The 461373-nt window shown below is 37.9% G+C and carries 429 protein-coding genes, 8 tRNA genes, 1 other RNA gene, 3 pseudogenes and 2 riboswitches (1 of these 443 cut by a window edge); of the genes and pseudogenes, 232 read left to right on the forward strand and 209 right to left on the reverse strand.

The window, feature by feature from the left end:
- The 15 genes from nhaA to AC3QLY_RS09905 form a co-directional block, all read right to left on the reverse strand.
- Positions 1 to 826, reverse strand: the 5' portion of a protein-coding gene (nhaA, locus tag AC3QLY_RS09835) for a Na+/H+ antiporter NhaA (RefSeq protein ID WP_288072982.1). 398 nt of this gene lie to the left of the window's left edge; the window shows 826 of its 1224 coding nt (coding positions 1–826); the start codon lies at positions 824 to 826; its stop codon lies off the left edge, out of view.
- Between the two features lie 135 nt (positions 827 to 961).
- Positions 962 to 2560, reverse strand: coding sequence for an ammonium transporter (locus AC3QLY_RS09840; protein ID WP_288072980.1), 1599 nt, complete (start codon positions 2558 to 2560; stop codon positions 962 to 964).
- Between the two features lie 43 nt (positions 2561 to 2603).
- Complete coding sequence (locus tag AC3QLY_RS09845; RefSeq protein ID WP_288072979.1) at positions 2604 to 3644, reverse strand: outer membrane beta-barrel protein; 1041 nt, start codon at positions 3642 to 3644, stop codon at positions 2604 to 2606.
- An 80-nt stretch (positions 3645 to 3724) separates the two neighbouring features.
- Positions 3725 to 5140, reverse strand: a complete 1416-nt coding sequence (locus tag AC3QLY_RS09850; protein ID WP_074420462.1) for an ammonium transporter — start codon at positions 5138 to 5140, stop codon at positions 3725 to 3727.
- 235 nt (positions 5141 to 5375) lie between these two features.
- On the reverse strand, positions 5376 to 6884 hold the full coding sequence (locus AC3QLY_RS09855) for a glutamate synthase subunit beta (protein ID WP_074421048.1): 1509 nt from the start codon (positions 6882 to 6884) through the stop codon (positions 5376 to 5378).
- 52 nt (positions 6885 to 6936) lie between these two features.
- Positions 6937 to 11478 (reverse strand): glutamate synthase large subunit, encoded by a 4542-nt coding sequence (gene gltB / locus AC3QLY_RS09860; RefSeq protein WP_492989706.1) that lies wholly within the window; start codon positions 11476 to 11478, stop codon positions 6937 to 6939.
- Between the two features lie 98 nt (positions 11479 to 11576).
- Positions 11577 to 12890 carry a threonine ammonia-lyase gene (gene ilvA / locus AC3QLY_RS09865; protein ID WP_492989707.1) on the reverse strand — a complete coding sequence of 438 codons (1314 nt, stop codon included), beginning with the start codon at positions 12888 to 12890 and terminating at the stop codon, positions 11577 to 11579.
- A 1-nt stretch (position 12891) separates the two neighbouring features.
- Positions 12892 to 13941, reverse strand: a complete 1050-nt coding sequence (gene ilvC / locus AC3QLY_RS09870; protein WP_068246779.1) for a ketol-acid reductoisomerase — start codon at positions 13939 to 13941, stop codon at positions 12892 to 12894.
- A 45-nt stretch (positions 13942 to 13986) separates the two neighbouring features.
- On the reverse strand, positions 13987 to 14574 hold the full coding sequence (gene ilvN / locus AC3QLY_RS09875) for an acetolactate synthase small subunit (protein ID WP_081301281.1): 588 nt from the start codon (positions 14572 to 14574) through the stop codon (positions 13987 to 13989).
- A 32-nt stretch (positions 14575 to 14606) separates the two neighbouring features.
- Positions 14607 to 16352, reverse strand: coding sequence for a biosynthetic-type acetolactate synthase large subunit (ilvB, locus tag AC3QLY_RS09880; protein ID WP_074419985.1), 1746 nt, complete (start codon positions 16350 to 16352; stop codon positions 14607 to 14609).
- Between the two features lie 13 nt (positions 16353 to 16365).
- Positions 16366 to 18066 carry a dihydroxy-acid dehydratase gene (gene ilvD, locus AC3QLY_RS09885; protein WP_074419984.1) on the reverse strand — a complete coding sequence of 567 codons (1701 nt, stop codon included), beginning with the start codon at positions 18064 to 18066 and terminating at the stop codon, positions 16366 to 16368.
- A 35-nt stretch (positions 18067 to 18101) separates the two neighbouring features.
- Positions 18102 to 19007: a branched-chain amino acid transaminase gene (locus AC3QLY_RS09890; protein ID WP_074419983.1), complete on the reverse strand. Its 906-nt coding sequence runs from the start codon at positions 19005 to 19007 to the stop codon at positions 18102 to 18104.
- A 259-nt stretch (positions 19008 to 19266) separates the two neighbouring features.
- A complete protein-coding gene (gene leuB, locus AC3QLY_RS09895; protein WP_074419986.1) occupies positions 19267 to 20385 on the reverse strand; it encodes a 3-isopropylmalate dehydrogenase in 1119 nt (372 codons plus the stop codon).
- 10 nt (positions 20386 to 20395) lie between these two features.
- Positions 20396 to 21937, reverse strand: a complete 1542-nt coding sequence (locus AC3QLY_RS09900) for an ATP-binding cassette domain-containing protein (RefSeq protein WP_074419982.1) — start codon at positions 21935 to 21937, stop codon at positions 20396 to 20398.
- 1 nt (position 21938) lies between these two features.
- Positions 21939 to 23099 carry a 2-isopropylmalate synthase gene (locus AC3QLY_RS09905; RefSeq protein WP_492989708.1) on the reverse strand — a complete coding sequence of 387 codons (1161 nt, stop codon included), beginning with the start codon at positions 23097 to 23099 and terminating at the stop codon, positions 21939 to 21941.
- Positions 23100 to 23283: 184 nt separating this feature from the next.
- On the opposite strand from AC3QLY_RS09905, the gene AC3QLY_RS09910 reads away from it, so the two are divergent.
- The 3 genes from AC3QLY_RS09910 to AC3QLY_RS09920 are packed head-to-tail and all read left to right on the forward strand — an operon-like array spanning position 23284 to position 27149.
- Complete coding sequence (locus tag AC3QLY_RS09910) at positions 23284 to 24888, forward strand: hypothetical protein (RefSeq protein ID WP_492989709.1); 1605 nt, start codon at positions 23284 to 23286, stop codon at positions 24886 to 24888.
- Positions 24878 to 26095, forward strand: coding sequence for a PAS domain-containing sensor histidine kinase (locus AC3QLY_RS09915; RefSeq protein ID WP_074419979.1), 1218 nt, complete (start codon positions 24878 to 24880; stop codon positions 26093 to 26095). Before AC3QLY_RS09910 ends, AC3QLY_RS09915 begins: the two co-directional genes overlap by 11 nt.
- Entirely contained in the window at positions 26088 to 27149 is a 1062-nt protein-coding gene (locus tag AC3QLY_RS09920; protein ID WP_074419978.1) for a response regulator, read from the forward strand. The genes AC3QLY_RS09915 and AC3QLY_RS09920 overlap by 8 nt, the downstream gene beginning before the upstream one ends.
- Before the next feature lie 5 nt (positions 27150 to 27154).
- Here the strand turns inward: AC3QLY_RS09920 and AC3QLY_RS09925 are convergent, their stop codons facing one another.
- Positions 27155 to 27565, reverse strand: coding sequence for a hypothetical protein (locus tag AC3QLY_RS09925; RefSeq protein ID WP_218331201.1), 411 nt, complete (start codon positions 27563 to 27565; stop codon positions 27155 to 27157).
- A gap of 401 nt (positions 27566 to 27966) precedes the next feature.
- On the opposite strand from AC3QLY_RS09925, the gene rpoC reads away from it, so the two are divergent.
- From rpoC to AC3QLY_RS09955, 6 genes are all read left to right on the forward strand, one after another.
- Entirely contained in the window at positions 27967 to 32253 is a 4287-nt protein-coding gene (gene rpoC / locus AC3QLY_RS09930; RefSeq protein WP_074419976.1) for a DNA-directed RNA polymerase subunit beta', read from the forward strand.
- 261 nt (positions 32254 to 32514) lie between these two features.
- A complete protein-coding gene (locus tag AC3QLY_RS09935; RefSeq protein WP_074418275.1) occupies positions 32515 to 33105 on the forward strand; it encodes an OmpH/Skp family outer membrane protein in 591 nt (196 codons plus the stop codon).
- Between the two features lie 55 nt (positions 33106 to 33160).
- Entirely contained in the window at positions 33161 to 34570 is a 1410-nt protein-coding gene (locus AC3QLY_RS09940; protein ID WP_074418274.1) for an APC family permease, read from the forward strand.
- Positions 34571 to 35557: a bifunctional heptose 7-phosphate kinase/heptose 1-phosphate adenyltransferase gene (locus AC3QLY_RS09945; protein ID WP_074418273.1), complete on the forward strand. Its 987-nt coding sequence runs from the start codon at positions 34571 to 34573 to the stop codon at positions 35555 to 35557.
- 110 nt (positions 35558 to 35667) lie between these two features.
- Positions 35668 to 36615: an isoaspartyl peptidase/L-asparaginase family protein gene (locus AC3QLY_RS09950; RefSeq protein ID WP_074418272.1), complete on the forward strand. Its 948-nt coding sequence runs from the start codon at positions 35668 to 35670 to the stop codon at positions 36613 to 36615.
- Between the two features lie 56 nt (positions 36616 to 36671).
- Complete coding sequence (locus AC3QLY_RS09955) at positions 36672 to 37355, forward strand: 2-C-methyl-D-erythritol 4-phosphate cytidylyltransferase (RefSeq protein ID WP_074419974.1); 684 nt, start codon at positions 36672 to 36674, stop codon at positions 37353 to 37355.
- Here the strand turns inward: AC3QLY_RS09955 and AC3QLY_RS09960 are convergent.
- Genes AC3QLY_RS09960 through AC3QLY_RS09970 form a run of 3 tightly spaced genes read right to left on the reverse strand, consistent with a single transcriptional unit; the run spans position 37344 to position 39929 of the window.
- The gene (locus tag AC3QLY_RS09960) at positions 37344 to 38264 is read right to left on the reverse strand and encodes a hypothetical protein (protein ID WP_074418270.1); all 921 of its coding nucleotides are present in this window, start codon (positions 38262 to 38264) and stop codon (positions 37344 to 37346) included. The two genes, AC3QLY_RS09955 and AC3QLY_RS09960, sit on opposite strands and share 12 nt — an antisense overlap.
- A gap of 17 nt (positions 38265 to 38281) precedes the next feature.
- Positions 38282 to 38941 carry a sugar transferase gene (locus tag AC3QLY_RS09965; protein ID WP_074419972.1) on the reverse strand — a complete coding sequence of 220 codons (660 nt, stop codon included), beginning with the start codon at positions 38939 to 38941 and terminating at the stop codon, positions 38282 to 38284.
- A 10-nt stretch (positions 38942 to 38951) separates the two neighbouring features.
- On the reverse strand, positions 38952 to 39929 hold the full coding sequence (locus tag AC3QLY_RS09970; protein ID WP_074419971.1) for a Gfo/Idh/MocA family protein: 978 nt from the start codon (positions 39927 to 39929) through the stop codon (positions 38952 to 38954).
- Positions 39930 to 41194: 1265 nt separating this feature from the next.
- Here AC3QLY_RS09970 and AC3QLY_RS09975 point away from each other — a divergent pair.
- The 16 genes from AC3QLY_RS09975 to AC3QLY_RS10050 all read left to right on the forward strand — a co-directional run bounded on the left by AC3QLY_RS09975 (position 41195) and on the right by AC3QLY_RS10050 (position 53118).
- On the forward strand, positions 41195 to 41887 hold the full coding sequence (locus tag AC3QLY_RS09975; RefSeq protein ID WP_074421299.1) for a hypothetical protein: 693 nt from the start codon (positions 41195 to 41197) through the stop codon (positions 41885 to 41887).
- An 825-nt stretch (positions 41888 to 42712) separates the two neighbouring features.
- Positions 42713 to 43285: a hypothetical protein gene (locus AC3QLY_RS09980; RefSeq protein ID WP_074421298.1), complete on the forward strand. Its 573-nt coding sequence runs from the start codon at positions 42713 to 42715 to the stop codon at positions 43283 to 43285.
- Positions 43285 to 44034, forward strand: a complete 750-nt coding sequence (locus AC3QLY_RS09985; protein WP_081301454.1) for a hypothetical protein — start codon at positions 43285 to 43287, stop codon at positions 44032 to 44034. Before AC3QLY_RS09980 ends, AC3QLY_RS09985 begins: the two co-directional genes overlap by 1 nt.
- Before the next feature lie 555 nt (positions 44035 to 44589).
- Positions 44590 to 45807, forward strand: coding sequence for a transposase (locus AC3QLY_RS09990; RefSeq protein WP_074421225.1), 1218 nt, complete (start codon positions 44590 to 44592; stop codon positions 45805 to 45807).
- 37 nt (positions 45808 to 45844) lie between these two features.
- Positions 45845 to 46336 carry a hypothetical protein gene (locus AC3QLY_RS09995; protein WP_143439665.1) on the forward strand — a complete coding sequence of 164 codons (492 nt, stop codon included), beginning with the start codon at positions 45845 to 45847 and terminating at the stop codon, positions 46334 to 46336.
- Complete coding sequence (locus AC3QLY_RS10000) at positions 46333 to 46761, forward strand: tetratricopeptide repeat protein (protein WP_074421227.1); 429 nt, start codon at positions 46333 to 46335, stop codon at positions 46759 to 46761. The genes AC3QLY_RS09995 and AC3QLY_RS10000 overlap by 4 nt, the downstream gene beginning before the upstream one ends.
- Complete coding sequence (locus AC3QLY_RS10005) at positions 46758 to 47216, forward strand: hypothetical protein (protein WP_074421228.1); 459 nt, start codon at positions 46758 to 46760, stop codon at positions 47214 to 47216. Before AC3QLY_RS10000 ends, AC3QLY_RS10005 begins: the two co-directional genes overlap by 4 nt.
- Positions 47217 to 47507: 291 nt before the next feature.
- Entirely contained in the window at positions 47508 to 47864 is a 357-nt protein-coding gene (locus tag AC3QLY_RS10010) for an RloB domain-containing protein (protein WP_353744812.1), read from the forward strand.
- A gap of 10 nt (positions 47865 to 47874) precedes the next feature.
- Positions 47875 to 48063 (forward strand): hypothetical protein, encoded by a 189-nt coding sequence (locus AC3QLY_RS10015; RefSeq protein ID WP_074421230.1) that lies wholly within the window; start codon positions 47875 to 47877, stop codon positions 48061 to 48063.
- Between the two features lie 627 nt (positions 48064 to 48690).
- Complete coding sequence (locus AC3QLY_RS10020; protein ID WP_074421231.1) at positions 48691 to 49338, forward strand: DUF4145 domain-containing protein; 648 nt, start codon at positions 48691 to 48693, stop codon at positions 49336 to 49338.
- 3 nt (positions 49339 to 49341) lie between these two features.
- On the forward strand, positions 49342 to 49539 hold the full coding sequence (locus AC3QLY_RS10025) for a hypothetical protein (RefSeq protein WP_143439667.1): 198 nt from the start codon (positions 49342 to 49344) through the stop codon (positions 49537 to 49539).
- 386 nt (positions 49540 to 49925) lie between these two features.
- Entirely contained in the window at positions 49926 to 50345 is a 420-nt protein-coding gene (locus AC3QLY_RS10030) for a hypothetical protein (protein ID WP_074421232.1), read from the forward strand.
- Positions 50345 to 50725, forward strand: a complete 381-nt coding sequence (locus AC3QLY_RS10035; RefSeq protein ID WP_074421233.1) for a hypothetical protein — start codon at positions 50345 to 50347, stop codon at positions 50723 to 50725. Before AC3QLY_RS10030 ends, AC3QLY_RS10035 begins: the two co-directional genes overlap by 1 nt.
- A 76-nt stretch (positions 50726 to 50801) precedes the next feature.
- Positions 50802 to 51206, forward strand: coding sequence for a hypothetical protein (locus AC3QLY_RS10040; RefSeq protein WP_143439669.1), 405 nt, complete (start codon positions 50802 to 50804; stop codon positions 51204 to 51206).
- A 200-nt stretch (positions 51207 to 51406) separates the two neighbouring features.
- Positions 51407 to 51847, forward strand: coding sequence for a VOC family protein (locus AC3QLY_RS10045; protein ID WP_074421235.1), 441 nt, complete (start codon positions 51407 to 51409; stop codon positions 51845 to 51847).
- A 498-nt stretch (positions 51848 to 52345) separates the two neighbouring features.
- Positions 52346 to 53118, forward strand: a protein-coding gene (locus tag AC3QLY_RS10050) for an IS5 family transposase (protein WP_143439552.1) whose coding sequence is annotated in 2 segments (ribosomal slippage) — positions 52346 to 52682 and positions 52682 to 53118 — 774 coding nt in all. Because the reading frame shifts where the segments join, the coding sequence is not laid out codon by codon here.
- A 230-nt stretch (positions 53119 to 53348) separates the two neighbouring features.
- Here the strand turns inward: AC3QLY_RS10050 and AC3QLY_RS10055 are convergent.
- Genes AC3QLY_RS10055 through AC3QLY_RS10065 form a run of 3 tightly spaced genes read right to left on the reverse strand, consistent with a single transcriptional unit; the run spans position 53349 to position 56095 of the window.
- Positions 53349 to 54629 (reverse strand): DUF6965 family protein, encoded by a 1281-nt coding sequence (locus AC3QLY_RS10055; RefSeq protein ID WP_492989710.1) that lies wholly within the window; start codon positions 54627 to 54629, stop codon positions 53349 to 53351.
- Positions 54630 to 54685: 56 nt separating this feature from the next.
- Entirely contained in the window at positions 54686 to 55846 is a 1161-nt protein-coding gene (locus AC3QLY_RS10060) for an AAA family ATPase (protein WP_492989711.1), read from the reverse strand.
- A gap of 12 nt (positions 55847 to 55858) precedes the next feature.
- Positions 55859 to 56095 carry a helix-turn-helix transcriptional regulator gene (locus AC3QLY_RS10065; RefSeq protein WP_074419930.1) on the reverse strand — a complete coding sequence of 79 codons (237 nt, stop codon included), beginning with the start codon at positions 56093 to 56095 and terminating at the stop codon, positions 55859 to 55861.
- Between the two features lie 1093 nt (positions 56096 to 57188).
- Between AC3QLY_RS10065 and AC3QLY_RS10070 the strand changes: the two genes are divergently transcribed.
- The gene (locus AC3QLY_RS10070; protein WP_492989712.1) at positions 57189 to 58070 is read left to right on the forward strand and encodes a DNA-methyltransferase; all 882 of its coding nucleotides are present in this window, start codon (positions 57189 to 57191) and stop codon (positions 58068 to 58070) included.
- A complete protein-coding gene (locus AC3QLY_RS10075) occupies positions 58071 to 58592 on the forward strand; it encodes a PD-(D/E)XK nuclease superfamily protein (RefSeq protein ID WP_492989713.1) in 522 nt (173 codons plus the stop codon).
- A 57-nt stretch (positions 58593 to 58649) separates the two neighbouring features.
- On the opposite strand, the gene AC3QLY_RS10080 is transcribed toward AC3QLY_RS10075, so the two are convergent.
- Together AC3QLY_RS10080 and AC3QLY_RS10085 are read right to left on the reverse strand one after the other, a co-directional pair.
- Complete coding sequence (locus AC3QLY_RS10080) at positions 58650 to 58994, reverse strand: transposase (protein WP_492989714.1); 345 nt, start codon at positions 58992 to 58994, stop codon at positions 58650 to 58652.
- Entirely contained in the window at positions 58995 to 59450 is a 456-nt protein-coding gene (locus tag AC3QLY_RS10085) for an IS110 family transposase (RefSeq protein WP_492989715.1), read from the reverse strand.
- A gap of 636 nt (positions 59451 to 60086) precedes the next feature.
- Between AC3QLY_RS10085 and AC3QLY_RS10090 the strand changes: the two genes are divergently transcribed.
- Complete coding sequence (locus tag AC3QLY_RS10090; RefSeq protein WP_492989716.1) at positions 60087 to 60935, forward strand: DUF4238 domain-containing protein; 849 nt, start codon at positions 60087 to 60089, stop codon at positions 60933 to 60935.
- Between the two features lie 613 nt (positions 60936 to 61548).
- Here AC3QLY_RS10090 and AC3QLY_RS10095 read toward each other — a convergent pair.
- The 4 genes from AC3QLY_RS10095 to AC3QLY_RS10110 form a co-directional block, all read right to left on the reverse strand.
- Positions 61549 to 62457 carry a hypothetical protein gene (locus AC3QLY_RS10095; protein ID WP_492989717.1) on the reverse strand — a complete coding sequence of 303 codons (909 nt, stop codon included), beginning with the start codon at positions 62455 to 62457 and terminating at the stop codon, positions 61549 to 61551.
- A gap of 33 nt (positions 62458 to 62490) precedes the next feature.
- On the reverse strand, positions 62491 to 63561 hold the full coding sequence (locus AC3QLY_RS10100; RefSeq protein ID WP_492989718.1) for a tyrosine-type recombinase/integrase: 1071 nt from the start codon (positions 63559 to 63561) through the stop codon (positions 62491 to 62493).
- A gap of 195 nt (positions 63562 to 63756) precedes the next feature.
- A tRNA-Leu gene (locus AC3QLY_RS10105) sits at positions 63757 to 63840 on the reverse strand.
- 64 nt (positions 63841 to 63904) lie between these two features.
- Positions 63905 to 65203: an acetyl-CoA hydrolase/transferase family protein gene (locus AC3QLY_RS10110; protein WP_228733196.1), complete on the reverse strand. Its 1299-nt coding sequence runs from the start codon at positions 65201 to 65203 to the stop codon at positions 63905 to 63907.
- Between the two features lie 267 nt (positions 65204 to 65470).
- Here AC3QLY_RS10110 and AC3QLY_RS10115 point away from each other — a divergent pair, with 267 nt between their 5' ends.
- Entirely contained in the window at positions 65471 to 66667 is a 1197-nt protein-coding gene (locus AC3QLY_RS10115) for an NAD(P)-dependent oxidoreductase (RefSeq protein WP_074419918.1), read from the forward strand.
- 7 nt (positions 66668 to 66674) lie between these two features.
- Here the strand turns inward: AC3QLY_RS10115 and AC3QLY_RS10120 are convergent, their stop codons facing one another.
- The 4 genes from AC3QLY_RS10120 to AC3QLY_RS10135 form a co-directional block, all read right to left on the reverse strand.
- Positions 66675 to 67337, reverse strand: a complete 663-nt coding sequence (locus AC3QLY_RS10120) for a tRNA1(Val) (adenine(37)-N6)-methyltransferase (RefSeq protein ID WP_218331199.1) — start codon at positions 67335 to 67337, stop codon at positions 66675 to 66677.
- Between the two features lie 299 nt (positions 67338 to 67636).
- On the reverse strand, positions 67637 to 68401 hold the full coding sequence (locus tag AC3QLY_RS10125; RefSeq protein ID WP_074418517.1) for a succinate dehydrogenase/fumarate reductase iron-sulfur subunit: 765 nt from the start codon (positions 68399 to 68401) through the stop codon (positions 67637 to 67639).
- Positions 68402 to 68441: 40 nt separating this feature from the next.
- A complete protein-coding gene (locus AC3QLY_RS10130; protein ID WP_074418518.1) occupies positions 68442 to 70415 on the reverse strand; it encodes a fumarate reductase/succinate dehydrogenase flavoprotein subunit in 1974 nt (657 codons plus the stop codon).
- Between the two features lie 97 nt (positions 70416 to 70512).
- A complete protein-coding gene (locus AC3QLY_RS10135; RefSeq protein ID WP_074419917.1) occupies positions 70513 to 71199 on the reverse strand; it encodes a succinate dehydrogenase cytochrome b subunit in 687 nt (228 codons plus the stop codon).
- 348 nt (positions 71200 to 71547) lie between these two features.
- On the opposite strand from AC3QLY_RS10135, the gene AC3QLY_RS10140 reads away from it, so the two are divergent.
- From AC3QLY_RS10140 to AC3QLY_RS10155, 4 genes are all read left to right on the forward strand, one after another.
- On the forward strand, positions 71548 to 72795 hold the full coding sequence (locus AC3QLY_RS10140) for an ABC transporter permease (RefSeq protein ID WP_074419916.1): 1248 nt from the start codon (positions 71548 to 71550) through the stop codon (positions 72793 to 72795).
- A gap of 27 nt (positions 72796 to 72822) precedes the next feature.
- Positions 72823 to 73818 carry a tRNA (adenosine(37)-N6)-threonylcarbamoyltransferase complex transferase subunit TsaD gene (gene tsaD, locus AC3QLY_RS10145; protein ID WP_081301277.1) on the forward strand — a complete coding sequence of 332 codons (996 nt, stop codon included), beginning with the start codon at positions 72823 to 72825 and terminating at the stop codon, positions 73816 to 73818.
- Between the two features lie 82 nt (positions 73819 to 73900).
- On the forward strand, positions 73901 to 74656 hold the full coding sequence (locus AC3QLY_RS10150; protein ID WP_074419914.1) for an XRE family transcriptional regulator: 756 nt from the start codon (positions 73901 to 73903) through the stop codon (positions 74654 to 74656).
- A 171-nt stretch (positions 74657 to 74827) separates the two neighbouring features.
- Positions 74828 to 77290, forward strand: coding sequence for a DUF5916 domain-containing protein (locus AC3QLY_RS10155; protein WP_143439384.1), 2463 nt, complete (start codon positions 74828 to 74830; stop codon positions 77288 to 77290).
- On the opposite strand, the gene AC3QLY_RS10160 is transcribed toward AC3QLY_RS10155, so the two are convergent.
- Positions 77276 to 78175 carry a histone deacetylase family protein gene (locus tag AC3QLY_RS10160; protein WP_074419913.1) on the reverse strand — a complete coding sequence of 300 codons (900 nt, stop codon included), beginning with the start codon at positions 78173 to 78175 and terminating at the stop codon, positions 77276 to 77278. The genes AC3QLY_RS10155 and AC3QLY_RS10160 overlap by 15 nt on opposite strands.
- A complete protein-coding gene (gene pdeM / locus AC3QLY_RS10165; protein ID WP_081301275.1) occupies positions 78172 to 78861 on the reverse strand; it encodes a ligase-associated DNA damage response endonuclease PdeM in 690 nt (229 codons plus the stop codon). Before pdeM ends, AC3QLY_RS10160 begins: the two co-directional genes overlap by 4 nt.
- Positions 78862 to 78929: 68 nt before the next feature.
- Here pdeM and AC3QLY_RS10170 point away from each other — a divergent pair, with 68 nt between their 5' ends.
- On the forward strand, positions 78930 to 79433 hold the full coding sequence (locus AC3QLY_RS10170) for a hypothetical protein (protein ID WP_143439383.1): 504 nt from the start codon (positions 78930 to 78932) through the stop codon (positions 79431 to 79433).
- A gap of 26 nt (positions 79434 to 79459) precedes the next feature.
- Here the strand turns inward: AC3QLY_RS10170 and AC3QLY_RS10175 are convergent, their stop codons facing one another.
- The 4 genes and pseudogenes from AC3QLY_RS10175 to AC3QLY_RS10190 form a co-directional block, all read right to left on the reverse strand.
- Positions 79460 to 80164, reverse strand: a complete 705-nt coding sequence (locus AC3QLY_RS10175; RefSeq protein ID WP_492989719.1) for a hypothetical protein — start codon at positions 80162 to 80164, stop codon at positions 79460 to 79462.
- Positions 80165 to 80235: 71 nt separating this feature from the next.
- Positions 80236 to 80721, reverse strand: a pseudogene (locus AC3QLY_RS10180) (hypothetical protein).
- Positions 80705 to 81094 carry a helicase-related protein gene (locus tag AC3QLY_RS10185; RefSeq protein ID WP_287100938.1) on the reverse strand — a complete coding sequence of 130 codons (390 nt, stop codon included), beginning with the start codon at positions 81092 to 81094 and terminating at the stop codon, positions 80705 to 80707. The pseudogene AC3QLY_RS10180 and the gene AC3QLY_RS10185 overlap by 17 nt, the downstream one beginning before the upstream one ends.
- Positions 81012 to 81653 (reverse strand): DEAD/DEAH box helicase, encoded by a 642-nt coding sequence (locus AC3QLY_RS10190; protein ID WP_492989720.1) that lies wholly within the window; start codon positions 81651 to 81653, stop codon positions 81012 to 81014. Before AC3QLY_RS10190 ends, AC3QLY_RS10185 begins: the two co-directional genes overlap by 83 nt.
- Before the next feature lie 100 nt (positions 81654 to 81753).
- Here AC3QLY_RS10190 and AC3QLY_RS10195 point away from each other — a divergent pair, with 100 nt between their 5' ends.
- From AC3QLY_RS10195 to AC3QLY_RS10215, 5 genes are all read left to right on the forward strand, one after another.
- Positions 81754 to 81951, forward strand: a complete 198-nt coding sequence (locus AC3QLY_RS10195) for a hypothetical protein (RefSeq protein ID WP_492989721.1) — start codon at positions 81754 to 81756, stop codon at positions 81949 to 81951.
- Between the two features lie 80 nt (positions 81952 to 82031).
- Positions 82032 to 82910, forward strand: coding sequence for an AraC family transcriptional regulator (locus AC3QLY_RS10200; RefSeq protein ID WP_492989722.1), 879 nt, complete (start codon positions 82032 to 82034; stop codon positions 82908 to 82910).
- Between the two features lie 139 nt (positions 82911 to 83049).
- Positions 83050 to 84534, forward strand: a complete 1485-nt coding sequence (locus AC3QLY_RS10205) for a c-type cytochrome (protein ID WP_492989723.1) — start codon at positions 83050 to 83052, stop codon at positions 84532 to 84534.
- A gap of 24 nt (positions 84535 to 84558) precedes the next feature.
- Complete coding sequence (locus AC3QLY_RS10210; RefSeq protein WP_492989724.1) at positions 84559 to 85905, forward strand: c-type cytochrome; 1347 nt, start codon at positions 84559 to 84561, stop codon at positions 85903 to 85905.
- A gap of 11 nt (positions 85906 to 85916) precedes the next feature.
- Positions 85917 to 86084, forward strand: coding sequence for a hypothetical protein (locus AC3QLY_RS10215; RefSeq protein ID WP_492989725.1), 168 nt, complete (start codon positions 85917 to 85919; stop codon positions 86082 to 86084).
- 45 nt (positions 86085 to 86129) lie between these two features.
- Here the strand turns inward: AC3QLY_RS10215 and AC3QLY_RS10220 are convergent.
- From AC3QLY_RS10220 to guaA, 6 genes are all read right to left on the reverse strand, one after another.
- Positions 86130 to 86902, reverse strand: a protein-coding gene (locus AC3QLY_RS10220) for an IS5 family transposase (protein ID WP_492991266.1) whose coding sequence is annotated in 2 segments (ribosomal slippage) — positions 86130 to 86566 and positions 86566 to 86902 — 774 coding nt in all. Because the reading frame shifts where the segments join, the coding sequence is not laid out codon by codon here.
- Positions 86903 to 86972: 70 nt separating this feature from the next.
- Positions 86973 to 88367 carry a c-type cytochrome gene (locus AC3QLY_RS10225; RefSeq protein ID WP_288072497.1) on the reverse strand — a complete coding sequence of 465 codons (1395 nt, stop codon included), beginning with the start codon at positions 88365 to 88367 and terminating at the stop codon, positions 86973 to 86975.
- 60 nt (positions 88368 to 88427) lie between these two features.
- Complete coding sequence (locus AC3QLY_RS10230) at positions 88428 to 88754, reverse strand: hypothetical protein (protein ID WP_074419910.1); 327 nt, start codon at positions 88752 to 88754, stop codon at positions 88428 to 88430.
- Between the two features lie 50 nt (positions 88755 to 88804).
- Positions 88805 to 89173, reverse strand: coding sequence for a hypothetical protein (locus AC3QLY_RS10235; RefSeq protein WP_074419909.1), 369 nt, complete (start codon positions 89171 to 89173; stop codon positions 88805 to 88807).
- A 279-nt stretch (positions 89174 to 89452) separates the two neighbouring features.
- A complete protein-coding gene (locus AC3QLY_RS10240; RefSeq protein WP_288072500.1) occupies positions 89453 to 90622 on the reverse strand; it encodes a hypothetical protein in 1170 nt (389 codons plus the stop codon).
- A gap of 45 nt (positions 90623 to 90667) precedes the next feature.
- Positions 90668 to 92203, reverse strand: a complete 1536-nt coding sequence (guaA, locus tag AC3QLY_RS10245; RefSeq protein WP_074419907.1) for a glutamine-hydrolyzing GMP synthase — start codon at positions 92201 to 92203, stop codon at positions 90668 to 90670.
- A gap of 228 nt (positions 92204 to 92431) precedes the next feature.
- Here guaA and AC3QLY_RS10250 point away from each other — a divergent pair, with 228 nt between their 5' ends.
- The 4 genes from AC3QLY_RS10250 (at position 92432) to AC3QLY_RS10265 (ending at position 96693) form a co-directional block, all read left to right on the forward strand.
- A complete protein-coding gene (locus tag AC3QLY_RS10250) occupies positions 92432 to 93160 on the forward strand; it encodes a head GIN domain-containing protein (RefSeq protein ID WP_074419906.1) in 729 nt (242 codons plus the stop codon).
- A 102-nt stretch (positions 93161 to 93262) separates the two neighbouring features.
- Positions 93263 to 94270: a S1 family peptidase gene (locus AC3QLY_RS10255; RefSeq protein ID WP_218331151.1), complete on the forward strand. Its 1008-nt coding sequence runs from the start codon at positions 93263 to 93265 to the stop codon at positions 94268 to 94270.
- Positions 94271 to 94629: 359 nt separating this feature from the next.
- Positions 94630 to 95313, forward strand: a complete 684-nt coding sequence (locus AC3QLY_RS10260) for a response regulator transcription factor (RefSeq protein ID WP_068246664.1) — start codon at positions 94630 to 94632, stop codon at positions 95311 to 95313.
- A 15-nt stretch (positions 95314 to 95328) separates the two neighbouring features.
- The gene (locus AC3QLY_RS10265; RefSeq protein ID WP_287100941.1) at positions 95329 to 96693 is read left to right on the forward strand and encodes a HAMP domain-containing sensor histidine kinase; all 1365 of its coding nucleotides are present in this window, start codon (positions 95329 to 95331) and stop codon (positions 96691 to 96693) included.
- 86 nt (positions 96694 to 96779) lie between these two features.
- Here AC3QLY_RS10265 and rpsT read toward each other — a convergent pair whose 3' ends face one another.
- Positions 96780 to 97073, reverse strand: coding sequence for a 30S ribosomal protein S20 (gene rpsT, locus AC3QLY_RS10270; protein WP_288071626.1), 294 nt, complete (start codon positions 97071 to 97073; stop codon positions 96780 to 96782).
- Between the two features lie 162 nt (positions 97074 to 97235).
- Here rpsT and AC3QLY_RS10275 point away from each other — a divergent pair, with 162 nt between their 5' ends.
- From AC3QLY_RS10275 to AC3QLY_RS10285, 3 genes are all read left to right on the forward strand, one after another.
- Positions 97236 to 99977 carry a 2-oxoglutarate dehydrogenase E1 component gene (locus AC3QLY_RS10275; protein ID WP_287100942.1) on the forward strand — a complete coding sequence of 914 codons (2742 nt, stop codon included), beginning with the start codon at positions 97236 to 97238 and terminating at the stop codon, positions 99975 to 99977.
- 90 nt (positions 99978 to 100067) lie between these two features.
- Positions 100068 to 101300, forward strand: coding sequence for a 2-oxoglutarate dehydrogenase complex dihydrolipoyllysine-residue succinyltransferase (odhB, locus tag AC3QLY_RS10280; protein ID WP_218331155.1), 1233 nt, complete (start codon positions 100068 to 100070; stop codon positions 101298 to 101300).
- 201 nt (positions 101301 to 101501) lie between these two features.
- Entirely contained in the window at positions 101502 to 102686 is a 1185-nt protein-coding gene (locus AC3QLY_RS10285; protein WP_218331156.1) for an RsmB/NOP family class I SAM-dependent RNA methyltransferase, read from the forward strand.
- A gap of 16 nt (positions 102687 to 102702) precedes the next feature.
- Here the strand turns inward: AC3QLY_RS10285 and mnmA are convergent, their stop codons facing one another.
- From mnmA to AC3QLY_RS10300, 3 genes are all read right to left on the reverse strand, one after another.
- A complete protein-coding gene (gene mnmA, locus AC3QLY_RS10290) occupies positions 102703 to 103806 on the reverse strand; it encodes a tRNA 2-thiouridine(34) synthase MnmA (protein WP_218331157.1) in 1104 nt (367 codons plus the stop codon).
- 211 nt (positions 103807 to 104017) lie between these two features.
- Positions 104018 to 104188, reverse strand: coding sequence for a hypothetical protein (locus AC3QLY_RS10295; RefSeq protein WP_218331158.1), 171 nt, complete (start codon positions 104186 to 104188; stop codon positions 104018 to 104020).
- Positions 104189 to 104238: 50 nt separating this feature from the next.
- Positions 104239 to 104457 carry a hypothetical protein gene (locus tag AC3QLY_RS10300; RefSeq protein WP_218331159.1) on the reverse strand — a complete coding sequence of 73 codons (219 nt, stop codon included), beginning with the start codon at positions 104455 to 104457 and terminating at the stop codon, positions 104239 to 104241.
- 178 nt (positions 104458 to 104635) lie between these two features.
- Here AC3QLY_RS10300 and AC3QLY_RS10305 point away from each other — a divergent pair, with 178 nt between their 5' ends.
- The 3 genes from AC3QLY_RS10305 to AC3QLY_RS10315 all read left to right on the forward strand — a co-directional run bounded on the left by AC3QLY_RS10305 (position 104636) and on the right by AC3QLY_RS10315 (position 107309).
- Positions 104636 to 105076, forward strand: a complete 441-nt coding sequence (locus AC3QLY_RS10305; protein WP_068246641.1) for a single-stranded DNA-binding protein — start codon at positions 104636 to 104638, stop codon at positions 105074 to 105076.
- 164 nt (positions 105077 to 105240) lie between these two features.
- The gene (locus AC3QLY_RS10310) at positions 105241 to 106311 is read left to right on the forward strand and encodes an Ldh family oxidoreductase (RefSeq protein WP_218331160.1); all 1071 of its coding nucleotides are present in this window, start codon (positions 105241 to 105243) and stop codon (positions 106309 to 106311) included.
- An 83-nt stretch (positions 106312 to 106394) separates the two neighbouring features.
- Positions 106395 to 107309 (forward strand): chitinase, encoded by a 915-nt coding sequence (locus AC3QLY_RS10315; protein WP_287100945.1) that lies wholly within the window; start codon positions 106395 to 106397, stop codon positions 107307 to 107309.
- Between the two features lies 1 nt (position 107310).
- On the opposite strand, the gene AC3QLY_RS10320 is transcribed toward AC3QLY_RS10315, so the two are convergent.
- On the reverse strand, positions 107311 to 107685 hold the full coding sequence (locus tag AC3QLY_RS10320) for a DoxX family protein (RefSeq protein WP_074421302.1): 375 nt from the start codon (positions 107683 to 107685) through the stop codon (positions 107311 to 107313).
- A 186-nt stretch (positions 107686 to 107871) separates the two neighbouring features.
- On the opposite strand from AC3QLY_RS10320, the gene AC3QLY_RS10325 reads away from it, so the two are divergent.
- Positions 107872 to 109194 (forward strand): aspartate kinase, encoded by a 1323-nt coding sequence (locus tag AC3QLY_RS10325; RefSeq protein ID WP_218331161.1) that lies wholly within the window; start codon positions 107872 to 107874, stop codon positions 109192 to 109194.
- Positions 109195 to 109270: 76 nt separating this feature from the next.
- On the opposite strand, the gene queA is transcribed toward AC3QLY_RS10325, so the two are convergent.
- Positions 109271 to 110320 carry a tRNA preQ1(34) S-adenosylmethionine ribosyltransferase-isomerase QueA gene (queA, locus tag AC3QLY_RS10330; protein ID WP_068246625.1) on the reverse strand — a complete coding sequence of 350 codons (1050 nt, stop codon included), beginning with the start codon at positions 110318 to 110320 and terminating at the stop codon, positions 109271 to 109273.
- A gap of 148 nt (positions 110321 to 110468) precedes the next feature.
- Positions 110469 to 112226 carry a dipeptide ABC transporter ATP-binding protein gene (locus AC3QLY_RS10335; protein WP_492989726.1) on the reverse strand — a complete coding sequence of 586 codons (1758 nt, stop codon included), beginning with the start codon at positions 112224 to 112226 and terminating at the stop codon, positions 110469 to 110471.
- 129 nt (positions 112227 to 112355) lie between these two features.
- Here AC3QLY_RS10335 and ccsA point away from each other — a divergent pair, with 129 nt between their 5' ends.
- The 4 genes from ccsA to AC3QLY_RS10355 all read left to right on the forward strand — a co-directional run bounded on the left by ccsA (position 112356) and on the right by AC3QLY_RS10355 (position 116368).
- A complete protein-coding gene (gene ccsA / locus AC3QLY_RS10340; RefSeq protein ID WP_081301279.1) occupies positions 112356 to 113033 on the forward strand; it encodes a cytochrome c biogenesis protein CcsA in 678 nt (225 codons plus the stop codon).
- The gene (locus AC3QLY_RS10345; RefSeq protein ID WP_074419936.1) at positions 113033 to 113248 is read left to right on the forward strand and encodes a CcmD family protein; all 216 of its coding nucleotides are present in this window, start codon (positions 113033 to 113035) and stop codon (positions 113246 to 113248) included. Before ccsA ends, AC3QLY_RS10345 begins: the two co-directional genes overlap by 1 nt.
- 102 nt (positions 113249 to 113350) lie before the next feature.
- Positions 113351 to 114769, forward strand: a complete 1419-nt coding sequence (locus AC3QLY_RS10350) for a Glu/Leu/Phe/Val family dehydrogenase (protein ID WP_074419937.1) — start codon at positions 113351 to 113353, stop codon at positions 114767 to 114769.
- A gap of 120 nt (positions 114770 to 114889) precedes the next feature.
- Complete coding sequence (locus tag AC3QLY_RS10355; protein ID WP_074419938.1) at positions 114890 to 116368, forward strand: hypothetical protein; 1479 nt, start codon at positions 114890 to 114892, stop codon at positions 116366 to 116368.
- Here AC3QLY_RS10355 and AC3QLY_RS10360 read toward each other — a convergent pair.
- Positions 116359 to 116790 (reverse strand): type I restriction enzyme HsdR N-terminal domain-containing protein, encoded by a 432-nt coding sequence (locus AC3QLY_RS10360; protein ID WP_074419939.1) that lies wholly within the window; start codon positions 116788 to 116790, stop codon positions 116359 to 116361. The genes AC3QLY_RS10355 and AC3QLY_RS10360 overlap by 10 nt on opposite strands.
- A 224-nt stretch (positions 116791 to 117014) precedes the next feature.
- On the opposite strand from AC3QLY_RS10360, the gene AC3QLY_RS10365 reads away from it, so the two are divergent.
- Positions 117015 to 117785: an AMP nucleosidase gene (locus AC3QLY_RS10365; RefSeq protein ID WP_074419940.1), complete on the forward strand. Its 771-nt coding sequence runs from the start codon at positions 117015 to 117017 to the stop codon at positions 117783 to 117785.
- On the opposite strand, the gene AC3QLY_RS10370 is transcribed toward AC3QLY_RS10365, so the two are convergent.
- Both AC3QLY_RS10370 and AC3QLY_RS10375 read right to left on the reverse strand, forming a co-directional pair.
- Positions 117782 to 118438: a heme exporter protein CcmB gene (locus AC3QLY_RS10370; protein ID WP_074419941.1), complete on the reverse strand. Its 657-nt coding sequence runs from the start codon at positions 118436 to 118438 to the stop codon at positions 117782 to 117784. The genes AC3QLY_RS10365 and AC3QLY_RS10370 overlap by 4 nt on opposite strands.
- A complete protein-coding gene (locus AC3QLY_RS10375) occupies positions 118438 to 119007 on the reverse strand; it encodes a thymidine kinase (protein WP_074419963.1) in 570 nt (189 codons plus the stop codon). Before AC3QLY_RS10375 ends, AC3QLY_RS10370 begins: the two co-directional genes overlap by 1 nt.
- 74 nt (positions 119008 to 119081) lie before the next feature.
- On the opposite strand from AC3QLY_RS10375, the gene AC3QLY_RS10380 reads away from it, so the two are divergent.
- Complete coding sequence (locus tag AC3QLY_RS10380) at positions 119082 to 119714, forward strand: DUF8457 domain-containing protein (protein ID WP_074419942.1); 633 nt, start codon at positions 119082 to 119084, stop codon at positions 119712 to 119714.
- On the opposite strand, the gene AC3QLY_RS10385 is transcribed toward AC3QLY_RS10380, so the two are convergent.
- Positions 119687 to 120946 carry a 3-deoxy-D-manno-octulosonic acid transferase gene (locus tag AC3QLY_RS10385; protein ID WP_074419943.1) on the reverse strand — a complete coding sequence of 420 codons (1260 nt, stop codon included), beginning with the start codon at positions 120944 to 120946 and terminating at the stop codon, positions 119687 to 119689. The two genes, AC3QLY_RS10380 and AC3QLY_RS10385, sit on opposite strands and share 28 nt — an antisense overlap.
- Before the next feature lie 118 nt (positions 120947 to 121064).
- On the opposite strand from AC3QLY_RS10385, the gene AC3QLY_RS10390 reads away from it, so the two are divergent.
- The 7 genes from AC3QLY_RS10390 to AC3QLY_RS10420 all read left to right on the forward strand — a co-directional run bounded on the left by AC3QLY_RS10390 (position 121065) and on the right by AC3QLY_RS10420 (position 127756).
- Complete coding sequence (locus AC3QLY_RS10390) at positions 121065 to 122195, forward strand: DegT/DnrJ/EryC1/StrS family aminotransferase (protein WP_074419944.1); 1131 nt, start codon at positions 121065 to 121067, stop codon at positions 122193 to 122195.
- Positions 122196 to 122198: 3 nt separating this feature from the next.
- Positions 122199 to 123500 carry a UDP-glucose dehydrogenase family protein gene (locus tag AC3QLY_RS10395; protein WP_074419945.1) on the forward strand — a complete coding sequence of 434 codons (1302 nt, stop codon included), beginning with the start codon at positions 122199 to 122201 and terminating at the stop codon, positions 123498 to 123500.
- A 10-nt stretch (positions 123501 to 123510) separates the two neighbouring features.
- Entirely contained in the window at positions 123511 to 124491 is a 981-nt protein-coding gene (locus tag AC3QLY_RS10400) for a UDP-glucuronic acid decarboxylase family protein (protein ID WP_074419946.1), read from the forward strand.
- Between the two features lie 21 nt (positions 124492 to 124512).
- On the forward strand, positions 124513 to 125787 hold the full coding sequence (locus tag AC3QLY_RS10405) for a nucleotide sugar dehydrogenase (protein WP_074419947.1): 1275 nt from the start codon (positions 124513 to 124515) through the stop codon (positions 125785 to 125787).
- Positions 125788 to 125796: 9 nt separating this feature from the next.
- A complete protein-coding gene (rfbD, locus tag AC3QLY_RS10410; RefSeq protein ID WP_074419948.1) occupies positions 125797 to 126690 on the forward strand; it encodes a dTDP-4-dehydrorhamnose reductase in 894 nt (297 codons plus the stop codon).
- A gap of 97 nt (positions 126691 to 126787) precedes the next feature.
- Positions 126788 to 127252 (forward strand): redoxin domain-containing protein, encoded by a 465-nt coding sequence (locus tag AC3QLY_RS10415; RefSeq protein ID WP_074419949.1) that lies wholly within the window; start codon positions 126788 to 126790, stop codon positions 127250 to 127252.
- A gap of 156 nt (positions 127253 to 127408) precedes the next feature.
- On the forward strand, positions 127409 to 127756 hold the full coding sequence (locus AC3QLY_RS10420) for a T9SS type A sorting domain-containing protein (RefSeq protein ID WP_074421153.1): 348 nt from the start codon (positions 127409 to 127411) through the stop codon (positions 127754 to 127756).
- 7 nt (positions 127757 to 127763) lie between these two features.
- On the opposite strand, the gene AC3QLY_RS10425 is transcribed toward AC3QLY_RS10420, so the two are convergent.
- A complete protein-coding gene (locus AC3QLY_RS10425) occupies positions 127764 to 128939 on the reverse strand; it encodes a class I SAM-dependent rRNA methyltransferase (RefSeq protein WP_074419951.1) in 1176 nt (391 codons plus the stop codon).
- 92 nt (positions 128940 to 129031) lie between these two features.
- Between AC3QLY_RS10425 and AC3QLY_RS10430 the strand changes: the two genes are divergently transcribed.
- Complete coding sequence (locus AC3QLY_RS10430; RefSeq protein ID WP_074419952.1) at positions 129032 to 129592, forward strand: nucleotide exchange factor GrpE; 561 nt, start codon at positions 129032 to 129034, stop codon at positions 129590 to 129592.
- A gap of 40 nt (positions 129593 to 129632) precedes the next feature.
- Entirely contained in the window at positions 129633 to 130793 is a 1161-nt protein-coding gene (gene dnaJ, locus AC3QLY_RS10435; protein ID WP_074419953.1) for a molecular chaperone DnaJ, read from the forward strand.
- Between the two features lie 121 nt (positions 130794 to 130914).
- On the opposite strand, the gene rfaE2 is transcribed toward dnaJ, so the two are convergent.
- The 4 genes from rfaE2 to panC are packed head-to-tail and all read right to left on the reverse strand — an operon-like array spanning position 130915 to position 133753.
- Positions 130915 to 131409 carry a D-glycero-beta-D-manno-heptose 1-phosphate adenylyltransferase gene (gene rfaE2, locus AC3QLY_RS10440; protein ID WP_081301280.1) on the reverse strand — a complete coding sequence of 165 codons (495 nt, stop codon included), beginning with the start codon at positions 131407 to 131409 and terminating at the stop codon, positions 130915 to 130917.
- A gap of 31 nt (positions 131410 to 131440) precedes the next feature.
- Complete coding sequence (locus AC3QLY_RS10445) at positions 131441 to 132463, reverse strand: lysylphosphatidylglycerol synthase transmembrane domain-containing protein (protein WP_068246550.1); 1023 nt, start codon at positions 132461 to 132463, stop codon at positions 131441 to 131443.
- Between the two features lie 40 nt (positions 132464 to 132503).
- Complete coding sequence (gene panD / locus AC3QLY_RS10450) at positions 132504 to 132848, reverse strand: aspartate 1-decarboxylase (protein WP_068246547.1); 345 nt, start codon at positions 132846 to 132848, stop codon at positions 132504 to 132506.
- Positions 132849 to 132898: 50 nt separating this feature from the next.
- Positions 132899 to 133753 carry a pantoate--beta-alanine ligase gene (gene panC / locus AC3QLY_RS10455; RefSeq protein WP_074419954.1) on the reverse strand — a complete coding sequence of 285 codons (855 nt, stop codon included), beginning with the start codon at positions 133751 to 133753 and terminating at the stop codon, positions 132899 to 132901.
- 105 nt (positions 133754 to 133858) lie between these two features.
- Here panC and AC3QLY_RS10460 point away from each other — a divergent pair, with 105 nt between their 5' ends.
- From AC3QLY_RS10460 to AC3QLY_RS10485, 6 genes are all read left to right on the forward strand, one after another.
- The gene (locus AC3QLY_RS10460) at positions 133859 to 134671 is read left to right on the forward strand and encodes a glycogen/starch synthase (protein WP_074419955.1); all 813 of its coding nucleotides are present in this window, start codon (positions 133859 to 133861) and stop codon (positions 134669 to 134671) included.
- 95 nt (positions 134672 to 134766) lie between these two features.
- A complete protein-coding gene (gene metK, locus AC3QLY_RS10465; protein WP_074419956.1) occupies positions 134767 to 136020 on the forward strand; it encodes a methionine adenosyltransferase in 1254 nt (417 codons plus the stop codon).
- 93 nt (positions 136021 to 136113) lie between these two features.
- Positions 136114 to 136701: an NUDIX domain-containing protein gene (locus AC3QLY_RS10470; RefSeq protein WP_074419965.1), complete on the forward strand. Its 588-nt coding sequence runs from the start codon at positions 136114 to 136116 to the stop codon at positions 136699 to 136701.
- Positions 136694 to 137440: a 23S rRNA (guanosine(2251)-2'-O)-methyltransferase RlmB gene (gene rlmB, locus AC3QLY_RS10475; protein ID WP_074419957.1), complete on the forward strand. Its 747-nt coding sequence runs from the start codon at positions 136694 to 136696 to the stop codon at positions 137438 to 137440. The genes AC3QLY_RS10470 and rlmB overlap by 8 nt, the downstream gene beginning before the upstream one ends.
- Before the next feature lie 39 nt (positions 137441 to 137479).
- Positions 137480 to 138346 (forward strand): hydroxymethylglutaryl-CoA lyase-like TIM-barrel protein, encoded by an 867-nt coding sequence (locus AC3QLY_RS10480; RefSeq protein ID WP_074419958.1) that lies wholly within the window; start codon positions 137480 to 137482, stop codon positions 138344 to 138346.
- Positions 138347 to 138388: 42 nt separating this feature from the next.
- Positions 138389 to 139393, forward strand: coding sequence for a GSCFA domain-containing protein (locus AC3QLY_RS10485; protein WP_074419959.1), 1005 nt, complete (start codon positions 138389 to 138391; stop codon positions 139391 to 139393).
- Positions 139394 to 139412: 19 nt separating this feature from the next.
- Here AC3QLY_RS10485 and AC3QLY_RS10490 read toward each other — a convergent pair whose 3' ends face one another.
- Positions 139413 to 140021: a MiaE family protein gene (locus tag AC3QLY_RS10490; RefSeq protein WP_074419966.1), complete on the reverse strand. Its 609-nt coding sequence runs from the start codon at positions 140019 to 140021 to the stop codon at positions 139413 to 139415.
- Positions 140022 to 140109: 88 nt separating this feature from the next.
- On the opposite strand from AC3QLY_RS10490, the gene AC3QLY_RS10495 reads away from it, so the two are divergent.
- The 4 genes from AC3QLY_RS10495 to trhO all read left to right on the forward strand — a co-directional run bounded on the left by AC3QLY_RS10495 (position 140110) and on the right by trhO (position 145446).
- Complete coding sequence (locus AC3QLY_RS10495; RefSeq protein ID WP_492989727.1) at positions 140110 to 141207, forward strand: aminotransferase class I/II-fold pyridoxal phosphate-dependent enzyme; 1098 nt, start codon at positions 140110 to 140112, stop codon at positions 141205 to 141207.
- A 167-nt stretch (positions 141208 to 141374) separates the two neighbouring features.
- The gene (locus tag AC3QLY_RS10500) at positions 141375 to 143837 is read left to right on the forward strand and encodes a penicillin acylase family protein (protein ID WP_492989728.1); all 2463 of its coding nucleotides are present in this window, start codon (positions 141375 to 141377) and stop codon (positions 143835 to 143837) included.
- Between the two features lie 66 nt (positions 143838 to 143903).
- On the forward strand, positions 143904 to 144257 hold the full coding sequence (locus AC3QLY_RS10505; RefSeq protein ID WP_492989729.1) for a hypothetical protein: 354 nt from the start codon (positions 143904 to 143906) through the stop codon (positions 144255 to 144257).
- A 142-nt stretch (positions 144258 to 144399) separates the two neighbouring features.
- Positions 144400 to 145446, forward strand: a complete 1047-nt coding sequence (gene trhO / locus AC3QLY_RS10510; protein ID WP_492989730.1) for an oxygen-dependent tRNA uridine(34) hydroxylase TrhO — start codon at positions 144400 to 144402, stop codon at positions 145444 to 145446.
- Here the strand turns inward: trhO and AC3QLY_RS10515 are convergent.
- Positions 145443 to 146378 carry a phosphoribosylaminoimidazolesuccinocarboxamide synthase gene (locus tag AC3QLY_RS10515; RefSeq protein ID WP_492989731.1) on the reverse strand — a complete coding sequence of 312 codons (936 nt, stop codon included), beginning with the start codon at positions 146376 to 146378 and terminating at the stop codon, positions 145443 to 145445. The two genes, trhO and AC3QLY_RS10515, sit on opposite strands and share 4 nt — an antisense overlap.
- Positions 146379 to 146543: 165 nt before the next feature.
- On the opposite strand from AC3QLY_RS10515, the gene AC3QLY_RS10520 reads away from it, so the two are divergent.
- The 12 genes from AC3QLY_RS10520 (at position 146544) to AC3QLY_RS10575 (ending at position 162225) form a co-directional block, all read left to right on the forward strand.
- Positions 146544 to 149414, forward strand: a complete 2871-nt coding sequence (locus AC3QLY_RS10520; protein ID WP_287100958.1) for a TonB-dependent receptor — start codon at positions 146544 to 146546, stop codon at positions 149412 to 149414.
- A 131-nt stretch (positions 149415 to 149545) separates the two neighbouring features.
- Positions 149546 to 150532 (forward strand): pyruvate dehydrogenase complex E1 component subunit beta, encoded by a 987-nt coding sequence (locus AC3QLY_RS10525; protein WP_068246497.1) that lies wholly within the window; start codon positions 149546 to 149548, stop codon positions 150530 to 150532.
- A gap of 155 nt (positions 150533 to 150687) precedes the next feature.
- The gene (locus AC3QLY_RS10530) at positions 150688 to 152751 is read left to right on the forward strand and encodes a TonB-dependent receptor (protein ID WP_218331176.1); all 2064 of its coding nucleotides are present in this window, start codon (positions 150688 to 150690) and stop codon (positions 152749 to 152751) included.
- A gap of 68 nt (positions 152752 to 152819) precedes the next feature.
- Positions 152820 to 153980, forward strand: a complete 1161-nt coding sequence (locus AC3QLY_RS10535; RefSeq protein ID WP_218331177.1) for a sigma-54-dependent transcriptional regulator — start codon at positions 152820 to 152822, stop codon at positions 153978 to 153980.
- Positions 153981 to 154102: 122 nt separating this feature from the next.
- Entirely contained in the window at positions 154103 to 155638 is a 1536-nt protein-coding gene (gene lepB / locus AC3QLY_RS10540) for a signal peptidase I (protein ID WP_218331178.1), read from the forward strand.
- 99 nt (positions 155639 to 155737) lie between these two features.
- A complete protein-coding gene (locus AC3QLY_RS10545) occupies positions 155738 to 156217 on the forward strand; it encodes a cytidine deaminase (RefSeq protein ID WP_218331179.1) in 480 nt (159 codons plus the stop codon).
- Between the two features lie 379 nt (positions 156218 to 156596).
- Positions 156597 to 157892, forward strand: coding sequence for an aminopeptidase P family protein (locus AC3QLY_RS10550; protein ID WP_288071650.1), 1296 nt, complete (start codon positions 156597 to 156599; stop codon positions 157890 to 157892).
- Positions 157893 to 157919: 27 nt separating this feature from the next.
- A complete protein-coding gene (locus AC3QLY_RS10555; protein WP_492989732.1) occupies positions 157920 to 158690 on the forward strand; it encodes a CDP-alcohol phosphatidyltransferase family protein in 771 nt (256 codons plus the stop codon).
- Positions 158687 to 158959, forward strand: coding sequence for a phosphoribosylformylglycinamidine synthase subunit PurS (purS, locus tag AC3QLY_RS10560; protein WP_074420570.1), 273 nt, complete (start codon positions 158687 to 158689; stop codon positions 158957 to 158959). The genes AC3QLY_RS10555 and purS overlap by 4 nt, the downstream gene beginning before the upstream one ends.
- A gap of 7 nt (positions 158960 to 158966) precedes the next feature.
- Entirely contained in the window at positions 158967 to 159674 is a 708-nt protein-coding gene (gene rsmI, locus AC3QLY_RS10565) for a 16S rRNA (cytidine(1402)-2'-O)-methyltransferase (protein ID WP_074420569.1), read from the forward strand.
- Between the two features lie 32 nt (positions 159675 to 159706).
- Positions 159707 to 160153, forward strand: a complete 447-nt coding sequence (locus AC3QLY_RS10570; protein WP_492989733.1) for a PepSY-like domain-containing protein — start codon at positions 159707 to 159709, stop codon at positions 160151 to 160153.
- 128 nt (positions 160154 to 160281) lie between these two features.
- The gene (locus AC3QLY_RS10575; protein ID WP_074420234.1) at positions 160282 to 162225 is read left to right on the forward strand and encodes a M1 family metallopeptidase; all 1944 of its coding nucleotides are present in this window, start codon (positions 160282 to 160284) and stop codon (positions 162223 to 162225) included.
- A 44-nt stretch (positions 162226 to 162269) separates the two neighbouring features.
- On the opposite strand, the gene rsmG is transcribed toward AC3QLY_RS10575, so the two are convergent.
- Both rsmG and AC3QLY_RS10585 read right to left on the reverse strand, forming a co-directional pair.
- Positions 162270 to 162902, reverse strand: a complete 633-nt coding sequence (rsmG, locus tag AC3QLY_RS10580; protein WP_074420233.1) for a 16S rRNA (guanine(527)-N(7))-methyltransferase RsmG — start codon at positions 162900 to 162902, stop codon at positions 162270 to 162272.
- Positions 162903 to 162927: 25 nt separating this feature from the next.
- Entirely contained in the window at positions 162928 to 164052 is a 1125-nt protein-coding gene (locus tag AC3QLY_RS10585) for a glycosyltransferase (protein ID WP_492989734.1), read from the reverse strand.
- A 141-nt stretch (positions 164053 to 164193) separates the two neighbouring features.
- On the opposite strand from AC3QLY_RS10585, the gene tgt reads away from it, so the two are divergent.
- The 5 genes from tgt to AC3QLY_RS10610 all read left to right on the forward strand — a co-directional run bounded on the left by tgt (position 164194) and on the right by AC3QLY_RS10610 (position 169168).
- The gene (tgt, locus tag AC3QLY_RS10590; RefSeq protein ID WP_074417675.1) at positions 164194 to 165333 is read left to right on the forward strand and encodes a tRNA guanosine(34) transglycosylase Tgt; all 1140 of its coding nucleotides are present in this window, start codon (positions 164194 to 164196) and stop codon (positions 165331 to 165333) included.
- 457 nt (positions 165334 to 165790) lie between these two features.
- Complete coding sequence (locus tag AC3QLY_RS10595) at positions 165791 to 166894, forward strand: LptF/LptG family permease (RefSeq protein WP_074417676.1); 1104 nt, start codon at positions 165791 to 165793, stop codon at positions 166892 to 166894.
- A gap of 228 nt (positions 166895 to 167122) precedes the next feature.
- Entirely contained in the window at positions 167123 to 168445 is a 1323-nt protein-coding gene (locus tag AC3QLY_RS10600; protein WP_074417677.1) for a citrate (Si)-synthase, eukaryotic, read from the forward strand.
- Between the two features lie 171 nt (positions 168446 to 168616).
- Positions 168617 to 169033, forward strand: coding sequence for an EamA family transporter (locus AC3QLY_RS10605; RefSeq protein WP_074417678.1), 417 nt, complete (start codon positions 168617 to 168619; stop codon positions 169031 to 169033).
- A gap of 61 nt (positions 169034 to 169094) precedes the next feature.
- Positions 169095 to 169168, forward strand: a tRNA-Ala gene (locus tag AC3QLY_RS10610).
- A gap of 243 nt (positions 169169 to 169411) precedes the next feature.
- On the opposite strand, the gene AC3QLY_RS10615 is transcribed toward AC3QLY_RS10610, so the two are convergent.
- On the reverse strand, positions 169412 to 169627 hold the full coding sequence (locus AC3QLY_RS10615; protein WP_074420230.1) for a hypothetical protein: 216 nt from the start codon (positions 169625 to 169627) through the stop codon (positions 169412 to 169414).
- Between the two features lie 269 nt (positions 169628 to 169896).
- Between AC3QLY_RS10615 and AC3QLY_RS10620 the strand changes: the two genes are divergently transcribed.
- The 6 genes from AC3QLY_RS10620 (at position 169897) to AC3QLY_RS10645 (ending at position 176496) form a co-directional block, all read left to right on the forward strand.
- Positions 169897 to 170046, forward strand: a complete 150-nt coding sequence (locus AC3QLY_RS10620) for a histidine kinase (protein ID WP_179853757.1) — start codon at positions 169897 to 169899, stop codon at positions 170044 to 170046.
- A 402-nt stretch (positions 170047 to 170448) separates the two neighbouring features.
- A complete protein-coding gene (locus AC3QLY_RS10625; RefSeq protein ID WP_492989735.1) occupies positions 170449 to 173079 on the forward strand; it encodes an MGH1-like glycoside hydrolase domain-containing protein in 2631 nt (876 codons plus the stop codon).
- Positions 173080 to 173479: 400 nt separating this feature from the next.
- A complete protein-coding gene (locus AC3QLY_RS10630) occupies positions 173480 to 173935 on the forward strand; it encodes a hypothetical protein (protein WP_141676736.1) in 456 nt (151 codons plus the stop codon).
- Positions 173890 to 174684, forward strand: a complete 795-nt coding sequence (locus tag AC3QLY_RS10635; protein ID WP_492989736.1) for a sensor histidine kinase — start codon at positions 173890 to 173892, stop codon at positions 174682 to 174684. The genes AC3QLY_RS10630 and AC3QLY_RS10635 overlap by 46 nt, the downstream gene beginning before the upstream one ends.
- The gene (locus AC3QLY_RS10640) at positions 174684 to 175358 is read left to right on the forward strand and encodes a response regulator transcription factor (protein ID WP_492989737.1); all 675 of its coding nucleotides are present in this window, start codon (positions 174684 to 174686) and stop codon (positions 175356 to 175358) included. The genes AC3QLY_RS10635 and AC3QLY_RS10640 overlap by 1 nt, the downstream gene beginning before the upstream one ends.
- Entirely contained in the window at positions 175345 to 176496 is a 1152-nt protein-coding gene (locus AC3QLY_RS10645) for a glycoside hydrolase family 130 protein (protein ID WP_218331181.1), read from the forward strand. Before AC3QLY_RS10640 ends, AC3QLY_RS10645 begins: the two co-directional genes overlap by 14 nt.
- Before the next feature lie 17 nt (positions 176497 to 176513).
- On the opposite strand, the gene AC3QLY_RS10650 is transcribed toward AC3QLY_RS10645, so the two are convergent.
- Both AC3QLY_RS10650 and AC3QLY_RS10655 read right to left on the reverse strand, forming a co-directional pair.
- A complete protein-coding gene (locus tag AC3QLY_RS10650; RefSeq protein ID WP_492989738.1) occupies positions 176514 to 177686 on the reverse strand; it encodes a trans-sulfuration enzyme family protein in 1173 nt (390 codons plus the stop codon).
- A gap of 181 nt (positions 177687 to 177867) precedes the next feature.
- On the reverse strand, positions 177868 to 178293 hold the full coding sequence (locus AC3QLY_RS10655) for an OsmC family protein (protein WP_218331183.1): 426 nt from the start codon (positions 178291 to 178293) through the stop codon (positions 177868 to 177870).
- A gap of 67 nt (positions 178294 to 178360) precedes the next feature.
- Between AC3QLY_RS10655 and metX the strand changes: the two genes are divergently transcribed.
- The 3 genes from metX (at position 178361) to AC3QLY_RS10670 (ending at position 180954) form a co-directional block, all read left to right on the forward strand.
- Positions 178361 to 179377, forward strand: a complete 1017-nt coding sequence (gene metX / locus AC3QLY_RS10660) for a homoserine O-acetyltransferase MetX (RefSeq protein ID WP_074420224.1) — start codon at positions 178361 to 178363, stop codon at positions 179375 to 179377.
- A gap of 84 nt (positions 179378 to 179461) precedes the next feature.
- A complete protein-coding gene (locus AC3QLY_RS10665; RefSeq protein ID WP_492989739.1) occupies positions 179462 to 180730 on the forward strand; it encodes an alkaline phosphatase family protein in 1269 nt (422 codons plus the stop codon).
- A 41-nt stretch (positions 180731 to 180771) separates the two neighbouring features.
- Positions 180772 to 180954: a DUF6728 family protein gene (locus tag AC3QLY_RS10670; RefSeq protein ID WP_074417689.1), complete on the forward strand. Its 183-nt coding sequence runs from the start codon at positions 180772 to 180774 to the stop codon at positions 180952 to 180954.
- Positions 180955 to 181030: 76 nt separating this feature from the next.
- On the opposite strand, the gene lpxB is transcribed toward AC3QLY_RS10670, so the two are convergent.
- Positions 181031 to 182272 (reverse strand): lipid-A-disaccharide synthase, encoded by a 1242-nt coding sequence (gene lpxB, locus AC3QLY_RS10675; RefSeq protein ID WP_492989740.1) that lies wholly within the window; start codon positions 182270 to 182272, stop codon positions 181031 to 181033.
- Between the two features lie 20 nt (positions 182273 to 182292).
- On the opposite strand from lpxB, the gene AC3QLY_RS10680 reads away from it, so the two are divergent.
- Positions 182293 to 182366, forward strand: a tRNA-Pro gene (locus tag AC3QLY_RS10680).
- A 730-nt stretch (positions 182367 to 183096) separates the two neighbouring features.
- Here AC3QLY_RS10680 and AC3QLY_RS10685 read toward each other — a convergent pair.
- The 3 genes and pseudogenes from AC3QLY_RS10685 to AC3QLY_RS10695 form a co-directional block, all read right to left on the reverse strand.
- Positions 183097 to 183882: pseudogene (locus tag AC3QLY_RS10685) on the reverse strand (recombinase family protein); the annotation flags it as partial.
- Positions 183883 to 183892: 10 nt separating this feature from the next.
- Positions 183893 to 184309 carry a recombinase family protein gene (locus AC3QLY_RS10690; RefSeq protein WP_289034498.1) on the reverse strand — a complete coding sequence of 139 codons (417 nt, stop codon included), beginning with the start codon at positions 184307 to 184309 and terminating at the stop codon, positions 183893 to 183895.
- 227 nt (positions 184310 to 184536) lie between these two features.
- On the reverse strand, positions 184537 to 186006 hold the full coding sequence (locus tag AC3QLY_RS10695; RefSeq protein ID WP_289034496.1) for a recombinase family protein: 1470 nt from the start codon (positions 186004 to 186006) through the stop codon (positions 184537 to 184539).
- Positions 186007 to 186347: 341 nt separating this feature from the next.
- Here AC3QLY_RS10695 and AC3QLY_RS10700 point away from each other — a divergent pair, with 341 nt between their 5' ends.
- From AC3QLY_RS10700 to AC3QLY_RS10760, 13 genes are all read left to right on the forward strand, one after another.
- Positions 186348 to 186893: a Chromate resistance protein ChrB gene (locus AC3QLY_RS10700; RefSeq protein WP_289034492.1), complete on the forward strand. Its 546-nt coding sequence runs from the start codon at positions 186348 to 186350 to the stop codon at positions 186891 to 186893.
- On the forward strand, positions 186877 to 188082 hold the full coding sequence (locus AC3QLY_RS10705) for an MFS transporter (RefSeq protein ID WP_298938978.1): 1206 nt from the start codon (positions 186877 to 186879) through the stop codon (positions 188080 to 188082). Before AC3QLY_RS10700 ends, AC3QLY_RS10705 begins: the two co-directional genes overlap by 17 nt.
- Positions 188083 to 188700: 618 nt before the next feature.
- Positions 188701 to 189081, forward strand: a complete 381-nt coding sequence (locus AC3QLY_RS10710) for a single-stranded DNA-binding protein (protein WP_298938979.1) — start codon at positions 188701 to 188703, stop codon at positions 189079 to 189081.
- A gap of 44 nt (positions 189082 to 189125) precedes the next feature.
- Complete coding sequence (locus tag AC3QLY_RS10715; protein ID WP_298938980.1) at positions 189126 to 190199, forward strand: DUF932 domain-containing protein; 1074 nt, start codon at positions 189126 to 189128, stop codon at positions 190197 to 190199.
- A 53-nt stretch (positions 190200 to 190252) separates the two neighbouring features.
- On the forward strand, positions 190253 to 190432 hold the full coding sequence (locus AC3QLY_RS10720) for a hypothetical protein (protein WP_298938981.1): 180 nt from the start codon (positions 190253 to 190255) through the stop codon (positions 190430 to 190432).
- On the forward strand, positions 190429 to 190623 hold the full coding sequence (locus AC3QLY_RS10725; protein WP_298938982.1) for a hypothetical protein: 195 nt from the start codon (positions 190429 to 190431) through the stop codon (positions 190621 to 190623). Before AC3QLY_RS10720 ends, AC3QLY_RS10725 begins: the two co-directional genes overlap by 4 nt.
- A 31-nt stretch (positions 190624 to 190654) precedes the next feature.
- Entirely contained in the window at positions 190655 to 191314 is a 660-nt protein-coding gene (locus AC3QLY_RS10730) for a DUF8835 domain-containing pootine (protein ID WP_298938983.1), read from the forward strand.
- A gap of 13 nt (positions 191315 to 191327) precedes the next feature.
- Positions 191328 to 191543, forward strand: a complete 216-nt coding sequence (locus tag AC3QLY_RS10735; RefSeq protein WP_298938984.1) for a hypothetical protein — start codon at positions 191328 to 191330, stop codon at positions 191541 to 191543.
- Positions 191540 to 192067: a PRTRC system protein E gene (locus AC3QLY_RS10740; protein ID WP_298938985.1), complete on the forward strand. Its 528-nt coding sequence runs from the start codon at positions 191540 to 191542 to the stop codon at positions 192065 to 192067. The genes AC3QLY_RS10735 and AC3QLY_RS10740 overlap by 4 nt, the downstream gene beginning before the upstream one ends.
- 32 nt (positions 192068 to 192099) lie before the next feature.
- Positions 192100 to 192318, forward strand: a complete 219-nt coding sequence (locus AC3QLY_RS10745) for a PRTRC system protein C (RefSeq protein ID WP_326991489.1) — start codon at positions 192100 to 192102, stop codon at positions 192316 to 192318.
- 19 nt (positions 192319 to 192337) lie between these two features.
- Positions 192338 to 193492, forward strand: a complete 1155-nt coding sequence (locus AC3QLY_RS10750) for a hypothetical protein (RefSeq protein WP_298938987.1) — start codon at positions 192338 to 192340, stop codon at positions 193490 to 193492.
- Positions 193493 to 193503: 11 nt separating this feature from the next.
- Complete coding sequence (locus AC3QLY_RS10755; RefSeq protein ID WP_298938988.1) at positions 193504 to 194217, forward strand: PRTRC system protein B; 714 nt, start codon at positions 193504 to 193506, stop codon at positions 194215 to 194217.
- Complete coding sequence (locus AC3QLY_RS10760; RefSeq protein WP_298938989.1) at positions 194214 to 195020, forward strand: PRTRC system ThiF family protein; 807 nt, start codon at positions 194214 to 194216, stop codon at positions 195018 to 195020. The genes AC3QLY_RS10755 and AC3QLY_RS10760 overlap by 4 nt, the downstream gene beginning before the upstream one ends.
- A 313-nt stretch (positions 195021 to 195333) precedes the next feature.
- Here AC3QLY_RS10760 and AC3QLY_RS10765 read toward each other — a convergent pair whose 3' ends face one another.
- From AC3QLY_RS10765 to AC3QLY_RS10880, 24 genes are all read right to left on the reverse strand, one after another.
- Positions 195334 to 195783, reverse strand: coding sequence for a response regulator (locus AC3QLY_RS10765; RefSeq protein WP_298938990.1), 450 nt, complete (start codon positions 195781 to 195783; stop codon positions 195334 to 195336).
- 21 nt (positions 195784 to 195804) lie between these two features.
- A complete protein-coding gene (locus tag AC3QLY_RS10770; protein ID WP_326991490.1) occupies positions 195805 to 196035 on the reverse strand; it encodes a hypothetical protein in 231 nt (76 codons plus the stop codon).
- Between the two features lie 399 nt (positions 196036 to 196434).
- A complete protein-coding gene (locus AC3QLY_RS10775) occupies positions 196435 to 196713 on the reverse strand; it encodes a molybdenum ABC transporter permease (protein WP_298938992.1) in 279 nt (92 codons plus the stop codon).
- 203 nt (positions 196714 to 196916) lie between these two features.
- The gene (locus AC3QLY_RS10780; protein ID WP_298938993.1) at positions 196917 to 197351 is read right to left on the reverse strand and encodes a DUF3872 domain-containing protein; all 435 of its coding nucleotides are present in this window, start codon (positions 197349 to 197351) and stop codon (positions 196917 to 196919) included.
- Positions 197352 to 197363: 12 nt separating this feature from the next.
- Positions 197364 to 197921, reverse strand: coding sequence for a conjugal transfer protein TraO (locus tag AC3QLY_RS10785; RefSeq protein ID WP_298938994.1), 558 nt, complete (start codon positions 197919 to 197921; stop codon positions 197364 to 197366).
- 17 nt (positions 197922 to 197938) lie between these two features.
- Positions 197939 to 198841 carry a conjugative transposon protein TraN gene (gene traN, locus AC3QLY_RS10790; RefSeq protein WP_298938995.1) on the reverse strand — a complete coding sequence of 301 codons (903 nt, stop codon included), beginning with the start codon at positions 198839 to 198841 and terminating at the stop codon, positions 197939 to 197941.
- A 29-nt stretch (positions 198842 to 198870) separates the two neighbouring features.
- On the reverse strand, positions 198871 to 200208 hold the full coding sequence (traM, locus tag AC3QLY_RS10795; RefSeq protein WP_326991491.1) for a conjugative transposon protein TraM: 1338 nt from the start codon (positions 200206 to 200208) through the stop codon (positions 198871 to 198873).
- Positions 200198 to 200482 (reverse strand): nitrogen regulatory IIA protein, encoded by a 285-nt coding sequence (locus tag AC3QLY_RS10800; RefSeq protein ID WP_326991492.1) that lies wholly within the window; start codon positions 200480 to 200482, stop codon positions 200198 to 200200. The genes traM and AC3QLY_RS10800 overlap by 11 nt, the downstream gene beginning before the upstream one ends.
- Before the next feature lie 22 nt (positions 200483 to 200504).
- The gene (locus AC3QLY_RS10805; protein ID WP_326991493.1) at positions 200505 to 200930 is read right to left on the reverse strand and encodes a hypothetical protein; all 426 of its coding nucleotides are present in this window, start codon (positions 200928 to 200930) and stop codon (positions 200505 to 200507) included.
- 10 nt (positions 200931 to 200940) lie between these two features.
- Entirely contained in the window at positions 200941 to 201564 is a 624-nt protein-coding gene (traK, locus tag AC3QLY_RS10810) for a conjugative transposon protein TraK (protein ID WP_326991494.1), read from the reverse strand.
- A gap of 15 nt (positions 201565 to 201579) precedes the next feature.
- Positions 201580 to 202575 (reverse strand): conjugative transposon protein TraJ, encoded by a 996-nt coding sequence (gene traJ, locus AC3QLY_RS10815; RefSeq protein WP_298939000.1) that lies wholly within the window; start codon positions 202573 to 202575, stop codon positions 201580 to 201582.
- 3 nt (positions 202576 to 202578) lie between these two features.
- The gene (locus AC3QLY_RS10820) at positions 202579 to 203211 is read right to left on the reverse strand and encodes a DUF4141 domain-containing protein (protein ID WP_326991495.1); all 633 of its coding nucleotides are present in this window, start codon (positions 203209 to 203211) and stop codon (positions 202579 to 202581) included.
- A gap of 61 nt (positions 203212 to 203272) precedes the next feature.
- Positions 203273 to 203488 (reverse strand): hypothetical protein, encoded by a 216-nt coding sequence (locus AC3QLY_RS10825; RefSeq protein ID WP_298939002.1) that lies wholly within the window; start codon positions 203486 to 203488, stop codon positions 203273 to 203275.
- Positions 203489 to 203510: 22 nt separating this feature from the next.
- Complete coding sequence (locus AC3QLY_RS10830) at positions 203511 to 206018, reverse strand: TraG family conjugative transposon ATPase (RefSeq protein ID WP_298939003.1); 2508 nt, start codon at positions 206016 to 206018, stop codon at positions 203511 to 203513.
- Complete coding sequence (locus AC3QLY_RS10835; RefSeq protein WP_298939004.1) at positions 206015 to 206347, reverse strand: DUF4133 domain-containing protein; 333 nt, start codon at positions 206345 to 206347, stop codon at positions 206015 to 206017. The genes AC3QLY_RS10830 and AC3QLY_RS10835 overlap by 4 nt, the downstream gene beginning before the upstream one ends.
- Positions 206348 to 206358: 11 nt before the next feature.
- Positions 206359 to 206664 carry a DUF4134 domain-containing protein gene (locus AC3QLY_RS10840; RefSeq protein ID WP_298939005.1) on the reverse strand — a complete coding sequence of 102 codons (306 nt, stop codon included), beginning with the start codon at positions 206662 to 206664 and terminating at the stop codon, positions 206359 to 206361.
- Between the two features lie 219 nt (positions 206665 to 206883).
- Positions 206884 to 208521 (reverse strand): hypothetical protein, encoded by a 1638-nt coding sequence (locus AC3QLY_RS10845; RefSeq protein WP_298939006.1) that lies wholly within the window; start codon positions 208519 to 208521, stop codon positions 206884 to 206886.
- Between the two features lie 26 nt (positions 208522 to 208547).
- Positions 208548 to 209666 (reverse strand): hypothetical protein, encoded by a 1119-nt coding sequence (locus AC3QLY_RS10850; protein ID WP_298939007.1) that lies wholly within the window; start codon positions 209664 to 209666, stop codon positions 208548 to 208550.
- Between the two features lie 28 nt (positions 209667 to 209694).
- Entirely contained in the window at positions 209695 to 211380 is a 1686-nt protein-coding gene (locus AC3QLY_RS10855) for a hypothetical protein (RefSeq protein WP_298939008.1), read from the reverse strand.
- 38 nt (positions 211381 to 211418) lie between these two features.
- Positions 211419 to 212051, reverse strand: a complete 633-nt coding sequence (locus AC3QLY_RS10860) for a conjugal transfer protein TraD (protein WP_326991496.1) — start codon at positions 212049 to 212051, stop codon at positions 211419 to 211421.
- A gap of 2 nt (positions 212052 to 212053) precedes the next feature.
- Positions 212054 to 212326, reverse strand: a complete 273-nt coding sequence (locus AC3QLY_RS10865) for a DUF3408 domain-containing protein (protein ID WP_298939010.1) — start codon at positions 212324 to 212326, stop codon at positions 212054 to 212056.
- A gap of 11 nt (positions 212327 to 212337) precedes the next feature.
- Positions 212338 to 212628, reverse strand: a complete 291-nt coding sequence (locus AC3QLY_RS10870; RefSeq protein WP_326991498.1) for a DUF3408 domain-containing protein — start codon at positions 212626 to 212628, stop codon at positions 212338 to 212340.
- A gap of 13 nt (positions 212629 to 212641) precedes the next feature.
- Positions 212642 to 213046, reverse strand: coding sequence for a DUF3408 domain-containing protein (locus AC3QLY_RS10875; RefSeq protein WP_298939012.1), 405 nt, complete (start codon positions 213044 to 213046; stop codon positions 212642 to 212644).
- Between the two features lie 12 nt (positions 213047 to 213058).
- On the reverse strand, positions 213059 to 213895 hold the full coding sequence (locus tag AC3QLY_RS10880) for a ParA family protein (protein WP_492989741.1): 837 nt from the start codon (positions 213893 to 213895) through the stop codon (positions 213059 to 213061).
- 664 nt (positions 213896 to 214559) lie between these two features.
- Here AC3QLY_RS10880 and mobA point away from each other — a divergent pair.
- Both mobA and mobB read left to right on the forward strand, forming a co-directional pair.
- On the forward strand, positions 214560 to 215003 hold the full coding sequence (gene mobA / locus AC3QLY_RS10885) for a conjugal transfer protein MobA (protein WP_298939015.1): 444 nt from the start codon (positions 214560 to 214562) through the stop codon (positions 215001 to 215003).
- A complete protein-coding gene (gene mobB / locus AC3QLY_RS10890) occupies positions 215000 to 216313 on the forward strand; it encodes a conjugal transfer protein MobB (protein ID WP_298939016.1) in 1314 nt (437 codons plus the stop codon). Before mobA ends, mobB begins: the two co-directional genes overlap by 4 nt.
- 64 nt (positions 216314 to 216377) lie before the next feature.
- On the opposite strand, the gene AC3QLY_RS10895 is transcribed toward mobB, so the two are convergent.
- A complete protein-coding gene (locus tag AC3QLY_RS10895) occupies positions 216378 to 216725 on the reverse strand; it encodes a winged helix-turn-helix transcriptional regulator (RefSeq protein ID WP_298939017.1) in 348 nt (115 codons plus the stop codon).
- 84 nt (positions 216726 to 216809) lie between these two features.
- Here AC3QLY_RS10895 and AC3QLY_RS10900 point away from each other — a divergent pair, with 84 nt between their 5' ends.
- The 5 genes from AC3QLY_RS10900 to mobC (AC3QLY_RS10920) all read left to right on the forward strand — a co-directional run bounded on the left by AC3QLY_RS10900 (position 216810) and on the right by mobC (AC3QLY_RS10920) (position 222317).
- Entirely contained in the window at positions 216810 to 217049 is a 240-nt protein-coding gene (locus tag AC3QLY_RS10900) for an alcohol dehydrogenase catalytic domain-containing protein (RefSeq protein ID WP_326991500.1), read from the forward strand.
- Complete coding sequence (locus AC3QLY_RS10905; RefSeq protein ID WP_326991501.1) at positions 217036 to 217746, forward strand: NADP-dependent oxidoreductase; 711 nt, start codon at positions 217036 to 217038, stop codon at positions 217744 to 217746. Before AC3QLY_RS10900 ends, AC3QLY_RS10905 begins: the two co-directional genes overlap by 14 nt.
- 4 nt (positions 217747 to 217750) lie before the next feature.
- Complete coding sequence (locus AC3QLY_RS10910) at positions 217751 to 218791, forward strand: MsnO8 family LLM class oxidoreductase (RefSeq protein WP_298939019.1); 1041 nt, start codon at positions 217751 to 217753, stop codon at positions 218789 to 218791.
- Between the two features lie 24 nt (positions 218792 to 218815).
- Complete coding sequence (locus AC3QLY_RS10915; RefSeq protein ID WP_298939020.1) at positions 218816 to 219619, forward strand: SDR family oxidoreductase; 804 nt, start codon at positions 218816 to 218818, stop codon at positions 219617 to 219619.
- Positions 219620 to 220319: 700 nt separating this feature from the next.
- Positions 220320 to 222317 (forward strand): conjugal transfer protein MobC, encoded by a 1998-nt coding sequence (mobC, locus tag AC3QLY_RS10920; RefSeq protein ID WP_434363121.1) that lies wholly within the window; start codon positions 220320 to 220322, stop codon positions 222315 to 222317.
- A 27-nt stretch (positions 222318 to 222344) separates the two neighbouring features.
- Here mobC (AC3QLY_RS10920) and AC3QLY_RS10925 read toward each other — a convergent pair whose 3' ends face one another.
- Entirely contained in the window at positions 222345 to 223205 is an 861-nt protein-coding gene (locus tag AC3QLY_RS10925; protein WP_298939022.1) for an AraC family transcriptional regulator, read from the reverse strand.
- 166 nt (positions 223206 to 223371) lie between these two features.
- On the opposite strand from AC3QLY_RS10925, the gene AC3QLY_RS10930 reads away from it, so the two are divergent.
- From AC3QLY_RS10930 to AC3QLY_RS11000, 15 genes are all read left to right on the forward strand, one after another.
- Positions 223372 to 223626 carry a (2Fe-2S) ferredoxin domain-containing protein gene (locus AC3QLY_RS10930; RefSeq protein WP_298939023.1) on the forward strand — a complete coding sequence of 85 codons (255 nt, stop codon included), beginning with the start codon at positions 223372 to 223374 and terminating at the stop codon, positions 223624 to 223626.
- 4 nt (positions 223627 to 223630) lie between these two features.
- Complete coding sequence (locus AC3QLY_RS10935) at positions 223631 to 225544, forward strand: heavy metal translocating P-type ATPase (protein ID WP_298939024.1); 1914 nt, start codon at positions 223631 to 223633, stop codon at positions 225542 to 225544.
- The gene (locus AC3QLY_RS10940) at positions 225544 to 226164 is read left to right on the forward strand and encodes a nitroreductase family protein (RefSeq protein ID WP_298939025.1); all 621 of its coding nucleotides are present in this window, start codon (positions 225544 to 225546) and stop codon (positions 226162 to 226164) included. Before AC3QLY_RS10935 ends, AC3QLY_RS10940 begins: the two co-directional genes overlap by 1 nt.
- Positions 226165 to 226258: 94 nt before the next feature.
- Complete coding sequence (locus AC3QLY_RS10945; protein ID WP_490337802.1) at positions 226259 to 226660, forward strand: DUF6769 family protein; 402 nt, start codon at positions 226259 to 226261, stop codon at positions 226658 to 226660.
- A gap of 86 nt (positions 226661 to 226746) precedes the next feature.
- Positions 226747 to 227016 carry a hypothetical protein gene (locus AC3QLY_RS10950; protein ID WP_326991502.1) on the forward strand — a complete coding sequence of 90 codons (270 nt, stop codon included), beginning with the start codon at positions 226747 to 226749 and terminating at the stop codon, positions 227014 to 227016.
- A gap of 116 nt (positions 227017 to 227132) precedes the next feature.
- The gene (locus AC3QLY_RS10955) at positions 227133 to 227816 is read left to right on the forward strand and encodes a HupE/UreJ family protein (protein ID WP_298939027.1); all 684 of its coding nucleotides are present in this window, start codon (positions 227133 to 227135) and stop codon (positions 227814 to 227816) included.
- A gap of 11 nt (positions 227817 to 227827) precedes the next feature.
- Positions 227828 to 228436, forward strand: a complete 609-nt coding sequence (locus tag AC3QLY_RS10960) for a hypothetical protein (protein ID WP_298939028.1) — start codon at positions 227828 to 227830, stop codon at positions 228434 to 228436.
- 20 nt (positions 228437 to 228456) lie between these two features.
- The gene (locus tag AC3QLY_RS10965; RefSeq protein ID WP_492989742.1) at positions 228457 to 232836 is read left to right on the forward strand and encodes a CusA/CzcA family heavy metal efflux RND transporter; all 4380 of its coding nucleotides are present in this window, start codon (positions 228457 to 228459) and stop codon (positions 232834 to 232836) included.
- A 17-nt stretch (positions 232837 to 232853) separates the two neighbouring features.
- Positions 232854 to 234050 (forward strand): efflux RND transporter periplasmic adaptor subunit, encoded by a 1197-nt coding sequence (locus AC3QLY_RS10970; RefSeq protein ID WP_298939030.1) that lies wholly within the window; start codon positions 232854 to 232856, stop codon positions 234048 to 234050.
- Between the two features lie 181 nt (positions 234051 to 234231).
- Complete coding sequence (locus AC3QLY_RS10975; RefSeq protein ID WP_326991504.1) at positions 234232 to 236070, forward strand: heavy metal translocating P-type ATPase; 1839 nt, start codon at positions 234232 to 234234, stop codon at positions 236068 to 236070.
- 37 nt (positions 236071 to 236107) lie between these two features.
- The gene (locus tag AC3QLY_RS10980; protein WP_298939031.1) at positions 236108 to 236533 is read left to right on the forward strand and encodes a hypothetical protein; all 426 of its coding nucleotides are present in this window, start codon (positions 236108 to 236110) and stop codon (positions 236531 to 236533) included.
- 200 nt (positions 236534 to 236733) lie between these two features.
- Complete coding sequence (locus tag AC3QLY_RS10985; RefSeq protein ID WP_298939032.1) at positions 236734 to 237042, forward strand: DUF6122 family protein; 309 nt, start codon at positions 236734 to 236736, stop codon at positions 237040 to 237042.
- 22 nt (positions 237043 to 237064) lie between these two features.
- Entirely contained in the window at positions 237065 to 238309 is a 1245-nt protein-coding gene (locus AC3QLY_RS10990; RefSeq protein ID WP_298939033.1) for an MFS transporter, read from the forward strand.
- Positions 238310 to 238393: 84 nt separating this feature from the next.
- Positions 238394 to 239227 (forward strand): RteC domain-containing protein, encoded by an 834-nt coding sequence (locus AC3QLY_RS10995; protein ID WP_298939034.1) that lies wholly within the window; start codon positions 238394 to 238396, stop codon positions 239225 to 239227.
- A 205-nt stretch (positions 239228 to 239432) separates the two neighbouring features.
- Positions 239433 to 239594, forward strand: a complete 162-nt coding sequence (locus AC3QLY_RS11000) for a hypothetical protein (protein WP_298939035.1) — start codon at positions 239433 to 239435, stop codon at positions 239592 to 239594.
- Positions 239595 to 239818: 224 nt separating this feature from the next.
- Here the strand turns inward: AC3QLY_RS11000 and AC3QLY_RS11005 are convergent, their stop codons facing one another.
- The 6 genes from AC3QLY_RS11005 to AC3QLY_RS11030 form a co-directional block, all read right to left on the reverse strand.
- Positions 239819 to 240100, reverse strand: coding sequence for a hypothetical protein (locus AC3QLY_RS11005; RefSeq protein ID WP_326991506.1), 282 nt, complete (start codon positions 240098 to 240100; stop codon positions 239819 to 239821).
- A gap of 165 nt (positions 240101 to 240265) precedes the next feature.
- Positions 240266 to 241534 (reverse strand): IS701 family transposase, encoded by a 1269-nt coding sequence (locus tag AC3QLY_RS11010; RefSeq protein ID WP_326991507.1) that lies wholly within the window; start codon positions 241532 to 241534, stop codon positions 240266 to 240268.
- A gap of 227 nt (positions 241535 to 241761) precedes the next feature.
- Positions 241762 to 242841 carry a PDDEXK nuclease domain-containing protein gene (locus AC3QLY_RS11015; RefSeq protein WP_298939037.1) on the reverse strand — a complete coding sequence of 360 codons (1080 nt, stop codon included), beginning with the start codon at positions 242839 to 242841 and terminating at the stop codon, positions 241762 to 241764.
- Between the two features lie 3 nt (positions 242842 to 242844).
- Complete coding sequence (locus tag AC3QLY_RS11020; protein WP_289034703.1) at positions 242845 to 243207, reverse strand: helix-turn-helix domain-containing protein; 363 nt, start codon at positions 243205 to 243207, stop codon at positions 242845 to 242847.
- Positions 243208 to 243221: 14 nt separating this feature from the next.
- Positions 243222 to 243629 carry a helix-turn-helix domain-containing protein gene (locus AC3QLY_RS11025; RefSeq protein ID WP_289034704.1) on the reverse strand — a complete coding sequence of 136 codons (408 nt, stop codon included), beginning with the start codon at positions 243627 to 243629 and terminating at the stop codon, positions 243222 to 243224.
- Between the two features lie 13 nt (positions 243630 to 243642).
- Positions 243643 to 244026: a helix-turn-helix domain-containing protein gene (locus AC3QLY_RS11030; RefSeq protein ID WP_289034705.1), complete on the reverse strand. Its 384-nt coding sequence runs from the start codon at positions 244024 to 244026 to the stop codon at positions 243643 to 243645.
- A 435-nt stretch (positions 244027 to 244461) separates the two neighbouring features.
- Here AC3QLY_RS11030 and AC3QLY_RS11035 point away from each other — a divergent pair, with 435 nt between their 5' ends.
- From AC3QLY_RS11035 to AC3QLY_RS11045, 3 genes are read left to right on the forward strand one after another with little or no spacing between them, the layout of a single operon-like run.
- Positions 244462 to 245751 (forward strand): TlpA family protein disulfide reductase, encoded by a 1290-nt coding sequence (locus AC3QLY_RS11035; protein WP_339071768.1) that lies wholly within the window; start codon positions 244462 to 244464, stop codon positions 245749 to 245751.
- 37 nt (positions 245752 to 245788) lie between these two features.
- On the forward strand, positions 245789 to 248986 hold the full coding sequence (locus AC3QLY_RS11040) for a SusC/RagA family TonB-linked outer membrane protein (RefSeq protein WP_289034708.1): 3198 nt from the start codon (positions 245789 to 245791) through the stop codon (positions 248984 to 248986).
- 12 nt (positions 248987 to 248998) lie between these two features.
- Entirely contained in the window at positions 248999 to 250369 is a 1371-nt protein-coding gene (locus AC3QLY_RS11045) for a RagB/SusD family nutrient uptake outer membrane protein (RefSeq protein WP_289034709.1), read from the forward strand.
- Positions 250370 to 250428: 59 nt separating this feature from the next.
- Here the strand turns inward: AC3QLY_RS11045 and AC3QLY_RS11050 are convergent, their stop codons facing one another.
- The 5 genes from AC3QLY_RS11050 to AC3QLY_RS11070 all read right to left on the reverse strand — a co-directional run bounded on the left by AC3QLY_RS11050 (position 250429) and on the right by AC3QLY_RS11070 (position 258456).
- A complete protein-coding gene (locus AC3QLY_RS11050) occupies positions 250429 to 250722 on the reverse strand; it encodes a hypothetical protein (RefSeq protein WP_289034711.1) in 294 nt (97 codons plus the stop codon).
- Positions 250723 to 250726: 4 nt separating this feature from the next.
- Entirely contained in the window at positions 250727 to 251245 is a 519-nt protein-coding gene (locus AC3QLY_RS11055; RefSeq protein WP_326991508.1) for a MauE/DoxX family redox-associated membrane protein, read from the reverse strand.
- Between the two features lie 143 nt (positions 251246 to 251388).
- On the reverse strand, positions 251389 to 252333 hold the full coding sequence (locus tag AC3QLY_RS11060; protein WP_298939040.1) for an AraC family transcriptional regulator: 945 nt from the start codon (positions 252331 to 252333) through the stop codon (positions 251389 to 251391).
- Positions 252334 to 252545: 212 nt separating this feature from the next.
- On the reverse strand, positions 252546 to 258032 hold the full coding sequence (locus AC3QLY_RS11065) for a helicase-like domain-containing protein (RefSeq protein WP_326991509.1): 5487 nt from the start codon (positions 258030 to 258032) through the stop codon (positions 252546 to 252548).
- A complete protein-coding gene (locus AC3QLY_RS11070; RefSeq protein WP_298939042.1) occupies positions 258019 to 258456 on the reverse strand; it encodes a DUF1896 domain-containing protein in 438 nt (145 codons plus the stop codon). The genes AC3QLY_RS11065 and AC3QLY_RS11070 overlap by 14 nt, the downstream gene beginning before the upstream one ends.
- A gap of 188 nt (positions 258457 to 258644) precedes the next feature.
- On the opposite strand from AC3QLY_RS11070, the gene AC3QLY_RS11075 reads away from it, so the two are divergent.
- The gene (locus AC3QLY_RS11075) at positions 258645 to 259412 is read left to right on the forward strand and encodes a methylamine utilization protein MauJ (RefSeq protein ID WP_298939043.1); all 768 of its coding nucleotides are present in this window, start codon (positions 258645 to 258647) and stop codon (positions 259410 to 259412) included.
- On the opposite strand, the gene AC3QLY_RS11080 is transcribed toward AC3QLY_RS11075, so the two are convergent.
- The 19 genes from AC3QLY_RS11080 to AC3QLY_RS11170 all read right to left on the reverse strand — a co-directional run bounded on the left by AC3QLY_RS11080 (position 259413) and on the right by AC3QLY_RS11170 (position 281887).
- Positions 259413 to 260300 carry an ORF6N domain-containing protein gene (locus AC3QLY_RS11080; protein ID WP_298939044.1) on the reverse strand — a complete coding sequence of 296 codons (888 nt, stop codon included), beginning with the start codon at positions 260298 to 260300 and terminating at the stop codon, positions 259413 to 259415.
- Positions 260300 to 262381, reverse strand: coding sequence for a type IA DNA topoisomerase (locus AC3QLY_RS11085; RefSeq protein WP_298939045.1), 2082 nt, complete (start codon positions 262379 to 262381; stop codon positions 260300 to 260302). The genes AC3QLY_RS11080 and AC3QLY_RS11085 overlap by 1 nt, the downstream gene beginning before the upstream one ends.
- 19 nt (positions 262382 to 262400) lie before the next feature.
- Complete coding sequence (locus AC3QLY_RS11090; protein ID WP_298939046.1) at positions 262401 to 263864, reverse strand: DUF3945 domain-containing protein; 1464 nt, start codon at positions 263862 to 263864, stop codon at positions 262401 to 262403.
- Between the two features lie 87 nt (positions 263865 to 263951).
- On the reverse strand, positions 263952 to 264260 hold the full coding sequence (locus AC3QLY_RS11095; protein WP_298939047.1) for a helix-turn-helix domain-containing protein: 309 nt from the start codon (positions 264258 to 264260) through the stop codon (positions 263952 to 263954).
- 355 nt (positions 264261 to 264615) lie between these two features.
- Positions 264616 to 265461 carry an RteC domain-containing protein gene (locus AC3QLY_RS11100; protein ID WP_298939048.1) on the reverse strand — a complete coding sequence of 282 codons (846 nt, stop codon included), beginning with the start codon at positions 265459 to 265461 and terminating at the stop codon, positions 264616 to 264618.
- Positions 265462 to 265923: 462 nt separating this feature from the next.
- Positions 265924 to 266121, reverse strand: coding sequence for a hypothetical protein (locus tag AC3QLY_RS11105; protein ID WP_298939049.1), 198 nt, complete (start codon positions 266119 to 266121; stop codon positions 265924 to 265926).
- A 452-nt stretch (positions 266122 to 266573) separates the two neighbouring features.
- Complete coding sequence (locus AC3QLY_RS11110; RefSeq protein WP_298939051.1) at positions 266574 to 267122, reverse strand: AAA family ATPase; 549 nt, start codon at positions 267120 to 267122, stop codon at positions 266574 to 266576.
- An 8-nt stretch (positions 267123 to 267130) separates the two neighbouring features.
- Positions 267131 to 267985 carry a restriction endonuclease gene (locus tag AC3QLY_RS11115; RefSeq protein WP_298939052.1) on the reverse strand — a complete coding sequence of 285 codons (855 nt, stop codon included), beginning with the start codon at positions 267983 to 267985 and terminating at the stop codon, positions 267131 to 267133.
- 95 nt (positions 267986 to 268080) lie between these two features.
- The gene (locus AC3QLY_RS11120; protein ID WP_298939053.1) at positions 268081 to 270117 is read right to left on the reverse strand and encodes a heavy metal translocating P-type ATPase; all 2037 of its coding nucleotides are present in this window, start codon (positions 270115 to 270117) and stop codon (positions 268081 to 268083) included.
- A gap of 5 nt (positions 270118 to 270122) precedes the next feature.
- Positions 270123 to 271100, reverse strand: coding sequence for a hypothetical protein (locus AC3QLY_RS11125; protein WP_298939054.1), 978 nt, complete (start codon positions 271098 to 271100; stop codon positions 270123 to 270125).
- A complete protein-coding gene (locus AC3QLY_RS11130) occupies positions 271097 to 271552 on the reverse strand; it encodes an MgtC/SapB family protein (protein WP_298939055.1) in 456 nt (151 codons plus the stop codon). The genes AC3QLY_RS11125 and AC3QLY_RS11130 overlap by 4 nt, the downstream gene beginning before the upstream one ends.
- A 33-nt stretch (positions 271553 to 271585) precedes the next feature.
- Positions 271586 to 272467, reverse strand: a complete 882-nt coding sequence (locus AC3QLY_RS11135) for a bestrophin family protein (RefSeq protein WP_298939056.1) — start codon at positions 272465 to 272467, stop codon at positions 271586 to 271588.
- Between the two features lie 41 nt (positions 272468 to 272508).
- Positions 272509 to 273231: a methyltransferase family protein gene (locus AC3QLY_RS11140; protein ID WP_298939057.1), complete on the reverse strand. Its 723-nt coding sequence runs from the start codon at positions 273229 to 273231 to the stop codon at positions 272509 to 272511.
- The gene (cmoA, locus tag AC3QLY_RS11145) at positions 273228 to 273974 is read right to left on the reverse strand and encodes a carboxy-S-adenosyl-L-methionine synthase CmoA (protein WP_298939058.1); all 747 of its coding nucleotides are present in this window, start codon (positions 273972 to 273974) and stop codon (positions 273228 to 273230) included. Before cmoA ends, AC3QLY_RS11140 begins: the two co-directional genes overlap by 4 nt.
- Before the next feature lies 1 nt (position 273975).
- A complete protein-coding gene (locus AC3QLY_RS11150) occupies positions 273976 to 274563 on the reverse strand; it encodes an HD domain-containing protein (protein WP_298939059.1) in 588 nt (195 codons plus the stop codon).
- Between the two features lie 18 nt (positions 274564 to 274581).
- Entirely contained in the window at positions 274582 to 275874 is a 1293-nt protein-coding gene (locus AC3QLY_RS11155) for an efflux RND transporter periplasmic adaptor subunit (protein WP_298939060.1), read from the reverse strand.
- A gap of 6 nt (positions 275875 to 275880) precedes the next feature.
- Positions 275881 to 280200 (reverse strand): CusA/CzcA family heavy metal efflux RND transporter, encoded by a 4320-nt coding sequence (locus AC3QLY_RS11160; RefSeq protein WP_298939061.1) that lies wholly within the window; start codon positions 280198 to 280200, stop codon positions 275881 to 275883.
- A 259-nt stretch (positions 280201 to 280459) separates the two neighbouring features.
- Positions 280460 to 280717 carry a DUF6660 family protein gene (locus tag AC3QLY_RS11165; protein ID WP_442872743.1) on the reverse strand — a complete coding sequence of 86 codons (258 nt, stop codon included), beginning with the start codon at positions 280715 to 280717 and terminating at the stop codon, positions 280460 to 280462.
- Between the two features lie 546 nt (positions 280718 to 281263).
- Positions 281264 to 281887, reverse strand: a complete 624-nt coding sequence (locus tag AC3QLY_RS11170; protein WP_218331186.1) for a response regulator transcription factor — start codon at positions 281885 to 281887, stop codon at positions 281264 to 281266.
- A gap of 252 nt (positions 281888 to 282139) precedes the next feature.
- Here AC3QLY_RS11170 and AC3QLY_RS11175 point away from each other — a divergent pair, with 252 nt between their 5' ends.
- The 9 genes from AC3QLY_RS11175 to AC3QLY_RS11215 all read left to right on the forward strand — a co-directional run bounded on the left by AC3QLY_RS11175 (position 282140) and on the right by AC3QLY_RS11215 (position 296007).
- Positions 282140 to 283531 (forward strand): hypothetical protein, encoded by a 1392-nt coding sequence (locus AC3QLY_RS11175; protein ID WP_218331187.1) that lies wholly within the window; start codon positions 282140 to 282142, stop codon positions 283529 to 283531.
- Positions 283532 to 283542: 11 nt separating this feature from the next.
- Positions 283543 to 287445 (forward strand): hypothetical protein, encoded by a 3903-nt coding sequence (locus AC3QLY_RS11180; protein ID WP_287100969.1) that lies wholly within the window; start codon positions 283543 to 283545, stop codon positions 287443 to 287445.
- 24 nt (positions 287446 to 287469) lie between these two features.
- Positions 287470 to 288051, forward strand: coding sequence for a hypothetical protein (locus AC3QLY_RS11185; RefSeq protein WP_287100971.1), 582 nt, complete (start codon positions 287470 to 287472; stop codon positions 288049 to 288051).
- A gap of 76 nt (positions 288052 to 288127) precedes the next feature.
- On the forward strand, positions 288128 to 292426 hold the full coding sequence (locus AC3QLY_RS11190) for a DUF6443 domain-containing protein (RefSeq protein ID WP_492989743.1): 4299 nt from the start codon (positions 288128 to 288130) through the stop codon (positions 292424 to 292426).
- 32 nt (positions 292427 to 292458) lie between these two features.
- A complete protein-coding gene (locus AC3QLY_RS11195; RefSeq protein WP_074417696.1) occupies positions 292459 to 292980 on the forward strand; it encodes a type II secretion system protein GspG in 522 nt (173 codons plus the stop codon).
- 339 nt (positions 292981 to 293319) lie between these two features.
- Positions 293320 to 293697, forward strand: coding sequence for a hypothetical protein (locus AC3QLY_RS11200; RefSeq protein ID WP_074417697.1), 378 nt, complete (start codon positions 293320 to 293322; stop codon positions 293695 to 293697).
- Positions 293698 to 293846: 149 nt separating this feature from the next.
- Positions 293847 to 294989: an RHS repeat protein gene (locus AC3QLY_RS11205; RefSeq protein ID WP_074417698.1), complete on the forward strand. Its 1143-nt coding sequence runs from the start codon at positions 293847 to 293849 to the stop codon at positions 294987 to 294989.
- A gap of 9 nt (positions 294990 to 294998) precedes the next feature.
- Positions 294999 to 295379 carry a hypothetical protein gene (locus AC3QLY_RS11210; protein ID WP_141676738.1) on the forward strand — a complete coding sequence of 127 codons (381 nt, stop codon included), beginning with the start codon at positions 294999 to 295001 and terminating at the stop codon, positions 295377 to 295379.
- 289 nt (positions 295380 to 295668) lie between these two features.
- Positions 295669 to 296007: a hypothetical protein gene (locus tag AC3QLY_RS11215; RefSeq protein ID WP_287100698.1), complete on the forward strand. Its 339-nt coding sequence runs from the start codon at positions 295669 to 295671 to the stop codon at positions 296005 to 296007.
- A gap of 98 nt (positions 296008 to 296105) precedes the next feature.
- On the opposite strand, the gene AC3QLY_RS11220 is transcribed toward AC3QLY_RS11215, so the two are convergent.
- On the reverse strand, positions 296106 to 297509 hold the full coding sequence (locus AC3QLY_RS11220) for a chloride channel protein (protein WP_218330724.1): 1404 nt from the start codon (positions 297507 to 297509) through the stop codon (positions 296106 to 296108).
- A 183-nt stretch (positions 297510 to 297692) separates the two neighbouring features.
- On the opposite strand from AC3QLY_RS11220, the gene AC3QLY_RS11225 reads away from it, so the two are divergent.
- The 4 genes from AC3QLY_RS11225 (at position 297693) to AC3QLY_RS11240 (ending at position 301901) form a co-directional block, all read left to right on the forward strand.
- Complete coding sequence (locus tag AC3QLY_RS11225; protein ID WP_176712979.1) at positions 297693 to 298391, forward strand: response regulator transcription factor; 699 nt, start codon at positions 297693 to 297695, stop codon at positions 298389 to 298391.
- 50 nt (positions 298392 to 298441) lie between these two features.
- A complete protein-coding gene (locus AC3QLY_RS11230) occupies positions 298442 to 299833 on the forward strand; it encodes a sensor histidine kinase (RefSeq protein WP_218330723.1) in 1392 nt (463 codons plus the stop codon).
- A 158-nt stretch (positions 299834 to 299991) separates the two neighbouring features.
- A complete protein-coding gene (locus tag AC3QLY_RS11235) occupies positions 299992 to 300882 on the forward strand; it encodes an OmpA/MotB family protein (RefSeq protein ID WP_218330722.1) in 891 nt (296 codons plus the stop codon).
- A 155-nt stretch (positions 300883 to 301037) separates the two neighbouring features.
- Positions 301038 to 301901 (forward strand): universal stress protein, encoded by an 864-nt coding sequence (locus AC3QLY_RS11240; RefSeq protein WP_074420021.1) that lies wholly within the window; start codon positions 301038 to 301040, stop codon positions 301899 to 301901.
- On the opposite strand, the gene AC3QLY_RS11245 is transcribed toward AC3QLY_RS11240, so the two are convergent.
- A complete protein-coding gene (locus tag AC3QLY_RS11245; protein ID WP_068242888.1) occupies positions 301902 to 302750 on the reverse strand; it encodes an AraC family transcriptional regulator in 849 nt (282 codons plus the stop codon).
- 169 nt (positions 302751 to 302919) lie between these two features.
- Between AC3QLY_RS11245 and AC3QLY_RS11250 the strand changes: the two genes are divergently transcribed.
- From AC3QLY_RS11250 to AC3QLY_RS11260, 3 genes are read left to right on the forward strand one after another with little or no spacing between them, the layout of a single operon-like run.
- Positions 302920 to 304422 (forward strand): xylulokinase, encoded by a 1503-nt coding sequence (locus tag AC3QLY_RS11250; RefSeq protein ID WP_492989744.1) that lies wholly within the window; start codon positions 302920 to 302922, stop codon positions 304420 to 304422.
- A gap of 11 nt (positions 304423 to 304433) precedes the next feature.
- Complete coding sequence (gene xylA, locus AC3QLY_RS11255) at positions 304434 to 305762, forward strand: xylose isomerase (RefSeq protein ID WP_074420019.1); 1329 nt, start codon at positions 304434 to 304436, stop codon at positions 305760 to 305762.
- Positions 305763 to 305790: 28 nt separating this feature from the next.
- Positions 305791 to 307464 (forward strand): sodium:solute symporter family transporter, encoded by a 1674-nt coding sequence (locus AC3QLY_RS11260; protein ID WP_218330721.1) that lies wholly within the window; start codon positions 305791 to 305793, stop codon positions 307462 to 307464.
- A gap of 78 nt (positions 307465 to 307542) precedes the next feature.
- Here AC3QLY_RS11260 and cmk read toward each other — a convergent pair whose 3' ends face one another.
- The 3 genes from cmk to AC3QLY_RS11275 form a co-directional block, all read right to left on the reverse strand.
- Positions 307543 to 308226, reverse strand: coding sequence for a (d)CMP kinase (cmk, locus tag AC3QLY_RS11265; protein ID WP_074418219.1), 684 nt, complete (start codon positions 308224 to 308226; stop codon positions 307543 to 307545).
- A gap of 39 nt (positions 308227 to 308265) precedes the next feature.
- Entirely contained in the window at positions 308266 to 309156 is an 891-nt protein-coding gene (gene dapA, locus AC3QLY_RS11270; protein WP_218330720.1) for a 4-hydroxy-tetrahydrodipicolinate synthase, read from the reverse strand.
- A 79-nt stretch (positions 309157 to 309235) separates the two neighbouring features.
- Entirely contained in the window at positions 309236 to 310231 is a 996-nt protein-coding gene (locus tag AC3QLY_RS11275) for an acetyl-CoA carboxylase carboxyltransferase subunit alpha (RefSeq protein ID WP_074418221.1), read from the reverse strand.
- A 130-nt stretch (positions 310232 to 310361) separates the two neighbouring features.
- Between AC3QLY_RS11275 and AC3QLY_RS11280 the strand changes: the two genes are divergently transcribed.
- Positions 310362 to 310435, forward strand: a tRNA-Asp gene (locus tag AC3QLY_RS11280).
- 143 nt (positions 310436 to 310578) lie between these two features.
- Here the strand turns inward: AC3QLY_RS11280 and AC3QLY_RS11285 are convergent.
- The 9 genes from AC3QLY_RS11285 to AC3QLY_RS11325 all read right to left on the reverse strand — a co-directional run bounded on the left by AC3QLY_RS11285 (position 310579) and on the right by AC3QLY_RS11325 (position 318497).
- Positions 310579 to 311565: a hypothetical protein gene (locus AC3QLY_RS11285; RefSeq protein WP_074420017.1), complete on the reverse strand. Its 987-nt coding sequence runs from the start codon at positions 311563 to 311565 to the stop codon at positions 310579 to 310581.
- Positions 311566 to 311638: 73 nt separating this feature from the next.
- Positions 311639 to 312196 (reverse strand): D-glycero-alpha-D-manno-heptose-1,7-bisphosphate 7-phosphatase, encoded by a 558-nt coding sequence (locus AC3QLY_RS11290; RefSeq protein ID WP_074420016.1) that lies wholly within the window; start codon positions 312194 to 312196, stop codon positions 311639 to 311641.
- 26 nt (positions 312197 to 312222) lie between these two features.
- Complete coding sequence (locus tag AC3QLY_RS11295; RefSeq protein WP_074420015.1) at positions 312223 to 312912, reverse strand: nucleotidyltransferase family protein; 690 nt, start codon at positions 312910 to 312912, stop codon at positions 312223 to 312225.
- 81 nt (positions 312913 to 312993) lie between these two features.
- Positions 312994 to 313569, reverse strand: coding sequence for a D-sedoheptulose 7-phosphate isomerase (gmhA, locus tag AC3QLY_RS11300; protein WP_081301286.1), 576 nt, complete (start codon positions 313567 to 313569; stop codon positions 312994 to 312996).
- 11 nt (positions 313570 to 313580) lie between these two features.
- Positions 313581 to 314606: a GHMP family kinase ATP-binding protein gene (locus AC3QLY_RS11305; RefSeq protein WP_288096400.1), complete on the reverse strand. Its 1026-nt coding sequence runs from the start codon at positions 314604 to 314606 to the stop codon at positions 313581 to 313583.
- A gap of 11 nt (positions 314607 to 314617) precedes the next feature.
- Complete coding sequence (locus AC3QLY_RS11310; protein ID WP_218330718.1) at positions 314618 to 315760, reverse strand: glycosyltransferase; 1143 nt, start codon at positions 315758 to 315760, stop codon at positions 314618 to 314620.
- Between the two features lie 4 nt (positions 315761 to 315764).
- Entirely contained in the window at positions 315765 to 316706 is a 942-nt protein-coding gene (locus AC3QLY_RS11315; protein ID WP_218330717.1) for a glycosyltransferase, read from the reverse strand.
- Positions 316707 to 316713: 7 nt separating this feature from the next.
- Positions 316714 to 317223: a DUF4199 family protein gene (locus AC3QLY_RS11320; protein ID WP_074420010.1), complete on the reverse strand. Its 510-nt coding sequence runs from the start codon at positions 317221 to 317223 to the stop codon at positions 316714 to 316716.
- A gap of 11 nt (positions 317224 to 317234) precedes the next feature.
- On the reverse strand, positions 317235 to 318497 hold the full coding sequence (locus AC3QLY_RS11325; RefSeq protein ID WP_492989745.1) for a dihydroorotase: 1263 nt from the start codon (positions 318495 to 318497) through the stop codon (positions 317235 to 317237).
- 89 nt (positions 318498 to 318586) lie between these two features.
- Between AC3QLY_RS11325 and AC3QLY_RS11330 the strand changes: the two genes are divergently transcribed.
- A tRNA-Pro gene (locus tag AC3QLY_RS11330) sits at positions 318587 to 318660 on the forward strand.
- 103 nt (positions 318661 to 318763) lie between these two features.
- On the opposite strand, the gene AC3QLY_RS11335 is transcribed toward AC3QLY_RS11330, so the two are convergent.
- The 3 genes and pseudogenes from AC3QLY_RS11335 to AC3QLY_RS11345 form a co-directional block, all read right to left on the reverse strand.
- Positions 318764 to 319039: a hypothetical protein gene (locus tag AC3QLY_RS11335; protein WP_074420009.1), complete on the reverse strand. Its 276-nt coding sequence runs from the start codon at positions 319037 to 319039 to the stop codon at positions 318764 to 318766.
- A 2-nt stretch (positions 319040 to 319041) separates the two neighbouring features.
- Positions 319042 to 319419 (reverse strand): annotated as a pseudogene (locus AC3QLY_RS11340) (transposase); the annotation flags it as partial.
- A gap of 249 nt (positions 319420 to 319668) precedes the next feature.
- The gene (locus tag AC3QLY_RS11345; protein WP_353849828.1) at positions 319669 to 319854 is read right to left on the reverse strand and encodes a DUF4372 domain-containing protein; all 186 of its coding nucleotides are present in this window, start codon (positions 319852 to 319854) and stop codon (positions 319669 to 319671) included.
- A gap of 311 nt (positions 319855 to 320165) precedes the next feature.
- On the opposite strand from AC3QLY_RS11345, the gene AC3QLY_RS11350 reads away from it, so the two are divergent.
- Positions 320166 to 322364: an outer membrane protein assembly factor BamB family protein gene (locus tag AC3QLY_RS11350; RefSeq protein WP_492989746.1), complete on the forward strand. Its 2199-nt coding sequence runs from the start codon at positions 320166 to 320168 to the stop codon at positions 322362 to 322364.
- Between the two features lie 124 nt (positions 322365 to 322488).
- On the opposite strand, the gene AC3QLY_RS11355 is transcribed toward AC3QLY_RS11350, so the two are convergent.
- The 14 genes from AC3QLY_RS11355 to AC3QLY_RS11420 form a co-directional block, all read right to left on the reverse strand.
- Entirely contained in the window at positions 322489 to 322956 is a 468-nt protein-coding gene (locus AC3QLY_RS11355) for an HIT family protein (RefSeq protein WP_288096406.1), read from the reverse strand.
- A gap of 149 nt (positions 322957 to 323105) precedes the next feature.
- Complete coding sequence (locus AC3QLY_RS11360) at positions 323106 to 323522, reverse strand: NUDIX hydrolase (protein WP_288071760.1); 417 nt, start codon at positions 323520 to 323522, stop codon at positions 323106 to 323108.
- Between the two features lie 83 nt (positions 323523 to 323605).
- Positions 323606 to 324919, reverse strand: coding sequence for a MutS-related protein (locus AC3QLY_RS11365; RefSeq protein WP_288071761.1), 1314 nt, complete (start codon positions 324917 to 324919; stop codon positions 323606 to 323608).
- Position 324920: 1 nt separating this feature from the next.
- The gene (locus AC3QLY_RS11370) at positions 324921 to 326618 is read right to left on the reverse strand and encodes a dynamin family protein (protein ID WP_492989747.1); all 1698 of its coding nucleotides are present in this window, start codon (positions 326616 to 326618) and stop codon (positions 324921 to 324923) included.
- A 5-nt stretch (positions 326619 to 326623) separates the two neighbouring features.
- Positions 326624 to 327394: a metallophosphoesterase family protein gene (locus AC3QLY_RS11375; RefSeq protein WP_218330708.1), complete on the reverse strand. Its 771-nt coding sequence runs from the start codon at positions 327392 to 327394 to the stop codon at positions 326624 to 326626.
- Between the two features lie 38 nt (positions 327395 to 327432).
- Positions 327433 to 328209, reverse strand: coding sequence for a metallophosphoesterase family protein (locus tag AC3QLY_RS11380; protein ID WP_218330707.1), 777 nt, complete (start codon positions 328207 to 328209; stop codon positions 327433 to 327435).
- A gap of 98 nt (positions 328210 to 328307) precedes the next feature.
- A complete protein-coding gene (locus tag AC3QLY_RS11385; protein ID WP_228733127.1) occupies positions 328308 to 328865 on the reverse strand; it encodes an inorganic diphosphatase in 558 nt (185 codons plus the stop codon).
- Position 328866: 1 nt separating this feature from the next.
- Positions 328867 to 330177 carry a phosphopyruvate hydratase gene (gene eno / locus AC3QLY_RS11390; RefSeq protein ID WP_218330706.1) on the reverse strand — a complete coding sequence of 437 codons (1311 nt, stop codon included), beginning with the start codon at positions 330175 to 330177 and terminating at the stop codon, positions 328867 to 328869.
- Positions 330178 to 330217: 40 nt separating this feature from the next.
- Positions 330218 to 330637 carry a hypothetical protein gene (locus AC3QLY_RS11395; protein WP_218330705.1) on the reverse strand — a complete coding sequence of 140 codons (420 nt, stop codon included), beginning with the start codon at positions 330635 to 330637 and terminating at the stop codon, positions 330218 to 330220.
- Entirely contained in the window at positions 330630 to 331826 is a 1197-nt protein-coding gene (locus AC3QLY_RS11400) for an MFS transporter (RefSeq protein ID WP_492989748.1), read from the reverse strand. Before AC3QLY_RS11400 ends, AC3QLY_RS11395 begins: the two co-directional genes overlap by 8 nt.
- Before the next feature lie 94 nt (positions 331827 to 331920).
- A riboswitch (Fluoride riboswitch) is annotated at positions 331921 to 331990 on the reverse strand.
- A gap of 25 nt (positions 331991 to 332015) precedes the next feature.
- The gene (locus AC3QLY_RS11405; protein ID WP_074419996.1) at positions 332016 to 332456 is read right to left on the reverse strand and encodes a universal stress protein; all 441 of its coding nucleotides are present in this window, start codon (positions 332454 to 332456) and stop codon (positions 332016 to 332018) included.
- A 27-nt stretch (positions 332457 to 332483) separates the two neighbouring features.
- The gene (crcB, locus tag AC3QLY_RS11410) at positions 332484 to 332852 is read right to left on the reverse strand and encodes a fluoride efflux transporter CrcB (RefSeq protein ID WP_218330703.1); all 369 of its coding nucleotides are present in this window, start codon (positions 332850 to 332852) and stop codon (positions 332484 to 332486) included.
- Positions 332853 to 332872: 20 nt separating this feature from the next.
- Positions 332873 to 333241 carry a DUF190 domain-containing protein gene (locus AC3QLY_RS11415; RefSeq protein ID WP_288071770.1) on the reverse strand — a complete coding sequence of 123 codons (369 nt, stop codon included), beginning with the start codon at positions 333239 to 333241 and terminating at the stop codon, positions 332873 to 332875.
- On the reverse strand, positions 333202 to 334587 hold the full coding sequence (locus AC3QLY_RS11420) for a voltage-gated chloride channel family protein (protein WP_492989749.1): 1386 nt from the start codon (positions 334585 to 334587) through the stop codon (positions 333202 to 333204). Before AC3QLY_RS11420 ends, AC3QLY_RS11415 begins: the two co-directional genes overlap by 40 nt.
- 40 nt (positions 334588 to 334627) lie before the next feature.
- A riboswitch (Fluoride riboswitch) is annotated at positions 334628 to 334694 on the reverse strand.
- A 149-nt stretch (positions 334695 to 334843) separates the two neighbouring features.
- Here AC3QLY_RS11420 and AC3QLY_RS11425 point away from each other — a divergent pair.
- Genes AC3QLY_RS11425 through AC3QLY_RS11435 form a run of 3 tightly spaced genes read left to right on the forward strand, consistent with a single transcriptional unit; the run spans position 334844 to position 336671 of the window.
- Positions 334844 to 335176, forward strand: coding sequence for an ArsR/SmtB family transcription factor (locus AC3QLY_RS11425; protein ID WP_218330701.1), 333 nt, complete (start codon positions 334844 to 334846; stop codon positions 335174 to 335176).
- Between the two features lie 19 nt (positions 335177 to 335195).
- Positions 335196 to 336038 carry an arsenite methyltransferase gene (locus tag AC3QLY_RS11430; protein ID WP_218330700.1) on the forward strand — a complete coding sequence of 281 codons (843 nt, stop codon included), beginning with the start codon at positions 335196 to 335198 and terminating at the stop codon, positions 336036 to 336038.
- Between the two features lie 21 nt (positions 336039 to 336059).
- On the forward strand, positions 336060 to 336671 hold the full coding sequence (locus AC3QLY_RS11435) for a low molecular weight phosphatase family protein (RefSeq protein ID WP_218330699.1): 612 nt from the start codon (positions 336060 to 336062) through the stop codon (positions 336669 to 336671).
- 85 nt (positions 336672 to 336756) lie between these two features.
- Here AC3QLY_RS11435 and AC3QLY_RS11440 read toward each other — a convergent pair whose 3' ends face one another.
- Together AC3QLY_RS11440 and AC3QLY_RS11445 are read right to left on the reverse strand one after the other, a co-directional pair.
- Positions 336757 to 337731, reverse strand: a complete 975-nt coding sequence (locus AC3QLY_RS11440; protein ID WP_074420457.1) for an ROK family protein — start codon at positions 337729 to 337731, stop codon at positions 336757 to 336759.
- A 32-nt stretch (positions 337732 to 337763) separates the two neighbouring features.
- Positions 337764 to 339377 (reverse strand): MFS transporter, encoded by a 1614-nt coding sequence (locus AC3QLY_RS11445; protein WP_218330698.1) that lies wholly within the window; start codon positions 339375 to 339377, stop codon positions 337764 to 337766.
- A 147-nt stretch (positions 339378 to 339524) separates the two neighbouring features.
- Here AC3QLY_RS11445 and AC3QLY_RS11450 point away from each other — a divergent pair, with 147 nt between their 5' ends.
- The 4 genes from AC3QLY_RS11450 to AC3QLY_RS11465 all read left to right on the forward strand — a co-directional run bounded on the left by AC3QLY_RS11450 (position 339525) and on the right by AC3QLY_RS11465 (position 345604).
- Positions 339525 to 340940, forward strand: a complete 1416-nt coding sequence (locus AC3QLY_RS11450) for a glycogen synthase (RefSeq protein ID WP_492989750.1) — start codon at positions 339525 to 339527, stop codon at positions 340938 to 340940.
- 55 nt (positions 340941 to 340995) lie between these two features.
- Positions 340996 to 342279, forward strand: coding sequence for a glucose-1-phosphate adenylyltransferase (locus tag AC3QLY_RS11455; RefSeq protein WP_074420454.1), 1284 nt, complete (start codon positions 340996 to 340998; stop codon positions 342277 to 342279).
- Between the two features lie 90 nt (positions 342280 to 342369).
- A complete protein-coding gene (locus AC3QLY_RS11460; protein ID WP_218330696.1) occupies positions 342370 to 343725 on the forward strand; it encodes an SLC45 family MFS transporter in 1356 nt (451 codons plus the stop codon).
- Positions 343726 to 343747: 22 nt separating this feature from the next.
- Entirely contained in the window at positions 343748 to 345604 is a 1857-nt protein-coding gene (locus tag AC3QLY_RS11465) for a glycoside hydrolase family 13 protein (protein WP_218330695.1), read from the forward strand.
- Positions 345605 to 345658: 54 nt separating this feature from the next.
- On the opposite strand, the gene AC3QLY_RS11470 is transcribed toward AC3QLY_RS11465, so the two are convergent.
- Both AC3QLY_RS11470 and AC3QLY_RS11475 read right to left on the reverse strand, forming a co-directional pair.
- The gene (locus AC3QLY_RS11470) at positions 345659 to 346399 is read right to left on the reverse strand and encodes a GLPGLI family protein (protein ID WP_287100783.1); all 741 of its coding nucleotides are present in this window, start codon (positions 346397 to 346399) and stop codon (positions 345659 to 345661) included.
- 60 nt (positions 346400 to 346459) lie between these two features.
- Complete coding sequence (locus tag AC3QLY_RS11475) at positions 346460 to 349222, reverse strand: outer membrane beta-barrel family protein (protein ID WP_287100784.1); 2763 nt, start codon at positions 349220 to 349222, stop codon at positions 346460 to 346462.
- Between the two features lie 112 nt (positions 349223 to 349334).
- On the opposite strand from AC3QLY_RS11475, the gene glgB reads away from it, so the two are divergent.
- The 3 genes from glgB (at position 349335) to AC3QLY_RS11490 (ending at position 352608) form a co-directional block, all read left to right on the forward strand.
- A complete protein-coding gene (gene glgB, locus AC3QLY_RS11480; protein ID WP_287100785.1) occupies positions 349335 to 351359 on the forward strand; it encodes a 1,4-alpha-glucan branching protein GlgB in 2025 nt (674 codons plus the stop codon).
- Between the two features lie 131 nt (positions 351360 to 351490).
- Positions 351491 to 352021, forward strand: a complete 531-nt coding sequence (locus AC3QLY_RS11485; RefSeq protein ID WP_074418414.1) for a phosphatase PAP2 family protein — start codon at positions 351491 to 351493, stop codon at positions 352019 to 352021.
- 2 nt (positions 352022 to 352023) lie between these two features.
- Positions 352024 to 352608: a phosphatase PAP2 family protein gene (locus AC3QLY_RS11490; protein WP_074418413.1), complete on the forward strand. Its 585-nt coding sequence runs from the start codon at positions 352024 to 352026 to the stop codon at positions 352606 to 352608.
- A gap of 107 nt (positions 352609 to 352715) precedes the next feature.
- On the opposite strand, the gene AC3QLY_RS11495 is transcribed toward AC3QLY_RS11490, so the two are convergent.
- Positions 352716 to 353882 (reverse strand): sensor histidine kinase, encoded by a 1167-nt coding sequence (locus AC3QLY_RS11495; protein WP_074418412.1) that lies wholly within the window; start codon positions 353880 to 353882, stop codon positions 352716 to 352718.
- A 151-nt stretch (positions 353883 to 354033) separates the two neighbouring features.
- Here AC3QLY_RS11495 and AC3QLY_RS11500 point away from each other — a divergent pair, with 151 nt between their 5' ends.
- From AC3QLY_RS11500 to AC3QLY_RS11520, 5 genes are all read left to right on the forward strand, one after another.
- A complete protein-coding gene (locus AC3QLY_RS11500) occupies positions 354034 to 355662 on the forward strand; it encodes an ABC-F family ATP-binding cassette domain-containing protein (protein ID WP_074419479.1) in 1629 nt (542 codons plus the stop codon).
- Between the two features lie 116 nt (positions 355663 to 355778).
- Positions 355779 to 356807 (forward strand): glycosyltransferase, encoded by a 1029-nt coding sequence (locus AC3QLY_RS11505; RefSeq protein ID WP_245634902.1) that lies wholly within the window; start codon positions 355779 to 355781, stop codon positions 356805 to 356807.
- Positions 356808 to 356848: 41 nt separating this feature from the next.
- Positions 356849 to 357052 carry a hypothetical protein gene (locus tag AC3QLY_RS11510; RefSeq protein WP_074418409.1) on the forward strand — a complete coding sequence of 68 codons (204 nt, stop codon included), beginning with the start codon at positions 356849 to 356851 and terminating at the stop codon, positions 357050 to 357052.
- 80 nt (positions 357053 to 357132) lie between these two features.
- Positions 357133 to 357205 (forward strand) — tRNA-Gly (locus AC3QLY_RS11515).
- 44 nt (positions 357206 to 357249) lie between these two features.
- Positions 357250 to 357335, forward strand: a tRNA-Leu gene (locus tag AC3QLY_RS11520).
- Between the two features lie 60 nt (positions 357336 to 357395).
- On the opposite strand, the gene AC3QLY_RS11525 is transcribed toward AC3QLY_RS11520, so the two are convergent.
- Complete coding sequence (locus AC3QLY_RS11525; RefSeq protein ID WP_141676805.1) at positions 357396 to 358226, reverse strand: hypothetical protein; 831 nt, start codon at positions 358224 to 358226, stop codon at positions 357396 to 357398.
- Between the two features lie 171 nt (positions 358227 to 358397).
- On the opposite strand from AC3QLY_RS11525, the gene mazG reads away from it, so the two are divergent.
- Together mazG and AC3QLY_RS11535 are read left to right on the forward strand one after the other, a co-directional pair.
- Entirely contained in the window at positions 358398 to 359177 is a 780-nt protein-coding gene (gene mazG / locus AC3QLY_RS11530; RefSeq protein ID WP_074418416.1) for a nucleoside triphosphate pyrophosphohydrolase, read from the forward strand.
- Positions 359174 to 362935 carry an ATP-binding protein gene (locus AC3QLY_RS11535; protein WP_492989751.1) on the forward strand — a complete coding sequence of 1254 codons (3762 nt, stop codon included), beginning with the start codon at positions 359174 to 359176 and terminating at the stop codon, positions 362933 to 362935. The genes mazG and AC3QLY_RS11535 overlap by 4 nt, the downstream gene beginning before the upstream one ends.
- Here AC3QLY_RS11535 and AC3QLY_RS11540 read toward each other — a convergent pair.
- The 4 genes from AC3QLY_RS11540 to rplU all read right to left on the reverse strand — a co-directional run bounded on the left by AC3QLY_RS11540 (position 362932) and on the right by rplU (position 365586).
- Entirely contained in the window at positions 362932 to 364614 is a 1683-nt protein-coding gene (locus tag AC3QLY_RS11540) for a DNA polymerase/3'-5' exonuclease PolX (protein WP_492989752.1), read from the reverse strand. The genes AC3QLY_RS11535 and AC3QLY_RS11540 overlap by 4 nt on opposite strands.
- A 90-nt stretch (positions 364615 to 364704) precedes the next feature.
- Positions 364705 to 364881: a hypothetical protein gene (locus AC3QLY_RS11545; RefSeq protein WP_218330691.1), complete on the reverse strand. Its 177-nt coding sequence runs from the start codon at positions 364879 to 364881 to the stop codon at positions 364705 to 364707.
- A 68-nt stretch (positions 364882 to 364949) separates the two neighbouring features.
- Positions 364950 to 365216, reverse strand: a complete 267-nt coding sequence (rpmA, locus tag AC3QLY_RS11550) for a 50S ribosomal protein L27 (protein ID WP_074419483.1) — start codon at positions 365214 to 365216, stop codon at positions 364950 to 364952.
- A 64-nt stretch (positions 365217 to 365280) separates the two neighbouring features.
- Positions 365281 to 365586: a 50S ribosomal protein L21 gene (gene rplU, locus AC3QLY_RS11555; protein ID WP_074419484.1), complete on the reverse strand. Its 306-nt coding sequence runs from the start codon at positions 365584 to 365586 to the stop codon at positions 365281 to 365283.
- Between the two features lie 174 nt (positions 365587 to 365760).
- On the opposite strand from rplU, the gene AC3QLY_RS11560 reads away from it, so the two are divergent.
- The 4 genes from AC3QLY_RS11560 (at position 365761) to ssrA (ending at position 370453) form a co-directional block, all read left to right on the forward strand.
- Positions 365761 to 367254, forward strand: a complete 1494-nt coding sequence (locus tag AC3QLY_RS11560) for a GH3 auxin-responsive promoter family protein (protein WP_218330690.1) — start codon at positions 365761 to 365763, stop codon at positions 367252 to 367254.
- 124 nt (positions 367255 to 367378) lie between these two features.
- Positions 367379 to 368539 (forward strand): 1-deoxy-D-xylulose-5-phosphate reductoisomerase, encoded by a 1161-nt coding sequence (locus tag AC3QLY_RS11565; RefSeq protein ID WP_074420866.1) that lies wholly within the window; start codon positions 367379 to 367381, stop codon positions 368537 to 368539.
- Positions 368540 to 368631: 92 nt separating this feature from the next.
- Positions 368632 to 369999, forward strand: coding sequence for an RIP metalloprotease RseP (rseP, locus tag AC3QLY_RS11570; protein ID WP_218330689.1), 1368 nt, complete (start codon positions 368632 to 368634; stop codon positions 369997 to 369999).
- Positions 370000 to 370080: 81 nt separating this feature from the next.
- Positions 370081 to 370453: a transfer-messenger RNA gene (gene ssrA / locus AC3QLY_RS11575) on the forward strand.
- A 284-nt stretch (positions 370454 to 370737) separates the two neighbouring features.
- Here the strand turns inward: ssrA and AC3QLY_RS11580 are convergent.
- Positions 370738 to 371106: a hypothetical protein gene (locus AC3QLY_RS11580; RefSeq protein ID WP_074420868.1), complete on the reverse strand. Its 369-nt coding sequence runs from the start codon at positions 371104 to 371106 to the stop codon at positions 370738 to 370740.
- A 40-nt stretch (positions 371107 to 371146) separates the two neighbouring features.
- The gene (locus AC3QLY_RS11585; RefSeq protein WP_287100786.1) at positions 371147 to 371803 is read right to left on the reverse strand and encodes an RNA polymerase sigma factor; all 657 of its coding nucleotides are present in this window, start codon (positions 371801 to 371803) and stop codon (positions 371147 to 371149) included.
- On the opposite strand from AC3QLY_RS11585, the gene AC3QLY_RS11590 reads away from it, so the two are divergent.
- Positions 371803 to 372552 (forward strand): C40 family peptidase, encoded by a 750-nt coding sequence (locus AC3QLY_RS11590; protein WP_074420869.1) that lies wholly within the window; start codon positions 371803 to 371805, stop codon positions 372550 to 372552. The genes AC3QLY_RS11585 and AC3QLY_RS11590 overlap by 1 nt on opposite strands.
- Before the next feature lie 45 nt (positions 372553 to 372597).
- On the opposite strand, the gene AC3QLY_RS11595 is transcribed toward AC3QLY_RS11590, so the two are convergent.
- The 8 genes from AC3QLY_RS11595 to AC3QLY_RS11630 all read right to left on the reverse strand — a co-directional run bounded on the left by AC3QLY_RS11595 (position 372598) and on the right by AC3QLY_RS11630 (position 378836).
- Complete coding sequence (locus AC3QLY_RS11595; protein WP_179855922.1) at positions 372598 to 372756, reverse strand: hypothetical protein; 159 nt, start codon at positions 372754 to 372756, stop codon at positions 372598 to 372600.
- Positions 372757 to 372824: 68 nt separating this feature from the next.
- Positions 372825 to 373211 (reverse strand): DUF1634 domain-containing protein, encoded by a 387-nt coding sequence (locus AC3QLY_RS11600; protein ID WP_074420870.1) that lies wholly within the window; start codon positions 373209 to 373211, stop codon positions 372825 to 372827.
- Between the two features lie 3 nt (positions 373212 to 373214).
- Positions 373215 to 374051, reverse strand: a complete 837-nt coding sequence (locus AC3QLY_RS11605) for a sulfite exporter TauE/SafE family protein (RefSeq protein ID WP_074420871.1) — start codon at positions 374049 to 374051, stop codon at positions 373215 to 373217.
- A gap of 51 nt (positions 374052 to 374102) precedes the next feature.
- On the reverse strand, positions 374103 to 374645 hold the full coding sequence (locus AC3QLY_RS11610) for an inorganic diphosphatase (RefSeq protein WP_492989753.1): 543 nt from the start codon (positions 374643 to 374645) through the stop codon (positions 374103 to 374105).
- Between the two features lie 18 nt (positions 374646 to 374663).
- Entirely contained in the window at positions 374664 to 375062 is a 399-nt protein-coding gene (locus AC3QLY_RS11615) for a hypothetical protein (protein ID WP_143439544.1), read from the reverse strand.
- Positions 375063 to 375292: 230 nt separating this feature from the next.
- Positions 375293 to 377983 carry a TonB-dependent receptor gene (locus AC3QLY_RS11620; protein ID WP_081301371.1) on the reverse strand — a complete coding sequence of 897 codons (2691 nt, stop codon included), beginning with the start codon at positions 377981 to 377983 and terminating at the stop codon, positions 375293 to 375295.
- Between the two features lie 124 nt (positions 377984 to 378107).
- Positions 378108 to 378716, reverse strand: a complete 609-nt coding sequence (locus tag AC3QLY_RS11625) for a DUF445 domain-containing protein (RefSeq protein ID WP_074420874.1) — start codon at positions 378714 to 378716, stop codon at positions 378108 to 378110.
- Between the two features lie 46 nt (positions 378717 to 378762).
- A tRNA-His gene (locus tag AC3QLY_RS11630) sits at positions 378763 to 378836 on the reverse strand.
- Positions 378837 to 379005: 169 nt separating this feature from the next.
- On the opposite strand from AC3QLY_RS11630, the gene AC3QLY_RS11635 reads away from it, so the two are divergent.
- The 6 genes from AC3QLY_RS11635 to AC3QLY_RS11660 all read left to right on the forward strand — a co-directional run bounded on the left by AC3QLY_RS11635 (position 379006) and on the right by AC3QLY_RS11660 (position 384735).
- Positions 379006 to 381147: a carboxy terminal-processing peptidase gene (locus tag AC3QLY_RS11635; protein WP_074420891.1), complete on the forward strand. Its 2142-nt coding sequence runs from the start codon at positions 379006 to 379008 to the stop codon at positions 381145 to 381147.
- Between the two features lie 118 nt (positions 381148 to 381265).
- The gene (locus AC3QLY_RS11640; RefSeq protein WP_074420875.1) at positions 381266 to 381787 is read left to right on the forward strand and encodes a UpxY family transcription antiterminator; all 522 of its coding nucleotides are present in this window, start codon (positions 381266 to 381268) and stop codon (positions 381785 to 381787) included.
- Between the two features lie 17 nt (positions 381788 to 381804).
- The gene (locus AC3QLY_RS11645) at positions 381805 to 382296 is read left to right on the forward strand and encodes a 3-deoxy-D-glycero-D-galacto-nonulopyranosonate 9-phosphatase (RefSeq protein ID WP_074420876.1); all 492 of its coding nucleotides are present in this window, start codon (positions 381805 to 381807) and stop codon (positions 382294 to 382296) included.
- Positions 382297 to 382305: 9 nt separating this feature from the next.
- Positions 382306 to 383328 carry a Gfo/Idh/MocA family protein gene (locus AC3QLY_RS11650; protein WP_074420877.1) on the forward strand — a complete coding sequence of 341 codons (1023 nt, stop codon included), beginning with the start codon at positions 382306 to 382308 and terminating at the stop codon, positions 383326 to 383328.
- Between the two features lie 161 nt (positions 383329 to 383489).
- Complete coding sequence (locus AC3QLY_RS11655; RefSeq protein ID WP_074420878.1) at positions 383490 to 383954, forward strand: acyltransferase; 465 nt, start codon at positions 383490 to 383492, stop codon at positions 383952 to 383954.
- A gap of 46 nt (positions 383955 to 384000) precedes the next feature.
- On the forward strand, positions 384001 to 384735 hold the full coding sequence (locus tag AC3QLY_RS11660) for a tyrosine-protein phosphatase (protein ID WP_074420879.1): 735 nt from the start codon (positions 384001 to 384003) through the stop codon (positions 384733 to 384735).
- Between the two features lie 3 nt (positions 384736 to 384738).
- Here AC3QLY_RS11660 and AC3QLY_RS11665 read toward each other — a convergent pair whose 3' ends face one another.
- Both AC3QLY_RS11665 and AC3QLY_RS11670 read right to left on the reverse strand, forming a co-directional pair.
- Positions 384739 to 385872: a glycosyltransferase gene (locus AC3QLY_RS11665; protein ID WP_074420880.1), complete on the reverse strand. Its 1134-nt coding sequence runs from the start codon at positions 385870 to 385872 to the stop codon at positions 384739 to 384741.
- A complete protein-coding gene (locus AC3QLY_RS11670; protein ID WP_228733124.1) occupies positions 385848 to 386951 on the reverse strand; it encodes a glycosyltransferase in 1104 nt (367 codons plus the stop codon). Before AC3QLY_RS11670 ends, AC3QLY_RS11665 begins: the two co-directional genes overlap by 25 nt.
- Before the next feature lie 202 nt (positions 386952 to 387153).
- Between AC3QLY_RS11670 and rpsO the strand changes: the two genes are divergently transcribed.
- From rpsO to AC3QLY_RS11705, 7 genes are all read left to right on the forward strand, one after another.
- Entirely contained in the window at positions 387154 to 387423 is a 270-nt protein-coding gene (rpsO, locus tag AC3QLY_RS11675; protein WP_068241899.1) for a 30S ribosomal protein S15, read from the forward strand.
- 159 nt (positions 387424 to 387582) lie between these two features.
- On the forward strand, positions 387583 to 389742 hold the full coding sequence (gene pnp / locus AC3QLY_RS11680; protein ID WP_074420881.1) for a polyribonucleotide nucleotidyltransferase: 2160 nt from the start codon (positions 387583 to 387585) through the stop codon (positions 389740 to 389742).
- Positions 389743 to 389824: 82 nt separating this feature from the next.
- Positions 389825 to 390640 carry a 50S ribosomal protein L11 methyltransferase gene (gene prmA, locus AC3QLY_RS11685; RefSeq protein WP_074420882.1) on the forward strand — a complete coding sequence of 272 codons (816 nt, stop codon included), beginning with the start codon at positions 389825 to 389827 and terminating at the stop codon, positions 390638 to 390640.
- Between the two features lie 163 nt (positions 390641 to 390803).
- The gene (gene plsY, locus AC3QLY_RS11690; RefSeq protein WP_074420883.1) at positions 390804 to 391451 is read left to right on the forward strand and encodes a glycerol-3-phosphate 1-O-acyltransferase PlsY; all 648 of its coding nucleotides are present in this window, start codon (positions 390804 to 390806) and stop codon (positions 391449 to 391451) included.
- 179 nt (positions 391452 to 391630) lie between these two features.
- Entirely contained in the window at positions 391631 to 392470 is an 840-nt protein-coding gene (locus AC3QLY_RS11695) for a M48 family metallopeptidase (protein WP_081301373.1), read from the forward strand.
- A gap of 132 nt (positions 392471 to 392602) precedes the next feature.
- A complete protein-coding gene (locus tag AC3QLY_RS11700; protein ID WP_074420884.1) occupies positions 392603 to 393292 on the forward strand; it encodes a YdeI/OmpD-associated family protein in 690 nt (229 codons plus the stop codon).
- A gap of 3 nt (positions 393293 to 393295) precedes the next feature.
- Positions 393296 to 393823: a class IV adenylate cyclase gene (locus tag AC3QLY_RS11705; protein ID WP_074420885.1), complete on the forward strand. Its 528-nt coding sequence runs from the start codon at positions 393296 to 393298 to the stop codon at positions 393821 to 393823.
- 1 nt (position 393824) lies between these two features.
- Here the strand turns inward: AC3QLY_RS11705 and dnaG are convergent, their stop codons facing one another.
- Positions 393825 to 395753 (reverse strand): DNA primase, encoded by a 1929-nt coding sequence (dnaG, locus tag AC3QLY_RS11710; protein ID WP_074420886.1) that lies wholly within the window; start codon positions 395751 to 395753, stop codon positions 393825 to 393827.
- A gap of 84 nt (positions 395754 to 395837) precedes the next feature.
- On the opposite strand from dnaG, the gene AC3QLY_RS11715 reads away from it, so the two are divergent.
- From AC3QLY_RS11715 to AC3QLY_RS11730, 4 genes are all read left to right on the forward strand, one after another.
- Entirely contained in the window at positions 395838 to 396584 is a 747-nt protein-coding gene (locus tag AC3QLY_RS11715; RefSeq protein ID WP_074420541.1) for a DeoR/GlpR family DNA-binding transcription regulator, read from the forward strand.
- Between the two features lie 279 nt (positions 396585 to 396863).
- Positions 396864 to 399944 carry a SusC/RagA family TonB-linked outer membrane protein gene (locus tag AC3QLY_RS11720; protein WP_074420887.1) on the forward strand — a complete coding sequence of 1027 codons (3081 nt, stop codon included), beginning with the start codon at positions 396864 to 396866 and terminating at the stop codon, positions 399942 to 399944.
- Positions 399945 to 399961: 17 nt separating this feature from the next.
- Positions 399962 to 401242, forward strand: coding sequence for a RagB/SusD family nutrient uptake outer membrane protein (locus AC3QLY_RS11725; RefSeq protein ID WP_074420097.1), 1281 nt, complete (start codon positions 399962 to 399964; stop codon positions 401240 to 401242).
- A 132-nt stretch (positions 401243 to 401374) separates the two neighbouring features.
- On the forward strand, positions 401375 to 402142 hold the full coding sequence (locus tag AC3QLY_RS11730; protein WP_074420098.1) for a DUF4197 domain-containing protein: 768 nt from the start codon (positions 401375 to 401377) through the stop codon (positions 402140 to 402142).
- An 18-nt stretch (positions 402143 to 402160) separates the two neighbouring features.
- On the opposite strand, the gene AC3QLY_RS11735 is transcribed toward AC3QLY_RS11730, so the two are convergent.
- The 5 genes from AC3QLY_RS11735 to AC3QLY_RS11755 form a co-directional block, all read right to left on the reverse strand.
- Positions 402161 to 402802 carry a J domain-containing protein gene (locus AC3QLY_RS11735; RefSeq protein ID WP_074420099.1) on the reverse strand — a complete coding sequence of 214 codons (642 nt, stop codon included), beginning with the start codon at positions 402800 to 402802 and terminating at the stop codon, positions 402161 to 402163.
- Positions 402803 to 402854: 52 nt separating this feature from the next.
- Positions 402855 to 405080, reverse strand: coding sequence for a patatin-like phospholipase family protein (locus AC3QLY_RS11740; protein WP_074420100.1), 2226 nt, complete (start codon positions 405078 to 405080; stop codon positions 402855 to 402857).
- 86 nt (positions 405081 to 405166) lie between these two features.
- Positions 405167 to 405730, reverse strand: coding sequence for a hypothetical protein (locus AC3QLY_RS11745; protein ID WP_074420101.1), 564 nt, complete (start codon positions 405728 to 405730; stop codon positions 405167 to 405169).
- On the reverse strand, positions 405723 to 406553 hold the full coding sequence (gene murQ / locus AC3QLY_RS11750; protein ID WP_074420102.1) for an N-acetylmuramic acid 6-phosphate etherase: 831 nt from the start codon (positions 406551 to 406553) through the stop codon (positions 405723 to 405725). Before murQ ends, AC3QLY_RS11745 begins: the two co-directional genes overlap by 8 nt.
- Before the next feature lie 9 nt (positions 406554 to 406562).
- Entirely contained in the window at positions 406563 to 407405 is an 843-nt protein-coding gene (locus AC3QLY_RS11755) for an N-acetylglucosamine kinase (RefSeq protein ID WP_081301292.1), read from the reverse strand.
- A 102-nt stretch (positions 407406 to 407507) separates the two neighbouring features.
- Here AC3QLY_RS11755 and AC3QLY_RS11760 point away from each other — a divergent pair, with 102 nt between their 5' ends.
- The 28 genes from AC3QLY_RS11760 (at position 407508) to AC3QLY_RS11895 (ending at position 435727) form a co-directional block, all read left to right on the forward strand.
- Positions 407508 to 409088, forward strand: coding sequence for a S41 family peptidase (locus AC3QLY_RS11760; protein WP_074420103.1), 1581 nt, complete (start codon positions 407508 to 407510; stop codon positions 409086 to 409088).
- Between the two features lie 355 nt (positions 409089 to 409443).
- Positions 409444 to 410355, forward strand: a complete 912-nt coding sequence (locus tag AC3QLY_RS11765; protein ID WP_288096512.1) for a dihydrodipicolinate synthase family protein — start codon at positions 409444 to 409446, stop codon at positions 410353 to 410355.
- Between the two features lie 54 nt (positions 410356 to 410409).
- Complete coding sequence (locus AC3QLY_RS11770; protein WP_218330686.1) at positions 410410 to 411885, forward strand: aldehyde dehydrogenase (NADP(+)); 1476 nt, start codon at positions 410410 to 410412, stop codon at positions 411883 to 411885.
- A 109-nt stretch (positions 411886 to 411994) separates the two neighbouring features.
- A complete protein-coding gene (locus AC3QLY_RS11775) occupies positions 411995 to 412996 on the forward strand; it encodes a 4-hydroxyproline epimerase (protein WP_218330685.1) in 1002 nt (333 codons plus the stop codon).
- Positions 412997 to 413014: 18 nt separating this feature from the next.
- Positions 413015 to 414265, forward strand: coding sequence for an NAD(P)/FAD-dependent oxidoreductase (locus tag AC3QLY_RS11780; RefSeq protein WP_074420105.1), 1251 nt, complete (start codon positions 413015 to 413017; stop codon positions 414263 to 414265).
- Between the two features lie 276 nt (positions 414266 to 414541).
- On the forward strand, positions 414542 to 415279 hold the full coding sequence (locus AC3QLY_RS11785; RefSeq protein ID WP_074420106.1) for a phosphoadenylyl-sulfate reductase: 738 nt from the start codon (positions 414542 to 414544) through the stop codon (positions 415277 to 415279).
- A 20-nt stretch (positions 415280 to 415299) separates the two neighbouring features.
- On the forward strand, positions 415300 to 416208 hold the full coding sequence (gene cysD, locus AC3QLY_RS11790) for a sulfate adenylyltransferase subunit CysD (RefSeq protein WP_074420107.1): 909 nt from the start codon (positions 415300 to 415302) through the stop codon (positions 416206 to 416208).
- Positions 416209 to 416228: 20 nt separating this feature from the next.
- Entirely contained in the window at positions 416229 to 417470 is a 1242-nt protein-coding gene (locus AC3QLY_RS11795; protein ID WP_074420108.1) for a sulfate adenylyltransferase subunit 1, read from the forward strand.
- 60 nt (positions 417471 to 417530) lie between these two features.
- Positions 417531 to 418379 carry a serine O-acetyltransferase gene (locus AC3QLY_RS11800; RefSeq protein ID WP_228733122.1) on the forward strand — a complete coding sequence of 283 codons (849 nt, stop codon included), beginning with the start codon at positions 417531 to 417533 and terminating at the stop codon, positions 418377 to 418379.
- A 16-nt stretch (positions 418380 to 418395) separates the two neighbouring features.
- Positions 418396 to 419307: a cysteine synthase A gene (gene cysK, locus AC3QLY_RS11805; RefSeq protein WP_074420110.1), complete on the forward strand. Its 912-nt coding sequence runs from the start codon at positions 418396 to 418398 to the stop codon at positions 419305 to 419307.
- Positions 419308 to 419376: 69 nt separating this feature from the next.
- A complete protein-coding gene (gene cobA, locus AC3QLY_RS11810) occupies positions 419377 to 420231 on the forward strand; it encodes a uroporphyrinogen-III C-methyltransferase (protein WP_492989754.1) in 855 nt (284 codons plus the stop codon).
- A complete protein-coding gene (locus tag AC3QLY_RS11815) occupies positions 420215 to 421909 on the forward strand; it encodes a diflavin oxidoreductase (RefSeq protein ID WP_492989755.1) in 1695 nt (564 codons plus the stop codon). Before cobA ends, AC3QLY_RS11815 begins: the two co-directional genes overlap by 17 nt.
- Before the next feature lie 24 nt (positions 421910 to 421933).
- A complete protein-coding gene (locus tag AC3QLY_RS11820) occupies positions 421934 to 423604 on the forward strand; it encodes an NADPH-dependent assimilatory sulfite reductase hemoprotein subunit (protein ID WP_074420113.1) in 1671 nt (556 codons plus the stop codon).
- 77 nt (positions 423605 to 423681) lie between these two features.
- On the forward strand, positions 423682 to 424326 hold the full coding sequence (locus AC3QLY_RS11825; protein WP_074420114.1) for a DUF2490 domain-containing protein: 645 nt from the start codon (positions 423682 to 423684) through the stop codon (positions 424324 to 424326).
- Complete coding sequence (locus AC3QLY_RS11830) at positions 424323 to 425885, forward strand: TSUP family transporter (protein WP_074420115.1); 1563 nt, start codon at positions 424323 to 424325, stop codon at positions 425883 to 425885. The genes AC3QLY_RS11825 and AC3QLY_RS11830 overlap by 4 nt, the downstream gene beginning before the upstream one ends.
- 109 nt (positions 425886 to 425994) lie before the next feature.
- Positions 425995 to 426426, forward strand: a complete 432-nt coding sequence (locus AC3QLY_RS11835) for an RrF2 family transcriptional regulator (RefSeq protein ID WP_074420116.1) — start codon at positions 425995 to 425997, stop codon at positions 426424 to 426426.
- A gap of 44 nt (positions 426427 to 426470) precedes the next feature.
- A complete protein-coding gene (locus AC3QLY_RS11840) occupies positions 426471 to 428651 on the forward strand; it encodes a cbb3-type cytochrome c oxidase subunit I (RefSeq protein ID WP_074420973.1) in 2181 nt (726 codons plus the stop codon).
- A gap of 20 nt (positions 428652 to 428671) precedes the next feature.
- Complete coding sequence (locus AC3QLY_RS11845; protein ID WP_074420513.1) at positions 428672 to 429700, forward strand: cbb3-type cytochrome c oxidase subunit II; 1029 nt, start codon at positions 428672 to 428674, stop codon at positions 429698 to 429700.
- A 19-nt stretch (positions 429701 to 429719) separates the two neighbouring features.
- Complete coding sequence (locus AC3QLY_RS11850; RefSeq protein WP_074419708.1) at positions 429720 to 429992, forward strand: hypothetical protein; 273 nt, start codon at positions 429720 to 429722, stop codon at positions 429990 to 429992.
- A 76-nt stretch (positions 429993 to 430068) separates the two neighbouring features.
- Entirely contained in the window at positions 430069 to 430476 is a 408-nt protein-coding gene (locus tag AC3QLY_RS11855; RefSeq protein WP_074417769.1) for a cytochrome C, read from the forward strand.
- A 57-nt stretch (positions 430477 to 430533) separates the two neighbouring features.
- Positions 430534 to 430929: a group III truncated hemoglobin gene (locus AC3QLY_RS11860; RefSeq protein WP_074419709.1), complete on the forward strand. Its 396-nt coding sequence runs from the start codon at positions 430534 to 430536 to the stop codon at positions 430927 to 430929.
- Positions 430930 to 430987: 58 nt separating this feature from the next.
- Positions 430988 to 431449 (forward strand): hypothetical protein, encoded by a 462-nt coding sequence (locus AC3QLY_RS11865; protein ID WP_074417771.1) that lies wholly within the window; start codon positions 430988 to 430990, stop codon positions 431447 to 431449.
- A 25-nt stretch (positions 431450 to 431474) separates the two neighbouring features.
- On the forward strand, positions 431475 to 432416 hold the full coding sequence (gene ric / locus AC3QLY_RS11870; RefSeq protein ID WP_074420514.1) for an iron-sulfur cluster repair di-iron protein: 942 nt from the start codon (positions 431475 to 431477) through the stop codon (positions 432414 to 432416).
- A 348-nt stretch (positions 432417 to 432764) separates the two neighbouring features.
- The gene (locus AC3QLY_RS11875) at positions 432765 to 432929 is read left to right on the forward strand and encodes a hypothetical protein (protein ID WP_179853779.1); all 165 of its coding nucleotides are present in this window, start codon (positions 432765 to 432767) and stop codon (positions 432927 to 432929) included.
- Positions 432930 to 432965: 36 nt separating this feature from the next.
- Positions 432966 to 433796: a DUF2249 domain-containing protein gene (locus AC3QLY_RS11880; protein ID WP_074417774.1), complete on the forward strand. Its 831-nt coding sequence runs from the start codon at positions 432966 to 432968 to the stop codon at positions 433794 to 433796.
- Between the two features lie 4 nt (positions 433797 to 433800).
- Positions 433801 to 435063 carry a hypothetical protein gene (locus AC3QLY_RS11885; protein ID WP_074420974.1) on the forward strand — a complete coding sequence of 421 codons (1263 nt, stop codon included), beginning with the start codon at positions 433801 to 433803 and terminating at the stop codon, positions 435061 to 435063.
- Complete coding sequence (locus tag AC3QLY_RS11890) at positions 435060 to 435389, forward strand: metal-sulfur cluster assembly factor (protein ID WP_074420975.1); 330 nt, start codon at positions 435060 to 435062, stop codon at positions 435387 to 435389. Before AC3QLY_RS11885 ends, AC3QLY_RS11890 begins: the two co-directional genes overlap by 4 nt.
- Positions 435390 to 435397: 8 nt before the next feature.
- Positions 435398 to 435727 carry a 2Fe-2S iron-sulfur cluster-binding protein gene (locus tag AC3QLY_RS11895; RefSeq protein WP_074420976.1) on the forward strand — a complete coding sequence of 110 codons (330 nt, stop codon included), beginning with the start codon at positions 435398 to 435400 and terminating at the stop codon, positions 435725 to 435727.
- 610 nt (positions 435728 to 436337) lie between these two features.
- Here the strand turns inward: AC3QLY_RS11895 and AC3QLY_RS11900 are convergent.
- From AC3QLY_RS11900 to AC3QLY_RS12005, 22 genes are all read right to left on the reverse strand, one after another.
- The gene (locus AC3QLY_RS11900; RefSeq protein ID WP_492989756.1) at positions 436338 to 437144 is read right to left on the reverse strand and encodes a PRTRC system ThiF family protein; all 807 of its coding nucleotides are present in this window, start codon (positions 437142 to 437144) and stop codon (positions 436338 to 436340) included.
- Complete coding sequence (locus AC3QLY_RS11905) at positions 437141 to 437857, reverse strand: hypothetical protein (RefSeq protein WP_492989757.1); 717 nt, start codon at positions 437855 to 437857, stop codon at positions 437141 to 437143. The genes AC3QLY_RS11900 and AC3QLY_RS11905 overlap by 4 nt, the downstream gene beginning before the upstream one ends.
- A 10-nt stretch (positions 437858 to 437867) precedes the next feature.
- Complete coding sequence (locus AC3QLY_RS11910) at positions 437868 to 439022, reverse strand: hypothetical protein (protein WP_492989758.1); 1155 nt, start codon at positions 439020 to 439022, stop codon at positions 437868 to 437870.
- Between the two features lie 17 nt (positions 439023 to 439039).
- Positions 439040 to 439258 carry a PRTRC system protein C gene (locus AC3QLY_RS11915; protein ID WP_492989759.1) on the reverse strand — a complete coding sequence of 73 codons (219 nt, stop codon included), beginning with the start codon at positions 439256 to 439258 and terminating at the stop codon, positions 439040 to 439042.
- A 30-nt stretch (positions 439259 to 439288) separates the two neighbouring features.
- Entirely contained in the window at positions 439289 to 439912 is a 624-nt protein-coding gene (locus AC3QLY_RS11920; protein WP_492989760.1) for a PRTRC system protein E, read from the reverse strand.
- A gap of 46 nt (positions 439913 to 439958) precedes the next feature.
- The gene (locus AC3QLY_RS11925) at positions 439959 to 440192 is read right to left on the reverse strand and encodes a hypothetical protein (protein WP_492989761.1); all 234 of its coding nucleotides are present in this window, start codon (positions 440190 to 440192) and stop codon (positions 439959 to 439961) included.
- A 10-nt stretch (positions 440193 to 440202) separates the two neighbouring features.
- Positions 440203 to 440580: a hypothetical protein gene (locus tag AC3QLY_RS11930; protein WP_492989762.1), complete on the reverse strand. Its 378-nt coding sequence runs from the start codon at positions 440578 to 440580 to the stop codon at positions 440203 to 440205.
- Between the two features lie 61 nt (positions 440581 to 440641).
- Positions 440642 to 441715: a DUF932 domain-containing protein gene (locus tag AC3QLY_RS11935; RefSeq protein ID WP_492989763.1), complete on the reverse strand. Its 1074-nt coding sequence runs from the start codon at positions 441713 to 441715 to the stop codon at positions 440642 to 440644.
- Positions 441716 to 441754: 39 nt separating this feature from the next.
- Positions 441755 to 442144 (reverse strand): single-stranded DNA-binding protein, encoded by a 390-nt coding sequence (locus AC3QLY_RS11940; RefSeq protein WP_492989764.1) that lies wholly within the window; start codon positions 442142 to 442144, stop codon positions 441755 to 441757.
- A gap of 499 nt (positions 442145 to 442643) precedes the next feature.
- Positions 442644 to 443252 carry a hypothetical protein gene (locus AC3QLY_RS11945; RefSeq protein ID WP_492989765.1) on the reverse strand — a complete coding sequence of 203 codons (609 nt, stop codon included), beginning with the start codon at positions 443250 to 443252 and terminating at the stop codon, positions 442644 to 442646.
- A 14-nt stretch (positions 443253 to 443266) separates the two neighbouring features.
- Positions 443267 to 444985 carry a hypothetical protein gene (locus tag AC3QLY_RS11950; RefSeq protein WP_492989766.1) on the reverse strand — a complete coding sequence of 573 codons (1719 nt, stop codon included), beginning with the start codon at positions 444983 to 444985 and terminating at the stop codon, positions 443267 to 443269.
- Positions 444985 to 445971, reverse strand: a complete 987-nt coding sequence (locus AC3QLY_RS11955) for a phage exclusion protein Lit family protein (protein WP_492989767.1) — start codon at positions 445969 to 445971, stop codon at positions 444985 to 444987. Before AC3QLY_RS11955 ends, AC3QLY_RS11950 begins: the two co-directional genes overlap by 1 nt.
- A 75-nt stretch (positions 445972 to 446046) precedes the next feature.
- Complete coding sequence (locus AC3QLY_RS11960; protein WP_492989768.1) at positions 446047 to 446451, reverse strand: ubiquitination-like system serine protease family protein; 405 nt, start codon at positions 446449 to 446451, stop codon at positions 446047 to 446049.
- The gene (locus AC3QLY_RS11965; protein WP_492989769.1) at positions 446441 to 447616 is read right to left on the reverse strand and encodes a ThiF family adenylyltransferase; all 1176 of its coding nucleotides are present in this window, start codon (positions 447614 to 447616) and stop codon (positions 446441 to 446443) included. Before AC3QLY_RS11965 ends, AC3QLY_RS11960 begins: the two co-directional genes overlap by 11 nt.
- Complete coding sequence (locus AC3QLY_RS11970; RefSeq protein WP_492989770.1) at positions 447591 to 448292, reverse strand: multiubiquitin domain-containing protein; 702 nt, start codon at positions 448290 to 448292, stop codon at positions 447591 to 447593. Before AC3QLY_RS11970 ends, AC3QLY_RS11965 begins: the two co-directional genes overlap by 26 nt.
- Before the next feature lie 314 nt (positions 448293 to 448606).
- The gene (locus AC3QLY_RS11975) at positions 448607 to 448852 is read right to left on the reverse strand and encodes a DUF2188 domain-containing protein (RefSeq protein ID WP_492989771.1); all 246 of its coding nucleotides are present in this window, start codon (positions 448850 to 448852) and stop codon (positions 448607 to 448609) included.
- A 27-nt stretch (positions 448853 to 448879) separates the two neighbouring features.
- The gene (locus AC3QLY_RS11980; RefSeq protein ID WP_492989772.1) at positions 448880 to 451363 is read right to left on the reverse strand and encodes a S8 family peptidase; all 2484 of its coding nucleotides are present in this window, start codon (positions 451361 to 451363) and stop codon (positions 448880 to 448882) included.
- Between the two features lie 3 nt (positions 451364 to 451366).
- Entirely contained in the window at positions 451367 to 452554 is a 1188-nt protein-coding gene (locus AC3QLY_RS11985; protein ID WP_492989773.1) for an AAA family ATPase, read from the reverse strand.
- 176 nt (positions 452555 to 452730) lie between these two features.
- Entirely contained in the window at positions 452731 to 454728 is a 1998-nt protein-coding gene (gene mobC / locus AC3QLY_RS11990; protein ID WP_492989774.1) for a conjugal transfer protein MobC, read from the reverse strand.
- Positions 454729 to 454739: 11 nt separating this feature from the next.
- On the reverse strand, positions 454740 to 456047 hold the full coding sequence (locus AC3QLY_RS11995) for a relaxase/mobilization nuclease domain-containing protein (RefSeq protein ID WP_492989775.1): 1308 nt from the start codon (positions 456045 to 456047) through the stop codon (positions 454740 to 454742).
- Positions 456035 to 456424, reverse strand: coding sequence for a plasmid mobilization protein (locus tag AC3QLY_RS12000; protein WP_492989776.1), 390 nt, complete (start codon positions 456422 to 456424; stop codon positions 456035 to 456037). Before AC3QLY_RS12000 ends, AC3QLY_RS11995 begins: the two co-directional genes overlap by 13 nt.
- 229 nt (positions 456425 to 456653) lie before the next feature.
- Positions 456654 to 457556, reverse strand: coding sequence for a DUF8464 domain-containing protein (locus tag AC3QLY_RS12005; RefSeq protein ID WP_492467595.1), 903 nt, complete (start codon positions 457554 to 457556; stop codon positions 456654 to 456656).
- Positions 457557 to 457712: 156 nt separating this feature from the next.
- Between AC3QLY_RS12005 and AC3QLY_RS12010 the strand changes: the two genes are divergently transcribed.
- Entirely contained in the window at positions 457713 to 458000 is a 288-nt protein-coding gene (locus AC3QLY_RS12010; RefSeq protein WP_492467594.1) for a hypothetical protein, read from the forward strand.
- A gap of 129 nt (positions 458001 to 458129) precedes the next feature.
- Here the strand turns inward: AC3QLY_RS12010 and AC3QLY_RS12015 are convergent, their stop codons facing one another.
- Positions 458130 to 458345 carry a hypothetical protein gene (locus AC3QLY_RS12015; protein ID WP_492467593.1) on the reverse strand — a complete coding sequence of 72 codons (216 nt, stop codon included), beginning with the start codon at positions 458343 to 458345 and terminating at the stop codon, positions 458130 to 458132.
- Between the two features lie 237 nt (positions 458346 to 458582).
- Here AC3QLY_RS12015 and AC3QLY_RS12020 point away from each other — a divergent pair, with 237 nt between their 5' ends.
- From AC3QLY_RS12020 to AC3QLY_RS12035, 4 genes are all read left to right on the forward strand, one after another.
- Positions 458583 to 459092 (forward strand): rhodanese-like domain-containing protein, encoded by a 510-nt coding sequence (locus AC3QLY_RS12020; protein ID WP_492467592.1) that lies wholly within the window; start codon positions 458583 to 458585, stop codon positions 459090 to 459092.
- Positions 459093 to 459094: 2 nt separating this feature from the next.
- On the forward strand, positions 459095 to 459604 hold the full coding sequence (locus AC3QLY_RS12025) for a TlpA family protein disulfide reductase (protein ID WP_492467591.1): 510 nt from the start codon (positions 459095 to 459097) through the stop codon (positions 459602 to 459604).
- 39 nt (positions 459605 to 459643) lie between these two features.
- Positions 459644 to 460306 carry an ArsR/SmtB family transcription factor gene (locus AC3QLY_RS12030; protein ID WP_492467590.1) on the forward strand — a complete coding sequence of 221 codons (663 nt, stop codon included), beginning with the start codon at positions 459644 to 459646 and terminating at the stop codon, positions 460304 to 460306.
- A 119-nt stretch (positions 460307 to 460425) separates the two neighbouring features.
- Positions 460426 to 461217: a nucleoside phosphorylase gene (locus AC3QLY_RS12035; RefSeq protein ID WP_492467589.1), complete on the forward strand. Its 792-nt coding sequence runs from the start codon at positions 460426 to 460428 to the stop codon at positions 461215 to 461217.
- The last annotated feature ends 156 nt before the right edge of the window (positions 461218 to 461373 follow it).

A 461373-nucleotide genomic window follows, 5' to 3' on the forward strand; every position in this document is an offset into this window, starting at 1 on the left:
GTAGTATAATTGCCGTGTTGGCTAATGCAAATAATGGGAGAATAAGGTAATTAACCGGGAAATGTATTGCTTTCTCAACTGAAGGTAAAAAATTAACCGGCAACGAAAATGCTACCAACACACCTGTAATGCCCGCCTCTATACCTGAGCGATACATGCAATACCATAAAGCAATCGGAATAATGATATATAAAAATATATTTTTTATTTTTAAAATATTTAGTATGATTAGTATTGAATATAAAATACCTGCTGCAGCTAAGAAAAATAAATTTATTTTACCGCCATAAAACAGTGTTACAATTACAATGGCACCTAAATCGTCTATAATAGCCAGTGCCATTAAAAATATTTTTAGACCAACAGGAAATCTTTTACCGATGATAGAAGCAACACCTAATGAAAAAGCAATGTCTGTTGCAGTGGGTATACCCCAACCGGATAAATGGCCGGATGCATGGTTAAATACGGCATACAATATTGCAGGCATAACCATACCACCTAAGGCAGCACCAAAAGGTAATATTGCTTTTTTAAAGGAAGATAATTCGCCATTTAATAATTCTCTTTTAATTTCCATACCAGCCAGTAAAAAGAAAAATGACATCATAGCTGTATTGATCCATTCTAATGGATTAGCGGGCAAAACCGCCGAAGAGGTTTTGAAAAAATCTTTATGCCAGAACAACTGATACGCATGTGTTTGGGTTGTATTAGAAAATAAAACAGATAGTAGCGTGCAAATAATTAATAAAATACCGGTAACCCTGCTATCATTTAATATTAGCCGCATGGGTTGAATGGCTTTTTTTATATGTTTATACATAACAAAAAGTTTTTTTGGTATAGTAAATGATGTATTTTATCCGTTTTTTTAAATATAAGGAGGGGTTTTGCAACCCCATCCCCATATGCATCCCTTCCCCTGTGTATAGCTATCAATAGTTAAATAAAATTTATCTTAATCAACATAACCTAAAACACCTGTTTCAGGTATATCCAAACCTGCAATTTCATCAGCCTCTTTGCTTCTTAATGGTATTATTTTATTTAATACTTTGAAAAATATATACATGGTAACAAATACAAATACAAAGCAGGTAATTGTTCCAATGCATTGTGCTATAAATTGTTTATAATCTCCATAAAACAAACCTTTAACAGTACCTGGTACTCCGTTCCAGCCATCACCATAAGAACCATCGGCAAATAAGCCCAACGATAAAACACCCCATGCACCATTGGCTCCATGCACCGCAAATGCACCAACTGGATCATCGATCTTTAATTTGGTATCTACAAAATTGTAAACCAGAATTACCAATATGCCTGAAATGGCTCCGATAATAACTGCCGAAATAGCTGTAACAAAAGCACAAGGTGCTGTTATAGCTACTAAACCTGCTAACATGCCATTGGCAATCATTCCGGGGTCAGCCTTGCTGCCTTTTATATACATGTAAAAAAGAGCTGCTATGGCACCTGCAGCGGAGGCCAGCATGGTATTTACCGCAACAATGCTAATACGTAAATCGCCACCGGCTAATGTTGAACCGGGGTTAAATCCAAACCAGCCAAATGCCAAAATAAATGTTCCAATAATAGCCATAGGAATATTATGACCGGGTATGGTTTTTACGCTGCCATCTTTACCATATTTACCATATCGGGGGCCAATTACAAGTGCACCGGCTAATGCAGCAACACCGCCAACCATATGCACTACAGAAGATCCTGCAAAATCTACATGTCCATGACCTAAACCAAAATTGGTGCCTAAAGCTGATAACCAGCCACCGCCCCAAACCCAATTACCAAATAAGGGGTATACAAACATTGAAATAAAGAATCCATACACTATAAATGATTTTAAAGTCCAACGTTCAGCCATAGCTCCTGTTGGAATAGTGGCAGTAGTATCCATAAAAACCATTTGAAATAAGAACAACGTAAATACCCCTACGTCATATACCTTGCTATTTAAGAAATAAGCAGCTGTACCGGCTATTCCAAAATCTTTTCCGAATAAATGAATTACTACCTCATGGCTGGTAACACCTGCTGCTCCGCCTAAAGTAGCCGGATTTAATGCGCCACCAAACATAATGGCAAAACCTACTATCCAGAATCCTAACATACCAATAGCATAGATTAAAAAATTCATCAGCATGGTATGTGCCACATTTTTTTTCTGTGTAAAACCGGTTTCAACCATGGCAAAACCAGCCTGCATAAACATTACCAAAAAGCCTGCAATTAATGTCCACATAATATTGATGGCAATTTTATTATGTCCGTCTGCATCACCAATACTATGAACCGTAGCTGCCAATTGATTGAGGTGTTCAGATAATTTTGCGGCACTACTATCTTGTGCTTTGCTTAATGTGTCTAAGGTTTTTACAGCTGCAGTATCAATATCTGCTAATGTACCTGTTTTGGCTCCGGTTGGATCTTGTGAATAGCCTGTTTTCGGAAAAATCATTGCAATGCTCAATAGCAGCATAAAAAGAGGAGCAATTAGTTTTTTTTCTAAAAAAATAGATGTTGTTTTTTTCATTGTTAGTTTTTTAGTGAGTAGTTAGGTTTGGTTGATTATGATATTAAAACTTATAAACAGCAGCCAATAAGCAGCTAACATCGCTTTTACTATATGAATTGAGGCTGCTTTTTGAGAAAATGGCAGATTGCGCATTATCTATTCTTAGTTCGGGAATGAGGGTGAGATTATTGATGTGAATGTTACCGGATAGCGTGGTTGCAATAATTCCGGCACCAACACCTGCTACATTTTTTTTGTCATCAAAATATTCCTCTCTTAAGGTAAAGCCAACAGTTTTTGTGGCATCATAATTTATATACAGCACATTGCTTGACCAACTGTTACTATTGCCGGCAACTTTCACTGTTTTAATGGTGCCATCGTAATCTAAACTGAACTTACTGCTCAAATTTGCATTCAATACCAAATCGAACTGATTAAAGTCAGTCCCTCCGTGAAAATTAAGGATTGCTTTAAATTTATCATCTTTTGTTCCGGTACTCAATTGGGCTATGGCAACTTTACGACCCGAAGTTGTTGTGGAGAAGTCGGTAGGATTGGCAATACCCACCATTATGGCTGTTTTACCACCCAATGCAATATCAGCTTTAATACCTGTGTGAAAGAAGGGACCATAGGAAAATCCATAACTCATGCTATAGTTTCTGTTGGCATAAGCATCTAATACTTCATAGCCGATAAAAGTACCAAATTTACCTGCTGTTAAGGTAACACCTTTAACAGGCGTATAGGTTAAAAATAACTGTTTAATAGCAGCCATGGTGCCTACATCATTGTAAGAGTAATTTTCGGCTCTTTTTCCAAAGCCTAAATCGGCAGTTGCACCTACTTTTCCAAAGGAGTGGTCAACCCTAACAGAGGCCATCCCTAATTCAAACGAATTTTTTGAATCGGTAAAACTGGTAAAACTGTTCGATTTAGCGTCGGAGGAGGGGTCAGTGAAATCAGTTCTGTAATAAGCATCAATTGCGTAAGTAAATGTGGTGTTACTTTCTATTTTTTTTGTGGAGTCCGTTTGGGCCTCAATAGAAGTAACTGCTGCAAAACTTATTGCAGTTAGTTGGCAGATTTTCTTTAACATTGTGGTTGGTTTTTTGTTAATAAAAGGGTACAGCAAATAGGCTTGGTCAGAAGTTTATTACCTGCTGTACCTTTTTAGTGTTATGATGCATGCATGATAATTTCCTTTTGAATGATGGAACCTTCTTCGTTTTCGCCAATCTCTTCTAATAAAATTGTTCCCTGAACGTACTTTTCGTCGTGTTGTGATTTGTCTAATCCTACTTCTTCTTCAGCTGAACTTACCCTTAATGGTAAAATGAAATTGATAAATTTGAATATGGCAAACGACATCGTGAAACTATATGCTACCACAATAAGCATTGCTTTTAATTGAATAAAGAATAAGCTGGTATTACCATATAACCAACCATTATTACCGGCGGCATTTACCGTTTTTGTAGCTAATAAACCGGTTAATAACATGCCCACCATACCCCCTAAACCATGGCAGGGGAAAACATCTAATGTATCATCGAGTGTAGACTTTGATTTATAATGAACCGCGATGTTAGAAATGACGGCTGCAATTGCTCCTACAAAAATACTTTGAGGTATACCAATGAAGCCGGATGCAGGAGTAATGGCAACAAGTCCAACCACTGCGCCAATACAAAAGCCGAGTACAGAGGGTTTTTTACCTTTTACAGCATCAAAAAACATCCATGAACAACCAGCGGCAGCGGCAGCAATACTGGTAGTAGCAAAGGCCGATACAGCCAAAGCATTAGCTGCCATTGCAGAGCCGGCATTAAAACCAAACCAACCAAACCAAAGCAAACCTGTGCCAATTAAAACATAAGGTATATTAGCCGGAGGAATTTCTCTTTGCTCTATATGAGCTTTTCTTCGTTTTAATACCAATGCACCGGCTAAGGCAGCGCAACCTGCTGAAATATGCACTACAGTTCCACCTGCAAAATCCAGAACACCCATTTTTGCCAGGAAGCCATCTGGGTGCCATGTCCAGTGAGCAATAGGAGCATAAACTAATAAACTAAACAATGCAATGAACAATATATATGCAGTAAATCGAATGCGTTCCGCTACAGCGCCTACCACCAAACCGGGTGTTATAATGGCAAACATTAATTGAAATAAGGCAAATAAAGTAAGCGGAATGGTGGGGGCACCTATCCAGGGAGCCCCTGAAGCTACACCTTTAAAAAAAAAGTGCGTAGCTGGGTTACCAATGAATCCTCCAATGGAATCACCAAATGCCAAGCTATACCCTACAACCACCCAAAGAATGCTAACAATACCTGCGGCTACTACACTTTTTATCATAGTAGAAAGTACATTTTTTCTATGCACCATACCGCCGTAAAAGAAGGCTAATCCGGGAGTCATTAAAAATACCAATGCCGTTGCCACCAATATCCAGGCAATATCTGCGGTATTGTATTGGCCTTTGGTATCCGTAAAATCTGGTAATGAAGGGATAAATAAAGCTGCGATTGCAACAATGCCAAGTAAAGTAAAAGGGGCAATTGCTCTAAAGGATACTTTTTTTACCATGATACAGATTTAAATTTAAATTTTATAAAAATATGAAATTTATTTTGCTAAAATAGCAAAAAAATTATAAAAACAAATAAAAATATCAAATGTAAATTATTGTAATTTGTATATATAATTTTGACAAAATAGTATTGGTTACTATAAATAACTGATTTTCAATTTTTTATGATGGTATAAATAAAAAAGTCACCCAAATGGGTGACTAATTAAAAAGTATTAAAATTTAATTAATTTAAATTACAGCCAATAAAGATTCATCTTTTGTTTCTAAAATTGAACTGCCCATCAAAAATTCATCTACCTTTCTGGCACATTCTCTGCCTTCACTAATGGCCCATACTACCAGCGATTGGCCTCTTCGCATATCGCCGGCTGTAAATATTTTGGCAATATTGGTTTGATAGTTTTTTTCAGTGGCTTTTACATTGCCCCTTTCATCTAATTCAACGCCAAGTTCTTCTATTAACCCACTGTGTTCAGGATGAACAAAACCCATGGCCAATAATGCCAATTCGCAAGGCATATCTCTTTCACTACCTTCTTTTTCAATAAACCTTGCCGGCTTTCCATCATTTGTAATAGTCCATTCCAAATCCACCACTTTAATGGCTTTCAGGTTGCCGTTTTCATCACCTAAAAAAGCTTTAGTTGCAATTGCCCATTTTCTGTCAGCTCCTTCTTCATGTGAAGTAGTGGTTTTTAATACCATTGGATATGTAGGCCAAGGCATATAAGGGGTTCTGCTTTCCGGTGGTTTGGGTAATAATTCAAATTGTGTAACTGATTTAGCTTTGTGCCGGTTAGAGGTACCTACACAATCACTTCCAGTATCACCACCGCCTATGATGACAACATTTTTGCTTGTGGCCATTAATTCATGCGATAGCATATTACTTTCTATACAGAAGTTTTCATCAACAGTTGGTTTTTTACCGGCCACTCTTTTATTGTTTTGTTTTAAAAATTGCATGGCAAAATATACGCCATTTAATTCCCTGCCGGGTATGTTCAAATCTCTTGGAAAAGTTGATCCCCCCGCCAATACAATAGCATTGAATTCTCGCAGTAAATCATTAATGCTAACATTTACGCCAACATTGGCATTGCATTTAAATACAACACCTTCTTGTTCCATTAATTGAATTCTTCTATCCACCACAGATTTCTCTAATTTAAAATCGGGTATTCCATAACGCAGCAATCCACCTGGCGCATCATCTCTTTCAAATATGGTTACTGCATGGCCTGCATAGTTTAATTGTGCAGCAGCAGCTAAACCTGCTGGTCCCGAGCCAATTACAGCCACTTTTTTACCGGTGTATACATTGGGTTTTTGGGGTTGAACAAAGCCTTTATCAAAGGCAATTTCAATGATATGTTTTTCAATTTCTTCAATGGTAACTGCAGGCTGATTAATACCTAAAACGCAGGCACTTTCACAAGGAGCGGGGCAAATGCGACCTGTAAATTCCGGAAAATTATTGGTAGAGATGAGGATGTCATAGGCCTCCTTCCAATTACCATCATACACTGCATCATTGAATTCGGGAATAACATTACCCAAGGGGCAGCCATTGTGGCAAAAAGGTACGCCACAATTCATGCAACGGGCTGACTGATGATTGAGTTGTTCCTCTGTAAAGGGAAGTACAAATTCTTTATAATCTTTTAACCGCTCTTCAACCGGTCTTTTTTTGGGAGTTTCTCTTTGAAATTCTATAAATCCTGTTGGTTTACCCATAATCATTTCTTTTAAAAATAATTGTTATTACTCTTGTACAATGTTCAAATGCTTACTTAGATTGCTTAACAGTTTTTGCGCTTTTTTCTTTCAGCACTTTTTTATAATCTTTCGGAAATACCTTGATGAAATTTTTCAACTGGTTATCAAAATCATCCATTACAAAACGGGCCACCGTGCTGCCGGTATAATTGTAATGCGCCTGTATTAATTGCTGTAAATCCTTACTGTCTGCTTCATCAAGCGGATCTAAATCAACCATTTCAGTATTACAATTCTGTTTAAAATTGTTGTTTACATCATATATGTATGCAATGCCACCACTCATACCCGCCGCAAAGTTTCTTCCGGTATTTCCTAAAATAACCACTTTACCGCCGGTCATATATTCGCAGCCATGATCGCCCACGCCTTCTGTAACAGCTACAACACCCGAATTACGTACGGCAAAACGTTCGCCGGCTTTCCCCATGATGTAGGCTTCGCCTGAAGTAGCACCATAGAAGGCAACATTGCCAATAATGATATTGTTTTCAGGAATATAAGAAGCGTTTTTGGATGGATATACAATGAGTTTGGCACCACTTAAACCTTTACCAAAATAATCATTGGCATCGCCTTCTAACTCAAGCGTAATGCCATTGGTATTGAAGGCTCCAAAACTTTGGCCTGCTGTGCCGGTAAAATTGAAATGAATGGTATCTGTTGGCAGTCCTTTTGTACGATAAATTTTTGTAATCTCATTGGAAAGTATTGCCCCAACTGTTCTATCGGTATTTTTAATGGGGAAATCGGCTTTTACTTTTTTGCCACTTTCAATGGCAGGTTTTGCTGCTTCCAATAATTTCCAGTCTAATACACCTTCTAATCCATGATCCTGCTCTTCCTGATGGTATAATCCTACATAAGGAGATGCTTCTTCTTTATACAAAATAGGCGAAAGGTCTAGTTTACTGTATTTCCAATGTTTTAGATTTTCACGTACGGTTAAGTTATCTACTTTTCCTACCATTTCATTGATGGTTCTAAAACCAAGTTCTGCCATAATTTCTCTGAGCTCCTGCACTACAAATTGAAAAAAATGTATTACATGTTCAGGATCGCCGGTAAAGCGTTTTCTTAATTCAGGATCTTGTGTGGCAACACCTACCGGGCAGGTGTTTAAATGGCATTTACGCATCATTATACAACCTTCTACAACCAATGCTGCAGTAGCGGCGCCCCATTCTTCAGCACCCATTAAAGTAGCAATAGCAATATCTCTTCCGGTTTTCATTTGTCCATCTGCCTGTAATACAACCCTACTGCGTAATTTATTTTTTACCAAGGTTTGGTGCGCTTCTGCTAAACCAAGTTCCCAAGGTAATCCGGCATGTTTAATTGAACTTAACGGAGAAGCGCCGGTTCCGCCATCATATCCTGAAATTAAAATAACATCAGCTTTTGCTTTTGCTACACCGGCGGCAATGGTTCCAACACCTGCTTTGGCAACTAATTTTACACTAATTCTGGCTTTTCTATTGGCATTTTTTAAATCGTAAATTAATTGCGCCAAATCTTCAATGGAATAAATATCATGATGGGGTGGGGGAGAAATTAACCCTACACCCGGTGTAGCGTGCCGAACCTTGCCTATCCATTCATCAACCTTATGTCCGGGTAGTTGACCACCTTCACCGGGTTTAGCACCTTGGGCCATTTTAATTTGCAATTCATCGGCTTCTGAAAGGTACAAACTGGTAACTCCAAAACGGGCAGAAGCCACTTGTTTAATGGCACTGCGCATACTATCGCCATTGGGCAATTTTTCATACCGCAATTCATCTTCACCACCTTCGCCCGTATTACTTTTTCCGCCCAGTCTGTTCATGGCAATGGCCAATGTGCTATGTGCTTCATGTGAAATAGAACCAAAACTCATGGCACCAGTAGCAAAGCGTTTATAGATATTTTCTGCGGGTTCTACTTCATCAATTGAAATTGGTTCACGGGTTCTTTTAAAATCTAACAAACTGCGGATGGTGCAAGCTTTTAAGCCTTGTTCGTTAATTAGTTTTGCATATTTTTTATAGGTATTGTAGTCATTCATTCTGGTAGCATATTGCAACAAATGAATGGTTTGTGGGTTGAATAAATGTTCTTCTCCCTTTCTTTTCCATTGGTATTGTCCACCAACGGCTAACCGTTGTACCGGAATATCTTTTTTACTGAAAGCGAGGTTGTGTTTGGCCAAAGCTTCACGGGCAATTTCATCAAGCCCCATACCTTGAATACGCGAAGTGGCTCCGGTAAAATATTTATCTACTACCGATTTGTTCAAGCCTACTATTTCAAATATTTGCGCTCCCTGATAAGATTGCAGGGTAGAAATACCCATTTTGGAGAAAACTTTTAACAACCCATCGCACACAGCTTTTATATAATTTTTTTTGAGTTGATCAACATCCAATTTGGTTTGCAAATAACCATCAATTTTCATATCCCGAATGGTAGAAAGCGCCAGATAAGGATTAATGGCTGTGGCACCAAATCCAATTAAGCAGGCAAAATGATGCACTTCCCATACATCACCGGCTTCAACAATAATACCTACCTGTCCGCGATAACCTTTTCTGATGAGATGATGGTGCACTGCAGCAGTGGCTAACAGAGATGGTATAGGAGCATGTTCACTATCAATGGCACGGTCTGAAAGAATCAATACCTCAAAGCCATCTTCCACTGCATCTACCGCATAGCGACAAAGCCGGTCAATACCCTTTTGCAATGAACCCGGTTTAGCATCGGCACGAAAATAGGTTTGTAGGGTTTTAGCCTGGAAAATACCTGTATCAATACTTCTTATTTTTTCTAATTCGTGATTGTTGAGTATGGGATGTTTTAAAGCTACACTATGGCAATCTAATGGATCTTCTACCAAAATATTTCCATTATTTCCTGCAAAAGTTGCCAGGCTCATCACCATTTTTTCGCGTATGGGATCGATGGGTGGATTGGTAACCTGTGCAAATAGTTGTTTAAAATAATGGCTTAGGTGTTGTGGTTGGTTGCTTAATACAGCCAAAGGCGTATCTGTTCCCATTGAGCCAATGGGTTCTTTTCCATCTAAAGCCATAGGCGCAATAATGGTTTCCAAATCTTCGGTTGAATAACCAAATGCTTTTTGGTATTTAAAAACCTGATCGTGATGCAAATGGCTAAACGTTACCCTTGGTTCCGGTAATTCTTCTAATCTTATTTTATATTTGTTTAACCACTCTGCATAAGGTTTTTTAGAACATATTTCGTTCTTTAATTCTTCATCACTAATAATTCTTCCCTGTTCCATATCTACCACAAACATTTTACCCGGTTGCAGGCGGCCTTTTTCAATAATCAAATTGGGTGCTACCGGCAATACCCCTGTTTCAGATGCCATGATAACACGGTCATCTTTGGTAACGCAATACCTGGACGGACGTAGTCCGTTTCTATCTAAAGTGGCCCCAATAATTTTACCATCTGTAAAAGAAATAGAGGCCGGACCATCCCATGGTTCCTGAAAAGCAGCATGAAATTCGTAGAATGCTTTTTTTACCGGATCCATTTGTTCGTTGCCATCCCATGCTTCCGGAATCAACATCATCATTACATGGGGTAGTGAACGACCGGAAAGGGTGAGTAATTCAATCATATTATCTAAACATGCTGAGTCTGACTGATTTTCTGTTACTATGGGCAACAGCATATCCATTTCTTCTTTGGTAAAATAAGGCGTAGTAAAGCCTTTTTCACTGGTTTTTAGCCAGTTTAAATTACCCTGGAGGGTATTAATTTCTCCATTGTGTGCAATGTATCGAAAGGGTTGTGCCAATTTCCAGGAAGGAAAAGTATTGGTAGCAAAACGAGAATGCACCAAACCAAATGCGCTGACTACTTTTTTGTTTACTAAATCGGGGAAATAATTCCGAACCTGCATACTGGTTAACTGGCCTTTATATACAATGGTTTTGTAAGATAAGGAAGCGATATAAAAACCAATGGTATCTTTTTTTACTGTATCTTGAATAGTATGCGAAGCATAATTTCTTAAAACAAATAATTTTCTTTCAAAAGCATCGGGATGATTGATATGATCGGGGCAGGCAATAAATACCTGTTCCATTTCAGGTTCAACTGAAAGTGCAGTAGATCCAATATTAGCGGGATTAACCGGTACTTTACGATAAGCCAATACTTCTAACCCCAATGTTTCGGCTGCACGATTAAAAATATCTCTGCATTCTTCTTTTAAGCGAATATCTTTTGGAAACAAGATCATGCCTACACCATATTTTCCAAAAGATGGAAGATGTACGCCAAGTTTTACACATTCTTCAAAGAAAAATTCATGGGGTAATTGTATCATAATACCGGCACCATCACCCGTATTGTTTTCACAACCACAGGCACCCCGGTGCTCCATATTTTCTAAAATGGTTAAGGCATCCAATACATTTTGGTGCGATTTGTTTCCCTTAATATTGGCAACGAAGCCAATGCCACATGCATCATGCTCAAAAGCGGGGTTGTATAAACCGGTAGTTTCAGCCATTTTTTTGTTAGAATTTACCATTGTTATTTAAATTGTTTTTATATAATGGCAACAATCGTTCAAATATATTCAATTTTTAGAAAAATTTGTATAAAAAATCTAAGTTTTTAAGCAAAAATTTAGATGAGATAGCTGTAAAGTGTATCCTGTTTATTAATTTCAGTAAAATCGATGTTATTGGTTTGCATTCTGGTTAAAAGGGAGCCATAATCATTACGGTCAGTTAATTCAATTCCTACCAATGCAGGGCCTGTTTCTTTATTGGTTTTTTGCATGTACTCGAAGCGGGTAATATCATCACTTGGCCCTAATACTTTGTTTAAAAATTCTCTAAGGGCACCAGGCCTTTGTGCAAATTGAATAAGAAAATAATGTTTAATGCCTTCATATTGTAATGAGCGTTCTTTAATTTCAGGCATTCTGTCAATATCATTATTACCGCCACTTACAATACAAACTACTTTTTTACCAGCAATTTGTTCTGCATACTGATCTAATGCGGCAATGCTTAATGCACCGGCAGGTTCTGCTACAATGGCATTTTGGTTGTAGAGGTTTAATATGGTAGTACACACTTTTCCTTCGGGTACCAAACAAATATTTGTAAGTGTTTCTTTGCAAATAGGGTAGGTAAGGTTGCCTACTTTTTTAACGGCTGCGCCATCAACAAAACGGTCAATTTGTTCCAGCATTACAGGCCGGCCAGCCTCAAAAGCTTTTAGCATAGAAGGCGCTCCTTCAGGCTCTACGCCAATTAATTGCGTATTGGGGGCATATTGTTTAAAATAACTACCCACTCCGGCTGCTAATCCGCCACCGCCTACAGGGATGAATAAATAATCAATATTTGATAAGGATTCCAAGATTTCAATACCAACAGTGGCCTGTCCTTCAATTACTTTCCGGTCATCAAATGGAGGAATAAATGTCATTTCATTTTTGAGGGTGAATTGTTGTGCTGTATGGGAACAATCGTCAAAAGTATCGCCTGTTAATTTTATTTCAATAGCATCTTCACCAAACATTTTTGTTTGATGAATTTTTTGTTTTGGTGTTATAATGGGCATAAACACAATGCCCTTGATGCCCAAGTATTTACAACTATACGCAAAGCCCTGTGCGTGGTTGCCTGCACTGGCGCAAACCACTCCTTTCTTTAATTGTTCAGATGATAGGCTGCTTAACAAATTATATGCACCGCGTAATTTATACGAGCGAACTATTTGTAAATCTTCCCGCTTCAAATATACCTGGCAGTTGTATTGGTTAGATAAAATTTGATTGTATTGCAAGGGCGTATGCGCTACCACCTGCTTTAGTTTTTGGTAAGCCTCACTATAATTGAATTGATATGTATTTTCTGCTACATGCATGTACTGATCATTAAAAGAAGATGATGGTGTGTATGTTACACCACCATCATCTTCATTCACTTTATTTTTGATTTTCGGGTCTTAAACTGCGCACTGTTTTTCCTGCTTGCCACATTTCACTTTCTCTTAATTCTTTCAATTCAACTTCTAATTTTTCGCGGTAATCGGGTTGGCTATTCAGGTCAATAGAACGCTGAGATTCTTTTCCGCTTGCAACACTTTCATATAATTCTTTAAATACAGGAGCTGTGGCATCTCTGAATTTCTTCCACCAGTCTAATGCACCTCTTTGAGCTGTAGTAGAGCAATTGGCATACATCCAATCCATACCATTTTCAGCAACCAACGGCATAAGGCTTTGTGTAAGCTCTTCTACTGTTTCATTAAAAGCTTCGCTGGGTGAATGACCTTTATCGCGTAGTACCTGGTATTGGGCAGCAAATATTCCCTGTATAGCACCCATTAATGTACCCCGTTCGCCGGTTAAATCGCTGAATACTTCTTTTCTGAAATCTGTTTCGAACAGATAGCCACTTCCTACGGCAATGCCTAATGCAATTACTCTGTCTTTCGCTTTACCGGTAGCATCCTGATAAATAGCATAGCTGCTGTTTAAGCCACGGCCTTGTAAAAACATTCTTCTTAATGAAGTACCGGAACCTTTTGGTGCAACTAAAAATACATCTACATCTTTTGGAGGTATGATGCCGGTTTGTTCATTGAATGTAATGCCAAAGCCATGCGAAAAATAAAGTGCTTTACCGGGTGTAAGGTGTTTTTTTACGGTTGGCCACAATGCTATTTGCGCAGCATCGCTTAACAGGTAACAAATAATGGTACCTCTTTGCAGTGCTTCTTCAATTTCAAATAAAGTTTCGCCGGGTACAAAGCCATCGGCAATGGCTTTATCCCATGTTTTAGAGCTTTTACGTTGCCCTACAATAACATTAATACCATTATCTCTTTGGTTTAAAGCCTGTCCGGGTCCTTGAACGCCATAACCAATTACAGCAACAGTTTCATTTTTTAATACTTCCTGTGCTTTTGATAATGGAAATTCTTCACGGGTTACTACGTTTTCTTCAACGCCGCCGAAATTCAATTTTGCCATTTTGCTAATTTTTGATTTTTAAAGTTGGTTGTTTACAATTATAAATTACATAGTAAATACTTCTGCCTGTTTACTGAGGTATTCATTTTCTATTACTTCCTCACCAGGTTCTGTTTGTTCAAATTCTTTTAATTTTTCATGAAAGCCATGGCTTGATTTGATGATGGCTACTCTTGCACTTCTTACAAATTCTATTAAACCGTAGGGTTCTAAAAATTTTACTAACCGATCGGTTTCTTCGCGATGACCGGAAGTTTCAAAAACGGTATAATCTTTTCTAATTACAACGGCTCTGGCGCCATATTCTCTTAATAACCTTTCTACTTTTACTTTTTCTGCAATGGCTTCCGTAGATACTTTGTACATGGCCAATTCCTGCCATACTATTTCATCTTCTGTATTGTAATAAGCTTTTAAAACTTCTACCTGTTTCTCTATTTGGCGGCATAATTTTCTTACAATTTCTTCTGTTTCATTAATGACAATGGTAAACCGATGTATACCTTCTGATTCGGAAGGAGAAGTATTCAGGCTTTCAATATTTATTTTTCTACGCGAAAAAATGATGGCAATTCTGTTTAAAAGCCCGATTTGATTTTCGGTATATACGGTAATGGTAAATTCCTGTTTCATGTTGTTAATGTTATAATTTGAATCAATTGCATTTATTGTAACCTGATTTCTGCAACGCTGCAACCTTGCGGTACCATTGGGAAAACATTATTTTCTTTTCCAACCATCACTTCTAATAAATAACTACCGTTATGGTTCAACATGGTTTGTAATGCATTTTTTAAATCTGTTCTTTTATCAATACTATTTGCCTCTATTCGATAAGCTTTGGCTAATTGTACAAAATCGGGACTGGTAATATCAACAAATGAGTAGCGTTTGTCATTGAATAATTGTTGCCATTGGCGAACCATTCCTAAAAACCGGTTATTCAGTATGAGTATTTTTACATCTACGTTAAATTGCATAATGGTACCCAGTTCCTGTAAGGTCATTTGAAAGCCCCCATCGCCAATAATTGCCACAACTGTTCGGTTGGGTGCGCCAAATTTTGCACCAATGGCAGCGGGCAATCCAAATCCCATAGTGCCGGCTCCTCCGGAAGTGATATTGCTTTTTGACTGATTGAATTTTGCATAACGGCATGCAACCATTTGGTGTTGGCCTACATCGGTAACAATAATGGCATTACCGTTGGTTAACTCATTCAATGTTTTAATTACTTCACCCATTGTCATAATTTCGGTACTTGGGTTCAGTTCTTCATGTATTACTATGTCGTATTCTTTTTGGGCAAAAGCACTAAACTTTTCAATCCACTCTTTATTTTGATTGGGTTGCAATAATTTAGTGAGCATGGGGAGCGTTTCTTTGCAATCGCCCCAAACCGGTACTGTTGTTTGCACGTTTTTGTCTATTTCTGCGGGGTCAATATCTAAGTGTATTATTTTGGCTTGTTTGGCATATTTGTCTAAACGGCCGGTTACCCTGTCATCGAATCGCATACCCACGGCAATGAGTATATCGCATTCATTGGTTAATACATTGGGGCCATAATTACCGTGCATGCCAAGCATTCCAACGTTTAACGGATGGTCTGTTGGCAGCGCGCTCAACCCTAAAAGCGTCCATGCAGCGGGCAGATTGGCTTTTTCTATAAATGCTTTGAATTCATTTTCAGCTCTACCTAAAATAACGCCCTGCCCAAATAGTACAAAAGGTTTTTTGGCTTCGTTAATGAGTTGTGCAGCTTGTTCAATGTATTCTTTTCTAACAAAGGGTTTAGGCCTATAGCTTCTAATATGTTCGCATTTTTTGTAGCCTTCATAATCAAATTTTTGCAACTGTGCATTTTTGGTTATGTCTATCAATACCGGGCCGGGTCTTCCTGTTCTGGCAATGTAAAATGCTTTTGCTAAAATATGCGGTATTTCAGTAGCATCGGTAATTTGGTAATTCCATTTTGTAATGGGTGTAGTAATGTTAATTACATCTACTTCCTGAAATGCATCGGTACCTAATAAGTGTGCAAAAACTTGGCCGGTTACACAAACCAACGGTGTACTATCTATCATTGCATCAGCCAATCCTGTTACCAGATTTGTAGCACCCGGTCCGCTGGTTGCAAACACTACACCTGTTTTACCAGAACTGCGTGCATAGCCTTGTGCAGCGTGAATGGCTCCTTGTTCGTGCCTTACGAGTATGTGTGTTAGTTCATTATTATAATCATACAATGCATCATAAATTGGCATAATTGCGCCACCGGGGTAACCAAATATGGTATCAACGCCTTCTGCCATAAAGGCTTCTAATACTGCTTGTGATCCGGAAATATTAGTGGTATTACCAGGAGTGGATGCTGCAATATTTTTAGGTGCTGTAAGTGTTGTTTCCATAAAATAATTTTAATTATGATTGATATGGTTTTTCGTCGGTAACGCAGCCTTCAGATGCGGAGGTTACCAACTGAGCGTATTTATATAAAACGCCATTGGTTGCTTTTAAAGCAGGACGTTTCCATTTTAATTTTCTGGCTTCAATAATGCTGTTATCTACCAACAGATTGATGGTGTTTTTTATTGCATCAATTTCAATAATATCATCATTTTCAACCAGTGATAATAGGCCTCCTGCAAATGCTTCGGGGGTAATATGGCCTACTACAAAGCCATGTGTACCGCCACTGAAACGCCCGTCAGTAATTAATGCCACACTTTTACCTAAGCCTGCACCAATGATGGCACTGGTTGGTTTTAGCATTTCGGGCATGCCGGGTGCACCTTTCGGGCCTATATAGCGTATAACGACAACATCACCCGGTTTAATTAAATTATTTTCAATGCCTTTTATAAAGTCATGTTCACCATCAAATACTCTTGCTGTACCTTTAAAATGTGTTCCTTCTTTACCACTTATTTTTGCAACGGCACCTTCAGTGGCCAAATTGCCAAATAAAATTTGTAAATGTCCGGTTGCTTTAATGGGTTGTTCAACAGGTTTAATAACCTGTTGTTGGTTAAAATCAAGATCAGGAGCTGTTGCAACATTTTCAGCAACAGTTTTTCCTGTAACGGTAAGGCATTGACCGTTCAGTAACCCTTTTTTCAATAAATATTTCATTACTGCAGGAAGACCGCCATACTGATGTAAATCTTCCATTAAATATTTACCGCTGGGCTTAAAGTCGGCAAGTACCGGAACTTTATTGCTAATTTTTTGAAAGTCATTAATGTTCAATGCTATGCCTACACTTTTGGCCATGGCAATTAAATGTAATACTGCATTGGTACTGCCTCCCATAATCATAACAACGGTGATGGCATTTTCGAAAGCCTCACGTGTCATAATATCTCTTGGTTTAATATCTTTTTCCAGTAATAATTTGATGGCTTTACCTGCTTCCTCACATTCTTTTTGTTTTTCTTTACTTAATGCAGGATTGGAAGAGGAAAAAGGAAGGCTCATACCCAATGCTTCAATGGCAGTTGCCATGGTATTAGCGGTATACATACCACCACAAGCACCTGCACCCGGGCAGGCATGTTGAATAATACCTTTAAAATCACCTTCATTTAATTTACCGGCAATTTTTTGTCCCAATGCTTCAAAAGCAGAAACAATATTTAAATCTTCTCCTTTGTAATGTCCGGGGGCAATGGTGCCACCATAAATCATAATACCGGGTCTGTTTAAACGGCCCATTGCCATGATAGAGCCTGGCATATTTTTATCGCATCCCGGAATGGTAATCAAACCATCATAATATTGGGCACCTGCATTGGTTTCAATACTGTCTGCAATTAAATCTCTGCTAACCAGCGAGTAACGCATACCCTCAGTTCCCATACTAATACCATCACTTACACCGATGGTATAAAATCGTAGCCCTAATAAACCATCTGTATGATCAACACTTTTTTTAACTGCTGTAGCCAGATCATTTAAATGCATGTTGCAGGGGTTTCCGTCCCATCCCATACTTGCTATGCCAATTTGTGCTTTATTAAAATCTTCTTCTTTAAAACCAATAGCATAATACATGGCCTGCGCTGCAGGTTGTGTTTCGTCTTTTGTAAGTGTTTTACTGTACTTATTTAATTCGTTCGGCATAAAATTAAAGTTGTAGAATGATGGTGGTGAATTAATTATTCGGTTCCTAACACTTCGTTTAAAAGTGTTCTTTTGTTTTCAGTAATTAAGTTTTTATAAGAAGTTTGAATGAGTTTGCTGATTGTTTCGGCCCAGGGTTTTACAAAGGGCTTATCATCTAATGATGCAATACCAATTACTTCGGCAGCAGTTCCGCAGAAGAAAGCTGCATCTGCATGGAACATATCTTCAATTTTAAATTGTATTTCTTTCACCGGAATGTTTAATTCGTTGCACAATTCCAATATGGTTGCACGGGTTATACCGGGTAAAATATTTCCCAATTTTGGTGTAAAGAGGGTGCCGTTCTTTTCAAAAAAAACATTTGCGCCAGGTGCTTCTGCAACATAACCATGCATATCTAATAACAAGGCTTCATCGTATCCTTTTTGCTTTGCCTCCTGACTGGCTAAGATAGAATTTACATAATGGCCGGTTGCTTTGGCATGAATGTGAAATGCTTTAGGATTAGGTCTTTCAAAAGAAGATGTTACCACACGTAACATTCTATCACCTAAAAATGGTTCCATTTTCCAAGCTTCAATAACAATATATGAAGTAGTATTTTGTACAAAGCTCATATTGGCAGGTGCATAAACTAACGGACGTATATATGCGTCTTGCAATTCATTTAGTGCTAACACTTTATATGTGGCTTCAATTAATTCTTCAACAGTATAATGATAAGGCAGATTTAGTGCTTTTGCAGATTGTTGTAACCGATGAAAATGGGCTTCAGGCTTAAATATTTTTGTTGTGCCTGCAATTGTTTTATAAGAGCGTATTCCCTCAAAAACACCATAACCATAATGCAATGTCTGGCCATATAAATCTGTAGTTGCATCGGCTGCTTTTACATAGCTGCCATTTAAATAAATAAAAGTATTTTCGTTGTAATACATGTGTTTGTTTTTGTTGTATGAAATAAAAAACCCGCCATTTTTAGAGGCGGGTCAAATTTGTTTATAGGTTAGAACAAATCAACTTACCCCCCTCTAAAGACAGGCAGAATAATGACAATAACTATCGCTGCTGTTAATACAAACAGACGAAAAGAAATTGTATTATAAAATTTGTTCTTCAACGTTTTTGTGTTTAGAACAAATATACCTGTTGTATGCTTAAGAACAAAGAACTTTTTTTGAGTTGAACAAGTTGGCATTAAATAATGGTAGACTTGCGCAACTCAATATTTTTATGATTGATGTCTTCAAAATTGTTATTGCTTGCAATAAAATCGCATATTAATTCTCCTATCGTTGATGTGAAATAAAAATTAATTGGATCTATATCTTTTGTAACAAATTTGTTATTGAGTGTCCAGCTTACACCGGCACGAACAATGGCGGCTTCATTCCCTAAACCAAAATAATCTAACATCATGGCAGCAGAAAGAATAGCTCCAAGCGGATTAGCAATGTCTTTACCTGCGGCTTGTGGGTAGGAACCATGAATGGGCTCAAATAAAGCAGTACTTAACCCGAAAGAAGCGGAGGGCAATAATCCTAAAGAACCACTTAACACACTTGCTTCATCACTTAAAATATCGCCAAACATATTTTCGGTAAGTATTACATCAAATTGTGCAGGATTCAAGATGATTTGCATGGCAGCATTATCTACAAATAAATAGTTCACCTCTACTTCCGGATAATTTTTAGCAACATCTTGCACTACTTTTCTCCAAAGCCTTGATGTTTCCAGCACATTTGCTTTGTCAACCAATGTTAATTTTTTTCTTCTTTGTTCTGCAGCTTTAAATGCACTGTGGGCAATGCGTTCTATTTCATTTGTTGTATAAATACATTCGTCAATAGCCTGAGTTTTTTCCTCGTTTAATTCTTTTTTTCCAAAATAAATACCACCTGTTAATTCGCGGTAAATTACAAAGTCAACGTTTTGTAATTGTTTTTCTTTTAAGGGTGACAGATAATGTAAAGACGGGTACGTTGTAACAGGGCGCACATTTGCAAACAACTGTAATGCTTTTCTTAATTTCAATAAACCCTGTTCAGGACGAACGGTTGCTGAGGGATTATTATCATACTTAGGATCACCAATTGCACCAAATAAAATTCCATCACTGTTTAAACAGGCTTCAATCGTTACATCGGGTAAAGGATCCCCTGTTTTATCGATGGCTATTGCACCCATTAAACATTCGGTAAAATGCCATTCATGGTTAAATTTTTCTGCAATAGCTTGTAATACACGAACGGCCTGTGCAGTTACTTCTGGGCCAATTCCGTCTCCATTTATAATAACTATATTCTTTTTCATACATTCCGTTTTAATTGTTTTCACAGATAATGGATTCAATCGTTTCTGGTTGCTTTGTTGAAGTTGATACTTTGCCAGCTATATGTTGATGAATGAATTGTTTGCCTTGCTGTAGCTGTAACACAAAATCAATTCCTTCAGGAATTTCATTTTCAACATGTGTAACATAGATTAAAGTGGTGTGATTGGTTGCTACAATTTGTTGTATGGTTGACAGGAAATATTGAATGTGTGCTTCATCCAATCCCTGACAGGGTTCATCTAAAATCAATAAAGGCGGACTTTTTACCAATGCTCTTGCCAATAATACCCAGCGTTGTAAACCCAATGATAATGCACCCAGTTTTTGTTGGCTGTATTCGTTCAGATGAAACTGTTGCATAATTGCGCTTATTGCAATTTGCTGATCATCCGTTAGCTTTTTATATACACCCATTGTATCAAAAAAGCCAGATGCTATGGTTTTTTCAACGGATATATCTGTGTCAAAATATTTATGTAATTCCGGAGAGATGTAGCCAATTCTTTTTTTTATATCCCAAATGCTTTCACCCTTGCCTCTTTGTTTTCCAAATATTTTAATTTGATTGGCATAGGCCTGTGGATTATCTCCTGTTATTAGGCTTAATAAAGTTGATTTGCCGGCACCATTATGTCCTTGAATCAGCCATTTTTCGCCACTATGAACCTGCCAGTTAATATTATCCAATATTTTTTTTGAACCATATTGAATGGTAGTATTTTTTATTTCAATCATTGAATGCGCCAAAGCTGTCTGTTTTTCAATTGGCTTTGTTACATTCATAAATCTGGGTAACGGTGTAGTATATGTATTTTTAATTTGGTATTCAGATTTTTTTAAAAACGCATAAATTCCGTTCAATTCAAGTGTTAATACATGCGTAATAACATCGGGCCAAAGTGTTCCGGAAGTAATAAAAATCAGTGTGGTTCCATTCCTGCCCAGGTGTTGCAATATTTGTAACAGGGTTTCTTTGGCTGCAACATCTAATCCGGTCATAATATTATCTGCAATCAATAACTGCGGTTGCTGCAGCAGTGCTTTAATAATTTGCAGTTTTTTTTGTTCACCATTCGATAATTGAATAAGTGGTGTTTGTAAGCGGTGCAGTAAATTAAATTGTTGGCAATAATTTAAATACAGTGCTTCTGTATCTGAAATACCAAATTGTTGCAAATGTTGCAGTAAATCGGCTTCAACAGTAATGCTGTCTGTTGCATCGCAACTATTGAAGCGTTGCTGGTAATAAAATTGTGATTGGTTGGTTAAATTTTTCCACCGATGCGTATCTTCAATCATTACAATTTGTGCCTGGTCAGGCGTATGATTGCTATTGTTAATGTCAATGTTTCCTTTGTAAAAAATTTTTCCTGCAATGGCTTTTCCCAATGTCGTTTTTCCTGCACTTGCAGCACCGGTAATCAACAAATGCTCACCACTATTTAAAGTAAAAGACACATCCTGCAAAATGGTTTTACCATATTGTTTTATTTGTAAATGTTTAACCTGTATTGCGGGTGCTACATTCATACTATGCTTCTATGTTTTGATGTTGTTTGGCCATTGCATGCAAATCATCATCGCCAACTTCTTTTTTCTGATCAGCTATTTGTAAAAATTTTTCATATAAAACATCAATATCATTACGGGTGCATTCATAACCTAAATTTTTTAACCGATAAGCCAAAGCACTTCGTCCGCTTCGGGCTGTTAACACAATTTTAGAAATATCTGCACCCACATCTTTTGGGTTGATGATTTCATAAGTAATAGCGCTCTTTAAAAATCCATCCTGATGAATACCGGACGAATGTGAAAATGCATTGGCACCTACTATTGCTTTATTGGGCTGTACCGGCATACGCATGGTATCGCTCACCAATCGGCTAATGGGATTTAATTGCTGGCTTTGTATGTTGGTATAAAAACCTAAATCTTTGTGTTGTTGTATAATCATCACTACTTCTTCTAATGAGGTATTTCCTGCTCTTTCGCCTAAACCATTAATAGTACATTCTATTTGTCGGGCACCATTTATTACACCTTCAATTGAATTGGCAGTAGCCAATCCCAAATCGTTATGGCAGTGGCAGGAGAGAATGGCCTTATCAATATTGGGAACATTATTTTTCAGGAAAGCAATTTTGGCACCGTACTGGCTGGGTAGGCAATAGCCGGTGGTATCAGGGATATTAATAACGGTGGCGCCTGCTTTAATTACTGCTTCCACTACACGGGCTAAATATTCATTATCTGTTCTGCCGGCATCTTCAGCATAAAATTCAACATCATCTACAAATTTTTTTGCCCATTTTACGCATTGTACCGCTCTTTCTAAAATATCTTCTCTGTTTGAGTTAAATTTCCCTATTATATGGTAATCAGATGTACCAATACCGGTGTGGATGCGGGGCATTTTTGCATGTTTTAATGCCTCTGCTGCTACTTCAATGTCTTTTTTAACTGCCCTGCTTAAACCACAAACGGTAGCTCGGGTAATGATTTTGGCAATTTCCTGAACTGAAAAAAAATCGCCGGGCGAAGAAATGGGAAATCCGGCTTCAATTACATCAACACCCAATTGTTCAATGGCCAGAGCCAGTTCAATTTTTTCGGTAGTATTCAGTTTACAACCGGGTACCTGCTCGCCATCTCTTAGGGTAGTATCAAATATATTTACTTTTTGGCTCATGTAAAATTTGTTATTCGGTTATTGCTTTTAATACGAAAAACCAGCCGTATTTTTACGTAACATCGAATGTATCCAATATAAAAAGGTGTTGGGCAACAAAATGAAGTGTATTTTACGCTGCTTAAATTGTGCTAATTTTGCCCAAACCCTTTACCGGTAAACATTTTCAATTCATATAATTACGATGCCTAACCGAAGTACCGACATGCTGTTCCAGCTTATTAAGTCGCTTGAAAAAGGCGAAAAACGTAATTTTAAATTATATGTAAAACGGAATGCATCGGGTGAAGATTTGAAAATAGTGCAGTTATTTGATGCTTTGGATAAGATGAAAGATTATGATGAAGGGCAGTTACTGCAAAAAAATCCCGGTATCAAAAAACAACAACTTTCCAATATTAAGGCACATTTATACCGCGAACTATTATCAAGCCTGCGGTTGATTCAACAGGCGGATAATATTGATATGTACGCTCATGAACAGTTAGATTTTGCCCGGATATTATACAACAAAGGGCTTTACCTGCAAAGTTTAAAACTGCTTGAAAAATTAAAAGAAACGGCAGCCACTCAACAGCAACATGCCTATCAGTTGCTGGCCATTCAATTCGAGAAGAAAATTGAATCAATGCACATTACCCGAAGTATGGAAAACCGGGCAGAGGCATTGAGTGCAGAATCTGATGCGGTTCATCAACAACTTTATTTAACCGGCAAACTATCTAACCTGGCATTGGAGTTGTATAGTTGGTATATTCAAAATGGCCATGCCAGAGATAAAAGAGATGTGCATGCGGTTAAAGTTTTTTTTGAATCCAATTTACCTGCCTGTAATGCAGCGCAACTTGGGTTTTATGAAAAATTATACCTCTATCAATCATATTGCTGGTATGGGTTTATTCTGCAAGATTTGCTGATGTACTATCGCTATACCCAAAAATGGGTATCATTATTCGAAGAAAATGAATACATGAAACGCATTGAAACCGGCCAGTATATTCGCGGTATGCATAATTTACTGGGCGCCCAGTTTAATTTAAATAATTTTGAAAAATTTAATGAGTATCTGGCCCGGTTTGAAGCTTTTGCGACATCACCTTTAGGAAATATTAATGATAATGTTCGCATACAGACTTTTGTGTATTTAAATACGGCTCGCATCAACAAACATTTTTTAGAAGGTACTTTTACAGAAGGGTTACTACTGGTACCGGAAATCATTCAGCATTTAGAAGAATATCGCCTGCATTTAGACCGCCACCGCACATTGGTGTTTTATTATAAAATTGCCTGTTTATATTTTGGCAGCGGCGATAATGAGCAGGCTATTGATTATTTAAATAAAATTATTAATTGGAAAGTTGATTTACGAACCGACTTGCAATGCTATGCCCGCCTGCTGCACCTGATTGCACACTACGAATTAGGCAATGATAGTTTGTTGGAATATCTGATAAAATCGGTATACCGGTTCATGGCAAAAATGAAAAATTTAAGTACGGTTGAAGAAGAGATATTTAAATTTATCCGAAAATCTTTTTCACTTTCGCCACAAAAATTATTACCGGCATTTAAAAGTTTAAAAGAAAAATTAGAACAATTAGAAGGCCATCCGTTAGAAAGTCGCTCATTTATGTATTTGGATATTATAGGGTGGCTCGAAAGCAAAATTGAAGGGGTTCCGGTGCAGGAGGTTAGGCGCAAAAAATTTTTGCAGGGCAGAAAAACTCCTGCCTCATTAAAACACAAAAATAATTCTGTTTACAAAACCAATAACGATGCCCAATAAGGAAGAATTTAGTGCGCTTTTTACTTATGCTACCGAAGGAATTATTGTAGTAAATGAGCAAGGTAAATTAACCATGGCCAATCCTGCTGCTGAGCGTTTGTTTGGTTATGAACCCGGCACTTTATTGCACACGCAGTTGGAGCAACTGATTCCCAAAAGGTATGAACACACGCATCACCATTACCGAACCAAGTATTCTCAAAATCCGCATGCCCGTAATATGGGTATTGGTATGGATTTATATGCATTACGAAAAGATGGTTCTGAGTTTCCGGTAGAAGTGAGTTTAAGCCCCTTTAAAACAGCAGAAGGCAATTTTGTAATTGCATTTATTATTGACAATACTTTACGCAAACAAACGGAGGCCACTTTGCGTAAACAAAAAGAGGAGTTAGAAAAATTAACTGCTGAATTAGAAAAAAGGGTACGCCACCGAACGTTAATTTTAGAAGAAGCGTTACATGAATTAGAGCATTCCAGAGCGGAACTGAGCCAGTTACTAGAAAAAGAAAAAGAAGTGAATGAATTAAAATCACGCTTTGTTTCTATGGCATCGCATGAATTCAGAACTCCATTGGCGACCATTTTATCCTCACTCAATTTAGTTGAAAAATATGGCACTTTAAACGACAGGGAAAATCAGCAAAGACATATCATGCGCATTAAAACGGCCATCAATCACATGACAGATATTTTAAATGATATGCTCTCCATCAGTAAAATTGAAGAAGGAAAAATTATCATTCAAAAAGACTGGATTAACTTGACCCAGTGTTCTCAACACATTATTCAGGAAATTCGGCCCATTCTGAAAACCGGACAACAAATACATTTTCAGCATCAAGGGCAGGAGCTGGGATATATTGATCAAAACATTTTTACTACCATCATCATGAATTTGCTTTCCAATGCCATTAAATTTTCACCTGCAAAAACGAATATTTATTTGTCATTATCCATTACCGATTCAGCCATGACAATTGTTGTAAAAGATGAAGGCATGGGCATACCCGAAGAAGATCAACCCAATTTATTTGGCCGTTTTTTCAGGGCTCAAAATGCCACCAATATTCAGGGTACGGGTTTAGGTTTGAATATCATTGCAAGATATGTAGAATTAATGCAAGGTAATATTACCTTTAAGAGCCAAATAGAACATGGAACCACATTTACCATTATTATACCAAATACTATAGAAAATGAGTAAAAAAATTTTATTGATTGAAGATAACCCCGATATGCGGGAAAATACAGCTGAAATTTTGCAATTGGCTAATTATACAGTTAAAACTGCAAAAAATGGAAAAGAAGGTGTTGCTTTGGCAGAGGAAGAACATTTTGATTTAATAATATGTGATATTATGATGCCGGTTTTAGATGGGTATGGCGTTTTACACCTGCTTTCTAAAAATAAAAAAACCAGTGCCATACCCTTCATTTTTTTAACAGCCAAGGCCGAGCGAACTGATTTTAGAAAAGGCATGGAAATGGGAGCCGATGATTATTTAACCAAACCCTTCGATGATATTGAATTGTTAAATGCCATTGAAAGTCGGTTAAGAAAATCTGATTTAATTAAACAGGAATATGCCAATAATGTAGAGGGGTTAAACAGTTTTATTCAAACAGCAAGGGGGTTTGATAGTTTAAAAAGGTTATCAGAAGAGAATGAATTACGCTCTTATAAAAGGAAAGAAGAAATTTATAAAGAAGGAAGTTTTCCAAAAGGGCTTTATTTATTAGTAAGTGGTAAAATAAAAACCTGTAAAACCAACGATGATGGAAAAGAATTAATTACCGGCCTGTATAAAGATGGTGATTATTTTGGGTATATAGCTTTGTTGGAGGATGCAAAGCACGCAGATAGTGCAGTTGTGCTGGAAGAAGCACAGGTTTGTATGGTACCTAAGGCAGATTTTTATGAACTGGTGTATAAAAATGCAGAGGTTTCCAGAAAATTCATTCAAATGCTTTCTAATCAGGTACAACAACGGGAAGCGCAGTTGTTGAAATTGGCTTACAATTCAGCCCGTAAAAAAGTAGCCGATGCATTATTAACATTACAGGAAAAATATCAACAAAAACCTGGCGAGAACTTTAGTATGCAAATTTCAAGAGAAGATTTGGCAAACATAGCCGGCATTGCTACGGAAAGCACCATCAGAACCCTCAGCGATTTAAAAGATGAAAAATTGATCGAAATTCAATCCAGTAAAATTACCATTTTAAATTATCCCAAATTATTGGCTTTGCGAAATTAAGCGGTTTATGAGGGTTTGTTTCGCTCATTCATTTGTCTGGTAATTAATTCACCCTGGGTGTTTTGTTCTTCCAAAGTCCAATCATCTGTAATAGAGGTTTCAATCCAAACTTTACCAGATTTTCGCAGAATAATGGGTTCAAGTCCATATTGCTGTACAAATTGGTGTTCCAGTTCGGCAACAGTCATTTCAGGATAAATGGTGATTGGGGCAGCATCCGGAGCAATTTTATACGCAAGCAGGGTTGTATGTTCATCAAAAGGTTGTTTCACTGATATATTTCTGGATGTTGCTCCTTCAGTTTGTGCTTTTGTAAGCATTAAACGTAAAAAGGGGAACATTGCATTAAACTCCGACTGCAGGGTTTGAATATTTTTGTTATCGTTAATGGTTAGGTTCATGCTAAATGGACTCAAAAACAAAAATATCCTGATGAATTGGCTTAAATACTGATTTTCATCATGTTTACGGCTTTATACTTCATAATCCCGATAAAAAGTGTAGAAAAAATTGTGGATACTAAATTTTCTAATAAAAAATGTGGCACCTATGCAAGCAGTAATTTAAAAAAGGAGATTTTTGCCACATTTAATTGTCAAAATCTTTCAAAACCAAATTTTTAAGGGTTTCTTTTTTCTATTTAAAAAGCAGTCCTTACCTTTGCCCCCTTAATGATTTTGAAGTATTCCAATTTTTTTTACATAAAAAATTAACGCCGTAGTGGGTAAATGCAGTCTGCATGGCTGTTTTGTCCGCTTTTTTTATTGTAGAATGGGGTATTTCGACGTCTGGAATTAAATAAATTGCAAATAGTACTATGGCCATCAAAAGAGACAATCGTCCGAAATCAACCTTTTCAACCATTACCATTAGTCTTGCTTCTCCGGATTCAATTCTGGAAAAAAGTTTTGGTGAAGTATTAAAGCCCGAAACCATTAACTATCGTACCTATAAACCTGAAAGAGATGGTTTATTTTGCGAAAGAATTTTTGGGCCGGTAAAAGATTATGAGTGCGCCTGCGGAAAATACAAGCGTATTCGATATAAAGGTATTGTATGCGACAGATGTGGAGTAGAAGTAACCGAGAAAAAAGTACGCCGCGAACGTATGGGCCACATTAAATTAGTGGTACCTGTAGTGCATATCTGGTATTTTAAAAGTTTACCCAATAAAATTGGTTATTTGTTGGGAATGAGTTCTAAAAAGTTAGAAAGTATTGTTTATTATGAAAGATATGTGGTAATTCAGGGAGGTATTAAAGAAAGTCTTTCTGCAGGCGATTTGTTATCTGAGGAAGAATATTTAGATATTATTGATGCATTGCCCAAAGAAAATCAAATGCTGCCTGATGAAGATCCCAATAAATTCATTGCTAAAATGGGCGCTGAGGCAGTAAGTGATTTATTGGCGCGCTTAGATTTAGATGAATTAAGTTTTTCGCTCCGCAATGCTGCCGCCAATGAAACATCGCAACAAAGAAAAGCCGATGCTTTAAAAAGATTGAGTGTTGTAGAAGCATTCAGAGATGCCAATTCAAGAATTAACAACCGCCCCGAGTGGATGGTGATGCAATATATACCTGTCATACCTCCCGAATTAAGGCCATTGGTGCCTTTGGATGGTGGTCGTTTTGCATCTTCCGATTTAAATGATTTATATCGTCGTGTTATTATCCGTAACAACCGGTTAAAAAGATTATTGGAAATTAAAGCACCTGAAGTAATTCTTCGTAATGAAAAAAGAATGCTGCAGGAAGCCATTGACTCACTTTTTGATAATAGCCGAAAATCTAATGCCGTTAAAGCAGAAGGAGGCCGTGCTTTAAAATCATTGAGTGATGTTTTAAAAGGTAAACAAGGTCGTTTTCGCCAAAACTTATTGGGTAAGCGTGTTGACTATTCCGGACGTTCTGTAATTGTGGTAGGTCCCGAATTAAAAATGCATGAATGTGGTTTGCCGAAAGATATGGCAGCCGAATTATTCAAACCATTTATTATTCGTAAGCTAATAGAAAGAGGCATTGTTAAAACGGTAAAATCCGCTAAAAAATTAGTAGATAAGAAAGAAGCTATTATTTGGGATATTCTTGAAAATATACTAAAAGGCCACCCGGTTTTGTTGAACAGGGCCCCTACATTACACCGTTTATCCATTCAGGCCTTCCAGCCTCGTTTGGTTGAAGGAAAAGCCATTCAGTTGCATCCATTGGTAACATCTGCTTTCAACGCCGACTTTGATGGTGACCAAATGGCTGTGCACGTTCCATTAAGTAGCGCTGCTATTCTGGAAGCACAATTATTAATGCTCTCATCTCACAATATTTTAAACCCTCAAAATGGTACTGCCATTACCCTTCCATCTCAGGACATGGTGCTTGGTTTGTACTACATCACAAAAGGTAAAAAGAGCACAGAAACTGAAATTGTAAAAGGTGAAGGAAAAACTTTTTACAACATGGATGAAGTAATTATTGCATACAACGAAAAACGTGTTGACTTACATGCCAATATTAAACTACGAACCCATGTTCGCAATGCAGATGGTAAATTAGAAAAGAAAATTATCGATACTACCGTTGGTCGTGTTTTATTCAATCAGTTTGTACCGGAAGAGGTAGGTTACATTAATGCGTTATTAACCAAAAAAAGCCTGCGGGAAATTATTGGTAATATCATTAAAATAACAAATATTCCAAAAACAGCTAAGTTTCTGGATGATATTAAAACACTTGGTTTCCGCATGGCCTTTAAAGGAGGTTTAAGCTTTAGTGTAAACGACCTGATTGTACCTGAAATAAGAGACCAGTTGTTGGAAAGTGCCAAAGCCGAAGTAGATGAGGTGCGTGAAAGTTATAATATGGGTTTAATTACCAATAACGAACGCTATAACCAGGTAATTGATATTTGGGGCCGTGTAGATATGCGGATTACTGAAACCCTTATTCGTGAAATGGCTACTGATAAGCAAGGATTTAATTCTGTTTTCATGATGCTTGATTCCGGTGCCCGTGGTTCAAAAACACAGGTAAAACAGTTGGTGGGTATTCGTGGATTGATGGCAAAACCCCGTAAAAGTGGCAGCTCAGGTAGTGAAGTTATTGAAAACCCCATTCTGTCTAACTTTAAAGGAGGTTTGAACGTATTAGACTACTTCATTTCTACCCATGGTGCCCGTAAAGGTTTAGCCGATACTGCTCTTAAAACTGCTGATGCCGGTTACTTGACCCGCAGATTAGTTGACGTGGCGCAGGATGTGGTAATAGCTGAAGATGATTGCGGAACTTTAAGAGGTATATCAATCAGTGCATTAAAAGATAATGAAGATATTATTGAACCATTATCAGATAGAATTGAAGGTAGAACCTCGTTACACGATGTGTTGCATCCTGTTACTGAAGAATTGATTATAAAAGCAGGCGAAGAAATTAGCCATGATGTGGCCAAACAAATTGAAGATTCCGGAATAGACAGCGTAGAAATTCGCTCCGTATTAACCTGCGAGGCTAAGAAAGGCGTATGTGTACGATGCTACGGTAAAAACCTGGCAACAGGTTACATTGCACAACGTGGCGATTCTGTAGGTATCATTGCTGCCCAGTCAATTGGTGAACCCGGTACACAGTTAACCCTTCGTACGTTCCACGTAGGTGGTGTTGCGGGTAGCTCATCCATTGAATCTTCTTTATTGGCAAAATTTGATGGTACCGTTCGTTTTGATGGTTTAAGAACAGTAAGCACTTTAAACAATGAAGGAAATAAAGTGAATATTGTAATTGGACGTACCGGCGAAATGCGTTTAATGGATGAAAAAAATGATCGTTTACTCATTACCAACAATATACCTTATGGTTCTACTTTAATGGTAAAAGATGGTCAGCAGGTGAAAAAAGGTGAAGTTATTTGTACTTGGGATCCATTTAACAACGTAATTGTTGCCGAACAAAATGGAGTAATTAAATTCGAAAATATTATTGATGGTTACACTTATCGGGATGAAGCCGACGAACAAACCGGCCACCGCGAAAAAGTGGTTATTGAATCGAAAGATAAAACCAAAATTCCTACCATTATTGTAGAAGGTAAAGATACGCGTCAATACAATTTACCTGTTGGTAGCCATATTTCAATAGAAGAAGGCGAAGAGGTAAAAGCAGGTCAGGTGCTGGTAAAAATACCACGTGTATTAGGGAAATTAAGAGATATTACCGGTGGTTTGCCAAGGGTAACCGAATTATTCGAAGCAAGAAATCCGGGAAACCCTGCAATTGTTTGTGAAATAGACGGAGTGGTAGCATTTGGTAACGTAAAACGCGGTAACCGTGAAATCATTGTAGAAGCAAAAGATGGTATTGTAAAGAAATATCTGGTACCATTAACCCGCCAGATTTTAGTACAGGATGGCGACTTTGTAAAAGCAGGCGCACCTCTTTCTGACGGACAAATTGCACCCTATGATATTTTAACCATCAAAGGACCATTTGCAGTTCAGGAATACATTGTAAATGAAATTCAGGAAGTATATCGTTTACAAGGTGTGGATATTAATGATAAACACATTGAAGTAATCGTTCGCCAAATGATGAAGAAAGTAGAAATTGTAGATGCAGGTGATACGAAGTTCTTAGAAGAAGACTTAGAAGACAGGTTTGAATTTATTGAAGAAAATGACCGCATCTTCGATAAGAAAGTAGTTACAGATCCGGGTGAAAGTACCAAATTAAGAGCTGGACAAATTGTTACACTGCGTGAATTGAGAGAAGAAAACTCTATCCTTCGCCGTGCAGATAAAAAGTTGGTGGAGGTACGCGATGCAAAACCAGCCACTGCTACACCGGTATTATTAGGTATTACCAAAGCCTCTCTGGGCGTGAAGAGTTGGATTTCAGCTGCTTCATTCCAGGAAACCACCAAAGTTTTAAGTCAGGCTGCCATTCAGGGTAAAACCGATTTAATGATTGGTTTGAAAGAAAACGTAATTACCGGTCATTTAATACCTGCCGGTACCGGACAGCGCGAATTTGAAAATTTAATAGTGGGTAGTAAAGAAGACTTTGATGTATTAGCTACCGCAAGAGAAGCTATGAATTTTGATGAGGATGAATAAACTTTATCTAATTCATTATCGGTTTCTGTAATTTATATATAATAAGCCTGTAATTTTTGAGATGATTCAATATTGCAGGCTTTTTTGTTCGTTAAATCCTAATTAATTTTTAAAAGTAACTGCTAATTTTCTTGAATATTTTAATTGCCTGTATATTCGTTGCAATTTCTGTAGAAATGCATTTATGGAATGCCCCTACAATTATTTTCCGGCATTATTATGCACATTTGATGAAAAAATTAACTTAATTAAAATTTTAATATGAAAAATGTTCTACTTATCATTAATGCTATTTTAGTACTTGCAGTTGCTTATTTATTGTATGCACATTTTACTGAAAAAAATCATCTTGTAACAACTGTTTCAAATTCAAATACAGCCGTACCCGCCAATGGTTTTAAAATAGCTTATTTTGAAATGGATTCATTGCAAAATCAATATGTTCTATTGAAAGAAGTAAGAAGTGCATTAATGGCCAAAGATCAGGAAATGGGCAAAGAATTATCGGGTTTAGAGAATTCATTACGCAATAAATACCAGGATTTACAAAAAAATGGGAACGCATTAAGCCAGGCCGAGATAGCAAGCAGGCAACAGGAAATTATGGATTTAGATAAAAATCTTAAAAACAAGCGGCAGGTAATGGAACAGGAAATGCAGGATGAAAGTTTCAAGAAATTACAGGATGTAAAAAAACGAATTGAAGATTACCTGAAAGAGTATAATCAAAGTAAAGGTTATGCATATATTTTTTCGAATGTACCTGATATGATGTATTATAAAGATACAGCTTATAATATAACTGCTGATATTGTAAAAGGATTGAATGAACAATATCGTCAGAAAAAATAATTTTTACCATCAAATCATTATCTTCAAGTCCCAAATGCAATAAGGGACTTTTTTTATGAGTACAACCTCCTTTAAACCCTCTTTAGGCTTATTAGATGCTACCATGATTGTAGCCGGTAGTATGATTGGTTCCGGTATTTTTATTGTGAGTGCAGATATTACCCGAAATGTAGGTTCTGCCGGATGGTTAATTGTTGTTTGGTTACTGACCGGGTTAATGACTTTAATTGCTGCAGTAAGTTATGGTGAGTTAAGTGGTATGTTCCCAAAGGCGGGCGGGCAATATGTTTATCTAAAAGAAGCCTACAACCCTTTAATAGGATTCCTGTACGGATGGAGTTTTTTTGCCATTATTCAAACAGGTACCATTGCAGCCGTTGGGGTGGCATTTGCCAAATTCACGGCTTATCTTATTCCGCAGGTAGGTGATGATATAGTGTTATTTAGCATCGGTTCATTACATATTTCTCCCGCACAAATTTTATCAATTGCCATCATTGTACTTTTAACTTATATCAATACCCGTGGCATTAAAAGCGGCAAATTCATTCAAACAACTTTTACCTTAACCAAATTATTGAGTTTGTTTGGTTTAATTGTTTTTGGATGGATGGCCTTACAACCTGAAGTTTGGCACAAGAACTGGACTGAAAATGCATGGCATTTGCAACGCCTCAACAAAGATGGTTCATACCAATCTTACGGAATGGCCGCTGCAATGGGTGCCATAGCCGCAGCCATGGTAGGCTCTATTTTTAGTAGTGATGCCTGGAACAATGTAACCTTTATTGCGGGGGAAATTAAAAACCCTAAACGGAACATAGGTTTAAGCCTGTTTCTTGGAACTTTGTTGGTAACCATCGTTTATGTGTCTACCAATATTGTTTACACCGGATTATTGCCCATGCAAAGCATTGCCTCAGCAGCAAACGATCGGGTTGCTGTAGCTGCCTCACATGTTATTTTCGGTAATATAGGAACTATCATTATTGCAGTGATGATTATGATTTCAACTTTTGGTTGTAATAACGGATTAATTTTGGCAGGTGCAAGAGTTTATTATACAATGGCCAATGATGGTTTGTTTTTTAAACAAACAGCACGGCTAAACAAAAAAGCCGTTCCCGAATTTGCATTATGGATACAATGTGCTATGGCTTCTATACTATGCTTAAGCGGAAAGTATGGCGATTTATTAGATATGGTTTCTTTTGTTGTTGTAATTTTTTATGTGTTAACCATTATCGGCATTTTCATTCTCAGAAAAAAAATGCCTGCGGCAGAAAGGCCTTACCGTGCATTTGGTTACCCGGTTTTACCTGTATTATATATCATAATGGGATTAACTTTTTGTACACTATTAATTATTTATAAATCAGAATATACCTGGCCGGGATTAATTTTTGCACTCTTAGGTATTCCTTTGTATTATCTTGCACTCGCAACAAAGTCAAAGCATCAATAAATGAATTTCGAAGCACTATTTCATCGTTTTACAGAAATTAAAGTAGCCGTAATTGGCGATATAATGTTAGATAGTTATTGGTGGGGTCATGTAGATCGTATTTCTCCTGAAGCACCGGTACCTGTTGTAGCATTAGATAAAAGAGAATTGCGTATTGGTGGTGCTGGTAATGTAGCTTTAAATACCATTTCTCTGGGTGCACCCACCACAATTTTATCTGTAATTGGCAATGATGATGATGGCAAACTGTTAACCGGTTTGCTCAGTCAAAATGGGATTGATACCGGTTTTATTATAACAGCACCTAATCGGGTTACCACCAATAAAACCAGAATTATGAGCCGTAACCAGCAAATGCTGCGGTTAGATTGCGAGGTAGCTACTGATATTGATGAAACAACTGAAAATGCTTTATTGCATAATGTAGAGCAATACTTTATGCAGCATCAACCCAATGTGCTCATTTTTGAAGATTACAACAAAGGAGTACTTACTCCAAAAATTATTCAAAAAACAATTGCACTTTGTAAGCAGTATAATGTGCTTACAGCAGTAGATCCTAAAAAGAAAAACTTCTTATCCTTCAAAGGGGTAGATATTTTTAAACCTAATTTAAAAGAGGTAAAAGAAGGGCTTAACCTATTGTTGGAAGAAGTGAACCAATCTGTTTTGGAGAAAATACATGCCGAATTAGCCAATATTTTAGCACACAAAATTTCACTGGTTACACTTTCCGAAAAAGGGGTTTTTTATCAATATGGGAATGAATCTAAAATTATTCCTACACATGTGCGCAACATTGCAGATGTTAGCGGTGCCGGCGATACCGTAATTGCTGTAGCCTCGCTGGTATATGCAGCAACCCGTCAAATTGCACTGGCAGCTGACATGGCAAATATTGCCGGTGGGTTGGTTTGTGAAGAAGTGGGTACCGCTGCTATTCAAAAAGAAAAATTATTGAAAGAATGCAACATCCTGCTTTCATAGCTTTGTTCAACAAACTGGCAAATACATTGCATGTTCTTCATCATTCTGTAAATATATTTCAAAATTTTACTTCGTTGATTTGTATAATTTCGGGTTGAAATTCTACAAGCATGTCAATTTACGCATTGGTAATACATGGGGGTGCCGGCACTATTCTAAAAGAAGATATGACCCCCGAATTAGAACAGGCTTATGAAGATGGACTGGCTGCAGCATTGGAGGCTGGTTATGCAGTACTTGAAAATGGCGGCAGTGCTATTAATGCGGTTAAAGCCGCCATCGTTTTATTAGAAGACAATGTTTTGTTTAATGCAGGAAGAGGTGCGGTTTTTACAAAGAAAGGCGTTCAGGAAATGGATGCAGCCATCATGGATGGCACTACTTTAAATGCCGGTGCTGTTGCGGGTGTACGTAATGTAAGAAATCCGATAGTACTTGCCACTGAAGTAATGCAGCATAGCAATCATGTTTTTTTAAGTGGAAAGGGCGCTAACGATTTTGCGATTAAACAAGGTGTTAAATTAGAACCCGATGAATATTTTTTCTCCCCCTTTCGGTATGAACAATGGAAGGCCATTCGAGATAGTGATAACTACTCTTTAGATCATACCAACCATCATTTAGAAGAATTGTTAAGAGATAAGAAATTTGGTACCGTTGGTGCAGTAGCTTGTGATGCCAATGGCAATATTGCTGCTGCTACCAGTACAGGTGGAATGACTAATAAAAAATATGGTCGCATTGGCGATAGTCCTGTTGTTGGTGCAGGAACTTACGCCAATAATGCAACCTGTGGTATTAGTTGCACTGGGCATGGAGAATTGTTTATTCGTGCAGTTGCTGCACATGATGTAAGTTGTTTAATGGAATACAAAGGCTTTTCGCTTCAGGAAGCCATGCATGAAGTGGTGCATAAAAAATTAGTAGCCATGAAAGGAGAGGGAGGGATGATTGGTGTGGATGCTCACGGCAATATAGCCATGGAATTTAACAGTGCAGGTATGTACAGGGCAGCTAAAAACAGTAAAGGATTTTATGAGTTAGCTATTTATGCTTAAAATAGCAATACTTTTTCTAATCACTGCTACATTTGTATTTTAATGATTAATATTTCATGGAAAAAATTGCAGTGATTGTAGCCGGTGGTTCAGGTGTTCGAATGGGATCGCATTTACCCAAACAGTTTTTATTGCTCAATAACCAGCCAATTCTGTTGTATACCCTGCAAACTTTTTTTGCCGCTTTTGAAGATATGCATGTGATTTTGGTTTTACCGGCTGCTTATTTTGAAGCAGGAGAAACAATGATCCGTTCCTTGCCTCAATACCAACGGATACAAATTGTTGCAGGTGGCGATACCAGGTTTCATTCTGTACAATCAGGCTTAGCAGCAATTTCATCGAAAACAGATGCGGTTATTTTTGTACATGATGGAGTGCGCTGCTTATTGAGTACAAAACTTATTCAGCAATGTTATCATCAGGCCATAGAAAAAGGAAGCGCCATTCCTGCCATTAAAGCTACTGATAGTATAAGGCAACTCAAAGGCCAAACTTCTATCCCCATTAATAGAGATGAAATATATTTAATGCAAACACCTCAAACTTTTAAAAGCAGTATTTTATTGCCGGCATTTCAAATGCCTTACCAAGCTTCGTTTACTGATGAGGCAATTGTTGTAGAGCACTCCGGCGTTTCCGTACATTTAATTGAAGGGGAATACCAAAACATAAAAATTACAAGGCCCATTGATTTATTAATTGCGCAGAAATTTTTAGAAGATCCATCATTGTTTTAAATACCTGAAAAGCAGGGGTAGTTGGTTAATGTGTAGTTGTAAATAGGGGTGATGGTCGGGATGAAAATTTTTATAGAAAGCCTGAATACCCTTTTGAGAAGAGCCTTCAAAATCAAATAACAATGCTTTTCCGGCAAACTCATGAATACATTGATCTAATAAATAATGATTGGCACTCAGTTTACGGCCAGCTTCGGTTGTAAAATTCATGATATTATAAATTCTGTTGCAGTCTTTCAGAAAAATGGCTCCCGCAACTAATACTCCATTAGCAGCATTCACACCTCGTACAAAAAAATATGACTGCATTTCGTTTTGCATTAAAAGTGTTGCAAAAGCAGTGATATCTTGCTGCTTCAAATGCATGGCAGGGTGATAAAGCTGGTAGAAATGATTTAATATCAATTGCGCATGGGTTTTGTCGTGGTACACCAACTGATTGCTGTAAGCTTTCATCAGATTCCTTTTCAAATCTCCTGAGTAATTGGCTGCAATTTGGCTGTAATCAGCCTTTAAGTTCAGCACAAAATTATCCCGAACCTGAATAGTGCAATTTTGAATGTTGGGCAGCGGGTGATAAAAAGGAATAAATAAATTGCCATATTTAAATTCTTTCAGAACCCATTTTAAAAGTTCATGAATAGGATAGGTGTTGTAATTTTTTTCAAATAAACCCAATTGTTGAATAAAGTTTGGTTGATAACAGTAAGCAATACCGCATTTTCTTTTGAAGGGCACCGGCATTACGGCTTCATAATTATTGAGTACAAAACCCACCCATTGCGGGCAAAGTGCATTTAAGTACCGGGTATAAGCATAAATAAGCGGGGTGTGCGATTGGGCTATGCATACATCCCATTTTTTAGTATTAATTGCATGAGCGGGTATTATTTGAAATTCATTGTTCATGCATAAAATTTCGTTGCTTATTTTCCTTTGCCCAAAATAATAATGAGAAATGTTTTTAGAATAATTCCTGCATCCAACAAAAAGGATCTTTTTTGTACATATATTAAATCATATTGGGCACGTTCTACCATTTCATGGATGTTAGATGCATATCCAAATTCAATCATACCCAAAGAAGTAAGACCGGGTTCTACCAAAAATAAAGCGGCATAATCCGGTATAATTTCTATCAGTTGGCTGGTATAAAATTGCCTTTCGGGTCTTGGTCCTACCAACGACATATCTCCCTTAAGGATATTCCATAACTGCGGAATTTCATCTAAGCGCCATTTGCGCATAATTTTTCCCCATGGGGTAATGCGTTTGTCATCATCTGAAGAAAGCTGTGGGCCGTTTTTTTCAGCATCTGCATACATACTTCTAAACTTATAAATGGTAAATGGAATGCCTTTGTAACCAATTCTTTCCTGCAAATAAAAAATGTTTCCGGGTGAAGAAAGTTTGGTTCTGATAATAATAAAAATAATGAGAGGGGCCAATACAACTAATGCGGACAAAGAAAGTATGATATCAGTAAATCTTTTAACAGCATTGTACAACAAACTTTTGGTTTGTCGTCTTTGTACATTTTCTTTAGTTCGTGCAAGCTTTTTTATTTCCAAAGTCTTATAAAACATTGGCGCACATTTAAGATATGGCAATATTATTACTATTAATTTTTGTAAGTATTTGGTGTGCAACTTCCAGCGCCAGTAAACCATCAATTTCACTCACTAAAGTAGGTGTATTGTTTTTAATTGCATCAACAAAACTTTGCAATTCAAGTTGAATGGCGTTGGCAGGCTCAATTTCCGGATTCGATACAGCGATTGTTTTGGTACCATTGGGGGTTTCTATATCAAATGAAAAGCTATTGTTGTCTTCCGGTTGTTTCAAGGTTATAATTTCGGTTTTCTTTTCCAGAAAGTCGATACCATAATAGGCATCTTTTTGAAACAAGCGTATTTTTCGCATTTTTTTCATGCTAATACGGCTGCTGGTTAAATTGGCAACACATCCATTGTTAAATTCAATGCGCACATTGGCAATATCGGGTGTATCAGTCATAACGGCCACACCACTGGCATAAATATTTTTCACACCACTTTTCACTAAGCTTAAAATAATATCTATATCATGTATCATTAAATCCAGAATAACACTCACCTCTGTTCCTCTGGGGTTAAATTGTGCCAGCCGATGCACTTCAATGAACATTGGGTTCAGCTTTAAATCTTTAATTGCCAGAAATGCGGGGTTAAATCGTTCAACATGGCCTACCTGTAATTTAATGTTGGCTTCTTTCACTGTATTTACCAAACTTTTTGCTTCCTGAATAGTATGGGTAAAAGGTTTTTCTACAAATACATGTTTTCCCTTTCTAATGGCCGACATACAAATTTCAAAATGTTTATCGGTGGGTACTACTACATCAATAATATCGCAGGCATCCATTAATTTATCTTCATCTAAAAAACGTTTTAAGCCATAATGATTGGCAACTTCTTTGGCTGCATCGTTATTGGGATCAAAAAAGCCAACCAATTTAACATCTTTTATTTCTTTCCAGTTATTTAAATGGTATTTACCTAAATGGCCAACGCCAAATACACCTACTTTCAACATGCTTTTCAGGTTTTAGCGGATAAAGATAATTGATATGAGTATTTTTTAGTGTTATTGTGCAAATAAAAATAAATGAATGATAAGATAGGTTGTGATTTAAGGTATTATATTTTATTATAATGTAAAACAATAAAATGAGAGTGGATATATTAATAGCAAAATGAGGGGCTTAGATTTGCATAAACGAGCGTTTTCTCCATCCCTTCTTCCTTTACCGAGTAAAAAGAGGCTGCGAAACACTTTTAAGACAACCTCTTTTTCCGGCATAGTGCCAGAACAGGAATCGAACTAATGTTAAAAGTCTTTACTGGTATTGATTTTCATCGATTTTATATTATTTGAGGTACAATAGAGGTACAAAATTATTGAGAAAGAAAAGTTTAAGAATTTTTGAAGGAATACTACCTTCCATTCTTTTGTTGTTGTGTTATTCTTTATTCTATAGAATTGTTTTACAAATTGTACCTGAATCATTCCGTCAAAATATTTTAGAGCATAAGGACGTTTCTATTGCATGTTAAGTTATACTAATTTTCACTTTCTACAAATTTGAAATGTAATAGACTTCTTTAAAGGTTGATGAAAATGGATTTTCGTTTTCCATTTCAGATGCACCCCCCTTCACGGCTAAACGTTTTCCCCCTTTAAGTTTGACGGGGTGGTTTTTTAGTTGTTACCCAACTATTTGATACACAAGTTTATTGCTGGCCATCAATACCGTTTTATTGGTTTCTAAACACCATTTTTTACCTACTTATGCTGCTACAAAAAAAACTGTATACTATTTTGCCATCCTCTTTCAAAATAAAACATTTATAATCAATTAGTTATAAAAAAATAATCAACTTTTATTATATTTTTTTTTGGTTGAATCACTTTTATTCATATTTATTATTATTTTAGGGTAAAAATGGGTGTATAGGTTTTGAGTGAATGGTTACATTATTAGTATTCATATAGTGAGAAGATGTAAAAAATAAAAAATCAAATAGTTGGCTTTACGAAAGCGTTTAAAAATATATATGTATTTCGCAAAAGTGATATAATACTTTGAAAATCAATACAACAATATTTTTCAACCTAATAAAGCGGAACGCCTAAATATTCGTAAATAAGTGAGTTGGCAGAAATAATTGGATACACCTCTAAGCCAAGAGTGCGTTAAATCATAGAGAGTGACAACAAAAAATGACAACTGCCGACGGCGGAAAATTCTGGAACAGCGCCTAATCTGAAGGTAAGAATAATTATTAAAAGTTTCATTTATGAAAAAAAATACTCTATTGTGTATCTTAATTTTTACGATTATATCATCATGTAGTAAGAAAGGTGTAAATATTAAAGATGATAATATTTACTCTAAAACATTTGTAAAAACAGTTAGTAAACCGATGACGGATCAAGAAAAAATTATTGCTTATAGTTCTGACAAAGACTATAAGTTTATTATTAGTAACAGTTTGGAGGTTATTAATAAACTGATAAATTCAAAAGTAGATTTAGCAAAAGTTAACTTTTCTGATTTGCCAACTGTTTTGAAAATTCTAAACATGAGTAAACAAGAATATTTAGAAAAGGCAATTAAAGTAAAAAATGCTGCAGCACGATTTATATTAAGGTATAACATTAATGATCAGGGAGATAATCATTTTTGCACCTCATGTGAAGTATCGGATTTGCAAAAGGCAAGTACTGTCGGTAAGATGTTAAGTAGTTTCCAGAAAAATAAAGTTACTTACACTGAATTCACAAATCGATTGACATATGATTTTTCTAAAAATGTATCTAATAGTATATCAACAAATAGTTTAGTTGCAACTATGGCAGTTTCATCGAATCCATGTAGTAATTGGGTGTATGCGTGTATAACTCTTTGTGCACTTACAGCAGAAACAGGACCAGTTTATTTTCTTTGTTGTGCTTATTGTATTCACGCTGAGTGTCCTGGACTCAAATAATATTAATTATATAATATGGGAAATAATCAATTTATATTAATCGGAATTTATGTTATTGCAGTATGGGTTATATTTCGGTGGATAAACAAAAAATATCTTTCCAAAACAAAATACGCAAGAGCATTTAGGTACTTTTTTTTACCATTTCTATTTATTGCTTTTTTCATAAACAAAGCAATAACAGAAATAAAAAATAATGAGTACATTTCAATTTATTTTATATTCTTCATGTGTATCTATTTTTTTTATAAATTTTATAAAGAAATAAGAAAACACTAAAAATAAATGAAATAAAAATTGTTAAGTCAGTATCTTCTTTTTAAAAGCGAGTATTGACTTTATTTATAACTTCTGCCAACAAAAGTATTTGCAAAAGCAGGGGCTGGACATTGAAACATCAGCTATGTGCAAGCATCAGCAGCTGTTCGTGCTCGACGTTCAATGTTCAGCTTTAGTTCATAACTTCAATAACATATTTTCAAATGTTCATTTGTACCGGGCTGGACAATCAATGAATTCCATGCCTTCGCAAATACTCGAACGTTGCATAAGCTTGCATAGCCTTCAAGATTTAACGAATACTATGAGTTTGTTCAAAGACCTGGCCGGATTGATCAAAACCGGCCAGGTGTGCTTTACGAAAGAATAAAAAAAGCAATATGTATTTCGCAAAAATGGGATGATTGATTGAGAATCAATAGAAATATCTATTCATTTTTTAACAAGAAAATCTTGGAAAAATTCGTATATTTTTGAGTTGCATGCCATTAATTGACAGCCCTCAAATTGACAAACATTCTATAACTTAAACAATAAAACTAAACCATGGAGACAAAAGCCCTAATAAACTTAAAGGAAGGCACGGTAGAACTTGTCGGTTCAGAAGAGTTTGTTTCTAAATACTTGGACATTTTTAAGGATAAACTTGATTCAAAAAAAGCAGCTGCAAAAAAGGAAGTGATTGATGATATGGAAGATGAAGAAACCGAAACGAAACAAGATGAGGAAAAAATAAAAGGGAAAAAGGAAAAGAAAGTCAGCAAGCCAACGAAAGCAAAAAACATTGCTATTGAAAAATTTGATATACACAAAGACAAAGACAATCCATCTTTAGAAGATTTTTTGAAAGAAAAAAATCCAGGTAAAACCACAGCAAATGTTATTGCCGTAATTGGCTACTACATCACAGTTCTTAAAGGTGCTGAATATTTTTCAGAAGGAAATATTGACTATGCTTATCGTACACTCTCTATTCCTAAACGACCAAACCACCTTCGACAAATTATTATCAATGCTAAAAATGATAAAGACTTTTTTGAGCCGGGCGAAGAAGGTAAATGGAGGTTAGCAAGAACAGGAGAAATATTCGTAGATGAAAAATTACCACCGAAAAGCTAATGGTACTAAAAATATCTGAATTACTAGACAAAGTTGAAGGGTTTGAAAACTTGACTCAAAAAGAACAAGTTAAACTAATGAGTTTTTTCTTTTGTGTCGAACATCAAGTGGACAGTTTTCTTCCTTCACAAATAAGAAGTTGCTTCGAAAATGAAAGTCTTAGAGTTCCTGCAAACGTAAATAATGAAGTAAAGAAACTTACTGATGAAAAGCCTCCGACCTTTGTTAAAAAAGGAAGTGGATATACTTTTGAAAGAAATGCAAGGAAGAGCCTAGAATCTGTTTATTTAGGAAGTACTCACAAACAAATCATTTCAACTACGTTAAGAGACCTTATTCCAAAATTAAAAAGCAAAGAGCAACAATCCTTTTTAGAAGAAGCTATTAGTTGTTTCGAAATAAAATCATTTCGGGCAGCCATAGTGACGACTTGGCTTTTAACTATGGACACAATTTATGAATTTGTATTAGCTAAAAAATTATCAGAATTTAATAATGCAATTCAGACACATGGAAAATACAAGAAAATTGTAGTTTCAATTAAGGACAACTTTTCCGACATTAAAGAGTCTGACTTTATTGAATTGCTTCGTGTCGCAAAAATTGTTTCAAACGATACAAGAAAAATATTAGACGAAAAACTTGACTTTAGAAACACATGTGCCCATCCAAATACTGTCGTAATAAAAGAAACAAAAGCTATTTCCTTTATTGAGGATATTATTGAAAATGTTGTAATGAAATTTTAACGGCATGCAACAAAAGTATTTGCAAAAGCAGGGTTGGACATTGTAACATCAGCTATGTGCAGGGATCAGCAGCGGTTCGGGCTCGACTTTCAATGTTCAGCTTTAGTTCTTAACTTCAACAACATATTTTAAATGGGCATTTGTACCGGGCTGGACAATCAATGAATTCCCTGCCTTCGCAAATACTCGAACGTTAGCTGTCATTGTAAGGACAACCAGCATCAAATAATAGTGATATAAAAAATTTAGTATAAATAAAATTTGTAAATTGTTCTTTATTTTCTAACACTTAAAATTTAAACGTATGTTAACAACACTTTTAAGCATTTGGGGTATCTTATCAGCAATTCTTTCAATTGTTGCTGGTATTTTTGCCTTAATTGACGCAACAAAGTAAACTAGAAAGGAGATGGGTTTTCAAAAAGCCCATCTCTTAATTTTCAATACTTCGGTAGTTTTTTAAGGTTGAGAAGGATTGGATATGGATAACAAATTTGGAGGGGAAAAGATGTTAACAGTAGAGTAATAGAAAGGAAAAAGGCGGTAAACTGTTTTGTGAAGAACAACATAACCGCCTTTAATAAAGCGAAGCGCTTTATCGATGCAAGTATAGAACAAGTAAAAGGAATAACCAAACCGCAGCAAAAATTTCTGCATTGGGTTTTTGAGAAATGGGTGATGCTTCCTGTTCGTCACAACTTTTTGAATCTGTTTCGGTATGGCGGCGGAGGGTATGCAGAAAAGAGTATTCGTCAGCAGTTTAACCGGAAGATTAATTTCAGTAGCTGGTTTGAGGGATCGATGAACGGGCTGAAGGGTAAAGAATGCATAGCGGCATTCGATCCATCCTATATTAGGAAGAGCGGTAAAAAGACCTATGGTAAAGACCGGTTTTGGAGTGGCAAGGATCAACGGGCAAAGCCTGGACTGGAAATAGGCTGCCTGGCACTGGTGGATGTAGGGGATTCAACGGCGTATAGTATAGAGGCGGTTCAAACGCCGGCGGGTATGAAGAGCCAATTGGTGGCTCATTATGTGGGTATAATAAAGAAGAATCTGAGGGCAGTATTGTGCTACACGAAGTACCTGGCGGTGGATGGGTACTTTATGAAGAAGACCTTTATTGACCCGGTACTGTTGTTGCGGTTGGAAGTAATTACGCGGATGCGCCCCGATGCCAATTTGCTGTACCTGTATAATGGCCCTCAAAATCCGGGCAGAGGCAGAAAGCGGAGCTATGCGGGAAAGGTAAATGTGAAGAAAATAGATAAGCGTAAATGGAAGCGCTGCTATAAGGATGAGGATATGGAGGGATTTGAGTTGAAAGTTTGGTGTGTGGCACTGAAGCGTATCGTAAAAGTGATACATCTGGAAAGCAAGGCCCGGAAAGGGTATGTAATTCTGTTAAGTACAGACACGGAATTGCAAGGTGAAAAAATTATCCGATATTATCAGTTACGGTTCCAGATCGAGTTTTTGATACGGGATGCCAAACAATATACCGGTCTGGAAGAATGCCAGGCCCGATCAGAAACGAAATTGTATAACCATTTTAATTTATCACTCATGACGGTTTCATTAATGAAGTACAGTTGCTGGGCGAACTTACCTGACAAAAACGAAACGCCCTTTTCTATGCGAAGCATCAAAATCTGGTTCTATAATAAGTACCTGACAGAAACTATTTTTTCAAACTTAGGTCTGGATCTGAAGTATAATAAAATAAGAAAGCTATACGGCCGGTGCCTGAATATAGGCGCTATGGCTGCTTAATTAACTACCGGACTATTGAATTTTAAAATTTAAAAAAATGAAAAAAGAAACTATTTTATTGTTATCATTTGTATTTCTTAATTCATGTATGAATCTGAAATATCAAATTTCTACAAACTCTAATGACAAGAAATTAATCAAAACTTCTTATGTGTTATTTGATTTTTCTACACAAGCAAATAGAGATGATTTCTTTATATCTAAATTATTATTGGCACTAAAGGAAAATAATATTAATATATTAGATACGCTCACTATAACACCACTTTCGTTTATTACTAAAGAAGAAATTGAGGCAAAAATCAATCATACGAATTCGGATGCCATAATAAAAGTAACGCCACTAAAATCTATTGTAAAAAATACAAAATATGGTTATGGTCTCAATAGCATTAGTTACTTAATTGAAGTGAAAAATTCAATTATCTCTCCTTCAACGAGGAAATGCATAATATCCATTAAACACCCTGACAACTTTGGAAATATACAGACAAAATTAACTGAAGCAATTAAAACTTTATTTCAATGAAACAGATAATTTTTTTTATACTACTCAATTTTGCAAATACCATAGCAATGAGTCAAACAGATAAGAAGGTATTTTTAAAAGAGCAAGGGAATCATTCTTTAAAAAACAGGAATTATGATGAAGCAATTAACTATTATCTGCAATCATTAGCTATTGATGCAAATTATACAGATGCTATTTATAATTTGGGAATTGCATATGCCAAAAAAGAAGATTGGGATAAATCTATTTATTATTTCACAAAATATATTGAAAGAGATAAAAATTATAAAGAGGCGTGGTATAATCGAGGGTTTGCTTATACTAATAAAGGAATGTTTAGAGAGGCTTTAAACGATTACAAACAGGCTTTAATTATTGACCCTCATTTTTATAAAGCAAAATATAATTATGAATACATCTCACGAAAAATCAATAAACAATGACCAAAAAAATAACACCAATAATCAATGCTTTGACAATCTTTACTATAATTGGCTGCGTCTTCGATTTGTATAGTAGCATTAAAGAGTATGTATCTGGCGATGAAAGTATTGAAGAAATAAAAACAGCTATTGAACAGACGGGCAAAAATTCATTTTTAAATAACATATACAATGAAAGAACATTAGAATTTGCAACTATTGCATTTCAAAATAAATTTCCAATTCTTTTAATAAATATAGTTGCTATTATTCTTTGTTTCTATGGTGCATTAAAAATGCGAAAAATGAAAAAAGATGGATTTTATTTTTGGTTAATTGGTGAAATTTTACCGACAATTGGTATTTCAATTATAACTGATTTTATGATTTTTCGCACTATTTATTTTATAGCACTCATTTTTCCATTAATATTTATAATTTTTTATTCCTTACAATTAAAATACTTAGACAAATAACTTGACAAGTTTATTACTCAATTATAATTGCTTTATTTAACCAAATACATATGGACCTTAAAGGCGAAAATTAACAACGAACGGCTAACAAAAGTATCCTATGTACCTAACGACTGAGGAAGTAAAGGGGTAATATGTGTTAATTTTTTTCTTTTGAAAGAGAAAGATGATAGTATGAAAGATCATCTTTCCCTCTCGCAAGATTGTTCTTTGTCCATATAAAATTTAATTCTTTTTAATCAACATGCCCAGCAAAACGAGCGAGACATTCGTGTTAGTATAAAGCCTGAAATCCCGAACAAAAAAAGTGTAGAAGAGCAATACAATTTGGTTTGTGATTTATCAAACAAAGAATTTACAAAAGTGTTTTGGATAATTGATCTTGATACTGTTATCAAGGAAGAAAATGAAGCACCCAAAGGAAAAAAATCACCACTTAAAATATTTGAAGAATATAGAACAGACCTTATTACGAATTATACAAACGTTGTTGTAATCGTAAATAATCCTTGTCTTGAATTTTGGTTTCTACTTCATTTTGAAAAAACATCAAAGTATTTCAACACTTGCTCAAGTGTGGAAACAGAATTAAAAAAACACTTAAAGAATTACGAAAAAGACACAAAAGTTCTTCACGAAACAAAATGACGACATTTATTTGAAATTAAAACCGAACCTAAAGACAGGTTTAGCAAACTCTATTGCTCTTGGAAATTTTGACAATGAAAATCCTAAGAAAGCAATGTGCGAAATGGAATTACTATTTCAGTCAGACGAATTGAAAAAGCACTTTGAAAAAAAAGCCGAACCGCCAACAATGAAGTCGCCTGTTGAACGAAACCGGTAAATTAGGGGGCTAATGATTATGGAGTTGTCGTTTTGCTACTTTGTTGCTGCAATTGAAAATTGGGGGTATTATTTTTTCAATTCTTACCACCTACACGGCTAAACGTTTTCCCCCTTTAAGTTTTACGGGGTGGTTTTTTAGTGGTAACCCAGCTATTTGATACACAAGTTTATTGCTGGCCATCAATACCGTTTTATTGGTTTCTAAACACCATTTTTAACCACTTATGCTGCTACAAAGAAACTGTGTACTATTTTGCCATACTCTTTCAAAATAAAACATTTATACTCAATTAATTATAAAAAAAAATTAACTTTTATTATGATTTTTTTTGGTTGAATTGATTTTATTCATAATTATTATTATTTTAGGGTAAAAATCGATGCATGGGTTTTGAGTGAATGGTTACTGTATTAGTATTCATATACTGAGAGGATGTAAAAAATAAAAAATCAAATAGTTGGCTTTACGAAAGCGTGTAAAAATGTATATGTATTTCGCAAAAGTGTCATACAGTATTGATAATCAGAACAACAATATTTTTTAACCTTAATCCATTCAAATAGTAAAGTTTCGTATATTTATAAGTTGGTGGCAAGCTTATCGGACACACCCTAATTATTCAAAATGAATTTATCAAAACTAATCTCTTGCAGACACTGCGGCAACATTGCTAAAATGGAAATAGTCGGCAATGTAAATGATGACCAAACTGATTATGACCCAGATGACGGACCAATTGGCGCATGGGGTATTCATTACAATGTTTTGAGGTGTCCTGCTTGTGAAAAAATCAATATTGTTTCGTACACATGGCATGACGATATGGAAAGCGACGATGAAATTAGTTATGACTTTTTGTATCCTCAAAATGCAAATTATCCTATTGGACTTCCTGAAAAAATTTTGACAGCGTATAAAGCAGCAGAAAAAGTAAAATCTATTGACGTAAATGCTTACGCCATTTTAATGAGACGGCTGCTTGAATTAGTTTGCTTAGACCGGCAAGCATCTTCTGGAACATTAGCAGCAATGCTAAAAGAACTTGCAGACAAAAACGAAATACCTCAAAAACTTGTCAAAGTCGCATCAGGGTTGAAAGACTTTGGGAATATCGGTGCACATGCAGGAAGCGGAGAGTTAACAGAAAAAGAAATTCCTATTGTAAATGCATTGTGCAGTGCTATTTTAGAATATGTTTATAGCGCACCTCATCTTGCAACGATTGCAGAGAACAAATTAAATTCAATTAAAACAAAAGCAAAAAGCAAATAAATTATGGCAACAAGGACAGTTTTTTCGGACGACAACAATAATGAAATGGATTGTTATTTAAATGACAACGGTAAAGTGTTTATTAGTATTGGGCAGACTGGTGATGACAATATTTATAGTGGCTTTATCACTCTTGAAAAAAGCGATGTTACGCAACTCATTAAAATTCTTTCAGAACTTGAAAAAGAAATGGCAGACTAAAAAGCCTGCCACCAACATGGGGTTTGCTGCAAGTGTGGCTGGACGTTGTTAGCTTCAGCGGCAGTTCGCTGTTCGGCTTCAGTCCGGGCTGGACGGAATGCTATTGGGCTTTTGGTTTTTAACTTGTACTTTTAGTTCATCAATCAGCAGCGGCTCCGGGCAGACGGAACACTAACTTTGTGTACATCAAGGCCACAGAAAATGGTACTACCTGTGAAATCTAATTGATTAACTTTAGCCATGGAAATGAAGTTTTAAAATGAGCGGATATTTTACTCTTAAATTTAAGCGAGTATCCTGTCAACTCATACATAAGACCTAATGCCACACCTGCAGCAAGCCCTGTTCGTTGGCAGTAATTTTACAAACGAGCAAAACGGACGACAATGAGAAAAATATTTTTGATTGCTTTAATTTTTATTTCAGCGACAACGACATTTGGACAAACGCTACATCTTTACGGTGGAGAAAATCACGATGAATATCTTGGTTGTCTAAACTGCAACAGTTACGACAATAATTCTATTTGGAATGAATATGGAACTTACGGAAATAGTTACAATTCAAAATCAATATGGAATGAGTATGGAACATATGGAAACGAATACAACTCATACTCACCTTGGAACAAGTATAGTTCAAACCCACCCGTAGTTGTGGACAAAGACGGCAATTTTTACGGCTATTTTACCATAAACGAGAGCAAAAGCAAAAGAGCAGAATTTAATTTGGCTTTGATAATATACAAGTATTATGACCTAATCAGGGACGATGTTTCAAAATGGTATGACAAAATTTTTGAGTAATGAACACATATCACTTTTTGACATACATATTCATCGGAATATCACTAACAGCGATTCTAACTTCGTGTTCTTCAAAATCTGAAAAACAAAATAACGACTACTATACAAGTAGCTACGACAACAGAAATTATGAAAGTAACTCATCTAATTATTCAGAAGAAGAAGAAAGTAACGAAGATAATGACGAATATTCTTCAAATTCAGGTTGCAAATTTGAAGACGGAACATATTCCGCAACAGTTAATTACTACAATCCAGAAACGGGTTACAGCCAAACATACACATTAGACGTTGAAGTAGAAGATTGTGAAGTTGTGCAAATTGACTTTCCTAATGGTGGTTGGCTTGACATCGACCATATAACACCTGCTAAGCTTTAAGAAGATGCTTCTTGTACAATTGATGGAGAAGATAGAAAAGTGTATCAAATTCAAAATGATAATTAAATAATATTTTATGAAAAAGTATTTATTAATGGCATTGTTACTTTGTAATCTAAACATTAGCTTCGGACAAGTAATGAAATTTCGTTCGTCAATTTTTAGTTTAAAGACAAAAGGAACTTATGGTTGGACTAAATGGAGTGAGCCTACCGAGGTTAATATATTAATTGTTTTTGATTTGGATAAAAACAGGATTACTATTTACAGCAAAGAGACTCAAGTTTATGACATTTATCAAACTTATGAAAAATATACAGATAGTGATGGTGACGACACTTTTGAATATGCTTGTGTTGATGCAAATGGATTAAGATGTCATGTTAGATGGCTAAAGCTAAATTCTCAAAACGGTAGGCTTCAAGTATATGTCGATTATAGTGACATGATGTTGATGTATAATGTTAAACTATTAGAATAACAGCCCATAACAACTAAGGCTTCGTTGGCTGCGTAGCGCCAACAATGAAGCCGCCTGTTAAACGAAACCGGTAAATTATCCGGGTGTTTATTGATTATGGAGTTGTCGTTTTGCTACTTTGTTGCTGTAATTTTACAAAGACACTTACCTACTAACACTATTTAAAAATTAGTATTAAATTTAATAAAATAAAAAATAAAATGGCACAAATCAATCCTTACATTCATTTTAACGGAAATGCAGAAGAAGCATTTACCTTTTATAAGTCAGTTTTTGGAGGTGAATTTGCGATGATACTGCGTTTCAAAGACTTTTCAAATCCCGAACATCCTATTGCAGAAAGTGAAGAAAATAAAATTATGCATATTGCTTTGCCCATTGGTAAACATAACGTGCTAATGGCCAGTGATACGCCCGAATTTATGGGCAGGCACAACGAAAATGAGACAAGAAGTAAGATTTCTATAAGTGCAGAAAGCAAGGAAGAAGCTGATAAATTATTTAATGGGCTTTCAGAAGGTGGGAAAATAGAAATGCCTATTGGCGACAGTCCTTGGGGTTCCTATTTTGGTATGTTTAGAGACAAGTACGGCATTGAGTGGATGGTTGATTTTGATCCAAAATACAAACGACAATTGTAATGAATTTAAAACAATAACAGCACGTAAACTTAAATAATTTTAAAAAAACGAAAAACAAGTTTTCACCAATTTTGCATGATCAGTTAAGGCCAAAATAAATCTATGATATTTTACAGGGGTGAGCTCCCCCAAAAACAGTAGGGTTTAAGGTAGACAAATGTTTAATTTTATATTCATATAATAAACCACTATTCCTGGTTTATGACAAGTGCCTAAACTAATAAAGCAAAATATTATACAAATTACTTCATATACAGAAAAGATAGATTCTTACCTTAATTTCGTATTTCTTGCCTTTCTTTCAATATCATTAAGCAAAATAAAAAGATTATAAGTTACCTCAAATACCTTTGTTTTAAATCCTCTTCGTTGTTCAATCCTTGTTGTAAAACAGCCTAATTTTTCAAGTTCGCTAAGACTTTTACTAGAGCATGTCTCAAAAGTATGTTTTTTGTAATAAATTGAATGAATTTGCCGTTTATAAGAGAAACGACATTTATGGATATCACAAACGAACAATGGGACTTGATCTGTGGGTTGATTGAAAAAAATATTCCGGCCAAAAAGATAGCCGGACGTCCTCGAGTAGATGATAGAGCAATTTTAAATGGGATATTATGGATATGTAGAACCGGGGCACCATGGAAAGACCTGCCAGATCGATATCCACCTTATCAGACCTGTCACCGGCGATTTCAGGAATGGGTAAAGTGTTTGCTATGGGAGCAGATATTAAGTCGCCTGGCGGTGGATTTAAAAACTAGGGGAAAGATTGATTTGGCAGAATGTTATATTGACGGCAGCTTTTCAGCGGCTAAAAAAGGGGCTTTGGAGTTGGGAAAACTAAGCGGGGCAAGGGTACGAAGCTCATGGCAATTGCAGACCGTAATGGTCTTCCTATCGCCATTTCCACACATGAAGCAAGTACCCATGAGATTAAACTCGTTGAAAAAACGATATCAAAACGATTTACGCGAACAAAGCCTAAACGCTTGATTGGGGATATGGCTTATGATAGTGATCCTCTTGATAAAATACTTAAAGGGAACCGCATCAAAATGATCGCTCCACATAAAACCAACCGGGTGAAAAAGGCCACACAGGATAGACGTGAATTACGACGATACAAAAACAGGTGGAAGATCGAAAGAGTCTTTGCCTGGATTCAGCAGTTTCGACGTTGTCAAACAAGATTTGATTACTATGATGCTAATTTTCTCGGATTTGTACAATTAGCTTGTACAATTATATTATTAAGAAACTACTTTTGAGATACGCTCTAATTGTTTTTGAATCGTACCATAAATACCAGCTATTAAGAATTGACTTTACTTTAGTATTGGTAATTATTTTATTTTCTTTGTTTATCCACCAACAAGCTAATGCTATATTTAAACACTTGTCAGTAATTGCAACATCATTTTTTTTAGCATAGTTAACTATTGCCTTATGTGATTTTAATATGTTATTTAGGGTTGATAATCTCATTTTTATTTATAATTTATTTGTTATTGTTTGATATTATTTGTTTCAATTCCTGTATTCGGTTGAGGTATGGTAAAAAGGTTTGTTTGCCGTTGTTCGCTTTCACAGTGGCAAGATGGCTTTCAATAAATGAGGAACAGTTGGTTATTGTGCTGCACCCGTTCAACTTTACAGAATGGGTTGGTAATTCAATGTTTGCAAAGTAGTTTTCAAGTTCGGTAATATCCTGTTCCCAGCTTACGGTCTTCGGTTGTTCAGGCTTACTGAAATAGTAAACGGGTTCGGGCTGTTCAAATGGTTTTACATCAACCAATGGTTGAACAGATGTAGGTGGTTCGGTAGCTTCGGATTCAGGTAGGGCAAAGGCTTTATAATTGAATCTTATTAAATAATCGGCAAGGTCAAGCCCTTGTTTCCTTTCCGCTTCAGTTGCTTTGCGTTCCAATAAATCGGAAACAGTAAATATTGTAATGTGTGAAAGTTCCTTTGCTCTGCTGCTCCATTTTTCAAACCCATTGAGGTCGGGAAATAGTGTAACAGTTCGCCCCTTTAGTATGCTGCATTTTTCAGCGTTAAGGTTCGTAAGACTGCCAACGGCAACCCAAATAAACCGGGGTAAATAAACGCTGGCAATTACAGCCGTTTTTTCACTCTCAACTATGGCAATGGGTTTTGTTTTATCAATTAGTAAGTGTTGGCCAAATAAACATTGCCTTAACTCAAATTCAGGCTGTTTGAGGGCTTTATGTACCCAGTTAATATGATTGAACGGTTTTTTTATTCTTTTGCCTGTGGTGGGGCTGTAAAGCATTATTTTGCCCGTTCTTACTTTGCCCTGTGTATCTATTTGCCAAAATACCGTTGCACCGTTCCAATGTTTTGAGGTGGCAATAAAATAATGGCTTACCAGTTGGCTGGCAACCCCAACCCCGAACAGGTTAATAAGGAACTTTACAAAGTTGTTCATTTGGTACGATGTGGGATTCAGGCTGTCTTTAAATACCTCAACGGGAATGAATGAAACGGGCTTTGGTTGAGGTGTAACAGGTCGAAGTTTGTATGCTTTGGGCTGGGGGGTATCAAACGAAATATTGTTATCCTGAAAATATTGTTTCGGGGTGTAGTGGTAACCGCAATTATTTTGACGGTTGCACCTGCCAACGGTGGAATGTATGTGTTCGCCTGTTTCCGTATCAATGTATCTGGAAAAGGTTTTATCGCTCTGATGGCAACTGGGGCAACGGTAACGGGTATTTATTCCATTGTATGGTTCTAATATATATTTGCGTTCACTCATTTTTTACTTATTTTGGTAACATTAGTAACATTTAGTAACATTGGTAACAGGTGTTACTAAGTGTTACTACTGTTACTAATCCTGTTTGTAATCCGGCTAACTTTTACTTTAAAGCTATTAAACTTGCTTTCGTCCTTACATAACCGTTTTGCAATGGTATATGCTGTTATGCCGGGTTCAGCTTGTAATAATTCTTTGATACTGTTTTCTAATTCAGATTTTTCACTTTCACTAATTTGGATCAGGTGTTCCCGTTCTGTTCCGAAATTGAGAAACTCAAATTGTAAAAAATTAGAGGGCTTAGCTATTTGACAAATACAAACATTTTCAGCATCGTAAATTTGTTCGGTGTTCCGCTGCTTAATCTGTTTGAGATATCGTAAATTTTTATCGATGTGGCTATCGCCTATGGCAAAGGAACTATCACAAAAGTTTATTAGCATCTTACTGCCTTGTAAATCATTTCGGGTTATGGGTTTTGATAAATCCCTTTTCGGTGTGTGTGCAAGTGCTAATATTGAAAGCCCGTATTTGTTCTTTAATGCTTTCAAATGTTTCATTAAGGGCAAAGCATCTTTAGCTTTTTCAGTTTCATTTTTGAGGTAAGTAATGTTATCAATGATTAAAACCTTTGCCCCTGTTTCGGTAATACTTCGTTCCAACGAATGGTTAAGGTAACCCTCAAAGGTTTGGTTTTCGGGTATTACTGCATCCGGGTTTATTTCAACCCGTATAAAATTGTTATCAAAGCTGTAATGCTGTTTAAACTTTATTGAATATCGGTTTTCAAATTGTTTGTCGCTTAACTCAAAATCAAAATACAAAATCGGTTGCTTTGGTGTTTCCAATTTAAAGCCCACTATCTGTTCGCACCTGCTTATGCTATTACCAATTTGCACGGCTAAAATTGACTTACCTAAATTGGTATCGGCAAACAAAATACATAGTTCCCCTTCAAACCAAAATTCACCAAAAAGCATTTTTGGAATAGGTCGGGTTTTCGCATGCTCAATCCAACGGTTGGCTGTTTTTACGATGAACAGCCCTTTACTTTCTTTGGCTTCATTGCCTTGCTTTAAAAGCCTTTCATCTTCGGTTTTAATATCCTCAACCCCGATACCATATTTATCAAATTCAAATTGAGGATTAAGTTCATTTAATTGCTTATCTTTGGGGCTGTTAAATATCTCATCAACCCCGTAATTCTGTTTGTTCATAATCGGGGTTTTTTATTTGTGAGTATTTACGTAAGTTGCTGCCTGTATTTGCTTCTCCTGATAACTTGTATTACTATTAGATAGCATCCAGGCTTCTAATTTTTCTCTGTCGAAAAAAATACGTTTCCCATTAGGTTTACTAAACGGCAAGATGCCGTTGGCAGTCATCTTATACACATACGATTTTGCATACCCTAAGTACTGGCATCCCTCTTCAAAGGTTAATACCCTTTTGTTTTGAAAATTCATATTAAATAAATTAAAAACTTAAAAAAATGAATAACCGGTCATCCTGTTAACGTAACGAAGATGGTAACAAAAGGAAGGGAAAATAATACTATTGGTAGAGTGTGTAGTTGATATGTAGTTGGTGTAGTTTGAAATACCTGTTATTATTCACTTTCAGGTAAATGAGCTGTTTTATTTTTATAACTACATGTTTATTTTCATGTAGTTTTTTGGCGCTCTAAGTTGGTGTATTGCTCTCTGCAAACAATCTGCCGTTTTTTATTTTTTACAGTTCTATTGTTATTTTGAAGTGCATCAACATTAATGGCATTACCATTATGGAAAAAACAGTTGCAGGTTTTTGTAAGATAGGTTTGGATGGCATTTTTAATGCAAGGCGATGAGCGTATTTTTTTCAAAAAATTGTCAGTCTTTAATAAAAGTGTTACTCTCTCTGCATCAAGTTGATATAGATACCCTTCAGGACAGCCAACCATAATTTATACATACCCTAAGGCAATACCCACAAACAAAAAGATAATTTTGAACTGCCTACAGCTACTCAGATTGTTTGGGCAGATGACAGGGAACAGCATACAACCAAAGTGAATGCCCGGTATTTGATTTTTAGGTAGCCAGTAATGGTTTATAGGCTTTAAAACCCATCACCAACTACCGAAAATGTTTAACACATAATCTGCCAAATTGCCATTTGCTATAAAGTATTTGGATGATGTTATAAGTTTCTATATATTTATTTTTTATAGATGTAGAACGCATAGATCCAGCAAGGCAAATAGCTAACGCATGGTTTAATTGTAAACAATAAGCTGTGGGTGAGGGCAGCGAAGCTATAGGTAAGAGTGACCAAAGAAGGGAAGAAGACATTCAATAAAGGTTGGCTTTACGAAAGCGTGTAAAAATGTATATGTATTGCGCAAAACAGCTCTAACTGATTGATAATGAGGGCGACAATATTTTTTAACCTATAACCAAGCCACTTGTAAACTTTCGTATATTTGTGAGTTGAACCAGCTTAGACGAGCTGCAAACCACTTTTGAACATTGACATTTTATCCCAAACTATTCAGCTAAATTTGACCAAATTTTATAAATGGAAGATAACGTATTGACAAGTGCAGTTTTTGAAGAAATGGTTGATTATATCTCAAAAAATGGGACACAGCGTTCTATAAAACCAACATTCAAAACCGACGACTTTGCACTTTACAATGATGACTGCTTAGAAGTTATGTCAAGGTTGCCCGACAACTACGTTGATATGATTTTTGCTGACCCACCTTATATGCTTTCAAATGATGGATTTAGCTGCCAAAATGGACGAATGGTTAGTGTAAACAAAGGCAAATGGGACAAATCAAAAGGCTTTGACGAAGACTTAAAATTTCACGAAACTTGGATTTCTGAATGCCGAAGAATTCTAAAACCACAAGGATCCATTTGGATTAGTGGAACATATCATTCAATTTATCAGTGTGGTTTTTTGTTACAAAAACTCGACTTTCATATGCTTAACGACATAGCTTGGTTTAAGCCCAATGCTGCACCAAATTTGAGTTGTAGGTTTTTTACAGCATCACACGAAACTTTGCTTTGGGCAAGGAAAGACAAAAAAGCAAAACATACTTTTAACTATGAAGCTATGAAAGATGGACGTTTTCCTGAAGATCCAATGAAAAAACCTGAAACACAAATGAGAAGTGTTTGGAGCATTCCTACAACGCCACAAACTGAAAAAGAATTTGGCAAACATCCGACACAAAAACCTCTTGCTTTGCTTAAAAGAATTGTTTTGGCTTCGACAAACCCCAACGACATAATTTTTGATCCATTCAATGGTGGTGGCACAACAGGAATTGCAGCAACATTAGTTGGACAAAGAAAGTATATTGGTTGTGAACTCAACAAAGAATATGTTGACTTGACAATTAAAAAGTATAACTCAATTAAATCTCAAAACTCTTTATTCGACTAAATGAAACATAAAGGAATTGGTGGAGCAAACACAAAAACAGGTTTAGTATTTGAAGGTAAAACCGACCTAACCACTTTTTTAAATTCACAAAACGGCTATCTTGTAACTGATGGAATTGTTTATTACAACAAAAAAGAAGTTGCAAGAATTTTCAAGAAAAATGGTTTCTACAAATTCCTTGAAGAGCAAGGCGTAAACTGGAAAGAAATTGTTTCTAAAAGACTTTTACCAGACGACAGCATTTTTGTAATCATTAAAAATACTTTGTTTGTAATTGAGTGCAAGTTTCAACAAGTTGCAGGTTCAGTTGACGAGAAACTTCAAACTTGTGATTTTAAAAAGAAACAATATCAAAAATTACTTTCAAGATTAAACATTGACGTTGAATATTTATACTTGTTAAGTGATTGGTTTAAAAAGCCTGAATACAAAGACGTTTTGGATTACATAATAAGTGTTCGTTGTAGTTACTACTTTGAGTTTATTCCACTTGACAAATTAGGACTACCAATGCCAAAGTAGAAGAAAGCCGAACGCCCAACATGAACTGTGCAAAAAACCAAACAATTGTCTATTTTTTTACGGTTTTGCTGAGCAGTAATTTGGTTGATACAAACTGTTGTTTTTTACTAGTGCAAACACCTGTTTCAAAAGTTTGTTCATTACAGCAATCAACGCCTGCTTTCCTGTTTTTCCATTCGCTTTTAAACGCTCAAATAATTGTTTACAAGCGGTATTGGTTTGTTTAGCATTCATGGCGCACATGTACAATACATCGCGTATGGCTTTACCTCCTTTTTTGTAAATGTGATGATTGCTTTTAATACTGCTGCCACTACTATATTCAGTAGGGCTTAAACCCGCAAAGCTGATGAGTTGTCGATGGTTTTGGGTATGCTTAAATCCTTGGGTAAAAATAATCAATTATGCAGTGGCGCGCTTACCTAACCCCTTGATGCTATGGATGCTTTTATACTGATTGGGCTGCCACTGTTTTAAAAGTAATTCTAATTTTTGTTCCAATATAACCATCTCTTTTTCTAAGTAAGCCTTCATCTTTTCAATAGAATGAATGGTTTCCTTACTGGGCACCCGTAATAACTTTAAACTGTGCAGTTGATTATTAAAACGTTTTATTTGTTCAGCGTATTCTCGTATTGTATTGTATATCTGCTTGCTTTCAAAGTAAGCACTGTCAGGCATTTCCCAAAATACAGGACGCTGCTCTATAGCATACTTACAAATCCAACAACTGTCTTTTTTATCATTCTTATTACGCTCTAGGTGCATTTGTATGTAGCGTTTAATGCTCATGGCATTGACCACACTCAAACGGCAACCCTGGCTGTGTAAGTAAAAGGCTAGGCGAATATAATACACCCAGTTGCCTCCATCACAAAGTGATAGTTAATACCAGTATGTTCCAGTATTTTCCTAAATCCGGCCATATTATTGCCTACCTGCAAGTGAAATAGGTCACCCTGATTGTTTTGATACGTAATATCCAAGGTAAGATGGGATACATCAATACCACAGCATAACATTTTTGTTTCCATAATCTGTGTTTTTTTGATAAAAAGATTAATTTTAAGTAACAAGGAAAAAATGGAAGAACAATCTTACGCTGTGCTATCTATCCTAATACAAGCTTTTAAACAAGCATGTTGAACTTTTCAGCATCGGGTAAGAAAAGGGCGGGGGCTATCATGTTAGTATGGCTCGGGGCCAATGCGGTTTTACGGCCTTATTCCGCCCTTTGTTCTTTCAAATATCTTTCCCTTATCATTTATAAATTTATTGAATTGTAAACATAGGAAATGGTTTTGTGCAAGTTGGGCAGACCGAATAAACCTCAACATTTGTGCTACTATTTAGCTTTAGTTCCAGCGTGACAGAACGCTATTTGGCAAATGAATAAATCATCAGCAATTTTGCGATCATCAACTTTTGTTACGGGCAGACAGTACGCAAATTCCCAACCTGCACAAAGCCATGAACATTAGCAGCCGTTCTAACATGAAATTCGTAAAGTATCAAGGACAACATAGACTTTCGCAAATTTATCTAAAGCAATTTGGATATAAGAGCAATGGTAGGTGGTATATTTCGGTATGGTACAAAGGCGACAATCATACAGACATTCTTTTAATCAGCGACTTTACAAATGAAACGAATGTGTTTGACATGCCTTTTTATGAAGAAGAATTAAAAAGATTTTTTGAGGATTTTAGTAATCAACATTTGGAAAATCACTATGAAAAAATCGTAAAAAGTATAGCAAACAATAATTTTATTCCCAAGTTAAAAAACTTATTGTTCGCTTTTGTTGCTAACATAATTTGTAGGTCTATACCTCACAGAGATTTTTTTAATACACTTTTGCTGGATACACAAACAAGACAAATTTTTCTTCAGGAGATAACAAAATTTGAAGAAGATGAGTACTCAAAATGGAAAGCAGCACTAAAAGAATTAGAACCAGAATATCAATTTAATGTTGTCGTCTTACAAATCATGATGTACTTGACAAAAGTTTTTGAAACATTTGATTGTGTTATTTTAAAAGCGCCTGAAGACAAAGGCTGGTTTACTTCCGATAATCCTGTTGTTATTGACAAGCAAGAAAATTTCAGTTATTTAATTCCTCCAGAGGCAGAAATATATTTTCCTTTATCAAAAGATTATTGCTTATTCATGTTTTCAGAACAATCAGAAATAAAAAATAATGCGTTGCGAAAACTAAGGAAGAACAAAATAAATTTGGTAGACGATATAACTCATAAATCAATTTGTGACAAAATCACTTGGAATGACAATCGCTATTTAGTTTTTTTTGCAGATGTACCAGTGACATCATTTGAATAAATTTAAGAACGGCTGCCAACAACAACTAAGGCTTCGTTGGGTGCGTAGCGCCAACAATGAAGCCGCCTGTTGAACGAAACCGGTAAATTATGCGGGTGTTTATTGATTATGGAGTTATCGTTTTGCTACTGTGTTGCTGTAATTGAAAATCGGGGGGGTATTATTTTTTTCAATTCTTTGTTTACTGCTGTGTGCCTTTGCTTTGCCTGATGTGTAATATTTTTCTATCGAAGTCTAAGTCCTGCAAAGCAATACTCCTTACTTCCATGCACCTTAAACCTGTATTAGCCCCCTAAAAGGCTGGAGATATGTATAGAAATAGATTGACTTATTAAAAAGTCACTAAATTTTAAAAATATGAGTATCATCAACAGAAAATGGAGTGAGGCACAAAAGTTGTAAATCATCCAGGAAGTAGAAATGTATGGCTTGCAAGAAACGCTACGCAGGTACAATTTATCTCAATCACTTTTTTATAAATAGCGAAGATGGTAACAAAAGAAAGAGAAAATACTATTGATGGTCTGTGTAGTTGCTTAGTTAGTGTGGCGTGAAATGCCTTATATCGTTGATTTTATATCACATGAACAGCTTTATTTTTATAACTACATGTTTATTTTCCTGTAGTTGGTTTGGGGCTTTTAAGATGTGCTATTGCTTGTAGCAAATATTTGTATCGTTCTTTGTTTTTTACAACTCTATTATTATTTCCAAGTTTTTTAGCATCAATGTCATTACCCTCATAAGAAAAACATTTGCAGGCGATTTTGTAAATGCCCATTTTCTTTTTGCAAACTGCTTCACTTCCCTTTTCTTTTAAGTTGTTGTGCAAAAGAAAAATAAATCTTGCAAGTTCATTCAGATCACCTTCCCATGATATTTTTTCTTTTACTCCCCCTTTTATATTGAACAAACTATTGAAAACACTTTTTGTGGTAGCTTTATCTATAAAATTATTGTTCCGCAGCACATTATAACAACTTTCTGTATCAACATTGGCAAGTAATTCAAAATAATTTTGTATTGGAATTGCATCTTCTTCCAGTTTATCTATTTCATTAAAATATGGTTCAAACACTCTATAAATGATAGTTCCAAAATAACCGATAGAATTTTTAAGTAATTCCACATATCTCTCTATGTAAATAGGTTTTATAGAATTATCGTCTGTTTTAATTTCATGTAGTACAACTTTTGGAAATGGTTCATCATAAGATTTATTAAATTCATCAGCCCAACTTCTTCTATCATAACAAAGTTCTTTATAAAAATTACTTCGCTGTTCCTTGTTTAATACTCTGACATATGTTTGTAATGTTTTAATAGTTTTTATTCTATTTTTATTCAAAAAATATGTATCCATTTCTTTTGCGTGGGTAGTTAATTTTGCGATTACATTATTTCGCTCTGATTCTATTAAAATCTCATCCTTTTTAAGTTTATTAAAAAAATTAACGAGCGTAAAGTGAAATTCAGGAATTGCACTTAGTATATTTTTAATAACATTAACTTCACCTTTCATTATTATAATTTTAAATAATAAATAATCACTTTGTTATAAATCAAAATTGATTTTGTCTGTTGCCACTTGTTTCATTGCTTCTGCTGCTTTTACATACCGTTGTGTATGCTTCAAACTGGTATGTCCTAAAAGTTTTGAGGCGGTTAAAACATCTACATCATTAAATATTAAGTTCGTACCAAAGCTATGCTTTCCATTATGCCAGGTTATTACTTTTTGAATTTTAGCACGTTTTACCCATGCTTTTAATGTTTTGTTCGCTCCATTAGCAGTTGGTAATACAAAAACATCTTTATCCGGGTTTTCAGCTTTACCTAAAAGTTTGATGGCGGTTTCATTTAAAGGGGTTGTAACAGATTCTCCTGTTTTACTTTGTGTTACTTCCATTTGTTTACTATCAATCTTTATGTTTTTCCATTTTAAAGTCTTTATATCGCACCAACGTAACCCGGTAACACAAGTAAATAAAAAAGCCCTTCTTACTTCGCTGCTTTCTGTAGGGGTTGCACTCAATATTTTTAATTCCTCCAGCGTTAAGGTATCTTTCTTTTTTGCCTTGCCTTTTACTTTACGTTCTACAAAATCCAGTACATTTTCTTTCATTAATTTTTTACGATAAGCCTGTTTAATCATTTTCTTAAAGCGGCTGTAGTATGACGCTGCACCTTCACCGGTGCTGTTAGCCTCTAAGTAATCTATAAAATCCTCAATAATTAATGCAGTAAGGTTGCCAAAGGTTAAACCGGGCTTTTTTATTTCAATTAAATAATCAGCAAAGCGATTGAGTGCTCCCTGCATATTTCGTTTATCTTTTTTTGTGTAGCCATCAATAAAAGTCTGCATCCACACTGTAATGATTGTTTTTTTACCTGCATCACTAACCATGTTGTAATTATTAGCTTCTAATTCGGCTGCCCTTGCCGCCTTGATAGCTTCGGCCTGTTGCATCAGTTTTTTGTTTTCTTCACGGTCACTTACATTAGAAACCTTTGAAAGTTTAAGATTTGTAAGTGTTTCAATTTTACGTTGACCATTGTTATAAATATCTAATCTTAATGAAATGCTGCCATCGGCATTTTTGCGCTTTCTTAGTATTACACTCATTTTTCCTTTGGTTTGATGTTAGTTTCTCTAAGGTGTGAATTTTAAATGAAATTGTGTACCTGAGGTACAATAGAGGTACAAAAAAAGAAAAATAAATGATAAATTAAAAGAAATGAAAAGAAAGGAAAAACGTTAAAATCCATACTGGTATTGATTTTTAGGGCATAAAAAAACCACCTTAAAAAGGTGGTTTAGTGCCCAGAACAGGAATCGAACCTGCACTACCTTGCGATAACCAGATTTTGAGTCTGGCGCGTCTACCAGTTCCGCCATCTGGGCTTGGGGCTGCAATATTAAGGCATCCTGTTTAATACACCAAAATGCTGCAGGGTATTTTCTGGTTTTAAATAAAAATTTTGAAGCGTTCGTAACAACTTTTAGTTAATGCCTCTCTATCGTCGGGGTGTGCAATATCCACTAGTAATTTTGCCCGCTGCCTTAAATTTTTGCCATATAAGTAAGCCACACCGTACTCTGTTACTACATAATGAATATGGCCCCTAGTAGTAACAACACCTGCACTTTCTCTTAAATGAGGGGTAATTCTGGAAATACCTTTTTTAGTACGGCTGGTTAGAGCAATAATGGGTTTACCTCCTTCACTTAAAGCGGCTCCACGCATAAAATCCATTTGCCCGCCAATACCACTGTATTGAAATGGCCCAATACTATCGGCGCAAACCTGTCCGGTAATATCTACTTCAATGGCGCTGTTAATGGCTATTACTTTATTGTTTCTTCTAATTACGTGTGGGTCGTTTACATAATCAATATCTAAAAAAGCAAAAGCAGGGTTATCATTTACATAATCATACAATCTTTTGGTACCAATGGCAAAACTGGTTACGTTTTTATTGGGATGAATTTTTTTGAATTTATTATTGATAATATCCTTTTCCATTAAATCAATTACCCCATCACTGCACATTTCTGTGTGCAGGCCTAAATTTTTATGATTGTGTAAAGCTTTTAAAACAGCATCAGGTATGGTACCAATACCTAATTGTAATGTACTGCCATCGTCTATCATTTCGGCAATATATTTTCCTATCTGCAATTCTTCTTTACCCGATTTGCTGCCATAATCTACTTCAGGTAATTGCTCTTCATGATATACCATTTTGGTAATATGGCTTACATGCAGCAATCCATCACCGTGGGTACGTGGCATATAGGGATTTACCTGTGCAATAATGTATTTGGCCGTATTTACAGCAGTGCGTGCTATATCAACCGATAAGCCTAAAGTACAGTAACCGTGTTCGTCGGGTAGCGATACCTGCACAATGGCAACATCAATTGGTAATACATTTTTTTTAAATAAGTCCGGAATGTCACTTAAAAATGCAGGAACAAAATCAGCACGTCCGCTATTCACGGCTTCGCGAACAGAGGCAGATACAAACAAACAGTTGATATGAAATGCTTTTTGATATTCGGGCTTGTCAATTTCAATACTACCCTGAACAGTAATAAATACCGTTTCTACATTTTCTAATCGTGGTGCTTCTTTTGCCAGCTCTCTCAATAAAAATAAGGGTGTACATGCACTGCCCTGAATAAAAACACGCTGGTTGCTCTGTATAACCGATAAAGCTTCTGTTGCACTTACATATTGAATAGGATACATGTTTTTCAGCAAAGTAACATTTGTTTTGCTGCCTGAAAAATGATTTTTGTTAGGTTAGCTGTACATTGAACATACTTAATTGAACAGGATGGTATGGTTTACTTATTGATAGAATTGCTATAATAATTGTGTTTTGCCCTATTAGATTTTTCCTCTAAAACCAATCATGTATTCTTTTTTATTTATAAGTATAGAAAATTTGTGGTTTGGAAATTGGAATAATATAGTATGCATTATTTGTAGTGAATAAAATACCTTTATGTTTCAAATAGTAGCCGTATGATCAAGATTGGCCTGATTAAAGAAGGGAAAATTCCTGCTGATAGTCGCGTGGCTTTAATACCTGCTCAATGTAAATGGATGATGCAACACTTTCCTGATATTGCTATTGTTGTTCAGTCTTCTTCCAATCGTTGTTTTTCCGATGATGAATACCGAAGAGCCGGAATAAAGGTTACAGAAGATGTTACAGATTGTGATATTTTGCTGGGCATTAAAGAAGTGCCTAAAGCGGATCTTATTCCCAATAAAGTGTATCTTTTTTTTTCACATACCCGAAAGAAGCAACCCTATAACCGTGCTTTGTTTCATGAAATGATAAACAAAAAAATTACATTAATTGATTATGAATGTTTAGAACATGAAGATGGGCAACGAATTATAGGATTTGGATTTTTTGCCGGTATTGTTGGTGCCCACAACGGCATGATGTGTTACGGAAAAAGAACCGGCCTTTTTCATTTAGGCCGGGTATATGAAGTAAAAGATTACCGCTCTCTCATTCATCATTATTTTGGATTGAAATTACCCAACATCAAAATTGCTGTTACCGGCAGTGGAAGAGTGGCGCATGGTATTATTGAAGTAATGAATTTATTGGGTGTTACCGAGGTTGAGCCCGATGAGTATTTAGAAAAAAAATTTACATATCCGGTTTATGTGCAATTAAAAGGGGCCGACTTATTTACCCATAAATATTTAAAAACATATCAGCGTGAACATTTTCATACCAATGCAAAAGATTACAGAAGCAGGTTTTTACCTTATGCACACTGTACTGATATTTTGATGAATGGTATATTTTGGACAGAAGAAATGCCAAGGTTGTTTGAATTAACAGATATTGATGAACATTTTGCCATACAAACCATTTCTGACATAACCGACGATGCACATGGCTCTGTACCCATTAATTTAGGTGATCAAACCATTGAAGATCCTGTTTATGGAGTTGACAGAGTGAGCTTTACCAAAACCAAACCTTACTTACCCGATAGCATTGACGTAATTGCTGTTGGAAATTTACCCAATGAGTTACCCCGCGATGCCAGCCGTTATTTTGGTGAACAACTCATGAAACATGTATTACCCGATTTACTCAGCTCAGGTAGTAATATGATTGAAAGGGCTACTATTTTAAAGAATGGGCAACTAACACAAGCCTTTTCCTATTTATCTGATTATGCAGCCGGGTAAATTTTATTTAAAGAAACTGATAATAATCTTTTAATAATGCCGTAAAAGGTTCACTGTATGCATTATTGAGTTCTTTGATTGTTAACATTTCTTCTAACAAAGTAGGAGTTGGTGCTTTCGAAAAAATACAGATGGTTCTAAAAATATGGTGTTTAGGACTGGGTTTTACATCTAATTTATATTCTAAATAAAAATTATTTTGATGTGCCATTGCAATAAATGATGTGGTGCGCTGATAGGGCAAAAGCAATGCAAACCTTCCTTGTTGATTTAAAAATTGATTGCAAATGGGAAGTAAATCCTGCAGCCGAAGTTGTTCACTATGCATGGCTATGTTTTTGTTAACCTGTGGGCTTTTCAGGCTTTTTTCATAAAAAGGTGGATTACAAACCAGCCATTCATAAGTGGTTGCCGGTTGTAACTGTATTACATTACCTTTTATAACTGTTAAGCGTTGGTACCATGGCGATGTTGAAAAATTTTCTTTTGCCTGCATGGCTGCACCTTCATCTATTTCATAGGCATGAATAATTGCCTCATTTTTTTGCGCAATCATTAAACTCAACAGTCCTGTTCCAGTTCCAATATCGGCAATAGTTTTAGCCGGATTATTCGATATATATTGTGCCATAAAAGCCCCAAACAGGCAGGCATCGGTACATGTCTTCATGGCACATTTATCTTGTGCAATTCGAAATTGTTTAAATGAAAAATAGGAATTAGACATAATTTGAATAGGAGATAGCTATCAATAAAAGATAGGATATATTGGTATCATTTCTTGGAAAGCTTTTTGCACAAATTGCCTGGTAGGGTTGCAGGTACAGATGGGTTGGGTGAAATAAAACATCATGAATAGCATTTTAATTCAATATACGATAAATTTTAAGATTTGGCCGCATTGCATAAAAAAATCTCATTGTAGGTGAAGCAATGAGATTTTTTTTTCGATGAAAATTGGTGTAAGATTTATTTTTCTGCAACTAAACCTGCTTTTAAATATTCATTGTTTAGGCGAGCAATATTAGTGAGCGAAATTTCTTTCGGGCAGGCAGCTTCGCAGGCACCTGTATTGGTGCAGGAACCAAAACCCTCTTTATCCATTTGTGTAATCATATTGATTACACGATGATGGCGTTCAGGATCTCCTTGCGGTAAAAGCGCCAAATGCGATACTTTGGCTGAAACAAACAGCATAGCACTGCTGTTTTTGCACGCAGCCACACAAGCACCGCAGCCAATACACATGGCGGCGGCAAAGGCATTATCAGCATTATCTTTATCTACTAATATTGCATTCCCGTCTACTGCATTCCCGGTATTCACTGAAATGTATCCACCGGCCTGTATAATTCTGTCGAATGCAGAACGGTCAACCATTAAGTCTTTAATTACAGGAAAAGCATTGGCTCTCCAAGGCTCTACTACAATTGTGTCTTCATTTTGAAAGGCACGCATGTGCAATTGGCAGGTAGTATTGGCCTGCCACGGACCATGTGGTTTACCATTAATATACATTGAACACATACCACAAATACCTTCGCGACAATCATGGTCAAATGCAATCGGGTCTTCACCTGCCCGAATCAGTTGTTCGTTCAGTACATCAAACATTTCCAAAAAACTCATTTCCGAAGAAATGTTTTCTACACGATACATTTTAAAACTACCCTTTGCATTTTTGTCTTTTTGTTTCCAAACTTTTAAGTTCAGATTCATGGTATAGTGTTCCATATAAAAAAATTAAAATCTTAAAAAAATAGGATTCAGTTATTTATTTGTAATTTCTTTGGGTGGGTTTAATTACATCGTACTGTAAAGGTTCTTTGTGTAATTCCCAGTTGTGTTCACCTTTGTATTCCCAGGCAGCTACATACATATAATTCGCATCATCTCTTAATGCTTCACCATCGGGTGTTTGGTATTCTTCCCTGAAATGTCCGCCACAACTTTCATTTCTGTTTAATGCATCTATGCACATTAATTCACCTAATTCAATAAAATCGGCAACGCGGCCCGCCTTATCTAATTCTGTATTCAGTTCATTAATGCCGCCGGGTATTTTAACGTCACTCCAAAATTCTTTTTTGAGCTGTTGTATTTCGGTAATGGCTTGTTGTAAACCATTGGCATTTCTGGCCATACCACATTTGTCCCACATAATTTTACCGAGGCGTTTATGAAAACTTTCTACAGTTTGTGTACCCTGAATACTCATCAGGCTTTCTAATCTTTCCTGTACCTTTTTTTCTGCGGTTTGAAAAGCTTCATGATTGGTTGAAATAGGTTTGTTGTAAATTTCGTCTGCCAGATAGTTTCCAATGGTGTAGGGTATTACAAAATAACCATCGGCAAGGCCCTGCATTAAGGCACTGGCACCTAAGCGGTTGGCACCGTGATCAGAGAAGTTAGCTTCACCCAATGCATATAATCCTTTTACAGTAGTCATTAATTCATAATCAACCCACAAGCCACCCATGGTATAGTGTACTGCAGGGTAGATGCGCATGGGAACTTCATAAGGATTTTCGCCGGTAATTTTTTCATACATATCGAAAAGATTACCATATTTTTCTTTTACTACCTGTTTGCCGAGTGATATAATTTGCTCTTTTGAAGGATTATCGATACCGTGAATACCTGCTTCTGTTGTACCATATCTTTCAAAAGCGGCACTAAAGTCAAGATAAACTGCTTGTTTAGAAGAGCCTACACCGTATCCTTCATCACATCTTTCTTTTGCAGCTCTGGAAGCCACATCACGAGGTACCAGATTACCAAATGCAGGATATCTTCTTTCTAAATAATAATCTCTTTCTTCTTCAGGTATCTGGCTGGCTTTACGCGTATCTCCTTTTTGTTTGGGAACCCATATACGGCCATCATTTCTTAATGATTCGCTCATTAAGGTTAATTTACTTTGATGATCGCCGGTTACGGGAATACAGGTAGGATGTATTTGTGTAAAACAGGGATTGCCAAATAATGCGCCATTTTTATGCGCTTTCCAGGCGGCAGTTACATTGCTACCCATTGCGTTGGTCGACAAATAAAACACGTTACCATAACCTCCACTACACAATAGTACCGCATGGCCGAAATGTCTTTCTAATTTTCCGGAAATCAAATCTCTTGCAATAATACCTCTTGCTTTCCCATCAATTACCACAATTTCCTGCATTTCATGGCGGGCATACATTTTTACATTGCCCAATGCCACCTGGCGTTCTAAAGCCTGATAGGCACCAATGAGTAATTGCTGACCGGTTTGCCCTGCAGCGTAAAAAGTTCTTTGTACTTGCACACCGCCAAATGAACGGTTGCTTAACACACCACCATATTCCCTGGCAAAGGGTACGCCTTGTGCCACACACTGATCAATAATATTGGCACTTACTTCGGCAAGGCGGTATACGTTGGCTTCTCGGCTGCGGTAATCGCCACCTTTTACAGTATCATAAAATAAACGAAAAACACTGTCACCATCATTTTGGTAATTCTTGGCCGCATTAATTCCACCCTGTGCAGCAATAGAATGTGCTCTACGCGGACTATCTTGAAAGCAGAAAGCTTTTACTTTATAACCCAATTCGCCCAAACTGGCAGCAGCACTGGCTCCGGCTAAACCGGTACCTACTACAATAATTTCTAACTTCCGTTTGTTGGCGGGGTTTACCAATTTGCAATGTCCTTTATAATCGGTCCATTTATGTTCTAAAGCGCCGGCAGGAATTTTTGATTCTAACATGGTACTACTTTTTTGTAGATTAAAATTGGTATTTTTTATAAAGGAAAACTTCTTTTGTTGAATGAAGCGGTTCCTTTTTGCTATTATATTTTTTCAATCAGCTAATTAAATGAAAATAAAAACTAATTGGCATCAATGCGAAAATGGCAGGAATCACAATGGCAAAACCATACCCAAATGAAGTGAGCATTTGCTGGTATCTTTTATTGTGTACACCTAAAGTTTTAAATGCACTTTGAAAGCCATGTGCTAAGTGGTAACCTAAGCTAATGCAGCAAATTACATAGAATATAACTACCCATAACTGCGAAAAAGTATCACGCATGAGTGCATATAAATTATGCACCTGCAACCCATTGGGCAGTGTTACTTCTTCTACACCGGTAAATCTGGAGGGTATCCAAAACTGTTTCCAGTGTACGATAAAAAACAATAAAAGTATGGTTCCTAAAATAGCCATACTGCGGCTGTACCACTTACTACCTCGGTTACCATATGCAATGGCATAACCTACTTTACGTTTACTACGGTTACCCGCTTCTAAAACATAACCCTGAATAATGTGGAGAAATATAAAAATGAACAAACCAATTTCTAAAATTCGGGGTACAATATTGCTACCCATAAAATTAGCTGCTCGGTTAAACATAATACCGCCATCATCTGCCCAAATACAGGCATTTAAACCGGCATGCACTACTAAAAACAAAATCAGGAAAACCCCTGTTAAACCCATTACTAATTTTTTTCCTACCGAAGAGGTAAACACTTGCTTCCAGGTCATATAGCAGAATTGAAGTTGAAAAAAAAATCTTTGCAAAAATACAATTCACAGCAATGCTATAACAAAATGATTTTTTTATTTTTTGCAAAATGCATTTATTCAAATAACAGTATTTGTTGGTATTTGTTGATGTATAGAAGCGAAGAATGCCATTTTTACTGCATTTTAATGATGTAAACACAACCTTTGTTTAACAATTTGAAATTTTATTTGCTTTGAAAAAAATATGCCCGGCTTTATTGTAGTAATTTAAATTCAGTTCATTGTTGAATTATTGCGCTCATCCTTATTAATATACGCTGAACCAATAATTTGAAAAAATGTGAAATAACACATTACATTTGGTTTATGATAAAATTGCTCACCATTATCTGGAACAGTTTTAAAATGGCTCTTCAGGAATTAAGGGTAAATAAGTTGCGTACTTTTTTGTCGTTATTCGGTATCACCATCGGTATTTTTTGCATTATTGGCGTATTGGCTACGGTAGATAGTTTAAAACGAAAGGTAAAAGGGGAGGTGCAAACCTTAGGTAATAATACTATTTATATTGATAAATGGGAATATGGCGGGGGCGGAGAGTATCCCTGGTGGAAGTTCGTAAAACGGCCAACTCCAACTTATGATGAAATGAAGTTTATTCAGGCTAAAAGCAAGTTGGCTGATGCAATGGCATTTTTTGCCTCGCAAAATGCAACTTTATCGTATGGTGACAATAGTTTAACCAATACAAACATTTACAGTGTTACAGAAGATTTTAATAAAATACAATCTATTAACGTTGCGGTTGGACGTTACATTAGCGATTACGATTTTACCTATGGCACCAATGCCACAGTAATTGGCAATAAAGTAGCTGAAGAATTGTTTGGCAATGCTGAAAAAGCAATTGGTAAAGAAATAGATTTTAACCACCACAAAGCCATCATTGTAGGTGTGCTGGAAAAGCAGGGCAATAGTTTATTGGGCGGATTTAATTATGATGATTGTATTTTATTACCTTATCGATATTTTGCTTCTATTTACAATATTAAACAAAGCAGCCCTTTTATTATGGTGCAGGCAAAAAACAATATTGCTACAGCCAGTTTATCTGATGAGTTGAAGGGCATTATGCGGCAACAACGGAAGTTAAGTCCGCAGCAGGAAGATAATTTTGCTTTGAATGATGTGAATTTGTTGGGTAATTCTTTAAACGGATTGTTTGGTTCGTTGAATTTGGGCGGATGGGCTATAGCCGGTTTAAGTTTATTGGTGGGCGCTTTTGGTGTAGCCAATATTATGTTTGTAACCGTTCGGGAACGTACCAGCCAAATTGGATTAAAAAAAGCCATTGGTGCCAAAAAACGCACTATTTTAACCGAGTTTTTGTTAGAAAGTGCATTTTTATGTGTGATTGGCGGATTACTCGGTTTGTTTTTGGTTTGGATACTTACCATGGCACTGAGTAAGGTGTTACCTTTTCCTATTTTTATAGCACCCAACATCATTGTATTGGCATTGAGTATTTGTATTGTATTGGGAATTTTATCGGGTATTATTCCGGCCTCTATTGCCGCAAAAATGGATCCTGTTGTGGCCATACGAAGCAAATAGCCTGTACTTTTGCCAAAATTTTTATCTGTGTCTGTTTCTATTTTAGCTATTGAATCTTCCTGCGATGAAACCTCAGCCGCAGTTTGTACTGATGGAATTATTCTGTCTAATTTTATTGCCAATCAATCCATACATGCACAATATGGTGGCGTGGTTCCTGAATTGGCCAGCCGTGCACACATGCAAAATATTGTACCTGTTGTAGAAGCTTCATTGAAAAAAGCGCAAATACAGTTAGCTGACATCGATGCCATTGCATTTACACAGGCGCCGGGTTTATTGGGTAGTTTGCTGGTAGGTGCCCAATTTGCCAAATCGCTGGCATTGGGTTTAAATAAACCGTTAATTGCAGTACACCATATGCAGGCGCATGTTCTGGCCAATTTAATTGGTGAAAGAAAACCGGGTTTTCCATTTTTATGTTTAACGGTAAGTGGGGGACATACACAAATTGTGTTGGCGCATAGCCCTTTGCATTTAGAAGTGTTAGGTGAAACCATTGATGATGCAGCGGGCGAAGCCTTTGATAAAACCGCCAAATTATTAGGCCTGCCCTATCCCGGCGGTCCTTTGGTAGATAAACATGCGCAAACCGGTAATGCAACCGCTTTTAAGTTTGCCGAACCACAGGTGCCCGGCCTCAATTTTTCTTTTAGCGGGTTAAAAACATCCGTTCTTTATTTTCTGCAGAAGCAGTCACCTGAATTTGTTGCCAATCATTTGAACGATTTATGTGCTTCTATTCAGGCTACCATTATTAAAATATTATTACAAAAATTGAAATTAGCAGCTCACCAAACCGGCATCAGGCAATTATGCATAGCCGGCGGTGTTAGTGCCAATAAAGGCCTGCGTACTGCATTTGAAATGATGGGAAAACAAAACGGGTGGGATACTTTTATACCGGCATTTGAATATTGTACCGATAATGCAGGTATGATTGCTATAACTGCCTATTACAAATTTCAGGCAGAACAGTTTTCCGATTTAAGTGTTTCTCCATCGGCCCGGGCAAACTGGTAAATGAAAATATTTTTAAAGAAAATAAAAAAATATTTTTTGTTAACTAAAAAAATTAGTATTTTGCGGCTAAAATCATTAGTTTATGAGTTTTGCCGGAAAAAATTTAAGATACCTCCGCAAATTAAGAGGCTATACTCAGGAAGAATTTGCACAGAAATTAGGTGTAAAACGTTCCTTAATTGGTGCATATGAAGAAGAAAGAGCCGAACCAAAATTAGAAGTGCTGGAAGATGTAGCACAATTGTTTAAACTAAGTTTGGATGAATTACTCTTAAAAGAATTATCCGCTGCAAAAGGAAGCAGTTATCTGGAGCAAAGAAGAAAATTAAAAATGGCATCCTCGGGTTCTGCTATCATCTCTTTTGTTCCGGTAAAAGCTGCAGCCGGTTATTTAGCCGGTTATGCAGATACCGATTTTTTAGACGAACTCAACACGTTTACCCTACCCATGCTGGCGCCCGGCCAATATCGTGCATTTGAAATAATTGGTGATAGTATGTTGCCTACACCCAGCGGCAGTGTAATTGTTGGGGAAAAAGTAGAGGATATTGAAGAAGTAAAATCCAGCAATACTTATGTGGTACTGTCTAAACAAGATGGTATTGTTTACAAAAGAATTTTAAAAAATAACCGTGCCAAAAATAAATTAACGCTGGTGAGCGATAATCCAATATATGAACCCTATGCAGTAGCTACGGATGATATTCTGGAAGTATGGAAAGCATTGTTTATTTTACAAAAAGCCAATACGGTGCAGCGCTGGGATGTAAATCAGTTGGCAGGTATGGTGAATAATTTACAGGCACAGGTTTCTACTTTAAAAAAGAAACTGAATTAGGCTTGGATATTGGATAATGATGGATGATTTTTATGAATGAAAGAAGCTGTTCTTTTTAGAACGGCTTTTTTATTTGTATTTGTTACATCACTCATTATTTGCCATTCATCCTAAAATTGTACTCTGCGCTTTTCATTTCTATTTAGTTTTGGAGTGAAGGAGTATGAACCCATGCAAGGAAAAATTACATTATTCTTATTTTTATTGTTCATCAATTTTACCATTCAGGCACAGGTAAAACAGGTAAAGGCATTTAGAACGCAACATTCCATAAAAATTGACGGTATTTTAAATGAACCGGAATGGACTGCAGCAGAGGCAGCCACCAATTTTATTATTACACAACCAGAATTTGGGTTGCCTGCATCTAAAAATACAGTTGTAAAAATTATATACGATAATTCGGCTATTTATATTGCTGCATATTTGTATGATGATCCAAAACTGATAAGAAGACAATTTACCTTACGGGATGGAGAACAAAGGCAGGATGTGGATGTATTTGCAGTTTCTTTTGATACCTATCATGATGGCCAAAATGCATTCATGTTTAGTGTAACGGCTGCTAATGTGCAAAGTGACGCGAAGCTTTCAGGAAACAATACTTTCAATAATGGGGTGGATTACAATTGGGATGCTGTTTGGGATAGCCATGTAAGTATTGTTGCTGATGGCTGGATTGTAGAAATGAAAATTCCATACATGAGTCTTCGTTTTGCAAAGAAAGAGGTACAGGAATGGGGTATTAATTTTTACCGGTCTATTCGCCGGCTGAATGAATCCAGTTATTGGAATAAAGTAAGTCCAACCGTTTCCGGATTAGTGAATCAATTTGGATTATTAACCGGATTAGAAAGTTTAGAACCCCCGTTGCGGTTGTCGTTTCTGCCTTACATTTCTGCAGGTTACAGCACTGTGCCCACTGCTACCGGTACTATTCAAAATGCCATTCATAATGGCGGAATGGATGTAAAATATGGTGTGAATGAAAGCTTTACTTTAGATATGACTTTGGTACCCGATTTTGGACAAACATTGAGTGATAATGTGATATTGAATCTCTCTCCTTATGAAGTTCAGTTTGCAGAAAACCGCCCCTTTTTTACTGAAGGAACCGAATTGTTTAATAAAGCAGGGATTTTTTATTCCCGCAGGGTTGGGAAAACGCCCAGATTGTATGATAGTATTAATCAGTTGGCAACAGATAGCGGATATACCATTCTTCAAAATCCATCTTTAACACAATTATACAATGCTACAAAATTTTCCGGCAGAACCAGGCATAATTTAGGCATTGGAATTTTCAATGGCATAACAGCACCCATGTATGCCGGCTTGAAAGATAAGAGTGGGCAGTTACACCGTATTGAAACGGAACCATTATCAAATTATAATATTATTGTTTTAGATCAGGCTTTGGCCAATAGAAGTAGTATTACTTTTACCAATGCCAATGTATTGAGGCGTGGCGGCGATAAAATGGCCAATGTAAGCGTGGTAGATTTTAGTTTATTTGATAAAGAGAACAAATATAATCTGCAGTCGAAGGCTGCTTTTAGCACGGTGGGCGGCCTCTTTGCGCACAATGGGTTTAAATTAAAAAATAGTTTTGGTAAAGTAAGTGGTTTGTGGCAATGGAATATTATGAATAATATTGAAAGCGATCAATACGATCCAAACGATTTAGGATTTTTGAAAGCACCCAACGAAGTAAGTTATTTTGGCTCTGTTTCCTATAATCAATACAAACCCGGTAAGCGTTACAACTTTAAAGTTTATCGGTTTAGCATTAATTATCAAAACCTCTATAAACCCTATGCCTTCAGCAGTTTGAATTACAATGCCAGTTTCTTAAAAGTATTTAAGAATTTTTATGATATTTCATTAGAAGTGTCGGGTAGCCCAATTTGGAGTAACGACTATTTTGAACTGAGAATGCCGGGTACCAAACTCAAAAGAGTACCTTATGCTTTTGCAGGCATTTTCGGTAGTTCAGATAGTAGAAGAAAATTCTTTTTTAACTATGGAGTTGGTTATGCCTCTGCATACGATTATAAAGATGCCATTCCTTACTCAGTAGTAAGCGGTGGAATTAGATACCGTTTCAACAATCAGTTTACGCTTAGTTTAAACAGTAAAAAAGAATTTGATGCAGGTGAATTTGGCTGGTCGCATTTTGATGCCGTTACCAATGCACCTGTAATTGGGCAACGCAGGGTAGAGCGTATGGATAATGTATTGAATGTAATTTATAATTTTCAGGCAAGAATGAATTTGATTGTTAGGGTTAGGCATTATTGGAGTAAAGTGCATTATGTAAAAATGTTTAATGTAAATAATGAAGGATATTTTCAGGATTTAGAACGGCCACTTGAACCCGGCTACGATGATAATTTTAATGCATTGAATGTAGATGCTTTTTATACCTGGGATTTTCGGTTAGGAAGTCGTTTAATTGTTGCCTGGAAAAATGCAATTGGACCTGATGTAACCATTGATGGAACACAATACAATAAATACATTAATAATTTAATACAATCATTTTCATCGCCACTCAGTAACCAAATTTCCGCAAAGTTTATTTATTTTATTGATTACAACCAGTTGAAAAAAAACAGATTAATACAAATGTAAGGCAGTTCTAAATGTATTGCAGTGCGCCTCAATAATGGTGCGAATGTGGGGTGAATATCCGCCACCCATTGCCACAACAACGGGAATGCCTTGTTGTTTCAGTGTGTAAAATACCATTTCATCTCTTTTTTTGCAACCTGGTATGCTGATGTTCAATTTTCCAAATTTATCAGTAGCCAGTACATCAACGCCTGAAAGATAAAATGCAAAATCGGGTTTTACTGTTGGCAACAAAAACTCCAATGCTTCATACAATTGTTTCAAATAAATTGTATCATCCACTCCATCTGCCAAAGGCAAATCAATATCTGAAATTTCTTTGTTGAATGGATAATTGTACGCTCCATGCATGCTAAATGTAAATACTTCGGGATGGTTATTAAAAATTGATGCCGTTCCATTCCCCTGATGCACGTCCACGTCTATTATTAAAATTTGGTTGGCTAATTTTTGTTGTAATAAATAATGGGCAGCAACGGCAAAATCGTTCAACAAACAAAAGCCTTCTCCATGATCTTTAAAAGCATGATGCGTACCGCCGGCCACATTGAGTGAAACCCCATTTTTTAGTGCAGCATGGCAACAGGAAACGGTGCCTTGTGTTATTATCCATTCTCTTTTAGTTAAAGCAGGCGATTGCGGAAACCCTATTTTTCTTTGCTCTGCAGCAGTTAGTGTTTGCGTTTTCAATTTTTGAAGATAGGCCGCATCATGGGTTAATAAAACAATTTCATCATCTATCTCATCCGGATAAAATAAATTTTCTTTGCTAATAGTACCTTCATGCATTAACTGTGCCGGTATTAATTCATATTTTTCCATTGGGAAGCGATGACCCACAGGTAATGCATGTGCATATAATGGATGAAAAGCAATTTGTATCATGCTATAGGAATAATTTGTTGATTGGCGATGGCAAATACCTTTTCTTTTTTGCCGGGCTTAACAACAGCAACACCAGTAAAATTACTGAATGCAGGAAGGATGGCATGTTGTTTACCAAAATAAAAACAGGGTAATTTAATATGTTGCTTTCCAGTAATTTTTACACGTACACCCGGATGAATATGTCCTGAAATGATATAAGCATTTTTGTATTTTTCCGGAATTATATCTGCCATATCATGCATTAATAAAAATGGTGCTTTGTATAACCATTCGTTATGTAATATAATACCTGCATCGGCATACCATTGTTCCGGCAGCACATCATGATTACCTTTAATTAAATGAAATGGAATGTTTCCAAAATCAGATTTCCACTTAAAAAAATGCGCCGCATCTTCATTATTTTTTTTGTGCAATAAATCGCCAACTACCATAATTGCTTTGGGTTGAAAAACAGCGATAGCATGAAACAGCCGATGCATATCTTCTTTAAACAAAGCTTCCGGAACCGGAATGCCATTTTCTTTAAAATGCCCGGTTTTGCCAATGTGTACATCAGAAAGAATGAGAATTGCTTCTTCCTTCCAAAGCATACATTTTTCTGATGATAACCATAGGTGCTGACCAAGTAATTGAAATAAATATGGCGCCTGCATAGGAACAAATGTATCAACAAATGGCATAATTTTATGTAACTAAATTTTGCTGTATAAAAGGGGTGTATTATATTTATTGCAACAAAAAAAATAATATGATGACCGACACTCAACTGCAACCAGACATGCCAATGGCGCCTAAATATGGCAGCTTGAAGGTATTAACTATTTTAACTTTTATTGGGAGTGGTATTGCTATTTTATCCGGCATATACCAATACATCAACGCCGAAAAAAGTTTAGCGGCGATGGAGAAATTAATGAATAGCCCCGATTTTGCCAAACTACCCGATTTTGCCAAAAGTTTTTACTCTCCTGAAGCAATGGAGTTAATGCGAAAAGCAGCTACCAACAAGTTGCCCATTTTGGTGGTTACCCTAATTGGTGCTATATTATGTATTTTAGGTGCAATAGATATGCGTAAGCTGAAAATGCAGGGCTACTATATGTGGCTAATTGGTGAACTTTTCCCGGTAATTGCTACCGTTATTTTATTAGGAATGGCTTCTATTAGCGGTTGGACTGCTTATTTTGGATATGCTTTTTTATTGTTATTCATTATTTTATACACTACCCAACGCAAATACCTGATTTATTAATAGTTGATTGGATGCAGCAACAGTTGTTATTGTAAAAGCTGTTGCTGTATTTTTTTTATTCGGTATTCTAATTTTTCTGAGGATAAATGGTTGAGGCTTAACCCATCGGCAATAATAGGAAAACTAAAGGGTGTATATTGTTTGGGTTGTGTTATAATAATATTGGATTGTTGAATTCTTTGCAATGCCGTTCTTAACCTTACTTCTTTCATTTGCTTTTCAAAAACCTCTTTGTAAGCTTGTTGTAATAATACATTTTGAGGATCATCTTCATTCAATACTTTAAATAACAGTGAAGCAGAAGCCTGCAAATACTTGGTTTTTTTATTTTGTCCCGGATATCCCTGAAAAATCAATCCGCCTATTACAGCAATATCTCTAAATGCTCTTGCTGCCATTTCACTGGCATTCACACTTTTTTGCAAGTCGTTTAAGAGTTCATCGGTAGTAAATAAAGCTTGAATAGTTTGAGCATTCAGCTCAATTGGTTCATCGCACATTAATTCAAATCCATAGTCATTCATGGCGATAGAAAATGAAATGGGTGTTTTTTGTGAAAGTCGGTATGCCATTATTGCGCTCATGGCTTCATGAGCCAACCTTCCTTCGAAAGGATATACCAAAATATGGAAACTTTTTTTCTCCTGAATTAATTCAACCAATATTTCCTGTATTTGTGGAATAACGGATAGCTGTTGCTGTAGTTGAAATAATGGTTGCAAAGCTTTCATTTCCTCCCTATTGCTAAGGCATCTGAGCATGTTTGTCGCAGTTGTTCCCCTAAATTGGCAGAGAGCGACATTCAGCCACCCATCCAACTGGGTATAATGGTGTTGGTAGCATTTAATTTTTTAACCCATACCGCCATATCTTTTATCATTACGAGTATTACATTTTTCCCGGCCAATACAAAACTATCGCCCACCTTTAGGCGATTGATGAACCATTCTTCAATTACACCTAAATAGCCTCCATGCATCTATTTTACTTTTAGCATGGCATCGCTTACAATAGTGCCAATATGCATTCTGTGCTGCAGGGCTGTTTTTCTGTGTTTAATGACATATTTTCCTTCTTCATCCTGTTCTAATTTTTTAAAAGCGTCGTATTCATGAAATGCATTACCGCCATTGGTTAAATATAGTGGTATATTGTTCCATTCGTCAATGGATAACTGTTGGTAACAATACGTTTGTTTTATTTCATTCAATAATTCATCTGCATAAAAACCTGCTCCAATAGCCGGGGTGCATAGGTCTTGTACCAAAACATCATAACACAATAGCAATGGATGTTAGGTTTTCCAAAATATTTTTTTGTATGCATTGTCTTAATGCTGCTAATTCAGCTAACTCTAACGAATGGGTAGGTAAAAAATAAATTTTTGCAGCTGCATCAGGTTGGTGCCCGCTTCTTTCTGCACATTGCATAAAACGGGCAATTCCTTTTGGTGAGCCAATTTGAATAACAGTATCTACCGGTTTAAAATCAACTCTCAAATCTAAACTTGCCGTGCATACAACAGCTTTTAATTTTTGTTGGTGTAAAGCTTCTTCAACCCAAACCCTTAATTCTTTTTCAATACTGCCATGATGTATGGCGATAGCTCCTGACAGATGTGGGGCAGTTTCTAAAATGGTTTGATACCATATTTCCATCATCCCTCTTTGTATTAATAAAAATAAGCGTAGAATTACTTTGCTCAATAATGGGAATAATTATGTGTACTAATTTCAATCCCAGATGACCCGCCCAGGGATAGCGTTCTACTTCATCTGGAATAATTGCATGAATATGAATTTTTTTGCTTTGTTGCGCTTGTATAATGCTGCCCGTTTTTTTGAGTGGTAGTAGTAAAACATTTTTGGCTTCTTCCAAATTACCAATAGTGGCACTGATCCCCCAAATACAAATATTTTTGTTTATTTTAATTTTTGATTGTGCCTTGTGTAAGGCAACTAACCTTGATAGGGCCAATTCAACCTGAACCCCTCTTTTATTGCTCAACAATTCATGCCATTCATCTACAGAAATAATTTGTAATGTTTTAAAATATTGTGTGTGTTGTGTATGCGAAAGTAATAAATGAAGGCTTTTGGGAATTATTAATAAAATTTCAGGTAACTGTTTTTTTTGCAACAATCTTTCTTGTGTAGTTGTATCTCCTGTTCTAATACCCACTTGCCATGGAATTTCTAAATCCGTTAATGTTTTTTCCATGACTCGTGATAAATCTTTCACCAATGCTTTTAATGAGGTAATTCAAAGCAACTGCAAACCATTATTGTTTTTGGAACGAAAATCATCAGGGTGTTGATCAATGAACCTTATCACCACACCTAAAAATACAGCAAAGGTTTTACCCATATCGGTGGGTGCATTCACCATTACTTATGGCCTGCCAGGCCGCTTCCTGAAAAGCAAAAGGCTTCTGATTATTGCTTTCAAAAAATTACCTGATAACTGTATGCCCTATGGTTTTTGTATTGTGCATCATTCTATTGGAAAAATAGGGTAGTATTTGTTAGTAAGTTGTTTTTGTTAATGTGTGAAAAGTCACCATTTTCTTTTCATTACAAATTTACTTTTGCGGATAAGATGTTAACAAAAGAAAAAATTCCGGTATTAGAAATCTGTAATATGGTAGATGCCACTTCTGTACCACAGGAGGTTTTGGTATTTGAATTGGACATGTTTTTGCAATCGCATCAAAATATGGTATTTCCCCACCGGCATTCATTTTATCAGGTATTGTTTATTGAATCTGGAGTCGGCTTTCATATCATTGATTTTAAGAAGTTTGAAGTAAGGAAAAATATTGTTTACTTTTTAACACCCGGTCAGGTTCATGAATGGCAATTTAGTCCGGGTACAAAAGGTTTGTTGATTAATTTCACTGAAGCGTTTTTTTCATTGTATTTATCCAATTTTCATTACTTAAAAAATTTTCCGTTTTTTTTGGCCAATGGCTCACATGCTGTATTGGATATTCAATCGGTGGAACATAAAATTAAACCTCTGTTACAAGATATTCGGGACGAGTATTTTCATCAGCCGGTTAAACATTTGAATATGCTTCGATTGTTGCTACTGCAATTATTTGAATGGATGAACCGGCAAATTGATGCAACAGAGGAAACTGAAATGATAAAACCCGGAATGCATATTATGCGCAAATTTTATTTGTTGATTGAAGAACATTATACCAACAAACATTTACCTAAAGAATATGCAGCTATGCTTTTTATAACACCCAACTATTTAAATGAACTATGTGTGTTGCATACCGGTCATTCGGCTGGTGAGCATATCAGAAACAGAATTTTATTAGAGGCAAAACGCCTGCTTGTTAATTCTTCCCTAAGTATTAGTGAAATTGCCTGGTCGCTTCATTTTGAAAATCATTCTTATTTTTCCCGTTTCTTCAAAAAATATTGTGCTGTTACACCTGAGGCTTTTCGTAAACAGGTTGCATAATGGGCGCTACCTAATTATTTCATTTGTCTATAAAAATACTATACTTATCAATTCCATAAATAAGTACAAACTTGCCATAATTGTGTAAACTGTTACCGTTATTGAGTAAAGTAGCTTTGCAATTACAAAATATTACATTATGGATTTCCCTATGTTTCATTTAGATTGGCTAAATGATCGTTTTTTGATAGCCATGATTGCCATTCTACATGTATTAATTAATCATGGAATTGCGGTAGGCTTTGTGCCCTATATTGTCTGGTTAGAACAGAAGGGTGTTTGTAAAAGCAACGCAACTGAAATTACGGATACAAAATGGGATGGCATGGCAGAGCGGATGATGAAGGTGGCATTTATCGTAACAACAACAGTAGGTGCCATGACGGGCGTTGGCATTTGGTTCTCTGCTGCTTTGGTGAGTCCAGCCTCTATTGGCAGTTTAATCAGGGTATTTTATTGGGCTTGGTTTACAGAATGGACCATTTTTGTAACTGAGGTGGTTTTAATCATGGTGTATTATTTAACCTGGAAAAATTCCAATCAATCACTCCAGTCAAAATTAAAACACATCAAATTTGGCTGGTACTTATCTGTATTCTCTTGGTTTACCATGGCCATTATTGTTGCGATTTTAGGTTTTATGATGGATCCTGGAAATTGGAATAAACATCATAGCTTCATCAATGGCTTTACCAATCCTATTTATTTGCCACAATTGTTTTTCAGAACACCCACAGCAATGGTGATTGCCGGCACATTTGGATATTTATTAGTATTTGCTTTTACCCAAAAAAATACGGAAACCAGAAAGCAGGCTATACAAACCAGTGCCAAATGGATATTGTTTTGGATTCCATTTTCTGTTTTGGGTGCCGTTTATTATTACAAGGCCATGCCTGCTGCCATGCGTGATAATATGAGTACAGCTGTTGGTACCATTGAGTTTCAACAGTATTATCATCTTCTTAAATACATTATACTTGGTGCTACTTCTTCCATTTTTATCATTGGATTATTCGGTGTGCTGAAGCCGGGAAAAGTACGTTGGGGTTTTGTGTTGTTTCCTACTATTATGGCATTTGGATTTTTAGGCATATTTGAACGTGTAAGAGAATTTATCAGAAAACCTTATGTAATAGGCGGATACATGTATTCTAACTTATTGCGTAAAGAAGATTATCCTTTGTATCAACGAGATGGGATACTGAAATATGCAACCTATAATTCTACCCCTGAAATTACGGCAACCAACAAAATTGAAGCTGGAAGAAATGTGTTTATGCTTTCGTGCAGCAGGTGTCATACTACACAAGGCATTAATTCTATTACCTATGTATTTGAAAGGATGTATGGCAGTTTTGATAAGCCATTAGATGAAAATGCAATGGCTGCTTATATTCCAAATATGCATAACGGCAGAACCTTTATGCCACCATTTCCCGGTAACCAGAAAGAAGCCGAGGCACTGGCTGCCTACATTAAATTCTTACAACAAAGTCATGAAACATTAGAGGGAGTACAAACGGCCGGCGTTGTTGTAAATCCTTTGAATAATATGGATGCTGCTATACAATTGCAGCAAACCGCCGATTCGGTTAAAGGGACAAAATTGGTAAAAAATTAATCGACAAAAATTAAGGCATTTACTATGAAATTGATACATTTTTTGCAGATAAACACACCTGTTCCCAGAGATATTCCTATTCCACTGCCATTACCCGAATGGTTATTGGTTGTTTTGCTAGTATTTTCTTTTTTATTGCATATTGTTTTTGTGAATTTAATGGTAGGCGGCTCAATAGTAACACTATGGGCTGAAATAAAAGGATTAAAAAATAAAGCCTACGATACACTGGCATATGAAGTGGCAAGAACCATTACGGTTAATAAGAGTTTAGCAGTAGTTTTAGGCGTGGCGCCCTTGTTAAGCATTAATGCGTTATATACTATTTATTTTTATTCTGCTAATGCACTTACCGGATTAATGTGGATTTTAATTATACCTCTGGTAGCTGTGGCATTTTTATTAACCTATTTACATAAATATACCTGGCATAGTATGGCGCATTTAAAACGGCTGCATATTGCTATAATTGGCGCTTCGGTGTTGTTGTTTTTATTTATTCCATTAATTTTTTTAGTGAATATCAACTTAATGTTATTCCCTGAAAAGTGGTCAAGTATTCATGGATTTGTAAGTGCTTTGTTTTTACCCAATGTTTTTCCGCGTTACTTGCATTTTATTTTTGCCTCTTTAGCTGTTACCGGCTTATTTTTATTTTGGTATGTTGGTAGAAAAAATTATCCTTTTGAAAACATCTTCCCTGCAAATATTTCCAGATATGATGTAAAAAAATTAGCCTATTCGCTTACCTTGGGTGCGAGTGTTATACAGTTTTTAATAGGCCCCATTGTATTAATATCATTGCCCTCTAAAGGATTTGGATGGGGATTACTGACCATTATCATTACCGGTGCTTCATTGGCTTTAATTACTATGTGGTGGATTTGGAAAGCATTAATTGGTCCAAAAGAAGCCATCAATCGTAGATTTGGCGGCATTGTTATTTTGATGAGTATTACGGTGTTATTTATGGGAAGTGGCCGCCATACTTATCGTGCCAATGCCTTAGAACCACACAGACAATTGATGGCTGAAAAAACTGCCGCCTTTGAAAAATTATCTGAAGAAGCCAGAATGAATCCTCAGCAAAGCGCTGCTGCAGAAGTGGTAGATAGCAGTTTAGGAGCAGTTGCAAAAGGAGCAGCACTATTTAAAACCAATTGTAGTATTTGTCATCAGAAAGATACTAAACTGGTGGGTCCACCGATTACCGAAATGGTTAGTATTTATAAAAACAATATATCCGGATTAGAGCAATGGATTAAAGCACCCGGCAAAAAAAGACCGGATTATCCGCAGATGCCAACGTTGAGTCAGCTTTCAGATGCAGACAGAGCAGAGTTAGCCAAATATATTTTATCTATTCAATAAAAATTAAATTTATGTATACTGTTGTATTTACGTTAGTTGCCTTGATACTGGTAATATTTATTGGTTTACAATTGGTTCGGTTGTATGCGTATATTATTGCATTAAATAAAGATGTTACATTATTACAGGTGCATACGAAAGAAGAAAGAGAATACCAATTTATTAAAGGTTTGTATTAAGTACAAAACAAGCAATGAAATGTACTTTTTTTAGTAGAGCGTATCTCAAAAGTAGTTTCTTAATAATATAACTGTACAAGCTAATTGTACAAATCCGAGAAAATTGGCATCATAGTAATCAAATCTTGTTTGACAACGTCGAAACTGCTGAATCCAGGCAAAGACTCTTTCGATCTTCCACCTGTTTTTGTATCGTCGTAATTCACGTCTATCCTGTGTGGCCTTTTTCACCCGGTTGGTTTTATGTGGAGCGATCATTTTGATGCGGTTCCCTTTAAGTATTTTATCAAGAGGATCACTATCATAAGCCATATCCCCAATCAAGCGTTTAGGCTTTGTTCGCGTAAATCGTTTTGATATCGTTTTTTCAACGAGTTTAATCTCATGGGTACTTGCTTCATGTGTGGAAATGGCGATAGGAAGACCATTACGGTCTGCAATTGCCATGAGCTTCGTACCCTTGCCCCGCTTAGTTTTCCCAACTCCAAAGCCCCTTTTTTAGCCGCTGAAAAGCTGCCGTCAATATAACATTCTGCCAAATCAATCTTTCCCCTAGTTTTTAAATCCACCGCCAGGCGACTTAATATCTGCTCCCATAGCAAACACTTTACCCATTCCTGAAATCGCCGGTGACAGGTCTGATAAGGTGGATATCGATCTGGCAGGTCTTTCCATGGTGCCCCGGTTCTACATATCCATAATATCCCATTTAAAATTGCTCTATCATCTACTCGAGGACGTCCGGCTATCTTTTTGGCCGGAATATTTTTTTCAATCAACCCACAGATCAAGTCCCATTGTTCGTTTGTGATATCCATAAATGTCGTTTCTCTTATAAACGGCAAATTCATTCAATTTATTACAAAAAACATACTTTTGAGATACGCTCTACAAAGTTTTTAAATATTCAATAATAGCTTTTCTGTCTGCATCAGATAAATTATCGCCGAAATTATGACCATAATTACCATAACCCGGCTGAGTAGTGTTGTACACTTTTCTGCCACCGGCGTTTTTATGTGCTGTATAATTCCATCCAATCGTGGAATAATTGTAAGAGGGTTTTCTAAAATCTCTGCTCCAGTATGTAGGCCGCTTCTTACTATTGAGTACACCTTCTAATGTAGGCACAGAACCATTATGGAAATAGGGGGCCGTTATCCATATCCCATCTAATGGCGGTGCAATGTATCCATTGTAAGGAACCAATTTTGCAGGATGGTTACCGGTGGCAAACCAACTGTCATTAAACCACTGAATAAACTGTGGATTTTGTTGATTTGTTTTAAAAAGCAGTGAATCTGTACCAATTATTTTTTCGGGTATTAGTAAGTTTGGGTAGCTGCTATTAGGTCCATAACTGCCGTGGCATTTACTGCATTTGGTTGTAAATAATAATTCGCCCTCCATGGCCAATTCCCGATTAATGGGTTTTGTATATTTAGGTGGTTCAATAGATTGTATATATGCCAACACATCTGCAAAATGTTTGTACACTTCAGCAGTTTCAGTAGTATCTTTTACGGTTAAAATATTACTCAGCATTAAAAATTTACCAAAATCGCCACGGCCAAAACCTGTATAAAACATGGCATTTTTCTTTTTCAATAACCACCAGGCTGGTGCATCGGTGGGTACCACTTCATCGGGAACAGTTAATAAATTACTATCGCTCCATTGTAGGGTAACCGGATTGCGATGTGCTACTAACAACATCGCTAATCTATCGGCTGCATTTACACCTCTTACTTCCGTTTGTAAGTTGGGATAAATAGCTTTAAAAGATTGTACAATGGCTTTACTTCCTTCAAATTGTTTAGGTGCAATTGCTTTTAAAAATTTGAATGTAGTATTGGTTAGAATGGTATTTTGTTTTTTAGTATTGCTAAAATCAATAAAACTATTTCCTAAACCCACGTACAGGTGTTTGTCGAAAACCTGAGCATGGCATTGCAGGCAGTTAGGCACAACAATATCAATTCCCTGTTCATTTTTAATAACATTAAAGCTAAAGGGAACATTTGCATTTTTCCCGGTACGTTTCAGGTAATTATCCTTGTCTTTTCCGGCAATAATTCTGTAAAATTTATACGGAAACCCGCTGCTAACATAATTGCCTGTAATTAGATATTCGTAACCTTCTTGTGCATTGCCCAGCTGCTGTTGCTGGGGTGGTATAGGCTCGGGCTGTGGGGTTGTATCATCATCACGTTTCGTTATTGTGGCAGATAAGGTAATAAACGCCAGAATACACAAAATTCCTATGGTTTGTTTCCGATACATGCCGAATAGATTTGCTGAACTAAATTAAGTAACAAGTCTATTAGCATTTTGTTAAGTCCGTTATACGGAAGTATTGCTTTCTTTTTTGTTCAACAAATAATCAATCCATTTGTCAACCAGGTTTTCAGCTTTTGTTCCGGCTTTAAGTAACCACTTTTCAACATTTTGTTGAATGGCCGGAATGCCCAGTAAAGTAATTAAGATATTTCCTTTTTTGAGTATGGGATATTTTTTGAAAATTGTATTTTTAATCAATACCGGATATTGTTCCTGCAGTATTTCCCATTTAAATGCAATGGTTGATTCCATTTCTTTTTTTTGTTGCTTTAATTGATGAATGGCTTCATTTAATTCAGATAAATTGCGGATGCTTGTTGGCTGTGGCATAATTTTTTTTTGAATGAATCAATAGAAATAACTGTATTGGGCTACATTATTTAATCGTCTAAATCGATGGTTTGTTGTTGTATAATAATTTTAATAAAAGGATTGATGCACAACTGTTTCCTGAAAAGCGTAATCAGTACAATTAAAATTGAAAAAATAATGGTGGTAATGGCAAAGCCCGCCGGAATATTTTGTAACAAGGCACCCATCCAAAAGCTAAATGCAAATCCAGCAAACAACAACAAACCAAAAAATAAAAATACAAAAATCAGCATCCAAAGCAAAAGGCCACCAATGGTTGCATTTTTTTTTATTAATTCTAATTTAAAGATTTTTATTTGTATGTTCACATAATCCTGCAACACTTTTTTGGCATCTTCAAAAAATTCGAATAAAGTAGTTGTATTGGTATCCATCATTTTTTTGTTTAAAGTTAACTCATTTTAGCTTAAAAGCTTATTAATATAACTGCTTTCTATATACTGCAAATAGCAGATTGCAGGTATTTGTATTAGCGTAATTAGTATACCGAAAAAATTAAAACAATTTGTAGTGCCATGAAAGTTGATATATGCACCAGGGTAGTTATATTGTATTTAAATGCCTTAATTGGCAGATGCAAGATTGGTATTGTCCAAAACTTACTTTTTTAAGATGGTGAAAGGTTTGCGCTTAGAAATGTAAGCCAATTTTTGCAATTAGTTAACAGACTTTATCACTCCTCCGATTTTTTTTAAAAAATAGAGCTTTTGATTTTCCTGATAGTTGATAATTCCTAGGTTTTTTTGATCTCTTACTGGCTGAATTTTAAACGTATTAAACAATGTAAAGTGGTTGTCGGACAAATGATTGATGGCATCTGCACCATATTGTTGCCAAACTTTAATGAAATGAAAAACGGTTTCATAGCCCTTCAGCATCATATCACTGGGATAGCTGTTTAGTTGTTGTTTGTATTTATCGGCAATACTATTATAAAGTGCAGTAGTTCGGTTACAGTAAAATGGGGTAGTATATACAATACTGGCATTGTTAAACATGGGTTGGTCTAAGCCCGGCATGGCATCCCAGGTGGGCATTCCTACAACCAGCGATGGATAATTTTTTGCATCGCTGGCTGCTTTAATTAATTGTAATGCAAAACCATCATTTAATGAACCACAAATTAAAATATTTTGTCGTGTACTATCCATATAAGGTGTAATCTGCTTAACCGAAAATGTGTCGGGTAATTGTACCGTTAAATATTTTAATGGAATACTATACGTAATATGACTCATTTGGGTAAATATGGACTGAATAATTTCAGCGGGCCTCCCTTTTCGTGTAAATAATATAATTTTATCAAATGCATGATTGCGTTGCAGGTATTTGTAAATTTCTCTGCAATGTGTTTGTATCGTAGAGTTTAATATGATAAAGAAGGAATTGTTGATAATACCTGCGTTGTTTGGATAAGTTGCTGATATTAGCGGAATTTGATGTAATAGAGCAAAATTGGCTAATTTTTTTAAATCATCTCTGTCATTACTTGAAGTAATGATAAAATTAACATCCTGTATATCATTACTGTTCAATATACTATCTATAGGTTGGCGTTGGCTTTTGGTATCATATACAGATACAACAGCCTGTACACCTTGTTTTTGCAGAGAATCTATGGCCGCTATTGCGCCGTTATAGAATTCTAAACCCGGTAGTATTTGTTTGGGCAAATTAGCATTACCTAACTGATAGGTATTGCCATTGAAGGCAGAATCGATATATAATGGTGAGAAGATGGCAACTTTTATAGGTATTACCTGTGCATAACATGTAGTAAATACCATCAGCAGACTCACTAAAGCCAATCGGAGTTTTAATTTCATGAAAGTAATTTAATGTTCAAAACCTTGGTATTGATGAAACAAAAATCATTCCCATTCAATGGTAGCAGGTGGTTTGCTACTAATATCGTATACCACCCGGTTAATTCCTTTTACCTGATTAATGATTGCATTGGAAACATTGGCTAAAAACTCATAAGGTAAATGTGCCCAATCTGCCGTCATTCCATCTACACTGGTTACCGCTCTCAATGCAACCGTAAATTCATAAGTGCGTTCATCACCCATCACACCCACACTTTTTACGGGTAATAATATAGCACCGGCCTGCCAAATACTATGATACAAATTGGCAGTTCGAAGTGAATCAATAAAAATAGCATCGGTTTCCTGTAATAATTTTACTTTTTCTTCTGTTACTTCTCCTAAAATACGGATGGCCAAACCGGGTCCGGGAAAAGGATGCCTGCTAATCAATTCAGTTGGTATACCTAATTCAATACCTACTTTTCTTACTTCATCTTTAAATAAAAAACGTAATGGCTCTACCAATTCCAATTTCATGTAATCCGGCAATCCACCTACGTTATGATGGGATTTAATGGTTTGCGATGGGCCATGCACACTTACACTTTCTATTACGTCAGGATAAATGGTACCCTGACCAAGCATACTGATATCGTTCATATGCTTTGCTTCGCGATCAAATATTTCAATAAATGTATTGCCGATAATTTTTCTTTTTTCTTCCGGATCCGTTTTTCCTGCCAGTTTGGTATAAAAATGTTCTTTGGCATCAATGCCTTTAACGTTAAGTTGCAATAAGCGATAAGTATCGAGCACCTGTTCATATTCATTTTTTCTTAATACACCATTGTCAACAAATAAGCAATATAAATTGGCTCCAATGGCTTTGCTGATTAAAGTGGCAGCAACAGTACTGTCTACACCACCACTTAAGGCCATAATTACTTTTTTATCACCAATTTTTTCTTTCAGCGCTGCAACTGTTTCATAAATAAAATTGGCCGGTGTCCAGTTTTGGCTGCAGCCACAAATATTCACCAAAAAATTCTTGATAATAGTTTTCCCTTCTGTAGAGTGGTATACTTCCGGATGAAATTGCAGCCCATACAAACCTTTATGTGAAGTACTGTGGTGTTTAAAAGCTGCAACCGGAATACTTTCTGTTGTTGCTAAAATTTCAAAATTACCGGGTAGTTGTTGAATGGAGTCGCTATGGCTCATCCACACCTGCGATTGTGGGGGTACATTTTCGAAAAGCGCATCGTTTTTTTGTAATAATAACGTAGCCCGTCCATATTCTCTTTTATTGCTTTTATTTACAATGCCGCCATACGTTTTTGCAGTTAATTGCGCACCATAACAAATTCCTAAAACAGGTAAGGCTTCATTATAGCTTGCAATAGGTACAATAGGTGCATTTGTATCGTTCACGCTAAAAGGTGAACCACTTAAAATAACACCTTTAATACCATCGGTTAATGAAAACGGTTGGTGATAGGGTATAATTTCGCAATAAACATTGGCTTCTCTTACCGCCCTTGCTATGAGTTGGGTGTACTGGCTCCCAAAATCGAGAATGATGATCTTTTCTGTCATTCGGCGAAGGTAACCTAAAATTGAGTTTTTCAAAATGGCATACACCTGTTTTATTACTGAATGTTACTCATCTGGTTTATTTTCCTTTCTTCCTGCTGTAGCTCCGTTTTTATTTTTTTTGTTGGTTTACCCTGTTATTTAACTTTACTTTAATGCTCCGGCAGTATTGCAAACAATTATTGCGATTGGTTAGGTTTAAAAATATTGTTCAACTTTTATTACTATTACATGTATCTAAAATCATTGGCGGTTATCATTGGTAGCCTTGTATTATTTTCTTCCTGCAATTTCTGGTTCGATCAGAAAATTACGGGAAACGGAATTGTGACTACCCAACAGCGTACCATTCCATCCGTAAAAACCATTAAATCGATGGGCGATTTTAATGTAACCGTTACACAGGATTTACCCGTTGGATTAACCATTCAGGCCGATGAAAATGTGTTGCCTTATATTATTACCCGTGTAAATGGAGATGGTACTTTAGAAATATGTGTTAAAAATCATTATCGTATTGATACCAGGAAAAGAGTTCAAATAAAAGTAAAGGTTGAAAATTTGGAAGGGGTGTATATAGCGGGTTCCGGCAATATTACCGGTATTGGAAAATTTAGCGGCGGCAATGAATTGCATGCCGAAATTGCAGGTAGCGGTAATATTAATTTATCGGTAAATACACCAAAAGTAATTTCAAAAATTGCTGGGACCGGAAATATTAGCTTAAATGGCGAAACCAAAGATGAAAATATATCCATTGCAGGAAATGGAGATGTGAAATGTGCGAACCTGAAAGCAGAAAATGTAAAAATTAAAATAGCCGGTAGCGGCAATGTACACGTATTTGCAGATAACCAGCTCGATATTTCCATTGCAGGCAGTGGTACTGTTTATTATGCAGGAAAAGCTGCCCTGTCACAATACATTGCTGGAAGTGGAAACATCAAAAAACTGGAATAATATTATTTTCAACCATACTTATTAAAATTAATATAAATACAATTCTATGGAAAATAAACGTGTTAGCGGCTATGTCCAAACCAACCTCTACAATTAACCTACATGAGATATTTGTTAATCGCTGCATTTTTACCCATCAGTACAATTGTCCAAGCTCAAAAATTTGGAGAAAAAGAAGCGATTATCAATAAATGGACAAAAGCAACAGTAAATGTGCTTTGCTACACAAAAACAGAAAGAGATAATTTATTGTTGCTTGACAGCTTCTTAACGATTGGACAAATCGATTCTAATAACCATTCTTATTATGTAAATCAAATTATACTTTCTGCCAGTTGTGGTACAGCGATTTGGTTTACCTATCAAAAACATAATTTCCTACTCTCAGCTAGGCATGTATTTGAAGATACAACTATTGGACAGGGCAGTTGCTTCAACGAAATACATATTGTCGAAAATGACACTCTTCATTCAATAGACTTAAATAGTTTTGAGTTAAGACCTCACAGAACTATTATAGGCGAAATCGGTAGTCCATCAGAGATAGTATTTGTAAATAATACTAAGCTGTTTACATTTTCTTCAAAAGAGAATGATATGGCTGTTGTTAATCTTGACTCGTCGTATTATTCTTATGGACTATTCAAATTTTTAAAAATAAGTGGTTACGAGCCAGTAGACATAAAAGATATTGACACGCTTTTTCATGTTAAAAATCAAGAACCAGTTATTGCGATAGGATACCCAAATGAATCAATTACCAAAGTAAAAAATCAAAAAGAGTTACCAACAAAATTTGCCTTATTTACAAGTCCAATTTTTACTATACCGATTGTAACAAATGGTACAGTATTCGATAACGGTGCTACAACAGATAGCTTTGAAGTTAACATCTTTACTTATCATGGGTTTTCTGGAGGTCCAATTATTAATAACAAAGGAAAATTAATTGGTATTACACATGGTTACACAATCCCTAAAAAAAATAATTTGAAAGGTAACTATTATGAATATCATGGAGAATTTAAGAAAACCACTTTATTAATGCCATTGCTTCACAACCTTTTAAGACAAATTCAGTCTCAGCAAATGCAATTAGAACATTTTTAAATTTAAAGAGAAAAAACACAGCCGCTAACAAAAGTATCCATTGTACCTAATACAACCCTGAGGATAGATAATATGGTAGTTGATTAATTTTCTTTTGAAAGAGAAAGATTGATAAAGATTATCAACCTTTCCCCTTCGCAAGTTTTTTTCCTATTTCAAATTTAATAATTTTTTTAAGTCAACATACTTCAGCATCCATTGAGTTATCAACCGCAATTTTCCAGCCAATTTTATTTCTGTTTTGAAAGTAAAAAAGGAAAATTTTCAGGATTATACTCTAAAAATTACACAATAAGCATGATTTGTGATGTGGTGGAAAAGTTTTTTCATTACTTTGCTGTGTTAATACATCAATTCTAATGGAAAAAAACTACAGAATACTTTTAGCAGAAGATGAACCCAAGTTGGGGCAGGTTATTCAGGAAGAGTTAACAAGACTCGATTATCGGGTTGATTTGGCCTATGATGGCCTGGTAGCCGAAAAGCTTTTTGCCGAACATAACTATGCCTTGATATTGTTAGATATCAATCTGCCCTACAAAAACGGTTTTGCCCTTTGCAAACAATTTAGGGAAACCAATAACAAAGTACCCATCATTATGTTAACAGCATTAGGCGAAATTCAGGATAAGATGGATGCATTTAACTTAGGCGCCGATGATTATATTGTAAAACCATTTCATTTTGATGAATTAAATGCCCGAATTAAGGTTGCTCTGAAACATGCTGAAACTACGGAAGAAGTATTTGAAAATATTGAAGTGGGCGATTTAACCATAGATTTTTCTACTAAAATGGTTACCCGTGCCGGAACTGAAATACCATTAACTGCCAAAGAATTTTCTTTATTGGCTTTGCTGGCACGCAACAGAGGAAAAGTTATTTCCAAGCAACAAATTCTGGAAAAAGTGTGGGATCTGAGTTTTGATACTGGAACCAATACAATAGAGGTGTATATTAGTTTTCTTCGCAACAAAATTGATAAACCCTTTAATGATAAACTAATTCATACCAAGCCGGGATTTGGTTATTACATCAAATAAAAATCCGGTTGCCTTATGAGTTTAAGACTTCGCTTTGCCCTGCTTTTTACCATTTTTGTAGCGATTGTTTTACTCATTTCATCCGTTACCATTTACATACTTTACTTTAATTATCGACAGGCCGACTTTTATGAGCTGGTGAAAAGTGAAGGGTTAGAATTCTACGATTTTGTAACCAAAATAGCTACTCCAAAAAATAAAATTTCCTCTAAAAATGTGCAAATGCTGCACGAAACTATTCTTTGGGATGAAACTTTGCTGCTTATTGATTCTACCGGAAAAGTTATCGATAAAATTCCTGATACACTTTCATATTCAATTAAACCGGCCTTTTTAAACCACATCAAAAAAATAGGCGAACATCGATACTTAGATAACCAACGGCAGTATGTTGCCATGTACATACCCCAAACGCACCATTATATCATTGCATCGGGGGTTGATGTGGTAGGTATGAATAAATTAGCCGATTTACGTATTATTTTAACAATGGTATTTTTAGGTGGACTGCTGATTACCGCTTTATTTTCATTCTTTTTCGTAAATGGCGCTTTAAAACCCCTGCGTTTGCTAAGTACACAAATGAAGTATACTACAGAACAAAATTTAAACAAACGCCTTCCTGAACGAAAAACACATGATGAACTTTGGCAAATTGCCCAAAATTTTAATGAAATGCTTAGCAGGCTGAACAAAGCCTTCGAAAACCAAAAAAGCTTTGTACACCATGCATCACATGAACTGCGTACACCCCTGGCCAGCATGCTGTCTCAAACTGAATCGGCTCTAAATAAAAAATTAACAGAGCAGGAATATGTGCTGGTATTGCAATCATTAAAAGAGGATGAGCTGAATCTTATTGAATTGACCAATGCTTTGCTCTTGTTATCACAATACGAGAAAATGAACGAAAGTACCCAATGGCCCAAAATAAGAATAGATGAACTGATTTATGAAACCATGGCCAATGTACAAAAAATGATTCCGGATGACACAGTGCTTTTTCAATTTTCTTCATTACCGGATGATGAAGAAGACATTATGGTGCAGGGCAATGATGCACTGTTAAAAGTGGCGATGATAAATCTAATAAAAAATGGAATCAACTATTCAAATGACAGAAAAGTGCTGATAACCATTGTTCCGGAAAAATCAGTAATGAAAATTCAATTTGAAAATAGTGGTACTGTATTAACCGAGGCTGAAAGTAACAATATGATGGTTCCATTTTTCAGAGGTGCCAATGTACAAAAAGTGAAAGGTTATGGACTAGGTTTGTCTATTGTTCAGCGAATTTTACAATTACATCAGGGAAGTTTGTTGTATACTGCTGTTAACAATTCTATTAATCGGTTTACCATTGTACTGCCCAAAGCTTAAATAGTATAGCCCCCTGTTTATCAGGAGGCTATATATGTTATTTAAATATTTACATCAAATATAGAAACAAGACAAAGAGTACTATACTATGCAGTAGCCGTTGTTTTTTTCTTTGATAACTTACTTTTTAAATTAGCCGCTTTATTTTTATGGATAATTCCCCTTTTCGCTAACTTATCAATCATTGAAATTACATCGGATAATTTACCTGTATAATCAGCTTCTTCGTTGGTAGCTTTTAAAGCACGAATGGCATTACGTGTGGTTTTACCGTAATACTTATTTCTTTCTCTGCGTTTGGCGGCTTGCCTGGTATCTTTTTTTGTAGCTTTATGATTTGCCATTGTATCCTTTTTTAAGGACGGCAAAGTTAAGGGCATTCGGGGAAAATTAAAAATTTAAATCAAAAAAATAATTTTTTGCACCAAAATGCAATGGGTATTATTAAATTATCTGTAAATCTATTCATTTATTCAGCTGATTTCTTAATGCAATGTACGATATTTGCACACCATTAAATTGCAAGCACAATCTCGCACAAAATGAAGGATTTTTCATACATCACCAACTCGCATCCGGCATATATAGAAAGTTTATATCAGGAATTTGTAAAAAACCCTGACAATATAGATCCGGACCTTAGAAAATTTTTTGAAGGATTTGATTTCGCCATTAGTAACTCAACCGGGTTACCTGCAATTGCAGTAACCACCAACTTACCCAGTAATATTGACTGGATGAAGGAAGTGAATGTGTACCGCATGATTCTGGGCTATAGAAACAAAGGGCATCTCATTGCCAATACCAACCCTATCAGACCAAGAAAAGACAGAGGCGCTAATTTAGAACTGGCGCATTACCATTTATCCAATGCCGATTTAGACCAAACCTTTCAGGTGGGAAATTTAATTGGTTTAGGCGCATCTACTTTACGAAATATTTTACAACACCTGCAGTTGTGTTATGCCAACCATGTGGGTATTGAATTTAAATACATCAGCGATCAGAAAAAAGTAGACTGGTTAACCAAGGCCATTGAAAAAGAATTTTTTGAACCGCTGCCATTGGCCAAAAAACAACGCATTCTTGAAAAACTGAATCAGGGTGTAATTTTTGAAAAGTTTTTACACACCAAATATGTTGGACAAAAACGATTTTCATTAGAAGGCGGTGAAACTACCATTGCAGCTTTGGATGCCATCATCAATACAGCCGCCAATCATGATGTTCATGAAGTGGTAATTGGCATGGCCCATCGCGGCAGACTGAATGTACTGGCCAATATTATGGGTAAAACCTATGAGCAAATTTTCAGCGAATTTGAAGGAACCGCCAAAGTAGACCAAACCATGGGCAGTGGCGATGTAAAATATCACCTGGGTTTTGGCAGTGAGGTAAAAACCTTAGATGATAAAACTATTCATTTAAAATTAATGCCCAACCCATCCCATCTGGAGGCAGTAGACCCTGTTGTAGTAGGTTTTTCCAGAGCCAAAGCAGATGTGTTGTATAAAAGTAATTATGACAAAATTTTACCCATATTAATACATGGCGATGCTTCAGTAGCAGGGCAGGGTATTATTTATGAAGTATTGCAAATGTGCAACCTGAAAGGTTATTATACAGGTGGCACCCTTCATTTTGTGATCAATAACCAAATTGGGTTTACGACCGATTTTGATGATGCTCGGAGTGCCGATTATGCCACCTCCGTTGCAGCAATGGTGCAGGCGCCGGTATTGCATGTGAATGGAGATGATGCCGAAGCCGTGGTAAAATGTGTTGAAATAGCCACCCGGTATCGTCAAGAATTTAATTCCGATATTTTTATTGATATGGTATGCTATCGCCGGCATGGACACAATGAAGGCGATGACCCCAAATACACTCAGCCTCAATTGTACAAATTGATCGATCAGCATCCTAATCCGCGGGAAGTGTATGTGCAATATCTAATGCAACACGGCGAACCCGATGCGCAGCAGTTAGCCAAAGAAATGGAGAAAAAGTTCTGGGACGATTTACAGGAAAGATTGGATGAAGTAAAACAAAAGCCATTACCATACACCTACCAATTACCTGAATTGGCCTGGAAAAGTTTACGAAAGGCTACACCTGATGATTTTATACAATCTCCTGAAACAGGAATTCCCGAGGCAGAAGTACGCAGGCTTTTTAAAGGCATTATGACTTGGCCTGATGATTTTAAGCCATTGAAAAAAATAGAAAAGCTATTACAGGAAAAAATTAAATTATTAGAAACCGAAGATAAAATTGACTGGGCTACAGCCGAATTATTGGCCTATGCAAGTATTATTGTAGAAAATAAAATTGTGCGGATGAGTGGGCAGGATGTGAAGCGGGGCACCTTTTCGCACCGGCATGCCGTTCTTAGGGATGAAGAAACCAACCGGGGCTATAACCGATTAAAACATTTACAAGCGCATCAGGAAAAATTCCGCATTTACAATTCTTTATTAAGTGAATATGGTGTACTGGGCTTTGAATACGGTTATGCATTGGCGAATCCGGATGCATTGGTAATATGGGAAGCACAGTTTGGAGATTTTAGCAACGGTGCACAAACCATGATTGATCAGTTTATAGCCGGTGGCGAACAAAAATGGAATAGAATGAATGGGTTGGTGATGTTACTGCCACATGGATATGAAGGGCAGGGCCCCGAACACAGCAGTGCCAGAATGGAACGGTTTTTACAAATGTGTGCCGAATTAAATATGATTATTACCAACGTTACATCGGCCGCTAATTTTTTCCATCTATTACGCAGGCAAATTGCATTCCCATTTAGAAAGCCGTTGATAAATTTTTCACCCAAAGCTTATTTGCGTTATCCCGGAACGTATTCTCATATTTCTGAATTTACAGCAGGAGGCTTTAAAGAAGTAATTGACGACACATTAGTGTCACAACCCGATAGCGTTAAGAAAGTTTTATTTTGTTCAGGTAAATTGTATTTTGAACTGGCTGAACGGCAGAAAAAAGACAATGCAACACATATTGCCATTATTCGGTTAGAGCAGATATATCCATTGCCACACCGGCAATTAGAGGCTTTGTATAAAAAATACGGCAAAGCAACATGGTTTTGGGTACAGGAAGAACCCCTCAACATGGGTGCAGCTTCATTTTTGAAAATGAATTTAACACAATTGAATTTTGGAATTATCAGCAGGCATGCCAGTGCAGCTACTGCTACGGGTTATTCAAAAATTCATGCACAGGAACAGGCGGAAATTATTGATACTGCATTTGCTATTTGATGCACAGGATTACAATTGTACAAGTGTGCGACGCAACAGATGCTGCACATGGTGATAAAGCTGATAACAAAAACATATTAAGTATATTTTATGATAGATATTAAAGTACCTACCGTTGGAGAATCAATCAGTGAAGTAACTTTACTGAAATGGCTGAAAAAAGATGGCGCTTATGTTGAACGCGATGAGGTGATTGCTGAATTAGAAAGCGAAAAAGCAACCTTTGAAGTAAATGCAGAAAAAGCCGGCATTTTAAAAACTCTGGCCAATGAAGGCGATACCATTTTAATTGGTGCAGTATTGGCACAAATAGATGAAACAGCTGAAAAGCCTGCTGCCATTGCTGAAACTGAGAAAAAAGAATCAGTGAGCACAGAAACACCGAAAGCCCCTGCTGCACCGGCGCAGTTACCGGTAACAGCTATTCCGAATAACGTAAAGGCTACTCCCGTTGCCAGCGCAATCATTGCCGATAAAAATATGAATCCAACCCATATTAAACCTTCCGGTTTTGGAGGCAAAATTGTTAAAAATGATGTATTGGAAGCTTTATCCAACCCCGGCAAAAAAGCATTTGCGGGTGCAGAATTATTTTCACGTGTGGTGCGAAAAGAAAAAATGAGTAACCTGCGTAAAACCATTAGTCGCCGATTGGTTGAAGCGAAAAATACAACGGCTATGCTAACTACTTTTAATGAAGTAGATATGAGCCGTATTATGGATGTGCGTAAACAATACAAAGATAAGTTCAAAGAAAACCACGGTGTAAACCTTGGATTTATGAGCTTTTTTGCCAAAGCCTGTGCCATTGCGTTAAGTGAATGGCCTGCCGTAAATGCTTTTATTGATGGCGATGAATTGGTGTATCACGATTATGCCGATATTAGCATTGCAGTAAGTACACCACGCGGATTAACAGTACCGGTTATCAGGAATGTTGAAAGCCTGAGTATGGCTGAAATTGAGAAAAAAGTAGTTGAATTGGCAGGTAAGGCACGTGATAGCAAATTAACTGCAGAAGAATTACAGGGTGGCACATTTACCATTACCAACGGTGGTGTATTTGGCAGCTTAATGAGTACACCCATCATCAATATTCCCCAAAGTGCCATTCTGGGTATGCATAAAATTCAGGAGCGGCCCATGGCTATTGATGGAAAGGTTGAAATACGCCCCATGATGTATTTGGCCTTAAGCTACGATCATCGCGTAATTGATGGCCGGGAAAGCGTAAGTTTTTTAGTGAGGATAAAAGAATTATTGGAAAACCCTGAACTGCTGTTGTTTGGAAAAGATCCCGTAAAAACATTGTTAGAGTTATAAAAAAGAAGTTCTTTAATAAGTAAAAGGAAGTCTCAAAAGTAAAATGAAGCGTTTGAGAATGGCTTAAATGAAAACTTTCTCCACCCCCCCCACCGAATAAAAAGAGGCTGACTCGGACTTTTGAGACAGCCTCTTTTGTTTTTTTAATAGCTTTATTATGTTTGATGAATGTTACATGTTCGTTTATGCTTATAAAAAATTATGCGCTACCAATCTTATTTCAATACTGCTTTATTCATTATTCAGCAATACAAAGGTGAAATGCCTTTGGCACATTTTATCAAACAATATTTTGCCCAACATAAAAAACATGGTAGTAAAGACAGGAAAATAATTACCAATGCCTGTTATGCTTACTTTAGGTTGGGTAAGGCTTTATCTGAAGTAGCTGTAGATATAAGATTGAAAGCTGCTTTATACTTATTATTGGAAGAACCCGGTGTATGGGAGATAGTTTTTGAACCGTTATGGTTAAAGGATTGGCCTGCTGAATGGCAACAAAGGTGGTATGTATTGCAGCAAAGATTTTCTGGTTTAAAATATGAGGATATTTTTCCTTTTAAAAATGAGGTGAGTGAACAATTGGATATAGTAGCTTTTACTCAATCTTTTTTTACTCAGCCTGATGTATTTATTCGTATTCGTCCGGGTGAGAAAGAAAATATAGTGAATCGATTCAATGAGGCCGGTATTCCGTTTCAACAATTAAGCCATCAAACCATTGCTGTAAAAGCAGGCACTAAAATAGATCACCTTTTTAATATAGATGCAGCACTGGTTATACAGGATTTTAGTTCGCAACGCATCGCTGAATTTTTGCAGTTGATTCAGTGGAATAATACAATACCATTGGTATGGGATTGCTGCGCAGCCAGTGGAGGCAAATCTATTCTGGCTAAAGATATATGGGGTAACATACAATTAACTGTGAGTGATGTTAGGGAAAGTATTTTGCACAATCTATCAAAACGATTTCAGACGGCTAACATAAGCAATTACACAGCCATAGTGGCAGATTTATCACAGCCACTACCCAAATCATTATTGCAACGCTATTTTGATGTGGTTATTGCCGATGTGCCTTGCACAGGAAGCGGCACTTGGAGCCGCACACCTGAACAATTGTTCTTTTTTTCTGCTGCACAGATAAACACTTATAGTTGGTTGCAAAGGGCAATTGTGCAACAGGCAATTCCTCAAATAAAACCGGATGGTTACTTCATATATATTACCTGTTCTGTTTTTAAACAGGAAAATCAGGAAATGGTGGCATACATTATTAATGCTTATGGTTTGGTATTGATAAAGGAAGAACTTTTAATGGGGTATCACCAAAAAGCCGATACGATGTTTGCTGCATTATTTCAAAAGCCCAAACAGACTTAGCTCATAAAAAATGGTGTTATACCAAATTGCTACGCATAATGGTACCACCACCAATTACATCATTGCCTTCATAAAACACAGCACTTTGTCCTGGTGCAATACCCTTCACGTGTTCCAAAAATTGTACTTCTATTCCATTTTCATGCATTTGTAATCTGCTGAAAGCGCCTTTATCTTTGTACCTGATTTTAGTGGTTGCTTCCATGCCATTAGTTATGCCTGCATATTTAATATAATTTAAACGGGTAACTACCATGTTGTTTTGTTCCAGATCTTTTTCATCGCCCAATACCACAGTGTTCGTTTCGGGGTGAATGGCTGTTACAAAAGCAGGTTTACCCAAAGCAATATCCAATCCTTTTCTTTGGCCAATGGTATAAAAAGGGTAGCCCTTGTGTTGTCCTAATTTTTTTCCGGTTTTATCTACAAACCATCCGCCATTTACCCGCTCTTCCAGGCCGGCTACTTTATTTTTTAAAAAACCGCGGTAGTCATTATCCGGCACAAAACAAATTTCATAGCTCTCGCTTTTTTTGGCCAGTTCAGGATATCCAAAATCATGCGCCATTTGTCTGATCTCGGTTTTCTGATATCCACCTAATGGCAAAATAGTTCTGCTAAGTAAATCCTGTTGCAGCCCCCATAAAACATAGCTTTGATCTTTGGTTTCGTCTTTTCCTTTACAAATTACATAACGGTTATTGGTATGTTGATATATAGAAGCATAATGCCCTGTAGCAATAAAATCGCAATTCAATGCATCGGCACGCTTTAGCAGGGCTCTCCATTTTATATGTGTATTACACATAACACAAGGGTTAGGGGTACGGCCGGCAATATATTCTTCAACAAAGTTTTCAATTACAAAATCTCCAAATTCATCACGTATATCCAATATAAAATGAGGAAATCCATGTTGAACGGCAGCCTGTCGTGCATCATTAAATGAGTCTAAATTACAGCAACCGGTTTCTTTACTGCTGCTGCCGCTACTGGCATAATCCCAGGTTTTCATGGTAATGCCTACTACTTCATAACCTTGTTCATGTAGCATTAATGCGGTTACAGTACTATCCACTCCACCACTCATTGCCACCAATACTTTTCCGTTTCTGCTCATTATTTTTTTTGATTTTTAACGTGCAAAGATACATTTTACAGATTATTTATTGCCGTTAGGAGGGATTGTAATTTGCGATGAAAGGAATTTTTAGCTGTTTTTATGTTGTAAATACTACAAAAGCCTATGCCCTGTATAATTTTATTTGTTTTTTATTTCAACAGACATGTAATACCCTTTTTTTGTTTAAATCCGGGAATAGCCTGTTTTATTAAAAGTTGATAGCTTTTAAAATGTATTTACCCGAAGGGCCACTGTATTCAAAATGGCAAAATTGAAGCACATCTCTGCCTAAAATACCCTGGTACGGCGTTTGTTGAAAATTGCCTTCTACAATATCTAAGGGAAGCCCCTTTTGTAAAAAAATAGGCAGATAAAGCACACATCGGTATTTCTTTAATTGCACTAAGCCACCGGCTCCTTCTACCTGCGCTAATGCTGTGTATTCGGGTAGTTGCAGTAATTGATTAAATTTTTATCTAATCCCGAAATACTGGCTCCTGTATCAATCAACAATCTGGCTTTTTTGTACAATGAAGGATGTTGTTTGTTTTTATTATATAAGAATGTATGCTCATTTGTATGAATTTCTGCCAAAATAATGGGCCCGTTTTCATTTAGTTCTTCTATAATAAATTGTTGTTGCTGCATTGGGATGTTTTATAACCAAAAGCTACTAATTTATTCGAAATCACCATATGTGTTTTTTGTTTATCTTTTTTTGAAAATTCCCTACACAAATTTTTAAAAGAACTGTTTTTGGCTTTGTTTTTTTTACTAATTTTCCATTTTACGCTTTTATTTTATTCAATGCCCAAAATTTAGAGATATGATTAAACTTCAGGTGATTGGAAATCTTGGTAAAGATGCCGTAGTAAACAATGTAAATGGCCGTAATGTCATTAATTTTTCAGTGGCACATACCGAGCGTTATAAAGATGCACAAGGCGCCCAGAAAGAACGAACAACCTGGGTAGAGTGTGCTTATTGGACCGACAGGACAGCTATTGCCCCTTATTTAAAAAAAGGCACCCAGGTGTATGTGGAAGGCCAGCCCGATGTTAGAACTTATGCAACACAAGATGGCAGACAGGGTGCTTCTTTATCGCTGCGTATTGCCAGTGTTCAGTTATTGGGCAGCAGGCAGGAAGGTGGTACGGGTGGAAATAATCCTTCCGGGAATGCATCGGGTGGTGCTTATCAGTCAACTCATACATCTGTAGAGCAAGCCTCTGATGCTCCGGATACCGGTGATGATTTGCCATTCTAAAATACAATATAATTTTTGTTTCAGCCGGGTACCTCAATGCCCGGCTTTTTCATATCGCTTTTAAATGCGGTATGCATACTATTTTAAAACATATTACCGTATTGCTAACAATTATTACTGAATGGTTTTAATAAATTGCAACTTTTTCATCCTTATTTATCGCTATGTTGTACTCCTATTCTACACTTTTTAAATTTACCAAAAACACATTCTTACAAATGGGCTGCTCTGAAACAGATGCACAAACTGCTACTACTGTTTTGCTTTCAGCCGATGTAAGGGGTATTGACAGTCATGGTGTTGCCCGCCTAAGTGGTTATGTGCGTTTATGGGAAGCAGGCCGTATCAATACAAAACCCCATATTAAAATAATACATGAAACTCCTTCAACGGCAGTGGTAGATGGTGATGCCGGATTGGGCCTGATAGTTGCTCCTTTTGCCATGAATATTGCCATACAAAAGGCCCAACAATGTGGCACCGGTTGGGTAAGTGTACAAAATAGTAACCACTTCGGTATTGCCGGTTATCATGCCATGATGGCTTTACAGCAAGATATGATTGGTATTGCCATGACCAACGCCAGTGCGTTGGTAGCACCTACATTTTCTGTTGAAAAAATGATAGGTACTAACCCAATAGCAGTGGCCATACCGGCCGGGCAACAGCCACCCTTTGTGGCTGATTTTGCCACTACAACCGCATCGAATGGGAAATTGGAAATTTTGCAACGGAAAAATGAAGCTGCACCGTTAGGATGGGTGCAAAATGAAACAGGAATGCCTACTCAGGATGCCGCCATTTTAAAAAAAGGTGGTGCCATGCTGCCATTGGGCAGTGATAGGGAACATGGCAGCCACAAAGGTTATGCTTTGGGAAGTATAGTAGATATTTTTTCAGCAGTTTTAAGTGGTGCGGCTTATGGTCCATGGGTGCCCCCATTTCCTGCCTATGTACCCATGCCTGAAGATATGCCGGGAAAAGGCCTGGGGCATTTTTTAGGAGCAATGCGTATTGATGCATTTAGACCAGTCAATGAATTTAAACAGCACATGGATCATTGGATTGAACGTTTTCGCAATGCTAAAACCGTAAATGGACAGGATAAAGTTTTAATTCCCGGCGATCCGGAACGGGAAATGGAAAAAATAAGGATGGAAACAGGCATACCATTATTGGCACCTGTTGTGAACGATTTAAAAATGATTGCAGAAAAATTTGAACTGGTTTGGTAGAGGTAAAAAGTGAAATTTTCTTTCTAACACAAACATGGCAGCGAATTTGTATGGCAGTTACAACTGTGTTGAAATATTATTGTATGAAGATAAAGCTGAACAAAATTTGGATGATATTGCTAACGATAATCATGACTTTTTCATTTATGTCATGGATATCTTCCCGCAGTCAATCAAAGTTGCCCGGCCCAATTGTAACAGATAGTTTGGCCGTACAAAAAAGAGTATTATCGTATTTAAATCAACAAAAGTGGAATGAATTGTTCCCGCATCGGTATGGCATTCAGTCGGCAAATTCAAAAAATGGTTTATCTGATTTTTATTCATTTGATGCTTTTTTGAATGCCGTAAAATTTTTCCCCGAATTTTTAGATGTAAAAGATAAAGTATTACAAAAACGAGAACTGGCTGCATTTTTAGCCAATATGGCTTATGAAACAGGTGGGGGATGGCCCGATTCCCCAGATGGATATTTTAAATGGGGACTACATTTTGTGGAAGAACAGGGTTGTACAAAAGGATGCCCACAGTATACCGATACTTCTAAAAAAGACTGGATGCCGGTAGTCGACAAGTCTTACCATGGCCGGGGTCCTTTACAACTCAGCTGGAATTATAATTACGGACAATTCAGTCAATTTTTTTACGGCAATAAAGATAGTTTGTTACTACATCCTGAAATAGTGGCTGAGAATTCATTGGTTTCATTTGCTTCTGCATTATGGTTTTGGATGCATGCGCAAAAGCCCAAACCTTCCTGCCATGCAATTATGGCTGGCAGCTGGAAACCCAATGGTTATGATAGTGTACGTAATATTTTGCCGGGTTTTGGTGCTGTTGTCAACATCATCAACGGAGGTATAGAATGCGGTACCGGCAAACCCGATGGCACTTATAGCCGTGTAGGATACTATCAGTATTTTTGTAATTATTTTAAAGTAAGTACGGGGACAGATAGCAGTTGTATGGAACAAAAGCCATTCAACAGTATAAATTAACCTATCGGGTAAAAGTATACGCCCAGTAAATCAATACAAACTGCAACAAAGTTCTAATAAACGCCAGTTGTTTGGTGATGGTAAATTTTCCCATTTTAAAAGGAGCCAGTTGTTGCATGTGAATGTGTACCGGGAAAAAACTAGTAAGCATAGCCATAATAATCCATGCAGCCCAATAACGCGTTTCATCAAAATATAATGCTATGCCCAGTGTAATTTCTGCAATACCAGCCGCGATATTCAAGAATTTTTTAGCAGGAAAATAAAATGGCATTATTTTGATATATATTCTAGGCTGGAGAAAATGATTGATGCCCGCAGCCACATATAGTACTGTCATTGACCAAAGTGAAACTGTATTGAAATTGGCTTGCATCTGCTTCAGGATTTTTGTGTACAATTATAATAAAACCTACAAACGTTTGTTCTTAAAAAAGAATAGTAGTATATCAGTTACGGCTATTACTTTTGCAAACAATTTAGTGAAAAGTGATGAAACACTTTAATGCTTTAATTCATTTAAAATAAAATATTTCATACAGTTAAAATTTGATAGGCATATATGAAAGTAATGAAATTCGGAGGCACCAGTGTAGGAAAACCGGAAAGAATGCATCAGGTAGCCCAACTGATTACAAAAGACAATGAACCGGTAATTATAGTACTGAGTGCACTCAGTGGCACTACTAATGCCTTAGTTGAAATTAGTAACCATTTGGCAGAAAGTAACAAAGATGAGGCACGTGTATGTATTCAAAAATTAGAAGCGCATTATCAATCATTCATTCTTTCACTTTTAAAACAACCCGAATTTTTAGCAAAAGCCAAGGCAATTGTAGCTGAGCATTTTGAATTTCTGAATATCATTACACGGATATCATTTAGTGAGGCATTAAATAAAGATATTTTAGCACAAGGTGAATTGATGAGTACACGGTTGTTTTCAGTGTATTTGGAAGAACAAGATATTGATCATGTATTATTACCTGCATTAGAGTTTATGCGGATAGATGCTAATGAAGAACCCAATTTACCTGTAATTAAAACCAGGATAGAGGCTTTACTGAAACAAAATTCCGATAAAAAATTATTTATTACCCAGGGGTATATTTGTAGAAATGCTCGTGGCGAGGTAGATAATTTGAAAAGAGGTGGAAGCGATTATACTGCATCACTGATTGCAGCAGCAGTGAATGCCAGTGTTTGTGAAATATGGACAGATATTGACGGTATGCACAATAATGACCCCCGTGTTGTAAATAAAACCATTGCTATTGAGCAATTAAGTTTCGATGAAGCAGCTGAGCTGGCCTACTTTGGTGCAAAAATTTTGCATCCTACCTGTATTTGGCCTGCACAACAGCAAAATGTTCCGGTTAAGTTACTGAATACCATGGAACCCACTGCAAAAGGCACTACCATTATGCATGAAGCGGGCAGTGTTGGGGTAAAAGCCATTGCAGCAAAAGATGGTATTTTTGCCATAAAAATTCGAAGCAGCCGCATGTTACTGGCTTATGGTTTTTTACGTAAAGTATTTGAGGTGTTTGAAAAGTACAAAACTTCTATTGATATGATTACCACTTCTGAAGTGGCTGTTTCTGTTACAATTGATAATCCTGTTTTTTTAAATGAAATCATCCGTGAATTAGAACCATTTGGTGTTGTTGAAACCGATACAGAACAAACCATTATTTCCATTGTAGGTAATCAGATTGCCGAAACCAAAGAAGTGCTGATGAAGTTGTTTGATGCCATACATGATATCCCTGTACGGATGGTAAGTTATGGTGGTAGTCCGCACAATATTTCGCTTCTGGTACCTTCTGCCTATAAAAAAGAAACCCTTCAATTATTGAACAAGGGTTTATTTGGCCTGGAATAATTACATATAAACATATATAAAGACTGCAATTTTTTCAAGCTGCAGTCTTTTTTAGTTTTAGATTTTGTTGTGATGCTTAAATAATCAGTAAAGCATCACCATAGCTGAAGAAACGATATTTATCTTTTATTGCTTTTTTATAAGCCTCCATGGTTAAGTCATAACCCGCAAATGCACAAGTCATAATTAACAAACTAGTTTTGGGTAAATGAAAATTGGTTACCAAACTGTCTGCCACACTAAATTCATAGGGAGGATGTATAAAATGATTGGTCCAACCTTCACTGGGCTTTAATAGCTTTTGTGCAGTAAAACTACTTTCCATAGCACGCATGGTAGTGGTACCAATTGAGCAGATGCGATGGCCGGTTTGTTTGGCCGTATTCACAATGCGGCAGGCTTCTTCTGTAATTTGATAATATTCTGCATCCATTTTGTGTTTACTTAAATCTTCTACTTCAATGGGCCTAAAAGTACCTAAGCCGGTATGCAGTGTAACCTCCGCAAAACGGATACCTTGAATTTCGCAGCGTTTAATTAACTCTTTACTAAAATGCAGACCTGCAGTGGGGGCTGCTACAGCACCTTCATATTTTGCATAAACGGTTTGGTAGCGCTCTTTATCTTCTTCATCGGGTTTGCGTTTAATGTATTTGGGTAAGGGTGTTTCACCGAGTGTTTCCAGCATTTCTTTAAAACTGGCGTCATCTCCTTCCCACAAAAAACGAATGGTACGGCCACGGCTGGTGGTGTTATCAATTACTTCTGCCACCAATTCTTCATTATCACCAAAATATAATTTATTACCTACTCTTATTTTGCGGGCCGGGTCTACAATAACATCCCATAAACGGTTGGGTTTATTGAGTTCTCTTAAAAGGAAAACTTCAATTTTGGCACCTGTTTTTTCTTTTCTACCATACATTCTTGCTGGAAAAACCTTGGTGTTATTGACAACAAATACATCTTTGTCGTCGAAATATTCCAATATATCCCTAAAATGTTTGTTTTCCATGTTGCCGGTTTTACGGTCAACCACCATCATTCGGCTGTCTTCTCTTCTTTTTGTGGGATTTTGGGCAATGAGGTTTAAAGGTAAATCGAATCGAAATTGAGATAGTTTCATGTGTCTAATCTTTTTTTTGAAATGATAGCCACATTCAGTTTGCCGCCGCCTTACGGGGCGACTCGCTTCATGTTACGGCATGAATTTTTTTGAAGGGTGCAAAGTTAAGCTTATTCGCTGTACTTACAAAGTAAATCATGCAAATATATTACAGCATGGCATTGATTAGGGTTTGGGTATAAGCGCTTGTTGGATGATGGAAAATTTGTTCTGTAGTACCTATTTCTTCTATTCTGCCTTTATTCATTACCATTATTCTGTCGCTGATATATTTTACAACACCCATATCGTGCGAAATAAATATGCCTGTAAAATTGAATTCATTTTTTAAATCATTGATTAAATTTAAAATCTGTGCCTGCACACTTACATCTAAAGCAGCTACACTCTCATCGAAAATAATGAGGCTTGGATGTACTGCCAAAGCTCGTGCAATCACCACTCTTTGTCTTTGACCGCCACTGAGTTCTTTAGGATAACGGCTATAATAATTGGGATTGAGTTTTACTTTCTCCAGCAAAGCCAACACATGTTCTTTCTTTTCAGATGGCGTTGCAAACAACCCGTGTACTTTCATTGGTTCGGCAATGGTTTCTCCAATGGTTTGGCGGCTGTTTAATGAGGTATAAGGGTCCTGAAAAACCATTTGTATTTCTTTGCGCCAGTGCTTGTTTTTAGAAGATAGGGCAGATAAATTCATTCCATTAAAATAAATGGAACCATTTTCAACAGGTATAATTTGCATGATGGCTTTTGCCAATGTGCTTTTGCCACATCCACTTTCACCTGCCACACCCAAAATTTCACCTGTATACACTTCAAAATGAATATTGTGCAATATGTTTTGGAAGGCAATTGGGGTGCCTGCCATATTTCTTTTAATAGGAAAACGAATATTCAGCTGTTGTACCCGCAAAATTGGGGTTTTACTGATAGGTGCAATTGTTGATGTATATTTTAAAGCCGGTGAATGGTATGTTTTTGCAATGATACTCCCGTCTATTAATTCTTCCATTAAATCCTGAACCAGCGGTAAATGTTGCCCATGAAGGTACATGGATGGGCGGCAGGCTAACAAGGCTTTTGTATAAGGATGCGAAGGATGACTAAAAATAATATCACTGGTATTGCTTTCAACAATTTTTCCTTTATACATCACCATTACTTTTTGTGCGTATTTTTTCACTACCCCTAAATCGTGGCTAATGAACAGGAGTGCCATTTGATGGGTTATTTGTAGTTGCTGTAATAAATCGAGCAAAATTTTTTGAACGGTAGCATCCAGAGCTGTGATAGGTTCATCGCAGATCAACAGGTCGGGCTGGCAACTCATGGCCATAGCAATCATCACTCTTTGTTTTTGGCCGCCACTTAGTTCATGTGGGTATTTATAAAATAAACGTTCCGGATCGGGTAATTGGACCTGTTGAAATAAGGCCAGCGCTTTTTGTTTAGCTGCTTTTTTTCCCATTGACAAATGAGCTTTTATAGCTTCTGTTACCTGCCTGCCACAAGTCATGATGGGATTCAGCGATGACATGGGTTCTTGAAAAATCATGGCGATTTTTTGACCTCTGATGTTGCGTATTTGTTGCATTCCGGTAGTAAGCAAATCAATCGTTTCTTCCTTGTTATTGTAAACAATACTTCCGTTTTTGTAAAAAGCAGGAGGGCTTGCAATTAAACGTAGTACTGACAGGGCGGTAACAGATTTGCCACTACCGCTTTCTCCCACAATGGCCACCCATTCGCCCCGCGATATTGTGAACTGAATGTTTTCAATAGCAGTGGTAATGTTTTTATTTTGAACAAAATCAACTGATAGTTGATTGATTTCTAACAAAGGTTTAGACATAGTGCTAATTAAACCATTTTTCTGCATAGAATCTCTAATAATTTCAAACATTGTTTAAATGTTGTTTAACAATTGCATCACTGGTTAATCTTTGCGTAAATTTTATAACATGTATGCATTTCATGGCATACAATGCCCTAATTTTGCGAAACTAAAGTTTTGGTACAGCCTATTTTTGTTATGATAAAATCAGCCTGGTGGAAGATATTGAGTTTCTTGTTATTAATGTACACCTGTTTTATGGGGTTTTTAGTAAGAGTGCCTACGCCACCCGGTGTTCCTTTACAACAAAGCATCCGTAATTTATTTTTTCATGTGCCCATGTGGTTTGGGATGAATATTTTATTCCTGGTATCCTTTATATATGCCATAAAATATTTACGTAATCCGCTTAAAAAGTATGATACCTATTCATTAGAATATGCCCGTACCGGAATAGTTTTTGGCATTCTGGGCTTAGTTACAGGTGCCATTTGGGCCAAATACCAATGGGGTGCTGCCTGGAGTGGCGATGCCAAACAAAATGGGGCCGCTATTGCTTTACTCATTTATTTGGCTTATTTTGTTTTAAGAGGTTCGTTGAATGATGATGAGAAAAAAGCCAGGGTAGGTGGTGTTTATAATATATTTGCATTTTTTATGTTATATCCCTCTATCTGGATATTACCCAGATTAGTAGAAAGTTTGCATCCGGGTGGATTGGGTAGTGACGGCAACCCGGCATTGAATGGGAATGATTTAGACGCTTCCATGCGTTTGGTGTTTTGGCCCGCTGTTATTGGCTGGTCACTTTTAGGTGTTTGGATAACCACCTTGCGTATTCGGTTACAATTTATTAAAGAAAAAGCCATAGCATAATGATAAAAAAAATAAAATTTTGGATGATGGCAGTATGCTTATTCTTATTGAATAATGTACTGGTGGCACAAACCAATACACCAGATGATGGTAGCATCATGAAAAGTAATGGAAAAATTTATGTAGTAATGGCAGTGGTAGTGGTAATTGTGCTGGGCTTATTCATTTATCTGATTGCATTAGACCGTCAAATCAGGCGCATTGAAAAAAAGTAGAACATCCTATTTCTACCACTTCATTATTAAAAATACACACAATTTTATCTTCACTAGCATAAACGATTTACTACGATACATAATATTTAAAAACGATTGATTATGTCAAATGAACAGTACAGCTTTTTTCATAACGTAGAACGCAGTTTTGATAAAGCAGCAGAATTTACCAAATGGGATAAAGGTTTGTTAGAACAAATCAAAGCCTGTAACAGCGTGTATAGAATGCGTTTTCCTGTTAAAATGGATGACGGCAGGATAGAAGTAATTGAAGCCTATCGGGTACAACACAGTCAGCACAAATCACCCTGTAAAGGGGGTATTCGCTTCAGTGAAGCAGTTGATCAGGACGAGGTAATGGCTTTGGCCAGTTTAATGACTTATAAATGCGCCATTGTAAATGTGCCTTTTGGTGGGGCCAAAGGTGGAATTAAAATTAATCCCAGAAATTACAGCACTTATGAGTTAGAAAAAATTACCCGCCGTTATACCAGTGAATTGGTAAAGAAAAATTTTATTGGTCCCGGCATAGATGTTCCGGCACCTGATTATGGAACAGGAGAAAGAGAGATGGCCTGGATTGTAGATACCTATGCTTCATTAAAACCCGGCGAAATTGATGCTGCCGGTTGTGTTACCGGAAAACCCGTATCGCAGGGTGGGGTTCGGGGCAGAAAAGAAGCCACCGGATTGGGGGTATTTTATGGTGTTCGCGAAGTATGCAATATGGCCGGCAGAATGAAAAAATTAGGTCTTACTCCCGGTGTTGAAGGAAAGCGAGTAGTAGTGCAGGGTTTGGGTAATGTGGGCTATCACTCTGCAAAATTTTTCAGAGAGCATGGTTCAATCGTTATTGCCATTGCTGAATATGAAGGTGCTATATTTAACCCCAACGGTTTGAATGAGGAAGCGGTATTTCAGCATCGAAAATCAACCGGTTCAATTTTAAATTTTCCCGGTGCAACAAATATTGTAAAAAGTACTGATGCATTGGAGTTAGAATGTGATATTTTGATACCTGCAGCATTGGAGAATGTAATTAATGGCAATAATGCAGACCGCATCAAAGCAAAAATTATTGGAGAAGCTGCCAACGGTCCATTAACACCTGAAGCCGATGCTATTTTAAACAAAAAAGGCACTTTAATTGTGCCCGATATGTACTTAAATGCCGGTGGAGTAACGGTGTCTTATTTTGAATGGCTTAAAAACCTTTCACATGTGCGTTATGGCCGTTTGGAAAAAAGGTTTACTGAAAATATGAATAGCCATATTTTAACGCAAATGGAAGGACTAACCGGGAAAAAAGTTTCTGATGCTGAAAGAAAATTCATTATGCATGGGGCTGAAGAAGTAGATTTAGTGCATAGCGGATTGGAAGAAACCATGATTACTGCTACACAGGAAATTATTGAGATTTGGGATAAAAATTCTGAAATTCCTGATATGCGTACTGCAGCATATGTTTGTGCTATTAATAAAGTAGCTATTTCATATAATGAATTGGGAATTTTCCCATAATCTGCTTCATGTACAATGCTGAATAATATTGCCGTTGCTTTTGCAACGGCTTTTTTTCGGTGTACAAAAATTGATGATACCAAATGAATTCATTAATTTAACTGTTGATTCATTGATGATATGAGAAACCTTATTGCTATATTCCTGCTCATTCCTGTTTGCATTGAAGCACAACCGCCCAAATGGATCAATAATATTTTAAGTAATGAGGTGATTAAAATTCCCGTTTATCAGATAGATGCAGTCAGTACTTCTGTTTTGTATTTACCCATGCCTTTTGCCAAATCTGATTTTGTTGATACTGCCGGTGTCTTTCATTTACAACATGCAGATATTTTATCGGTTGATTTGGTATTTACTGATTATCCTGCAGTCAAAACATTAACATCACTCAATGGTGCCCGGTTCAAATCATTGCTACAACTTATTCCCTTTATTCATGATCAATCTTTTACACAATGGAGAATGATTCGCCAAACCAATGGAAAGGATGCCATCACTTCAGAACAATTGATGCACGGATTCGTAATTCATTATCGTTCCTTTCCTACACTTGCCTCGGTTCAAAAAGAATTAACCCTGGTAAAACAAACAGCAACTGCACTCCGGCAATTATCATATCATCCGGTTCTGCAAACTGCTTCCAATGCACCTGAACCGGCTAAAAAAATCAGGTATTGGGATGTAATTTATGGTTCATCAGCATCCACCGCATCTGTATTCTATATCAAAAATAGGCCGGTATTGCAAATTGCTGATACTGTTTTTACTTCAATTGTACCATCCGATTCAATTGTGCAAATGCCTTTTAAGGCTGCCATGCAAAAAAGAATGCTTACCCGGCAACAACAACAAAAGTTTCAAAAAGCAACACAATTGTATTGTTTATTAGGTGCACCACGTGAATGGTCGGATGATCAACCGCATCAATCAGTTGTAATCGCCAATCCATTACCGTTACCAGACATAACATTATTACATAACCTGCGGCAACAAACATTCAAACAGGCATTATTGGTGGTAGATGTTACGGCCAGTATGTCGTTGTATACGGTACAACTGTTACATTGGTTGCAACAAACAGATACGCTGCATTCCATTAAACAGTTTTCCTGTTTTAATGATGGAGATGATATGCCTACAGAGCAAAAGGTAATGGGGCATACCGGCGGTATTTATATAACGCCATACACCAATATTAAAAATGCTGCTGCATTGATGGAAACTGCCATGCAAAAGGGTTCCGGGGGTGATACGCCCGAAAATGTTTGTGAGGCGCTCATTCAATCTATAGCGCGTTGTGCAGATTGTAAAGAAGTTGTTTTAATAGCTGATAACTGGGCGCCGGTAAGAGATATTGAACTGGTACAAGAAATAAAAAAGCCGGTACACATTATGATTTGCGGTGGTACAATTGGCGTGCATCCTGATTATGTAACCATTGCCTATAAAACCGGTGGAAGTTTGCATTTCACTGATAAAACAATTTCAGATTTTAGTGCGTTGCAAAATGGGGGGGAGCTGCTGATCCGTTCTTTGCCATTCCGGATAGATAAAAATGGCCGGGTTATGGTTAGTATCCACAGCCGTCATGAATGATATTCGGGTAAATCGTCAAGGGCTTTTCCATTCATGGTATCCCAACAAAAACTTTGGTTCCCATTTGTTATTACCAGATAATCGGTTTTTAATATTTGTTGGTATGATAAAATCTGGTCAATAATAGAAGTGGATAAGGATACCTTCATCTCCTTACATTCTATCAGCATCCAGGGCACCTTGTTTTTATAAATGGCAATATCAAATCTTTTCTTTTTATCGCTTATCCGTATTTCCTGTTCAACTGCAATCAACGATGCAGGATATTTTTTTTCTTTTACCAGATAATTTAAAAAATTTTGTCGTACCCATTCTTCCGGCGTTAAGGTTACCCAGCTTTTTCTGATTGTATCAAAAATAAAAGCTTTTTCGCCTTGTTCTTTAATACTAAAATCCGGTTTGGGGTACTGTATTTGAATCATGATTTGAAGTTGGTTTTTGCCATCTCAATTTTTTTGAAATAGTTTGTAAATATACGTTTTGATATTTTTTTAATGGAAGCATGCAGAATTTAAGCAAAAAATGGCTACATTTACCGGTTAAACTATTGGGAAATATTGAAATAAATCAATTACCTGTTGTTTTGAAAATTAGAATGATGTAACGATTGTGTATTTAAATAATATACATTATATATTAAGAAATTATGAAAACAAAATCTGAAATTGTAAAAAACTGGTTACCCCGTTATACCGGCGAAAAATTAGAAAACTTTGGGGAATATATATTGCTCACCAATTTCAATAATTATGTTGAAAAATTTGCAGAATGGAATAAGGTAAATGTAGTGGGAAGAGATCGTTCTTTTCAATGTGCAACAGCGAATGATATTACGATTATTAATTTTGGGATGGGGAGTCCGGGTGCAGCCACGATTATGGATTTACTTTCAGCCATTGAACCCAAAGCAGTATTGTTTTTAGGAAAATGTGGTGGCTTAAAAAAACGTAATAAAATTGGTGATTTAATTTTACCCATTGCTGCCCTTCGCGGCGAAGGTACTTCTAACGATTATTTTCCACCTGAAGTGCCTGCACTGCCGGCATTTGCTTTGCAAAAAGCTATTTCAACCACCATTCGCGATAATAAAGTTGATTATTGGACAGGAACTGTTTACACTACCAACAGACGGGTTTGGGAACATGACGATGATTTTAAGGCCTACCTTACCAAGGTTCGTGCTTATGCCATTGATATGGAAACAGCAACAATATTTACTGTTGGTTTTTATAACCATATACCTACAGGGGCATTATTACTGGTAAGCGATTCTCCTATGATTCCTGAAGGGGTAAAAACAGAAGCAAGTGATAAAAAAGTAACCAGCAAATTTGTAGACCGTCATCTTAAAATTGGTATTGATTCACTTTTACAACTTAAAAATAACGGATTAACGGTAAGGCACTTGCGTTTTTAATCTTTCCATAAAAAAGGAAACAATATAAAGGCCAGTATGGCCACCATTGCATCGAGGCCAATCATTAAACCCACCATTTGCCAGAGGCCACCCTGAACAACAGAGGAAAAGCCAATGGATGCAATTTTGATGAGTAGCAATAGCTGCGGTATAATGAGTGGAAACCCCATGATAGCCATCAATGCAGCCTGTTGTTCTGCTTTAGCAGCAATGGCAGCTAAAAATGTAAATACCAAACTAAGGCTAAGCCCGCCTAACATACTAATACCCACAAAGGCGGTCATGTTTTTAAGTGGATTACCCAATAGCAAGGTAAATACAGCCAAACTAACAAGGCTCATCAATAACATGAGTATGGCATTGAACACCAGTTTTGCGATCATAAAATCGCCGGCACCTGCAATTGAATAAAAATACAACATTCTACCCCTGCTTTCAGCTAAAAAACTTTTGGCTACAGCATTAATGCATATAAATAATTGCACTACCCAAAATAAAGCATTCCAAACCCGATCTTCCGGTTGCCCCATACTTAAATACACTACAAAAATAGTAGAAGCCACATACAGTAAAATACCGTAGAAGGTATATTGCTGTCGGGTTTCGAGCAATATATCTTTTTTAATTAGGGCAATAATGTGCTGCTTGTTCATCAGGGCTTAATTTGATGGCATTTCCTGCATCTGGGTTCATAAATATCTTTTTCGCCCAATAAAACCTGGCCAGACTGTTCTGTTTTTCTATGCGATATGTTCGCGATATTGCCACATACTACACAAATGGCATGTAGTTTGGTAATGTAATCTGCTCGTGCTAACAAATTGGGCATTTGTCCAAATGGGTTGCCTAAATAATCCATATCTAATCCTGCAATAATAACGCGTATACCCCTTAAAGCCAATTTTTCACATACATCACCAATTTCATCATCAAAAAATTGCGCTTCGTCAATACCAACTACGTCAACATCCTGTGCCAAAAGTAGTATAGTTTGTGAATTTTCTATAGGAGTGGAAGCAATGGCATTGGCATCATGACTTACCACATCATTATCATCATATCTGGTATCAATTGCAGGTTTAAAAATTTCAACTTTCAAATTAGCAATTCTGGCTCTTTTCAATCTTCTAATCAGTTCTTCTGTTTTTCCGCTAAACATACTGCCGCATATCACTTCAATCCAACCAATTTTATCGCCTTTGATGTGTGGTTCTATAAACATTTTTTTAAAAGGGTTAATTGGTAAAAGCTTATTAACTTTAACCGTATTTTCAAACATCAAATGTATTACATCCTATGGAAAGAGTAGATACTCTTATCAACAAATTAAATGAGCAATGGGCAAAAAAAGAGTCATCGGCTGCTTTATTAGCCACTGTTCAATTGTTGCTGGCAGCCTTGCAGCAGGATCATCATCATGCGCCTGTGGGTAATCATGTATCGGTGGTGATGCCATTTCATTTTCCTGCTTCTGGTTCAGAACAGGCTATGCCCATTCCGGAAAAGAAAATTTTAGAGGATAATAAGGATACATCGAATACCTACATAGCAAATCTATTCCAAAAGCCAACATTCATTCCGCATCCTAACAAACCCGCCTCCGAATTTAAGGAAGGAATGGAAGGCGATAAAAGCCTGAACGAAAAATTAAAAACAGAAAAGAAAGAATTAGCAGCCACCTTACAGGAAGCACCCATAAAAGATTTACACAAAGCCATTGGCATTAACGATCGCTATCTTTTTGTGAATGAATTGTTTCATGGAGATGAAACCATGTTTGAAAGGAGTATTAAAACCATTAATGGTTTTGCATCTTTTCCGGAAGCTTCATTTTGGATGGAAAAAGAACTAAAACTGAAATTAGGCTGGCAGGATGAGAATGAAACAATTGCCACTTTTTATCAATTGGTTAAAAGAAGATTTTCCTGAATATATTTTATAATACCTCTGGTTGAACCAGCATGCTGTTGTACATAATTTCCGGAAATTTTACAGGCATTTGAATATAGCTCCGCTTCATTCAATAATTTTTTAAATTCTTGTTCAAGCATCAAAGCATCATCTATGCTAAAGGCTCCACCTAATTCAACCAAGGCTGTTGCTTCAAAAAATTTATCGTAAACGGGGCCAAAAACAACAGGTTTGCCATAAACGGCGGCTTCTAAAATATTATGTACCCCATCTTCCCCAAATCCACCTCCTACATAGCATATAGTGGCGTATCGGTACAATCGGCTTAACATACCAATATTATCAATGATTAAAGCGTTGCATCCTGAAAAATCGATACCTGCATGTAAACCGGAGTAGCAAATATTATTTTTATATAGTGCTTTGCATTCGGCAATTCTATCTTCATCAATTTCATGTGGGGCAATAATAAAGCATAACTCAGGATGGGAATTGGCAAAATGATCTAAGGCTTCATCGTCTTCTGTCCATGTACTGCCAGCAACAATAACCTGCCTGTTTTGAATAAATTGTTCAATCAATGCATTTTGATAAGACTCAAGGGCAATATTAATAACACGGTCAAATCTGGTATCTCCGGCAACAGTGGTTTTATTGTCCAATCCAATAGAAGCAAGTAGTTTTTTTGAATCCTGATTTTGAACAAACAGATGTTGAAAGCAATGTAGCATGTTTCGATGCAGGCCTCCATACCATTTAAAAAATGGCTGGTTGCCTCTGAAAATGCCTGATACCAAAATGGCAGGGATATTTTTATTTTTGATAGCAGTTAAATAATAATACCAAAATTCATATTTAACAAATACTACCAAAGCAGGCATTGTTATGGTCAGCCATTGCTCAGCATGGGCAGCACTATCCATTGGTAAATAAAACATCCAATCAGCAATGGCATCATTCTTTTTTGCTTCATAACCCGAAGGAGAAAAAAAAGTAACCAGAATTTTATAAGCAGGAAATTGGGTTTTTATCTGTTCCATTAATGGCCTTCCCTGTTCAAATTCGCCTAATGAGGCGCAATGAAACCAAACAGTGGGTGAAGTATTGTTTTGTAAAGCATCTGAAACCTGATCAAAAATATTTTTTCTGCCGGTTAACCACAAAGCAGCCTTTTTATTGCCACGTTGAATGAGCCTGGCAATAACCACATACAATTTTAAAAAAAGGTTATAAAAAAAAAGTTGCCACATAATTGTTGGTACAAATAAACGCTTTTAAACCATTTAATGTACAAGTTATGGCATGAAATATGTAAAACTGTTTTCAATTATAATTTTGTTTTACTTTTGCCGCACTTAAATTGAGCCCATGAAACCAATTCAAATGGTGGATACCAAAACCCAGTATCTTAAAATTAAAGATGCTATACAAGAAGGAATTCAGGAAGTGTTAGAGAGTGCTGCATATATTAATGGGCCTGCTGTTCAAAGGTTTACCCATTCTTTAAATACCTATATGGGGTCCAAACACACCATTCCTTGTGCCAATGGTACCGATGCGTTACAAATTGCTTTAATGGCATTGGGTTTACAACCCGGCGATGAAATAATTACTCCATCCTTTACCTATATTGCAACTACTGAAGTGGTGGCTTTATTGCGTTTAAAGCCGGTGTTTGTTGATGTGGATCCTGTTACATTTTGTATTGACCCCAATGTTATTGAAAAATCCATTACTCCAAAAACCAAAGCAATTGTGCCGGTGCATTTATACGGACAGGCGGCGAATATGGAAGCAATTATGGCCATTGCAGAAGCACACCATTTATTTGTTGTGGAAGATAATGCGCAGGCCATTGGTTGTAACTATACCTTCTCAAATGGTACAACTGTAAAAACAGGAACCATTGGCCATATTGGATGTACCTCTTTTTATCCCAGTAAAAATTTAGGTGCTTATGGTGATGGGGGTGCTATGTTTACCAACGATGACACATTGGCGGACAAACTGCGAATAATTGCTAATCATGGTCAAAAGGTTAGGTATTATCATGATGTGGTAGGATGTAATTCCAGATTAGATGCCATACAGGCCGCTATTTTAGATGTTAAATTAAAACACCTGGATGAATATATTGCCGCACGTAATCAGACTGCTGCATTTTATAACCAGGCATTTGCCAACCATGCAAATATTACTGTGCCGGGTATTGCATCGTATTCAAACCATGTTTATCATCAATATACGCTGGTATTGAATAATGCTGACAGAGATGCTTTGAATGCCTATTTGGCTGAACAAAAAATTCCTTCCATGATCTATTATCCTGTACCCGGCCATAAACAAAAAATGTTCAGCACATTTGGTTTGCCGGAAGTGCAGTTGCCTGTTACTGACTGGCTTACCGAACGGGTAATTTCACTGCCCATGCATACAGAATTAGATGCAGAACAATTAGGATATATTACCACGCATGTTTTAAATTTTTTAAATAAATAATATATGAAGATAGCAGTTGTTGGTACCGGATATGTTGGATTAGTTTCCGGAACCTGTTTTGCTGAAACCGGAAATCATGTTACTTGTATTGATATAGATGCCAAAAAGGTGCAAAAATTAGCTGCCGGCACCATTACCATTTATGAGCCGGGTTTAGAAAAAATTTTCATCAGAAACTTAAATGAAAAGCGGTTAGATTTTACTACCCATCTTGCCGAAGGCATAAAAGATGCACAAATCATTTTTCTGGCATTGCCTACCCCGCCGGGGGAAGATGGTTCTGCTGACTTAAAATATATTTTAGGGGTTGCAGACCAGTTAGGAAAATTATTAAACGGTTATAAAGTAATAGTTGATAAAAGTACCGTTCCGGTTGGAACGGCCGATAAAGTAAAAGCAGCCATTGCCGCAAATTTTAAGGGTGAATTTGATGTGGTAAGTAATCCTGAATTTTTAAGAGAAGGTGTTGCTGTAGATGATTTTATGAAACCAGACAGGGTAGTGATTGGTACTACTTCTGAAAGAGCCAGAAAAATAATGGGTGAATTGTATGCTCCGTATGTGCGGCAAGGTAATCCCGTTATATTTATGGATGAAAAAAGTGCAGAGCTCACAAAATATGCTGCCAATTCTTTTTTGGCAACCAAAATATCATTCATGAATGAAATTGCACAACTCTGCGAAAAGTTAGGAGCAGATGTGGATATGGTACGCAGGGGTATTGGTAGTGACGAACGCATTGGAAAACGATTTTTATTTCCTGGTATTGGTTATGGTGGCAGTTGCTTTCCAAAAGATGTGCAGGCCTTAATTAAATCTGCCGAACAAGTGCAATACGATTTTAAAATTTTAAAAGCAGTTGAAACAGTAAATGAAAACCAAAAATTGCACCTGCTTCCTAAAATAAAAAATTATTTTTCAGGCAAACTGACAGGTAAGCATTTTGCATTGTGGGGTTTAGCTTTTAAACCGAATACAGATGATATTCGTGAAGCACCTGCTTTGTATATCATTCAGGTATTATTAGCCGAAGGTGCTACCATTACAGCTTTTGATCCGGAAGCAATGCACAATGTGCAACAGCAAATTGGCGATCGTATTCACTATGCAAAAGATCAGTATGAAGCCCTGCAAAATGCAGATGCATTAATTATTGCTACTGAGTGGAATGAATTCAGAACACCCGATTTTGACGAAATGGTAAAAAGAATGAATCAGAAAACTATATTTGATGGCAGAAATTTATTTGAAGTAAAAATCATGCAGGATAAAGGTTTTTATTACGAAAGTATTGGCCGTCCATAAAAACAATTACATGGAAAAAAAACGCATTCTCATTACCGGAGCAGCCGGATTTTTAGGCTCGCATTTATGCGACAGATTTATAAAAGAAGGCTATGATGTTATTGGTATGGATAACCTGATTACAGGCGATCTGCGCAATATTGAGCACCTGTTTAAACTGCCCGAATTTGAATTTTATCATCACGATATATCTAAATTTATACATGTACCCGGTAAGCTGGATTATATTCTTCACTTTGCCTCTCCGGCCAGCCCCATCGATTATTTGAAAATACCCATTCAAACTTTAAAAGTTGGCTCATTGGGAACGCATAATTGTTTGGGTTTGGCAAAAGAAAAGAAAGCAAGAATGCTCATTGCTTCTACTTCAGAAGTATACGGCGACCCATTAGTGCACCCTCAAAATGAATCGTACTGGGGAAATGTGAATCCAATCGGTCCTCGTGGTGTATATGATGAAGCCAAAAGATTTCAGGAAGCCATTACCATGGCATACCATACCTATCATGGATTAGAAACCCGTATTGTTCGTATTTTCAATACGTATGGCCCTCGTATGCGTTTAAATGATGGCCGGGCATTACCCGCTTTCATTGGTCAGGCTTTGCGTGGGGAAGATTTAACCGTATTTGGTGACGGAAGCCAGACTCGCTCTTTTTGTTACGTAGATGATTTAATTGAAGGAATTTACAGATTGTTGTTAAGTGATTATCCTTATCCGGTAAACATTGGCAATCCCAATGAAATCAGTTTAAAAGATTTTGCAGAAGAAGTATTGAAATTAACCGGCGCCGCTGTAAAAATAGTGTACAAACCCTTACCTGTAGATGATCCAAAGCAAAGGCAACCCGATATTACAAAAGCAAAAGAAATTTTAGGATGGCAACCCACTATTGACAGAGCAGAGGGCTTGAAGCGCACTTATAATTATTTTAAATCTTTACCACATGAAGAATTATTTAAGCAGCCAAAAGAATTTGTTCAGCATTAAATTGTATTCAACAAAAAAATTATGCAGCAAAAAGAGAAAGTAGCTATTATTGGCTTAGGCTATGTGGGGCTTTCTCTTGCATTGGCATTTGCCAAAAAAAGAGCAGTAATAGGCTTTGATATTAATGCTGATAAAATTCAATTACTGCAAAATAAGATTGATCCAAATCAGGAATTTGATGCAGATGCTTTCAATGATATTGATATTCAATTTACAGATCAGCTAAAAGATATTGCCGGTGCTGATTATTATATTGTTGCAGTACCTACTCCTGTAAATGGAGAACGGATTCCTAATTTAACAGCATTGCTCAATGCCTGTAAAAGTGTGGGAACCGTTATTACTCCCGGTAATATTGTTATTTTCGAATCCACCGTTTATCCCGGTTGTACCGAGGAAGATTGTATTCCTTTGATTGAACAGGTAAGTGGCTTAAAAGCGGGTACTGATTTTTTTTATGGATACTCTCCCGAACGAATTAATCCAGGTGATGCGCAACATACCCTGGAGCAAGTGATAAAAGTAGTAGCAGGGTGTAATGAATACGCCACTTCAAAAGTTGCTGCATTATATGGCGAAGTAGTGCAGGCAGGTATTCACATTGTACCGAATATTCAAACCGCAGAAGCCGCCAAAATAATAGAGAATACCCAACGCGATTTGAATATTGGATTGATGAATGAATTGTCGATGATTTTTGATAAAATGCAGTTAGATACCAAAGCCGTACTGGCTGCTGCAGCCACAAAATGGAATTTTATGCCATTTTCACCGGGGTTAGTGGGCGGTCATTGTATTGGTGTTGATCCCTATTACCTTACTTATAAAGCAGCCAGATTAGGCTATAATTCCCAAATTATTACTGCTGCAAGAATGATTAATGATGGAATGGGAAAATATGTTGCCGATAAAATTATACAACACTTAATTGTAGCTGTTGATGTGGTGAAAAGTGCGAAGGTGTTGGTGATGGGTGCTACTTTTAAAGAAAATGTATCAGATATCAGAAATGCCAAAATTGCTGATGTGGTATTTGCATTACAGCAATTGAATATACAGGTGCATGTAACAGACCCCAGAGCCAGTCACAATGCCCTGATGCAGGAATATGGATTTGGATTAACAACATCGGTTGAGAAAGATTATGATGTGGTTATTGTGGCTGTGCCACATAAAGAATATCTATTATTAACTGATGATTATTTTAGTTCTATTACACAACCACATGCATTGATTGTAGATATCAAAGGAATTTATTCAAACAAAATTTATTCCAGAAAATATTGGTCACTTTAATTTACGTTCATGTATTTACCAGTTGTACTTGTTACCGGAAAAAATGGTCAGTTAGGCAGTGAACTGCAACAACTTGCTGTTCAGTATAAAGCGCTGTTTCAGTTTATTTTTACAGATAAATCTACATTGGATATCACCAATCCTGATCTCGTTTACCATTTTTTTGAGCAACACAGGCCTCAGTTTTGCATTAACTGCGCCGCCTATACAGCTGTAGATAAAGCAGAAACTGAACAACAACAGGCCTATGCCATTAATGCAGAAGCTGTGAATACATTAGCCAAAGCCTGCGCTGCAACGAATGCTGGTTTCATTAGTTTTTCAACTGATTATGTTTTCGATGGCACACAAAATAAACCCTATAAGCCGGATGATGCTACGCAACCTGTTAACTATTATGGTTATTCAAAATACATGGGTGAACAACTGGCGCTTAAAAATTGTGAAAAATCAATCATTATTCGAACATCGTGGGTTTATAGCAGGTATGGCAATAATTTTGTAAAAACCATGTTGCGTTTAATGAAAGAACGAACTGAAATTAACGTGGTAAACGATCAATATGGCTGCCCAACCTATGCTGCGGATCTTGCAAAAGCTGTATTGGATATTTTGCAACCATTAAGCAATGCATCTTTCAATTATTTCCCATCCGGAATTTATCATTATGCCAATGAAGGTGCTATTTCATGGTTTCAATTTGCACAGGCTATACAGCAATTAACCCAATTGCCCTGTACTGTACATCCCATTCCATCATCTGCGTATCCAACTGCGGCAAAGCGGCCAATGTATAGTGTATTGAACATAAAAAAAATATTGCATGTGTTTCATCTGCAACAGACTAACTGGCGGCAGAGTTTACAAAGTTGTTTAACTGCAATGAAAGCTATGCAACAATAATATTCATATTGCCATAATATTTATATGTTATGGAACAATTTCAAAATTTTCTTGTTATAACTTCAGTTCATTCTAAACATTAAAAAATATAAATTTTATGCAATTACAAAAAGGAATGCAGGCACCTGATTTTGCGCTTTATGATACTGATAGAAATCAGGTAACATTAAGTTCATTGAAAGGCAAAAAAGTAATCTTGTTATTTTTTCCAATGGCTTTTACCGGTGTTTGTACCAAAGAATTATGTGCAGTTAGAGATGGTATGGCAGTTTATAATAATTCAGATGCAGTAGTATTGGGCATTTCAGTAGATTCTCCTTTTACTTTAGCAAAATTTAAAGAAGCAGAAGGCCTGAATTTTCAATTGTTGAGCGATTTCAATAAAGAAGTTTCAACGGCTTATGGTGCAATATATGACTCATTTATTGGATGGATGAAAGGTGTTAGTAAAAGAGCAGCATTTTTAATTGATGCCAATAGCACTATTCAATATGCAGAAGTTTTAGAAAATGCCGGCGATTTGCCTAATTTTGAAGCCATTCAACACATACTGGCAGCATAAATGTAGCCATTTTAAAAAGGGATTGTTTCGTTAACAATCCCTTATTTTTTCTACAAACCTGCTTCATATAATTGTACAGTTGTTGTAGTAATTACCAAAATGGTTCTCTTGTTCACCGGTATGCAGTAACTTAGCTAAGCAATTAAGTGTTGATTGATGACAAAACTTTGCTTTACAATTTTATTGTTTTTTACATGTTTTGCGGGCAATGCACATCCTGAAAAACCTGTTTTCCCTGATAATTTTGATCAGGTAAAATTGGTAACTGTCTACCCCAATCCTGCTACTTCATTCATTAATTTTGAATTTGAAGGAAATCAGAATTATAAAAATTATACTTTATATATATTCAGCTTTATTGGCAAAAAAATGAATGATTATTTGGTGGATGGTACCAAAATTACTGTTCCGCTGGATGATTATTACCGCGGCATGTATGTGTATCAGTTACGCAATCAAAACGGCATCATTGTTCAATCCGGGCGCTTTCAGGTAGTAAAATAATATTGCGCTATTGGTCTTGAACTTCTACAATTAAAAATTTCAGGTATTCCGTATTGTCTAATCCCCGGATGATTGGATGGTCATTGGATTGTGTTTGAAACAAAACCTGTCGTATTCTTTTTCTTGCATCCTTTGCAGCCATTTCAATGGTGGTTAAGAATTGCTGTGGTGTTATTAAATTGGTACAACTGGAGGTAACCAAAAAACCGCCGTTTTCTACTAATTTTATGCCGCGTAAATTAATTTCCTTGTATCCGTTTAATGCATTTTGAATATTGCTCCTGCTTTTGGTAAATGCAGGCGGGTCTAACATTACTACATCATATTTCTGTTCTTCTTTGGCCCATTGTTTCAGCACATCAAATGCATTGGCTACTTCAAACCGGCAAATGTTTTCTAATCCGTTTAAAGCCGCATTTTTATTGGCTTGCTGCACTGCCTGTTCGCTACTATCAATTCCTTTTACTTTTTTGGCACCAAAATGTGCAGCATGAATTTCGAATGTGCCGATATAAGTAAAAGCGCCTAAAACATTTGCATTTTTTACAATGGGTTCAATTGCATTCCGGTTGTGTTGCTGGTCTAAAAAATAACCGGTTTTTTGTCCGTTTTCTATATCCACATAAAATTGTAACCCGTTTTCATTCAATAGAATATTGGTGGGAAATGCAGCCGATAAAAACCCTTTTTGCTGTGGTAAACCCTCCAGTTCCCTTACTGGCACGTCATTGCGTTCATAAATTCCTTTAGGATGAAATATTTGTTCCAACGCAGCTATAATGGCAGGTTTCCATCGGTCAATACCCAATGCCAATGTTTGAATAACAAAATAAGCATTAAACTTATCAATAATCAGAGCGGGCAAACCATCGGCCTCACCAAAAACCAACCGGCAATTTTCCCGGTAGCCTAATTTTTGCCGGTATTGCCAGGCCAACATTATTCTATTGTAAAAAAAGTCTTCATCTATTTTTTCCTTTTTTCTTGTTAACAGCCGAACCGTGATCTGCGATTTTGGATTGTAATAGCCAATTCCAATCAATTTTTTATCATTGCTGTATACTTCAACCAAATCGCCTGGTGTAATGTGTTCGGGAATAGGTTGTAATTCATTCCCAAATATCCATGGATGGCCACCGGCAATTCGGGGATTCATTTTTTTGTTTAAAAAAACCTTTGTCATTTTGCAAAAATAAGCGCAACACCTGCCAATTTTACTGATTCAGGCTTATTGGCAAAAAAATTGCCTTTCTTTAATCACTTCAAATATAAACTATGCAAGGAAAAGACAAACACCAAAAACACCTTACTGAGAGTGATTTATCATTAAATACTGACGAAAATGCAGCCGGGTCTGCACATTTAAAAGAACCCGTGGCAGAACAGGGGGAAATAGAAAAATTAGAAGCCGAAATACAGGAACAAAAGGATAAATATTTACGTTTATTGGCTGAATTCGAAAATTTTAAGCGTAGAACAGCGAAAGAACGTTTGGAATTGCAACAAACAGCCGGAAAAGAAGTGATTGTATCTTTATTGGATGTATTGGATGATTGTGACAGGGCCGAGAAACAATTGAACAGCACAGATGATATTGCCCTGCAAAAAGAAGGTATTCAATTAGTTTTTAATAAACTAAGAAATGTGCTGCAAAACAAGGGGTTAAAAGTAATGGACAGCATGCAAACTGATTTTGATATTGAAAAACATGAGGCTATTACCGAAATTCCTGCTCCGAATGAAAGTTTAAAAGGTAAAGTATTAGATGAGGTACAAAAAGGCTATTATTTGAATGACAAACTGATACGTTTTGCGAAAGTAATTGTTGGAAAATAATATGTAGTGTCTACTACCACAATCACAAGAAAAATTCTATATGTCAAAAAGAGATTATTACGAAATCCTAAGTGTTTCTAAAACTGCTACTGCTGAAGAAATAAAAAAGTCGTACCGCAAAGTAGCAATGCAATACCATCCGGACAGAAATCCTGGCGATAAAGCGGCGGAAGAAAAATTTAAAGAAGCAGCAGAAGCCTATGAAGTGTTAAGTGATCCGGATAAACGTGCCCGCTACGACCGTTATGGCCATCAGGCTTTTGGCCCGGGAAGCAGTGGTTTTGGTGGTGCCCAAAATATGGAAGATATCTTTAGCCATTTTGGCGATATATTTGGAGATGATGTATTTGGCAGTTTTTTTGGCGGCGGAGGTTCCAGACGCGGTAACAGTGGCAGAAGACCAACCGGACAAAGAGGTAGTAATCTTCGGATAAAAATTAAACTAACTTTTGAAGAAATTGCCAAAGGAGTTAATAAACAGGTAAAAGTAAAAAAATACATTGTTTGTTCTACCTGTGGAGGCAATGGTGCAAAAGATAAAAACAGCATACAAACCTGTGGTACTTGTGGTGGCTCCGGACAGGTGCGGAAGGTTACCAATACTTTTTTAGGACAAATGCAAACAGTAACCACCTGCCCTACCTGTAATGGTGAGGGTAGTGCTGTCACCAATAAGTGTACTGCCTGTAAAGGTGAGGGAAGAGTATATGGCGAAGAAACCATTTCAATTGATGTACCTGCCGGCGTGCAGGAAGGTATGCAATTGAGCATGAGTGGAAAGGGCAATGCAGGAGAACGAGGAGGTATGCCTGGCGATTTACTCATTCAGATTGAAGAAGAAGCTCATTCTGATTTACAACGTGATGGGTTAAATGTAGCATTCGATTTGCATATTTCTATTCCGGAAGCCGTTTTTGGTACACAGGTAGAAGTACCTACTATTGATGGAAAAGCTAAAATTAAGATACCGCCCGGTACACAAAGCGGGAAAATATTTCGTTTAAAAGGGAAAGGCTTCCCCGAAGTACAGGGTTATGCTAAAGGTGATCAATTGATTCATGTCAATATCTGGACACCTCAAACAGTTTCGGCGGAAGAAAAGGAAATTTTGGAAAAATTAAGCCATAGCCCCAATTTTAAACCGCAGCCCGGTAAAAATGATAAATCATTTTTTGAAAGAGTAAAAGAAGCATTTCAATAAACTCAAAAGCCCCGAAAGGGGCTTTGGTTTTATAGGTATAATACTGAAAAATAGTTGGTAAAATCGTCTGTAATTCAATACAGAGTTGAGTTATAAGGAAGTTTGGTGAAAATATTTTCGACTAACCAAGTTGCCTTATTTTTTGAAGAATGCCAGTGGTAGAAAAACCTTCAATTATCGGATTAATGACTACACGACCATGATTGGCTAAAACTTCTTTTGCGCCTACAATAGTTTCAATTGTATAATCTCCACCCTTTACCAATACATCCGGTTCCAGTGATTTAATTAATTCTAACGGGGTATCTTCCTCAAAAATAACTACAGCATCCACCATTAATAAAGAGGCAAGTAATAGTACACGGCTATGTTCATGGTTAATTGGGCGCTCTGCACCTTTTAAGCGTTTGGTACTGGCATCACTATTTACACCCACTATCAAAAAATCTGCTTCTTCAGCAGCTTTTGATAGTGAGGCAATATGCCCTTCATGTAAAATATCAAAACAGCCATTGGTAAAAGCAACCGTTTTATTGCGCATTTTCCAGCCTGTTCTAATGGCTTTAAGGGTTGCTAAAGGCATTATTTTTTGTTGAATAGCTTGTGTGTACCGCATACATTTCCTATATAAAAATTCATTCAATTTGTTATGAAGCCTGTGATGTTGGCACCATTCTTTTTTTATTATACCAGGGTAATAATCCCAAACAAACAAATCCCCAAATTAATATAATAATAAATTGTGCAAACCATTGTAATGTTCCATTGGCATAACCAATTCCAAAAGCTATTCCGTTTTTTTCTAAAACCATTGCCATTAAATAAGCATAGGCTCCAATGCCGCCGGGTGTTACAATCATACCAATACTTGCAAAAGCTAATGCAGAAAAAGCTACAGGAATGCCTAAACCGTTGGTACCAACGGTAGCATAAAAACCAACCCAGGTGCCCAACAAGTATAATAACCAAATGCCAAAAGAATAAAAAATGAATAAGCCTTTTTGCTGAATATCTTTAATACTGCTTAATCCTTCCCAAATGCCACGTATAATTTTTTTTAATTGAATTACCAGTTTTAAATGCGCAAAACGGTTAAACCAATGCCTGATGATTACAATGATAATCAGCAAAATACCCATTGCAATGGCCATTTTCCGCACCGAAATTCCTCCCGATTTTGATTGAAAGGTTTCTTTGAATAACTGGATGGCATAGTCGCCTATAATTTCATATTGGGTTAGCAGCGCCAGCAGGAAAACAATTCCAAGCGATAGTACATCAAACGCCCTTTCGGCTACAATAGTGCCAACTAATTTTTCGGCGGGTACTTTTTCATAGCGTGCCAGCAATGTACACTTTAATACTTCACCCAGTCGGGGTACGGCCAAATTTGCCAGATAACCTATCATTACAGCAAAATAAGTATTGATGACAGATGGTTTATAGCCCATGGGTTGCATCAATATTTTCCAGCGCAGCGCTCTGAGAATATGGCTTAATGTAAGTATGAAAAATACCGGAATGAATAGTATATATTTTGCATGGGTTAAAGCGCCGGTAAACTCTCCCCACTGATTAGCAGGTATTTGATGAAGACTCCACCAAACCAAAAATATACCCAGCCCCAGGAAAAAAAGATATTTTACAAATACTTTCAGTTTTCTTTTCATGCAGGAAAATTCTACTGCAATTTACAGAAGCCTGTGTTAATTATAATTTATTTCCCGGTTTTGGAAAAACTACAATTGGTTTAAAAGTTTTGGCAGCGTCAAAATCCATGTGTGCATATGACATGATTACAATAATATCTCCAACAGCAGCTTTTCTAGCAGCCGGCCCGTTTAAACAGACCACGCCTGAACCTCGTTGCCCTTTAATTAAATAGGTTTCTAAACGTTCACCATTATTTACGTTCACCACCTGTATTTTCTCATTTTCAATCATATTGGCAGCATCCATTAAATCTTCATCTAAGGTTAAACTGCCAACATAATTCAAATTTGCCTCGGTAATTACCGCACGGTGAACTTTTGATTTTAATATTTCTATCAGCATAATGGGCGCAAATGTAAAAGATGATAGGATTATAACAAGTTTCCTTTTATTTAGTTAATCATCAAATTGTCAATTAACCGAACGCCTTGTATATATGCGGCTGCCAGTACAATGGTTCGGTTGGCAGGTTTCGTGGTTGATATTGGGGCAAGTGTAGCAGCATCTGCTATGCTAATGTAATCAACTTTTTCAAACCCAGCTTTCAACAGCATTTGGGTTGCCTGTTCCACTAATTCAGCTATTGTAAATTGTTGTATATTAGACTGAATAAATACAAGGCTTTGGTACAGAGCAGCTGCTTTTATCAAATTTTCTGCCGAAAGCCGCCTGTTTCTGGAACTCATGGCCAGTCCGCTTTGTTCACGAATAGTGGGTTGCAGGTGCAATTGTATTTTCAAAAATGCCGGGTTTAATTGTAATAAACGATTTATTACTATGCATTGTTGGTAATCTTTACTTCCCATGTACAGTTGATGCGGCTGAATAATGGTTAATAACCGGTCAACTATTTGACAAACGCCCTGAAAATGGCCTGGACGGTACTTGCCTTCTAAAATGGTTTCTAAGGTTCCTAAAGGGTATGGGGTAATCAGCTTTGGCCCATTGGGGTACATTTCTGAAACTGAAGGCAAAAACAAAACATCACACTGGTGGGTTATTAATAAAGCAATATCGGCTTCAATTGAAATGGGGTATTTTTCAAAATCTTCCGGATTATTGAATTGCGTTGGGTTTACAAAAATGCTGCAAATAGTAAAATTGTTGGCTTGTTTGGCTGCTTCAACCAGCGCAATATGGCCCTTATGCAAAGCCCCCATAGTGGGCACAAACCCAATTGAGGCATTGGCCTTTTTCTGAGATTGAATCATCTCCTGCAGTGCTATAATACTTTTACAAATGACCATATTTTGCCGATATTATTTTCTATAAATATGCTTTTATCACCTATTTGGTGTATTTTAATTAACTTTGCACCCTTATTTTTCGCCTCACTTAAATTGGCTTAGTAGATGTCAAAGAAAAGAATTTTATTTATTGCAACCGAAATGTCGCCTTATTTAGAGTTGACAGAGTTTGCAGAAATTGTAAACAAACTTGCAATAAAGAGCAATGACAGTGGTTTAGAAGTGCGTTGTATTATGCCCCGTTTTGGTGTTATTAATGAACGCCGGCATCGATTACATGAAGTAGTGCGTTTATCGGGAATTAATGTTTCGATTGATGATGATGATTATCCGCTTCAAATTAAGGTAGCTTCTTTACCGAATGCCCGCTTACAGGTTTATTTTTTAGAAAATGAAGATTTCTTTAAACGCAAACAAATTTTTCATGATGATGAAGAAAACTGGTTTGATGATAATGGCTTAAGAAGTATCTTTTTTTGTAAAGGAGCACTTGAAACGGTAAAAAAATTTGGCTGGCCTCCCGATATTATTCATTGCAGCGGCTGGATGACTGGTTTGGTGCCTGCCTATATTAAAACTGCCTACAAACGTGAGGCTGTGTTTAGTAACAGTAAGGTTGTTTTTACCGTAGGGCAAAATACATTTCAGGAAAAATTAAGTGCCGATTTTGTGAAGAAAGCAGTGATTAATGCCAATATTAAAGAGAAAGATTTAGAACTTTTTAAAGACGCTACCAACACTTCTCTTTTCAAAGGTGGTGCGCATTTTGCAGATGCCGTTACAATTGGTGATGATCAATTAGAGAAAAAACTAATGGACGATATCACAAAACTGAAAGGCAAAACCATTGTTCCTTTTAAAGGATGGGATTCTGATTTAACTGAGTATATAGAACTCTATCAGGAATTGTCTAAATAACCGTTGATCAAAAATTATACAGTTGTCTTAGCAACCCATTTATCATTATAACAATACTATTATCTTTGCTTACATTTCAATAAAAACAAATATTCATGTCTTATTTATTTACCTCCGAAAGTGTTTCTGAAGGCCATCCTGATAAAGTTGCCGACCAGATTTCTGATGCATTAATCGATAATTTTCTTGCATTTGATCCACAATCAAAAGTAGCTTGCGAAACTTTGGTAACTACAGGTCAGGTAGTATTGGCAGGTGAAGTTCGTTCGAAAGCTTATTTAGATGTTCAGGAAATTGCACGTGGTGTAATTCGCAAAATTGGATATACCAAAAGTGAATATATGTTTGAAGCACACTCTTGTGGTGTTTTATCTGCCATTCACGAACAATCACCTGATATTAATCAAGGTGTTGACCGTAAGAAAAAAGAAGAACAGGGTGCCGGCGATCAGGGCATGATGTTCGGGTATGCTACCAATGAAACGGATGATTACATGCCACTTACATTAGATTTGGCACAAAAAATATTGATTGAGCTGGCCGCCTTGCGTAGAGAAAACAAACAAATTAAATACCTGCGTCCCGATGCAAAAAGTCAGGTAACATTAGAGTATGATGACAATAATAAACCTGTTAGAATTGATACCATTGTGGTTTCTACACAACACGATGATTTTGATACAGAAGAAAAAATGCAGGCTAAAATCAGGAAAGATATTATTGAAATATTAATTCCGAGAGTAAAATCGAAATATAAGAAGTATGCCAAATTATTCAACAACCAGGTAACATACCATATTAATCCCACCGGAAAATTTGTAATTGGCGGCCCTCATGGCGATACCGGTTTAACCGGAAGAAAAATTATTGTAGATACTTATGGCGGTAAAGGCGCACATGGTGGCGGTGCATTTAGCGGAAAAGATCCTTCTAAAGTAGACCGGTCAGCCGCCTATGCTACCCGTCATATTGCAAAAAATTTAGTAGCTGCAGGTGTTGCCGATGAAATTCTGGTACAGGTTTCTTATGCCATTGGTGTTGCACAACCCACCTCCATTTATGTAAATACATACGGCACAGCTAAAGTGAACATGAGTGATGCTGAAATCAGTAAAATTGTTACTGAAATTTTTGATATGCGTCCTTATTTTATTGAACAACGTTTAAAATTGCGTAATCCAATTTATAGTGAAACGGCAGCATATGGACACATGGGCCGCAAAAATGAAGTGGTAACCAAAGAGTTTAAAACACCCGATGGTAAAGTAAAAAAAGTAAAAGTTGAATTGTTTACCTGGGAAAAATTAGATTATGTTCCAAAAGTGAAAAAAGCTTTTGGCATTAAATAGCTGTAAGTTAATTTTTTATTGAACAAAAAAGGGCTGTCTGAAAAGATGGCCTTTTTTCTGTTCAATGCAGTAGTTTTAACCAAAATAATTTGTATGTCTGCAAACAGGGAAGTCAATCCGTGGATAATTTTAGATGAACAGGAAGTATATCAAAATGCCTGGATACAGCTCAATCATTACAAGGTAATCAACCCATCCGGTAAAGAGGGGATATATGGAAAAGTACATTTTAAAAATAAAGCTGTTGGCGTTATTCCAATAGATGAAACGCTGCATACATATCTGGTAGGCCAATATAGGTTCACCATTCAACAATATAGTTGGGAAATTCCGGAAGGTGGTTGCCCTGAAAATGAAACAGCTTTAAGTGCTGCTAAGCGCGAATTGATGGAAGAAACAGGGTTACAGGCAGAAAAATGGGAATATTTAGGAGCAGCATTTCTTTCCAATTCGGTAACCGATGAAGCGAGTGAATTTTTTGTAGCAACCGGATTATCAAAATATAAATCTGCTCCCGAAGAAACAGAACAGCTGGCAGTAAAAAAAGTAGCACTTCAACAGGCATTTGAAATGGTTGAAAACGGAACTATTACTGATGCATTATCGGTACTGGCTTTGCAGAAACTGCAATTATTGTGGATGCAGGGAAAATGGAAACCAATAATTTTGCAACATGGGTAAATCATCATCAACCTTAATCATTGGGCGGCAACCATTAATTGAAGCTATTGAACAGGGTAGGACAATCGATAAAATACTATTACAAAAAAATGCATCCGGCGAAACTGTGGCTGACATTCGGCAACTATCCAAACAACATCAAATACCCATTCAACTGGTTCCGGTTGAAAAATTAAATTATTTATCCAAAGCCAATCATCAGGGCGTAATTGCTTTTGCAGCTTTGGTGCCTTATATGGATTTACAGGAAGTAATTAACTTTGTGGTGCAACAGGGAACGGTGCCTTTATTTGTAATGTTAGATGGTATTACCGATGTAAGAAATATTGGCGCCATAGCAAGAAGTGCATTGTGTTGTGGTGCGCAGGCTTTGATTCTACCCGATAAAGGAGTAGGCGCCCTCAATGAAGAAGCTTTAAAAAGCAGTGCCGGTGCATTAGAGCAGATACAGGTATGCAGAGTAAACAGTTTGCTGAAAGCTATTGATACACTGCATTTAAATGGTATTCAGGTGTTTACTTCAGAAATGCGTGCCGATAAAAATGTATTTGAATTAAATTTTACCTTACCCACCTGCGTTATAATGGGTGCAGAAGGAAAGGGGGTGCAGGCTTATCTTGCAAAAGCTGCTGATTATTTTTTTAAAATACCTATGGCCGGCAATTTTAATTCATTTAATGTTTCAGTAGCTACAGGTATTATTTTGTATGAAGCACTCAAACAGCGACAGTTTTCATAATATACAATCATTATTTTTTCACTTTAGAATGTGTTTACCATGCCATCTGCTGTTAAAACCATACAATTGATTGAATGTCCGCGAGATGCAATGCAGGGCTGGCCACATCCCATACCTACCGAAAAAAAAATTAACTATATCAACCAACTTTTGCAGGTTGGCTTTCATACCATTGATTTTGGCAGCTTTGTTTCACCCAAAGCCATCCCACAAATGGCAGATACGGTTCAGGTATTGAAGGGGCTTCATTTCAACAATAGCATTACAAAACTATTGGCCATTGTAGCCAATGTAAGAGGTGCTGAAGCAGCGGTTTTGTTTGATGAAATTACTTATCTGGGTTTTCCTTTTTCGGTTTCGCCAACATTCCAAATGCGCAATACCAACAGTACACAGGAAGAAAGTGTGCAAACCATTGAAACCATTCAGGAACTGTGTATCAAAAACAACAAACAGTTGGTGGTGTATTTAAGCATGGGTTTCGGCAATCCCTATGGTGATGTATATAACAGTGAAATATTACTGCAATGGGCCGATGCAATGATACAAAAAGACATTACCATCATCTCACTGGCCGATACGGTTGGACTGGCAGCGCCTATACAAATTAGCGAAGTATTTCAGGCATTAATTCCTGCTTATCCACACATTATTTTTGGTGCACATTTACATGCAAGCCCCGATAATCGTATCGCCAAATTAGCAGCCGCCTATCATGCAGGCTGTATGCGTTTTGATGGCGCTTTACGTGGGTATGGCGGATGCCCCATGGCGCAAAATGAACTGGTCGGGAATATGGATAGCTTATCTATCATAGATTACTTCAGTAAGGAAGGATTGTCGTTTCATTTCAATGCAAATGCGTTAGAAAATAGTGTATTATTAGCGGGTGAAATATTCAGCTAATGTGCTTTTGATGCGTTTTTATTCCATATTAAAAATCTGAACATGAAGTTCCACGCCGAATTCGATATTAAAAAAATAGATGAACCCATTCATCATCGGCATAAAATAATGCTGATAGGTTCTTGTTTTACTGAAAAAATAGGTGAAAAATTAAGTAATAGTGGCTTTTCAGTGCTGCAAAATCCAAATGGAATTCTGTTTAATCCGGTAAGTGTGGCGGAAGCCATTATAAACATTATTCAACACAAAATTTATACAACATCCGATTTGTTTTGTTTTAATGAAACATGGCATAGCTGGCAGTTTCATAGCCGATATTCCGGCATTACTCCGGAAGATGCTGTTCAAAAAATAAATACATCTATTCAAACAGGGCATACCTTTTTAAAGCATGCCGATTATCTTATAATTACATTAGGTTCTGCCTGGGTGTACACATTAACGGAACAGGCTGCCAATGGCAAACCCGGTACCGTTGCCGCCAATAATCATAAAGCACCGGCCGGTTGGTTTCAAAAAAAATTAATGGATACCACACAAATTATTACCGTGTTGGGTACTATGCTGGATAGATTGGGCATTTTTAATCCAAATATAAAAATTATTTTCACCATCAGTCCGGTGCGCCATTTACGCGAAGGTGCTGTTAATAATAATCGCAGCAAAGCAGCTTTAATCAGTGCAGTGCATTACTTAACAGAACAACTCCCCAAATTGTATTATTTTCCTGCCTATGAACTTGTAATAGATGATTTGCGTGATTATCGGTTTTATGCGGAAGATTTGGTACACCCCAACCATACAGCAACAGAATATGTATGGGCTAAATTGATGAATGCATGTATGAATGCAGATACCATTGCATTGATACACAAGATTGATGAAATTAATATTGCACGCAGGCATACACCATTCAATCCTTCATCGGTGCAGCATCAGGCGTTTTTAAAAAAATATGCCGCCCTTACACAATCGTTACTAAACGAGTTTCCATTTCTTCCTTTAGCAGAAACATTGCAATATTTTCAGCAGGGCAGTAAAAATTAAAACTGTGGGCACTCATTTTTTAATGTATTCTGTCGCCTCTTAATGCAGTGCTTTGCATAACGAGCATTTCATGTTCAAGCCATTGTTGCCAACGTTTTTCCACTTTTTCGGGTGTGGTATATTGTTTGGCTAAATCTAAAAACAGTGTATAATGACCTGCCTCACTTGCCATAAAACGACGGTAAAAATTACGCAGGCCTGCATCTTCCAAGCCTTCGCTTAATCTTTTAAAACGTTCGCAACTGCGTGCTTCAATCAATGCCATGGTTAACAGCTTGTCTAATAAACGGCTATCTTCATGGCCTCCTTTTTGTTGAAAGGCTAATAATTGATTTACATAAACGTCTTTCCGTTGGTTACCTAACGGTAAATTTCTTCGTTCTAATTCTTGTAAAACTAATCTGAAATGTCCCCATTCTTCGGTTACTATGGGCGATAAACGGTATACAATTTCTTTTTTTGAAGAATAATGCTGAATGAGTGAAATACAGGAAATGGCTGCTTTTTGCTCGCAATAAGCATGATCGGTTAAAATACCACCGATGCTGATTGCTGCCAGATTTACCCAGCGTGGATCTGTGGCTAAAGGTAAGTTTAAAATTGATTTTACATCTGCAGATAAATTCATAAAAACACTTAAGCACTGCAAAAATATCAATTGCTGCTGTTTAAGTTGCAGGCTGCACAATACAATTGTATTTATGTAGTTTTGAAACATGTACCACGATGAATTTCTTGACGATAAATTGAACGACCGAAAATTGCAAAGAAGCTATCGCTCTTTACAAACATCGGACAATAAAATAGATTTTTTTTCAAACGATTATTTGGGAATAGCCCAACAACGGCTGCTTACATCCGAAGATGTGCATATTTATGCCGCAGGTGCAACAGGTTCCAGATTATTGTCGGGCAATTATGCATTGATTGAAGCGGCAGAAAGCACCATAGCAACATTTCACCAAACACCTGCTGCGCTCATTTTCAATTCGGGTTATGACGCCAATGTAGGTTTGCTTTCTGCCATACCTCAAAAAGGCGATACCATTTTATACGATGCTTTATCACACGCCTCTATACGGGAAGGCCTTCGTTTATCTTTTGCACAAAGTTTTTCATTCCGGCATAATGATCTTATGCATTTGGAAGAAAAGTTAAAACTGGCAAAGGGTCATATTTTTATTGTAACCGAAACGGTTTTTAGTATGGATGGAGACAGGTGTCCGTTGCCTGATTTGGTTTTACTTGCCCAAAAATATGGTGCACACCTTATTGTAGATGAAGCACATGCCACAGGAATAATTGGGAAAAATGGAGCAGGACTTACCCAACACGATCAATTACAGGAAGCTATTTTTGCCCGTATCCATACTTTTGGAAAAGCGGTGGGCTGTCAGGGTGCAGCAGTATTGGGTTCTGAACGATTGAAAGCATATTTAGTTAATTTTTCCAGACCCTTTATTTACACAACAGCACTTCCGCCATTGGCCATTAAAGCAGTAATCAAGTCCTATCAAATATTTCCTGGAATGCACACTGAACGGCAGGTATTACAGCAGCATATTCAACAGTTTCAACAGGCAAAACTTCCATTTCAAAAGTTGATTTCAGATACACCTATTCAGGGTTTGATAATACCCGGCAATGAAAATGTAATTCAGGTAGCTACAACCTTACAAAATAACGGGTTTGCAGTACGGCCTATTCTTTATCCAACAGTGCCCAAAAATGCAGAAAGGCTGCGCATTATTTTGCATGCTTTCAATACCAAAAACGAACTGCAAAATTTATTACACCTGCTCGCTTCCACATAAAATCAACAATTGTTGAAATAAAAAAAATGAATGTATGCAAAAAATTATTATTTTCAATGCTGAATAAAACCTGAAATTGTTTTCAATGATTTTTTTGTTGTACAAGTATTGCTGAAAACAATAGGTTTGAACACTGCCAATACCCTGAACTTTTATAAAACTTGTCTATGAAATATGTTTACATGGGCTTAGCTGCACTGCTCACCATTGCTTTAATTGTAGTACTCAATATTCAGTTGCCGGTTGGTAATTCAAAAACACCAAGACTAGGTTATTTTTTATCTCCTCAACAAGGATTTTGGCAAAATGCAGAACCTGATAATACTGATTTTGGTGGAGAAATTGTTTTAAGTGGATTAAAAGGCAAAGCAGATGTTTATTTTGACAATCGTTTAGTACCTCATATTTATGCCGGCAATGATGCAGATGCATATTTTTTGCAAGGCTATTTGCATGCGAAGTTTCGTTTGTTTCAAATGGAATTTGAGACCAACGTGGCCGGAGGAAGATTAAGCGAATTAATTGGAAAAGACGGGCTGGCAATTGATAAATATTTCAGGAGATTAGGAATGGTATATGCTGCCGAAAATTCGTTAAAAGTTATGGAAGCAGACCCGGCAGTAAAATCAGCCATGGATGCTTATACAGCAGGTGTAAATGCCTATATAGCTCATTTAAAACCCAATCAAATTCCTTTAGAATTTAAATTGTTAAATGCTACACCTGAACCCTGGACCAATTTGCGTTCGGCATTGTTTTTAAAATTTATGTCGTATGATTTAACCGGGCAGGGCGACGATGATTTATTAATGACCAATACCAAAAACCTGTTAGGATACATTATGTTTCAAAAATTATTTCCCGACAGGGCCGATTCATTAGATCCTATTTTACCTATTGGTACCACTTTTGAAAAACCTTCTATTGTACCCAAAATACCTGTGAATGTAGATTCTGTGTACTACGGAATTTCCGGGGGCACCTCCACTGCCATTCCACCTGTTATCCCCAATAAAAATAATGGCAGCAATAACTGGGCAGTTAGTGGCAGTAAAACAAAAAGTGGAAGGCCTATTTTGTGTAACGACCCACATTTGGGTTTAAATCTTCCTTCTCTTTGGTATGAAGTGCAAATTAGCACCCCAACACAAAATACGTATGGTGCAACATTTCCTGGTGCACCTTGTGTAATTATAGGGTTTAATGACAGTTGTGCCTGGGGGGTAACCAATGCAGGCAGAGATGTGAAAGATTTTTATGAAATGCAGTTTAAAGACAGCACCATGCAAGAGTATTGGTTCAATAACGCATGGGAAAAAGCTGAGATACGGAAAGAGGTGATTAAAGTAAAAGATGGTCCCGATGATGTGGAAACATTAGCCATGACTGTATTTGGACCGGTAATGTATGATAAAAATTATCAGAGTAAAAATAAAGATGGCCGTTACTATGCCGTACGTTGGAAAGCGCATGATGGTAGTAATGAATTGGCTACTTTTTATTATTTAAACAGAGCTAAAAACTATACCGATTACAGCAATGCCGTTAATTATTTTGAATGTCCAGGGCAAAATTTTGTATTTGCCTGTATAAATGGAGATATTGCCATTAAGCAGCAGGGAGCTTTTGTAGCCAAGTGGAAACACCAGGGCGAGTTTGTGATGCCGGGTACAGATAGCGCTTATATGTGGCAGGGAATTATACCCAATAAAGAAAACCCGCTGATGTATAACCCGGCACGTGGTTTTGTAAGCAGCGCCAATCAAATGGTTGTAGATACAACTTATCCATATTATTTAGGCAGATCTGGAAATTTCCCTATTTACAGAGGGCTCATCATCAATCGGTTTTTAGCAGGTATGAATAATATTACACCCGAAGATATGATGAAAATGCAAACCAATAATTACAATGTATTTGCCGAAATGGCCAGACCCGCATTGTTTAAATATTTAGATGAAACCGCATTAAGCCCAACAGAAAAGCGTTATATGGATAAATTGAAAGAATGGAATTTGGTAAGTGATTATGATGCAACAGCTCCTACTATTTTTGAATGTTTTTGGGATAGTGTTTTTGTAGATATTTATGCTGATGAATTGAACAGTACCGGCTTGCCGTACATGTGGCCGGAGCAAGCAACCTTAGTGGAGGCAATGATTAAAGACACGAATTACCTGTTTGCTGATGATATTAGAACAAAAGATGTGAAAGAAAATATGCCCACCATTGTACAAAATGCATGTAAACAGGCCTGTGCAGCACTAGAAAATTTAGAAAAAATGGGTAAGTTAAACTGGGGAAAATATAAGGACACCTACATTGGTCATTTATTAAAAATTCCTGCACTGAGCAGGTTGCATGTGCCAATAGGAGGTGGAACAAACATTATTAATGCCACCACATCCAATCATGGGCCCAGTTGGCGAATGATTGTACAATTAACGGATAAAACAGAAGCTTATGGAGTTTATCCTGGCGGGCAAAGTGGTAATCCGGGCAGTAAATATTATGATAATTTTATTGATACATGGGCAGCCGGTAAATATTATCCGCTATTGTTTTTAACGAAAAGTATGGCTGCAACAAGTGCTGATATGAAATGGCATTTGGAAGTGAAAAATGGATAAAACATCTGTTGGAGGATAACTTTGCATTATTCAATTGCTAAAAAAAACATTTATAAAATTAAAAATATGAAGTTTGTAATATCTGTTATCATCACTGCTTTTTTAAGTTACTCATTTGGGTTATATGCAGTATTCCCCTGGTATAGTTTTGCTATCTGTGCATTGGCAGTTGCATTGGCCATACATCAAAAACCATATAAAGCATTTTTGTCGGGATTTATTGCTTTATTTTTATTGTGGGGAATCATGGCATTGTTAATGGACAATGCCAATCACCATATTCTTTCGCAAAAAGTAGCCCAAATATTACCATTGAGAGGTTCTTCCATGGCAATTATATTGCTAACTGCATTCATAGGCGGATTGGTAGCTGGAATGGCTGCATTAACCGGCAGTTTAATCAGAAAAAGGTCAAATTGATTGGTTTAAAAAGAAAGGCCTTTTTTGTTACAATCATAAAATAAGTATTTTCGCACCGATATTTTGCCCACCCTGCAAGTGGGTCCATATTTAATCATGGAACTTTTGCCTTTGCGTAAAAAGTCTGAAATGTAATTTCTTTATGGCATTGTTACACAATCGTATTAATAATGAGGAGTTGAAAAAGCGCCTCATGGAAGAAAAAGAACCCCGCATTACTGTAAGTTTCTATCAGTATTTTGAAGTATCCAATCCACTGGCTTTTCGAGATTACCTGTATAAGCATTTGCATGCGCTGAAAGTGTTTGGCAGAATTTATATTGCCAAAGAAGGTATTAATGCACAAGCCAGTGTGCCCGAATCTAATTTTGAAGCATTCAAAACATTTTTATACAGTATTGAACCTTTAAATGGCTTACGAATTAATATTGCCGTGGATGATGATGGGAAAAGTTTTTGGGTATTAAAAGTTAAGGTGCGTGAAAAAATAGTGGCAGACGGTATTAATGATCCCGATTTTAATATGTATCAAAAAGGGAAGTATGTAGACGCCATTACCATGAACCGGTTACTGACTGACCCCAATACCATTGTAATTGATATGCGTAACCATTACGAATATGAAGTGGGCCATTTTGTAAAAGCATTAGAAGTGCCTTCAGATACTTTTCGCGAACAATTGCCCATGGCAGTGGAAATGATGAAAGGTAATGAAGACAAAAACATCATCATGTATTGTACAGGTGGTATTCGTTGTGAAAAAGCCAGTGCATATATGTTGCATAAGGGCTTTAAAAATGTATATCATTTGGAAGGTGGAATTATTAATTATGCCCGCCAGACCCAACAATTGGGGTTAGAAAGTTATTTTAAAGGTAAAAACTTTGTGTTCGATAACAGGCTGGGTGAAAGAATTACACCCGATGTAATTGCGCATTGCCACCAATGCGGAAACCCCTGCGATACCCATACCAACTGTAAAAATGATGGTTGCCACCTTTTGTTTATACAGTGCGATGAATGTGCCACAAAATACAATGGTTGTTGCAGTGAGGCCTGTGCAGAAACCATTCATTTACCTGTTGAAAGGCAAAAGCAAATTAGAAAGGGAATAGATAAAGGTCAAAATATATTCCACAAATCTAAAGCCCGTTTAAGGCCCAGATTGAATGAAATAAATGGCGTTTAGTGATAAACGCCTAATATTTTTAATGCTTCCATTGTTTTTTCAAAAGTAATTTCATCAGAAAGAGATTGTGGAACAAATTTTTCTCCAATCAGTTTTTCGTATAATTCAATATATCGGTTTGATATGGTTTGAATCCATTCATCCGTCATTTCCGGAACAACTTCTCCTGCTTTCCCCATGAAATGATGGGTAATTAACCATTCTCTTACAAATTCTTTACTCAATTGTTTTTGTTTTTCGCCTTTTTGCTGGCGCTCCTCAAATCCTTCTGCATAAAAATATCTTGAACTATCTGGTGTATGAATTTCATCCATTAAATAAATTTCATCTCCAATTTTCCCAAACTCATATTTGGTATCTACTAAAATCAGCCCCCGTTGTGCAGCCAGTTGTTTTCCCCTTTCAAAAAGCGCTAATGCGCATGTTTCTAATTGTGCCCAATCTTTTTCACTGGCCAGTCCGCCTGCAATTATGGCTTCTTTTGCAATATCTTCATCATGCCCTTCTGCAGCTTTGGTAGAGGGTGTTATAATGGGTGACGGAAAAAAATCATTTTCCTGCATCCCCTCGGGTAATGCCACACCGCATAATGTTCTTTTGCCCGATTGATAGGTACGCCAGGCATGTCCGGTTAAATTACCCCTTATCACCATTTCTATTTTAAACGGTTCGCATTTTTTTCCAATACTTACATTAGGCGCAGGTACACTTAATAACCAGTTTTTGCAAATATCTTGGGTAGCCTGCAACATATAAGCAGCAATCTGATTCAGTACCTGACCTTTAAATGGAATGGGCTTGGGTAGTATTACATCAAAAGCCGAAATTCGGTTACTGGCCACCATTACCAGTATATCTTGGCCAATACTATATACATCTCTTACTTTACCCTTGTAAAAATTGGTTTGTTGGGGAAATTGATACATTGCCATGCATCAAAAATACTCTTGCAAAATAATATACAGGCGCTTTTTTCGTTTTTTTTCTTTCGGATAATTTTTTTGAACGATTACATAAAAGTATTTTTCAAGTATTTTTTAATATTTTTTTTATTCAGCCAACTATTTTCTAAATTGCTGTTAAACAAAAACTGCCGTATGAGAAAATTAATGTTAATGGTTTCTTTTTGCATTACTGTTTCATTGTTTTATGTAACAGCCCATGCACAAGAAGCTACCACTGTTAGTGGCGTTATTAAAAATGCAAGTAACAATGAAACTGTATCATCTGTTTCAGTAACTATTAAGGGAGGTTCAACTGGTGCCTATACCGATGAAAAAGGTTATTTTAAATTTACTACCGCACAAAAACCGCCATTTACATTGGTTATCTCTTCTGTTGGTTTCTCTAATAAAGAAGTAACATTTAACGGAACACCTATTGAAGTGAGCCTTCAGCCACACTATATTTTAGGTGATGAAGTGGTAGTAGCTGCCTCTCGTGTTCCTGAAAAAATTATTGAATCGCCGGTAACTATTGAAAGGGTAAGTGCTGCTACCATTCGTTCTGCTCCTTCTTCTAACTATTATGATATTATCGGAACTTTAAATGGGGTAGATGTGGTAGCTTCCAGTTTAACATTTAAATCGGTAGGTACCCGTGGATTCAATGTTAATGGAAATTTAAGATTGAATCAAATTGTGGATGGTATGGATAACCAGGCCCCTGGCTTAAATTTTCCGGTAGGTGGTGTAATTGGATTAACTGAATTAGATGTAGAAAGTATAGAACTGTTGCCAGGTGCTTCTTCTGCATTGTATGGCCCCGGTGGTATGAATGGAACTGTTTTAATTAATAGTAAAGATCCATTCAAATATCAAGGATTAAGTTTTCAAATTAAACAGGGTGTAAACCATGTAGATAATTACCAACGCAATGCTGCTCCATTTTATGACTGGAGTGTACGTTGGGCCAAAAAAGTATCAGACAAGTTTGCTTTTAAAATAGCTTCACAATATGTACAGGCACAAGACTGGCTGGCCAATGATAAAAGAGATTATTCTCGTACTACCGGAACGCCCAATGGGCAAGTAATACCGGGTACCAGAGATTCTGACCCTGCTTATGATGGTGTAAATGTATATGGTGATGAAACAAACTTAGTAAGTGCTGGCGGTATTACTTTTAATTCGCTGGCGCAACAGGTAGGGCAGGGATTTATTGCTCAGGGTGTTCCCAGTTCAATCATTAATGGTATTGTTTCAACTATTCCGGCCAATCAGAATATATCCAGAACCGGATTTGATGAAAAATATGTGATTGCACCTACTACCTACAACTTTAAAATTTCAGGTGAAGCGGTTTATAAAATCAGTAGCCGAACTGATTTAATTTTTGATGGCAACTGGGGCACAGGTAGTACTGTGTATACGGGTTCTGACCGTTATGCACTGAAAAATTTAAAAATGGGTCAGTATAAAATTGAATTGAAAAACAAAAACTGGTTTTTAAGAGCTTATACTACGCAGGAAAATGCCGGTGATTCTTACAATTCAACCATTGCTGCCCGTTTGTTTAATGAGGCTTTATTACCCAGCGGTGGTGCCACCGGCTGGTTTTCCCAGTATACGCAGAATTATATTAAATCGCGTTTACCTGCTTCATTAGGTGGCGCTGGTTTAAGCGATGCTGCTGCTGAAGTGTATGCCCGTTCTGCTACCGACGCTGCTTCAGGAAGGCCGAACGGCGCTATTTATAATAACCCCTTGTTTCAAAAAATTGTACAAACCCCTATTTCTAAAGGTGGTGCACTTTTCGTAGATAAAACTGCATTGTATATGATAGAAGGTCAATACAATTTATCCCCTGCATTAGGGTTAGAAAAAACTAAAACCGATTTATTGATAGGCGGCAATTGGAAACAATATGCATTAAACTCACAGGGAACTTTGTTTGCAGATACTGCAGGTAAAATTTATATAAATGAAGTGGGAGCCTATGCTCAACTTTCGCAGCAATTATTTAATGATGTTTTAAAATTAACCGCTTCCGGCAGGTACGATAAAAATTCAAATTTTGATGGAAAGTTTACCCCTCGTTTTTCAGCAGTGGTAAAATTAGCTAAAAACCATAACCTGCGTTTTTCTTATCAAAACGCCTATCGTTTCCCTTCTACACAAAATCAATGGATTAACTTATTGGTGAGTGGCGGAATTCGTTTAATGGGCGGCTTGCCACAATTACGTAATTACTACAATTTTAATAATAATCCTTCTTACACTTTGGCCAGTGTGCAGGCATTTGGAGCATCGGTACTCAATGGCAGTCCTAATCCCGGTTTGTTGCAAGTGCAAAACTTCGGCAAATTTAAACCTGAGTCTTCCAACTCATTCGAAGTGGGTTATAAAGGTCTGATTGCCCAAAAATTGTTGATTGATGTATATGCTTACTGGGCAAATTATAAAGACTTTTTGGGTGGCGTTACTGTTGTTCAATCGCAAAATGGTTCGCCCTTGGGCTTGTTGGGCTTAAATCCAAATGGTTCATCCGGCAATGCGGCTGCTACAAGAACCATTTACAGCATTTCAGTAAATACACCGGGTAATGTAAATACCAACGGATGGGGTGCCTCTGTTCAATATTTATTACCCAGAAATTTTGCATTGAATGCCAATGTATACTCTGACCAAATAGGCAGTCTGCCTTCAGGTTTTGTTTCTTATTTCAATACGCCTAAAATCAGAACCAATATCGGTTTCAGTAATTCAGGATTTTTATTAGATAATCGTTTGGGCTTTAGTTTAATGTATCGTTATCAGGATAGTTTTTATTATGAAGGAACTTTTGGAACCGGTAATGTACCTTCTTTTGCAACCATTGATGGCGTAATTACCTTTAAATTGCCTGCTACCAAGTCAATGATTAAAATTGGTGGTACCAATTTATTAAACCATTACTATACCAATGGCTTTGGTAATGCACAGATTGGTGGTTTGTATTATGTAAGTTATGGGTATAATGTGTTTTAAAAATTACAACCCTGTTTTTAAAGCTCTTCGGTTGCTTCCGAAGAGCTTTTTTTATTACAGAACCGCTGTTTTTGGTTTTATACATGATAATCTTCTATTTTTGCTGCTCAATTTACTAATCGATATAAATTATGCGATCAATTGCTTTTAGAGAGGCACTCAGAGAGGCCATGCAGGAAGAAATGAGAAGAGATGAAAGGGTTTTTTTAATGGGTGAAGAAGTTGCTGAATACAATGGTGCTTATAAAGTTAGTCAGGGTATGCTGGCTGAATTTGGCGCTAAGCGTGTCATTGATACGCCGATTTCCGAATTAGGTTTTGCCGGTGTAGCAGTTGGTGCTGCACAGAACGGTTTAAGGCCGATTGTTGAATTCATGACTTGGAATTTTGCAGTGTTACCATTAGACCAAATTTTAAATACAGCTTCTAAAATGCTGGCTATGAGTGGTGGACAAATTGCCTGCCCCATCGTTTTCAGAGGGCCTAATGGCAGTGCCGGACAATTAGGAGCGCAACACTCCACCGCTTTTGAAAGTTTATATGCCAATATACCGGGTATTAAAGTGGTATCTCCCTCAAATGGCTATGATGCTAAAGGGTTACTGAAACAAGCCATTCGTTACGAAGAAGATCCGGTTATGTTTATGGAAAGTGAAGTAATGTATGGAGATAAATCTGAAGTGCCTGATGAAGAATATTATATTCCATTAGGAAAGGCAGACATAAAAAAAGCAGGAAGCGATATTACCATTGTTTCTTTCAACAAAATGATGAAAGTTGCATTGGGCGCAGCCGCAGAATTGGAAAAAGAAGGGATAAACGCTGAAGTGATTGATTTAAGAACCATACGCCCCTTAGACTGGCATACTATTTTAGAAAGTGTTAAAAAAACCAATCGGTTATTGATTGTAGAAGAACAATGGCCCTTTGCATCAGTAAGTTCTGAAATTACGTATCGTATACAAAAAGAAGGATTTGATTATTTAGATGCACCCATTCGCCGCATTACCAGTGCCGATGCACCCATGCACTATGCACCTAATTTAGCAGCTTTAGCTATTCCCGATGTGGAAAGAACTGTAAAACTGGCTAAAGAAGTGATGTATATGAAAAAATAAAGAAATAATTGTGTTAATGGTTATACTATTTAATCCCGAAACTCACCTTTCGGGATTTTTTTTGATATCAATCATATTACGTATTGGGTTAGGTATAATGCTGTGGGTTAACTTTAGGTTGCTAATCAATTAAAAAGCATATTGGTTTAATTTGCATGAAAAAATATTTCTATTTTATAGTGCTCGTAATTGTACAAAAAGCAACTGCACAAAACGAAGCATTGCCTACCTTTGGAAATGATACACTACAAGATGTAACGGTGCATGCCTTTATGCTGAATAAAAAATGGAAAGATGCGCCTGTTGCTGTGGCACTCATCAGTCAGGCCGATATTCAACGAAGTGCCCCCACCAGTTTATTACCGGTGCTTAATGCTGTTGCAGGTGTTAGAATGGAGGAACGTTCTCCAGGCAGTTATCGTCTTTCTATTAGGGGAAGTACCCTTCGCTCACCTTTTGGTGTTCGGAATGTGAAAGTATATTGGAATGATATTCCATTAACCGATGGTGGTGGCAATACCTATTTAAATCTGGTAGATGTGCGCCAGATCAACAATGCAGAAGTCATCAAAGGGCCTTCTTCCAGCGTATATGGTGCAGGTACCGGGGGTGTTTTGCTGCTCAATTCAGTACCCTCTTTCACATCAAAAAATCAAAGCCATTTTAATGTGGGTATTACCGGTGGTTCATATGGATTATTTGTACAAAATGCAGGATACACTTATCAAAATAAACGGTTTACTTCTTTGTTACAACAAAGCCATTTGCAATCCAATAGCTATCGTCAACAGTCGGCCGTTAGAAGAGATACATATAATTGGATAGCCAAATGGCAAACCGGTTCACAAATATTTGATGTGCTGGCATTTTATACCAATATGTATTATCAAACACCGGGCGGACTAACATTGGCAGAAATGTTAAAAAATCCCACTGCGGCAAGACCTGCAACAGGAACAACGCCGGGTGCGGTAGAACAAAAATCAGCTATTTTCGATAAAACTGCTTTTGCAGGAATACATCATTCTATACAAATTAATTCATCTCTTTCGGCAGTATCAGTAGTTTTGGTGAACGATAATGTTATTACCAATCCCTTTTTAACCAAATACGAAAACCGTGATGAAACCAATACCGGCATATCGTCTAAACTCATTTATCAACACAAAATTGGAAATGCTGCTTTACAATGGGTAAACGGGGGAGAATGGTTATACAATCATTCCAGAATAGATGATTATGTAAACAATGGAGGGGTACAAGGCAATGTACAGTTTAAAGATAATTTGTTTGCCAGTCAATGGTATGTTTTTTCTCAATTACAGCTTAGCTGGAAAAAAATTACACTCAATGCAGGCGTAAGTTTCAATAATCAGCAATTGCAGTATCGACGTCTTACTGACAGCACCATGTTACATGATTTAAGTACCCAAAATCAACAGGTATTCACGCCTCGTTTTTCATTGGGTTATCAATTAACGTCATCTGTTTCGTGGTATGCCATTGCAGCCAAAGGATTTTCTCCCCCAACACTGGCAGAATTTTTCCCACAGGATAGAATTTTTCACAGTAAACTAAAAGCAGAATATGGCTGGAATATTGAATCCGGTATTAAAGGCAGTGCGTGGAACAATAGTTTACAATTTGATGTAGCAGCTTATCATTTTCAATTACAAAATGCCATTGTAATGCGGGTAAATGCTCAGGGGGCACAGTATTTTGTAAACTCCGGCGGTGCGCTCGAAAAAGGTATTGAAGTAACGGGCAAATATCGTTTATGGCAAAAGGCTTCAGCTTTTATCAGTCAGTTCAATATATGGGGCAGTTTTAGCTATCAGCCTTATTATTTTTCAGATTATAAACAGGGCAATAACAATTATACCGGCAATGCGGTAACAGGTGTTCCCAAACATATTACCAATGCGGGCATTGATATGGCCACAAAAAATAAATATTATCTGCATTTGCTGCTCAATGCTACTGCTGCTATTCCTTTAAATGATGGCAATACAAACTACGCAAATGCCTATCAAAACTTACAATTAAAAATGGGCAGGTATATCCATTGGAAACAGGCTAAACTCAATATTTTTTGTGGTATTGATAACCTGTTGAATCAAAATTATAGTTTAGGTAATGATATCAATGCATTTGGAGGGAGATATTATAATCCGGCACCCAGTCGGAATTATTATGCAGGAATAAATTTTAGCTGGTAGCTTTATTCCGTATCTGTTATGTGCAAACAGTAACTAACACTTATCTTAGCAAAAACTTACCAAAAATTATGTTTCAAATTCTCGTAATTGATGATGAACGTGCCATTAGAAGCGTTCTGAAAGATATTTTAAGCAATGAAGGATATAAGGTAGAGGAAGCTATCGATGGTGAAGATGGTTGGAAGAAATTTATCGCAGCCAATTATGATGTGGTATTATGCGATATTAAAATGCCCAAAATGGATGGCATTGAATTTTTAACGAAAGCTTTGGAAGAAAAACCGGAAGTGCCCATTATCATTATTAGCGGACACGGTAATATTGAAACCGCAGTAGATGCTGTTAAAAAAGGTGCATTCGATTATATTGCCAAACCGCCCGACTTAAACAGGATGCTCATTACCATTCGTAATGCAATGGATAAAACAACTTTGGTAAAAGAAACCAAGGTATTGAAAAGAAAAATAGGTCGGGTTCAGGAAATTATTGGAGAAAGTGATGTCATCAAAAAAATTAAAGCTACCATTGATAAAGTAGCCCCTACTGATGCTCGTGTATTAATTACCGGAGAAAATGGAAGTGGCAAAGAATTGGTTGCCCGATGGTTGCATGAAAAAAGCAACAGAGCCAAGGCACCATTAATTGAAGTAAATTGTGCTGCCATTCCAAGTGAACTGATTGAAAGCGAATTATTTGGTCATGAAAAAGGTTCTTTTACTTCGGCCATCAAACAACGCATCGGCAAATTTGAGCAGGCCAATGGTGGTACGTTGTTTTTAGATGAAATTGGCGACATGAGCCTGCAGGCACAAGCCAAGGTATTAAGGGCATTACAGGAAGGTAAAATAACCCGTGTAGGTGGTGATAAAGAAATTAACGTGGATGTTCGGGTGGTAGCTGCTACCAATAAAAATTTGTTGGAAGAAGTAGAAGCAAAAAATTTCAGGTTAGATTTATACCATCGGCTGGGCGTAATATTAATACATGTACCTTCTTTAAATGAAAGAGCTGAAGATATTCCGCTGCTAATAGAAAAATTTTTGGAAGATATTGCCGAAGAATATGGCGAAGCCAAAAAAGCAATTGAAAAAAATGCAGTGTTGGCATTAAAGAATAAAAAATGGTCGGGCAATATTCGTGAATTGCGAAATGTAATTGAACGACTGGTAATTTTATCCGGTAAAACCATTACGGCCGATGATGTAAAAAATTATGCATTGGCCATGTAATGCAAGTTTGTATTTTGTTTAACAAAACTAAACTAAGCTTTGTAAACTTCATATTGCAAATCACATCATCATACAAACCAATGTATTACTGATGCATGATTTACTGTAACTAAAATATATTTATGGGTATAACATTATTTATTATTGGAATTATTGGCTGGCATGTAGGTATGTATGGTATGTTTAAAAAAGCAGGTATTGAAGCTTGGAAAGCATTTATCCCATTTTACAATACCTGGTTAATTACAGAAAAATGTAACATAAAAAAATGGTGGTTCTGGTTACAACTTATTCCCATTGCCGGGCAGTTCATTACAATATGGATTACTATTATTTTTACCATGTATTTTGATAAGTTTAATTTAATACACCATACGCTGGCGGTTTTTCTGCCCTTTATTTATTTTCCATATTTAGGTTTTTCGAAAGATGTGCGTTGGGTTGGCGAAAAAGCAGTAAAACAATACAAAAAATCGGTTGCACGGGAATGGATTGATGCGGCAGTATTTGCTATTGTGGCAGCTACCATCATCCGAACTTTTGTATTTGAAGCCTACGTAATTCCAACCGGTAGTATGGAGAAAACCTTAATGGTGCACGATTTTCTTTTTGTAAACAAAATGGCCTATGGCCCAAGAATTCCGGAAACGCCTTTATCTTTTCCTTTTGTGCATAATATTATGCCTTTCAGTGAAACAACCCCATCTTATTTAAAATGGATAGAATTAAAGTACATGCGCCTGCCGGGTTATGTGCCCATTAAAAGAAACGATGTAGTAGTATTCAATTTTCCTGAAGGTGATACCATTATTAATTTGCCCGGTTATGGTTCTGCCCAACCTTATTATGATTTTGTTAGAAGACAAGGAAGGGATGCAGTATGGCAACAATTTGGAGAACACATTTTAGTACACCCGATGGATAAAACTGATAATTACATTAAACGTTGTGTGGGTTTGCCGGGCGATACTATTCAGGTAAAAGAAAGTGTGCTGTATGTAAATGGGCAAAAGGCTATTCAGCCCGAATATTCGCAAACCACTTTTGTGGTGAAAACCAAGGGCAGACCACTTGATTTTGATATATTGAAAACCCAGTATAATATTGATGTGCGCAACGATGAAAAAACAGATCAACTACATGATGATTTGCAAAACATGTACCGGCAAAGTGGTGCCTATTATATGCCCTTAACACATAACGATGCCATGGCATTACAAAAAATACCCGATGTGTTATCAGTGGAGCGTTTCGTAATTCCTTTCGATTCTTCTGAAGCTGCCTACAGCATATTCCCTTATCAATTATCACGTGGTTGGGGTGTAGATAATTATGGTCCATTATATATTCCTAAAAAGGGTGCAACTGTTACGCTTACAACCGAAAACATTCCTATTTACAGGCGTTTGATTCATGTATATGAGCATCATAGCCTTGAAGAAAAAAATGGAACTTTTATTATCGATGGTAAACCACAAACGCAATATACCTTTCAATACAATTATTACTGGATGATGGGAGATAACCGCCACAATAGTCAGGACAGTCGTTTCTGGGGTTTTGTACCGGAAACAAATATTGTGGGAAAAGCATCACTCATTTGGTTTAGCTGGGATAATGGCCCCCGGTGGAACCGAATTTTTAAATGGATAAAATAGTTATCTTTATCCTCATATTTTTTTAAGTCCTTGTTACCTAAGTAACAAGGATTTTTTTATCGAATAAATTTAACCGCTTGAACCATAAAATATCTCGGAATGCAACAACAATATCAATTTAATTATCAGTTATTCCAACACATTCAGGAACTTTCTGAATCAGATGCACTTTTATTAGAAAAAGCAAGAATCAATACCAGTCTGGCTTATGCACCTTATTCACAGTTTCTTGTATCAGCAGCAGCCATGTTAAGCAATGGAAAAATAGTAACAGGAACCAATCAGGAAAATGTAAGTTATCCTGTAGGCATTTGTGCAGAAAGAAGTTTACTGGCATCTGCGGCAGCATTATATCCAAAAGCGCATGTGGTAACCATGGCCATTAGTTATCAATCGCTCAAAGGCAGTAGCAACAAACCTATTTCGCCCTGTGGTATGTGCAGGCAGGCTATTGTAGAACACCAAACAAGGTATCGGCAAACCATGCGTTTAATTTTAAGCGGACAAACAGGACTAATATTTGTAATTGAAAATGCAGCGGCCTTGCTGCCATTGGCATTTACCAGTAAAGAAATATAATGGAAGCCTAAAAAAGAGGAACCCCCGAAGAATCGGAGGTTCGATAATTATTTTGAAAAATTAACATTATGAATCAAAAGTACTGGGATACCTGTATACCTCATTGTTAAGAATTACAATTTCAGTATAATTTAATGGCTTTTAAACCACTATTCAGCATAAAGGTATCAATTATGTATTTTTTAATACAAAAAAAGCATAATATATTTTTGGTTTTAAATATATGTATGCAAAATGTGTAACGGTTTATAGCATCCATTCATGTAAGTGATGGTACAAACTATTGATTGAATTGCAGGATGTATAATCAGTAACCGTTCTATTTGATTGAATATTTTTTGGTATTAAAACTTTATCTTTCCACTTTAAATTTTTTTGTATGAAACACTTACCCTTGCCATCAAAACTATTTGAAGAAAATCGGCAACGCTTCATCAAGGCCATGCAACCCAACAGTATCGCCATATTTGTTAGTAATGATGCTTTCCCATCTAACGGAGACGCCTTACATGTATTTAAACAAAATAGTGATTTGTATTGGTTAAGCGGTATTACGCAGGAAGACTCAATGGTTATTTTATATCCCGATAATTCTGAAAAAAAATTTCGTGAAGTGCTCGTTTTGGTACGTCCGAATGATTTGAAGGAAAAATGGGATGGTAAGCGTTTAAGAGAAGCAGAAGCCCGGGCAATTTCCGGAATGGAAACTATTGTGTGGGCCGATACTGTTGATGCGCTATTGCAAGGTTGGATTCATGCAGCAGATACCATTTACTTAGATTCAAATGAAAACGATCGGAAAGCTTCCTTAATTCGCAGCAGTGAATATCGGTTTATTGATGAAATGAAGGCACTCTACCCATTACATGAATACAAACGGGCTGCTAAAATTTTAAAACAGTTACGCAGTATTAAAACAAAAGAAGAAGTAGCAGTAATTCAAAAAGCTATTGACATTACTGAAATTACTTTTAGAAGGTTATTGCAATTCATAAAACCGGGTGTTACTGAATATGAAATTGAAGCAGAAATTTATCATAGCTTTTTAAGTAACCGCGCAGAAGGCCCTGCTTACCATAGCATCATTGCCAGTGGCGATAATGCCCGAACATTACATTATGTTTTCAATAATCAGGAATGTAAAGATGGGGATTTGGTATTGATGGATTTTGGTGCGGAATATGGGGGCTATTGTGCCGATTTAACCCGTACAGTTCCTGTTAATGGTAAATTTACCAAACGTCAGAAAGAAGTGTATAATGCCTGTTTACACCTTCATAATTACGCTAAATCTATTTTAAAACCCGGAATACTTTTGGCAGATTATCACAACAAAGTAGGAGCGGAAGCCACCAAACAGTTTATAAAAATTGGCTTACTATCCAAAGCCGATGTAAAAAATGAGGATAAGAATAATCCCGCTTATCGAAAATACCTGTATCATGGCATCTCACATCATTTAGGAATTGATGTGCACGATTTGGCCAATAAACACCAACCGGTTACTGCCGGAATGGTATTTACCGTTGAGCCGGGTATTTATATTGAGGAAGAAAAAATGGGTATTCGTATTGAAAACAATGTTTGGATTACCAAAAACGGTAATACCGATTTAATGAAAAATATTCCTGTTACCGTTGAAGAAATTGAAAAATTAATGCATATTAAAAAATAATATTTATATAGCTTTTATACAGCCATTATGCGTAAACAAATTCCCAATGCTTTTACAATATTGAATCTGCTTTTTGGCTGTTTTGCCATTGTAGTAATACTGCAACCGGGTTTAATGTTAAGTGTAGATGAAACCGGCCAGCAAACTATTGAAATACCACAAAAAATTTACTGGGCTTCTGTTTGTATTGGTGTGGCTGCATTGGTTGATTTTTTGGATGGTATGGTAGCACGTGCATTGAAAGCCAGTTCAGAAATGGGGAAACAATTAGACTCCTTAGCCGATGTGGTAAGTTTTGGAGTGGCACCCGGCATGATATTGTTTGAATTTTTAAAAAGAGCCTACGCAGCTCAACCCAATGGATTAGATGTTTCCGTTCTTTGGTTATTGCCTGCTTTTTTAATACCCTGTGCCGGAGCATATAGATTAGCAAAGTTTAACATTGATACAACACAAACGCATTATTTTAAAGGCGTACCCATTCCGGCAGTAGGTATTTGCATTGCTTCTTTTCCGCTTATTTATTGGTTTTCGAATACTGCCTGGATGATTGAGTTAATGGTGAATAAATGGTTTTTATACAGTTGTGCAGTTGTATTGAGTTTTTTGATGGTATCAAAAATGCCTGTAATGGCATTAAAATTTAAAAAACTTTCTTTTGCTGCTATATGGCCTTTCATAATTATTGGTGTTGTTGCAGTGGTGAGTGCATTGTTTTTAGGATGGATGGCTGTGCCGGTTAGTTTTATCGCTTATGTAGTTTTATCTTTGCTTTTAAAACAAAGGATAGTATCATGATATACCATGTTCAAATTAAGGTAATGCCTTTAAAAGATTTATTAGATCCACAGGGAAAAGCCGTATTAGGCGGTTTGCATAATCTCGGCATACTGGCGGTAAACGATGTAAGGGTGGGCAAACATATTACCCTGCAAATTGAAGCTGATTCTGAGAATACTGCAAAAAGTATTGCTGAGGAAGCCAGTAAAAAATTATTGGCCAATCCGGTAATGGAATTTTATGAAATTGAAATGATTCATTCAGGCATAAATAAAAAATTTTTATAAGCCGGCTATGGATGCTGAACAACAATTGCAACGAACCAACCAATCCGTAAGGCTCTATCTTGTACCAACCCCCGTCGGCAATTTAAAAGATTTTACGTATCGCTCCGTTGAAGTGTTGCAACAGGCAGATGTTATTTTGTGTGAAGATACGCGCACCTCTTCCCGCTTACTGCAGCACTATGGCATTCAAAAACCGGTATCGCCATATCATCAGCATAATGAACATAAAATAGTAGACCATTTGGTTACGCAAATGCTATCGGGTAAAGTTTTTGCATTAATTACCGATGCGGGTACGCCAGGTATTTCCGATCCGGCTTTTTTACTGGTGCGGGCCTGTGTGCAGCAGCAAATTCATGTAGAGTGTTTACCCGGAGCCACAGCTTTTGTTCCTGCATTGGTGGTAAGTGGTTTACCAACCAATCGGTTTGTATTTGAAGGTTTTTTACCACCTAAAAAAGGAAGGCATACTTTGCTTTCCAAGTTGGCTTTGGAAGAAAGAACCATCATACTGTACGAAAGTCCAATGCGATTGCAAAAAACATTACTTGAATTAATCACCTATTTCGGCGCTGAACGCCAATGTTCAGTAAGCAGAGAAATTTCTAAAATGTTTGAAACCCATGTGAGAGGTACTTTACAACAAGTGCATGATTGTTTTCAGCAACAAGTTGTAAAAGGCGAAATTGTTATAGTAATTGGAGGTATATCCTGATAACAATATTTTATTCAATTAAAACATTATCCATGAAACGTATTATGAGTTTTTTATTTGTTATTGTATTGTTGAGTTCGGTTCAAGTGCAGGCTCAATTTCGTAAAATACCGGCAGAGGTAACTGAAGCCTTTACTGCACAATTTCCACATGCCACCAAATTGAGTTGGAAAGATAATATTACCAACTTTCAGGCAAATTTTAACAATGGCGATACGTTGATGCAGGTAAAATACAATAACAAAGGCCAATGGTTAGAAACCATTTCAAAAATGCCATACGACCAGTTGAATGACGCCATAAAAGATGGATTTGATAAAAGCAAATTCAACGATTGGGAAATTGTATTGGTACAGAAAATAACTTCATTAAACAATGAACTGCTTTACAGGATAGAAGTTCGTAAAAATGCATTTCGCAAAACCTTTCTCTATTTTAGTCAGAAAGGTCAACTTCAAAAAGATATACCGGCACTGTAAATTTTATTTGTAATAAAAATTTTACCTTGCCCAATAGCATTCATAAATTGAAAATGATTTCAATTTTTTATAAGATGAGGTTGAGTTTCTGTTAGAACATTCATTGATTTTTTAAAATTTTACGGCATATGATGAAACAATTTTTAGCCATTCTATTCATTGTTGGCATTGCACAGCAAGCTTTATATGCACAGCCCGATCGCTGGCAGCAACATATTTATTATCAAATTGATGTACGTATGAATGTGGTAACCAACAGGTTTACCGGTACTGAAAATATTGTATACACCAATAATTCACCTGATACTTTGCATCGTGTGTTTTTTCATTTATACTGGAATGCGTTTCAACCCAACAGTAGTATGGATGTTAGAAGTAGAGAACTGGGTAAAATTGCTACCCGCCAGGATCGCAATGGTAACCCCATACCCGATTGGGATGAAAGAGTGAAAGATCGAATCAGTAAACTTGAGCCAAATGAAATTGGGTATGATAGTGTAATCAGTATTGTTATTAATGGTGTAGAACAAAAATTAATTTATCATGAAACCATTTTAGAGGTGCCTTTATCTACTCCAATATTGCCTAACAGTAAAACCAATATGAAGGTAGTGTTTAAGGCGCAGGTGCCCATTCAAATTAGGCGTAGCGGACGCGATAATGCTGAAGGTGTGCGTTACAGCATGAGCCAGTGGTATCCTAAAATGGTAGAATATGATTATCAGGGCTGGAATGCCAACCCTTACATTGCCAGAGAGTTTTATGGCGTATGGGGCAATTTTGATGTTAAAATTACCATTGATAAACATTATATGGTGGCTGCTACGGGTATATTGCAACATCCTGATGAAATTGGTTTTGGCTATGAAAAGCCGGGTATAAAAGTTCCGGAGCACAAGGGCAATACCATTACCTGGAATTTTATTGGTAATAACGTGCACGACTTTGTGTGGGCTGCAGATCCTGATTACAGGCATTTATCTAAAAAAGTTAGACCAGGGTTGGTATTAAATGTTTTTTACAAAGCAGGAGATGCTCATACTGACAGTGCCTGGAACAATGTGCTATGGTCGGCAGAAAAAGCACTACCTTATATTGAAAAACGTTTTGGCGCTTATGCCTATCCACAATATTCTTTTATTCAGGGTGGCGATGGGGGTATGGAATATGCCATGGCTACTTTAATAAAAGGGTCTGGTTTGGGTACTGTTTTTCATGAATGGATGCATAGTTGGTATCAGCACATGCTGGGTACCAACGAAAGTTTATATCCCTGGATGGATGAAGGTTTTACTACTTATGCAGCCTCTGAAGTGATGGCATGGTATAACCAGAATATTGCACAACAATCGCCTTATACCAGCATTCCCGTTAAAAATTATATTAAAAACAGAGTAATGGAAGATGTTGAAAAGTTGCCTAAAAATCAATATGATAGCTATATGGGGTATTTTGCCTTAGCCAGAAGTCCTTATGAAGAACCCATGAGTACACATGCCGATCATTATAATACCAACTTTGCCTATTCGTTGGCTGCATATAGTAAGGGGGCAGTTTTTCTTGAACAATTAGGATATATTATTAGTGATAGTTTGCGAGATAAAGTTTTATTGGCATACTACAATACCTGGCGGTTTAAACATCCCAATGCCAATGATTTTATAAGAGTAGCTGAAAAAGTTAGCAATATTGAGTTGGAATGGTATAAAGAATATTGGGTGTATACTACCAAAACAATTGATTACGGCATTGGAGATATTAATGTAGTGAATGGCAAACCACAAATAACTTTAAAACGTATTGGCAAGATGCCCATGCCCATTGATGTATTGGTAACTTATAAAGATGGAACCAGTGAGCTGCATTATATACCCATGAGCCTGATGTATGGTATAAAGCCTGCTGAAGATACAATACCCAGAATTATACATGAAGAATGGCGCTGGACACATCCTGAATACAATTTCACCATCAGCAAAAGTATTCGTGATATTAAGAGTATAGAAATAGATCCTACACAGCGTATGGCCGATGTAAACCGTAGCAATAACAAATTAGTAATACCTGAATAATTGATTGGATTGCATAGAATAGGAGGCACATAAAAAATTGCTTCCTATTTTTTTACATGTACTATATATTTTTCCTGAAAATAGGGTTCAGGAAAAATATCATAAATGCTGTATAGAGAGGGGCGGGTTAAACTTTCTGAAATTTCCTGATGCAAATCACCGCCTTTCAGACATATTAAGCCATTTGCCAAATTATCGGCAGTAACGGTATTCCCTTTTTTAAGGAGTGGTTTACTCCATTGCCATAAGTCTTTCAATGGTGCTACTGCACGGCTTATGGCAAAATCAAATTTTCTGTTTTTAATTTGTTCTGCACGGGTATGTTGTGTAGTTACATTATGAATTTGGGCTCCTTCACAAACAGCCTGTACTACAGTAAGTTTTTTAGCAATACTGTCTACCAAATGAAAATGAACATCGGGAAAAAATATGGCTAAAGGTATTCCTGGAAACCCGCCACCGCAGCCAATATCTATTATTTCCATACCCGAATCAAAATTGGTAATGGTAGCTATACTTAGTGAATGTAATACATGGTGTAAATAAATACTGTCTATATCTTTTCTGGAAACAACATTTATTTTTTCGTTCCATTCTTTATAAAGAGGCGCCAATGCCATAAGCTGATGCTGCTGTTGAGCTGTAAAATCTGTAAAATATTTTAAAATATTATCCATTTAATAAAATTATGGAGCATTCAAATTAGCTCCATGTTTTTTTCGGCTTTTTCCATAATGCCGGGAAAAATAATATATAATAAAAAAACATCCAGATATCAAACAACAAATACATGGGCCATAAATCTTTTTCGTTTAATTTTTTCATGGCATTAAAATAAATAATACCCTGAATCAATAAACGTAATCCAAATAAAGCCAGTGTTAGCCACCAGTTAAACAAAATAATACTGGCTGCTAATAATGGATAAATCCAAAAAAAACTAAAAGTATACAATCCCAGCCAGAATTTATGTTTGGCTTTATAATATTTAGAAGTAGAATAATGCCTGTTTTTTTGTTTCATCCAGTCACTCCATTTTTGTTTTGGCTCACTCAATGTAAAAGTATCCGGATCAATCACTACTGCGGTATTGTTTTTCCTGGCTACTTTATTAATAAATAAATCATCATCTCCTCCGGGTATCTGATTCATGGACGAAAAACCTTTGGTTCTAATAAATACATCCCGCTTATAACTTAAATTTCGCCCAACACCCATATACGGCATGCCGGCCAAAGCATAGGAAAAATATTGCAGTGCGGTATGAAATGTTTCAAAACGGATAATTTTATTCAGTAATCCCGGTTTTTTATGATAGGCTCCATAACCCAATACAATTTCAATTCCATCATCATAAGCAGCCTGCATTTTTTGAATCCATAATTCGCTGGCAGGAACACAGTCTGCATCAGTCAGTAAAAGGTATTCATAACGGGCGCTTTTAATGCCCATCGATAATGGGAATTTTTTACCGGCAATGAGTTTTGCTTCCTGCGTCAGTTCTATGTGATGAATATGCGGAAATGCTGCTTTTAATTCATCTAAAATATATTTTGATTCGTCGGTTGAATTATCATTCACTACAATTATCTCATGTATGGCATTGTATTCCTGTACCAGAATGCCAGGTAGGTTTTTTACCAAATTAGCTGCTTCATCTCTGGCACAAACAATAACAGAAACGGGTTTTTCTGCCTGCTCTGAAAAATCTTTGTTTTTATAAAATGCAGTTTTGCTAAATAAAAATAAATAATATAAAACTTGTATGGCAATGCAAGTGCAGAATGCAACAAAAATAAAGAAAGGTAAGGGTAAAGGTATTGTCATTATGCAAAAATAGCTTTCCCAATAACTTGCTTTAGTTGGTTGAACGCTTTGTGGATAACAATTGCTTAACCTGTAGTTATTTACAGGCAATCTGTATAATCTTGTTTTAAAAAACGGCCATACACTTATTTTTGCAAACTTATGCCGCAACTTCAATTTAGTATTCAGGAAACAGATGTTGCCTGTGCTGCCCGTGCCGGTACAATCATTACTGATCATGGTAGTATTCAAACTCCTATTTTTATGCCGGTTGGAACGGGTGGGTCTGTTAAAGCCATTACGCAGCAACAATTGCAAGATGATATTCATGCACAAATTATTTTGGGCAACACCTATCATTTGTATTTAAGGCCTGGAACCGATATTTTACAACAAGCCGGTGGATTGCATAAATTTATGGGTTGGAACCGGCCAATCTTAACCGATAGTGGTGGTTATCAGGTGTTTTCATTGGCTACCCAGCGAAAGATTAAGGAGGAGGGTGTTACTTTTCAATCGCATATAGATGGCAGCAGGCATCTTTTTACACCTGAATATGTAATGGATATACAACGCAGTATCGGGGCAGATATTATTATGGCTTTTGATGAATGTCCGCCTTATCCTTCTGATTATGCATATGCAAAGAATAGCATGGAGCTTACACATCGCTGGTTGGATCGGGGTATTGCCCGGTTAGCCGAAACCCCCGATTTATATGGCTATACACAAAATCTATTTCCCATTGTTCAAGGCGGTACATTCAAAGATTTACGAACTGCTTCCTGTGCATACATTGCGTCAAAGCAGGCTGCGGGTAATGCTATTGGAGGATTATCTGTAGGGGAACCTGAAGAGATGATGTACGATTTTACTGCTTTATGTTGCTCAATTCTGCCTTCAGAAAAACCACGATACCTGATGGGGGTAGGAACCCCCTGGAATATTTTGGAAGGAATTGCTTTAGGAGTGGATATGTTTGACTGTGTAATGCCAACCCGAAATGGCCGGAATGGGATGCTTTTTACCTCAAAAGGTATTATTAATATTAAAAATAAAAAATGGGCTACCGACTTTTCGGTTATTGACGATGGTATACCCGCATCCATCAGCAATTATTATTCAAAAGCATACTTGCGCCACTTATTTGCAGCAAATGAAATTTCAGCTTTGCAAATTGCCAGTTTACACAACCTTTCATTTTATTTATGGCTGGTTGCTGAAGCACGTACACAAATACTGCTGCGTAACTTTAATCCATGGAAGCAGGAGATGGTACCAATCCTAAAACAACGCTTATAAAATCATCATTCCAAATGGAATGTAGTATTGGGGTTTCATAAAATTGTAACCGAAATTATACATATAAATTTTTTAAAACAAATGTGAACAATTGAAATACTAATTCATTACTTATCCACCAACTCTTCTTTTGTTTTGTATTCCGGCAAAATAAAATTAGTTTCATACTACATTACTAATCTGTTACCTGTGAAATGCATTTCCCCCTACATCCATTTTAATGGATGTTTTTTTCTCTGCTGCCGTCCATGGGGTTTAACAGCTTGTTGCCCATTGGTATATTTTCTCCCATTATCTTTGTGCCCATTGTTATTTGTATTACATCAATAAATTGATATTGGTGATGAATCAAAATTATTTCAACAATAATTGGAAACAATTACAGTAAATGAGTTGATTTTAACCTACACCCATTGCAAAAGCTTTAGTGCTTGTTTGTGCGGGAAATTAGAAAAGTATGAAAAAGATAGACTGGTATATTATTAAAAAATTTTTGTCCACCTTCTTCTTTTCCATTTTTTTATTTACCGTAATTGCCGTTGTTGTTGATATTAGTGAAAAGGCCGATGATTTTGCCAAATCAGGGTTAAGTGCCAGAGCCATAGTAAGCCAGTATTACTTTGGATTTGTTCCCTATATTCTTGCATTACTCTTTCCATTATTTATATTTATTGCAGTTATTTTTTTTACTTCCAAAATGGCCGGCAGAAGCGAAATAGTGGCTATTTTGGCCAGTGGTACTGCTTACAATCGCTGGTTGCGGCCTTATTGGATGGCGGGTATTCTATTGGCGGGTATTCTATTGGTTTCCAACTTATACATCGTTCCAAAAGCCAATGTTATCAGAGGAAATTTTGAGGCCAAATACCTTGATCCCAATTCTTCCTATGAAAACCTTACCAAAAGCAGAAACGGCAGTGGTAGTGATTTTTATATGAAAGTAGATTCATTTACCTATGCCGGTATTTATAATTATGATACCATTAGCAAAAGAGGTGGCCCCATTTTTTTAGATGAAGTTCGGAACAACCAAATGGTTAAAAACACCCGTGCAGAAGGCATTTCATGGGATACCCTTACCAAAAAATGGAAATTGGAATATGTTATTGAACGTGATATATTACCACTGGGTGAAAATGTAAGAATGCTGCCTGCATTGTATAAAAATTTAAACTTTACTCCAGTTGATATTCGACAGGATAAGTACACAAAAGATAAATTAACCTCGCCGCAATTGGCCCATTTTATTAAACTGCAGGAATTACGAGGTGCCGAAGGATTAAACGAACTAAAAGTAGAGGCAGGCAGAAGGTATGCCACGCCAATAACCGTTATTTTATTAACCCTGATTGGTGCTATCGTTGCCGGCAGAAAAGTGCGTGGCGGCAGTGGCTTGCATTTAGCCGTAGGATTTGTAATTGCTGCTTTATTTATTATTACAGATAAATTTTCAACCATTTTTTCAACCAAGGGCAACTTGCCCCCTGAAATTGCCTCCTGGATTCCTAATATACTGTTTTTATTTGTTGTGTTTTATTTATACCGCAAAGCACCCAAGTGATTCCGTTTATCAATTTCTTGTTATAAACAGGCAACTTACTGTTATTTGTTTTGTTACAACAATGAAGTTCTTTTACCTTTATAGCCGCTAATTATCATATTAAGGGTAGCAGTAAATTGCTAATTGTAATTCAACCATTATTGCTTAGCCACAATGCTGCATTTTTTTAAACAGGACTTGGCCAAATATTTTTAAATTAATTTTTAATAGAATATAAAATGTTGCACCATGGGAATTATTAAAGAGCGGTTTAGATTAAAAGCCGAATCTGCCAATGCAGAAATTAAAGATCTTTTAAAAGATCATGGTAATAAAAAAATTGGAGAAGTAACCCTTTCTCAAATATATCAGGGTATGCGCGGTATTACCGGATTGGTTTCAGAAACCAGTTTATTAGATGCGCAGGAAGGTATCCGGTTTAGAGGCTACTCTATTCCTGAATTGCAGGAAAAATTACCCAAAGTACATCCAAACGGAGAGCCCTTACCTGAAGGCTTATTTTATTTGATGTTAATTGGTGAGCTTCCTGGTGAAGAAGATGTGCAGCACGTTACCAATGTTTGGCAACGGCGCAGCCATGTACCTACACACGTGTTCAAAGCAATTGATGCATTACCATTGTCTACCCATCCAATGACGATGTTTGTAGTAGGTGTTATGGCCTTGCAAACAGAAAGTGATTTTGCCAGAGAATATGCAAAAGGTATCAATAAAAAAGATTATTGGAATCCGGTATACGATGATGTGATGGACCTGATTGCCCGGTTACCTCGTATTGCTGCATACATATACAGGCGCAAATACAAAAATAAAGAGCACATTGAGCCGGATGGACTGTTAGATTGGGCAGGTAATTTAGCCCACATGATGGGTTTTGAAGATGAAAGCTTTAAAGAACTGATGCGTTTGTACATGACCATTCATGCTGACCATGAAGGCGGTAATGTAAGCGCTCATGCCACTCATTTGGTGGGTAGTGCCCTTAGCGATCCTTATTTAAGTTATGCTGCAGGTATGAATGGATTGGCTGGTCCGTTACATGGTTTGGCTAATCAGGAGGTGATAAAGTGGATTTTTGAAATGCAAAAAGAATTGGGTACCGATAATCCATCTAAAGAGCAAATTGAGGAATATGTGAAGAGAACTATTGCTGATGGGAAAGTGGTTCCGGGTTATGGTCATGCCGTTTTACGTAAAACGGATCCACGCTTCACTGCACAAATGGAATTTGGCAAAAAACATATGCCCGATGATAAATTAGTAAATACGGTATGGAAAATTTATGAAACCGTTCCGCCAATCCTGCAGTCAATGGGCAAAATTAAAAACCCATGGCCCAACGTAGACGCCCACAGCGGCGCATTATTGGTGCATTACGGTTTGGTAGAATATGAATTTTATACGGTTTTATTTGCAGTAAGTCGTGCGTTGGGTGTATTGGCCAATTTGTGTTGGGACAGGGCATTGGGTTTCCCATTAGAACGCCCGAAAAGTGTAACTACTAATGCCATAAAACGCTGGTTAAAAGGCGAAGACGAAATTTGGGATTAATATTGTATCATACCATTTCTTACACATTACAATATTTGATTGAAAGGGAAACAATAATGGATGCAAATATTTTAGTAAACATGTTTGCCCGTTGCGTGGCAAGCAGTTTTTTTATTGTGGAACTTAAGCATCAACAACAAGAATTAGCCTTACTTTTAAATAAAAACTATTATGTGGTGGGTTTATGCACTTTTATCAGCCTTTTTTGCAGCCCTTACCGCCATTTTTGCCAAGAAAGGTATTAGCCATATTGACAGTGATTTGGCAACGGCTATTCGAACCTCTTTTATTTTATTGCTTACCTGGAGTATTGCTTTGTTTAAAGGAAATATGCAGGAAAGTATTCATTCTCTCAGCAAACAAAACTGGTGGTTTTTATTATTATCGGCCATGGCCACCGGCCTCTCATGGCTATTTTATTTTAAAGCATTGCAAATTGGTAAAGTATCGCAGGTGGCACCGGTTGATAAGGCCAGTGTGGCTATTGCCATTATTTTATCTGTTATCTTTTTAGGAGAAACCATTACCCTTAAAATGGCCATTGGAGCTACGCTGATTATTATAGGAACTTTTGTTCTAATAATTTAAATGAGAAAAATTTTGTGTAACAAACTACACGTTATACATTTGCAATCCCATCAAACAAAAAGGGGAATTAGCTCAGTTGGCTAGAGCGCTTGCATGGCATGCAAGAGGTCACCGGTTCGACTCCGGTATTCTCCACAACTCATCCCGTGAAAACGGGATTTTTTTCTCCACAACTAAACTTTATAAAGTCACCTCATACTTTTTTTACCTGCACATTTTCAACCTGTTTTTTCTGCCATTTTTCCTGTAATTTGGCCAATTCAGAATAGTTTAATTGCCGGTTAGTCAAAATTGAGGCAATTTAAACTTTCAAATTGCAATAGGGCAACTATCAGGAATTTTCAAGAATTGATAATTTGTATGATCGAAGAAGATGAATCAAATACCATTTACTGCAATATTGTTTAAAAATACAGCTTGCAAATAAAATTGTAGGAAGCATTCATTTCTGCTGTCTCTTACCGGCATTGTTTTCTTTTTTCTTTTTTTGGCTTCACTGGCCTTTATTAACACAGGAAGTCTTGCTCCTTTATTAGATATTAAAAGCATCGTCAGAGAGGGTTTCTTTTTATTGTTTGATGTGATAGCATCCATATATTTTGTGTATTATATTATTATTTTTTTAATAAAAAATTTGCTGCAAAAGCATGTCCATTCAACGCTATTCCATTGAAATCCCGGTAGTGTTCCTGGGTGGATTTGCATTGAAGCGTATTTTTATTTTTTGTTTGTACAATTAGTAGTAGTGCCTGAGGCCAATGCTGGTGCTTTAGAAATAAGATTGCATAATTTATTGGCCATGACACATACATATATTATTTATTATTTATGTAATGATTACCGGTTTTAATTCTTTTAGAAGCATGGAGCATAGAAAAACTAAAGTAAACAGATTAGAAAAAGAATATACGCAGTCAAAATTTGAAGCTTTACAAAATCAGTTAAATCCACACTTTTTGTTCAATAGTTTGAGTGTATTGTCTAATTTGGTGCATATTGATAAAAATACGTAATAAAAATTTATTATTCAATTAACAAAAGTCTATTGGTATACTTTAGATCAAAAATATTGAACTGTTTTCACTTGAAAAATGACATTTCTTAAAATTTATTTTTATGTAATGAAAATTCGAACAAACAGACAAACAATCGTAATATTAGTTGCAATAGATGCCCTTTTTGTATACCCAAATTGTAAATTGTAAATTCGATATACAAACTCCTTTTAAAAACAGATTTATTTGTATTTCTGTATAGGGTTATCGAAGGTATGGAACAGATTGGCAAATGAAAAGTAACTGGCTCGTTGCAAATTGTAATGAAATATATGCCTCAAAAAATATGATAACATTTTTCGCACATAATTGAGTTGAATCTGTTATTGAATGCGTTGCATACCTAATTTGCAGCCTGTTATGAATGCAGAAGAAAAACGGTTAAAAGACAATAGTGCAAAAAAAGTGCCCTTAGAACAATGGGGGCCGTATCTTTCCGAACGCCAGTGGGGAACCGTTAGGGAAGATTATAGTACCAACGGAGATGCCTGGAATTATTTTCCATTTCATCATTCCATTTCCAGAGCCTATCGCTGGGGAGAAGATGGGTTATGTGGTATCTCAGATTTTTTTGGAAACCTGTGTTTTGGCCTTACGCTGTGGAATGGGAAAGACAGTATTTTAAAAGAAAGATTATTTGGCTTGGGTAATTCAGATGGTAATCATGGAGAAGATGTTAAAGAATTGTACTATTATTTGGATAACCTGCCTACGCATTATTATATGCAAATGCTCTATAAGTATCCGCAGGAAGCATTTCCTTATGAGCAACTAATTCAGGAAAATAAAAAGCGCAGCAAATTAGAGCCCGAGTATGAAATTTTAGATACCGGCATTTTTAATGATAATAAATATTTTGATGTTTTGGTAACCTATGCCAAACTCAATAAAAAAGATATTGGAATTAAAATTGAAATAACGAACAGAGCAGCCACAGCAGCCCCTTTAACCCTAATGCCAACACTTTGGTTTTTTAATCGCTGGCAATCTAAAGCAACCGATAAGAAACCTGTCATTAAATTAACCAATAAACCCGGCCTTGTAAAAGCCATGCATGAGCGGTTAGGTAATTATTATTTGTATTATCCCGAAACAAATCTCTGTTTATTTACCGAAAATGAAACCAATACTGAAAAACTATTTGGTATACCCAACGCATCCCCATTGGTGAAAGATGCATTTCATGATGCCATCATTCATAATAAAAACAAAGAGCTGTTAGCTGCGCAGAAATCAGGTACTAAATTTTCGCCGGTATATGAATTGATAATAGAACCTGGCCAAACATCAACAACATATTTGCGCTTAAGTTCAGCTGTAGTTCAACATCCTTTTGGTTCAAATTTTGAACAATTATTTGTAAACCGTAAGGCTGAGGCCGATGAATTTTATCATGATATATTACCTAAACATATTTCAGACGATTTTAAAAATATACAACGGCAAGCCCTTTCCGGGTTGCTATGGAGTAAACAGTTTTATTATTATGATGTGGAAAGATGGCTGCAGGAAGGTGATGGAATTACCGCGCTTTCCTGGCAAAGAACCCATGGGCGTAATAGTGAATGGCAACATCTAAAAAATCAGGATATTATATTAATGCCTGATAAATGGGAATACCCCTGGTATGCGGCATGGGATTTGGCATTTCATTGCGTTTCTATGGCAATGGTTGATACCAATTTTGCCAAACATCAGTTAACACTCATTATGCGGGAATGGTATATGAAACCCGATGGGCAACTACCGGCATACGAATGGCATTTCAGTGATGTAAACCCTCCTGTTCAAGCATGGAGTGCGCTACAAATCTATCATATTGAAAAAGCAAAAACAGGGAAGGGTGATACCCGGTTTTTAAAAAAAGTATTTCATAAATTAATCATCAATTTTACCTGGTGGATTAACCGAAAAGACCCGCAGGGCAATAACATTTTTGAAGGGGGATTTCTTGGCTTAGATAACATAGGTGTATTCAATCGTAGTATTCAGTTAAATAACCAGTCAAAGTTAGAGCAGGCCGATGGCACCAGTTGGATGGGGATGTATGCATTGAATTTAATGGATATTGCCATTGAAATAGCTATGCAGGATGACGCTTTTGAAGATAGCGCCACGAAATTTTTTGAACATTTCATTTTAATTGCAGAGGCACTGAATCAATTAGGCATGTGGAATGAGGAGGATGAGTTTTTTTATGACAAACTTGGCCTGGCCGGGGGAGAAACATTGCAACTACGCATTCAATCAATCGTAGGATTAACCTCTTTATTTGCAGTTTCAGTGATTGATAGAAAAGTGTTGAAAAAATTACAGGATTTTGATAAACGTATTTCCTGGTACAAGCAATACCGGTTAAAAAACGATAAATTCTGGCCCAATGAAGAAAAAACAGATCAGGATAAAATATTAATATCTCTAATACCTAAATCAAAATTAGTAGGGCTGCTCAAACATTTGCTGAACGAAACCGAATTTTTATCAGATGGTGGCATCAGGGCTTTATCGAAATTCCATGAAAAAAATCCATATTCTGTTACCATTGATGGCATTCAGTATTCTATTCAATACGATCCCGGCGATTCAACTTCCGATTTTTTTGGAGGCAATAGTAACTGGCGTGGCCCGGTTTGGATGCCCATTAACTACTTAATTATCAAGAGTATTCAAAAATTTGGTGAGTTTTATGATGGTTCTTTAAAAGTAGAATACCCAACAGGTTCAGGTAATTTTTTAGAACTAAGCCGGGTAGCCGATGAGTTAGTGAAAAGGGTAATCCGTTTATTTACATTAAATGAGCAAAACGAACGAAATTTACATGGTAAGTATAACTGGTTTTACCGACTACCCGAAAACAGGCATCTGATGCAGTTTTATGAATATTTTCATGGTGATACCGGGCATGGGTTAGGAGCGAGCCATCAAACCGGGTGGACCAGTCTTATTGCTGAATTAATTGCCGAACGGGCCAGACTGAATAGCGGGGTATAAAAAAAAGAGGGAGGCCACATCCTCCGCTCTCCTATCCCCAATCAAAAACCAAAAAATATAAAGCTGTGGTTGGTTTAGAATTATGTTGCGAACATATTTTAAAAGGTGCATCCAAAAAAACGTATTTCTACGTAGTGAAATCACTTATTTTTACATATAATAACCCTCAATGACCGGATTTTTAGTGTATATCGAGCTTTTACTGCTGCTAATTGGCGGGTATTACCTTTTTGTTAAATTGAAAAATTCCAGGCTTCCCGGCCTGAATTTTTTAAAAATACTGTATGTTTTAACGTTTTTTACAGAAATAACCGGTAAAATTACGGCGCATTATGGCTTTCATAATATATTATTATATAATGTATTTATACCAATCGAATTTTTTTTACTGGTAAAAATTATGGAAAAGAATATTCCGGCCTATTTACAATGGCGTATTTGGCCCAATGCCGGACTCTTTATTTTTTCACTGATATATATTAGTGAAATTATTTACAATAGAGGGTTTAACCATTCCTTCGTTTTTTTCAGTCATACTTTTACTTCCTTTTATTTTATGGTATTGGGTTTTGTATATTATTACAGGCTTATTCAGTTAGAAATTGCTGTACACGCCAAATCCGACTATGTTTTTTGGTTAGTTACCGGTTTATTTGTGTACCAATTTGCCAGCTTTTTTATCAACCTCTTTTTTTCCTATATTGTTGCCTTGTATCTTTCAGATGGCAATAACTTAGGTATTTCAATCATTAACACACTCCGGGTAATTTTCAACGTCTTTTTTTATGGTGCCTGGATTTATGCGTTTATATGCAAGTATCGGGAAACTATATCATCTTCATCATCCTATGCCTAACTGCTGTATTTCTACTGGTGGCTTTTTACATTGTAGTGCAGGTAATTGCTTATGCCAGAAAAAAAAAGAAATACGAGGCTGAAAAAAATCAAATGAGCCAATTGTTTGAGCAACAATTAATTCAAACCAAATTAGAAGTGCAGGAACAAACTTTACAAAATTTTTCAGCCGATTTGCACGATAATATTGGCCAGCTATTAAGCCTAACTAATGTTACCCTGGCTTCTGTAAATATTAAAGAAGATGCCAAAGCTGCCACAAAAATACAAGTTGCTCAGGATTTAATTAAGCGTAGCATTAAAGAATTAAGGCTACTGGCTAAATTATATCAGGGCGAGAAATTGATTGAAAATGGTATAGTAGAAGCTATTACACAAGAGGTACAGTGGTTTCAGCGGAACGATTATTTGAAAATTGAGTTCAAAAACAATTTACCCGAAAATTTTAATCTTTCTCATCCTTATGCAAACTTGTTTGTTTATCGCTTGGTGCAGGAATGTTTAAGTAATATCATTCGGCATGCCGATGCTACCGAAATTTTTATATTTTTAGGTATAAAAGAGAATAGTTTAATGTTAGAAATAAACGACAACGGTAAGGGCTTTGTTTATGATGAGAAAAACTTTCAGTCTACCGGTATGGGTATTCATAACATGAAACAACGCATTGCCCTTTTGAATGGAAACATGAATATTATTACCCGTAAGGGTAAAGGCACTTGTATAATATTTAATATACCCTGTGAATAATGGAAAGGGAACCTATTAGAATTGCTTTGGTTGATGACCATGCACTATTTAGAAGTGGTATTGCTGCTTTGTTGAAGGAGTTTGATGATTTAATGATTGTGTTTGAAGCCTCGAATGGCAAGGAATTACAGTTTTTATTACCCGAGCATCAACCCATACACGTTGTTTTAATGGATATTAAAATGCCGGGATTAAACGGGTTTGATGCAACGGAATGGATTATCAGCAATTATCCCCAAACTGCAGTATTGGCCTTGAGCATGTTTGATGAAAGTACCGATATTATTAAGATGCTAAAAGCCGGAGCAGGAGGTTATTTACTGAAAGAATCTTCACTTGAGGAATTATATACAGCCATTACTACCATTCATCGTGATGGATTTTTTAGCAATGAGTTGGTATCTGATAAATTAATTAAATCCTTAAAATCTGGTCGCCATATAGAGGATTGGTATGAACAATACAATTTAAACCAAAAAGAATTAGAGTTTTTAAGATTGTGTGCTACGGAACTTACTTATAAACAAATTGCTGAGACCATGGGTGTAGCCGAACGAACAGTAGAAAACTATCGCCAGTCATTGTCAGAAAAATTAGAAATCAAAAATAGGGTGGGGCTGGCTTTGTTTGCCATAAAAAATAAACTGGTAAGTTTGGGGAATGAAACTTTGTAAGAAACTTTTGCCTGCCTATTGTTTTATTGTATGGATTATCATGCAGCCCTTTCTCAATAGACTATTGGCGCAAACTGCAGTATATAATGATGCATGGGCATTATTGCCCTTTACAAAAGCCAATGCGTACAACCCTATTTTATTACCCGGAAAACTCGCCTTTACTGATCCGGTAACCCAAACCAAAGTTTTTTGGGAAGCAGCACATGTGTTTAATCCGGCCATGATTGTAAAAAATGATTCGGTGTTTATGTTATACCGTGCGCAAGATAGCGCCGGTACCTCACGCATAGGCATGGCCATTAGTACCGATGGTTTTCATTTTACAAAAATACCAAAGCCCGTGCTGTTTCCAGATAATGATGCATTTAAAAAATATGAATGGCCCGGCGGATGTGAAGATCCTCGTATTGTTATGGATGAAAATGGTACTTATTACCTAACCTATACCGCTTTTGATGGGCATTTAGCCCGTTTAATGGTGGCCACTTCCACCGACTTAATGCATTGGAAAAAACAAGGCCCTGCATTTGTAAATGCGTATAGCGGAAAATACCTGAATGTATGGTCTAAATCAGGTGCTATTGTTGCTGCTTATACCAACAATAACATTATTGCCACCAAAATAAAAGGCCAATATTGGATGTATTGGGGCGATCAATACATATGGTGTGCTACCTCCCACGATTTAATTCATTGGAAACCGGTGGAAATGCCAAAAGGCACCCAAGCTGCTATTGCATTAAGAGGGCAGGCGCAAAATATGCCGCAATTGCAAATAGCATTACCCACCCGTAAAGGCAAATTTGATAGTGATTTGGTGGAATCAGGTCCTGCAGCAATGCTTACACCTAACGGTATTCGCTTGCTGTATAATGGCCGAAATATTCCTGCAATTGGCGATACCACTTTGCCGGAGGGTACTTATGCAGCCGGACAGGCCTTATTCAATAAAAATAATCCATTACAGTTACAACACCGCCTACAGCAATACTTTATGAAACCAACTGAGCCTTATGAAATCAACGGACAGGTAAACCATGTTTGTTTTATTGAAGGCCTCGTTCATTTTAAGCAACAATGGTTCTTGTACTATGGTACAGCTGATTCAAAAATTGCTGTAGCAACCTGTCCTTAACCATTATTACTTCATTCTTAACAATATTGCAAGGCTTGTTCAATATCGGCTAAAACATCTTCTTTGTGTTCTAAACCAACGCTAATACGAATTAAGCCGGGTGTAATACCAACAGCTAATCGTTCTGCATCACTTAATTTGGCATGGGTAGTACTGGCCGGATGTGAAGCAATGCTTCTGGTATCGCCTAAATTAGCAGTTAACGATAACATTTGTAATGCATCTAAAAATTTTCTGCCGCTATTTAATCCACCTTTTAATTCAAAACAAACAATAGCGCCACCATTCTGCATTTGTTGTTGTGCAATGGCATATTGAGGGTGCGAAGGTAAAAATGGATAACGCAGTGAAGCGATTTTACCATGGCCTTCTAATGCATTTGCCAGAAAAAGCGCATTGGCACAATGCCTTTCCATTCTTACTTCTAATGTTTCTAAGCTTTTACTTAGTACCCATGCATTAAATGGCGATAGTGCAGGTCCGGTACTTCTGCAAAATGCATAAATTTCTTTGATCAAATCTTTTCGGCCAACTACTACACCACCCAAAACCCGGCCCTGGCCATCCATCCATTTGGTGGCAGAATGTATCACCAGATCAGCACCAAAATCAATTGGTTGTTGTATAATGGGCGTTGCAAAGCAATTGTCAACATTTAAAATAATCTGATTTTTCTTGGCCAAACTTCCCAGCATCGATAAATCTAAAATATCCAAACCAGGATTAGTGGGTGTTTCCACATAAATCATTTTGGTATTGGGTTTTATGGCTGCTTCCCATTCATTTGCTGAAGCATTAGTGCTGATATAACTGTATTCAATACCGTATCTGTTCAGGTATTTTGTAATAACAGTGTGGGTACTGCCAAAAATGCTGTTACAGGCAAGCAAATGATCACCCTGCTTTAATAAAGCCATGAAAGAGCCAAATACAGCACTCATGCCCGAAGCGGTAGCGTATCCGGCTTCAGCACCTTCTAAAGCACAAACCTTATCAATCAATTCCTGTACATTCGGATTACTGAAACGGCTGTAAATATTATCATTGGTTTCGTCGGCAAATGCAGCCCGCATGGCTTCTGCGTCATCATAGCAAAAGCTGCTGGTTAAAAATAGAGGCGTGCTATGTTCCATTTCATTGGTGCGTTCTGTTTGAATGCGAATGGCCTGTGTAATTTTATCTTGTTGCATAACCTACATTTTTTAATTTAAAAACATTAATCTGCTAATGCGTTGTTCTATTAAGCTCTGAAAAGCTTACTGGAAATAGGTTTCAATAAACCTGGCTCAACAGCCATTAGTTATACAGAGTTTACTGAAACACCATTAGCCATGAGTTTCAAACAAAAACTAATTTTAATAGCACAATACCTTAATCTGCTATTACTTCAGCATCCCATTCAATGGTGCACCCGGCTGCTCTTAAGGTGGCAGCAACCGAGCAGTATTTATCTATAGAAAGGGCACAGGCTTTTTTGGCCTTTTCTGCATCAACAGTTCCCTTAAAAACAAAGTGAATGTGTACATATTTCCATAAAGCCGGTTCTTTACCCTGTTCGCGTTCGGCCTGAATGGTCATAGTAAAATCATTAATTTCCTGCCTTTGTTTTTTTAAAATAGAAACAATATCAACACCACTGCATCCCCCTAAGCCTATTAAAAGGGTTTGCATGGGCCTAAAACCGCTGTTATGTCCGCCAATTTCAACTGCACCATCTGTTCTGATAGTGTGTCCATTACTGTCTGTACCTACAAAAGCATAAGCATTATCTGCTCTTTTCACTTCAATTGTTGTCATCTGTAAAAGATTTCTGCAAATGTAAATTAATCATGTACTTATTTTGCTGTTGAAACCCGGAATTAATATGACGCAACTTTTTGAATACCAGGATGATTTTAAAGTAGAGAATGGATCTGTATTGCCCGGCATAACCATTGCTTATACCACTTATGGTATGCTCAATGCAGCAAAAAATAATGTGGTATGGGTTTGCCATGCTTTAACAGCCAATGCTGATGCAGCTGCCTGGTGGAAGGGTTTGGTAGGTGAGGGCTGTTATATAGATCCGGAAAAATATTTTATTGTAGGGGCTAATATTATTGGCTCCTGTTATGGTACAACAGGGCCTTTAAGCATTAATCCGGTTACACAACAACCTTATTACGGAACATTTCCGGGCATTACCATTCGCGATATGGTACAGGCACATATCTTATTGCGCAAGCATTTGGGTATTGCCTCTATCCATTTATTAATGGGTGGTAGCATGGGCGGATATCAGGCTTTAGAATGGGCCGTAATAGAGCCTGCCGTTGTGCAACGTTTATTTTTGATTGCCACTTCACCTTCTGAAAGTGCCTGGGGCGTTGCAGTACATACCGCTCAGCGCTTAGCCATTGAAGCCGACTGCACCTGGCAACAAGCACATCCCCAGGCCGGTGCCAAAGGCCTAAAAGCTGCCCGAGCTATTGGTATGCTTACCTATCGCAATTATGATACTTTTCAGCAAAAACAAACGGATCCTGACCCTGAAAAAATAGACCATTTCAAAGCATCTTCTTATTTGAATTACCAGGGCGATAAATTGGTGAATCGTTTCAATGCTTATAGTTACTGGCTATTAACCAAAGCAATGGATAGCCATCATTTAGCCAGGGGCAGGGGAGGAGATTTAATCCGTGTATTGCAGCAACTCAAAACTCCAACCTTAATTATGGGCATTACCAGCGATATTTTATGCCCGGTTGCAGAACAGCAATTTATGGCACAACACATGCCCCATGCCACTTTGGTTGAAATTGATTCTGCATTTGGTCACGATGGCTTTATTATAGAAACCGAACAAATTGCCCGTTATTTACAACAATGGATGCAAGAATAAATTTGCCTTAAAAGCATGTTACAAATAAAAAAATGCATACAGAAATTTCTACATTATTGTTACATATAAATTTAAATATATCGCATGAAACATTTGCTGAAATCATTTTTTGGGTTCCTGTGTCTGTTTACGGCACAACAAGTTTTGGCGCAGGATACCCTGCAACATGTGGTTTCGGGACGGTTCAACAGTGCCGAACAACAACAAAAACCTTATGTTATTCTCATCTCGGCCGATGGTTTTCGTTATGATTTGGCCGATAGTTTTCATGCCACACATTTGCAGCAGTTTCGCGCTGCCGGTGTGCAAGCCGAATACATGAAGCCTTCATATCCTTCGTTAACTTTTCCCAACCATTATGCTATTATTACCGGATTGTATCCTGCACACAACGGTTTGGTGGATAATAGTTTTTACGATATTAACAAAGGCCAGTTGTACACCATGGGCAATAAAAAAGCAGTGGCCGACAGCTCATGGTATGGTGGCACACCATTGTGGGTATTGGCCGAGCAACAACAAATGCTTTCTGCCAGTTTTTATTGGGTAGCTTCTGAAGCAGCAATTCAAGGGGTAAGACCTACCTACTATTATATTTACAATGATAAAATTGGAATTGATGAACGCATTGCTGTGGTAAAAAATTGGTTGCAATTACCTCCTGAAAAGCGCCCCCACTTTATAACTTTCTATTTGCCGGAAGTTGACCATGCAGAGCATACGTATGGCGTAAATAGAAAGCAAACTGTCGATGCTGTTCATTTTGTAGATGAAGCCATTGCCAAATTAACTACCGCTATTGCATCTTTAAACCTGCCGGTAAATTATATTTTTTTATCAGACCATGGCATGGCCGATGTGGATGTAAACAACACTTTGCCGCTTCCTTCTGCCATTGATACCAATAATTTTATCATTCCCCGCAGCAATATGTTATTGCATTTGTACGCTAAAAACAGAGCAGCTATTTTACCTACTTACCAAAAATTAAAAATACAGGAGAAAGGTTTTAGTGTGTATTTGGCCAACGAAATACCCGAACGCTGGCACTACAACCAATCTAACGATTATTTTAACCGGGTGGGCGATATTTTATTGGTGCCACATTATCCTAAAGTTTTTAATTTAGGTTCCGGAAAAATTACTCCAGGCAAACATGGATATGATAATGATATGCCTGAAATGAGGGCTACATTTTATGCATGGGGACCGGCTTTTAAAAAGCATTATACCATTCGTGGCTTCGAAAACATACATGTTTATCCATTAATTGCCAAAGTGCTGGGTTTGCAGTATCAAAGCGATGCGATTGACGGGCAATTAAAAGTTTTAGCACCAATTTTAAAACAGTAAAACAACAAAACAGGCATCTGCTTGTTTCAATAAAAAAAATTATGGGCATCTGGAATCAAATACTTCAATATCTGTTTATTAAAAAACGCGATCCCAACCAACCGCGTACCACCTATTTAAAGTATATGCATGGCATGAACCGTATATCACTGCTTATGTTTATTGTAGCACTCATCATCATGCTGTTTAAATTAGTGATTATACCCATGATGCATAAAGGTTAAGATAGTTTATGTTACCGGATCCGGCACCACTATGTAACTGCCGTTGCGTAGCACTTTTGTACGTTTTGATTTTTATTCAGCTTTTTTGAGCTATTTCAAAAACCCACTTTGCGGCTTTGTAGGAAGCATGCCCGCCCGCCTGCAGCAATGTTTTTAGGGCAGCATAATCTGTTTTCATTATTTGCAATCTATGTTCATCTGTTAAAATTGCAGTAAGCTCAGTTATGATATTTGTCACATTCATATCCTGTTGTATCAATTCCTTTACAACGGGTTTATCCATAATCAGATTGACCAACGAAATATATTTTATTTTAACCAATTGTTTTGCTATGGCAAAACTAACGGCACTGCCTTTATAGCAAACTACTTCAGGCACGCCAAATAAAGCCGTTTCTAAAGTAGCTGTGCCGCTGGTTACCAATGCAGCTTTGCTGCTGCAAAGCAATCCGTAAGTATTATTTTTTACAATTGAAACGTTTTGATAAGGTGCTAAAAAAGGAGCGTAAAAAGCCTCATCCTGCCCCGGTGCCTGTGCTACTATAAATTCAAAATTGTGAAAATGCGCAGCTACCTGTAGCATAACCGGTAATTTAACTTCAATTTCCTGTTTACGGCTGCCGGGTAAAATGGCAATAATAGGCTTGTTCGCTGTAATTATTGGTGGTGTATTGTTTTGATATTGTTCAATAACATCTACCAGCGGGTGGCCCACATATTCTACCTGCCAGCTCCATTTTTGTTGGTAATAATCTTTTTCAAATGGAAGGATGACCAACATTTTATCAATACAGCGTTTCATTTGCTTTACCCTGTTTTCCTTCCATGCCCACACCTGCGGAGAAATGTAGTAAACTACTTTAATGTTTTTTGTTTTGGCCCATTGAGCAATGCGTAAATTAAATCCCGGATAATCAATCAACACCAGCACATCGGGTGCAAACTGAATAATATCTTGCTTGCAAAAAGCAATATTTTTAAAAATGGCAGGCAGGTTTTTAATAACTTCTGCAAAGCCCATAAAAGCCAGGTCACGATAATGTTTTACCAATGTTGCGCCGGCCTTTTGCATTAAATCGCCACCCCAGCACTGAATGGTTGCTGAGTGGTCTAATTGTTTTAATTCTTTAATCAGGTTACTGCCATGTAAATCACCACTGGCTTCACCTGCAATAACATAGTATTTCATGGCCGGGTAAAGATAAGCAGGTTGGGATGAGAAAGATAATTTTGAAAGCAATACATATTCATTGAACAGATTTAAAACATGCTTCAGCTTTTTTTCTTTAATAGCGTATTGTTTGTATTTTTGCGACACTTATTTTAAATGGAATGTTACGGGATGTAGCGCAGCCCGGTAGCGCGCTTCGTTCGGGACGAAGAGGCCGCTGGTTCGAATCCAGTCATCCCGACTTGACGGGACAAAGTAGAAAAATCTACTTTTGTCCCGTTTTTATTTTGTCGTAACTTCTTGTTAATCAGATTGATGTATTGAATGAAATCGTTACGCCGGGCGGTTCGAACTTTGCTTTCCTCAAAAACGATTTTTTCAGGGTAAATTGAACCAACATCTTTTCTTATCTCGGATAAACATCCGTCTTTTAGCGCTTCCTTAATTTCAAAAACCCTTTTAACCCCTCGTTTTATAAGGATTTGAACATTATCAGCATCATTATTCATTCGTGTCAATTGTGACTCCAGCATTGATATTTTTGCACTGTACTGTGATTTCATATCACGGTAGTCATCGGCGTCTATTTGACGTGTTGCAAGAAGGTCCCTTGTGTGTGAAAGTCTATCTTCATAATCCTTTATTTGAAGCAGAATTTCTTTCTTTTCAAATTGAACTTCATTCGTCTTATTAAGGTACTCCTTGATGATCAATTCCTGATAGAATGCCATGTCACCAATTTCAGGAACAAAGCTCGCAAGATCTTTCAAAATAGCTTCGTTCACTATTTCTGCATTTGTTCTATGCTTACACGCACCAACACAATGATAATAGGAATAGTATTTTGTACGCCCTTTAGACTTGCTTCCTGTTAATAATTTTTCACATTCAGGACAGATCAGAAATCCGCGCATTGGAAACTCATCAAGGGTTTTGACTTTTGGACGGTAGTTTCTTCCTCGGCCATCAAGGATATCCTGCACCTCATAATATAATTCCTCCGATATAATGGCTTTATGTTGTCCTTTTACAAAGCGACTTTCTTCATCCTTGAATTGAGGGATGAAAATCTTACCACAGTAAAGAGGGTTTCGTATTACCTGCCAAAAAGCATTTTTGCTACATTTCAACCCTTTTTCTTTAGCCCGTTTCCATATCTGCTCCGTATTGAAGATACCCTTTGCTATTTCTTCAAAGGCCCATCGTAGTATCGACGCATCAGGTTCCAGTGGAGCAATATATTTTCTCCCGTTTTCCTCTGTCTTATTAATGTAAGCTACGGGTGCAAGACCCATATATCGCCCCTCTTTACGCGCCCTTCTCATGCCATAGAAAACATTCAAGGCACGCCTGTCGTTCTCCACTTCCGGGGCGGCAAGGTAAAATGCCAGCATCATTTTGTTTTCCGGTATGGAAAGATCTAATGGTTGCTCTATCGCCTGTGGTTCCACGCCAAATCCACGCAGCACGTTAATCATCTGATAAGCATCACCAGCATTACGACTGAACCGATCCCATTTAGTGAACAATATCAGATTAACATTGCTTTTTTTCTTTTTCAGACCCTGTATCAAACTTTTCCATTGTGGCCTGTTGAAAGACTTTGCAGAATGATCCTCGTATATAACGTTACGAATCATGATGGAATGGCTCTCACAATATTTGCGCAGCATCTCTTCCTGGTTTCTCTGGGAGTACCCCTTATCGGCTTGCTCGTCGGTACTTACCCGAATGTATAAATCAGCAATATTTACCATGATCTATAATTTAATTGCCCTTTATCGGTTGGTTAAATAACCTACCAAATAATTGTTCAGTTGTCAAATCTTGAAGTTTACTCCTGTCAGCGCAGAAACAAAAATCCACATCGTATAGCCCTTTGAAACGTTCTTGCTCTGTTGCAAACAACGCATAATTCCTTCCTATGCGAGATGAATCTACACTTATCAGAAGTTGGGCTCTTCCAAGATTGTTGCTTAGATAAACCTCCAATTCCTTCCAGCCTTTTCGATTGAAATTATTTCCGGATGAAACATCCCAAAAGACATTTACTAACTCAATATTGTTCTTCAAACAATACTCTTCAATAGTCGCCTTTTGTCGAATAAGCGAATCGAAATTTCCCATTTCGATTTTCGCAGCCCGCAAATAGGACACCGCTCGCTTTCTTATACTTCTCTCCATATCTTAGTGTCTTTGTTTGGCACTAATTTACGTTATTTGGCCGACAGAAATAGTTGTTTAGCTGTAATATTTGAAGGCAAGGATTACCCATAGTGGGTTTGAAAGCCAGGAAGGTTAATGAGAGCGTGTTTGGCCACAAAAAAAGCATCCCTTCCAGGATGCTCTAAATGATGAAAGCAGAAAGATAAAACTGTTGAGGTTCTTTTGGAAGATCCTGACCTTACACATTATCTAAGATGATAACTATAACTCAATGCTACGTTTACTTTTCCCACTGAAAAAACATTCCCATTAAAGGTTAGTTTATCAGGGTATATCATGTTTACGATGGCTCGTACATCTTCATTATTCCCTTCTCCTAATATCTTATCCAACCTCATGAGGTTCTCCAATCCCGATGAAAGAAGCCCTTCCAGACAAGGAAATTTTGCGTTAAGGCCATCGACTTTTATATTTAACTGCTCGATCGTGGAACTGTATTGAGCTTTAAAATCGTTGTAATCCGATGCCTCTATCTTATCCGTTGCAAGAAGGTCCCTAATGTGAGACATTCTTTTTTCATATTCATTTATCTGGCCCAAGACCTGTTTTTTTGAGACCTGAATATCATTTGTCATTTCATAATAAGTTTCGCACACTATCCTATGATAAATATCCAATATCTCCTTTTTGGGTACGTATCTTTTCAGCTCATCGTCGAAAGCCTTTGTTATTTTTTCAGAATTAATCCGGTGTGAACATCCTCGGTAACAATGGTAGTAAGTATAATGCCGACTTCTTCCTCTTGATTTACTTGCTGTAAGCAGCTTTCCGCATTCGGGGCATATAAGAAAGCCTTTCAGGGGAAATTCCCGCTGCGTCTCAATCTTTGGTCTGTATTTTCTACCACGACCGTCCAAAACGTCCTGCACACGATCAAACAATTCTTCTGTAATAATTGCCTCGTGCTGCCCCTCTACAAAATAACTTTCCTCATCCTTAAACCTGGGAATAAAAATCTTTCCACAGTACAACGGATTCCTGATCAATTGCCAAAAGGCATTTTTGCTGCATCTTAGACCTTTATCCTTAGCCTTTTTCCAAATCTGTGCTGTATTGAAAGCCCCTTTGCCTATATGTTCAAAAGCCCATAAAAGAATTGATGCGTCAGGTTGCTTTGGAGCGATGTATTTATTGCCTGTCTCATCAACTTTGTTCTTATAACCCACCGGAGCAAGTCCCATATAACGACCTTCCTTCTTTGCCCGTCTCATTCCGTAAAAAACATTGAGGGCACGGCGGTCATTTTCAACTTCAGGTGCGGCAAGATAGAATGCCAGCATCATTTTATTCTCCGGTATAGACAAATCTAAAGGCTGCTCAATAGCCTGCGGCTCAACGTTGAGGTCACGCAGCACATTTATCATTTGGTAGGCATCGCCGGCATTGCGGCTGAATCGGTCCCATTTTGTGAACAAGATCAAGTCTATCCGATTTCTGTGCTTTTTAAGTTGCTGAATTAATTTCTTCCACTCCGGCCTGTTGAAAGATTTTGCGGAATGATCTTCATAAATAATATTACGGATCTCGATAGAATGGTTGTCACAATATTTCCGCAACATTTCCTCCTGGTTTCTTTGCGAATAACCTTTGTCCGCCTGCTCATCGGTGCTTACGCGGATATATAGATCAGCGATAGGTTCCCTGTCCTTTTTCATCTCTCTAAATATTTTACGACCACAATCCTGGCCAGTTTCTTTAAAAACAACAACAGCTTTGCTGCATCCTCACTGCTCATTTCCTTAGCCTCTCCATTAAACATTTTAATGAGCTTTTCGGGTGTCATCTTGCTGTTTGAAAAACTGTTATTCATCTTATTCACTACTCTTGACAATTATGGAAAGTTTAAATTATCAAAGAGTTGTGGCGGGTTTTCAAATGTGGCAGCGAGTGGAAGCATTTGGCTATCCGGGACGCCTCATAGAGCTGTAAAATGCTGTTTGCTATAAAAAATATTATTACACATTAAATGTAACGACCGTTACATTACATTTGTATCATGATTAAGGTCAATGCCTGGTTGCTGTTAACGTACAAAGTACCGCCGGAACCATCAAAAAACAGGATCGCTTTATGGCGCAAATTGAAAGCACTCGGTGCTGTATATCTGCAAAACAGTATTTGTCTCCTACCTAAAACAACGGAACATATCAGGCAATTGAAGTTGATAGAAAACGATATTGCCAGGATTAAGGGCGAAAGTGTTCTGTTAGAAACTGTTGGCTTAGATAAGACTCAGGAACAAAAAGTTGTCAGCCGGTTTAAGGCAGACAGAGACGAAGAATACAAGGAATTTTTAGGGAAATGCGCCGACTTTGATGCCGAAATTAAAAAAGAAACTAAAGCCAAGCATTTCACCTACGCAGAACTTGAAGAAAACGATGTGGACTTAAAGAAACTGCAAACATGGTTTGACAAGATTAAGAAATTGGATTTCTATGGAGCGGCGCTTGCTGTAACAGCAGGCCATAAACTCATGGAATGCCAGGTTATATTGGATGAATATGCCCGGAAAGTATATAACGCGCATGAAGAAAATCAATAACATTGTCCTACCTCGCCAGTCCAATTTAAGAAGAAGGTCATGGCAGTTCATCTTACTATTTGGTATCATTAGTATGTTCGGTGACATTACTTACGAAGGCGGGCGAAGCATCGCATCACCGTACCTCGCTATTTTAGGAGCCGGTTCTGCAATGGTAGGTTTAGTAAGCGGCTTGGGGGAATTTATTGGTTATGCCTTTCGGCTGGTGTCGGGTTATATTGCTGGTAAAACAAAATCATATTGGACTATAACATTTGTCGGTTATGGACTATTGATATCAATTCCATTGCTTGCCATTACCAATAATTGGCAATTAGCAGCATTATTTGTAGTGCTGGAACGACTTGGAAAGGCTGTAAGATCTCCTGCTAAAGATACCATGCTTTCATTTGCAACATCCAATACCGGAAGAGGTTTCGGATTTGCGGTACATGAATTTATCGATCAGATAGGCGGGATTATAGGCCCGCTACTTTTTTCGATAGTCTTCTTTTTGCACGGAACATACAGAACGGGATTTACCCTGCTCTGGATACCAGCTATACTCACTATTATTTTTTTACTCATAGCACGAATAAAAGTACCCAAACCTGAATTATTGGAAGACGATCATACAGAAAAAGAAGAGCTATCGGCTCTGCCCCAAAAATTAAGTCCAAAATTTTGGCGTTATATGCTATTTTCTTTTTTAAGTGTCTTAGGCTTTGCCAATTTTCAACTTATTGCTTATCACCTGAAAGTAAATGCTGTCATAACTGACACACAGATTCCTTTGTTTTATGCTATTGCAATGGGAGTTGATGCAGTAGCTGCATTGATTATTGGTAAAATATATGATAAAACCGGACTGAAGGTTTTAGGTCTGCTTCCACTGATAACTATTCCGATTGCTTTTGCCGCATTTACACACTCCTTCAATTGGGTACTGGTCAGCGTTGTATTATGGGGTGTCGCAATGGCCATTCATGAAACCATTATGAGAGCTGCGATTGCCGATATAGTAACAGCAAAAAGAAGAGCATTTGCGTATGGCATCTTTTACACTGCTTATGGATTAGCCTGGTTCTTAGGAAGCACTTCAATAGGGTATTTATATCAAATAAGCATTCCCCTCATTTTATGGTTTGTTGCCTGCGTTCAGATTTTAGCCTTGTTGTCTTTCCTATTCCTTTACAAAGAATTGAAATAAATTTCACGATCAATTGCGGGACTTCTTCATTAAAACCAGGGAAAACAACATACGATTGTAACAACTACCCATCGTTCCATATTTCCCATTTTGAAGCGATAATACCTATCTATAAAAACGCTTCTTCATTTTCAAATATCTCCCCTCTGTTGTGTGGCTTTTACAGCCACAAACTTTTAAAAAAGGTTTAGAAAATTCAACGAATTGGTTGTGTTGTTTTGATACACTCCAGGCCGTTTCCTAATGCCTTTTTCACTGCTTCCACGGATTTTTTTTATTCAAGAGCCAGTATGCTGTTTTTGTTTCGTTTCAAGAGCAAAGGTATGACCGTGTTCTTAACGGGGGCAAAAGGTCATGCAAGTTTGGAAAAAAATCTCCACCCCTTGGGTAGTATTTTTTCCCAAAACCTTGTGCCCCCTAAACACTAACCTTTCCTGCTCGTGAAACGAAACATAGCATACTCCGGCTCTTTACACGAATAAAAAAAATGTCAGAAGTGAAAAAATACAGCATTGGAAACGGCAACAAAGTGAAACGAAACAGCACCTCCTCTCATTGCCGAATAAATCAAAAAAAATCAGACAAGAACAAATTCAATAACGCTAAAAATCAACAATCATGAACATCACAGGAAGACTGACAAGGGATGCGGAAGTACGCACAACGTCAAACGGCAAACAGGTAGTAAACTTTTCCGTAGCGGTAAACGACAGCTACAAGAACAAACAGGGCGAGCGAGTGGAGCAAACCGCCTTCTTCGACTGCTCATACTGGATAACCCCGAACGTGGTGAAGATGCTCACCAAAGGGCTACTGGTGGAACTCACAGGCAGGGTAAGTACAAGGGCGTGGGTAAGCAAGGACGGAGAACCGAGAGCAGGACTAAACTTCCATACCTCCAACATCAAACCGCTTGCAGGAGGTAGAAGAAGCGAAACGCCACAGGCTACTACGGAACTGAACACAGGCAATACACAGGAAGACGACCTACCATTTTAAACAGCAATCGATCATTTTTTTAACAATTCAAAATTTAAAACATCATGGCACATAATCTCAATTTCAACAGCAGAACAGGTAAATACAGTTTCTTCAGCGTTCAGGAAAAAGCATGGCACGGCTTGGGGCAGATCGTACAGGACTATCCCACAAGTGAAGAAGCAATCCGATATGCAGGGCTTGATTACGAAGTCATCAAAAGTCCGCTGTTCACCAAAGGCTCAAACATCATAGAAACTTCACAGGGTATCGAAGTAGGATACAGCGAACTGGACGTTCCCAACTACTTCGCCAACATCCGAAGCGACAACAATGCAGTATTAGGCGTTGTAGGCAAGGATTACCATATCGTGCAGAATCGCGAAGCGTTCAATTTCTTTGATGCCATTGTAGGCGGTGGGGACGGCATCCTGTATGAAACAGCAGGTGCATTGGGCAACGGTGAGCGCATATTTATTACGGCAAAACTGCCCGACTATATACGAGTTGGCAACGGTGATGATATTACAGAAAAATACATCTTCCTGACAACCTCCCACGATGGAAGCGGAAGTATTACGGCAGCGTTTACGCCCATCCGTATCGTTTGCCAAAATACCCTTAACGCTTCGCTTCGCAACATGAGCAACGTGGTACGTATTAAGCATACATCAGGCGCTAAACAACGCTTGGAGAATGCGCACAAGGTTATGGGACTGGCAAACACCCTCAGCAACCAATTACAGGACATTTTCAACAACTGGACAAAAGTAAGGGTAACGGATAGCGAAGTAAAGAAACTGATACAGCTTGCACTTTGCCCCAACAAGGAAACCCTTGACCTGCTCAAAAAAGGTGCAGAGGAAGAAGTTTCCACTGTGTTCAAAAATACCGTTGATGATGCCTTTGCCTATGCAATGATAAGCGATACACAGCAGATGGAAACCACCAAAGGCACTTTGTTCGGAGCGTACAATGCCGTGACAGGCTACTATCAGAACGTAAGGAATTACAAAGACAGCGAAGCCAAATTACAGAGCATTGTATTGGGCGGTACTGCACAGTTAAAGACCCAAAAAGCCTTTGAACTGTGTACCTCATTCGAGAAAATCGGGGCAGACGCTTTTGAACTCAATTAAGTAACCACAGGCGACCGCCTGCAAAGGTGGTCGCCCTTAAAAAAATTACAGGAATGATACTCGAAACCTTTATAGCAACCGTAAAACACGACAATGGCAAAATTCGATTTAGGGTTGTATCACTAAACGGAGAGCAAGGAGTAATCGAACAGATAACGGCAGCAGAAGGATGCCCCCCAAGCGCTATTGTTAAAATAAAAAAAGTTGATAACGATATAAAAAGTGAGATATGAAAGCAAAATCAATAGACGAAGCGAAAAGTTACGCAAAAGCACAAAGCCTGAATAAAGATAACAAAGATGTGGCTATATATATCATTCATTGTAACCGAACAGAATCTTTCTACGTAGATACCGATAGTTTAATACGACTGTGGGAGCAGCTAATCGGCTACTATATCAATGGGGTTTTTACTTCTGAATAATTACACTCCTAATATTAAAAATTCAAAGAAAATGAAAACGATTAGTATAAAGCTATACACCTTTTCCGAACTGGAAAAGGAAGCACAGGACAAAGCAACGGAGCATTTTAGATTCTTTAACACCGATCATAACTGGTGGGAAAGCGAATGCGAGGATTTTATAACTATCTGCTCATTAATTGGCATCCGTATAAACCTGAAAGAGATTTATTTCAGAGGATTTTATTCGCAGGGAGACGGGAGTTGTTTCATTTCAAATATTGATGTATCAGCATTCATTAAAGGTATAGCGGAACAGGCTTGGAAAAGTTATGCCCCCACACTGGAGCTGAACATACAGCCATGTACCATTGACAGGCGTGTAATAAAACTTATCGAAAACAGGACAATAGAAATGCCAATGTGGACAGACAAACCCCACATGGGTTATTATGTAGCGTATTACTCTGAAAGTTATTTACATAAGGATAGCGGCAGGCAACACGCTTTAATTGAGGCTGAAATCGAAAAACTGGACGTGTGGGTATTGCGGACTTTAGAGCAGTTAAACAACTATCTATACAAGTGCCTTGAATGTACTTATGATTATTTGATAAGCGATGAAGCCATACAAGAAACCATAGAAGCGAACGAGTATCATTTTACGCCAAACGGAGTGCATACTGACTGGCTTTGTAATTATGCCGAATAAAAAATCAGCAACAATGAAACTATCTATAACAGATTTAAATGGCCACCCGATTGAGGTCACAGACCTTGACAAAGCGATCAGGATAACAGCCGAATACAAGGCATACAGGCACGAGGACAAAAGTTTTTCTGATTTCGACAACAGGCAATGCGCCTACTGGACAGATATACACGAGAAACTCATGTCATTAAAAAAACAATTAATGAATAATAAAAACTTAAAGAAATGAACGCAAACTTTTTCAAGCAGATAACACAAATGAACATTACAGGTGATTTGCATCTGGTTATTTCAAAGGGTGCAGATAATACCCTTATTGTTACCACACAATTAAACAATGAGCATTGCGGAGACGATGCAAAGCACACCATAGTTCCACTCAATTTAAAGGGAACGGCAGAAGAACTGGACGAGGGATATTTTGAGCGGATAACCGCACCTATTGAAAAGGCTTCGGGATTAATGGTGAACATGGAAGCCTTTTTAAAGCAATTGGAGGAAGCGCAAAAGCAATCTGCTATGGAGAAGGAAAAAGCAGACAAAGAGCGCAGGGAAAAGGAAGCAAGGGACAAGAAGTACAAAGAAGCAATGACAAAAGCGGATGAACTGGAAAAAGAGGGCAAACACCGTGAAGCATGGATGAAAGTACCCGACCCAACCGAATACCCCGAAAACGCCGAGGCAATACGCAAACGTAAATCGCAATTGTCCGACAAGTTCGCATCACCGAGCCTATTCGGGCAAGCAGAGTAAAACAAATTGTTCAACGCCAAAAATCAGCAATCATGTTATTAGCAACACAGTTAGAACGCATATTCCTGTTTGAAGACAAAGGGCAGGAAATCAGGTTGACAGACCCCGAACCCCAATGGAGCGTACAGGCAGTATTGAATTTCTATTCCAATACCTACCCGATACTCACCACTGCAAAAATATCCGCACCTGCTATCAGGGAAGATACGGTGCAGTACCGTTTTGAGAGCGTAATGGGAACAAAAGGTTAATCTAAAAAATAGTAAAACGATGACTTATGCAACAACATATCATATCGGGTACGATATGCCTACCCAAAGAGCCAAAGCAAAAACGGTTGCACCGCCAGTTGAGCGAGTTCGCAAACTGGATGATCCGTCCAAAGTATGCAGCAGAGATACAAAAGGACAAGCGACAGTCCGTACCAATAACCATGTTGCCAATGGTTTTCTAAAATGTTCCTTCCTGCCAAAGCTGAAAGAAACGGAAACCGTACAGGCTTGTGGGAAATCTGCAAAAACGGAGAGGGATTTTTATAAGTCCCTTTCCCAACTTGCCGAGCATTACGCCATACAGCCCATGCAAACGCAGTCTTATGGCTATCCGTACAATATCGCATTGGCATTATGGGACACGCAGGAACGGTTGGGAAGAAACGTAAGGGATTGGGAAGAAATTAAACTCCTACAGGATAGCAGGAAAACATATTTGACGAGCGAGGAACGATACAATACAGGTGCTACATTGTTCTATATTCCCGTAGTGCCTTTGTACCGAATGCTCAAAAACCCAAAAAGGAAATATACCGCACAGCTTTTGTTATCGGTATGTACTTACCTGTACCACATAGCGGACATACCGTATTACAGGCAGGAAAACAGCTTCCTGTACTGGCAGTACGAGATGTTGAAGGAATGGGTAGTAAGTGATGAATATACGGACGAAACGAGCATCTACCTAAGTGAGTTAGAACAGGCTGAATGGATTGGAGACCGCATGGAACAGAAAATTTTCCACCTTGCCAACCTTACATTTTTCGGGCAACGTCTTGCAAGGCTTAAAACCGCAGATGCCTTAGACCTCGATTGCCTGAAACTTGCCCAGGAAGCGTTTGAACTATATCAACGATACCCTAATGAAAAAGTATTTCGCAATGCCCGACCCAATGGCGAAGCCGAAGAAGACGACATGGAAAACGTCATTCCAATGGATAAGTACGTTTCATTTTGTGCCGATGGAAAAGGCTGGTTAAACGAAAACCTCGAACAATGTGTAAATACGGATTTACAGGAATACGGGCAAATGGAGGAACCTATTATTATTAAGCGCTTTGACGGAAACGACATAGCGGGCAACAATCTCGATTTTGAAAACCGCTTGTTCATCTTAATGGAGGAACTGGCATACCTACTAAGCAACATTTAAAAAAAGAAACGATGAACGATATAACAGGAAACTTCGGAACGCTGTACCACCCCAAAACTGCTTTGGTATTCTATCAAACGAAAGGAACCAACACAGATACTTATGTGGAATACTTCGACATGGACAGCAATGGTACACCCATCAATGCCCATCCATTGACGGTAAGGGAAGCAAACCAACTGGCAAAAGCATTGAAGACGGCAAAGGAAGAAAAAGAACCCTGCCTGAAAGTTAACGGCATTTTGGGTAACCACATTTTACACCTTGACCCGCAGAAAGGCATGGCGATATGGTTTACCAAAACCATGAAAAGGGAACTATACTTTACCGAAAAGTTGGGCATTCCCAAAGGAACCGCCCATGTACCGCCGATGCTGTGGGTGGCAGGCAGAAACAGCCTGTATGTTTTTGCATTGGCATCCAACCGCAGACCCACCACACGTACAACGCTTTATAATGCGCCATTTTTTAACGTGTACGAGGAAGGAAATGTATGTATGGGGACGGTGGATGTGCGTATTAAGAAAACCGCATCACTGGAGGAATTTATCACCGCGTGGGAAGGCTACTTTTTTAATTCCTATTTCAGCCATCTGATGCAGGACTACAATCCGATTAACGGCAATTGTGTAAGCCTTTGGGAGCATCTTATCGCAACTGGAGATGTATTTCCCAAAGAGGTACTGAAAAAGAGTAACATAACCTTAAACGATTTTTTACAATGAATACAGATAAAATAAAAGTCCATTTTACGGACAGCGATTTAATAGACGCCACCAATCCTGTAACGGTAAACCTGATCGGTGCAGGTGGTACAGGCTCGAAAGTTCTTACAGGCTTGTTGGAAATGAATCATAGCCTTATAGCTTTGGGACATGCAGGTTTGCACGTTCGGTTATGGGACGATGATATTGTAACGGAAGCAAATTTGGGACGACAGCGTTTTTCGGAATGTGAAAAAGGACTGTATAAATCGGTAGCCCTGATAAATAGGGCAAACCGTTGCGAGGGTACAAACTGGAAAGCAGAAAATCGAAAATTTGAAAGAGACAGTTTAGGTAGGTTGCCCGAACATGCAGAGGCGAATATTTTTATTACCTGCGTTGATAGCGTAGCAGCAAGATTTGAAATAGCCGATATATTGAAAAAAATGAACAGCGGCAGGTATTATACAAACCGTCCAAGCTATTGGCTTGACTTTGGTAATACCCTTTATACTGGACAGGTCATACTATCCACTATCAGGGAGATACGGCAACCCAAGTCCGAGCGATATGAAACAGCAGCCGTCATGCCTTTTGTTACCGAAGAATTTGGCGACCTATTGAAGCAAGCCGAAGAGCAGGACGACACGCCAAGCTGTTCGTTGGCGGAAGCATTGGAAAAGCAGGATTTGTACATAAACGGCTCGCTTGCTCAAATGGGATGTTCCTTGTTATGGAACCTGTTCCGTAAAGGTCTAACACCATACAGGGGATTTTTTCATAATATCGGGGAGTTCCGCACACAGCCCATTCCCATAGCCTGACCCGCCCCCGATGGCTATCGGGGCGGGCAAAAAGACACTCCCTGCCGACGGGCGGGGCAGTCTTTTTGCTGTAAAGCGGAGCAACCCCTTTGGTAAAATGTCCCCGATGCACAATATCTCTTTGAGCATTTTACAAAAACAGGTTGCGCTCATGTTTGTGGGATATTCGTTATCCCTTTCTTTATTCTGGCAGACTTCTTTTCTTTCCATATAAGCGACCAAAGAAAAGAAGCAAAAGAACGCCGCTGTTGTTGCCGACCGACCAAGACTACTTTCTTTCGTGAGATGGCGAAAAAGAAAGTAGCAAAGAAACCTATGATTGTAATCGAGGTTTAAAATATTCCTTTGCTACTTCGCATATACCAGCACTGAAATAACGTCCCCCATCGCAGATAACACGGATTGCCTTTGCCAGTTCCTGGGGATCTGCGCCTTTCAGGATATATCCATCGGCCCCATTGCGAAGCATTTGCACCACATCATTCTCATCATCGTTTACGCTGAACGCCAAGAATTTCAGTAATGGATATTTTGCCCGTAGTGATTTGACCGTCTCAAATCCATCCATAACCGGCATATTGACATCAACAATACACAGATCGGGGAGCATTTCACAGGCTTCCATTTTTATCAATGCCAACTGGCCGTTTTCGGCTTCAAACACAGTTTCAAGACCATGATCTTTGAGAAACTGGCAGATACTCTCCCTGAGTAGATCGTGGTCATCTATAATAGCTATTTTTATTATTTTTTGTTCGCTCATAGTTTTCCATTTTTATTTGAGTTAAGACATCTCTTCATTTTTAGCAGCATCATTGAGTAAATCGGTCGTTCTTATATCCCTCACGCTATGAGAGATTAACCAGTCGTAAAATCGCCCGACATCATCGGGCGTAAACCGGATCAATTCTCCATTTTTGAGGGAGATGATAAAAAGGTCAATACACACTGTAAAAGCAGATAGCTCAGCGGCGGGAATGTTCAGGGCGGGATAGTTTTTGCTGCCAGTGTCCATATTCTTGTTTTTTGGGTTTAGTGGAGCACTGTACAAAAAAAAGCGCAGGCAACCACACTTACCGATACTGGGGCACTGGTATGCCTGTCTCCGAATAAGCGAGCGCCCACGCCATAGCATGAGCGTTCTTACTTATTGTCTCGGAGATATAAAAATTACCAGTTTTCAGTATCGAGACTTAAAGCAAAAACACTTTAAGATTTTCAATATATTTCTGCAAAGATACCAAACTCCTCTTTATTTTTAAAATGATGCATCTTTGGAGTGCACAGAATTGCCTCGATGTGTAAAAAAGCAGCATTCAGATGCGCCACTTTTTACATTTACAGTTCTATAAGCAAAAAAAATCGGATACCCTTTCAAGGTATCCGATTTACTTTAAGATTTGTTATCGTATGCTTACCGAGAATTTTGTGTTTCTACGTTTTGAGATGCTTTTTCTTTTGCCTTTTTCTGCCTTGAATAGCTCCATAAAAATAATAACCCAAAAATAATCAGGGCATAAGCTATCCATTTGCCAACCCGTTCAATAAACTTAATGGCAACCGACTTCTCATAAGATGAAAAGCCCTCAGCGCCGGTAGGACTGCGCCGGTAAAATTTCCGCCGATTAATCCAATATCGCAGAACTAAGCCCAACACCAGCGCTATAATACCCAATACCAATGATGCAACCATATTCTTAATCTTTACAATTTCACAAGTATAAATTTAAGAAAATTAATCGCCATTTTCTATTCCGAATGTATTCCATTACAAGACCTTCTGCCGGAGTGCGGTTCCTGCGAAAAATCAAGTGACAAAAGTCCGCAAACAGCAAAAGTCCCCGATCATAAAAAATACTTCGAGGACTTTTGTTCGATTTTTTATACCCCTCAATTTTAGTCGCTACTATTGAATTGAAAGCTCAACTGCTTTTCATTACCGAAATTGTCAGAAATCCAAATATCAAAGGATTGCGACACCGCAGAAGCCGATGTATAATATAACCTGAACTGTGTCTGCGGTAATGGGTAGAGATCATTGGGCAGGTATGGCGTTTCATTATAGTATCGTAAGGCTCCTATGCCTTCGAACTGAAAGTATCGGATGTAATACTGGGCGTCACTGAAGTTGCCCGCACGTTGTATGGTAATCCTTATTTCAACGGTCTGTCCGTTCGCCATGTCTGCGGGAACAGGCATCACTTTAACTTCAAACGGGTAATTTTGTTGTATCTCCAATTCGTCCTTATCACAGGATGATAACATGATGGCACTTGTAAAGACCAGGACAAGCATCCACAGAAATTTGCTTTTATTCAATAATCGTTTCATTGTTTGTTCTTTTTAAAAGTTAAACCTTAGTCCAACACCTGCCGATGGACGAAACTGTTTTAAATCCGTACCCCAAACTACTTTGGTACGACCTTGCAGGAGTAGGACAAACCTGTCGGACAGATAGGTTTCAAAAGACAACCGCCCTCCGGCTCCGTAGATAAAGTTGTTTTTATCGAGAATTATTGAACCGTCATAAAGCATTGTCTTACTACGGTTGATGGTTTCGTAGCCTGCAATGGCGCTGAGTCCTGCATTCAGCGTAATGGTCTTTCTTGCATCGCCCAATAACTGAAGACTATAATCCACCTCGCCCGTATAGGCTTCCAATGGTATCTGCAAATCCCTGTAATCGGCAACCTGATGTGTGTACTCCGCACCCCACAGCCAGTAATTGCCATTCTTTCCGTTTACAGTAAGCATGATATTCAGATAATAATTGTCGCTTACTTCTTTGGACAATAAACCTGCGTTAATTTCCACCCCCTTTTGTTTGGGAAGCATACGCTGTGCCTGTACAGCCGTAATGCTTAACATCGCAAGCATTACGGCAAAAATGTATATTCTCATTGTTCTTTCTGTTTGGATTAATTAATCTTTAGGTGCATATCCTTTATTTGCTTTGCGTTTACCAGGTCGGAATTTTCTACCTGTAAGGTTTGCTGCCTGCCGCCGTTCTTTTCAAAGATTTCGATAACCAATACCTTGTCATCGGCAATGGTAAATTGGTCCAGCAGGAATACGTTTTGCTCAACGGTGTTACCGGCGATTTCATCCAGTGGTTTATACAACCGAAGCGGCACCATCGGTTTTTCCTGTACCACCGTGCGCCTGGCTACTTTTTTATCAACTACCTTGAAGTTCACGAAGTCAATATTGAAAGGAACGTTGCTTTTGTTCCTCAATTCGGTGTGGAAATAAAACTTCCCGTTATGAACGTATATGCCCTTTAACAAAAACTGGATGCCATAGCTTTTTGAGCCAATATGCTTAACGATTCTTTTGTTCTTTTTGTAGACTGTTTCTAATATCAGTCCGGCAAGCGAAGGCGGGTTCTTTCCAAGTTCTTCAAAAAGCACGTCATTACTATTTTCCCTGCTGGACATCTTCTGCATCGTAAGCAGGTCGTAGTTCATTGTTGGGGGATTTGGGCTGTAAAAAACATTGAAGTTGTAAAAACGACCGTCATCGGTGATCACCGAAAAATTAGTTTCTTCATCAAAATCTCTCACAGATGCTTTTACACGCAAGACATTTTCGGCATCCTCCGCTTTACCGGCAATGAGATACTCACTACCCAAGTCCACATACCGGATAGCCGCAGGGAAGATCAGGTGAGAAGTTTTGTTATAGGTGACCTCCATCTGGTAAGGTTCCACCTTACCCATATTTAATTTGGTTGTAGTAGTTGCAGCCTGCTGTGCATACGAGTGGAAATGGCCTGCGACAATACAGGTCAAAACCAATATACTTTTAAACAATGTTTTCATTTCTTACTTATTTATTTAGTGTTGAACAATTAGTTTTTTGAAACAAGGAAAAGTTGATGGCCTGCCTTGACGGTTACTTTTGGTGTTTTCACTTTTTTGGAAAAATAGCCGGATATGCCCTGTACCACGCCACGGCTCAAGTCACCCGCCATTTGCTGCCCTGCCGAACGAGTCATCATAATGCTGGTGCCTGAAGTCTGGCTCATGTTGGAGGCGATTTGCGTTAAGGCGTTCATTTCGGGAGAATATGGTACACTTAATCCCTGCTGCCCGTCAAGACCATATACCGTAATATCTACAGGCATGAAATAGCCATCTAATTCAATAGAAGTAACTTTTAGTTGGAGGCGATTGCTCCCAAACTTGGCTCTGGCTGTTATGGTAGTTCCCTGCGGAATAATCCTATTTGTGATATGGGCAGGTTCCAACAAGCGTAGTTTCACATCACTGTCCTCCATAATGGTCTGTGTTTCCTGTACCACCGCCCTGATGCTGTTTTTAGGCTGTATCACCTGCTCCGAAACACCCGCCGTATAAAAACCCCGGTTCCGGGTTTCATTCCAGCTTGCAAGAAAAGCACTGTCGGTCGGCTCACGGTAAAGGGCGGAAACAGCATTTTTTCGGCTCGGGGTGAATGCTGCAAAGTGTTCCTTTTGCGTGGCCTGGGACGATGCCGCAGTTGCGGAATCGCCTTTGGCTGACTGTGCAGGATTATTCATACCTGAAGGCAGATAGCGTGAAGCCATCTCGTAAGATTTTTCCATCAGGGCCAGTTGATCCTGTACCGTAGAGGTCGGAGGTACATTTTTTTCTGCCAGTTGTTCCTTCAGTTCTTCAACCTGCTTTCGCAGTTCCTGTGTCTCGTAGTTGTTATCCTGATAGAATGAGCTCAGGGTACTCTGCGCATTGCGGTAACTATTCAGGGCAGGATTACCCGACCTTTTTTTGCCATCTTCGTAGCCAGTGTCTTCTCCAATGCCTTCCTCCGGCTGCTCCATCTGCTCATCAGTTGCACTGTCAGTGCTCCAGTAGTCAGAAAGCGAGGTCAGTGCATCACGTTTTTCCTGCATTTTCTTTTCGAGCATTTCCTGTTCGTAAGCCTTTTGTTTATCAGATTGAAGTCCTGCATCGGTGGCTTGCGGCACGGCATCGTTTAAACCGATATCCTCTACTTTTTTCTTGTCAGAAGAAGGTTTGAAGATCAGGTACATGCAACCGAAAAACACAATACCCATCAGGATAAAAATGATCGGCTTTTTAAGTTTTTCAGCCTTTTTATGCACACGCTCATTGGGTGCATCTGTACCGGTTTTCTGGTCATCTTCCTCGACCAGAAAACTCACTCTTTTGTTTTCGTTATCTTTCATACATTTTATTTTTAAGAATTTTTGAAATACTGTCCTGCGATGGAACCGAGGACTTTTTTTGTTTGATAACCGGGTTCTCAATATGCTCGATGCTCATTCCCTCGTTGGGTTTGCCAACGTCATAACATACTTTCACGATGACGATGACAGACAGTAACGCATAACCGGCAAAGAGCAACAACATATATCGGTGCTGTTTTTTCCAGGGCAATGCACGCCACCGTTCATCGAGCTTGTCGATCCGGTTATTGATGATTGTTCTTAAATTTTTCATTCCATAATTTTTGTTGCGATTTTTATAGCCTTCGCCCGGTGCGGGAAACAACGTTTTGTATGGCCGCATCACTGACCATAGCAATAGCCTCTTTTGATCTGGGTGCGCCAATCGTAGACAGGTTATTTAATTCTGTTTTTTTCAGCAGTTGACCAAAACGATCTTTTTTCGTGACCTCCATTTTTTGGAGGTTAAATTTTCCGTTCTGGTATTTTACCCACATGCTGCATTCAATTCGCGGTTTGTCTTCACCCGACCATTGCAGGTATCCCGTCAATAACAATACAGGCTTAGCTACACCCTCTACACCATTGCGGCAGTTGTCCAGGTATTCGCCAATACTTTCTTTCAGCTTTCCGGCATACGCACCCTGCGTATGGAAATAACCGTCATATCCTTTGTCAGTAAGGATTTTCGCAAACGTGTTCAAATCTGATAATGCTTCCATAATATTGATTTTAGCGGTCTATGACCTCCACGTCTTTGTTTTCCAACACAGCAAACTTTTCGATATTAAAGCCCTGCGGGTTGTTGTCGGATCGAACAGAGTTGACCAGATAGCAGGCGGTAACCAGGCTGCGCCTTGTTACATTGCTTGAACGGATGATAAACTGTTTGGCATAAGTTCTTACGGCATAGGGATAGTTGTCAAAATTGCAGACTACACTGTCCACTTCGATGCGTTGCTGTACGTTGCCGGATATGATCCGGTTGTAGTAACCTTTTTCCGAAAGATCCTTGTAATAATCAAAGGCGCTTTTGTCGGCAAGGTTGAACGCCCGCTTCATATTGCTTTCGATGGCATTTTTGTCCGGTGCCAGCGTAAAGAACAGTTCATGAAAGCGACGTACATGCTCACGGGCTTCTACCGGCCTGTTAATACTTGCGTCCTGCGAGAGTGCCAGCATCAATGATTTGCCGTTGTCAAGCACATAAACTTTTTGCCTTTGTTGCTCCGCAAAGCGGTAGGATTGCCAAACGGCATATCCCACCACGCTGATGCAGAGTACGGCAAATACAATGGCATATAGCCTTATTTGCCTGAAACTGTTTTCGATGTTTCTTAAAGTCTTAAATTCCATTTCTATTAATGATTATTATTTGTTCAATAGCCTGCCACCGATATTGCCTGCCACAGCTCCGGTACCGGCACCTGCGATATTTCCTGTTTTCGATGCGGTCTGGTTGACATTGCGCATAAAGTTCCCTGCGCCTCCTGCCTGAATGACCCAACCCGCTACTGTTGGAATGGTGAAGTAGCCGACAATGCCAATCAGCATGAATATCACATACACCGTATTGGAGGTATCAGGTATGTAGGTGGGATCAGCCAGCATCTCGATGTCCCGCTCCAGGATAAGCGACTGGATTTTGGCGAGCATAGAGCTAAACATATCGGCGATGGGCAACCACAGATATACACTGATGTATCGCGTGAGCCATTGCGTAAGCGTGGACTGGAAGCCATCCCACACCGATATGGCAAAAGCTATCGGCCCCAGTATTGAAAGCACGATCAGGAAGAACGTTCGTATCGTGTCAATGACCAATGCCGCCGCCTGAAAAAGCATTTCGAGCAGTTCCCGGAACCAGTCGCGGATACTTTTCTTTAGATCGTACATTCCTCTTTCCATGTACATGCCCGACATCGTTACCAGGTCGGAAGGTGACCAACCCAGCTCGTCCAGCTTTTTATCAAACTCTTCGTCCGATACCAGATAGGCTGTTTCGGGATTACGAAGCATTGCCTCCCTTTCCAGCAGGTCTTTTTGTTCTTGCAGCTTGTTCAGGTCAAGTACCTGATTTTGCAGCATAGCATTTGTGCCTTTCACCACCGGGCTTAATACCGCATTGATAGTCCCCAACACAATGGTTGGGAAGAACATTATGCAAAGCCCGATGGCAAAAGGTCTTAAAAGAGGAAACACGTCTATCGGTTCTGCCCGACTGAGTGCCTGCCATACCTTTAAAGCCACATAGAATAACGCGCCTAACCCGGCTATACCTTTTGCCACTGCCGCCATGTCTGCTGATAATGGCACCATCTCATCGTACAGCGAGCGCAGGAGTTGATGAAGATTTTCCCATTCCATAGCTTACCAGTATTTTTGTTCAGCAGTACCATATAGCTCCAGCACTCTTTTGGTGTTGTTCTGTTTTTTTGCCCGCAGAATGCTCACAGAAATATTCTTGTTGGTATAGTAGCGGACAAGATTATGATAGTCCTTAACTTCTTTGTACACACGGTCAATGATGTCCATGCGCTCCTTGTCGTTCAGTGAGAGGCCGTTGGAGGAAACAATCTGCTTCAACTCCTTTAACAGTTCGGTGCTTTCGTTCAGCAATGTGGAATAGCCATTAGCAATTGCCGAAAGCTCCTGTGGTGTGAAATTGGGATCGTTCATCATCTTTCCAAAATTCTTTACATACATTTCGGAAACATCACCTACAAGTAAAACAGTCTGCTGCACCTTACGTGCATCTTTGACAAGATTGTTCACGGCTTTGAGTTTGTCGTAATATTCCTTGCCCTGGTCGTACACTTTCTTTACCTCGTTGAAGTTTTTCACCACATTAGACACCGTGGATGAAGTCTGTACAATTTCATTGGCACTATTGAGAATACCGGATATAAGATTTCCGGGATCGGTCACGACCCATTGCGCTTTTGCACAAGGTGCTACGGCAAGCATGATTGCCGTACACACTACTAACATGATCTTTTTCATTGTTTCCTGATTTTTAAAATGATTAATAATTATTTTTCTTGTCTCCTTCAGGTGGAAGGCATTATATCTTCCTGCCCGTTTTTCTGCCGACTCCAGTGGATTGTTTCTGTTGCAGATCATTGAGCCGGATAAAAAAATCCTGTAGGCTTTGAGGCTTGGTGGCTGCAACATCCTTACATAGTTTTGCAAAATCTTGATCCTCCTTGTTTGCGGGATCGGCTTCAAATATTAAAGCCTTGTTGCCCCCTATGGGCAGTGTGATTTTTTCTTTTTCCATCTTTCCAGTTTTTTAAAATGGGTTAATAGTTGTCTGCTTTTTCACGCCTCTGAAGAGCAATGCGTTTGATAGCCATTTCCACATTGCCATCCAGTTCATGGGCGAGTTGCATCACTTCCATTTTTTCCGACTCCTCTGTGGTATAGGCCAGGTACTCTTCCAGGCTAACTTCGGTGGCATATACAGCCGAGTGCGTACCGCCCAGCCCGATCCAGACTTCCTTGTAAAGCCTGCTGGCATCATTGTTCATATTGATCGAAAGGATCTGGGATTTTTCTTTTTCGGTGAGGCCAAGCATTGCCTGGATGTCATCGAATTTGTTCATGTATTTGCGCTGGTCTAATAAAATTTTGCAGTCGCTATTATTGATGATGCTTTCCTTTACGATGGGAGATTGGATAATATCATCGACTTCTTGTGTCACGACGATAGCCTCGCCAAAAAATTTCCGGACGGTTTTGAATAAATATTTTATATACTCCGCCATTCCCTCTTTCGCAATGGCCTTCCACGCTTCTTCGATCAAAATGAGTTTACGCACACCTTTTAGCCTGCGCATCTTGTTGATGAAGACCTCCATTATGATGATCGTTACGATGGGGAACAAAATTTTGTGATCCTTGATCGCGTCAATTTCAAAGACTATAAAGCGCTTGGAAAGCAGGTCGAGTTGCTTATCAGAGTTGAGTAAGTAATCATACTCGCCGCCTTTGTAATACGGTTCCAGCACGTTGAGGAAGTTGGCAAGATCAAAGTCTTTTTCCCTTACTTTCTTTTCTTCCAGCACTTCCCGGTAGTCGCTCTGTACGTATTCATAGAAGCCGTTAAAGGAAGGATAATCCTCATGCTGTTTGATGCGTTCGATATAACCGCTCACAGCGTTGGATAACGCTACTTCCTCGGAGCGTTTCGGGGGTTCGTCGTCACGTTTCCAAAGGGTAAGAATGAGTGTTTTGATGCTTTCCCTTTTTTCAATATCGAACACACCATCGTCTGTGAAGAAGGGATTAAAAGCAATCGGGTTATCCTCAGTGTACGTGAAATACACACCGTCTTGTCCTTTGGTTTTTCCCTTAATGAGTTCGCAGAGTCCCTGGTAACTGTTACCGGTATCCACGAGCAGAACGTGAGCGCCCTGTTCGTAATACTGTCGTACCATGTGGTTGGTAAAAAAAGACTTGCCTGAACCCGACGGACCTAATATGAACTTATTGCGGTTCGTAATGATGCCACGCTTCATGGGCAGATCTGAAATATCCAGATGAATAGGCTTGCCTGTAAGCCTGTCGGCCATCTTAATACCGAAGGGTGAGGGTGAACTCTGGTAATTAGTTTCTTCGGTGAAGAAGCACAATGCCGGTTCAATGAACGTATAAAAACTTTCCTCTGCCGGGAAATCCCCTGCATTTCCCGGCATCGCTGCCCAATACAGCGTGGCAACGTCTGTGGTGTTATGCCGTGGCTTGCATTCCATCAATGCCAGTGCACTGCCCGTGTCGTTCTTCAGGTGCTTCAGCTCATGCGGATCGTCTGACCAGGCCATCACGTTGAAGTGTGCCCGGATAGAGGAAAGCCCATAGCTGTGCGCTTCATTGAGATAACGCTCGATCCACTCTTTGTTGATCTGGTTGGCACGACTGTACCTTGCCAGGGAGTGCATATTGCGTGCGGACTTTTCAAACTTGCGCAGGTTCTCTTCGCTGTTATCTAAAAACAGATACTGATTGTAAATGTGATTACAGTTAAGCAGCAACCCTACAGGCGATGCAAAGGATAAAAGGCAGTCGCTCCTGTCTGTTGAAAGTTTTTCGTATCGGGTATTTGCCGATACCGTTCCGGGAAGGTCGTCCGTATCAGATAAGGTATGCAGACTTAAACGTTTATTGCCTACACGTACTTCCTCATTTCCCAGGCCGATATCCTGCATAGCTGTCCCCGCTTCCCTTGACAGGGTAAGATATTGCTCCAGTAATCCCAGGCTTTGCGGCGCACCAATGATGTCTTCTTCGCTAAGGCGTTCCAGTTTCACAAACCCGCTATCGTTCACGATCCGCTCAAACTGAGCGACCGCCTCCATAAAACGGCGAACGGTTTCCCTGTCCCTGATTTCTTTGGGGATAAGAACACCTTTACAAAGCGAGCTGAAATTGCTTTGCATCCGCATTCGTTCCTTTGTTGTCTTGGTCAGGAACAGGTAGCAATAATGGTTCAGGAACGGGCGCTCATTAAAATGGCGCTGATAAGATTTTGCAAGAAAGCTCTGGTTCTCCTGCGCAATGTCGGGATCGTAGTTCTCTCTGATATACCAATCTTGCTTGTGGATAATGGAAAAGTCCGGCAATGTTTTGATCGCCTTGTGCCATGCCGAATGGATGGCATCATATTCCGGTGCAGCTACGGTGAACAGTTCCGGCAGATGTACCCGAAAACATGCCGTTATATCTGCATCCTTGGAGATGATGCAATGGTTCTCCACTGCGAACAGCGGAAACTTACTTTCCAGTGTCGTGGTCTTTGCGGTGTTTCTCATACGGCACTGGATTTATGGGTTAACTTCAGGTAGCGATGTGCAGGCTTGCGACAGACGATGTACTTCGGATGTCTTTTTCTTGCACCGAGCTTCATTAATCCGTGCTCACCGTACTTACCATTGAGCGCAAATGTTTGCCAGATAATGAGCGATGCACCACCGGCTCCAATAAGCAGGCAGATATAGGAGTTCACCCCAGCCATATACATCACCATCACAAGGATCAGCACACCGAGCAATCCACCTGCAAAAATGAACAGGTACTGCGCCTTCAATCCGTTGAACTCAACTGTTCTTCCGATGCCTTTATTGATATTGTATTTACTCATAGGGCGTCGGATTAAAGGAAGAATGAACGAAGGATGGTAGCAGCCACAATAAGGAAGATGCACGCACCGAACCAGCTTGCCGCAGTCTTGCTCGTGTCGGGATCGCCACTGCTGAATTTGTTGTACACCTTAACACCTCCGATTAACCCAACGACGGCTCCAATGGCATAAATTAATTTGGTAGCCGGGTCAAAATAAGAGGTCACCATTTGTGTGGCCTCGTTGATGCCCGCACCTCCATTTCCTTGAGCGAATACACCAAATGCTGACAGCAATGCAGCGCCTGTCAGCCACACTTTTTTTCTTTGCTTTTCCATGTTTGAACTGAATTATTTTGTTACTACTTTCCCGCTTCATGCGGGCTTCGGAACAAAAATGTCATGGAAATTGAAGCGCTCTAACGATGTGTCTTTCAGTGGAATTACTTGGCAGTAGGTGGCTTTGTGATGAGGTTTCGGGGCATAAAAAAAGTGTCAGGATTCTACAATCCTGACACTTGAAAATGAAGTACAATAAGCAGCAGTTTTTTAGTCGATCTACATCTTTCGACCTTTACCTTTTTGCGATTTATTTACTGGCGGTTTGATCATCGGTTTTTGTTTTTTCGCCTGCTTTTGTTGCCTTTTCAGGTTCTCCTTTATAATTTCCGGCAAGTATGTTTGCTGCCACGGAATTGTTTGAGCGATGAAATGGGATTTTACGCCGATCTTTTTTAAGTCGTCTTTTATATCCCAACCACCGTGCCTGTTCCACCCAATAGGATCAAGGTCTTTCTGGAATGGGAACTGAACCGCTATCAGGTCTTTTGGAAAGTCAGTGATCTTATCGTAATCCAGTTCCCTAAATTCATGTTTCTTTGGATCGTAGGGTATCAGGTAGGCGTTCCTGTCTTCAGAAAAATAATGATCGATTTCATCGAACACTATTCCATTAGATAAAAAATCATCTTTTGGCCGCAGCATATCCATACGTATGTCCACATAAAAAAGATGACCGGCAATATCAACAGTAGGTAGCCTTCCTTTATTCAACCGCAGGTCAAAAGCATACTGATCCACCATCAGTTCAAAATCAGTTTTAGTCTTTACCTCATCCACGGTGAGGCCATACTTTTGTGCCATACCAACGGGATCAAGCCCCACAAATTCCGGTATCTCTATCAATACATCGCTTTTCTCAAATACATCGGGAATATTCTTAGTTTTCCTGTTGTATTCAAAAGAATACCCTTCACCAAAGTCTGTCATATCTTTAAAGGAAATTACATTGCCTTCATTGGCTTTTTCCCGAAGTTCAAATTTGCTCACATCAACAACGAAGGCTGTTCCTTCTATATCCACTGTAGGCAGGTCCGGTTTTGAAGGTTTGGTATTCAGGTTATGAAGTGCCCAATGGTGCTCGCTTTTCAAGGTGTTGATATATTCTTCATAGGGAATGGTCTGCGGATCATAATGCATGGTAAGCGTCCTGTACATCAATCCATAGCGGGGATCATTCCCGTACCCCAAATTGGTGCCGATGGGGTCAAGGTCGGATAGACTGGGAACCTCCAGGATCAAACGGTCAGTGTTTTTGTCAATAGTACCATCCCTGAACGGATCTTCAACCCTGGAGGTTGATGTGTTGTAAAACAGGCGATACGATTCACGGTCTATGGAAAAGTAATCATACAGCGCGTTCAGGTAAATGGTTTCCCCGTTGCCATCCTGCGGACGTAATGCGTTGCCAGCTACATCAATTTCAAATCTTTTCCCGGCGAGGTCTATGGTTACAGGAATACCGTCCATCCTTCTGCCAAAAATGTCCTGGTCTACCATAATCTCAAAATCGGTTTTTTCCGAAATATCTTTCAATGTGCACCCGTATTTGCGGCACATGCCGTCCGGATCAATCTCACCAATGCAGGGTATCTTAACGGTAATAAGCGGATCACCTGCGGGCGCCGTTTCGGGTTTGCCTAAAACAACAGGTTTGTTCCGCAGATAAGGAGAATGCAAAACATGGAATTTTTTGGAAACCCCGCTGTAATCAAACTCATAGTGCGTCTCATAATTCCGCATAGATGAAAAGTAAATCCGGTTGCCTGGATTTGCCTTTTCTGAAAGGACTATTTTGTCAATGTCAAAGAGAAACTCCGTGCCCTCAATGATCACCGTTGGCTTGTCATTTTTCATTTTTTCATTTTTTAATACATCAGTTGCTACATCTTGCGCCCGCGTTTTCGGGATTTGTCAACCGTATGATCCGGTTTTTCCTTTTTCGACTCCTTTTGCAGCTTATCCAGATTCTCTTTGATCCTTTCAGGTACATAAATATGTTCCCAGGTTTCAGTAACGGCTTTAAAGTTCATCCGTAATCCCGGTTCTTTCATTTCATCGATCAGGTCAAAGCCATGCTTTTTGTTCCACCCAACAGGGTCAAGTATGGCTTCGTTCGGGAAGGAGACAACCATTAGGTCTTTGGGAATTTGCGTGATCGTTTCGTAATCTATGTCCCGGAACTCATGTGCTTTCGGGTGGTATGGAATAAAGTAGCGTTGCGTATCATGATCATAGAATTTCTCGATTTCGGAGAACACGATGCCTTTGGAACTAAAATCATCTTTTGGGCGCAGCATATCCATCTGTAGATCCACATAAAAGGTATGCCCTTCAATATCCAGTGTAGGCAACACGCCCTTATTCCAGCGCAGGTCCAGCAGGCTGCCCGGCTCTATGGTCAGCTCAAAGTCGATCTTGCCTTTTACCTCCTCCAAACTCAGGTTATATTTTTGGGCCACACCAATGGGGTCAATGCTGGTCAACTCAGGTATTTGCACCATTTGCAGATCGGTTGAATCTGTAAAGGCCAGTTCCCTTCTTCTTTCATTGGTAGGAAAATTTTTGGTACTTACATCATAATGAAAAGTATATCCGTTTCCGTTACCAACATATTGCATTTCCTTTACGCGCATCACATTTTGCGGGTTGGCTTTTTCCCGCAATTCATCTTTGAGCCCGTCAACGATAAATTCCGTTCCTTCAATGAACATCGTTGGTTTTTCCCGCTCTGTTTTTGCCGCTTCTTTTTGCTGGCGCACTTCAACCACCCAATCAATATAGCCTTTTGCGTCTTCCATATTATGAGGAAACGATTTCCTGCGCCCGGACAGCTTGGAATCATCAAGACCAACTATAAACCCGTATTCGGGAAAGTCTTCTGTACGATAAACAATAATGAGGTTATTGATGTTCTTTTCAGCAACATTGTTCCTGTGGCTGGCGATGGTATGTCCTTTATATTCCTCGAATATATAGTCGGGATCATTTTTTGAAACCATGTTCGTGTGTTTTAATTTAATTGAATGACTACCTGCTGCGCCCGCGTTTCTTTACCTTATGAACGTTATGCGCAGGGATGCTTTTCTTGGATACAGAAATAATGGGTGATTTTTGATCCGGCTTAACCCGCTGGCTATTGTTCCTTTTGACGGTCTCCGCAAAGCGGGTCTGATCCCACGGAATAATATTCGATTGAAAATGTAACTGCGGCCCTTTCTGTTTAAGGCCGGCCACTACATTAAATCCGTATCTCCGGTTCGCCCAAATGGGGTCCAGCCAATCTTCATGAGGTATCTGGACAACGATTACATCTTTCGGGATTTCTTTGCTGCTCAGACTTACTTCCTGGAACGTATGTGTTTTTTGATTATAGGGAATGGTATATGTTTCGTTTTTCGGCGAGTAGTAATATTCAAGTTCAGAGAAGATGATACCGCGTGACCATATATCATCTTTGGGACGGAGCCTGTCCCTTGCAAGGTCAACATAAAAAGTATGGCCCGCAATATCAATAGTAGGCAACATCTGTTGTTGTTCCAGCTTATTAATGACAGTCTGATCTACCATCAGATCAAAATCGGACATATTCTGTATTTCACTTTCCGGTACGCCATGCTTTTTTGCCATACCAGCCGGGTCAAGCTCTACGAAGTCAGGTATCTGGACAACGGTATAATCCCATTGATCTATTCCGGGCAAGCCTTTACTTTTTCGGCTGTAAGGGAACTCATATCCTGAACCGGGAAGCTCCCGCATGTCCAAAAAGGAAATAACATTTTGCCGGTTGGCTTTCTCCCGCAGCTCCAAACGGTTCACATCCACGATAAATTCCGTCCCATGTATGTTGAGTATTGGAAGTGCCCTTGCCGTATCGGTGGGTAGCCTAAAAGGGATATCCGTACGCATATCATTGACTTCATATTCTTCTTTTGGTCTTAATTGCTCGGCGGTATTCCGCTTTATGTGCATCGGCACATCGGTTTCCTCCCAGGGCAGGATGCGGGCTTCATGATGCATCTGGAAAGACTCCAGGCTTTTGAAGTTGGGGAGACTGAAACCGTATTTTTTTGCCCAGCCCGGTTCATCCATTTCGGCAGCATGGGGAAACCGTACCATAATAAAATCTTTCGGGAGTTCAGTCAGGGCGGAAGTATTGTGCTGCTGAAACTCTCGTGTAGCAGGATTATAAGGTATTACATACGCTTGCCGTTCGTCATCATAATATTGCTGTATTTGGTCAAAGCCTATGCCTTTGGATCTGAAGTCATCCTTTGGGCGGAGTTTATACATTTGCAGGTCTACATAAAAGGTATGCCCCGCAATATCCAGCGTGGGCAGGATGCCTTTATTTAACCGTAAGTCGAGCGGGCTGCCCGGCGCAATCATCAGATCGAGATCGGACTTTCCGATCACCTCTTTCAATGGCCGCCTATACTTCTCCGCCATACCTAATGGGTCAATGCGGGTCAGTTCGGGTATTTCCACCCTCGGAAAGTCATCTATATAACTAAGATCAACGATCTTACTTTCGTCAACAATATTTTTTGTACCCAAATCATAATAGAAGAAATAGCCATTGTTATTTCCTGTGTACCGCATATCAGTTATGGGCATTACATTTTGCGGATTATTCTTTTCCCTTAGTTCTTCTCTGAGAACATCTATAATAAACTCCGTTCCTTCAATTTGGATACTTGGCAATGTTCTTTCCATCTCCCTTTAATTTTGAAAAACAAAAGGGAGCTGTCTTTTCAGACAAACTCCCCAATGTCAAAGTCACTCAGATCATTTTTCCGCAAATCGGAAGAACCGGAATCCATTCCTGTCGGCAGGCTCCTGTCCAATAATACTGCAATCTTTCGGGAAGCGCCTTCCATTGAGTTTTCCAAAAGGCTGAATAGTTCGGTTCCCTGTATCCTTTGAACTATATCCACCGCTTTTTGCTGCAAGGCCGGTTCCAGCACTTCTTGCTGTAACAAGGCCCCCACGGTACTCAGTTCGTCGAAGGTAACCCCTGTGGCAAAACCGTCATCGCCGTTCGGATAACCATATCCATTCCATTCTTCTTCCTCTTCTTCAAGGTTGGGGCCGTCCCCAAAAACTTCATCCAGCTCTTCCTGCGGAATTTCCCTTGCGAAACCCTTTTCACTGGTTTCTGTTTCAAAATTATCAGCCGTAACCTTCGGTTTAGCTAAATGGCGTTGGGTGGCATTACTTGGCACTGCTTGTCGTACAGGCGGCTTTGGCTGGCCCATTATTTCCGGTAAATCAGGATTTACAGGAGGCTGTTGCCGATTGTTCCGCTCCACTTTTTTAATGGTAATTTTGTCCTTCGCCAGCAGAACAATGACGATGAGCAGGCATATTAAAATCAGCAGTTCCATAACTAAAATATAGGTTTGTTCTTGTCGTTATAAATGGTTTTTATTTCCTGGCCAAAATCCTGGAAGTGGTGCTTCAGAACACTATGCAGATAATCAGCAATGGTAATTTTTCCCGCACCAAGTATAAATGCAATGTGGGACAGTTTTTCGTGGAACTCCGGGCTGACATATACCGTTTTCCCGTCCTTTGCCAAAAAACCGGTAGGTGTTAAGAATGCCGATTGATATTCGGCAATGCGTAACGTGTTCCTTTGTTTTTGATTTGTCTTTTTCATGATCCAATACTTTAAAAAATGGGTTTAAACTTTTCATTAAAATCCTTGGTAATTGCCTGCTCGAACTGCTCGAAATGATGTTTAAGTATATTGTCCAGATAAGCGTACAACGGGATTTTATCATCTCCAATGACGTGAACAATCCTAACGATACGCTCATGGTATTCGGGGCGTATGTAGATCGATTTTTCACCCCGGCACGCCATTGCGTGCTGTTTCAGGAACTGGGTTCCGTAGCTTTCTTTTTTAACGGAGCCATTACCTGCCTGTATGGTCTTTGCGTTTTTAATATTCTTTTTCATTGGTTTTGTTTTACTATAAAATGGGTTTATACCTGTCATTGAAATAATCCGTTATCTCGTTGCCAAATTCCCTGAAATGATATTCGAGAATATTGTCTATGTAGGAATAGAGTGTCGTTTTATCCTCCCTTGCCAGTTGAACGATCCGCAGCAGCCGCTCGTGAAACTCCGGTCTGATATATACCACTTTCCCATTTCTTCCGGAAGGGTAACGATTGGTCAAGAAAACATCTTCGTAGTCAATTTTCTTTGATGAAGCAGACTTTGTTTTTTCACGGGCTTTAGGCTCTTTATGCTCCGCCTGATCCTTATCCGTCTTTGTTACCGGAGCAGGTTCAGCGCCGCTCATAATGTTCATCAGGTAATCCTCATCCACGTTGGGCTTCTCAAATCCTTTCTTTATGTTATCTGTATCCATATCACAACTGATTTAAGAATGAACAATTTTTAAGAACTCTTGTACAAAGAGATCCATTTTAGTCATTTTCAGCAGGCCCGGTTCTGCCGCAAGCAGGCTTGAACGGAAGATGTAGTTGCCCGTATCGTCCGTTTCCTTGCGGAAGCGCTTGCTGTCCATAATTCTTGTATCCATAATGGAAAGGCCAAGCTGTCCGATCACCTGTTGGTAAGCATCGTAAAGCATCGTCTTCTCCCTGCCGTCCACCTGGTTCCAGAACAACCAGAATACCTGCTCTTTATTGGCGTTTTCAATTTCAGGAAGCTGGAGAAATGCTTTTGCAAATCCGAGCGTACTTTCCACTACAAACCGGTCCGCAGTGAGCGGCGAAAAAATAAAGTCCATTGCTTTCAGCGTTGTCAGCACGCCCTTTGTGTTTGCCGTTCCCGGCAAGTCAAAAAAAATCATATCGGGGTGTGCCGTCGATTGCTGCACATACTCCAACGCTTTGTCCAGCGCTTCATCTGCCCTGCAACGGATAATGGGATAGGCTTTCTTATTGATAGCCTGGAATTGTTTCATTGCAGCTTTTTTGTGATAGTCGTTCTGCATAACGGTCTTCAGATCCCTTTCCCTCATTTTGCTTAGGCTGTGCTGGGGAAAATCGCAGTCCAGTACCACTATATTAAATCCGAGCCGGTAATGGAGCAAGCTGGCAAGCAGGGTTGTTATGGTTGATTTTCCCACGCCGCCTTTTTGTGTGGAGAAGCTGATTTTTAAAGTTTTTTTTACTGTTTCCATTTTTCTAAAATTTAAAATTGTCCATTTGATAAATTGTGCAGTTGTACTGCCGCTTTTCTGCTTTACCATTTTTCCGGGTTGCTGTACCGTTGTGTTTTTTTACAGTTTCCCTGTTATATGCTTTTGCTTAAATCTGAAAACCCGTAAAGGTTTGTTTCTGTAAACATTGCTGCTTTTACGTTTTTATGGTTTTAAAACTTTATACTTTTACACCCCTGCATTTTTAAACCTGTGTTCTTTTCCTGTTTTCTGTATGTGCTTGAAACAGCACATACATTTTGTTTTTTTCTTTTCCGCACTTTTTTCTGTAAGTGCTCCTGTACAACTTTGAAACAAAGAAAATACCTCGGGCAGCTATATTTTAGAATGTGGTAGTCATTGGCGTTCAGTGGCAGTCTTTGGCAGTGTGGAGCACTGTAATGCTTTGACAAAGCAGCCCTTACTTTGTAATAGCTCCAATGCTATGGGTAAATGGAAAGAACATTACAACATACAGGTAACAGGTGGAACGGCTCGCAGCCGTTTTTTTCTGCTTTATCTAATCCGTCCCGCAGGGCGGATTTTTCTGTTCACCCGAACAGAGCAAGTTGTGTTTTGAGGCACTCGGAACCTGTTCCGTGCCTCAAAACAACTTGCCCTTGCAGGGGGCCGGAAAACACCCTCCGAAGTCGGGGTTTTTGTTGGATTACTGAACGATCAGCTCGCTGACGCTCGTTTTAAAAATTATATAGTTATGAATGAACAGCAGAAAAAGAAACAATACAAAGGTGGTCGTAATCCTAAAGCAAACCCAAGCATCCACCGTTATGTATTTCGTTTGACGGACGAAGAAAATGCAAAATTCCTATCGCTCTTTGAAGCCTCTGGAGCAGATAACAAGGCGCAATTTGTTACTTCTTTACTGTTTGATAAACCGGTAAAGAGTGTGAAAGTAGATATGGCCGCAATGGATTATTATACCAGACTAACCGCGTTGTTCGGCCAGTTCAGGGCAGTTGGGATTAATTATAACCAGGTCGTGAAGATCCTTTACCGCAATTTTTCGGAGAAGAAGGCCGCCGCTTATCTCTTTAAACTGGAAAAACAAACGGCAGAACTCGCAAAATTATGCCGGGATATTATGGAGCTAACAAAGGAGTTTGAAGTCAAACACCTGAACAAAAGCGGGGAGAAATGATAGCGAAAATTGGTCATGGTGTAAATATGACAGGTGCACTTTCTTACAATCAGCTTAAAGTAGACAAGGAAAACGGGAAGGTTTTAGCAACACAAAGGATTATGGAAACACCGGATGGCAGCTATTCGGTAGCTCAGTTATACCGTTCTTTTGAACCTTACCTCATCGCAAATAAAAAAACCGAAAAGCCCGTATTGCATATATCGCTCAATCCCGATCCCGGTGATAAAGTAACGGATGAAAATTTCAGGCAGATTGCCAAAGACTACATGGAGCGAATGGGCTACGGAGAACAGCCCTATGTCGTTTTTAAGCACACCGACATTGAACGCACGCATATCCATATTGTGTCTACCTGTGTTGACCGGTACGGCAAGAAGATACCCGACACATTTGAGAAGCTGCGCTCGATGGATGCTTGCAGGGCGTTGGAGCAAAAGTATAACCTCATACCTGCAACAGAGAAACAGCGCACCGGCAATGATCAGCTATTCCGCCCGGTTGATTATAATGCCGGGGACATTAAGAGCCAGATCGCATCCGTAGTGCGGCACCTGCCAAAGTATTACCAGTACCAAACGCTTGGAGCCTACAATGCCCTGCTTTCGATGTTCAATATTACCGCTGAAGAAGTAAAGGGAGAACTACATGGACAGTCCAGGCACGGCATCGTGTATTTTGCGCTGAACGAACACGGAGAAAAAGCCAGTAACCCTTTTAAGTCATCCCTTTTTGGTAAAGATGCCGGATGGGACACGTTGCAACAGCATTTTATCGAGGCCAAGAAAAAAATGAAGACTGATCCAGCAAAAGCCATCCTCAAAAATACCATTGAAGCGGCAATGCACCTTACCGGCACCGAGGCCGATTTTAAAAAGCAACTGATGGAGCAAGGCATTAACACCGTTGTACGACGCACCGGGGAGGGGCGCATTTATGGCATGACGTTCATAGACCATGAAAGCCGTACGGTTTGGAATGGATCACAACTGGATACAGATCTTTCAGCCAATGTTTTTAACGATTGGTGGAAAGAGCAGTTTGCAGAACATCGTCAGGACGCCGACGATGCAAGGATCAACACGCCATTGCCAACCACTGGTAAAAATGTCGGGGAAGCGTCAGACGAAACCCATGAGCTTTTTGATTTTCTGAACGAAGAACAGCCTGCCTACCTCAATGAAGACTTAGGACTTATAGATGGGTTAGGTGGGTTATTGCCTGAAGCCCAGGGAGAAGATTACGAGGAACAGGATTTTGCTAACCGGATGAGGAAAAAGAAGAAAAGCAAAAGACAGGGCAAACAGTAACAACTTAGGAGCAGAAAATTGTTTTGAACAGACCTGCCATTGCCAATTACAGGCAAACAATAGCTTACTTTTCTACTATCATTTTATGATGCTTTTTACCCCATTCAATCATTTGAGTAATTAGGTTTCCGTATTCTTTGGAATATTCTGTGAACACGTATTCAACGGTAACCGGTGCATCTGTGCGCACTGTTCGGGTAATTAGTTTATTGTCTTCCAACTCTTTCAGATTGCGGGATAGCATTCTGGTAGTAATTCCCGGAATGCTGCGCTCAATATCCCTGAAACGTTTATTTCCATTACATATTGAATGAATAATGGGAAGTTTCCATTTGCCCCCGATGACATAAATAGTGTCCTGCAAAGCCTTTGTCTTTGCGGCCAGCTCCTCTTGATTAATCTTTTTTGCCATAGCTGTTTTTTGGTATCATCCGTTATAGTGGTTACAAAGTTATACCATTTGATACGTAATTTTACCTGTTTAAAGTAAAATTAGATGAAAGCAATAATCTTAAAAACATCGGGAGGGGTAGAAAACTTTGCCCTGGCAAACATCCCGACACCTGAAATAAAATCAAACGAAGTATTGATCAAGGTAAAGGCTATCGGTATTAATCCGGCGGATGCCCGTGTGAGAAATGAAATGAAGAAGGCTTATTTTGAGAATGCCACCATTATCTTAGGGTGGGACGCTTCCGGTGAAATCGTAGAGATCGGTAGTGATGTTGGATTTTAAAGTCGGAGATGAAGTATTTGGGCTTATCGGCTTGCCAGGTGTGGGCAGAACCTATGCAGAGTACGTCGCTGCTCCTGCATCACAGATTGCTGTTAAACCCAAAAATATCTCACACGAACAGGCGGCGGTTTCCACAATGGCTGCACTCACCGCGCTGCAAGCCATCCGCAAATTAGGCATCAAACAGGGTGACCGTGTTCTCATAACTGCCGCAGGTGGTGGTGTGGGGCATTTTGGTGTCCAGTTTGCAAAATTATACGGCGCGTATGTTATCGCCCTTGCTTCTACCGACAAAAGAGATTTCGTCATAGGTTTAGGGGCCGATGAGTTTATTGATTACAAAAAACAACGTTTTGAAGATGTTGTAAAGGATGTTGATTATGTGCTGGATGCAGTGAAACAGGACGACCATATACTTCGCAGTCTTGAAGTATTGAAAAAGGGTGGTACACTGGTCAGTCTCTGGTCAGAGCTTCCTAAGGAACAGATGGAAAAAGCAAAAGAGCTTGGCGTACATGCCGTTTATAATGTGGTGCAGGCCAGTGGCGATGATATGAAGTTTGTAGCAGGGCTTCTGGAGGAAGAAAAAATTATACCGCACGTTTCCAAAACTTTTGTCTTTGAGGATATGGCCCAAGCCCACCTGGAAATAGAAAAGGGACATACACAGGGAAAAATTGTTGTTCAAATCAAATAGCGGGATGAAACTTTCAATATTGGACATATCGTATGTACCCTATGGCGGCAACCGTAGGACAGCATTGCAAAACACCATCGAGACCGCACAAGTTGCAGAAGATTTGGGATATGAACGTATATGGTTTGCGGAGCATCATAACATCGGTCACATAGCCGGACGCACGCCGGAGGTCATGACTGCTGCGGCAGCAGCCAATACAAAGCGTATTCACGTAGGTTCGGGAGCCGTTTTATTGAACCATTACAGCCCCTATAAAGTGGCGGAGGTCTTTGCTACTTTATGCGAGCTTTATCCTGGACGAATTGATTTAGGAATCGGCCGTGCTACCACGGGACAGTATTCCGACTTTGCTTTGCAGAGCAACCGTACATCATTGCAAAAAGCGGATAACTCAATGGAACAGTTGGTGGAGTTACTGGCCTGGCTCACGAATGATTTCCCTTCCAACCACCCATTCAGCCAGGTAAAACTAAACAATGATGGTAGTTTACCGAATGTCTACCTGCTGGGCACAAGCGATTGGAGCGCTGAGGCGGCAGCCCGTTTGGGTTTGGCCTATGTCTTTGCCGCATTTATAACATCAGACCAGCAAAGAACTTTTGACATTACCCGCCATTACATTGAAAATTTCCAGCCGTCGAATAAGCCCTATGGAAGAAAAGCACCGGGTTTGACGCTGACAGTATATGTGTATGCCCACGAAAATGACGAATTAGCATTGGAACTTGCCGCGCCCTCATTGTATTCTATGCAATTGCTTAACGCGGGAAGAAGGGAAGCCGTCAACCAATCCTTTATTCCTGAAAAGGAAGCATTGGAATTGCTTAATGGCTCTTATACGTTGGAACGCCTTACTAATCCCAACAAACCCCCAAGGCACTTCATCGGCAAAGCTGAAACCGTTGCCAGAGAATTAAAACAAATGCAGGCAGCATTCGGCTTGGAAGAAATAATGATACAGCTTATTTCAGGCAACCATCTGGGCAGGTTAAAGTCATTTGAATTATTATCACAGGCAATAGAAAAGGAAAAAATGTCTTAAAGCAAACAACTAAATTTTTACAAAATGAATAATCAGAAAACTATCTTCATCACAGGTGCGTCAACAGGTTTAGGGAAAGCCACGGCCAAACTGTTCCAGCAAAAAGGCTGGAATGTCATTGCCACCATGCGCAACCCTGAAAAGGAAACTGAACTTTCGCAGTTGGAAAACGTAAGCCTCTTGCAGCTCGATATTGCAGATCCCGAACAGATCAAAACAGTTGCCCAACAGGCAATTGAACTGCATGATATTGATGTGGTGTTTAATAATGCAGGTTACGGGTTGTCCGGCGCTCTGGAAGCGCTTTCGGATGAACAAATCGTACGCCAGATCGATACGAATCTTTTAGGTACTATTCGTGTTACCCAAGCCTTTATTCCCTATTTCAGAAACAGGAATAACGGCCTTTTCCTGAATACGACTGCAATCGGCGCTTTCGTTGCATTTCCGTTCGTTTCCACGTATCATGCCACCAAATGGGCATTGGAAGGATGGAGCGAAAGCCTCTCGTATGAGCTGGGACTGTTCAACATCGGTGTAAAAACGATTGTTCCAGGTGGTATCAGGTCAGATTTTGGCAGGTCTATGGAGATAGTTCCGCACCCTGTTTATGATGAAGCAGCAAAGAAAGTTCATGCATTGGCACACCCGGATGCATACGCTACACCGGAACAGATTGCGGAGGTGGTTTATGAGGCAGCAACCGACAAGAAAGATCAGTTGCGCTATTTTGCAGGGGAAGATGCCTTTTCACTCTACAACAGACGATTGGAAATTGGCACGGAAGCGTTCAGGAAAGAAATCAGGAAAATGATTTTTGGCAAGTAGTCAATTTATCCAATGTTACTTTGCTATTGGATGAAATTAGAAAATATTCCGGACAGCCGGTGTTGTCACCGATTTTAGGTGTCACTGCGGCATAGGTAGTTCAGGCTACGGGATATGAGCGAGGAGCTGTTGGCCTGTGAAGGGAAGCTCGCTCACCCGCGCCTGGATAAAGCGCGTGCCCGCATTACATAATAGCCCACTTACCAATTAAGGTAATATCCGGATGATTCGCATTTTTAAACCGGATGCGGGAAATGTGGCTTAGGGCTTTTGATATTTGCCTGCTTACACGGGAGCGGAACTGTAAAAGTTATTTTTTGAGAAAAACCGGAATTGAAAACGCGTAAGCGCTTTCGGTATAACTCGCCATAAACTGCACCAGTTTTGTTAAGGAGCCAATTTTGGCTCCTTAATTATTTTACAGCAAAAAAAACACATAGACACTTATTGCTATGGGCTTGCTTAGCAAATTGTTTGGAAACGGGAAACGTCGAATGTAAGATCAATCTGATTCTATTGAAGGATTTAAAACTGCTCCGATTACCTGCCATTTAATTGATGCGCATGTCAGCTCCAGCAGTATCTAATAAATGATTCTATACACGCCAAATACTGCCACTAAAAGCCATCTGCCGCCACTCCCTGGCAACCGATAATCACAACTTATAAATTCACCTGCATCACTTCAATTTATTGAATTATGCAGGGAGAAGACGATCTGAGAGGATTAGCCAAAATCATGGCTTTTATGAGAGCGGTAAGCATCATCATTGTGTTGATGCACTTTTATTGGTTCTGTTACGGGTTCTTTGCCGGGCGTGGCTGGACACTGGAAATCATCGGTAAGATACTGACCAATTTCAACCGCACCGCAGGGCTTTTTTCAAATACGCTTTACACCAAAATTTTTGCACTGGTGTTACTGGCGCTGAGCTGTCTGGGTACTAAAGGCGTAAAAAATGAAAAGATTACCTGGACAAAAATCAATACCGTATTGGTCATTGGTTTTATCCTATTCTTTCTAAACATCCCCCTTTTAAAGTTACCCGCAGAGACTGCCGCTACGCTTTACATACTGACCACCTCATTAGGCTATATCGCTCTAATGGTTGCGGGCCTTTGGATAAGCCGCTTACTGCGCAATAACCTGATGGATGATGTTTTCAACAACGAGAACGAGAGCTTCCAGCAGGAAACCCAGTTGATGGAGAATGAATATTCGGTGAACCTCCCTACAAAGTTTTATTACAAAGGCAAATGGAACAACGGCTGGATCAATGTAGTCAATCCTTTTCGTGCCTCAATCGTATTGGGAACTCCGGGTTCCGGTAAAAGCTATGCTATCGTAAACAACTACATCAAGCAACATATTGAAAAGGGCTTCAGTATGTATATCTACGATTTCAAGTTCGATGACCTTTCCACCATTGCCTACAATCACCTGCTGAAACATACCAACAAGTATAAAGTAAAGCCCAAATTTTACGTCATCAACTTTGACGACCCGCGAAGGAGCCACCGTTGTAATCCTATCAATCCTGAGTTTATGACGGATATATCCGATGCTTACGAATCCGCCTATACCATCATGCTCAATCTTAACAGGTCGTGGATTCAGAAGCAAGGCGATTTTTTTGTGGATAGCCCAATTATCTTATTAGCTGCCATTATTTGGTTTTTGAGAATTTATGAAAACGGCAAATACTGCACGTTCCCACACGCAATAGAATTGCTGAATAAAAAGTATGCGGATGTTTTCACGATTTTAACTTCTTACCCGGACCTGGAAAATTATTTGTCTCCTTTTATGGATGCCTGGCAGGGAGGGGCGCAGGATCAGTTACAGGGGCAGATAGCATCGGCCAAGATACCCTTATCGCGTATGATCTCGCCGCAGCTTTATTGGGTGATGACCGGCGATGATTTTTCACTGGACATCAACAATCCCAAAGAGCCGAAAATATTGTGTGTAGGTAATAATCCTGATCGTCAGAATATTTATTCTGCGGCATTAGGATTATACAATTCGCGCATCGTAAAACTCATCAACAAAAAGGGGCAGTTAAAGAGTTCCGTTATCATAGATGAGCTGCCCACGATCTACTTCAGGGGACTTGATAACCTGATCGCAACTGCCAGATCAAACAAGGTGGCAGTATGTTTAGGGTTCCAGGATTATTCGCAGTTAACCCGCGATTATGGCGATAAAGAAAGCAAGGTAATACAGAATACTGTTGGTAATATTTTCAGCGGACAGGTAGTGGGTGAAACTGCCAAAAACTTATCAGAACGCTTCGGTAAAGTATTGCAGAAGCGCCAGAGCATGACCATCAATCGCAATGATAAGTCCACTTCCATATCTACACAAATGGATAGCCTGATACCGGCTTCCAAAATTTCTACCTTAACACAGGGTATGTTCGTAGGGGCCGTGTCCGACAATTTTGATGAACGCATTGAGCAAAAGATCTTTCATGCAGAAATTGTAGTGAATAACGAAAAGGTTACGGCAGAAACCAAAGCATACAAAAAGATACCGCAGATATTATCCTTTACCGATGAGAACGGAGCGGATAATATGAAGCAGGAAATCGAAGCTAATTACCGGCAGGTAAAAGCAGATATTGTGCAGGTGATCGAAAGTGAGCTGGACCGTATAAAGAACGATCCTGATTTGCAGCACCTGGTGCAACAATAAAAAATGTTGTCACACAAACATTAGAACTTAATGTTTGTGGTCATTCTTATATTGTTTGGCAGTTTTACCAAATGCGCTTTTAAACATTTTGTTTAGATGGCTCTCATCCGTAAAATTCAATTCACCTGCTATCTCCGATATGGTCAAGTCGCTGAATTTAAGCCTTGTTGTAACTAAATTGAGTTTGTAGCGAATAATATAGTCTTTAATCGTGCTTTCCGTCTCAGCCTTAAAATATCTGTTTAGATGGTCGGTCGATTTGCCAAAATGAGTGGCTATACTGCTGATTTTTAGTAATTCACTATCGTAAATGTGCTGCTGTATATATGCCGTAATTTCATGTACCCTGCTTTTGGGGTTTTCCCTTTTCGAAAATAGTGAAATGTTCTGCTGTATATTTCTTGCAATGAAATGAAGCAGCAGAAAAATGATATCCTGGATAATGATCTCATCAAAGAATTGTTTTTTGCCCTTCTCCTTGATCAACTGGTTGATCAGTGCTTTGAATATCGGTTTGTCAGGATCGGATACAATGCTGCCCTGAACGTTATGATGATTATGAAAGATAAATTCCAGTTGTTTATACAATTCGCTGATATTGGCTTTCGTTTCACCAACCCTGCGGTTCTTCACAAAAAAGCCTTTGGTAAAATCTACTATACAGAATTTGGTGGGTGTGCTTATTTCAAAGGTGTGCGCATCTTCCGGCGTAAGCAGGAAAACATCACCCTTTGAAAATTCAAATCGGTTGTTATTAATATTATGTATTCCGGTGCCATCCAAAACATATATGAGTTCAAAAAAATGATGTTTATGCAAGCCGGAATTATTAGATGCCAATTCCTTCACGGTGATTTCCTTATCTGTAAATAGCTGCAACGATTTCATGCAGTAAAGCTACTGAAAAATGTCGGTTTTTTACCTGTTTTACCCTTTCTTCCTTATCTACCTTTGCAAAAAATGAAGTTGTGCCGTGCTATATAATATTTGTAAGGCAGCCGCATTTCCCGGGACGGGCGACATTTCCGCTGAAAGATCAATTAAAGAAAAGTGAATGGCAAATTTGGAAGCAACCGGCGACAAGATCATATTTTACCAATGTATAGGGCCCAATTGCCGCAAGAAGAAAGGCAAGCTATTGGGACATTATATCAAAAAATACAGACTGGAGAAAAAGGTACAGACTGGGACAATGGGCTGTACCGACAGGTGCAGCAATGCGCCCGTTCTGCATCTGCACCCCGATGATATTTGGTTTTCGGAAAAAGATTTAGGAAGCGTTTTTAAAAAATACATACTCAACAGATAAAATTATGACAGAATTAGCCATACCCAACGACAGAGCAAGATGGTCGTTTTCCGATATATGGGAGAAACACGGAGCGGCAATTATAACAGCATTATGTTTGCTGTTCATTCTATTGGCTTGGTGGGCGGGCAAGCAAAATATGCCTACTGCTGAAATTATCCTCTTTATACTGGCTTACGTTGTTGGTGGTCATCAGAAAGCCATAGAGGGATTGACAACACTTTTTAAAGAAAAAGATTTGGATGTGGATCTCCTGATGGTTGTGGCAGCAATCGGTGCAGCATCCATCGGCTATTGGATGGACGGGGCGATACTGATATTCATTTTTTCACTAAGCGGTACATTGGAAGATTACACAATGGAAAAAACGAACAGGGATATCAGGTCTATTATGAAACTTCGTCCGGAAGAAGCTGTTTTACTCGAAAATGGCGTTGAAAGAAAAATAAAGGTAGAAGCACTTAAAAAGGGGGATGTTATCCTGGTTCGGCCAGGTGATCGTATTTCTGCTGACGGCATCATTACCGGGGGATATTCTGCCATCAATGAAGCGTCCATTACCGGAGAAGGCATTCCGGCAGATAAGAAAAAAGGGGATGAAGTTTATTCTGGAACGATCAACGGGCAGGGTGCATTGGAAATAGAAGTAACCAAACCGTCAGAAGAAACCGTTCTCTCCAAGATCATTCATCTGGTACAGGAAGCAAAAAATGAAAAGCCGCCCAGTCAGCTATTCGTTGAACGCTTTGAAAGCATCTATGCAAAAGTTGTGGTATTGGTCGCTATTTTATTGATGGTGCTCCCTCCGTATTTATTTAACTGGACCTGGAGCGATACGATATATAGGGCAATGATTTTTCTTGTAGTGGCTTCACCCTGTGCGCTCGTGTCGTCTATTATGCCCGCAATTCTTTCCGGTATATCCAATGCTGCACGAAAAGGGGTGCTATTTAAAGGAGGTGTTCATCTTGAAAACATTGGAGGCGTTAAAGTAGTTGCCTTTGATAAAACAGGAACCTTAACCTACGGCAAACCTAAAGTGATAGATATTGTACCTTTTTCGGGAATGAGCACGGATGATTTGCTGCAAATTACCGCTTCAGTAGAAACGCTGTCCGAACACCCCATAGCAAAGGCCATTGTTCGTGAAGCGAAGGATAAGAAACTGGATCTTTCCAAACCAAAGGAACTGCAAGCCATTCATGGTCTGGGTGTTCATGGTATTTTAAATGGTAAAGAATATAAAATCGGTAAAAGGGATCTTCTTAAAGATATAAATATTACTGATGAAGATCAGAAAAGAGCCACCGGTATAGAAGAGCAAGGCAGAACCGTGATTTTTGTTGCTGCCGACGGTCATGCCATAGGTCTGATCTCCGTGGAAGATACGATTCGCCCACAGGCAAGAAAAGTCATTGAAGAATTAAAATCAAAAGGTATTAAAACCGTCCTATTAACCGGTGATACCCAAATAACCGGCAAAGCGATAGGTAAACAGGCCGGCATCAATTTAGTGTATTCAGAACTATTGCCCGATCAAAAGGTGGACGCTGTTAAGAAGCTGGGAGAAAAATACGGCAAGGTGGCAATGGTAGGCGATGGTGTCAATGATGCGCCCGCTTTGGCTACTGCATCGGTCGGTATTGCAATGGGAAGCGGAGGAACGGATGTTGCAATGGAAACCGCAGACATTATCCTGATGGCTGATAATATCGAAAATATTCCATTTGCGATTAATCTTGGTCGCAGGGCCAGCAGTGTTATCAAGCAAAATATCGTGTTCGCCATAGCAGTGGCATTAACACTCATTACGCTCAATTTTATAGGTGAGGGTAAAATAAGCCTGCCTGAAGGAGTTGTTGGTCATGAAGGCAGTACAGTGCTGGTTATTTTAAGTGGATTAAGATTATTGAGATAATGCAGGAGCGATATAATATTGAAGAGTTCAATGAAATTCTCCTGCACCGCAGGAGCATATACCCCTATCAGTATGCAAAGGGCAAAGTCATTCCCGATGCCATCATTTGGCAAATTCTCGAAAATGCAAACAGAGCGCCCAATCATAAGCAAACAGAGCCGTGGCGATTTTGCGTTTTTTCGGGCGGGGGCCTGAAATATTTTGGGCAATTACAGGCTGGTATTTACAGGGAATTTGCAGCAGACAGTTACCAACAGGACAGGTATAAAAAACTTATTGAATATCCGTTAATGTCTTCCCACGTTATCTCTATCGGGATGAAGCGGAGCGGGGCGGATAAACTGCCCGAAATTGAAGAAGTAGAAGCCGTAGCCTGTGCTGTCCAGAATATGTTCCTAACTGTTACCGCTTACGGTTTGGGATGTTATTGGACAACGGCAGGTATCACGTACTTTGAAGAGGCAAAATCCCATTTCGGGTTAGAAAGAGCGGATAAGCTTTTGGGCTTTTTGTATATTGGTTATGTTGAAAAACCGGTGACTGCCATCTCAAAACGGAAGCCGATCGGCAGTAAGGTAAATTGGATTGATAATATAGAAGGAATTAAACCGCCCGACTGACGTAAAGGAAGAATGCGATGCACTTTTAAGCGTCTATTTTTCAATTTATTACCCTTTATTGTCTATCCCGAACCTTTTTTATATATTTGCGAGGATGTTGCGTAAGAACTTAGCCATAGTGTTTTTTGTTATTGCCCAGGTAGTATTACTTGGACACGGCGTTATTTCGCATCATCATCACGAAAAATTCACGGCACACAGCCATAGTCATCAGTCCCACGATACGCACGAAGGCTGCGTGGATTTGGGAAACTTATTTTCCCATATTCAACATACAGGAGAGCAGATAACATTCACTAATGACAGAACAGATGTATCGGTGGCAAAGGAATTGTCCCAACCGTTTAATGCTGTCATTTTTGATTATCGATACCCCATTGAATATATCGTTGCTTATCAGCAGCATACCTTTCCACCGGATAGGAACATAATTCACCAATCACCGCACTATAGCGCCTACTCCCTCCGAGGTCCTCCCTCTTTCATCGTTGCTTAACTTTCACCCTCTGAAAGTTAGAATTTGATTTATGCCCTTCATATCAGGGCAAATAGCTTCTTTTTACAATCAATCTTTAAAAAACGATGAGAAAATCATTCATAATAGCGGCATTCGCTGCCTTTGCTTTTACAGCTTGCAATAACAACGAAAAATCTTCGTCTGACAACAACTCCAATTCTGAACAATCTCCAGCCACTCCTGCGGTTAACCAGGATAGTATTGATAAGGCTCATGGACATTCCCATGACCCGGCAGGTAATCATGCACCAGCGGTGAATCAGGACAGTGTGGGTAAGGCTGCACCTGCTGCAAATCAGGACAGTGTTGACAAAGCTCACGGGCATAAGCATTAATTAATCCCCGGCACATTCTTCTACCACTTATATTTTAGCGTTCTATCGCTATAATATGCCTGTGCGTATTCCTATAAGTAATCCGAAGTTTGTGCCGATTAAATTCAATGTTCTAAATGAGATATATAAAAATAGTTTTATCAATAACCTTGTTATTATTGATAACAGGATCGGTGTATGCCCACGGAGTTGACGGGGATACCCAGGCATTCCTGAGCGGAAATTCGGGAGTAGCTTTTGTGCCGTTTCTTTATATCGGGGCAAAGCACATGCTTACCGGCTATGATCACCTGCTGTTTTTGGTAGGTGTCATCTTTTTCCTGTACCGGCCAAAAGAAGTATTGCTTTATGTGAGTTTTTTCACCATTGGACACAGTATAACCCTTTTGCTGGGAGTGCTGGCAGACATGGCCATCAACGCTTACCTGATTGATGCGATCATTGCATTGTCCATCGTGTATAAAGGCTTCGACAATTTGGGCGGTTTCCAACGCTTTTTGGGCTATCAGCCCAATACCAAAGCAGCGGTTCTGATCTTCGGTCTTTTCCACGGTTTCGGGTTAGCCAGTAAATTACAGGAATTAAATTTTGACAGGACAGGACTTCTGACAAACCTCATCGGCTTTAATATCGGCGTGGAAATAGGTCAGTTTATAGCCTTAGCCCTTGTGCTTTTTATCATCACCAATTGGAGGCGGTCACCAAGTTTCATGAAGTTTTCTACCCTCACCAATACCCTGCTTATGGCAGCAGGTTTTCTATTGTTCGGCTACCAGTTGGTCGGTTATTTTAACTCTTAAAAAAAATCAAAATGGCAGAAATAACGCATCAAATATTAGATAAAAGATCCATAGTCAAGCAGGTAGTTATTGCTTTGGTTGTTGGAGCGGTACTCCTGGTAAGTGCCGTACTTCCGGCAGAATATGGGATAGATCCTTTGGGTATTGGCAAGGCAACAGGATTTAGCAAGTTGTATGTTGGCGATGCTGGTACGGAGACATTGGCTTCGGGACCGCATAAAGTATTGCAACTTGAGAACGTTGGCTCCGGTGCAGATGTACCCAAACCTGCGGCGGCGGATAACCCGGCTCCTGCTACACCGCTTGCAGAGCGTACCGATGAAGTCAGTGTGGTCATACCCGCAGGAAGGGGACTTGAACACAAAGTAAACATGCAAAAATATGGCTCCCTCAAATACGCATGGATTACGGACAAAGGGGAATTGTACTTTGATTTTCACGGAGAGGTTAAGGGCAATAGCAATTATTTTGAAAGCTACACCATTGCTTATTCCAATAACGTGGCAGGCTCTTTCATCGCTCCGTTTGAGGGACCACATGGCTGGTATTTTAAAAATAATTCCAATGAGGATATTACTGTCAAAATAAAATTGAAAGGACAGTATCTCCCTAAACAATAAAATCATAACAACATCATGACATGGTAAATAAAATCATTCATTTTTCAATTAAGAATAAGTTGGTAATAGGTCTGTTTACCCTGGCATTGATATGCTGGGGTACTTATTCCGTTACCAAACTTCCGATAGATGCCACACCTGATATCACGGATAATCAAGTTATAGTCATCACGGTGTCGCCTACATTGGCGGCACAGGAAGTGGAGCAACTGGTAACCTTTCCTGTGGAACAGACAATGGTCAGTATTCCGGGGATCAAGGACATGCGTTCCTTTTCACGTTTCGGACTATCCATTGTTACCATTGTTTTTAACGAAGGGGTAGATATATACTGGGGGCGACAGCAGGTGCAGGAACGCCTGACCATAGCCTCAAAGAATATTCCAGAGGGAGTTGGAACGCCGGAAATGGCCCCTGTTACCACAGGGTTGGGCGAAATATTCCAGTATGTGATCCACCCCAAGAAAGGTTATGAGGATAAGTATGATGCTACTGAACTCAGAACCATCCAGGACTGGATTATCAAACGGCAGTTATTGGGAACACCGGGAGTTGCCGAAGTGAGCGGCTTTGGAGGTTTTGTAAAGCAATATCAAATTGCAGTAGACCCTGATAAGCTGGCAAGTCAGAATATTACCATATCCGATATATTCACAGCACTGGAAAAGAACAACCAGAACACCGGGGGAGCGTATATTGACAAGGGGCCGAACGCTTATTTTATCCGTAGTGAGGGCCTGGTAAAGAACATTGAAGAAATTAAAAACATCGTTGTTAAAAAAGAAGGTGGTGCGCCCGTGTTCATCCGCGATGTTGCCCAGGTGGGTTTTGGCATCGGCCCCCGCTATGGTGCAGCTACCAGGAACGGACAGGGTGAAACGGTTACGGGTATCGTTATGATGCTGAAAGGAGCCAATTCATCAGCAGTTATTTCCAACGTAAAGGCGAAAATCGCTGAAATACAGAAAAGTCTTCCGGAAGGCGTTGAAATAGAACCATTCCTTGACCGCAAAAAACTGGTAGATGGGGCTATTTCAACGGTTTCGACCAATCTTATTGAGGGAGCTTTGATCGTGGTCTTTGTGCTGATTTTATTTCTGGGAAATCTTCGTGGCGGGCTTGTGGTCGCATCGGTCATTCCTTTGGCAATGCTCTTCGCCATCTGTATGATGAACCTGTTTGGTGTTTCCGGTAACCTGATGAGCCTTGGAGCGATTGACTTCGGGATCATTGTCGATGGAACAGTTATCATAGTGGAGGCAGTCATGCACCGAATAACCGGAAGCAGAGCCCGTTATGGTGGGGTGGAAAAACTCACCCAGGACCAGATGGATGAAGAGGTCTATGAAAGCTCACGCAAAATCCGTTCGGCTGCTGCATTCGGCGAAATCATTATCCTTATCGTTTACCTCCCACTGTTGGCATTGGTTGGCGTGGAGGGCAAAATGTTCACGCCAATGGCTCAAACGGTGTCTTTCGCCATTTTAGGAGCCTTTATCCTTTCTTTTACTTATGTTCCTATGATGTCTGCTTTGGTGTTAAGCAAGAAAACCGTGCATAAGCAAAACTTTTCCGACCGGATGATGAAGGCTATACAGAAAGTGTACGCTCCGATCATCAATGGTGCAATGAAGCGCAAACTTCTGGTGGTATCCATTGCGGTTGCACTGTTTGTTATCACGCTCATCACCTTCAACAGAATGGGCGGTGAATTTATCCCGCAGTTGGACGAGGGTGATTTTGCCGTGGAAACAAGGGTTCCCGTTGGAAGTTCGATAAATCAGATGATAAGCGTTTCCCAAAAGGCACAAACCATCTTGCTGAAGAATTATCCCGAAGTGAAACAGGTGGTCAATAAAATAGGTTCCGGTGAAATCCCTACTGATCCCATGCCGATTGAAGCGGGAGATATGATGGTAGTGTTAAAGCCTAAGAAAGAATGGACAAGTGCAGAAACACGGGAAGAGCTTATTGAAAAGATGCAGCAATCCCTGTCTGTTATCCCAAATGCGACGTTCAGCTTCCAGCAGCCCATCCAAATGCGCTTCAACGAACTTTTAACCGGTGCAAAACAGGATGTGGTATTGAAAATTTATGGAGAGAACCTGGATGTATTATCCGATTTGGCTTCTGAAGTGGGTAGGAAAATCAAGTCCATTGAGGGCGTTGAAGACCTGTATGTAGAAGAAATAACCGGTTTGCCACAAATCAACATCAAGTTCAACCGCGATAAGATCGGGCAGTACGGAATGAACGTAGAAGATGTAAACAGTGCTATCTCAGCGGGATTTGCGGGCGAGGTAGCAGGTCTGGTCTATGAGGGAGAGCGCCGGTTTGATCTGGTGGTCAGGCTCGACAGTGCTTCCCGCGTGGATATTACCGATGTACAGAACCTGTTTGTGAGTACACCGGATGGGCAACAAATCCCTTTAAGCGAAGTTGCAGAAATCAGCTTTAAGCCAGGCCCTGTGCAGATACAACGGGATAACGCTAAAAGACGGATCACGGTAGGCTTTAATGTCCGTAACCGCGACGTTAAGAGTATCGTAAAGGATATTCAGGATGTTATTGCTGCCAAGGTAAAAATGCCTGCGGGTTATTATGTGACCTATGGCGGACAGTTCAAAAACCTCGAAGAAGCCAATGCCCGGCTTGCAGTTGCGTTACCCGTAGCCTTGCTGCTGATTTTGGTGCTTTTATATTTCACTTTCCATTCTTTAAAGCAGGGATTGCTGATATTCAGTGCCATCCCATTATCGGCTATCGGTGGCGTGTTCGCATTGCTTATACGGGATATGCCTTTCAGTATATCTGCCGGGGTGGGATTTATCGCGCTCTTTGGAGTTGCCGTCTTGAATGGTATTGTATTGATTGCAGAGTTCAACCGACTGGAGAAAGACGGTATATCGGACATTTATGAGCGGGTGCGTATTGGCACAAGTGTAAGGCTTAGACCCGTGTTGATGACGGCAACGGTGGCCTCATTGGGCTTTCTGCCAATGGCATTATCATCATCATCAGGTGCGGAAGTACAGCGTCCATTGGCAACCGTAGTAATAGGTGGATTGATTACAGCTACGGCGCTGACTTTGGTCGTGTTGCCGGTGCTATACATCTATTTTACCCGTCCTCCTAAAAACAAGAAGATGAAAACCGTACCTGTAACAATTTTACTTTTCGGGTTATTCCTGTTGCCGATGCTCGGCAATGCACAAACCCCAACAAGAGCATTGACCTTGCAGCAATCCATTGATGAAGCCTTGAAGAATAACGCACAGGTAAGAATTGCTAATTACGATATCAATTTACAGCAGGCGCTCAAAAAAGGCAGCGTTACAATGCCCAAGACGGAATTGTCTTATACACAGGGTGTCGTCAGTAATCCCACTATAACGGATAACCTGCTCAATGTCGGACAACGCATAGACTTCCCAACGGTGTACGGCAACCAGTCGAAGCTGGCGCAAGAGAAAATAAAGAGTAGCCAGGCATATAAAGCCGTGACAGAAAATGACCTGGCACGTAGCGTGAAACTGGCGTATGTTCAGTACCAATACGCATTGGAACGAAAAACACTTTTGGTGCAGCTCGATAGTATCTATGTAAAACTAAGCAAGGCCAGCAATTCAAGGTATAGAACAGGGGAATCGACCAGTTTAGAGAACATTACCTCATCGGTTCAGTCCAAGCAGATCCAAAATGAACTTGAAAGAAGTGAGGCCGATATTAAAATCGCCAAACAGCTTCTCCAAACACTTCTCAACACTACGGACGATATTACCATTGCTGATACCGTACTGGTTGCAAAAGAGCTATCGTTGCCGCAGCAAAGTGTTTCGCCTGCGGACAACCCATTGTTAAGCTATCTGCAACAGGAAATTGCGGTAAACCAACGGAATACGGCTTTGGAGAAAAGTAAAATGTTGCCCGACATTATTCTTGGATTTAGCAGTCAAACATACAGAGGGACACAATTCATAGACGGTGCTAAGCGAACTTTTACGGGAAGAGACAGGTTTAACTTTTTTCAGGTTGGAGCAGCCATTCCTTTATTTCCGGGCGGTTACAGATCAAGGGTAAACGCCTCCAGGATCAGTGAGCAGAAGGCAAAGGCAGAAGTGGAACTTACTGCTACGAACCTGAACGGAAAACTGAGAGAGCTGGTGCAGGAGTACACCAAATACCAGAAGTCGCTCACCTATTATCAGCAAGAGGCTTTGCCGCAGGCTGATTTGATTATAAAGAACTCCGATAAAAGTTTCAGGAGCGGTGATATTTCTTATACCCAGTATTTGCAGAACCTCACCCTATCCAGCAATATCCATTCGGAATACCTGGATAACCTGTATAACTATAACCAGATAGTGATTTCAATAGAAGCGATTTTAGGAAACAAGTAATCAAAATTTTTTAAGCAATGACAAAATTATCAATAAAATATTTGCCGCTACTGCTCTTCGCAATGATAGCAGTATCCTCTTGCAAAGACAAAAAGGAGGGCAACACGGAAGGTAAAGAAGTTCCCGAACAGGCGACGACCGACACCGCGGCAAATGGTGTTAAAACCATCACGTTTACAGCCGACCAATTTAAGTTATCCGATATTCAAACAGGGGCAGTCGAAAGCCGCAACCTCAGTAGCATTATAAAAATGACAGGTGTCATCAATGCTAAACCCGGAAGTGTTGCCTCTGTATCAGCGCCTTTAGGCGGATACATTAAAACATCCGGTTTACTACCTGGACAGCAGGTAAGAAAGGGACAGGTATTAGCCACACTGGAAAACCCTGAATTTATTTCTATCCAGCAACAATACTTAGAGAGCATAGGTCGGCTTGAATATTTAGATGAGGAATACAAAAGACAACAGCAACTAAGGGAGGAAGATGTCAACGCTACCAAAACTTTCCAGCAGGTAAGCTCCGACCTGAAAGTAATGAAAGCCAAAATTTCGGGATTGGAACAGCAGATGGCTTTGATAGGGATCAGTAGTTCGGCTTTGAAGAAAAGCAACAGCATTTCAAGAACGGCAAACATATATGCCCCTATATCCGGATATGTAAAAACAAGTAATGTGGACATCGGAAAATATGTAGCATCCACCGATGTACTTTTTGAAATTATGGGAACAAGCGACCTGCATCTTGCATTGAATGCCTTTGAGAAAGATTTAGGTAAGATCCGTATAGGACAATCGGTTAAATTCTCCTTATCCAACGAAAACAAATATGACAGAACAGCAAAGGTATATCTCGTTGGACAGGCTGCTAACGACAATAAGATGATACCTGTGCATTGCCGTTTTACCCAGGAATCCGGCTTACTTCCGGGCATGTATGTAAAGGCATTACTTGAAACCGGTACGGCACAACAGAGCGCAGTTCCATCCGAGGCCCTCGTCCAGTTGGAGGGAACGGACTATATTATTGTTGAGACAAAACAGGAAAAAGGCAACCACACGTTCCAATTAATCCCGGTTTCAAAAGGTGTAGAGCAGACAGGCTATACAGCTATTGAATTGCCATCAACAGTCGATGCAGGGCAGCTCACTGTTGTTGTCAAAAACGCTTATACTATTTTATCCGCAATTAGAAATGCCGAGGAAGAAGAATAAAAGGAAAAGGAGATTTGTACCTCCGCCCCCAAAGAAAGGAGGTATAAATCAAAGGCGTTCGTCAAAAATATTGAAGTACGTTCTGATTGCTCTTGGAATAATTCTGCTTATAGTTTTACTAATAGTATCAGTCGTTATATCAAACATAGGGACAGGACACACTCATTAAAATCCTGATAATATGAATTATTTACAAACTTTTTTTTCCCGGCAATTCTTTTGGGAAATCATACGCATCATTACAGTGGGCATTGCCAGCCTTCTGTATTATTTAGAAATCATACCACTTCCTGTCCTGCTGGCAGCAACGGCTTTTGGTTTATACTCATTACTGAAAACTGCTGTACTGGAACTTATCAGAGAGCGGAAAATCGGGACGGAATTATTTATTTCTATTGCAGTCATTGTATCTGTCATAGGTAAAGAATACCTGGCGGGTTCAGTGGTGTTGATGATCATCCTGATTGCTGAATATATTGCCAGTGCAAGCGGTGAAAGAGCCAGAGCCTCCATCAAGGAACTGATCGGCTCTGTACCACAGACAGCCATTTTAAAAAAAGACGGCAAAGAGCAATCCGTATCCATTGCATCGCTCACGGTAGGTGATGTTTTGGTAGTAAAGGCGGGTGAAAAAATACCCGTTGATGGCAAGGTGCTGGCCGGTTCGGGATCAGTAAACCAGGCCCCCATAACAGGCGAAAGCGTACCCGTGGAAAAAACCTCCGGGATAGATGTTTTTGCGGGTACGATACTGGAGTTAGGTGCTTTGGACGTAGAAATGACCAAAGCGGGAAAGGACACGGTATTTTCAAGGATCATCGCTTTGGTAGAAGAAGCGGAAAGTAGTAAAGCCCCGATTGAAAAATTGACGGATAAGGTAGCCGCATGGCTGATACCATTTGTTTTCCTTTTTGTAATAGGCGTTTACTTAGTTACTAAAGATGTAAAGCTGGTCATTGCCCTGCTTATTTTCACTTCGCCTGCTGAATTAGGGCTGGCTACTCCTTTGGTAACCATTTCAGCCATAGCCAGGGCTGCCAGAGAGGGTATCCTTGTTAAAGGCGGTAAATTCCTGGAAGAACTGGCAAAGATAGAAACCATCGTTTTTGATAAAACCGGCACATTGACCATAGGCAAACCGACTGTTAACCAAATTGAAATATTGGATGATCGATTTACCGAGAGGGACTTGGTGCAGTTGGCGGCTTCAGCCGAAAACCGTTCCAGTCATCCCCTTGCCAACGCGATACTGATGTTTGCGAAAAATCTGGGTGTTTCACTATCGGAGCCTACGGCTTTCGATGTATTCAAAGGAAAAGGTATCAGTTCAGTCATAAACGGCAAAAAGGTATTAATTGGTAATAAAACGCTGATGGACGACCATACGATTCCCGTATCCGTCAATAGTAAGAACCAGACCGATACGGCCATCTACATGGCAGTAGATGGCAGTGCAGCATCGGTGTTTTATGTGTCAGACGCTATACGCCCCGGCGCAAAAGAAATGATTGAGGAATTAAAGAGAAGCGGTGTAAAAAACATCATTATGCTCACAGGCGATAACCAGCAGACCGCCGGGCATGTGTCGCAGCAGTTAGGCATTACGTCATTCAGAGCGGATATGTTGCCCGAAGACAAAATCCGTGCAATACAGGATCTGCAAGCCAATGGCGAAAAGGTGGCGATGGTGGGAGACGGCATTAACGATGCCCCTGCTTTGGTGCAGGCAAATGTGGGCATTTCAATGGGGATGGTGGGTACACAAGCCGCAATGGAAGCTGCTGATATTGTTTTAGTAGAAGATAAGCTGGAGAAAATAGCCAGGTCTAAGGCCATCAGTAAAAAAGCATTCAGGACTATCAAGGAAAACATTATTGGCGGGGTGGGCATTGTTCATGTCGTGGGTATTACACTCGTGCTTCTTGGTGTATTGGGACCTGTGCAGGCTGCCATTATTCACCTGTTACCCGATACATTGGTCTTTTTAAATTCAATTAAGCTTTTAAGAATAAAAATTTAGTTATCGTTTATTTATTCACTTTTAAAAATCAAAAAAAATGAGAAAAATCAGATTGATTGGAATGTCATTAATGCTTGCAATGACGACTTTGGCAGTTAACTCAGCAATGGCTCAACAGACAGGTCACGGCGCTGCTCCTCACGGTGGAAAAATGGTAGATGTTGACAAGTACCATATCGAAATGGTAAAAGGAAACAATCTGCTTTCCTTCTATGTGCTGGATGCCAATGCTAAAACATTAGGTAAGCCCGCCACCGGCTCTGTAGAGTTTGCTTTTGAAAATGGCACAAAATCAACTTCAGATCTTAAAGCGGATAAAAATGGAGCACTAACAGTTGCATTACCTAAAAACGGCATTCATACAAATTGCACCGTTACTATAACTGTTGAGGGCAAGAAATTAGTTGGAAAGTTTAAAAATGAGGTTTCTGCTGCTGACAAAGCACACGGCCATCAGCATTAATTTTTCAATAAACCATTACAGTGATTAATGGCTGTAGTGAAAAACCAATAAGGCTTTGAGGATTATATCTTCAGGGCTTTATTTATCTAAGACAAATACTGTTTGATAATCTATAGCTAATGACGCTATTACAATCTTTCAAATTCAACTAAAAGAAACCAAAAAAAAGCTATTGTAACCCAAAAATGTCCTTATCCGTAATGCAAAATATTGTCCACTACTCTTTACACTTCCTTTTTCCCGGCTTAGTCGCCTTTGTATTTTTCAAAAAGGAATGGAAGCGGGTTTGGATGATCTTATTAACTACAATGCTTGTTGATATGGATCACCTATTTGCAGAGCCGATATTCGACCCAAACAGATGCAGTATCGGGTTTCACTTCCTGCATTCGTATTATGCAATAGTTGTGTATGGATTGTTACTGCTGTTCGGAAGCAAGATAATCAGAATTATTGCACTTGGTCTATTGTTTCACATGGCAACCGATTTTCAGGATTGCCTTTGGTAGCAACTTAAACAAACATGGTATAATGGAAAAAAGACCTTTACTAAAAATATTTACAGAACCTTTTAAAACATTGCGGAATACCACTTTCGCAAGGCTTTATTTTGCCCAGATCGCAAGCCTGTTCGGGGATGCCTTTACCTGGTTGGGACTGGCGTTGCTTACGTATGAAATCAATCCCGGTAACGCTGCCGCTATATTGGCATCGGCTCTTACATTACGGGTTACGGCGTATATCATTTTTTCGCCCTTTGCAGGTGTAGTGTCTGAAAAGTTTCAGCGCAAACAAATATTGCTGATAACGCAGTTTGCAAGAATGGCAATCGTGTGTATGCTTCCTTTTGTCAACGCTGAATGGCAGGTGTACGTATTAATATTTTCGCTCAATGTATTTGCTGCGTTCTTCACGCCAACATACAGGGCTATTATTCCGCAGATAGTAGCCAAAGATATATACAGGGAAGCCAACGGTCTGTCAATGGCTACATTCCAGTTGTTGAGTGTTTTTGGTCCGGCACTGGCAGGGATCGGGGCAGTGTGGTTAGGCGCGAAACAGATATTCTTTGTAAACGGCACAACCCTTTTAATTGCGATACTATTTATTCTCACCATTCCTAAGACATCATTGCAGAAGGGGATCAATACTGCCGATAATGCAATGCCCAAAAAGACGTGGGGCGAAGTATTGAAAGGTATTCGCTTACTGTTCGGAAATAAGATTGTGCGTTTCGCCTTGAGTATCGAATTTATATCGGCCATTGCAGGAGCAATGGTATTGGTTAATACCGTTGGCCTGGTAAAAACATCCCTGCAATTGGATGATAAGCATTATGGATGGATAATGTCTGTATTTGGTGTTGGCGCGGTCATTACAGCATTTTTGCTGGGTAGTTTGGATAAGAGCAAAACACGCAGTAAATCACTGATAAGCGGTGCTGTTTTAATTGGTATAGCTATCAGCCTTGCCAACTTCGTTCCGTACAGCGGGTTGCTTTTTTTATGGGTGTTGGCGGGTATCGGGCAAACACTTGCCGACATGCCCTCCGAAACGCTGATAGGCGAAAATATCGAACCCCAGGACCAGGGTAAAGTATATGGTGCACATTTCGCGTTCTCTCATTTATGGTGGGCAATAGCTTATCCGATAGCCGGTTTTTTAGGCACGAAATTCCCCGATAGAGAATTTTTGTATGGTGGTATCCTCACGTTGGTCTTAGCGATCATTGCCGTTTTAGCCCTTAATCGCCGCAAAACAATCATTAAAAAATAGATGGATGAAATAATTACCAAATAGTAAATCTATGTAGTGACACCCATTCATTACTACCCTCCAGTGAAAATTCAAAATAACCGTATGGAAAAATTTTATACTGAAACGCTTCAGAAGTTGGAAACAGAAATCAAAGAATTAGAGATTGAAGCCGATTGCTCAATAGAGCGGATAGAAGCTGTAATAGAGCTTATTATTAAATACTTATCCGATGTAAAAGATTTTGTCCTTAAAAAAGGGTTTACGAATATAGATGCGGAGATTCGTTTTTTCAAATATCAGAAGCCGCTTATTGTTTCCAAACTGATATACTATAATGCTATTTATAAAATTGAAATAAGAAAACCGCACGGGGCAAAGGCTATAAGAAAACATCTTAAAAAAGAATTGAAAAAGCTCAAAAGGTTCTTTGACAGCAACCTCGATTTTTATAAATATTATCGCAACAATTATTCCTTTCTTGACGAGAAGTTCTTTGTGCGGGGTAAGCATGATATAACGCTATGCCTGGATACTTACTATTTTCAGTCCGACCATACCTTTTCAACCTCACACGATTACAAGGTGGCTAAGATAATGGCGAACGACTTAATACAGCTATACCTCGAAGACCAGCTTTATCACATAAAGAAGCACCTGTTATTGAAACGGCCATCCCTCACAGCTCTTAACTGGACCGCCAGTAAAGCTGCCATGATAGAACTTATTTATTCGCTCCACTATCAGGGTGTTTTTGATAACGGGAATAGTGATATTAGGTTGATTGCGGAATATTTTGAGAGAGCTTTCAATATTGATTTGGGAAACTTTTACCATACCTATCTCGAAATTCGGAACAGGAAAATTAACCGCACCAAGTTCCTTGATGCGTTACGGGATGCGCTCATTAAGAAGATGGATGAGCAGGACGAGAGATAACGGGGCTTTATACCAACTTTACCAATTGAGGTAATGGTTTAATTTTCTACGTTTTATGAATTTAAAAAGCAGTTTCATGAATGGAAACTGCTTTTCTTTAATGGGTTACTACTAAAAGATGATCCCTAACCTTTAACCTTATCCTATGGAGAACTAAATATACGAAATGGTTGCCTCAAAGATAGCTATTTTATATTTTTATCGTATGAAAGCAGAAATACGGCTACCGGATAATTTTACCGAATACAGAAGTGATGGCATATTCTCCAACCTGACCAATGAGATTGATTACCTGGTAGTGGAAGCCATTAAATACAAACCGCTTTCAGCAGCTTTAACAGCGTGGGACTATTTTGGTGTAGTCTAGTGGAATGATGACATCGGGTATTGGTGCGTAGAAATATGGCAGTTTAACAAATACAAGACAACTCACATATCCGAATCTTTCGAAGATCTTATTCAGGAAATCCAGGAAGCGTATGGGTATAAATAACAGAACTAAATAGCGCTGTTGTTATGTCATCCAAGCTTTTAAATTTTCAATTATAGGAAAATATCCCTCATCCTGATTTGCGATCTGCAATCTTTTGGCTACCGCCTTTCTTTTATCAGATCCAGCACGGAGGTAAACTTCCAAACATCGCTATCATACACCCTTTTCCGATCCGTCTCGTTTTCCATCACATCAGAGGTAGTACCACCGGTTGAAATTTCCTCCAGGTCTTCCAGCAAAGTGGCCTTGCCGGATTGTTCAAGAAAATGAATGGCATCCGCTACAATTCTATATAAAACTAACGGCCCTATTACATTCGTGCTATGGAAGAGTGCAAATGAATAAGATCTGTTTTCAGTATAAGTGATCGCAGAAACCACTGTTTCCTCTTCGTAATTCTCTTCCGTATCATCCGTAACAGCCGTGTAAAATTCAATAAGGACATTTAGTGCCAGCAGCTTATCTGTATAGGCAAAATTTGTATCCTGTCCATCTTCGTCAACAAAAGGCTGAAGCCCGATGCCGTTATGTTTAACTCTACTTTGTCAAATTCGTAAATACAGTGATCTTCTGACCAAACGCTTGTCTGGCGGTTGTTTCGATAGGATGTGATCCAATAAATCTTCGAGGCTTCGTTTCACAAAATGAAGCGAAGATTTGATTGTTTGAATAACATCCTGTGTTGTTAACCACAATTTCTCGTGCTCATAGTGTATTCGTTTTTCCTGGTTTAAGAATAATTGAGCCAGCATAATCATGGCCATATGTTTTAGCCAGCTCTCTTCACTGCGTGTTTGGTATTCGTTCAACCCCAGTTCTTTTTTTCCTTCCCGGAAAGCTTTTTCTATAAAGTAGCGTTTGCATTGCCGGTATGCCAATTCTTGTATCGAGGCACCCGGGCAATGACAAAAACTGTATTTTATGGTTCCATCTTTGTCTTCCCTGATCAATAAACTTACCAATTGCTTTCGATTGGTAAGCGGATTTATAATATAGACCTCTCTGGAATGGAACCATGCCTGCAATTTTTTTCCACCGCTTTGATGCCGCACGGTAATAAATTTCCATTGGGTTGGCTGCAAACTGGCAGCATATGCTTTTATAGAGACGGACGGCCGGTTCGGTTTTGCAAGCTTCGATTTACGGCCTCTTGCACCCGGCTGCTGAACGGGAACACGCATTTGAAAAGGCTCTAGCCAGATGTGTAAATTGTCCTGTACATCGGCTACGAACTCCATCTCGTTTTTAATCAAATCCGCCAGGAGTGCAGCATCCCGCCCATAAAAGGCATCGAAACATACCCAGCGAACGGGTAGTTTCAGCTCCTTCATTACATGCCGGATGAGGTGTTTAGCCTGCTCAATTTTGCTGCCATTAGTGGCTGTTCCAAATAAAGAGGCTTGTACGAGATTCACAAGGGAGCCCGCACACAAGGCACCAAAAACACCTACCTGACAGTTCTCAAGTTTGCCTACCTGGCCGCAATATTGACGTTTCACCCCTGCAGAATGGCGTCCTTTCTTAGGATTTCCGGCTTCATCGATAATCAGACAACTATCTTCCGTAAGATGTAGGGATTCGATAAGTTTCCAAAACTGCACCGTCACTACATCCATCACCTGGCGGACGTTCCATTTAGACTGCGTGATAAAATGATGTAAGCGTTGTTGATTCGACTCCTGAAGTTCCATGGCCATCTGCTGGCAATTGCGGCGACGACAAAGGAGCAGTCCCTTTAAATAAACCAGGGCATTGCCCGATACCTTACGGGTGAGTGTGAAAAAAAGAAACTCAAAACGGAGAAGAAAATTCAATAACCGACTCTCTACGAGTCGGAAATTATATATTTTCGTCCCATAGTTTTTTTTATTTACACCCCGTGGGTTTCTACTCGTGGGGTGTGTCTTTTTTCTGACCGCTAAATTACGTGAATTCCGCGTCCGGCGTGCGTTTCGTCCCTAAAAAAATCAAAGAACTAAATTTGACAAAGTAGAGTTAAATAATTTTTCCATTTTAATACGTTATCTTCCTTGATGGTTGTTTAATTTTTATCATCTTCACTGTTTTCAAACAGCTCATGTAATTTTTGCTGTAATATTTTTTTGTCCGGCAATTGTGTTTTGTACTCGGACACCATTGTTGGTGAAAGGTTGCGGCTTAGTGCATACTCCACCACTTCACTGTCTTTGTCCTTGCAAAGCAAAATACCGATGCTTGGGTTTTCATTTTGTTTTTTTACATCCCGATCCAACGCCTCCAGGTAAAAATTGAGTTGCCCTAAATGTTCCTGTTTAAACTTATCTGCTTTTAATTCAAAAGCCACCAGGCATTGCAAACCTCTATGATAAAAAAGGAGGTCAATATAAAAATCGCTGTTACCTACCTGCACTTTATATTCTTCTCCAATAAAAAGAAAATCTCTGCCCAGTTCAAGGATAAAGTTTTTCATTTGTTTTACCAGCCCCTTTTGTAAATCGCCCTCATTATGTGGTTCAGGCAGGTTCAAAAACTCAAAAACGTAGCTATCCTTCAATGTATTGGTTATATCTGCATGGGCTTCCTTTATCGTTTGCGAGAGCTTGTTGTTTCCAAGCATGGTGCGTTCAAAAAGGCTTGCGGAAATCTGCCGGTCCAGTTCTCTTACGCTATAATTTTCTTTAACGCTTACCTGAATGTAAAACTGCCTTTCTTCATCCGTTTTGCATCGGGAGAAAATAGTGCGGTGATGTGTCCAGCTCAACTGTACCAAAACAGTATTTCTGATGTCCTGCGGCTCAAATTGTGTCCCCGCCGGGGCGACAATTTTATTCTCCTCATTATCAATATGTTGTGTTTGTTGCCGCAGTGAGGCGACAAATTGTGAAGACACATAGGTTTCAAAGAACTGCACCATTCTGTAAAGCCCTGATCTGTTAAAGCCCTTCAGTTCCGGGTTGTTTTTTTGAATGAAAATTGCCAATTCTTCAACAGTCTTATCACCCCATTCGGCGGCAGACAATTTTTGCTTAATGTATGCGCCCACATTCCAGTAAAGGCTGATCAGTTCCGCATTAACAACCCTGATAGCATTTGCCCTTGACTGTTTGATTAGCCTTACAATGTCCTCAAACCTATTATCCATTGGTTAGTTATTCCTTGTCTTTGCCTGTAAGCGACTGGCCTCTTGCTTACTTTTTTTTATCTGATCTTCAATGTTCTTAATTTGATCGGCAGTACATCCCTGATACATAATATTTACTCCTTGATTTCCTTCATAGTTATTAAAATGATTTGTGAAAGCAGATTTCTCTTGGTAAGTTAGAATGTATTCAGGAGCAACTTCAAAAATTTCTGCCAATTCATATAGCCTGGACACAGACACATCAGCAACATTGTTTTCTATGTTACTATAAGCTTTTGGGGTTATTCCTAATGCTTTTGCTACCTGTTCTTTTGATAGCTTTTTTTCTTTTTCGCGGATATCACGAATATTATCTCCGATTTTCATATTTATAGAGTTTTTTAGAAATCAATATTATTTTTTTTAAGTAAAGCTTCCAATAAAGCAATTCTTTTCTGTTCACTTTCCAAAAGCTGCTGCTGTAGCTCATAAATTTTTTCCTTATTACTAAGCATACTGCCTACGCTCGTTTCAATATTCTGGTGCATAATGTTAACCCCTTTATTCTCAGGGTAATTATGGAAATAGTTATAAAACTCCTTTTTTGAAGATTTGTATGTAAGAATGTACTGGGGACTACATTCAAAAATTTCCGCAATTTGCTCCAGTTTTTTCATTGAAAGATCTGTGCGATTGTTTTCTATATTGGCGTAAGCGCGAGTTGACATATTTAACCGTTCAGCAACATAGCTTCTCTTAAAGTTTTTTTCAACTTCTCGAATCTCGCGTATGTTATCACCGATTTTCATAAATACAAGCGTTTCAAAAATCAAACTCGATATTATTTTGCCGCAAAAGTTTTTCCAGTTTGGGTATCCTGTTTAATTCTTCTGCATAAAGTTCTTTGTATGCCTGCCTAATCTTCTCCTGGTCTATTCCCTGCACATGAATATTTACACCCGAATTTCCGTTGTGATTAAAGAAGAAATTCCTAATCCCTGTAATTGGTTTATTGAGCGTAATCAAATCGGCAACTTCAAGCGATAATAAACGTGATATTGCTTCAAGCATAGAAAGTGTTATGTCCCTCTCATCCCTTTCGATAGCTTCATATTCTTCTACACTGATATTTAGCTCTTGCGCCATAAAAGTTTTTTCGATCTTTTGAGCGGTCCTTAGCTGACTAATGTTACTTCCGATTTTCATATTCCAATGCTTATTATTTTACCAAATATAGTAAAACTTCCAATATGGAACAAATTCTTCCTAATTGGTTGTACAATCCAGAGGTGCAACCTCCCGTAATCATCGGTTATTTGTATAACAACCAATAAAGATGATAAGATTGACGGACAAGTATAAACAATATTGCTGCTTTTCCATAGCTGGACAAGGCAAGCCCGTTGTTTTATTTTTCTCCCTTAAATTCAACCTTCGCACCATCATTAAAAGTCCGGTTTAAAGTAGCGATACACCTCATGGAGTATTTACTATTTATAAACCTAACTATATCACTTAATGATGAGCGTATCACTATGTAACAAGATTTTTTTTTCAATTACTTGCCGCCGTTTAGCACTGGGAACGTTTGGTAGGATTGTGAGCAGAACCGGCAAGTATTTTTTGCTACTGGTTTTTCTCATGTATGCAGCCATCCAACAGCAGAGCCACGCACAAGTGGCTTCTGCTAAGGCTGCTAACACCTTTAAACCCACCCCGCTTGCCATCGGCGACAAGATCCCCGATGAACTTTGGAACCTGCCCTTGCAAGTGGTAAACCATCCCCAGGGCAAGAAGACCATTACCCTAAGCGAGTACAAGGATAAGCTGATCATACTGGATTTTTGGGCCACCTATTGCTCACCCTGTATTAAAAACTTTCCAAAACTACATGCCTTACAAAATGAATTTGGCGACAAAATAAAAGTGCTGGCAGTAACCCAAGAGGATACAGATAAAATAACCAGGTTTTTTAAAACTGGTGCAGGTAAAGGACACACTTACGTCAATTCGGTTATTAATGATAGTTTTCTTTCTGAATACTTTCCATTTATCGGCGTTCCGCATATAGTATGGATAAACCCCGCTGGCAAATTATTAAATACTACCCGTGCGGATGAGGTAACCCATGCTAATATAAAAGCTGTTGTAGATAACGAAAATACACAAATGGTGACCAAAAAACTTATTGACCCTAATACGCCATTGTTCCTTTCCAAATACCTCATAGACGGATTACAGATACAGGCATTTTCCATTTTTACCAAAGGTGAGTATTCCGGACTTCCGGGGGGAAATGTTTTCAGAAGAACCAAAGATGGTAAAGTATATGGCAGACAAATCACCAATACCTCAATGATGAATATATATCATGCTACAGTGGACGAGCTATTTAATCGAAATGGTGAACAGTTCTCTACAAGTCGCATGATAGTGGAGGTTAAAAAACCTGCTTTTTTAAGTTTAATAAAGAAAGATAATGGCGAATATGAGAAGTCTAACCAGTATAACTATGAAATGATTGTTCCTGAAGACAAAGCCGACAGTCTATTCTATTATATGCTACAAGACCTTAACCGCTATTCGGACTATAACGGCACAATTGAGAAGCGAATGGTTGACTGTCTTGTTTTAGTTAGAACCTCTAAAAAGGACAAAATAAAAAGCAAAGGAGGAAAATCAAAGAACACTTTTCCGGCATCGCCTTCCATAATAATTAATCAAAAACTTAGTAACATGATTAATATGATTAGTGATGATACTCCTATTACGCTACCCATAGTTGACGAAACTGGCTATACCTCCAATGTGGATATCGAGGTTTCAGCGGTTACTGATTTAGCGAGTTTTAAGAAAGAATTGAACAGGTACGACCTTGACCTAATACCAGCAAAAAGAAGCCTCAATATGTTCGTGATAAAGGACAAATAACTGCTTCCATTTTTTTACGATTTAACTCAATTGATGAATGAAATTTTTTATACCTCTTATTACATTACTTATCATATCAGGCACATTGTATGCCCAACGACAAATTATGGGCAAGGTGATTAGTCGTAATGATAATATGCCTATCGAGGGAGCGAGTATTTCCTTGCAAGGGACAAATACAACAGTAAGTACCGACGGCAGGGGTTACTTTACTATACAAACAGCAAATGGAAATATCGCTGTTTTGACAATTAGCCATGTAGGTTACGAGCCATCTATGCTAACCGTGAACCTCCCGCAAACAGATACTTTAAAAATCCGTTTAAATGCCTCATCCCGTTTGTTGGACGAAGTGGAAGTAGTATCAACAGGGTATCAGAAAATACCTAAAGAGCGGGCAACAGGTTCGTTTGCTACGGTAAGCAACGAACTGTTTAACCAGCAGGTTGGTACGGACATCCTGTCCCGACTTCCAGCAATTGCTAATAGCATGGTGATGGATGCGGGCAGAAGCCAATATAGTTCCCAAATGATGATACGGGGATTGAGTACAATAAACGGACAGAAAGACCCCTTAATAATTATAGATAATTTTCCGTATGATGGAGATATTACCAATATTAACCCCAACATTGTAGAAAATATAACTATACTGAAAGATGCCTCCGCTTCCAGCATTTGGGGAGCAAGGGCGGCAAATGGCGTTATCGTTATCACCACCAAAAGCGGACGTTTTAATCAGCCGATTACCTTATCGTTTAATTCTAACCTCACTATTGGAGCAAAGCCCGATTTAGGCTATATCCGTCAGATGTCGTCCAGTGATTATATTGATATGGAGCAGGAATTGTTTAATCGAAACTTTTACAACAGTCAAATCAATTCATCGAGCCGCCCTGTAATCAGTCCGGTTGTTGACCTTTTGAATAAGGTGCGTACAGGTGCAATGACACAGGAGCAGGCACAACAGCAAATTGACGCATTTAGAAATGTAGATGCAAGAGCGCAGTTTAATGAGTATATGTATAAGCCATTAGTCAATCAGCAATACTTTTTAAGTGCGCAGGGTGGCGCAGACAAATTTTCTTGGACATCATCGGTAGGTTACGACCACAATAAAAGCAACTTAGAGGCTACTTATCAGCGTGTTAATATCCGTTTCCAAAATACCTATCGTCCTATTAAACAACTTTCCCTTACTACGGGTTTGTATTATTCACAAACTCAAAATAAGTCAGGTCGGTATGGGTACAATAATGTATCTATGAAAAGCAGTGCCTTTGTGCCTTATATGCTAATGGCGGATGCAAACGGGAATGCGCTGCCAGTAGCAAAGAACTATAATCAAAGCTATGTCCAAAATCTCGGTGACGGAAAGTTGCTTGACTGGAATTACTACCCGCTTACAGATTGGCAGCACCAAACATCAAATAGCAACGTATCCGATGTATTGGCAACGGCTAATCTCGAATATCGAATTATTAAAGGGCTGAACGCAACTGTAAACTATCAATATGAAAGACAATTTGGACTAAGTACCAATTTGGCTGATGAAAATAGTTTTATGGCAAGGGACTATATCAATCGCTTTTCCCAAATCGTAAACGGAAGCGTCATTTACATTGTTCCCAATGGTGATATTTTGGACAAAACCAATAGTGTTTTAAATGCAAATAATTTACGAGGACAATTAAACTTTGATAATACATACGGTAAACACAATATAACTGCCTTAATTGGAGGTGAAAAACGGTCGGCTCATACACAATCAAATCAAGAACGTTATTATGGCTACAACCCTAATAATTTAACTACGGGTAATGTGGACTATACAAATACATATCCAAGCATTATTAATGGTGGGGCAGACTATATTCAAAGAGGTCAATATCTCGGTGAAACAAGTACAAGATTTATGTCCTACTTCGCCAATGCTGCCTATACATTTGACAATAGGTATGTGATTTCAGCAAGCGCCCGCCGGGATGCCAGCAACCTTTTCGGCTTAAAAACTAACGACCAATGGAACCCTTTTTGGTCGGCGGGCATTGCATGGAAACTTTCAAACGAAAAGTTTTATAAGGTTGATTTTTTGCCTTATCTCAACCTCCGGGCAACCTACGGCTTTAGTGGCAATATTGACCCCGCTATGGTTGCAGTAAACACGATTAGATTTCTTCCAAATACATCCTTTTTTACTGGTACTCCGTACGCAAGTTTTAATAATTACTACAACCCATTATTAAAATGGGAAACCTCCAAGATGTTGAACCTTGCGGTAGATTTTCGTTTGCGAAATGAACGTTTGACAGGTTCAATAGAGTATTATCACAAAAAAGGTATTAATCTTTTTGGTATGGCTCCAATGGATTACACCACAGGAGTTGACCCCTATATGTTGCGAAATGTAGCCAGCATGAAAGGAAACGGTTGGGATATACAGTTAAGAAGTGTAAATATAGACCGTTCATTTAAGTGGAGTACCATACTGAATTTCAGTCTATATAAAGATGAAATAGTTGATTATTATTTAGAAAGGACATTGGCACAAGAATATGTCAATGTTTCTTCGCCACCCATATCCGGTGTTAATGGAAAGCCTGTATATGCTATCTATGCCTATCAATGGGCTGGACTTGACCCCAATACAGGTGAAGCACAAGGATACCTTAATGGTGAGGTAAGCAAGGACTATTACAGCATTATTGGTACTGAAACTAAAGTAGAAGATTTAAAATATTTTGGTTCTGCTATTCCAACAAAATTCGGTTCGTTAATCAATGCAGTATCTTATAAAAATATCAGCTTACAATTAGGTGTTTCATTCAAATTCGGGTATTGGTTCAGGCGCAATTCTATTAATTACACAGACCTGTTTAACAGTTGGCGGGGACATTCAGATTATGCGCTACGTTGGCTGAAGCCCGGGGATGAAGCATATACAGATGTTCCTGTAAATCAGTATAGAACTAACTATAACAGAGATGCCTTTTATAGTGGTTCCAGTGTGCTGGTAGAAAAGGGCGACCATATCCGGCTCCAGTATATTAACCTTGCTTATGATTTTAAATTGTCAGCAAAGGGGATTAAGGGATTGCAATTATTTTTTAATGCAAATAATCTTGGGATATTATGGAAAGCCAATAACGCAGGCATTGACCCTGACTTTAGCTTAGGTTATAATATTCTTAAAACACCTGCAAATTATTCACTTGGTCTTAAAGCCAAATTATAAAAGAATATTACAATGAAAAAGAACACTCCAATATTAGCGTTGATGCTATTGCTAATAATACTTTCTTCGGGATGTAAAAAGTTTCTTGAAGAAAAATCAGATGATAAACTGGCTATACCTACAACTTTAAAAGATTTTCAAGCCTTAGTTAATAATTGGGAAACTCTTAATTCTAATTTTTGCTCGGCAGGCGAAGCCAGTACCATTGACTATTTTTTGAAAGATGAGGATTACGATGGTTTTTATTATGAAAGCGATAAAAGATTGTACACATGGCAGCCAGACTTTGTTACAAAACCATTGTCATCGGCGGGTGATGAATGGTACTATTGTTACAGTGCAATTTATGTTTGCAACTCCGTTCTAAAAGGCATTGAAGATAATTATTTGACCGGAAATATAGCGGACAACCTAAAGGGTCAAGCGCTGGTTTTTAGGGCATCCCGCTTTTTGGACGCCGTACTGATATGGGCGCCAGTTTATTATAAACAAACTGCCAATACAGATTTAGGAATGGTGCTACGCTTAGACCCCGATATGAATATTCCGTCGGTGAGGTCGTCCGTACAAGAAACCTATGACCGGATATTGAAAGACCTCAACGATGCACTTCCTTTATTACCAAATACAAGTGCTGCCGCAACGTTACCAACTAAAGCAGCAGCCTACGGATTATTAGCAAGAACACATTTGATTATGGGAAATTATGCCGATGCTTTGGAAAACGCTGAAAAGGCATTTGCGTTTAATAGTCAACTCATAGACTTTAATGGGTTAGACCCCAATGCAGATTTCCCTATTCCCTCAATAAATCAATTAAGTTCAGAAGTTATCTTTCAAACAAGCATGTTTCCTACCGACCTAAATAATCTTGATATGGCGAGAATATCACCTGCTCTTTATGACCTTTATAATGATAGAGATTTAAGAAAGACTATATATTTCAGAAAGGGCGATGATGGAGATTATAGGTTTAAAGGTACGCACATGGGATATGCAGGACTTATTACAGGTATTACGACAAATGAATTGCTCTTGATTATTGCTGAATGTAATGCCCGACTGGATAAACTTGCTGATGCTGCAAATGCTCTTAATAAATTACTGATAAAACGATGGGATGTTGCTCAATTTACGCCTTACTCGTTTACAAATAAAGACACAGCGCTGAATACCATTTTAGCTGAAAGAAGAAAGGAATTGGTGTTTCGTGGGCTTCGTTGGTCTGATATTAAGCGGTTGAACCGGGACGGATTTAATATAACATTGACACGGACTGTTAACGGGCAAACCATAACATTACCACCAAATGATTTACGCTATGCCATTGCTATTCCCGAGACTATAATAGAAGTGGGTGGGATACAGCAAAATCCAAGATAACTATAATACACAAAGGGGCTAAAAATGCCCACTTTGTGTATTTAATTATACCCGAAAAATTAATTTCGCTTGCTATCAACAATACTTAATACCTGCGGATTGGTTTTGCCAGCTAATTTGCTTTCCAAATCTGCTTCGTCTTCGGCAGTTATTTGGCAAGGTTTCGCCGTCCCTACACAATTCGTAGGTGAAGTTCCGGGTTCCCAATTGTCAGGGTTCGCAAATGCTCCGGCAGCCGTACTTTCACTTGCATAATGAAAGGTTGAAGCTGTACCTGCCATCTTAAATGACATGGTAACTGCCGCAATCGCTAAAGCAACTACCATAAACAGGTTTAATTTTAATTTTTTCATCTTCTTAAAATTTAGAAGTTAAAGAATATTGTTTAATATGTCTTTTGGCCGACCCGCCCTTGGCAGCTTCGCTTCCCGCGTCACCGCTTCGTAATTTGCGCCACAGATAAAGTCCTGATAGGCTCAGGAACAAAAAGAATAGATTGAAAAGGAAATGCCGCTCCCAGCTCATGCCACTAATGACCGATCCGCAGCCGCAGGGCAGTTTTTTCCAGGCTCCTAAAAGCGCAATGCCCACATATCCGGTAAAGGCCGTCATCAGCATTGTGGAGAGGATCAGGCCGACTTTGCGCCAGCCTTCGTAGATCAGGCAAATGATAGTAGCACATTCCAATACAGGTAATGTATAGATCAGCACATTGCCCAAGCTGTCTGAAAAGGGTTGATTGTAAATGCCGCTTTTAAAGGTTTCAAAGTCAGTCAGCTTATCAATAGCTACGGGTATCCATAGGGCCAACAAAGCGAGCATTATGATCTTAAATGCAATCTTGCTTCTTTTCTGATATTTGAGGGCTTTATCCATTTCCTTTGTCGTTAGCATGGTTTTCACCATCTTGTTAAGACAAAGTTCATCAATGCGCTCAGCGTTGGAAAGTCAAAATCGGTAAAAATTGAGCAAATTTGTGTAAGAAATTTTCCGATTTTGACAATTTGCGGGAAATTGTGTTACCGGCGTTTGAGGTACCGTTCCAGGGCGGAGCGAAAGGTGCGTTCATCGGTATATCCCACTTCCATATAAACATCTTTTATGCCAATACCTTTTTGCTGCATAAGGAGCAGCGCATGGCCCATGCGTAACTCGGTATAAAACTCCTGCACGCTCATGTTATATTGCCGCTTAAAAACGTTTAGGAGCGTACGCTCGGTGAGGAAAAAATAATCTGTAAGAAATTTTACGCTCAGTCCCGCATCGCAATAGTGTTCCTCTATATACGCTTTGATCTTATAAGCCAGGTCGCCGTTCTGCTCCCGGATCACCTGGTCGTAATGCTCCAGCAGGTAACTAATGTACTTGCGCAGGTTACCGTCTATAGCACCAATATTAGCCTGCGAGTAGCTGTAAATCTTATATAACCATCGGTGGATCTTCCGATCCATCCGGCATTGATACATGGTATCATAAGTCTTGTTCTCATTTTTAAAACGATGCAGGATGTCTTTCAGATTATCGTATTCCTGGTACATGCTTTCGATCCATTCCGGAAGGATACTTACTACAAATGCTATATGCATTCCTTGCGGGGCATAAGCAAAATAGTGTCCAATGTCATAATAGGACATCAAAAAAGTATTAGGCTGAGTGCGTATAATGGGCCGGTAATCACCTGTTGTGTACAGCAACCTGCCCTTGAGCATAAAGTACAGGTACAATTGCCTGTCGTTAATATCGAAAGGGATATAAGCAGGTTCTTTTGCGTTGATCTGAACCAGGTCTATAAAAAACGGCTCCTGGTTTAACTGCTGGCTTATCAGCTCTATTTGTGGTTGCTTAAAGTAACGTCGTTCCAGGGCAAAATGCAACGGGTATTTGCACCAGTCGGGAAGTTGGGAATACTGATGCAATGGTATTAAGTTCTCATCTTCAAATTTTAAAAAGTAAGGTATTTTCATAGGCTACCTGGTTTCTCTATGTCTTGTATAATATTCTACTCCAGTCACTGCTACATTCCATTTGTTATCAACGTGTTCTCATTATCGCATGGAGTGAAACAGGCATTACAAATTTTAAACATTGTTAGGAATAAAAAACCCAAGTTGGGAAAGATTGAGCACGCTTTTTTAGGATTTGAATTGGTATTCGGCAAAAAATCCATTGATTATCATTACAATACACTACGAGGTAAATGAGCGCCTTTGACGTAAACGGTCGGTTCTGAATTGTCTGAAACCGGTGTTTGCTCTTCAACCTGATCCGTTGTTTTGCCTTCAGACTCCGGCTTTATAGATAACTGTATTTTTCTATCCACTGCGGCCAGTTCTGTTTTCAATTCTGCCAGTGCATTTTCTTTTTTCCAAGCACCGTTGACTACTTCCTGAAGCACGGGCAGGTCTTTCTGCAATCCGGCAATTTTCTTTTGTTCCTGCTCTACAATACCCGGTATTTTTTCAAGCGCATTGAGGAAGTTTAACGATGCAGTTTTCGCATCGGTCGCCATCCGGCCATTGTTATAGGTGTATTTGATACCGCCTTCACCTTGAACAAAGAAACGATTGTCCCTTTCGAGGGTTGTACTGTCATTTTCTGAAACCTCTGTTTTCACCAGTAATGTAAAGCCATACAACGAGCCGATTTCCTCATACTGCCCGCCTGTACGGGCTTTTTCCGAAAGCTGGTTGAGTTTTGCGCCTATCTGCTTAATATCAGCATTGGGCGGTAAACCTGTTAACTGTACCGGGTTGAGTATATCACCATCTTTGTTTTTCTCTATCCGTTTTTGCAGGTTTTCCCAATCAAGTGTCATCCGATCCAATCGTGCTTGTGTACTTTCCAATGTGGCCGTAATATCTTCCAGCTTATATTTGGAAGAAAACTTGGCGCGATTGAATGCCTGCCGCTCACTTTCCAGACCGGCGATCTGCTTTTCCAACTTGGCTTTTTCCAGCAGATCTGTATTGCCCGAAAGTATGGCTACATATTCCGAGAAATTCATACCCGTTTTTTCATCCATTGCGCCTTCATCAATGGTACGTTTGCCCAGACTGTTGGTTTTTAGCTGGTCGATAAATACCTGCTTATTGTACAGGGTATTGAATTTATAGCTGTCCAGCGATTTTTCTACCGCATAAATGAAAATATCTACTTTGTTGTCGGCAAAGAACTTCGCAATTTCATTACCCTTACGGATCGCCCTGCCATCCCGCTGTGCAAGATCGCTTGGCCTCCAGGGAATATCCAGGTGGTGAACAGCTACGGCACGCTTTTGCGCATTAACCCCCGTACCGAGCATTTCGGTGGAACCGAACAGTACCCTGATCTTTCCTTCATTAACTGCCTGTATAAGTTCCTTGCGCTGCTTTTCATTTTTCGCTTCCTGTATAAATCGTATTTCGTGTGCAGGGATGCCGTGGTCCTGCACCAGCTTACGCTTAATTTCGGAATAGACATTCCACTCACCGGGCTTATAGGTGCCGAGGTCGGAGAAAACGAACTGTGTTCCTTTTTGTGCATGGAACCGGTTATAATATTTGGCAATATTAGCCGCACAATGCGATGCCTTGTTATCAGGATGGTCGCCATACTTTCGGCTGATCATCCGCATATCCAGCGACATCTTTCGCGCGTAGTCCGTTGCGATCAGCATTTTTGCTTTTTCTTCGCTTTCGCTTAACGGAGGTCTGCCCAACAGTTCTGCATTACCGGTTTTGGCAAACTCCATCAGTTTTTTGATAAAGACCTCCTGATCCGGCGTAGGCGGTATGTGGTATAATACCTCGTTCTTTTCGGGCCGGTCAATACCAATATCCTTTGCCGTACGGTAATCCGTTATTTCTGAATAGAACTGCGCCAGCTCCGGCACTTTGATAAAAAAGCGAAAACGTTCTTTTGATACGATATTATTGGCGACCGAAAACTCGTAATCCGTCGTTTTTCGGGCGTAAATGGCTGCCCAGGCATCAAAACAGGAAATGCCCTGTTTTTCCATTGCCTGCGGGCGCAGGTATTTAAACAGCAGGTACAGCTCTGTAAGCGAATTGCTGATGGTGGTTCCCGAAAGAAAGGTAGCACCAAGATCTTTGCCGGTGCGCTCCTGTATGGTACGGATGGCAAACAGCAGGTTCATAGCCTTCTGGCTGCCGGCCATATTGCCCAACCCGGCCACACGCTCATGCCTGGTATTAAACATGAGGTTTTTAAAACGGTGGCTTTCGTCCACAAATACATGGTCAATGCCCATCATTTTGAAGTCCACTACATCATCCTTGCGGTTTTCGATGTCGTGCTCCAATGTTTTGAGCTTCACCTCCAGGTTTTGTTTACGCAGCACAACACCCTTCAGCATTGCCCGCGAAACCTCCTTGCCCTGTGCCTTCAGTGCATCGAGGTTTTCCTCTACGCTATCCAGTTCCGCTTGTAGTATCTCTTTTTGTAATTCGGGTGATTGGGGTATCATACCAAATTGATCATGGGTTAATATGATACAGTCCCAATCATTGTTTTTGATATCACCGAAGATGCGCAGCCGCTTTTGCGGTGTAAAATCTTCCTTGCCGGGATATAATATTTTGGCATGGGGATAAGCTTTTCGGTAGGTTTCAGCGATCTCGTGCACATTGGCTTTTAAGCCGATGATCATCGGCTTATGGGCCAAGCCCAGCCGCTTCATTTCCTGTGCAGCCGTACACATGATAAGCGTTTTACCGGCACCTACTTCGTGGTCGCAGATGGCTCCGCCGTTGAGCTTGATCATCCATACAGCATCCTTCTGGCTGGGATAAAGGTCTTCGATGCCGAGCGCCCTACGATCCAGCCCCGGAAAATTCTGGTGGCTGCCGTTATATTGCGGACGGACGAAACAGTTAAAGGTATCATTGTACCTGTCGGTAAGGCGTTGTTTGAACTCATCGTTCTGCGCATGGAGCCAATCCGTAAATGCTTTGCGCATCTCGTCGATCTTGGTATTCGCCATTTGAATGGCTTCCATGTCCCGCACCTTTACTTCCCTGTCACCTATTGTCTCTTTTCTGGTGATATCAGGCGTGGTATTGACCAGTGCATGTTTAAATAAAGCAATGCCATCATAGGTACGGCTTTGTGATTTGATGGCATATTTTTCTGTGATGTGAATGTTCCTGCTATCACAATGGATAGAAAAATCATCCGTGTTTTCGGTATAGTGAATGCGTACCTCGGTATCGAACAGGTGTGATGCAAAGCGGTTATAGATGCCGGTAGGTATCCAGCGTTCACCGAGGTTAAAATCCAGCTCTTCAAATTCAATGCGGCGGGGCCTGGCCTCTTCAAGTGCTTTAAGGCTTTCGGCAACTTCTTTATCATCCGGTTGGCTGGAAAGGTATTCCCGCACTTTTCCTGCTTTCTCAACCACATTGCCCGATACCCATTTTTCAGCGATCTCGTATTCCTTCTCCAGTGGGTTGTAAAAGATCCGGCCATGCAGGGCATTCTTCAGGTCTTCTTTGGACATCCCGCTGATCCCCGCCATATAGTTGATATGAACAGCCCCGTATTTGTTAAGCGATGCAGTTAATGCTTCATCGGGATTGTCGGTAGCAAGCGTTGCGGTGGAGAAACTGACAGGCCGGTGGAATATATCTGCTTTATGTACCACACCGCCTACCACACGCTCCAGGTACGGCATTTCTTTTCCTGCGCTATCGGTTTTAATCACCTTGATATTATCGGCGCTGTTCAGGTTGCCGTACCTTTTCACAAAAGCATCATAGAGGTTATTCAGTGTTTCCCTTTCAGCCTTATGTTCGGCCCGAAGCGTCGCTTCATTGTTATAAAGATGCTGATAAGCATCCCTTAGCTGTATATAGGCTTCTGTTCTTGCTTTTTGAAGTGGGGTCAACGGTAAAGGATGGAAAATTGCGGAGCCTTTAGACGTATTAATATTTCTTAGATAGCCTACATAGCCATTTTCCGTTGCAAGGCAGTCATCCTTATGGAATGCCTGCACTTCGCCGTTATACGGAGCCGGATCGGTAGTTGCTTTTGATTCGGTAACCTGCTCAACTGGTTTTGTTTTTTCCAGCTCGCCGTCATTATTTACATTGATAGCGGAAAAAAGATCTCCCTGTCCGGCGGGAATGCCGTTCGCCTTTGGTGATGACGCGGCTGTATGATTGGACGGTTTTGCCGCCCGCACAGGAATGTTATCAAACAGCCCCGGTTGCCTTCTTTGTACAGTCCTTTTAACCGTAATTTTCCTTTTTGTGGTTGTGACAGGAGCAGCTACAACGCTGACCTGCGGCGCACCGCCAAAAAGATCGAACAGGCTTAATTGTACCTGCTCCTGTGGCGCTGCATCATTGGCTGTAATTATCGTATTTCCCTGTAGCTGATCTGATGCACGGTTGCCTGTCGCAGATGAATGAACAGGTGTATCAGGCGCTTGCATTCTTTGGGTAACAATGCCAGTAGCTGGCGGTTGAGGTGCTGGTGCCATTCCTGGCTGCACAACGGGCTTATCGGGTAAAATTCCTTTGTAGAGATTCAGGTCCAGATGATTCCTGAAATCTTCGCTCAGAATTTCCTTTGCATCCTTTGCAATACCACTAACGCCTCCGTTATGGACAAACATGGTATAAGGTTTACCATACAGATCGGTTGATTCGATGATCTCATTGAAAACAACACGGTCAGTGTACAATACCAGCGCATTGGTGTGGGTATTGTTCTTTGTTTCCAACGAGCGGCAAAAATCCTTTTCCATTTCAGACAATACCTGCTTGCCTGTGTTTTTCTGAAGAACGATGAGATCGCTGCCTACTTCGGTTCCCGCATGATCGGTAAAGAGGTTGTTGGGCAGCCTTACTACCGAAATGAGGTTATGCTCCCTCATCAGCGCTTCCCGGATAGGCTGGTTGGCAGGGCTATCCAATACACCTTGCGAGGTAATGAAAGCCAGGATGCCACCATTCCGGAGCGCATCGGTTCCCTTTAGGAAAAAGTAGTTGTGAATGCTGCGGGCAGCCTGAACCCTTGCCGGATCTTTTCCCTTCGAATACGAAAGGTCAAAAACTGAACTGGTGCCAAAAGGAATATTGCTGGCAACTACATCGTAATGGTTCAGTTCGCTTTCAGGCAGCTCTTCAAACCCCTTAATTCGGATTTCCCTGTCCGGATAGAGTTGCTCCAGCATCTTACCTGTAAGCAGATCTTTCTCATAAGCCGTAACATGGACGATTCCTTTATTAGCAAAGGGATCGACAAATGCACCAACGCCCGCAGACGGTTCGAGAAAATTGCGGATTTCTATACCGTTTTCTGTCAGTACATCTGAAAGTGTATGGATGATTTCCGGTGGGGTATAAAAGGCGGACAGTACCGAGCCTCGCATACTGTCCACATACCGCTTGTATTGTTTTTCATCACCGGCATTTTCTTTGAGCACCCGGTGCAGCTCCCTTGTCATTTCAAACAGTCCCCGGTCATATTCCGCCCATTGCTTTATATCTGTGGGGTTTTCTACGGGATTCAACACGAATTTGAGACCGCCAAATCCGCTATATTGCTTCATTAGCAGCCGTTCTCCCTGGGTAGCGTTGCGTTTCTCCTTTTCCAGTTTAAAAGCTATTTGCAGGGCATCAATATTCCATTGGAGATGTTGACGCTTACTGAAGGCCATTTTCCTCGATCCAGATTGCTATGGTTCCCGTTATTTCCGTGTAGAGCAGGCCGTATGCTTCGCTGTAAGCAAAATCATCCGTCAGTTCGTAGTTTGCGAACAGCGAACTGCATACAGGTAACATCTTTAAGGCAAAAGGGCGTAGTTCTTCATCCGCCATAATCGTATCGAACTCATTACACACCACCTGGAATATGGTGTCAAACCGGGAGAAGTGCAGTCCTTCAAATAATATGTAATCAGCAATATGGTCGCATTGCTCAATCGCATTTCCCGACCGGAAGGCACCCTCGTAGGCATTGGCTGCCCAACTGGAGCGTTGCTTAATGAATTTCTGGTCGTGTGCCTTTTCGGGAAAGCTGGTGTACAGTAACTCCTGAAGCCTGAGTGTAAAATAGGAGAGATCTTTTTGCGGTGTATCCATACAGATTTTATTTTGAATTTTATGATGGGCTAAAATATAATGGAAACAATGCCCTACACCTAAAGCAGTAGCCATTGGCGTTGGGTGGCAGTTTTTGGCTTATTGATTGGATATTTCCTGAAGTTTAATTTCTATTTTTACAAAGCAGACGGCTAAAGTAAAAGCCCGGTCTTAATGCAAACCAAACAATGAGAATATATAATGTAGAATTATTAGTTTCCGGTCCTGTAACTATTAGGAGAACAATAGATTTCAGAACAGACAAGGAATTGGACCTCGGAAATATCTTCCAAAGCGATATTTCCATACGACCTCACAAAAATGGTTTTCTGATCTCGTCCACCGTTTATACTGCTGATCAGGATCGTGCCTATAAAGTAGCGCTTCTTTTTATAGGCAAGATGCTTGATATTTTAGCTTTAAGAACTAACTCGGCACTAAATGTTAGTTTGAATGAATACCATCAAGTGAATGACAGAAATCCGGTAAGAGCAATTGTTGAAAGGCAAGAATTTATGTTTTGTTTCAGACTTGCAAGAGATTTGAATCTTAATGAAAACAAGCTGTTGAGAGCATTTAGCTGGTACAGAAAAGGGCTATATACTGAAGATCCATTTGATAAATTTCTTGCATTCTGGAATGCGATAAGTGTCATAGCAGACGGATATTGTAACGACAATGAACGGACCAGGCAGGGGATTATAAATAAGATATGGGATTGCTTCATTACTCTATGGGGTGAATGTATTGATTGGGAATACGTAAACGGTAATGAAAGATGGATTAACGATAATAATGACATACGAAACAAAATTGCACACGGCGGCGTAACAGTGGATGTACAATATGTTGAGAACGTGATTGCCCAATTGTCGATCGTCCAAAATGTTGCTTTTAAATTTTTGAAACAATGGGCTGAAAAGTTGGGCAGCGATGTCACAGAGCAATTCGTGTAATCAAATGTTGTTAGCGCTCAGGAAAGTTAGCATTCTACTGACTTCTGTATTCATCTTTGAGAAGGCAAACCATTTCTTGCCCAAGTCTTTTAAGGACGCCCCGATATGATAAAGTTCTGTTCCGTCAATTAGGAGGAACCGGTCATGTGCAAGCGTAAATATCTGAACGTCGATCTGTGGATATTGGCTGTTGTATCTGTGCACATCAAGTTGCAATTGACTGGATATGTTCTTTGTATAAATGGTGGCAGTTACAAACTGCATACGCTTCCCGAGCAATGTAAGCACCGTGTCATCAACGAAATTATCTATGAGAATAATTGATCTTTCGGCACTGCGTATAATATCCGAAACAAATGCGTAAGCATCAAATATCTGTCCGTTATAAAAGATGCCCTTTTCGCTATGGAGCTTACCGCTTTCCAGTGCTCTGAAAATTTCTTCAAATTTTCCGTCGGCTTCGAGTTGTTTGAGTTCAATTTTATCCAATCTTGAAAACAGCGCAGCATTGCCTATCAGCATCTTTCGCATTTCAACAAACGCATTCATAATCTCTATACTAACCTTTACGGCCACTTCGCTGCGCAATACGGCAGATAACATCGCAATGCCCTGTTCTGTAAATACATGAGGTAAATATCGCCGCCCGCCCCGTCCGGCGTTTGAGGTTCCAATTTGGAACCTCAAAGTTTCGCTTTCCGCTTCGGTCAACTGAAAGCAAAACGTCTCCGGAAATCGTTCCATATTCCTTTTTACGGCTTTGTTCAATATTTTGGTTTCTACCCGGTACAGGGAGGCCAGGTCCTTATCAAACATGACCTGTTTGCCTCGTACTGAATAAATTAAATTTTCAATTTCCTTCCGGGTTATGATGGTGTTTTCTGTCATTACTTTTTTTGTGAAGTATTTTCAAATTCAAAAGAGGATTCTCCATTATCCTTTATAACGATATAAGCGTTGAACTTTTTGCCCGACTTGCTTTTCATTCCTTTGATAAGAGACGTTTTACCTTCCTTCACCAGTTTCTCAATCTCCGCCGTCGTAAGGGTTACCCCGCAAATGGTACGGAACTGTATCCAATTACAGGTTTCATCGGGACACTTTACTACTTTATCCCTGATAAGCAGGGCATGGCTTTTACATTTCGGGCAGGCGAGTTCCGGCTGTTTTTCTTTTGCAATATTCATGTTCAGAAGTTCCTTTGTTATTGCCGTTGCATAAACTTCCATTTCGTTAAGGAAAGTCGCCGCATCAGCCTCGTTGTTCTCAATTTTTTGCAGGGCCATTTCCCATTCTGCGGTCATGGCAACGTCGGCAATTTTTTTATCCTTTACTGTGTGGTACACCTGTAACCCCTTGTCAGTAGGGAACAGCGACTTTTTTTCACGCTGGATGTAATCTCTTTTAAAAAGAGTTTCGATAATAGCAGCTCTTGTTGCCGGTGTGCCAATACCAATACCCTGTAAGACCTTGCGTTCGGCATCATTTTCTATTTCCCTTCCGGCGGTTTCCATAGCAGACAATAACCCGGCTTCCGTATAGAGCACCGGCGGTTTGGTTTTCTTTTCAAGTACCTGGGCTTCTTTGATCTTCAGTTTGTCACCGGCCTTTAGTTCCGGCAGTTCCTGTACCGGCTCACCATCCTCCTCCGTAAAATTTCCCCTGATGGCACGCCATCCCGGTTCCAGGATCTTACATCCTTTAAGCGAAAAGTCATAGTGCAGTGCCAGCAAGCTGATTTCGGTAATTTCTTTAGAGCAGGCATGTGAAACTGACTCCAGTAAACGCAGGGCGATCATATCATAGATCGCATCTTCCTTTCCCGTCAATCCCAGCGGGATTTTCTCCGTAATCAAAAGTCCGTGATGATCGGTAACCTTCACATCGTTGACAATACGTTTCGTAAACCGTCCCCATTTCACCTTTGAAACGGCTTCTTTGCAGGAAGGTTTCTCCTCCAGCGCCCTGATTAGTCCCGGAATTTCGGCCCATATATCTTCCGGTATATGTTTGCTTCCAGTGCGGGGATAAGTAATGAATTTGTTTTCATACAAGCTTTGGGCAATATTTAAGGTTTGTTCGGCAGAAAGCCCCAGCTTTTTATTGGCTTCTTTCTGCAAACCGGTAAGATCGAACAGCAAGGGGGGCTGTTCGGAAACGTTTTTCTTATCAACCCCCGTTACCGTTGCCGATCCGTTTCGCTGGATGGATTTAAGCGTATCATCGGCGAGTTTGCGTTCATCCCATTTGGTTTTGGAAAGGCTTTTGAAATCCATGAACTCCTTGCGGTGCTCCAATTGAATCTGCCAGTATTTCTGAATGGTAAAGCTCTTGTTTTCCAGATAGCGTTTACAGATAAGGGCCAGCGTGGGTGTCTGTACCCGGCCCAGCGAATACACGCCACTGCCAGCGGCAATACTCAATGCCTGCGATGCATTGATGCCCACTAACCAGTCGGCACGGCTCCGGCCTTGCCCGGCCTCGTAAAGACCATCAAAATCACTTCCGGGTTTGAGTTTGTCGAAGCCCTGCCTGATGGCTTTTTCCGTAAGTGAGCTGATCCATAAACGCTCGAAAGGTTTGCTGCACTTCAGATATTGATAAATATACCTGAAGATGAGTTCCCCTTCACGGCCCGCATCAGTAGCCACGATAATGCTTTCCGAGCGGCCAATAACCTGTTCAATGACTTTTAATTGCTTTACAGCTCCGCCATCGGCGACATACGATCTGTCCTTTTTTATTTTTCGTACCGTTAATAAAAAGGGAGCCGGAATTATGGGCAGGGATTCTCTTTGAAACCCCAACAACCCATAATCTTCCGGCATCGCCAATCCCACCAGATGGCCCAACGCCCAGGTTACCAGGTAACCGTTACCTGCCAGGTATCCATCTTTTTTTTCTGTTGCGCCTAACAAGGCTGCAATCTCGCGGGCTACACTTGGTTTTTCTGCAATTACTGCTTTCATAATACAGTCGTTTTAGTGATTACCTTTTTCTACCCCTGGACTTTTCCGGAGCTTTGGTAGCATCCTGCTGTTGCTGCTGCTTTTTGTCCTTAGGCTGTTGCTGGCCGGTTTTCAAAGGCTCTTTGATATTCTTGGTAGCTTCATTGGTCTTTCCATCGGAGTTAACAGCTACCTGCGTTTTGTTTTCTTCTTTGGGCTGGATTTTCTCCTTTAGCTTATCAGGATTGTTGAAAGAAAATCCTGTTTTTCCTGTCTCTTTATCAAAAGTGATATAGCCCTGGTATTTCTGTCCCTTTTTGTCAATCAGCCCGTCCACATAAACCGTTTGACCTTCTTTGAACTTATCGTATTGCTGGTCGGTAAGTTCTTTTCCTCTGAATGTCCGGGGTGCTTCCTGCAATTGCCCCTGCTGCTGTTCTGCTTGCTGGTTTTGCCCGCGGTTAACATTCCGGTCAAAAAGAAACTCTACAAAACGCTTGTCGGCATTGAACTGTACCGGTGCATTGAACGGTTCCCCTTTTTTTGAAATCATTCCTTCAAGGTAAAGTGGTTTGCCTTCCATCAGGGCCTGCTTCTGCTGTTCGTTCAGTTTTATGCCTTTCATCTCATCCGGTATTTTCATCCAGTCCTGGCGCAATGCGATCACTTCGTTTGTCAACCTGTCAATGCTGATTACGGACGGCATTTTTTCGCCGGTTTTAGGATTGGTCAAATCAACCACACGACCCATGTTTCCTGTTTTTAGCAAATTCTCTTTGTCCTCTTTGCTAAATTCGTGTCCAAAGAAGGGGAAGTTTAAATTTGGTTCCCTGCGAATGCCATGAATAGCAACTACTACATCGCCGCTTTCATTGGTCTGAAGTGCGAGCCTGGCATCCATACGCGTAATGGCCGTACCGAGGTTAAGGCTTACGGGAACCAGTTCATTGGTCTTGAATCCCCGTAATAGCGGGTCGAGCAGGTTCTTCTTTTCAAGATACTCTTTGCTCAGTCCGAGGTTGTTCATTGTTTCCCAATCGATCTGTTCCGGTTTGTAGCGGTATTCGCTGGTTACCGGTGTTGCTTGTGCTGTTTCCATATCTTTTTTGTTTTCTTGTTTATTTTCTTGTTGCTGATCCTGTGGCTCCTTTACTGCAAGTTTTGCCATTACTGCTTCGCCCTCTTTGGTAGGCTGGTCTACCTGCTGCTGCATCTTTTGAGCCGCGTCAATGGCTTCAGCAGCGGGAATTTTAAAGAAGGAGAAACGTGTCGGGTCTTTAAGCTGCCTCCAGAAATTGGAAAAGAAATTGGAGAATATGTCCCCGCTCTTATCAACCCGCATAAACTGGCTCTGGTTTTTCTTATCCGGGTCCACGGTCTCCAGCTCTCCGTTTTTGTTGATACCTGTAACAGCCTGGATTTTCTTTTTTTCTTTATCCAGCACCAACAGAATGTCCGATAGCTGTTCGGGATATTGTGGCGTTGTCGTAGTCTGTTCACTCATGATCCTGATTATTTAAGATTGTAATAGTCCGAAAGTAGGAGAAGCATTGAAGCGTATGTTGTAGTTGGCTTTCCGTGGCACTATTTGTCACTTATTGTCCTTTGTTCTTTGCAGCGGAGCATTAAAATTATCCCGGACAAACTGATGCACATCGGACAACTTATAGTAAAGTTTGCCACTGATCGTGTAATAGGCTAATTTCCCCGAAGAGCGATAGCGCTGCAAGGAGCGTTGGCTTATCTTCAGCATTTGCAAAAGATCCTGGTTGTCGAGCAGCTCTTCACCGTCTATACTATTTCGGTCTTTGTGTATATTATTAATATGGTCGTTAAGAATGTCGAAACGATCCATGATGCGTTCCATCCACGCGATAAATTCCATTCTGTCAATATTCATACGGATACGTTTATTATGTTCATGATTTGTCTTGCCTCAATCATCGTTTTGCCTGGTGCCTGTATTACACGCACTCATTGGCTACGATTTTGTCTATACATCATTCAAACATCACAGGACAAAATTGAACAGTTTGGCACTCGTTGTCTGCCAAGTCATGCCAATTGAAAAGGCGGATTTTTTATTTTTTTTGCAATCCGGTTAAACCGTTGTTGTAGAGGTATTTCCTTGCTTTGGAGGCACTTTTAGTCTATTATAACCCTGACTTTGCCAATTGGCATATATGGGCAAAATGATGGGCATAAAAAAAGCAGCACGGATAACGTACTGCTTCTGTTTAGGGATAGCTATATTCCTATAAATTCTTATCCATGTATTCTTCCAGTGATTGTTTGAGCTGATCTAAAAATGCTGTCTTTGAGCCGGAACGGGTTTTCATCCGGTGGAAAGCATGATGCAGATCTCCGAGTGGAATACGGAACAGTATCTGGAACATGAGGCTTATTTTTCGGATACCGATTTTGCCATGTGAAATGGCCCCGGAAGCATATAGGGCGTAAATCAATTCGATCAATGCATTTTTTGATTCTGTCCAGAATACATCCTTCGTTGATTCTGGCTTTTGCATGACCATATCGGGATTTTCATCGGGATTGATCTTAGAAAGCAGATAAGTATAAAGCAATTCGTTTGCGATAATTCTTGCTATTTTATAGTCGTAGAAGGTTGAAAATGCTGGATCAATTTCAAAAACTATGCTGTTAAGGCCATCATGGTAATTTATATGGCCCCGCTTAAAATAAGTATCGTCCCGATCTGTACGACCCGAACGATAATAACGGTAAAAATCCGTATTGCAAATGTGCTCAATATATTCCCGCTTTAAATGGGCTAACTGTGTAGAGAAATAACTGTAGTACATTTTTCCATTGCTTACGGGACAGGTAGTTTCTATGCGAAATACCTTGTTATAATAAATCAATTTTCCCAATATCTGGGGTTTCACTGTCCGGAAGAAATGGGTTTCCTCTGCTTCGTCCTTAAAACCTTCTTTAATGACAAACTCTTTTACGGAAAAAAGTAGTTCCTGGAGATACAAGGTCATCTCATAAGCCTCATCGATTAACCTTTTATTTTGTAAGGAAACCTTGTCCTCTTTATTGTGAATTTCCAGGATAATGGTTTGTAGAGAGTATTTCATAGCTTATAATTTTTGTAGGATTAGCAAACTTTATAGTTGAAACTTTCCTAATTAAATCACAAAAATTATAATTATAAACGAAAATATTCCCCAAGTAGAACCCAACTTGGGGAATTATATATCTATTGCCTTATCGGAAAGCCCCAATCCGGCTAAGCGTAATAATCATGGAGTATTCGGGGTAAAGGTCTAGGATCAGTTGAGTATATGCGGTAATCTTCAATATCCCCCTTGACTTATATCAGGTTATGGAAGGAGTATTATAGACACAGGGCAATTGGGTTACCATAGGTAAACAGAAAAAACGGTCTGTTGCTGCCATTGATACAGCCTGTTTATCTACAACTCGGTAAAAATATGGTGAGGGATCACGTAGGATAAGAAATGGAAGGTTAGATTATTAAATAAAATGGAAATTAGATTATGATCTGACTAAGATCCAATCTAATTTCCAATTTCAGCTTACTTTTTTTCTTTAGTATCATGGTGCTCTTTTTCATCATGATGTTCAGTCTCCGGATGATGCTCTTTTTCTTTATGATGCTCCGGCTCATTGGCATGTTCCGGTCCCTCATGATGTTCCTTGTGTGGATGGTGTTCCTGATGTTCGTGGTGTTCAGGATGCTTGTGTGATTCCTTTTTTTGTTCTTCGTTGTTCATAACATTTTAAGTTTAAAGTGAATACTATATGCTTACATTCTATGAATATTATAATGGAGACAAATACAATGCCACTAAGTTCCTAACAATGCGGCTTGGTAACAGCCTACTTTTGCTTTTCCACGCTTTTTTTGTGCCCTTCACCTGAAACATGAAGGTAATAATGCCTCACCTGTGCTATAATTGCAAGAATAAGTATTGCACTCACTATTATGATGAATATTATCCTGAGAACAGCATACCATTTTTTTTTAGGTCGCCGCTTAGGTGTCAACTTCCTGTTGATGCTATAGATCGGAGCAACCGGTTTTTTATTATTCGCTTTTTTGTTCTTTCTCATTTTAGCTGAATTGTTAGTCCTCCAATATGTATGTTTAAACCCCACACACCTGTGAAATCAACAAAAGAACAGCCCAATAATCTCATTTGATCCTGCAACTAATGAATATTTCTCAAAGATGCTGAAGGATAAAATCGACCCTTTGATCAGGAGGTAGTACGGGAACCTGGATGACCGGACACGGGAAACGGCTATAGACCTCAATAATCAAATTATGTATCCTAATCTGCTCTTGTTCATCCTCCAGTCTTGCATAATCATTGATTAACGGAAGACGGTCCAGTACAAACACTTTCTGATAACAAAATTTCTTGCACATCACAATAAGCCTATCGTCATATTTCAGTCCAAGAAATTCGTAATAGGCCATAGCATCGGGAAGTGCTCTATCCAAAAAAGCGACTTTGTTCACGTCCAGTGTTGATTCCTCCCTGATCTGAAGATTCAGTATTTCCAACTGGAATTGCTCCCTGTTACTCCTTATTTCTTCAACTGTTCTACCTTCAACTTTTTGGGTATCGATATAGTGTCTTGCCTGTTCTGCAATCGTCACATATCCCCGTTTTGCCAGCAGTTCCACCACGGTAGTTTTTCCAGTGCATGGCCCTCCTGTAATTACATACCAGTTTGTTTTTATTTCTTTATGGTTGATGACATCCATTTTTTGTACTATTTTGATGGTTCGCAGAGCATACGGCACTCATTAACGATTGACCTGATCTTCGCAGCAGATAGTCCCGACTTCTCTAATATTTCGCTACGTTGCAACAGGGACTTACAGAGAATAACATCATTTGCCAATAAGAATTTTTTGTCTCTTTCAGTTAAGGTAACCAGGCAGGTAACCGGATAAAGACCGGCGCGATCTATAAGATCTTTAAAGCCTTTGCCCCTTGGAAAATCCCACCCAAGCAATTGCATTTGCATGCAGTTGCCATATTGTATCGCATCCTCGGAAAAGCGTCCGTTTGTCACTATCCAGCTTTGATGAAACTGGGGGCCGTGACAACCACTATCCTGCCATTTTTTTTCCGCATCAAGAAATCTTGATTGAATATAGAGTGGTATTTTGACATCGCTTACAAAGCCCTGGCGGTTATGGAACTTGCATTCCACCATGACATGGTGTTCCACTTTTGTAGCGATAACATCTATTTCATGCTTTACACAATGTCCCGGAACAATCACTCCTGTTTGGGTGCTGTATCCCATTGATTCCAAAATGGCTGCTGTAAGTTTTTCAAACGGGAAACCTGTAGGGCCGAGCGCCATCACCGCTTTTTTCAGGTTATAACGGGCGGAGACAGACTTTGACATTTTTTTCAGCCATTTGAAAGCAGTCCTGTAAATATCCTGCGTAGCCATTCCATCTTTGAGGATGTCCTGCACTTTTTGCAGCACAACCTCAATCTGTTCGGAAGTCGCTCCCGACCTGGACAATGATTGTCTCAATTTGTTACTGTCAAAAACCGCACGTTCGCCTGATGCTTTCGTAATGTATATTTCATTGATGGTATTTTGCATAACTATTTCCATTTTTATCTAAAGAGGTGTATCCCTTCTAAGGACTTACTTAACACGTTTTTCATTACCGAAAACTTCTTACCCATAATTGTAGGCTAAAACTTCATTCGTTGTATCCTTATGGCATTCAATATTGCAATCAGGGATACGCCCACATCAGCAAAAACAGCCTCCCACATAGTAGCCAGACCTCCAGCCCCTAAAATCAAAACGATACCTTTTACCACAAAGGCAAGGGTAATATTCTGCCAAACGATCTTTTTTGTTTTCTTGCCGATATTGATGGCTATTGGGATTTTGGATGGTCTGTCATCCTGGATGACAACATCTGCTGTTTCTATGGTCGCATCGCTCCCAAGTCCGCCCATTGCGATACCGACATCACTTAGTGCAACTACAGGGGCGTCGTTTACCCCGTCACCCACAAAGGCTACCGTTTCGTTCTTAGCTTTGATTTCCTTTACCCGGTTGACCTTATCTTCCGGCAACAGATCACCGAACGCATTGTCGATCCCCAGTTTATCGGCTACAAATTTCACGACCGAAGTTTTATCACCACTTAACATGGTCACCTTCACATTGAGCTTGTGAAGCAGGTCAATGGTCTGCTGCGAGTCTTCCTTGATACTATCGGCAATGGTAATATAGCCTACAAATTTTCCATCGCTGGCCACTGCGATAGTCGTATAGACTATGGTTGATGGATCAACATCGTAACTGATACCGAACTTATCCATCAATTTAAAATTTCCAACCAAAAGTTCCTTGCCATTTATTGTCGCTTTCAAACCATGTCCTGCTATCTCTTCCGTATTTTCGAGCTTAATAGAGCTGTCAATATCTCCCACGTATTCGTGTATAGCGGTTGCTACAGGGTGCGTACTCAGGCTCTCTATCGCATTAACAAGTTTCAATGTTTCATCCTTATTAAATTCGGGCTTGAACACTACTTCCTGTACCTTAAAAACTCCTTCAGTCATTGTACCGGTCTTATCCATTACGACATTTTGTATCGCAGCCATTGTATCCAGGAAGTTGCTTCCTTTAAAGAGAATACCATTGCGGCTGGCAGCTCCAATACCACCAAAATATCCCAGTGGAATGGAAATGACCAATGCACAAGGACAGGAAATCACAAGGAATATCAAAGCCCTGTACAGCCAGTCATTGAATACATAATTGTCTACAAAGAAGTAAGGAACAAGACATATTCCTATTGCCAGAACGACCACGATAGGGGTGTACACTTTCGCAAACTTCCTGATAAAAAGCTCCGTCGGGGCTTTTTGGGAGGTGGCGTTCTGTACCAGCTCCAGTATTTTACTAAGTTTACTATCTGTATAAGCGGTAGTTACCTTAACACGGGCTACTGTATTGAGATTGATCATTCCGGCAAGCACCGTTTCTCCCTTGTTCTTGGTATCCGGCTTACTTTCACCCGTGAGCGCTGCTGTATTAAAGGATGCATTGTCGGTAAGGAGTTCACCGTCAAGCCCAAGTTTTTCTCCGGGTTTTAGCTGAATAATATCCCCGATCTGGGCTTCTTCCGCTTTGATGGTCTTGGCACGGTCATCTACAAGGATAGTTACCTCGTCGGGCCGCTGGTCGAGCAATGCCTTGATGTTTCTTTGTGCCCTGGATACGGCAAGGGTTTGGAACACTTCGCCAACTGCATAGAACAGCATTACTGCTACTCCTTCGGGGTATTCTTTGATAAAAAACGCACCGATAGTTGCAATGCTCATCAGCAAAAACTCCGAAAATACCTCACCTTTTGAAATACTTTTGATGGCGTCTTTAATTACAGGAAATCCCACAATTGCGTAGGCTATCAGATACCAAATAAACCTGACAGTCCCCTTAAACCATTCCTGAGGTATCCAGTTATCGAATGCTATGGCAGCGAGCAAAAGTAACAGGGAAATGATGGAAGGAAGGAACATTTTAAATGGACTTTCACTTACATTACCGTGGTCATGACCAGCATCATCGCTATGGCCATGATCGTGTCCGTCATTTTTATGATGTTCCTCTTTTACAAGGTCTTTTGCGCCTGCCTTGGTATATACTTTTTCCGTTTGGGTGCAACAGATCTGCCTGCCCTGCGCGTCATATTGATGTTTGTGCTCCATGATTTCTATTTTAAAAGATTTTTTAATATTCTGTCTGTAAAAAATTGCTTTGTAATCTGATTACCTTCTTTCAACACATCATCAATTGAAGGAGCTTTGTTGCCCAAATACTTCTTCGCCTGAAGTATTGCGTCCTTTTCATTTTTGATGCCTTTGGTTTCCATGATAGCCTCTGCCAACGCCAGTAGTCCGAAGCCCCGGTCTTTGAGTAGTCCCAATTGCTCAATCATCCAGCTAAGAGCGAAAAAACTATATTGGGAAAGCAATAGCGGGTGCAGTTTTTTATCCTCCACCGGGGGTAACCTATTGTAAGGCGAGTTTAATACGGAACCTGTAAGGTAGTTCCCTAAGGCCAGTTTTTCCTGTTCAATCTCTACGAGCTTTATGCAACCCTGTAAAACTTGTGCGTATATACTCAACCAGCGCAATTTTCTGCGCAACTCGTGGATACCCGATTCTACATCGGTAAAAGCAACTTTGCCTTCTTTTGCGAAATCCACTATCTCTTCAATTTCCGACCTATAGAATTTCCGGAGACGTTTGTGCTGTTCATCTTTATTTTTCCAGCCTGTTTTTTTAAGATCATTGTTAATCCTTTCTAATTGCTTTCCGTTTAACCAGCCCTCGCTCTTGAGTATTTTGTTAAGCTTGCTTACGGTTTTTTCCTCTTTACGGGAAAAATAAGACTTAACATCCCCCGGTATTTTCTCATTGCTAAAAAACAGTTTGCCGTAAGCATCAAAGTAATCTATACTACCTAACGTATCTTCCAGTAGCTTGAATTTTTCCTGCATCTTATCAAATTTCTTCCTGTTAGGCCCGGTGGAGCTATATATCCTGGCCAGTGCCTCCAGTTGAAACAACGGTGTCCTGAAATCGTTCTCAAAGAGATACACAGCAGGGTCTTCGGTAGTTTTTGCCCTCTCCAGGAGGACGGATATCGTATTTAGATGGATATCAAATTGGATATTGTTTTGATTCATTGTTGCTTTTCTTTATCGTTAAATAATTTGTCAACAAATTTTCTATAAGGAGCAGATTTGTTGATACTAAAAATCAAGAGAATGATGAGCGTTGATGAGACAGCTATTACAAACATATTAAGGGCGATGGCTACTCCGATCGCGGAAGTCGCCCACAATCCGGCGGCTGTAGTGAGTCCTTTCGGCATATTTCTTTCATCCCGGAAAATAATACCTGCCCCAATAAATCCTAAGCCCGTGGCAACCGCTGACAAGACTCTTGAAATTGCCGATTTATCTTCAGACAAGTGCGCGGCGACAGATACGAACAGACATGAGGCAACACAAATGCAGGCGAAAGTACGGATGCCTGTGTTTTGTTGTTCTCTTTCGCGCTCCACGCCAACAATACCTCCCAGCAGAACTGCCAGTAACAATTTAGCCGAAAGTAAAAGTTCAAATTGAATATCCATTTCGCTTATGGTTAATGATTAATAATGATAACCTTACATTTCATAATAAGAGTCGTTTTGAGGCTTCACTGGAATATCTTTTTCCCCGATCATTTCTAATATGTTGATCTCTATTGTTTGTGCCAAAGAAGTCATCGGTGTATCAACAGGAGTATTCTCGAAAGGGTCCTGCATGATGATGGCCGTTTTTTCGATGGCAATAAAAAGTGTTGGGATAAGGATGGTCATTACGATTTCGACAGCAAGCTGCGAATCCTCCAACCCGAACGGTAAAATAGCTGCGAAAACATAGATTAATGTATGTACCAAAAGGCTATATGATCTTGGGAAAACGGTATTCTTAATTCGTTCACACTTACCCATACTATCGCATAACCTTGCAAGTGTTTCATTTAACTGTACCTGTTGAATATCCGTAATTGCTCCCGCGGCAGCTAACTGCTTGATAGTCTCGGAATGTTTATTGAGTAAAACGTTTGGTATGTTTGCAGCATTTATCTGGTGAATATTTAAGTACGCCTGAACAGAAGGGGAAAATTCCTGCCTGCGCAATGACTCTCCCAAAGCATAGGTCCAGACGATTTGCCTGCCAGCAAATTCTTTGATTTCGTACTTGAGGTCATCAGGAATAAACTGTATGAACTGTCTCACTAAGCTTCGTGAATCATTTACGATAGCACCCCAAACTGTTCTGGCTTCCCACCATCGTTCATAGGATTGTGCCGTTCTAAAAGCAAGCAAAAGGGAAACCGCAGTTCCTACCAGAGCAGGAACACTTAGAGGCAATGAAGTTTTTTTAAATGTCGGATGCATATCCAACAATCCGATAGATATCGCAAAAACACAGATCAAAACCATCTGTGTTTTGATTTCATTGACAAAGTACCATATTGATATTTTACGATTTAATAACATAAAAATATTGTGATTTTATATTGTCATTTTTACCGCAGGCATCATTTCCAACGCCCGGATTTTTTTATAAATCTTATCGTGAGGTAATAGGTGCCAATGACTAAAAAACATACTACAGCATACTTTATTCTGGTCGCCTGATCTCTGCCGATTAGGTCGGGATACTTATACAGTAATATAAATGCTATGCCCAAAAGCCAGACAAACTGTGTCCCATACTCTTTGATCAGCCATCTTCTCCAGTTAAATTTCATTGAGGAAAACGTATCCCCGATACCTTTAAGACTGGGAACCCATCGATTCACTTTCTTGGTGTAGTCTATAAAACCCTGACCAAACTTTTTCCTGAGATAGTCTTCTTCAGCAAGGACAATACACTGATATATACCAACAAACAACGGCATTATTACAAGTGTAAACAACAATGAATTAGCCATTATTCCGGCTCCCCATAACATGAGTATGTTTCCTATATAAAGGGGGTTTCTTACATGGCTGAAAATTCCGGTAGTGACCAATTCGTCTGCGTACACTTTTCTATTTTGCCCGCCTCTTATTATATACGCTAACCCTATGGTGCCGCCCCTAATGAGCTGGCCGGAAATGGTTATTATTAAGCCAAAAACAATGGGATAAAAATAATATTTGTCACCCCATCTTTCCGCTCCAAACAACTCCATCGATGGGGCAAATAGTAGTAAGTACAGAAATATGAAAATTACATTTCTGTACCTAAAGAAGAAATTTCCTAATTGTATTATCATTTTTTTGCTATTATTCCTGTGAAATTATACCAGCGAAAAAACACCTCGACTTGTTTAAAGCCCGCGTTTTTCAGCATATTGATATTTTCGCTTGTCTTGTAAGGTATCAACACGTTTTCAAGCGCTTCCCGCTTCTGTGAAATCTCAAGCTCACTGTATTCGTTTCTTCTTTTGAAGTCATAGTAGTAGTTGATGTACTCCCTGTTAAATGAAGCTTCTTCCGTGAGGATCTTTTCGACAATGATAAATACTCCGTTTTCGGTAAGTCCATCATATATCTTTTTGACAATTTCCAGTCTATTAATAGGTCGAACAAATTGAAGAACCAGTACCATCGTTACAACTGAAGCATCCTGTACAGGTACATCCTTTGTAATATCAACCATATTGAGTTCTATTTCTCTGTTAAGCGATAGACTATTCAATTTTTCCCTGCATTTGACAATCATCTCTTCGGAATCATCTATTCCTACAAGGTTTACATTTTCAGGAACCAGTTTAGATATTTGTATTAAGGTGGTTCCTGTGGAGCAGCCTATATCATACACTTTTGTCTTTGGCTGTACATGGTTTTTTGCCAATTCACTTACCATTCGCTGCATCTCCCCATAGAAGGGTACCGACCGACTAACCATGTCATCAAAAACCAATGCAACTTTTTTATCAAATGCGAAATCAAAGGCGGTATCAACTTTTTTCTTAAATACATCATCCGATAAGTTGTTAGTATTTTCGTCTTTCATTTTAATTTTTTTTCTTGTTCACCAATTCAACATTAACGTCCTTAAATCTGCTCAGGACAGACTTTCCATACTCGGTGCAATAGTTGTGAGCCATAAGTAGCGACGTGTTTACTTTCTGCCATTCTTCTTCCGAATATATCTTGTCAAGAAACACTTCAAACTCTTTCCTGATGGCTTTTGCATAATGAGGATATGAGGTTTTAGTAAAATGGAAAAGGTCAGCGTCGCACAATACTTTTTCAACCATAGTCCTTGGACGCTGTGGAAATTTCGTTGCTTCTATACAAGCCAATACTGATAAAATAAAATCAGTATTGGCACCACATTTTTCCAGATAACTCTTTGCTATCTTTTTACTTTCTTCTTCATGACCGGTATAAGCATAAGCGTATCCGCAGTCGTGAAACCAGGCAGCAACGATAAGTATCTCCATCTCTGATTTATCCAAATCGCTGTTTTGCCCGATCTCCCAAGCTGCGTTAACTACTTCACTGGTATGAGCCAGGTTATGAAACACAAGGTCAGATGAGAGTTTTTGCTTTAGAAAAAGCAAAACGTAATTTTCTACAGACTCTATCAATTGATTCATAACCTCATCATTTTAGGATTAATGATCGTCATGCCCTCCAGCATTGCTCAGTTTGGCATTAATGAAGAAGGCTCCCTTTGTAACTATTTTTGCGTCTTTTGGAATATTAGTTACAGGAGTGATTACCGTATATCCCAATTCGGAAACGCCTTTCGCTACTTCGATCTTTTCAAAGTTCATTTTAGGTTCGCTTTGTTGGTTCTCGGCAACATGATCGTGTTTTTCGCCTTCTTTGTGTTCATCACCTCCTTCTTCATGACCGGCTTCAGGTTCTTTGTCTGTGTGAACGAAAATGTAGAATTTACCTTCCGCCTCAACAATGGCCTCATTTGGCACCGTAGGTGCCATAACATTTTCTACACTCACCATTCCTGTGATGTTCATGCCATCAATCAGTCCGGTTTTATTACCTACCACTGTACAGTGCACAGCTACCGTTTTGCTTTCGTTTTCAAATGATGAACCTATATTGAATACTTTTGCATTATATGTTACCTGGGGGTTATTGGTGATGGTGAAATTCACCGTTTGTCCCACTTTCATGTAGGGGAGATCCTTTTCAAATACCTGAAGGTCAAGATGGAGCAAACTGTTGTCTACAATTTCAACAACGGGGGATGACACATCTACATAACTACCGATCTTGGCAAACTCATTACTTATTGTACCACTGACAGGACTTGTAACTACCAATGCAGCTCTTAGATTATCCCGGTTGATACTTGTCGGATTAATACCCATTAACTGTATCTGCTTTTGCAATGAAGCCTTACGAGCCAATAATGCATTGATATCGGCTGTAGCACTTTGAAGGTTCTTCAAAGCCCCGGCGTTGCCTTGATTAAGCTCTTTCTGACGATTTAATTCCTGCTGCGCCAGGGTAATCTTGCTATCGATGGTAATATATTCTTCCTGCAACTGAACAAACTGCGGATTTTCGATGGTGGCAATAACTTGGCCCTTATGGACAAAATCACCCAACTGAACACGAAGACTTTTAACAACACCTCCATAAAGCGAAGTAGCATTTGCCTTTTTATTATTGGGAACCCTAAGCGCACCATTCGCTTTAATAGAAGCAGTGAGATTTTTATTTTCGATATTTCCAAGAGTTATTCCAACCGCCTTGATCTGTTCCTGGGTAAGTGATGCAATGGTTGTGGACTCTTCCTCTCCATGCCCTTCTTCGCCTTTGGCCTCTGCCTTTTTTGCTTCGGCAGTACTACCTTCTCCGGTCTTTTCCTTTCCACCACAGCTATATAAAGAAGATACAAGTATAACTGCAACTAATATTTTTCCTATGATTTTCATTTTATCTTATTTGTTATTGAAGTAATTGAATTGGATGGCAGATTGGTTGTACTGATTCATAACATCCAGATAATTTTGACGGATACTGATCGCCTGGTTAAGAAATTGACCCAGGTCTGCAAAACTTATTTCACCGGTTCTATAACTCAGGCTTGCCGCACTAATGATTTCCTCAGCTTGCTTTAACCCAGAGGTTTCATAGAAATTCAACAAAGTGTAGTTTTTTTCTATATCAGCGATTGCAGAAGCTCTTTGCGTCTGGAATACTTGAGTTTGGTAAGACAGCGCCTTTTCCTGTACTTCTTTTTCAGCCACTGCAACCCTGACTTTATTCCGGTAGGCTCCGGTTCCGAACAATGGGAAGGATGCCATTACCGAAAATCCGGAGAAAGGGTCTTTCGCACCCCACACCCGCTGACTGAAGAACCGACCCGAAAACTCCGGCTTATTGGTATTCTGCTGAACTTTAATATTGGAAGATGCAATATTTACATTCTGTTCCTGTAAGGCCAATACCGGGTGGCTGGCGGTATTTTCCAACAATTCAACTTCTACTTTTTTAAGTGGTTCGGCCACCGGGAGCAACCACTCATTTTGATTTAAAAGCATCATCAATTGTTGTTGTTGTACCGTCATTGCCTTCTTGTTCTGTTCAAGGAAAGCCTGTAATTCCCGCAGCTTTGCCTCTGCCGCTACCTGGTCCAGTTTTGCAACGTCTCCCGTTCTTACACGTACTTCTGTAGTTTTGAACAGCATTGTATATATACTGTCCAAACGTTGAAAAAGAGCCTGTTTATCCTGTAAATACCAAAGCTGATAATAAGCGGTTCGCACATCTCTTTTGACAACGGCATTTAAAACATCGGTATTGAGTTCAGCATATTTGAGTTGTTCCCTGAAATAATTTTTCCGGGCTGCATATAGACCAGGCCAGGCAATACCTTGCGACAAACCTATTTTTAAAATACCTACGTTATCGGAAGGACGTAAGTCCTCGTTTTCAGCAAACACACCTGTTTTGGGAATATCAGTTGCCGTCTTCACATTTAGAGAAGCACTTTTGATTTGAGCAGTATTCACACCAAATTGTTGATTGCCCTTTAACGCTGTACCTATAGCGTTATCTATTGAAATCCGCTGTTGTTGCTGTGCCTTAACAGATGAAAAGCCTCCCAAGAACAGCAAGATCACTACTGCCATTGTTTTCATGCCTTTGCCTTTGATATTTGGTTTCGAGTTGAAGATGATGTATAGGAGTGGCAATACGAACAGCGTTAGAAATGTCGCTGTGATCAATCCGCCAATCACAACGGTCGCCAGGGGCTTTTGCACCTCCGCACCGGCACTGGTACTGATAGCCATAGGCAGAAAGCCCAAAGAGGCCACCGTTGCCGTCATTAATACCGGGCGCAAACGCGTCATCGTACCTTCTTTGACCCTTTGGAACACATCATCCAAACCTTCTTTTTTTAACTGATTAAACGTTCCTATTAGCACGATACCATTTAATACAGCAACCCCAAACAGGGCAATAAATCCGATACCCGCACTGATACTGAAAGGCATCCCCCGAAGCATTAATGCAAAGACACCTCCTATGGCACTCATGGGGATTGCGGTAAATATTAAAGTAGCCTGCTTAAAGGAGTGAAACGTGAAATACAATAACATAAAAATTAGCAGTAGCGAAACAGGAACTGCGATCATCAGGCGGTCACTCGCTTTTTGCAGATTCTCAAACTGTCCGCCATAAGTGAAGTAATATCCGGAAGGCAGCTTGACTTTAGCTGACAACTGTTGCTGTATATCTTCCACGACACTCTGCACATCCCTGCCAGCAACGTTGAACCCTATAACAATACGGCGTTTTCCTGCTTCCCGGCTTATTTGCGCAGGTCCCAACTTGTATTCAACATTTGCAATCTGGGATAGCGGTATTTGTATGCCTGTACTTGTAGGTATCATCAGGTTATTTACATCATCTATACTGCTTCTATGTGCACTATCCAACCGGACAACCAAATCAAATCGTCTTTCGTTTTCATATACTTGGCCCGAGCTTTTGCCAGCAAAAGCGGTACTCACCACGTCATTTACGTCCTGTATTGTCAACCCGTAGTTGGCAATTCGAGTGCGATCATATTCAACATTGATCTGCGGAAGCCCGCTAACCCGCTCGACCTGGGGAGAAGTAGCACCGGGTACACCTTGAATAACCTCACTTACTCTATTCGCATAAGAAGCCAGCGTGTCGATATTCTCACCAAAGATCTTGACTGCTACATCCTGTCTGATCCCCGTCATCAGCTCATTAAAACGCATCTGGATCGGCTGGTTTTTTTCAAAGAACACACCTGGTATAACTTCCAGCTTTTCCATTATAGCATCTGCGAGTTCCGTATAACTTCGTCCAGATTTCCATTCATCCTCAGGTTTAAGGACCGCCATTAGGTCAGTAGCCTCAGGAGGCATCGGATCTGTAGGTACCTCGGCTGCGCCGGTTTTACCTACAACCATCTTGACTTCATCAAATTGTTTGATAATCCGAGAAGCCTGCATGGAAGTTTCGATACTCTGATTCAAGGAACTTCCCTGTGGTAGAATACAGTGAAACGCATAGTCTCCCTCTTGTAATTGAGGAATGAACTCTCCACCCATTCTGCTGAAGAAAAATATAGCAATTGCAAAAATGCCAACGGTGACGCCTACTACAATATATTTAATCCGGATAGCTTTTTGTAACAATGGTTGGTACCAACTTTGTAATTTCCCCATCATCTTGTCACTAAATGTGCGTTTGTGACTGGTTTTCTTTGATAAAAACAAAGCACACATCACTGGGATATAAGTCAGGGATAATATCAATGCTCCGAAAATGGCAAAGCCAACTGTCTGGGCCATTGGACGGAACATTTTGCCCTCAACACCAACCAAAGTAAGAATAGGGATATATACAATGAGGATAATGATTTCTCCAAAAGCAGCACTGGTACGTATCTTAGACGCCGAAGTAAATACTTCATCATCCATTTCAGTTTGAGTCAACTTGGCCGTCGATTTTCGCAGACCAAGATGGTGCATTGTAGCTTCTACGACGATAACAGCCCCATCTACGATCAGTCCGAAGTCTATAGCTCCTAAACTCATCAGGTTGGCGCTCACTCCAAATACGTTCATCATTCCAAGTGCAAATAACATTGCAAGGGGAATGGCAGAAGCTACGATCAATCCGGCCCGGAAATTCCCAAGAAACAATACCAGTACAAAAATCACTATCAGCGCTCCTTCAATCAAATTCTTTTCCACTGTACTGATAGCCCGACCCACAAGATCAGTTCTGTCCAGGTATGGTTCGATAGTAATATCATCAGGCAGCGACTGTTGAATAGTAGGTAACTTTTCTTTTATCCGCTTAACAACCTCGTTACTGTTTTCCCCTTTCAACATCATCACTACACCGCCTACAGCGTCTACTTCTCCATTATAAGTTAAAGCGCCATACCTTACTGCGTTACCGAATTTCACTTCAGCAACGTCATTTATATATATGGGTACGGCTCCGGAATTTTTAACCACAATTCTTCTAACGTCATCTAAAGACGTTACCAGACCTATACCTCTGATGAAATAGGCATTTGGCTTTTTGTCGATATACGCCCCCCCGGTGTTCTGGTTATTCTTTTCAAGAGCTGTAAAGATATCCGGGATACTTACACCCATTGCTCTCAATCTATCGGGATTTACAGCAACTTCGTATTGCTTCAATTGACCTCCAAAGCTGTTCACTTCGGCAATACCCGGAGTACCATATAATTGCCTGGCAACGATCCAATCCTGCATCGTGCGAAGGTCTTTTGCGTTGTATTTGCTTTCGCTTCCCTTTTTAGGGTGAATGATATACTGGTACACTTCGCCTAAACCTGTACTGACCGGTGCCATTTCCGGCGTTCCGATTCCCTGAGGAATTTTATCAACAGCCTCTTTGAGTCTTTCATTGATGAGCTGCCTGGCAAAGTATATGTCTACTTCCTCTTCAAAAACAACGGTTATCACCGAAAGTCCGAAACGGGAAATACTGCGGATTTCTTCGATTTTCGGAACATTGGCAATACTTTGCTCTATGGGAAAGGTTACCAGTTGTTCTACTTCTTGTCCTGCCAATGTTGGACAGGTAGTAAATATCTGAACCTGATTGTTGGTAATATCAGGGACGGCATCTATGGGCAATTTGGTGGCACTCCACGCTCCCCATATTATAAGTAACAAAGTCATTAAACCAATAATGATTTTGTTCTTTATACTGAATTTAATAATACGATCTAACACAGTGTATTTTGTTATTTAACGCTTAGTAAAAAGATATGTAGTCCTTTTCTCAGAATGGAAAAAGGCGGGAAAGATGCGTGCTGTGTATTGTTATACGTAAATTGTACAACACCTGATCAAAGCCGAAAAGCAATGATGTTACGGACGATATGCACAAAATGCATATCAAACGATAAGACACGATCTAAAAGAAATTAAGCGTTAAATCTCGGCGGCTGCCAAATATTTCCGGAGTAGTTGGAAACAAAAAAACAATCCCTTATTGAACCTTTTTGGCTTTAAATTCTCGTAAAGGGATATTAAATTCTGGTAAGTTAAACTTAAAGGAGGTTACTGAAACACTGCAACAAGTGCACTGGCAAAACGGGGAACAATTATCGTCTTTGTCTTGATTATGATTATGACTAAGGTCTTTGGATGGAGATTTTAGTTCCGCACAAACATTCTTAGCATCGCTGCACGGAGCACCGAAAAGTGCCGTGAAGTAAATTACTAATATGGTTGCTATCCATTTCATGCAAGTGCAAATTTAAGAAAAAAATCCGTGCAATACTGTTGCAAAAATCACTTTTTTTCCTTATAGATACTATTTTCTCTAAAATGGGGTGGTTAATAGAATCGAGCTGATTAGTTAGTTAATAGCCGACAAAATGTTCGAGTAACCGGAGAAATGCCCTATGGATAACAGATTTGCTTCATAAAGTCGTTCTTCAGATATCCTGAACCACAAAACAAATGGTAACAAAAACGTTAACTATAATTAGCGAAAAAAATTATGTTTTTGCAACATTGTATAAAAAATACAGGGTTTTTCAACCCCCATATTTAGCTGGTATTAATAGCTTTTTTCTGAAACCAATTTCCTCAAATCCTCCAAAAAGTGGTTCGAAAATTGTCCCGACAGGACGACAAAAGCTTTTAAAAAGGCAATCTTGTAAAAGGTTCTCTTTTGTATTGGGTGCTGTAATGCTTTGCTGTATATTGGCAGTGAACAACCGCCTTTTTTCCATTAGTTGAATTTACTTCCACTTAACCTGCCTTTTTTCTTGCAAAATGCAATGCATTATAGCATAAATATGCCCATCTGCAAAGCGTAGATTGCCAAACCCACTCTACTATGTACATTTAATTTTTTAAATAATTCTTCCCGGTATCTGTCAATCGTTTTAGGACTAATCCCCATTTTATCAGCAATTTCTTTGTAAGTTAATTCAGTGGCGCAATACCGCAATAATTCTTTTTCCCGTTCCGAAAAATTGTCTAATGGCACTACTACTTTATTTTCTTCCCCACCCATATTAATGCAAATTGTTTTTTGATTGTGTTGTATTTTTTCAATACTCTCTAAAATTTCTTCAGGATCTACATTTTTTTGAATAAACCCATAAATGCCTAATTTCAGCAAATCATTAATTTTTTCTAATTCTACGTACATAGAAAAAATAACAACTTTGATGGAAGGATATTGCTGTAAGAGCAGTTCACTGGTTTTATAACCGTCTAGTACAGGCATTCTTACATCTAATAATACAAAATCAGGGTATTGTTCACTTCCATGAATGAAATTTATCAAGGCTTTACCATTATCAAATTCAGCTAAAACCTTGTATTTCCCAGTTATTTCAAAAATATTTTTGATGCCCTCTCTAAGTGCGGGATGGTCATCAGCAATTACAATTGTTTGCATCAGAAAATTAATTTTAAATATAAAATTTAATGAAATAGTATATTTATAGATATAAAATTAATGTGAATGTAATAAAAATGATAATATTTTAAAGGCATTCATACAAAAATATTTTGACATAAACAATGGGTGTTTTTCCCCATTGTACAAATGAAAAGCAGACATTATGTTTACGCTCACAAAATATAATTGCTTGTGTGTAGTCTTTTTAAAATACTGCTTTTTGAATGCTTTTTCCTCTCTACATGCTTTATGCATGTTTTTGCATATACACCAATAAAGTATCCTTCAGATACCACCTATACTAGTAGCATAAATAATCGGTCAATCAATCAACTCAACAAAAAGTATGCGCAACTAAATCAACAACTCACCAAAAGAATGCAACATTATTTACAAAAAGCTCAGCGTTCAGAAAAAAAAATTTGTTTACAACTCTTAACAAAAGACAATGTTGCTGCTCAACAAATGTTGCATACTCCGACAGATTTTTATCAAAAGGCAATGCAAAAATCTAATAATTCGTTACAGAAAATCAGGCGAATTACAGCTTATATCGCCGGGTTAGATAGTATACATACTGCAACAGATTATTTGTTACTAAATGGTGCAATGTGTAATTCTTCAGCCCTATTAAATCTCAATCATACCACCAATAGTTTACAAAACAATTTAGAAGCGGGAACTGTAACCAGTCAGGAATTAGCGCAAAGAGTACAGTTATTGAACAGATTATTAACACAAGCAGGGATGTTGAAATTCTTGAAAAATTTTCAGCAGCAAGCCTTTTATTTTCAGCAGCAGGTAAATAGTTACAAAGAAATGCTTCATGATCAAAAGCAGTTAGAACAGAAAATGATGGCCTTAGTACGCAATTTACCCGCTTTTCAGGATTTCTGGCAGCGGAATAGCCTGTTGGCGCAGTTATTTCCTGCTACAGCCAATATTGGTACAACGCAGGCATTAGCAGGGTTACAGAGCAGGGCACAGGTACAGCAAATATTAACACAGCAGTTGGGCGGAACGGGAGTAAGTACAGGCAGTAACCCACAACAGTTTATACAACAACAAATGCAGTCTGCGCAAAATCAACTCAATACATTAAAAGATAAAATTAATCAATTAGGCGGAGGTAATAGTGCATTAATCATGCCTGATTTCACACCCAACCAGCAGAAAACAAAAACAATATGGCAAAGGTTAGAATATGGCATCAACATACAATCACAAAAAACTAATTATTACCTGCCTGTAACCAGTGATATAGCTGCAACATTGGGCTATAAACTGAATGATAAAAGTACAATTGGTGTAGGTGTTGCTTATAAGTTGGGTTGGGGTAATGGTATTAATGATGTAAAGATCAGCAATGAAGGTGTTGGCTTAAGAAGTTTTTTAGATATAAAAATAAAAGGTAGTATATGGGTTACCGGAGGTTATGAGCAAAATTACCAATCAGCCTTTACCCGAATCCCACAATTACAGGATTACAGCGCATGGCAAACTAGTGGATTAATTGGGGTTACCCAAAAAATGAAGGTGGGGAAAAAAGCCAGTAACGTACAATTATTGTGGGATTTTTTAAGCTATCGTACCATACCCGTTACACAACCTTTAAAATTTAGAATTGGATATAATTTTTAAAAAATAATACTATGTATGTTTTTATGAAACGCATTTTGTTTTTATTGATTTGTTTTTTCGCCATAAATGGTCAGATAGAAGCACAAAATAATCCATTGGCAGAAACCAATATAACCCCACCAACAGCAGCAGCGTTGGTAAAATATGCTGATTATCCTGTAAGTTATCATACAGGCATCCCCAATATTAATATTCCCATTTATACCGTACAAAATGGCCCATTGGAAATGCCCATTAGTTTAAGTTATCATGCTTCTGGTTTAAAGGTGCAGGAATTGGCCAGTTGGGTAGGTGCAGGATGGAGCTTAAATGCGGGTGGTGTTATAACACGTTCGGTTGTTGGTTTGCCGGATGATCGTGGATTCAGCAATACAAATGTTACAAATGGGCATTGGTCAGATTTTGGTTACAATAGTTATCTCGGCACAACAAATGGTAATATTGACGATGCTGGATTTTATCAGGGCAGGAAAGATGGAGAACCGGACTTGTACTTTTTTAATTTCGGAAAATATACCGGTAAATTTTATTTCAGAGATGATAGAACACCAGTGCTCGTTCCTGAACAGGATTTTAAAATTGAACCAGATTATACTAGTTTAACTACCCCTTATCAGAATGGAGTGTGCTTTCAGGGTTTTAAAATAACAACACCTGATGGCACACAATATTTCTTTGGAAATACCGGCAATACTGGAAGTGTAATGCCTTTGGAAGTTACCAGTCCATATTCTATGAAAAACGGTTTATCAAGTGGCTCCGCAGTTTCAAGCTGGTATTTAAACAAAATTATCTCGAAAGATAATATGTTCACCATAAATTTTTCTTATCAACAAGAAAATTATAGTTACTACACTTTATCTATGTTCCCAATATATAGCACCAATACCATTGGGCAGTATGAGTATGATGCAGTAAAACAGTTTGTACAGGGGGTTCGATTAAGTTCCATTACTTATAGTGGCAATACAATTAGCTTTAATGCCGCAGCAACACCAAGAACAGATTTAAGTGCATATACGCCACAAACAATGGCTGATAATGCAAATACTTCTGCAAATGCATTGGATAATATTACTATCAGTAATGCATCAGGATTTTGTAGAAAATTTCAATTCACTTATGGATATTTTCATGATGGTGTCAATGGACTTAATGGAATATTAGGTACCTATTTACCAAATATACAATCTGATACCTACCGTTTAAGATTAGATGCTTTACAAGAATCCTCTTGTGATGGAAGCATAATCGAACCACCTTATCAATTTAGTTATTATAGCGAAATGGTACCCAGATTATTGGCTTTTGGTATTGATCACTGGGGTTATTATAACGGAATTACGAATAATAATACCCTAATTCCTACATATACGGTAAATAATACCAGAACAGTCAATGGTGCCAACCGAGATGCACAATGGCCTGCTATGAGAGGTGGAGCATTACAACAAATTACTTATCCTACCGGTGGATATACCAAATTTAATTTTGAGCCCCACTATGTAACAAGGTCAGTTCCCGGTTATCAAACAATCAATGTTACCAATTCTTCCGTTTTATATGATGGCAGTACATATCAGACATTAAGTTTTACTACCCCGTCAGGATACACGAATTATACGCTTTCTTTAAGTAGTACAACAACCGGTGTAAGTGGTACCTATCAGGTTTTTGATCCAAATGGCAATATGGTGGTTAATGCTACTATTCAATCTGGTACTTCTACTACTCAGGCAATTACTTTAACACCCCGCACAACTTACACTTCAAGATTATACGGAACTACATCCACAACAGCTTGGGGAGGTTGCTCAGCTTCCATTTCATATCAAATGCCCGTAACGAATATAACCAATATTACTATTGGAGGACTTCGAATTAATTCTATGATACATCATGACCCATTGGCTACTCAGGATATTGTTACTAATTTTAATTACACTGCAGGAGGAAGTAGTTCAACAGGTATACTATACAGTATACCAACTTATGTTAATGTATTACGGAATGATATGTATGGACTAATTTGGGGTAATACTTCTAATGGCCTCTATAATCCCAACGGTTGTGCTACTTTAACCGGAGGAGGCTTTGAAGCTGCCTATTTAATTTCTCCCAGTTCCGTTTTGCCAATGCGTACTACAATGGGTAACCATATTGGGTATAGTGAAGTAGATGTTGCTCAAACAGGCAATGGTCACTCTGTATATTGTTATTATAGCGCTAATTATTGGGATGGTTTTCAGAATAGTGCTGATGTAGTGGTTCGTAATGTCAATGATTTAAGTTGCGATGCATCTGTTTCCAGTTATCCTTATGCACCGCTACCATTTGATTCCATTACAGGGGAATTAAAGTATGAAGCATATTTCAATCAAAACAATCAAATCTTAAAAGAAATATGGCACTATCCGACTTATTCAAAAGACCAAATTGGAACGCCAGGCTATATTTGTAAATTGCTTACTTTAGGTGGGAATACAACCCCCCTGTTTGGTACTGAATATCAGTTATTTTCATTCTTTAAAACGCAGGATAAATCAGTGGAAACAGATTATGATCCTCAGAACGGAACATCCATTACAACTACATCTATTACAAATTATAATAGCATTTTTCATCATCAGCCAACACAGCAAATCATAAATACCTCTCTGGGAGATAATTTAATAACCAATTATACTTATGCCTTTGATTTCAGGTTATCTAATTGTGATGGCATTGATAATGGCTATCAAAATTATCAAAACAATTTAAATACAGCCACTTCTGCTTTTTATAATAATGTATATTCTTGCACACCAACAACCAACGATGCAAATAACTGCAGGTGGATTAGTTATGAAAATTATCGTATAAGCAAGGCTCAGGCAAGAATCAACTATGTTAATTATCGCTATTCCAATTTTACAAGTCCAACCAGTACATTTATTACCTACCATAATCAGGATAAAAATAACGCAGATACAGAATTAAAACCCATATTGGAGTTGCAAGATGAATTTGATAATGCTTTAATTGAAACATCAAATTGGAAAAACAGTAGTTTAGTTGGCGCTGACTTTACTAGATATGACTATGTAACTAATCCCGCAGGTTTTGTTGCGCCACAAAAAACACAGAAAATAAATATCATAAGCCCATCTGCAAGCTTTACAAATGCTGTAACATACAATAATTCCTCTATTACAAAAGATAATAGATATGAAGATGAAAATATGTATATTTTTTATGGGGGTAATTTGGTGAGTATTACAAAAAAAGATGGTGTTAACAATAGTTTTATTTGGGGGTATAATCATCAATATCCTGTAGCCCAAATTAAAGGTTCAAACTTTTATTCAGCTTATAATTTATTGAACCAAAGCATTGTTCAAAATCCTGCCAGTGATGCACAACTCAGAACTGAATTAAGTAAGTTAAATCCGCAAAATTTACCCAATAGTCAGGCAAGTATTTACACTTATTCACCTTTATTAGGTATTACTTCTTCCACATCATCCAATGGTATATTAAATTATTATGAGTATGAGGGGCTTGGCAGATTAAAAGATATTCGTGATAATAGTAATAATGTTATTAAACTATTTGATTATCAATACCAAAAACCCGCTTATTCCAGTACAGTTCAGATGACATCCATTTCAGTGACCAATGTTGTTTCCGGTGCATTTTATTATTTACAATTAACGAATGTAGCTACAGGTCTGATTTATAATTTTAAAATAATTGGTACGGGTATTTATGGTCAGATTCCATATGGAAATTACAATATATCCCTACATGCATCCGACTATAGTGCCAATCATATGTGGATAATTAATAACACTTATTCTGAGTCGGGGGTGTCCACTGCTACATTCAATAATATTCCCTTAACAACCGCTACAACAACAGTAGCCATTTATTAAATTTATTTTTTATAAATAATCATTATGAAAAAAAATGTTTCCATATTGCTGCTTCTAATGTTCATGAATCAACATTTCATTCATGCACAGGAACATACTATTTATGCCATTCAACAAATGGATATAGAACACCACCCGATGAATATCGGAAAATTAAAAGGACAGCAAATAGTAGTGGTTAATTTTTTAGCCAATACACCTAATGATATTCCATTTCAATTATTTTTTTCTTTAGATACATTATATCAACAAACTAAACATGCTTTTCAGGTTATTCTTTTGCCCGAAAAAGATAATAGCCCAATGCTAACAGATAGTGCATTAAATCATATTTTGTCGGATATGCTTCATTTACCCTTTACTATTTCTGCCTCCGTTTCAAAGTATAACCTGTATGATACAACAAAAAATAGTTTGGTAAGGTGGCTAAATAATTCCGCCGATAACCGCCATTTTGAAAATGAATACAATCATGCTGACTATAAAATTTATATCCTGAACAATAAGGGTGAATTGTTATCTGCCTTCTATGAACATCCCCAGATTAACACCATACAACTTTTGAAAAATATATTCATTCCAAATAAACGGAATGATCACAATTAATTCGTAACCTATGCGAACAGAGGTATATTCAAAATCTTTATTCAACTCTTTGTTTCTCTTCTGTACATGTTTCGCTGTGCAATTTGCTGATGCACAAATTGCACCACCTGCTGCATTCAGTTCAGCAGCAACAATAAATTATGTGCGTTCATGGGAGGCTTTGGCTCCGGAACAAAGTTCCTCCAATTTAATCACCAGACCTGTTACTGATGTGCATCAGACTACCCAATACTTCGATGGGCTGGGCCGTTTGGTGCAAACAGTGCATAAACAAACCAGTCCATTACAAAATGATATGGTTACCGCCAATATTTATGATGCACTTGGAAGAGAACAATACCAATACCTGCCTTTTGCTGCAAACACAAGGGCAAGTAGTGCCGACAACATTAATGATGGGAATTTTAAACTCGATCCAATACAACAGCAGGTTGCTTTTTACAATAATCAATTAAGTGGGCAAACAGGCGAAACATATGTAGGTGCATCCGGCCTTAATTATGCTTATAGCCAAACCGTTTTTGAGGCATCGCCGCTTAACAGGGTTCAAAATACTTATGCACCTGGAACAAGTTGGATGGGTAGTAACAGGGGAATTACGGTGCAACACCAGATGAATACGGCTGCTGAAAATATTCGTATCTGGACGATTAGTGCGGTATGGGGAAGTATACCTGTTTCTTCTGCAAATTATGCCGATGGTTTGCTTTATAAAACTGTTACTATTGATGAACGAGGAAAACAGGTAATTGAATATAAAGACATGCAGGGTAAAGTGATTCTAAAAAAAGTACAATTATCTGATGCACCGGGTATTGATCATACAGGTTGGCTAAATACCTATTATGTGTATGATGATTTTAATTTATTGCGTTTTGTTATTACACCCAGAGCAGTTGAACTCATTAACAATAACTGGTTAATCAGCACCTCTATTGCCGATCAATTATGCTTTCGTTATGAATATGACCAACGGCATCGCATGGTGATTAAAAAAGTACCAGGTGCAGGAGAAACCTGGATGGTGTATGATGGTCTGGGCCGTTTGGTAATGATGCAAGATGCCAATCTCCGCAATTCGCAAAAATGGTTATATACCCAATATGATAACCTAAACAGGCCCATTGCCACCGGTTTAATGTACGACCCTACTAATTACAATAATTTTAATTACCATCTTACCAATGCTTATTACACCAATAGTTACCCAAATTTAGCAGCTTACTCAACAGAACTATTAACACAAACATTTTATGATAATTATAATTGGGTAAATGCCAACGGCAGTCCGGTACCGGCAACTATGGATGCCTCAAACACTACCAATAGTAATTATTTCGTTACTGGCTATAATAGTTCCCCAACCTATGCGCAACCTATTGTAGCCTATACCAATTCTACCGGTTTGCCAACAGGCACTATGGTAAAGGTAATTGGCAGTAACCCGGCACAATACATTTGGACAGTAACATTTTATGATGATCATAACCGGGTTATACAAACCCAAACAAAAAACTATACAGGTGGTATAGATATTTCTACTAACCAATACGATTTTAGTGGTAAAATATTGCGTAACCTGCTGCAACACAATAAGGCTGGCAATAATGCCCAAAGCCATACAGTTTTATCCAAATACAGTTATGATCAGGCAGGGCGGTTAGTTACTATTACAAAAACCATCAATAGTACGGTAAATGGTGTTGCTGTGAGTAGTCCAGAAAAAACAATTGTTAGCAATCAATATGATGAGTTAGGGCAGTTAAAAACCAAAACCCTAGGTAGTGGTATTGAATCGCTTACCTATGACTATAACATAAGAGGCTGGTTACTGGGCATTAACCGCAACTATATTAGTGGCAGCAGCAGCAATAAATTTGGAATGGAATTAGCTTATGACAAAACCAATTCCGTTGCAGGCACAACTTATGCCAATGCACAATACAATGGTAACATTACAGGTACAGTATGGAAATCGGCAGGTGATGCCACCAACCGTAAATATGATTTTACTTACGATAATGTGAACCGGATAACAGCAGCCAATTTTCTGCAAAACAGCAATAGCAACAGTTGGGACAATGCTTTTTTAAATTTTAGCGTAAACAACCTCAGTTACGATGCCAATGGCAATATACTAACCATGAATCAGTATGGGTATTTAATTGGCAGTTCAGGATTAATAGACCAACTGAATTATACTTATCAGAATAATGGTAGCAGTAATCAATTGCAACAGGTAACCGATGCTGCTAATAATCCAAATAGTACCTTAGGCGATTTTCATTATAATACTGCGACAAAAACCACTACCGATTATGCCTATGATGCCAATGGCAATTTAATTAGCGATCAGAATAAAGCCATTAGCAGCATACAATACAATTATTTAAACCTGCCACAACAGGTAAGTGTAACAGCAAAAGGAAACATTCAATATGTATATGATGCATCGGGTAACAAGCTGGCAAAAATAACAACGGATAATACCTTGAACCCTGCAGTTACTAATACAACACTTTACATTAATGGGTTTGTGTATCAGAATGACGTGTTGCAATTTGTAAGTCATGAGGAAGGTAGAGCAAGATTTATACCCGCAGTTGGCAGTGTACCGGCCAGCTTTGTAATGGATTATTTTATTAAAGACCATTTGGGTAATGTAAGAATGGTACTGACCGATGAGCAAAAACAAGACATATACCCTGCTGCTACAGTTGAAGGCAGCATAACTAGCAATACCAGTGCTGCGTATATAGAAAACCAATATTATAGTATTAATCCTGCAGCCATTGTACCCAACCCCCGGTTTATGCCAACTTACCCAAATAATAATGGCATACCCAACAACAACCCCAATAGCAATACGACTGCTAATAGTACACAGGTATATAAATTAAACAGTAGTACTGGCGATAAAAGCGGACTAGGTATTACACTAAAAGTAATGGCCGGTGATGTAATTGATATTTTTGGAAAAAGCTATTACAGCCAAAATAACACTAATGATAATAGCAATTATAATTTACCTATATTAACTCTGTTAAGTGGCTTATTGGGTACACCTGCTAATCCAATGGCTGCTGCTACACATGGGGCAATAACAGGAAGCCAGTTAAGTAGTATAGGTAACAACAGCAGTGGAGTTGGTAGTTTTTTAACATCTGGCAGGTTACCCACTTCTTCTACCGTACCTAGGGCTTACATTAATTATATTATTTTTAATGAACAATTTCAGTATATTAGCGGAGGCTTTAGTGTGGTAGGCAGTAGTGGTGTAGTAAAAGACCACCATAACGATGCCAGCATGCAGGGTATACAAATACCGAGAAATGGGTATATTTATATTTATTGCAGCAATGAAAGCCCGGTAGATGTGTTCTTTGATAATTTGCAGGTAGTGCATACACGAGGGCCGCTTTTGGAAGAGAGCCATTATTATCCGTTCGGACTCACCATGGCAGGCATCAGCAGTAAAGCAGCAGGCGGAAAAGAGAACCCATACAAATATAATGGCAAAGAATTACAGCACCGGGAGTTTAGTGATGGCAGTGGTATAGAACTGTATGATTTTGGTGCCCGGCTGCAAGACCCGCAATTAGGCAGATGGAATGGTGTTGACCCATTGGCAGAGCAAATACGCAGCTTTTCTCCCTACAACTATGCATTAGATAACCCTGAAAGATTTATAGATAAAGATGGGATGGAAGCGGAAAGTTCTAATTGGGCAGATGATATTGCCGGTTCTATTTATAATCATTCCTCAACATTTGAAGGTGGTTTAACAGTAACAACAGTTGGTGGTGAAATTGGTGGGGGAGGCAGCTCCGAAGAGTCTGATGGAGGGGATAAAAATAAAAAGAAGAAAGATGGCCCTATAACACCCGGTGGAATTACTGTGAAACAGACAGGTGATAAATCTGGCGGAGAGGAGCAGAGAAATTTAACCGGCTCGACAGCTACAAATAAATTTTCTAACGAAGATAGTTGGAAGTCAGGATGGGGTGATGAGCTTAATATGTCAAAATACACAGGTGTTGTTACTGGAAAAGAGGGGAGTCTAATTACTACAGATGCATCAACTAATAACGGTAAAGTAGAAGGGGGTTCTGTGACTGTTGGAGGTGTCCTTACTTTTGGGTATGGTACAGATGCTTCGCTTTCACTAGGTCTTGGTGCATTTGGATATGAGGGGCATGTTGGTGTGGGTATTGGGAATGGGTTAGGTCAAGTTTCTGTTGGTGGAAGCCATACTTCAAAAGGAGCTATAACAGGGGGAGATGTAACATTTAAGGCAGGAGGAGGCACCTTGGCTGCTGCCGCTGCTGCAGTTTTTATTATTTCAACAGGAGGGTTAGGAGCTATTGCATTTTAGATTATTCTAGTACAAATTTTAAGAAAATTATTATGAAAAATAATAAACCACCATATTTACTTGGGTTACTTTGCTTAATTCCATTAATAGGAGCTTTTGTTGGGTTGGGATTGATTTTTTATGGTATTTTTAGATATAAAGACAGAAAACTTGTAATTATTGGTTCAATTGGCTTAATTATAACAGTAGCAGTTTATTCTTTTGTTTTTTATAATTTAAAATATGGGAAAAATGCTACCAATGGCTTTGCAAAAATATCTCAAACGGAGTTGAACAGCCTGGTGAAATCAATAGAATTTTACAAATTACAGAAAGGAACATATCCTGATAGTTTAGAGCAATTAAGAGAAAGTGATAAAATGGTTTTGATTTATGACCCATTATTAACCCGAAAGATGGATAATAATATAAAAACTACTTTTGAGTATAAGAAGATAGGAGAAAAATATACATTGTTTTCAGTTGGCATTGATGGAATACCAAATACAGCTGATGATATATATCCTATTGTTTCTGATAAAGACTCAATTAAATTTGGGTTGATAAAAAAATAAACTGATATTTTTTTAGGTACGCTATAACAACAAAGCCCTCTACATAGACTGAACCCCAACTTAAGCGTAGTTTAAGTTTATCCAACATAAAAATTTCCCTTCGGCGTAAGGATGTGCCTACGCCGTATTTCTTGTAGCTTACAGCTACCCGTAGCAAATTTCATCCAATAATCACCTCTACCTCAAAACCCCACCACTGCCAACAAATTCTTTAAAAAGGCCATATAGTTAAAGGTTGCTTTTTTATTTGATATTAAACACTCATGAATTTCTTGCAAAACCCATATTAATAATTTTGTATAGCAGTATTAATTTCAGTATATTAGCGGAGGCTTTAGTGTGGTAGGCAGTAGTGGTGTAGTAAAAGACCACCACAATGATGCCAGCATGCAGGGTATACAAATACCGAGAAATGGGTATATTTATATTTATTGCAGCAATGAAAGTCCGGTAGATGTGTTCTTTGATAATGTGCAGGTAGTACATACCCGAGGGCCGCTTTTGGAAGAGGCTCATTATTATCCTTTTGGGTTAACCATGGCAGGCATAAGCAGTAAAGCAGCAGGCGGCACTGAGAACAAATACAAATACAATAGCAAGGAATTACAGCACCGGGAGTTTAGTGATGGCAGTGGTATAGAACTGTATGATTTTGGCGCTAGAATGCAAGACCCTCAATTAGGCAGATGGAATGGTGTTGACCCCATCTCAGCGTAGTTTATCGAAAATTCAATTTTTCCCTCGGCGTATGGCTGTGCCTACGCCGCACATTTTTGTAGTTTTCATCTACCATCACCAATTTTCATTCAATATATCAATAATTTTGTATAGCATTATTATTTCAGTATATTAGCGGAGGCTTTAGTGTGGTAGGCAGTAGTGGTGTAGTAAAAGACCATCATAATGATGCTACTATGCAGGGGATACAAATACCCAAAAATGGGTATATTTATATTTATTGCAGCAATGAAAGTCCGGTAGATGTGTTCTTTGATAATGTACAGGTAGTGCATACACGAGGGCCGATACTTGAAGAGACGCATTATTATCCATTTGGATTGACAATGGCGGGAATAAGCAGTAAAGCAGCAGGCGTTATAGAAAATAAATACAAATACAATGGCAAGGAATTACAGCACCGGGAGTTTAGTGATGGCAGTGGTATAGAACTGTATGATTTTGGTGCCCGGCTGCAAGACCCCCAATTAGGCAGGTGGAATGGAGTTGACCCATTGGCTGAACAAATGCGCCGCTTTTCTCCCTATAACTATGCATTGGATAACCCGGAAAGATTTGTTGATAAAGATGGTATGGAAGCGGAGGAATATGAAGGTGAATATGGTGTTAGAGACAATACTACTTCAGCAGCTTCATTTAACGATTGGTTAGCCTATAAAAATGCAAACGGAACCTATACACCTGTTTTTGATAAAAGCGTACATAATAAAAAGCAGGCAAATGAAAAAGGAGCTATATACCTTGGTAAAACATTTAGGTATACTGCAACAGATAATAAGGGATATCAATTAAATGCGGATGGTTCAACTACCAAATTTGAAAATGGTAAATCCACTACAACCACACCTGATCCTGCTAATACAGAACTGGAAAAAGCTTCACCTACAGAAAAGGTTGCAACAGTGGTAGGCATGGGAAGTGATATATTAGAAAAGGGTGTACAGCAAGGGGAAAAATTAGCAAGTAATGCAGCTAAAGTCGCAACAGGAAGTGAAGAAGCTGCACAGTTGGCTGGACTTGCTAAACAGGCTGGTGCATTAGGTACAACATTAAAGGTTGTTGGAGTAGCTGGTAATGTTGTGAGTGCAGGTTATGCTATTGCAAAAGAAATAAATAATCCAACTTTAGGCAACACTACTAGACTTACTGTTCAAGGTGCTGCTGTTGCAGCAGGATTTATTCCGGTTGTTGGCTGGGGTATTTCAATTGGAATTGGATTAGCAGATGCGATTTGGGGAGATGATTTTTATAGCTGGATAGATAGTCATTAAATGCAGAACATGATTTTAGATTATTTATATTATAAATTATATCGAGCTACTTTAACAGGCTCATTAAAAGATATACCACAGTATATAACACCAATATACTTGGGAGGTTTAATAAGTGCAAATTTTATGATAGTAAACGCTTTTTTAGCAAAAATAGGCATTGGTACTTTTTTATTTAAGGATCCAAAACAAGGAGCATGGTTTACTGCAGTAATGATTATTTTAGCAATGCTTTACTACAGAAAAAATAAATATACCGCTGTTCTTAATAAATATTCACACGAAAGTGCAAAAAAAAGAAAGAGAGGTAATGCTATTGTTGCTGTATATGTAGTGTTATCTTTTTTATTAATTTTTTCAGTTGCTTTTTTAAAACCTGGAAAATTATAGCCCAACCTAAGCGTAGTTTAAGTTTATCCAACATAAAATTTCCCCTCGTCGTATGGCTTAGCCTACGCCGTAATTTCTTGTAGCTTGCAGCTACCCGTAGCAAATTTCATCCAATAATCACCTCTATATCAAAACCCCACCACTGCCAACATATTCTTTCAAAAGGCCATCTTGCAAAAGGTTGTCTTTTTTATTTTGGTATTATTATCCCATGCAATTTCTGCAAAAGTCTTATATCAATTAAATTGTATAGAATTACCAATTTCAGTATATTAGTGATGGCTTTAGTGTGGTAGGCAGTAGTGGTGTAGTAAAAGACCACCACAATGATGCCAGTATGCAGGGTATACAAATACCTAAAAATGGGTATATTTATATTTACTGCAGCAATGAAAGTCCGGTAGATGTGTTCTTTGATAATGTACAGGTAGTGCATACACGAGGACCAATACTTGAAGAGACGCATTATTATCCGTTTGGCTTAACAATGGCGGGAATATCTTCAAGGGCTTTGTTGTTTTCACACATAACTAATCCCTTTTCTTTTACCTTTTATTGTATCCAACTTTTTCATATTTCCACATCAAATTCTTACCGGACTATTGAATATATAAACAGTACTATTTAAATGTGAAAGGATGTATTTATATATTCATTAACCAAAACCAAAAACTTTGTGAAAACAATTCCAATGGTTTTAAATTTGAATCAGGCATTGGTAATATATTATGAATTAGAGGATAAAGTTGGTGCTACGCTATTGTTTTTTTTCTCATTCTCCATTTCTTCTTCCTTGTTTAATTCATCAATGAATTTATCTTTCACACGGTCGTAAAATGAATGTCTGTCAATAATCAGTGCAGCCATATTGGCTACCATTGCTGCGAGCAATAAGTGAAAAATAAGTGTATGCCGATCAGTCATTTCTAATACTAAAATAGCACAGGTAAAGGGTGTTCTGCTGATGCCGGTTAAAAAAGCAGCCATGCCGGCCAAAATAAGCACATTGGTATCTGTGGCAGAAAGATGGAGCCAACCGCCCACAACAGCACCTACTGTTGACCCCGCACTGAGTGAGTTTACCATAATACCCGCAGCACCGCCCATAGGATTACAAATAATAATACCTACCGTACGTAAAATGGGCAAATACCAGGGTAAGTGTTTATCACTACTAAACAAGGTGTTGGTCATTAAATCTTTTCCTGAATTTAGTACCCTTATATCAATAAAATAGGCCATGAATGCTAAAATAAAAGCGCCAATTACAATGTATAGTATGGTTTGATAAGTGTGTTTAAAACTTTCTTTCCACTTTAATATTTTTAAAACATAATATCCTAAAGCTGAACCTCCTACACCCGATATAATGGCTACAATAATTACAGGAATAAATACAAAATTAGATAGATGGGTTACATTCGGATAGCCCAGATACAGAAAGGGACCTGCCAATGCCTGTGTAGTTAATCCGGCAATAATTAAAGCAGAGAAGATGGAGGTTCTAAAATTACTGATATGCGTTTTGGTGAGTTCTTCCATGGCAAACACAATACCACCCAAAGGGGTATTAAAGGCGGCTGCAAGACCGGCGGCAGCACCTGTCATAATCATATAACGTTTAGAAACTTTGGGCCACCAGTCGGGTAACCATTCATTCACTTTTCTAAATACAGAACTGCCAATGTGTATAATAGGGCCTTCTCTGCCAATAACACCCCCACCAAAAATAAATACCAAACTGGATAATATTTTAATAAAAATAATTCTTAAACCCAATAGCTTCGTCAGTTTTTCTTCATTATGTGGTTTAGCCAGTTCAATGGCAGCAATTACCTGCGGATTACCACTTCCCCTGGCAAATGGTGCAAATTGTTTCACCAACCACCAGGCTACCACAAATGCAATGGGGGGAATAATAAATAATAAATAACGGTGTGTTGTAAATAATTGCATTCCCATATTTTCGGCCCACGAAAATGCTCTGCCATAGTACACTGCAATCAATCCCACCAATAAAGAGGCAACCCAATAAGGTATAGCACTCAAAATGTTTTTTCTAAGCCTGTCATTATGCAATCTGTCATAAATCTGCTTACCAATTGCTCTAATTTTCCCTTTTATCGCCATGTATTCGGATTCTATAACTATTTTTGATATTAAATTTCACTAAATCCATTTTTTCGAATCGCAAAGGTCTTAAAAAAAATGCGTTCCGGATATTAATAACCAATTAGAATTAGGTTGATCATTTGATGGATTGAGGTGAAAATAATGAAAATGATTCAAAAAATATAGTTCTAAAATATTCATATGGATGAAAGAAAGATTTTATTAGTGGAAGATGAAACTAAAATTGCTCAGGCCTTAAAAAAAGGCTTAACAGAAAATGGCTATTATGTAGAAGCTGTTTTTGATGGGGCTATTGCCAAACGACTCTTCCAGCAACATGAATATGATGTAATTATATTAGATGTGAATTTGCCAGGCATGAATGGTTATGATTTATGCAAATTTATTCGTACCCAAAATCAGCACATACCGGTAATCATGCTCACTGCGCTTAGCACAACCGATGATAAGATTGAAGGTTTTGATGCCGGTGCGGATGATTATGTAATAAAACCTTTTGAGTTTAAAGAGTTATTGGTTAGAATAAGGGCGCTGCTGAAGCGAACCATCAATCAGCAAATGCCCATGGGCAATATTTTACGTGTGGCAGATCTGGAAATGAATTTAGATAGCAAGGAAGTAAAACGAGGCGATAAAAAAATAATTCTTACTGCCAAAGAATTTCAGTTGTTGGAATATTTTATGCGTAACCGAAATCGTGTTTTATCCAGGGCAGATATTGCTGAAAGCGTTTGGGATATTGACTTTGATACACAAACCAATGTAATTGATGTGTACGTAAACTATTTGCGTAATAAAATTGACAAACAATTTCCAACTAAATTAATTCATACACAGGTAGGCATGGGGTATGTATTAAAGGAAGAACACAACCGGTAAACATAAATAGCCTGTTTTTATACTTTTTAGGAAATGATTAAAGCAGCAATATGAATATTAAGTATAGAATTACATTTTTGTTTACACTGGTGGTGTCTGGTATTCTGCTTTTATTATGCCTGTCTATCTTTTATTTTTCCAATCTAAACAGGGCATTTTCATTTCGGGAACGCATAAAGAACAGAGCTATTACAACAGTAAGTTTATTATTAAAAGTTACTGGTATTAATCCAAATTTATTACGGCGCATTGATGAAATAACGCAGATATCTTTAGACCAGAAAAGCTTTCAGGTGTTTGATGCCTCCGGTAAAATTATATATAGTTATGCGGACGAAAATATAGCACCGGTACATGTTAATAGTGCTGTTTTAAACAGGGCAAAAACAAAAGGAATCTATTTTTTTAATTACGAAGGAAGAGATGTAGTGGCTGTAAACTATTTGGATGATGCACACAATTATATTGTAGTTGGTGCCGCATTTGATAAAGATGGGTTACAAAAATTAGATGAATTAAAATGGATTTTATTCTTCAGCTTTATTTTAGGTGTTCTCATCACATTTCTTTCGGGGCTATTCTTTTCTGAAAGAATAGTACACCCCATTCAAAAAATTACAAGAGAAGTAAAAGAAATTTCCTCTCAAAATTTATCTCGCAGAATTGAAATAAAAGAACCCCAAGATGAACTGTACCAATTGTCTTCAACATTTAATGAGTTGTTAAACCGCCTTCAGGAATCATTTGAAATTCAACGTAGGTTTATTGCCAATGCTTCTCATGAATTATCAACCCCTTTAACAGCTATTTCCAGTCAATTAGAAATTACACTTCAAAATGAACGTTCCGCAGAAGAATATAAGTCGGTCATTTATTCTGTGTACGATGATGTGAAAAACCTGAACCAGTTAACCCGTAGTTTATTAGAAATTGCAAAAGCAAGTGGTACATCAGATGGTATTGAACTATCGTTAGTTAGGATTGATGAATTATTAATGCGTTTACCGGTTGAATTACGTAAAGCAGATGCCAAATATTTTGTAGAGCTACACTTTGAAACATTTCCGGAAAATGAAGACAAACTATTAGTATTTGGAAATGTAGATTTATTATACAGTGCCATCAGAAATATTGTTATAAATGCCTGTAAGTATTCACATAATCATACTGCAAATGTTTCGCTGGTATTTTCTGAAAATGAGTTGAATATTATGGTCAGTGATAACGGACCGGGCATTCTTCAAAGCGATATTGATCTTATTTTTCAGCCTTTTTATCGGGGCGAAGAAGGGGATAATAAACAAGGTTTTGGTTTAGGCCTCCCATTGGCACTCAGAATTATAAAAATGCACAAGGGTAATATCATCATCAAAAGTGAAAAAGGAAAAGGCTCAGAATTTACAATTATTCTACCCATTGGCAGGTCATTCCATCTTATTTAAATTTCTAATTGCTTTCTAATGCAATACTAATTACCGATTAATTGTACCATTCTATCTTGCATCCTGTTGTAAAAAAACAACCTTTTCAAAGCATATTAAAAGTACATTTTGTTGTATTATGTTTTGAAAAGCTGCATGAAAAAATTAAATACACCACAATGAAACTTCCCAGTCTTTTACTCATTGCTTCCTCTCTTATTTTATTTGGAGCCTGTGTTAGCCCCAAAAAATTACGTACTGCCGAAGCCAAATACAATCAATTAGATTCCGCTTATGTTGCCAAGCAAAATGAATTAAGGGAATGTCAGGGTAATATGAAAAATCTGAATGATCAGGCAAGCGATTTTGCCAAACAAAAAGCAGCTTTACAAGCCAGAATTGATGATTTGAATAACCAGATTGGTTATCTGAAACAAAACAGTACCAGAGTACTCGATCAGTTAAAAGATCTTTCTGTTGTTTCCGGATCTCAGGCAGAGAGTATCAAACAATCATTGGCCAATTTAAATGCAAAAGATTTGTACATCAACAACTTGCAAGCATCTTTAGCCCGGAAAGATTCTTTAAACATGGCATTGGTAATGAATTTGAAAAGTGCTTTAAGTGATATTAATGATACTGATATTAATATTAAAGTTGAAAAAGATGTAGTGTACATTGATATTTCTGATAAATTATTGTTCAACAGTGGTAGCTACAATGTTACCAACAGGGCAAAAGAAGTATTGGGTAAAGTAGCTAAAGTTTTGAATGCACATCCTAATATTGATTTTATGGTAGAAGGTAATACCGATTCTAAACCTTATCGAAATGGATTATTATTAGACAACTGGGATTTAAGTGTTAAACGTGCTACTGCTGTTACAAGAATTTTACAACATAACTATCAAATAGATCCTAAACGAATTACTGCTGCCGGTAGAGGTGAGTATGTACCCGTTGCATCTAATGATACCAAAGAAGGCAGAGCTTTAAATAGAAGAACAAGAATCATTATTTTACCACAATTAGATCAGTTCTTCAAATTACTCGAAAAAAATAACCAATAAATATTTAAGGTTTTCTCATATACTCAAGCAGGGTTAATTAAAAGCCGCACTTTTCTAAGTGCGGCTTTCTTATTTTATGTTTAATATACTTCTAATTTCACACTAATAGCCTGTTAATTTCGGTAACGTATGTTTGTTTTGTTTAAATTATGTAAATGCTGCCCTTCCAAAAAATATTAATTCTCATTCATAATAATATTGATGCAGAAATTGCAATTCATAAGTTAAAAGATTTGTATGAACATCCCTGCACCGAACTGCATTTTGTTTGGGTAATTAAATATTTTAGCTGGAGAAAATTTATTGGCCTTAAACCGCAACAACAACGAGCTTTAAAAAATAGCCGTATCAGGCAAAAAAAAATTGAAGCAGAAATGTTGTTGAATGAAATACAGGCCAGGGTATTTCAGGCATTTCCGGATGCAATCATATATACTCAGATTGTTGTAGATGCCTCTGTTAATCATGCATTGGTGCAATACATCAATCTCGCATCTATTGATCTGGTATTGTCTATCCGTCAAACATTAAAAAATATTTTTTACCAAACAGGCATCAATATCAATTATATTATCCAACACGCAGGCTGTCCGGTTTTAAGTGTGAATGCGGGAACCATGAATCATTCCATCAAATCTATTTTAATACCGGTATATTCGTTTTTGCCCGATAAAAAAATAGAATTGGCTTCTGCTTTTGCAAAGAAATACAATGCTCAGATTTATATTATCACCATTTTAAATGATAATGAAGCCCAGTCAAAAATAATAGCAGATGTGTTTTATTTAACGTATAAAAAATTAAAAGACGAGGGGTTCAATCCCCACTATAAAATGCTTTCTGGCGTATATGCACCTGAAATATTAATTAAATATGCGCATCAGGTAAATGCTGACATGATTCTTATTAATCCTGAAAAAGGAACACCCGGTAAAAAAAGTATTATTAAACGTTCATTGGCCGATTTTTTGAGTCCGATATCTCCTTTGCAGGTGTTAATGCTGCAACCTGCCATTTAATTAACCCAGCTTAAACTGTTTTCTATATTGAGATGGGGTTACCTGTTTTACCTGTTTAAATTGTTTGCTAAAATGTGCCCAACTATTATACCCACTGTTATAACAAACATCTAAAATATTATGATTACCTGTTTGTAAAAGTTTACAGGCATGTCCAATACGCAGCTCCTGTAAAAAATCAAAATAACTTTTTTTAATATTTTTTTTAAAAAATCGGCAAAATGTTGGAATGCTCATTTCTGCAATGGCTGCAACTTCCTCCAAAGTAATATGTTTCAGGTAATTTTTTAATGAGTATTCAAATACTTTTTCAATCACTGAGTTTTCTTTGGAAGAGGGAGTTAGCGAAAAGTTGGCAGTGATAACCTGATATTCGTTTGATGTGCTAATAGCATGCAAACAATGCAATAATTGTGTAATACTGTTTAATCCGTTTAATTTTTCTAAGGCACTTATTTCTTTTGCAATCTTATTTTGCAAAGTTTTTTGAAGTTGCAATCCATTATTATTTCCAGTTAGTAAATGATAAACGCTTTTTAATTCGGGTAACATTAAAAATGACTCTCCTAAAAAATGTTTGGTAAAATGCACAACAATGGCACTGCCTATCATTTTATGATGTGCTTTTCTAAACCAGTGTGGTAAATTTCCGGCTAAAAAAAAGATATCTCCTACTGTATAATTACCAACATAATCTCCAATTAAGGCCGTTCCCTGACCTTCGGTAATTAAAATTAATTCATATTCTTCATGCTGGTGCCAATTGGTTTCAAAGTTTGGTGTTCTATAGGTTCGGCACGCAAATGAGCTGTCTTGTGCAATATGAATTTTTTGAATGAGTGGTTGCATAATTGAAAATAACCTCTATTTTATCAGAAAATATTCTGAAAATTAGGTAAAAATGATAAGATAGAATATTTCTTTTTAAAAATAGCAGTTGTTTCAATCTCTGTGCACCACCTACTTTTGAACTGTGTTGAACAGCAAAATTTGATTGCCATATTGAAAATGTTTTATTATGTATGTGTTAGGAATAGATGTAGGAACTTCCTCCATTAAAGTTTCAGTAGTTGAAATTGCAACAGCACGCATTGTTGTAACAGTGCAATATCCCGAAAAAGAACGTGCTATAATTTCCCCTGAAAATGGATGGGCCGAACAGGCACCCACCCAATGGTGGGAGGATGTTCAACAGGCTATTTTAAAAGCCCATGCTACCCAAAAGTATGTTCCAAAAGAAATTAAAGCCATTGGAATTGCCTATCAAATGCATGGATTGGTGATGATTAATCGAAAGCATGAGGTAATCCGAAATAGTATTATCTGGTGCGATAGTCGAGCCGTAACTATTGGCGATACAGCATTTCAAGCAATGGGTGAAAATTATTGTTTAACGCATTTACTCAATTCACCGGGCAATTTTACTGCTTCTAAATTAGCCTGGGTTCAACAGCATGAACCACACCTCTACAATCAGATTTATCAGATACTTTTACCAGGTGATTATATTGCATTACAATTTACCGGACAAACCACAACAACGGTATCAGCTTTGTCGGAGGGAGTTTTTTGGGATTTTCAACAGTGTCAACTATCTGATGCTGTTATGCATTATTTTGGTTTTAGTGCAGATTATATTCCCACTGTTCAGCCTGTTTTTGGAGAACATGGTACATTGTTACCCGATGTAGCCGCACAACTTCAATTGCAACCCGGCATACCGATTACTTACAAAGCCGGCGATCAGCCTAACAATGCACTTTCTCTCAACGTATCTGAACCCGGCGAATTTGCTGCCACAGCAGGAACATCGGGTGTTATTTATGGGGTTACCGACCAGCTTGTTTTCGATCGGCAATCCCGCATCAATAGTTTTGCGCATGTAAATTATACCAATGATGCACAACGTATTGGCGTATTGCTTTGTATTAATGGTACAGGCATCTTAAATAGTTGGTTGCGAAAAATTAGCGGTGCGTCTATATCTTATGCAGAAATGAACCATTTGGCTGCACAAGTTTCGTTTGGGAGTGATGGACTTTTGATGTTACCATTTGGTAATGGTGCCGAACGGATATTGCAAAATAAAACCCTACAGGCGCATATTGCAAACATTGGTTTGAATATACACTCTTCAGCACATTTATATAGAGCAGCACAGGAAGGTATTGCATTTGCTTTTAAATATGGCCTAAACATAATGCGTGAAAATAAACTGGTACCCAAGGTTATCCGTGCCGGAAAAGCCAATATGTTTTTGAGTGAGGTGTTTGCCGATATTTTTGTTCAAAATACCGGTGTGCCCTTGCATTTGTATAACAACGATGGAAGTATTGGCGCAGCCATGGGCGCAGCAATTGGAGCAGGTGCCTACAACTCTATTCAGGAAGCAATGCAGCATCAGCAACCCGTTGCCGTTATGATGCCCGATAAAAATAAAATGGAACTATATAGTCAGATTTATAACCGGTGGGAAGCATTATTAAATGAAAAATTAAGCAATCCTATTCAATCACTTTAAATTGTAATAATATGAATGTAGTAACAGGAAACCAATTGTTTTTTAAAGAAACCGGCGCAATAAAATATGAAGGGCCGGAAACCGACAATCCACTTGCTTTTAGATGGTATAATGCTGAAAAAGTAGTTGCGGGCAAACCCATGAAAGAATGGTTACGTTTTGCTTGTGCTTACTGGCATTCGTTTGTTGGTAATGGCGCTGATCCGTTTGGTGAGCCAACACATTTGTATCTCTGGAATGTGAAGGCAGATCCTATAGAACGTGCCAAAGATAAAATGGATGCTGCTTTTGAATTTATCACCAAAATGAATATGCCATTTTATTGTTTTCATGATGTAGATGTGGTAGACTTTACCAATGATTTGATTGAAAACGAAAAGCGCTTGTTAACAATGGTTGAATATGCAAAGCAAAAACAAACAGATAGTGGTGTGCAATTATTGTGGGGTACTGCTAATTTATTCAGCCATCGCAAATACATGAATGGAGCAGCTACTAATCCTGATTTTTTAGTGTTAACACATGCTGCTGCTCAGGTAAAAGCTGCATTAGATGCTACCATTGCTTTGGGCGGTGCCAATTATGTGTTTTGGGGTGGAAGAGAAGGCTATATGAGCTTGTTGAACACAAACATGAAGCGTGAAAAAGAACACATGGCCCGCTTCTTACATACTGCAAAAGATTATGCCAGAAGAAATGGCTTTACCGGCACTTTCTTTATTGAACCCAAACCTTGTGAGCCTACCAAACATCAATATGATTATGATAGTGAAACAGTGATTGGCTTTTTACGTGAATATGATTTATTGAATGATTTTAAATTGAATATTGAAGTAAATCACGCTACACTGGCCGGACATACTTTTCAACATGAGTTACAAGTAGCGGTTGATGCAGGTGTATTGGGCAGTATGGATGCCAATCGTGGTGATTATCAAAATGGATGGGATACCGATCAGTTTCCCAATAATATCAATGAAATAACAGAAGCTATGCTGGTTATTTTGGAAGCAGGTGGATTTAAAGGCGGTGGTATTAATTTCGATGCGAAACGCAGAAGAAATTCTACCGATAACCTTGATTTATTTTATGCCCATATTGGTGCCATGGATACATTTGCCAGAGCTTTGGAAATTGCCGATAAAATTTTAACCCAATCTGATTACAAAAAAATACGTACCCAACGGTATGCCAGTTTTGATTCCGGCGAGGGCAAAGCTTTTGAAGAGGGTAAATTATCATTGGAAGATTTAAGAAATTTTGCTGTTAAACAAGGAACACCTGCTACAATTAGTGGTCAACAGGAATATCTTGAAAGCATTATTAATCGTTATATTTAATTTGTTTATTCATCAATAAATCCCAAGTATGCAAGGCCTTCATTTATTCGATTACTTAGTTTTTTTATGTTATTTTATTATTGTTTCGGTATATGGATATTGGGTGTATAAACGAAAAAAGAAAGTAACCACCACTGCCTCACACGATTATTTTTTGGCAGAAGGTTCTTTAACCTGGTGGGCCATCGGTGCATCATTAATTGCTTCAAATATTTCAGCCGAACAGTTCATTGGCATGAGTGGTAATGGGTTTAAAATGGGCCTTGCAATTTCTACTTATGAGTGGATGGCTGCAGCTACTTTAATGATTGTGGCCATTTTTTTCATACCTGTTTATTTGAAAAACAAGATTTACACCATGCCTCAGTTCCTTAGCCAGCGTTACAATGGAACCGTAGCAATGATTATGGCGGTATTTTGGTTGTTGTTGTATGTAGTGGTGAATCTTACCTCCATTTTATATTTAGGTGCTTTGGCTATTAACAGCATATCGGGTATTAACACTACTTTTTGTATGTATTTATTGGCCGTGTTTGCCATCTTTATTACGCTGGGTGGTATGAAAGTAATTGGATATACGGATGTTATTCAGGTTTTCTTTTTAATATTAGGTGGATTGGTGACTACCTACCTTGCTTTAAATTTAGTGGCCGATAAATTTGGTGCAACAGGTTTGCTAAAAGGGTTTCATTTAATGATGACACATGCCAATAATCATTTCCATATGATTTTGAAAAGAGATAATCCGAATTATATTGATTTGCCCGGATTAACAGTTTTAATTGGCGGTATGTGGATCGTAAATTTAAATTACTGGGGTTGTAATCAATATATTACCCAACGTGCATTAGGAGCCGATTTAAAAACTGCACGTGGTGGATTATTGTTTGCTGCTTTTTTAAAGTTGTTGATGCCTGTAATTGTGGTATTACCCGGTATTGCTGCATTTGTTTTATACCAACAGGGCGATTTTCAACATGCTATGTTACAGAATGGCGAAGTAAATACCGATAAAGCTTATCCTGTTTTATTGAATTTATTACCGGCAGGATTAAAAGGGCTTGCTTTTGCAGCACTTACCGCTGCAGTAGTAGCTTCATTAGCCGGTAAAGCCAATAGTATTTCTACCATTTTTACATTAGATATTTATAAGAAAAAAATTAATCCGGCTGCTACTGAACAAAAAACAGTTGTTGTAGGAAAAATTGTAGTAGTAGTGGCAATGATACTGGCTATCATCATTGCGCCCTTAATGGGCATCGATAAAAAAGGAGGCTTTCAGTATATTCAGGAGTATACTGGATTTGTATCACCGGGTATTTTTGCCATGTTTATACTGGGTTTTTTCTGGAAGAAAACCACTTCAAATGCAGCTTTATTTGCTACCATTGGCGGCTTTGCTATGTCAATTGTTTTTAAATTTTTGCCAATGCTCATAAATCTGTCTTTCTTGTCACCTTATGGGTTTGCAGTACCTAATGAATCAGGTGTTTTTGAAATTCCATTTTTAGACAGAATGGGTCTTGTATTTGTGATTTGCATTTTTGGAATGTATGTTATCAGTACGATTGAAAACAGGCGAGGCGAAACTACCAAAGGTTTAGAAATTGATCGTTCCATGTTTAAACTAAGCCCCGCTTTTACGGTAGGGGTATTGATTGTTTGTGGCATTATAGCGGCATTGTATACCGTTTTCTGGTAGCAATAAGTATACAAGTTTTTTGAATAAAATGGCCTGTTTTTTAATGCAGGCCACTTTCAATATAAGGGATATTGAAAGTTATTTTTGGTGAGTCGTTTCCATTGCCCATTTATACGCAATGTTTAACTGTTCTTCTTTGGTTAAGTTGCTGTTATTTAATTCCTTAGCATCATTTGCCTTACGTAGTGGGCTTTCCGTTCTGTTGGTGTCAATATAATCCCGCATTTCTAAATTGGCTTTTACATCTTCAATCGTTATATTTTTGTTCTGTGCAAACAATTCTTTAAAACGGCGTTCAACCCTTATGGCAGGATCGGCAGTTACAAATATTTTTAATTCTGCTTGTGGAAATACAGTGGTACCAATATCTCTGCCATCCATAACAATGCCTTTTAAACGGCCCATTTGCTGCTGTTGTGCAACTGCAAATTTTCTAACGGCGGGTATAGCGGCCACTTCACTCACTTTTGCACTTACTGCCATATTTCTTATTTCGGCTTCTACATTGATCCCATTCAGTAACATGTTATTTTGTTCTGTTTCCGGATGAAACTCAAATGCCAAATGAATATGTTTTAAAGCTTCAGCAACTTCGTTTTCATGATTGGTTTTAATTTTATGTTGAATGAAATACAAAGTAATGGCTCTGTACATAGCGCCACTGTCAATAAAAACATAATGTAATTTTTTAGCCAATGCTTTGGCTAATGTGCTCTTACCGCAGGATGAGTAACCATCTATTGCTATGATTATTTTCTTCATACAATGCTTTAGAATGCGCAAACAGTAGAAAACGGTTTGCTACTGAAACTGTTGCAGCCATTTTTGTATTTTCTGGTCTAATTCTGTGCTTACAGGCACCACCGGTAAACGAACGGAATTTTCAATCAGGGTTAAATGATGCATAAATGCTTTTACACCTGCCGGATTATTTTCAACAAACATATAATCGAATGCCTGTAAAAGTTTGAAGTGTAAGGGTTTGGCCAAATTAAAATTGCCGTCAAGGCAATACCGTATCATAGTAGAAAATTCTTTTGGGAATGCATTGGCTGCTACGCTGATAACACCGTCCATTCCCAATGCAATCAGTGGTAAGCTTATAGCATCATCGCCGCTTACTACTAAAAAATCAGATGGTCTGTCGCGTAAAATATCCATACATTGTTGAAAATCGCCACTCGCTTCTTTCATGCCTGCAATATTGGGTACTTCGTGTGCCAGTCGCAGTGTAGTAGCTGCCGTTATATTTCTGCCGGTACGGCCGGGTACATTGTATAAAATAACCGGTTTGGGTGCAGATTGGGCAATGGCTTTATAATGCTCATAAATACCCTGCTGGGATGGTTTGTTATAATAGGGTGCAGCACTCAAAATAGCAGCGGCTTTTTCAAGTGGATAGGATTGTACATCATCTATTACAGATTGGGTATTATTTCCACCAATACCTACCACTACAGGAATCCGGTTGTTTACTTTTTCAAAAGTAAAGTGTACAATTTCAATTTTTTCGTCTTTGGTTAAGGTAGGAGTTTCTCCTGTTGTGCCTAATGTTACAATATATTCGGCACCACCGGAAATAATATGTTCAATTACCCGGCCAAGTGCAGGATAATCTACAGCTTTTTGTGCAGTGAAAGGGGTAATAATAGCAACACCGGTACCTTTCAATATTTGATGTAGAGAGTTCATTGTATAGAATAATGATGGTTAATTGTTGTTTTGTTGCATGGTGTACTGTAGTACAAGTGTGCGACGCAAGGGACGATACTTATTGTGCTTCAGCCGGCTCAACAGGCAATTCATCCCAAAAGCCCATTTTGCCAAATTTTTCAATTCTTTGTTGAATGCGTATTTCCGGGTCTGTATTTTTCACTAACGCTAATGCATTGCTAATAGATGTTTTTAAAAGAGCAGCTGCCTGATTATAATCCCAATGTGCACCACCTATTGGTTCAGGTACAATTTCATCTACCAGTCCAAATCCTTTCATATCAACTGAAGTAAGGCGCAATTGCTCAGCAGCCACTTCTTTTTTATCCCAGCTACGCCATAAAATAGAACTACAGCTTTCAGGCGATATAACGGTGTACCAGGTATTTTCCATCATGAGTATTTTATCGCCCACACCTATGCCGAGTGCACCGCCACTGGCACCTTCGCCAATGATGACACAGATAACGGGAACTTTTAAACGAATCATTTCATAAATGTTACGGGCGATAGCCTCACCTTGTCCACGTTCTTCTGCTTCTAATCCTGGATAGGCACCGGGTGTATCAATAAAAGTAATCACAGGTTTATTGAATTTTTCTGCCAACTTCATTAACCGAAGTGCTTTTCGGTAACCTTCCGGATTGGCCATACCAAAATTACGCTGTTGGCGCATTTTGGTATTAATACCTTTTTGTTGCCCAACTACCATTACTGTTTCGCCATCTAATTGTGCAAAACCGCCAATCATGGCTTTGTCATCGCGAAAGTTTCTATCACCATGGAGTTCTACATAATTGGTTAACATTTTTTCAATGTACTTATGAGTGTAGGGTCTGTCGGGGTGGCGGCTCAACTGTACCCTTTGCCATGGTGTAAGCGAAGCGGTAATTTCTCTTCTTTTTTCAATGATAGCATTCTCTAATTTCTGAATGCTGTCACTCATATCTATTTTGCTTTTTTCAGCAGTTTGTTTTAATTTTTCTATTTCTTCGTACAAGGTTTTAATAGGTTGTTCGAAGTCGAGGAATTGTCTGTTGGGGTATTGTGGCATAGTTAAAAGTATGATTGATGCGGTAAAATTAGGGTTTGTAATTTTTTTTAGAAAAGATTTGTTTTGAAAATATCAATCCCCTTATCTTTGCCGTCCCGAAAACAGGAGTAAATACCTAAAAATGGGAAAAGGATCGGTAGTTCAGTTGGTTAGAATGCCGCCCTGTCACGGCGGAGGTCGCGGGTTCGAGTCCCGTCCGGTCCGCAATAAATGCCTTGTAAATGTATTATTTACGAGGCATTTTTGTTTTTGAGATGAAATGATTTTTGCTAAAAATAATGGGGGTATGATTTTGCTCAACAAATCATGATACTCGACTAAAAAAATGTTGATTTAAGATTGATGAATTATTGGTTCTGTATACTATCCTTCTTTTGCTGTGCTTTTTCCATATTTTTTCGGGAAATTTCTTCTAAAACTTTTTCCTTTCTGTTGCCTTTTTCATCTAAAATTGGTGCAGGTAAATCGGATTGATTTTTATCGAAAATGATATTTTGAAATGGATTGTTTACATACACCCAAAAACCATTCACCCATCTAAACCCTTCATAATCGCCATAAGGAATTAAGTTATAGGTATTTTTTTCATCGGGCGATTCACTTACCAGCCGGCTAAAAATAATGGCATGGTATTTTGCATCGTAATTCATGCGTACGCCTGCATCTTTTTTATATTCTAAATAAAACCGATAAGCAGGTTGCGGTGGTTTAATTCCATCTGCCGGATATTTAAAATAATTGCCACCAAACTGTGGCAGACCATCGGGTTTAAATGTTAATACTTCTATCCATTTCTTCTCACTGCGTGCATTGTTTTCATCTAATCCTAACAGTGTATAATATTTTTTATTTTGATACGTAGTAAGGATAATTTTATAATATATGGCACCAATCCAGTTATTGTTGGTGCGTATGGAATCGGTAGGCGATTTGGTAAATTCGGAAGCATCGAATAAAGGGAATAATTTTAAACTGCCATCTGCAGTGCGCATTTGAATGGCCCCTCTTTGCCGGTAATAAGAATAATCTTTCATTACCTGCCAGGTAAATATTCTGAAGCTGCTATCCGGCGCATATAGTTTGGAAATGTTTTGAACCGAATCGAAAGGATAATAAAATGAGTATGGTGTTTTTAATGCTTTTACAAAATTTCGTATAAATGCACTATCGGCCTGAAAACGTTCTAACCAGTCGTTGGCATATACAATATTGTGCGCATCTTTTTGTAGCAGGTTTTCTATTTTTTGAATGGCTTGTATAGAAGTTGCCGGTATTTCCTGCGTGAAGGAAAAGAAGGGTAGAAGCATTAAAAATACAATAACAGTACTGCGCATGTTGATAAAATATGCCTCTAAGATACAACACCACTCCTGCTTATTGATTTTGATGCAAAAATGAGGATGAATTTTATGCTTTTATTAAAGCCTTTGCTACATGGTATAAATCATCAAATCTTGCATCAATCAGTGGATGTGGATATGGTGTTTCAGGATTAGTAGTTGCAACAAAAATGGTATACATTCCGGCATTTTTGCCAAATGCCATATCTGATAATTTGTTGCCAATCATCATACTTTTTGAAAAGTCTATTTCAGAAAAATCTTCTTTTGCCTGAAAAGCCATTCCGGGAGCGGGTTTTCGGTTGGGTGAATCATCCGATAAATCAGGACAAAAATAAATTTTATCTATCCTGCCCCCTTTTTCCTGTATTTCCTGCAGCATATTTGTATGAATGATATGAAGGCCATCTACTGTTAACAAGCCTTTTCCAATACATTTTTGATTGGTTACCACTACAATTCTTTTAAACAATGGGTTCAATAATGCCAATGCTTCTTTTACCCCAGGTAAAAAATGAAATTCGTTCCACGACAATACATAATCGTCTTTTTTTTCGGCATTGATTACGCCATCTCTGTCTAAAAATAAAGTCCATTCCTGGCTAATGTCCGGTAAATGATTCATTAAACTGTATTTAAGGTTGCCAATGGTTAACTGAGTTCCGCTTGTGCTTTTAAATAATCATCCGGAATCCCGATATCAATAAAATATTCATCCTGCACATAGCCAAACAATTCGTTCTTGCCGGTTTTTTGTTCAAGATAATCTTTTTCAAAAGAAAATTTTTCAGGCAATTTGTTGGCTAAAAACCGGTGTACATTTAATAAGTATACGCCTCCGTTTATCAGGCCTTTTTCTGTATGTTTTTTTTCATGAAAGGCAATAATTTCATTGTTTTCATTGATGGTAACGGCCCCGTATCTATCAAAGTGTTCCATTGGTTTTAAACAAAGGCCGCAAGCAGCTTTTTTGTTAAGATGGAACTGCATAAATGTTGCAAATTGGATGGTATAAAGGGTATCTCCATTAGTAACCAATACATTTTCTGATTGTACAACCGAACAGGCCAACTGAATAGCGCCACCGGTGCCTAAAGGTTCCTGCTCTGTTACAATGGTATAGCTTTCTGCTGACAAATGTTGTTGCAAGTACTCCGTAAAATATTGGTGTTTGTAGCCCAAAGAAAAAATAAACCTGTTAATACCCTGTTGTTGCAAATGGGCTATGATATATGCAATAAAAGGTTTGCCGTTTACCGGAGCCATACATTTGGGTAAATCGGGCACAGCGCTTTTTAATCGGGTACCTATGCCCCCTGCAAGTATAATGGCTTCATTCATGTTGTGCTTCTAAAATGATTGCGTTAAACCGGTTGCTTGTTTATAAAACCGGTGTAATAGTGAATGTAATGGGCGGTTGTTTTATGTAAACAAATTCGCTTCTACCATTTCACAAATAATATGACCCAGCATAATATGGCTTTCCTGAATACGTGGTGTATCAGTTGAAGGCACATTGAATAAAATATCGCTACAATCTTTCATTTTACCGCCGGTACTGCCGGTAAAGCCAATAGTTATCATTTGGTTGGCTTTTGCGGCTTCAAATGCTTTTAAAATATTGGGTGAATTGCCCGATGTACTTAAACCTATCAATACATCACCCGGTAATCCGGTACCCTCTATAATTCGGGCATAAATTACATCATAACTATAATCATTGGCAACAGCAGTAAGGTATGAGGTATTGCAGTGCAGGGCTTCAGACGGTAATGCCTTTCTGTTTTTATAAAAACGGCCTGAAAATTCTGCTGCTAAATGTTGTGCATCGGCAGCGCTGCCTCCGTTACCACAAAACAAAACTTTATTGCCATTTTTAAAGGCATTGGTAATTAACTCAATGGCCTGCTCTAAATTTTGCAGCATATTGGCATCCTGCAATATGGCTTGTTTTACCTCAATTGAGGCGTTGATAACTTCTTTAAATTTGTTTTGCATAATACATTTTTTTATTGAACCGTCCAGCTGGTTAGTCCATGTTGTGTAAACTGATAGGGTTTTACAATTCCGCCAAAATTATTCAATGCATCAATAACTTTATAACGTGTATTATTAGGGCAATAAAAAGTCATGAATCCACCCCCGCCGGCACCACTAATTTTTCCACCGGTAGCGCCTGCCAGTCGGGCGGACTGATAAATATCTTCAATAAAAGAGTTGGAGATATTGTGTGCCATTTTTCTTTTTTCCTGAAAACCAAAATCCAATATTTCTCCAATTTCATGTAAACGGCCTTTTAATAAAGCCTCCTTCATCATTTTAGATTGTTCTTTTAATTGATGCATGGCTTCAATACTTTTTTCATTTTTGGCATGCACATTTTTTTGTTGCTCTTTAATAATATCAGCCGATTCTCTGCTGGTTTGTGTGTAATACAATACCAAATTATGTTCTAATTCATTCAAATACTCTTGTTTAATGCGGAGTGGATTTACAATTACTTTATCTGATGCATAAAATTCCATAAAATTTACACCACCAAAAGTAGCTGCATATTGGTCTTGTTTACCACCTGCTAATTTTAAATCGTTTCGCTCAATATCATAAGCATAATGGGCAATATCATAATCGCCTAAGGGTAATTTCAGCATTTCTACAAATGCACCTATAATAGCCACTACAAGGGTAGAGGAGGTGCCCAGACCACTGCCGGAGGGTACATCAACAAAAGTGGACAATTTAAAACCGGTAAGCGGCAGCCCGTAATCTTTTTGAATTCTGTTGTAAACACCCTTGGCTAAATCTAATTGCCCGTCAATTGGTAATTGCGGCATCCATTCAAAACGTTGCTCTTCCCTTCTGTCAATGGCTTCTATTATAATACCATTTTCCTGAATAGGTTCAATAGAAGCATATGCATACAACGAAATAGTGGCATTTAGAATAGCACCGCCAAATTCATCGCTATATGGACTTACATCGGTACCTCCACCGGCAAGGCCTAACCGTAAGGGCGTTTTACTTCTGTATATCATACCATGGAAGGTTATTGTTTCATACAATCATTCTCTGCTAATTGCAGCAGGGCATTGCTTAACTGAGCCCAACTGTATTTTTTCTTTTCTTCACGAAGTTGCGGTAAAAAATAAGATTCTCCTAATGTATACAGTTGAATAATACCTGCTGCAATGGCTTCCGGGTTTGGTTCCGTAATAATTCCTGCTTTTAAATGGGGTACCAAATCGGGTAAGCCACCCACATTGGTTACCAGCATAGGTTTTTCAAAATGATAGGCCAATGGGGTAACGCCACTTTGGGTAGCATTTTTATAAGGTTGTATAACAAAATCTGCAGCACTTAAATAATATTTTACTTCACTATTCGGAATGAAATCTGTGCGCAAATACAATTGCGATTGTAAAGCCAGGTTTTGAATGATGGCATCATATTTTTGCCTGTCTTCATAAAACTCTCCGGCAATTAGCAATTTAATATTGGCTTGTTGGATGGCAGGTTCATGCATAGCCTGCAATAATATATCAAGCCCTTTATAGGCTCTGATAAAACCAAAGAACAAAATAATTTTTTCTTGTTCAGGTAAATGAAGATGCACTCTGGCCTCATTTTTAGGAATAATACTTCCAAAAGTATCGTATAGCGGATGCACTACTTTTAACGCAGGTTTTTGTGTAAATTGTTTTAAATCTTTCAACACCTTATCGCTCATGGTTACAAAACCATCAATCGTTTTGGTAAAGTATTGGGTAAAAGCTGTATCGCCCGGCCTTTTTTCATGGGGTATTATATTATCGGCAATACAAATAATTTTTGTGTATTTGTTTTGATGGGCAATACGTAAAATAGTACCCAGACATGGGCCCATAAAAGGCAACCAATAGCGCACTACAATGAATTTTGGACGCATTTTTTTTAACTGTAATCCAACGCGGATCCAATTGAATGGATTCACGGAGTTTATACACACTTTAATAGCGATATCTTGTGGTGCAGGTTCGGCTGAGTATTGCGTAGTTCCGGGAAACAAAAAAGAAGGATATTGTAAAGAAAAGGTATAAATGGGGGTATTAAAACCTTCTTCTTTAAACTGGCGTGCCAGCCTTTCATTAAAAGATGCCAGTCCACCTCGTAAAGGATATGCGGGCCCTATGATGATTACTGTTGCTGACATGCGATTAGATGCGTATTTTTTCTTCTATTAAATAAACATTTCTTTCCGATGCATTGCGGGCAATCAGCTCTCCAATAAAACCGGCTAAAAATAGTTGCATGCCAATTATCATTGAAGTAAGGGCAATATAAAATGAAGGTCGGTTGGTTAAAGAAAAATCAGCCTCCATAAATTTTGCAATGATTAAATAGATACTGCTAATGAAGCCAATGATAAAAAACAAAGTACCCCATAATCCAAAAAAATGCATGGGTTTTTTTCCAAAACGGCTTACAAAACTAATAGTAGCCAGATCAAGAAAGCCATTGATGAACCTTTCCCATCCAAATTTTGAAACACCATATTTACGGGGTTGGTGGGCCACTACTTTTTCCGTTATTTTTCTAAAGCCCGCCCATTTGGCAATAACTGGAATATAACGGTGCATTTCGCCGTATACTTCAATACTTTTTACTACCTTTTTTTTATAAGCTTTTAATCCACAGTTAAAATCGTGTAAAGGAATACCGCTGCTCCATCGGGCTGCAGCATTAAATATTTTAGAAGGGATATTTTTTGTAAGTGTATTGTCGTATCTTTTTTTCTTCCAGCCACTCACTAAATCAAATCCATCCTGCACAATTAATTGCCGAAGTGTGGGAATTTCATCGGGCGAGTCTTGTAAATCAGCATCCATGGTAATAATTACATCACCTTGCGCAGCTTTAAATCCCTCATTTAGCGCAGCGCTTTTTCCATAATTCCGTTGAAATTTAATGCCCTTGATATTTGTATTGGCAACTGATAAGTTCATAATTACTTCCCAGCTATTATCGGTACTGCCATCATCTACCAAAACAATTTCATAACGGTATTCATTTTCCGTTGCCACTTTATCAATCCACCGGCATAGTTCCGGTAGTGATTCTGCTTCATTCAGTAATGGTATTACAATTGATATATCCATTCTATTTTTATTGAGTAGTGGTTGTTTGATATTTTTTAGGTACTGCCACAGCTGCCAATAATGCACCCGCACCTCCGGCTAATAAAAATAAAATTAATACCCCTGTCAATTGCGTATTCATCCAAATTTGTTTAGCACGATTTATATTGGCCGGTAAATTAGTAATGGCCTCTCCATGTTTTTTTACTTCCTCTTGTAATAAACTAATTTGGTGGTTTACATAATTCGGAAACAAATAATGCATAGCTATAAAATTATACACAAAAAATAATGCAGTAGCAACGGCCACTGTTTTAAAGCCGTGGCTTAAAATCAATGAAAAACCTTTTACCCCTTTTGTTTGATGGTTAAATAACCAGGTACTGATGAAGGCTGCAACAATAAATACCGATAAAATAATAAAGCCATACCAGGGCAGATAAATAAGTTCTGTTATCTGGCCAATGGCATTGAGCAGCATGATAAGCCCAGCGATGATAATGCCCTTTTTAATATGTGATGTACACGAAACCTCCATACTTCAACTGATTAATTCAAGTGAATTTGATTTTTGTGAATAATGCCATAAACTTTTCCTGTAAGCGGTATATTGAAAAAGGGGCTATTGGCCGATTTACTTTGATTGTGCTGTGTAGTGAATACACTTCCATCATTTGTATTGAATAAAGTAAGTTCTGCAACATTGCCCGGCATGATAGCTGCATCGGGTAAATTAAAAATACTGCGTGCACGATTACCTAGCCAATCTGCTAGCAAATCTGCATTGGTATTAGGGAATAAACTGTTTATAATGGTATAGACTGTTTGTAACCCTATGATTCCCGGTTTGGCATATTCAAACTCACAAACTTTTCTGTCGGTTTCCAATGGTAAATGATGCGTGCTGATACAATCAATTGTTCCATTCAATAAGCCTTCGCGTAAAGCCAGCATATCGGTTTTTGTGCGCAATGGGGGATTTACTTTTAAATGGGTATCATAATCTTTTAAGTCTTCATCACAAAAAAATAAATGATGAGGTGTTACGGAACAGGTAACATTTAATCCTTTTTGTTTTGCAGCGGCAATTAAATTTATTGAGGCTTTAGTACTAATACCCGTAAAATGAATGGCAGAGCCGGTATATTGCACCAGATCAATATCTCTGGCAATTATCAGGGTTTCTGCTATAGCCGGTTTACCTGGAAGTCCTAAGCAGGTAGAAACAACACCTTCATGCATCAATCCGTGTGGTGCTATGGCTGCATCTTCAGGTATTTGAATAATAATACCATTAAAAGCTTTAATGTATTGCAGCGCTTTTAACATGAGGCCTGAAGATTGTATGGGCAACAAGCCATCTGAAAAAGCCAAAGCCCCGGCTTGTTGCATATCGTACATTTCAGCCAATTCTTTTCCTTCCAGATTTTTGCTAACCGCTCCCAAGGGGTGTATAGATATTTTGGTTGAATGCGATGCCTGAATTAAATAATCAACCTGTGTTTTATTTTGAATGCAGGGAATGGTATTGGGTAGGGTAGCAACCCTTGTAAATCCGCCTGCTGCTGCTGCCGCTGCACCGGAATGGATGGTTTCGCGATGTTCTAAGCCTGGGTCGCAAAAATGAACAAACGGGTCTATCCAGCCCTGCGAAACCGAACAATTGGGCAATACAATGACCTGATCTGCATCCTGATGAAGGGTGGGTTCAATGGCAATAATTTTTCCATTTTCAATAAAAATATCCTGAATGGTACCATTATAAGAGCTATTATTATCTGCGATGGCAACCTGTTTTAAAAGAATTTTCATGGATTGCTGATAAAATTTTGTGCAATATAGCCTGAAAAATTCTTTTGTTCTTATATTTGCCGCCCCTCGGGGAAGAAACCCAATTAGTTCGGGTGGTGGCGCAGCCCGGTAGCGCACTTGCATGGGGTGCAAGGGGTCGCTGGTTCGAATCCAGTCCACCCGACTTTATTACCTAAAAGGCAATCTTGCAAAAGGTTGTCTCTTTTTTTGGCTGTAATACAATGGTGTTGAGCAATGGCGGAGAATAGGGTATTTATTATGGAGGTTCAAACTGTGTTATTTTTTTTATCGTACACCATTCCATCAGGGAATATGAGATATTGCAACTTTTTCTTTTCCAAATATTTTGCTGTAATCCACATCTGGCTTATGTTTTTAGCAATTTTCAATCCTTTATCAATAGCTTTTTCAAGGTTCGAACTCATGTTTTGTTTTTGTTCTAATTCTTCGCTAAGTTCTCTAATAGCATCAATGTATTTTTTTGAGAATTTTTGGTATTGCTCTTTTGAAATTTCATTGATTACCAAACGTTCTTCCAGCATTTCTAATTGATGTTCAAGTTGCTTTGATGATAGCTACAATTGTATAAGTAATGATGGCGATATAGAGATATAGATTTGAGTTTTAACCGCATTTGCAGAAGCATTCGTTGATCACAGAGCACCCCATTTGCTTTATCATGTTTCTCAGAAGAGACTCTTGTAAATTTAAGATTAACTTTTGCACGGATTACAAAAAATGCATCATGCTTATCAATAGCCGATAAGCGATTAAAACCAATGTAACCACGGTCCAGGATATAATACCTGCCTGTTTCAAAGGTGAGAAAATCTAATCCATTTACATCATGAACACTTGCTGGCGTGATATGCATGAAGATAGGAATAGCAGTTTTTATATCAAGTAATGTGTGCAATTTAACTGCACCTTTTGCTCTTCTAAAAGTTGCCTAACAAAAAACATTTAGACAAAGATCAATAGTAGAATCAAAAACGTAAACATTACCCTTAATTAACAAATTAAAATCAGTATAAGAGATACATATTTTCTGAGCTTCTGCAATCATTTCAAAAATTTGGTAATTTCGTTTTTCGTTTACTTCGGATAGATTTGATCTGGAAATACTTCTGCCCAATCCTAAATGATAGTGCTTTGTTTTATGTGCAGTTAATCAAACAAGTAAATCACGCAGGCTATCACGATTACTTAATTGTCCAAAAATCATGCACATTAACTGGTTCCAACAAGTAAAATGCTTGACCCATTTATCTCCTTGGAAAGAATTAACACAACGATCAAAAATTCGAGCAGGAAGAAATGTGACAATTTGAGAAAAAACATATTTGCCCTGATTCACTTAATTTCCCATGAAACATATTTATACTAAGATTTTCAAACTAATAAATATTTTTACCGGACACTAATGAATTTTGATTATAATTTTGTCGGACAAGACACTGTATGCTTTGTTAAGGTTTTTGGTCAATTTTACTTTGCCAAAAAATCTTCTATCATTCTGCACATAAAAAAATTGGAACCAACGGCCGCTAAATTGATTTGCAATCCATAAACTTCTCTCGTTCCAATTCATTCAAAAGCCAGAAAGATTGTTTATTTTCAACGATGCTATTGTTCTTGTTTTAAGAATTGTTGGCTCAAAATATGCATATGAAAACACTTTTATTTTCCAAACAATCTATCCATATTGGCTGCATAGCATTGATATTGGGTATGTTGATGGCTTGCCACTCTAAACAGTCGCAACAATATGCCTCCTGGCAGGTATACGGCGGCAATAAAGAAAACAATCATTATTCATCGCTCACGCAAATCGATACTAATAATGTTGCTTTGTTAAAATCCGTTTGGGAGTATCATTGTGGCGATGCCGGTGAATCTACCCAAATACAGGTCAATCCCATTATAGTAGATGGCATTTTATACGGTGTTTCTCCACAATTAAAATTATTTGCATTAGATGCAGCCAATGGTCAACACCAATGGAGCTTTAATCCATTATCAGATACGGCAGGAAACGACAAAACTTCCGGCTATTTTATGATGAATGTATGCAGAGGTGTTACCTATTACGCAAATGGAGCAAACGATCGTCGTATATTTTATGCTGCCGGTGCTAAATTGTATTGTATCAATGCATCCAATGGAAAGCCAATCCTGTCATTTGGCAATGGGGGTAGCATTGACTTGCATCAAAATTTGGGGACAAGGGCACAACAGTTATATGTGGCTTCCACTACTCCGGGTATCATTTACAAAGACATCATTATTATTGGTACCCGTGTTGCTGAAGAAATGCCTGCAGCACCAGGTGATGTGCGTGCTTACGATGTACATAACGGCAAATTGCGCTGGATATTTCACACCATTCCGCAACCCGGCGAACCTGGTTTTCATTCCTGGGATGATACCTCTGCTTACCGTCAGGTAGGTGGTGCGAATGCCTGGGCGGGTTTTAGTATGGATGAAAACAAAGGTATTGTGTATGTACCCACAGGATCTGCTGTGTATGATTTTTATGGCGGTTTACGCCTTGGAAATAATCTTTTTGCCAATACACTTATTGCTTTAAATGCGAACAATGGTAAAGAAATCTGGCATTATCAAACCGTACACCACGATTTGTGGGATCGTGACTTACCAACTGCACCGGCTTTGCTTACCCTTACAATAAACGGTAAAAAAATTGAAACTGTAGCACAACCCACTAAAACCGGTTTTATATTTTTATTCAACAGAATAAATGGTAAGCCGGTATTTCCTATTGTGGAACGGCCCGTACCCACTTTCAGCGAATTAACTGGTGAACAACCTGCACCTACACAACCTTATCCTGTTTTACCCGTTCCTTTTGCAAGGCAATCGCTTACTGAAAAAGATTTGAATCATTTAGTTCCCGATTCCTCTTTTCATGAACTGCAACAAAGGCTATCCAGTTATAAAACAGGCAGGCTGTTTATACCACCTTCAAAAGAAGGTACGGTTATTTTTCCAGGCTTTGATGGTGGAGCAGAGTGGGGTGGGCCTGCAGCAGATCCAACATCGGGTATATTGTATGTAAATGCCAGCGAAATGCCATGGGTTTTAACCATGGTGGATGCAAAAAATAAGGTACCGCCTGCCGGTGAAACCAATCTTCAGGCGGGTATTCGTTTGTACCGTACACATTGTATGGCTTGTCATGGTACGTTAATGCAAGGCAGTGGTAATTATCCTTGGCTTTTTCAAATAAATAAAAAGTACAATAAAAATCAATTTGAGGCATTGTTAACTTCGGGCAGAAGAATGATGCCTTCTTTTCAACAATTAACGCCGGAAGAAAAAAATGCATTGGCTACCTATGTGCTTGCAATATCTTCACAACAACATCAAAAATTTATTGCACCTGCTAAAACAACCACTAAATGGGATAATATGCCCTATACCTCAACGGGCTACAATAAATTCTTATCGCGTGAAGGGTATCCGGCAGTGGCACCCCCCTGGGGTACTTTAACAGCCATCAATTTAAACACTGGACAGTTGGTATGGAAAGACACTATAGGCGATTATCCTGAATGGAAAGCAAAAGGTATTCATACCGGTACAGAAAACTATGGTGGCCCTGTGGTAACGGCTGGCGGCTTGCTGTTTATTGCTGCCACCAGCGATGCTAAAATTCGTGCATTCAATAAAACGAATGGCAAGTTATTGTGGGAGGCTGATTTACCTGCATGCGGCTTTGCAACACCTGCCGTTTATGCAGTTAATGGCAAACAATATGTAGTTATTGCCTGTGGTGGAGGAAAATTAAAAAAACCTTCCGGCGATAGTTATGTGGCATTTGCCTTGCCTGATGCACAAAAATAATTTTGTTACCGGCTTTTTGTTGGTATGGCAACAACTGTTGCGTCGCACACTTGTACGCCAGATTGTAGTGGCAACTTTTCTACGTCAATAGTTGAACATTAGTTTAAAATAATTGAAACGTTTTTCATTTTCTTAATCCAAATGCAATGGCTTTCTGTTTCATTTTCTGGGTAAGTGTGTGTAATACTTCTTCCGATAATCTAAAACGTTCATACGTATCAATATCGCCCGATTCAATTTTTTCTAAACGTTGGTACCAGTCGCCGGGATTTACCATATCACCCAATCTTCTGGGTACTACATGCATATGTAAATGTGCAACCGATTGTCCGGCAACTTCCCTTTCCTGAATAGCCCAATTAAAAGCGTTCGTGTTAAATACCTTGCACAATAAGGCTGCAGTGGTTCTTCCCAATTGCATAAATTTTGCTAATTCATCATCTGTTAATTCAAACAAACTTTCCTTGTGTTGTTTCGGAATTACCAATGAATGCCCGGGAAGTATTGGAGATATATTGTATATTACTGCAAAATTTTCTGTTTCTAAATAGAAATCATTTTTTTGTTTGTTGCAAAAGGGACAAACTTGCATAGATTTTTTTTATTCTTACAAAATTAAACAAACTTGCCCAAATGCACCACAGTGCAATAGTTTTAAAACCCTTGGTAAAATGCTTATATAAACCGATGAAAAGTAGTGCCGTATATACCTTATTGTATTACCTGCAAATAAAATATTATTTATATTTTAGTAACATATTTTCCCAATATGTTACGCACATTATCGTACGAGTTGTATAAATATTTTTCAATCTCATCCTTTTGAATCCAATGTATCCATTCTATTTGCTCTTTTAATTCGGGCATCACATCTAAATGGGTGATTGTTTTCATTTCAAACCAATGAATTTCTTTGATGGCTTTCTGGTGTAAAGTATTGTCAAAATATTCATAATGTGTTATACCTGCACTACCGGTAATTTCAAGCGTTTTTAATCCGGTTTCCTCTTTTACTTCCCGCAAAGCACATTGTTCGTAGCTCTCATTCATTAGTAAATGACCTTTGGGTAAATCCCATTTTCCATATCTGAGTAACATGAGTAATTCATCGTTTTCATTCCAAACAATTCCACCGGCAGCATAAACAGTTGGTTTCATAATTTTATTTTAATGGTATAGCAAAAGTTCGTTTTAAAGGTAGTATTTTTTGCATGTATGTAAGGCTCATTTGCCTATTTTATTCAATCCTGTTTTTTAGGTTGCATTAGTTCAGGTAATCCTGTTTTTTTAAATATGGCCAGACCTAATCGTTGGTTTGATAAGCCGGGCCTGCATTTGTAATCAAAAATTAATTTATCACCTTCTTGCCTGGTTTCAAAATAATAAAATACAATTTTATTATTCGTATGTAAACTGTCATATACCTCTGTTAAATGCGTGGCAATAATAAAAAAACTTTTTGCCCATTTTAATGCTAATTGGGTAAATAAAATGCTACAGTCTAATGCATCTTTAATATTTGTACCCTTAAATGGTTCATCAATAATTACGGCCATTTGATAGTTCTTTTGTAATGAATTTGCCAAAAATTGAATTCGGTTAATTTCTGCCTGAAAATAACTTTCTCCTTTTGAAATGCTGTCAGTAATACCTATAAATGAAAATAAATCATTCACTATTCCTATTTTCGCCGCACTTGCAGGAATACCCATACCTATATGCGTTAATATTATGGCATGGGCAATTGCTTTTAAATAAGTGGTTTTTCCGGCCATATTTGGTCCGGTTATAAACATTACATTTTGATTTGTTAATGAAACATTATTTACAATAGGGTTTTGTACAAGTAAATGTTGTAGGTTACTTATTTCAATGCCACTTTCTTCACTTATTTCAGGAAATTGTAATTGATAAATGCTACAGGCTGTAGCCATAGACATGATGGCATCAGTTTCATATATCCATTCTAAAATATTTTTAATAGAATCGGCTTCAGTACTTCTTAACAATTTATCTATATAAAGGGTGGTAAATGCACTACGTTTTGCTATGTTGGCAGAATGCGGTTTTATAATTTTTTCTAAAATAGTTTTTATTTTATGTTGTATAGTGCTGGCAGATAAATGGTTTGAAAGTGAACTTTTGGAAAGAAAATCATCTAAACTGAAAAATAAGTTTTGTAGCGATACAATGTTGGTATGCAGGTAATGAAAATAATCGGGATGCTGCCATTGAAACAACTTTGCACTGCACTTATCAATAAAACTTTCTTCTAAAATAGTTATTTGGATGTTTGATTGCAGATATAATTCAGCCATAACTATAATTCGTTCTGATATGATTTGTTTCCATTGGAGCACAAATGGCATGCAGTGTTGAATTGCTGCTTGTGTTTTATGTATAGCTTGTACAGATAAAAATGGTTGCACCAATTTTTGTTTTAAAATATCTTCGCCACCTTGTGTAATGGTATGGTTCAGCAAATGGAATAAATGATTTTTTTTTCCATCTGTTGATTCCAGTATTTCTAAATCTAACAAAGTTTGCGCATCCATATTAACCGGTTTTTGAAAAATCGTTTAACCTGCTTTTCATATTTTCTAAAACGGCAATAGTTTCGTGGGTATTGAAATTTAATGCTTTTGTTTTTTCTATGGTTATTCTCATTTCCTGTTCCAATGTTTGCAGTAATTGTTGCACCCTGATTTTAAAATCTGCATTGAACTTTCTAAATGATTCCTGTATTTTATATTGTGTCTCGTAAATAATAGTGGCAGTATTTTGAACAATAATTTCATGGTATTGCTGCAAAACAGATTGCACAATGTGCTTTTCTTTGCTTTTTTTGGTGAGGTAAAAAGGTGGATTGTTTTTAGTTATGATGGCTTCTTTATCAAGCCCATTTAAAGTAATATAAGAAGCAGTGTATGCGTTCCAGTCAAATTTTTCAACAATTGTTTCAATGCCAGTATTCAGATAATCGGAGAAATGAATGGCAATGTTGTGTAAAATGTTTTTTGCGTTAAATAAATATTGTTCAAGTATTTGTTTGAATTGGGTTTTGCTGCTTTGTTCCAATTGCGTTTTCAACTGTTCAAACCCTGCTCGTATTATTTGATTGAGCGCTTTAATTAATTTATGCTGTTCCGGCTTCTCTAATAATTGAAAAGAGGGATGTAAATAACTTTCAATACAGGCTATGATTTCTGTTTCAATTGCTTTAGCTGCGTCATTACATTGGGTATCAACTGTTTCATTGAGTTTTTGAATATAGTGTTGCAATATGGCATGAAAGCCTTCTATTTCATTCAATAAAACAGATTTGGTGGCCTGAAAATTGCTGATTCGCTGGTTCAATTCCTGACCAGGCATTTGCAAATTATCAAGTTTTAATTGAATGAGTGAACGAATGCTTTGTTCAATCAATGCCAATTGCCTTTTTGTACTTTGTTGAACAATGGTTGGTTTGTTTTGTGCAATATTCTTTTCCAGTAACTGAAGTAGATTATCTATTCCGGAAGTAGCCATATTTCCGGCTAAATGAGTATTAGCCGAAACAGGTAAAATGGCTATTTCTGCTATGGGTATGTTGCAATGTTCCGAAATAATTTTTTTATTATGCGCCAGTACTTTTTCTAAATCGGATATATTGAGCAAATCTTTTTTGTTTTCAACAAAAACAATATCATTTACCTGCAATTTCAGTTGTGCTAAAAATTCAATATCTGATTTTGAGATGGGCATATCGGCGCTTAGTACAAATATGGCTACATCAATTTTTGTTAAAAATTGCAGGGTGGTATCGGTATTGTGTTCCAGTGATGAGCCTACACCCGGCGTATCGACTATGGTAATTTGCTGAAGTATGGATGCAGGATGGTACACAATAACATGCGATACATTTTTTATATTCTCCGGATTTTCTTCTTCACTCACATATTGCTGTAAACAGTGAAGGTCATTTTTTTCTGTTTGGTTATTTTTGTACACAATTTCAATTCCGGGAAAAGCAGCATACTTTAATAATGTAATAATGGCTGTAACCGGAACTACACCGGTGGGCATTATATTTTGGCCAATAAGCGCATTAATGAGTGAAGATTTACCTCTTTTAAAAAAGCCGGTAATCACAACATTTATTTCTGCGCTACTCAATTTATGCTGTAATTGCATAATTTCATCAGCCAGGTTTTGCTGCTCTAATTGAATGGCAGTTTGATGTAATAATTGAATATTTTGGGCACCGGTTGACATAAGGGTTATCCGTTTAATAGAAAATTATTATATGCATCTGATAAACCGAGCGAAGCAATTTTTTTGATAACTGTTTTTACAGGGTAATGTACAAATTCAAACTGTACATGAACTGCAGCTGGTTCAGACAATGCTGCATCATTCTTTATGTTTAACAGGGTATAACAAGCTCTATTATTCTCTTGTTTGGGTTTGCCAACGGAGCCTACATTGACGGCATGTCGGTATATTTTTTTATTTTCTGCTTCACAAAATATAGGCCTGTGCCAGGGTTTGTGCGTATGTCCCATGCACAAAATATCCGCTTCAATACTTTCCATCATTTCTAATAAATAGGCATCATCTGTACTTTCTTGTACATATTCTAAATTTGAAGTAGTGCTGCCATGCACCATTGCAATGGTAATGGTATGATACAGCCCCTTGATTTCTATTTTAAAAAGGAAAGGTAAATTTTGTAAATAAGCCCTGTTGCTATTGGTTATATGTTCATTCACCCAACGGATGGAATCGATTCCAAATTGTTGTTGGGCTTCGTTGGCAAAAGAATAAGGAAATATTTTTTTTAAATAACCAATGCCTTCATCATGGTTGCCTTGTAAACAAGGGATATTATTTTTTCTAATCAGGTCAATCACTTCATTATCCCATCCTGCAAAATTTACCAAATCGCCCAGGCAGAAAATAGCATCCGGTTGTTGTTTTTTAATATCGTTGAGTACAGCTTTTAAAGCCGGTAAATTGCCATGTATATCGCTAATCAATGCTATTTTCATAATTATCTATTTTTGATTTTGTTCGGCCACTCATGTTATTAGTATTTGAGTAATCTTACCGCATAGTAAATATGTAAGGGGCTGTTTTTTATTCCTTTAATTACGGTATCAATATCATAATCTAACCTGTAAAAATTTACTTGTAATGCTTCAGGGTTATATTTAATATCTTTTTTGGTATCAATTTCAACTATGGCATAACAGGCATGCCAGCTCCCATCTTTAGGGCTGCCAACTGAACCGGGATTAATAATGTGCTGGTAGGTTTTTTTGCCATTGATGATTCTTTCTATTTGTTTGTGAAATGATGTATGTGTGTTCCCAATCATCAAAACATCTACCGCTTCATCATCTAATATTTTAGATAGTTCTGCTTGTTTGTAGAAACGATAAATGCGTTCTGTATTACTTTTGGGGGTGCCATGTGCAAACAATAAAGTTCGTTGCTGTTGTCCTGTTAATAATTTTACTTTTAGCTTTAAAGGTAATGCACGCAAAATAGCTTTACGATCTTCTGTTATTTGTTGTAATGAATATTGAATGGCATCCAATCCCCAATCAATTTCTTCTCTGCTGCCATACGAAAATGGGTATTTTGCTTTATTGTTGCCAATACCTTCATCATGATTGCCCAATACACTAGGAATATGATGTTGCTGCATAAAATCAATAACTTCATTATTCCAAATATTTTGGTTTACCCAATCGCCTAAACAATAAATTGCATCCGGTTGCTGTTTTTCAATATGCGCATATACTGCTTTTAAAGCTGGCAGGTTCGCATGCACATCACTAAATACAGCAATTTTCATCATAAATTTTTTAAATAGATAATTAAGTTACCTGAATTAGACTCAGACATTGCAATGGGTTAATTCAGGTAATTTATCATTGTTTCAGCCGATTCTCACCATTATTGAATACCAAATTTTTCTTTATACAACTGATGACTTCTAACTGCACATTCCTGTGCTGCTTTTTTTCCATACATATCACCAACGGTAACCACTTTGTTTTCCAAAGCTTTGTATCCTTCAAAAAAGTTTTTTAGTTCTACCATGTGGTGATCAGGTATATCTGATAAGTCTTGAATGTGCAGATAAGCCGGATCGTGGTGAGCCACTGCAATTATTTTATCATCAATACCATTTTCATCTTCCATGTGCATGATGCCAATAATGCGTGCATCTACTACACAAAGCGGCTGTATATCGAAGGAACACATCACTAAAATATCGAGTGGATCGCCATCATCAAAATAGGTTTGTGGTACTAAACCATAATTCATGGGATAATACATGGAAGAATATAGTACTCTGTCTAATCGCAGTAAACCCGAAGCTTTATCTAATTCATACTTCATTCTGCTGCCCTTGGGTATTTCAATTATAGTTGTTACTACATTGGGAACATTATTGCCAATTGAAATATGCCAGGGGTGTTGTACTTGTAGAATAATTGTATCACTCATATTATTGGTTTTTAAATGCTTTAATGCCTGCAAATTTTGCTGCTTTGCCTAATTCATCCTCAATACGGAGCAATTGATTGAATTTGGCAATACGTTCACCTCTGCAACCACTGCCTGTTTTTAAATGACCTGCATTGGTAGCTACTGTTAAGTCTGCAATGGTGGTATCTTCCGTTTCGCCGCTGCGGTGTGAGATAAAGCAGTTATAATTGTTTTTGTAAGCCATTTGGATGGTATCAATGGTTTCTGTTACGGTTCCTATTTGGTTTAGTTTAATTAAAACAGAATTGGCAATACCTTCATCAATGCCTCTTTGTAAAATGGATGGGTTGGTGCAGAATATATCATCACCGGTTAATTCAACTTTGTTTTTTAATTGGTTGGTTAATAATTTCCAGCCCCCCCAATCATTTTCAGCCATACCATCTTCCAATAAAATAATAGGGTATTGTTTTATCCAGCTATCCCAAATATTTAAAAGTCCCTCTGAGCTCATTTTTTCTTTGGTAGATTTAAAAAACACATAGTGTCCATCTTCCCACATTTCGCTGGTAGCAGGGTCAATACAAAGCGAAATATCTTTTCCGGGTGTATATCCTGCTTTTTGGATAGCTTCTAATATTACTTCAACCGCCTCTTCATTCGATTTTAAGTTAGGCGCAAAGCCACCTTCGTCACCCACACCGGTGAAATACCCTTTTTTATTGAGGATGGATTTAAGTGCATGAAATGTTTCTTCACCCATCCTGATACTTTCTTTAAAAGAAGGTGCATTGTGGGGTGCAATCATGAATTCCTGAAAATCTACATTATTGTCTGCGTGTTTTCCGCCATTGATTACATTCATGCAAGGAACGGGCATGGTAAATTTTCCGGAGGTATTAAAATACCGATATAAAGGCATGTTTAATGTAGCTGCCATTGCCCGGGCATAAGCCATTGATACAGCTAAAATTGTATTGGCGCCTAATTTGGCTTTGTTGGGAGTGCCGTCTAATGTAATCAGGGCATTATCAATGGCCTGCTGCGATTCAAATATTTTACCTGTAAATTGTTTGGCAATGGTTTTGTTTACATTGTTAACAGCCAGGGTAACGCCTTTGCCGCCGTATCTTTTAGGGTCATTATCGCGTAACTCTACAGCTTCCAGTTCTCCCGTGCTGGCACCGGATGGAACAATGGAGCGGCCTTTAATGTTACGTACCATTTTTTTACTGCCTTTCAATGGGGCTTCAATGGTAACCTCTGCTTCTACGGTTGGATTACCTCTTGAATCTAAAACCTCTCTTGCATAAATTTCTGAAATTTTCATATTGTTGTATTTATGTGTTTGAATAAATAAAATGAATTGCTCAGTTTAAAATGTGTATCATTTCATTGATACCATCCGTAAATGCATTAATTTTTTGTTGGTAATCGTCCATCAATTCAGGGTCAGTAATGCCATATCCTTTCATCGAACCGGCTCTCGCACCGGTAATATCTTCCCACAAAAAATTAGCTTTTACATTTAATTCTTTTTTAAAATTTATTGGTTGGGTGGGTATTTGATAGGCCATACAAAATTCTGAAAGCAATTGATATAATGCGTTTAATTTTTCATGTATTTGTGATAGCAATTGTGCATCCGCAAAATATACATATTGAATAGACACCTGCTTCAATGGATGTCGGTGTGCAAGCAGTTGTAGCTGCATGTCTAATAATTTTTTTTCAATCATGTAGGCTACTGCATTGAATACATGTTGTTGATTTTCCGGAATTTTATACATGTGTTGCATTTGTTTGTTGTGTGATAAAATAATGTTGAATTTTTCCTGAAATGGCTAACAACAGCACTACAGCAATGAGTTGGGCGATTATGGAAAATGCTACCAATATTGGGATAGAATCATCATATAAATAGCCCATAAAAGCACTTCCGGCAAACCAAAATAATCCAAATACGGCATTAAATATCCCGAAGGCTGTTCCTCTTTTTTCAGGTGGTATAAAATGTGCAACCGTAGCTTTTACGATCGATTCCTGTGCCCCCATGCCAATACCCCATATTACCATGCCGGCAATGGCCCATTTTATTCCACCCAGAAACACCATGGGGGCAAAAAACATAGCAATGAGTAAAGCAATGATGAGTGCTTTTGTGCCTACTTTATCAAATACTTTACCTAAAATTAAAGCAGCAATTCCATCACTGGCCATTGCCAATGCATACAGCAAGGGTATTACGTCATCCGGCATTAAATTGGCGCTTTTGAAGTGAAAGGCAATGAGGGGAAAATCGGCATATCCGAGTGCTATAAAGGCAATGGTCAGTAAATATTGCCAATACAGTTTAGGGTATCCTTTGGTTTCAAGCGATTTTGTTTTAATCTCTAAATTTTCCGGATGCGGATAAATGCTTTTTGCAAAAATGATAAGACCAATGGCAATAATGGCTGGTATAAATAAAATGATATATGCACTTTGATAATTATTGTTTTTGATAAACAATGCTGCACTTACCAATAATGGCCCAATGGTAGCACCGGTTTGGTCTAATGCTTCGTGCAGGCCAAATCCCCAGCCTTGCCCCATCTGGTGTGCGCCGAAAGAAAGCATGGCATCTCTGGCAGGTGTTCTGATGGCTTTTCCAACGCGTTCTAATATCATTAGCATAATGGCGAGTTGCCAAAAACCTGCAAAAGCGAGTAATGGAACTGACAATAAATTAATGAAATAGCCCACTACTGTAATGGTCCAGTAATTTTTTGTTTTATCACTCAAATAACCTGAAATCACTCTTAAGCTATAACCCAGTAATTCTCCTAATCCTGCCATCCAGCCAACTGTTGTTGCTGAAGCGCCCAACACTTCCAGATAGGGTCCATTGATGCTTCTGGCGGCTTCATAAGTCATGTCAGAGAAAAGACTGGTGCATCCTAAAAGGATTACAAAAACTGTGGCTTTTTTTAATTGCATTTTTTTTAATTGGATGAAATAAAATGACTTTTTAAGCATCCATCAAAATATATCCAAGTGTATAATACCTGCAATATTTGAGGGATGTTCAAAAAGAAAGCCAGGCGTCATCATCCTTTGTAAAAGGCGGTTAAATTGGGTGGAACGCCATCACCTGAAAATTAGCAATGTGTGTTTCATAGACTTTATTTATGTCATACGAGGTGGGGTAACCAATACCGGTATGGTAGAATGCCGAATAATATATTCAGCCGTAGAGCCTGTTAAAATTCTGTCTAATCCACTGCGGGCATGGGTACCCATTACAATTAAATCAGCCTCCCATTCCGAAGCAATGTTTAAAATTTCTTTTTCCGGAATACCTTCGGGTGTAAAACGAAAAACCTCTGTTTTGCCATCATACAATTCAATATATTGCTGAATGGTTTTATCTGCTTGCTGTAACAGCAAAGTTTTGCTTTGTTCCGGGGTAATGCCCAAATCGGCACTCACTACTTCTTTCGATTTATTAATCACGTATACAACACCTACCACAGCTTCTAAAGCCTGTGCCAATGTAAAACCGGCTCTGGCTGCTTTTATGGCATAAGCACTATCATCAACGGCAATTAATATTCTTTTATATTCCATAAATAAAAATATTTCATGTATTTAAAATTACCGAATTAAAGTAGTTCCTCCAAATGTGGCTAGTATACCGATTGTTAAACTTAATAATGCATACAGAAAAAAGTAAAATAAATTACCCTGTCTGATTAAGCTGATACTTTCATAAGAAAAACTTGAGAATGTTGTAAAGCCACCGCAAAAACCGGTAATCAGTAACAGGCGCCATTCTAAAGTTAGCCAAGTGTATTTATTAGCAATACCATAAAGCAGGCCGATGATAAAACATCCCAAAATGTTCACTAAAAAAGTTCCCATTGGGAAACTGAATGAGCCAATTTTGTTCACCATTACCTGGCCCAGGTAGCGTAAAATACTACCCACTGCACCACCTAAAGCTATAATCAGCAAGTTCTTCATAATCATGAAATTGAAACAGATTAATCAATGTCCCAAAATTCAACTTCTTTGTAAATTACAATTTTTGATTGTAACAGGTCTTTGTGTTTCAGGAAAAAATTTTCTAATTTTTCTTTTTTGTCAATTAATTCCACACACATGGCCAGTTTTGAATTATCGCCTTCAGCACTAAAAGTTATAATATTACCATCTGTGCTAAAGCTGGTATGGGTACTATGTGCCGATGCATTGATAATACCATCTTTTTTTGCCTCAGCTACAATATGCATGTAGGCCGATTTTGGAAATAATTTTCTGAATAAGGTTCTGTCACCATGTCTTACTTTGTGGGCCGGCTCAATGTAAATCTCTAATTTTCCAAGAGAGTGGCTCTTGATTTTTTTAACCATTGTTTTCTTTTTTTAATACGTTTATCTCTTACATCGTGTAAGGTTTTATCTGTATAGTGTTGTAAATTTCCTACTTTAGAAACTGCTACTCTTTGTGCATGGTAAATGCCTGAATGGCCGCTGAAATAATAGGCAGTAAAGCAGGCAACGGCATAGTATATTACATTTTCGCCGCCAAATAATTCAATGCCCATAAATGTACAGGCAATTGGCGTATTGGTAGCTCCGGCAAATACGGCAATAAAGCCCAATCCGGCCATTAAATCAATAGGGGCACCTGTAATAACACCCAGTGTATTACCCAATGCAGCTCCTATAAAAAACAGAGGAGTTACCTCACCACCTTTAAAACCCATTCCTAAGGTAATAGCAGTAAACAATAATTTCCAAAACCAACTAAAATAGGTGGCACCTCCTTCATGAAAACTGCTGATGATGCTTACCCCATTTTTGTTGGGGTTGGTTACTCCTAAACTTAAATAATCCTGCGTTCCAATAATATAGCTAAGTGTAATAATGATCAGGCCGCCTGCTACCGGAATCATCCATTTTTGTTTTATCCATTTATTGCTGTAATTTTTAATTGTATGTGCTGTTTCAGCAAAAGCAAAACCGGCTAATCCAAATAAAATACCAGCTCCAATTACTTTGAATAGCAGCAATAAATCGAAGTGAACATATTTAAAGTAAGTTTTATCTATTGAAGCAAACAGAATATGGTATTGGGTATGATGAATGCCCCAGGCGCCACAGGTAATATCGGCAAGAAAACTGGCAATAAAGCAAGGCAGTAGTGCATCATGTTTAATGCGGCCTAATGCTAATACTTCTAATGCAAAAATTGCACCTGTAATGGGTGTGCCAAATACGGCACCAAAACCGGCTGCAACACCGGAAGTGAGTAACATTCTTACATCTTCTCTCGTTAATTTGAATTGCCTTGCAAAGAAATTTGCCAAACTGCCACCCACCTGCACGGCAGTACCTTCACGACCGGCTGAGCCGCCAAAAAGATGTGTGATGATGGTGGCAACAATAACCAATGGTGCCATTCTTGCCGGTACGCCACCGCCGGGTTCATGAATTTCATCCATAATTAAATTATTACCGCCCTCTGCATTTTTACCGGAAAATTGATACAAAAAATGAATGGCAACACCTGCAACAGGTAATAACCATAGGAGCCAGAGATGTGTGTAGCGGAAATGAATGGCTTTATCCAACAGCCATAAAAACCATGCAACCAAAGTACCTACCGAGAGGGAAACCGGGATTACAAACAGTGTCCATTGAATCAGGTGTGAGACAATAAATACGTGCTCAAAAGAATTTTTTATTCGCTTCATTCCTACAAATTAATGAATCTTTAAAAATATTTTCGAATCTTAATTTGTAGGCGCCATCATCCCTTTTATCGGGCAGTTAATCGGTGGACACCATCACCCTTGTAAATATGCTGCAAAGATACAATGCAATTGTGTCAGAAAAAAATGGAATAATCATTTTTCTTATTTCTAATTTCATTCTAATTTTTTTGAAATGTATAATTTGTTTATTCTTTTATTTAATCGTAATATTGCGATATTATTTTAAACACTATCAATGGGCATTTCAAAAATAGAATTATTTACTAAGCAGCAAAATGAAATTGCTGCAATAGCCAAAGCATTGAGCCATCCTGCACGTATTGCTATTATTCAGGCTTTATTAAAAAAGAATTCCTGTGTTTGTGGCGATTTGGTAGAAGAAACCGGTCTAGCGCAATCTACTACATCACAGCATTTAAAAGAATTAAGAAATGTGGGTATTATTCAAGGTACTGTGGAAGGCGTGAATGTATGTTATTGTATTGATTTAAAAACTTGGGCAAAGTATAGCGATTTATTTGCTAAATTTTTTGCTGCAGCATCCGATTTAAAAGACCAATGTTGTTGATTATAAAAATTAAAATAATATGAAAACTGATAATGAATTGAAAGAATTGGTAAGGCAAAAATACAGTGAAATTGCTTTGCAGGATAAAGCTACTAATGCCGCTTCCTGTTGCGGTGCCGGAGGCTGTTCAACTGAAGTGTACAACATAATGAGTGATGATTATACTACTTTAGAAGGATATACTTCTGATGCTGATTTAGGTTTGGGATGTGGCTTGCCTACGCAATTTGCACAAATTAAACCCGGCAATACTGTTATTGATTTGGGAAGCGGTGCTGGTAATGATTGTTTTGTTGCAAGAGCAGCCACTGGTGTTTCAGGAAAAGTAATTGGGATTGATTTTACACCTGCTATGATTGAAAAAGCACGTGCCAATGCTGAAAAATTAGGTTTCAACAATGTAGAATTCAGACAGGGCGATATTGAACAAATGCCCGTTACTGCCAATGTTGCCGATGTAGTAGTAAGCAATTGTGTATTGAATTTAGTACCCAATAAAGATGGTGTGTTTAAAGAAATTTTCCGGGTGTTGAAACCGGGTGGCCATTTTAGTATTTCTGATGTGGTATTGGTAGGAAATCTGCCTGAAGCATTACGTAAGGATGCTGAAATGTATGCAGGCTGTGTATCTGGTGCTATTCAGAAAGATGTTTATTTGGAATTGATACGGGTAAATGGATTTGAAAATATTACCATTCAAAAAGAAAAACCAATCATCATACCCGATGATATTTTATTAAATTATTTAACTCCGCAAGAAATAGCAACCTTTAAAAATGGCACTACCGGTATATTTAGTATTACTGTATTTGCACAGAAGCAGGAACAAACCGCCGGCTGTTGTGCGCCGGGTTGTTGCTAATTGAATTTGTAAATTTTATTTATGTATACTGCTATTCAGTCTTATTGCGAAACATTAACGCAACAATTCCATTCTATTGCTGCAGAAAGAAAACCATTGCTTTCAAAAATCTGCGATTACATGTTGCAGCAACGTGCTGCCGGTAAATCGGTAAATCTGGTGTATATCTGTACCCATAATTCACGCCGAAGCCATTTTGGACAGGTTTGGGCAGCTACAGCTGCTGAATATTATGGCATACCCAATATCCATACTTTTTCGGGTGGAACAGAGGCAACTGCTTTTAATATCAATGCCATTCATGCGTTAGAAAAAGTGGGGTTTATCATTCATTCAGATGGTCAACCAAACAATCCGGTTTACAAAGTTTGTTATGGTGAAGAAGCATGTACAACCTGTTTTTCTAAAGTGTATAACCATCCTTCTAATCCAAAAGATAACTTTCTAGCGATCATGACTTGTGGTGAGGCAGAGACCAACTGTCCGTTTATACCGGGAGCTACCGGTAGAGTGGCTACCACCTATGAAGATCCTAAATTATATGATGGTACCCCTGAACAAGATGCAGCTTATGATGCTCGTTGCCGTCAAATTGCATTAGAAACATTGTATGTTTTTTCGCTGGTAAAATAGTGTAGTATTGAAACAACAATGGGATATCGTTGTGTTTAATGATATCCCATTGAATTAAAACAAAAGCCTTTTTACAACATTACTATTACATATCCCAAACCAAGGCAGATGCACCCAAAATGGCAGCATCTGATTCGTTAAGGTGACTCACCAAAATTTTTACTTTGTTTTGGAATACCTGAATCAGGTTTTCTTCCATATGTTTTTTAGTAGGGCTTAAAATTAAATCGCCGGCTTTGGTAAGTCCACCGAACAATATAATCGCTTCAGGGCTGGAGAACATAATGAAATTTGCCAATGCCATTCCTAAAATTTTACCGGTAAATTCAAAAATTTCCTGAGCCAATCTATCACCTGCAATAGCGGCTTCATAAACTTTTTTAGAATCTATTTTTTCTTTCGGAATTTTTCTTAAAACACTTTCTCTTTTACTATTGGCCAACAATTCATGTGCAGTGGTAGTAACGCCGGTGGCTGATGCATAACTTTCCAAAGACCCCTTTTTGCCGGTACCCGGATGGTATCTGCCATCGGGAATGATGGTGGTATGACCTAATTCACCTGCAAAACCATCGTGACCATAAATGAGTTTACCATTGGCCACAATACCACTGCCCACACCGGTACCCAAAGTAATCATAATAAAATCTTTCATTCCTTTGGCAGCGCCATACATCATTTCGCCTAACGCAGCAGCATTGGCGTCGTTGGTTAATACTACCGGCAACTTAAATTCATCCTGAACCAATTTTGCCATTGGCAAAATACCTTTCCAGGGTAAATTAGGCGCATATTCTACTGTGCCGGTGTAATAGTTGCCATTAGGAGCACCTACACCAATACCTTTAATACGGCCAATGCCTCCTGCTTTTTCAATAAGCGGAGCTAAATTTTGTTGCAGGTCTGCAATAAAAGTTTCAATTTCAGTGTGTTTCTTTGTGCTGATTTCTGATGAAAACAAAACATTTCCCAAACGGTCAACAATACCAAATTTAGTTCCGGTACCGCCAATATCTATACCAATGGCCAATGAATCAAGTGTGGAAGTTGAGGTTGACATGAATAATACTTTTGAAAAATTATAATTATAGATTAATGACCTGATGCCACTTGTGAATCAAAGTCTAATCCCTGTGCTTTTAAAACAGATTTTAATTTAATAGCCAAAAATGCTAATGCAGCAAAACAGCATGCGGCAACAATATAGGAAGGATGCATACCAAAGGCATCACCCAATGCCCCTTGAAATGGAGGAATGACCGCTCCCCCTAAAATCATCATAATTAAAAAGGCAGAACCCTGGCTGGTATATTTGCCCAATCCGGCAACACCCAGCGAAAAAATACAAGGCCACATAATCGAACAACACAATCCGCCAAATATAATGGCATACACAGATACAATGCCTGATAATGTAGTGCCAATAATCATAGAAATGGTTCCTAATACTGCCAGTGTTAATAAGGTTTTTGCAGGTTTTTCCTGTCCGTAAAAAAATGCGGCAATGGCAATAACTATACAAATAGTATAGGGTAATAATTCCATAATATCATTTCCATATAAATGGTTTACAAACAACACAACGCCAAATGCAATAAAGGGTACAACAATTGTGGCAATTTTTTTACCCATGTTCGATAAATTAAATACCCCAATAGCACCTGTCCATCTTCCAATCATTAAACTACCCCAGTATAACGAAACAAATTTTGAAATTTTACTTTCATCTAAACCAATTTGTGTTAAGTAACCCGGGGTTTTTAATAAAGCACCAAAATTATTATCAATAGTAACTTCTGTTCCTACATATATAAAAATTCCTATCATGCCATATACCAATTGCGGATATTTCATGGCGCCCCATCCTTCATTATTTTTTATGGCTTTGTTGTTTGAATAAAATAAGGTAAAGAAAACAACGAATAAGGTTACAATCAGTAATGGTAATTTTTCAATGTTGGTTAACTGCCCTACAATAATGATGGCAATAATTAATCCGGTAAGAATCATTAAAGATTTAGATGCATTTTTTGAAGCTTCAAACTTTGCTTCATTTTTGCCGTCGGGTAATTTTTTTGAAAGTGCAAAAAATAGTGCCACTGCTAAAAATACGCCGGCTACTATTAAATATAAATTATTGATATTGGTTACAGTTACATTCTCAATGGCTGTTCCAACTGAGCCAAACAGAAAAAAGCTGACAATAATGGGGCCCAGTGTGGTTCCAAAAGAGTTGACACCACCGGTAAGATTTAAGCGGTGCGAGCCTGTGGCCGGGTCACCCAATGCAATGGCGAAAGGCTGTGCTGCAGTTTGTTGCAATGAAAATCCTAAGGCCACTACAAAAAAAGAAACCAATATTGCAGGAAATGAGTTTGCATTGGCAGAAGGTATAATGGCCAATGCGCCTACAACGGAAATGAGTAGTCCGTAAATGATGCCTTTTTTATATCCAATCTTGTTTAAGATATCGTACCCCACCATGCTGGAGATAAGGTACAACAACAATGAGCCAATAAAATAAGCGCCATAAAACGATGAACCAATAAGCTGTGATTCAAATTGCGAAAGATGAAAATGACTTTTACAAAAAGGAATAAAAATGCTGTTAGAGGCAGCAATAAATCCCCAGAAAAAAAATACCAATGCCAATGAGGCCAGGGCACTTCCATTTGTTTTAATTTTTGGAGCGTCAGGTTGGTTCATAACAATCGTTAAATAAGTTTTTAAAAAATGGGTTGCTAATTATGGCTGTAAAGTAAGATACATTTTGTAATCCTTAAAAAATTAATTGAAAATATGCATTAGTATCTATTTCATTCTTAACTTCAAGCAGATAATTAATTGATTGCTATGGAAATAATTCATGTAAGTGCAGAATGCTATCCCGTTGCAAAGGCTGGTGGATTGGGCGATGTGGTTGGGGCATTGCCAAAATACCAAAATAAAGCCGGGCATCATGCCAAAGTGGTAATACCTATGCACCGTACCAAATTCTTATATGAAAACAGCTGGGAGGTTGATGCAAAAGGATATTTAGCCATTGGCGGACATTATTATAATTACACCATTATAAAGGAAGCTACCCATAAATTAGGTTTTGATTTATATTTAGTTGACATCAATGGTTTATTAGATCGAGATAAAATTTATGGTTATGATGATGACAGTTACCGTTATCTCGCCTTTCAAATTGCCATTTTAAACTGGTTGAGTTCCTGGGAACACCGGCCCGATATTATCCATTGCCACGACCACCATACCGGGCTTATTCCTTTTATGGTTAAAAATTGTTTTGATTATCGAAAACTCCAATCAGTGCCTACTATACTTACCATTCATAATGCACAATACCAGGGTTGGATGGGGTGGGACAAAAGCCATTGGTTACCTGCTTATGATAGTTGGAAATGGGGTGATTTAGATTGGAATAATACCATCAACCCATTGGCAAGTGGCATAAAATGTGCATGGAAAGTTACCACCGTAAGCTGGAGCTATTTAAATGAATTAAAATACAATAGTAATGGTTTGGAAGCCTTGTTTGAATATGAAAAAGGGAAATGTATTGGCATTTTAAATGGAATAGATAATGATGTTTGGAACCCCGATACCGATACCTATTTAAAACATCATTATAACGTAAAAACGGTTGATAAAGGAAAAGAAAAAAACAAACAGGCACTTTGTAAGCAATTTGGTTTAAATGAGGCAGTTCCATTGGTTATATTTATTGGAAGATTAGTAGGAGAAAAAGCCGCCGATATTTTGCCTGAAAGTATCAAGGTTATTTTACATGGTATGAAAGATTCAGTTGCTTTCTTAATTGTTGGTACCGGCGATACAGCCATTGAATGGCAGTTGAGTATGATGAATAATTTATATCCGGGATATTATCATGCAGTAATTGGCTATAATGAAGCCTTATCGCATGAAATGTATGCCGGTGGCGATTTTTTACTCATGCCCAGTAGGGTAGAGCCCTGTGGTTTAAACCAAATGTATGCCATGCGTTATGGTACTGTGCCCATGGTGCGCAGTACGGGTGGCTTGCAGGATACGGTAATTGATATGGGCGATTGGGAAGGATTTGGCATTCGTTTTAATCATGCCAGTATTCACGATATTTATTATTCTATAAGCCGTGCTGTAGGCGTGTATCAGGATAAAGTGCAACTATCGCTTATGCGCAAAACAATGATGAATATTGATCATAGTTGGGATAAAACTGTGAATGAATACATTATGGTATACCAATCTGTTTTGTAATGTTTTAGAATACTCAATTTTATATACATTCATCTAACCTTAAATATTGAATTTTATGTCAACGCTTAGTCAGTCTGTAGTAGCCGTTATTTTAGGAGGCGGTGCAGGTACCCGGTTATATCCACTCACTGCATCCCGCTCAAAACCTGCGGTACCTATTGCAGGAAAATATCGGTTGGTAGATATACCTATTAGTAATTGTATTAATTCCAATATCAACCGCATGTTTGTATTAACACAATTTAATTCAGCATCGTTGAATAAACATATCAAAAACACCTACCATTTTAGTGCTTTCAGTACAGGGTTTGTAGATATACTGGCTGCAGAACAAACACCCGATAATCCGGGATGGTTTCAGGGTACAGCCGATGCGGTACGCCAATCGCTACGCCATATTGATAATTTAGAATTTGATTACATATTAATTTTAAGTGGTGATCAATTATACCAAATGGATTTTGATGCCATGATTGCAGCGCATAAAGCCAAAGAAGCTGATATTACTATTGCTACCATTCCGGTTCCTGCACGAGAAGCATCAGAGTTTGGAATCATGAAAACCGATGAAACAAACTGTATTACTTCATTTATAGAAAAGCCGAAACCGGCATTATTGGGTGAATGGATTAGTGATACAGGGGCAGAGATGCAACAACAGGGGCGTGTTTATCTAGCCTCAATGGGTATTTATATTTTTAATAAGCAGGTGTTATACAATTTGTTGAAAGAAGTATATCCTGAAGCCACTGATTTTGGAAAAGAAATTATGCCACAATCTATTGCAAAATATAATGTTTTGAGTTTTCAGTATGATGGATATTGGACAGATATTGGAAATATTTATTCCTTTTTTGAAGCTAATTTGGCGCTTACAGAAGAAATTCCATTGTTTAATTTGTTCGACAATAGCAGAATTATTTATACCCGTGCCCGGATGTTGCCACCTGCAAAAATCAGTGGTACCACTTTAGAAAAAACCATTATTTCAGATGGCTCCATCATTTTAGCCAGTAGAATGGAAAAATGTGTGGTAGGTATTCGGGCTAGAATTGGGCATGGTTCAACTATTGTAAATGCGTACATAATGGGTAATGATTATTATGAAACCTTAGAAGTGATGGCAGAAAATGTTAGTAAAGGCATTCCGAAAATTGGTATTGGAGAAAGATGCTATATTAAAAATGCCATTATTGATAAAAACTGCCGTATTGGTAATGATGTACGCATAAATGGGGGTAGCCACTTAGATAATACGGATCATCCTTTATATACCATTAAAGATGGTATTGTGGTTGTAAAAAAAGGCGCCATTTTACCCGATGGTTTTGTAATATAATTGTATGTTTGAAAAACATCTTTTTAACAAGATGTTTTTTTGCTATTTTTATATTTGTGTAAAAAATACATATTAATTTAAACGATTGTCATGCCAAGTGCCCAGACCCCTGCTACTTCCAATTCTGTCTCCTCAAGCAAACCCCGATTGCGTTTTTGGCAAATATGGAATATCAGTTTCGGATTTTTAGGTGTACAAATTGGATATTCTTTGCAAAATGCCAATACCAGCCGCATACTTTCTGCTATTGGTGCCGATCCGCACCATTTAAGTTTGTTTTGGTTAGCCGCACCTTTAGCCGGTTTTTTTGTACAGCCGATAGTGGGCTTATCCAGCGATAAAACCTGGACTCGTTTGGGCCGAAGAATTCCATTTATTTTAGGTGGGGCTATTGTTTCGGCAATGGCGATGTTTTTTATGCCCAATTCTGAGCATTTTGCCGAATTGTTGCCGCCGCTCTTTTTTGGGGCTACCATGCTATTGTTAATGGATACTTCTTTTAATGTAACCATGCAGCCTTTTCGTGCATTGGTGAGTGATATGGTTTCTGAAAGCCAACGTAACGAGGGTTATGCTATCCAAAGCTTTTTAATTAATGCAGGTGCTGTTCTTGGATCGTTGCTTCCTTTTATTTTAACTACATTAGGCGTTGCCAATGAGCCGGGCCCCGGACAGAAAGTGGCCCCTACCGTTATCTGGTCGTTTTATTTTGGTGGCGGTGCATTGTTGTTAAGTGTTTTATGGACATCGCTTCGTACAAAAGAATATCCTCCTGCAGAATATGCCCAATACAACAATATTGATGAAAATGAAAATAAAGAAAAAGTTAGTTTTCTAACCTTAATTAAAAACATTCCGGCTACCATGTTGCAATTGGCTGTAACGCAATTCTTTTCCTGGTTTTCGCTTTTTTTAATGTGGGTGTACACTACACAGGGTATTGCACAACATATCTGGCAAACCACTAATCCGGAATCGAAGGAATACAATGAAGCCGGAAACTGGACAGGTGTAATTTTTGCAGCCTACAGTGTATTTGCTGCTTTATACTCGCTGATACTCACTCCATTGGCGAACCGCTTTGGCAGAAAAAATACTTACATGCTTTCATTAATGGCCGGTGGAATTGGTTTAATATCTATGATGTTTATAACCGATAAGTATTGGCTTTTACTGCCTATGTTGGGTGTAGGCATTGCATGGGCTGCTATTTTGGCTTTGCCTTATGCAATTTTATCTGCTTCATTACCTGCCAGACAAACCGGTGTTTACATGGGAATTTTTAATGTTACCATTACTGTGCCGCAAATTGCTGCCGGCTTATTGGGTGGTATTGCACTTACAGCGTTGGGAGAAAAACCCATCCATGTAATTGGACTGGCAGGTGTTTCTATGATATTGGCCGGCATCTTCGCAAAAACTGTCATTAAAACAACAAATTCCTGATTGATTTTAAAATTATACTGTTATGCTCAAAAACAATTTATGGTATTTCGTTCTCTTCGTTCTATTTGTTCCTTCAGTAGTCTGCGCACAGGATGCAGCTGTTTATCCATCCAACTGGTGGGTAGGCATGCAGCAGCATCAAATTCAATTGCTCATTAAAAGTGCTACGCCCGATGCCATTGCAACCGGTCAAATTCAAATCAATTATCCGGGTGTACAATTGTTGAAAGTACATCCATTAGATAATAAAACATATGTAGCAGTTGATATTAATATTACCGAAGCAGCTAAACCCGGTATGGTACCTATCGTTTTTTGGGCGGGCAATTCAAAACAAACGCTTCAATGGCCATTGTATGCCAGAAGAAAGGGTAACGGTACACAGTTTGCGCAAGGTGTAAATGCCGCCGATTTTATTTATCTGGCTATACCAGACCGTTTTAGTAATGGCGATACCACCAATGACCGAATTCCGGGCATGCGCGACCAATCATTGAATCGCGATTCTATTTATTTAAGGCATGGTGGCGACTTTCAGGGAATCATCAACCATTTGGATTATTTAAAAAATATAGGAGTAACTGCATTATGGCTTACACCGGTTATTGAAAATGATGAACCTAACAGAACCGAGCATGGTTATGCTTTTACCAATCATTATAAAATAGAACCCAGATTAGGTGGAGAAAAAATGTACCTTAAACTGAGTGATGAACTACACAAACGAGGTATGAAATTAATTCAGGATGCAGTGTACAACCATGTTGGCAGTAAAAACATCTTTTTCTTAGATCCACCAACTAAAGACTGGTTTCATCAATGGCCAAAATTTACCCAAACATCGTATAAAGATCAACCATTATACGATCCTTATGCAGCTGCTATCGATAAAAAAATTACCAGCGATGGATGGTTTACAGAAAAAATGCCCGATTTAAATCAAAACAATCCTTATGTAGCCAATTTCTTAATTCAACATGCCATTTGGAGTGTTGAAAAATTTGGCGTTGATGGCTGGCGGATTGACACTTACATTTATAATGATTTAAATTTCATGAACCGTTGTAATGCAGCTTTGGAAAAAGAATTTCCAAAAATTACCATGTTTGGCGAAACATGGGTGCATGGGGTATCCAGTCAGGCCTATTTTGTTGATAATAAAATTCAAATACCTTTTAAAAGTAATTTACAGGGTGCAACCGATTTTCAAATGTTATTTGATGGTATTTTACCCGCAGTGAATCAGCCTTTTGGCTGGACGGAAGGTGTAAACCGATTGTACAGCACACTGGCAAAAGATTTTTTATATACAAACCCCATGCGGAATGTGATTTTTTTAGACAATCATGATTTGTCCCGTTTTTTTTCAGTAGTGAAAGAAGATGTTGCCAAACAAAAAATGGGTATTGCCTGGTTGTTAACCTGCCGGGGAATACCGGAAATGTATTATGGTACTGAAGTACTCATGAAAGGATTTACCAATCCGGATGGATGGGTGCGTTTAGATTTCCCGGGTGGATGGAAAGGAGATAAGAAGAATGCATTTACCGGAGAAGGACTTTCAAAAGAGGAATTAGAGGTACAGCAATATACCAGAACGCTGGCAAATTTCAGGAAAACATCACCTGCAATAACATCAGGTAAGTTAATGCAATATGTGCCGAAAGATGGGTTATATGTGTACTTCAGATATACACCCAACCAAACCATTATGTGTGTAATGAATACCAATGAAAAATCTCAAAAAATAAAATTCAGTAATTATGCGGAACGCACGGCGGGTTTTACAAAAGGGATTGATGTAACAAATGGTAGTACTGTTGAAAGTAATTTTGAAGTAATGCCAAAAACTTTGATGGTTATTGAATTGAAAAAATAATTCATGATTTTTTTCCAATCATTGCCCGGAAGCAAAAATTGCTTGCGGGCAATTTTATAATAATGCATTCCAAACATATTTAGGGCCTGATTTTCCCCAGTCACTCATCCCTTTATTCAGATCCTTTTGCAGGTTCAGCCAATTGGTTATTTTACCTTTTAATTTAGGTTCAGCAATACTGCCAGCAGGTTCAGTTAATTCTAATTTAGTGGCAAACCAGGTAGTATACAATCGTGGTATGGCTAAGCCTAAAATTAAACCTGGTAATCCGCTAAAACTTTCCGGGCCACTGCTCACCGGAATTTGATCGGTATAAAATGCAACAACATATACTGAATCGCAAATTTTAGTAACCGCTTTTTTACATTCAAATCCGGCAATATCTCTGGTTTCGCCGGTAATACGCCATTCTAATTGTCGTAGTGTATCTTGTAAAAAATAGGTCTGTTCAAAAACATCGCGCTGCATATCTATTCTGTTTTTGGATAAATCTTTCCATATCTTATCATTCTCAGAGGGCTTCATGCCAAAAATATATTTGGTATCATCATTTTCTTTTATGAGTTGGAATAGGCTATAATTTTTATTAAAGTTTAGTACATAATCGTTCACCACTATTTTAGGCATATTTTTTTTCATCAGCTGTGCCCATTCATTATCATTATCCATATCTAATAGCTGGTATTGGTTTACCCGTTTTTCATAATATATTTTTCCTGCATATATAAAATTGACTTGTGCAGATACCTGTATTGCCAATAGCAGGAGTATAAAAAAAGAAAGGATGTTTTTCATAAATATTTTCGTCTGGTTATTTTTATTGTTGATTCAATACAGTTGATGCAACCTATTTTTTTACTGAGCGGGTTTACCATTTTTATTAAAATTATAAGCAAGACTCAGCAAAAAATATCGTTGAATAGTTTGTTGCGTGGTCTGCGCAATAAAGTTACTGCTGATATTTCTGTTGATACCTTTATTTTGATTCAGCAAATCATTCACAGAAAATTTTAGCTCCCAGTTATCATTTTTGGTAAATGTTTTTTTGAGGGATGCGTTTACCAGATACACATCTGCATTGCCGGTAAACACACTTGTTTTTTGATAGATGGTGATATTACTGTTTGCTTCAAAATATAACTTAGCCGGTAGTTTGGCAGTGAAGTTAATGTATGGTGTGTATGTCCAGTAACGGGTAATAATGTTAGGGCTGATGGATGAACGGGAATAGTTCCTGGTAAAATCGGCATTTACATAAAAATTTACTTTCTTAGCGCTCCATCTGCCAAAATAAACCCCAATATTTATATTTCGGTTGTCGTTAATATTTTTTTCACCGTTAATAAAATTGATATACCGATTTATGCCCGGTGTACTGCTGAATCCGGCAATCCATGTAGGTACTATTTCAAAACTATAGAACATAAAAATATTGCCACTATAGTTTCCGTTTACATTTACCGCCTGATTCACTCTTCGGCCTGAACTATCTACCACACTTGATGAGCTGATGGCATTGTTTGTTAAATTAAAATTTCCACTAATGTAAATATTTCTGCTTTTTAAAACTTTAAAATCTGATACTGATAATTGAAAGCGATGATTGAATTCCTGTTTTAAATTGGGGTTGCCAATATTAATATTTAAAGGATCGGTATTGTCAACGAATGGCTGAATTTGAATCAGGGTAGGGTTTCGGATAGAACCCGTATAGGTTAAACTTATTTTTCTTTGTGCTTTAGGAGTAAAGTTGATGGCCGCTGTGGGCAAAAAATTGGTGAACTGAATAGTACGATGGGTATTTTGCAATATATCATTTAAATTGAATGTAGTTATACCTATACCGGAACCTGCAAAAAAATTAAATTTCTTTGCATTGTACCGGAAAGTGGCGCCGCCAGACTGGCTATTGATGTTGTATTTAAAATGATTGGTCAGCGAATCAACACCAATATCATATTTCCCATTAATACTATCTTTTGCAAAGGTGTTTCTTTGCGCATCATTACCTGAAAAGCCAAAACGATAATTGAGTTCTAAAAATGTTTTTTTCCATAATGGTTCTGTGTACACCAATTTACCATCTACCCCGGAAAGATTTTCATTGTTGGTTTTATACTGATCAATATTTTGTGCCGTTGATAAAAAACCGGTTTTGTCATAAAAGCTGTTTTGTGCTATTAAAAAGCCGGTATTATTTCTGCCTGAAAAATTGAGATTTCCATTAAAAGAGATGGTACGTCCAGCTTTTTTAAATTTTTTTCGCCAGAAAAAATTACTTAAAAAATTATTTTCAGTACCATCTAATGTAGTGGTTCTATCGGTTTGATTGATAATTTGTCCTTCCTGGCTAATTGACTGGCCGGTGTACAGGTTATTGTCGTTCTTTTTAATCTGCGAACCCGTTAATGTAACTTTTAATGAACTGGTTGAATCTATCTGCCATTCATACACAGCATTCATCCGATGCCTTTGCCGGGTGTTGTCGGCATTTTGTTGCACTTTATTAATAAAAGTAGTATCAGGTAAAATATACTGTGTAATGGAATTGGTTTGACCAATGATATTTAAATGATTGAACTGATAAGTGCCATTAATGTTTTGTTTGTCTTCATTCCATTTATTTCCATAAGTAGCACCTGCAGAGGTTGAATTAGGCAAGCCGGAGCCGTTGCTAAACTCATCACTCATTTGGCTAATCCAAATACTGCCATCATCCTGCACATCGGTAGTTCTGTTTAAGTCATTACCATAATTACTTTTTTCGTTCCAGTTTAATGATTCGTAACGTGTGTTATCATTGGTAACATAAGCTGCAAATTTTCGTTTCTTTTGAAAGGAGTTCACCATGGCTTTTTCATAATGATATTGCGTGGCATCGCTTCCGGCTTCTACTTTTCCAAAATAGCCTTTCTTTTTATCTTCTTTTAAAGTTAAATTAATGGTTTTGGTTTTTTCTCCATCATCAATACCCGAAAAAACGGCTTGTTCACTTTTTTTATCGTAAACCTGCACTTTGTCTACATAATCTGCTCTTAAATTTTGTGTTACAACTGCAGGGTCATCACTAAAAAACTCTTCCCCATCCACCAATACTTTTCTAACCCGTTCACCTTGTGCCGTTATTTCACCCTTGGCATTTACCTGAATGCCGGGTAATCGTTTTAAAAGATCTTGTACATTCGCGTTGGGGCCGGTATGAAAACTATCCGCCTTAAATTCGGTAGTATCACCTTTTATTTTTATGGCAGCAACCCGTTGTTGCACAATCACTTCCTGCAGTAAATGGGCTTTTGTTTCTAAATAAATATTGCCTAAATCAATAAGGATTTGTCCCGGTTTTATAAACAGTGTATCAATAAAATCAGCATAATTCGGATACGACACCATTACAATACTTTTTACGGCAGGTATTGCATTCATTTCAAAGCTTCCATTTTTATGTGTACGGGTAAAATGCAGTAAAACAGAATCATTGGCTCTTAAAACTGCAACAACTGCATTGGATAATGTGATATGTGCAGTAGTATCGGAAATAGTTCCTTTAATACGGATGGTTTGTGCAGCCGAATGCAATGAAACAAATAGCAAAATGGATATTGGCAAAAATTTTCTCATAAGCACTGTTCATGTTAATAACTTCAATTCATTTTAAAAGCATAAATTGTAGTCCGGAATATGCAGGTTAAACAAAGGTTAGTTATTTTTAATATTCGACAAAATAAGTAATATGTCTAATTCTACAAAAAAAAATATTAAAAATGGAGGCAATAACCAAAATTTGGTTGGTGTTGTTGCTTTAAAAGCCGGATTAATGCCACCCTATGAAACGGTTCAATTCGTTGATACACAGCGTTCAGTGTGGAATTATTCACTTTTTACAGAAGATGATATTGTCAATTTTCAACAGGGAACACATTATTGTTTATATCATTTATTCGGCAATAAACAAATTGAAGTATCCGGTACAAAGGGTACTTATTTTGCTGTTTGGGCACCTAATGCAACGTATGTTAGTGTAATTGGATATTTTAATCAGTGGGATAAAACAGCGCATCCTTTAATGGTACGGTTAGATCATTCCGGTATTTGGGAGGGGTTTATACCACATGTGGAAGCGGGCGAAGCCTATAAATACCACATCATTGGTTACCAGAGTTTAGCTTTAGATAAAGGAGATCCGTTTGCGCATTATTGGGAAAAAAGGCCATTTACAGCATCTATTGCCTGGCAAACCGATTATAATTGGGGGGATGCTGAATGGATGAAAAACAGAAATGAAAAAAACAGTTTATCTGCACCCATATCTGTATACGAAATGCATTTGGCCAGTTGGATGCGTCCCGATAAAAACAATGAAGAAATATACAATTCTTATGATCAAATTGCAGAACGTTTGGTGCCGTATTTAAAAGAAATGGGGTTTACACATGTTGAGTTTATGCCTGTTATGGAACATCCATTTGATGGAAGCTGGGGGTATCAGGGTACCGGTTATTTTGCACCTACTTCACGCTTTGGCAACCCGCAGGAGTTTGCCCATTTAATTGACGCATTGCATCAGGCAGGTATTGGTGTTTTTTTAGATTGGGTACCTTCTCATTTTCCTTATGATGCACATGGTCTGTTTTTGTTTGATGGAACACATACCTATGAGTATGCAGACATGCGCAAAGGTTATCATCCCGATTGGAGCTCCTATATCTTTAATTACAAACGTGGTGAAGTAAAAAGTTTTTTGATTAGTAATGCCAGATTTTGGTGTGATGCATTTCATGCAGATGGCTTACGTGTTGATGCGGTAAGTTCCATTCTTCGATTGGATTACAGTAGAAACGAAGGTCAATGGGAACCCAATGAATTTGGAGGAAATGGTAATATAGAAGCCATTGCCTTTGTAAAAGATTTAAATGAAACATTGTATCGTGATTTTCCGGATATTCAAACCATTGCCGAAGAGGCAACAGACTGGCCAAAAATCAGCAAACCAACCTTTGAAGGGGGTTTGGGATTTGGAATGAAATGGATGATGGGATGGATGCACGATACTTTAGACTATTTTAAAGTTGATCCTATTTTTAGATCTGCACTACAGGATAAATTTACATTCAGCATGATGTATTTTTATGACGAAAATTTTATGCTTCCTCTTAGTCACGATGAAGTGGTGCATGGCAAAAGCCCCATGATTTATAAAATGCCGGGCGATGAATGGCAAAAATTTGCCAACCTAAGAGTACTCTATGTATACATGTTTACCCATCCCGGTGCGAAATTATTATTTATGGGCAATGAATTTGGCGTAACCAATGAATGGAACTATAAAAGTGAATTGCAATGGGAATTGTTACAATATGCGCCTCATCTGGGTTTGCAAAAATGTGTACAGCAGCTCAATCAATTATACAAAACAGAACCTGCCTTGTATGAATTACAATTTTCATCTGAAGGGTTTGAGTGGGTTGATTTAAATCACAGGTCAGAATGTATCATGGCTTTTAAACGAAAAGGAAAAAAGGCTGCTGATGATTTGCTGATTCTACTCAATATGACGCCGGTGGTGCATCATAACTGGGAAGTACATGTATATGGCAAACAAGCATGGAAAGAAATTTTTAATAGTGATAATAAAGCATTTTATGGCACCGGCGATATACAAAATACAAGTATTGTAGGCGAAAAAGTGTATATAGATGAAGAATGGTATCGTATAAAAGTACATTTACCGGCACTTTCTGCCATAGTGTTAAAATAACCTTGACTGAATCCTCAAAAGCAATCAATTCAATCGTTTTTTAACAGGATTTGTGCAGTGAATTGAAAATTAAATAAGTATTTTTCCGGCTTTTATTAAGGTGCAACTTTACACATCCGGCAATTTTTTATATGGATATTGAATTATTAAACTGGCTCAACCACCATCGTATTGTATGGCTTGATCCTATCATACATTTTATTACGAACACTGCTTATGTATTTGCAATAGCAGTTCCTGTTATTATGCTGATTGTTGGCTATTGGCAAAAAAATAAATTCATTCAATTCAGAGCGTGGTTTATTTTGTTTGCAATGTTGCTGGCTGAAATTGTTTCCACTATTTTAAAATTTTCCATTAACCGAACCAGGCCTTTTAAAGTGTATCCTTTTATTGAAAAGTTAACGGCCGGAGGAAGCCCATCTTTTCCCTCAGGCCATACAACCGATGCTTTTGTAATTTGTGTCAGTATTATTGTGGTGTATCATAAATGGCAATACACCATTCCTGTTTTAATTTGGGCAATGTTGGTGGGTTATTCAAGAATGGCACTGGGTGTACATTATCCTACCGATGTTTTAGGTGGCATTATAATTGGTGCTGCTGCTCCGCTTGTTTTAAAATATGCGGTACCTCGTTACAAAGCGCAATTTAAATATTAGTTATGTTAGAATATTTGGAACAATTAGACCGAAAAATATTGTTATTTGTAAATGGACACCATAATGCTTTTTTTGATGGGTTTATGTACTGGTGTAGCGGGCAATACTCCTGGTTACCATTTTATGTATTGCTATTGTTACTCATCATTTCAAAATTGAAGAAAAAGGCCATACCTTTTGTATTACTAGTGGCAGTATTGCTCACTATCAGCGATCAAATGGCATCTTCTGTTTTCAAACCCATATTTCACCGTTTCAGGCCCAGCCATGAACCGGGATTAGAAAATTTGTTGCATTATGTAAATAATTACAGAGGTGGTATGTATGGTTTTGTTTCCTCACATGCAGCCAATACATTTTCACTGGCTTTTTATTTTTTCTTTTCAATAAAAAAACAAATGCCCAAACTTACACTCATCCTGTTTTTATGGGCTGCATTGGTATCGTACAGCCGGATATATTTAGGTGTACACTATCCCAGCGATGTGGTAGTTCCCATATTCATAGCCGTAGCCAATGGTTTTATTATTTCCCGATTGTATTTATGGATTGAAAAACGTTATTTTACAACCACACCAATGGTTTAATTCAATAGAAATTAACCCCTGCAATTTCTGAAATTTATACCGGTACTTGTGGTATATTCAGAATAGAAACAAATAATAAATTATAAAGCTTTTCAGCCAAATAAGCATCAGATGATACAGGTACCGGTGTGTTTGGGCAAAACAATACGAAAAGTGGTGCCTTTACCCGGCTGACTGTTTAAAACAAAAATTTTGCCCTGATGGTATTGTTCAATAATTCGTTTGGTTAGGGTTAAACCAAGTCCCCATCCTCTTTTTTTGGTAGTAAATCCAGGCTTAAAAACAGCAGGCAAATTTTTTCTGCTAATACCTTTTCCGGTATCACTCACGTCAATCAAAACCTGTTCATGTGCTGTTTTTAATTGAATGGTAATTTTTCCTTTTCCTTCCATAGCATCTAATGCATTTTTTAGCAGGTTTTCAATTGCCCAATCAAATAAAGCAGGCGATATATGGGTGATTGCAGGCGCTTCAGATATAATCATTTCAAATTGTATTTGTTTGCCAGAGCGTTTTTTGATATAATCAACCATCTGCTCAATTTTCAACACTAAATCGGTCGGTTCTAATGCCGGTATGCTGCCAATTTTTCCAAAGCGGTCTGTAATTAAAAGCAGCCTGTTCGCATCTTTATCAATTTCGTTCACTATTTTATCTGTGCCGGGTATTTCTTTCAGCATTTCAATCCAGCCTTGCAAACTGCTTACCGGCGTACCCAATTGGTGTGCAGTTTCTTTGGCCATGCCAATCCATAACTGATTTTGGTTGTTCTGATAGGCCGTTCTTTGCGCTACAATTAAAAATATAAGGAACAATCCCACAATCATCAATTGTACAATGGGGTAATATCTTACCTCGTTCAATAAATGCGATTCGCCATAATAAACAATATTTTTTTGTGTGGAATCTAACGGGTTTTTCCATTCAATAGGTGTATGCAATGCTTTAAATGTATTGATTTTTTTGTGCAAATAAGCCGGATTTTTGAGTTGAATGGAATCTAAATTTCTACTATCCAATAAAACGCCTTTTTCTGTAACAACAATAATGGGAATATCCTGACTGTTTTCGGCTAATATCCGGCTACTTAAATTGGTGTCCGTTATAAGGTTAGAAGCATTGCTTTTAACCGCTTCGGCCCATTGCTCAATTTTAATTTGCTCTTCCTGTTTAATTTTATTGGCTAAGTAATTGGAATAGAAAATAGTGCCACTAATAATAAAAAGGGCAATAAGGGCAATGAGTGATTTCCAGTTTAGCCAGTATTGAATCATAAAGCAAATACGTATTAAAAATAGGCAAAATAAGCATATTTGTAATTTGCCTGCATAGCGTTGTTTTTCCGGTAATAACGCGTCAAACAACCTAAATTAACGAATTAACGGCTTAACCCTTAGTTTTGCAGCCTGTAAAACCCTAAAAAGAATGATTAGTGTTAGAAACATTACACTGGCTTATGGTAAGCGTGTTTTATTTGATGAAGTAAATGTAAATTTTGTTAAAGGAAATTGTTATGGTGTAATTGGCGCAAATGGCGCAGGAAAATCAACTTTTCTTAAAATTTTAAGTGGTGAAATAGAACCGAATAAGGGAACCGTTGATATTACTCCGGGTGAGCGGATGGCTGTTTTAAATCAGAATCAATTTGCTTTTGATGATTATACGGTTCTTGAAACCGTGTTAATGGGGTACAAACGTTTGTGGGATGTGATGCATGAACGGGATGCCCTTTATGCAAAAGAGGATTTTACGGAAGAAGATGGCATGAAGGCCGGTGAATTGGAAGCCGAATTTGGTGAAATGGGTGGTTATGAGGCCGAAAGCAATGCAGGAAGCCTTTTAAGTAGCCTTGGTGTTAGTGAAAATATACACCAAAGTTTAATGAAAGATATTCCAGGTACTTATAAAGTACGGGTTTTACTGGCACAGGCACTATTTGGTAACCCGGATATTTTGTTATTAGATGAGCCTACCAACGGGTTAGATATTGAAACAATTGGCTGGTTGGAAAATTTTTTAGCTGATTATGAAAATATTGTTTTGGTTGTTAGTCACGACCGGCACTTTTTAGATGCAGTTTGTACCCATGTAGCTGATGTTGACCGCGCTAAAATTAAAGTATTTACCGGTAATTACACTTTCTGGTACGAATCCTCTCAGTTAATGCTTCGCCAGATGAGTGATAAGAATAAAAAAGTGGAAGAAAAACGTGCTGCCTTACTTGATTTTATTGCCCGCTTTTCGGCCAATGCCAGTAAAAGTAAACAGGCTACTGCACGAAAAAAAGCATTAGAAAAATTAACTATTGAAGAAATTGAACCTTCCAACCGTAAATATCCCGGCATTATTTTTCAGCCCTTACGCGAGGTGGGTAATCAAATATTAAATGTTGAAAACCTTTCTGCGAAAATTGATGGCAACCTGCTTTTTTCAAAAGTGAATTTTACGGTAAACAAAGGAGATAAAATTGCTTTTTTTAGCAGAAATCCAATGGCTGTAACCCGTTTCTTTGAGATTATTAATGACCATTTAAAACCGGAAACAGGCAAATATGAGTGGGGTACCACCATAACCAAAGCTTATCTTCCATTAGAAAATAGTGAATTTTTTGAAGACGGGCTTACATTAATGGATTGGTTGCGCCAATTTGTACCGCCGCATGTTACCGATGCGGATGAGCCTTTTTTAAGAGGATTTTTAGGAAAAATGCTATTCAGCGGGGATGATATTATGAAGAAAACGAATGTTTTAAGTGGTGGTGAAAAAGTGAGGTGTATGATTAGTAGAATGATGTTGCAAAATCCGAATCTCATCATTTTAGATCAGCCTACCAATCATCTTGATTTGGAAAGTATTCAGAGCTTTAATGAAGGTTGTCAGAATTTTTCGGGAATTGTATTCATTACATCGCACGACCACACTTTTATGCAAACTGTTGCTAACAGAGTAATTGAGTTAACACCCAATGGTATTATTGACCGCCTTACCACATTTGATGATTATATGGAAGATGCACGTATTCACGATCTAAGGGAACAATTGTATAAATTGTAAAATGAACTGTATGCATGAAAAATGGCAGGAACTGCGCATTGCTATTGTTACAGGTACTTTTGCAGAAAATGTTTAGGATGTTATAAAACTCGTCTTATTTTCGTAAAATGAATGGTTTGGAAAATTTTCCAACAGTAGCAGTAGTAATTCTCAATTATAATGGTGCACATTATTTGCAGCAGTTCCTGCCTTCTGTATTGGCTTCTACCTATCCCAACAAAAGGATTATTGTTGCCGATAATGCTTCTACAGATCATTCTATCTCAATTGTACAAGCAAATTTTCCGCAGGTTGAAATTTTGATGAATCAACAAAACGATGGTTTTGCGGGAGGTTACAACTGGGCTTTACGCCAAATTGATGCTGCATATTATATTTTATTAAACTCAGATGTATCGGTTACACCGCAATGGATTGAACCGGTTATTGCATTAATGGAAGCAGATGATACGATTGCAGCCTGCCAACCCAAACTGTTATCTTATTATGCACCAGAACAATTTGAATATGCAGGTGCTTGTGGTGGATGGATGGATGCTTTAGGATATCCATTTGCAAGGGGTAGGGTTTTTGATAATATGGAAATCGATGCCGGTCAATACAACACCGTTACACCTATATTCTGGGCAAGTGGTGCTGCATTGTTTATTAAAAGCAAAGTGTTTCATGCTTTTAATGGTTTTACCGACTCGTTTTTTGCACATCAGGAAGAAATTGAATTATGTTGGCGCATACAACTGGCAGGGTATAAAATTTTTGCATGCCCGGAAAGTGTAGTATATCATGTTGGGGCAGGTACTTTGCAAAAGGGTGGGAGAAAAATTTATTTAAACTTTCGCAATAATTTAATGATGTTGGTAATGCATTTACCACCAAAAGAAAAATACTGGAAATTAACACTCCGCTTTTTTTTAGATGCATTATCTGCATGGAAAAGTTTGCTGAATGGCAATACTGCATTTTTTACTGCTGTTGCTCAGGCTCATTGGTATGTACTTAGGCATTTACATAACATAAAAGCACAAAATCAATTAAAAAAACCATTGAAGTCATTGCAAGGTGTATATTCGGGCAGTATAGTATGGCAGTATTTTTTTAAACACAAAAAAACCTTTGCAGAAATTGTTGAAAAGAAGCGCTCATAATTTAATCAGGTACCTTATTTTTGCACAGCAATTGAAACACTATGTTACAAGAAATGAATGAAAACGCCAAGAAAGATGTTACCCGCAACTGGGTAAGTACTTCCAGATTTTTATTTTACCTGCAGGTATTTTGTATTGTAGCCTTCTTTTTAGGAGGTTGTTATAAATTGTACCAAAAACGTTACAAGGGTAAACCGGATGTAGAAATTCAGGGTAGCACAAAATATACACCCGAATACAAATAATTTTTACAAAAAAATTTTGTTGGGAACATTAGATACCTAAATTTGCACTCCCAATAAATTAGTTCTTACAAAAATAAAAAGCGGAAGTAGCTCATTTGGTAGAGCACAACCTTGCCAAGGTTGGGGTGGCCGGTTCGAGCCCGGTCTTCCGCTCTGAAAAATATTCCATCGTTTTTTGGATGGAATTTTTTTTGGAAGCCCTGGTGGTGGAACTGGTAGACACGCAGGACTTAAAATCCTGTGGTCAGCAACGGCCGTGCGGGTTCAAGTCCCGCCTGGGGCACAAGAAAGTCGGTGATAATTTCTATCCCGACTTTTTTTATTGCTGCAATGCTTCTAAAATTTATTGGTGATACACGTATTTAAATCGCGCTACCAATTGGTTTTCTTTGTTTCTGCAAATATCCTCTTCTTTTAAACCTGCACTATTGTAACTGTAATTCCATACCAAATAACTATTATTGTTTGGAGAAATCTGTGTCATACTGCTTAACTGTCGCATTGAATTGTATTCAAACAAATAATCCGGTAATAATTTTCTGGCATTTCTGTTAAAACGAACAATATCTGTCAGCAAGTGCATATCGTTATAATAGTAATAATATGTTTCTATTAATCTTCCCATTCTAATCCATTTTTCCTCTGCTACATTGCCATGCTCATCATACGTAAAATGAACAAAAGTAGTATCTAAATTATTTTTAATTTTAATCATATCTGCCGGTGCACCACCAGATAAATAATGCCAGATATGTTTTTCTGTATTTTGGTAATGATAGATACTGTCTTTTGTAACAGATAGAATTTCGGTTATATTATTTTTTGCATCATAAGTATAGTTGGTAGTTGTTTCAATGTGGTTGGTACGTTCAATCGTATTGTTCACCAAATTGTTTTTATAATAGGTGATAAGCGTAGATTTTTCTCCGGTAGCATTTTGTGTACTGAGTATCATTTTAGTCCAATTATTTGTAAATAATTGTTGTAAAGCAAACCCTTTGGCCGGCTCATTATTTTCATCAAAGCTTTGTACATCTATACTTTTAATTTTTTGGTTTTTGATGTGTATATAGTTTTGGATACTTTGTTTGGCAGCTATAATATCGTTATAATAATATTGTGCATGTGCCCACTGGCAGCTCATGAATAGTATAATCAAACTGAAGTAATGCATGAATGTTTTTATATCAAATGTATATCTATATTATACAAACTCAAAAAAATGCAAAACTATGCACGCTTATAACCAATTTGTTGTGTACTTTTAATGAACCGTAAACATGCTCCTGTGTACTTGTTTGATATAGTTTTTTAGTGCGGTATGCTTGATAATAAAAACAAATTTATGGCAGATAATGTTGATTTACAAAGATTGGTAACCATCATGGATGAACTGCGAGAAAAATGTCCATGGGATAAAAAACAAACACTTCAATCTTTAAAACCAATGACCATTGAAGAAACCTATGAATTGGCAGATGCAATAGATACCGGCGATTGGGAGTCTATCAAAGAAGAATTGGGCGATCTTCTGTTGCATATTGTTTTTTATTCAAAAATTGCAAGTGAAATAAATGCATTTAGTATGCAGGATGTAATTGAAAAGATTTGTGAAAAACTAATACATCGCCATCCGCATGTTTATGGCAATATTGTTGCCAAAAATGCTGAAGATGTGAAAAAAAATTGGGAACAAATTAAATTACAGGAAGGTAAAACAAGTGTACTTTCTGGTATTCCGGCAGCTATGCCCGCATTAATAAAAGCTACCCGAATACAGGAAAAAGTAAAGCAGGTAGGGTTTGATTGGCAGCAGAAAGAGGAGGTTTGGGATAAGGTAACAGACGAAACCAATGAATTGCTAGAGGCTGTAGCTTTAAATGATGCAAAGCATATTGAAGAAGAATTTGGAGATGTATTATTTAGTCTGGTAAATTTTGCACGATTTTTGAACGTTGATCCGGAAACAGCACTGGAAAAAACCAATAAAAAATTTATACGAAGATTTAAGGGTATGGAAAAAATTGCAACTGAACAAGGGCAAAATCTTGCTGATTTAAGTCTGGCTGAAATGGATGTGCTGTGGAATCAGGTTAAAGCGCAAATTAAAAATGAACCATCTTGATTAAGATAATTAAACATGCAGCATACCGGCATGGCTATTTGATGATTATAGCTGCATGGTTGTTTACCTTTTCATTTATATTATCTAATTATTTTACCTATTATACTTCTCCGGTAAAAGTTCAAACAAAAATTCAACAATATTTATCGCATAGGGAAAATTCATTTATACAATTATCTTCTGATAAAGTATTATTAAGTGGATTATTGAGTGATAGTGTTTTATTGCCCTCTGAATCTAAACCACTGAACCAAAATTTTGGTTTTTTTATCTACACGTTTAATGATTTAAACCATGCTATTTTAAGCTATTGGAATACCAACCAATACTATGTAGATGATGCAGATTTGTATCATCCAAATACCATTCATTTTGTAAACTATCAAAACGGTTATTTTGAATTAATTAAGAAATACATTTTTTTAGGAGGCAAAAAAATAATGGTGGTTGGTTTAATTCCAATATACCATGCCTATTTTATACAGAACAAATATTTACAACCTGATTTTGATGGTTTTCAAGGTTTGGGAAAATTATATGAAATCACTAGTGTGCAGGATGGATATCCCATTTACGGTTTAAATGGAACAGCACTTTGCGGCATTCAGCTTCAATCAGGCAAAACGTTTTCTCCCTATAATACCACCACCATCATTCTAAGAACCCTGAGTATTATACTACTATTATTTTTTTTAAATGCCATTGCTATTGAATTGGCCGGGCATGAAAAGGCTTTACAGGGTTTTGTTATTTTATCGGTATCTGTTATCACACTGCGTATACTCAGTTACTATTTTCCTTTTCCTTTTGATTTTTCTCAACTGCCGCTTTTTGATCCGGCTATCTATGCATCCAATGCCATCCATCCCTCATTAGGCGATTTATTAATTAATGTAGTGATATTATTCTGGCTGATTAATTTTTACAAGAACAATTTGCACCTACAGTTAAAACTTCATTTTTCTGAAACTGTTATGACCATAGTTGCATATGTGCAAATCATTATTCTGGGTGCCATTTGCTTTCTGTTTGCAGGTATTATTAAAAGTCTGGTACTTGATTCTAAAATTTCATTTGATGTAGCAAACTTCTTTAGTCTGGATATATATACCGTAGTTAGTTTTGCCATTTTATGTTTACTTACGCTTTCATTTTTTTCTGTTGCTCAATTATTATTAGGAAGGGTGTATTCCAGAAAAATTCCACTGAATATTCAATTGTTTATTATAGCAGTAGAGGGTTTATTATATGCAAGTATAAAAATTGGGGGATCATCTACCATTACCAATATTGCAGTATTAGCCTGGTTATTGGTTTTTTTTATTATTTTCTACTACCGGCAACATGATATTGACAGACCATTGTATCACACTACATTCTTTATTTTTTGGGTAATGTTTTTTGCTGCATCTGTTGCAGCTATGGTCATGTATCAAAATAAACTGGTTGAAATAGAGCAAAGAAAACGTATTGCAGAAAAATTAGCATCGCAGGCCGATCCATCCGGAGAAAATTTGTTGAATATTGCCATGACCAATTTTGATGACCGGTTTTTATTACAAAATTTTGATCGGTTAGATTCTGATTTTACCAATAAGTATTTAAAAGATAGTCTTATCAGTAGTAATTTCTCTGGCTATTTAAATAAATATGAAACACACATCTATACTTTCGATAGTTTATTCCAACCATTGTATAATGATGATTCAACCAATTATGCAACCATCCGCACCATTGTATTGCGCAGGGCAAAACCTACTTCTATTCCGGGTTTATATACTTACACTACAAATGGCAATCGGTTAGGCTATCTTTTTGAAAAAGATATTAAATCATCTGAAAATAATGTGCTTGGTTATTTCTTCGTAATTGTGATTCCCAAAAAATTTGCCAGTGAAGCATTGTATCCGGAATTGTTTACACAAATAAATTATTTTTCTAATGAATTAAATGGGAATTATGCCTATGCAGTGTACAACAATGGAAAAATAGTGAGTAGTTATAATGATTACAGTTTTCCTATACAGGTCAATAAACAAATGAGTAGTTTGGCGCAGTTTAATGTAATCAATAAAAATGGTTATAATGAATTATGGTATAATGCCGAAAATGGCAGGCAGGTACTCATTGTTCGGAAAAACGAATGGATATTAGAATCACTCACACTATTTGCCTACCTGTTTTGTTCATTTTTATTATTAATATTTTTATTAAATACCGTTCAGTTTCTGTTGTTAAAAAGGTTTAGCTGGAAGGAAATTAAAACATCATTTGTTTTCGATATTCGTTCTCAAATCAACCTTACCATTATTTCTATTAGCCTGTTTTCATTCATTGTAATAGGTGCTGCCACCATTTCATTTTTTATAAACCGTTTTAATAAAAATAAAGAGGATAAACTGTTTAAATCGGTACAGCTCATCGGTACTGAAATTCAAAACAAAATAAATGCTGAAATGGTGTTTGATGATGGTGTGGGAGTGAATGATTTTACTACCGGTGGTGTGCGTGAAAAAAAGATTATTGACATTGCAGAAATGCATAATGTAGATATAAATTATTATGATGCTGCAGGAAATTTAAAAGCATCTACACAACCTTACATATACAACAAGCATTTATTAAACAGCAAAATGAATCCACTTGCTTATTATGAATTGCATCATCTAAAAAAATCTCGATTTGAACAAGATGAGCATATTGGCACCCTCAATTTTTTAAGTGTGTATACTCCCATTATTGATGAACAGGGTAATACCTATGCTTATTTAAATATACCATACTTAAATTCACAAGCTGAATTGAAGCAGGAAATCTCTGGTTTTTTAGCTACACTGATTAATTTGAATGCATTTATATTTTTAGTAGCCGGAGCCATTGCATTTTTAATTACGAATAGAATAACTGCATCTTTTTCATTGATTGCTGATAAAATGAAGGCTATATCGCTTGGGAAAAAGAATGAAGAGATAACCTGGAAAAAGCAGGATGAATTAGGCGTTTTAATTCAGGAATATAACAGAATGGTGCACCAGTTAGAGGAAAGTGCCGATGCATTGGCTAAGAGTGAACGGGAGGGAGCATGGCGTGAAATGGCAAGGCAGGTTGCACATGAAATCAAAAATCCTTTAACTCCCATGAAACTAAGTATTCAGTTTTTGCAAAATGCCATTAGCGATAAACAACACGATCCGGAGCAACTGAATAGTTTAACTAATCGGGTTACGCAAACTTTGATTGAACAAATTGATCAGTTATCTAAAATTGCCGGCGATTTCTCACAATTTGCAAATATTGGTAATGTACAATTAGAAAAATTTGATGTTTCAGATGTGTTGCGCAGTTTGGTGCAATTACATTGTGCAGACAATTATGTAAAAATTTCATGGAAAAAAGAAATGGGTAATTATGAGTTGTATGCCGATAAAACGCAAATACAACGATTGTTTACTAACCTTATCAAAAACGCATTTGAAGCAGTAGAAGGTGTTTCCACCCCAACGGTGCACGTGTATCAGGCAAATGTTGACAACCATATTTTAATTTCTGTAACCGATAATGGTTCCGGAATTCCTGATGAATTCATCGGGAAAATATTTTCCCCAAATTTTACTACAAAATCATCTGGTACAGGTTTAGGTTTGGCTATTTGCCGTGGTATTGTAGAAAAAGCAAATGGTAAAATTTGGTTTGTAACCAAACAAGGCATTGGTACTACGTTTTATGTTCAAATTCCTATTCATGCAGCAACAGATTAGCCATTTCTTTTTTTGTGTTGTTGTGCAATAAAGCTTTCAAACTGTGCTAAAGAAAAACTACTTAGATTCTGTATATGAGTTAATCCGGCTTTTTGTGCAACCAATACCCCATATCTACAATCATCAAAACCTTCAATAGCATGCGCATCAGGATCAATTGATATCAAAACGTTTTTTTGCAACGCTGCATCTATGTACCTCCAGTCAATATCCAACCGTCTGGGGTGAGCATTTAATTCAATGGCTACCTGGTGCTTCGCACAGGCATCTATAATGGCAGTATGATTTATCGGATACCCTTTTCTGCTTAATAATAATCTGCCAGTTAAATGCCCTAAAATACTGGTGTATGGGTTTTCAATGACCTTCAATAAACGGCTCATTGCTTTTTCTTCCGTCATTTTTAAATTAGAATGAATGGATGCAATTACAATATCAAAAAGTTGCAGAATGTCATCTGAATAATCCAATGATCCATCATTCAGGATATCGCTTTCAATACTTTTAAAAATTTTAAATGGTGCTAATGATTGATTTAAAACATCAATGGCTGCGTGTTGTGCCCGAACACGTTCTTCCTGTAATCCATTGGCATAAAATGCAGATTTTGAGTGGTCGCTAATTACCAAATATTCATACCCTTTTTCTTTGGCAGCAATGGCTATCTGCTCAATGGTATGTTGCCCATCACTCCAATTGCTATGGCTGTGTATAATACCTTTTATGTCATTGATCTGTATAGGTGTTGCAATTTTTGTGGTTTTATATTGTTGGATAATTTCCGGAAGTTCTCTTTGATAAACTGGTATTACTGCAATACCGGCTGCTTCAAATATTTTATTTTCATTTTCATAGTATTTGTCATCTTTCCATACAAATTGTTTTTCCCATTCCACTAAAAATTCATTACTGCAACTGGTAATAAAATAATGGTAGGTGAGTTTTTGCTTAGAAGTTAAATAAAAAATTAATTTTATATTTTCGGTTCCTTTAAACACTAATTTATCGGGTGTGTCAACCTCAATGGTATATTGGTTTGTTACAAAAAAATTTTTTAAGGCATCGGGTTTTGTTGTAGTAACCCATTCTGCGGCATCAATGGTTTCTAATTGCCGTTTGAAAGCGCCGGTTAATACAAATGAATCTTCTGGAAATTCTTTGGTTAATTTTTGATGATAAGCCTGGATATAAGTTTCAACTTGTTGATACAAAAAATTACCCAGATTATTTAAATAATAATTGATGTTTTCTTTAATACTTTCCTGCGTTTTTGCGCCAAAGCCTTTTAATAAGGTTAGTCTGTTTTCGTTGCATGCATACAACAATTCACCAATAGTTTCTATTTCTAAATTTTTCCAGATACTGTTAATTTTTTTTGGTCCCAATCCTTTTATTTGCAGCATTTTAATAATGCCGGGCGGTGTTTTTTGAATATATTCCTCTAGAATTTGTAATGATCCGGTTGTTAATTGTTCCTGAATTTTATTCCCAATGGCTTCACCAATACCTTTAATATTGAATATTTTATTGGCAGGTAATTGAGAGAGTTGTTCGGGCAATTTTTCTATTACAAAAGCTGCATTGGCATACGATTTTGATTTGAAACTGTTTTCTCCATGTATGTCAATTAATTTAGAGAGCAAGGTAAAATTATCTGCTATGGCATAGTTGTCTAACATGAGCTGAGTAGTTAAAAATGAGTGATAAATGTAATAAAAAAAGTCCCGATAAATCGGGACTTGTTAGTTGTTACTTCTTTTACAAGAAGATTACTTCTTTTTTGCAGCGGCCTTTTTAGGAGCGGCTTTTTTTGCAGCGGCCTTTTTAGGAGCGGCTTTTTTTGCAACTGCTTTTTTAGGAGCGGCTTTTTTTGCAGCAGCTTTTTTAGGAGCGGCTTTTTTTGCAGCAGCTTTTTTAGGAGCAGCTTTTTTTACAGCTTTTGCCATAAGTTGAAATTTAATGGTTAGTTAATAACCTAAAATTAACAACTATTCTGGTATTGCAAAATTTTTTTTTATGCAGTAGCTTCTACAGGCAAAACTGAAATGATGGTTTTGTTATTTCTAGACTTTTTAAATGCAACAATTCCATCTGTTAATGCAAAGATGGTAAAGTCTTTTCCAACACCAACATTTTTTCCAGGATGGTAACTGGTACCGCGTTGACGTACGATGATGTTTCCTGCGATAGCCGGCTGGCCACCAAATATTTTTACCCCTAAGCGCTTACTGTTCGAGTCGCGACCATTTTTTACACTGCCTTCACCTTTTTTGTGTGCCATAACTTTTTTGATTTTGAAAATTAAAACGGTATCAGATTATGAAGTCTGAAATTGTTTTAACAATTTAAGCAATACTTTCAATTTTAATTTGAGTATAGTGGGTACGGTGACCATGCTTTTTACGAAAACCTTTTCTTCTTTTCATTTTAAAAGCAATAATCTTATCTCCCTGCACCAATTCATTTACAATTTCAGCTTTAACTACAGCATTCACTGCATTACCTACTGAAAGTGTGCCTGCATTATCTACCAGTAAAACGTCTTTAAATTCAACTTTATCACCGGTTTTGGCTGCTAAGCGGGGAACATACAAACTATCTCCTGCTTGTACTTTAAACTGTTGACCTGCGATTTTTACAACTGCTAACATAACTATCCAAAATTAGGACGGCAAAGGTAATGTTTCAATACCAAAAATTGCAAATTTTTTCAAAATAATTGTTCTTCAACCCTTATTTTCTGATAAAATTAATACCTTCTTTGATAGAAAGGTGTTGTATAATGCTATTTTTGTGCTTTTTATAGTAGATGCATACCCTCCATTATGAATTTAAAATCGTTATTAGCCCGTCCGTTTGCTTTTCATATTCATAAAACCATTCGTAAAAGTATGCTCAGTGCTGTGGCTGATCAGGAAGCCATTTTCAAAATGCTTTTAAAAGTGGGCAAAAACACCAAATTCGGTAAAGATCATCAAATGCAGGAAATTAATAGCTATGCCGAATTTGCTGAAAAAATTCCGATTCGGGATTATGAGCAGTTTAAACCCTACATCGAAAAAATAAAAGAAGGTACCCAAAATGTTTTGTGGAAAGGCAAACCTATTTATTTTGCAAAAACCAGTGGCACTACCTCGGGAATTAAATACATTCCCATTACCAAAGATTCTATTCCTAACCACATTAATACTGCCCGTAATGCTTTATTATATTACATGGCCGAAACCGGAAATTTTGATTTTGCAAAGGGAAAGATGATTTTTTTAAGTGGTTCGCCGGTTTTGGAAAGGGTAGGCGGTATTCCTACCGGCCGGCTAAGCGGTATTGTAAACCATCATGTACCCAGGTATTTAAGAGCCAATCAATTACCCAGCTTTGAAACCAACTGTATTGAAGATTGGGAAATGAAATTAGATAAAATAGTAGAAGAAACCCTGCATGAAAATATGACGCTCATTAGTGGAATTCCCCCATGGATGCAAATGTATTTTGACAGGCTTATTGAAAAAACAGGAAAACCAATTGCAGAAGTATTTCCAAACTTCAGCATTATGATTCAGGGTGGTGTAAATTTTGAGCCCTATAAGCAGAAATTGTATAATAGCATTGGTAAGCAAATTGATTGTTTGGAATTGTTTCCTGCCAGTGAAGGTTTTTTTGCTTTTCAGGATGACTCCAATGCACCGGGTTTATTACTAAATACCAATAGTGGTATTTTTTTTGAATTTGTTCCGGCCAATGAAATTTTCAATGAAAAGCCTACCCGGCTTACCCTTGCTGATGTAAAGATTGGTGAAAACTATGTTTTAATTATAAGCAGCAATGCTGGATTATGGGCTTATAATATTGGTGATACGGTTAAATTTGTCAGCACCAATCCATATAAAATTTTAGTAACCGGACGCATTAAACATTTTATCTCTGCTTTTGGGGAACACGTTATTGGGGAAGAGGTAGAATATGCTTTAATGAAAGCAGCCAATGAAGAAGGAATAAAAATTATTGAATTTACAGTTGCGCCCAACATTGCAAAAGAAAAAGGCAATAGTTTTCATGAATGGTATATTGAATTTGAAGAAACGCCGAAAGATATGGCGGCATTTGCCTTAAAAGTTGATAATAATTTACGCGCCAAAAATGTGTATTATGATGATTTAATTAGAGGAAATATTTTGCGTACATTAGAAATAAAGCCCTTACAAAAAAATGCATTTATTGATTATATGCGTTCTATTGGAAAACTGGGCGCACAGAATAAAGTGCCTCGTTTAAGTAATGATAGAAATATTGCCGATGCATTACAAGCCTTTGTAAAATAGAAAAACTATTTGCTAAACAACGGTATGCACCAAAATATAGATACACAAAATGCCTGTTAGTGCATATTTGTGGTAAATACCTTATTTTGTACTTCTTTGCGTACTTTTTTAATTCTAAAATTCAATGACAATAAAAAAAAGAATTGCTTTATTTGGCTCAACAGGCTCAATTGGTACACAGGCATTAGAAGTGATTGCAGCTAATCCTGATAAATTTTCTGTTGAAATATTAACTGCCCAAACCAACGATACATTATTGGTGCAACAGGCAATTCAGTTTAATCCAAATTGTGTAGTAATAGCTGATGAAAGAAAATATATTGCAGTGAAAGAGGCATTGGCACATACTCCAATAAAGGTTTTTGCAGGTGAAAAAGCTTTGGAAGAAGTAGCAGCAATGAATTGTTATGATATGATGTTGGCTGCTATTGTGGGTTATGCAGGATTAAAACCCACACTCACAGCCATTAAGCATCAAAAAGCCATTGCACTGGCTAATAAAGAAACATTGGTAGTAGCAGGAGACATCATCATGCAAAAAGCATTAGAAAATAAAGTGCCTGTTATTCCGGTTGATAGTGAACATTCAGCTATTTTTCAATGCCTTATTGGCGAAGGAAGAAATAAAACTGAAAAAGTGGTGCTTACTGCAAGTGGTGGCCCTTTTTTAGGGAAAAAACCAAATTTTTTGGTGAATGTAAAAAAAGAACATGCATTGCAGCATCCTAATTGGTCAATGGGTGCAAAAATCAGTATCGATTCTGCTACTTTAATGAATAAAGGTCTGGAAATGATTGAAGCAAAGTGGTTGTTTAATTTATCTGCTGATCAAATTCAGGTAGTGGTGCATCCGCAAAGTATTATTCATAGTATGGTGCAGTTTGAAGACGGGAGCATCAAAGCGCAGATGGGCCTACCCGATATGAAACTACCTATTCAATACGCATTGGCATTTCCGCAACGAATTCCCAATAATTTTCCCCGTTTTGATTTTAAAAAAGCAGCAACACTTCAATTTGAAGAGCCTGATTTACGCACCTTCCGCAATTTGGTATTGGCAACGGAAGCACTATTTAAAGGCGGTAATCTTCCCTGTGTAATGAATGCAGCCAATGAAATTGCAGTATATGCTTTTTTAAGAAACAGGATTGGATTTTTGGATATTACTGAAATGATTGAGCAAACCATGAATAAAATTACCTTCATTGCTCAGCCCACCTTGGACGAATACTTTGACAGTGATGCCGAAGCGCGTAATTTTGCAGCTTCTTTAATTCAGATGTAACGGAACTTATATAAAAATAGGTTCAAATAATCAACTGAATGGCAATCATTTTGTTGTATAAAAATTAAAAGTCAACTAAATATTAAAATTGAATGAGTCTTTTAGTAATTGATTGGAGTGTAGTGGGAATTAAAGCAGGACAATTTATCCTGTCATTTTCTATCCTTGTTATTTTGCATGAGTTGGGGCATTTTTTACCTGCAAGATGGTTTAAATGCAGGGTTGAAAAATTTTTCCTTTTTTTTAATCCCTGGTTTAGTTTATGGAAGAAGAAAATAGGTGAAACGGAATATGGTATTGGTTGGGTTCCTTTTGGCGGCTATGTAAAAATTGCCGGAATGATTGATGAGAGTATGGATAAAGAGCAAATGAAAAAACCACCTGAGCCTTATGAATTTCGTGCAAAGCCCGCCTGGCAACGGCTAATTATTATGTTGGGTGGGGTAACAGTGAATATTTTATTGGCCATTGTTATTTTTGTTGGTATTATGTATACCTGGGGCGAAAAATATATACCTGCACAGAATTTAAAATATGGGGTGTATGTAGATAGTCTTGGGAAAAAAATTGGAATGCAGGATGGCGATAAAATAGTGGCAGTAGCAGGTAAACCTGTTGAAAAAATTGGAACGGTAGGTTCATTAATTATTCTAAACCAGGCTACAAATATTACCATTGAAAGAAATGGAAAAGATACCATTTTAAATGTACCTCCCGGATTTATTGAACAGTTAAATAAAAATAAGCTGGGTGGGTTTACCTATGTTCGTATTCCATTAATCGTAGATACCGTGCTTCCCGGAACACAAATAAACAGTGATGCTGCTATACATAAAGGCGACAGGGTTATTGCCATTAATCAAATACCTGTTTCGTATAACAACCAGGCATTTGATGTTTTGAAAGATTTAAAAAATAAAAATTCCATTCAGTATACCCTGATTCAAAACAATACTGATACCATTCAGGCTACTGTTGTAAATAATACCAATCCTAAAATCAAATCCGGTATTGGCTTTCAGACACCTGACGAAGTATTGGGTACCGTGCAAATTAAATATTCTTTTTTACAGGCCATTCCGGTTGGTATTGAAAAATGCTACAGTACGCTCATTAATTATATTAGCAATCTTAAATTATTGTTCACTTCTAAAGAAGTAAAAGTAAACGATTCTTTAGGAAGTGTAATAAGTATTGGTGGTATATTCCCTGGTGTGTGGGACTGGCAGTCATTTTGGACCTTAACTGCCATTTTTTCAATTATCCTGGCATTTATGAACGTGTTACCCATACCAGCTTTAGATGGCGGCCATGCCTTGTTTACATTGGTAGAAATGATTACAGGAAGAAAGCCGGGCGATAAGTTTATGGAGTATGCGCAGATGGTTGGCATGATTTTGTTGTTAAGTTTAATGGCTTATGCACTTGGCTTGGATTTTTTACGAATTTTTAGTCATTAAAATTTTAAATAGCAGGTGTTTACAGAATAAAGTACCTTTGTATAAGAAATTGAATAAGTTCTTTGATTTTTTCAACTACCCGGGCCTGTATTGGTTTCGACAGCATAGGTTACGGTAAGTGGAAGCATGCAGTGCGTTGGGTAATTAGCACTTAAATCTGAATACTCAAACTTTAAATGGCAATACACAGTATGCCATGGCTGCCTAATTAGTAATTAGTCAGTCATTCGGGCCGCCGCACAGGTTTATCTGTTACCAGGTGCCGCCGCCGACTCAAAACAAACACAGGTTGCTGCAATAGAAGGCTGTGACTATTGCAAAAGAATATACAGCTAAGCATTGAATTGGTTTGTTCATTTCCGGTTCATTGCCGACAATTAATAATGAAATAAGCATGTAGAAGACTTATGGTAAATATGTTTGGACAGGAGTTCGATTCTCCTCAGGTCCACCTGAGGCGATTTTTGCGATGAAATCGCCTTTTTTTTGAATATCAAGGAGGTTTTTTTCCTTGAGTATCAATGAGTTATGAGCGAACAATGGCATTATCCAAAAAGTTCGATAACACCCCTCAAAGTAGTAAAGCTTTCTATCGAACAATTTATTCAAGAGCTGCTGCTTCTCAGGCAGAGCTGCTAATTGGTATACATAATTTAAGTCGGTACATTTTTCAATATTGTTGTTTAAAATGAAATAAGATTGGTCTAAATCGCCAGTAAGCTTATTGATACGGTCTGACTATTTTAATAACGGGTGAAGCTTTAAAAAATGAACCACAATAACGCCAAGAAATATTAATAAGAGTAATGCCACAATAAGGATGATGTTCTGAAACTGACGTTGTTGGAAAAACTGGTATCTTTTTTTTCTGGTATGCTCTGTTCTTCTTCGTAATTGTTTTTGTAATTGTTTTACTGATACTCTTAACGCTTTTTTATCAGTAAAAGTTTCTAAACCTTCTATGGCTTCTCTTAAAAAAGCTGAAGATTCCATTTCTTCTTCAAATGCATGCATGGCCCTATCTGAAAGATTGCCTTCAAGATAGTGAAGAATTGTTTCTTCAGTAATTGGGAGCTGGTTATTTGTTTTAGTTGTTTTTTGTGTCATGGTATCGCATCTTTAAATGAAATCAGCTTTTGGTAAAATACTATTCAGGCTGTTTTCCCGATGGTGTATGTTGTTGTTTTTTTTCAACCAATAATTTTAAATTTCTTTTCCCATTTTGTATATGGCTTTTTACTTGTAATATGCTGTATCCGGTTATTGCGGCAATGGTTCTGTAACTTTTCTTTTCCAAATAAAAAAGGGTTATGCATTTTTTTTGTTCTTCATTTAAATCATCTAACGCATTTTCAATGCATTGCAATAGTTTTTCTTTTTCTAATAATTCAGCCAAATTACCTTCAGCTTCAAGTAGTGGTGCTTCTTCCTGTAGTGTATAAGTAATTTTTTTATCTCTTAATTGCATCAGGCAATAATTTCGGGCAATCATGTATATCCAACTTTTAAAATATTGTACTTTATATTTTGGCAGTTCTGTCATCACTTTCAAAAATATTTGCTGAACAGCATCTTTAGCTGCTTCCTGATTTTTTAAATATTTCATACAGGTACCCAGTAAGAGTATGGTGTACCGTTCTAATAAAATACCTATCCATTCTGTATTGCCATCAGCATAAAACTCTTGCAGCAAAGCTTCATCGTTAATATGTTGGTATTTATTCAACTTCACAATTTTAAAATAAGCATTTTTATTTAGATGCGCATTTATCTTTAATCCATAAATTGCTAAAAATTGATTCAATGAGTTTTGCAGTTTGTATAGTAGCCGTTGCACCTGTAAGAATAGAACCTACGCATAAAAGTGAGATGGTAACTGAGTTGTTATTTTTAGAATCTGTTACGGTATTAGAACGATTACAGGATTTTATAAAAGTGAAATGCCATTATGATGGTTATGAAGGTTGGTGCCAGCAAATACAGTTGGTTGAAACAGCATTTTTACCCGAAACATACGGATGGCATCATCAACCCATTAATGAGGTAATCATCAACAATCAGTTAACGAGAGTGAGTATGGGTACAACCTGGAATGATACAAGTATATCCTTACCTCCGTTTGATATTTCATTTAAAGAGGCAAAACCACCCGCTCATTTTGATTTTACGGAACAAAATATTCAACGAATTACCCGTGCTTTTTTGGGAACACCGTATTTGTGGGGTGGAAAATCTGTTTTTGGAATTGATTGTAGCGGATTTACCCAACAGGTGTTTAAGCTTTTCAATATAGTTTTACCGAGAGATGCCTATCAACAAGCAGCATTGGGTAAAAGTATTGGTTTTTTGGAGGAAGCCAATTGTGGCGATCTCGCATTTTTTGATAATGAAGAAGGGCATATTACCCATGTTGGTATTTTATTCAATACACACACTATCATTCATGCATCGGGTTATGTAAAAATTGATGCAATTGATGCGATGGGAATTATATCAACGCTGCATTCAAAGCGTACCCACCGATTGCGCTTGATTAAAACTTTCAGGGAATAGGGAAAGTATTGGGCGCTTTAAAATGAAATGGTGTTGAGGTAAATTTTATATAACATCTAACGCTTTTACAAAAAATGTGCAAACCAATGGTAAAGCCAACCAGAAATAGGGACGTACATCCGGAGAAATTAGCATAAAAATAATCAACACCAAAGAGAGTAAAAATAATATCCAGTATTTTCCGGTTGAAGTTTTATTTTCCATTTTGATGAATTTTTAGCAAAAATAAGGTTTCAGGAATTTATAAATCAAAAAGATTCTTTTACTTTTTTTCATACAATATTGGTACCAGCTAATAAACTAAAGGTGATAATTGCAAGTACCATAAGAGTGAGTAACATGTATAGCAAATCTTTTTCAATTAAAAAACCGATAAAAGAAAAAATAATTCGTGCAATCGGTGTAAAAATCAATACCATAATGCCTAATTGTATAATAGCCTGCCCTTTCCATTCTTTTAGACCCTTAAATATTTTTGTAACTGCATTAAACATGCTTTTATCACCTGTGAAAGTTGCATACTCAGGAATTTGCATACCATGTTTGTATAAGTAAATGATACCTCCAATTACAACAATGATGGATGAAATAATTACGCCCAATCTTAAAAGATTACCCATTGCAAATTCCAAATCATCATCTTGTAGAATCTTACGCATGGTTTAAAATTTTTTTGTAAAGCCGTTGTATAACATTTCCAGCGCAATGGCAATAATTACAAAGGCAAAAATATTTCTTAATCGGCTGGTTTTGGCGTTTGTTAAAAATTTTGAACCAATCCATGCACCACCTAATACACCCAATGTAACGGGAAAACAAAGACCCGGGTCAATATAGCCTCGGTATAAATAAATGCCGGCACTGGCAGCAGCGGTTACACCAATCATAAAATTACTGGTGGTGGTAGATACTTTAAAAGGAATACGCATAATATTATCCATCGCCAATACTTTTAATGCGCCAGAACCAACGCCTAACAACCCTGATAGTAAGCCTGCACCAATCATTGTAAAAAAACCGCCAACTACATTGGTTACAGTATATGCAATTTCGCCTTCAGGTGTAGGGTAGGTGCCATTTAATTTAAAAGTTCTGGCTAATTTACTTTTATCAGTTTGTTGTATGGCTTCACTTTTCTTTTGTAAAGAAACATATGCTGAAAACATAAGGATACATCCAAATATAATGGCGATTGTATTAGTAGGTGTATACACTGCAACATAAGCGCCTAAAACGGCTCCGGTAGTAGTGGCAATTTCAAGAAACATGCCCAGTCTGATATTGGTAATGCCTTCTTTAACATACGCAGCAGCTGCACCTGATGATGTTGCAATAACTGCTACTAACGATGCGCCAATGGCATACCGTATATCTACACCAAATAAAAGTGTTAACATGGGGATGATGACAAATCCACCACCCAAACCAGTAAGTGAGCCCAGAAAGCCTGCCAATAATGATCCTAAAAAAATAAGTAAGGTAAAGGTTAAAATAGTCATTGAATGCACATGTATGATTAAGCGATAGAATTAAGAAAGTGAAAAAATGGGTTATTTACCGAATTTAATCTTATAACCTTCTATCGCTTCTTCAATTACTTTTAGTGCTTTGGTTTTATCGCCAAATTCCTCTACTACTACTGTTTTATTTTCTAATTTTTTATATTCTTCAAAAAAGTGGCGGAGCTCATCAAAAAAATGCCGGGGCAATTCCTCAATGTTGTTATAATGGTTTACACTTGGATCGTTGGCAGCAACGGCAATGATTTTATCATCCGCATCACCACTATCAATCATTTGCATTACACCAATCACTTTAGCTTCCATCAATGTTAATGGGGTAACAGGTAGCGAGGTAATGACCAGAATATCTAATGGGTCTTTGTCGTCGCCATAAGTTTGTGGTATAAATCCGTAATTGACAGGGTAATAAAATGAAGAATAAATTACCCGGTCTAATTTCAATAAACCGCTGGGCTTATCTATTTCATATTTACATCTGCTGCCTTGAGGAATTTCAATCACTGCAGTTACAACTCTGGGTGCATTTTCTCCATAATGAACGCCATGCCATGGGTGAAGTACTGTTATCATATTCAATGGTTATCTTTTTTATAAATTACCGTCAAGTGTATATTTTAAATCAACCTGCCATTTCCCGTCTTTCAAAATTACTTTTACTTTATGCGCAACATTATCGTACGAGTTGGCATAATTAATAATGGTTTCTGTGGGCGCAACATCTTCTATGCTATTTATATTAATTGAAGCAGTTTGATATTGGTTTCTGATTTCAGCAGGCTTATTTTTGTATGTTATTTCAACTTTTCTTAGGATAGCATTATTTTCAGCATCCTGCAGCATGTAAAAATTAGCCTTTTTAAAATCACCTTTTAAATAAGCATCAATAAATTCCCTGCCTGCATCAAAAGCATTTTCTGCTGCGGGGTAATTTTTATTGGATTGGCAGGATATCAATACCAATGTAAAAATGAATAATAAATATTTCATATTGATTGAATGCTGCAAAGGTATGGTTTGATTTGCATACAAAATTAGTAGGGCATTCCGTTTCTGAGCAAAGAAGCAGAATTTTTTACCTATTGAAACTTGAGAATTGAATAGGAGATATCCGGTTTTCAAAAATTAATCATGTTTTTTTCTACTGAATTGATAGTGCACATAAAAGAGGCTGCAATGAAGCAGCCCCTTGTATACATTTCGATTGGTAGTGGAATTATTTAGTTGCCGCCACCCATCATATCCATGCTGCCGGTATCGGGGGTTGATTTCAAATTTTTTCTTTTAAACAGGCTGGCATCAAATTTCCCGAAGCGATAACTGAATGTTAAACGCAAAATTTGCGGGTTGCTGATGCGTCTGTTATCCTGATTAAATAAACCGGTTTGTTCTGAAAATGATTCCTGATAGTTTGTTCTAAATATATCATTCATACCCAGTGTTAAAGAGCCGCTTTGCCCTTTTTTCCATGTCCAGTCTTTTCTAATGGCAGCATCCATGCTCCAGCGTGGTAATAAATAGCCTTGCGCTGTTGTTTGAACCTGGTTAAATGGCCCACCGCCTCCACCATTATTACTTTGGGGCAAAACAGTTTTTGACTGATAGTTGCCACTGATTTGAAGAGAGTAACCTTTTCCTAATTTAAAATTATTGTTTATTTTAGCAAAATAGCTCAATATAGAATTGGTAGCTAATGCCACTTCGCCATTGCCATTATTGGCATTGATATTATTGGCATTAATTTTTGAATTGAATAAATTTAGATTCAGCAACAAATCCCACCACTTGGTTACAGGCATATTGTTGGTTAATTCCAAACCATAAGATATACCGCTATTAGCATTAATGTAGGTTGAATAATAAATACTGTCGGAAGTATTGGGGTTTAACTGGTCTTTGCCTCTGTATATGTATTGCGTAATTAAATTGGTGGTGTATTTAAAATAAGCTGTTGCCAGAAAATTGGCTTTTGGTTTGTAAGCATTGTTATAAGATAACTCCATTGAATTGGTGAATTCAGGGTTTAATACCGGGTTACCCACACTTACAGAAACAGGATAATTACTGTAATTAGGGAATGGAATTAACTGAAAGAAGTTGGGCCTGTTTACTCTTCTGGAATAATTAATTTGTACATCCTGCTTATCTGTTAATTTGTAGGTTAAGAAAGCACTGGGGAATAAGCTAACCGGATATTTAACAGAAAAATTAGAAGAATCTGCGCCATTTACGTTTAATAAAGTTCCGGTGTAACTGGAGCTTTCTGCTCTCAAACCAATTTGATAGCCTAATTTGTTGATTTTGCCTTTGTAATTAACATATGCGGCATACACTTGGTCATTGAATTTATAATTGTTGCTGATACCGGGTAATTTATCATAATTGCCGGTATTGTTGTTGTACTTTAACTGGGTGCTATTGTTTCCAAAGTCTCTGATAGCTGCTCTTACGCCTGCTTCAAACTTTTTGCTGTCTGAAATTGGATTCTCATAATCTGATTGTATAGTATAATATTTCTGAGAACCATCTGTTAGGGTTTGCTGCAGCAATGGTGGTTGTTTTTGTGTAGATGTATTTGGGAAATAAGTATAGATATTATTATTCGAATTACTATAATTGGTACTCGCATTGTAATTTAAATCAGCAGTAAGGTTTTCTCCATTTTTGGCAAAATTGTGTTTATAGCCTAATTGTGCACCTTTGTTTTCAAAACTACGGTCTGCATTACTGATGCCTTGGTTATTGGCGGCATAAATAGAACTAATTGTAGAGTCTGAATTTAGAGTAGTATTCGAATTGAATTGGCCTTTTACATAGTTACCTGCAATGGTAATGGTATTTCTGTTATCGGCTAAATAATCAAATCCACCGCGAATAAACTTAAATTCACCATTGTTTACAGCATCCTGAGTGGAGTATACATTACTGGGAGGATTGAAGAAATTATTCTGATCAGTGGTGCCGTTTGATTTGAATTTTCTCTGGTTATAACTAAAATTTACGAAGGCATTAATTTTACCCTGACGAACATTGAAATCACCACCTCCGTTAAATTTACCATAAGAGTCTGCACCTGTTCTAAATCCGCCATTATATCCGATTTTTTTATTCTTTTTCAAAATAATATTTATAATACCGGCATTGCCACCGGAAGCATCATATTTAGCAGAAGGGTTGGTAATAATTTCAATTTTATCAATAATGTCAGCAGGTATTTGATCTAAAGTAAGTGTAGTGGGCCTGTCGTCTATAAAAATGGTTGGTGTAGCATTTCTTAGAGTAACATTTCCATCAATATCTACATTTATAGAAGGTATATTTTTCATTACCTCTGTTGCGGTTTGCCCGGTGCTTTCTAAGTTTTTATCTACATTAAAAATTTTGCGGTCAATACCCAGTTCAAACTGTTGTTTAATAGGAGCGGAAACGGTTACATTGCCCAAATCGTTTGATTCAGATTCCATTTTAAGATTACCCAAATCTTTATCTACCATACCCAGCATTTGTTGCATAAAATTGGGATCCTGAGTAGCACCTCCTGCTGGAAATTTAATACCAAATGATAAATTTTGTGATAAGGCTTTATAACCAATTGCAGTTGCTGATAATTTAAAAGTTCCAAAAACTGGTAAATTTTCTAAGCTAAAATCGCCATTTGGTTTGGCTAATACAGTTGCCAAAATTACTTCCTTCATTTTTTTAGTAACTGTATCAAATTTGTTTCCAATCAATTGTACGGTTGCATCTACAATGGGCTTATTGGTCTTGGCGTCTACAAGTTTTCCATAAAAATGGCCAATATTTATATTTTGGCCGCCCATTCCTTCGCCACCGGGCCTGCCTGCCGGAAACTGGCTGTATGCAATTACAACAATAATAGTGAAGCTAAGTGTTAAGGTAATTTTCCTCATGGTGTTTGTAAATTTCAATTGCAAATTTCAATTACGTTTTTATATAAAATGTGCTAAGTATATATAAACGGTAATAAGACAATTTTGAATGGAATAAGTTCAACACAGTTACCGATGAAAAGCCTTAATGTACCGATGAAATGCTATAAAGCAGCAAAAGTTGGATACAGCCGATCAAAAAACCACTTATCATTCCCCACCACTGAAAAACTGCAACAACAGGTGTATTTTTACGAATCACCATTTCTATTGTTTGGTTGTCCATCTTTTTGAAATATTCCTGCAATAGTTGTGTTAATTGTTCTTTATTATTGAACTGTTGCATGTACTTCGTTATCATGGCAGGCAGCAGGGTGTTTAGCTCATCAATAAAAATTTTTTTCAATTCGTTAATTAATCGGTCGCTGACAAACATTGACAGCATGGGCATTTTTTCCACTAATTTTTTTCTTAAAAATTCATCAATGGCACTTTCAGCCAAAGGCATCATGTTTTCAATACTTTCTTTCGATGTACTTTTTTTTATAATGCTTTCTATGGGTAATTGTTCAATAATATGCTGGGCTAATAAAACGGATATTTTTTCTTTTTTTGAAGGCAAAATGCCTTGTATGGAAAAGAAAAGTACCTTTTTGAGTTGGTAAGGTCTAAATAAATATGTTAATAAAATACTATTAATACACCAACCGGTTAGTGCGGTAATGATAGGAAGCAGGTAATACCAGGTATGCATAGTATTGTTTTCAAAATAAAAACCCTCCTTCATGGAAGGAGGGCTGGGAGAACGATGGGTCTCGAACCCACGACCTACAGTGCCACAAACTGTCGCTCTAACCAACTGAGCTACGCTCTCCGTTTTATTGGGCTGCAAAAATAAGATAATTCAGCATTTCACAAAACACATTTTTTATTTCATGGAAAGTTTTAGATTCCAAAACCTTTGTTAATAGGGAAACGTTACTTTTACCACAGTTGTAATTCACCTATTTTTGAAGATTAATATGCAAAATTTTATAAAATTTATGAAGAGTCCTAAAGGAGTATTAGTAGCATTATTGGTTTTATTCGGTGCTTCTTTTGTAGCATTTACTACATTAAGCGCAAAAAATGACCTCACTATTAATCAAAAGCAAAAATTATTAGTAACAATTGGGCAACTATTAGAAACCGAACATTACAGTCCGCAAAAAATCAATGATTCATTCTCCGTAAAAGTATTTAATAAATATTTAACCGATATGTGGGCTGATGATGATAAAAGCATTTTTCTTCAAAAAGATATTGAAGCATTAAAAAAATATTCCACGACCATTGATGACGAAATTCATGGTGCACCCATTGCATTTGTACCAGCTGTGTCTGCCATTTATAATACCCGTGTGGCTGAAACTGTAGAATTATACAAGTCAATTTTATCACATCCATTCACTTTTACTAATCAGGATTCTATTATTACCAATGTAGATCAGTTAGATTATCCCCGAAATGAAGCTGATAAAAAAGAAAGATGGTATAAAAAATTGAAATATATTACGCTTAACCGGTTTTATGATTTGCAAAACCAGCGCCAGAAAGCTGTGGTTGATTCTATTAAAAATAAAACCGACCACCAGTTGGAGGCCGAGGCCAGGCAAAGTGTGTTGCGAACTGAAAATAAAATTTTTGAGCGCATTAAAGTTAAATTTAACGATGATGAACGGTTTAATTTATTTCTGAACACCATCTGCAGCCTGATGGATCCGCATACTGATTATTTCCCTCCAATAGAAAAAAGAGAGTTTGATGAAATGATGAGCAACCGGTTTTTTGGTATTGGTGCGCAGCTCACAGAATCAGATGGAAATATTAAAATCGTAAATATTCAAAATGGCGGTGCAGCCTGGAAAAGCGGTCAGTTGATGGCCAATGATATTATATTAAAGGTTGGCCAGGGCAATGCAGAACCGGTTGATATTGCAGGTTATGATGTTACAGATGCTGTTAAATTAATTAGAGGGGATAAAGGAACTGAAGTAAGATTAACTGTGAAACATCCGGACGGGAGTATTAAAGTGGTTTCATTAATCAGAAGTGAGGTTGTATTAGATGAATCATTTGCCAGAAGTTTAGTTATCAATCAAAATGGAAAAAAAATAGGATATATTTATTTGCCGGAGTTTTATGCAGATTTTGAACGTGCAAATGGTGCTCGTAGCTCGGAAGATGTGGCCAAAGAAATAAAGAAATTAAAAGACCAGCATGTTGATGGTATTGTGATGGATTTAAGGTTTAATGGCGGTGGTTCTTTGTATGAAGTGGTGCAAATGGTGGGTCTGTTTATTGGTCAGGGCCCTGTTGTTCAGGTACGGGATAAGGATGGCAGCTCAACAGTATTAACTGACAGAGATAATTCCGTTTTATACGATGGCCCATTGGCTGTTATGATTAATGAAGGAAGTGCTTCTGCCAGCGAAATTTTTGCCGCAGCCATTCAGGATTACAAAAGAGGTATTATTATTGGAAGCCGCTCTTACGGAAAAGGTACCGTTCAAAAAAATGTTCCGTTGGGTAAACCATTGGATAATTTTTCGGGCAGAACTGAAAATGGTGCAGTGAAATTAACTTTTCAGAAATTTTACAGAATTAATGGTGGCTCAACACAATTAAAAGGTGTTACACCCGATGTAATCATCCCTGATTTGTATGATTATATGAAAATGCGTGAAAAAGATAATCCATCTGCATTGCCTTGGGATGAAATTGCAAAAGCTGCTTTTCAAACCTGGCAGGAGAATTATGACCGCAATGCACTTATCCAAAAAGAAAATCAAGCTATTCAGGCCGATAAAACCTTTAGTTTGATCAACAACAATACAAAATGGCTGGCACAAAAAACAGATGCGCCGGTTCAGTTGAATTATGTTGTATTTAAAAAGGATCAGCAACAAATTATTGCAACTGCAGAACAAGACAATAATTTATTGAAATTAAAAACGCCAATGGATTTGCAGGTACTTCCATCTGATAAGGATATGTATTACAACAATTCCGATACAGCCAAAGGAAAAAGATACCAGGAGTGGTTAAAAGATCGTACAAAAGATATGTACATCTACCAGTCAGCAAAAGTAATTGCAGATATGATTGATGCCGGAAAGGCACAAACAGCCATGAAGCAACATTAAAACACAAAAAAATATTTGGGGGTTGCTATTCAACAGCAACCCCTTTCTTTTTAAAACATTCAAGGGATTGTTGGATAGCAGTGTTTGAAAAAAGAACTAATCTTACATTTGTAATTGAATGCAAAGCACTATGTTATCCAGAGAAAGAAAATGGTATGCAGTGTATACTAAACCCCGGTGGGAAAAAAAATCAGATAATATTTTATTACAGAAAGGAATTGAAAGTTGGTGCCCGGTACAGAAAGTAGAACGGCAATGGTCGGATAGAAAAAAAATTATAGAAGTGCCATTATTCCGCTCTTACGTGTTTGTCAGGATTAATGAAATGGAACGTATTGCTGTTTTAGATACAGATGGCATCATCAATTTTATTCATTATTTGGGCAAACCTGCCATAATAAGAGATGAGGAAATAGAAATCATCAAACAATATTTATTGATGCCCGGAACAACTATTCAGGTAACCGGAATGCAGGCATTAAAAGAAAAAACAAGGGTAAAAATTAAAGGCGGTATTTTTATGGATAATGAAGGTGAAGTATTACGAACCGGCAAGAAAAAAGTATATGTTCAGTTAGATACACTTGGACAGGTTTTGGTGGTTGAATTTTCAATTGAATACCTGTTGCCCATACAATGATGTATTAAAAATATTTTATGTATAAAAAAATTAAGTTGTTTTTGTCAGATGTAGATGGAGTAATGACCGATGCAGGCATGTATTATACTGAAAGTGGCGATGAATTTAAAAAATTCAATACCCACGATGGGATGGGTTTTAATTTATTAACCAAGGCGGGTGTTAAAACAGGCATTATTACTACCGAAGCAACTAAAATTGTAGAACGCAGGGCCGAAAAATTAAAGATTGATTATGTTTATCAGGGTAGAGGTTTCGGCAATAAATTAGATGCAGCTTTAGAAATATGTGAAAAAGAAGGTATTTCCATGAAAGAAACTGCTTATGTTGGTGATGATATTAATTGTATTGAACTTTTGAAAGCAGTAGGAGTAGCAGCATGCCCCGCTAATGCAGTCGAGCAGGTTAAAAATATAAAAGGCATTATTCATCTCGAGAAAAAAGGAGGTGAAGGTGCTGTAAGAGAATTCATAGAAATGTTGTTTAAGCAGGGTTTAATCGACGCTTAATTTTTTATCATGACATCTGTAAAGTTTATTTTGGTTGGATGCGGAAATATTGGTGTTCGGCATGCTGCTCTGATGCATCAGTTTGGTAAATTGGAAGGCGTTTGTGATGTGGATGAAAGCAAAGCCAAACAACTCGCAGAACAATATCATTGTAAGGCATTTGGTTGTTTGAATGATTTGCTTACAGCATGTAAAAATGCAGCAGTATTGGTAATCTGCACGCCGAATGCTTTACATGCTCCTCAGGCAATACAGGGCTTACATGCAGGGTTTCATGTACTGGTAGAAAAACCGATGGCACTTTCTGCTATGGATTGCCGTGCAATGATTGATGCAGCTTCGCAGGCAGGAAAATTGTTAATGGTGGTAAAGCAAAATCGCTTTAATCCACCTGTGTTAGCAGTTAAACATGCCATTGAACAGGCACTATTGGGTAAAATTTATTCTGTTCATTTAAATTGTTTATGGTATCGGGACGAGGCGTATTATATGCAAAGTAAATGGCGCGGAACAAAACAATTAGATGGTGGAATTTTGTTTACACAGTTTAGTCATTTTATTGATATTTTATTGTGGTTTATGGGTAGTGATGTGAAAGTTGTAGCCGCATCAGCAGCCAATCTGGCACATCAAAACATCATTGAATTTGAAGATACCGGTGTTGCGCAGTTGCAGTTTGCCAATGGTGCACTGGGCAGTATTCATTACAGTATTAATGCTTTTCAGCAAAATGCCGAGGGTTCCATATTACTGAATGCAGAAAACGGTATTATTAAAATTGGTGGAAAATATTTAGACAATATTGCATTCCAAACCTTGAAGCATGGAGATATTGCCTGCACTGAAACATCTGCCGAAGCGAATGACTATGGAAGTTATCAGGGTTCAATACGTAATCATGATAAAGTGTATGCCCATTTTATAGAAATATTACTGCACAATAAAGCATCCATTATACAAAATGAGGAAGCCATGCAAACAGTTGCATTAATAGAAAGTATTCACAAATGCATTCAGCATAATTCTTTTTAAAACAAATTTTTTTAATGCATCGCTATACTATTCAAGGGGTGATTGCTAAAAATAGGATGGTGCATTAACTTTATAAAAAAAATAGGCTATAGCTGTATCTTATCATTAATTTTCATTACAGTAACTTTAAAATTATAAAGCAAGTAGAAACTTACAGATATATGCCATTTATTTCTAAAAAAGTTGCCATTCACAATGTTCAGTTTGGAAAAAATGTTCAAATTGTAGAGCCTTGTAATTTGTACAATTGTTTTATTGGGAATGATTGTTTTATAGGGCCATTTGTGGAAATTCAGCAAAATGTAATAGTAGAACACAGCACAAAAATTCAATCACATAGTTTTATCTGCGAAATGGTAACAATAGGTCATCATTGTTTTATAGGGCATGGCGTCATGTTTATTAATGATGTTTTTGTAAATGACCGGCCAGCTGAAGGCAATAAAAATTTATGGAAAAAAACGAATATTGGTAATCATGTAGTTATTGGCAGCAATGCCACTATATTACCGGTATCTATTTGTGACGGTGTAGTAATCGGTGCAGGTGCAGTGGTAACAAAATCTATCACCCGCCCGGGTGTGTATGTAGGCAATCCTGCTAAGAAATTAAAAGACATCACTTAAATTTGAAAGGTCAATCAAGCTATTATTCTCTTTTTACAACGCTGTTATGTTTTCAATATTCAAAAAAAAGGTTTTGGGCGATTTTTCTTTTCTGCAAACTGATTTGCACAATCATATTTTACCGGGGGTAGATGATGGTGCAAAAAGTATCAACGATTCTATTGAACTACTGCAGCAAATGCAGCAGTTGGGATATAAAAAAATAATTTGTACTCCTCATATTTTAGGAAATATATATCCTAATAAACCAACTACCATTTTACCCGCATTGGAGAAAGTGAAGCGTGTATTGAATGAAAACAATATTGCTATGCAGGTGGAAGCTGCAGCAGAATACATGGCCGATGAAAATTTTGTAGAAGCAGTTGAAAAAAAGAAACCATTTCTTTGTTTCGGTGAAAAAAAAATTATTTTAATTGAAATGAGTTATTTAGCACCATCCCCTTATCTGGAACAATGTGTATTTCAATTAATTCTGGATGGTTATCAACCTGTTTTGGCGCATCCTGAGCGATACAATTATTATCATAAACAAATGAATAAATATGAACAATGGAAAGAAAAGGGTTGCTGGCTACAGTTAAATGCACTTTCACTAACCGGATACTATGGTAAGCATGTAAAGCAAGCAGCAGAAAAATTGTTAACAGCTCAATTAATAGATTTATTGGGTACTGATTTGCATCATGCACAACACATGGCTGCGTTACATTATTTATGTACTACAGCCTATTATAAGATGCTAAAGGTGTATCCTCATTTTAAAAACAACACCATCTAATTTTTATTCGCCCCAAATCCATTGCACTTGCTGTTGTGCATTTTTTGTATTGTTAAACATTTTTTCCAATACTGCTTTTCGCATAACGGTACAATCTGCTCTAAAAGGAGCGTTGAATAAATTTGAAATAACCTGGCAAAAGCTGTCTGCATCCGATGCAATATGGCAAAGTGTTTCCAGTTCACTTCCTTTTATGCTCACAGCATTGGCTACGCAATGCCTTCCGTTAAAAAGTGCATTGAGCAATTTGAGTTTAATGCCAGCATCACTTTCAGCATAAATTACATGAATATGTGCTTTTGCAATCATATCCTGCATTTCTTTTTCAGTAGGATTACTTACCAGACAGCAATGGGTATATTGATAAATTTTTGATTGGAGTAATTGAGATGGATTTTTGCCGGCTATTACAAACGGAATTTTGATTTTACTGAAAACATTTTTTAATAACCACAATACCGCCTGTTCATTAATAGAAACACTGAGATCGCCTTGATAAAGGCAATAACTACCCATGGCTGAAAGTGTTTTAACAACCCATGTATCGGGTAAATACACCGGTAGATAATCGATAGTAGTACAATGAAACTGTTCTCTGAAAAAATTTACATCCTGATGAGTAACACCCCAAAAGGCATTGGCTTCATTTACAATAGATGCTTCATATTTTTTTAAAAGTCGGCTCTCTCTTAAATAATACATTTTTTTTAAGTAGGAATGACTGGTATTGGCTAAATCCCGATAATACAAATGCTCGATGTTATGAATGCGAACAAATTTTTTTCTTGCATTAAAGCGTTTATCCTTCAGTAAATAAGTAGAGTGAACGCCCTCCATTAAAATTGGGTAATCATTTTGCAGTAATGCTTGCAACAAGTCTTCATTTACCCTGCTGCTAACAATATGTGGTAATTGCATGGATAGTGCCTGATGCCCGGTTAAGCGAGGATAATAATGAACAGTGTTGCAAAATTGCTTCAGAATATCCTGCTGCATATTGTTATATAAAAAACAATGCAAATGTATTTGAACGTCCTGTTGTTGCAAAGCAGGTAATTTGTAAAAAAGGTCAAACAATCCGCCATGTGTAACAGGGTAGGGTACTGTAAAATCTATGATATGCAAATGTTTTTCCAAAATAATAATAATTTAATTTCTTCTTTTTGCCAATTCAGTTCCTTTCTTGCTATATAGCATTGTTGTTGTAACTGATTATACAAAACAGTATCATTCAATAACTTGTTCATTGCTGCTGCCAGAGTATCTTCATGGGTATCATCTACCATATATGTTACGGGGTATTTTTGTTGAATGGCAGCATAAGCCGGAAAGTTCACACAAATTTGTGGAATGCCTGCCATGATGTAATCAAAAAACCTGTTGGCGAGCGAATGTTTTTGATTGAGGCCATTTGCTTCAAACAGGGTTAAGCCCAAATACGCACCGGGTGTAATTTTCTTGAGCTTTTCCGGTAATAGTGCACCGGTTAGTATCACTTTTTGGGGTAACTGATGTGCTTCAATCAATTGTTTGGCTGTATCAAAAAAATTTCCGGTGCCAATAATCCATAACTGTGCATTCACCTGCTTCATGGCAGGAATTAAGGTTTCAAAACACCTGCCATGGTTCACTGCTCCTTGGTAAAGAATTACTTTTGTATTTGCCAATGGTGTATTGTTGGATGGATAATCAGCAGGTTGTACAGGCAGATTTCTGATGATGGTATAGTTAACGCCAAACTTATTTTGAAAAGCTACTTGCAACAACTCATTCACAGTATAGCCATTTTTAAATTGCGGAATGCACCATTTTTCAATGCATTGCCATACCCATTGTACCCGCTTTCTGATTACAATTTCTTTTTGTTCTGAAAAATATTCATGTGCATCATACACTCTTTTTACTTTTTTAAGTTGGGAATAAAATAGGCAGGGCAATAGGGTATCTGCATCAATAGCGCAGATTATATCCATTTTTTGGGTAAGTAAATAAAAAAACAGCCGAATATTGTACTCAGCATAAAATAAAATCGTTTTTGAAAAAAAACAGGTTAGCAGGATGTTGCGGTAAGCTGTTTTTCCCGGCAATGGATCACTTTTTAATTTACGGCCAATTAAAGTAACTGCATAACCATTGTTAGCCAGCGAGGTACATATTCGTTGCATACGCTGATCATACACTAATGAATTGGTAACTGTAAAATAGATCCTGGTCAATTTGTCAGGTTAAGGTTAGGCAGCAAATATATCATTCCGTCTGTTTTTGGGTTTTGTTTTCTTTAAATATCCTATGTTCAAATATATTTCTGCAAAGCACATAATAAAATAAAACAGGCTGCTAATATTTTAGAAAATAATTATTACCTTTGCCGCCACAATATTTCAGAAAAAATAATCAAGACGCAAAAAAGAAATTGAGATGCCAATCACAAAAGAAAAAAAAGTTACTATTTTAACCCAATTTGCCGGAAAAGAAACCAATACCGGTTCTATTGAAGGTCAAATAGCTTTGCTTACTGAGCGTATTGCTCAAATCAGTGCTCATTTGCAGGTAAATAAAAAAGACCACTCTACCCAGCGCGGTTTAATGCAACTGGTTGGTAAAAGAAAACGTTTATTGGCTTATTTGCAAAAAACCAATTTGACTGGTTACAGGGCTTTAATTGAAAAATTAGGGCTTAGAAAATAAAATGACATGTTTTTAAAGCTATTCCTGACTGTAAATTATTCGGTTGGGAATAGCTTTTTTTAAAGCAGTTACCTGTATTTACTATTTATCATCTATTGCAATTTAATTGCATGCCATATATTAACAGGCCGGCTAAATTTCAATACAAATCAACGTATTATGTTATCACAACCTATTCAAGTAAGCTTTAATTTGCCCGGTGGTGCCGAAGTGGTTATAGAAACGGGTAAACTTGCACGTCAGGCAGATGGTGCGGTTACCGTTCGTCAGGGTAATTGTATCCTGTTAGCAACAGTTGTTGCCAATAAAGAACCAAAAGAAGGGCAGTCTTTTTTTCCGTTAAGTGTTGACTATCAGGAGAAATTTGGTTCAGCCGGTCGTATTCCCGGTTCTTTTTTCAAAAGGGAAGGCAGATTGAGTGATTACGAAATTTTAATATCACGGTTGGTTGACCGTGCATTAAGACCCTTATTTCCCGAAGATTATTTATGCGATGTGCAGGTGTTAATCACCCTTATATCTTCAGATAAAGAAGTATTGCCCGATGCTTTAGCTTGTTTGGCAGCATCTGCAGCTTTGGCTGTTTCTGATATTCCAATTAAAGAAATTATCTCTGAAGTAAGGGTGGGCAGAGTAAATGGTAATTATATCATTAACCCTGCAAGAACAGAAATTGAGCAGGCTGATATGGATTTTATTGTAGCAGCTACAGAAAAAAACCTGATGATGGTGGAAGGTGAAGCAAAAGAGTGTCAGGAAGAAGATTTGGTAAAAGTGTTGGAATTGGCGCATAATGCCATTCGTGTTCAAATTGAAGCACAAAAACAATTAAGAGATAAAAAGGGAATTACTGCTAAAAGAGATTATCCTAAACCTTTACAGGATGAAAATCTTCAAAAACAAGTACATGATTTCTGTGCTGAGAAAATATTAGAAATAGCCAGAAGTGCCAGCAGTAAAGATCAACGTTCAGAAGCTTTTACCAACCTGAAGAAAGCATTAATAGAACATTTAGGTGAAACTGCGGATGACAACATCAAATCATTAGCAAAAAAATATTTTGATGATTTGCAATGGGAGTTGGTGCGGAATATGATGCTGGATGAGAGAAAAAGATTAGATGGCCGCCAGCTTACAGAAATTCGCCCGCTTGCCATGGAGGTTGATGTTTTACCTTCACCGCATGGCTCAGCGCTTTTTACCCGCGGCGAAACACAATCACTCACTACTGTAACACTGGGTACGCCATTAGACCAGTTGTTAATTGAAAGTGCAGCTAAATCAGACTACTCTAAATTTATTTTGCATTACAATTTCCCTCCATTCTCAACCGGCGAGATAAAACCTATGCGTGGTCCGGGTAGAAGAGAAGTGGGGCATGGAAATTTAGCCATGCGCTCATTAAAACAAATGATGCCAGGTAATGAGTATCCTTATACCACTCGTATTGTGAGCGATATTTTAGAATCAAATGGCTCCTCATCTATGGCTACAGTTTGTGCGGGTTCTTTGGCACTGATGGATGCAGGTGTACCTATCCCAAAACATGTGAGTGGTATTGCAATGGGTTTAATTACCCGTTCAAGCGATAACAAATATGCCATTCTTACCGATATTCTAGGAGATGAAGACCATTTGGGCGATATGGATTTTAAAGTAACAGGCACTCGTGAGGGTATTTGCGGTGTACAAATGGATATAAAAATTGACGGCTTAAGTATGGAGTTAATGCGTGAAGCATTGAATCAGGCTAAAACTGCAAGGTTACATATTCTGGATGCAATGTATGCTGCTATTCCTGCTGCTCGTCCTGAAGTAAAACCGCATACACCAAGAATGGAAAAAATAATTGTTGACAAAGAATTTATTGGCGCCATTATTGGCCCTGGTGGTAAGGTTATTCAGGAATTACAACGCGAAACCGGCACTACCATTAATATTGAGGAAGTTGGTAATACCGGCGAGGTAAGTATATTCTCTGCAAATAAAGAAGGATTGGAGAAAGCTGTAGCCAAAATTAAAGCCATTGTGATGGTACCTGAAGTAGGTGAAGTTTATGATGCAGTGGTAAAAGGAATTAAAGAGTTTGGCGCTTTTGTTGAGTTTCTTCCCAAAAAAGAAGGCTTATTGCACATTAGTGAAATTAGCTGGAAACGTCTGGAAAATTTAGATGGCGTTTTAAAAGAAGGAGACAAACTAAAAGTTAAATTGATTGGTATTGATAACAAAACCGGTAAGTTTAAACTAAGCCGTAAAGTGTTAATGCCCAAACCTGATGCTAATAACAAACAGGCCGACGATGCATTGAATAATCAATAACTTTTTAAATTGTTATTAGCACAAAGCTGTTTACTGTTATAGTAGGCAGCTTTTTTTTGAAATAAAAACTAATATATACACAATGGTTTACACAAAAGTGAAGATACAATTACTTGATGCTGACCTAACAGAAATCTTTATTGCACAACTGGAAGCCTTAGGCTTTGATGGTTTTGAAGAAAATGCCGGATACTTATTGGCATATATTGTTGACAGTGATTTTGATGAACCAGTTTTAACAGCTTTATTACATCAATATGCCGTACATTTTACCATTGAACAAGTGCCTGAACAAAACTGGAATGCCAACTGGGAAGCCAATTTTTCACCCATTGTGATGGATAATTTTTTAGGAATAAGAGCCGACTTTCATCCTGCAATTCAACATGTGGAGCATGAGATTATTATTACGCCTAAAATGAGTTTTGGAACAGGTCATCATCCCACTACTTATTTGGTACTTAACTTGATGCGGCAAATTGATTTTAACCAAAAAACAGTATTCGATTTTGGAACAGGAACCGGTATTTTAGCCATTTTGGCCGAAAAATTGGGGGCAAATTCTATAAATGCAGTGGATTGTGATGAATGGAGCATACAAAATGCAGCTGAAAATTTTGAAATGAACAAAACAAAGTATTGCACCATTCAGCAAGCTAATTCAGCAGCCACAGAAAAACAATTTGACATTATTTTAGCCAATGTTAACAGAAATATTATTTTAGATAACCTTGATCATTTTATCAAAAATTTACCATCAAAAGGCTTAATTTTATTAAGTGGTTTATTGGTATCAGATGCAGCAGAAATAGAAAGCATCATTCATCAAAAATCAACCTGGCAGCAAAAAGCATTATTGGAAAAAGATGGATGGATTACTTTTTTATTTGAAGCATAATTTTTCTAACTAATTTTCGATATGAAATAATTCTGATTTTTTAAGGAAGGAAGTTTATATTTGGCATCCCAATTTCAATAAATTACAGTGTAGTATATATAAATTCTTAATTTAATTATTTATAACACCTGTGGTTAACTTGTAATAGAAGACATTTGTACAAATGAAAGAGATCATACTCATCATAGCAGCCTATTTAATTGGTTCTGTTCCTACATCAGTTTGGGTAAGTAAACGTTTTTTTGGAATCGATATTCGGGATTATGGCAGCGGTAACGCCGGTGCTACCAACACCTACAGAGTGCTGGGCAGTAAATGGGGCACTTTTGTGATGATAATGGATATGTTGAAAGGCGTTGTTGCTACTTCGCTCTATATACTTTACCCTGAATATTTAACCAATGAATTGCATCGTACCAATTTAATGATTGGATTAGGATTGGCTGCAGTACTTGGCCATATTTTCCCCATTTGGGCCGGATTTAAAGGAGGGAAGGGTGTAGCTACTTTGTTTGGTATGGCATTGGCCATTCAACCCATTGTTGCAGTAAGTTGTATAGGCGTGTTTTTAATTGTATTGTATTTAACTCGTTTTGTTTCTTTAAGTTCCATACTGGCAGGTGTTGCTTTTATGGTTTTAATACTTTTTATTTTTAATGAAAAAGAAACCTTGTACCGCATATTTGCTGTAATTGTAGCCCTGATGATCATTTTAACGCACCAAAAAAATATTTCGCGTATGATAAAGGGTACTGAGAGTAAAGTTCCTATTCTGAAACACAGAGACAGGCGAAAAAAAAGGAATGAATAATTCTATTGCACTGCTATACCTCACTTTATGTGTAATTATATTGCACATCATTTTTCTGTCAATTCTGCGAATATATGCGCTTCGGCATTAGTTTGATTAGTGTATGAGCCGTAATACCGTAACTAAAAATATAAATAATTTAAAAATATTATGTGATTTTATTTTAAATAAAAATTTATATGAAAGCAGCGCATCTATTTTATGCTTTAAAAAAGTATTATTTCTTTGCATTTTCTGGTATACTTATGCTGGCAATAAGTGGTTGTAGCCGAAATTCTATTACCGGAAGAAGTCAGTTAAGTTTGGTGCCTGAAAGTGATGTGCAGGCAATGGCTATTACACAATATCAATCTTTTTTGTCGGTTAATAAAGTAGTGCCTGCAACTACTAAAGATGCAGAAATGGTACAAAGGGTAGGGCATAGAATTGCCGAAGCCATTCAGAAATATTATACGGAACATGGACAACCCAACGCACTGAAAAATTATCATTGGGAATTTAATTTGGTAGATAGTAAAGAAATTAATGCCTGGTGTATGCCCGGTGGAAAAGTGGTAGTATATACCGGAATTTTACCGGTTACGCAAAATGAAACCGCATTAGCCATTGTTTTAGGGCACGAAATTACCCATGCGGTTGCAGGGCACGGTCGTGAAAGAATGAGCCAGCAACTTTTAGCACAAGGTATTGAAGTAGCCGGAAATGTGGCTTTGGCAACCAATACAAGAGCAGTTAATTTATTTAATCAGGTATATGCCCCTACCGCTCAGGTAGGTGTTTTATTACCCAACTCACGAAAACAGGAATATGAGGCCGATCATTATGGCCTCATATTCGCTGCAATGGCAGGATATGACCCTCGGGAAGCGATACCATTTTGGAAAAGAATGGAGGCTTTAGGAGGCGCCAAACCACCCGTTTTCCTGAGCGATCACCCGGCAGATGCAGACAGAATTCAAAAATTAGAGGCTTTAATGCCCGAAGCATTAACCTATTATCATCCGGTATCAGGTAATTAGGTCGGTAATAATCGGTAAATATTTGTCCTGTTTAAGATTCATTCTTAAAAATATCGGCAAAAACAGATTATTTTCATTAATTTTGCAATCCTGTTCATCTCCCAATTACATCACCTGAAATTTGTTTTAGGCATGTCAAATCAGAGTTTATTTGAAAAGTTAGAATTAAATAATGAAAGGGCAATTCTTATACAAGGACTGCCTTCTTCCATTGAAAAACAATTCGTTAAGCTATCTTACGCTAAAAATGTTACACCTTTATTAAAGTCGAAAAAGGTTGATTTTGCACTCATTTTTGCCATTAATATTTGCCAGTTAAATACTATTTTAAAAGAAGTATTTGCAGCTTTACACATGGAAAGCAAACTTTGGATAGCATTTCCAAAGCAAACCAGCAAAATTGTAAGTGATTTAAACAGAGATTGCAGTTGGGCCTGTTTAACCGATAAAGGGTATGAAACAATTGATCAGGTAGAAATTGACCATGTATGGAGTGCGATGCGGTTTAAAAAACTTGCCTCTGCCGTTGTGGTTGAAGAAACCGTTGTTTCTGTTAGCGGTGTGGTTGAAAATGAACCAAAAAAAGAAACCAAAAAGAGAATTGATTTTGATAAGAATTTAATTGTGCCGCCTGTTGAATTAGAAAAAATTTTTACGAAACATAAAAAAGCAAAAGAAATTTTTGCTGCATTGCCGGTTTCTCATCAAAAAGAATATGTAAGCTGGATTGAAGGGGCAAAAAAACAAGATACCAGGCAGCGCAGGCTGGAAGCTGTTATTGAAAAATTAATGGCGGGTAAGAAAAATCCGCTCGAAAAATAAATTATGGCATTTATTAATATAGAAATTAAAGCAAAATGCTTTCACCCCGAAAAAGTGGAAGCATTTTTAATTGGTGCAGGTGCTGATTTTAAAGGTATTGACTTTCAGAAAGATACTTATTTTAAGGTTGAAAACGGCAGACTGAAATTGCGTCAGGGAAATATTGAAAATAATCTTATTTATTATGAACGCTCCAATCAGTCAGGCCCCAAACCATCTTATTTTCAATTGGTACAGGTAAAAGACAGTAATATACTGTTAGATATGTTAACCCGTGCAATTGGTAAAAAAATTGTGGTTGATAAAAAAAGAAAAATTTTCTTCATTGAAAATGTAAAATTTCATATCGATGAAGTGGTTGGCTTAGGTTTTTTTGTAGAAATAGAAGCCAGTAATTTATTACATCCCGAAAAAACAGAACAGGAATTGCAGGCACAATGTACTGCTTATATGGATGCGCTGAATATACATGAAGAAGAATTATTGCAATATAGTTACAGCGATATGCTGATGGAGATGGATCTGCAATAAATTATTTTAAAATAACGGTACCTATTTTCTGTGTAAGTTCCCGTTCAATTGCTTTTAAATGCTTGTGCACTTCTATTAAACGTATTTGCTCCTCCATACTTGCATTTTCCATATCTTTCTGGTTTTGCACAAACATTTTTTTTATTTTCCTAAGTTTAAAATAATCAACGCTTAATAAAATATCCTGATGTGCTACATCCCGGTTGGTAATATTCAGGCCTTCAATTTTTTCATCCCATTTCTGGCTCAGTTCAAATGGCGAAACGGTGGTGGTAATTACCAACTGCCTGATGGCATTGTTTTCATGGTACAAAAATGTTTTTGCATCGGGTTGTTTATCCTGTTCATATAACTGCCTGTACTCTTGAATGGTTTGGTTAATTAAATCATTTTCAATTTCAAAATTTTCAATTTCCTGAAAAACAAAATCAGCCATCGTCATGGTTTCATCCCATTGCTTTAAACCATGCTCCAATAAGGCACGCAGTAAATTACGTTCCTGTAATTCATCCTGTTGCAGCAACGAAATTTCTTCGGTTGCAGTATTGGGTTGTGATGGCAGTGTAGACGTGGTTGAAGCATCAGCAAAACTATTTTTCTTTTCTGCTTTTGATATTTCATTTCTTTTGTAGGTATTAATCAGGTTATATAAACCTGCCTCATCTACATTTAGTAATGCAGCACTTTGCTTTATATAATGATGCTGTTTAGAAAAATCTTCAACTTTATTAATTTTACTGAGGCTTTCCGCAATTTGATTCACCACTGCATTTTTTTTTGCCACATCATTCCCCGCCTCTTTCAGCAATAACTCTAATTGAAAAAGAATAAAATCTTTTTTATTGGCAGCAACAAATTCATTAAAGGCAACGGATCCCAATTGGCGAACATAACTATCGGGGTCTTCATTATCCGGAATCAGTACCAGTTTTACATTCAGGCCTTCTTCCAGCGCCATATCCAATCCTCTTAATGCTGCTTTAACACCGGCAGTATCACCATCATAAATAATGGTTAAGTTGTTGGTGTATTTTTTAATGTTGCGCAATTGATCGATAGTGAGGGAAGTGCCACCACTGGCCACAACATTCTCAATACCTGCCTGATGCAGACTAATCACATCTGTATATCCTTCCACCAATAAACATTCATCAGCCTTATCAATAGCCTGACGGGCAAAGTAAATACCATACAGTACTTTGCTTTTAACGTAAATTTCGTTTTCAGGTGTATTGATGTATTTGGGTGCTTTATCGTTTTTGCCAATAATTCTGGCCCCAAAGCCAATAATTTTTCCGGTATTGTTGTGGATGGGAAAAATGATTCTGTTCCGGTAATTATCTACCCAGTCAGATTCATTTCTTCGAACAACCAATCCTGACTTCAACAAAAGTTCGGGATTGAACTGATAACTGATTAAATAGTTGGATAGTGGATGATTGGTGGAAGGGTTATATCCCAACTGAAACTTTTCGATAATCGCATCGGAAAAATCTCTTTCATACAAATAACTCAGTGCAATTTGCCGGCCTTCTTCTGTATGAAACAATGCATTTGAAAAAAATTTCTGGGCATGGCTGTTGAGGATATACAGGCTATCTGCAGTTTGCTGCTGTTGAACCTGTTCGGCACTTACCTCGGTTTCTTCAATGGGTACATGGTATCTTTCTGCCAGCCATTTTAAAGCCTCAACATAACTTAATTTGTTATGTTCCATTAAAAAAGTAATGGTATTACCACTTTTACCACATCCAAAACATTTGTACAGTTCTTTAACCGGCGATACGGTGAAGGAAGGAGTTTTTTCATTATGGAAAGGGCACAAACCCAAATAATTGGCACCGCGTTTTTTTAGTTTTACATAATCGCCAATTACATCGAGTATATCGATACGGTTTTTAATTTGTTCTATGGTTTGTGGGGTAATCATACAATTTGCAAATACGAATATCTGCAATTAGCAGGTGGTTTAAAAAATTTATTTGTAGTTTAGTGGCCTTACAAAAATATTAATATGTTAAAAAAGGAAAGGCAGGCATATATTCTGCAACAAATTAATATCCATAACAAAGTATTATCGTCTGATTTAAGCGTGCAAATGAATGTAAGTGAAGATACCATTCGGCGCGATTTACAGGAGTTGGATGAGCAGGGTAAAATAACCAAAGTACATGGTGGTGCATTATCGAAAGCCTTCCATTTTACTTTACAGAGCAATGTGGTATACCAGCAAACAGAAAAGCGTATGATTGCTCAAAAGGCCATTGCTTTATTAAGAGATGGTATGTTTGTACTCCTGTCAGGTGGTACTACCATTGTAGAAATGGTAAAAGTTTTACCAAAAGAATTGAGTGTAACATTCATTACAGTAAGCCTTCCGGTAGCATTGGAGTTATTAAATCATCCCAACAGTCAGGTTATTTTTTTGGGAAATTTACTGTCTAAAAACGCACAAATTGCTGTTGGTGCCGAAGTTGTAACTCGTTTAAGCGAAATAACCGCCGATATCTGTTTTTTAGGTACTAATAGCATTGACGCGGAAAAAGGCATTACTGATTTAGAATGGGAAGTAATTGAAGTAAAAAGAGCCATGATTAGCAGTGCGTTAAAAACGGTTTCATTAGCTATTTCAGAAAAAGTAAACACGGTACAACGCTTGCAGGTTTGTAAATTAGATGCCATTCATACCCTTATTACTGAATTAGAGCCTACACATTCTCGCTTAGAGCCCTATAAAACTGCCGGTCTTCAAATTTTATAAGTACCATCTCAGGCATTTTAAGGTGTATTATGCTGTTTTAATGTTGCAATATTTTGCGTTTTTTAAATAAAAATGTAAAATTTTGCCGATTTTTATTTTTTTTCTTAGAATTTTTTATGTAATTATGTGATGCTATTATTAAAAGGCATCTTTACATTTATGTAGAAGAAAAATAATTTTATTATTGCGTTTTATTGCGTTATTCTGCATTTGTTCATGTTTTTTATAAATAGATTACGGCTACTTTCTGGAAATATTTAATTAACCAAAACTCTATTTATGAGAAGAAGAATTAAAAACTGCTTATTCTTTATTTTGTTTCTTACTTTCATTTTAGGAAGTATTCAAGAACTAACTGCGCAAACATCTATTATTTCAGGAAAAATTTTAGATGCAGAAAGTAAATTACCGTTAGAAGGTGTTACAATCAAAGTTCAAGGAACAAACATAGTTTCACAGTCTGACGAGAATGGTGCTTTTTCTATAAAGGCAAAAATTGGCCAGACTTTAATGGTAACACATATAGGGTTTTTAAATCAGCACATTAAAGTAAATACAAAATCTGTTGTAATTATATTACAAAGTCTAGCAACACAATTAGATGAAGTAGTGGTAACAGGTACTTCTGAAGGTACTACCAAGCGTCAATTAGGAAGTTATATTGCAACTGTAAAATCAGATCAGTTAGCTAATGCTACAAGTGGCAATGTTTTAGCTGCTTTGCAGGGAAAAACAGCAGGGGCACAGATTACACAAAATTCAGGTGACCCTGCAGGAGGGATATCTGTGAGATTGCGGGGAATTAGTACGATTTCTGGTTCATCTGAGCCGCTTTACATAATAGATGGCGTAATAGTTGATAATTCAACAAACAGAGTTACAAATACAGATCCAAGTTATTCAGGGCAAAATTTTGTAGGTACTATAGGTACCAATAGATTAGCTGATATAAATCCTGAAGACATTGATCATATTGAGGTATTAAATGGTGCTGCTGCAACTGCCGTTTATGGATCACGTGCAAATGCAGGGGTAATTCAAATTTTTACAAAAAGAGGAAGTATCGGAGCGCCTGTTGTTAATTTTTCAACAAATGTTGGAATTAATCAGCTTCGAAAACAAATACCGGTAAATATTGCGCCTGTTAAATTTGGCGGGGATCCTATGTTGCAAACCCAAACTATTTTAACGCCATCTATAACAAACACTACTGCTGTTCAACGTTATAATTATCAAGATTATATTTTTCAAACAGGGTTAAGGAATGAAAATAATATTTCTGTTTCCGGGGGTAAGGATAAAACCAAATATTATGCATCGGCTGGGTATTTATATAATGAAGGTATTATAAGAAACACAAATTTTAGCAGATATAGTTTTCGATTGAATTTAGAGCAAATAATGACAAAATGGATGTCTTTTAATTTAACTACAAATTATATTTACGATTTTGATAATGAAAAGCCAGATGGTAATACTTTTTTTTCGCCAACTAATGCAGTAACTATTATTGGTAATTATTATGATATTCAGAAGAGAGATGCATTAGGGAATATTCAGGCTGTTGGTGAAAGAGGAAGGGTAAATCCAGTTTCGGTAATTGAAGATTTTAAACAAAAGCAAACTGTTAGCAGAATAATAAGTGGTATTGGGTTAAAAATAAATCCAATTAAAAATTTATCTTTTGATTACCACATGGGAATTGATAATTATGCTCAAAATGGAATTACTTATTTACCCCCTTATGCTTATAATGTAAGTACTGCATTTTATGGCGGAGGGCCAACATTAGATCCCACATTAAATGGATATGCAAGTACAGCCACAAATACTTATTTTCAAATTAATCATGATGCTAATTTAACTTATCGGTTTAATATCAATAAAAATCTTTCTTCAGTAACTCAACTTGGTTATTCTCAACAGTATATTAAAAATTATTATACATTATTGCAGGGGAGAGGCTTACCACCAAGTGTACAATCGGTAGGTGGAGCAAGTACTTTGTTACCAGGATCTGATCAACGAAGTGAGGTTTCAATTTCCGGAGAATTTATCCAACAGAATTTTAAATACAGGAATCAATTTTTTGTTACCGGGGCAATAAGAGTAGACGGTTCATCAGTTTTTGCCACATCGCAAAGAAATCAGGTATATACAAAACTTAGTGGAAGCTATGTTATTTCCGGTACTGATTTTTGGGGAAAACTTAGATTATCAAATTGGTGGAATCTGTTTAAAATCAGGTCAGCTTATGGTGAATCAGGAAATTTGACAGGAATACCTGCTTATGGAAGGTTTAATACACTATTTGCTTCTCCATTTTTAGGGCGTGCTTCTTTCCAAACCGGCAGTGCATATACAAACCCAGATATTAAACCGGAAAGGCAAAATGAGATTGAGATAGGAACTGATATGGCATTCTTTAATAATCGTATAAATGTAACTTTTAACTACTATAATAAGAAAGTGACCGATTTAATTATAAATCGTTTAATTGCACCTACAAATGGTTATTCGAGTTTATGGGATAATATAGGTTCACTTAAAAATCAGGGTTACGAACTTGTCTTAAATCTTGTTCCTGTTCAAAAGAAAAATTTTACTTGGGAATCTACAATAATTTATAATCACAATAAAAATGAAGCTACCAATATCGGCCAGCAACTTATTTTGTATAATACCAATGGAGGTGCTCCGGTTGCAATTATTGCCGGACAACCAATAGGTGTTTTTTATGGAACATTCTTTGCCAGAGATAACAATGGCGGATTAATTAAAAATACTTCCGGAATACCACTAACTGAAGCAGGAACACAAAATTCGGTACTGAATTATACTCCGGGCAGAAACCAGTCTGGCCTCCCCTCCGGTTCTGTATTACAGAAAGTAATAGGTAATCCCAATCCAAAATATACAGGAACAATTACAAATGATTTTACCTATCGAAAGTTTTTATTACACATACAAATAGATGCCGTACAAGGAGTTGATGTATTTAATGCTGATTTTAGAACACGACAGGGGGTAGATAATGGTGTTATAGCTCAGCAAGAAGATTTAGGGCAAATACCTCGAGGTTATGTTGCCGGCGTGTATCCAATACAAGAATGGAGAATTGATAATGGTAGTTTTGTAAAACTTAGAGAAATTTCAATTGCTTATCGAATTGGTAATATAAAATATTTTAAAGATTTAACTGTAAATTTAAGTGGACGAAATTTAATTTCATGGGATAACTATAAAGGGTACGATCCGGAAGTAAATGCCGGCGGGCAAAGTACTATTCTACGTGGTATTGATTTTGGTACCGTGCCAATTCCTAAAACATTCAGTATAGGAATTAATACTAAATTTTAATTTTTAAATTTTATTTTATGAAAAATAATATAAATGTATTTCTATTTTTATTTGTAATTTTAATTACTTCATGTTCAAAAAAATTTACAGATCCTTCCGGTCCATCTGTCCAACAGGCTTTTAATTCTCCTCAATCACTTACTGCCGTTGCTGTAGGATTGCAAAATTGGTATACTGCGGGCAGAGGAGGTAATGTATACAATTACATCTCAACAAGTGGCCTATTGGCAAATGAATTATTTGTTGTAAATGCAGGCAATACAGATGAGCAGCAATTTTATGCAGGAGGTAATTTTGTTTTAAACACCAATGGAATTGCTACAAGTATGTGGTCTGTTTCTAATAAAATTATAGCTGATGCAAATAATATCATGAATAATTTATCTGTTGTAAAAGACCCGGGCTATGCAAGTGGGTTATTGGCTTATGCATCAATATTTAAAGCTTTAGCTATGGGAAATTTAGCAACTTTTTGGAACAATATCCCTGATACCATTGGCTCTAAAGTAAATTTTATAAGTAGTAATGATGGATTTAATAAAGCACTTGGTGTTATAAATAATGCTATTAATGTAATAAATACAACATCTCCAAATACTTCTTTTTTGAATAATATACCGGCAGGTATAGATTTACTGAATACTTTATACGCATTAAAGGCAAGATATTCTTTATTTGTTGGTAATTATTCTGATGCACTTTCAGCAGCTAACTTAGTTAATTTAAGTACTAAATCTATTTTCAATTATAATACTATTACATTAAATCCAATTTTTTCAATTGCGGCCTCGACAAATAATGTATATCAGCCAACAGATAGTAATCTTGGCCTACCAGCAGGTATTCAGCCAGATCCGAGTGATGCTCGTTTACCATTTTATTTATCTACAAATGCCATTGCACCAATTTATAGAATAAAAGGCTTTTTTAATACTTCCACAGGTAGTATACCTGTTTATTTGCCAGGAGAAATGACTTTAATTAAGGCAGAAGCTTATGCCAGACTAAATGACTTGCCAAATGCTTTAATTCAACTAAATATTGTTGTAACTAAATCACCTTCTTCAGATCCATTCGGGATTGGTGCTAACCTTCCACCAACTAGTTATACAGATCAAAATGATTTATTAAACAAAATTTATAAGAACAGATGTATTGAACTTTATATGTCTGGTTTAAAATTAATTGATGAAAGAAGATTTAACAGAAACGTTTCTGAACGTAAAAGAAACTATTTACCTTTTCCATTTGTCGAAAGAAATGATAATCCAAATACGCCTAATGATCCTCCCTTTTAGTATAGTTCAATTTTTAACTATTTTTAACAGCGATTCAAATAAGTTTTTGTTTCGCTGTTTAAATTTGTTGTTATAAAAGTTAGTAGTAAATCAAGTTATTAATCATATTTATATTTGGTAAAATTTTTTATAATGAAATTGATTTTAGTGTTTCTTAGTTTTTTTTGTTTTTCAATATTTACTTCCCATGCCCAACTTTTAAAAGGCTTATTGAAAAATAATGCCAAAGATTCAAGTGTTGCGAATGGCGTTGCGGCGCTGGGTAATTTGGTAAAGGGCAATGGTTCAGGTACCGGGCTTTCTAAAGATGATATTATTGATGGCTTAAAACAGGCGTTGGAAGTGGGTGCGAATAAAAGTGTTACACAACTTTCGTCACTGGATGGTTATTTTAAAAACAATGCTATTAAAATTTTAATGCCACCTGAGGCTCAAAAAGTTGAAAATACATTGCGTAACATGGGTTTGGGTAACGAAGTAGATAATGCTATTTTAACCATGAACCGCGCTGCTGAAGATGCTGCAAAGAGTGCTGCTCCTATTTTTGTAAATGCCATTAAAGGCATGATCATTCAGGATGGTATGCAACTTTTAAAAGGAGGAGATTCTGCAGCTACCCATTATTTAAGAGAAAAAACAACTGCATCATTAACCACTTCTTTTAAACCAATTGTTGAACAATCATTGGTGAAAGTAGATGCTACCAAATACTGGAATAGCGTTTTCTCAACCTATAATAAAGTTCCGTTTGTAAAAAAAATAAATCCTGATTTAACAGGATATGTTACCGAAAAAGCGCTGGATGGTTTGTTTTATCAGGTTGCACAGGAAGAGCAAAAAATCAGAAAAGATCCTGTTGCCCGAACAACCGATTTGTTGAAAAAAGTATTTGCGCAATAATGGAGTCTATACCGGCTTTTATGCAATCTTATAAATGCCTATACAGATTAAAATAGCGGCTAAAAGGGCTACAAAAAATTTATATTTATCCCAATAATAACGTTGTTTCTTTTCCTGCAATAGTTTTTCTATTGCAGTTTTTTGTGTAGTACCATCAAAGGATAGTCTGATTTCAATGGTTTCATATAATTGCAGGCTGTTCTTGTAGTTCAATGCATGTAATAAAGCAATGAGTTGGCTTCGTATTTTTTCAATTAAAATTGTATTTGATTCTTCTTTTAAAATCAACAGATTATTGGCTGATAAAATAATTTCAGTAACCATCAATAATACGGCATCTTCATTAACGTTATCGGCTTGTTGTAGTACTTTTTTCTGTAGTTGTATACATTCAGCCAATATTGAAGCACCATTTGTAATGGTATAGGCAGGTAAATGTGCTGCATAATATTTTAAATGAAAGGCCCTGCGTTGTTCGGGATTGGAAAGAACAGTATAGGCCTCATTTATTTTTTTAAAATAATCATCCAACATTTCTGAATTGCCGGTTTTATCAGGATGATATTGCATGGCTAATTTTCGATACGCTTTTCTGATGGCGCCATCACTGGCATTGGGTGCAACCCGTAATATTTGATAATAATCTTCCATCCAATTCATTCATTGTTTGTTGGCTATAAGTATAACAATCTGTTCAGCTGGTTGTTGGGTATTAAAATGGAATACCCAGATTAATGTAAGGAAGCAACATTTTACTCTGATCAGAATACATAGCACTGATTTCTAATGGTCCTAATACAAAATTATAGCCAAATGAAATAGAATAGCCCGATAAAAATTTGGCTTTTTCAGGCATAAAATTTCCATCTACAAAATCATAAAAAGCACCATTGGCTTTTGTGATGATATAACCATTGTTAAATATCTGATAACGCAATCCAACCTGCATGGCTGCAATGCTATTGGTAACAACGGATCCTTCTGCCAATCCTGCAAATGTAATTTGGTTTTTATACACATTTGTTAAGCCGCCCACATTAAAGGCATTAATTACATCACCGGTATTTCTCCAATTCAATCCGCCCTGAAATTGGGTAAATAAAGTTTTTCGTTTGGTGAGTGGAATATATTTTTCGGCATTTACAAACGCTCTGTAATAACTTTTGTAATGAATGCCAAGTGAATCGGGATTAGAAATTTCATTGCCATTTAAATAATATTCTATATTAGGATTTTGATTGATGACTTCTCCAAATTCTATATCTGTTTTACTGCCATTTTTCGGGTAAATGGGGTTGGTTAAAGAATTGGCTTTGATAAACAAATAAGGGTTCAAATAACTGATGCCTCCCCGGGCTTCAAAGGCTGCGGGCAATTGTGGATGATAATTTAAATTTTCAAATCGGGTGCCCGCACCTAGCGAAAGTTCACGCGTTGGCGAGTAGCGTAAATTAACATCAGCCAAAAAATAGCCTTGTTTAAATAATCCCTGTTTGGTAAAATTATTGTAACTGTTAATGTTTAATGATTCAATTTGTGTAGTGGCAGTCAATGAAAATAATTTGTGTTTGCCAAAATATTGAATATGCTCACCGCGCAATCTCATATTCTCCCCAATATTTACTGTTACCTGACTTTTAGAATAGGGCGTAAAAAAATCGCGACTGGTAATATTGGCAATTAAACTAATGCCTGTAAACTGATTGTAATTTACGCCAAGTTTGGCAAATGTTAAGGGATTTTCTTCAACATCAAATACTATTTGTGCAGTACTATCTGTAATGGGTAGCAATGAATATAAAATTTTATTGTAATATCTCGTGCCAAAGGCTTTGCGAATATGTTCCGACAAATCAACTGCAGTATACCATTGGTTCAGAGTAAACTGCATTCTTTTTAAAAAGAAATTGGCATCTGTTTGATGCAGGCCATTTATACTACATGCAGTAATTTTTACTGCACGTAGGTTTGGCAATGCCTGTTTTTGAAAATGCAGATTGCCATACAAAGCTTGCAGCGAATCGGCAAGATGTTTAAAAATGGGATAATATTTTTCACCGGTTTTATTACCTGAATCAATAATTTCATCAGCCGAGCCAAAACTGCCCATGTTGTAATCTTCTAAATCATGCGGAATATAAATATTGCAAAGGGCTTTCTCTTTAATGGCATCTTCATCATTTCTGAAAAATGCTATTTGTAACAGTACCTGAATAATATTATTAATTTTATCTTTCGGTAATAAGCCACTGGCTACATTACTGCCAATTAAAAAATCTGCTCCCATTTTTTGTGCATCAATTACCGGAAAGTTTCTTACCACGCCACCATCTACTAATTTTTTCCCCTGATAATTTACGGCAGTAAAAACAGAAGGTATGGCCATGCTGGAACGAATGGCATATACAATTTCGTTACTGTCTAATACCACGCCATCGCCGGTAGAAATGTTTGTGGCGATGCATTCAAACGACTTTGAAAATTTTTTAAAGTTTTTTATTTTATAAGCAGGAAAGTACAATTCATTTAATTTTAGCCATAACTCTTCTGATTCAATTACGCCACTGGGTAGTCGGAAGCTATTGTTTACCCAGGGCAGTTCAATGGCATATTTGCCGTAATCTACTTTTTCCTGCATGCTGAAGGATCGGAGCGAAATATTGTTGGAGAGTAATTGATCCCAGTTGGTTTGCCTGGCTATTTGTTCAATGGTATCTGCCGAGTATCCCAATGCATATAAAGAACCAATTACAGCACCCATACTGGTGCCTGTAACATATTTTATAGGTAGTTGAGCAGAATCGATTGCTTTTAATACGCCAATATGGGCTAATCCTTTTGCGCCACCCCCACTTAAGGTTAATCCTACTGCAGGATGTTGCGCCAACAATTTGGTGGAAAGTATAAAAAGCAGGAAAAAAAATGTAAGGACTTTCATACCATGAATGAAATGTGAATTTACAGGAAACCATGCGAGTAACAAAATGGGTATTAGAATCCTTTGAATTGAAGTGTGGTATTTTGTTATTCCAAACGTTTTTGAAACATATCATCAATTTTCCTAAATAAATGTTGTGGTTTAAAAACGCGCCATTCAGGTATATCTAACAGTTCAATGTAATAATTTAATTTTTTCTTTCTAAAATCCTGTTGTGTGGCTTCAGGCATATTTAAAGCTACAATCCAGCCGTTTTCTTCGGTAACCTCATCAAACCATTCCTGATAATACTCCCTGTCGCTGCTATGGAAATTCAATACATTTTCAGTAATTAAAATGTATTTGGTAATGTGTTCCGAAAATAATGGGTCTAATACTTCCCGCTTCAGTTCCATAATATCGTTTTCAATGGCATCATTCCATTCGCCAATCATTTCAATTATGGCATAATGATAGTCGTAATCTGCAAAAAGTATTTTAAGGTACAGTGTTTTACTTCCAAAATCGTCCCATTGCGGATGAATATAATAGTTATAGATGGTTTGTGAATATTCAAATTCACTATATGTTTTTCCATAGAAAGGAGAGTGTTTGTCTTCTTCAGAAATATAAATATGCCGCCAGTTATAAAAAGGTTCAATATTATGCATGGTGATTTGTTCTGGCGGCCTCAATTGCTTTTTTTACGCTGCCATACTGCAATAATAAAGATTTTGCCTGTTCGTAGTTATGGTTGTGCAAATGTTCCATTACCATTTTTGCACCTCTGTCTACCAGCTTGGCGTTGGTGAGCTGCATATTTACCATTTTATTGTCTTCAACTCGTCCTAATTGAATCATTACACTGGTTGAAATCATATTCAATACCAGTTTTTGGGCAGTGCCGCTTTTCATGCGGGTACTGCCGGTAACAAATTCGGGGCCTACAATTATTTCAACCGGATAATCAGCTATTGAACTGATAGTAGAGTGAGGGTTACAGGAAATACTTCCGGTGGGTATATTTCTTTTTTTACAGGCTTCTAAAGTACCCACTACATAAGGGGTTGTACCACTGGCAGCTAAGCCAATTACAAAATCATTTTTTGTTACTCTGTAGCTTTCTAAATCTTTCCAGCCCTGTTCTAAGCTATCTTCTGCATTTTCTACGGCGTGGGTAATGGCTTTATCACCCCCGGCAATAATGCCTACTACCAGCCCGTAAGGAACACCATAGGTTGGGGGACATTCGCTGGCATCTAAAATACCGAGGCGGCCACTGGTGCCGGCACCTAAGTAAAATAAACGGCCACCGGCCAGCATTACATCTGTAATGGCAGCTACCAGATTTTCTATTTGCGGAATGGCTTTTTCAACAGCAAGCGGAACGGTTTTGTCTTCCTGATTGATTTTTTGCAATAGTTCTTTTATAGACATTTTCTCTAAATGTCTGTACGGAGAAGGTTGTTCTGTAATTCTCATTAATTCACGCATAAAACTTAATTATCGGTGGTATTCAATCAGCCCCTGCATTGGCTTTTGCAGTATTTTGCCAATTTGTATTTCATAAACCTGGCAAAGTTCCTGCAAAATATCGCTAAATCCAAATGCAACACTGCCAATAAAATTAATAGGATATTCCCAAATTTCTTTGTATTTTAATAAATGCTGATAAAAAAAATCATTCAATCCATCCTCTATAATATTTTCAATCATATAATGGCCGCGGTTTTCTGCAAGAAATAAAGCAAACCCGGCTAAATAACGATTGGCTAAAGGTTGTTGGTATACATTTTCTAAAATTTCTTTTGGTGTTAAGGCATATTTTTGGTTAAAACGATCCATTAGGTCGGCATCAAATGTTTGGTATAAATAATATTGAATTACCTTTTTGCCCAAATAAGCGCCACTGCCTTCATCACCTAAAATATATCCTATACCCGGACTGTTCTTGATAATTTTTTTGCCATTAAAATAACAGGAGTTTGAGCCGGTACCCAAAATGCAGGCAATTCCTTTTTCATGGCCACACAATGCTCTGGCGGCAGCCAGAATGTCGGTATTTATTTCAATAGCAGCCTGTTTAAACAGGGTTTTTAATACTGCCCGCATCATTTTAACATGATTTATATTGCTTAAACCTGTGCCATAAAAATAAATTTCATCAATTGCCTGTGCTTGTTTTAGATGGGGTAAAACTTCTGTTTGTATAATTTTAATCATGGTGCCTTTGGACAGAAAATACGGACTTAGCCCCTGTGTTGTAAAAACTGTTTTTTTGCGAGGTTGAATCAGGCACCATTCGCATTTGGTAGCGCCATTGTCTGCAATCAATTTAATAGCCATAACAAATTGTTTTTTACGGTAGTGTTGAACAATGAATCAGTCATTTCAACATTAATACGGATATTCGCAATCTTGAATTAAGATACAAAGAAGCATCATATTATGTCAGGAAAAAAATTAAGTATTTGGTTGCCATTGTTATTATCCATTATTTTAGTAATAGGTATGGTACTCGGTTATCAGCTAAATGTTACCACCTCATCCGGAAGTTTTTTGCACAATGGTAACCCTTCTTCTGTACAGGAAGTAATAGATTTAATTAATAACAAATACGTTGATGCCATTCGTCCGGATAGTTTTAAACAAGTGGTGATTGAACAATCGCTGGCCAATTTGGATCCTCATTCCATTTATATTCCTCCTAAAGATGTGAAAGAAGTAAATGAAGAATTGATGGGCAATTTTCAGGGAATTGGCGTTGAATTTCAAATTTTCAATGATACCATTAATGTGGTAAACGTTGTTCCGAATGGACCGGCTGCTCAGGCAGGTATTGCAGTAGGAGATGCATTATTAAAAGCCAACGATTCTATTGGGTTAGTAGGAAATATGAATCCAGATAGCATCAAAAATAAATTGCGTGGTCCAGCTGGTTCATTAGTAAAAATTACATTGTTGCGCAACGGTCAATTGAAAAATATTACGGTAAAACGCGGAAGCATACTGGTACCTTCAGTTGAAGTGGCTTACATGGTTACACCTGAAATTGGATATCTTAAAATTAACCGTTTCGGCGAGCGTACTTTTGAAGAGTTTATGCAAAAATTAGAAAGTTTGCAAAAGCAGGGAATGAAAAAATTAATTCTTGATTTACGTGGTAATGGAGGCGGAATATTAACGGAAGCTACTGCTATTGCCGATCAGTTTTTGGATGATGAAAAATTAATCGTATATACCGAAGGTGCCCATTCTCCCAGAATAGATTACCGCTGTAAAAGAGACGGTATTTTTGAAAAAAATCCATTGGTGGTTTTGGTGAATGAAACCACAGCTTCGGCCAGTGAGGTATTATCTGGTGCTTTGCAAGACTGGAACCGCGCTACCATTATTGGACGCAGAACTTTTGGTAAAGGGTTGGTGCAACAGCAATTTCAACTAAGTAACGGAGGGGCACTTCGGTTAACTGTAGCACGTTATTACACCCCGCTGGGAAGAAATATTCAGAAGCCTTATAATAAAGGCAAAGAAGCTTATGAAGATGAACTTATTAACCGCTTTCATGATGGCGAATTGCTAAAATTAGATTCTTCTAAATTAAAAGGACCCGCCTACAAAACACCCAATGGGCATTTGGTATATGGCGGCGGTGGAATTACCCCTGATATTTTTGTTCCGTATGATACTACTTTGTTACGTTCTTCGCTGAATAAAATTTTTTCAAAAAACACCATCAACTGGTTTGTATATAAGTTTTATCTAAGGAATAGAAGTTATTTTGATAATTTTAAAACTATTCGTGCATTTGAACAGGCTTTTCAATTGAACAATGCCCAGTGGAGTGAACTGGAAACCTATCTTAAATCAGATACACTGAAGATGCCTCAATCCGACATTGCAAAAAAAGAACTGGCTTTACGCATCAGGGCTTTAATGGCACGTCAGCTTTTTGGCTCTGCCGGTTATTATGAAATTATGAATGCAAATGATGAAACCTTTGAAAAAGCAGTACAACAAATGCAATAGTTTTTTAACGAATTCGTTTTTGAGAGAATAAATTTGATTAGATTGCTTTGCCTGATTGAAAAAAAAGTATTTACTGAGTGAAAAAAATTTATATTTTAAGAAAAAGTAAATTGATTATAGACCCTTTTAACTTAAGAAAAATAACAAAACGCGGTTTAAAAATTATCAGATAAAGTTTGGTATGAAGGCTTAGATGACTGGACGCCGGTAGCAGAACTATCGCATTTGGCGGCATGTATTGTTGCAACCGGCAATCGGAATGATTTATCGTTTTTTCAACGGGTATTTTCCTTTTTAAAATAATTGTTCTGAACTGTGTTTTCAATTCCTTTAGTTCCTTAGCTTTATAAAAAAAATGATGGCAGTAACAGAATGGAAAGGAATTTTTCCTGCACTAACTACTCCTTTTACCGCTAATGATACGATTGATGTGGCGTTGTTTTCCAAAAACATTCATGCGCAATTAGCTGCCGGCGTAAATGGTTTAATTGTTGGCGGGTCATTAGGTGAGGCGGCAGTGCTAACTTTGGATGAAAAGCAAATTTTATTGCAAACTGCAGCGGCTGTAAGCAACCGAACCGTTCCGGTATTATTGAACATTGCAGCGGCAACTATAAATGAAGCGATTCAACAAGTTGAGCTTGGTACAAAAAATTTTGTTAGTGGTTTTATGTTGTTGCCCCCTATGCGTTATAAAAGCGATGAAAGGGAAACAATTTATTTTTTAAAGACCGTTGCAGAGGCTACTTCATTGCCAATAATGCTATACAATAATCCGGTTGACTATGGTACAGAAATTACCATCGAAATATTGGAAGCGCTGGAACCAATAGCCAATATTGTGGCTATTAAAGAATCTACCCGAAACGTTACAAACGTATCAAGGCTGAAAAATCATTTCGGTAACCGGTTCTCCATATTGTGCGGTGTAGATACCATTGCTGCAGAATGTTTTATGATGGGTGCCGATGGATGGGTTGCCGGATTGGTGAACGCATTTCCGAAAGAAACGGTTGCATTATATCAATTAGTGAAAGCAAAACGATATGATGAAGCGGTTGCACTACATCGCTGGTTTTTACCTTTGCTGGAATTAGACATTCATCCTAAATTAGTGCAATATATTAAACTGGCGCAAATGGTAACTGGTTTAGGTAGTACCTATGTTCGGGCACCACGTTTGGTACCTGAAGGTGCAGAATATGAGCAACTGCTGCAATTAATTCATCATGCCATTGCCACGCATCCGGGATTGCCCAAATTTTAAAATGCAGGCGTTGGCAAAAAATGGCCAATTCTAATCCATTCAAATTACAGAACTATGTTAACCAATTCCATTCATGAAGTGTTAGAAAATGCTGCTGCAGCTATGCAGGCTTTGAAACAATACGTACCAGAGCAGAAAGCTGTTTTTCTTCGATCTGTTGCAACAGAAATAGATGCACTTGGTGATGCTTTATTGCAACAGGCCGCAACAGAAACCAATTTATCTATTGAGCGTTTACGTGGCGAACGTGCCCGAACCACTGGTCAATTGAATCTGTTTGCAGATATGTTGATGGAAGGAAGTTGGGTGGAAGCGGTAATTGATACAGCCCTACCAAACAGAACTCCGCCAAAGCCAGATTTGCGCAGAATGTTGTTTTCTATTGGCCCCATTGTTGTTTTTGGTGCCAGTAATTTTCCATTTGCCTATTCCACAGCCGGTGGCGATACGGCCAGTGCACTGGCAGCGGGTTGCCCGGTAATTGTAAAAGCACATCCTGCACACCCGGCCACTTCACAAATGGTATTTCAGGCCATACAAACGGCCATACAAAAAAACAATATGCCCTTGTATACCGTACAACATGTAACGGATAGTTCATTTGAAGCCGGAAAGGCATTGGTGCAACATCCGCTAACGGCAGGTGTTGGTTTCACCGGTTCACTAAGTGGAGGCCGGGCTTTGTATAATTATGCCGTTGAGCGCGAAAAGCCCATTCCAGTTTTTGCAGAAATGGGTAGCATTAATCCGGTACTGTTATTGCCTGATGCCATGAAAGAAAAAACTGCTGCTATTGCAAAAGAATATGCAGCTTCTATTGTTTTGGGAATGGGACAGTTTTGTACCAATCCAGGTTTAATACTTTGTATTAAAAATGAACAGCTTACTATTTTTTTACAGGAATTAAGTCGTCAAATTGAAGCCTCTATACCTGCAGCCATGTTGCACGAGGGTATTCATCAGGCTTATTTTACCAAAATGAAAAATGCATTATTACAAAAAGGGGTAATGCTGTTACAGCAGAGCAAAACTGCATTGCACCCAATGGATGCTTTGCCTACCGTTGCAGTGGTTGATGCTACCGTTTTTTTAAACAATCCATTATTAAAAGAAGAAGTGTTTGGGCCATATTCATTGGTAGTGCAATGTTCAGATATACAGGAATTATTGGGTGTTTGGAAAACAGTAAGCGGACAACTCACTACTTCCATCATGGGTACCGAAAATGATTTTGTGGATTTTCCTGAAATTGCACTGATTGCCACTGAAATTGCTGGAAGAATTGTTTTCAATGGTGTACCAACCGGTGTTGAAGTATGTCCGGCAATGGTACATGGGGGGCCATATCCTGCCTGTACCGACAGTCGTTTCACTGCTGTTGGTATTCATGCTGTAAAACGATGGGTAAGGCCAGTGGCTTTTCAAAATGCGCCGGAATCATTATTACCGGCTGAATTAAAGAACAGTAATCCATACAAAATTTGGCGCATGGTCAATAATCAGCTTACCAAAGAGGCTATAGTTTCTTAACTGTGTGCTTATATTCATGGTGTTATTTTTTTATTGATTTGGATACATGGAATTTGCAAAAATTTTCCTTTTCGGTATTTAATATTAATAACAGCAGCTCCTTCTATATATGAAAAAAACATTTTTTTGTATTGATGCGCATACTTGCGGCAATCCGGTACGGTTAGTAGCCGGAGGTGGCCCTGTTTTGCAGGGAAAAAATATGAGCGAAAAACGACAGCATTTTTTGCAGGAATTTGATTGGATTAGAAAGGGTTTGATGTTTGAGCCCCGTGGACATGATATGATGAGCGGCAGTATTTTATATCCACCCCATCATCCCGAAAATGATATGGCTGTGCTGTTTATTGAAACCAGTGGCTGTTTGCCCATGTGCGGCCATGGTACCATTGGCACTGTTACCATTGCCATTCAGGAGGGATTAATTGTTCCCAAACATCCTGGGCATTTGCGTTTGGAAACGCCGGCAGGAATTGTGCCAATTGAATATACAGAAGAAAACCCAAAAGTTACCCATGTTAAATTGACTAACGTACCCTCATTTCTGGCCGCTGAAGATATAGCAATTGAATGTGATGGGTTGGGAAGTTTATTGGTAGATGTTGCCTACGGAGGAAATTTCTATGCAATTATTGATGTGCAGCAAAACTTCAAAGGGTTAGAAAATTATACTGCTGATCAATTAATTTATTTTGCCCGTTCCATCAAAAAAGCGGTGAATGCGCAACACCATTTTGTACATCCGGAAAATGAAACCATTAAAGGCTGCGGCCATGTGTTATTTACAGGTGCAGTATTGAATCATGATTCAACAGCCCGTAATGCAGTTGTATATGGCGAAAAGGCCATTGACCGCAGCCCTTGTGGTACCGGTACTTCTGCAAGAATGGCACAATGGTACACCAAAGGGTTATTAAAAAAGGGTGATATTTTTGTGCATGAAAGTATAATCGGCTCCATATTCAAGGGTACTATTGAAGAAGAGCTGATGATAGGGGGCAAACCTGCTATCAGGCCGGGTATTGAAGGCTGGGCAAAAGTATACGGCTATAATACCATTCAAATTGATACAGATGATGATCCTTATGCATTGGGTTTTCAGGTTTTGTAATTTTAAATAAAAGCAACCATGAAAGTAATTGTAATTGGCGGTGGAATTATTGGGTTAAGTAGTGCTTATTTTCTGCACCAAACGGGACATGAAGTAACGGTAATTGACCAAACTGATATGTTGAACAATTGCTCTTATGGCAATGCAGGTTATGTTTGCCCCAGTCATTTTATTCCATTGGCAACACCTGGTGTGGTAAAACAAGGCCTGCGTTGGATGTTGAATGATACCAGTCCGTTTTATGTACAACCCCGTTTCAGTAAATCGCTCATTGAATGGGGTTGGCAATTTATGCGAAGTGCTACACCGGAGAAGGTTGAAAAAGCTGCCGTTCCATTGCGTGATATTGCTTTATTCAGCCAGCATATCTACGAAACCTTAGCAGCACAACCCAATTTTCATTTCTCTTATGAACACAAAGGTCTGTTAGAAATTTTTCAAACCGAAAAAGGAGCTGACCACGCAAAACATACCGTTGAGAAAGCACATCAATTGGGCTTAATAGATACGGAATTGTTGGATTATAGTGCATTACAGGCCAAAGAGCCACAAACAAAAATCAATGCACTCGGCGCTATTTATTTTAAGTGCGATGCACATTTGTATCCCAATAAACTTATGGCGCAATTACTGCAATATTTAAAAAATAGCGGAGTAGCATTGTTGATAAATGAAGCAGTAAAGGGTTTTCATACGGAACATCAACAAATAAAATCAATTGTAACTGCAAAAGCAACATATGAAGCCGATGCATATGTTTTGGCAACCGGTTCCTGGAGCCGTGAATTGGCGGCACAATTGCGTTTTTCAATTCCATTGATGCCGGGTAGGGGATATTCTGTAACGCTTGAAAATTCGCCTTACCATATTAATTATCCCGCAATTCTATTAGAAGGCAGGGCGGCATTAACACCAATGGACAGCAATAAAATTCGTTTTGGTGGTACCATGGAAATTACCACAACCTCAACACCACCTAAAATAAAACGTGTTGCCGGTTTGTTACAGGCAGTACAACGCTTTTATCCTTATTTTAAGATTCCTGTGCCACCCGTTGAGCAGATTTGGTATGGTTTCAGGCCTTGTTCTGCCGATGGGTTGCCTTATATAGGCAGGCCCAAACAATGGAAAAATTTGGTGGTTGCAACCGGTCATTCTATGTTGGGGCTCAGTTTGGGTGCCGGAACCGGTAAATTGGTAACTGAAATCATCAATGAACAAAAATCATCCATTGCGCTGGATGCATTCCGGGTAAATCGGTTCGATTAATACTGCATTTTTAAGTTTTTACTACAATGTTTCAAATATTTTATTATTGCATAACATTTGTTTTTATTGAGTTTCAACTCACTGAGAGCCTGGTTAATAAATTTTTAATCTTCAATTTAATAATCTATAAAAATGGTAGACTATATTTGCCTACTAAATTAGTAGACTAATAATTTCAATTCATGAATAAATACCCTTTCAATATGTGCAATTGTTGTTGTTGAAGCAGAAGCCGCAGCCGCATTTTATTTCAATTCAATCAAACAATTGCAAATCATGGAATCAGTAAAAATATCACCCAACCTTCAACATTTTCAAACGCAACTTCAGGGATTATCAGAATTGGAAGCACTGCAATTTTTGGCAGCTCAATTTCCGGGTAAAGTTGTTTTTTCAACCAGTTTTAGTATAGAAGATCAGGCCATTACTTATTGGATTCTAAAACATCAACTGGATATTAAAATATTTACCTTAGATACAGGAAGGCTATTTCCTGAAACCTATTCCGTTTGGGAAAGAACAAAAGAAAAGTACAATGCGCAAATAACCGCTTATTATCCTGAGGCAAACACATTGCAAAACTTTGTAACCCAAAAGGGTCCCAATGCTTTTTATGCTTCGGTCGAAAACCGAAAACAATGTTGTTTCATCCGCAAAGTGGAACCCTTACAAAAGGCATTGCTGGGTAATGCAGTATGGATTACCGGTTTGCGTGCCGAACATTCGCCCGATAGAAAAGATTTACCCATCTTGGAATGGGACAGCAGTAATGCAATGATTAAATTTCATCCCATTTTACATTGGTCAACTGAAACAGTCAAAACTTTCATTCAGCAACACGATGTTCCGTATAATCCTTTGCATGACAGGGGCTTTGTAAGTATTGGTTGTGCACCTTGTACCAGAGCTGTACAACCTGATGAAGATTTTAGAGCCGGAAGATGGTGGTGGGAGGATGCCACAAAAAAAGAATGTGGTTTGCACGTACATGCTGACAATACTGTTCATCGTTAGAAAATTTTAAAGTAGTTGTTATGGAAAAATATCATTTAGATCATTTAGACCAATTAGAATCGGAAGCTATTCATATTTTTAGGGAAGTTGCCGGTCAGTTCGAGAAACCGGTATTATTATTTAGTGGGGGGAAGGATTCCATTACTTTAGTTCACCTGGCTTTAAGAGCATTCAGGCCGGGCAATTTTCCCTTTCCTTTATTACATATTGATACCGGACATAATTTTCCGGAAGTATTACAATTTAGAGATGCATTGGTGCATGAAATAGGTGAGCAATTAATTGTTAGAAAGGTGGAAGATACCATGCGTTCTAAAAATTTACCTGAACCTAAAGGAAAATTTGCCAGCAGAAATGCATTGCAAACCTTTACACTTTTAGATGCTATTGAAGAATTTAAGTTTGATGCATGTATTGGCGGTGCACGCCGCGATGAAGAAAAAGCACGTGCCAAAGAAAGAATTTTTTCTGTGCGGGATGAATTTGGGCAGTGGGATCCCAAACTGCAACGTCCCGAGTTATGGAATATCTACAATGGTAAAATTCATAAAGGTGAAAATGTTCGGGTATTTCCCATTAGCAATTGGACAGAGTTAGATATCTGGAATTATATAAAGCGGCATCAGATAGCATTGCCTTCTATCTATTTTGCACATCAGCGTGAAGTAATTGAGTATGAAGGACAATTGGTTGCAGTTTCACCCTTTATTCAAATTGCAGAAGATGATTGTATCACAACAAAGCAAGTACGTTATAGAACAGTTGGAGATATGTCATGTACTGCCGCAATTGAATCAACTGCCACCAATATTGATGATATTATTGCAGAAATTATTGCCACCAAAACCAGTGAACGTGGTGAAACCAGAATTGATGATAAGGTTTCTGAAGCTGCAATGGAAGACCGGAAAAAAAATGGATATTTTTAATAATATAATAAAAATAATTTATGGATATTCTGAGATTTATTACTGCAGGTAGTGTGGATGATGGTAAAAGTACATTAATTGGTCGATTGTTATATGATAGTAAATCTATTATGATTGATCATTTAACTGCCATTCAGCAACAAACCAAACACAAAGCATTGGGTGAGATTGATTTGGCATTATTGACAGATGGATTAAGAGCAGAAAGAGAGCAAGGTATTACCATTGATGTGGCGTATAAATATTTTTCAACACCTGCAAGAAAGTTCATTATTGCAGATGCACCCGGCCATGTGCAGTATACCCGCAACATGGTTACAGGGGCATCGAATGCGAATTTGATTATCATTCTCATTGATGCTCGTAATGGGGTAGTAGAGCAAACCAAACGTCATTCCATCATTGCTGCATTGTTAAAAATTCCGCATGTCATTATTGCCATTAATAAAATGGATATGGTGGATTATTCAGAAGATACCTTCAATAACATTGTAATAGATTATGCCGCAGTAGCTGAGTCATTAGGATTAAACAATATTACTTATTTACCTATCAGTGCCTTGAATGGCGATAATATTGTTGAAAAATCAGAATTATTAAGCTGGTATGATGGGCCGTCTTTATTATCACTTTTAGAAAATATCTCCATTCATCAGGATGTAAATTTGAACATAACCCGCTTTCCTGTTCAATATGTTATACGGCCACAAAGCCCTGAATGGCACGACTATCGCGGTTATGCAGGCAAATTAATTAGTGGAGTACTCAAGCAGGGTGATGCCGTAACGGTGCTTCCGGAAGGACTCACCACCACCATCGATTATATTGAACACAATGGTACAAAAGTGAACGAAGCTTTTGCACCACAAAGTATTGTGTTACATTTGAAAGACGATATTGATGTAAGCAGAGGAAATTTGATTGTTCCTTCACATCAGTTACCAACTGTTTCTAAAGAAATTACAACTTTAATTTGCTGGATGGATGCAAAACCATTGCAAAAAGGAAACCGTTATTGGCTTCAGATAAACAGTACAATGGTAAAATGTATGGTTTGCGAAATACAGTATGCTTTAGATGTAAATACATTGGAACAAAAAAACAATGTATCATACATTGGACTGAACGAAATTGCTAAAATTGTTCTGAAAACAGCATCACCACTGGCTTTTGATAGTTATAACACACTTAGCGCAAATGGAGGTGCTATATTAATTGATGAAGCAACCAATGTTACAGTAGGTGCCTGTATGTTACAGTAAAAAGGAAAATACAGACGAATCTATTACAAAAATGTTGTAGGAAACTTTATTGAAAACCAGATGTTGTATACAATTATGGATGAAACATTATTTTTAGAAAAGTTATATCTGCGCAACGACAAATGTTTTCAGGTTTTTCCCGATAAAGCAGCAACCGAAAGTTTTGTATCTGATTTATTTCAATTATTGTTCATTCCAAAAAATAATGGAGAGGGTGGATTGTTGGCGATACAACGCGATTATGCAGATTTAAGGGTACGCTTTCAAAGTATGATTAAAGGATTTATTCAGGAAGAATTGCCAGCAGATGCAATTATTTACCGCTTTTTTGAACAATTGCCGAATGTGTATGATGCATTATTAGAAGATGCACATGCCATTTTACAATCGGATCCCGCTGCACAAACGTTGGAAGAAGTATTAGTAGCCTATCCCGGTTTTTTTGCTACAGCAGTTTACCGTTTTTCGCATGTATTATGGCATTTGAATTTAAAGATTTTAGGAAGAATGTTTACAGAGTACGCCCATAGTAAAACCGGAATTGATATTCATCCCGGTGCACAAATTGGCCATGCTTTTTCCATTGACCATGGTACCGGTGTGGTAATTGGCGAAACCAGTGTGCTGGGTAATCATGTTAAATTATATCAAGGGGTTACGCTTGGTGCGTTAAGTGTTGATAAAAAAGATGCTGCCACCAAAAGGCATCCTACTATTGAAGATAATGTTGTGATATATTCTGGTGCAACCATTTTAGGTGGTGATACCATTATTGGCCATGATAGTATTATAGGTGGCAATGTTTGGTTAACCTATAGTGTAGAGCCATATTCGGTAGTGTATCACAAAAGTGAAATTAAAGTAAGAGACAATAATCCATTTCCCGAACCACTCAATTTTGTAATTTAAATTAATACATCATATCATGAAGGCAGACAATATATTAGCAACTATTGGAAATACACCACATGTTCAGTTAAAAAAAATTTTTGGAACCCGACATCAGGTATGGATGAAATTGGAAAGAATGAATCCGGGTGGAAGTATTAAAGACCGGATTGCATTGGCTATGATTGAAGATGCAGAAAAAAAAGGATTACTGCATCCAGATAGTATTATCGTGGAACCTACTTCCGGCAATACAGGTATTGGTCTTGCTATGGTTGCTGCTGTAAAAGGATACAAAGTTATTTTAGTAATGCCCGAAAGCATGAGTGTTGAGCGCCGGAAATTAATGGCATTATACGGAGCCGAATTTGTGTTGACGCCTCGTGAAAAAGGCATGAAGGGGGCTATAGAAAAAGCGAACGAAATGGTATATGATAATCATAATGCCTGGATGCCCCAGCAATTCGATAATCAGGCGAATACGAAAATTCACCATCAAACTACTGCACATGAAATTGTGGCTGATTTTCCGGATGGAATTGATTATTTGATAACGGGTGTAGGTACTGGTGGACATATTACCGGTGTTGCAGAAGTTTTGAAAGAAAAATGGCCCTCCATCAAAATTTTTGCTGTTGAACCTGAATTATCACCTGTCATCAGTGGTGGTGCACCGGGGCCACATCCTTTACAAGGGCTTGGTGCAGGTTTTATTCCATCTATTCTGAATGTTAAATTATTAGATGGTGCCATTAAAGTAAGTAAAGATGATGCTTTTCATTATACGCAAAAATTGGCAAAGAAAGAAGGTATATTGGCAGGTATTTCTACAGGTGCATCATTAGCAGCCATTGCACAACAACTATCTGACATTCCGGAAAATAATGTAATCCTTACTTTTAATTACGATACAGGCGAACGTTATTTATCTGTTGAAGGATTGTTTTAAAAACATTTTTATCTCTAATCTTATTAGAGATAATTTTTTGATATTTTATCCTACTAAAAAAGTAGACTAATGAAAACTACATACAAAGGAAAAGTAATCATCATTGGTGCAGGACCGGGAGATCCAGACTTAGTTACTATAAAAGCGGTTCAATTTTTACAACAGGCCAATGTGGTATTGGTAGACAGGTTGGTAAGTGAAGCCATACTGGAACGTTATGTAAATCCACATGCAATCATCATCCCGGTAGGTAAGCAATGCCGATATGGCTTATCCACTTCGCAGGAAACCATCAATGCTTTGCTAGTGCAGTATGCAACTTCACAACCATTGGTGGTTCGATTAAAAGGAGGAGATGTGTCTTTCTTTTCGAATGTATTAGATGAGTTGGAAACTTTGAAAAAATATTCCATCCCTTTTGAAATTGTTCCGGGTATTACAGCCGCTTCGGGTGCTGCGGCTTATGCAGGTATTCCATTAACAGCTCGTAATTATGCCACTGCAGTCCGCTTTTTGACTTACTATAAAACAAATTTAATTCCTGATTCCTATTGGCACGATTTGGCCAAAACAGATGATACTTTGGTTTGGTATATGTCATCTGAAACTTTAGAACCTTTAATTGAACATTTACGGCAGTCTGGTATTGATGAACATAAATGGATATCCGTTATTGAACAGGCAACTACCCCTATGCAGCAGGTGTATAGTGCTCCTGTTCGTAATTTTTTATTGCAATTTGGTTCCATGCAATTTCTTTCCCCTTCATTGGTAATTATTGGGAAAGTGGCATCATTAAGCCATCAATTCAATTGGGTTAAAAGTAGTAATCCACAACATGAGCTTTATTTTCCATCCGTTACCGGCACTGCCGAATCTTATTTACATCATGAATTAATGCAACCTTATGTTAGCCGCACCTAAACTGAAAACAATTATCGATCTGGTTCAAAGTTCTAGTAAAGAAGAGCTTATATGGATAAACGGATATATTGCCGGAATTATTCAACAGGATACAACAGAAGTGGCCACTTTACCTGCTACAAACGTTAAGCCTAAATTAACCATTGTGTATGGAACCGAAACCGGTAATGCCAAACAATTGGCCACACAGTTTGCTTCGCTGGCTAAACAAAAAAAATGTTTGGTTAAATTAATTGGATTGGATCAATATACACCTAAAGATCTTGAAAAAGAATCTCTATTGGTAGTAGTTATTAGCACTCAGGGCGATGGAGAGCCACCTGCTGCTGCACTTTCATTTTATGAATATTTGCATCAAATACAAATTAACTTAAATCATTTGCAATATGCAGTGCTTGGTTTGGGTGATAGCAGCTATCCTTTGTTTTGTAAAACGGGTGAAGATGTGGATATGCAATTGAATAGGTTAGGCGCAAAAAGAATTCATGAACTGGCTAAATGTGATGTGGATTATGAAGCGGATGCCAATAACTGGTTTAATGGGCTCATTGAAAAATTGCTAACCAACAATTTTTCAGCATCAAATAATGCAGTATCTAAAAACGTTGCAATTGTATCCAAAACAGCAAAACAAACTTATAGCGGACTGATTGATAAAAAAATAGTATTGAACGATAAAGGTTCTTGTAAACAAACATTTCATATTGAAATTGCGGCAGATTCAGTTGATTATCAGCCGGGAGATTCCATTGGTGTTTATCCTGAAAATCCTGCTCATGTTGTGGATGAAATTTTACACTTACTTCAGGTACATCCGGAAAAAAAATTTTTATATAAAGATGAGTCCTATGCTATCGATACATTGTTGAGCAAAAAATTAAATATTTTGAACTTATCTGAAAAGATAATAAAAAAATATGCAGCATTAACTGAGCAGGATATTCCTGGAACCAGAATGGATTTATTGGATCTATTAAAAATTTATCCATTAAAAACTCAATCTCAATTAGAACCATTCATAGCATTATTGCAGGCGCAATCGCCCAGATTGTATACCATTGCTTCTTCCCCTATTGCAAATGAAAATGCCATTCATTTAACCATAAATCTGGAAAGATTTTATATAAATGAGGCTGAAAAAAATGGTTTGTGCTCACATTATTTATCTGAAATGCCCCTCCAATCACCCATTCATTTTTTTGTGCAAAAAAACAAACGCTTCAAATTGCCACAGGATGATGTGCCCATAATAATGATAGCGCATGGAACAGGTATTGCACCTTTTCGTTCTTTTCTTTTGCAACGCGATAATGCAGGTGCAGAAGGAAAAAACTGGTTAATTTTTGAAGAAGACAATTTCACTACTGACTTTTTATATCAAACCGAAATTCAAGATTGGTATGCAACAGGGCATATACATCAGTTACATCTTTGCTTCCAACATAATGTAATGCAACCTGCAACATTAGTAGAAAAGTTACAGCATCATGCAGCCACTTTTATGCAATGGATAGAACAGGGTGCCTATGTTTTTGTAAGTGGAGAAAAAGATTTTACAGGTGCAAAACTAGATCAGGCAATTATTGACATGATTGCAACTTCAGGAAAATATTCAAATGCAGTTGCTTTTTTTCAACAGCTAAAAAATGAAGGCAGGTTTGTAAAGGAAGTATACTAATTTTTAAAAAACAAAATTGTTTGTATGTCAGATAATATTAAACTTTCCAATATCGAAAAAATTAAAATGGCAAGTCGCGGATTACGTGGTACCCTTGCTGAAAGCTTGCAGGATGAACATACGGGTGCCATTCGGGAAGATGATCAGGCCCTCATCAAATTTCATGGAATGTATCAACAGGATGATCGGGACAGAAGAGAAGAACGCGCCGAAAAAAAATTGGAACGTTTGTATACATTCATGGTTCGTTTGCGATTAACGGGTGGTTTTATGTTGCCACAGCAATGGGTGGCCATACATCATGCCGCCGGTACGTATAGTACCGGTGTTATAAAAATAACCAGCAGGCAAACCATACAATTGCACGGTATTATTAAAGCCAATATTAAACCAACATTGCAGGCATTTCATCATGCTGACTTAACAACCATTGCCACTTGTGGAGATATTAACAGGAATGTATTGTGCAGTGCACATCCTGCTTATTCACCTGTGCATGAACAAGTATTTGCCATTGCAGATAAAATCTGCGCCAGGTTGCTTCCTAAAACCAAAGGATATGCAGAGATATGGCTGGATGATCAAATAATATATGAACCGGAAGCAGAAAAGGATGATTTGTACCAAGACAGATACTTGCCCCGTAAGTTTAAAATTGCCATTGCAATTCCACCGAATAATGATGTGGATGTTTTTGCAAATGATATTGGTTTAATTGCGATTATTGAAAATAATGTGCTTATAGGATTTAATATAGCCATTGGAGGCGGTCTGGCATCTACACATGGTAATTCAGATACTTATCCGAGATTAGCAACGGTGATTGGATTTGTGCAGGGCGAGGAAAATGTTTTAAAAACAGTTTATGCTGTGGCAGCCATACAACGCGATTATGGTAACAGGGCTGACAGAAAATTTGCACGTTTAAAATATACCGTTGATAAATATGGTATAGATTGGTTTAAAAAGGAAATTGAAGCCAGAAGCGGATATACATTTGAAACCGAAAAACCCTATCAATTTGTAGAAAGAGCCGATCAGTTAGGATGGCATCAAAACCACGTTGGTAAATGGTATTATACTGTTTTTATTGAAAATGGCAGAATTACAGATACCCCCCACGTTCAATTAAAAACTGCTTTATTAAAAATTGCACAGGCAGGTATTGCAAATTTTCGGTTTACCTGTAATCAAAATGTAATTATCAGCGATATTGCCCCCCAACATCAGTCAAAAGTTGCATCTATCTTAACTGAATATGGTATTATCACTCAAAATGAGTCTACTTCACCTGTCAGGCAACGGTCAATGGCTTGTGTAGCATTTCCTACCTGCCCTTTAGCTCTGGCAGAAGCACAACGCTATTTACCCAATTTGTTAACTAAAATTGAATTGCTGTTAAAAAAATACGAATTAGAGCAAGAAGCGATTATTATTAGAATGACCGGTTGCCCCAATGGTTGTGCCCGTTCATATGCAGCTGAAATTGGTTTGATAGGCACTGCATACGGTAAATACAACTTATATCTTGGTGGCGATTATGAAGGATACAGACTCAATAAACTATATCGTGAAAATTTAGAAGAAGCAACCATTCTTGTAACTTTAGATAACTGCTTTCGGCAATTTAAATTGAATCGAAAATCAGGTGAACGTTTTGGTGATTTTGCGAATAATTATTTTTTTAATACCTAAAATTTTTTGCTTTGATCAGGCAAATCATATATACTATCTCATTTTCAGGTTTTTTTTGCAGTGTTGCAGCACAATCTGTGAATACAAGTACTTCCGCTGTTTGGGCCGGTTATTTTTTTTCAGTACCCGTTTCTGAAAAATGGAAAATTTCCGGCGATATGCAGTTGCGCTCCAAATACGGGTTTTCGCAATTATCGCAAATGCTCATACGATCTGGGATTGCCTATTCAATCACACCGACATGGACAATTACAACCGGGGCTGCCTATTTTAAATCTGCCGGTCAGTTACATCTTGAAAATATTTATTTAGATGAATATAGATTATGGCAGGAAAATGCTTTTCAAATTCCAATCAATCACTTCACCCTCACGAACAGAACTCGTTTGGAAGAAAGATGGTTACAAAAAAAAGCTGTAGATGGCACACAATCTTTTGTTTATGCCAGCAGATTGCGAAATAAAATGGCAGTTGCATTTCCTGTTTCACCAATTTATGTTGTAGAAATCGGTACTGAATGTATGTTGGTTGCCAATAAAACCAATGTTGTGGATGTGTTGAGAATTTTTTCAGGTATTTATTATATGCATCATAAAACATTGAGCTGTCAATTGCAATATATGTACCAATGCCAATATAAATCTGTCGGTGCGTTGGATTATAGAGATAACCAACATATTATTCGATTCAATATTTATCACGAATTCCATTCAAAGCCATGAATGCCAATATTATACAACCGTATTTAGAGGTAGTTCCTGCAAATGCAAACAGTACTGAGCAGAACAATTTGTTTCCCGTATTTTTCAAATTAGAAACAATGGCTGTATTGATAGTAGGTGGTGGAAATATTGCCATGGAAAAACTGCAAAGTATTGTACAAAATGCCCCTGCTACACCTATTACAATTGTAGCTATCGAAATTAAACCGGCAATTTATGCAATTGCTGCAGTTAATACGCATATTACTATTGTACAACAGAAATATGAACCTTCTTTCTTAAAAAATCAACAATTGGTGTTTGTTGCAGTAAATAATATTGAGTTGGCTGCGACCATTCGGGCAGATGCGCATGCAATGAATTTGTTGGTGAATGTAGCTGATAAACCTGCACTATGTGATTTTTATCTGAGTTCAGTGGTGCAAAAAGGTAATTTAAAAATTGCCATTTCAACCAATGGTAAATCGCCTACCATTGCAAAACGATTAAAAGAACTATTGTATGTAATAATACCGGATGACGTAGATGCCTTGCTGTATAATATGCAACACATTAGAAATCAATTGACTGGAAATTTTGCTGATAAGGTAAAGCACCTCAATCAGCTTACACAAACATTGGTTGCAAAAAATATGCAATTGAACGATATAAAATTGCAGACCCCCAGGGAAAAAAAATGGCAACAAATTGTAAAATGGTGTTTGTTTGCTTTTGTATGCATGATCTTTGGTCATACCATTCTTTCTTTAATCCCTGCATTTAGCTGGCGTGCCGGGTTGAACAGTTTTATAGAATTGATGGATTGGCCAGTATTTACGATAATGTTGTTGACAGGTTTTATTGCACAATTGGTTGATGGTTCTTTGGGGATGGGCTATGGAACCATTTCCACTACAATTTTATTAGCCAATGGTGTTAATCCTGCTATTGTAAGCAGCAGGGTGCATGCTGCCAGAGTTTTTTCAAGTGGGGTATCAGGTTATCAGCACCATCGGTTTGGTAACATTAATAAAAAATTGTTTAAAAGTTTAGTGGTGCCGGGCATGTTTGGTGCTGTATTGGGAGCCACATTGGCAAGTATGATGCAGCAATATGCTTTTTATATCAAAATTCCATTATCATTTTACACTTTATTTCTGGGATATCATATAATACGCAAGGCATTTGCTGCACAACGTAATGGCAATAAAGTAAACCGTGCCGGTTGGCTGGCGGGTATTGGCGGATTTACCGATGCTTTTGCCGGCGGTGGTTGGGGAACTTTGGTAACCAGTACATTAATTTCAAAACGTAAAAATCCGCGTTATGTAATTGGTTCGGTTTGTTTGGCTGAATTTTTTGTTGTATTTGCCAGCGCACTTACTTTTTTTATTGTATTAAAACATATTCCATTGTTTGATGTAGCCGGTTTAATTATTGGTGGTGTTTTGGCAGCACCTGTAGCCGCAAAATTGGCCGGGAGGTTGCCTGTCAAAAAAATGTATGTAGCGGTTGGTATAATGGTCATGATAACCAGTATTATCACACTATGGAAGGCATTACATTTCTTTTTTGTTTAGCTTTTTTTAAAAACATCTGATTGTTGAAAAAAGAAATTTTTATTAATAAAAGATAAAAAACTCCTTTATTTCTAATTTTATATTATTTTTGTGCCCACAAACCATGAATATGTTTTCAAAAACATGTGAATACGCTATCCGGGCAATTTTATATATTGCACAAAAGTCTAAACACGGCATAAAGGTGAGTATTAAAGATATTGCTAAAGGCATTGGCTCTCCGGAATATTTTTTAGGGAAAATATTGCAAGACTTGAGCAGAAAGGGTTTAATACAATCTTTAAAAGGCCCAACTGGCGGGTTTTATTTAGATGAAAGTAATTTGCAATATACACTAGCCGATGTAGTGAAAGCAATAGATGGCGATAAAATTTTTAACGGATGCGGATTGGGTTTAAAACAATGTTCTGAAAAATCGCCATGTCCTATTCATAACGATTTTAAGAAAATACGCGCTGAAATTTTTGAGTTATTGCAACGTGCCAGACTGGGTGAGTTTAATGAATTGTTGGAAAAAAAGCTGGCCGTTTTAAAAAGATAATTTTTTTGCTTTAATAAAAGATAAAAACCTCTTAATATATTTTTATGTTTAAAAAATTTAGCCTTCTTCTAATTGGTGCAATATTGCTGTTGGTTGCTTTTCCTTTGAACCATGTATTTGCACAGGATGGTATACCCAGTTCATTTAGTTTTCAATCCATTACAGGAATCATGCTCATCATTATTACATTGTTAATTCTGATATTACTGGCAGCCTTTGTACTTCAGTTAAAAGTAAAGGAAATGAATAAAGAACAACTTCAGTCTGATCAGGAAAATATTGAACAAAACATATCCACTTATATCAGTCGGTTTACAGCTGAGCAGATTGATCAATATTTTTTATGGAAGCAAAAAAGAAAGCGTAACAATCATCAAAATGGAAATAGTGGGGTGGGTACTGCAGGAAAGATGTTTTTGTTCTTAGTGTTTCTGTTTTTTGCACAACAATTATTGGCGCAGGACCCGGCTCAAACTGTAACCGGAGAGGCCGGAATTGTCATCACCACAATTCTAATTTTAACACCCATTTTATTGGGGATTATTATTATGATTGTAAAAGTGATGAATGTTTTAAAGCGATATCGAAATAATTTAAAAATTACAGAAGCTGAAAAACTGGCGGAGTATCTGCAGCAAAAAGATGATGTGAATTTAGATGCAGCATTGATGCAAAGAAAAGCTGCTTTAGATTTTTCACTTCATAATAATGAATTATCAGGCAATGCCCCGCCGTTAGATAAACGTGGATTGATACAAACTGATCCTGATCAGACTGAATTGCCAATTGCCGCAGCAAAGAAACGTGCTTTGAAACGCCCTAATATTGACCCTGCTTTATCTAAATTGGTATTATGGTATATTGGTTGTGCCGCTTTTTGGCTAATTTTTGGAACAACAATAGGGGAGTACATCGGAATAAAATTTGTAGCACCAGATGCAGATCATATCAGTTGGTTAAGTTTCGGGCGTTTAAGACCTGTTCACACCAATTCGGTATTTTGGGGATGGGCTTCTTTAGGTATGTTGGGTTTAGGATACTATATTGTTCCAAAAGTGAGTAATGCACCATTAGCCAGTTTTAAAAAAGGATGGTATACGCTCTATTTTATTAATGCTGCAGTTATTTTAGGTTCACTCTGTTTAATGGCTGGCATTAATAATGCCGGTGGCGAGTATCGTGAATATATTTGGCCGGTAATGGCATTGTTCGGAATAGGATTGGTGTTAACCCTCATTAATTTTTTACAAACTATTGCCAGGCGCACCACCAAAGAAATTTATATTTCTAACTGGTACATTGTTTCCGCTATTATGTTTGGGTTGGTCATTGCAATGGTTGCATATCTTCCTTTTTGGCAGGATGCATTAGGCGAAACCATCATACAAGGTTATTATATGCACCAGGGCGTGGGTATGTGGTTTATGCTGTTTACTTTAGGTATTGTGTATTATTTTTTGCCACAACAACTGAATAGACCCATCTATTCTTATAGCCTTGGTATATTGGCTTTTTGGACTCAGATTTTATTTTATACGTTAATTGGCACACACCATTTTGTTTTCAGTGCTATACCCTGGTGGTTGCAAACTGTTGCTATAGTGGGTAGTGCAGGTATGGCCATTCCGGTAATTGCAGGTACCACCAACTTTTTAATGACATTTAAAAGAGCATGGTATAAGGTATCTGATAGTTATACTTTGCCTTTCTTTCTGGTAGGCATCATCTTTTATTTTTCGGGTTCTATGCAGGGAACGGCCGAGGCTTTTCGTTCTTCTAACCTAATCTGGCATTTTACCGATTTTACTGTTGCACATTCACATTTAACCATGTATGGTATCATTTCTTTTTTTCTTTGGGCTGGTATTTATGCAGTTGTACCGCGACTAACAGGAAAAGAGGCGCCACAGCTTACCATTGGTGCACATTTCTGGTTTGCTTTGGTGGGGTTATTATTTTATACCATACCATTAATGATTGGGGCTACATTAAAAGGGAATATGTGGATAGAAGGAAAACCATTTATTGATTCGGTAGTCATGATGGCGCCTTATTGGTTGTGGAGGGCTATTGGCGGAAGTTTAATGTGGTTTTCACATCTGCTGTTTGCGTACAACTTATATAAAATGTTTTCAGGAAATGTTGAATTGAATGTAACGGAGGTGGCCTTGGAAAAGTTAGTTGTAAACAATTCAAGTGAAAGTGGAGCACAAGCAATTATTTAATTTATTTATTCTATACAATTATGGAACTGTTTGATAATCATAAGAAATTATTTTCAGCTGCGGCTTTATTCTTTATTGGCCTTACAATATTGGTTGCTATTTTGCCGGCCTGGCGCAATCAATACAACAATGCCCCATTGCCTAATGCCACGCCGATGTCTGAAGATGCCATTAAAGGCAAAGAAGTATTTATTTCAAACGGATGTGTTGCCTGCCATACACAACAGGTACGAAACATTGCTATGGATAAAGTTTGGGGTGAACGCCCCAGCATTGCTGCTGATTATGCAGGAATACATCGCCAGAGTATTTGGGTAAATACTGCTACTTTAATGGGTACTGAACGAACCGGGCCCGATTTAACCAATATTGGCTTACGCCAGCCCAGCAAAGAATGGAATCTGGTGCATTTGTATAATCCAAGAATTGTAGTAAAAGAATCTGTAATGCCTGCTTATTCCTGGTTATTTGAAATAAAAGAACAACCCGCTAAAAATGATGTAGTGGTTAATGTTCCGGATGCTTTTTTATATGGTCGAAAAGGTAAGGTGGTAGCTACGCCCAAAGCTTTACAATTGGTGGCTTATCTCGAATCATTAAAACAGACTAAATTACCCGATGGAAGCCCTTCTCCCGATTTTTTATACAAGCAACAAGTGGCTGCATCTGAAGCAAAAACAGGTACCAGTACCGGCGCTACCGTATTGAATGGAGAAACCTTGTATACAGCCAATTGTCAAAGTTGCCATCAGGCTAACGGTGAGGGATTGCCCGGCGCTTTTCCTGCATTGAAGGGAAGTAAAGTAGTGCTGGATGATAATGCTGCCTTAATGGTCAATATTATTATGAATGGTTATACAGGAAGGGAAAAAGAGGGGTTTGGCCCAATGCCTGCAGTGGGTACTAATAATAATCTTTCTGCCGATGAAATTGCTGCCATCATGAATCATGAAAAAACAAGCTGGGGTAATAATGCCAAAACCGTAACTGCCGATGAGGTGAAAAAATTAGTGGATTTGGCAAAAGCTTCTGCTACTGAAAATAAGTAATAACCAAAATTTATTTGTTATGATAAAAAAAATATTTTTCGTTATTCTGCTTCTCCTCAATTTTACCGGTAAGGTATGGGCATGCGCTGCCTGTGAGGAACAGCAGTCCGCATTTTTAAAAGGAATTACTCATGGCCCGGGCCCGGATGGTAATTTGGATTATTTCATTGTAAGCATTGCTATGATAATTGTGTTGGCTACATTGTATTACTCGGTAAAATGGTTAATTAAACCGGGAGAAACCAATGCCAATCATATTAAACAAACGATATTTAAAAAAGATGGATTTTGAAACATTTGTAATTGTTGAAATTAAAAATGTTTAGTATCTATTGCAGCCAATTTATATCATTTTAAACGCATGATTCATGAAAGATAAAAGCACTATTACGGTATTCCTTGATGATGAAGTGCAGCCCATTGCAACTTTTGAATCGCCTGTACGGTTTGAACTGGATACCAGAAAACTGGTAGATGGGGATCACGTACTTCGTATTGTAAGTAAAGATCCTACAGGTAAGGAGGGTATACGAATTATGCCCTTTGTTGTACGGAATGGCCCCGCCATTGAAGTAGAAGGAATTAAGGAAAATGCTGTAGTAGATGGTATTTTACCCTTAATGATTAATGCCTATGGAAAAGGAAATCAAAAAGAATTTTTAATTGTGGGCAGCGAATCTCCCAAAAGTATACCATCATGGGTATGGGTAATCACCATCTCATTTATTGCCTGGGCAATATTTTATTTGGCACGTTACTTAACAATTCGGCAATAAACCGCATTAAAAAAATTACAATCATAAAAGATAAAAAGGCATTTTAATAACTACACAATGCACACCAAAAAAGACATAGTAACATTTCAGGATATTCAAGTTTTAGTAAATAGTTTTTACGATAAGGTTCAAAAAGATGAACTATTGGCACCCATTTTTAACAACGTTATTCAAAACCATTGGCCCGAACATTTAGAAAAGATGTATCGCTTTTGGGAAACAGTTCTGTTGGATGCAAATACTTATTTCGGTGCACCATTTTTACCGCATGCCAACCTGCCGGTGCAGCACGAACATTTTGAGCATTGGATAGCATTATTTATGGAAACTATTGATACTCATTTTGAAGGAATAAAAGCAGACGAAGCTAAATGGCGGGCAGGTAAAATGGCTGTTATGTTTGAAAGCAAGATCAATTATCTATCTAAAAACACATTAAAGCCTTTAATGTAATGTTTCAGAAGTGTATGCATTACACAAATTCGAGATTGAAACAGTTAAAATATTTAAAATGACTAAGTTAAATGATATAATGGTATCTGCTGCACTGATTTGGATTGGTTTTACCGGAGCCATCAGTTTTATGGAGGCCTGGATTAAATTTAAGGCGCCGGGGGTAACACTTCCTATTGGTTTAGGGATTGGACGATTGGTTTTTAGCGCACTTAATAAAGTGGAATGGGCGCTGGCTTTCATTATTGCCGTTGTATTCATTTATCAGTTCGTTGCAGTAAACGAAAACAATTTACATGCTATAATCGACCTGTGTTTCACTTTTGTTATTGTACTGGTTATTTTAGTTTTAGAAACTTTTTGGTTATTGCCAAAATTAGATAAAAGGGCTTCTGCTATTATTGCCGGAAATAGTTTACCCGCTTCATCACTTCATATTTATTTCATTGGTGCCGAATGCATTAAAATTGGTTTGTTGATTTATTTCTCCATTCAGGTTTTTCTTTTTAAACATCCATAATTATTCATTTTTTAAAAACACAACTATGAGTACTATTCAAACTTTAGATGTAACACAAATACCACCAAGGTTAAAACATCCCACCATTTTTCAGCATTTTGATGCACTCAATGCAGGAGAGGCGTTTTTAATTTTAAATGATCATGATCCCAAGCCGCTCTATTATCAGTTATTAGGCGAAAGAGGTAATATTTTTACCTGGGATTATTTGGAAGCTGGCCCGCAATGGTGGCAGGTTAAAATAGCCAAAAAGCCTGCTGCTGCACCATCAGATACCGTAGGCGCCATTGCAGCAAAAGACCTGCGTAAAGCAGAAGTATTTAAAAAAATGGGAATTGATTTTTGTTGTGGTGGGAATAAAACAATTCAGGAAGCTGCTGCCGAGGCCGGTGTAGCTGAAGTAGATGTAAAAGCTGCTTTAGAGGCCGTTGAAAATCAAACTCAAAAAGCATCGCAGGATTTTAATAGCTGGGAAATTGATTTTTTGACCGATTATATTGTACAAGCGCATCACCGTTATGTAAAAGATGCATCTGCTATTATAGACCAGTTAGCCGATAAAGTTGCCCAACACCATGGCACTAATCATCCTGAGCTGTTTGAACTTTCTCAAAAAACACATGCTTTTTTAAGTGATATGAATAGCCACATGTTAAAGGAAGAGAAAATTTTATTCCCTCAAATTAAATTATTGGTTCAGAAAAAAAGAGATCATCAAAATGTAACCGTTTCCGATGGTTTAATTTCCGCAGCCATAAAAATGATGATTACAGAACATGAAGTGTCCGGTGAAGATTTAAAGTTTTTCAGAAAATTAACCAATGAGTATTCACTTCCCACAGATGCCTGCAACAGCTATGCTTATTTGTTTGATAAAATGAAGGAATTTGAATCTGATCTGTTATTACACATTCATTTAGAAAATAATATTCTTTTTCCAAAAGCATTGGCATTAGAACAAGCTTAATTTATTCAACCATTTAAAGTGATGCTATATGACAAATAAACCTATTCAACTAAAAAAGTATTTAGTGCCATTGTCTAAAGAGCATCACTTTGTTCTTTTGTTTTGCTGAAAATTAAAAGAGGGCATAAAGAATCATACTTCAGTTGAGCGTCTTGCAAAGTATATTGATTATTTCCGGAAAACCCATCTTAAACTTCATTTTGGTGAAGAGGAAGTTACATTGTTTAGTCATATTTCAATGCCTGAAATTAAGTTTGCTTATTAGCACCATAAAAATATTGAAATGCAAATTGAACAATGTTTTAGTCCAACGAAAACATCATTTCAACACATCAAAAGTCTTGTTGAATGATTGAACAACATACCCGATTTGAAGAAAGAATTTTATTTCCTTTAATTGAACAACAAATGAATGAAACTGATTGGGCAAATGCAGACATTAAATTGGCGTCGTTCCATAATGCGCATTCAGAAGATGATTATGCAGATGTTTTCTGGCTGAAGCAAAAATGATAGTTGCTAACAAGCTGTGTATAAAAAAAATTATTTATGAATACCATTGATTCACATACAAAAATTTCAAAAATTCTGCAAGAAAATAAAGCAGCAATCGAAGCCATTGCCAGTTTGGCAAAGCCTTTGGAAAAATTAAGAAATCCATTGATGCGAAAAATAATGGCATCCAGAGTTACTATTGCTGAGGCTGCTAAAATGGGCGGTTGTACCATTGACGATTTTAAAAAAGCATTGCAACCACTCGGATTTGTTTTTGAAGAATCAACAACTGATGCGCTTGCAAATAATAGCGCTGTTGAAAAACCCCAGTGGTTGATCCATACACCCATTGAGCAGATTCATTTTTTTGATGTACGGCCAATGCTACAATCAGGTAACGACCCTTTAAAAGAAATTATGCAACGTTTAAAAGGTATGGCACCGCAAAGCATTCTCTGTATTATTAATTCATTTATTCCGGTACCACTCATTCGTTTATTAGAAAAAGATCAGGCATTGTCTTTTACCGAAACTATATCTGATACAGAGTATCGTACTTATTTTCTGAAGGTAGATAAGCAAAAAGACGTTGCAGTAGCTCAACAAGATTTTGTTATTATGGAAGATACTGATTCTTTTCAACAAATCATCAATAAATACACTGCCCATAGAATTGTTACCATTGATGTGCGTTCAATACCTATGCCCGGCCCTATGGAAGCAATACTTTCTCAATTAGAACAATTAAAGAATGATGAAATTTTATTGGTACATCACAAGCGAATTCCTGTGTATTTGTTGGAGTCGCTGGCCGATCAATCCTGGATAGTGCATATTCACAGCATTAGTGATACTGAGGTGAATATGTTGATTCATAAAAAATAAAATTATGGCCGATATTAATATTGCTAAAGCACCCAAAGGTTATGCAGTATTGCCATTTTATGCTGTAGGGAGTTTGTTTTTCTTAACCTTATCAGCCCTGCTTGTTTTTTCTCATCAAATTGTTATTGTACAATTTTTACATCCGCATATTCTGGCAATTGTTCATGCCACAACTTTGGGTTGGGTTACTATGGTAATTTTTGGCGCTTCGTATCAGTTACTGCCTGTAATTTGCGAAAGAAATTTATTTAGTAACGTACTGGCATTGTTGTCATTTTTTATTTTATTACCCGGCGTTATCATTCTCATCATTTCCTTTTGGTTTTTTTTAACCGGTTTTTGGATGATTACCGGCGGCTCATTGGTTGTAATAGCTGCAATTTTATATGCAATTAACGCAACGGGCACTGCTAAAACATGCAATAAGCATTCCATTCAAAAATGTTTTGTTCTAAGTGCTGCTTTTTGGCTATTGGTTACCACTATTTTCGGATTATTATTGGCTATCCATTTAGTATTTCCAATTTTTAATTCAAGTCAGTTGAAATTGATTGCCATGCATGCGCATATTGGATTTGCAGGCTGGTTTTTACAATTAATTACCGGTGTATCTTCTAAACTGGTACCCATGTTTTTATTGAGCAGAAATAGGCCCAATGGTTTTTTGCAAGGTGCATTTTGGTTTCAAAATGTCGGATTGCTTATTTTGATTATTGCAGCCCTATTGGGTTTATGGAATGGTTTCATTTGGATAAGTTACATATTGGTTGTTGTAGGTATTTTATGCTGGTTATTTTATATTCTAGCTACTTATAAAAGTAGGGTGCGAAAGCCACTCGATTTTCAAATGCGGTTTACTTTACTTTCATTTCTATTTCTTTTTCTAGCGCTAATTCTGCTCCCTTTTTTGATGCATGGTTGGGGTATGCCATGCATTCAATTATATGGGTTACTTATTTTAATGGGTTGGTTATCGGGTATTATTTTAGGCCAAACATTTAAAACATTACCGTTTATTGTATGGAACGATCATTATAAAGCTTTGAATGGGAAAGTAAAGGTTCCATTGCCGAAACATTTGTATCATGAAAATTTTGTAAAACTAAATTTTTATTTTTTTATCGCTGCACTGGTAATGCTATGCGCCGGACTATTGCTAAATGAAAAAATTTTGATGTTGGCGGGTAGTATTCTTTGGTTATTGATGGCTATTGTATTTGTGTGGAATGTATTCACGATTTTATTACATAAAACAAAAAAATTATGATTACAATTTCGATAAATGATCAATTTTATACTGAAAAATCAAAAATATTGCAGGCATTATATCAGGTAATTGATCCAGAACTATTCATTAATATAGTTGATTTGGGTTTGATATATGATATTGCATTTTCCGAAAACAATATTACCATTGAAATGACTTTATCTACTCCGCATTGTCCTTTGGGTGATGCCATTACTTTCGGCGTAAAAAATGTATTATCTGTTGACTTTCCAAATCATGAAGTAACGGTTCATTTGGTGTGGGAACCCAAGTGGGCTTTTGAAATGATGACAGACACGGGTAAAAAATTGTTAGGAATTGCTTAAACCTTTTCATGCATAACGATATCATTTCTTTTCATATAAATTTTGGTAATGAAACAAAGCAGGTGCATACCTATACCAATGCTTACAGAAACCTGATGCATTTGTTAGAAGATCAATTTATTGTAGAAGATTTTGGAGAATGCAGGGGAATGGGTAAATGCGGTACCTGTATGATTGAAGTAATAGCTGCACCCAATTTGTTGGAGGGCTTGCAACGAAATGAAATGACTACATTGAAAAAAGCAGCTATGTTGAAAAAAAATATTCGATTATCCTGTCAGATATTCATTAATGATAGTTTGCAGGATGCGGTTCTGAAAATTTATGAATGGCAATGAAAGTGCTTATTACCCTCATGTTCCAATATCTACTAAAAGAGGCTTTAGCCTCTTTTTTTTGTAGTGCTTATTTGCTTTTTTCGTCAATGACGTTCCGTTTTAAGAAGGCTTTATTAAAAATTACTGAATTACTGAAAAGGTTATAAGAAAGCATGTTAAGGCACAAACTAAGGTATTACCACTTAAACTTTACAGATGAGTGATTCAATACTTTCTGGCAATAATTCAAAATTAAAAAAGCCTAATCAATTTTATTGATAAGGCTTTTTTGTTGTTTGTGAACCCTGTGGTACAAAACTCGAACCACTTTTTAGCGGATTTAAAGCTGTTGACCGATATTTCAGCAATATAGTAAACTGGCTTTCAGTATTGTATTGTGATTTGGCAGACGCTTCGCCTTACCGCTGAGAAACACGCATTTTATACAAAACAATATATTGTGGAGAGGTCTGTAAAATACCATCAATTAATGCCACAGTCTGTTGTCCGCAACCCGATAGCAGGTATGTACGTGGAAATCCGGTTGGGGGCAAGTGGCTGCACCGCTTCTCCGCGCAGCGGCGTTCCGCCTACGAGGAAAGGAATGCCGATGCGCCGCCCTGTGAGGGCTTTAAGCGACCTTTATCGGTTGGGTAGTGAAATTGTCAAGGTTATGAAAGAAGCCCTTATTTTCGGTCATTCCGTGACGGAAAAGGTTCCAGAGCAGAGAGCAACCCATTTGGGCAAGGGAGGAATTAATGTACAGGTCTTGCTTTTCTAATGCTTCAGCCAATGAACAGCTTGGAGTATTATCTGTTTCTTCGGATTGTTTCAGCAGTTGGCCATATACATTGGTTATAAAGGGTAGGTTGGCGACTGCCTCATATTTTTCAGACTTCGGTTGTTTGATATTGCCAATGGTGGACAATAGCACCTGCCCTGTGGATTGGCTGTTACCATAATCCATCCAGTATTTGGCTCGGTTTCGGAATGCTCTGTTATCAGCCAGTCCGTTAAGGATTTCTGCAATCGCAAATCTTGCCCTCACACTGTCCACGCAGGAAATGTAAATAGCTGCCTGTGCATGTTCGGGCAACCTGCCTAAACTGTCTTTGCCAAATTGCAGGGTTTCGGCTTTCCAGTTTGTACCCGCCCATCTGTTAGCACGGTTTATCAGGGCGACCGTTTTATATAGCCCGACCTCGCACTCGGCAAATCGTTGTCTGCCTAAATTGGCATCGGTTACAATGTCGTCATCCCAAAGCCTGACCGCTAACCCTGCATGTCCTAATTCATTCAGGCTGTAATTCATTTCCACTAATGCGGTCAGCACTTTTGAACCTGTTCCACCAGCTCCTATAAGATTTACTTCAATGGGATTGGTGGGAGCGATCAGATCAATGTCTGTAAAATGAACCTTTATTTTATCCGTTTTCATCTTAGTATATTTTTAATTGTCCTATCAACTTTCTTCAATACGTCTTTTGGGAATGGCTCACCCGTTTTGCGTAGCTTCTTCCATAGGCTAACACAGTTGCCTTGTATGGGGTTATGGTTTTGCATCAGGTGGCTGAAATAGCTGTTAAAAAAATAGGTTTCCCATGCTGCTGTAAATTCCTCCAATGACGCAGACTTTCTGATATTTACATCTACCGAACCCATACATACATTTCCATCCGCATACACGTTGAAAAAGGGAGCATGATAAAGCGGTGTGCTTTCAGTCGGCTTCCTGTCACTTTTCAGAGCGTAGATATATAATTTCTGCTTACTGGCTATCCAAAGCAGGGCGGGCACACTCGCTACGCCATTAGAGATATTCAATCCATCAATAAAGAAAAGATTTTTGCTTGTTGCCTTTGTAAACCACATTGCAAAACCGTTTTCCGAAGGGTCTGTGTAAAGGATATTTGCAGCGATAAGGCTTTTAGACTTTAAGAAAGCCTTATTCCTTTCCTTTGTGGTGTCCAATGCTTTTGATAAATACTGTGCTTCCTTAACAGTCAAAGGATGTGCATTAATTGGATTGCCATTCCTATCCATATCGAAATACTCTACATAAACTTCCGCATTCGTCCCTTTGGCTTCGTAAAAAACCAAAGCCGTTTTGGGATGATAAAGTATACCGATATTTTCCATTACATCTTTCATAGTAATTCATTTAATGATTATTCAACAGGTAACACAACTCACCTATCAGGGGAAATAACCTATTTTCAAAATCAAGATTGCAATCAGTAACATTTGCTCCGCTAAATGTTTTCACTACCGTTGGTTCTTCGGTTGTGCGATATTCATTAAACTCATTATTGACACTTTCAGCAAGTGTTTCGTAAAGCCATCCATTAGCATCTGCTATAAAGGAAATATACTTGTTCATAGTAATTACCTCATCTTCTTGTTCTGCAACAGCATTATCGCAAATGGCATGTTGGAAAACAGTTGTTGCAGGATAGTCGGTATATAGGGTAAAAAATCCTTTTGCTACATTCAGGCATTCCTGTTCAAAATCGTTCTTCGGTCTGAATGACTTTAGCCGTTCCGCAAACACATCAAGGCTTTTGCGATTAGATATTTTTTGCTCTACCTTATCACCGCACCATTTCGCTACGGTCAATTCCTCCTTGCGGCTATCTAACTCGGCTTCATCATCTTGCTCTATCCAATCGGTAATCATTTCATACTGCCAATAGATGTAGGCACCTTCCTGCCTGTAATAAGGTATATCCGCTATATGATACAGATAGGCGAAAACGGAAAGAAGTAACCGGGAAGCACTTTTTGCTTCCTTATTCCTTAGCATCTTATAAAGAGGTACGACAGGAATATAGTACAGGGTCGCCCCTGTACTATATTGTTCTTCACTAATAAAGAAAGTTTTTCCCTTACTATCCTGAACCAGTCGCACGCTGTTCCAGTTCCTAACGTTTCGCTTTAAATGGTTTTCCACTTCCCAAACAGATAGGGCTAAATTGTAGGGGTAGCCGAAAGTTCTCGTATCCGTAGGATCGAAACCATTATAATGCCTGGCTACTTCACAAAGAGAGTGATAAAAGTCTGTTTCTATCCTCTCCATTTCTATAGGAGACTGTACAGACTTCATCATCTCCAGTTTAGGCAGAAAAGTTGTTTTCAGAAAAGCATTGGCAACATTTGCACAGGAACGGACTTCCGTTTGTCTTTGCCTATTTCGTGTGCATCTTTTGTACGTTGTATCAATGCTGTGAACTCGCTCAACTGTTTGTACAGCTTTCTTTGTCTTTGCTTTTGTGGCATTTGAATGATGCCCGATATAATATTGTGCTGCATATTCCATTGCTTTATGTTTTAAGATTAACCTTTGGTTCCCATTACACTTTCAAAACGATACTGTACGGTATCTTCTTCGATGCGTGGTGCTGATATTTTTGCGGTAGTGAGTATCGGATAAGTATTGGCATAGAAATTCATTACCGCTTCAACGCTCCATGATGGTTCGGGGTCTGTTAGTCTTAAATCGGTTCCGTTTTCTGTGAGCAGGAAAACCCTGTCTAATTGCTTTGCTATTAACATGACCTTTTGTTTTACAGATTAATAATTCAGTTAATTGTCGTCTTCGGATATTTCAGGTACTTCTTCGGGGTCTGTTTCCTCCTCCGTATCTACATCTTCCCTTTGTGGTTCTTCATTCGCAACTGCCGTTGAAGTACTGCCGAATAAATCAGGTGCAAACTTTGCCGATAAAGCTGATTTCTTTTTGCGGATAATTTCAGCCTGTTCGGGATATTCAGTCGGGTCAGGCACTTTCATCCATGCTTCCCTGTATTTCCCTTCCTTTTCCAGTTCATCAACCTTTTGCATTGCGTCTTTGTACTTTTTTTCCTTCGCTTCTTTTTCCTTTCGCTCCCTATCTGTCTTTTCTTTTTCCATAGCAGATTGTTTCTTTGCTTCTTCCACCTGTTTCATAAAACCTTCCATATCCACCATTAAACCTGAAGCAATCTGCATAGGCGTTGTAATTCGTTCAAAGAAACCGTTATCCAGTTCATCGGTAGTACCTCGCAGATTAAGTGGCGGTATCAGTTTTCTTGCATCATCACCACATTGTTCATTATTGAGCATGACCGATACTATCCAATTATTTTCCGCTCCCTTGCGTATCGTCAGTTGCAAGTCGCCTGTTATGTTCAATGCGGCCACATTGCTGAAAAAATTTGTTGTTTCCATTGTTCAATATTTTTGATTAAATAATTTCTGTACTGTCCTGATCGTTTCATTTAAAGAGCCATCCCCAAAGTCCCCACAGCATCAGGGCAAAAGCTGTCCACTTCAATATCCATTCAATGAAAAGTGTAATCAATCCCACGAAGTAGTTATCGAAATGCTGTAAGCCACCTAAGCCCCTGCGGTTGAATTGTCGCATACCGACGAATAGCCTTATTGCCAAACCGACAAAGAACATGGTTGGAAAAGGCATAGCCTGCAATAATTTAATTAATGCTTCCATAACCTTGTATTTATGGGTTAAAAAGTAAGTCAATAGCTAACGAAAGCTTATGATTAGGATGCTTCCGTATAGTTGTGTACAAGATCATGCAATGCACCATGTATATAGCGACATAACCATCAAACAACTGGTCGGCAAATAGTCTGCTCTGCTTGTGCATTCGCTTTCCGTACCTCTCTATCTTATTCTTGACTTCTTCGACAAAGGATAACCATGCTTCTACGGTTAGCAAGCCGTTTTCCCATTGATTTCGTGTTGACTGTTCATCCTCCTGTATGGTAAGGCACATACCGTTAACATATTCCAATAAGGCGGGAATTTCCTGCGGAAACAGTTCATGCAGTAATCTCGCTTTCTCTACGTTTATCAAATTCTCTAAAGGTTTCATAATACCTGAGTTTAAAGTGAGTCATAAGGACAGGCAGACATTGCCGCCTGTCCTTTGGTTGTTAATTCAGCATAAGCACGTCTGCACCATCCTTTGCAAACTGATTGCATAGTTCAAATGCCCTTTGTGCTTTAGTCTGTGCTGTGCCACCCATTACAATGGATTGCAGTTTGCTTTCATCATCCTTATAATTGCGTACATTTTGATAATAGCCTGTTACCGCATTGTATGCCCCGAACACTGTTCCTTTGGTAGTATTCAACTGTTGTGTATCTGACATCATTGCGTAGGCAAAAGCGTCTTCAACGGTGTTTTTGAATACGGTTGACAGTTCATCTTCTGAACCCTTTTTAAGTGCATCCAATGTTTCCTTATTGGGGCAAAGTGCCAGTTGAATAAGTTTCTTTACTTCTGCATCACAAACACGCACCTTTGTCCATTGGTTAAATATTCCTTCCAGTTGGGTACTAAGCTGATTAGCCAGTCCCATTACCCTATGAGCATTTTCCAAACGCTGTTTTGCACCTGATGTATGGCGGATGCGTACTACGTTGGACATATTACCCAATGCTGCGTTAAGGGTGTTCTGACATACAATACGTACAGGTGTAAAGGCTGCGGTAATGCTTCCCGTACCATCGTGGGAGGTTGTCAGAAAGATGTATTTCTCTGTAATGTCATCACCATTGCCTACACGGATATAGTCAGGAAGTTTAGCGGTTATAAATATCCTTTCTCCGTTTCCTAATGCTCCTGCTGTTTCGTACAGGATGCCATCACCACCACCTACGATAGCATCGAAAAATGCAAAGGCATCTGCGTTCTGTACTATTTGATAATCCTTACCTACTACGCCAAAAACCGTATTGGTATCGGTACGCATGGTTGCGAAATTGTCAGGCAGTAAGATGTTGCCACCTTCTTTAATTTCACCATCATCGCCTATGCTGATACCTGTACCACGAGTATATAAGGGTGATTTGACTACCTCGAAATCAAGTCCTGCATATTTGATAGCTTCGGCACTTGTGGGATATTGTTCTACTACTTGTCCCAAGTTGTGCCATGCCTTTTGCTGTACACTAAAGAAGCTGTATTTGCTTGTTCCTTCGTTATAATTAAGATTATGTGCCATGATTGTAATTTTTAAAAGTTGTTAAATGAAAGTTTATTGTTAGAAAGGCAAATCGTCTTTGCCATTGTTAGCAGGTACTGCTGAATTGTTCCTGATACCACCTGCTACGGTTTCAGGTCGCTTACCACCTCCGTACAGTTTGATTTGTGAAGTGTGAAAATTAAGTGCTGCATGTGCTGCGCCATCGCCCCCGATCCATGCCCTTGCACTTACTCTGCCTGTGAGTTCTACTAATGTTCCTTTAGTAAGAACCTTAGCTACATTCGTTGAAATCCAGTAAGCACAGTTGAAATACTCGGTGTGTTTCATCCTTTCACCCTGTTTGTTGCGGTAGCTGTCATTAACCGCTACGGAAAAATTCACTACTTGTTTGTCGCTCGGCAAGGTGCTGATTTGTGCATCCTTTGTTAATCTGCCAATGATGTTCATGTTTTTAAATTTTAATTGTGAAACCATTTTGTTTACTTCTTTTTTCACCCGCCTGCCCTAAAAGCATTTTTCCAAAAGAAAAAACGGAAAAAAAGAAAGCAGCGACAGAGTGTAGCCGCAGATGCGGAGAGCTATAAGTCCCGAAGGGTGCAAGCGCAGCGCAGCATTATGCGCTCGTAGCAACGAAGGCGAAACTATCTTAGCTGCCTTTTTATCCGTTTCAATTGGAAAATGCCAAGCAGGCTGGTTGCTATTTCAACCAATGCGGACTTAATGCTAGCTTATGCAATGAAACATGAGGGGGATGTAAGGCGGTGAGGAACGAGCCGGTCACGATGAAAGAGGGGACGGAAGCGAAGCGCACCCTGGAATGACCCGACCCGAAGGGACATGCACAAAAAAGTAAAAAAGCCGAAGGAAAATCTTCGGCTAAATATTATCAGGATTGCAGTTATAATTTCGACATCTGATTTTCGTGGAAGTATAATAACTGTACCAATTACTTCATTATCTCTCGGTAATAAAATGATTTAGTTAAGTCACAAAAGGCAATAAATAAAAAAGCAGACTTAAGAGGAAGTTGTGTATAGTTAGCTATGTTGTTTTGAAAGTATGTTCCTAACTCATCGAGATTTGATATCTTTTTTATCTTAAATATCATTAGTCGTAAACCTGCGTTGGACACAATTAATTTTTGAAAGTCATACTTGATTCCGCTATATGGAACTTTAGAATCACCTTTTCTTCTTGGATTCCATTCACATTCCATAACTAACGGAAGGCTTAAAGTAGTATAAGGATCTGCGCCTTCGGTGTACCAGTGTAAATCATACAGCCATTCCGAGTTTTTAAACGTGCCGCCATTTATCTGCCGCAAGTGTTTAGACAAGCCGTTGGCATAGACCTTATATTTCGGCTTGTTTTTTAATTCTCGATCTCCAAGCAAAGCTAGGGTATCTTTAATTAAACGTGTTCGTTGTGGTCTTATCTTATCTTGAAAATCAAAAAAACCGCTAATGCAGCCTATTTCCTGTATGATAGTTTTTGATAAATCATTTTTAATGAATTTTACTTTCTGGCCCGGCTTGTGTTCTATCCATTCGTCCATATTTGACAGTTTAATCATAGAATATTGTCAATCGCTGCTGGTATAATTTCCTTTATTACCTCTAACATAAAAGACGGATTGCCTAGCTCCTTTTTAATATTAGTTTTTAAATAAAATCTGCTATATACTTCAAAAGGAGTAGTCGAATAATCTTCATTTAAGATATGTGAATGGTAACCAGCAATAATATCAAAAAGGTTAATTAGCCCTTGCTTTAAGTAGTCTTCATGAACTTCAAAATAGTTGAGGTTAATGAAAGTGACATCTTTAATTTCGAGTTTTTCGAATTCCATTGAATCAGTCAGTTCATTAAATTTCTGGTTAAGGATTTTATTTACGCCCTCATAGCCGAAAGATAAATCGGTGTATATCACTACTGGATATACATTAATTACCCCTGAGGTTGGAAGGGTATCAAATTCAGGGTTGTTATTTTCTAAGTATGACGCGGCATTGAATAGCTGCTGAATTCCTTTAGGGTCTTTTTTCTGATTTTCATAGAATTTCTTATCAAGCTCTTTGTAAAGCGGTTCTTTATCGGACAGCTCTTTCAAAGTTGCACTTAAAAGCACGTCTTTAAATTCAACAATAATGACATTATTTCCATATCGGATATAGTAATCGCAAATCTCATTGCCATCATTTTTCTTTGCATCGTCACCTGCTAAATGAATTCCTGATGAAAAACAACGTTCCATGATATGACTGAAATAAATATCTTCCATAAACTCTTTGCCCTTCACAGACAAAAAGTTCCCTTTGTAACCTAAAACCTCTATAAATTCCTTGAAAGAAAATACCTGAGCTTTGTATAATTGATCAACTAGGAAATTTATATCCAGCAAGAAGAATATATTACGATCAAAGTGATAAAGCATCTGTTTTCTTAATAGTCGAAAACTATTATCTGGCACATAGGTCCTGATCGTATCATTTATGCTCAAGGATTTAATAAAGTTTATGTTCACCAACGAAATAATATTGTCCAGGGGAATAAATTGCTTTCTTTGTTCACCTGGTTGACCAATACCCACTTGAGTAAAAATTGTTAAGATATTATGTATAAGATCTCTGCTGTCTCTAACTTTCAAATGCTGATAGTATTGACTTACATATTCCTTGTATTTATCTGAATTTTCAAGGTATTGAAAGAATTTGATGCTTCTTGTAATCTGGTTTGAAAAATCAGTTGTTGACGCATAGTCTTTCTGATAGATAAAATTGGGTAACAATATGCTCTCAACCTCTCCCTTTTCAGCAGCCAGTTTCACTTCTTCAAATGTTATTTTAAACCTGTTACTTGTTATAGAATTGATAATTAAGTATGCATCTAAAACGTTCTTAGCCTCAGCACTTGTGAGGTCTCGCATAGGAAGATTGTTGTAAGTAGAGAAGATGAGCTCGTAAAATAAAAGATTGGAGTACTGCCAAAAAATGACTGGCCACTGACCCTTATTAATATATTCTTGAAATACTTGTTTAAATCTTTCTATTGTTGAAGGCCCTGCTTTTACTATCAAATTGTTCAATAATTGGATTTGTACATTATGAGACTCGTCACTGGTTTCATTGAGATATAGTTGGATGTTAAACCCCGATATATAGTTCAACAAGGTAACGGATGGAATATCTTTTAGTAACTCATTTGCAAAAGATTGATCTTTATGATCTCCGTATATCTCCTTATAGCCGATGATTGTTTTTAGATTCATCCTTGTATCAAAATCTGCCATTACTTATTTGCTTTGATTTGTTCTATAATATCGAAGTATAACCCTTGAAAGGTCATTTGACCCTTAGCCTTCCAGTCAAATTTTAGGTCGAATTGCTCATCCCACAGCTCTAGCCCAACACATGCAAATGCCCAGGCAATACTATCCTCACCAGCTTTCATCCTATGGAGAGCGTTTGTAAGTCGGTCCTCGACATTAGGGTGTTTTATTCCTGTCGTGGTTGATCGAAAGAAAATCATTGATAGTATCCCCAGTACAATGCCGATTTCAGCTATGAATTTTCTGCCCCGCCCCGCTCCTAATAAGATATTGTCAATAGCTTCGTTATCTGCATCATACTCCATTTCCTGAAAACACGTGACGCAGGTCTCTTCCGGAAGGTTATCCAAGTGTTTTTTTGCATGAGCCAGTTCATGGCATAATATGAATTTCATCCCTTCGGTATAGAATATATTGCTCTGTTCAATGTAGTCTCTGTCAGTTGCAGCATAACGTTCTGGATTCGGTAGCTCATTCTTATCCCATTTATCAAAATGCTTAATAAGGTATTTTGCATAATTAAAAACTTCCTTTGCTTTTTCAATTTTTTCAGGACTAATTTTTTTTGAGGTATAGCCGGCTGCGTCGTTTACTTTGGGATAATCGATGATTTCGATGTACAGTGTATAAATCGCGTAGGTAATACACCATTGATAAGAAAGAAACGTTTCATGCATTTGAATAGTACGGGTGGCATTGTTAATTCTTGGAGTTCTATAATTTCCTGGTTCAATTTCTATGGAGACTTCACCATACTGAAGATCAAGTGGTCTGTCAAGCTTTCCTTGCTTTACAAGTTCAACGATTTCATCAAAAAAGGCATTGTGTGTGTGTTGAAAAAAATGAACTGTTACATGGGTCAACGCCCGAATCGGTTGGGTGCCAGGCAAGTTGCCTCTTTCTCCGTGATCAATAGTTCCGTTTTCCTGCCAAAGCCATTTATCCATTCCCAATAATTTTAATAATCGAAACATGATGTAATATTCTAAGTTTTCATATGGCAGATAACATGAACCACGTAATTAGTACTTTTTAACAATTTTTAATAGCCGCTTCCAAAATCCAATCTTTGGCGACTCTTTTGTCTTGCTCCGCTGGCCATGTGAATAGAATTCTCCTTTCGCTCGGTTGTCGTCTTCCCGCGCCAGTTTTATTTCCTTTTCTGTCCAACTATTAGCGTGTTCAACTTTGCTTTTCTTTATCCAATAGTGAGATTGACAGTCAAAGTTCCAATTTCCAATGGAAGGGTATAAAGAAACTGTTTTCCCATCAAAAGTTAGTTTCCAATCAGTAGGAGAAAGTGGAGTCACGACTTCATTGCCACAGCCACACACACATTTGTGTATGGCTGTGCAATATTGTATAGAAATATAAAGTATCCCATCCTCGATACAATCTGGAATGAACGCAACGAATTTATGTAACATCTTCATTAAAAATTTTAGATACGCCTATTGAATATGAGCAATGGTGCTCGTTTTCCAAATCCACATAAAAACCACTTATCTTTTTCCACTTCAGAACGGCCAAGATGGCGTTTAACGCATTCAATTCTGCAATCTGAATATTGGTAGCATATTCGTTGTTGTCGGAATCTTCCGAAAAGATTCGGAGCGGCAAATGGTCATTTTTTTCCCTGGTAGCAGAGGTAACCCTAACAGCACCGGTAAGCTTATCATCAACAACGTTAACCCCTAATCCAACATCAGAAAACGCCACATCCACGCTCACCAGATAATCCGTAATCATTTTTCTGGCAGCATTCTTATCAACGCACACAAATACATAACTCATTTGATTTAACTCATGTAAACTCTCCTTCTTTACATAATAGTCATGGGTATAGATAAATTTGTGCATATTAGAATAGAGCTTTTGATAATAGACTACTTTCCTGGGATTTTCGCTGAGATCATTCATTGACGCTGCTCCAGGTGAACGAAAAGCATTGTGCTGATCAAAGCTATCTCCATCGAAAAGGTGGATTTCCTTTACAGGCGTTTTAGTTATCATATCCAGAACATAAGCTCCAGTACCACCCAATCCGATTATAGCCACTTTCTGACCGGTCAGCTTGGAGTTAATCACCTCGATATTAGCACGACTCGAATTAGTATCAATGTATTGAAATACCGTTTCGTTGCTGCTGTCTGCTATTACCTTAAAGGTTTTTTCTGTTACCGATGGGTCGAGATATTTTGCTGGGGCAGAAATGATGTCTGCATATCTCTTTATTTTTTGATAATAATCTGGGTATCCGGCAGCAGGCTTATTTGAAAAAGACCGGTTCACTGTAATCTGATTGCTCAGTACTGTAGTAACATTACTGTGCTGGATAGCTGTGATACCCGTGCCATCAATTTCACAGGGATTATCACCTATAAAATGTATAACATGATTATCCGGTTTCCCTGTCTGGGTATTGTTGCTCAATGTAAGGGTGCTTACCAGTGCTCCATATTGGATTTGTTTGTTTTGATCTACAAAGGGTATGTGGTGGATAAGTAAATATCCACCACGTACCTCGATCTCATAACCTTCGTCTCTAAGACGTTTAAGGTCGCGACTATGATTTATCAGTTGCTGTGACATCGAATATCATTTTATTTTTGACACGAACAATTGAACCCTTAACCATAGTGCCTTCGGGCTTAGGTTCCCAACCTCTACTGTAAGTAACTGTATAGCCTTTATTAGGATTATTGTCATACACCCCAAAGGCCAATACGACCACCTGTTCAAAGGAGATATTAGGTTCCTTCCAAACTTTCTCACGCGCGTTTACGATAATTCTAAATTCCGTCGGCTTTGATTTGGAGACGAAACGCTCTTTACCAGGACGAGCTAAATCAACCACCTCGTCATCCAATATCTGGTCATCTTGCCAACCCTCTTTGATGTCAAGGAAGATTTCATCATCTGCAGGAATGCCTCCTAGTTCCCTGATTTGAATACCCCTAATGTATTGCTTATACCAGGTAAACGGCTTATCGTTAATGAAGAAATGCAGCTTTTTCTTTACAAAAAAATACTCCGTTTCAGGTCGGGCCAAGTTTACCTGTTTTTCATTTTCAATAAGCTCATCCTTGTACGGCTTACTGATTGACAAATACAGTTCAGTTTCTAACGGTATTCCAGCAAGTTGCTTTAAATCTGCACCGGTTTTGTACTGATCGAGGGTTTCATACTCTTTACCTTCAATTATGAATTTTAATGGTACTTTTTGATTGGGGGAATGCGGTGCCCCTTGATGATTATCTAAATTCATCTTGATTCTAAATTTGATGTTAATAAAAATTGTGTATTGCCTATCGTTTCAGCAATAAATCGGGCATGCCGATGAAAGATCATGCTTCGCTGCTACTTAAAAATTTATATTATTAACACCAAGCCTTACTACCTGAATAGTACAGGTGATAAGTTTAAAATCACAAAAAGGCTTGTTTATATCAGATAAAGGAGGTAGTTTTGAAGTGCAAGAACATTACTACCAAGAGCCTTGCAAAGGCTTTTGTTTCCTTTACGGAATTCAAGCCAGGTGATTTTCGCCTGGTTTTTATTTTTTTAATCGTTTTCTTCTCATTAATGCTTTGTGTCTTTTATTGATCTCGGATCATTGCCGGGCTTAACAGTATCACTGTCCCTTATCGGCCCTCCGTTCGGGCGATGTATCTTAACTTCGCCTCCCCCGTTATTCGACGAAAACTGTTTTGCAAGTTGTTCTCCTTGCTTTTGAGTGTTGACAATGGCTGAAGCCTTCTTGCCGCCCTCTTTTTGGACACTCCAGCCGTCTTGTCCCTTTTTCTGTGTTACATGGTAGTTTGCCATAACTATATCAATTTTATGTTTTAAATATTAAACTCTTGGTACTACTCGTGCTGCGGTCTTTATATCAACGGCCTGCACTCCTAAAGACTGAAGCATTTGTCTAACGTCATTGAATACAGGCTTTTCTTTATTAGGATCGGAAATAGTCAATATTGCCGTAAAGGGAACACCTTCACGCGGTATAGTGACACCATCGCGAGCCAAATATTCTACATCTAAACTCCACTCTGTTGTCGGGCCTACTCCACGCGGAAATATCTTTTCGTATACCTTCACAGGACTCCATTTAAAAGAATGCTCAATCTGATCCTTCTCAAACAAACTCCCATCTCCTTCATCGGGCGTGTAGATAGCGCTCAACCGACCTAGATAATTTCCATTCTTCTGCATTTGACGCAATGCTGCATCAATATTTATCCTGACGAATTCAGCACCGTATCTATAATCAAATCGTGGCGTGCTTACAATAGTAAGTTTGGCATGACCAAAACACTTACCGTCTCGTACAAGGCTTGATGGCCATGAAAATTTAAAACTCATCTTATGGCCGCTTATCGCCCGATTTGCAAACACCAAAGTGATTGCTGAAGGATCGCCATTCAAAATCTCTTCAGATCCATTTGGAATCCCAAAGCCGACTAAGTGCTTGGTTACATTCCTTAAACTCTTATCGTTTAAAGATTCCGGCAACACAGCATGGTGAATACCAAGGGCAATGAGCGTCTCCCGAGACACACTACCTTCTATGGAGTGGTCAAGACTTGCCAGCGTTTTGGCAACATTGGGTGCCGCGTAGCTGGTGCCACAGCCATCCACTATTTTGCCACTAACATCTAACGACAATAAGCCATGTCCCAATGTAGGGTGGATTGTTCCTGAGCCACCTATATGCGCGAAATCTGGCTTGAGTCCAACTCTAAGACCTGGACCTCTACAACTATAATTACTCAAAGCGTATGGAACGATCCCATCGATATTCGGAGGGTTAAGCGCTGACACACTAACATTGCGGCAGCTTTCAGCCGGTTTTTTAATTGCGTCGTTCCTTGACGAGGCTAAAATTTTCACAGCTTCAAAAGCATCATCAGGCCACTCTCTTCTCATATCTACAGGGCGGGTATTACCGGCCGAGATAACGAAAACCACATCATTTTCTTCGGCAATTTTATCCAATAATTGGGCAAAAAGACTGTAACCAGTGGTAGAAGCATGTTCTTCAATATTCATACTAAAATTGAAAATCCGGACACCCGTCCTCGCTTTAAGTTCCTGCACAGCACTTTCCAGTTCGGTAAAAAACTGGAAAGGCTTTGGAAAATATGTATCATACCTATTTGCGAGAGGCAGAATATCCAAGTCGATAATTTTACATCCATCTACTTCTCTGCAAATGGCATTCCCATTAAGTGTTTGCCCTATTATTGCCAAGCCTGCTATAAATGTTCCGTGATTTTCATCTTTATCGGAAGGACTTATCAATCCCCATCTATCTTCGATCCAATCACCATATATATCGGAAACACCACCATCAACTACGCATACCTTTGGATAAAATGTATTGCTCTTTATTGACGGTATTGTAAAAGTTCTGCCTTTTTTTATTGCGCCAGCCGGGCTACTTTGCATAATGATAGGAGGCAGCGTGATTCTTTTCACCAAAGGATGCTTTCCCAAAAAATCCAGTAGTTCGCTGTGTTTTTTAGTATCAAGGTCAACAATGCGTTTCTCTCCTTGTTTATTTGCAGAAGATGATGAGGGAAATAATTGTATAACGGGTGCAGAAGCACTTTTTTCTAATTTAATCCCAAAAATAATGGCAGACCCAATACCAGTCGTAACCCTCGATGCAAACAAGCCATTGCCGATGCTCTCCAATCCGTCAAGAAAACTTTTAAAAAGATCAAATTTATACTGACTCAATAAATCCCAATCTTGTCTTGCTGGAGGGGCCTCAAACAATTCAACCATGTAAGAGCCACCAGTTTGTGGATTAGAAAACCATTCCACTGCTTCTTTCACAGAAAATTTCCTTTTGTCGCTGGCTGTGTATGGTATAATATCCTGAATAGCCCCAACTTCACTTCTAAGCCTGGTTGGATTAGGTTCCGTTTTTCCGTTTTTCTCTTTGTACCTGGTTTCTGTTTCAGCCTGTCCAACTTTCTTATTAATTTCATTAATGCTTTCAGGAGTAAGCTCAACAAATAATTCACCCAGATCACCAGCTCCAACTACGGGCGCAATATCCCTTTTAAATATCTGTGAAGTAGGTCTATGACTTTTCGCCAAAGCAGCTTGCTTCAAAGTCACTTTAGCATATGAGATTTTGGCAAAACTATTTACCAATTGCATACTCCTGATCTCGCTGAGCTGTTTTTGAAGATTGTCCCGATGCTCGACAAAATCAGAATCGTTACCTGCAAAAAAGTCCTTGGAAGGGCCGCCGCCTTTATTGTCAAGAGCTTCTATAAAGTCATTTGTATTTAAAACTATTTGAACCGGACTGTTTGCCATAACTTAATTTTTTTCTGAATCCTTAAACTTGGACATCTGCTTACTTAATGACGAGGGTGTCATCCCGAATAAGGGAGCTATGTCTTTTTGCTTAAAAGAATATGTTTTATCATTTAACAACATTGCGATGAAGTCTTCGTCACTGTGCAACATGAGATTTCTCTTACCGGCATTTACTCTTCCGGAATTCAGTAACGCAAATTGCTTCATTACAGTGACGATATTGCTTTGCTTTTCTAAAACAAATGCCCGCTTTAGCCATTTTGATAACATCTCAGCATCAGCTCCTGAAGAGCCTTCAAGGCACCATGCCAAAAATTTAATTTCACTTTCATTAAATTCTAATGGTATCAGGAACTTTTTCAGCAAATGCACCATAACCTCGTAAGAGGGTCGAGGTATTTCAATTTGGATATCGAATCTTCTCCATATTGCAGGATCTAAAAGGCCTTCATGATTGGTTACTCCTATTGTAAAGCCTCTTTCATGACGAGAATCCAAGCTTTGCAGCAATGTATTTACAACCCTTTTTACTTCCCCAACTTCTTGAGGGTCATTTCGTAATTTTGCAATTGCATCAAACTCGTCAAGTAGCAGTATGCACTTGTACTTATTAGCAAAGGCAAATAGATTGCCGATATTACGAGAAGTCGTACCTAAAAAGGAAGACATTAATCCTTCTAACCGAGCCAATACTACCGGTAGCCCTATTTGTTTTGCTATCCACTTTGCCAAGTGAGTTTTTCCTGTCCCTGGAATACCATAAATCAGGCATGAGCTTGCAGGAGTTGCATTGATCTCTAATAGTCTGTCAAACTTCATCCATTCATTAACAATCGACTGAATCGCCAATTTAATATTTTCATCAAAAAGAGGCATTTCAGCAGGCAAGTCGGCAGGAAAAAACACTTCTGCCAGCGGTGTTGAAGTTTCTTTATCGACAGGTATAGGCGTTTTGGCTGTTAGTACTTCTCCAGAAGCAACAACGAAAGACTGTTGAATTTTGCTTGGAGACATTTCTATACTTGCCTGCGAAGAAGACAATAAGCCTTCTAAAGATTTTGCCTCTTTGCTGTAGCCATCTTTTTCCAAACTATCCTTCAATCTATTAATCTGATGTGTTATTGCTTCATTGGGACTTACCAAGGCAGACCTGCATAAAGCTTGTATTATATTGAAGTATTTTACCATTTTTTCTATTTGCTATTGCTTTCAGTTGCAAATATAAGGAGATTAATTTCCAAATACAAGAATTAATTTCCAAATCTCGACTTTTAATTCCCGAAATGGCATTTAGGTGCCTAAAATAGCTAAAAATTGAAATAATTGCCCGCTGGGCGAATCCCTCAGGCATGGGCTATCTTATGTTAGCCTTTTCTGACCACCAAGTGAGTCAACCCCGGATCATTTATCAGTCTTTCCATTTCCGACTGAATTATATCCTGTATATCCTGCTTAATCTGGAAATAATTACGCTGTACCATGCTACTATCCAGCTTACGGATAACCTCTATCTCTTTATAGTTTTCTTCCTCTCTTTTTAGCGCTTCGTGATCATTGATAATTTCACAATGAAAGGCTTTCAGCTCTATCTTATTATCAGGGTCGTCAGCTACCATGCCCACGAACTCGCCCGAACTTAACGCCGATATTTTTGACGGAGGTATAGCGGCTTCCAGTTGCTTTGAGCGACTGATGGAAGTGTCCCCGCTGTTGATGGAATAACTTTCCCTGTCCTGCATGATTTTCCCAAAGCGTTCAGAGAGCTGCTTTGCGGTATCACCTGTAACCTGCCCGGCCACGATGTTGCCCGTGATATTCATAATTACGTCTGCCTGCTCACGGCCATAATCTTTACGAAGCTGGCTGAAATCCTGTATACCTAAGCAGGTGGAAACTTTATTGCTGCGAGCAGTAGCAATCAGACTATCCATATTGTTCAGATAGATAGTAGGAAACTCGTCAAAAACTAAACTGCTTTTCAATTTTCCTTTCTTGTTGACCTGTTTTACAAGACGGGTTACATATAGGGAAAGCACCGCTCCATAGATCTGTATCTTTTGCGGATTATTCCCCATGCAAACTACTTTCGGGTCGTCAGGATTATTCACATCGAGATTGAAATCATTGCCGGATAAAACATAATACAACTGTGGTGATGAAAGCCTTGCCATAGCTACTTTAGCAGATGCTATCTGGCCTTCCAGCTGTTCCATAACATCATTTAAATAGGCATTCAAAAACGGATTGATTAATACCTCGCATTCTTTAGCTGCTTCCGTTCTGAACAACGTAAAAAGGCTGTCATAATCTGCCTGCATCAATTCTATGACGTGTGGCAACGTGCAAAATTCTCCGTCCTTGTACTTCTTCAGATACCATATGACGGCCGTCAGAAAGTTAATTGGTGATTCCACGAAAAAATCGCCCTGACGCTTTATCCACTCTCTATTTAATCCCATTAAAATGGTGCGGGCAGATTCAGCAGCATCAGTAATATCGGTCATGGCAGACGGCTCCAATGGATTACACCGATGGCTTCTTGTCAAATCATCAAAATTGATTACATAAAACTTTGGTGGCTTGGCGTACCTGTGCTTGTTTTTTAACCAGGAATTATAGGCAATCCTTGAAAGATCATCAAACTTGAAATCATACACGAACATTGTAAATCCCTTACGGATATGCTGGGTTATTACATGCCTAATAACAAAGTAGGATTTACCTGCTCCCGGCGTACCCAACACCATGATGGCCCTGAATGGATTAATAATATTTATCCAGCTATTTCGTACTTTATTTTTTAAGTGATAGCGTGCCGGCAGATTGATGGAAAACTCATTCTCCAGCAAACGTTCCTCCTGCGGGAAGGTCTCGTTTTCCTTGTTGAAAATGTCCTTATTGTTGAACTTGCTTTTAATGATCCGTGAAAGCAAGGTGCCACCAGAAAGTATCAGTAAAAAGCCTATCGCGGTGATGCTTATATAAACGATTGTCTTCTCTTGTGCAGGCAACTGAAGCATCATGGAAAGGTAGCTGGCAAAATAGAGCAGCAGTCCCGTTATAAGGTAGGCAAAGGCAGTTTTATAGTTCAGTTTCTCATCCTTTCGGCCTTTGGCTCCGAGCAGGGAAATCACCAGAAAGCCTAAAGCAATCAGCTTGCTTTTTACGAAGTTGCTGAATATGCCTGTCCTGTAAATGTTGCCTAAAATACGGTCGCTGAAAGTGCTGCTCAACTCCCATTCCTGAAAGGCGGCATAGCAATAATAATAGAAGTGTATCACTAAAATAACGATACTGATCAACCTGGTCATGTCCAGAATTTTTCTCAGCGCCTGTTCATTTTCACCTGTCTGTGCAGCCATTGTTTTAAATTTTATTGGTTATTGGAAATGTTCTTTCTCTTTCTCTTTTTTCTACCCTTCTTCTTTAGTTGTCCGGGTACATAATCAGCTGTCTGTTCGGGTCGTAAAAGGGAATCGAGTATGTTGCCAGCGGATACTGTAACCGGGACCGTATTAGTTTCCTGGAGAGCAGGGGTAATGTTAGGCTTGGTAGCTTGTGCAGGCAGGGAGGCATTTCCCGTTTTTTGACCAGGCTGTGGTGGTAAGTCAGGTTTCACGGTTTCTTTGAAACCACATCTTTCCTGCATGGCTTTGGCACTGTATTGCTTTCCTAATGCGCTACCGTTAAAGACACACTTGGTCTGGTGGTCCACGTAAGTTACGCCGTAAATTAAACCTGTATCGCTCCTTCGCAAAGCAATGTGAATGCCCTTCTTTTGAAGTTGTGCGACTAATTCATCGAGCGTAGGCGTTTTGCCAACAAACAACCTATCTATTTCAGTCTTTACGCGGGCTTTGAACGGCTGGCGTTGGGCATCATTAGAACTATATTTATCTTCCAGAAATTTCAGGGTAGGTTTGTTGTAAAAGTCGCTGGCTTTTATAGGTACACCGATAGGTTTTCCATCTTCATCGAGTATCCGGTAAACAAGGCCACCTCCCTGAAAAATTCTTGATTCTTCACTGCCGCGATCAGCCATTATGTTGTACTGTTTCAAAACCGCATTCAGTTCCGGCAAGCTGGTATATTTGTATTTATCCAGCACCGCATCCAGCACATTTGTGATGGCTCTTTTAGTTTCAGTACGCCCGTACTGTACCTTCTTTACATCTACGGGTTTTAACCTGAATGCTTCCCGTCTTGCGTGTGCATCGGCTACTATAAGACCGAACATTTTTTCAATCTCCTTACGTGCCGGTTCTGACTTGCGAATGCCTAGGTGATGCAGGTCAATTCGCCTGCCATCGGACTGAATATTAGTTGTAACTACGTGTATATGGGGGTGGCCTGCGTCGTGGTGCTGATAAACAAGATAAGGCTGGTCGCCAAAGCCTAATTTTTGCATATAGACATTAGCTATTTGCATCAGCTTTTCTCTGCTCAAATGAGCTTCAGAAGGGTCAAAGTTGAGCGAAATGTGTACGCTGTTTCGTTTAACATTCTCGTTCAGTTCTGTCCTTTTCAGCAGATAGCCCAGCTTGATTTTCAGGCTCATTTCATCTGCGTTTAAAGGGAAATTTTCTGCGCCGATGCACTCCGCTACACCTTCTTTAACCTTGTTTTCATTGTAGATGAAAATACGGTGCATGGAGTGACCGGCTTTGATCACCGCAACCATATTTCCAGTATTTTTTTTACGTTATTCCTGACCTCATCCACCTTATTGCTAAGGATCTTTTTCTCTACTTCATAGGCAATCAGCCAGCTCCTAAATTCAGCTATTTGGCTCAGCGTATGCAGCTTTTTAACCGCCTGATTGAAGTTGTTTCCAACTGCGTTTAGCTCGTTGCGAAGCCGAGTAAGTTCTGCCATTAAGTCATCCTGCGAGGTGTTACGGTAGGTCGTAACAATGGGTTTGTCGAAGATGCTGCGACGTACATAATCGCTTAGCTTACGACAGGTAGAAGCCTTCCATTTCTTTTCAATTTTCGCATATTCATCGGGCGTTAAACGCAAGCCGATAATGCGTGTCCTGTTTGAATTTTGTCCTTCCATCACTAATCATTTTCACGTTTTCAAAATCATTTTCACCTTTCAGACGCCCTGCCCACGAGTTCCGAGTGATGGGCAGCCAGATCCGGTTGTTTAACAACCGTTCATCTGGCCGATTGCGGGAAAGTTGCAATCCTTCAGCTTTTAGAACCTCTTTCAGACATTGATAAGGCTCTAAAGCATATAAGAGGGCTAAAGCACTTTAAAGCGGCTCTTATAGTTCTGTTATCACTTATTTCAACTTCTGTTTTTGATGTTTCCTTTGCGGCTTGCCGAAATTCACCATCCATTCGTTGAAGTCCTTGTGGTTTTGATACAGGCTGCTTTCGTCCTTGTATTTACTGCTTAGGGAGAGTGCATATCGGCTGCAATTTTGTCCGGTAGTATCCCTGTCCAGGTACAGCCTGATGGCATTATGTTTTTCCAAAAAAGGGCGTGCAGTTTCAAAGAAGGACACAGAGTTCAGCACTACAAAATCAAAGGGGTATTCGGGGTCTTGTTGATGGATGGCCTTGAAGGAAAGGAAGTCAGTAAATCCTTCAAAAACGATGACCTCACCGGCGCTGTTATCAAAGGTGGTGATGCTTTTTGGCGAGCTGCTAGCTTTGAAGTAAGGATTGCGTATTTCAAAGCCTCCTAAATTATTCCTGAAGCCGATGCCATAATAAACTTTCCCCCTGAGTTCGTACCGGACTTCCCGGCAATAGCGGTCGGCAATGTCAACAGGTATGCGGCGTTGTTGCAAGTACCGCAAAAGGGCGCTGGAGGAAAGTATGAAGTCCCCTAAAATCTTTATTTGATTTTCCGGTTCGTGCCTGGTAAAAGACTGCTGAAGTACGGGCTTTTGAAGGGAAAGATTACCATTTAAATTCTGTAGTAATTGGGAAAGGGTGCAGCCATGATACAGGATGGCAAAATCAACTAGGTTGCCACCTTTACCGAGGCCATGATCGTACCAGCGGTTCAGCCTGCGGTTGACTTTGAAAGATGGCGTTTTTTCATCGCGCAGTGGTGAAAAATACCAATAATCATTGTTCCTGATCTTTGCAGGTTCATATCTTAAATTTGACAGGTAATGAACGATGTCTATTTCTTTGGCCTCACTGATGGAAAGCCTTTTGTTCCTGAAATCCATAACCACACTTTTTCAAACACACATTCAGTTCTTCGATGCGAAGTTAAACAGGCGATATGGGATTAACCTATCCTCATCATATTTTGATGAGGATGTAGAAAGCCGGGTTATTTATTTTTGTATAGTGAGTATTGTTTAAATTAAAACCGAGTGATTATGCTAACAACAAGTGATGTAGCCAAAGTGTATGATACTATTCTGAGTATCCCTGGCATGAGTGAAACAGTGAAGATTGACATGAGGATCTCCCGCAAGAACGTATTGTTATTGCATAGTGTCCTCAAGCGTGGATTAACGGCCAAAGACGATGATAAATCGTCTGCCTTACTGGAAAGTATTCCCCCCGAAGCTTTGCAGGAATTACAAGTAATTGCTGATGATTATCTTACTAAAGCAGGCCTAACAGAACTCAGTGAAAAACTGAAAGCACTCAGTACAAAGTAGCGGATAACATCAGGGCCATTTGGAGGGAAACAGATGTTTGTAGGTATAGGGCCTCTGATCCCTTCAAATGGCTTATTTTTGTATGAAAGAGAAAAAAAGAGATGAGCTGGATGAGGATATAATGGTCTTTTAGTTTCTCTTCGAGATCACCCATCCTTCTTCTGATCGGATACTTGGTATGTTGTTTTCCTCTAACCATTTTTGAAAACCACTTACATTTTTGGGTGCAAAATGAATAATGTCACCATTTTTGAGCATAATGGTGAAAAAGTCGCTGGCAGCAAGAAACTTGAATAATTGTCCCGCAGTGTACTCAAAATCGGGATAGTGATTAGCTGAAGTCATACTATGTTCCTTTAATAGTTTCGTTTGGACTTGTCGCCTAAGCAAAAAAATAGCGCAGGCAACAACTCACCGCACTGAGGTCTTAGGAAACCCGGCAACGATAAGTGCGCCCACGCCGTAGCATGAGCGTTCTCCACTTATGTCCCGTTGCCATTTGAAAGTTCCTAAGTTTCAGTGTGGGACTTAAAGCAAAAACGCTTCAAGAATATTTTCCGTGCAAATATAAACATTTAGGGAGTGAGGTTCAAAACAAACAATTCAATTATTCTATTGAATAGAAAAAATGTAGTATATTGCGGAAAAAATTCAATGAGAATAAGGTTTTTTTACGCAGCAGTTATAGCATTCGTGCTTTGGCACGGCAATGCCAAAGCACAAGACAAGGAGCCCTGGAACAGTAGTCAGCTAATGCAGCCAGGCGTTCTTGCAGAAAGAATTGTTAATCACCAAACCGGAGACTTGCTGATAATAAACGTCGGACCAGATGCCTTGATAAAAGGATCTGTTGATATCGGGTCAACACATGAGGCAGCCAACCTTACAAAATTGAGGAGCTATCTAAAAACCCTGAAAAAGGATAAAGAGATTGTCATTTATTGTGGTTGTTGTCCATTTGACAAATGCCCCAATATCAGACCAGCATTTAACACTATAAAGGAGATGAATTTTAAAAATGCCAAACTCCTCAACTTGCCTAAAAATATTAAGGTGGATTGGATTGACAAAAATTATCCTGTTACTGAATAATCATGAAATATTTGTTGAGCTTATTAACATCGATGTTATTTAGTTACGGCCTTATGGCCCAAAATCAATCACTACAGATTGGATCTCCTGCACCGGAAATATCACTATCTCAACCAAACGGAAAATTACTGTCTTTGTCTTCTTTAAAAGGTTCACTTGTATTGGTGGATTTTTGGGCTTCTTGGTGTGCGCCTTGCGTTAAAGAGCAACCTGAGCTAAAAGCAATCTATCAGCAATATGACAAATATGTTAAGGAAGGAAAGTTTCAAATTTTGGGCGTATCCTTAGATAAGAAAAAGGATAGTTGGGGAAAAGCTATCAACAGTTTAAAACTTACTTGGCCACAAATCAGCGATTTGAAATTTTGGAATAGTCCTGTAGCAAACATCTACGGCATAGAAGCATTACCTTTCAATGTACTCGTTGATGGAAATGGAAATGTTGCTGCTACAAATTTGCATGGTAAAGAACTGGCGAATTTTATAAAACAGTATCTGGAAAAACAGAATTAGGATATTTTAAAGGAAATAAAAATGTGATAAATAATAATAATGAATAAAAGAGAATTTAAAGACAAAGTGTACGGGGAACTGTCAAAAGTGACAAAGGCACTCGCTAATCCCCACCGTCTTGAAATAATTGATCTGCTTGCACAGGGACCTTTCTCTGTAGAAGAAATTGCCAATTACACCGGAATGTCGGTAGCTAACGCGTCACAACATTTACAAACGCTGAAAAATGCGAAACTGGTTAGCATTGCCCGTAATGGAAATTTTATAAACTATGCGCTCGCAGGCGAAAATGTTTTCAATGCTTGGTCGTCGTTACGGGAGCTTGGATTAACCTATAATGCAGAAGTGGAAAAAGTAGTAAATGATTTTCGCATTGGCTATGGTGATATGGAGTGTGTAGGTACTGACGAGTTAGTAAGGTTGATAGAAAAAGACGAAGTGATACTGCTCGATGTTCGCCCTGAAGAAGAATATAGCAGAGGACATATTCACAGAGCAATATCTACGCCGTTAGAAAAACTTGCGAAGTATTTGAGGAATCTTCCTAAAAATAAAGTGATCGTAGCATACTGTAGAGGCCCATTCTGTGTGTATGCGGATGAAGCTGTAAGCCTGTTGAAAAAGAAGGGCTTTAAAGCGAAAAGAATGGACGAAGGATTTCCTGATTGGGCATTGAAAGGTTATCCTATTGCACACACATAAAAGACTCGCGGTAAAACTTGAAAATTTCCAAAGAGTCTTCAAAGGGAAAGTGAAACAATAACAACCATATTACTGCATTAACAGCATAAAGGAGTTATAGGCTTTGTACTTTATTTAAAATGAATAACCAGGATAAACTGACGATACTTAACAACAAGTTTTACAATTCCCCTTCTGTTTTTCTTCCTGAGAACTTGTTACGGGAAGCACGACGACAGAAAAATATCGGCACTTGTCCGGTTCCTGCCATCTGCGTATTAGATCCAGATGGAGATTTGGTGAGCTATCTCAATAAGGAAGGATTGGCAGAGAAAAATAATTGTTGGGCCTGCTATCATTCTAATCTTTATCACTTTGAGTTAGAAGGGATCAGGATAGGCATATTGCCCTGCATCGTAGGAGCATCTTACGCTGTATTGGTTGCAGAACAATTATTTGTTTCAGGTTGTGAACTATTGATCAGTGTTACTTCAGCGGGTATTATTAATGAACCTGGTGAAGCTAAACGATTTGCGTTAATAACTGAGGCTGTAAGGGACGAGGGCACAAGTTATCATTATATTTCTAAGGAAATCAGAGCCTCCCTTTGTGATGATCTTTTCAAACAGCTTAGTTCTATTTCTCAGCCTTTATGGGTTGACGCCAAAAGCTGGACTACTGATGCGCCTTACAGGGAAACGAAAGAAGCTATCGAGGCAATGAAGAAGCAAGGTATCACTTGTGTTGAAATGGAAGCTGCTGCCTTGTACGCTTTGGGCATAGCGAAACGCAAGCATATAATTTGCTTTGCTCACCTCACAAATACTATGGCACAAAGCGAAGGTGATTTTGAAAAGGGTGAATACTTTGGAAGTATGGACACGTTAGAGCTTCTTGAATTGGTTATAAAACATAGTCAACAGATTGTTTAATATACCGAAAACATAAGTCCATAGGATTTAAGTAAGTACTCCAACGACTGTATTTTAATCCTGATTTTTCTTGTATTGCCAATAAGAACCTTCATCTAATTGCATCTACATTGACTCCTATTCTACTATAGGAATGAGAGTGAATTGTGGTGTTCA

The organism is Hydrotalea sp. GW822-HT8A01, assembly GCF_058798575.1.

Bases quoted from the DNA above. Each gene is read 5' to 3' on its own strand.
- AC3QLY_RS10265 (WP_287100941.1), top strand. From the start codon at position 95,329: ATGAGTTTAAGACTTCGCTTTGCCCTGCTTTTTACCATTTTTGTAGCG.
- AC3QLY_RS11335 (WP_074420009.1), bottom strand. From the start codon at position 319,039: ATGCTGGAAGAACGTTTGGTAATCAATGAAATTTCAAAAGAGCAATAC.
- rfbD (WP_074419948.1), top strand. From the start codon at position 125,797: ATGTATTTACCAGTTGTACTTGTTACCGGAAAAAATGGTCAGTTAGGC.
- traJ (WP_298939000.1), bottom strand. From the start codon at position 202,575: ATGGAATGGGAAAATCTTCATCAACTCCTGCGCTCGCTGTACGATGAG.
- AC3QLY_RS11465 (WP_218330695.1), top strand. From the start codon at position 343,748: ATGCTCAAAAACAATTTATGGTATTTCGTTCTCTTCGTTCTATTTGTT.
- AC3QLY_RS10490 (WP_074419966.1), bottom strand. From the start codon at position 140,021: ATGAATTTATCTGCAGATGTAAAATCAATTTTAAACTTACCTTTAGCC.
- AC3QLY_RS10385 (WP_074419943.1), bottom strand. From the start codon at position 120,946: ATGTGGCAACTTTTTTTTTATAACCTTTTTTTAAAATTGTATGTGGTT.
- AC3QLY_RS11695 (WP_081301373.1), top strand. From the start codon at position 391,631: ATGAAAGCAGCGCATCTATTTTATGCTTTAAAAAAGTATTATTTCTTT.
- AC3QLY_RS10775 (WP_298938992.1), bottom strand. From the start codon at position 196,713: ATGGTTGCATCATTGGTATTGGGTATTATAGCGCTGGTGTTGGGCTTA.
- AC3QLY_RS10230 (WP_074419910.1), bottom strand. From the start codon at position 88,754: ATGCCACAGCCAACAAGCATCCGCAATTTATCTGAATTAAATGAAGCC.
- AC3QLY_RS11660 (WP_074420879.1), top strand. From the start codon at position 384,001: ATGTTTTCAATATTCAAAAAAAAGGTTTTGGGCGATTTTTCTTTTCTG.
- AC3QLY_RS11940 (WP_492989764.1), bottom strand. From the start codon at position 442,144: ATGAACATCATTGGCAGATTAACAAAGGATGCACAAATCAGCACCTTG.
- AC3QLY_RS11995 (WP_492989775.1), bottom strand. From the start codon at position 456,047: ATGGTTGCGGTGATCAAAGCCGGTCACTCCATGCACCGTATTTTCATC.
- mobB (WP_298939016.1), top strand. From the start codon at position 215,000: ATGATAGCGAAAATTGGTCATGGTGTAAATATGACAGGTGCACTTTCT.
- AC3QLY_RS11180 (WP_287100969.1), top strand. From the start codon at position 283,543: ATGTATGTTTTTATGAAACGCATTTTGTTTTTATTGATTTGTTTTTTC.
- AC3QLY_RS11880 (WP_074417774.1), top strand. From the start codon at position 432,966: ATGAATACCATTGATTCACATACAAAAATTTCAAAAATTCTGCAAGAA.
- AC3QLY_RS11030 (WP_289034705.1), bottom strand. From the start codon at position 244,026: ATGAAAATCGGAAGTAACATTAGTCAGCTAAGGACCGCTCAAAAGATC.
- AC3QLY_RS10670 (WP_074417689.1), top strand. From the start codon at position 180,772: ATGGGCATCTGGAATCAAATACTTCAATATCTGTTTATTAAAAAACGC.
- AC3QLY_RS11285 (WP_074420017.1), bottom strand. From the start codon at position 311,565: ATGCGCAGTACTGTTATTGTATTTTTAATGCTTCTACCCTTCTTTTCC.
- AC3QLY_RS10975 (WP_326991504.1), top strand. From the start codon at position 234,232: ATGAATTATTTACAAACTTTTTTTTCCCGGCAATTCTTTTGGGAAATC.
- AC3QLY_RS10600 (WP_074417677.1), top strand. From the start codon at position 167,123: ATGGGAATTATTAAAGAGCGGTTTAGATTAAAAGCCGAATCTGCCAAT.
- rseP (WP_218330689.1), top strand. From the start codon at position 368,632: ATGAGTCTTTTAGTAATTGATTGGAGTGTAGTGGGAATTAAAGCAGGA.
- AC3QLY_RS10515 (WP_492989731.1), bottom strand. From the start codon at position 146,378: ATGGCAATGTATCAATTTCCCCAACAAACCAATTTTTACAAGGGTAAA.
- AC3QLY_RS11455 (WP_074420454.1), top strand. From the start codon at position 340,996: ATGTCAACGCTTAGTCAGTCTGTAGTAGCCGTTATTTTAGGAGGCGGT.
- AC3QLY_RS09985 (WP_081301454.1), top strand. From the start codon at position 43,285: ATGGTACTAAAAATATCTGAATTACTAGACAAAGTTGAAGGGTTTGAA.
- AC3QLY_RS10075 (WP_492989713.1), top strand. From the start codon at position 58,071: ATGAAACATAAAGGAATTGGTGGAGCAAACACAAAAACAGGTTTAGTA.
- AC3QLY_RS10910 (WP_298939019.1), top strand. From the start codon at position 217,751: ATGAAACTTTCAATATTGGACATATCGTATGTACCCTATGGCGGCAAC.
- rfaE2 (WP_081301280.1), bottom strand. From the start codon at position 131,409: ATGCGGTACACACAAGCTATTCAACAAAAAATAATGCCTTTAGCAACC.
- pnp (WP_074420881.1), top strand. From the start codon at position 387,583: ATGTTATCACAACCTATTCAAGTAAGCTTTAATTTGCCCGGTGGTGCC.
- AC3QLY_RS10030 (WP_074421232.1), top strand. From the start codon at position 49,926: ATGAGAAAAATATTTTTGATTGCTTTAATTTTTATTTCAGCGACAACG.
- AC3QLY_RS11640 (WP_074420875.1), top strand. From the start codon at position 381,266: ATGCAAAGCACTATGTTATCCAGAGAAAGAAAATGGTATGCAGTGTAT.
- AC3QLY_RS10500 (WP_492989728.1), top strand. From the start codon at position 141,375: ATGAAATATGTTTACATGGGCTTAGCTGCACTGCTCACCATTGCTTTA.
- AC3QLY_RS11935 (WP_492989763.1), bottom strand. From the start codon at position 441,715: ATGGCACATAATCTTAATTATAACGAAGGAACAAGCAAATACAGCTTC.
- cysD (WP_074420107.1), top strand. From the start codon at position 415,300: ATGGAAAAATATCATTTAGATCATTTAGACCAATTAGAATCGGAAGCT.
- AC3QLY_RS12005 (WP_492467595.1), bottom strand. From the start codon at position 457,556: ATGGATTTCAGGAACAAAAGGCTTTCCATCAGTGAGGCCAAAGAAATA.
- AC3QLY_RS11325 (WP_492989745.1), bottom strand. From the start codon at position 318,497: ATGAAAATTCTTTTAAAACAGGTTGCCATCGCAGATAATAATAGCTCT.
- AC3QLY_RS10665 (WP_492989739.1), top strand. From the start codon at position 179,462: ATGAAACATTTGCTGAAATCATTTTTTGGGTTCCTGTGTCTGTTTACG.
- AC3QLY_RS11315 (WP_218330717.1), bottom strand. From the start codon at position 316,706: ATGGATATATCAATTGTAATACCATTACTGAATGAAGCAGAATCACTA.
- AC3QLY_RS10770 (WP_326991490.1), bottom strand. From the start codon at position 196,035: ATGGACACTGGCAGCAAAAACTATCCCGCCCTGAACATTCCCGCCGCT.
- AC3QLY_RS10535 (WP_218331177.1), top strand. From the start codon at position 152,820: ATGTTTCAAATTCTCGTAATTGATGATGAACGTGCCATTAGAAGCGTT.
- AC3QLY_RS10350 (WP_074419937.1), top strand. From the start codon at position 113,351: ATGTCAAATGAACAGTACAGCTTTTTTCATAACGTAGAACGCAGTTTT.
- AC3QLY_RS11100 (WP_298939048.1), bottom strand. From the start codon at position 265,461: ATGAAATACTCTCTACAAACCATTATCCTGGAAATTCACAATAAAGAG.
- AC3QLY_RS10300 (WP_218331159.1), bottom strand. From the start codon at position 104,457: ATGCAGCAACAACAATTTATTATAGAAGAACTAAATGAAAACGGGCCC.
- AC3QLY_RS10895 (WP_298939017.1), bottom strand. From the start codon at position 216,725: ATGGCAAAAAAGATTAATCAAGAGGAGCTGGCCGCAAAGACAAAGGCT.
- AC3QLY_RS11060 (WP_298939040.1), bottom strand. From the start codon at position 252,333: ATGAAAATACCTTACTTTTTAAAATTTGAAGATGAGAACTTAATACCA.
- mobC (WP_492989774.1), bottom strand. From the start codon at position 454,728: ATGGCTGCACAGACAGGTGAAAATGAACAGGCGCTGAGAAAAATTCTG.
- AC3QLY_RS10550 (WP_288071650.1), top strand. From the start codon at position 156,597: ATGAAACACTTACCCTTGCCATCAAAACTATTTGAAGAAAATCGGCAA.
- AC3QLY_RS11385 (WP_228733127.1), bottom strand. From the start codon at position 328,865: ATGAGTGATACAATTATTCTACAAGTACAACACCCCTGGCATATTTCA.
- AC3QLY_RS09950 (WP_074418272.1), top strand. From the start codon at position 35,668: ATGTCAATTTACGCATTGGTAATACATGGGGGTGCCGGCACTATTCTA.
- AC3QLY_RS11210 (WP_141676738.1), top strand. From the start codon at position 294,999: ATGATTTTAGATTATTTATATTATAAATTATATCGAGCTACTTTAACA.
- AC3QLY_RS10115 (WP_074419918.1), top strand. From the start codon at position 65,471: ATGATCAAGATTGGCCTGATTAAAGAAGGGAAAATTCCTGCTGATAGT.
- AC3QLY_RS11895 (WP_074420976.1), top strand. From the start codon at position 435,398: ATGCATAACGATATCATTTCTTTTCATATAAATTTTGGTAATGAAACA.
- AC3QLY_RS10205 (WP_492989723.1), top strand. From the start codon at position 83,050: ATGGATTTCCCTATGTTTCATTTAGATTGGCTAAATGATCGTTTTTTG.
- cobA (WP_492989754.1), top strand. From the start codon at position 419,377: ATGAAAACTACATACAAAGGAAAAGTAATCATCATTGGTGCAGGACCG.
- AC3QLY_RS10215 (WP_492989725.1), top strand. From the start codon at position 85,917: ATGTATACTGTTGTATTTACGTTAGTTGCCTTGATACTGGTAATATTT.
- AC3QLY_RS10720 (WP_298938981.1), top strand. From the start codon at position 190,253: ATGATACTCGAAACCTTTATAGCAACCGTAAAACACGACAATGGCAAA.
- traN (WP_298938995.1), bottom strand. From the start codon at position 198,841: ATGAAAACATTGTTTAAAAGTATATTGGTTTTGACCTGTATTGTCGCA.
- AC3QLY_RS11105 (WP_298939049.1), bottom strand. From the start codon at position 266,121: ATGAACAACGAAGAACAAAAAAAGGAATCACACAAGCATCCTGAACAC.
- purS (WP_074420570.1), top strand. From the start codon at position 158,687: ATGATATACCATGTTCAAATTAAGGTAATGCCTTTAAAAGATTTATTA.
- AC3QLY_RS11635 (WP_074420891.1), top strand. From the start codon at position 379,006: ATGAAGAGTCCTAAAGGAGTATTAGTAGCATTATTGGTTTTATTCGGT.
- AC3QLY_RS11025 (WP_289034704.1), bottom strand. From the start codon at position 243,629: ATGAAAATCGGTGATAACATACGCGAGATTCGAGAAGTTGAAAAAAAC.
- AC3QLY_RS10900 (WP_326991500.1), top strand. From the start codon at position 216,810: ATGAAAGCAATAATCTTAAAAACATCGGGAGGGGTAGAAAACTTTGCC.
- AC3QLY_RS11785 (WP_074420106.1), top strand. From the start codon at position 414,542: ATGGAATCAGTAAAAATATCACCCAACCTTCAACATTTTCAAACGCAA.
- AC3QLY_RS11590 (WP_074420869.1), top strand. From the start codon at position 371,803: ATGAGTTTTGCAGTTTGTATAGTAGCCGTTGCACCTGTAAGAATAGAA.
- AC3QLY_RS12015 (WP_492467593.1), bottom strand. From the start codon at position 458,345: ATGACTTCAGCTAATCACTATCCCGATTTTGAGTACACTGCGGGACAA.
- AC3QLY_RS09975 (WP_074421299.1), top strand. From the start codon at position 41,195: ATGAAAAAAAATACTCTATTGTGTATCTTAATTTTTACGATTATATCA.
- AC3QLY_RS11475 (WP_287100784.1), bottom strand. From the start codon at position 349,222: ATGAGAAAATTTTTGCCAATATCCATTTTGCTATTTGTTTCATTGCAT.
- AC3QLY_RS10315 (WP_287100945.1), top strand. From the start codon at position 106,395: ATGAAGATAAAGCTGAACAAAATTTGGATGATATTGCTAACGATAATC.
- AC3QLY_RS11645 (WP_074420876.1), top strand. From the start codon at position 381,805: ATGTATAAAAAAATTAAGTTGTTTTTGTCAGATGTAGATGGAGTAATG.
- AC3QLY_RS10980 (WP_298939031.1), top strand. From the start codon at position 236,108: ATGAGAAAAATCAGATTGATTGGAATGTCATTAATGCTTGCAATGACG.
- AC3QLY_RS10870 (WP_326991498.1), bottom strand. From the start codon at position 212,628: ATGAAAAAGAATATTAAAAACGCAAAGACCATACAGGCAGGTAATGGC.
- AC3QLY_RS11130 (WP_298939055.1), bottom strand. From the start codon at position 271,552: ATGGATATTCAATTTGAACTTTTACTTTCGGCTAAATTGTTACTGGCA.
- AC3QLY_RS10915 (WP_298939020.1), top strand. From the start codon at position 218,816: ATGAATAATCAGAAAACTATCTTCATCACAGGTGCGTCAACAGGTTTA.
- AC3QLY_RS11110 (WP_298939051.1), bottom strand. From the start codon at position 267,122: ATGGATGTCATCAACCATAAAGAAATAAAAACAAACTGGTATGTAATT.
- AC3QLY_RS10025 (WP_143439667.1), top strand. From the start codon at position 49,342: ATGGCAACAAGGACAGTTTTTTCGGACGACAACAATAATGAAATGGAT.
- AC3QLY_RS10655 (WP_218331183.1), bottom strand. From the start codon at position 178,293: ATGACAACAATTGAAGTGAAAAGAGCAGATAATGCTTATGCTTTTGTA.
- AC3QLY_RS10595 (WP_074417676.1), top strand. From the start codon at position 165,791: ATGAAAAAGATAGACTGGTATATTATTAAAAAATTTTTGTCCACCTTC.
- AC3QLY_RS10830 (WP_298939003.1), bottom strand. From the start codon at position 206,018: ATGAGAAACACCGCAAAGACCACGACACTGGAAAGTAAGTTTCCGCTG.
- AC3QLY_RS10005 (WP_074421228.1), top strand. From the start codon at position 46,758: ATGACCAAAAAAATAACACCAATAATCAATGCTTTGACAATCTTTACT.
- AC3QLY_RS10715 (WP_298938980.1), top strand. From the start codon at position 189,126: ATGGCACATAATCTCAATTTCAACAGCAGAACAGGTAAATACAGTTTC.
- AC3QLY_RS10255 (WP_218331151.1), top strand. From the start codon at position 93,263: ATGAGATATTTGTTAATCGCTGCATTTTTACCCATCAGTACAATTGTC.
- xylA (WP_074420019.1), top strand. From the start codon at position 304,434: ATGAATGTAGTAACAGGAAACCAATTGTTTTTTAAAGAAACCGGCGCA.
- AC3QLY_RS10380 (WP_074419942.1), top strand. From the start codon at position 119,082: ATGGAAAGAGTAGATACTCTTATCAACAAATTAAATGAGCAATGGGCA.
- AC3QLY_RS11925 (WP_492989761.1), bottom strand. From the start codon at position 440,192: ATGGAAGCATTAATTAAATTATTGCAGGCTATGCCTTTTCCAACCATG.
- AC3QLY_RS11420 (WP_492989749.1), bottom strand. From the start codon at position 334,587: ATGAAGCGAATAAAAAATTCTTTTGAGCACGTATTTATTGTCTCACAC.
- AC3QLY_RS11220 (WP_218330724.1), bottom strand. From the start codon at position 297,509: ATGGCGATAAAAGGGAAAATTAGAGCAATTGGTAAGCAGATTTATGAC.
- AC3QLY_RS09955 (WP_074419974.1), top strand. From the start codon at position 36,672: ATGGAAAAAATTGCAGTGATTGTAGCCGGTGGTTCAGGTGTTCGAATG.
- AC3QLY_RS10360 (WP_074419939.1), bottom strand. From the start codon at position 116,790: ATGATTCAAATACAGTACCCCAAACCGGATTTTAGTATTAAAGAACAA.
- traK (WP_326991494.1), bottom strand. From the start codon at position 201,564: ATGGAATTTAAGACTTTAAGAAACATCGAAAACAGTTTCAGGCAAATA.
- AC3QLY_RS10405 (WP_074419947.1), top strand. From the start codon at position 124,513: ATGCAGCAAAAAGAGAAAGTAGCTATTATTGGCTTAGGCTATGTGGGG.
- AC3QLY_RS10585 (WP_492989734.1), bottom strand. From the start codon at position 164,052: ATGACAATACCTTTACCCTTACCTTTCTTTATTTTTGTTGCATTCTGC.
- rlmB (WP_074419957.1), top strand. From the start codon at position 136,694: ATGGGTAAATCATCATCAACCTTAATCATTGGGCGGCAACCATTAATT.
- AC3QLY_RS09960 (WP_074418270.1), bottom strand. From the start codon at position 38,264: ATGAACAATGAATTTCAAATAATACCCGCTCATGCAATTAATACTAAA.
- AC3QLY_RS10625 (WP_492989735.1), top strand. From the start codon at position 170,449: ATGAATGCAGAAGAAAAACGGTTAAAAGACAATAGTGCAAAAAAAGTG.
- AC3QLY_RS09845 (WP_288072979.1), bottom strand. From the start codon at position 3,644: ATGTTAAAGAAAATCTGCCAACTAACTGCAATAAGTTTTGCAGCAGTT.
- AC3QLY_RS10470 (WP_074419965.1), top strand. From the start codon at position 136,114: ATGTCTGCAAACAGGGAAGTCAATCCGTGGATAATTTTAGATGAACAG.
- AC3QLY_RS11090 (WP_298939046.1), bottom strand. From the start codon at position 263,864: ATGAGTGAACAGACTACGACAACGCCACAATATCCCGAACAGCTATCG.
- AC3QLY_RS10605 (WP_074417678.1), top strand. From the start codon at position 168,617: ATGTGGTGGGTTTATGCACTTTTATCAGCCTTTTTTGCAGCCCTTACC.
- AC3QLY_RS09900 (WP_074419982.1), bottom strand. From the start codon at position 21,937: ATGAATGTAGCACCCGCAATACAGGTTAAACATTTACAAATAAAACAA.
- AC3QLY_RS11065 (WP_326991509.1), bottom strand. From the start codon at position 258,032: ATGGCCTTCAGTAAGCGTCAACATCTCCAATGGAATATTGATGCCCTG.
- AC3QLY_RS10045 (WP_074421235.1), top strand. From the start codon at position 51,407: ATGGCACAAATCAATCCTTACATTCATTTTAACGGAAATGCAGAAGAA.
- AC3QLY_RS11230 (WP_218330723.1), top strand. From the start codon at position 298,442: ATGAATATTAAGTATAGAATTACATTTTTGTTTACACTGGTGGTGTCT.
- AC3QLY_RS11095 (WP_298939047.1), bottom strand. From the start codon at position 264,260: ATGAATATTGACAGAATGGAATTTATCGCGTGGATGGAACGCATCATG.
- AC3QLY_RS11080 (WP_298939044.1), bottom strand. From the start codon at position 260,300: ATGACAGAAAACACCATCATAACCCGGAAGGAAATTGAAAATTTAATT.
- AC3QLY_RS11980 (WP_492989772.1), bottom strand. From the start codon at position 451,363: ATGGCAAACAGTCCGGTTCAAATAGTTTTAAATACAAATGACTTTATA.
- ilvC (WP_068246779.1), bottom strand. From the start codon at position 13,941: ATGGCAAAATTGAATTTCGGCGGCGTTGAAGAAAACGTAGTAACCCGT.
- AC3QLY_RS10710 (WP_298938979.1), top strand. From the start codon at position 188,701: ATGAACATCACAGGAAGACTGACAAGGGATGCGGAAGTACGCACAACG.
- AC3QLY_RS11120 (WP_298939053.1), bottom strand. From the start codon at position 270,117: ATGGAGCACAAACATCAATATGACGCGCAGGGCAGGCAGATCTGTTGC.
- AC3QLY_RS10160 (WP_074419913.1), bottom strand. From the start codon at position 78,175: ATGATACAAATTGCTTTTCATCCATTATATGCACATGCATTACCTGTG.
- AC3QLY_RS11950 (WP_492989766.1), bottom strand. From the start codon at position 444,985: ATGGCAGATTTTGATACAAGGATGAATCTAAAAACAATCATCGGCTAT.
- eno (WP_218330706.1), bottom strand. From the start codon at position 330,177: ATGAAAATTTCAGAAATTTATGCAAGAGAGGTTTTAGATTCAAGAGGT.
- AC3QLY_RS10000 (WP_074421227.1), top strand. From the start codon at position 46,333: ATGAAACAGATAATTTTTTTTATACTACTCAATTTTGCAAATACCATA.
- AC3QLY_RS11595 (WP_179855922.1), bottom strand. From the start codon at position 372,756: ATGGAAAATAAAACTTCAACCGGAAAATACTGGATATTATTTTTACTC.
- AC3QLY_RS11655 (WP_074420878.1), top strand. From the start codon at position 383,490: ATGCCATTTATTTCTAAAAAAGTTGCCATTCACAATGTTCAGTTTGGA.
- AC3QLY_RS11415 (WP_288071770.1), bottom strand. From the start codon at position 333,241: ATGGTTAAAAAAATCAAGAGCCACTCTCTTGGAAAATTAGAGATTTAC.
- queA (WP_068246625.1), bottom strand. From the start codon at position 110,320: ATGAAACTATCTCAATTTCGATTCGATTTACCTTTAAACCTCATTGCC.
- AC3QLY_RS11320 (WP_074420010.1), bottom strand. From the start codon at position 317,223: ATGGAGGTTTCGTGTACATCACATATTAAAAAGGGCATTATCATCGCT.
- AC3QLY_RS10785 (WP_298938994.1), bottom strand. From the start codon at position 197,921: ATGAGAATATACATTTTTGCCGTAATGCTTGCGATGTTAAGCATTACG.
- AC3QLY_RS11155 (WP_298939060.1), bottom strand. From the start codon at position 275,874: ATGAAAATCATAGGAAAAATATTAGTTGCAGTTATACTTGTATCTTCT.
- AC3QLY_RS10035 (WP_074421233.1), top strand. From the start codon at position 50,345: ATGAACACATATCACTTTTTGACATACATATTCATCGGAATATCACTA.
- AC3QLY_RS10195 (WP_492989721.1), top strand. From the start codon at position 81,754: ATGAACCTTATCACCACACCTAAAAATACAGCAAAGGTTTTACCCATA.
- AC3QLY_RS11055 (WP_326991508.1), bottom strand. From the start codon at position 251,245: ATGGATAAAGCCCTCAAATATCAGAAAAGAAGCAAGATTGCATTTAAG.
- dapA (WP_218330720.1), bottom strand. From the start codon at position 309,156: ATGAACTCTCTACATCAAATATTGAAAGGTACCGGTGTTGCTATTATT.
- AC3QLY_RS11290 (WP_074420016.1), bottom strand. From the start codon at position 312,196: ATGAATCATTTACCGGACATTAGCCAGGAATGGACTTTATTTTTAGAC.
- AC3QLY_RS10950 (WP_326991502.1), top strand. From the start codon at position 226,747: ATGAGAAAATCATTCATAATAGCGGCATTCGCTGCCTTTGCTTTTACA.
- AC3QLY_RS11115 (WP_298939052.1), bottom strand. From the start codon at position 267,985: ATGCAAAATACCATCAATGAAATATACATTACGAAAGCATCAGGCGAA.
- AC3QLY_RS11850 (WP_074419708.1), top strand. From the start codon at position 429,720: ATGATAAAAAAAATATTTTTCGTTATTCTGCTTCTCCTCAATTTTACC.
- trhO (WP_492989730.1), top strand. From the start codon at position 144,400: ATGGCATTGTTACACAATCGTATTAATAATGAGGAGTTGAAAAAGCGC.
- AC3QLY_RS11310 (WP_218330718.1), bottom strand. From the start codon at position 315,760: ATGTCAGCAACAGTAATCATCATAGGGCCCGCATATCCTTTACGAGGT.
- AC3QLY_RS11540 (WP_492989752.1), bottom strand. From the start codon at position 364,614: ATGTTAGACAACTATGCCATAGCAGATAATTTTACCTTGCTCTCTAAA.
- AC3QLY_RS10615 (WP_074420230.1), bottom strand. From the start codon at position 169,627: ATGGATGCTATCACATCAAACAATAAAAAGAAACCCTCTCTGACGATG.
- AC3QLY_RS11900 (WP_492989756.1), bottom strand. From the start codon at position 437,144: ATGAAAACGGATAAAATAAAGGTTCATTTTACAGACATTGATCTGATC.
- AC3QLY_RS11490 (WP_074418413.1), top strand. From the start codon at position 352,024: ATGTTAGAATATTTGGAACAATTAGACCGAAAAATATTGTTATTTGTA.
- AC3QLY_RS11365 (WP_288071761.1), bottom strand. From the start codon at position 324,919: ATGGATGCGCAAACTTTGTTAGATTTAGAAATACTGGAATCAACAGAT.
- AC3QLY_RS11625 (WP_074420874.1), bottom strand. From the start codon at position 378,716: ATGCATACCTGGTATTACCTGCTTCCTATCATTACCGCACTAACCGGT.
- AC3QLY_RS11430 (WP_218330700.1), top strand. From the start codon at position 335,196: ATGAAAACTGATAATGAATTGAAAGAATTGGTAAGGCAAAAATACAGT.
- AC3QLY_RS09965 (WP_074419972.1), bottom strand. From the start codon at position 38,941: ATGTTTTATAAGACTTTGGAAATAAAAAAGCTTGCACGAACTAAAGAA.
- AC3QLY_RS10880 (WP_492989741.1), bottom strand. From the start codon at position 213,895: ATGGTAAAGCAGAAAAGCGGCAGTACAACTGCACAATTTATCAAATGG.
- traM (WP_326991491.1), bottom strand. From the start codon at position 200,208: ATGAAAGATAACGAAAACAAAAGAGTGAGTTTTCTGGTCGAGGAAGAT.
- AC3QLY_RS09855 (WP_074421048.1), bottom strand. From the start codon at position 6,884: ATGGGTAAACCAACAGGATTTATAGAATTTCAAAGAGAAACTCCCAAA.
- AC3QLY_RS10865 (WP_298939010.1), bottom strand. From the start codon at position 212,326: ATGAAAAAGACAAATCAAAAACAAAGGAACACGTTACGCATTGCCGAA.
- AC3QLY_RS10620 (WP_179853757.1), top strand. From the start codon at position 169,897: ATGGAGCATAGAAAAACTAAAGTAAACAGATTAGAAAAAGAATATACG.
- AC3QLY_RS10760 (WP_298938989.1), top strand. From the start codon at position 194,214: ATGAATACAGATAAAATAAAAGTCCATTTTACGGACAGCGATTTAATA.
- AC3QLY_RS10780 (WP_298938993.1), bottom strand. From the start codon at position 197,351: ATGAAACGATTATTGAATAAAAGCAAATTTCTGTGGATGCTTGTCCTG.
- AC3QLY_RS09995 (WP_143439665.1), top strand. From the start codon at position 45,845: ATGAAAAAAGAAACTATTTTATTGTTATCATTTGTATTTCTTAATTCA.
- AC3QLY_RS10765 (WP_298938990.1), bottom strand. From the start codon at position 195,783: ATGAGCGAACAAAAAATAATAAAAATAGCTATTATAGATGACCACGAT.
- AC3QLY_RS11360 (WP_288071760.1), bottom strand. From the start codon at position 323,522: ATGAAACCAACTGTTTATGCTGCCGGTGGAATTGTTTGGAATGAAAAC.
- AC3QLY_RS11855 (WP_074417769.1), top strand. From the start codon at position 430,069: ATGAAAGATAAAAGCACTATTACGGTATTCCTTGATGATGAAGTGCAG.
- AC3QLY_RS11580 (WP_074420868.1), bottom strand. From the start codon at position 371,106: ATGACACAAAAAACAACTAAAACAAATAACCAGCTCCCAATTACTGAA.
- AC3QLY_RS10955 (WP_298939027.1), top strand. From the start codon at position 227,133: ATGAGATATATAAAAATAGTTTTATCAATAACCTTGTTATTATTGATA.
- AC3QLY_RS10420 (WP_074421153.1), top strand. From the start codon at position 127,409: ATGACAAAACTTTGCTTTACAATTTTATTGTTTTTTACATGTTTTGCG.
- AC3QLY_RS11860 (WP_074419709.1), top strand. From the start codon at position 430,534: ATGCACACCAAAAAAGACATAGTAACATTTCAGGATATTCAAGTTTTA.
- AC3QLY_RS11395 (WP_218330705.1), bottom strand. From the start codon at position 330,637: ATGTATAAAATTCCGGAAAATCAACAACATGTATTCAATGCAGTAGCC.
- AC3QLY_RS10725 (WP_298938982.1), top strand. From the start codon at position 190,429: ATGAAAGCAAAATCAATAGACGAAGCGAAAAGTTACGCAAAAGCACAA.
- AC3QLY_RS11795 (WP_074420108.1), top strand. From the start codon at position 416,229: ATGGATATTCTGAGATTTATTACTGCAGGTAGTGTGGATGATGGTAAA.
- AC3QLY_RS10170 (WP_143439383.1), top strand. From the start codon at position 78,930: ATGATGACCGACACTCAACTGCAACCAGACATGCCAATGGCGCCTAAA.
- AC3QLY_RS09945 (WP_074418273.1), top strand. From the start codon at position 34,571: ATGAATTTCGAAGCACTATTTCATCGTTTTACAGAAATTAAAGTAGCC.
- AC3QLY_RS11260 (WP_218330721.1), top strand. From the start codon at position 305,791: ATGCAAGGCCTTCATTTATTCGATTACTTAGTTTTTTTATGTTATTTT.
- metX (WP_074420224.1), top strand. From the start codon at position 178,361: ATGACGCAACTTTTTGAATACCAGGATGATTTTAAAGTAGAGAATGGA.
- AC3QLY_RS11135 (WP_298939056.1), bottom strand. From the start codon at position 272,467: ATGTTATTAAATCGTAAAATATCAATATGGTACTTTGTCAATGAAATC.
- AC3QLY_RS10640 (WP_492989737.1), top strand. From the start codon at position 174,684: ATGGAAAGGGAACCTATTAGAATTGCTTTGGTTGATGACCATGCACTA.
- AC3QLY_RS11445 (WP_218330698.1), bottom strand. From the start codon at position 339,377: ATGAACCAACCTGACGCTCCAAAAATTAAAACAAATGGAAGTGCCCTG.
- AC3QLY_RS09850 (WP_074420462.1), bottom strand. From the start codon at position 5,140: ATGGTAAAAAAAGTATCCTTTAGAGCAATTGCCCCTTTTACTTTACTT.
- AC3QLY_RS10850 (WP_298939007.1), bottom strand. From the start codon at position 209,666: ATGGTTTCAAAAAATGATCCCGACTATATATTCGAGGAATATAAAGGA.
- panC (WP_074419954.1), bottom strand. From the start codon at position 133,753: ATGGTCATTTGTAAAAGTATTATAGCACTGCAGGAGATGATTCAATCT.
- AC3QLY_RS10745 (WP_326991489.1), top strand. From the start codon at position 192,100: ATGTTATTAGCAACACAGTTAGAACGCATATTCCTGTTTGAAGACAAA.
- AC3QLY_RS10095 (WP_492989717.1), bottom strand. From the start codon at position 62,457: ATGAAAGGTGAAGTTAATGTTATTAAAAATATACTAAGTGCAATTCCT.
- AC3QLY_RS11780 (WP_074420105.1), top strand. From the start codon at position 413,015: ATGAAAGTAATTGTAATTGGCGGTGGAATTATTGGGTTAAGTAGTGCT.
- AC3QLY_RS11510 (WP_074418409.1), top strand. From the start codon at position 356,849: ATGTTACAAGAAATGAATGAAAACGCCAAGAAAGATGTTACCCGCAAC.
- AC3QLY_RS09920 (WP_074419978.1), top strand. From the start codon at position 26,088: ATGAGTAAAAAAATTTTATTGATTGAAGATAACCCCGATATGCGGGAA.
- AC3QLY_RS11915 (WP_492989759.1), bottom strand. From the start codon at position 439,258: ATGTTAATAGCAAAGCAATTAGACAGGGTTTTCCTGCTCACAGAAAAC.
- AC3QLY_RS11560 (WP_218330690.1), top strand. From the start codon at position 365,761: ATGAATTTAAAATCGTTATTAGCCCGTCCGTTTGCTTTTCATATTCAT.
- AC3QLY_RS10250 (WP_074419906.1), top strand. From the start codon at position 92,432: ATGTATCTAAAATCATTGGCGGTTATCATTGGTAGCCTTGTATTATTT.
- AC3QLY_RS10630 (WP_141676736.1), top strand. From the start codon at position 173,480: ATGGAAAAGAATATTCCGGCCTATTTACAATGGCGTATTTGGCCCAAT.
- AC3QLY_RS12025 (WP_492467591.1), top strand. From the start codon at position 459,095: ATGAAATATTTGTTGAGCTTATTAACATCGATGTTATTTAGTTACGGC.
- AC3QLY_RS11875 (WP_179853779.1), top strand. From the start codon at position 432,765: ATGATTGAACAACATACCCGATTTGAAGAAAGAATTTTATTTCCTTTA.
- odhB (WP_218331155.1), top strand. From the start codon at position 100,068: ATGATAGATATTAAAGTACCTACCGTTGGAGAATCAATCAGTGAAGTA.
- AC3QLY_RS10700 (WP_289034492.1), top strand. From the start codon at position 186,348: ATGATTAAGGTCAATGCCTGGTTGCTGTTAACGTACAAAGTACCGCCG.
- AC3QLY_RS11700 (WP_074420884.1), top strand. From the start codon at position 392,603: ATGTCAAATCAGAGTTTATTTGAAAAGTTAGAATTAAATAATGAAAGG.
- AC3QLY_RS10855 (WP_298939008.1), bottom strand. From the start codon at position 211,380: ATGGAAAGAACATTGCCAAGTATCCAAATTGAAGGAACGGAGTTTATT.
- AC3QLY_RS10705 (WP_298938978.1), top strand. From the start codon at position 186,877: ATGAAGAAAATCAATAACATTGTCCTACCTCGCCAGTCCAATTTAAGA.
- AC3QLY_RS10645 (WP_218331181.1), top strand. From the start codon at position 175,345: ATGAAACTTTGTAAGAAACTTTTGCCTGCCTATTGTTTTATTGTATGG.
- AC3QLY_RS11605 (WP_074420871.1), bottom strand. From the start codon at position 374,051: ATGACTATTTTAACCTTTACCTTACTTATTTTTTTAGGATCATTATTG.
- AC3QLY_RS10940 (WP_298939025.1), top strand. From the start codon at position 225,544: ATGCAGGAGCGATATAATATTGAAGAGTTCAATGAAATTCTCCTGCAC.
- AC3QLY_RS11800 (WP_228733122.1), top strand. From the start codon at position 417,531: ATGTTGTATACAATTATGGATGAAACATTATTTTTAGAAAAGTTATAT.
- AC3QLY_RS11435 (WP_218330699.1), top strand. From the start codon at position 336,060: ATGTATACTGCTATTCAGTCTTATTGCGAAACATTAACGCAACAATTC.
- AC3QLY_RS11380 (WP_218330707.1), bottom strand. From the start codon at position 328,209: ATGATGAAAATTGCTGTATTTAGTGATGTGCATGCGAACCTGCCAGCT.
- AC3QLY_RS11150 (WP_298939059.1), bottom strand. From the start codon at position 274,563: ATGAATCAATTGATAGAGTCTGTAGAAAATTACGTTTTGCTTTTTCTA.
- dnaJ (WP_074419953.1), top strand. From the start codon at position 129,633: ATGTCAAAAAGAGATTATTACGAAATCCTAAGTGTTTCTAAAACTGCT.
- AC3QLY_RS11770 (WP_218330686.1), top strand. From the start codon at position 410,410: ATGTTAACCAATTCCATTCATGAAGTGTTAGAAAATGCTGCTGCAGCT.
- AC3QLY_RS10390 (WP_074419944.1), top strand. From the start codon at position 121,065: ATGAAACCAATTCAAATGGTGGATACCAAAACCCAGTATCTTAAAATT.
- AC3QLY_RS10335 (WP_492989726.1), bottom strand. From the start codon at position 112,226: ATGTTTGAAATTATTAGAGATTCTATGCAGAAAAATGGTTTAATTAGC.
- AC3QLY_RS10875 (WP_298939012.1), bottom strand. From the start codon at position 213,046: ATGGATACAGATAACATAAAGAAAGGATTTGAGAAGCCCAACGTGGAT.
- AC3QLY_RS10060 (WP_492989711.1), bottom strand. From the start codon at position 55,846: ATGAACAAACAGAATTACGGGGTTGATGAGATATTTAACAGCCCCAAA.
- AC3QLY_RS11890 (WP_074420975.1), top strand. From the start codon at position 435,060: ATGATTACAATTTCGATAAATGATCAATTTTATACTGAAAAATCAAAA.
- AC3QLY_RS11905 (WP_492989757.1), bottom strand. From the start codon at position 437,857: ATGAAAGATGTAATGGAAAATATCGGTATACTTTATCATCCCAAAACG.
- AC3QLY_RS11470 (WP_287100783.1), bottom strand. From the start codon at position 346,399: ATGAAAAACATCCTTTCTTTTTTTATACTCCTGCTATTGGCAATACAG.
- AC3QLY_RS11245 (WP_068242888.1), bottom strand. From the start codon at position 302,750: ATGCAACCACTCATTCAAAAAATTCATATTGCACAAGACAGCTCATTT.
- AC3QLY_RS10735 (WP_298938984.1), top strand. From the start codon at position 191,328: ATGAAACTATCTATAACAGATTTAAATGGCCACCCGATTGAGGTCACA.
- AC3QLY_RS09970 (WP_074419971.1), bottom strand. From the start codon at position 39,929: ATGTTGAAAGTAGGTGTATTTGGCGTTGGCCATTTAGGTAAATACCAT.
- AC3QLY_RS10150 (WP_074419914.1), top strand. From the start codon at position 73,901: ATGAGTTTTGCCGGAAAAAATTTAAGATACCTCCGCAAATTAAGAGGC.
- AC3QLY_RS10185 (WP_287100938.1), bottom strand. From the start codon at position 81,094: ATGATGGAAATATGGTATCAAACCATTTTAGAAACTGCCCCACATCTG.
- AC3QLY_RS11730 (WP_074420098.1), top strand. From the start codon at position 401,375: ATGAAATTGATTTTAGTGTTTCTTAGTTTTTTTTGTTTTTCAATATTT.
- AC3QLY_RS10575 (WP_074420234.1), top strand. From the start codon at position 160,282: ATGATGAAACAATTTTTAGCCATTCTATTCATTGTTGGCATTGCACAG.
- AC3QLY_RS10100 (WP_492989718.1), bottom strand. From the start codon at position 63,561: ATGAGTGTAATACTAAGAAAGCGCAAAAATGCCGATGGCAGCATTTCA.
- AC3QLY_RS11440 (WP_074420457.1), bottom strand. From the start codon at position 337,731: ATGTCAACCTCAACTTCCACACTTGATTCATTGGCCATTGGTATAGAT.
- AC3QLY_RS11835 (WP_074420116.1), top strand. From the start codon at position 425,995: ATGTTTTCAAAAACATGTGAATACGCTATCCGGGCAATTTTATATATT.
- AC3QLY_RS10740 (WP_298938985.1), top strand. From the start codon at position 191,540: ATGAACGCAAACTTTTTCAAGCAGATAACACAAATGAACATTACAGGT.
- AC3QLY_RS10965 (WP_492989742.1), top strand. From the start codon at position 228,457: ATGGTAAATAAAATCATTCATTTTTCAATTAAGAATAAGTTGGTAATA.
- AC3QLY_RS11045 (WP_289034709.1), top strand. From the start codon at position 248,999: ATGAAAAAGAACACTCCAATATTAGCGTTGATGCTATTGCTAATAATA.
- AC3QLY_RS10140 (WP_074419916.1), top strand. From the start codon at position 71,548: ATGATAAAATTGCTCACCATTATCTGGAACAGTTTTAAAATGGCTCTT.
- AC3QLY_RS11450 (WP_492989750.1), top strand. From the start codon at position 339,525: ATGGAAATAATTCATGTAAGTGCAGAATGCTATCCCGTTGCAAAGGCT.
- AC3QLY_RS11830 (WP_074420115.1), top strand. From the start codon at position 424,323: ATGAATGCCAATATTATACAACCGTATTTAGAGGTAGTTCCTGCAAAT.
- AC3QLY_RS10190 (WP_492989720.1), bottom strand. From the start codon at position 81,653: ATGGAAAAAACATTAACGGATTTAGAAATTCCATGGCAAGTGGGTATT.
- AC3QLY_RS11370 (WP_492989747.1), bottom strand. From the start codon at position 326,618: ATGTCAACCGGTGCCCAAAATATTCAATTATTACATCAAACTGCCATT.
- AC3QLY_RS10970 (WP_298939030.1), top strand. From the start codon at position 232,854: ATGACAAAATTATCAATAAAATATTTGCCGCTACTGCTCTTCGCAATG.
- AC3QLY_RS11740 (WP_074420100.1), bottom strand. From the start codon at position 405,080: ATGAAAGTCCTTACATTTTTTTTCCTGCTTTTTATACTTTCCACCAAA.
- AC3QLY_RS12030 (WP_492467590.1), top strand. From the start codon at position 459,644: ATGAATAAAAGAGAATTTAAAGACAAAGTGTACGGGGAACTGTCAAAA.
- AC3QLY_RS10395 (WP_074419945.1), top strand. From the start codon at position 122,199: ATGAAGATAGCAGTTGTTGGTACCGGATATGTTGGATTAGTTTCCGGA.
- ilvB (WP_074419985.1), bottom strand. From the start codon at position 16,352: ATGGAAACAACACTTACAGCACCTAAAAATATTGCAGCATCCACTCCT.
- AC3QLY_RS10930 (WP_298939023.1), top strand. From the start codon at position 223,372: ATGGCAAATTTGGAAGCAACCGGCGACAAGATCATATTTTACCAATGT.
- AC3QLY_RS10430 (WP_074419952.1), top strand. From the start codon at position 129,032: ATGCAAGGAAAAGACAAACACCAAAAACACCTTACTGAGAGTGATTTA.
- AC3QLY_RS10070 (WP_492989712.1), top strand. From the start codon at position 57,189: ATGGAAGATAACGTATTGACAAGTGCAGTTTTTGAAGAAATGGTTGAT.
- AC3QLY_RS10570 (WP_492989733.1), top strand. From the start codon at position 159,707: ATGAAACGTATTATGAGTTTTTTATTTGTTATTGTATTGTTGAGTTCG.
- AC3QLY_RS11865 (WP_074417771.1), top strand. From the start codon at position 430,988: ATGACTAAGTTAAATGATATAATGGTATCTGCTGCACTGATTTGGATT.
- dnaG (WP_074420886.1), bottom strand. From the start codon at position 395,753: ATGATTACCCCACAAACCATAGAACAAATTAAAAACCGTATCGATATA.
- plsY (WP_074420883.1), top strand. From the start codon at position 390,804: ATGAAAGAGATCATACTCATCATAGCAGCCTATTTAATTGGTTCTGTT.
- pdeM (WP_081301275.1), bottom strand. From the start codon at position 78,861: ATGCCATTTGTTGATACATTTGTTCCTATGCAGGCGCCATATTTATTT.
- AC3QLY_RS09980 (WP_074421298.1), top strand. From the start codon at position 42,713: ATGGAGACAAAAGCCCTAATAAACTTAAAGGAAGGCACGGTAGAACTT.
- AC3QLY_RS11020 (WP_289034703.1), bottom strand. From the start codon at position 243,207: ATGAAAATCGGAGATAATATTCGTGATATCCGCGAAAAAGAAAAAAAG.
- AC3QLY_RS10860 (WP_326991496.1), bottom strand. From the start codon at position 212,051: ATGGAACTGCTGATTTTAATATGCCTGCTCATCGTCATTGTTCTGCTG.
- AC3QLY_RS11765 (WP_288096512.1), top strand. From the start codon at position 409,444: ATGATGGCAGTAACAGAATGGAAAGGAATTTTTCCTGCACTAACTACT.
- AC3QLY_RS09935 (WP_074418275.1), top strand. From the start codon at position 32,515: ATGAAAAATGTTCTACTTATCATTAATGCTATTTTAGTACTTGCAGTT.
- AC3QLY_RS11720 (WP_074420887.1), top strand. From the start codon at position 396,864: ATGAGAAGAAGAATTAAAAACTGCTTATTCTTTATTTTGTTTCTTACT.
- AC3QLY_RS10525 (WP_068246497.1), top strand. From the start codon at position 149,546: ATGCGATCAATTGCTTTTAGAGAGGCACTCAGAGAGGCCATGCAGGAA.
- AC3QLY_RS10840 (WP_298939005.1), bottom strand. From the start codon at position 206,664: ATGGAAAAGCAAAGAAAAAAAGTGTGGCTGACAGGCGCTGCATTGCTG.
- AC3QLY_RS10415 (WP_074419949.1), top strand. From the start codon at position 126,788: ATGCAATTACAAAAAGGAATGCAGGCACCTGATTTTGCGCTTTATGAT.
- AC3QLY_RS11175 (WP_218331187.1), top strand. From the start codon at position 282,140: ATGCATGTTTTTGCATATACACCAATAAAGTATCCTTCAGATACCACC.
- AC3QLY_RS11295 (WP_074420015.1), bottom strand. From the start codon at position 312,912: ATGAATGAAGCCATTATACTTGCAGGGGGCATAGGTACCCGATTAAAA.
- AC3QLY_RS11170 (WP_218331186.1), bottom strand. From the start codon at position 281,887: ATGCAAACAATTGTAATTGCTGATGACCATCCCGCACTTAGAGAGGGC.
- rpsO (WP_068241899.1), top strand. From the start codon at position 387,154: ATGCCAATCACAAAAGAAAAAAAAGTTACTATTTTAACCCAATTTGCC.
- AC3QLY_RS11070 (WP_298939042.1), bottom strand. From the start codon at position 258,456: ATGGATACACCGCAAAAAGATCTCTCCTATTTTACACTCAGGCTTCAG.
- AC3QLY_RS10555 (WP_492989732.1), top strand. From the start codon at position 157,920: ATGCGTAAACAAATTCCCAATGCTTTTACAATATTGAATCTGCTTTTT.
- AC3QLY_RS11985 (WP_492989773.1), bottom strand. From the start codon at position 452,554: ATGGTAAAATACTTCAATATAATACAAGCTTTATGCAGGTCTGCCTTG.
- AC3QLY_RS12000 (WP_492989776.1), bottom strand. From the start codon at position 456,424: ATGGAAGGACAAAATTCAAACAGGACACGCATTATCGGCTTGCGTTTA.
- AC3QLY_RS09905 (WP_492989708.1), bottom strand. From the start codon at position 23,099: ATGAGCCAAAAAGTAAATATATTTGATACTACCCTAAGAGATGGCGAG.
- AC3QLY_RS10375 (WP_074419963.1), bottom strand. From the start codon at position 119,007: ATGTTTATAGAACCACACATCAAAGGCGATAAAATTGGTTGGATTGAA.
- AC3QLY_RS11820 (WP_074420113.1), top strand. From the start codon at position 421,934: ATGTCAGATAATATTAAACTTTCCAATATCGAAAAAATTAAAATGGCA.
- AC3QLY_RS11485 (WP_074418414.1), top strand. From the start codon at position 351,491: ATGGATATTGAATTATTAAACTGGCTCAACCACCATCGTATTGTATGG.
- AC3QLY_RS11970 (WP_492989770.1), bottom strand. From the start codon at position 448,292: ATGAATTTAGATAATCATCAAGGGGCACCGCATTCCCCCAATCAAAAA.
- AC3QLY_RS11910 (WP_492989758.1), bottom strand. From the start codon at position 439,022: ATGGAATATGCAGCACAATATTATATCGGGCATCATTCAAATGCCACA.
- AC3QLY_RS10370 (WP_074419941.1), bottom strand. From the start codon at position 118,438: ATGAACAAGCAGCACATTATTGCCCTAATTAAAAAAGATATATTGCTC.
- AC3QLY_RS10495 (WP_492989727.1), top strand. From the start codon at position 140,110: ATGTACCACGATGAATTTCTTGACGATAAATTGAACGACCGAAAATTG.
- AC3QLY_RS11725 (WP_074420097.1), top strand. From the start codon at position 399,962: ATGAAAAATAATATAAATGTATTTCTATTTTTATTTGTAATTTTAATT.
- AC3QLY_RS10635 (WP_492989736.1), top strand. From the start codon at position 173,890: ATGCAAGTATCGGGAAACTATATCATCTTCATCATCCTATGCCTAACT.
- AC3QLY_RS10935 (WP_298939024.1), top strand. From the start codon at position 223,631: ATGACAGAATTAGCCATACCCAACGACAGAGCAAGATGGTCGTTTTCC.
- gltB (WP_492989706.1), bottom strand. From the start codon at position 11,478: ATGGTAAATTCTAACAAAAAAATGGCTGAAACTACCGGTTTATACAAC.
- AC3QLY_RS11845 (WP_074420513.1), top strand. From the start codon at position 428,672: ATGGAACTGTTTGATAATCATAAGAAATTATTTTCAGCTGCGGCTTTA.
- AC3QLY_RS11620 (WP_081301371.1), bottom strand. From the start codon at position 377,983: ATGAGGAAAATTACCTTAACACTTAGCTTCACTATTATTGTTGTAATT.
- AC3QLY_RS11085 (WP_298939045.1), bottom strand. From the start codon at position 262,381: ATGAAAGCAGTAATTGCAGAAAAACCAAGTGTAGCCCGCGAGATTGCA.
- AC3QLY_RS10905 (WP_326991501.1), top strand. From the start codon at position 217,036: ATGTTGGATTTTAAAGTCGGAGATGAAGTATTTGGGCTTATCGGCTTG.
- mnmA (WP_218331157.1), bottom strand. From the start codon at position 103,806: ATGAGCAGAAACGGAAAAGTATTGGTGGCAATGAGTGGTGGAGTGGAT.
- AC3QLY_RS10505 (WP_492989729.1), top strand. From the start codon at position 143,904: ATGAAGTTTGTAATATCTGTTATCATCACTGCTTTTTTAAGTTACTCA.
- tgt (WP_074417675.1), top strand. From the start codon at position 164,194: ATGCCGCAACTTCAATTTAGTATTCAGGAAACAGATGTTGCCTGTGCT.
- AC3QLY_RS10825 (WP_298939002.1), bottom strand. From the start codon at position 203,488: ATGGAAAAAGAAAAAATCACACTGCCCATAGGGGGCAACAAGGCTTTA.
- murQ (WP_074420102.1), bottom strand. From the start codon at position 406,553: ATGCGTGAATTAATGAGAATTACAGAACAACCTTCTCCGTACAGACAT.
- AC3QLY_RS11840 (WP_074420973.1), top strand. From the start codon at position 426,471: ATGTTTAAAAAATTTAGCCTTCTTCTAATTGGTGCAATATTGCTGTTG.
- AC3QLY_RS10355 (WP_074419938.1), top strand. From the start codon at position 114,890: ATGAGAAACCTTATTGCTATATTCCTGCTCATTCCTGTTTGCATTGAA.
- rpoC (WP_074419976.1), top strand. From the start codon at position 27,967: ATGGCCATCAAAAGAGACAATCGTCCGAAATCAACCTTTTCAACCATT.
- AC3QLY_RS09840 (WP_288072980.1), bottom strand. From the start codon at position 2,560: ATGAAAAAAACAACATCTATTTTTTTAGAAAAAAAACTAATTGCTCCT.
- AC3QLY_RS10820 (WP_326991495.1), bottom strand. From the start codon at position 203,211: ATGAAAAAGATCATGTTAGTAGTGTGTACGGCAATCATGCTTGCCGTA.
- AC3QLY_RS11460 (WP_218330696.1), top strand. From the start codon at position 342,370: ATGCCAAGTGCCCAGACCCCTGCTACTTCCAATTCTGTCTCCTCAAGC.
- AC3QLY_RS10990 (WP_298939033.1), top strand. From the start codon at position 237,065: ATGGAAAAAAGACCTTTACTAAAAATATTTACAGAACCTTTTAAAACA.
- AC3QLY_RS10520 (WP_287100958.1), top strand. From the start codon at position 146,544: ATGAGAAAATTAATGTTAATGGTTTCTTTTTGCATTACTGTTTCATTG.
- AC3QLY_RS11165 (WP_442872743.1), bottom strand. From the start codon at position 280,717: ATGAAATGGATAGCAACCATATTAGTAATTTACTTCACGGCACTTTTC.
- AC3QLY_RS11000 (WP_298939035.1), top strand. From the start codon at position 239,433: ATGAAAGCAGAAATACGGCTACCGGATAATTTTACCGAATACAGAAGT.
- AC3QLY_RS10925 (WP_298939022.1), bottom strand. From the start codon at position 223,205: ATGAAATCGTTGCAGCTATTTACAGATAAGGAAATCACCGTGAAGGAA.
- cmoA (WP_298939058.1), bottom strand. From the start codon at position 273,974: ATGAAAGACGAAAATACTAACAACTTATCGGATGATGTATTTAAGAAA.
- AC3QLY_RS11615 (WP_143439544.1), bottom strand. From the start codon at position 375,062: ATGAAATATTTATTATTCATTTTTACATTGGTATTGATATCCTGCCAA.
- AC3QLY_RS10125 (WP_074418517.1), bottom strand. From the start codon at position 68,401: ATGGAACACTATACCATGAATCTGAACTTAAAAGTTTGGAAACAAAAA.
- AC3QLY_RS11500 (WP_074419479.1), top strand. From the start codon at position 354,034: ATGATTAGTGTTAGAAACATTACACTGGCTTATGGTAAGCGTGTTTTA.
- cmk (WP_074418219.1), bottom strand. From the start codon at position 308,226: ATGAAGAAAATAATCATAGCAATAGATGGTTACTCATCCTGCGGTAAG.
- AC3QLY_RS10235 (WP_074419909.1), bottom strand. From the start codon at position 89,173: ATGATGGATACCAATACAACTACTTTATTCGAATTTTTTGAAGATGCC.
- AC3QLY_RS10750 (WP_298938987.1), top strand. From the start codon at position 192,338: ATGACTTATGCAACAACATATCATATCGGGTACGATATGCCTACCCAA.
- AC3QLY_RS11305 (WP_288096400.1), bottom strand. From the start codon at position 314,606: ATGATATACAGAAGTAAAACGCCCTTACGGTTAGGCCTTGCCGGTGGA.
- AC3QLY_RS12035 (WP_492467589.1), top strand. From the start codon at position 460,426: ATGAATAACCAGGATAAACTGACGATACTTAACAACAAGTTTTACAAT.
- AC3QLY_RS11425 (WP_218330701.1), top strand. From the start codon at position 334,844: ATGGGCATTTCAAAAATAGAATTATTTACTAAGCAGCAAAATGAAATT.
- AC3QLY_RS11815 (WP_492989755.1), top strand. From the start codon at position 420,215: ATGTTAGCCGCACCTAAACTGAAAACAATTATCGATCTGGTTCAAAGT.
- AC3QLY_RS10480 (WP_074419958.1), top strand. From the start codon at position 137,480: ATGCCATCTGCTGTTAAAACCATACAATTGATTGAATGTCCGCGAGAT.
- AC3QLY_RS10345 (WP_074419936.1), top strand. From the start codon at position 113,033: ATGATAAAAAAAATAAAATTTTGGATGATGGCAGTATGCTTATTCTTA.
- AC3QLY_RS10960 (WP_298939028.1), top strand. From the start codon at position 227,828: ATGGCAGAAATAACGCATCAAATATTAGATAAAAGATCCATAGTCAAG.
- AC3QLY_RS11235 (WP_218330722.1), top strand. From the start codon at position 299,992: ATGAAACTTCCCAGTCTTTTACTCATTGCTTCCTCTCTTATTTTATTT.
- AC3QLY_RS10090 (WP_492989716.1), top strand. From the start codon at position 60,087: ATGAAATTCGTAAAGTATCAAGGACAACATAGACTTTCGCAAATTTAT.
- ccsA (WP_081301279.1), top strand. From the start codon at position 112,356: ATGATAAAATCAGCCTGGTGGAAGATATTGAGTTTCTTGTTATTAATG.
- AC3QLY_RS10120 (WP_218331199.1), bottom strand. From the start codon at position 67,337: ATGAAGACATGTACCGATGCCTGCCTGTTTGGGGCTTTTATGGCACAA.
- AC3QLY_RS11565 (WP_074420866.1), top strand. From the start codon at position 367,379: ATGACAATAAAAAAAAGAATTGCTTTATTTGGCTCAACAGGCTCAATT.
- AC3QLY_RS10325 (WP_218331161.1), top strand. From the start codon at position 107,872: ATGAAAGTAATGAAATTCGGAGGCACCAGTGTAGGAAAACCGGAAAGA.
- rplU (WP_074419484.1), bottom strand. From the start codon at position 365,586: ATGTTAGCAGTTGTAAAAATCGCAGGTCAACAGTTTAAAGTACAAGCA.
- AC3QLY_RS10200 (WP_492989722.1), top strand. From the start codon at position 82,032: ATGTTAACAAAAGAAAAAATTCCGGTATTAGAAATCTGTAATATGGTA.
- AC3QLY_RS10995 (WP_298939034.1), top strand. From the start codon at position 238,394: ATGGAAAAATTTTATACTGAAACGCTTCAGAAGTTGGAAACAGAAATC.
- AC3QLY_RS11240 (WP_074420021.1), top strand. From the start codon at position 301,038: ATGCTGCCCTTCCAAAAAATATTAATTCTCATTCATAATAATATTGAT.
- AC3QLY_RS11250 (WP_492989744.1), top strand. From the start codon at position 302,920: ATGTATGTGTTAGGAATAGATGTAGGAACTTCCTCCATTAAAGTTTCA.
- AC3QLY_RS10320 (WP_074421302.1), bottom strand. From the start codon at position 107,685: ATGCAAGCCAATTTCAATACAGTTTCACTTTGGTCAATGACAGTACTA.
- mobA (WP_298939015.1), top strand. From the start codon at position 214,560: ATGAATGAACAGCAGAAAAAGAAACAATACAAAGGTGGTCGTAATCCT.
- lepB (WP_218331178.1), top strand. From the start codon at position 154,103: ATGGGTATAACATTATTTATTATTGGAATTATTGGCTGGCATGTAGGT.
- AC3QLY_RS10285 (WP_218331156.1), top strand. From the start codon at position 101,502: ATGCGCTACCAATCTTATTTCAATACTGCTTTATTCATTATTCAGCAA.
- AC3QLY_RS10755 (WP_298938988.1), top strand. From the start codon at position 193,504: ATGAACGATATAACAGGAAACTTCGGAACGCTGTACCACCCCAAAACT.
- AC3QLY_RS11650 (WP_074420877.1), top strand. From the start codon at position 382,306: ATGACATCTGTAAAGTTTATTTTGGTTGGATGCGGAAATATTGGTGTT.
- AC3QLY_RS11760 (WP_074420103.1), top strand. From the start codon at position 407,508: ATGTCAGGAAAAAAATTAAGTATTTGGTTGCCATTGTTATTATCCATT.
- AC3QLY_RS11075 (WP_298939043.1), top strand. From the start codon at position 258,645: ATGAGAATATATAATGTAGAATTATTAGTTTCCGGTCCTGTAACTATT.
- AC3QLY_RS10365 (WP_074419940.1), top strand. From the start codon at position 117,015: ATGAAAACAAAATCTGAAATTGTAAAAAACTGGTTACCCCGTTATACC.
- AC3QLY_RS11705 (WP_074420885.1), top strand. From the start codon at position 393,296: ATGGCATTTATTAATATAGAAATTAAAGCAAAATGCTTTCACCCCGAA.
- AC3QLY_RS11745 (WP_074420101.1), bottom strand. From the start codon at position 405,730: ATGCATAATATTGAACCTTTTTATAACTGGCGGCATATTTATATTTCT.
- AC3QLY_RS11225 (WP_176712979.1), top strand. From the start codon at position 297,693: ATGGATGAAAGAAAGATTTTATTAGTGGAAGATGAAACTAAAATTGCT.
- AC3QLY_RS10730 (WP_298938983.1), top strand. From the start codon at position 190,655: ATGAAAACGATTAGTATAAAGCTATACACCTTTTCCGAACTGGAAAAG.
- metK (WP_074419956.1), top strand. From the start codon at position 134,767: ATGTCTTATTTATTTACCTCCGAAAGTGTTTCTGAAGGCCATCCTGAT.
- AC3QLY_RS10805 (WP_326991493.1), bottom strand. From the start codon at position 200,930: ATGGAAGCATTATCAGATTTGAACACGTTTGCGAAAATCCTTACTGAC.
- AC3QLY_RS11715 (WP_074420541.1), top strand. From the start codon at position 395,838: ATGTTAAAAAAGGAAAGGCAGGCATATATTCTGCAACAAATTAATATC.
- ric (WP_074420514.1), top strand. From the start codon at position 431,475: ATGAGTACTATTCAAACTTTAGATGTAACACAAATACCACCAAGGTTA.
- AC3QLY_RS10485 (WP_074419959.1), top strand. From the start codon at position 138,389: ATGAAGTTCCACGCCGAATTCGATATTAAAAAAATAGATGAACCCATT.
- AC3QLY_RS11975 (WP_492989771.1), bottom strand. From the start codon at position 448,852: ATGGCAAACTACCATGTAACACAGAAAAAGGGACAAGACGGCTGGAGT.
- AC3QLY_RS11610 (WP_492989753.1), bottom strand. From the start codon at position 374,645: ATGATAACAGTACTTCACCCATGGCATGGCGTTCATTATGGAGAAAAT.
- AC3QLY_RS11195 (WP_074417696.1), top strand. From the start codon at position 292,459: ATGAAAAATAATAAACCACCATATTTACTTGGGTTACTTTGCTTAATT.
- panD (WP_068246547.1), bottom strand. From the start codon at position 132,848: ATGCTGATAGAAATATTAAAATCAAAAGTTCACCGTGCGGTAATTACC.
- rpmA (WP_074419483.1), bottom strand. From the start codon at position 365,216: ATGGCACACAAAAAAGGTGAAGGCAGTGTAAAAAATGGTCGCGACTCG.
- AC3QLY_RS10800 (WP_326991492.1), bottom strand. From the start codon at position 200,482: ATGAAAAATTTAAGAACAATCATCAATAACCGGATCGACAAGCTCGAT.
- AC3QLY_RS11400 (WP_492989748.1), bottom strand. From the start codon at position 331,826: ATGCAATTAAAAAAAGCCACAGTTTTTGTAATCCTTTTAGGATGCACC.
- AC3QLY_RS11405 (WP_074419996.1), bottom strand. From the start codon at position 332,456: ATGGAATATAAAAGAATATTAATTGCCGTTGATGATAGTGCTTATGCC.
- rsmI (WP_074420569.1), top strand. From the start codon at position 158,967: ATGGATGCTGAACAACAATTGCAACGAACCAACCAATCCGTAAGGCTC.
- AC3QLY_RS10175 (WP_492989719.1), bottom strand. From the start codon at position 80,164: ATGAAAGCTTTGCAACCATTATTTCAACTACAGCAACAGCTATCCGTT.
- prmA (WP_074420882.1), top strand. From the start codon at position 389,825: ATGGTTTACACAAAAGTGAAGATACAATTACTTGATGCTGACCTAACA.
- AC3QLY_RS10690 (WP_289034498.1), bottom strand. From the start codon at position 184,309: ATGGAGAGAAGTATAAGAAAGCGAGCGGTGTCCTATTTGCGGGCTGCG.
- AC3QLY_RS11885 (WP_074420974.1), top strand. From the start codon at position 433,801: ATGGCCGATATTAATATTGCTAAAGCACCCAAAGGTTATGCAGTATTG.
- AC3QLY_RS11525 (WP_141676805.1), bottom strand. From the start codon at position 358,226: ATGCATTACTTCAGTTTGATTATACTATTCATGAGCTGCCAGTGGGCA.
- AC3QLY_RS10530 (WP_218331176.1), top strand. From the start codon at position 150,688: ATGAAAAAATATTTCTATTTTATAGTGCTCGTAATTGTACAAAAAGCA.
- AC3QLY_RS10835 (WP_298939004.1), bottom strand. From the start codon at position 206,347: ATGAGTAAATACAATATCAATAAAGGCATCGGAAGAACAGTTGAGTTC.
- AC3QLY_RS09890 (WP_074419983.1), bottom strand. From the start codon at position 19,007: ATGTATTACAACGAAAATACTTTTATTTATTTAAATGGCAGCTATGTA.
- AC3QLY_RS11955 (WP_492989767.1), bottom strand. From the start codon at position 445,971: ATGGATAAATGGCTTTGGCAGGAAAACGGAACTATTGATCACGGAGAA.
- AC3QLY_RS10945 (WP_490337802.1), top strand. From the start codon at position 226,259: ATGTTGCGTAAGAACTTAGCCATAGTGTTTTTTGTTATTGCCCAGGTA.
- rsmG (WP_074420233.1), bottom strand. From the start codon at position 162,902: ATGGATAATATTTTAAAATATTTTACAGATTTTACAGCTCAACAGCAG.
- AC3QLY_RS10695 (WP_289034496.1), bottom strand. From the start codon at position 186,006: ATGAAAAAGGACAGGGAACCTATCGCTGATCTATATATCCGCGTAAGC.
- AC3QLY_RS11355 (WP_288096406.1), bottom strand. From the start codon at position 322,956: ATGCAAGTTTGTCCCTTTTGCAACAAACAAAAAAATGATTTCTATTTA.
- AC3QLY_RS10985 (WP_298939032.1), top strand. From the start codon at position 236,734: ATGCAAAATATTGTCCACTACTCTTTACACTTCCTTTTTCCCGGCTTA.
- AC3QLY_RS10055 (WP_492989710.1), bottom strand. From the start codon at position 54,629: ATGAGTGAACGCAAATATATATTAGAACCATACAATGGAATAAATACC.
- AC3QLY_RS10460 (WP_074419955.1), top strand. From the start codon at position 133,859: ATGTCAAAGAAAAGAATTTTATTTATTGCAACCGAAATGTCGCCTTAT.
- AC3QLY_RS10020 (WP_074421231.1), top strand. From the start codon at position 48,691: ATGAATTTATCAAAACTAATCTCTTGCAGACACTGCGGCAACATTGCT.
- AC3QLY_RS10210 (WP_492989724.1), top strand. From the start codon at position 84,559: ATGAAATTGATACATTTTTTGCAGATAAACACACCTGTTCCCAGAGAT.
- AC3QLY_RS10400 (WP_074419946.1), top strand. From the start codon at position 123,511: ATGGAAAAAAAACGCATTCTCATTACCGGAGCAGCCGGATTTTTAGGC.
- AC3QLY_RS11495 (WP_074418412.1), bottom strand. From the start codon at position 353,882: ATGATTCAATACTGGCTAAACTGGAAATCACTCATTGCCCTTATTGCC.
- AC3QLY_RS11375 (WP_218330708.1), bottom strand. From the start codon at position 327,394: ATGAAAATAGCATTGATTAGCGATATACATGGCAATTTACCGGCTTTA.
- crcB (WP_218330703.1), bottom strand. From the start codon at position 332,852: ATGAAGAACTTGCTGATTATAGCTTTAGGTGGTGCAGTGGGTAGTATT.
- AC3QLY_RS11140 (WP_298939057.1), bottom strand. From the start codon at position 273,231: ATGATAATACAATTAGGAAATTTCTTCTTTAGGTACAGAAATGTAATT.
- AC3QLY_RS11775 (WP_218330685.1), top strand. From the start codon at position 411,995: ATGAAAAAAACATTTTTTTGTATTGATGCGCATACTTGCGGCAATCCG.
- guaA (WP_074419907.1), bottom strand. From the start codon at position 92,203: ATGACAGAAAAGATCATCATTCTCGATTTTGGGAGCCAGTACACCCAA.
- AC3QLY_RS11040 (WP_289034708.1), top strand. From the start codon at position 245,789: ATGAAATTTTTTATACCTCTTATTACATTACTTATCATATCAGGCACA.
- AC3QLY_RS11350 (WP_492989746.1), top strand. From the start codon at position 320,166: ATGAAAACACTTTTATTTTCCAAACAATCTATCCATATTGGCTGCATA.
- cysK (WP_074420110.1), top strand. From the start codon at position 418,396: ATGAAGGCAGACAATATATTAGCAACTATTGGAAATACACCACATGTT.
- AC3QLY_RS10275 (WP_287100942.1), top strand. From the start codon at position 97,236: ATGAAGGATTTTTCATACATCACCAACTCGCATCCGGCATATATAGAA.
- AC3QLY_RS11945 (WP_492989765.1), bottom strand. From the start codon at position 443,252: ATGGACGAATGGATAGAACACAAGCCGGGCCAGAAAGTAAAATTCATT.
- AC3QLY_RS10130 (WP_074418518.1), bottom strand. From the start codon at position 70,415: ATGTTAGAATCAAAAATTCCTGCCGGCGCTTTAGAACATAAATGGACC.
- AC3QLY_RS11125 (WP_298939054.1), bottom strand. From the start codon at position 271,100: ATGAATCAAAACAATATCCAATTTGATATCCATCTAAATACGATATCC.
- AC3QLY_RS10650 (WP_492989738.1), bottom strand. From the start codon at position 177,686: ATGCAACAAGATAAAATTACACAGGCCATTCGCATTCAAACAGAACGC.
- AC3QLY_RS12010 (WP_492467594.1), top strand. From the start codon at position 457,713: ATGCTAACAACAAGTGATGTAGCCAAAGTGTATGATACTATTCTGAGT.
- AC3QLY_RS11600 (WP_074420870.1), bottom strand. From the start codon at position 373,211: ATGCGTAAGATTCTACAAGATGATGATTTGGAATTTGCAATGGGTAAT.
- AC3QLY_RS09915 (WP_074419979.1), top strand. From the start codon at position 24,878: ATGCCCAATAAGGAAGAATTTAGTGCGCTTTTTACTTATGCTACCGAA.
- AC3QLY_RS11185 (WP_287100971.1), top strand. From the start codon at position 287,470: ATGAAAAAAAATGTTTCCATATTGCTGCTTCTAATGTTCATGAATCAA.
- ilvN (WP_081301281.1), bottom strand. From the start codon at position 14,574: ATGAAACAGGAATTTACCATTACCGTATATACCGAAAATCAAATCGGG.
- AC3QLY_RS11735 (WP_074420099.1), bottom strand. From the start codon at position 402,802: ATGAATTGGATGGAAGATTATTATCAAATATTACGGGTTGCACCCAAT.
- AC3QLY_RS10545 (WP_218331179.1), top strand. From the start codon at position 155,738: ATGCAACAACAATATCAATTTAATTATCAGTTATTCCAACACATTCAG.
- AC3QLY_RS10225 (WP_288072497.1), bottom strand. From the start codon at position 88,367: ATGTATCGGAAACAAACCATAGGAATTTTGTGTATTCTGGCGTTTATT.
- AC3QLY_RS11275 (WP_074418221.1), bottom strand. From the start codon at position 310,231: ATGCCACAATACCCCAACAGACAATTCCTCGACTTCGAACAACCTATT.
- AC3QLY_RS11930 (WP_492989762.1), bottom strand. From the start codon at position 440,580: ATGAAACCTTTAGAGAATTTGATAAACGTAGAGAAAGCGAGATTACTG.
- AC3QLY_RS11035 (WP_339071768.1), top strand. From the start codon at position 244,462: ATGTATGCAGCCATCCAACAGCAGAGCCACGCACAAGTGGCTTCTGCT.
- rpsT (WP_288071626.1), bottom strand. From the start codon at position 97,073: ATGCCCTTAACTTTGCCGTCCTTAAAAAAGGATACAATGGCAAATCAT.
- mazG (WP_074418416.1), top strand. From the start codon at position 358,398: ATGGCAGATAATGTTGATTTACAAAGATTGGTAACCATCATGGATGAA.
- AC3QLY_RS09940 (WP_074418274.1), top strand. From the start codon at position 33,161: ATGAGTACAACCTCCTTTAAACCCTCTTTAGGCTTATTAGATGCTACC.
- AC3QLY_RS11755 (WP_081301292.1), bottom strand. From the start codon at position 407,405: ATGGCTATTAAATTGATTGCAGACAATGGCGCTACCAAATGCGAATGG.
- mobC (WP_434363121.1), top strand. From the start codon at position 220,320: ATGCAGGGAGAAGACGATCTGAGAGGATTAGCCAAAATCATGGCTTTT.
- AC3QLY_RS10155 (WP_143439384.1), top strand. From the start codon at position 74,828: ATGCAAGGAAAAATTACATTATTCTTATTTTTATTGTTCATCAATTTT.
- glgB (WP_287100785.1), top strand. From the start codon at position 349,335: ATGTCTAATTCTACAAAAAAAAATATTAAAAATGGAGGCAATAACCAA.
- AC3QLY_RS11960 (WP_492989768.1), bottom strand. From the start codon at position 446,451: ATGTTACATAAATTCGTTGCGTTCATTCCAGATTGTATCGAGGATGGG.
- AC3QLY_RS10845 (WP_298939006.1), bottom strand. From the start codon at position 208,521: ATGAAAAATGACAAGCCAACGGTGATCATTGAGGGCACGGAGTTTCTC.
- leuB (WP_074419986.1), bottom strand. From the start codon at position 20,385: ATGAAAAAGAATATAGTTATTATAAATGGAGACGGAATTGGCCCAGAA.
- AC3QLY_RS10065 (WP_074419930.1), bottom strand. From the start codon at position 56,095: ATGAATTTTCAAAACAAAAGGGTATTAACCTTTGAAGAGGGATGCCAG.
- AC3QLY_RS09910 (WP_492989709.1), top strand. From the start codon at position 23,284: ATGCCTAACCGAAGTACCGACATGCTGTTCCAGCTTATTAAGTCGCTT.
- AC3QLY_RS10260 (WP_068246664.1), top strand. From the start codon at position 94,630: ATGGAAAAAAACTACAGAATACTTTTAGCAGAAGATGAACCCAAGTTG.
- AC3QLY_RS11920 (WP_492989760.1), bottom strand. From the start codon at position 439,912: ATGGAAACAACAAATTTTTTCAGCAATGTGGCCGCATTGAACATAACA.
- AC3QLY_RS10425 (WP_074419951.1), bottom strand. From the start codon at position 128,939: ATGACAAAGGTTTTTTTAAACAAAAAAATGAATCCCCGAATTGCCGGT.
- AC3QLY_RS10310 (WP_218331160.1), top strand. From the start codon at position 105,241: ATGTTGTACTCCTATTCTACACTTTTTAAATTTACCAAAAACACATTC.
- AC3QLY_RS10240 (WP_288072500.1), bottom strand. From the start codon at position 90,622: ATGAAATTAAAACTCCGATTGGCTTTAGTGAGTCTGCTGATGGTATTT.
- AC3QLY_RS11965 (WP_492989769.1), bottom strand. From the start codon at position 447,616: ATGTCACAGCAACTGATAAATCATAGTCGCGACCTTAAACGTCTTAGA.
- AC3QLY_RS11050 (WP_289034711.1), bottom strand. From the start codon at position 250,722: ATGAAAAAATTAAAATTAAACCTGTTTATGGTAGTTGCTTTAGCGATT.
- AC3QLY_RS11545 (WP_218330691.1), bottom strand. From the start codon at position 364,881: ATGGCAAAAGCTGTAAAAAAAGCTGCTCCTAAAAAAGCTGCTGCAAAA.
- AC3QLY_RS11015 (WP_298939037.1), bottom strand. From the start codon at position 242,841: ATGGATAATAGGTTTGAGGACATTGTAAGGCTAATCAAACAGTCAAGG.
- AC3QLY_RS10040 (WP_143439669.1), top strand. From the start codon at position 50,802: ATGAAAAAGTATTTATTAATGGCATTGTTACTTTGTAATCTAAACATT.
- AC3QLY_RS10305 (WP_068246641.1), top strand. From the start codon at position 104,636: ATGATTAAACTTCAGGTGATTGGAAATCTTGGTAAAGATGCCGTAGTA.
- ilvD (WP_074419984.1), bottom strand. From the start codon at position 18,066: ATGCCGAACGAATTAAATAAGTACAGTAAAACACTTACAAAAGACGAA.
- AC3QLY_RS10135 (WP_074419917.1), bottom strand. From the start codon at position 71,199: ATGACCTGGAAGCAAGTGTTTACCTCTTCGGTAGGAAAAAAATTAGTA.
- AC3QLY_RS10445 (WP_068246550.1), bottom strand. From the start codon at position 132,463: ATGAAAAGAAAACTGAAAGTATTTGTAAAATATCTTTTTTTCCTGGGG.
- gmhA (WP_081301286.1), bottom strand. From the start codon at position 313,569: ATGCAAAACAAATTTAAAGAAGTTATCAACGCCTCAATTGAGGTAAAA.